Raw genomic sequence first — 461,373 nt, forward strand, 5'->3', positions numbered from 1 at the left:
AAGAGGTAAATGGTTTTCTGTAAGCAGTATCCGGTAAGCTGTGTCACGACCAATTTATAACTGACAGGTTTCAAGCTTTGTTATTGATTACCGATAATTACTCTAAAGTTAAAGAGATAACGCAATGCCTACAATTTACCAACCCCAAGCCCCAAGCCCGAATCCCCAATGTCCAATGACTAATTCCGAATATCCTTCTTAATCTCTTGTTGTCCGTACCAAATACGTTTGTTGGTCTCAAGGTCGGTGAGGAACAAAGTAGTGATGTAGTTGACTACCCTTCGCTTATTATAGATATCGGTTTCAGAAGTCATTTCGCCAAACAGCATCAAGTTGGCACCCGTCTCTTTTCCCCATTGCGATACCGTTTCGGCACTGGCAAAATCTTGTTGTTGAGCACGTTCTTCTCTCAGTTTATCCCGAAAAGTACCAGACTCTACCAAGTCAGCCACACCTGAATTGTAAATGGCCAGTTCAATTTTCTTGATGTAGTTATCGGCATCAATGTGTTCACTGGTTTTGTTGCGAACCAAACCCACAATGATAGCCGGCTTTTTGCCAACCGACTTGGCATACTCTTTAAACTTATCGCTGGCAAGCAAGTCATTGATCATCTTTTGAGAAACTTGGCGCGAGTCGCTATCGTTCCATCGGCCACTTAAATCGATTTGCTGACTGGGGTCGATGCGGGTAACTGTGCGCGCGCAAGAAGTAAGCAAGAAAGAAACAAATAGAAGTTTAATGATTGGCTTCATACGTTTTGAGACAGTGATATCAAATGCGAAAATCAGGCCAAAGCCTTTAAACTTTTGATTACCTCTTTTGGGTTGGCCGATGAAAAAACAAAATTGCCTGCCACCAACACATTTGCCCCAGCCTCCAACAATGGCTTGGCATTATTTTCGTTTACGCCCCCATCGATCTCAATTAACGCAGAAGATTGGCGTTGGTTGATAAGTTGTCGAAGTTCCTTTACTTTTTGATAGGTGTTTTCAATGAATTTTTGTCCACCAAAACCTGGGTTTACAGACATCAGACAAACCAAATCTATGTCTGAGATACTATCTTTTAACAATTCGATAGAAGTATGCGGATTGACCGCTACCCCAGCCTTTATACCCAATGCTTTAATCTGCTGGATGTTTCGGTGCAAATGTGGGCATGCTTCAATATGTACTGAAATGACAGCCGCCCCAGCCTTGTGGAAAGCCTCTACATATTTCTCTGGGTTCACAATCATCAAGTGGACGTCCATCGGCTTTTTGGCATGACGGTTCATGGCCTCTACCACCGGCACACCCATCGATATATTGGGAACAAACACACCGTCCATGATATCGACATGTATCCAATCGGCTTCGCTTTCATTGATCATTTTTATCTCGCGCTCTAGGTTGGCGAAATCGGCAGCTAAGATGGAAGGGGCGATGAGGGGCTTCATTCGCCAAAGGTAATGGAGGATTTACGATTTTTGATTTTTGAGTTACAATTTTTGTAGCGCGACTTGCTCACCGGATCAACTGAACCCAGCCCTTTACATTCTTTTTTTTGGCTTGAGAGTTAGATGAATAGAAGGTAATATCTGTTGAATAATAATACGTCCCTGTGGGCAATTCCTTACCACTATTATCGAGGCCTCGCCACTCAAAAGTTGGTTGGGGTAATGAGTTATTAACTTGAAAGACTTCATCGCCCCATCTATTGAGAATCGTTAGGGAGAATTTTTCAATAAACCGAGGGCAACCTGCGGGGTCTCGCTTATCGCTTCTGTTGCTAAAACCTGGGAATTGTTCATTCTGATTATCTTGGTTAGCAGTAATCACATTTGGAATGAAGGGATGCAGGCAGTTCTCAATACAAATGAAGTCAGAAGGCAAGCCTATGTTTCCTGAACGATCAATGGCTTGCACCTGGTAGCATCCGGCTTGGGTATATTCCTTTACATCTTCAAACACGGTATTTCCAGTAGTAGCCAGCAGCTCAGAATCTGACTTTTCATTTTGAAAATAGTAAACCCTGTAATAGGCTATGTCATTTCCACAACCTGAATCAACACTCCAACTCAATGTATTCTTGTAGGTGTCAATCGAGCAATCGAGCGAACTAAGGGCTTCACAATTTAAGGCATTCACTTTCAACGTAGGTGCACAAGGAGGATCTTTATCAATCGATTGAGCAACGGTCTCGTTAGAGAGACTCCGCAGCGGCTCTTTGATTAACTGATTTCCATAACTTCCGCTCGTCTCTACCTTGTATAGATAAATGAAATTATTACCCAGCGGAAAGCCGGGTACTTTGCCGTTATCTACATACTCAAAATCCTCTATTTCAAGCGTTCTAATGTCAACGCTATCCATTAGCTGAAATACAGGATCGTCAATCTCTCTTCGGTAAATGCGATGGTACGGGAAGCGAAAGCTTCTATTCGACCAAGGCGCTTTAGCTTTCCACGATAATTTAATTGCCCCCTCGAGTTGTTTAAAATCGAGCCGTGGAAAAAAGGCGACCTTACTGGTGTCCAATGGATTGTTTTGCGCAATACTTTGAGGAGAGTAAAGCACAACTTTGTATCCATAAACTGAATCCCTAGTATTAAGATTTGCATCCAGATAGGTAGTATCTGTAAGTCTTTTAGCATTTATCTTTTTAAAAACAATTCCATCTTTTGTGCGCAATAGGTCATACTCATACGGCTTTGGGAACAAACTTTTGTTGATTTGAAAAGGAGAAAGCCACTCTAAAGAAACGGCACTCGATGTGAAGTTTGTTTTTTGAACCGATGCAGTGATGAGTACGGGTGCATCAATAGCAATCGGGCCAATGCAAAAATCTACAGAAGCCAAGCTCTTGCCTGAATAAGGCTGATTGAAATTTGCCACCAACCGATAGCAATAGGTTGCTCCAGCAGAAATATCGTTATCTAAAAAAGCGCCTGTGTTGCTTTCTCCAATCTTTACAAAACCTAACGATAAAGGAATTCCTTGAATGCATCGATCAGAAAAGCTGTTTGTCTTATCTACCCTTCGCCAGACTTCTATCGTATTCGAATTTGCACAATTATAGCCATTCCAATTTAAGGTCAATCTTTTTTTGGATACATCCAGTGAGGCTGGTTTAAATATAGGCGCAGCACCTGATACCTTTACATTCCAAACTTTAAAGGTTGAAATACGAATGCCCGTAGCGGTGAAGGAAGAGATTTTAAAAATAAATCGATACGGCACAGACCTTACCACATCGCATCCCACTTGCCAATCAATTTTTAAGTTGGCGGTATCATAAGGTGCAGCAGATGACTGAATCTTATCCAGATTTACAAACAAAGGCTGCGAATTGTAGAAGTTATCGGTAACAAATAACTCAACCTTCACTGTTTTGCTAACCTTATCTTTGATCAATACCGTTTGATTTAACTGCTCACCTGCTACCATGCATTGATCAGACAACTCAAAGGTAGGACGGCTTGCATTGCAATCCTCAACAATGATTTGCATATCTCTAATTACCCAATCTACTACCGTCCACTTTCCACTTATTTTAGCCCAATGAGAAACTTTGATAGCTGTAGCATATTCTCCAGTAAGGCCAGGTGCATTCCACTGCAGTGTGCCGTCATTATCAATAAAGAAAGTGGGTGGCCCATTTCCAGATTCATTTGAAAGCTCATAGGTGCCACTATAAAATTCTCTACCATTTGGATCTTTATAGTTTGTAACAGGAATGTTCTGTGCTTGCAGGGGGACAACCAACTGATAGGATAAGCTATCACCCAATGGAGCAATAGCCCCAGGGTTATGGGTAAAAATTAGTTTGCTGCATGCCCGATCTATTGGAGGAATAGTAAAACTCAAAGGGGCGGTACAAGTTGGATTTACCTGCAAAAATGATTCAATGTAAAAGGGTGCATTTACACTATTTTGAAAATTTAAAACCCCTAAATTTCTGTTTAGCTCTAGGTAGCTGATTTTAAAACCGTTATCCGTTTGATACGAATAGTTCGTTATAAAAACGGCTGATGAAACCCGATTGGTGAGGTCAATTAATGTTGAGCTAAGCATGGGGACGAGCATAGAACCACCGTCTCCAAATGTGAGGTTTCCACCGCCTGCATTGGTAGGAGTGCCCGAATTGAGATATAGCGTAAGGGTAATCTCGTAAGTTCTTGTACTGCAATTGATCAGTCGAGCAGTAATTTGGCCACCGCGCAGATGGGTACCCATCAAATCTAAACTCACTAAAAATAACAGAATTGCCACATAGATTCTCATATCGGATGTAACGCAAATTCTCAAAAAAATTGTTAACAAATTTAACAAATAACTGCTTTTCTTATTTAATGTGGCAGACTATTATCTTTGTGGACTTATGACTCTGTACCAACAATATCCAGTATCCATTACCAACTCGCTGAGCGGGAAGAAAGAACTTTTTGTACCTATTAAACCGCCTTTTGTGGGCCTGTATTCTTGTGGCCCTACCGTTTACAATGAAGTACACTTGGGCAACCTGCGCACCTTTACGGCTTTTGATGTAGTCTATCGATACCTCTCTCACATTGGCTATAAAGTTCGCTATGTGCGAAACATTACCGATGCAGGTCACCTGACCAACGATGCAGGCGAAGGAGTAGATCGCATTGAAGAAAGAGCCAAGTTGGAAAGGCTCGAGCCGATGGAAGTGGTACAAAAATACACCTATGGGTTTCATGAAGTATGTCGCATTTTTAATGTGCTCCCCCCTAGTGTGGAACCCACCGCCACCGGTCATATTGTAGAGCAAATAGAAATGGTGAAACGCATTCTAGCCAACGGATTTGCATACGAAAAAAATGGCTCTGTCTATTTTGATGTGCGCAAGTTTATGGAGAAACACAAATACGGAGAACTGAGCGGAAGAAATATTGACGATCTGCTGGAAGGCACTCGCGAGTTGGATGGACAAGAAGAAAAGAAAAACCCCATCGATTTTGCCATTTGGAAAGCCGTAACACCAAGCCATATTCAGCGGTGGCCTTCCCCTTGGGGCGAAGGGATACCCGGCTGGCATTTGGAATGCTCGGCCATGGGCACTAAATATTTGGGTAAAGAATTTGACATTCACGGAGGTGGCATGGATTTAAAATTTCCACATCATGAATGCGAGATTGCGCAAAATGTAGGTGCCTATGGAAATGCACCCGTACGCTACTGGATGCACGCCAATATGCTGACGGTAAACGGTGAGAAGATGAGCAAATCGAAAGGCAATTCTTTTTTGCCCAGAGAATTATTTGCAGGCGACCATCCGCTTTTGGATAAAGCATATAGCCCCATGTCGGTGCGGTTCTTTATGCTGCAATCGCACTATAGTAGCACGCTTGATTTTTCGAATGAGGCACTGATCGCTGCTGAAAAAGGATACCGCAAGTTGAACGCTGCTCTTTTGGCCATCAAAAATTTAAACTACACCAAAGAAGAAAAAGTAAATCCAGAATTAGTCGATGCTATAAGTGGTATGGTAGCCGAGTGTTATCAAAACATGAGCGATGATTTCAATACCGCTAAAACTTTGGCGGTGCTATTTGAAATGTCGGCACGTATCAACGACTTTAAATCGGGCAATGTAACCATTGGTTCAATCGATGCTACTACTTTCGGTAAGTTGAAATCGACTTATATCAGCTTTATGGAAAATGTGTTAGGTCTGGTAGAAGACAAAAGCACCAACAACGATTTATTGGAAGGCACCATAAATGTACTGATCGAATTGCGCAAGAAAGTGCGCACCGACCGCAACTATGCTTTATCCGACAAAATACGTGATGACCTTCAAGCCATTGGCGTGCAATTGAAAGACGGAAAAAACGGGGAGATTAGTTATATGATTGATTAAGTGGTAACCACTTTACTGCGATGATACTTGCAAAGGCAAGCGGCATTGCCCTGCCTACTGGACAGGCAGGCACAGCAGCCAAACTGCTCAAGCCGAACGCTGCTGCCCCGCAAGACGTTTCTCACTTTTTTTGAGATCGCTTCTAGTTCAAAAAAAACCAGCTCGTTGCTCAAGTTCTTCAATTCGCTGAATGTACTCTTTCTCCTTGCGCTGCATTTCTTCCTGAGTAGCCACCAACTCTTCCATATTCTGCCGCATTTCTTCTTCTTGGGATTTCATTTCTTCAGTTTGTTGCTGAAGTTCTTCCAGCAACGTTTTCGTGCGGTCGTTTATACGCACCGTTGAAACAGTGGATGCAATGCTCTCCCCTATCCGCTGAATGAACTCACGCTCAAATGCTTCAAACTCTTTAAAAGATGCCAGCTCAATTACCCCGTACACCTCATCATTCAATAGTAACGGAACCACCACCAACGAACGTGGCACAGCACCGCCCAACCCAGAAGTAATGGTCACATAATTAATAGGTATCTCTTTCAAATACACCAACGATTTCTCCAGTACTGATTGTCCTAAAACACCTTCCCCAAGGGCTACTGTTTTGGTCAAATACTTCTTTCGTTCATACGCATACACCGCCACTGACCTTAATTGCTCCTCCCCTTCTTCTCCTTCCATTAGAAATAAACCGCCTTGATTGGCCCCCACATATTTTACAAGATTGGAGATAATCGAATCAAACATTAACTGACTATTGGTATACTGTGTGCGCAAAATATCCGAAAACTTCGCGATGCCATTGGAAGCCCACTGCCTTTTTTCATCTTCTTTCTTAGCTGCTTCAATCTCGGCAATGTAATCGTTTAGTTTCTTTTCATTGTCCGCTATTTCGTTGGCTTTTTTACTCATCTCTTGTATGAGCTGGGTGTTTTTCTTTCCTTTTTGAAAGGCTGATACTTCTAAGTACAACATACACCCCGACATGCCCAACACACCCGTAATCAAACATGCATAAAACATCCATCCAGCGGTAAACAAAGCGACTGTTTCAGATTCAACCGCATGACTAAAGAGTCGGTTGAAATACGGCATGAACGCTATCAAACTAATGGCCAATAAAGTATAGAAAATCAACAAGAACTTCTCTTCTAAATCAAACAAAATCCACGGAGGCATTAAAAACAAAACTTGCATCGCCAACAGGCTACCGATCAGTGGTTGATCGTCTGGATTGATGGAGCCTGCATACACCACATAAATGGCCTCAAAACCAAAACATGCAATGAACCGAGATATATTATGAAGATCCAAGTAATTGAAGAGCACCCCTACTAATCCCAAAACAAAAAATAAGACCGTCAGATACACTAGCGATGGAATCAACCGATAGGTGATGATAAAAAATGGTACGATCAACAGTGCAAAAAAGACGCAAAGAAAATTAGTGGCTTTTATTTTCTCGTTTACATAGTTAGACTTATCTGACCGTACGCCCACGTTAAAAATAGCGTTGTTCATCATTGGTTTTAGGTTTGTACAAAAATAATCATATCGCGCATAAAAAAAAGCTGTCAATTTTAAGACAAAAAGTACATTTGCAATCCTTTACTCATGCTGCGAAAACTCTTTATTTTACCAATCCACTTTTACCAATGCGCTTTATCTCCCTATTTGGGAGCACATTGCCGTCACACCCCATCTTGCTCGCAATACACCATCGAAGCCATCCAAGAATGGGGCGTGCTAAAAGGGATTTGGCTGGGGGCCAAGCGAATTGGGCGATGCCACCCCTGGGGGGGCACCAGCGGATATGACCCTGTGCCGAAGAAGAAGTAGGGTAAGCTCTCCAAAGCAAGTCGGCAGTTACAAGATTAACCTAACCTTTGCCCCACTCTGTTCAAAGACTTCACCTCTTCTCAATTTCAATACAATTTTAAACTGATGTTCTTCCGATTATTTTGAAGGTAGTTATTGAAAGTCCGTTTTGGCCAGACTCCAATTTCTGGGTCAACCATTTTGGTGGAAGTAGAAGAAATGTAGTCACATTTATAGACACCGATAGACAACGTGCGATAGCTACTTACACTTGCTCACCATTCCGTAACTTTACGGCAAAGCCTGCAGAACATTACGACCTGCAAAGCAGGTAGTTTTCTGAAATGCAATAAACTGAACAACCGTTACCACAAACCTAAACTTCATTTTACATAGCCTCTGAAATCTTCTAACTCCATAGAAAATCTATTTCGCCATGAGTCAGGAAAACTGATTTCGGTACTCACCAAACTATTCGGACCACACAATTTACAACTGGCCGAAGATGTTGTGCAAGACTCGCTGCTCAAAGCACTCGATCATTGGAAATTTCATGGTGTACCCGAAAATCCTTCTGCATGGTTGTTTACCGTAGCACGGAACAAAGCATTGGATGTCATTCGTCAAGAACGGCACCGAAAAAAATTCGCTCCTGAAGTCTTTCCTCTTCTCACTTCAGAATATACGGCTGATGCCACCCTGCAGCAATTATTGACGCCTCATCAAATTGAAGACGAGCAATTGCGAATGATGTTTGTCTGTTGCCACCCCTCGTTGCCCGAGGAAGGGCAAGTGGCCTTGATTTTGAAAACACTTTGCGGCTTTAGCACGGCAGAAATCGCCCACGCTTTTTTAACCAACGAAGAAACCATTACCAAAAGGTTGTACCGGGCGAAAGAACAATTCAGGAACGAGGCCATCGCCTTTGCACTACCATCGCCTTCAGAATTACAAACACGGTTGGAAAATGTGCTCACCGCTATTTACCTCATCTTCAACGAAGGCTACCACACTGCCCATCATGCTTCGATCATTCGGGAAGAGTTAATTGAAGAATCTCTACGGCTTGGCAAAATGTTGGTGGATAATGAAATTACCAATTTACCTATTACCAACTCGTTGATGGCATTGCTTTGTTTCAACACTTCACGTGTGTATGGCCGACTGGACGAAAATGGAAATCTGCTTCAACTTAAAAATCAAAACCGATCCAAGTGGAATAAACAATTGATTGTTCAGGGAAATCACTACTTGAACCGTGCTGCGTCTATTGAACCACCAACCCCTTATCACATTGAAGCAGCTATTGCCTACGAACATTGCCAAGCAGCCACGTTTGCCGAAACCAATTGGCAACGCATTGTAGAATTATATGATTGGCTCTACCAACTGAAGCCGATGCCATTGATTCAGCTAAATCAACTGATTGCTTTGGCCGAATGGAAAGGTGCTCACGTAGCACTAGCCAAGTTAAACGACCTCCAATTAATGGAACAACTACCGAACAACGCCCTTCTCCATGCCGCACTAGGTGAATGGAGATTATCGATTGGCGAAAAGGAAAGTGCCAAAGGTCATTTTGAAAAAGCTGTTGGATTAAGTAAAACGGAAAAGGAAAAATTATTCTTCACAAATCGCTTACGCGAATGTTACTAATTCGTAATTACTTTTTCTTCTTATCGTCAAACAACATTCTTACCGATGGACCATAGGTGTCATCGTATTGGCCACTTTTCAAGCTCCACAAAAAAGCTAACAGAAAAATAATGGCTACGGTTAAACTAATGCCAATCAAAACAATGATGATGGTCATGCGCGTAAAATTTTATAGGAAGCCTTATTGACAGCCAACGTAGCAAAACCAACCACACTGATGCTTGAGATGGGCATGAGTATGGCAGCAACCAGTGGTGTGAGATGACCAGTTACTGCAAAAGAAAGCGCGATGATGTTGTAAAAGAAAGAAATGCCGAATGCCCATTTCACAATAACCGTTGCCGACTTTGCGAGTTGGATAAACCGATCGAGCTTGCCAAGTTGATCACCTTTCAAAATAGCATCGCAAGCAGGTGTAAAAATTCCGGTGTCATCCGTAATGGCAACGCCTACATCACTTTGTTTGAGCGCACCCGAGTCATTTAAGCCATCGCCTAGCATCATCACTTTCTTTCCTTGGTCTTGCATGGCTGAAATAAAATCCAATTTCTGATGAGGATCTTGATTAAAAAGCAACGTTGCCTTGGTAGGAAACAACTCCCGCATGCGCGTTTGATCCGAATCATTATCACCCGACAATAAGGCAACCGATTGATTGGACAAGCGAGATAACAACGACCGCATAGGTTGACGAATAGAAGTATTGATTTGAAAATAACCCCTTACCAAACCATCGACTGACACAAATACTTTGGCATGCATGTCGGATAACTTACCTGTGAAATCCACAAACGCAACAGAGCCAATTTTGATGTACCTTCCTGCCACTGTTCCTTCTACGCCCTTCCCGGTGTATTCTCTGAAATAACTAACGGAATGCGATGAATTGACAGAAATACTTTTGGTAATCAAATTACTCAATGGATGTGCCGATGAAGAAGTGATTTTTTTTACCCATCCCAATTCTTCATCATCCAGCACTCCAATAAACGCAACCTGCTCCGCCCCATTGGTAACCGTGCCCGTTTTATCAAATACAATAGTATCGATGAAGGCCATACGCTCTACCACTTCTGCGTTCTTCAGGTAAAAACCATGTCGCCCCATAGCACGCATCATACTGCCAAAGGTAAAGGGTGCCGCCAGTGCAAGGGCGCACGGGCACGCCACCATTAAAACAGACGTGATGATTAACCATAATTGTGATGCATCTACCCAGTACCAATACCCTGCCGTGACCAACGCCAACGCCAATACTGCCCATGTAAATCTTCGAGCCGCCCGATCGATTATTTTTTGGTAGGTGCTTTCCTCCGGTTTTTGAAATGCAGCATTGTTCCACAAACGAGTCAAATGACTTTGGTTGATTTTCTTTTCAACCAGCACTTCCATCGGCTCGCCCACTAATCGGCCACCTGCATAAATCAATTCCCCCTTGGTGATGCGCACAGGTTTGGATTCTCCCGTCACAAAACTATAATCAATAAATGCACTTAGGTTCAATAAAATGCAATCGGCTGGCACAATTTCGCGATGGCGGATTTTGATGGTATCGCCTCGCTGCAGGTCGTACACGACTACCGGCTTCCAATCTTCATCTACCCATTTTAAGGTTGCCAATGGAAAATATGATTTGTAATCACGGTCAAACGCCAGTGAATCGTAGGTCTTGCTTTGAAACCATCGGCCAATCAACAAAAAGAAAACAAGGCCGGTGAGCGAATCTAAATATCCAGGGCCAGTCGTAGTAAGGATATCGAACGAACTCCGCAAAAACAAAGCAGCCAGCCCAACCGCGATTGGCACATCAATGTTGATTTGCTTCTGCTTAAAACTTTTCCACGCGTTGATAAAAAAATCTTGTCCACTAAAAATTACTACGGGTATCGTCAAGGCCAGATTTAGAAATGAAAACAGTTGCTTCAACGCACCGTCTGAATCTTTCAAACCCAAATACTCGGGAAAACTCAGCAACATGATATTGCCAAAGCAAAACCCCGCCACAGCCAATTTAGCAATCAGCCGATGGGCGTTGATATTTTGTTCGGTTGATCCATTCTTTAGGTTAATCTGCGGTGCATACCCCAAGGCGGCCATCAATCGCGCCAAGGCGGCCAGTGAAATCTGGCTTGGCTTAAAATCGATCGTTACTTGTTTGCGCGAAAAATTTACTTCTGAACGTAGAACACCATTTGATAATTTTTGTAGATTTTCCAACAACCAAATGCACGAAATACAATGAATGGAGGGAGCAAAAAAAGTAACCCGTGCCAAGTTGTCTATTTGAAAATCGAGCAATTGCTTTTGAATGGAGGGTTCATCCAAATAAGCGTACGATTCTTCTTGCACATGGCGTAGTGAAATGCCTGGATTTTTATCGAGTGAATAATACTCACACAGATTATTTTGGTCTAGTATTTCATATACCAGCAAACAACCTTGACAACAAAATTCCTTTTGATGTTGTAGAATCGGAGCCTCCTCGCATGGTTGCCCGCAATGGTAACAAATAACTTCTTCGGCAACTTGCATGACTCAGTTTGAAAAGAAAAGTGACATATCTAACGCTAACATTTGTTCTTTGAATGATTGATTGTAAAGAATGTTAAGGCCGTGCCTGCCGGTGATGAGCACGGGTGGCCTTTTTGCTTGTTTAACCTGAGCAAAAACTAAATCCATCAACCCTGCTCTGCGAATGGGCGTAATGCCTACATTGGAGAAGGTACGCTGCAAAAAATTCACAAAATATTTTTCCAGTGCAATCTCCGTGCCTTCGCCCGGAGTTACCGTTAGCAGTGTAATTCGCTTATGGGATGCCATGCGTCCGAAAACATTTAAAAAGGACTTAAGTGCATTCACACACGAGAGGTCGTAGTCGAATAACACCAGCACTTCTTCAAAATCCATCTCTAACTCAGGGCACAATAAAACAGAACAGCCACTTTGCTCGAAAAATTTATCAGGAAATGCACCCGGCAACTTCTGCATTGCTTCGGCATCGAGTGGAGAGATCACCAGCAAATCGGAAAACCTGCTCTGGTGCACCAATGCTTTGGGGATTCTGGTATCAGGGTTAAAAAAAGAAATATCAATCGTAAGCGATTTGGCACTTGCTTGAATGGCTTCTTGTAAGGTGTATTTATCTCCTTGCCACAAACTGCGCGAAGCCTCTGTCCCCATAAAATCATTTAAAAAAAAGGCGCAGAAGGACTTTTGATCTAAGTGTGAGAACAAGCGTTGATAGCCTCTCAATTCGGGGCTTGGCAGGTTGAAATCAGCCGGAAAAAAGATGTGTTTTGTCAACGTATTTAGGTTACTATTTTTACTCTTCATTTTTAAATGTCCAAATGGGGCAATCCACATGGTTGACAATGTCTTCGGCAATGCTTCCACTGACCAAGTGGCTGATTCCTCTGCGGCCATGGGTGGCCAAGGCAATCAAGTCACCTTTTACATCACGCGTAAAATTGTTAATACCATTCTCTTGGTCAACATCATTGTACACATTCAAGGTGTAGTCTTTTAGCATAAACCGCTTCGCAAAATCCTTCAGCCTCATTTTGGTATCTACATCGCGTTGAAAAAAGGCTGGAGAGTTGATGTACAAAATGTGTAGCGTAGCTTTGAAGAAATTTTGCAGTTCCTTTACCTTTAAGGTGAGGTGCTCGTTTTCCAAATCGAGGTCGTTGGGAAATACGATGTTTTTTACGTTTGATAATTTAGTGGACTTTTTGATCGCCATTACAGGAACCAAAGAAGTACGCACTATTTTTTCGGTATTGGAGCCAATCAAAAACTCGCGAGCACCCGAAGCCCCGTGCGTGCCCATTACCACTAAATCAATTTTCTTTTCTTCAATAAACTGACGGATACTCGTAATGGTAACCCCAAACTCTACATGGGTAGAAACGGTAATGCCTTCGCTCCCCCACTTGTCTTTCATCTTTTGAAATTTTTTGTCCGCTGTTGCTTTCATTTCATTCATCAGCGACTGTTCGAAATAAAGAGTGGGCATGAGTACTGTCTCGTGCATCACAGGCACTTCCACAACATTGAGCAAGAAAATTTCACCTCTGCTTTTGAGTGCTATTTCTATGGCAAACTTAAAAGCTTGCACAGCAGGGTCAGAAAAATCGCAAGGAACCAATATTCGTTTCATACGCGGGCGTTTTTTTTATTAAGTAAAAGTAGGCCGCACCCGCGCGTGATTGAATGACTGCAATCAACGAAAAAGATGACTTTTGTCAGTTATTTGGGGAGGGTAGGTGGTTCAAATAAAGCGTTCAGAAAGCCTGCCGTCAACAACCAAAAGCGTTTTTGCTCAATTATGCCAGAATCAAATCGGCTTGACGGGCTAATTTTTTAGCATCGAGCACTCTTATTTTTTTGCCCTCAAAGGCAATGATGTTTTCAGATTTCATCTCCGACAAAAGCCGGATGATGGTTTCGCTGGCAGTGCCAACAATACTGGCCAAGTCTTCGCGCGAAAGGGCGATATCAATCAATTCACTTTTCTCACCCTCCATCCCATAGGTTTCTTTCAACATCAGCAAGCTACCCGCTAACCGCTCACGCACCGATTTATGGGCAATTTCAGCCATTCGCTCTTCCATGATGCCCATCTCTTTGCAAACCTCTTTCACCACCTTGCGCATGAACACCGGGTTTTTTTGAAGTACTTCAAAAAAATCTTCGCGCGGAATGAAACAGATTTTTGCGTCCTCTAGCACGGTGGCCGTAGCGCCATAAAATTCCTCACTCAATAATGCTCGGTAACCTAAAAAATCGCCTGGCTTGGCGAGGTACAAAATGAACTCTTTGCCTTGCACATCGTTTTTTACCACCTTCACTTTTCCACCATTCATGCAAAACAGGCCCGTGGGGCGCGTTCCTTCGTAAAATATGTTTTGTCCCTTCTTATAAAGTACGCAGGTTTTATGATTATTGACCCTGTTAAGGTCTTCTGGCTGAAGTCCATTGAAGAGCGAATCCTTTAAGTGATCGCACAACAAGCAAGCTACAGAAAATTCAATTTTTGCCATGCTGGATTTGGTTTATCAAAACAACCGTCCGCTAAGTTAGCAATTTCTGTTACTAAGTGGGAAACTAAATTAGTTACTTACCCAGCACCGTTTTGGTGGTATCAAAATTACTTAACGACTTCCATGCTAATAAGAGGCTAAAAAGGGTTAACATCCCTCCCATCAGCATAGGGGCACCTGGCAAATAAATGGGGGCACTCGATCCCGTAAAGTATCCGAACAATTGCGTCATCAATATAGGCCCAACAATGGAGGTTACACTCATCAAACTTGTGAGCGCACCTTGCAATTCACCTTGTTCGTTGGCCGGCACTTGAGATGAAATAATTCCTTGCAGTGCTGGCCCGGCTAACCCACCCATGCAATAGGGAATTAAAAACACAAACATCATCCAATCGGTAGTGGCAAAAGCAAACAGAAAGTAGCCCAACGTGTAAAGTGCCAGACCAACGTACAATGATTTTTTTTGACCCCACTTTGGCAGAACTACCCGAATCAATCCACCTTGCACAGCCGCAATTAAAATCCCTACTGTTGCGAGCGAGAGGCCGATGGTCTTCTTCGACCAATCGAATTTTTCAATCGTGTAAAACGACCAATTGCTTTGCACAGCGTGGGCAGAGATGTAAATCAAAATCAACGAAGCCACCAATCCGATGATAACAGGGTATCTTTTTAAGTTCAACAGCGAGCCTACCGGGTTGGCTCGGCTCCAATCAAATTTTCTTCTGTTCTCTGGCTGAAGTGATTCTGGTAAAATAAAAAATCCATAAAGGCAATTCATCAAACTCAAACCTGCTGCCACTAAAAAAGGAACACGAGCACCGTACTCTCCCAGCAAGCCACCAATGGCTGGGCCAATGATAAATCCGAGCCCAAAGGCGGCACCCACCATTCCAAAATTTTGTGCGCGATTCTCCGCAGTGCTAATGTCTGCAATGTAAGCCGAAGCAGTAGTGAAACTTGCGCCCATGGCACCGGCAATAATCCGCCCAATGAAAAGCCAAGAATAGCTGGGTGCGAATGCTAATAAAACATAGTCAAGACCAAAACCAAGCAGTGACGCCAATAGAATAGGACGTCTACCAAATTGGTCGCTGAGCCCACCCATAATGGGCGCACACAAAAACTGCATGACTGCAAAGGCAAACAATAAATATCCTGATAACGGAGAGGCCTCGCTTACCTTTACATGCGCTAATTCAGAAATAAGGCCGGGCATCACGGGTATGATGACCCCAAACCCGATCGTATCAATTAAAAGCGTAAGGAAAATAAATCCAATGGCAGGCTTTTTAGACATCTTAAACTGGTTTAAACAATTAAAAGTAAGGAAGATTCGGTTTTTGCCGAAACCGCCTGCAAAAAAACACCAGTGATTTGCAACGGTAAGCTAAAAATAAACGTCTAAGGGATGCAACCTTTCTAAACACCGAATGTCTATCCACCAAAACCAACAAATACCATGAACAAGATTTTAATAGCGATGCTGTTTGTAACCAGTTATAGCATCGGCCAAAACCGTGAAACGAGAAATGTAGGCAATTTTACCAGAATTGCTTTTCGAGTGCCCGGCAAATTGATTTTGAAACAAGGGTCGCCACAGAAAGTTGAGCTGGAGGGTGATCGAGAAATCCTTTCAAAAATTGATACCGATGTAGATGGCGACCGATTGAGCATTGGCCGCGAAAATCGTTGGCGGGATTGGAATTGGTCGCGCGATGAAAAAGTAACGGTTTACATTACGGTGGCTACTATTGAAGGTCTGAGCGTGTCAGGGTCAGGCGATTTAGTGGGAGAAGGAAAATTTAAAACCGAAGATTTAAAACTATCGGTGAGTGGCTCGGGCAGTTTGCAAATAGAAGCAAATGCCAATGGCGAAGTAGAAGCCAATGTTTCTGGTTCAGGAAGATTGGAATTGAAAGGAAGTTGCAGAAGTTTGGAAAGCGATGTGAGCGGTTCGGGCCGTGTGGTAGTGGCCGCCACCATTTCAGGTAGTGCGGATGTTGGTATTTCAGGTTCCGGAAAAATTGAAGCAAGCGGCACGGCCCAATCCATCAAAGCAAACATTAGCGGTTCGGGAAAAGTGTACGCAGCTAACTTGGAAGTTGACAAGTGTGATGTGCGCATTTCAGGTTCGGGCGATGTGGAAATAAATGTGAAGAGTGAACTGGATGCCAATATTTCTGGAAACGGAACGGTGAGTTATAAAGGAAACCCGAACCATGTGAACGGTCATTCTTCAGGAAGCGGGAAAGTGAGGAAGATGTAATCCGAAGTTAGAGGTTCGAAGTTCGAAGTTAGGGCTCGAAGTTAGGATTTAGAAATGCGAGTTTAGAATTCAGGATGAGCGGTTGCGAAAGCATCCGCTTTTTTTTGTATCCTTGAATAAGAAAATCTTTGTTCTATGGACATGCATATGAATTTCAATGTCGATTATGAAATTGGGCTGCGGCTGCTCATCTCATTTATATTGGGGGCTGCTATCGGATTGGAACGTGAATACAACAGCAAAGCAGCCGGTCTGCGCACCATGATCATGATTTGCTTGGGTTCCACCATTTTTACGGAAATCTCTATGTTCATGGGAGGCAGCACACCCGATCGGATCGCATCGAATATTGTAACAGGTGTAGGCTTTTTGGGGGCAGGTGTTATCTTCAAAGATGGCTTAAGTATAAGCGGCATTACTACTGCTACCACCATTTGGATAGCTGCTGCACTCGGTATGGCTGTTGGTTCGGGTGAATATTTTATTGCCGTTGTCAGCACGGGTGTTATTATTATTGTGCTGAGCTTGTTTAACAAAGTGCAACATGTAGTAGAACGATGGCATCAAGTACGCACCTACAAAATTTGTTTGGCCAGTATTCAGGATGAAGAAACAGAAAAAGAATTCAAAAATTTCTCTCTAAGTATATATCGAAAGCGGAGCTTGAAAGAAAACGGAAAATTTACCATGGTGTATGAGGTTACAGGATCCGAGAAAAAACTAGAAGAGTTTAATCTGTTTTTAAAGAAGAATGAGAAGGTAGCTTCATTTGAATACTAATGTCTTACCGGGTCATTGCCTACTTACATTCTTCTCGTGTAACGATATCCCCTCCACAATCAAAAACTGTGCGGTACAATACGTCATCATAATCATCGCTCCTGCTGACGAAAATGATGCGTAAAATTTATTGATAGCCAACAGTGAGTCGGAAAGCATGAACAAAACTGCCCCCATAAAAACAAAGAGAAAACTTTTTGTAGTCGTACGACCATAACGAAAAAGGGCATTCAACGCCATCAGCGTTAGCACCAGCGCGTAAATCAATACTGGAATTTTCAAATCACCCAAGGAAGGATAAAGAATCACCACCAACCCCGTGCCCGCCAGTACGATTGGAAACGAGAAACGAACTTTTTGCGGTCCCAATAACTCATTTGCTTTCTCTGCCCACCGAAAATGTCGGTAGCACAGAATGTATAGCAAGTGACCAATCAAAAAAGCGGCTAATCCCAACATAAAGTAAAGCTCACCCTGAAACAAGAGCAGCACATCGCCCAGCCAACAAAACACTAGGGCCATAACAAAGAGAAACGACCGGTTGGGTGACTGAAAATAATAATGCCCCATCAGCCCCAGCATGATCAATGGCTTAGCGATGAAATGGCTTTCAGTCAACCCAAAAATTTGGGAGGCAACTTCCACTACTGACGAAAGTAGAAAAACAAAAAGTGGTAATCGTTTCATATTCATCATTAACTGTATAGTTAATAGACTTATTAATCTAACTCACCCCGCGTCAACTTCGTTGCCTCACCCCTCTCTTCAACGAAGAGAGGGGAAAGTTCGCGATAGCGAACTAGGGTGAGTTGAAACAAGTTGCAAATCAATTTCGAACCCTCAGCATCAAATATAAAAAAGCCGCCCCGCACAAACTCGCACATACCGTAAATGCCCACAAAAACCGACTGGGGTCATTGCCATAAATAAAAGAAGAAACAAGTGCACCCAATCCGATGCCCAACTCCATAAAAATATAAAAGAATGCGATGCCCCTTCCGCGATGCTGCTCATCACACAAATCCGTTGCCCAAGCGAGTAGCGTAGGCGAGGTAGAGCCTTGCGCCAAGCCATACAATACCGAACCAACAATCAGCATGAATGAATTTATTGCAAATCCAAACGTAAGCATGGCCAGCAACATTAACGGCACCGATAATTTTAAAACGGCCACCCGCCCGTATCGATCGGATGCCCTGCCAGCCAACAACCGAATGAGCAATGAGGATACCGTAAGAAAAGTAAATAGCAGCCCTTTGTTTTTTATCCCAACAAAAGAACCAAAATCGGGAAGCAATGTAAACGCTGTGCCATACGAATAGGCTGTAAGCAGCATTACCAATGCCGGTGCAATGACCAATGGCTCAATCAAATCTTTTTTGGCAATCTTCAAAAAACGCCACGTTACTTCTTTCTTTTCTTTGAGGGTTTCGCTCATACCGAACAAGATGCACACCGAAACGAGTGCAAAAAAAGAAGAGAGATAAAACATTACATCCAATCCAAAATTGTTTGCCACTGCCCCACCCACGGCCGGGCCACCTGCCATGCCCAACGCTCCTGATGTGCCAATCCAACCCATCGCCTCACCACGTTTGTTACTGGGAATCGTATCGGTGATGTAAGCTGCAACCCCCGTAGGCGAAAAGCCTGTAGAGAAACCATGTAACAACCGTAACAACAAAAATCCGGCAACGGTAGAAAGAATCGGATAAAACAAGCTGCAGACAAAACACACAATTCCACCGATCATCATAACAGGCTTTCGCCCCAGCATATCTGTAAGCTTTCCGCTGAAGGGGCGAGAGATCATGGCCGTGAGCGTAAACAACGAAATGATAAGCCCTTTAAAATCTTTTCCACCCAAGCTGGTCAAGTACTCGGGCAACTCGGGCACAATCATATTGAAGCTGGCGAAAAATAAAATGGTGCTCACGCACAAAAGCCAAAATTGAGACGTGTACGTTGAGGTTTGGATTTGAGCCGAAGAAGTCTTACTCATTTTTCGTGGATGCCTCTTGGTCTTCTAAAAGATATGCTTTGATGAAATCATCCAAGTCGCCATCCAACACCCCTTGTGCATCATGGCTCTCTACCCCTGTGCGTGCATCCTTTACCAATTTATAGGGGTGCAACACATAGTTGCGTATCTGCGAGCCAAAATCAATTTTCATTTTTCCTGCCTCCACTTTATCGCGTGCGGCATTGCGTTTCTCCATTTCTCGCTGATACAGTTTTGATTTCAGCATCTGCATGGCGCGCTCGCGGTTGGCATGCTGACTGCGCTCTACTTGACACACAATCACAATGCCCGTGGGTTTGTGAGTGAGCTGTACTTTTGTTTCCACTTTGTTCACGTTCTGTCCACCGGCACCACCCGAGCGGGAAGTTTGAATCTCCACATCGGCAGGATTCACTTCTATCTCAATCGTATTGTCTACCTTTGGATAAACAAATACTGAAGCAAACGAAGTATGCCTGCGCTGATTGCTATCAAACGGAGAAATGCGCACCAAGCGGTGCACACCTATTTCAGATTTTAACTTTCCATAGGCAAAGGGTCCTTCAATTTCCAATGTAGCCGATTTAATTCCCGCCACTTCGCCCGATTGGTAATCGATCTGTGAAACTTTGTAGCCGCTTTTCTCACCCCACATAATGTACATGCGGTTGATCATGTCTGCCCAGTCGTTGCTTTCGGTGCCACCCGCACCAGGGTTGATCTCCAACACCGCGCTGAGTTGATCTTCCTCGTGGCTCAACATTTTTTTAAACTCCAAGTCCTCCACAGCCTTTGCCACTTTGGGGTACTCTTTGTCGAGCTCCTCTTCCGTTACATCTCCAGCTTCGTGAAATTCGTTCAGCACGTCTAGGTCATCCACTAGCTTCGATACGTGCGTGTAGGCATCCGTCCACACTTTTTTGGCGCGAATGTTTTTCAAAATCACTTCGGCCTCTTTGGGCTTGTTCCAAAAATCTGCTTGGTGGGTAATGCGTTCTTCGTCCTGGATTTCTACAATTTTACGGTCGTAGTCAAAGATACCGCCTGAGGGCGGCAACACGGGCTTTCAAGTCCTTTAATTGTTCGGTGGTCATGGAGTTAAAAAAATTATGGGGCAAAAGTAAGAAACTGAAGAGGTTTTAAAAAGCTTGCACGTTTTATAGGGTTTAGATATTGCTTAATTTTCCGGAATAATTTAACTATATAGATTGTCTAATTAGAAATTAACAACAAAATGACAAACACTTCTACCCAAAACAACATGCGAATCTACCACCGCTACCTCGGCTATTTTTTGGCGGGCATCATGGCCGTTTATTCCATTAGCGGTATTACGTTGATTTTTCGCGATACCGATTTCCTGAAAAGTGAAAAACAATTTGAAAAACAATTGAAGCCAAACCTGAGTGCAGAGGAGCTTGGCAGGGAAATCCGAATCCGGGGCCTTAAAGTTGAAAAAGAAGAAGGCGATATCCTAGCTTTTAAGCAAGGCACATACAACAAAGCAACAGGTGCTGCCAACTACACAGCCAAGCAAATGAATCCCTTCATCGATAAATTACAAAACCTCCACAAAGCTGATACGAAGAGTCCATTGTTCTTCCTCAACATATTTTTTGGATTGTCGTTGTTCTTTTTTGTGGTGTCTGCCTTTTACATGTTTTTGCCCGGCACCAGTACTTTTAAGAAAGGACTTTACTTTACTTTAGCAGGTTTGGTGCTTACGGTGATTTTGCTTTTTGTATAAAATAACGCATCACGGTACGTAAACTGGTCTTAGGTAATTTGATTGCTGGGTAAAAAGAAATTAAATTTGAAATAAAATAATCAATATGGCCACACAACCTATATCGCAAGAAATGATGCGTTATTTTTTGCAATTGAATGACGCAGAACAAAAAAGTGTGTTAGAAATGATAAAGACTTTTCTTGGGGGGCGTAAGAATGACCATCCGCCAACCCTTGAAGAATACAACAAAGAACTGGAACAAGCAGATGCTGAAATCGAAGCTGGGGACTATGTTTCACATGAAGAGGTGATGAAACGGTATTTTAAGGCTCAATAGTGGCATTGAAGATTAAATGGAATAAAAAAGCTATTGCACAGCTGGATGCAGGGATTCAGTTCATTGAAAACGATTCAATTATTAGTGCTGAAAAGGTAAAAAAAGATATTCTATTAAATATAGATGCACTTACGAAGCACCCTGAAAAATATAATACCGATAAATACAAGACACAAAATGACGCGACTTATCGGGCGTTTGAAATTCATCAATACAGAATTGCCTATCGTTACAAGACGACTGAGATTAGAATCATACGAATAAGGCATACAAAAATGAACCCTTCAAAATATTAGGAGTTTATCAAATCAGAGAATAAAAAAAGGTGGCTCATTGCAAGCCACCTTCCTTAGATATACAAGGCGTCTTGAAACCTCAAAGGTGTCTGACGCCTAATGGAAATCACGCGAAATCAAACCGATCCAAATTCATCACCTTCGTCCACGCAGCCACAAAATCGGTAACAAACTTCTTTTGCGAGTCTGCACTTCCGTACACTTCAGCAAGCGCGCGTAACTCGGAGTTCGAACCGAAAATTAGATCAACACGCCTGCCTGTCCATTTCACTGCACCCGTTGCGCGGTCACGACCTTCAAACACGTCTTGTGCATCTGTAGTTGCCTTCCATGTAGTGTCTAAATCTAGCAAGTTCACAAAGAAATCGTTGGTGAGTGTCTCTGAGCGTTTGGTAAATACACCATGCTTTGATTGATCGAAGTTTGTGTTGAGCACACGCATGCCTCCCACCAACACGGTCATCTCCGGTGCAGTAAGGGTAAGCAATTGTGCCTTGTCAACCAATAATTCTTCAGCAGTAGCAGTGTGTTTTTTCTTGATGTAGTTGCGGAAGCCATCGGCAGCTGGCTCTAGCACAGCGAATGACTCTACATCGGTCTGCTCTTGCGTGGCATCGGCACGACCGGGAGTAAACGGAACTTTCACATCCAGCTTTGTCTTTTTTGCAGCCTTCTCAATACCCGCGCATCCGCCCAGCACAATCAAATCTGCAAGCGAAACAAACTTCTTGCCTGTATTGAATTTCTTTTGGATTCCTTCTAACGTCTTTAAAACTTTAGCCAACTGAACAGGGTTATTGACTTCCCAATTTTTTTGCGGAGCTAAGCGAATACGCGCACCGTTGGCACCACCGCGCTTATCCGACCCACGGAATGTAGAAGCAGAAGCCCACGCAGTCGATACCAATTCTGACACCGTCAATCGAGAAGCAAGGATCTGAGTCTTCAATGCCGCAATTTCTCTTGGACTGATTTTATACTTCGCACTTGGGATTGGGTCTTGCCAGATTAATTGTTCCTTCGGCACTTCCGGGCCAAGGTAACGAGCGATTGGCCCCATATCACGATGCGTTAATTTAAACCACGCACGCGCAAAGGCATCTGCAAATTCATTTGGATTCTCAAAGAAGCGTCTTGATATTTTCTCGTAGATTGGATCGAATCTTAAAGAAAGATCGGTCGTCAGCATGGTTGGAGCATGGCGTTTTGATTTGTCATGCGCATCGGGCACAGTACCTGCACCTGCATCTCCTTTTGGCTTCCACTGGTGTGCACCCGCAGGGCTTTTGGTCAATTCCCAATCAAAGCCAAACAAGTTCTCGAAGAAGTTGTTGCTCCACTTTGTTGGCGTAGTGGTCCATGCACCTTCCAACCCACTGGTAATCGTATCAACACCCTTGCCGCTGCCAAATGAATTTTTCCAGCCAAGGCTTTGCTCTTCAATGCTGGCTGCAGCTGGTTCGCGACCTACGTGCTTGTCTGCATCAGCTGCACCATGGGTTTTGCCAAAGGTATGACCACCGGCAATCAAGGCAACTGTTTCTTCGTCATTCATGGCCATGCGGCCAAACGTTTCGCGAATGTCTCGTGCAGCTGCTATTGGATCTGGGTTTCCATTAGGGCCTTGCGGGTTTACGTAAATCAAACCCATTTGCACTGCACCAAGTGGATTCTCCAATTCGCGATCGCCCGTGTAACGTTTGTCGCCCAACCATTCTGTTTCAGCACCCCAGTACACATCTTCTTGTGGTTCCCACACGTCCTCACGTCCGCCAGCAAAACCAAATGTTTTGAAGCCCATTGATTCAAGTGCGCAGTTACCTGCAAGGATCATTAAATCCGCCCAAGAGATTTTATTTCCATATTTCTTTTTGATTGGCCAAAGTAGCAAACGAGCTTTGTCAAGGTTGGCGTTATCAGGCCAACTATTAAGCGGAGCAAAGCGTTGCTGACCCGCTCCGGCACCTCCGCGCCCATCAGCGATGCGGTACGTGCCGGCCGAATGCCATGCCATGCGAATGAAAAACGGTCCGTAGTGTCCATAGTCCGCTGGCCACCACGCCTGAGAAGTAGTCATTAAACTAAAAATCTCTTTCTTCACTTTTTTCAAATCAAGAGACTTAAACTCTTTTGCATAGTTGAACTTCTTGTCCATTGGATTAGACATCGAAGAGTGTTGGCGGAGGATGTTCAATTTCAATTGATTAGGCCACCAATCGCGGTTGCTGGTGCCACCACCTGCACTTTGTTTGAGGGCACCACCATGAAAGGGGCATTTCCCTTCACCGTTCATGGCATGGTGAGATTTGTTTGAAGAGGTTTGTGTTTCCATTTTTATAGATTAATAAATTGTTACTACCAGTTTATTGAATTGCCACAATGATAGCATGGGTTTGCTAATAAATCAAATTGATTATATTTATAAAGATATAGTTATTAACTATGACTTTAACACAACTTGAATACCTTATTGCACTGGACACCCACCGCCATTTTGTCCTGGCCTCCGAAAAGTGCTTCGTAACCCAGCCTACGTTAAGCATGCAAATACAAAAATTGGAAGAAGAACTGGGGGTAAAAATTTTTGACCGCACCAAGCAACCCGTTATCCCTACTGAAATTGGTGCGCACATCATTGCACAAGCCCGCATTGCCGTGCGGGAGGCCGGGATAATCCGCCAACTGATTGCTGAACAGAAGGATACCATGACGGGGGAAATCCGCATTGGCATTATTCCAACGCTTGCCCCCTATCTATTGCCTCAGCTATTTAAAAACATTCGGGAAAAGTACCCTCAAGTAAGCTTGGTTGTTAAAGAAACCATTACCGAAGAAGTGATCGTAGAGCTAAAAAGCAACCGGCTTGATTGTGGATTGGTGGTGACACCTTTAAATGATTCTTCCATAAAGGAGGATGTACTGTTTTATGAAGAATTATTCGTGTACGTGTCCAAGAAAAATGCGCTACATACAAAAAAATATGTTCTGCCAACAGAAATAGACCCCCATCAACTTTGGCTGCTGGAAGAAGGACATTGTTTCCGATCACAGATCTTAAACTTGTGTGAATTGCGCAAATATTCAGAGCTACATTTCAAATACGAAACCGGCAACATCGAAACTCTTAAAAGAATGGTGGATAAAAGCGATGGCATCACCATTTTGCCAGAGTTGGCCGTAATGGAATTTACCAAACAGGAAATGAAACTAGTGAAACAGTTGAAAGAGCCTAGCCCTGCACGCGAAGTAAGCCTGGTAACTCACCGTGACCACATCAAAACAAAACTTATTAAACTTCTAAAAGAAGAAATTCTATCTATTGTGCCCAAACCCATGCAAAAATTGCAAAAGAAAAAAGTGGTGGAGATAAATTACTAAGTGGTTGAAACATTTTGTACTGCCTCACCGATAATAAAGCGACCGATAATCAACCGTTCGCATTACCACCCCCCTTTTCACTTTCGTGTACTTGGGCTTGATAAACAGCAAGGCGGCCCCAGCAGCAGAAACGGACAAGGCGGTAATGTAACTGCTGTTAAACTCTCCTTTGGTGGAGCCAATGAGTGAATTCAATTGATCAAGCGCGATGTAGCCCAATCCACCAATCAACATAAAACCTCCTACCCCGCCCACCCGGTGCGAACGAATTTTCTTGGTTTCTACTTTAGCGATCGCTAGAAAAGGAATGGTATCATAAGAGTTGGTAATCATCGAAAACTCGGTGAGTTCTAAAATGTAACCTTGCTTTTTCTTCTTATTCTTTAAAACACACTTGAAATACTCACCTTCTACAAAACGAGCAATCACCGTTTCGTGCTTTAGAAAAATAAGGTGCTTCTGCGCAGATAAAAGATGAGCGAATGAAAGAAAGAGTATTACGAAAAGAAAGCGCATACTTAAAAGTAAGAAAATCTGTCTAAAAGCACATCCATTTTACATCCTCGCCCTCCAGGGAGTTTCGTCAATCTTCAGTTCGTGTGCCATCATGCGGCAGAGCACAAACAAATAGTCTGACAAGCGATTGAGGTATTTTATGACCAACGGGTCTATGATTTCGATGTGGTGAAGTGCAATCACCAACCGCTCGGCCCTGCGGCAAACCGTGCGCGCCACATGCCCAAAGGAAACAGAAGGATGACCACCGGGCAACACAAAAAAACGCATGGGTGGAAGCACTGCATCCATCTTGTCCATTTCATTTTCCAAAAGCGTAATATCACTTTCTTGTAAAGAAGGGATTTTCACTTTTGTATTTCCGGGTTCGGTGGCCAATATTGAACCGATCGTAAAAAGCCTGTCTTGTATCTCCACTAAAATTTCTTTTCTGGAATGATTCACCTCTTGGTCGCGCAACAAGCCGATGTACGAGTTCAATTCATCTACTGTGCCGTAGCTATCAATGCGTAGATCGGATTTAGAAACACGCTTGCCCCCAAACAATGATGTTGTGCCTTGGTCTCCGGTTTTGGTGTATATTTTCATGTTTTTTTGATTACGAAGTCTTTCCAGACCTGTTTGAAAAAAAAATATAAGCTAAATGGGTAACTGTGGAAATCAAAGAACCAAAAATCCAAAACGCCAAAGTTATCCCAAGGATCGGCATTCCGCAATTCAACCCATTTGAATTCATTTTTGGATAAAATAGTTGAGGCAGAAAAAAGAAATACGAAAGCAAGATTAATAGCAAAACAAAAATTTTTAGATTCCTTTTAAGCCTTAAATCCAAAAGGAAATAGATACCAATTTGAAAAATTGAAATCGCAATTATGACTGTCAGTATCATTTCAATTCTTTCTGGTAGAACTCAAATTTACAGAAAACATCAATGAATAGCACAGAATTTCATGCAAGCATCGACCAGCTATATCAACGGAAAGCGTCTCTCGGGACGGACGTAGAGCGAATAGCGCTGGTTCGAGCAGGTCGCCCATCTTGAATCTGAAATCTTGAATCTGAAATGTAAAATCGTCAATGCGCCACTTCCTCCATTGCAGGGTTCCTCGTCACGTTTTCATTTTTGCGATCCCACTCAATCAACCCATCGCGCAAGCGGATGATGCGGTGTGCATAGTGGGCAATGTCGTCTTCGTGGGTTACCAAAATAATTGTATTGCCTTTGTCGTGCAGGTTTTGAAACAAGTTCATGATATCATAACTGGTTTTGGTATCCAAATTACCGGTAGGCTCATCGGCCAAAATAATAGAAGGGTTGTTGACCAACGCACGCGCAATGGCCACACGCTGGCGCTGCCCGCCCGAAAGTTCGTTGGGCTTGTGGTGGTAGCGGTCGCCCAAGTTTACGCTTTCAAGTGCCTCCATTGCCTTTTCTTCTCGTTCATCTTTGCTGTAGCCAGCATAAATCAAGGGCAAGGCCACGTTCTCCAAAGCAGATGCACGGGGCAACAGATTGAAGGTTTGAAATACAAAACCTATTTCTTTGTTGCGAATCATCGCCAGTTCATTCTCCGTCATCTCGCTCACCTCTTGACCATTGAGCATGTAAGTACCTCCACTAGGCGAGTCCAAGCAGCCTACAATGTTCATCAGCGTAGATTTGCCCGAGCCCGATGGCCCCATAAACGCTACGTATTCGCCTCTATCAATGCTGATGCTGATGGATTGCAGGGCGTTGACAATATTGTCGCCCATTTTATACATCCTAGAAATTTTGTGTGTTTCAATGATTTTACTCATGTGTGTGGTATAATTACTGTTTCAACTGAAAGAATACGATTTGGTTACAAAACAACGCAAAATAGACCAAAAAATTTTGGTTTCTAGGAAGATGAGAATTGCACATCGACATGTCCACCGTACCAAAGTAGTGGTGGAAGCACCAGCGAAGATGGGGGCATCCCTTTGCCAGCCCACACACACGCCTCTGCGTTGGCAAGCGGGTCAGGCTATTCGCTACAAGTCCGTTCACCCACATTCTCACGCGCTTCGGGCTTTCCGCTTCTATCCCTTGCCCATTTACTCAGATTAAAAAAAGTCGTGCCACAACTGTAGTGGTGGCACAACTCACCCCCCCCTCATCCAACACCACAAAGACGGGCGCAACGTCTTTTTGTTACGATTAAGTGGAGGGAGAAATAGTTTAACTGATTACGCTCATTGAAATCTTTTTTGCAAATCAGCTTTAGGTTATCTGGGGCAAAAGCCTTGCGTAACGGTAGGCAGGTCTCTCGCTTGCTCACGCGCATGCGGAAGACTTGCGTCAGATGGTGAGCCTGACAATTGTTCTTGATGTGCTGCATCAAATTTTTTTGCGGTAAGCCAAATCAGAGGGCGCATTTACTATTTCAGCAATTGGCTAGCTTTTAACTTCTCAATTAACTCACTCTCCCTTTTCGAATAAATTGGGATATTAATACCTTCCCAAAAGCTATTGAAGTGACTATCTCCATATTTGTATAAAGTCTTTGTTTTAAGACGTTGCTTCTTTTCAATCGCTTTCAATTGATTTACATCAACGTCCAAAGCAATAAACTCGCTTTGGTATTCATTTTTTTGAAAACTTTTTTTGTGACTATAGTTAATATTCAAATAATTTTTCGCAAACGAAAGGTAGCAGTTACCTTTGACATATTTAAACGATAGCGTTACCTCCATATAGACAATTTTTACGGTTGCCCCTAAAAATGATTTTTCCCAGCTGCTCGTAGAATCCATTCTGATTGCGATGTGGCTGATGTAATCGTTTTCAACTATTATTTCTCCAGCGAAGAGAAACTCATTTTTGGTAGCTGCCCTATTAGGGACGATATCGATACGATACTTGTTCAATTGCCCCGAATATCCATGAATTGAGTAGTTATAATTATTTCTATTCTCACCTTGAAAACGATCTAAAAAAGTAAAATATTGATACTTGAAAATCTTATCTACATCAATTGGTGAGGTCGTGAGAAGAATATCATCGGATTCTTTTGGCAATTTCACCACCCTAGCTTGCTCAACGCCAATCATCATATCCTCTTTGGCCATTGGATAATTAATCCTTAAAAGAGCATCTGAATATTTACTGCACTCATTGTTGTCTTTAACTATCTCTCTAAAATATACACTTGTAGAAAATGGGTATTGTGCTTTGGCGTTGCTTGAAGCAACAACCTTCAAAAAATGATCAAAAGGATCTTTTCCGGTAATCACTACTTCATTAAGTGAAACAACAAGAGGCACAAGCTCAATTACATTTTCTTCATTCTGTTTCAAAATTTTACTACTTATCAGTGTTGTTCTATAACCAACGTGAGAAATCCTTAGGGAATCCAAATCGCTGATTTTCTCAAATGTCAATTTAAACGCCCCTTCAGCATTGCTGACCGTGCCTGTTATACGTCCACTTACTGATATATGAGCATATTGAACAAGCTCACCTGTTTCTTTGTCTTTTATTGTTCCAAATATAGATTGAGACATCACATAATGATTTAGAAAAACAAAAAAGATAGCATTAAATTTCCGCAACATTATTGTATAGTTTAATTTAATATAAGAGTTTATTGTAAACAAACTATTAAGAAAAATTTCAAAATAAGATCAACTTGTCAAAACGCAAAAAGTAGGGTATGACAAGTAGACCTGGACTGGCGCAAGTGTTGTGCGTTGGCATTTAGCGCGGACTACTTGTGCCTTTCAATAACTTCACTTTAACCTTAAACTCAATTTACAAAAATCAAAAAACTGTTTTCAAACTAGGGCACAAGTCTCGCGCTTCCTCGCGCGCGTGCCGAAGACTTGCGCCAGTTGGCTGAAGGAAAAAAGTAGAAGTAATATTTGGCGTCCTAAGCGTAACATTGCCTTATTTGAAAGTATTGCTTTTATCCGATAAGATTGCTGTGGAGATATTTAGAAAATGTATTGCTTTTATAAAAATTAATCAGTTAAATTTATAATAACCAAATCACATAGCATATGAAAAAATTACCCCCCCCCCCCCCCCGCATACTCCTCTTAATTGTTGCAACAATTCTCGCGCTATCCAGATGTAGCGATGTTGCCGAAGCCGATAAAAAGCCAGACCAGCCGAATCTGACTGAGGCAGAAATCAAACGACTTGTATTGCTGGATGAGGATTATGTTTACCCACTTTAGCAAACAAAGACGAACGCGATGAATTTAGCCGCCAAATTTTTGGATGAGAAAGATGGGGTAAAACGAAGCATTTCAAAATTGATTACAGTCCCTTCGCGGTATAGTATTGAGAAGAAGACGTTGATCAAAACTGACTTTTCCATAGCCAAACCAGAAACCCCATCGTTGTACATTGCAAATTTCAATGAGAAAGATGGCTATGTTATTCTTTCTGCAGATAAACGCGTACCAGAAATTGTGGCGATTGTCGGTAGCGGCACAATCGACTCACTAGCACATCCTGGCTTACGTGTGTTTTTATCGAATGCGGTCATGCACATGGATGAAATGGTTGCTGAAATGGAGTCTTTCAGAAACGATGTGGCTTTTAGGAGCATGGTAGCAAAATTGGGAGAAGCGCTTACCAAAGAGAAAGAAAAAACAAGCAAAAGCGGTAGATCTGCCATAGGCTGTCAATATCTGCGTGTGCCTGGCGGAAGGACTGATATCAACTGTCCGGGCGGTTGCTCCTATTATACATCCACTGTTCCTATTCAAACGGTAAACACTGAGACTTACATTGCGCCAATCCTATTGTCCACGCTATGGGAGCAAGGGCCTCCATTTAACAACGGACAACCAGAGGGGGGGTGTCAATCATCTAGTTATTATTGCGGGACAAATTCACGATATCTTGCGGGTTGTGTAGCAATATCTGAAAGCCAAGTTGTCGCACACTTTGCCGCAAAAACTAATTCCTTTTGGCAATCTATTACTACAAAGGGCTGCCAAAACTTTTCTAACCCTGAAGCAGATGCCGTTGCAGGTTTAAATCATTCAATTTATCTCGATTATGGTATTTATGTTAGTAGATCTTGCGGCAGTACTGCAGCAGGATTTCAATGGGGTGACCTTCAATTTACTGATCCAAGGGGAATCTCACCAAAATATGGATTAGTCGAAGGCGAGTGGAGAGCATGGAATACGACTCACATCCGGAACTCTCTCAGCCAAGGTAGTCCCGTGATAATTCAAGGGAAACAACATCTATGTTGGGCATTGTTCGGTTGGGTTGGGTGTGGAGGTGGGCATCAATGGGTAATTGACGGTATGAGGGATTTAGGGGTTCAGACCACCTATCAATTTGTGGCCTATTATGAAGGAGACGATTGCCCAAGCAACGAAGTAACATATTACACATACTCGATTAACTCAACCACGAATACTCAAATCCATCAAAACTGGGGTTGGGGTCCTAACATGGGGAGTGGGGCTAATGATTGGTATGCCCAAAATGCCTTTGAGAGCAATGTCCCTCATACTGGGGATTGGAATTATAACCATGCGAACTATATCGTAGCTTATATTACCGCTAGATAGTCTTATGAAACGAACAAATTTGACTGTTAAACCTCTATTTTGTTTCGCTTTGATTTGCTTTGGTAAGTTAATGTCTTGCTCTACACCACAACCCGGACAGCCACCTCCTCAAACGATATATGTTCGTACCTTCTACCAATCATCAACTGGAGCGGATCTACTTGACACGAACACACCAAATGCTTTCAAAAGAAGCGATTTGAAGGTGATTAGTAAAATGATAGTAAATGGTGTTACAAAGGAGATTATCTATGAGGACAACGGTATCGATATTTATTGGGATAATGAAGTACGGAGGAATTATTTTGGAATTACCATACCCACTAATTATGGAAAAACCCCAATCGAAACTTACGTTCGGCTAAGTGCAAATATTGTGGATACAGTTACCTACACGTTTAACAGTAAAGACAGGCTCTATATTCCCGATCAGGTATTTTACAACAAAAAATTAGTCTGGAACATAGCAAACGCACCCACAAACGGACTTTGGCCTCCAATTTCCATAGTGAAGTAAGATGCAAGTCAGAGGTTTTCTCAAATTGGGTCGAGATTTTATAAACTCGACCCATTTTTTTTCACCTTGGCATCTTGTTTTCCTTTTCGCTATTTTCTCAATTGTAAAAATATCAAATGGGCAAAGCGATCATGGTGTGCAAGATACCGTCAAGAGGGTGGATGTTTACCTCAGGGATAAAACTAAAATCACAGGAGTGATTATCTGGCGAGATAAAGACCAGACCATAGTTGTCACAGAGAAATCTGATACAATCCGTGTGCCGAAACGCGATTTATTGGGAGTTGTGCCGTTCAACGAAAAATTGCAAGGTCAATACAAGAACATATTTGCGTACAAATATTTCATTTCAAACTCATCTATTCCAGTTGAAAAAGGATCGTGGCACTACTCCAACCAAGATCTATTTTTTAATAGTGTGCATTATGGTGTCAATAAAAATCTTACTGCTGGGTTATCGGTAAGCGCCTTTATACAATTTTATGCAGCCCCAAAAATTAAGTACTGCCTCAATCCTGAAAACAAATACAAGATTGCCTTGAATGCCCAATACACGCACGTACTGGACTGGACATCAAATGAACGCAGCACTTATACATTTACTTTCGCGCAAGTGTTAATCACCAATGGAAATGAAGAAAACAACATTACAGTAGGGCTTGGAAAGCCCATAAAAAATGACTGGGTCTCAATTGATTACTTTGCCACGCTTGCATTCACAAAAAAAATTTCAAAGCGGTCTAGCTTTATTTCCGACAATAGTTTAATGAAAAGTTCCACTAGTTCAGCAATGGCCTACTTGTTTTCTGCTGGCGTTAGGATCAATCGAAAAAACCATGCGTTTGATTTAGGTGTGTTTACACCGCCTCTTGCCTTCAATTTTTCGAACGTCATCATACCCATCCCATTCTTAAGCTATAGCCTGAAGCTAAACAACCACTGAAAAGCAAACAACCTGTAAATGCTCTGCTCCGTCAAACCAGCTTACAAAATGAGTCGAACCGTGGATTGAGCAAAAGGATCATCAGAACGTCTTTTTGATCTGCCCACCATCTGGTAAATGGCTGAGAATTTTGACAGGTTGTAAATATATATTACTGATTTGAATTTTGCATAGTTGAATTGAAACGGAAGCGGGCTCTGCTGGGGAGCAACCTGCCAGGGTTAAGTTCAACCGACTGGAATGGTCAAGCCCTGCCGGAAGCGCAGGGCTTTTCTTTTGGATCATTCCAAGAGCTTTATGCCTTAAGAAAACCTTACGCTGCATAAGCCATCGGGGTTTGATAGTTGAGCGATTGATGTGGCCTTTCATGATTGTAATCATCGACCCATTTAGCAGTTATTTCATTGGCTTGTTCAATAGAGTGAAATAGATTCGCATCCAACACATCTTCACGGTACGTTTTGTTGAACCCAGATTTTGCAGTAGAATGAAATAGTGACAAGGTGTCTTATATTTGAATATGGAACACCACTATACCGATAAATTAGTAACAGCGTGGGGCGGGATGAAAGAGATGAAAATATTGATTGACCAAACTGGGATCAGCAAGAAGTTGGCCGAGCTTGGTTTGCCTGAGAGCAAGAGTAACAACCGGATAGATGCCGTGGGTATAATAGAGAGTTTTTGGGTGGGCATCTGGATTGGTTGCTTTCGTTTTAGTCACACAGCGGTGGTGCGGGTTGATGAAGTGTTGCGCCAGATATTTGGATGGAAGCGGGTTGCTTCGGGAACCACCTTCGGGCGTTTCTTTAAAAAGTTTACGCCCTCAATGAACCACCAAATTTTCATTGAACTGTACACGTGGTTTTTTGAGCAGATCCAATTCGACAATTACACGTTGGATATGGACAGCAGTATGATCACCCGCTACGGGGAACAGGAAGGCAGCAAAAAAGGGTACAACCCCAAGAAGCCTGGCCGTGGCAGCCATCATCCCTTGTTTGCTTTTGTCAATGACATACGCATGGTGGCCAATTGCTGGAACCGCAGCGGCAATACAGGGAGCAACAGCAACTGCATCCATTTTTTGGAAGAGACCTTTGCCATCCTCAAAAACAAAACAGTAGGGTTGTTCAGGGCCGATAGTGGGTTTTGTACCGGTACAGTCTTGGATTTCATTGAGCAGAGAAATATCCCCTACGTCATTGCCTGTAAGCTGTATGCCAATTTACAAGCCAGCATTTATGGTATCACCCAATGGAATGCGATAGGCGAAGGCTTATGGGTATCGGAAATAAACTACCAGCAAGGCGGCTGGGGCAAAGCCCGTAGGATTGTGGTCATCAAACAAAGTGAAGAAATCAGGGCCAGGGCAACGGGTAAGAAGCTCAAGACATTATTCAGCAGCGTGGGCATAGCGGACGAAAAAGTGTACCGCAAAAGGTACCATGCCTTTGTCACTAACCAAGCCCTGCCGGCAACAGAAATATGGGAACAATATAAGCGCAGGGGTGATGCCGAAAACAGGATCAAGGAGTTGAAAGAAGATTTCGGTACAGAAGGCTTTTGCATGGATAGTTTTTGTGCTACTGAAACAGCTATGCGCTTTGTGATGGTAGCCTATAATTTGATGAGCCTGTTCCGCCAAATAACCCATCAAAAACAGCCACAGCCCAAGCTTTCCACATTAAGGTTCAACTGCTTTGCAGTTGGAAGTTGGGTGGAGCAGGAAGCCCAAAAATGGGTACTGAAAATGTCCGTCCCACTCAAAAGAAGGCAATGGTATGATGGATTATTCTCAAATCTCCAAAAAATAAACCTGCCACTAAGTCTGACTGGATAGTTCTACTGCAAAATCTGGGTTTAAGACATTGGGCCGCGACAGCGGGCTATCCATAACCACCCTTCAACGAACTTTTTACACCTATCTTGACGAATCCCCGGATGTAAAAATCCTTAAACGGGAGAGGGCCACTTGCGCATAGATGCCACCTATTTCAAGCGCTTTTGTGCCTTATGTTATCAAGACCATGAAGACGGTTATACACAGTTGGTACGGTTCTCTGATGGTGAGCACTTTGAGGAAACCCGAGAGGATTTATAATTTATTTTATTGGCGCGGCACAGTACACGCTCAGTGAATTTTGGTGGGGTTAGTTTACCAAAAAGTTTTGACCAAGTACCAGGCCATAGTACCACACACCGCTAATTTTAAAACTGTGCCGAAAAGAAAACCAACAAATGATCCCCATGCCGCCTTTAGTGCCTGCCCCGATGATTGATCGGCCAAAAGTTCGCCAATGAATGCTCCCACAAAAGGACCAATAATAATTCCCAATGGACCCAGAAAAAATCCAGCCAACAGACCGATGGTTGCGCCCCAAACACCTGACTTGGTTCCACCAAAATTTTTAGTGCCATAAATCGGAATCCAATAATCAAGAATGGTAACTGCTGCTACCACGACCAACCAAATCAATAACTGTTTGGTAGTAAAAGCTGGGGTTGATCTTAACTGTTGAATGAGCAACCCCACATACGCCAAAGGTGGCCCAGGCAACACGGGAAGAAAACAGCCAATGAAGCCCACCAATACAAAAAGCGAACCAACAATCATCCAGAGGATATCCATATTGCAAAGTTAGTTTTTATCGCCATGCGTTATGCAGCAATTCAATTTAATCACTAAGTTTAGCACATGATAAAAAAGGCAATCAAGCTCATTGGAATCTTCTTATTCCTGTCCAGTTGCTTATTTGCCCAAACCATCACCGAAAAAACCAAACGGCACATCTTCAAAGGGGAAATCAATCGGCAAGGCAAGGCGGTGGGCTGTCATCACATCCATGCCATCAACAAATACAAAACAGCTCAGCTCATGGCAAAGACTCGAAAGAACGGCCCCCACGGGTTGTTTAAAGCAAAAGTGAAAGTAAAAAATGAAGACGATAAATGGGTGGCCAAGGTTTCCAACCAAGGGTATTCCACTTTTTTTCCAGAAGATTGGAGTGAAGAAAAAACCTTGAGGCTATCGAAGAAGCTTACCAAAATAAACGGCTGGTAAATAATGAGCTTTACGAGGGCAAAACCACCGAAGGAATAATTTTACAATTTTATGCAAAACCCGATGGCACCATTGCCTCGGCCTTCCCCAAAGACTGGACTCTATAAATTATGCTCGACTACAAATTCAAACGAAAAAAAATTTGGGAAGATGAACCCAATCGCCCTATCATGGAAGTGAAAAAGCCATTCGAGATGCTGAGCGATTTAAGCAACGGTCACCTGCAAACATTAAAGGGCGTTACTACTGAATTGCGAAACATCGAGAAAACAAAAAAAGGCGAGCTTAAAAGTTATTCCTTTGGTGGCTCAGACGCCTGCATTATTGATGTGGGAAAAGTCAACTGCAAAATTACTTATGAATTTGGTGAAAAGGAAACCGAACTGCGAACTGCCGATTTGATCAGGCTACTGAAAGATTGGATCATGTTTTTAAAACAGGAGCAGTGATTTTGAGCTAGCCGAAAACCTTCTGGTCATGGGTGGCTAAGAAAACTTAAAAAAAATAAAAATCTTTGTCCAGATTCAAAATCTCCATCCGTCTTTACTAAAATAAACCATAAAACCCATTTATTATGAAAGATTTCATGTTAGTATTCCGGAATTCATTAAAAAACCAAGAAGCATTTGCTACCCAATCACCCGAACAAATGCAAGCAGAGATGACGCTGTGGCAAACCTGGATGGGCAAGTTGGCGGAGAAAAACAATTTGAGCGATGGTCAACCACTTTTTCAAACGGGTAAAGTTTTGCGCGGGAGCAAAAAAGCACTGACCGATGGCCCCTACATTGAAGGCAAAGATGTGATAGGTGGCTACATGATTATAAAAGCCAAAGACTATGCAGAAGCTGTTGAGCTTTCAAAGGATTGCCCGCAGCTTAACTCAGAAGATGGCACCGTTGAAATCAGAGAAATCATGAAAGTGGAGTAAAATGAAAATTACCATTGTTGTAAGTGTGTTGTGGGCTGCTTTGGCGGCCTACAACACTTCTTATCGAAAATGAAAGATCGTACGCAGCGTGTTCGATGCTTTCAACCGACACGATTGGAAAGTAATGACTGAATTCTATGCCGACACCGCTTCATTTTTAGACCCTTCCTTTGGCACTTTTGATGTAAAAAAATCTCGAATTGAAACAGCAACCAAGTATACTGAAATGCAAAAAATGTTCCCCGACTTGCATGACGAAGTGGTAAGTCTTTTTTCACAAGGAGATAAAGTGGCTGTAGAATTTATCTCCACTTCCATGCGTGGGGATCAAAAATTTACTTTGCCCATCTGCACAATCTTCACCATTCAAAATGGAAAAATTGTGCGCGATGCCACGTATTACAACAATTGCCAAGAATAGTATCTCAAAGACAATTCAGAAAGCGCAATTGACTTCGCTTTCACCAATAGAAACCCTTCTTTAAAGTTTTCAGCTAAATTCATTAAATTGGGAAGTGTTTATCAATTGTTGGCAGGTTTTATTCGTTAAAGAGAAGGTAAAACTATACTTTTAACATTCAAAATTGATAGACTAGGTTTCTTATCTTTTTTTTATACAATTATGAAGGTTTTGGGCAAAGGTTTTTGGAATTTCTGTCGTGGCCACGATCCTGAAGATTATCAGGACACAGTAGGCAAAGAACCAACCGATTTAGCGTTGCACCCAAACTCGCTTGGATATCGGTTAATATTTAATAATATTTTATTTCCAGCCGCGAAAATGAAGAAACAAAAAACTTGATGACGATGGATCGAATGGTATTGGTATTTATTATAGTAATGTTGTTGGGCTGTTCGAACAGTCGCTCCGTGCCTAAAAGCAATGGCGCGTCAATTGACACCGAGGTCCAAAAAAAATTGGGCAACCGATTTGAATCGATCGAGAGCCCAACCAAAAAGTATACGTTATATTATCAGAAGCGTGATCCGCAAGATCACATGAACAGAGAATTTCGGTTTCTTGTTTTGGAAAATGCATCCAAAAAATGGGTCCATGAAGGAAGTTTCGTTCAGGGCTACATTAAGTGGACATCAGAATCGGAATTAGAATTCACCGTCAAATCAAAGAACATCAACACAGAACCTAGTATTACAAAAGTAAATGTCGCAGCAATAAATAAAAATCTATGAAAAAAATTTTACTCCTAACTCTGTCTTTTTGCGCTGCAATCCTCCTCACTGTGCAAATGCAACAAACTACCCAAGTGAGAGGTCGTGAAGCGGCTCTGGGGTCAGAGGTGGAGCCATATGAACAAGATAAAAAAGGAAATCGCTTTGATGAGCCGTTGCAGTTCTTTCAATTCCATCAAGGTATCCGAACTGCGGAAGATCAGCCTCATCCGCTTTACAAACCTGGCTACAAAACCATTGAGTTGAATGCTGCACAAAAGCGCGCGCAGGCATTCAACTTTGCTCGCACAGAGCGAACAAATGGAGTGGTCGAGTTTAAAGAACGTGGCCCATCGAACGTACCGGGCCGAACACGAACCATTTTGGTTTTGCCAGGAGATCCAAATCAAAATACGTGGCTGGCAGGATCTGCTACTGGTGGCATTTGGAGGACGACCAACGGTGGTACCACTTGGACTGAAAAAAGTGCCGACTTCCCTGTTTACCCGATTTCTTCGTTGGCTATGTCGACATCGGATGCCAACACCGTCTATGCCGGAACAGGCGAGTTCGTCTCTTCGATTTATTCGGCAGTTGGCGATGGCATCTTCAAATCAAACGACAAAGGTGAGACGTGGACACAGTTATCTTCCACTGCTAGCAATCAGAACTTTGCAATTGTTACACGAGTTATTGTAAATCCAGCCAATGTAAATGTCCTGTTAGCCAGTACTGCCCCTTCCAGCCTTTCGACAGGGCAAACTTCTAAAATCATGCGTTCATCGGATGGTGGAAATTCTTGGACAATGGTTTACCAAAATACCAATGAAGTTGAACAACTTATTGCATCACCGGCAGATTTCAATATTCAATATGCAGCGATTAATGGAGTTGGCGTGGCGAAATCCATTGATGGTGGCGTGACTTGGAACCTAAGTAATACTGGTATGGTTCCCACCGGCCGAGTTGAAATAGGCGTATCACCGGCAAACCCAAACAGACTTTATGCCTCCTGCCAAGGCACACGTAGCGGCAACGGATCCGATCTTTATTTGAGCAATGATGCTGCGCAAACATGGACGCTGGTGGACGTTCGCTTCAACAATAATGTTCTTGACTTTTTGAATGGACAAGGCTTTTACGATAACCACGTACTGTGCGACCCCTTTAACCAAGACATCGTTTATTTTGGTGGGGTTGATACTTTTTGCTCTACGATCGGAACGGGCACAACTACTATCGATGACTACAAGTTCACCGAAACGAACACGGAAGGATTTTTGAGTCTGATCCAGTTCAACAACCCAGGATTTTTTATTGGCGGGCGATTGCAGGTAGGCTCAGCCAGTAATAAGCGCACCGTGGAAATAAGATTTGGCCCCGGCATTACGCAAAAAGGTCATCGGTTTTTGACACCCGATGACGCCACAAGTGGCGTGCCTGTTGCAAGCTACCTTTACACCGATTTTGTGGATGTTCCATTGCAAGCCTGGGATGTGACCACACCTAGTTCTCCTAGACAACTTATGGTTTCCTTTCGCGATCAAAGCAGAAATGGCAAATTAGACTTTTTAGTTCAAAACTTCGATGCAGCTGCTCCACTCTCCAATAGCAGAGAGTACGTCTATATTCATAGTGTAGATTATAATGCGTCCGCCCCTTTATTTACAACTGGATCCAGTTCTAATGGTGGCCAAGAAACTCAACTGGCCTATGCTTTCTTTCCAAGCCTCCCAGCAGGCGGAACTTGGACGCCAAACTCCCTTCCTACCTCAACTCTAAAAATTGAATATGCGGGGCTTTCTAAAATAAACGCGACAACGGTTACAGTATCCGATTCACGTAGCCAGTATGATAAAAAGAATGTACAAAGTCAGGTGAATCAAGCGGCCGGTGGAATACATGCTGACAACCATTTCTCCGCAGCCATAATTACCAGCGTCCCTAACAAGACTTACAAAATACTTCTTACAACTGATGGTGGCACCTTTGTTTCGAACAACTCTACAACACCGGGTATCGTAGATGGAGATTGGACATTTACCGGAAATGGATTTAATACAAGTCAATTTTATGGGGCCGATAAGAAGCCCGGTGCTGATGAATACCTCGGGGGCATGCAAGACAACGGTACCCGAATTTCAACCGCTGGTGAATCTGCCAGCAAAACAACCAGCTATCGATTTGCAATTGGTGGAGATGGTTTTGAAGTATTGTGGCATAGTTTAGATGGAAAAAAAGTAATTGGCAGTCTATACAATAACACTTTTTTTAGAACCGTTGACGGTGGCACCAATTGGACCCCTGCGTTTTCAGGATTTCCTCTAGTAAGCGGTTCACCAGACCCTGCCAAATATCCCTTTGTATCTAAATTGGCAAACTCGAGAAATACTCCCGAAGTTATTTATTCGGTTGGCTCCGATGGCGTTTGGAAGTCAAGCAATTTTGGTGGTTTGTGGACACTCACTCCGATTACAAACAAATGGGGTACTGCCAGTACATTTTTCGATGTAGAAGTGAGCCGGGCCAACGCAAACATTGTTTGGGGTGGTGCCGGTATGACCACTCTAAGAAATCTGCATGTGTCTACGAATGCCGGTGCTACGTTTACCCCCACCAATAATTACACAGCTACTACGCTAGGCTCGATAACGAAGCTGGCATCGCATCCCACACAGCCAAATACTGCGTATTCATTGTTTTCTTTTTATGGCAAGCCTAAAATTTTAAGAACAACCGATCTAGGTCAGAACTGGACCGACATTAGCGGATTTAATACAGGCAGTATAAGCACGAACGGATTTCCAGACGTAGCTACGTACTGCCTGTACGTGATGCCTGACAATCCCAATATCATTTGGGCAGGTACCGAAATCGGTATTGTTGAATCGCAAGACAACGGTGCAACGTGGGCGCTACTAAATGACTTTCCGAACGTTTCAGTTTGGGATATGAAAGGACAAGACGATCAAATCGTAATTGCTACGCACGGTCGCGGTATCTGGACAGCCAAAATGACCAGTAACCAAAATCCAGTGCAGCGTCCTCAACTTCTTGCCATGGGCACACGCCCTAATCAAGACCTAGCCGTTCGTTTTCAATTGCTTGATTCTTATGACTCGCTTCAAGTGTTTATTCGAGGACAGCGAATCGGCAAACTTAATGCCCTCATAACTGGCACCTATGACTTGAATGTGCGAAACGTACAACCTGGTGTAAATACCGAAGTAAGTATGATGGGCTTTAAGAATGGATCGCCTATTCAATCGGCTTCAATTTTTGGCATTCACTTTCCTCTATATACGCCCTACACCAAACAATACTCTAATCTCATGACGGCATCCACCGATTTTGTTATTTCACCGCAAGGAGGATACACGATTTCAAGTTTCGGAACTTCCAACCAAAGTTTGCAAAGTATTCATCCCTACCCAGCCAACACCGAATCCACTGCCATGTTATTGCAACCAATTATCGTGGCGAGCACCAATGCCAATTTCTTTTACCAGGATGTGGCGATTGTACAGCCTTCACCAAGTATAAGTTTTGGGCAGCCGGGCTTCAAAGACTTTGTAGTTGTAGAGGCCACGAAAAACGGATTGGATTGGATACCACTGAAAGATGGTTACAGCGCTTCTGCTAATGCCGCTTGGCAGACAGCCTTCACGGGTAACCAACCGGGCACACCTGCCATGCAGGTAGATCAATCAATCGACATCAAATCCAAATTTGCCACAAATGACACGTTGCTGTTTCGTTTTCGCATCAAGGCCGATAACGATGCGACCACAGGTTGGGGTTGGTCAATCGACAATTTGTTTATTCAACAAGCCCCTACAGGTATTGAACCTTCATCCGTGATTTCTGAATTGTCTGTCTATCCAAACCCAACTACTAGCAAGGCAACAGTCTCTTACTTCTTGAAACAGCCATCTGAAGTTCGTATTCTGATAAATGACGAAACTGGCCGTGCCTTTTCAACCGAAAACTTAGGGGTACAAAATGGAGGACAACACGTGCATGAGATAAACCTAGAGTCAGACAAAAAAGGTCTCTATTTGATTCGCATAAAAATTGGTCAACAAGAAAAAGTATTGAAGCTAATGGTAAACTAATTTTAAAATCTGAAAGGTCTAAAAAGCTCAATATCCATTGAGCTTTTTTTATGGTCGATGATTTCGGCCACCAATAGACCAGTGGCTGGCCCCAAACTTAAACCCATCATCGAATGACCTGTGGTTATTACCAGATTTTTGAATTTATCCGAGCGGCCAATGTAAGGCAAACCATCAGGCGAACATGGCCGCAATCCATGCCAAACCTTTTCTTTCAAAGGCATTGAGATTTTCATGTTAGGGTAATACTTAGGAATGGAATCAACAATACCTTTCACTCGATTCATATTGATGGAATGGTTAACACCACCTATTTCCATCGTTCCGCCAAAGCGAAGGGAATTAGCCATGGGAGTAACGGCCACTCGTGCTTCTAAAAAGATGGAAGGTATTCTAACATTTTTCAAGACATCATTCAACAAAAAACTGTAGCCCTTGCCGGCTTGCATGGGCAAATTCAAATGAAGTTGTTGGCTTACTTTTCCTGACCATGAACCCAGTGCCACGATTACTTCATCAAACGCAAACTCTCCCTTATCTGTTTTTATGATTTTGATTTTCTGATTCTCCGTAATGAAATCCAAAATAGTAGTGGCCGATTGAAATTGTACTCCTTTGTCCTTTAGATAATTTATTAAATGACTCACCAACTTTTGCGGTATCAAATGGGCATCGCCCGGAAAATAAACAGCACCCCGGGAGTTTACTTTAACGTATGGTTCTAATTTCTGGACTTCAGATGAAGATAAAATGTACGCTTCGATTCCATACTTTCTTGCCATTTTTGCGGTCTCTGCTTCCTCGTGCTCAGTTTCTTTTGTTTGGTACAACATCAACAATCCACGCTCGTCATATCCAAAATCAAATGGAAGTTGTTGCTTCCATTCTCTATAAAGTGACTTGCTTAGCAAACTGATTTCCTTTAACGCAGGCGCAGATTTTTGAACATGCTCTTGGGTGGCACTTTTATAAAAATGATAACCCCATTTAATCAACTCCTTATCAAAACGAGGTTTTACATAAAACGGACTCGTTGAATCGAACATCCAGCGCAAGCCTTTGGAAATCATGCCCGGTGCAGCCAATGGTACGAAATGACTGGGTACAATCATCCCTGCGTTGCCATGAGAACAGCCATCACTTAAGTCACTTTGGTCGATGATGGTAACGTGGTGACCTTCTCTGTTAAGGTAGTATGCTGAGCTTAATCCGATGATTCCACCTCCAAGAATTCCAATTTTCATTTCAAGCCAATTTGGTTTTAATTATTCGAGTTATTAAAAAATAAAATAACTAAGCAATAAAATGACAAGAAGGAAGATAGCTGTGTACTTAATCCAGGGAGTTGCTTCTATAAATGCATAACCACAGATTGGACATTCTCGATCTTTAGAATCAATGTTCATAGCACATGAAGGGCATTCTTTCTTTTTCATCCGCTAAACTTCAAATAACTTGAAACCCATAGGCATACGGATCATCTTCTGGATCGATGGTGATCGTGTTGTGTCCATAAATTTTAGCCCACCCTTCTACACTAGGTATGATGGATGGCTTACCAGCCAATTCGGTAACTTCTTCTATTCTCCCAATAAACTTTGAACCGATAATGCTCTCGTGAATGAACTCCTCCCCTTTTTTCAATTTGCCCTTCGTGTACCACTGAGCAAGTCTTGCCGATGTACCAGTGCCACATGGTGACCGATCGATCGCTTTATCACCATAGAACACAGCATTGCGTGCCGTAGAGGTTGGGTCAATCACTTTGCCAGCCCATAAGATGTGGCTGCATGAATTAATGGTTGGATTTTCGGGATGGACAAATGTATGCTTTCGATTAATGTCCTTGCGCAACTCGCGACTCCAACTCACCAATTGGTCAGCTGTATATTGCTCAAGGCCTTTGAAATTATCCTGCACATCTACGATCGCATAAAAGTTTCCACCGTATGAAACATCTAAGTTCAATTCACCCAAATCAGGGCAACGCGCTTGAATTTTCTCAGCCGCGAGATATGCTTTCACATTTCTAATCTTTACCGATTTTACTTTGCCACCTTCTTGTTTGTATTCAATTCTCACCAAGCCGGCAGGTACTTCTAAGTTTAAAACGCCCGGAGTCTTTGGTTTTACCAATCCTTCTTCAATGGCAATCGTCACTGTACCAATCGTTCCGTGGCCACACATTGGCAAACAGCCACTGGTTTCAATAAATAGAACACCCACATCATTGGCCTTGTCAGATGGTGGATACAAAATACTACCACTCATCATATCATGACCGCGCGGCTCAAACATCAGCCCTTTGCGGATCCAATCATACTCGCGCAAAAAGTGTTGGCGCTTTTCGCTCATGTTTATCCCTTCCAGGTTTGGGCCACCTTCAGCCACTACCCTTACTGGGTTGCCGCAGGTGTGAGCATCGATGCATTTGAATGTACTTCTCATAAGTAGTATTAGTCTGCAGCACGCAGTTGGCAGTCTGAATACCTGCCTACTGCAAACTGGCGCCTGCCAACTTTATAAATTCGTTATTCACTAGCCTCCATATCCCCAATGGATTTTCATCTTTCAATTCAGCAGGCAACAGGTGTTGTGGAAAATTTTGAAATGATACTGGTCTTACAAATCGCTTGATGGCATCGGTGCCAACCGAAGTAAATCGCGAGTCGGTGGTAGCTGGAAACGGACCTCCATGGTGCATGGAGGGACAAACTTCCACCCCTGTTGGAACTCCGTTGATAATCACACGGCCTGCCTTCTCTTTGATCAAGTCAATAAAATCTACATACGTTACCAAATCTTCATCTTCGCCAATAATGGTTGCCGTTAATTGACCTGGAATCTTTGCCGCGGCCGTTTTTAATTCTTCAATTGTATTCGCTGTTACCAACAGAGAATAAGGACCAAATACTTCTTCCACCAATAGGTGATTGGCGGCAAAATCGGTTGCCCGCACCGTAGCAAGTGTAGAAGTAGCTTGGTTCTCTTTCGGTCTCTCGTTTGATTCTGCCAGCAGTTGAACACCTGTTTGCTCCAACGCTTTCGCGCGATTTTTAGAATAGTTATTGGCGATGCCTGGATGCAACATGGTGCCCGGTGCAATGAGCTTCATCTTTTCACTCAATTGCTTTTTAAAAACTTCCAGTTCTGCATTTTCCAAACCCAAAAGCAAACCCGGATTCGTGCAAAACTGGCCAACACCTTGGGTGATGGAGGCCGCATATGTCTCAGCTATTTTTTCACTTCGTACTTTTAATGCACCCGGGAAGATGAAAACCGGATTGATGCTGCCCATCTCGGCAAATACGGGAATAGGTTCGGATCGTTGCGTTGCATAATCATACAGTGCCTTGCCTCCAGAAAATGAACCCGTAAAACCGACTGCTTTCGTCAGCGGATGTTGCACCAACGCTTTACCCGTTTCAAACGATGAGTCTTGCACATGCAGAAAGACATCATTGGGTATTTTTGTTTTTGCAATTGCCTTCGCAATAGCGGATGCCACCATTTCAGAAGTTTGGGGATGTGCGGGATGTGCTTTCAACACCACCGAACAACCCGCAGCCAAGGCAGAAGCAGTATCGACACCCGCAGTGGAATACGCAAACGGAAAATTGCTCGCACCAAAGACCACTACTGGGCCGAGCGGCACCATCATCTTGCGCAAATCAGGTTTTGGCAACGGTGCTCTATCAGGTGTTGCCGTATCAATCCGTGCTTCCACCCACGAGCCTTCTTTTACCAAAGCAGCAAATTGCCGCAATTGATTGCACGTGCGGCCACGCTCTCCTACCAATCTCGCTTCAGGCAAATTGGTTTCTTCCATTGCCTTTGCAATCAACGGCTGACCTAGCGCTTCAATTTCAGCAGCGAGGGCATCTAAGAAAATGGCTTTGTCAGTGCCCGTTACCTTTTTATATTGCTGAAAAGCCGTGTGTGAGGCTCGTAATATTGTATCTGTTTGTGTCATGATTCAGTTTATTCATTAGTTACGATACTAGGTACTGGATACTTGACACCAGCAACCAGGATCCAGAATCCAGCATCTAGTATCCAGAATCCAGCATCTAGTATCCAGCATCCAGTTTTCAAATCCACTCTAAGTTTGTCACGGTTTGTTCTACTACCAATTCTCCCGTATGTTTCGTTGCTTTCGGTTCCACCAGCATCAATTTTACTTCTTCATCATTTGTCCAGGGGCGGTGCTCGGTGTTTTTGGGTACAATCAATATTTCTCCGGGCTTGGTAGCAATGGTTTTGCCATCACGGAAGTCCATCATCAATGTGCCGCTCAGCACCACAAACATTTCATCTTCATGCTCGTGTTTGTGCCATACCAAGTCGCCTTTCACTTTGGCAAGTTTGATATAGTTGTCGTTCAACTCGCCAATGATGTAGGGATGCCAGTGTTCTGCGAATTTGGAAAATTTTTCATCGAGATTGGTATGCATAGTTAAATAGAATATGGAAGTCAGGTGTTAGAATCTAGTATCAAGAATTAACTGTTAATGCTTGGTCTATTTTTTATTCCATGTTGAATGATTTTCAAAACCCGTTCGCGCTCCTCACCTATCAACGTCATGCGCGGAGCGCGCACGTGCTCGGAACCAATGCCTACTTCTGATTCTGCAAGCTTAATATATTGAACCAGTTTGGAATGAATATCCAATTCTAACAACGGCAAAAACCAACGATAAATCTTCAATGCCTCGTCAATCTTGCCTGCTTTGGTTAGTTTGTAAATCGCCACCGTCTCTTTGGGGAATGCACAAACCAACCCGGCCACCCAACCATCTGCACCGAGCATCAATTCTTCCATGGCAATGGTGTCTACACCGCATAAAATCTTAAACCGCTTGCCAAACCGGTTAATCATCCGGGTAACATTGCTAACATCACGTGTCGATTCTTTCACCGCTTGTATCGTTGGTTTTTCAGCCAGTTCAGCAAACATATCCAAGGTAACTTCTACTTTATAATCAACAGGGTTGTTGTAAACCATAATAGGCAACGAAGAAGCATCGGCAATGGTATTGTAAAAAGCCACTGTTTCGCGGTGGTCTGATTTATAACGCATGGGTGGCAACACCATCAAACCATTGGCACCTGCTTTCTCCGCTTCCTTCGCCAAATTAACAGCATGATGAGTGCTGCCCTCTGCAATGGTCATCACCACAGGTACTTTGCCCGCTACTTTTTCAAGGCCAAATTTTATCAGTTCTAGTTTTTCTGAATTTTCTAATGTACTGGCTTCCCCTAGCGAGCCGCCAATGATAACACCCTCTACGCCAGCGTCAAGCTGAGCTTTCAGGTTCTTTTCAACTAGTGCAAAGTCAAGTTTACCTTCTGCTGTAAACTTGGTAGTAAGTGCGGGGTAAACTCCTGTCCAATTCGGCTTCATATAAAAAAGTTAGATTTCAAATGTAGCTAACATCTGGGGGTTGCCAAAGTCGTTAGTGAAAATTTGCATGATGGTTTTCATTTTCAAAACCATTATTTTGCAGGATAGAATACAAGATGGAAGAAAACCAGAATCGAATTGCTGAGCTTCTAAATAAAATCAATCAGTTATCGAACCGACATGATTCACTGAAAGAAGAAATTGATGGACTAAAGCGGGCCATTTACCAAATCAGCCAAGGCGAAGCCCCCAGTGAAAAAGTTGAGCAAGCTTTTCCAAAAATTACAAATCCTCAATCCGTAGTCGTACATGAGATTACTGAGTCTTCCAAACCCGCTCCTTTAAAGGAAAAAATAAACCACCCTCCTTTCATACCTGCGAAAAAGGCCGTGCCTACGGGCAGTCAGGAAAACAGAAAGTGGGAAGAATTTATTGGCACCAACCTACTCAACAAAGTGGGCATTGCCATTTTGGTTTTGGGTATCAGCTTCGGGGTGAAGTACGCCATCGACCACCAAATGCTAAACCCATTGACGCGAATTATTTTGGGCTACTTGGCGGGCGCAAGCATCATTGCCTTTGCGTTGAAGCTGAAAAAGAACTATGAAGCTTTTAGCGCGGTGCTGTTGGGTGGCGGCATGGCTGCTCTTTACTTCATCACGTATGTTGCTTATAATTCGTATGGCTTTATTCCGCAAACTGCGGCCTTTGTACTCATGGTTGTCTTTACCGCCTTCACTGTTTTTGCTGCCATGAATTACAACCTGCAAGTGATTGCTGTTATTGGTTTGGTTGGCGCATATGCCGTGCCGTTTATGCTAAGCGATGGCTCCGGTCGCGTAGTGATTTTGTTTAGTTACATGATGATCATCAACGCGGGCATATTGGTGATTTCGTTTATGCGAAAATGGAATGTGCTCTTTACGGTTGCCTTTTCACTTACGTGGATGATTTTCACCTTCTGGATATTTGATGATTATCAAAGGGAAGAACACTTTTGGTTGGTTTTGCTTTTTGCCACGTTTTTCTTCATCATTTTTTACATTTCATTTTTGGTTGGGAAGTTTATCAACCGGGTGAAACTGTCGATACCAGACATTGTCGTTGTATTGTTAAACTGCTTTATCTATTACGGTTTGGGTTACTACCTCATCAACAACTATCCGGATGGTGAACTTTACTTAGGGTTGTTTACCGTGGCGAATGCCGTGATCCATTTTTTGGTTTGTGTGTTTGTCTACAAGAAACTTGGCGAATCCAAGGATACGTTCTATTTCGTAGCTGGTCTCGTACTGGTGTTTATTACAATGGCCGTACCCGTTCAACTGGAGGGTAATTGGGTAACGTTGGTTTGGGCTTTAGAGGCTTGCTTGCTGTTTTGGATTGGCCGCTCGAAACAATACCCTGTTTACGAATTGCTTTCTTACCCTTTGGCAGCCTTGGCATTCTTCAGTCTTTTGCACGATTGGCAAGTTGTACAAGAAAGTTATTACAATTATTACTCCGAAGAATCTCCCAGGCGAATCACCCCCTTCTTCAATATCAATTTTCTAACATCGCTACTGGTAGCCAGTATGTTTGGATTCTTTGTATGGTTTTCATCAAAAATGAAAACTACCAGCAACAATGGATGGTTGGCGATTTTGATCCCTGCCTTGAGCTATATTCTTCCGGTAATTGGGTTGCTGGTGTTGTACACTTGCATTTACCAGAATATTGGTTTATTCTTTACCAATCAATACCTAGCGTCCGCCATCAACATTCGCAGTCAAGGGATTGTGGAATACAATTCCGATTGGCTGAGTTATCAAACGCTTTGGCTCATCAATTACTCTATTTTCTTTTTTGCTTGCCTGTGGTTAATCAATCAACGGTTTATCAAAAATGGCTTATTGAATAAAATAGTTGTGGGCATCAACACATTATTGATTATTACTTTTTTGTTGGGTGGCTTGAATGCCTTGGAAAATCTTCGTTACACCTTTCTATCTCCAAGCAAATTCTATGTGTCGGGTGTTACGAATCTTTTGATGCGGTACATTGGTTACGCTTTTGTGGCCGTGTTGCTTTACATTAACTACAGATTAAGTAAAACCAGCAATGCTACCATTCAAAAACTAGAACGATTGTTCTGCCATTTTACCATACTGACCATTTTGAGCAGTGAATTGTTATCGATTCTTGAACTAAGCGGAGTAACAAATGGCTACAAGTTGGCATTGAGTATTCTGTGGGGAGCGTATGCATTATACCTTATCATATGGGGCTTTGCTAAGGACCACGCTTACTTGCGGATTGCCGGTATTGGATTGTTTGCCATCACTTTGTTGAAATTGTTCTTTTACGATATGGCGGATATGGAAGCCATTGCCAAAACCATAGTACTGATGATTTTGGGTGTGCTGCTGTTGGTGGCTTCGTTCGTTTATAACAAACGGAAGAAAAAAGAGAGTAGCGAATTACCAATTGATACCAACACAGATGAAAAGATTGTTTAATATTTGGTTTGTCTTAGTATTGCTTTCAACTGTTGCGAAAGCCCAGTTTCGTTACGAAAGAAAAATTTCAGAGGTGACTTCAGATGATTGGTATTCAGTGCCACTCGATGAATCAATCTTAACCAAATTAAACTCTTCCTTTAGTGATGTTAGGATTTACTCAAGCGATGGAACGGAAACCCCTTTTCTAGTGCGGACTTCGCACGATGAAACTTCCTTGCAAGAAGTATCCTTAGAGACGTACAATATTTCCAAAAAAGAAAATGATTTATACTTCACCGTTAAGCTGGCCCATCAGGAAGCCATCAACCATGCCACCCTTAATTTTACAGAAGAAAATTACGATACTTATGTAACGATGGAAGGAAGTAACAATGAGAAAGATTGGTTCGCCATGGACCGCAAACAGCGAATCATTTCCGTTGCTGATAATCACATTCGATACACTTCAAATACAATCTATTGGCCACCTGCACACTTTGTTTACTTACGTTTTAAAGTTGCCGCTGCCCAATCACTCACGTTGGCATCTGTTAATTTTTCGTTGACATCGAAAAAAGCGGGCGTATTTAGAATGGTAAATCACACTATCAACTCTATCACCAAGAATAAAATCACAGAACTAAAAACAGTATTCAATTCAATTGAATACGTATCCAAACTGACCATTGAGGCTGAGCCAAATCAAAAATACTATCGCAGCTACCAAATCGAAACCCTTACCGATAGCCTTAAAACAGAAAAAGGTTGGCAACCTAACTACACCACGTTGCAAAGCGGGGTTATCTCATCGTTTAAGCAAGACACTATTTTGATTGAGCCTATCCTTTGCTCAAATCTACAGGTTCTTATTTTCAATGAAGATAATCCACCCATAAATGTAAAATCCCTCACCACATGGTCGCCCGAGGTTAGTTTGGTGGCGAACCTCAAAAAAGGAAATTACGCAATCAAATACGCCAATGATAAAATCGGGATGGCCAATTACGATGTGGCGCATTTTGAAAAGGAAATCCCTACCAATTTACCCAGACTAGCGGTCGGTGAAGAAACAGTTTTGATTGCCTCTGAAAAACATGTAGAGCAGGCTTGGTTCAAAAACAAAAATTGGTTGTGGGCAATTATGTTGGGGATTGTGGGGTTGCTTGGTTTTTTTACTGTGCGAATGATGCGGAAAGTGTGAAGCAAATACTCGAAAAAAAAATAGTTTCCAACAATCTCACAGATATGCGAGGAATAGCCGAAAATTTATTTTTGTGAAACGTGGGGAATATCAGATATGAACCCGAAAGCAGAAATCAAAAGGATAATTTTGCAAAGCGCATTGACGTTATTTAACAAAAATGGCTTCGTCAACGTGCGCCTTCAGCATATAGCAGATCAAGCAAAAATATCCGTAGGCCACATGGCCTATCATTACAAAAACAAAGAAGGGATTTTAAGTGCCATCTATCAACAATTAACTGAGCGGCAACGAATCCACTTGGCGGAATTTAGAGTCGTACCTCTTTTCGAAGATATTGATCGGCAAATCAAAAGCAGTTTTGAGCTGCAACAAGATTTCATTTTCTTTTACCAAGATATGCTTGAGATTATGCGTGGCTTTCCGTCCATACGAACCATCCACCAGCAACAAATTATTTGGCATGTCCTTCAAATACAAACAATGATTGATTTTAACATCGCCCGCGGTGTATTCTTACCTCTCTCCTTTCCAGACCAAGGTAAAAACACGGCCAGTCATTACTGGGCAGCTTCTGAATTCTGGTGCTACCGGCAATCTGTAACGGGGCAGCCCCTAACCACTTTCAGTGATTTCAGAAAAAGTGTATGGTCTGTTTTGGTTCCTTTGTTTACTCATGTGGGAATTGTAGAGTTTAACCAACTACCACTACTGGATACACGCTGAATTGGTTTCTAAAAGACTAAACCAGTATATTGTTTCAAAATGGAAATACAGCATGAATTTTCAATGGATGAAAAGAGCTATGCAGAGCTGCTGACCATGCTCAACAATATGCACTTAACAGAAAAAAGTGGAGCCGATCACGATTTGGGCTTTATTTATGAGGACTGGTGGCTGGGCGATACGGCCGTCATCGACAACCTGGCCCTTGTGCAAGGGGCTTGGGAAATCAGATTGCTTTTTGCGCACCACAAACAACCTATGAAATTTTTGCAACGCTGCATCTGTTCCTATTCATCCAAGCAAAAGGCCGAACTCACCGCCTTTTATATGCGAAGGCTTGCCGCCAAAGACCAACGAGGCACATTATGCATCAATGCTAACGACTTTATTATTTCGGTGAATTAATACACATGGAAAATCAGGGAACCAAACAACGAATCATAGAGGCAGCCATTTCACTTTTTAATACAAACGGAATTGCTAACGTTCGCCTGATTCAAATAGCCGATGAGGCCGGGATCAGTGTTGGGAACCTTGCCTATCACTATAAAAACAAGGATGCCATTGTAGAGGCCGTGTACTCACAATTGATTGAAGAGTTTGCGGGGGTATTGAGTGAGTATCTCACCGAGTCCTCTTTACTTGATTTTGATAAGCAGATCTCATCGTACTACTCGTTTTTCAACCACAACCGATTTTATCTCTTTAACATATTTGAAATTGAGAGAAGCTACCCGGCCATTCATGGCCGTTGGCAACGGAACATTTCTAAAATGATAATGCAATTGCGCAAGCGACTGGATTACTTAGTCGACTCAGGAAGCCTGGAAAAAGAAAGTAACGAGGGAGATTTTGATTTGTTTGCACAGTTGATTTGGATTACCATCACATTTTGGATTCCCCAACAAGTAATCCGCGGCAAAACCCACCGCCACGACATGTACAGAAAAGCTGTCTGGGCACTGATTATACCGCAACTTACTCCTAAAGGAAAAGAAGAATACAAGTTATTAATACGACCGTTAATCAGTCAGGCGTAAAGATTAAAACAAATTGTTTAGAATCTGTATAATTAGAAATTTCTTTCTAAATAATTAGAAATTTCTTTCTAAATAATTAGAAATTTCTTTCTAAATACTTAGAAAAAAATTTCTATTTCTCGTTTTCATCACATAATTTTATGGAATCGGTTGCACTCAAAACAATCTTTGAGGTTTAATCGAAAATAATTTCAACTTTAAACCCTTCTATACCTTATGGCAAATGTACTTTGGCTTCAAGGGGGTGCGTGCAGCGGCAATACGATGTCGTTCCTCAATGCACAAGAACCTACCGTAGTAGAATTGATCACCGATTTTGGCGTAAACATTTTATGGCATCCTTCCATCGGGTTGGAGATCGGTGAACAGGTTACCAATTTGATGAACGACATTATCAAAGGAAAAGTGCAGATGGACATTTTGGTTTATGAAGGCTCCATTATTCAAGGACCAAATGGCAAAGGCACGATGAACTATTTCTGCGATAAGCCCATGCAAGAGTGGGTAAAAGACCTCTCTAAGGTTGCCGGGTTTGTAGTGGCGATAGGTGATTGTGCCACCTGGGGAGGAATTCCTGCAGTACCACCCAACCCGAGCGAGTCCACTGGTATGCAATTTTTGAAAAAGGCCAAAGGTGGCTTTTTAGGTGCTGACTATAAATCAAAAGGCGGATTGCCTGTTATCAATATTCCCGGCTGCCCTGCGCACCCTGATTGGATTACTCAAATATTAGTAGCCATATCGACAGGTCGTATCAAAGATGTATTATTAGACGACTATCACAGACCAAAAACATTCTTTACTGATTTTGTGCAAACTGGATGCCCTAACGTGGTAAACTTTGCCAATAAAGTAGATGGTGGCTTTGGCAAACGAGGCGGATGCTTGTTTTATGAAGTAGGATGCCGAGGCCCGATGACGCGCGCGAGTTGCAATAAAATATTGTGGAACCGCCAGTCTAGTAAAACACGTGCCAACCACCCTTGCCTGGGATGCACAGAACCTGGCTTCCCGCACCATGATTTAAAAAAAGGAAGTGTGTTCAAAACTTTGAAGTACCTCGGCTTCTTACCGCAAGATGTGCCCGCAGGAAATTCGAAGATAGGATACTATACCCGCGCGGGCTTCGAGAAAGTAATGGGCGGTGCAGAAAAACTACTAGGCGTAGATCAGGCTACGAGAGAGACTTCTAAATAAGAAACTTCTAAACAATAAACCTTAGCAATAGATACTATGTCAACAGTTAAAGAACTAAATATTTCTCCGGTTGGCCGCGTAGAAGGCGACTTGGACGTAAAGGTGTATATGGAAAATGGTGTGGTGACTCGTGCGCACACACAGGCTGCCATGTTCCGTGGTTTTGAAAAAATCATGGAAGGGAAAGACCCACAATCAGGCTTGATTGTCACGCCACGTATATGTGGCATTTGCGGAGGCTCACATCTATATTGTGCCTCTTCAGCGTTGGATACAGCTTGGAAAACAACCCTTCCGCCAAACGCATTACTGCTGCGGGCGATCGGTCAGGCCACCGAAACTATCCAAAGTATCCCCCGGTGGTTCTATGCCATCTTTGCAACAGACATGGCAAACAAAAAATTTGCAAACAAAAAATTATATGCCGAAGTGGTGAAACGATTTGCGGCATATGTAGGCACTTCCTTTCAAAGCGGTGTAACAGCCAGCGGAAGACCGGTAGAAGTGTATGCACTTTTTGGCGGACAATGGCCACACTCCAGCTATATGGTGCCTGGAGGTGTCATGTGCGCGCCAACTCTAAAGGATATCACGCGTGCGCACGCCATCATGAATCAATTTCGAAATGATTGGTTGGAAACTACTTGGTTGGGCTGCTCTATTGAACGCTATTTGAAGGTAAAATCGTGGGGTGATTTAATGGCATGGGTAGACGAAAACGAACAACAGCGTAATAGCGATTTAGGATTGTTCATACGTGCTAGCTTAGAATTTGGTTTGGATAAATTTGGCCAGGGTGTTGGCAAATATTTGGCCATGGGCACATACCTTCATAAGGATCGTTACAATAAACCAACTGTGGAAAGTCGCAATCAAGCCCTTATATCTTCAAGTGGTTTTTATGACGGAAAAAATTATCATGCGTTCGATCACCTGGAGGTAATGGAGCACGTGAAGCATACTTGGTTCACGGATCAAAAACCAGATCACCCTTGGAACGAGCCGTTGCCAACTCCTGTAGAATCACAAAACTTGATTAACTCTAATTTTGATGGCAAGTACAGCTGGGCAAAAGCCCCACGCTACAAGGGATATTCGGCTGAAGCTGGCCCCCTTGCACGAGTTATTATGAATGCAAACCCGAATAATATGGAGCATCAAATCAGGGACCCCTTATTTGGTGATATTATTCAAAAAATAGGACCCAGTGTTTTTACCCGTACACTGGCACGGGTGCATGAAGCACCTCGTTTGTATGAATTCATTAATCAATGGCTGGGTCAGATTGATTTGGATGGCGAGTTTTATATCAAACCCGAAGAACGGGATGGACAAGGCTTTGGCGCTACCGAAGCAGCGCGCGGTGCGCTCGCACATTGGATTGATATTAAGGATGGTGTGATTAAGAATTACCAAGTCATTGCTCCTACTACTTGGAATGTAGGGCCTAATGACGATGAAGGAAAATCGGGTCCGATTGAAGCTGCACTGGAGGGAACCGAAATTGAAGATGCACATGACCCTGTTGAAGTGGGCATGGTTGCACGCTCGTTCGATTCTTGCTTGGTTTGTACCGTGCATGCACACGATGAAAAGAGTGGTGAACAATTGGCAAAATTCAAATTGTAAAACAAATAGCATCTCACTCAAATACCCGCTTGAAATCAAGCGGGTATTTTTTTAGTTTTGTTTTTACAGATGAGCAAAAGAACTGCCATTATGGGCTTTGGCAACCCCGTACGCAGCGATGATGCGATAGGCATCTATGTGATTGAGAAATTAAAGAAAGAGCTACATGATCAATCCGCTATCAGCTTGCTGGACATGGGCACATCTGCTTTTGAAGTGCTTTTTCAACTAAAAGGACATGAACGGATTATTTTGGTGGATGCCGTGGTGAATACCTGTGAGCCAGTTGGCACGCTGTATAAAGTGCCAGCCGAAGAAATCCGCAGAGCACCCATTGAGGATCCTATGGTATTTTTGCATAGCATCAAATGGGACCAAGCTCTCTCTTATGCAAAAAAAATATTGCAACACGAATACCCCGATGATATTATGGTTTATCTGGTTGCCATAGATAATACGCGACTAGAAATTGAACTCAGTGAAGCTGCCAAAAGTGCGGGAGACAAAGTGGTAGAATTAATAAAAGTAGATTTGGCCAGATGAGCGAATTGATTTTAAAAACGCAACACATTATTATCCATCATTCTTTGGTAGGAAAATTATTGATGGGCGAAACTCATGTCCTTCTGAAATACGATCCGAAAGAAAAAATTTTGCTTTTGGCTCCTGCCAGCAATAGCGAATTTAAAATAATCCACAAGACAGCGCAGTACATGCTCAAGGAGAAAAATCTACAAGGAGACAAATCAATTTCTATCCATGAAATATTGATTGACCAAGAACTAGATGAAAGTGACCGAGAACTTTCATTCTCTGAAGCAGAGGGAATTATTAAAATCAATTTATGATATCCATTTACACTTCCGATAGTTTTGAATCGGCTATAAAAAAAGCAATTGCTAGCGAACTCAGACTGGATGAGTTAGTAACCATCAAAACTATTTCTCAAGCAGAACCGCTCGCATCGGCAAATGATTTTATTGTGGACGAGCGAGGCATTGTGTTTACCATTGATTGGCACAATGTCTCACCTCCTATTTTGCTTACCCAACCCTTGGCATATCATACCACTACTTTATTGGGGTTAATTTTCGCAAGGCTGGGCAATTATGAAAGAGCATACGATCTCTTAGCCCAAGAGACTTTGCTACTACATGCAATAGATGCACAAGTCCGGTTGGCCCAGAATGTGGAATTTGAAACTGCCCCCGCTGTAGGGAACGAATACCGCTCCACGCACAATGCCGCAATCGTGGCTCACTACGGTGAAGTGGCAACACCTGTTCCCTTTGACGAGATGCGGCACGCCTACTATGTGGCTATGTCGGCTGCTCCAAATGACGAGCTAAAAGCGTTTACAGCCAAGCACTACGCCACCTTATTGGCCGATACAGGCGATACAAAAAATGCGGAACTCATACTCTTAGAGGCAATCAAGTATGCCTTGACAGAAACCGCACGCATTGAGTTAAAAACATTATTGAGCACCATTTGGTTAGATAGATTAATGGTTCCCTACGATGAATTGTTGATGACGCAACTCAAAGAATTACTATGGGAATGTCTTACGCACTATGAAAAAACCGAAAGACCCCTGCAGGCCGCACTCGTCTTAATGGATGCTTCCCAGGTAGCTAATTTTAACGAAAGCTTTTCGGAGGCACTGGGCTACATCAGCAAAGCGGCTGATTTGCTGCGAAAAGAAGACCAACCCGAATTGCTCGCGCAAGTGCAAATGCGAAAGGGTACGCTGCTCTACACATGGGCACAGCAAGGAAACATCCAATTCTACAAGGGCGCGATGGAAGCCTTGCAAGAAGCGGCAAAGGTATTTACGCGCGAAGCAGCCCCACAGCAATTTGCCGAGATACAACACCTGCTAGGAATCATCTATTCTGAAATACCAGACGAAGCAAAAAAGAAAGGCGTGTGGGCAGCTGTATCGTCCTCATCATTTAAAGAGGCACTCAACTTTTTCACAAAAGAGCAGTACCCCTACGAGTATGCAACCATCTGCAATCATTATGCAAATGCTTATATTAAGTATCCTGCCTCGCGCAATTCTGACAACGTAGCAAAATCGTTGGAAATGTTCAATCAAGCACTCGAAATTCGAACAGCAGAGCGTTACCCCATGGAGCGGGCACTAACGCTGCTCAATTATGTAGAAGCGAGTTGGTATGCCGATAATGGACAAGATGAATTGAACGAAGCCCGGTTTAATGACATGACTTCAAAACTGCGTGAAATCGAAGCTCTATCAAGTGACCCAACACTATCAAAAGAAGTTGCTGGACACCGTGCGAGATTGGAAAAGTTGAAGGCCTTGATGTAGAACATCGTCAAAGACGACACTATTCTTTATATCCCCGTATTCATGGATACTTCGCAGTGGGTAAAGCACTAACTTTAGATACAAATGCGTGATGCAACAGTTAAACAAAGAGTTGGATTTAGAAAATGTTTTCTAAATATTTAGTTTGTAATCTCTTAGGCATTTGATAGGTTTCGACTTTAGTAAAAGAGGTGCTTTATAGCTATCATTCCATGCACGAAATTTCGCTGGTCAGAAATATTTTTAGAACCATTGAGGAGCAGTTTCCTGATACACCACCCGAGAATGTAAAATGTATTTACCTGCGGGCTGGGGAACTTTCAAACGTGCAGCCTATTTTGATGCAAAATGCTTTTGAGGCTGTTGTGCAAGACGACCAACGATACCGAAACGCAAAGCTGGACGTGGAAGTCACCCCGATTCTTATTCATTGCGAAATTTGCGACAAGACTTCGCAAGTGAAACAATACAAATTTGTCTGCGAATGCGGGCGCCCGACCAAAAAGGTAATTCAGGGAGACGAATTGCTCATCACCAAAGTTGAATTTCTTTAATCTGAGAATATATGAACAATACCATGATACCCGTAAAACCGAAGTCGAACCGTGCCCCCGTAGGCAATATCCCTTGCGATAACACTACCTTGAATTTATTGAAGGCAAATGACTTTGTGGCCAAGGCCATCCGCGACCGCCTGCCTGCCATGCTGGTCGTGAACGTATGCTCTTCGCCCGGCAGCGGCAAAACCACTTTGATGCAGGAAACAGGCAAACGCCTGAAAGGAAAAATCAATATGGCTGTGTTGGTAGGCGACCCCGAAACGGAACGCGATGCCATTCGCATGCGCGATGTAGGCATTAATGCATTACAAATAGTTACAGGAGGCATGTGCCACATAGAAGCGCAAATGATTTTGCAAGCACTCGATCATATCGATTTAAAAGACGTTGACTTATTGTTCATCGAAAATGTGGGAAACTTAGTTTGCCCTGCAGCTTTTGATTTAGGCGAAGACTATCGCGTCACAGTACTCGCCTCTACTGAGGGTGACGACAAACCAAAAAAATATCCGCGCATGTTTCACACCAGCGAATTGTTGTTGGTTTCAAAATCAGACTTGCTGCCCTATGTTCCCTTTTCGGTGGATGCCGTTACCAAAGATGCCCGTGATGTAAACCCGGACATTGAAGTAATGACCCTTTCAAGTATCAAAGGTCATGGATTGGATGCCTGGTGTGATTGGCTACTGGCAAGAGTGCAGCAAAAGAAAGCGAACTTAGGCATTAAGCATTAGGACTTTGGTGTCGGTAAAGGGCATTCGGTATTCAGTGGTTGGTATCTCACATCTCACATCTTAAAAACTTAAATCCATTAAATGACCTATCAACTACACCTGACGGGAATTGTGCAAGGCGTTGGCTTTCGCCCGATGGTGTATGTGTTGGCAAAAAAAAATGAAATCAATGGAACGGTTTCAAACTCTGCGGAGGGTGTAGTAATCCAGTTCAACGCAAAAGAAGAGGCCGCTCATCATTTTTATAAATCTATTCTTCTCAACTTGCCTTCCAATAGTAAAGTAACTCACCATCAGTTAACAGAAATCAAAAGTCAAGCATTCAGTAGTTTCGAGATTATTGAATCAACTACATCTGGCACTACCAGCGTAATGCTTTCGCCTGACTTTGCCATGTGCCCTTCATGCAGAGAGGAATTGCACAATCCGTCTAACAGAAGATTCCAATACCCATTTATCACTTGTACACAATGTGGGCCAAGGTATTCCATCATGCAGCAACTTCCCTATGACCGCAGCAATACTTCGATGAATGAATTTGAGATGTGCGAGGCTTGCGTCTCTGAATACGCCATGGCTAGCGACCGAAGATTCTATTCACAAACCAATTCTTGTCACCTGTGTGGGATGAAGATGAGTCTTCATTTATCGACTACTATTATTGAATCTCCAAGGGAAATAATCCCTGCTGCAATCCAGCTGCTTCAAGAGGGAAAAACTGTTGCCGTAAAGGGAATAGGTGGATATCTTTTGTTGTGCGATGCCACGAACGAACGTGCCATCAGCCAACTGCGCAACCGAAAACACCGGCCTACAAAACCCTTTGCCGTTCTTTATCCAAACCTATTGCAGTTAAAAAACGATGTCAGGCTTCGCAAAGAGGAAGAAGATGCAGTACAAAGTGTGGAGGCGCCTATCGTCATCGTTTCGTTGAAGACAAAGCCTCTTACCGAAATTCAGACGAAAGTGATTGCGCCAGGGCTTCAATCGATTGGTGTCATGCTGCCGTATGCTCCCCTGCTGGAACTACTCGCCTTTCAATTTCAAAAGCCCCTTATCGCCACCAGTGCCAACATCAGCAACTCGCCAATCATCTATCAGGATGACGAGGCGATTCAATCCTTATTTGGCGTGGCCGATGCCTTGCTTGTCCATAATCGCGCCATTGTAATTCCCCAAGATGATTCTGTTGTTCGCTTCACCGACAGTGGCAGGAGAATCGTCATCCGAAGGGCAAGAGGAATGTCTCCGTCCTATTTTGGAAGCAGCCCTACACCTGAAAACATTCTGGCGATGGGTACACAGCTAAAAAGTACGATTGCCTTGCAGCACGCTGAATGTTTCTACCTATCCCAATACATAGGTGATCTGGAAAGTGCCGACACGGAAAAGAACTATCAAACCATTTTGAACCATCTCCTGACAGTAACCAGTGCCAGGCCAGAATTAATTCTCGCTGACTTACATCCCGATTATACTTCTACCAGAATCGGCCAGCATAATGCTTCCATATCGACAATTCCCATCGTGCAAATCCAACATCATGAAGCGCATTTGGCTGCGGTGCTCTCCGAAAATAATTTACTCGAAGAATCCGATCCCATTTTAGGAGTAGTGTGGGATGGCATAGGATTGGGAAGCGACTTACATCATTGGGGTGGCGAATTTTTTAGATGGCGAGAAAACGAGTTCTCACGCGTGGCACATTTGAGTTACTTCCCATTGTTGTTGGGCGATAAAATGGCCCGCGAGCCACGACTCTCCTCATTGGCTATCACGCACATTGATTATATTCATCTTCTTGAAAAGAAATTTACTCCGCACGAATGGAAAATTTATACTGCTGCATTACAAACTGAATCTGCAAAATGTAGCAGCATGGGCCGATTGTTTGATGCGATAGCCGCCTGGTGTGGCTTCTGTGGCAAAGCTACTTACGAAGGCGAAGCGGCACTACTTTTAGAGGAAGCGGCTAAAGACTTTATTCAATCGCAAAAGACTGAATACTTTCATTCATACCCAGTTCAAGTCCATGGCGATACAATTGATACACCGTTTTTGATCATGCAAGTAATAAAGGATGTTCGGCAGGGGATAGACCCATGTGAGATAGCCGCTCGCTTTCATTGTACATTAGTGCAACTGATTAAAACCATCGCAGAACAGCATCAGCTAAAATCAATTGCCTTCAGCGGAGGTGTTTTTCAAAATGCTTTACTTGTCGGTTTGATTGAAAACCATCTTTCAAAAGAATTTAATTTGTTCTTTCACCAACAGCTTTCACCCAATGATGAGTGTATTTCTTTTGGTCAACTGGCGCATTGGAAAGTGACGAATACAAAACGGTTAAGTAGTAAGTACGCGTTTGTAAGTAAGTAGTAAACTAAATTCTGACTTCTTGTCTGACAAATATTAAATCGAACATCATAAATCCTAAAGAAAATGTGTTTAGCAATACCCGGAAAAATCAAGTCCATCGAAAGCATGTACAATGGCACCGTGCAAATGGCAAAAGTGCTGTTTGGTGGTATCACCAAAGAAGCAAGTCTTGAAATGGTGCCCGATGCCAAAGTAGGCGACTATGTGCTCGTGCACGTAGGCGTAGCCATCAGTAAAGTAAATGAAGATGAGGCGCAAAAGATATTTGGTTATCTGCGCGAAGCTGGTGAGTTGGATGAGTTGGTGGAATAGGTCCGAGGTCATAAGTCGTGAGGGATTGAGAATTAGGGTGTTATGTTGATATTCTAACTTCTAAATTCCATTGATAAACAGTAAACTTCAACATGCTAAAAATTCAACATGAAATATCTCAGCGAATATCGAAGTCCGGAGTTGGTCGATTATTTTTTGAAAGAAATAAAGCGAACCGTAACAAAACCATGGGTGATTATGGAGGTCTGTGGTGGGCAAACCCATAGCCTCGTCAAGAATGGCTTGCTCAACCTGTTGCCAGGACAAGTACGTATGGTGCATGGACCGGGTTGCCCTGTGTGCGTTACACCGCTCAATCTCATTGACAAAGCCGTTTACCTAGCGGAAGAAAAAAAGGTAATCCTGTGTTCGTTTGGTGATATGATACGTGTTCCCGGCTCTAAAAAAAGTCTCTTAGATGCAAAAGCAAACGGTGCAGACATTCGTATTCTTTACTCACCGTTAGAAGCTGTAAAAATTGCAGCAGAAAATCCCGATGAGGAGGTAGTATTTTTTGCGGTTGGATTTGAAACCACTGCCCCAGCCAATGCACTATCGGTGATCCATGCCAAGAGACAAAGGTTGAAGAATTATTCGATTTTAACATCGCACGTCCTTGTACCACCAGCCATGGAGGCCATCATCAACCATGATGATAACATTGTTCAAGGCTTTTTGGCAGCAGGGCATGTTTGCACCATTATGGGTTTAAGTGAGTACTATCCCATAGTAGAAAAGCACAAAATACCGATGGTGGTAACAGGTTTTGAACCAGTGGATTTATTGCAAGGCATTGCGATGCTAGTTGCTCAATTAGAAAAGGGCGAATATAAATTAGAGAATCAATACAGCCGCGTGGTAGAAGAAGAGGGCAATCCAGCAGCGCGAAAAATGATTGATGACGTATTCGAGTCGTCTGACCGCGAGTGGCGCGGCATTGGCACCATTCCTGGAAGCGGGTTTGAAGTTCGAGAAGATTTCTCGGCCTACGATGCCAATAAAAAATTCCGCGTGAATATTGCGAAAGCTGAAGAAAATAAAGATTGCATTGCAGGGCACGTGCTGCGAGGCTTAAAGAAGCCGCACGAATGCAGTGAGTTTGGAAAACGTTGCACACCCGCCAATCCCTTAGGTGCACCCATGGTTTCTTCCGAAGGTGCGTGTGCCGCTTATTATCATTATTCACAAGCAGATTTAACAACGAAGTAGTCAATGGTAGAACCTAAAGTAAAAATGAATCTTAGCTGCCCGATGCCGCAATTGGATTTTGACATCATCACCTTAGGCCATGGCAGTGGTGGCATGCTTACGCAAAAACTGCTGGACAGTGGCGTGTTTACGGTATTGGCCAACCCACTGCTAGACCAGCGGCATGATGGAGCTACCTTCACGATGAATGGTCGCGTTGCCTTCAGTTCGGATAGCTATGTGATCTCGCCCATTTTTTTCCCAGGTGGCAATATTGGTGAATTGGCCATTAATGGCACGGTGAACGATTTGGCCATGTGTGGGGCGATTCCCAAATATTTGTCGTTGTCGTTTATCATCGAAGAAGGTTTGGCGATGGTGGAGTTTTGGGAAATCATCACAAGTATCAAATCGGCCTGCGACAAAGCAGGTGTGTATGTGGTAACAGGAGACACCAAAGTAGTAGAGCGTGGAAAGGGGGATAAAATCTTTATCAATACCAGTGGCATCGGAGAAATACATCCTCAGGCAAACATCTCTATTTCGCAAATAAAATCAGGTGACAGAATTATTGTCAGCAACGAAATCGCCACCCATGGCATGTCCATTATGTCGGTGCGCAAAGGGTTAGAATTTGAATCGGAAATGGTGAGCGATACCAGGCCACTGAATCACGTTGTAAAAAAGCTCATCGATACGTTTGGCGAATCTATCCATTTCCTGCGCGACCCTACCAGAGGCGGTGTAGCCTCAGTATTGAATGAAATTGCCACGGATGCAAAATTGGGTATCGATATTTTTCAAAAAGATATTCCCGTAGATGATGCCGTGGCTGGTGCGTGCGAAATGCTCGGACTGGATCCTTTGTATGTGGCCAATGAAGGTGTGTTCATAGCAATCGTTGATGAGTTAATAGCCGATGACGTAGTTAAACTTCTTCGCCAATACAAAGAAACCGTGCAGGCGGTCACCATCGGAACCGTTACTACCAACCATGCAAAGCAGGTAATATTAACAAGTTCTATTGGTGGACGAAGAGTGGTGAATCGATTGACGGGTGAACAACTTCCCAGGATATGCTAACAAATTTAACTGAATCCATCTCGCCTATTTATCCTGTGAAAAGCAAACAGCTGTTCAAAGGCGATGCGGGCAATCCCTTTTTAGCACCGCGTGGAGTTTTTATTTGCAACAATAAATTGATTGTTTCTGATACTGGCCAAAACCGTGTATTTATTTGGAATGAAATTCCACAGGAAGAATATCAAGCACCAGACGTAGTACTTGGGCAAGAGTTTAGTTCAGGTACCGGCCGAAACAATGGCAATAAAGTGACGGCTTCCTCACTACAGTACCCCTCGGGCATCTGGAGCGATGGCCACCGATTGATCGTAGCCGATGCGTGGAACCATCGCGTTCTCATCTGGCACTCTTTTCCAACACAGCATGGCCAGCCTGCCGATGTGGTAGTCGGCCAACCCGGTTTTGAAACCAACGAACCAAACGTTATTGGTTTAGGAAAGCCACCTTCTTCGCAATCGCTCTATTGGTGCTACGGTGTATGGGTTCATGAGGAAAAACTTTTTGTGGCTGATACGGGCAATAGACGAATACTGGTATATCATGCCATCCCAACTCAAAACTATGTTCGAGCCGATGGTGTCATTGGTGCGCCCAATTTTATCGAAAAAGATTACGATCCACATTCTGCTATTTGGCCCTATTCCATTAAAGTGAGTGAGCGCGGTGAAGTGGCCATCACCGATACACAGTACTTTCGTGTATTGTACTGGCCTAGTGTGGCAGCCGCTTTGTCCGCTTCTGCGGAAATGGTTTTTGGTCAGCCCGATTTGCAAAGTAACGGCCAGAATCAATATTTGTTAAGGCCCGCTCCGCACACATTGAACTGGTGTTACGATAGTATGTTTTATAAAAACGGAATCTGGATTGCCGACACAGGCAATAGTCGATTGGTGTGGCACTCTCATATTTCTAAAGAAGCAAACCCGCCAGCCTATCGGTTGATTGGTCACGATGATTTTTTAACTGGCAGCGAAAACATGGAAACGGTGCGCACAACTGAAAATTCATTGTACTGGCCGTTTGCTATTTCCATTGATGAAAATAGGATGGCCGTAGCCGATACAGGAAATCATCGTATTATTTTATACGAACTATTATGACTCAACTAGTTCCCATTATTTTTGCAGCCGTGATTGGATTCGGCCATGCTTTCGAAGCAGACCATCTGGTTGCCGTAAGCAGTATTGTCACGAAAAGAACAAAGCTAAAATTGGCAATCAAAGATGGCATCTACTGGGGTTTAGGCCATACCTCCACTATTTTACTTATTGGAATCACCATCATCCTGGGCAAGTTAGTGATTGACGAAATCTATTTTAGTTATCTCGAAGCGTGTGTAGGAATCATGCTTTTATTCATAGGAATCTACCGCCTTCGTTCAATTATCCAGGGCGGAGCCATGGAAAGCCATGCTCACCTTGTGAATGATAAAGGTCATCATCATGTTGCTTATGGAATTGGAGCTGTGCATGGGTTGGCCGGAAGCGGAGTAATGGTCCTGCTGGTCATGACCGAAATAAAAGATACGGTGCCAAGTTTACTTTATTTACTGATTTTTGGGTTAGGATCGGTGGCGGGTATGCTGGTGGCCTCCGGATTATTCAGTTTACCGTTTTCAAAACTATTTACGCAGAATAGAAAAGTGCAACAGGCGCTGATTGTATTGTCGTCAGCTCTTTGTATATTTTTTGGAAGTAAAGTTATTTACCAAAACCTTTTTGTCTAATGGATGAATCTGTGCTGCCGCTTTCGGGGAAGGAGTTATTGTTGCAGGCTCTTCATGCTTATGGTATTTCCGTTATCCGTGAAGACGGTAATAAAGTTTTTACCGAATCGGAGTATTGTGTAGAAGTAGAGGGCCCGCATCTGTTCAAACTCAGTCAGGATGATTACATTGTAGCTCCATACGATAACATTGATGAGCTTTGCCAAATGATAAAGAGGGGATAAATGGAAAAGAGAGAACTATATGTGATCGGGCTTTCCAGTAGTGTATCGCAAGACGGGAAAAACTACGCCCTTATTTTGCAAGAGGTGAATGGAGAGCGAAAAATACCCATCCTCATTGGCCTTGCTGAAGGACAAGCTATCGCCCTAGTGATGGAAAAATTAAAAACGATCAGACCGATCACACATGATCTTTTCAAAAACACGATCGAGGGGCTTGGTGGAAATTTAAAAGAAGTATTAATTCACACTATTGATCGGGGGATTTTTTACTCGAAACTAATCTTGTTAAATGCCGCGAATGAAGTAGTAGAAGTTGATGCGCGTCCTTCCGATGCCATTGCGTTGGCCGTTCGTTTTAATTGCCCCATTTATTCGTATGAGTTTATCATCAATGAAGCATCGGTAGTCGAGAGCGCAGGAAAACTAACGTTAAAAAAGGGCTCCTTTGCAGAATACACCATCGAGGAGTTGGAAGAACTGCTCGCTAGTATTTTGGCCAAAGAAGATTATGAGAGCGCAGCCCGCGTGAGGGATGTTTTGGATAGAAGGAAAGGATTGCAATAAACAAAAATCTCAACCCGACAAGTGTCCGTTGAAATTTAAAGTCGCAAAACTGACGCGCACCCTCCAAATTCCACACCAAAAACTTCAATCACGGATTCGCATTCATGTCAATAACTCATCAAGTAATGAGGAGTGATGAGAAAATTATTTTTCAACAGGCTCTCACCAGGAAGAAAAGACAAGTTGATAATAAATGAATACCCAGCCACTACCCCACCCAACTTGGTCACCAGATTGCCCGCTGCGGTGGCGGTGCCGCCCGTGGCCAACACATCATCATGAATCAGTACGCGACTACCTTTTGCAATCGCATCGCTATGAATTTCGATGGCCGCTTTTCCATATTCCAATGAGTATTCTTCGGTGATTTTATGAAACGGCAATTTGCCCGCCTTGCGCACTGGAATAAACGGAACATTTAATCCTTGCGCAATCATTGCCCCGAAAATAAAACCGCGTGCCTCCACGGCAGCCACGGCTTCTATGTTTTGTTTTGAATAATGCAAAACGATTTCACGTGTTACTTCTTCCACTGCACTTGGGTTTGCCAACAAAGGCGTAATGTCTTTGAACAAAATTCCGGGTCGTGGAAAATCAGGAATATCGCGGAGCAATGCAGACAATTTTGATTGTAATTGGAGATCGGGCATTGGGTAGTAGGGATTGGGCTTATGACTTAGGAATTACAACACCGTTCAAAACAACCGTTTCAATCAGATTGCTTCCAAAACTATAGGGCAACAAAGCAATGGAAGAAATGGGTTTGGTAATAAAGATATTAGCAATCTTGCCTCTGGTAATGCTTCCATGACTTTTTAGTAATTCGATTGCATAAGCCGTGTTGATGGTAGCTGCATTAAACGCTTCTTCGGGTGTCATTTTCATTTTGATACAGGCCAGCGAAATCATGGTGAACATATTTCCGCTGGGCGAACTGCCCGGATTGTAATCCGAAGCAATGGCCAAAGGCAACCCGCCATTGAGCATCTGCCTGGCAGGAGGAAATGAAAGGTTCAAAAAGAAAGCAGCGCCCGGCAATGCTGTGGGCATCACACTGGTATTTTTCAAGCAATCAATTTCCTCTTGGTCAATATTTTCTAAATGATCCACACTCATGGCATTCGTCTTTACCCCTACTTGCACCCCACCCGAACGCTGCAATTGGTTGGCATGAATGCGTGGCTTCATTCCGAACTTCTTACCTGCCTCCACAATTCTTTCCGTCTCGTCCGGGGTAAAAAATCCATCCTCACAAAAGACATCAATGTAGTCGGCCAATTTTTCTTCCGCTACAGCGGGAATCATTTCATTGATCACCAATTTTACGTAATCTAATTTCGCTATGCCTTGCGGAACGGCATGAGCGCCCAGAAAAGTTGTCTTTACTTTCAAAGGAGTTTCGCTGCCAATTCTCTTGGCCACGCGCAGCATCTTAACTTCATCTTTTGTCGTAAGGCCGTAGCCACTTTTTATTTCAATCGCTCCTGTGCCCGTAGCAATCACTTCTCTTACGCGAGGCAAAGCACGGGCAAATAATTCTTCTTCCGATGTTTGTTGGAGCTTTTTAGCAGAGTTTAAAATACCTCCGCCCATGGCAGCTATTTCGGCATAGGTTGCCCCTTTTATCTTCAACACAAATTCATCCTCGCGGGTGGCGGCAAAGACCAAGTGCGTGTGCGAATCGATAAAACTGGGGAATACAAATCGACCTGAAGCATCGATGGTCTGGGATGCTGATATGGACGGAAGATTATCCATCGTTCCATAATCGCAAATACATTCATCTTTCAAATAAAGAAATGCATTTGACAGCACTGGAAGGTGTGCCATTTCACTACCCGCTAAAAAATGAGGGGTGTTTTCCCTGACTTGAACCAAGCCTTTGATATTGGTAATTAAAATATCATTGGCCATGCCACCTACTCTTACTTGCCGAATGATTCTACTTTGTAATCAAGGCCAGTGCCGAAAACGGGGAATGATATTTTGAACATGGCATAAAATTCTTGCCCGCTGATGGAAGGGCGCAAGCCAAGTTCACCACCATACGACCAGCTTAATGTGCGATTGAATTTTCCATCAATACCTGCCCGGAAACCGAAAGAGGAAGTTTTGATGGCATCGGTAGAGTATTCAATATTTTGGTAAGTAACCGGATCTACTTTCAACGAGGGTGCAAATAGAATGTCAAAATAAAGAGTCAATAAACCATCGTCAAGGCCTTCGTCAAACTTATCAAAGCTGACGGCCACATTTCTAAACCAACTCATGGAACCGCCAACATAAACATTGGTAGAATAAAGATTGCCGTATACACTAAAGTTTTTTGAAATCCCTGTAAGTGGATCTGGAATGGTATTGAGTGGAAGGGAATTTCCGCTGTCATCCGTTAAATCCAAATTTGTAAGGTTTTGGCTTTTCAACGCACGGTTTAGGTCAACCGAACTATTCCAAAGGATTCCGCCCAACCGCGCTCCAATTATTTTACGAACCTTACAAGGTACTTCCGCATGCTGAGGAACATTGGCCGCCCAGCGATTTCCCCTAAAGCTCTTTTTGTAAAGGACCATTCTGGTTTTTCCGCTCGCGTCCTTGTCTTTTACGTGGTAAGTACCACCCAATTCATAATAGCTAAATACCTGAGGCTTCGTTTGCACATCACTATTCTCTAATGCCGCTTGGCGATTGAAATCAAAAAATTGACTGCTATAGGTCTTACGGAAATGAGCCTTTAAGTCAAATTTGTCTTTGTAATAATACGAAGCTTCTATTCCAAAACCTGCATTCACGTTGGTGGCAAATAATTCGCCATACAAAGGCTGAAAACCAATAAAGAGCTTATTGATGGAATAAGGCTCATCATAAAGCTCCTCGTAGGTTACGGCTTGCTTTTCTTTTTTCTCTTGGGCCTTGGCCACCGTGGAGATACATACCAGGCAAAAAATGGTTGACCTGAAAATAGCTTTATGCATAAAAATTTAGTCTCTTAATCAAAGATACAGACATGGTTAAACTTAATGAATAGACCATAAATCGCATACCCTTCCGAAAGGTAATTAAAAACTTACAAGTTTTAGACTAAAGTGTAAGGATTTCGAGCAGTTATCATATTTAAACCCAATAGCAACACCGGCTTAGAGCCTTTTAAGTTCGCCTTTAGAAAAAGAAATAAATGAAATTTGACCATTGTCTCGCGATGGTTGCAGCCAGAATCCATCCGTCAGCACCCCTGGAAAGGGCTTTCCGTTGGTTAGCAAGCCATCGGTAAAGTACGTACCGTATTCGTTCATGGCTTTGCCGATCACAAACATCAGCTCATAGCCTTTCATCGAATTTTCGGAAGGTAAAATACCGTGTTTATCGAAAAATGCTTTACGGAATTTGCTAAATGCAGTGCCCGAAAAGGGTGTAAAATTTGGCGAGGCCAGCACCACTTGCGTTCGCTCCAATTTCACATAATCCAATGAATTATCTTCTAGCCAATCTTCTTGCCCAATCACTAAAATAGAGTCACCACGTGTTTCTACACTGTTGATCACTTTTGTATAAATCAATGGACTATCAGGGGCTGCAACAAAGATTCCGCCTAAACTATCCTTTTTTAACTTGAATTGGGTTGGATTTCTAAATTCGTCATATTGGGTAGCTTTGGCCAAGGTCTCCAAAATTTTAGCGCTTTTTTCTTTCCTCACTTCCTCCGCATACACTACGTCAATACCCAATTCCAACGCACGCTTTATGAAGTTAAATGCCATCACCGAATCTTTAGGACTATCGCTATAATAAACAAGGCAATTTTTCTTTTTCAACTTACCAGCCATCCACTCGGCCGACTTTCTGCCAATGGTTTCGTGCGAAGGTTGGAACAATAAGGCATTTGGGTTGTCCTTTAAAAAATCGCTGTTGCTGGAAACTGGATTCACAATCAAATTGATTTGATTTTCTTTCGAGAAAGATTGGACAGGTTTTGCTTCATCTGCAAAAAGTGGCCCTATAATCAAATCGCTCGATTTTAATTCTGGTTTAGAAAGCAATGATTGTATTGTCTCTAAATTACGGTCTGTATCATAGGCCACCAAGTCAACGTTCACCCCGGTTTTTGCAAGAGAATCAACTGCCAGCTTCATGCCTTGGTACAACTCCAATATCTGTTGATTCTTTTTGCGCTCGGGGGTTGGCTCTAACGTGGCCGCGCGGAACGGAAACAACAAGGATATGCGATAGCGGTCTTTTAATCGCACGCGACTTGGTGGGATTACCATAAAATCTTCGCGCCTCCAATTATATTGAATCGTGATGGAATCCAACAGATGGATGTCTTCGTTTGGAAGACCTTTTCTACCGATGGCGGTGGCCAATGCACGGGCGACTTCTAAGTCGGTTGGATGATCCTCACCGATCATCTTTAGCAGTTCCACATCTTTAATTTTAGATAGGTAAGCCTGCTTCAAGGAATCTTGTGAACTGCGAAAAGAATTATCTTGAATGACCTCCAACAATTTCATCGCCTGAAAAAACTCACCCTGCTGAAAATAAATCGTAGCCAACCAATAATTGACCTCATCGATTTGGGGCCACCGCGGATACAATTTCTTTAGTTGGCGAAATTGGTTTTTGGCAATGCTGGTAAATCCAATTCGTTGTGCCGATAGTGCATGATAAAAGAATGCGTATTCAGTATAGGGATTTTCTTTATCATAAACTGTCAGCGGACTAAAGGCATCCATCGCCTCGCTGTACTTACCGTCTTTAAATAGCTCCTTTGCTTTGCGATAGTCTTTTTTAAAATCTTGTGCCAGCAAATTTGAAAAAGAAAAAAGAAGAATGCATAAGAGAAAAGCCTTTGAAAAACTTAAAATAAGATTTGAGTATTGAGTATTCAATAATGAGAGAAAGTTCATTTTCAAATTTTCAAATTGGATGATTTTCAAATTGAATTGGTTTTCAAATTGGCTGATTTTCAAATTGTCTATTCCCACTCAATGGTAGCTGGAGGTTTCGAACTAATATCATACACTACTCGGTTCACTCCTTTTACTTTATTGATTATCTCTGACGAAATCTCACTTAAAAACTCATGCGGTAAGTGCGCCCAATCAGCGGTCATCCCATCCACGCTTACCACCGCTCTCAATGCAGCCACGCGTTCGTAGGTTCGTTCATCGCCCATTACACCTACTGTATAAATGGGCAGCAATACCGCCCCTGCCTGCCATACTTTATCGTACAAATTATGCTTTTTCAAACCATTCACATAAATGCTATCGACCTCTTGCAAGATATGTACCTTTTCTGGCGTGATATCGCCTAAGATACGAATTCCCAAGCCAGGACCCGGAAACGGATGGCGACCCAAAATAGCGGAATCGATGCCCAATGTCTTGCCCACCAATCGTACTTCATCTTTAAACAAAGTATTTAGCGGCTCCACCACTTTCAACTTCATTTTTTCGGGAAGCCCCCCCACATTGTGATGTGATTTGATGGTGGCCGATGGCCCTTTCACCGAAACCGATTCAATAACATCTGGATAGATAGTGCCTTGGCCCAGCCACTTTACGTCTGTGATTTTGTGCGCTTCCTCATCAAAAACTTCAATGAACGCTTTGCCGATGGCTTTGCGCTTTGCCTCTGGCTCGGTTAAATCTTTTAAAGCCGAATAGAATTTATCTTTTGCATCAACTCCTTTAATGTTCAATCCCATTCCTTGATAGGATGCAAGCACCTGCTCGAATTCATTTTTGCGTAGCAATCCATTGTCAACAAAAATGCAGTACAAATTTTTGCCAATCGCTTTGTGTACCAACATGGCCGCCACAGAGGAATCCACTCCGCCCGAAAGCGCCATCACCACTTTGTCGTTGCCAATTTTACTTTTGATTTCCAAAACCGTGGTTTCCACAAATTGATCGGGTGTCCAGTTTTGGCTGCAACCAGCAATATGCACCACAAAATTGCGGAGCAGATTTTTTCCTTCCAGCGAATGCGTTACTTCGGGGTGAAATTGTATGCCGTAAACCGGTTCGTTCTTCTTTTTGAATGCGGCCACTTTTACCGAATCGGTACTGGCAATGATTTCATATTGATCGGACAGCAAAGCAATGGTATCGGCATGCGACATCCATACTTGCGAATCGAGCGAAATCTCTTTCAGCAAATCGATATGATGATCAACCCTGTTTAGTTTTGCCCTACCATACTCACGGATCTGCGAAGGCAACACCGTGCCGCCACTTTTATGCGCCATTAATTGTGCTCCATAGCAAACACCTAATATGGGTAGTTTACCAAAGCTATCTAAATCAACATCTGGCGACCCTGCATCGCGCACCGAGCAAGGGCTGCCCGAAAGGATTATTCCCTTAATATCTGGGGTAATGGTAGGAACCTGGTTGAAAGGATGTATTTCGCAGTAAACGTTCAACTCGCGCACCCTGCGGGCAATGAGTTGTGTGTATTGCGACCCGAAATCGAGGATTAGAATTTGCTCTGCCATTCGCAAAAATAATAGCTTAGACCTATACTACAAGGCATTATAAGCTAATAAGACTTCTAACTCCTATTTTTAAGAATGGAAAAAAATCTTTTAAAGAGGATTACTTCTAACTCAGAGTTATGCGGTGGAAAACCATGCATCAGGGGTGGAGAATTTGCCTGTTGTATGTTATTGAACTGTTGGCAACTGTGTTGACCTCTCATCAAATCGTAACAGAAGAACTACCAGATATTGAAGGAGAAGACACTTACCCGTTGGTTTGTGGCTTGCGTGAACTTACCAAAAAAGCATTTGCAGGTATCAGCTATTGCTACTCATTATGAAATCCTATTACTTAAATACAAGTTGAACGTTGTTCCTTTGCCCACCGTGCTCTCGGCCTCTATCCTGCCGCCCATGGCCTCCAGTTGGGTCTTTACCAAAAAAAGACTCATCCCCTTGCCCTTTACATCGAAATGAAAACGGGCATACAAGGTGAACAATTTACCACCGTCTCTTTCCATGTCTATCCCCAAACCATTGTCGGCAAAGCTGATGCGCACAAACTTGCCCTCTGCCTGGGCTTTCACTCTCACCACCAACGGCCTTTCCGGGTCCCTGTATTTGATCGCGTTGTCCAGCAAGTTCAAGAAGATGCTCTGGATGTAGGGGCGAACGGTCTCAAGGCTTTCCAGTTGGGCGAAGTCTGCCATCACCACTGCGCCAGCCTCAGCGATTTCTGCCGCCAGTGTATGCTCGGCAAGGGCAAGCTCTTTGGCAAGGTCGGTGGTGGTTATCTGTTGCTGGGTGTTTCGTATGTCCAGGATATGCGACAGGTCGCGCACCACCGTGTCCAGTTCTTTGGTGTTTTCCAATAGGTTGTTCATCACATACTCCTTCTCGTTGTCGGCAATGGCCCCGGCACCAACAAGCTTTCCCAGGCCCAACATGCGCGCCACAGGCCCCCGAAGGTTGTGGGAGGCAATGAAGGCAAATTGTTCCAATTGCTGGTTCTGTACGGTCAATTCGAGGGTGCGCCTCGCAACTTGAGACTCCAAGTTCTCATTTTGGGCAGCAAGTTGCTCTCGTTGGGAGGATATTTCCTCCTCGCTCTGAACCAGTTCCTCGTTCTGGGCGGCTATCTCTTCATTCTTCTCCCTGAGTTCTTTAGTCCTTTCCTCTACCATGGTCTTGAGCCTTCGGTTGGTCTGCCGGATCTGTCGTGTGCGGAACAGATAGACACCGATGGCGGCCGTTGCCAAACCCACAACCAGTGCTCCTCGGAACCACCACGTAAGCCACCATGGAGGGTTAATCACTACCTTTATGCTGATGCCCTGTTCGTTCCAGACCCCATCGTTGTTGGAGCCCTTTACGCGGAAGGTATACGTCCCCGGATGTAGGTTCGTATAGCTAGCATATCTGCGCGTGCCCGAGTAAATCCAATCTTTATCAAAACCCACCATTTGGTAAGCATATTGGTTCTTTTCGGGCAGGATAAAATTGAGGGCGCTGAACTCGAAGCTGAAAAAGTTCTGGTCGTAGTTCAGCACTATATCGTGTGGGATTAAGCCATAATTGACACTTTTTTCAAAGATTTTAAAATCGGTGATAACAATGGGTGGTATGTATGGGTTGTCTTTTATGCTATCAGGAAAGAAGGCATTAAAGCCATTATTGCCACCGAAGTAAAATTTCCCATCAGGTCCTCGGTGGTAAGCCCCGGAATTAAATTCGTTGCCTTGCAGGCCATCTGTTACATCATAATTACGAAAAGTAAGGCGTTTGGGGTTAAACTTGCATAGCCCATTGTTAGTACTAAGCCAAAGATTATCGCTTTGGTCTGCTAATATCCCATAAATGCAGTCATTTGGAAGCCCGTCCTTTACAGTAAAATAGGTAAAAGTTTTGGTTGCTAAATCGAACCTATTTAAACCACCTAACGTGCCAATCCAAAGCGTTCCGGAGCGGTCTTGATACAAAGAAAGAACCATATTATTACTAATACTTTTCTGGTTCTTTGGGTTGTTGGTGAAACGCTCAAAAGTTTTAGTTGTGAGATCAAATTTGTTTAACCCACCCGAATAGGTGCCAACCCAAAGCGTTCCTGAGCGGTCTTCGTAAATAGGAAAAACACTATTGTTGCTCAGGCTATGCTCATTTTGGGGCTCGTTCATGAAATGATCAAAGGTGTAAGAATACGGATCTAATCTATTCAGGCCACCACCAAACGTGGCGATCCAAGTTGAACCGGAGCTGTCGGAATAGATTGAAACAATGGTATTGTTACTCAGGCTCTTCGGGTTCTTTGGCTCATTGGTGAAATGTTCAAAAGTTTTGGTAGTTGGATCAAATTTGTTCAAGCCTCCATCACTAGTGCCTATCCAAAGCGCGCCTGTGCGGTCCTTTTGGATTGAAGTAACGTAATTACTGCTGATGCTAGTTGGATTTTTAGGGTAGTGGGTGAAATATTCAACGGCTCTTCCTACAGGGTCAATTTTGTTTAGGCCGCCCCCGTTTGTCCCCACCCACAGCGTCCCAGTGCGGTCTTGATAGATGGAGCTTATCGAATTGTTGTTTAGCCGTTGCGAGTTCTTCGAGCTGTTGCTTACAAGTTCGAAGGCTTTGGTGGGAGGATTCACTTTGTTAAGCCCAGCACCATCTGTGCCAACCCAAAGCGATCCTGCGCGATCTTGAAAGATTGAAAGAACCTTATTGCTACTAAGACTATTCTGGTTTTTTGGATCGTTGGTAAAGTGTTCAAAGGATTTAGTTTTAGAGTTAAATTTATTGAGCCCACCACCATACGTGCCAATCCATAGCATCCCTGCACGATCTTCAAAGATTGAAAAAACCTTATTGCCACTAAGACTATTCTGGTTTTTAGGATCGTTGGTAAAGTGTTCAAAGGCTTTGGTTTTGGGATTGAATTTAGTAAGCCCATTACCCGTACCAATCCAAAAAAACCCTGCGCGATCTTCACAAATCGCTTGGATAAAGTCATTATTTAGGCTGTTTGGATTTTTGATATCTTTAGTGAGATGTTCGAAGGTGTTGGCTCTTGGGTCAAATTTATTTAGGCCACCACCTTTCGTACCAATCCATAACAAACCTAAACGGTCTTCATAGATTATTTTAACGGAGTTGTTACTAAGCGTACGTGGGTTGCTGGGGTCGTTGGTGTAGTGTTCAAATGTTTTGGTTTTTGGGTCAAATCGGTTCAGCCCGCCACCATCTGTGCCAGCCCAAATTGAGCCCGCGCGGTCTTGGTGGATTGAAAGAACGGTATTATTGCTAAGACTGTGGGGGTTCTTGGGGTCGTTAATGAAATGTTCAAAAGATTTAGTTACCGGGTCAAATTTGTCCAGTCCTCCACCGAGCGTGCCGATCCAAAGCGAGCCTTCACGGTCTTCACATAGGGAATAAATAGGATACCCGCTAATCGAGGTCGAATCTTTTGCATCATATCGATAAACGGTAAAACCATAGCCATCGTAGCAATTAAGCCCATCATCCGTCCCGATCCATATAAATCCTTGACGGTCTTGTAGAATGGCAATAGCTGAACTTTGAGACAGCCCTTGCTCTAATGAGAGGTGCTCAAACTTGATGGGCTGAGCAATGGTTATTAGCGAAAATAATAGTAGGGAGGAAAGCGTTAAAATGTATTTCATAGACATTTCAAAAAATTAATTCAGTCTTATTTCCCTTCCATCTTTAAATACAAGTTGAACGTTGTTCCTTTGCCCACCGTGCTCTCTGCCTCTATCCTGCCGCCCATGGCCTCCAGTTGGGTCTTTACCAAAAAAAGACTCATCCCCTTGCCCTTTACATCGAAATGAAAACGGGCATACAAGGTAAACAATTTCCCTCCATCTCTTTCCATGTTTATCCCCAATCCATTATCGGCAAAGCTGATACGGGCAAACTTGCCCTCTGCCTGAGATTTCACTCTCACCACCAACGGCCTTTCCGGGTCCCTGTATTTGATCGCGTTGTCCAGCAAGTTCAAGAAGATGCTCTGGATGTAGGGGCGAACGGTCTCAAGGCTTTCCAGTTGGGCGAAGTCTGCCATCACCACTGCGCCAGCCTCAGCGATTTCTGCCGCCAGTGTGTGCTCGGCAAGGGCAAGCTCTTTGGCAAGGTCGGTGGTGGTTATCTGTTGCTGGGTGTTTCGTATGTCCAGGATATGCGACAGGTCGCGCACCACCGTGTCCAGTTCTTTGGTGTTTTCCAATAGGTTGTTCATCACATACTCCTTCTCGTTGTCGGCAATGGCCCCGGCACCAACAAGCTTTCCCAGACCCAACATGCGCGCCACCGGGCCGCGCAGGTTGTGGGAGGCAATGAAGGCGAACTGTTCCAGTTGTTGGTTCTGTACGGTCAGTTCAAGGGTGCGCTTGGCCACTTCCCCTTCCAAATTCTGGTTTTGCTCTTCTATCACCGACTGGGCGTCCTGTAGTTTTTCGTTCTGGCTGGCAAGTTCTTCTCGACTTAGATGCAGTTCCTCGTTTTGGGCAGCCAATTGATCTCGCTGGGAGGATATTTCCTCCTCGCTCTGAACCAGTTCCTCGTTCTGGGCGGCTATCTCTTCGTTTTTTTCTTTGAGCTCTCCATTTTTAGTTTCGAGTTCCTTTGTCCTTTCCTCTACCATAGCCTTGAGCCTTCGGTTGGTCTGCCGGATCTGTCGGGTGCGAACCAGGTAGATCCCGATAACTGTTGTTGCCAAGCCGACAATAAGTGCTCCTCGGAACCACCACGTAAGCCACCACGGAGGGTTGATCACCACGTTTATGCTGATGCCCTGTTCGTTCCAAACCCCATCGTTGTTGGAGTCCTTTACGCGGAAGGTATAAGTACCCGGATCCAGGTTCGTATAGCTGGCATATCTGCGCGTGCCCGAGTAAATCCAATCTTTATCAAAACCCACCATTTGGTAGGCATATTGGTTCTTTTCGGGCAGGATAAAATTGAGGGCGCTGAACTCGAAGCTGAAAAAGTTCTGGTCGTAGTTGAGAACTATATCGTGGGGGATTAATCCGTAATTGGCACTTTTGTCAAAGATCTTAAAATCGGTGATGGCGATGGGCGGTAAGTATGGATTGTCCTTGATGCTATCGGGAAAAAAGGCATTGAAGCCATTGATCCCACCGAAATAAAACTTGCCGTCTTGCCCCTTGTGGTAAGCTCCCGAATTGAATTCGTTGCTTTGTAACCCATCCGTTATATTATAATTGTGAACAGTAAGGGATTTGGGATTAAACTTACAGAGCCCCTTATTGGTGCTGAGCCAAAGATTGCCATGCGTATCTTCCAAGATGCCATACACACAGTCATTGGGGAGGCCGTCCTTTATGGTAAAAGATGTAAAGGATTGGGTCGTTTGGTCAAGCTTATTGAGGCCGCCTCCGTATGTACCGATCCAAAGCGAGCCGGAGCGGTCTTCATAGATTGAAAGGATGTTTTTACTACTGAGGCTGTGCGGGTCTGTAGCTTTGTTGGTGAACCGCTCAAACGTTTTGGTTAAGGGATCGAATTTGTTCAGGCCATCTGACGTGCCAACCCAAAGCAAGCCCCTGCGGTCCTGATATATTGAATAGACAAAATTATTACTCAGGCTATGGGGGTTCTTGGTATCATTTGTGTAGTGTTCAAAAGATCTCATTGTGGGGTCAAACTTATTGAGACCACCACCTTTCGTGCCAATCCAAAGCAAGCCTGAACGGTCTTGATAGATTGAAACAACATTATTGTTACTCAGGCTATGTGGGTTCTTGGGGTCATTTGTGTAACGCTCAAAGGATTTCATTTTAGAGTTAAACTTGTTGAGGCCATTTTGTGTGCCAATCCAAAACTCGCCTGACCGAACTTGACAGATTGAAACAACCATATTGTTACTAAGGCTCAGTGGGTTATTGCGATCATTGGTGAAATGTTCAAAATGTTTGGTGGTGGGGTTAAACTTATTGAGACCGCCACCCAATGTACCTACCCAAAGCTCGCCTGAGGAGCATTGGTATATTGAAGTAACCAAATTGTTACTTAGACTATGTGGGTTATTAAGGTGGTTGGTGAAACGCTCAAAAAGTTTGGTGGTGGGATCAAATTTGTTCAGACCACCACCATAATTACCGACCAAAAGCGAGCCTGAGCGGTCTTGGTAGATTGAAGCAACCGTATTGTTACTTAGGCTATTCGGATTCTTGGGATCATTGGTTATACGCTCAAAAGACCTGGCCATAGGATTGAATTTGTTCAGGCCCCCACCATTCGTGCCAACCCAAAGCGAACCCGATCGGTCTTGGTAGATTGAATTGATGGAATTATTACTCAGACTATTCGGGTTCTCAGGATTGTTGGTGAAATGCTCAAAGGACTGGGTTGTAGGCTCATACTTGTTCAACCCACGACCACTCGTGCCAACCCAAAGCGAGCCCGATCGGTCTTGATAGATTGAAGAAACAAGATTGCCACTTAGGCTATGCGTGTTCTTTGCATCATTGGTGAAATGTTCAAAAGTCTTGGTATTGGGCTCAAATTTGTTGAGACCACCATCTGTTCCGATCCAAAGGGAACCCCCGCGGTCTTGAAAAATTGACCTGACATTATTGTTGCTAAGGCTATTGGGCTCATTGGGGTGGTTTGTAAAAAGCTCGAATGATTTGGTTGCAGGGTCAAATTTGTTCAGCCCTCCGCCAAACGTGCCTACCCAGAGCGAGCCAGAGCGGTCTTCACATAGGGAATAAATAGGGTAGCCACTGATAGAGGTGCTATCCATGGCATCATTTCGGTAAACGGTAAAGCGGTAGCCATCATAGCAATTGAGCCCGTCATGTGTTCCAATCCATATAAATCCTTGCCGGTCTTGCAAAACGCTAAGGGCTGAACTTTGAGACAACCCTTGCTCCAATGAGAGGTGCTCAAAACGCATTTCCCGTTGGGCGTTTTGGCCAAGTGTGTGTTGAACAATAAGCGCAAAAAAAATCAAAAAGTAAAAGCGCAGCGCACGGCATTCATTCATCGTACATGGAAATTTTGGGCACTAATATCGGTAATCTTGCTTATTGTTCTATTAAACTCAACCACAGTTTCTGGTTGTTTTCTTTGGGCAAGATGTCATCCGCCAACTTTTTCAGGAAAAGGGCGATTGAAATGCCCAACACACAGATAGCAATACCCCAAAAAAGAGAGATGAGCAAAATGGGAAAATCATCTTTTGATCAATTCCGCTATCCACTGTTTCTACTTTCCTTTTTGCGATTCCTCTTGAACAAGCCTTTCTACGCTGCAAGATACCACCAAAGTGCAGAACAAATTTTCGCAACGCATTTATGACAATCCGCGAAAGACAAAATTTTTCTTGTGGATCATGGTCACTCAAACTGTGATCTACCTTACACTTGGCTTAATTGGACTTTTTGGTTCGATCAAGTTTTTGCAAGAACTTGGCTTCGGACTAATAGCATTGGGCGTTGGGTTTGTTGGAATGCTAAAGTCAGCCATAGAAATGGCCGATTATCAGCGCAAAAAGCAGCTCCCGTCTAAAGAGTGAACTTCCCGCTGGTTATTTCTTAATCGAAAGATTCCTTTCCATTCCCCGTCTTTATTGTACTTTTGCACCAATTTTAAAAACAAGAATACATCATGGTAGCAGAAAAACCCGCTTACAAAGTAAAAGACATGTCGTTGGCCGCTTGGGGCCGAAAAGAAATTAAATTGGCCGAGGCCGAAATGCCCGGTTTAATGGCCATCCGCGAAGAATATGGCAAACAAAAGCCTTTGGAAGGCGCGCGCATTGCGGGTTGTTTGCACATGACCATCCAAACGGCTGTATTGATTGAAACATTGGTTGAGTTAGGTGCAGAAGTGTCATGGTCTTCTTGCAATATTTTCTCTACACAAGACCACGCAGCGGCAGCTATTGCAGCAGCGGGCATCCCTGTGTATGCTTGGAAAGGAATGAACGAGCAAGAGTTTGATTGGTGCATTGAGCAAACGTTATATGCGTTCAAAGATGGCAAGCCATTGAACATGATTTTGGATGATGGTGGCGACTTGACCAACATGGTGTTGGATAAAAACCCTGAGTTAGTCGCGGGCATTAAAGGAATTTCAGAAGAAACCACTACAGGGGTTCACCGCTTGATTGAGCGTATGCATGCGGGCAAATTACCATTGCCAGCTATCAACATCAACGACTCAGTAACCAAATCAAAATTCGATAACAAATACGGTTGCAAAGAATCATTGGTAGATGCTATTCGCAGAGCCACCGATGTGATGATGGCCGGTAAAGTAGCGGTGGTAGCAGGTTATGGCGATGTGGGCAAAGGTTCTGCTGCTTCGTTGCGTGGAGCAGGTGCACGGGTAATCGTTACGGAGATTGATCCTATCTGTGCATTACAAGCAGCCATGGATGGCTTCGCTGTAAAGCGTATGGACGATGCGATAAAGGACGCGGATATTGTGGTAACTGCCACGGGTAACGCAGGCATTGTGTTGGGCCGTCATTTCGAAAACATGAAAGACAAAGTGATTGTATGTAACATCGGTCACTTCGATAATGAAATTGATGTGGCTTGGTTGAACAAAAACGCCAGCAAAGATGAAGTAAAGCCACAAGTTGACTTGTATACACTGAAAAATGACCGCCAAGTTATTCTGTTGGCAGAAGGGCGTTTGGTAAATTTAGGTTGTGCTACCGGTCACCCATCATTTGTAATGTCTAACTCATTCAGTAACCAAACATTGGCTCAGTTAGAGTTATGGCAGAACAGCGACAAATACGAAAACAAAGTGTACATGCTGCCCAAACATTTGGATGAGAAAGTAGCTCGCTTGCACTTAAAGAAAATTGGGGTTGAGCTAGAAGTGCTTTCACCCGAGCAGGCCAAATACATTGGTGTAAATGTAAATGGTCCGTTTAAACCTGATTATTATCGTTATTAATTGGTTGATAGTTGTTCGTTGATGGTTGTTGGCTTTCATGCCAAGAACCGACAACTAGCAACGAATAACCAAAAAAACATTCTCTCCGCTTGCAATTAGAGAGTACCCCGGGGCAGTTGCTTCGGGGTTTTTTATTGCCAAATTTTATACTCAATACGTGTCAAGGAATACCTGCACAGCCCACATCTGTTTTTGTAGAAGTGTTTGAACAACTTTTTGCAACTACCAGCAATAGCGAGTCATGCGATGCTGAAGGAAAGGATTGCTAACCAAACTCCAAAACTTTATCTTCCAAAATCATCTTGCAATCGCACAATGTCATCTTCATTGCTTGGGTTTGCAGCATCGGTGTGCTGCCAAATCTCTGCAATCATTCCCCATCCATCGGTACCTACCAATCGATGGCGCTGCCCTTGTTTCAATTTTACAATCTCGCCCATCGCCAATGTCTTCACTTCTCCTTGCACATCCGTTTCGCTGGTCACCACTCCGGCCACGCCACTTACTAATTTCCAAATCTCTGCCCTGCGAAAATGATATTGCCACGACAAGCGCTGCTTGGGGGCCACCACCAAAATCTTGGGGCTTAACTTTCCACCAATCATTAAATCGGCCGCGCTGAGATGTGGAAAAAACAATTTTATAAATCGTGGTGCTAAGTTCTCCTCAATCACAAAAAATCCGCCCCATGGTCGAGTAAAATCGTGCGCGGCAATGGTTAAATCCACTTCCAGTAATTTTTCCTCAATGGAATTCATTACTTCTGCTTTTGGCTTGGAGGCTGATAAATCTAAATTGAACATGCTATTTATTTTTTAGATATGGTTTTAAAATACTCGACCAGTTTTGGTAACCCGCGGCTGTTAAATGAAGGCCATCCGTTGCATACTTCGCTTCTAAGTTTCCGTCCTTGTTGGTAAACTTACTGTGCAAATCAATATACGTGTACTTCATTTTATCAGCATACTTTTTCAACTTGGTGTTGATATGGATTACTTGCTCTTGTTTGCCTCTGAACTGCGTGGGGAAATTTTGGAAACTTTCGTTGAGCGGCAAAATGCTCTGCACAAAAAACTGTGTTTTTGGCGAGGCCGCACGAATGCGATAAGTAATATTGAAGATATTTTCAATAATCACTTCGGTGGGTGTGTTTCGGGATAGGTCGTTGATGCCAATCATTAAAAAAACTTTTGATGGTTTCCTTTTGGTAATCTCATCCAACCGGTTCAAAACGCCAAAGGTAACATCACCTGAAATGCCATGGTTGATAATCGTAGTGTCGGTCAACAATTTTTTCCAATCTCCTCCTTCGGTAATGCTGTTGCCAAGCATAATTACTTTTTCGGTAGAGACAGGTTGTTTTTTAAAGACAGCTATTCGCTTGACATAATGCTCGGGCAAATTGGGCAACGTATCGTAGTTGCGCTGTTGTGCCAACAGGCTTTGGGAAATCATGAATAGAAAAAAAAGTACGTTTTTCATCGAAGCAGAAACTTATCGTACATCAAATCTAAAATCTAAAACCATAATTCTAAAATCAACTTTTGGGAACCATCCACAAATAACTTAATTGGTTGGTATCAAACATCTCGTTGGCTAAGGTCTGCAACTGAAAAGCTGTGGTTTGGCGAATGCGTTCTTGAATTTCCTCAAACGTAATCACTCTTCCTAAATCCAATAAGTTACGGGCCATCATCGTCATAAAACTAATGTTACTCTCTTCGGCCATGGCAATCTGGCCCAACAGTTGCTCTTTGCTGTTGGATAGTTGTTTCGTGCCTAGGGGCGAATCGCAAAGCTTGTGAAACTCTTCTTTTACCAATTCAATGCTTTTTTTCAACTGTGATGGCTCCGTTCCAAACGAAGTGACAAATATCCCCGTGTCGGTAAAGGGCACAAACTGAGAGCCGATGCTGTACACATAACCACGCTTCTCGCGCAAAGCCAAATTCAACCGAGAGTTCATGCCGGCTCCACCCAAAATACTGGTGAGCATATAGAAAGGGCTGCGCTTTTCGTCTGATAGCTTATACGAAGGCCGACCAATGGCACAACGTGCTTGCTTTACCGCTCTTTCGATTTCCAATTCTTGTGGCCGATAGCCCGAAAACTTTTTTCGTTTGGTGTGCGAAATCAATTTTGGAATATGGCCAAAATACTTTTCTGCCAACTCCATTACTTTTTCCATTGGCATATCGCCTACACAACTGAATACAATCTTTCGTGTATCCAAATGCCCCTTCAAAAACCTCAAAAAATCAGGCCGCTTAAAGGAGCTCACCGTTTTTTCGGAGCCTAAGATTTTCATACCCAATGGGTGCTGGCCAAAAATCAGTTGATCAAACTCGTCTTGCAGCGAATCTTCGGGATCATCGTGATACATCGACATTTCTTCTAAGATCACCTTTCGTTCGCGTTCAATTTGTTGGGTGGGAAAAACGGATTCAAAAGTGATGTCCGCCAATAAATCGATGGCACGCTCGGCATACTCGGTGCGCAGCGAGGCGTAAAATAAAATCTTTTCTTTGTCTGTGTAGGCGTTCAATTCGCCACCCAAGGTTTCCAATCGATTGAGAATATGAAAAGCCTTTCTCTTTTTAGTTCCCTTAAAAGCCATATGCTCCCAAAAGTGGGCAATGCCTTGGTTGGCCTGTGTCTCATCGCGACTGCCAATATCAAGCATGATACCGCAATGCACAATTTTGGTAGAGGTTACTTGATTGTGCACTACGCGAATGCCATTTTTTAAGGTGTGTAGTTGAAAAGTACGCATGGATTTGCAAGATGGGAATAATCGTACAACAAAAAAGCGGCTTAAAGGCCGCTTCAAAAGTAATTATTCTTGTGGGCCCAGCTGGGCACGATCCAGCGACCCCCTGCCCCGATAATTATCGGGGGAGTCAGGTGCGTTTGTACTTTGCTTTAAGCTTTTGCTGCATTTGTGAATATTTATCCAAGTTGTGGATATAAACAGAGCTTTTCATCCTTTTGATATGTCGTTCTATTGCAATGGCTTGCGAATAACATTCACATTCAATGAATAAAAATAACTTCCAATCAGTCGCCTTGGAAGTGAATTTACTTGTTCCGTAGAAATGGTTATTGTGCCTCTGAATTCGGCTTTCTAAACTCTCTTGTAGGGCACCGACATAAAATCTTTTCAATTTTTCGCTGTAAATGATATAACATCCTATCATCAAAAAAATGAAAAAATTTTGAAAGTGGGCCCAGCTGGGCACGATCCAGCGACCCCTGCCCCGATAATTATCGGGGGAGTCAGGTGCGTTTGTACTTTGCTTTAAGCTTTTGCTGCATTTGTGAATATTTATCCAAGTTGTGGATATAAACAGAGCTTTTCATCCTTTTGATATGTCGTTCTATTGCAATGGCTTGCGAATAACATTCACATTCAATGAATAAAAATAACTTCCAATCAGTCGCCTTGGAAGTGAATTTACTTGTTCCGTAGAAATGGTTATTGTGCCTCTGAATTCGGCTTTTCTAAACTCTCTTGCAGGGAACCGACATAAAATCTTTTCAATTTTTCGCTGTAAATGATATAACATCCTATCATCAAAAAAATGAAAAACTTTTGAAAGTGGGCCCAGCTGGGCACGATCCAGCGACCCCCTGATTATGAGTCAGGTGCTCTAACCAGCTGAGCTATGGGCCCTTGAGCAATAGTGTCTCAAAAGGACTGCAATGTTACGGCTTGTTTTGTAATCTGACAAGTTTGAAAGCAGTACCATTTACCTGAATCAACCTATTCATGAAATTTTTTTTTAATTATTTCAAGCTAGTGCTGGCAGCCGGTTGATAGACATAGCGAAATGTGTAATGCCTATCTAGATCAGTTGCATTGTTTGGGGCAACTGGTGCGCCTTTGTAATAACTTAGTATTTCCATTTTGGCGTATCTGCCTTCTGCAGTTTTTATCAGAATTACCCGACCTGCAATTGGAGAAACAACGGTGGAGTTGGCTGCACCAGAATTTTGCCACCACTGATTGGTAGTTGCTGCGCCAGCGGTTAGCGCTCGTGCCGAAATGACGAATGTGTTGGTCGTTTTGTTATCGGAAGTGTAGCCATCTAAGGGTGCAGTAACAATTTCGCTAAATATTCCACTTAATATTTGCCCTTGAGTCATGCCCGGGCCGCTAGTGCCGCTGTTAAAAATAATCGAGGTTGCCTGAAAGCCGATATCCCATTTATTAGTAGCACTGTCTACGTTGACAACGATCCCACCAGTCTTAAAACTAAAAAGGGTATATTTTTTTTTCTCGGCTGGGCGAGTGGGGGGAATGGCGGGATTTGAGCCAAATACCAAAGGCGCATAATCTGCATTTAGATCAGGAAATGTTACTGAGTTAAGGGGTGCTGGGGCAGTTGTTGATTTATCGCATGATGAAAAAAATAAGGTGATGATTACGATGCTAGCGAATGAAAAGATAGACTTCATATACATTTATTGGATTTTAGATTTTTCGAATAAGGAGAAAGAAACACTTCCATAAATCAAGCGACCCGGAAGATTGGGTATAAAAATTGGATTGGTGTAATCGAACAGGTTGTCAATACCAAATTGCAAACGAAGTTGGTCAAATTGTTTTGCCATCGAGAGGTTGACTAACGCATAGCCGGGAACAAAACTGTCGTACACATCCAAAATGCTGTTGTTATTTCGATCCGATGCAGGAATGGTTTCTCCTTGGATGTTGCCTTGCACATCGCCCACACCAAACTTGCCGCGATAAATAATACGAACGCTTCCCTCCCAACCTGTTTTTACATCGCGATAAAAAACTTTGAAGTTGCCTGTATGGCGAGAGCGATTGTACAACCCAAAATATTCATTTTGAGTTAGTCGTTGAGTTTGGAAAGTAGTTGGGTCACGCCAAAATACTTCGCCTCTATCAATCGCATCCATCACATTTCTATCTTTGGCATACAAAAGCTGATACCCCACCGATAAGGAGATTTGGCTAGTGATTGGATACGATAAATCTGTTTCAACACCTTGTGTAAGGGCTCTTTTTATATTTCGATAACTGTAAATTGTTTGGTTGGCAGTAGTTAAAGCGATGGGCTGAATGTCAATCAAGTTGTCAATGGTATTGCGAAACAAATTAACATCCCACCAGAGCGATGGTAGAAGCTCAACTTTTGCGCCAAAGTTGAATGATAGTGATTTCTCTGCCTCTAAATTCCCAAGCTTTGCTGGATCGAATAGGTAACTAGCAATCAAGCCTTGCCGTTCAAAATCCTGAATTCGGGTTTTTACAACCGATGTGCCCAAAACCGTGTACCCTCCACCCGCTGCATTGTTGAAGTTATAATATAATTGACGAAAGTCAGGAGCCTTGAACCCCACACCCATGGATGCTTTGAATATCAATTGCTTGGAAACTTGGTAACGAGCCGAAAACTTGGGGCTAAATTGATCTCCATAAATCGAGTTATTGTCGTAGCGCGCTCCTCCTATTAACGTAAGAGCAGATAATGGCGTCCACTCGTGTTGAATAAATAAATACTTGGTTTGTTGGGATTCTTGCCTGCCGTTCGCGTAGCGGGATGTATTCACCGATTCATCAATAAACCCTGCACCTACTGTTGATAGGTGTTGATCATTTAAAAAGTATTCGCCATTTAACTCATACCGCGAAAATCGTTGGTTAAAATCGTCTTGGTACGTTAGGCTGTCATCGCGTTGCCTTCGCAAGTCGGTAGAAGTTGAATATTGGGTAGTGTAATAGCGTGCTACTGCTTTAAAGTTCTCGCTAAAGCGGTGGGTGATTACCGGATTGAAATTCCAATCGGTTACTTTTCCATTTCCATAAGTGCGAACGGATTGACCATTGCTTAAGACATCAAAATTATAATCCTGCTTTTCGCCAAAATACCTTCCTCCAACTGATAGGGTTGTTCGGCTGTTGAATTTGTATTCCACTCGGCTGCCCAAGGTATAATTCCGAAAAGGCGAAACGGTTTTACCATAATTCTGTGGTGATAAGTCATAACCATCGGTGCTGTATCGGTTGGCAAAAACAGAGGCACTCCATTTGCTCCCTACCAATCCAGCGGTCGCGTTTAAATCGAGTGTATTATTTGTTCCGTACCTCATTGCAAACTTTCCGGTATTGGCAGTAGGTTTTTCGGTGATGATGTTGATGACTCCCGCCAATGCCTCCGATCCATACAAACTGGACGATGGGCCTTTCACAATCTCTACCTGCTTGATGTTGCCAACCGTCAATCGCGAAAGTTCAAGTGAACCGGTATATCTTCCGATCAGAGGTTCTCCGTCAATCAATATCAATGTGTAGTCAGGATTGAAACCTTGTATTTGGATGCCGTTGCCCTGCCCATTTATTTGTGGCACTACCACCAAACCCGTTTGCTCAGTAAGGACATCATTGAGTCGAACGGAGCCCATGGTCTTGATCATGGGTGTTTGGATAAGCGTAACAGGCATCGGCAAAGAACCCATCGTGCGCTCGCTTCGGGTGGCGGTAATCACTACTTCTTCTAATTCGCGCACTTTGGTGGAATCATCTTGCGCACGCAATGGCATCACGCACCCCATGCACGAAACAAAAGCCACCAAGCGAAGTAAATACCTAAACACGGGTGCAAATATGTGAGGCCAGCATTCCAAAAAATACCCAAAAAAGAACAATTAATGCCAGTCTATCATTTGTTTTCATTTTTTAGATACTTTTGACCAAAAAAGTGGATTAAATACCATTTAAGAACATGATTTTTGTCATTTTTTGATTATGAGAGATTCTGTTACACACCCATTCATCCAAGAAAATACACAAAACGGAAGTTTTAGCTTACTGTATGAAAAAGACGATATCACGTTGGCACTGACGGAAAATGATACTGTGACACCGCAGTCGGTTAGCCACAAAATCAGCAAAGGAATTATTCATTTTTACTTTTGCTTGTCGGGCACCGCTGTTTTTCACTTTGGGCCGCATTACAGCCGCGAAATTGGCAAACAGAAAAACTATTTCTTTTATAATCCTGATACAGACCTACCATTTGCGCTCACCTTGGCACCTGAAACAAAAATGGTGTTAATGACCATCTCGCTGCAAAGGCTTCATCAACTTTTTGTGAGCGATGCGCTGCCGATCCTCAATCCGGCCAACAGCAACCAAAAATTCTATGACGAAAAGGATATTCCTGCTTCGTTGATGTTGGTACTCAACCAACTGTTTACCATACAACTCAGCGAAAGCGCGCAAAAGTTGTTTTACCAAGGCAAAGTGTACGAGTTGTTGAGCCTATACTTTTCGCATCGGCAGCCAGATAGTGAGGCTTGCCCTTTTTTAAAAGATCAAGAAACCGTGCGTAAAATCAAGCAAGCCAAAGACTACCTGCTGAAAAACACGGAAACCTCGCCTACCTTGAAGGAATTGGCAAAGGCGGTGAGTGTTAACGAACACCAGCTTAAAGTGGGTTTTAAGGAGATATACGGGCAAACCGTACACAGTTTTTTGCTCGATCACAAATTGGACCAATCACGCCTACTGCTCGACTCCGGCAAATACTTAGTCAATGAAGCCGCCTTTCAGGTAGGTTACAACAATCCGAGTCATTTTATTGCAGCTTTTAAGAAAAAATTTGGAGTTACGCCAAAGAAATATTTGATGCAAACTTCGGCTGGTTAATTTTTATTGGTTCATCAACCATAATTTCATAATTTTGCTATCTTAAAACCAAGGTTTATGCGCACCCTGTTATTTTCTACATTTGTTTTATTGGTCAATTTGGCCATTGGTCAAGATACTTATATTTGGAACGGAGCTGGCACAAGTTGGACAGCGAGCGCCAACTGGACCCCTGCGCGAACAACGACTGCAACAGACGATATTTTAATCTTTAATGCCAGCGCCACCAACAAAGTCATTACAAATCCTCCCAACACTCCATCTGTAGGTAAAATTATAGTTACCGGAAACAGCACTTACAGTTTTGTAAAAACAACTGGCCCTTCTGAAATTACACTGACTAGTTTAAGCGGCAACGCGTTGCAAATTGACAACGGATCGACTTTGGCGATCGGAAATGCAACACATCCGATTAGCATTTTCTTGCCGACTACTGGTAGGGCCGAGATTGGTGGACAATTAAACCTTGTAAATGGACTCTTAGACGCAAATGACGCCACCCTGCTCCTACACACCAACAGCACACCGTTAGTGAAAACAGACGGGCAAGTTTCGATGAATTCTAATTCGACACTCCTGATTGGAAATGCGGCAAACCAAGCGGGTCCTACCATTACACTTCCTGACGGCATGTTTGTTTCTGCACCGACTATTTCTTCACTTACCATTAATCGAACCAACGGAGCAGAACTGGGCAACCAAACGATAGTAATTACATCGGCAGCAAACTTTATTTTAGGTAACTTAACGACCAACGGATCAGGTCGTATTCGGTTTAATTCAAGCGCTGCCAATCCCGTTGAGACCAGTAACAGCCACATCATCGGGTATGCAGAAATGCGTTCGCGAACCGTGGGAACAGATGCTCTCGATTTTCTCGGTTTTAGTATGCCAACTGGCGCTGATGTGGGGGGTGTATCTTTGGTGAGGAGAACGGGACCAGATGGTATAAACACCTTTAATTCCGATCAAAGCATTGCAGCAAGTTGGGAGGTAACCACCGATGAGCCAACAGCAAGTAGGAATGTTCAGTTTAAGTGGGTAGATTCATTTGATAACGTAACCAACCCCACCAAGAAGTTTCAAGTGTATCGATTCAGTTCAGGGCCTGGATGGACAGAAGTTGGCACTTTGCAAAATCTTACCGCCACCTCGCCCCTTCGTGAAACCGCAATTGTGTCGGTCAGTTCATTAGAGGATACATTCACTGTTACAGATGAAGCCCAAGTTTTGCCTGTGGAATTGGTGAGTTTTTTTGCATCAAGCAGTAATCATAGTGTTCAGCTAGTTTGGAAAACCGCCTCAGAGTTAAACAACGATTACTTTACTATTGAACGCTCAAATGGTGGAGAAAAATTTGAAGAAGTATTGAAGGTAAAAGGAATGGGCACAAAAGTGACGGAAACCAGTTACTCTTCAAAAGATACAGCTCCTTTCAAAGGAATTTCATATTACCGCCTGAAGCAAACGGATTTTGATGGCAGATTCTCCTACTCAAATGTGGTTTCTGTTTCAATCGATGGAACGGATCTTTGGAGTGTATTTCCAAATCCAACCGATGCCGATCAATTTAACTTACAGCTTGGCAAAGATGAAATCGGCAAACCAACCTTGATTGAGCTACGAAATAGTGCTGGTCAATTGGTATTTTCTTTCCAATCCATAGCTGATGACAAGGGACGAGTGGAGGTAAAACCTCCACACAACCGCTGCTACCAGGTTTCTATGTTACATCGGTGATGGTTGGCTCTCAAACGAAGCGGTTAAAATTAGTTGTCAAATAGACCAAATCGCTCTATTCTATTCTAACGCCTTCGTAATCGGTTGAATTTCTTCGTTGTCGGATTTTCCATTGGCTTCGTCTCCCAACAAGATAGAAATCGGCCTGAGGCTATTCGAATGGCTAACGAGTATCTTTAACACGCCCACAGCCGGCACCGCTAATATCATTCCTGCAATGCCCCATATTTTTCCACCTACCAACAACGCTACAATCGCGGCCAACGCATTGATTGAAATTTTTGAGCCGGTGATTTTCGGTGTGATAAAATTACCTTCCAGAAATTGAACTACTCCGTGCACTGCTACCACACCTACCGCATACCAAATACTATCTTTTGTGATGAGGGCCACGAGTGTAGGCAACGCGGCTCCAAGCGTTATGCCCACATAAGGAATCATAGTTAAGGCCCCTGAAAGAAATCCAAAAAAAATGGCGTGATCGATTCCTAGCGCAAGCAAGCCAATGCTATTGAGGACCCCAGCAATCAGGACTACCAGCGTTAGGCCAGAAATGTACGCCCGCACAATGGATTGGATCTCATCTTTCCATTTTAAATCTGAGCCGGGTTTAATAGCTAAAAGGAATTCTTTAAAGCGATTACGGTACAATAGAAACAGGAAGATGTATATTGGCACCTGAATAAAGAAATAAGCCAAATAAGAAGTGGAAAGTAAAATGGATCCCAGGTATGTAGAAATGTTTTTAAGTCCATCTTTTAAATATTGAACCTGTTCGGTGGTAGAAACTTTGAAAACCCTATTGAGTGAATCGCTGATTTCGGTAATTAAATTCAAAAACTTTTGCTCAAGATCTGGCAGACTGGCCGCCAAACTTGAAAGCTGAGAAATCACAAACCAACCAATCAACAACAAGCAGATCAAAACACAAAGTAGTGTGACGCTGATAGCGGCAATTTCGCCCATCTTTTTTCCGAAAAACTTTACTAGTGGCAATAATACAACTGAAAATAGTGCCGCAAAGGCCATGGGCACGAGTATGTCTTTGGTCAATACGAATAGTGCAATGGCGATGGCTATCACCATCAGATAATGATATACCACTTTCATTTTACTACTTGATGTGTTGATTGATTCCATCTGCATTTGTTTAGTCAATGACACGCCTCGCCTCGCGAAACCTTTTTTGGTAATAGTCAGAAAATAAGTCGGTCTCCACTACACCAAGGGAAGTTGAAGCATGTATAAATTTGATATTGTCTTTTGACTTCACCACTGTAACAATGCCCACGTGCGTAATTTCGTGCTTCTTTTTCCCGGTCGCGAAAAAAACCAAATCGCCAGGTTTTAAATCCGCGAGTTTCACTTTTTCACCCACCAAAGCTTGGGCATCTGCGGTGCGGGGCAAATTCAGTTTAATGGCATTGAACGCATTGCCTGCAAGGCCTGAACAATCAATGCCCGAGCGAGTAGTGCCTCCCCATTTATAGGGTGTTCCGGTGTACGCCCTAGCGGCTCGAATAACAGCCTCTACTTCTTGATCTCTCGCTTTTGTTTTCCGCGATGCAGAACAACCGTTTAGCAGCAAAAAAATCGAGACCAAAATCGCAAGTCGTTGCAAACTTAAATGACTAATTTTGCGATTTATAATTGGCATCTCACAACAAATTTAACACATAATGGCATACACCAAAGAAGTTGAAGCACCAACCCTCTCCATTGCAGTAAACGTAATCGATTCATTTAAAAATATAGTAGGGAAGGAATTTGTGATGGTAGATGAAGAAACGCGTAATGATTACGGTCATGATAAAACGGAAGACTATCAGTTTTTGCCCGATGTAGTAATAAAACCTGGCACACCCGAAGAAGTAAGCGCGGTACTAAAAATTTGCAACCAATATAAGTTCCCAACCACTCCACGTGGAGCCGGCACCGGCTTAAGCGGAGGAGCATTGCCCGTAAAAAAAGGTATCGTTATTTCGATGGAGCGGTTCAATAAAATTTTGACTATCGATGAATTAAATCTGCAAGCTACCGTTGAGCCAGGCGTCATTACCGAAGTGTTTCAAAATGCAGTAAAAGAAAAAGGCTTGTTTTACCCGCCTGATCCAGCCAGTAGCGGCTCTTGTTTTCTCGGAGGTAATTTGGCCAACAACTCCGGAGGCCCCAAGGCAGTAAAGTATGGCGTTACCCGCGATTATGTATTGAACATGCAAGTGGTATTGCCCACTGGCGAAATCATTTGGACGGCAGCGAACGTGTTAAAAAATTCAACTGGCTATAACTTAACGCAACTGATGTGCGGCAGCGAAGGTACACTCGGCATTATCACCAAAATTGTTTTCAAGTTGCGTGGTTACCCAAAAAAGAATGTGCTGATGATGATACCCTTCAGCACGAATGAAGAGGCATGCAAAGCCATTGCAGCGATTTATGTGGATGGAATTACCCCTTCGGGTATGGAGTTTTTTGAGAAAGAGGCAGCCGCCAAAACGTTTGACTACTGTGATAAAGTATTGAACAGCCCCGTGACCACCAAACTAATCGATGGCATGAATGCGTATTTGCTCTGCGAACTGGATGGCAACGATGAAGAAGTATTGATGCGCGATGCCGAACGCGTGATGGGCGTAGTAGAAAAATTTGAGAGCGGAGAAATTCTATTTGCTGATACGGATGCACAAAAGTCCGAACTGTGGAAGATCAGAAAAAATATCTCACCTGCGGTGAACTGGTATACATTAACAAAGTCAGACGATGTGGTGGTGCCACGCGCCAATTTGCCAAAATTGATCAATGGCATTAAAGAAATTGGCAAGCGATATAATTTCAACACGGTTTGCTTCGGTCACTTGGGGGATGGCAACTTGCATGTAAACATTCTAAAAGAAAGCCTTAGTGAAGAATATTGGAACACCAAAGTAAACGAAGGAATAGGCGAAATCTTTAAGCTCACGGTAAGTCTTGGCGGCACGCTATCGGGCGAACACGGCATTGGCATTGCTAAACGTCCGTACATGTCCATTGCCATGAGTGAAGTAAACCTCAACCTGATGCGGGGCATTAAAAAAGTTTTTGACCCAAATGGGATTTTGAACCCGGGAAAGATTTTCTAAATATAGCCGTTGAATTCACAGGCGTTCAGTCAATATCACTAAGTTTCACTACCTTTAGCAAATGGCGATATTTAAACAGAATCAAATCGAGGAGATCAACGCAGTTATTGAGAAAATAGAAAAAGAACTGAAACCCAACTGCGAAATTGGTGCACGGGAAAAGCTTATTCTGCGTACCATTTTAAAAACCAACAAGATCGAGAAGGCTGTGAAATTTTTCCCCTGCAAACGGGAGTATTCAGACACTATCGTTTCTCATTTTGTAAATGAAAAGGGATTGATAAAAAATAGATTTAGCAGCAATACGCAAACGTGTGTTTTTCTACTGTTATAAATTTAATTAATCTCAATTTTTCAATCAGGAGATTGTTCATCTGATGAAAGGTTAAACGTAACTTGCATCGACTCAAAGATGCCTTTCACCACTCATAACCTTCCGTTACTCCTTATCCTGTAAATTCACTTTACAAAAAATCGACATTGGGACTGACGATTAGTCAGCTAACTTTCGAGTTGAATAACTCTAAAACTATGCTCAAAAAATACCATTTACTCTATTCATTAATTCTTCTACTGATCGCTACTTCTTCCATTGCTCAAAAAATAGACATGGAAAAGATGAAGGGCATGAAGCCGCGTGCCATTGGCCCAGCCGGCATGAGCGGACGCATCACTGCTATTGACGTGGTCAACAGCAATACAGACATTATGTATGCCGGCTCCGCTTCTGGCGGAGTGTGGAAAACCACCAGCGGTGGCATCAATTGGGAGCCCATTTTTGACAAAGAGAATATATTGTCTATTGGCGCCATTGCCATTCAGCAAGACAACCCTTCCGTGATTTGGGTAGGCACGGGCGAAGGCAACCCACGCAACAGCTTGAATAGCGGCTGGGGAATCTATAGAAGTTTAGACGGTGGAAAGAATTGGAAATTGATGGGTTTAGAAAAAACTCGTAACATCTACCGCATCATCATCGATCCAAAAAATTCGAACACAGTCTATGTTGCTTCTATTGGTTCACCTTGGGGTGAACATCCAGAGCGCGGAGTGTACAAGACAACAGATGGAGGAAATTCGTGGGAAAAGGTTTTGTTTGTGAACGACAAAACAGGTTGCGCTGATTTGATAATGGATCCAACCAATCCAAATAAACTTATTGCCGCCATGTGGGAACACAGACGCTGGCCATGGACATTTAAGTCGGGAGGCCCTGGCTCAGGTTTGCACATCACCTTCGATGGAGGAAAAACATGGACGAAGCGCACCGATAAAGATGGCCTGCCAGAGGGCGACCTCGGTCGTATGGGATTGGCCATCGCGGCAAGCAAGCCGGAAGTGCTATATGCCGCCATTGAAAACAAAAAGAATGCGCTGTACAAATCAACGGATGGCGGCTTCAAGTGGACGATGGTGAACGACAAAATGAGCGAGATTGGCGATCGGCCTTTCTATTATTCTGAAATTCATGCCGACCCTAAAAATGAAAATCGTTTGTATACCATTTATTCAGAAGTGAATGTAAGTGAAGACGGAGGCAAGTCGTTTCAAAAACTATTGCCTTACTCGGGCGTACATCCCGATCACCACGCATGGTGGATTTCGAAAGAAGATCCTGGCTTTATTGTAGAAGGCAACGATGGCGGTTTGAATATCACCCATGATTATGGCAAGAATTGGCGCTTTGTGGAAAATATTCCCGTAGGGCAGTTTTATCATGTGGCCGTAGATATGGAACAGCCTTATAATGTGTATGGAGGTTTGCAAGATAACGGATCATGGGTGGGCCCGGCCTACACGTGGAAGGATGGTGGCATCCAAAATTCTTACTGGCAATCTGTAATGTTTGGCGATGGCTTTGATGTACAGCCAGATCCAACTGATGCCAACTTCGGTTATGCAATGTCGCAAGGCGGATTCTTGGGAAGGTACGATCGCAAAACCGGCCATACGAAAATCATTCGGCCCACTCACCCTGATGTTAAAATGAAACTGCGCTTTAACTGGAATGCAGCCTTGGCACTGGACCCGTTTGATAAGTCAACCATTTACTATGGAAGTCAATACATTCATAAGTCTACGGACAAGGGAACAACGTGGGAAATTATTTCAGGTGACCTGACCACCAACGACCCTGAAAAACAAAAACAACATGAAAGTGGCGGCTTGACGATGGATGCCACGGGTGCTGAAAACCATTGTACCATACTGGCCATCGCGCCCAGCACAAAAGACAAAAATGTGATTTGGGTGGGAACGGATGACGGCAAATTGCAGCTTACCCGCGATGGCGGCAAATCATGGACAAACCTCACTTCAAAAATTACGGGCCTTCCCAAAGGTGCATGGATTCCGCAAGTGCAAGCCAGCACTCACAATGCAGGCGAAGTATTTGTGGTGGTGAACAACTATCGTCAATTTGATTACAAACCTTATTTGTTCCGTTCAAAAGATTACGGCCAAACATGGGAGAGCATGATTTCATCGGCTCAAGTAGGTGAAAACAATTACACGCTTGCCGTGGCGCAAGATTTAGTGGAGCCTAAGTTGATTTTTGTGGGAACAGAAAATGGCCTCTGGGTAACGCTCGATGAAGGCAAAAACTACACGCGTTGGACCAGCGGCTACCCTGCCGGAGTGCCGACCATGGATTTAGTGGTTCATCCGAGAGAACATGATTTGGCCATCGGTACTTTTGGCCGTGCACTCTATATCTTAGATGACATTCGTCCGTTGCGCGAGATGGTGAAAGAAGGCAGTGCTGTTTTGAACAAAACACTGCATGTGTTTGATCCGGCCGATGCTTATCAAGTGGTAACGCAAGACCCTGCGGGAATTTTGTTCCCTGGCAACGCCATGTTCCAAGGCGAAAACAGAGCTACGGGCGCGCTGATCTCTTATGTGATCAATAAACCAGAAGAGAAAAAGGAAGAGAAGAAGGAAGATGATAAAAAGGCCGAGATGAAGAAAGATGAAAAGAAAGCGGAAAAAGCTGAAGTGAAGAAAGAAGAGCCGAAGGATAAAAAAGATGAAAAGCCAAAAGTGAAATACGATTCGCTTACGTTGGAAGTCTTCAATGCAAAAGGGGAAAAAATTCGCACCATCAAGCAAAAAGCACCTGAAGACAACGGCCTCAACCGCATGACGTGGGGATTGAACGAAAAAGGCGTTCGCCAACCTTCGCGTGAAAAGCCTCGCGCCAACGCATCTGAACCTGGTGGCACACAAGTGTTGCCCGGCACGTACAAACTTCGTTTGTCATTTGGTGACAAAAAAGATTCCACGACCATTAACGTGAAATCTGACCCACGTTATCCAAATTCAGAGAGCATCATTCAGTCGCGCTATGCGATGATTAAAGACTTGCAAAAACTGACTGCAGCAGGTGCTAAAGCCATGGAGCGTTTGCGAGAGTCCAAGGAGATTGCAGAAGAGTATGAAAAGAAGATCAAAGACTCCAAACGCACCGATTTGAAAGACGCTACCGACAAAATCAAAGTGATGAAAGACTCCATCAACAACATCATAGATTATATAGTCGGCAAAGAAGACAAGCGCCAAGGCATTGTGCGCTCGCCTGATCCAACACCCATGTCGTATGTTGGCACGGCTCAGTTTTTCATCAATTCATCAAAAGACCCGATCAGTGCCACCGACCAGCGCGTAGCCAAGCAAGCAGAGGAGCAAGTGGCGAAAGTGATTGAAAGAGTGAATAAGTTTTATGAAAAATCATGGCCAGAGTTTAGAACGACCATGGAAAAGGTGAGCATCTCACCATTTAAGAATTACGAACCTATAAAGAAGTAGGATAATCAACCAAAAAAAAGACCCGCTCTAAGTTTTAGGGCGGGTCTTTTTATTTCTGATGAATGAAACTACAACTTCAAAAACTTATAGGTAGATTTTGCTCCCGTAATTGAATTCTGAACGGCCAAGATATAATAGCCTTCGTGTAAGTCTTTTACTTTGAAGCGAACCTCAAAAGCATCAACTACTTCCACTTCAAGGGTCATTTCATTTCCGATGATATTATGGATTTTGAAAACCGACTTTTCAGCAATGGGTGTTTCAAATTTGATGTTCAAAAATTCAGAAGTGGGGTTAGGATATACCTGAACAGACTTTACCGGATCGGTAGTGCCAAAACTAGAATCTTTGGTTTGCCCGAATGAACTGGCCACAGAAAGAATGAGAGCAGCAACAATAAATATGGTTTTGGTGACGTTCATTAAGGTTTACTTACGTACTTAATAGCATTTAGATGCAATTCGTAACCCAAAAGTTTAAATGAGTCAAAAAAACTCTCTTTTAAGGGAGTCTCAGCCCTTATTTTGCAATTCGTTTGAATGCCGTTGGTAGATATTTTATCAAATCAGACGCCATCAGCGAATCCATGCCCACCTCATAGGCCGCCAAATCACCCGCAAGGCCATGCAGGTAAACACCCAAAATGGCCGCCTCAATTGACGAGAATCCTTGCGCCATCAAGCCAACCAGAATTCCGGTCAGCACATCTCCGCTGCCACCCGTTGCCATGCCGGGGTTGCCGGAGGGGTTGAAGTACGCATTACCCTTCTCATCAACAACAGAAGTAAATGCCCCTTTTAACACAATAATCGACTGCAATTGAGCCGCCAACTCCTTTTGCTTCTCCAATCGTTGAAAATCATTAGCCCATGCGCCCACCAACCGTTCAAATTCTTTTGGGTGGGGAGTTAAGATGCTTCCTTTCGGGACAAGCTGTAAGAACTCGCGGTTCTCAGAAAGGATATTAAGCGCATCGGCATCGATTACCATGCGGTGTTGGTATTTTTTCAACAAGCTGGAAAAAGCTTTTGCAGAATCAAGGTGTTTGCCCAACCCAGGGCCAACGCCAATTGCTTCGTAATCAAAGCTGTCTGGCAAAGTTGAAAAGTGATTTTCGTTAGAGTCCACTTCGACCATTGCCTCTGGCACAGAAGTTTGCAATACCTCCAGCCCGCAAGCCGGTGAATGAACAGTTAACAGACCGAGCCCCGAACGCATGGCCGCGCGCGCGCTCAACACAGCCGCTCCCATTTTTCCTTTCGATCCGCCAATCAGCAGGGCATGACCGAAATTGCCTTTGTGCGAAAATCGTTTGCGTGCACGAACCAGTTTTTTCACCGATTTTTCAGTCACATAAAAATGATGTGCTTCAACTTCCTTCAAAAAAGTTTGGCTCAGGCCAATATCCACCACAACCCACTCACCCACATTATCAGCGTACTGCGGAAAAAAGAAGGCAAGTTTTGGCAACTGAAACGAAACCGTGAATTGTGCTTGAACAATTGCGCCTGTGGAAGGACGATCAGCAGACAATCCGGAAGGAATATCTACCGCGACTTTTATTGCTTTGGCTTGATTGATCGATTCAATCGCAGTAGCATAAATCCCTTCTGCCGGGCGAGACAGGCCTGAGCCAAAAATCGCATCGATGATCACCTCGGTTTTACCAAAATCCAGTTGTGTGCTTTCCGTTACGTTGATGCACTTTACTTTTAAAGGCAATCGTTCTAAGTTGATTTTGAAGTCAGCCGTCTCGGCAGAGGAACCTCGGATAATGAAAACCTCTAGGGGATAACTCCATTCGCACAACATCCGTGCGATGCCCAGGCCATCGCCACCATTGTTGCCTGTGCCACACACCACAGCGATTTTTTCGGTTGCCCGGAATTTGGTTACAAACCACTGGGCAAAAGAACTGCATGCACGCTCCATCAGATCAATTGAGGCTATAGCCTCTTGCTCGATGGTGTATTGATCGAGGAGTTTGGTTTGGGAAGAAGTGAGAATTTTTTGCATGAAAGCAATTCGTGGAAAACACATTCAAGTTAAGAAGGAAATTTTACTTTGGTTTCATTTTTTGCTTGAGCAAAAGCACACGTCTCAAATGCGCTGGCGGCTAAAGCACGGCCTTAGGATGTTTTGGATAAAACGACCAAAAACCTTTAGTTACATATTCTTTACCCCCTTGCCTTATTGAAAATGAAGGTATCCAAACCTTTTGCGTTTCCAAATAATGCTTCTTGTCTTTTTTTTTGAAATTCTTGGTGTGGTAACCCAATTGTATAAAGATTCACTTTAAATTTTTCGTTGCTATCCAAAATGGTTTGCACTTGGCGTTCTTTCAAGCCGTAGCGGTTGCCTATTTTAAAAATAACTGCTCTCTCCTTTTCGTGCACGTGTCCATCTGCCTTGGCCAATGCCATCAGGTTTTTAATGTGGTCTTTTTTGTAGGATAAGTATTGGTTTTCGAAGAAGCCTATCGTAGCGATTTACGATTTAAGATGTACGATTTACGATTTTTGAATTCTTGACTACCGAATTTACTCCACCCAATCCGCTACAAATAAATTGGTGTTTCGTGTTCCTCCGTTGTTTCGGTTGGACGAGAAAATGATTTTCTTTCCATCAGGCGAGAACATCGGGAAGGAATCAAATACTTTGTCATACGAGATTTGCTCAAGGCCAGTGCCATCTTCATTTATCATGAAAAGATTGAACTCAAAACCTCTTTTGCCTTTGTGGTTTGAACTAAATATAATTTTCTTTCCTGCTGGGTGATAGAAAGGTGCCCAATTGGCTTTACCCAATTTGGTAATTTGCTTTAAGTCTGATCCATCGGCATTGCAAACAAATATTTCCATTTCCGTGGGTGCTACCAGCCCTTGCTTCAGGTAATCAAGGTATTCTTTTTTGGCTGCTTCGGTGGTAAATCGTGAGGCCCGGAAAACAATTTTCTTTCCATCGGGTGAAAAGAAAGCTCCGCCATCGTAACCAATCTCATGGGTGATTTGCTTCACGTTTTTTCCGTTGATATCCATGGTGTACAAATCTAAATCGCCATTGCGAGTGGAGGTGAACACAATCTTATCTCCTTTGGGTGAAACGGTTGCCTCGGCATCATAGCCAGGTGTGTTGGTCAGTTGCTTGACGATTTTACCATTTTTATCGGCCACAAAAATATCATACGAATCATAAATGGGCCATAGGTATTTTCCACCGGGCGTGCGCTCTACATCTTTTGGGCAATCTTTTCCACCCAAGTGAGTAGAGGCATATAAAATGGACTTATTTCCAGGAAGGAAAAAAGAGCAAGTGGTTCTCCCCTGCCCTGTGCTAATGAGTTGCGGCTTGGTTACACCATGTTGCAAGTTCATTCCCTCGATGGGCATATAAAAAATCTGGTCGCAGTTTAAACCCCACGCTTTATTGTTGGATTGAAAGCTCACCATTTTACTGTCAAAGCTCCAATACGCCTCGGCATTGTCGCCTCCAAAAGTAAGTTGGCGTAGATTTTTAAAGTGCTTCTCTTTGGAGTAATGAACGGAGTCCTCAGGACTTGTCGAAGTTACATTAGAATCCGTAAATGAGAAAAGGAAAAACAAGGAGATAAATCCAACAACGGCAACTAATTTCATATTTAATCAATCAAACTTTAAGCTCCAAAGTTATCCAATCCCGCCTACTGCTTACTGCCAAACTGCCTACTTTTTTTTCAAGCTGCTTTCTTGGCTTCCTCTTCTTTCAATGTCCTTCTTAAGATTTTGCCCACATTTGTCTTTGGCAATTCTGTGCGAAACTCAAAATACTTGGGCACCTTATAGTTCGTCAGGTTTTCGTGACAGAATTTTTTAAGCTCTTCTTCCGTAAGGCTTTGGTCTTTCTTCACAATAAAAACTTTAATCACTTCACCCGACTTGGCATCTGGCACGCCAATGGCTGCCACCTCCAATACCTTGGGGTGACCCGCCATTACATTTTCAATTTCGTTGGGGAACACGTTAAAGCCAGAGACTTTAATCATATCCTTTTTTCTGTCCACGATTTTGAAATAGCCTTCTGTATCCATCAAGCCAATATCACCCGTGCGAAACCAGCCCCCCGGAAAGAATACTCCTTCATTGTCTTTTTCCCAATAGCCGCGCATTACTTGTGGGCCGCGTGCACAAATCTCCCCGGTCTCTCCTTGGTTTACTTGTTTTCCATCATCATCAAAAATTGCCACTTCCGTGCTTGGCATAGGGATGCCAATAGTTCCGCGCTTATGACCACCCGTTAAAGGATTGCAACAAAGTACTGGAGATGTTTCACTTAATCCATACCCTTCTACTAACGGGCTTTTCGTAATCTCTTGCCAGCGAATGGCTACAGCATCTTGCACGGCCATACCACCGCCTACTGCCCCTTTCAATTTTGAAAAATCACACGCAGCAAAATCAGGATTGTGAATCAATCCGTTGAAGAGTGTATTCACACCTGTGATAATCGAGAATTGGTATTTCTTAATTTCCTTTATAAACCCTGGCAAGTCGCGCGGGTTGGTAATCAATACATTGCGCAGACCCTGCGTGTACATTAGCACTCCATTCACCGTAAGGGCAAAGATATGGTACAGCGGCAACGCAGTAATGACCACTTGTTGTTCATTCGTATCAATCAAGGGCTTGAACCAATGGGTAATCATCATATTATGCGCAATGATATTGCGATGCGAGAGCTGCGCTCCTTTTGATATGCCTGTGGTGCCTCCGGTGTATTGCAGTACGGCCACGTCTTCAATATCGATAGCTGGTTTTTTTAGCGTGAGGCCAGCTCCTTTCGCTAATGCCGACTTGAATGAAATTGTGTTTGGGATATGGTAGGCTGGCACAAGCTTCTTTACATTCTTCACTACAAAATTTACGATTGCACCCTTCACCAATCCGAGCATATCGCCCATTTGAGTGACAATGATGTGCTTGGCAGGAACACGCTCCCTAATTTGTTCTAAGCTATGAGCAAAGTTGGCAACAATAACAATGGCAGAAATGCCCGCATCTTTAAATTGGTGCTCCATTTCACGTGGAGTGTAGAGCGGGTTGGTGTTCACCACAATCAATCCCGCTTTGAGCGAGCCAATCATGGCAATTGGAAACTGCAATAGGTTGGGCATTTGTATGGCAATTCGTTCACCTTTCTTTAAACCCAATTCGTTTTGAAGATAGGCAGCAAAATGGGTAGAGAGCCGATCCACTTCGGCATACGTTATCTTTCCTCCCAAATTCTCAAAAGCTATACGGTTGCTGAATTTTTTAGCAGCCGTTTCAAACAATTCAACCAAAGAGGAATACTCATAAGATGCTAACTCATGGGGTGTCCCTACAGGATAGGCCTTAAACCAAGGAAAATCTTTTGTCATAGGAATTGATGTAAAAATCAAAACCAAAATAGAACAAAAAAGTTAGTGAAAGCAATCGTTTGTTTGGACTAAAAACAAAAAACCCTGACTCGTTGGTCAGGGTTTTAGTCTGCTGTAAGGGAAGGTCTCGAACCTCCACGGAGAAGTTAGCTACAAGGCATTAAGAAAACTTTAGTGGTCAACCCATTACCTTGCGTTTGTCCTTTGCTCTCCACCCCCGAGACAGGAGGGCTTGTCTGCCAATTTCAACACCTTACATTGTAAATTATGCAACAAAGTAAAGGTTAAATAGATACTAAAGTCAATAAATACCTTACATTATTGCACTATATTTATAAATACAATATTTTTGATAAATAATTTATAAAATTCAGCATCCATCATGCCTAAAAATTACGAACTTGATAATATCGATTTGAAGATATTGGAACTGCTCATGCAAGATGCCAAACGACCGTATACGGAAGTGGCCAAGAAAGTGAATGTATCGCAAGGGACCGTGCATGTGCGAATGACGAAGATGGAGGAGGCTGGAATCATTGACAAAACCTCCCTGAGAATTAACTATGCCAATATAGGTTATGACATCACTGCATTTATTGGTATCTATCTAGAAAAGAGTGCTTTATACGAAAAAGTATTGACCAAACTCAAAGATATTCCTGAGATTGTAAACATCCATTATACTACAGGCAACTACTCCATGTTCTTAAAAATCCATTGTCGCGATACCAATCACCTGAAAGAAGTTCTACACGATAAAATGCAACAAGTAGAAGGAATTGAACGCACCGAGACAATGATATCACTAGAGGAAAGCTTGGATAGGAACTTGCGCCTCTTACTTCCTTCAAAATAGAATTTAAATTGCTCATTTGAGCCTAAGTTAAGTTGATCAAAAATCTTTGGTCAGCGAACAACAACTACGAATTATCAAAACCTACACTAAAGTAACTTTTGACTAACGAGTGCTAGGGCAGAATTGCCTCAAAAATCAATTCTTTTTTCATACAATAGCTATGTTCAGTTTGCCACGGATCGATAGATCTATGTGAATAGCACTTTTCCTATTCAATCAAAAGAGGTTTTATGAAAGATAGATAAGACCAAGAAAAAATCAGTGCGCATCTGTGAAATTTGTGGCAAAAAATCAATCCGCTTGAAACCTAAATGTTCTGTCCTCAAACTCAAATGTATTCAAATCATACACTCGCTCCGTGTATTCCACAATATTTTGTTTATCGACCATCACCACCGTAGAGCATCGCGTGCCATAGCCATTGGTTTTGATGAACATGGATGACAAGATCCTCTCACGCTCCAGCCCAATTCCCGTATCGGGCAATTGGCTGTCATCCGCTTGCTCGGTATCGTACAAAAAATTAAAAAGTGTATTTGCCGATAAATCATTTGAAGTTAACTCTTGGCCAAATTTTTCTTTTCCTCGCCTTACCTTAGGCCATGGTGTATCAAGCAAATGATTGCTCAACCCGTGCAGCCCGTTGGCAAGTTGCATTATCTCGTTTTGGTAATTGCTCAAATACCAAAGCTCATTTACATTGCCAACCACCAAATTGTAACCGTTGTATCGAAGTCTGTTAGACTCAATTTGCTGCAAATAAGTTTCTGGTTCTTCTGCCCCTTCTAAATAATCTGACACCAAATGCCCACGCGAAGGTGCATGTGGGTCAATGTTTTTGGGGTCGCGGTAGTTTGTTACCATTGCCACTCTACCATTTCTATTCATGGCCATCCACGTGCCGCAGCTTCCATCAGGCCTGCGTGCCTCCAAGTCTCTGCCGCCCACTATCGCGGGGTGGTCTTCCCAAAAATCGGCAGGTACTGTTTTGCGATTGTAAAACTCATCGCGGTTGGCTGCAATGATTAGTTTATATGTTGGATGTTTCTGAACTGCAAAAAAAATGAGGCACATGCTACATGGTGTAAAATGTAAAAAAGAACAAAAGCATGTCAAACGAGTCCCCTTTCTTTTTAAAAAACGAAAAAGCCATGCAGAAAATTACCCAAATAATTCTAATTGTGAAGGCAATAGTTGAAACGATTTTCGGTGGTAAGGGGTAATGCCCAAAGTTCTTATTCCGTTGCGATGTTCCAGCGTGGGATAACCCACGTTGGTGGCCCATCCGTAGCCGGGAAATTCGTTTGCCAATTTTTCCATCAACTCATCGCGATAGGTTTTGGCCAAGACAGACGCTGCCGCAATGGACAAATACTTGGCATCGCCTTTAATGATGCATCGATATTCTACTTCCTGATACGGACTGAAACGATTGCCATCTATCAACAGTAATTCGGGTTTCACGTTTAGCCTATCCAACGCCAAGTGCATCGCCTTAAAAGAGGCATTCAAAATATTGATTTCATCTATTTCTTGATGGCTTACTTCGGCCACGGCCCAAGCCAGGGCAGCTTGTTTGATTTCATCTTGCAAATGGTCGCGGTCGGCTTTCTTCAATTGCTTGGAGTCATTGAGCAATTTATGCTTAAAATTTTTTGGCAAGATAACCGCAGCCCCCACCACTGGCCCTGCCAAACATCCGCGGCCTACTTCATCGCAGCCAGCTTCTATCTTTTCTTTGGTATAACTTGACTTGAGCATTAGGCATAAAGTTAAAAGTTTAAAATTTAAACTTTTAACTTTAAACTTTTAAGCTAGTTATGCAAAACTCTTGGAAGACCTTACGTACAGAAGACATCTACGAAAATCCGTGGATAAAATTGGAGCAGCATCAAGTCCTGAACCCTGCTGGAGGCAAAGGCATTTATGGAAAAGTGCATTTCAAAAATAAAGCCATTGGCATTGTAGCATTGGACGAAGACGACAACACGTGGTTGGTGGGGCAGCATCGCTATGCGTTAAACGAATGGAGCTGGGAAATACCCGAAGGTGGCGGCCCCATTGGCAACGATGTATTAGAATCGGCCCAGCGCGAACTGAAAGAAGAAACCGGATTGGAAGCTGCGAGCTGGGTAATGATTTTACGCGCACACTTGTCCAACTCCGTATCAGACGAAGAAGGTTTTGTTTTTTTGGCCGAAGGATTGAAGCAAGGCAAATCAAATTTAGAAGAAACGGAGGCAGATATGAAGGTGTGGAAACTCCCATTCAAAGAAGCCTTGCAAATGGTGATGGATGGAAAAATCACCGATAGTTTAAGTGTGATGGGCATTTTAAAAGTAGCTTTACTGCGCAAGTAAAATGACTCTTTCCAACTACCGGGCAGAAGCTCGCACCAGTTTTTTGTTGGCCTATCCTGTCATGATTAGCATGCTCGGTCAAGTGATGACGGGCGTTGCCGATAGCGTAATGATTGGTTGGACAGGTGCCACTCCCCTCGCGGCTGCCTCTCTCGCAAATAGTTTCTTTGGTGTGCTTTTGTTCTTTGGAATTGGTGTAAGTTATGCCATCACGCCATTGGTAGCTGAAGCCGATGGTGCAAATGAGCCACAAAAAATTATCGATACCATTCGTCATGGCTTAATCATTAATCTAAGTGTCGGCTTGGTCCTCACCTTGTTGGTCGTATTTGGCCAGCGTACACTTTACCACATTGGGCAACCAGTCGATGTAGTGAAGTTGGCTATTCCTTATTTGCTTATCGTTACCTATTCGATTATCCCTACCATGGTGTTTCAAACCTTTCGGCAATTTGCAGAAGGAATGCAACGCACTCGCGTGGCGATGGTGATAATGATTGGCTGTAACTTTTTGAACATTTTCTTGAACTACGTATTGATTTACGGAATCTGGATCTTTCCTGAACTTGGAATGAACGGTGCAGGTTGGGCCACTTTTATTTCGCGTGTGGCCATGGCCGTTTGGATGGGCATGTATGTGTACCGCGCCAAGCGATTTGCCAACTACCGAGCTGGTTTTGCGTTTGGAAATTATTCGAAAGCATTGCTGAACAAAATGCTGCACATTGGTTTGCCCGCTGGTGCACAATTTATTTTCGAAGCTGCTGCCTTTGGGTTCTCGGCCATTATGATGGGATGGATTGGAACCGCACCACTGGCTGCCCATCAAATTGCTATCAACTTGGCTACCATCAGCTACATGACCACTTCGGGATTGGGTGCTGCCGCTACGATACGCGTTGGGATATTTTTTGGACAGCGCGACCGGAATGCCATACGAACCGCAGGGTTTACCCTCATTGGTCTCGGTCTTTTTATCATGCTGCTGTGGGGGATTTTGTTTATTGTCGGCAAGCATTTTTTGCCGTCTCTATATATTGACGATGATTTGGTGCTACAAACCGTAGCACCACTCATGATTATCGCTGGGTTCTTTCAACTCTCCGATGGCACGCAGGTGGTGTGTGCCGGTGCGTTGCGCGGATTGCAAGATGTAAAAATTCCATCGCTGTTGATTTTTATTGCTTACTGGATTATCGCTTTACCCATTGGGTACACATTGGCATTCAAATTTAATTACGGGGCGGAAGGAATTTGGTACGGGTTGTTGATTGGACTTACCTTAACAGCAAGTGCCATGGTGTGGAGGTTTCATTGGTTGAGTAACAAGATGGTGTAAAATTTTTTATATTTGAAATATGAAACCAGCTACAAACATTCAAGAAGGAAAAAGGCAAATAATAGAAAGCCTTGCGGGAATCAATGATGAGCTGCTTATCTTGGCCATTCAAAACATGATTGCTTACGCGAAGCTACGGGATGAAGAATACTTTGCCGAGAGCATTGAAGAGTATAATCAAAAGATAGATGAAGCAGTTGCAGAGATGAATGAAGGCAAATTTTTAGAGCATGAAGAGGCAATAAAAATGTTCTCATGACCTCCTCCAAACCCGTTCGCATCTCCCAAACGACCATCACCGAATTGATGATTCCGGCCTATGCAAACTTTGGTGGAAAAATTCATGGCGGCACGTTGCTTTCGCTGATGGATAAAGTGGCCTACGCCTGCGCCAGTAAACATGCTGAAACTTATTGCGTAACCGTTTCAGTAGACAAAGTAGAATTTCTTCAGCCTGTAGAAGTCGGTGAGTTGGTATCCATGCATGCTTCAGTAAATTATGTAGGCAACACCTCGCTGGTGGTGGGCATACGCGTAGAAGCACAAAATGTGAAAACAGGAATTGTCAAGCATACCAACTCTTCATTTTTTACGATGGTGGCCAAAGGAGATGACGATAAACCAACGCAGGTTCCAGAATTGATTTTGGAAAATGAAGAGGAAATAAAACGCTTCATCGAAGCCATGCGCATGAAAGAAATCAAAGCCAATGTGCGCGAACAAATGGACGATGCGAAATCAAAAATTGAAGTGGACAATGCTCGGAATATTTTGAAAGATCAGCGGTGTCAAATTAAAATTAGACTTTGAGATGGTCAATAAGTGGTGGTTGATAAGCGGTAATCGGTGTTCGGTAATAGGTGTTCAGTAATCAGTATTCGGTAAACTCCTCCTAACTACTAACTCCCTTCGCCTAACCTTTTATATTTACATTTAATATTCCTTTAAAACAATGAAACAGTTTCTAGTATTAGCTTTAATTTTTTCTGTAAAATTTTCCTTCGCCCAATACCCCCTCGTTCTCACTCAGCGCGAACAAGCCAAAGTGATTGATGATTTGTTGGAGGAGCGCTTGCGCACCGTGCTGCCAACGTTAATGCGCAGAGAAGGATTTGACATGTGGGTGATTATCTCACGCGAATACAACGAAGATCCCATCATCCGCACGATGTTACCAGCCGTATGGTTTGCAGCCCGCAGAACAACTATGCTGGTTGTTTACGACAAAGGGAAAGACAATAAAGGGAATGATCTTGGATTTGAATACCTGGCTGTGGCCCGATACGATGTAGGCAAAATCTTCAAGCGCGCTTGGGACCCTGACCGTAACCCTGACCAATGGGGACAATTAGCCAAAATCATCGAAGAACGAAATCCAAAAAAGATAGGTGTTAACAAAGCACCGTCATGGGGTCATGCGGACGGGTTGACTTCGAATGATTACGACCAACTGTTGACAGCACTACCGAAAAGATTATATCCGCTTGTAACATCAGCAGAAAAATTAGGGGTAGCTTGGCTGGAAACACGCACCGAAAAAGAAATGGTTATCTACCAACAAATTTGTCGAATTGCACATACTATCATTGCGGAAGGGTTTTCGGATAAAGTAATTCAACCGGGCGTAACAACTACCGAAGATGTAGTGTGGTGGTACAGAGAAGAAATCAAGCGCTTAAAGTTAGATACGTGGTTTCAACCCTCCGTTTCTATTCAGCGCAACGAACCGGAAGCAATTACTACCAAACGACCACAGCCTTTGGTGATTATGCCTGGTGACTTCCTTCATGTTGATTTTGGTATTACCTACTTACGTTTGAACACCGATACGCAGCAACATGCCTACATTTTAAAACCAGGCGAAACCGATGCTCCTGAATATCTAAAGAACGCCTTCAAGCGAGGCAATAAATTGCAAGACATCCTTACAGGCAATTTCAAAGAAGGCAGAAGCGGAAATCAAATTTTAGCCGATTCGCGCAAGCAAGCCATTGATGGAGGCATTACACCTTCTATCTATACACACCCCATTGGTTTTCATGGTCACGCAGCTGGCACTACCATTGGTATGTGGGACATGCAAGAGGGCGTTCCCTTTACGGGAGATTATGCCATGCATTACAACACCGCCTACTCCATTGAGTTAAACGCTTCCGTATATGTAATCGAATGGAAAAAAGAAATCAAGATACAGTTGGAAGAAGATGGTTATTTTGATGAAACAGGTTTTCGGTACATTGATGGAAGGCAAACCGAATTGATTTTAGTTCCGAAGGCTATTCCGAATGGAAAGTAAAATTTACTCAAAAGTATCACCTTTGGTTAACACCATTTTTTCTTCATCACCTCTGAGTTTGTAATCGCGGCATACTTTTTTGGGTGTGGGCCAATTGAAGGCTGTCCACAAAACGATCACCCCAAAATAAATGCTGAAAAATTCGTGATGGGTCATATACAAGCCAGCACCCATAAAAAGAGAAGTTGCCACAGAACCAGAGACTCGTAGAGTAGCTACCGAAACATACTTGTGGAGCCGAACACCCAAGCTCATCTCATTCGAAAAAGTTTTCAATCGCCTAAGCGAAAACCAATGAACAATCGTTAGGTCTAATAGTGCAAGAATCGGGAATAAAACCAATGTGATTTGTATAACATCTTCCGAAACAAGGGTAGGCTTTACTTGATTGGTAAGAACCAAATAATACACGTAAAGGAAGCCTGCCACGGGCACAAACATCATCAATAAACAGATGTTATATACCTTATAAAAATATTCAGAAAGAGAGTTATAATTCATTTCACCGCTTTTGTGCTTCAAAGCTAATTATAAATTATCTTTGCTTGAAGAAAGTAATAGACTATGGATGCCACCTCTACACTCAGTAGAAAAGAACAAGTAATTAGAATTGCTGCGCAATTATTTCGAGAGAAGGGCTATGCTGCTTCTTCCATGCGCGACTTGGCTCAAAACCTAGGAATCGAAGCGGCCAGTCTTTATTCGCATATCAAATCAAAGGAAGAAATCCTGCAAAGCTTGTGTTTTGACATGGCGGCTGAGTTTAGAAAGTCATTACAAGAAGTGGAAACCAAAAAAGTGTCTGCCAGTGAAAAATTGAAGTTGGGCATCATCGGTCATATTCAAGTGATGGCCAAAGATTTGATCGCTTCGGCCGTGTTTATGAATGAGCATCGCCATTTGAGCCAGCCATATCTTCGCGATTTTTTGTTGCTCCGTATCAACTATATCAATCGCTTTAAAGATATGATTGAAGAGGGCATCAAAAAGGGAGAGTTCAAAGAGAACATTGATAAGAAATTGGCGGTGATGACGCTCTTTTCATCTCTTAATTGGATGCCCATGTGGTACGATCCAGAAAGCAATATCATGCCCAACGAAATTGGTCAGCAACTAGCCGATATGCTGGTGAATGGGTTGAAAAAATAGGATCCTTCTTGGAAAGAAGTTTTATTATTGTTGGTTCAAATCTGTTTACAACTTCTTCTGAAGCTTTTTCATCCACTCTTCCACCGCTAAACATTAAAGTAAATTTACCTTCTTTATCTACGATCATATTGGTTGGGTGTCCAGCTACTATGCAAAACAAAGTTTGCATATTTGTCAGCACTAGGGATCGATTGAAAATAAAGAGGCTCTTTTGGACAAACTTCTTTAGGGAAGCGATGTCATCTTTGGCAAATGGCAAAAACAAAACATCCTTCTCGTACTTTTCTGCAAGTATGTTTAAAGCTAGAATTTCCGCTCGAAAGGGCACACATCCTATATACCAAAAATTGATAACTAAAATTTTCCCTTTTAATTCCGTTGATGAGAGCGTTTCTCCTTCAATATTTTCTGTAGCAAATTCAGGATTGCAGAATCTTTAGTTTATCAGTAAAAGGAAGTTTTGATGCCATTACCTTCGAGCAATCTTTGAAACACTCACTTTGGCAATACACACTTATTGAGTTTAGCGTTATGAAAAATAGAATTAACAGCTTCATTGATTTTTGATTAACCCGGAAAATCACTTTAACAATTAAAGGTAACATTATTGGCAAAAAAAATTAAACATCGTATTGGCTTCTTTGTTAAATTGCAAACGATTGTTAGGCATTGTGCTAGATCACTAAAAACCAATAATTATGTACGGGGGAGGAAATACCTTTGAAGGAATAAAAACCGATAGCGTAGCTCAAGAAGATCCAATTCTGCTGGCTGCCTTTGAGGCACGAATCGAGCGAGGGGAAAAAATTGAACCTACCGATTGGATGCCTCAGTTGTATCGCAAGCAACTCATCCGCATGATTGAGCAGCATGGGCATAGTGAAATAATAGGCGCATTACCAGAGGGCACTTGGATTACCCGAGCGCCCGGCTTCAAACGCAAAATGGCGTTAATGGCCAAAGTGCAAGATGAGGTAGGTCACGCACAACTTCTTTATAGTGCAGCAGAAACACTGGGCAAATCGCGCGAGCAAATGATTGATGATTTGATTACAGGGAAGTCAAAATACTCCAACATTTTCAACTACCCTACTTTCACATGGGCTGATTGTTGTTTCATTTCGTGGTTGGTAGATGCGGGTGCGATTGTTAATCAATTGGCCAATGCCAAAGGAAGCTATGGGCCTTATTGCCGTGCTCTGGATAGAATTTGTGCAGAAGAATCTTTCCATTTAAAATATGGACATCACTGCGTGATCTATTTAGCGAGCGGCACGAAAAAACAACGCGACATGTTTCAGGAAGCCTTGAACCGTTGGTGGCCTCCTATGATGCACTTTTTTGGACCATCAGACAAAATTTCTACACATACCGAGATATTGATGAAGTGGAAAGTGAAAATGGGCACCAACGATGACATGCGCAATCAGTTTTTGGATATGTACGTTCCTAAAATTTGGGAGCTTGGTTTTGTGATACCCGACCAAAACTTGAAAAAGAATACAGAGAGTGGCAAGTGGGAATACACCGAACCTGATTGGGAAGAATTTAAACGTGTGATCAATGGGGATGGCCCATGTAACAAAGAAAGACTAGAAGTTAGACGCATTGCGGAAGAACGCGGTAAATGGGTGAGAGAAGCATTGAAAACGCCCAAGACCAAGTATGTAATGCCGTTGGCATAAATCATTTTCGATTTTAGATTTACGATTTGCTGTTGAAATAGAATCAGCACACTAAATCAAAATTCTAAAATCACAAATCTAAAGTCACAAATCTTGAAGTCCCTAGACCCCCGCGTAACCCGACTGCCACACATTGGTGAAGCAGGAAAAATTGTCCCGAAAGTTTCGTTGGATCAGTTTGGAACGTTCGAAGTTTTCGTGCAACCCAAAGAAGGCAAGCCGTTTCAACACGAAGGCATTGTTCATGCACCTAACCTAGAGTTGGCCTACATCCTAGCAAAAGAAACCTTTACCCGAAGGTTTACGTGTGCTTCATTGTATGTAGTGGAGACGCGCGAGGTGTTCGTTTCTCCCCTTACCGAAGGAAACCAAAATGTCTATGACTTATTGGATGATGTTAAAGATGGTGATGGCAAAAAGGATTTTGAAATTTATCATTTGACCAAACGCGGTAAGCAGCACATCCATGTTGGCAGCGTTGTCGCTACATCCGCGCCAGGAGCGATGAGCAAAGCAAAAAACAAATTTAACCAAGGAAAAACCGTTTACAACGTGTGGGCGATTGATCGAAAAGCCATTCGATTCACCTCGGATGATGACAAAGATTTGTGGTTGACGCTGCCCGAAAAAAAATTCCGTGATGCGGCTGAATACAAGGGTGGTGATAAATTGACAAGTTTTTTGGAAAAGAGTAGCTTTATAAAAAAGTAATGATATGATTACGAAAGAAGAAATTAAAAATGAAAACATGCTTGATTGATGGCTTATTTACTCGACACAAATATTTGTATTTACCTTCGTAAAGATCAATCTCTCAAACTGAGTTGATGGCCTAAAAATTGAAAATTGGACAAAGAACTAGAAATGGAAAACCTACCCCTCAGAGAACTTCTTTACAAAATGGCCGATGACCAACTAATTCTTGGACATCGCAATTCTGAATGGACAGGCTTTGGGCCATTGCTCGAAGAAGACATTGCCTTCTCGTCCATGGCGCAAGACAAGGTAGGGCACAGTTTGGCTCTTTATACATTGCTTCATCAACTAGGAGAAAGTGATCCTGATACAATTGCCTTCACCCGCAATGCAAATCAATTTCACAACTCCATCTTAACGGAATTACCCAATCAAGAATACGATTTCAGTTTGATTCGTCATTTTTTGTACGATATAGCCGAAGCATTGAGATTTGAATTACTGACAAATTCATCGTATGAGCCATTGGCACAAGTGGCCAAAAAAGTGCGGGGAGAACTTCGCTACCACACCCTCCACGCCAAAACATGGATCACCCAGTTGGGCTCAGCTACCGAAGAAAGCATTGGCCGTCTACAAAAATCATTGGAGAATGCCATGCCCTATGCCTTGGGTATTTTTGAAGAATCGCTTTATGAAAAGGAAATCATCGCCACCGAAATTTTTGCTGGCGAAGCGGAGTTAAAAGAAAAATGGCTCTCAAAGATTGAAGAGATAATCTCGCAAACCAGCTTACAATTACCTGATTGGAAAATTGTACAACCTATTTATGGGGGAAGAATTGGCAAGCACAGTGAGCACCTACAGCCTCTGTTGGATGAGATGAGTGAAGTGTTTCGGATTGATCCAGGGGCAGAGTGGTAATTATTATTTCGGAAGACTGAAAGTTGACTTAAGCTCCCAGACTTCCAGACTTCCGGACTTAAAAAAACATCAATGAAACACGTAACCACCGAACTCCATTTCATCACCCTCACTTACGCACAGCACATTGCGCAACTTCCTGAAGTTGATTTTTCTGCGAAGCCATTCCCCACTAAATGGAGCAAGAAAGAAGTGCTCGGCCACCTCATCGACTCAGGTGAAAACAATTTAAGAAGATTTATTTGCGGACAATACGAAACACCGACTCCTAAAATAAAATACAACCAAGACTTTTGGGTAGCCGCGAATCAATATCAAAGCACACCATCCAATGATGTCATTGAAAACTGGCGATTGATCAATCTTAAAATCTGTCGCGTGCTGCAGCACATGCCAACCGAAAACTATTTAAAGACCTGCGACTTTGGTGATGGGAAATTTCTGACATTAGAATGGTTGGCCATCGATTACGTCAAGCACTTGAAGCATCACCTCAATCAAATCATTGCCAACTCATTTGCTATTGTCTATCCATGATAACGTCCATCAAAGAAGTTTACGAATGGCTAGAAGAGGTAAATGATCCGGAGATACCCGTATTGTCGTTGGTGGATTTGGGAGTCATCACAGAAGTGGAAGTGGATGGAGAAAAAGTTTCGGTAGAACTAACACCCACCTTTGCTGGATGTCCCGCCATGGAGGTAATGAAGAATGAAGTCATCGAAAAGTTAAAAAGCAAAGGGATCAGCAATGTATCCGTCAATGTCTCCTTTCGGATTCCGTGGTCGTCTGATTTTATTTCTGAAAAGGGAAAAAAAGCACTCAAGCAATTTGGATTAGCGCCACCACCCTCCAACAAAGTATTTCACGATTTGGAAATTCTTGAAAGTGCAATCTGTCCACGGTGCGAGGGTGAAAATACCGAACTTAAGAATCCTTTTGGCCCAACGTTGTGCCGCGCCATTTACTACTGCCACACTTGCCACGAAGCCTTTGAGCAATTCAAACCGCTATAAATGTCAGAAAACTTACATGTTTGTAATTTTTTGAGCAAAACCTTTTTTCTTTGCCGACCGTATAGCTTAAGTCCATGAATAGTACCCGTATCCACTTTATCTTTTTGGCATTTTCTGCAGCTGCTTTATTGAGCTGTGGCCGCTCTGCAACCTCTACTGAAAAAACCAGTTTTTCAACTGCCGATTCTCTTACCGATCGGTATCTAAGTCTGCAAGACACGTTGGTACATGTGTGGAACAAACTGATCCATGACGAAAATGAGAGAATCCGTGCGATGGAAAAAGTACTGACCGAGCTAAATAAACAATCCGGAGAGGCTTCCTTAAGTTCTTTAGAAACTCGGTTTGGGCAAATCAAAGAATTAAGGATAACGCCCAAAACGCTTTCCAATCCTAATGTGCTAGAGGAATATGACTTTGCACATGAATCACTCATCAGCGAATTGATGACAGCGTCCTCCAATCTATCCATTATCAATCAACCATCTTTTCAACAATTGCTCGATAACATTAAAATTACGGAAGGCCAGATAAACCTGAACCGCTCCGATTATGATAGCATTGCGCAAGCCTTCAATGCTTTTTTAAAAAAACATAAGTCGACCCTAAAGCAGATTGACCAAACCTGCAATCTGGAGCAACGTTATCTTTTCAATTCAGTGGTAAAAAAATGAGGTTGTCTCCAAAGTAGAGACAGTCTTTTTTATCAAGAAGTCTTTGTTGGTTTTTATGAAGGGTGTTTTTTTCGAGAGAAAAATGGTGGATGATTTTATGCCTCTAGCTTAATCAGGTTGTGTGCTAAAGCAAGTAATCTGGGTATTTATTTCGCCTTTTACTAGCCGTTTGAACATAAACTTTTTGAAGTTTTTGTTATGCTTGATGTTGGCAAAAACATGTTCCACATCCAGCTGCTCTTTGTGTTTGCGATAGATAATTCCTTGCTCGCTTTTCAATCTCAGGTCAGCTTGTTGCTTTAGTTCTCTCAAGGAATGGTTGATAATGTCTTGCCCCTGATCATAAAACTAAATTATCGCTCTTGAAGGGGTCGACATTTTTAAAATGTTGATTACGGCCAAAATGATTGTGTAGGCCGCCCATTGAAAGTTCATTTGAAAAGTCTGGTCAAAGATGGACATTAAATGGTGCACATCAAGTAGCCAACCTCAGTACTGCCCAGTGTAGTGGCGAATGGAAAGAGTCAAGAACTTGAGCCGAAACCCTAACTTAAACTAATGTAAAACTGTCGTACGCCAAGTGAAATATGACACATCAATCATTCCATATTTCGTGTTAACTTTGAAAAGATTACTATGGAAAAGACTGTAAAACTATCGGCCATATTGGTAGCCAACCAATTGGATATTAAAGGCCTTAAGGCTTTTTTAGAAATCAAACCTGCTTACGATTCCTCTACCGAATTGTTGTATAGCTTCGGCAATAACCGTTACCAATATTTCTTTAATTATGGTGTGATTGTGTTCTCCGGCCATTCAGAAGAAGAAATCAAAATAGCAGTAAAGGCGATTCAGCCATACCTCAAAGATCCCAACAACAACTGGTTGCGCGATGACCACGAAATCAGTGTGCAGCCGGGCAACATGGAATTTGAATTCGACCAATTGATTGTTGACCACCTGGATACCAAAGTGATGCGCATTGCCATGTTCAACTTGGCCCAGTCGGTTGCCCTCGATCACTACCATGTCATCACCGAAAATTCGCTCAGCGAAATAAAAGAATTTGCCCGCGACTTGGAGCGTACAGGTAAACTAAGCATTGGCAGGCGAGAGATGATCAAGTTCATTGGCAAAGCGTTGAATACCCAAAACGATATTGCCGACAACATATATATTTTCGATGCGCCCGAGCAAGTGTGGGACGATGAATATTTGGATAAGCTGCACAAAGGGTTGATGAAGCATTTTGATTTGCGTGTGCGCTTCAGTGAGATTGAATACACTTTGCGCATCATTGAAGATAACCTGAGCGTATTCAGAGAAATCTCGCATCAACGCGAAAGCAGCATATTGGAGTGGATTATTATCGCGTTGATTCTGGTGGAGGTCTTAAATTTGTTTGTTGATAAAATATTAAAATGAGTCATCGCCAAGGATTATTCCTCAACTTTGATATCAAGACCCAGCCCGATGAGGTAGCCTGCGGCCCTACGTGCCTGCACGCACTTTATGAGTTTTATAAAGACCCTATCTCACTTAAGGAAGTGGTGCAAGAAGTAAAGCAATTAAAGAACGGTGGCACCTTGGGCGTGATGCTCGGCAACCACGCCCTGAAGCGTGGGTACAAAGTGCATATCTATACTTACAACCTAACGGTATTTGACCCTACGTGATTTGAGCTGCCCCAAGGCAAAATCATCGCGAACTTGAAAAAACAAATGCGCTACAAGTTCAGGAGCAATAAACGAAAGGTGGCATCGAAAGCATACATCGAATTTTTGAAAGCGAGCGAAAAAATTTTTCATCATGAGCTAGACGAAAACCTAATTAAAAAATACTTAAAAGGTATTGAAGACAAAATTTTAAGAGATGAATTGTATGATATCATAATGGAAGTATTTTTGAATAAAATAAAGACAAAGTAATGACCCAGCCCACACGCATCCATTTGTTTCAAGGTTACGGAATTGAGCTAGAATACATGCTGGTCGATAAAGAAACATTGGCCATCAAGTCCATTGCTGATGAAGTGTTGAAACACGAGCTCGGAAGTTACGGAAGTGACTTTGAGAATGGTATGGTAACTTGGTCGAACGAGTTGGTGCTGCACGTGATTGAATTAAAATCAACTCGGCCAGAAAATAATTTCAATGCGCTAGAAAATGCTTTCGTGGATGATGTGCGGAGGATTAATGCCATCTTGTATAAATGGAATGCCATGCTCATGCCCACGGCTGCGCATCCGTTTATGAATCCGCTCACCGATACCAAACTATGGCCGCACGATAGCAACGAAGTATATGATCTGTACGATAAAATTTTTAACACCAAAGGCCACGGTTGGTCGAACTTGCAAAGCACTCATTTGAATTTGCCTTTTTATGACGATGAAGAGTTTGCCAAACTTCATGCTGCTGTACGTTTAATCTTACCCATTCTGCCTGCACTTTGTGCTAGCTCTCCTATTTTAGACGGAAGATTAACGGGCACGTTAGATACTAGGCTCAGCTATTATAAAACAAACCAATCCAAAATACCATCCATCACAGGTCGCGTCATTCCAGAAGCTATTTTTTCTAAACGAAATTATTTGAACCAAGTGTATGAAAAAATCAAAACCGACATTGCCCCTTACGACACAAAAAATATTTTAAATCCAATTTGGGTGAATTCGCGCGGAGCCATTCCTCGGTTTGATAGAGGCTCGATTGAAATACGGTTGATGGACATTCAAGAATGCCCAACGGCCGACATGGCAATAATTGAATTGGTCATTGAAACCTTAACGGCATTGACCAACAATAAATTCATTGACTTTGAAGAGCAAATGAAATACAAAACAGAAGGCTTGGTGCAGGTATATGCAAGAGTATTGACCACTGGGCTTTTTACAGAGATTGACGCCCCCGAGTACTTAAAGGTTTTTGGTCTTACAGCAACTTGCACCGTACGCGAACTTTGGCAAATAATTATTGATAAACTTGTTGCTGCGGGTAACACGGCATTGGAAAAATGGAAGCCAGAACTCTCCGTCATCCTCAAAGAAGGTTCACTTTCTGAACGCATCATCAAAGCACTCGACAACGATCACTCGCCCAAAGCGATTGCTAAAACTTATCGCCAATTGAGCGGTTGCTTGGCGCAGAATAAGATGTTTATACCGTAACTAGACTTTCCTTATCCTTGTAAAAGCAGAAAATCATAAACCCCGAAATATCAAAATGTCATTTTGATATTTCGGGGTTCGTATTTACCTTTGATGCATGATTAAGCGGAAAATAGAAAAGCAATTAAAGCAGCTGATCCAACAGTTTCCATCGGTTTGCGTATTAGGACCTCGGCAAGTGGGCAAAACCACCTTGGCGAAACGGTTAGCGCAAACAGTAAAGAAACCTGTTCTCTATTTAGACTTAGAGCGACCAACTGATAGATTAAAATTGCAGGATGCTGAGTCGTACTTGGCGCAACATGCAGATAAGTGCGTGATCATAGACGAGGTACAATTTATGCCCAGTCTCTTTCAAGTACTGAGACCGTTGATTGACGATAAGCGACTGGCCGGTCGATTTTTATTGACAGGCTCTGCTTCGCCTGAATTGATAAAAGGAGTTTCAGAATCATTAGCTGGAAGAATTGGATATGTAGAGTTATCACCTTTTACGTTTTTGGAAACAGGCAATAAACCCATACTAGAAAAGCATTGGTTCAGGGGTGGCTTTCCATCTTCCTATTTATCAAAGCGTGCTGATAGCTCTATTCGGTGGCTAGATTTTTTTATTAAATCCTATTTGGAAAGAGATCTAAATATGATTTACAATATCAACTTCACTAGGAGTACCATGCAAAAAATGTGGACGATGATCGCACACTTTCATGGCAATATTTTGCAATCAGAAAATTTTGCTCGATCATTAGGTGTAACAGGCCCTACAGCTACTCGGTACTTTGATTTTTTGGAAGGGGCGTTCATCATTCATCGGCTACCAGCATACTCACATAACTCCAAAAAAAGATTGGTCAAATCGCCCAAGCTTTACTTGAGAGATTCAGGTGTGCTGCATCGGCTTTCTCACTTTTCCGATATGGAAGACCTGAAATCGAACGTGATTGTAGGCAATTCTTGGGAGGGATATGTGATCGAGCAAATACTCAACACCAAACCCGATTATTTGCGGATCTATTATTATAGAACGCACGATGGTGCTGAAACGGATGTTGTACTTGAGAAAGGGAATAAGGTAGTGGCTTGTATTGAAATCAAGTATAGCAATGCGTCCATTCTTTCAAAAGGATTTTATATTGGTTTACAAGATTTAAAATGCAAAAGTGGTTTTGTTATCACTCCTGCTTCTGAAGACTATGTCAATGGGCAAGGGGTTAGATTCTGTTCGCTGATGGACTTCCTAAAAAAATACCTGGTTGCCCTATAGAACTACGTATATCAACTTCTAAATATTAAAATAGCACTTTGATATTTCGGAATTCATGATTTAACCATACACCCATCTCATCAACGTTATCGAAGCCAAGTAAATTAACGCAATCGATACGAGATTAAGCCAAATGCCTGCCTTCATCATGTGTTTCACCTTCATGTGGCCGCTTGAAAACACTATGGCATTGGGCGGGGTAGCCACGGGAAACATAAAGGCCATACTGGCGCCCATGGTCACGGGCATGCCCATCAAAATCGGGTCGATGCCCAAGTTGGTGGCAATACCAAATACTACGGGCAAAAAAATCTGAACGAGGGCTACATTGCTCATTAGTTCTGTAATGAAAACAGATGCGGTGATCAATCCAAACAACAACCAATTGGTAGAAGGACTGTTCGCGGCAATCTTCGCTCCCACCGCCTGAATGATGCCAGCGTTTGAAAGCCCTTGCGCCAAGCACAATCCTCCGCCAAACAAAATCAAAATACCCCACGCCATTTTTTCGGTATCACTCCACGTTAATAGAAACCGAATGTTCTTTACATCGATTGGAATGATGAACATCAACAATCCGCCCATCATGGCCACATTGGTATCGTTGAGCATTTCTTTTTTGAGTAACAGGTTAAGTGGTTGCTGAAATATCCACAGCAAACAAGTGATAGAAAAAATCACCATCACTAATTTTTCTTCTTTGCGCAGAACTCCCAGTTCTTTAAGTTTTGATTTTATCAGTTCATCGCTCCCGCGTACTTTCTCGATTCCATTTTTGAATAAAAGTGAAGTGATGATGAAATACATGGCAATCAGAAGTACCACCATAATGGGCACACCCACCAGCATCCATTTTCCGAAATCAAGTTTTTGATGATAGAACTGATCGAGCAAACCCGCAAACACAACATTGGGTGGCGTGCCGATGATGGTGCCGATACCTCCAATGCTAGAAGAATAACCCACAATCAACATCAAACCAATGGCAAAATTGCGTTCTCCCTTCGGTAAATTTTCATGTGAGGCAGAAGGATCGCTCTTTAAAAGATTAATCACTGAAAGAGCTATCGGTAGCATCATCATGGCGGTGGCGGTATTGCTAATCCACATACTAATGAAAGACGTAGAAATCATGAAGCCCAAAATGATTCCGTTACCGGAAGTACCAGTAATTTTTATGAGATTGAGTGCGATGCGTTCGTGCAGTCGATGCTTCTCTAACCCCAACGCAATCATAAAACCACCCATGAACAAAAACACAATGGGGTTGGCATACGGTGCTGCGGCCTCGCTCATTTTCATTACGCCCATGAACGGAAACAATACCAATGGAAGCAACGCAGCGATGGCAATCGGCACGGATTCCGTCATCCACCAGATAATGATCCATGCTGCTAAGGCCAGTACTTTTCCGGCTGATGGAGAGATGAAGGATTCACTGATGGTATCGATTAGGATAAAAAAAATAATGGGGCCGGCCAGAAAACCCGTTAATTTTTGCCAATCTGTTTTCGATTCAGTCATGTATCATTTTTTTTACCGCAAAGCTCTCAGAGTTTAGCGGAAGTTTCTCTCCAAACAAAAAAGCGAAGGTTACCCCTCGCTTTCATAACGTGTATTCGAAGATCATCCTTGTTGTTGTCCTCCACCACCTTCACCCTTGGGATTAGCCGGCTTTACTACAATGGTGCGACCATCCAATTCAGTTTCATTCAATGCTGCAATGGCGGCTTGGGCTTCGGCATCTGTGGCCATTTCCACAAAACCAAATCCTTTTGAACGGCCCGTATCGCGATCTTTTACAATTTTGGCAGACGTAACCTGACCAAACTTGGCAAAGGCCGCCTCGAGATCTTCACGCCTTGTCTTAAAGTTTAAGCGAGCAACAAATATGTTCATAGTACTTAAGTAATTAGTGAATACTAAACATGGTTGTTTGAACCACTACAAAATAGGAAATTATTCTGAACAATTTCAAGTGATATTTTTTAGTTGAACTTTTTTCATCGTGTTATTTAATATTTACAGTTAACTTGATGAAAAATCAATTCCATGGAAAAATTAGAACACATTGGCATAGCTGTAAAAAACCTGAACGAAGCCAACAAGGTATTTGCCACTCTGCTGGGCAAGCCTCATTATAAAATCGAAGAAGTGGCCAGCGAAGGTGTGCGTACTTCTTTTTTTGACGTAGGCGGTTTAAAAATTGAACTATTGGAGGCCACGCGTGCCGATTCGCCCGTGGCAAAGTTTATTGAAAAAAGAGGCGAAGGAATTCACCATTTAGCGTTTGCAGTCGATAACCTAGAAGCCTGTATGGCCGATGTATCGGAAAAAGGTTTTCGTCTGCTCGCGGATAAACCCAAAGACGGTGCCGACAACAAACGAATTGTCTTTCTTCACCCAAAAAGTACCAGCGGAATGCTGGTGGAAATGTGTGAGGAGAAAAAATACCAATAATCCTTTACCATTATCGGAATTGAAAAACGATTGGCAGAATCAATCTTGTAGAAACGTTTTTGCCATTATATTTTCCTGGAATCCAATTCCCTTTTGTTGAAAAGAGGGACTTTAATATTCGTTTCTCTGTCGCTTTGTCAAGGGTAACCAAAAACTGAGGATCTTCTATTTCACCTTGGCTTGTTATAATAAACCGAACAAAAACTTTCCCGTGCATACCTTTTAGACGTGTAATAAACGGATAGGTGAGATCTTCTTGCAGAAATTCATATAGTTTTTTATATCCACCTTTGTAAGAGGCAGTATCCTCTGGAAAATAATAAATTCCGTTTTCTGCAATTCTGTTTCCGTCTTCATAAAGTTTCAACTCAGGCTTTTCAGAACTCTTCATTTTCTCGATCCAATCTGCTTCACGAACATAACAGAGGCATTTCCCTTCAAAGAAATTACCTTCTATAGAAAATGAAATTTTTTGAAATGAATCGATAAGATTTGCTTTATCTATCTCACGCCCTGTGCTATCCCAATACTGCCATTTACCTACTCTAGCATCTTTTACTAGTGAACCCGAGGCCATTCTAGTGCCATTTGAGTAATAATAAATAAACTCACCATCCTTTATACGTCCATTTTTTGACTTGGCAATTCCAGTAGTAAATAGCTGACCATTTTTGTAGTAATCAGAGATTAAGTAGGTAAACCTCTTTTGTGGATTATCTTTTGAAATCCGTTTGATCGTATAGTCATTCTCAGAAAGAAAATTTTCACATAGACCCAGATAAAAAAATCTTTCTTGACCAAATAACCTGGAATGAAGGGTTAGAAAAATGAAAAGGAGGACATACTTCATGGACGTCAAAATTCTGTATTTCTTCATGTTCAATTTCATTCCATATTCCACTTCAATGAGTAATCCATTATCTTGCAACAAAAACGCCTGGGTAATTCGCTACAGATTTCTGTTTCTGATAAACCAGTTTTCCATTCACCCATACCATTTCAATGCCTGTGGAAAGTGCTGCATGGTTGGTGATGGGTGCATTGTCCAACACCGTAACTGGATCAAATAAAACCAAATCAGCAAAATAGCCGGGCGCAATCAAACCTCGCTGTTTAATTCCCAGTTGCTCGGCTGTCTGGCTGGTCATTTTGCGTACAGCGGTTTCAAGTGGCATCAGCTTTAGGTCGCGCACATACTTTCCTAAGAAGCGTGGGAAAGCACCAAACCCTCTTGGGTGTCCTTCCATCGCACCATCGGAACAAATGACGGAGTAATCCCACTTCAAAAAGTTTTGGATGTCTTCTTCACTCATGGAAGTAGCCACAATGGAGCCACTCATTCCAGGGGCAGAAGTTTCTCGGATTACACGCAACAAACCACTGGCTACACTTTCGTTATTTAAGGAAGCAATTTCGCTGATGGTTTTGCCTTCATACTTTGCATTGGGCGGATAGTGTGTCATCACAGAAGCCGAAGGATCAAACAATTCTTGTGTGGCAAACTCAGCACTTTTTAAATTCTCAAAATCTTTCTTGGGAAACAAAACACGTGGCGTTGAACTCCACATGCTGTACGGATAAACATCTGCGGTAACATTGATGCCTTGCGCGCGCGCAGCCAGCAATGCAGCCAGGTACTTGCGGCTATTACCCCACTTGCTACGCATAGCAATTTTGAAATGCGAAATTTGTACGGGTATTTTAGCTTCTCGTCCGATAGAAATAATTTCATCCAGTGCCTCATCAATGTTGATGTCTTCGCTGCGGATGTGGCTAATGTATCGTCCGCCTTTTTCTGCCGCTACTTTCGCCAGCTCAATTACCTCTTCACGATTGGAATAAAAGGCCGATTCGTATTCTAACCCAGTAGCCAAGCCCAACGAACCTTTATCTAATTCTTTCGCCAAAATACTTTTCATCGAATCGACTTCTGCTTTTCTCGCAACTTGAAACAATCGTTGCTTCATCACCTCTCTACGCAAGGTAGAATGCCCCGTGTAAGAGGCAATGTTTACGCTGATGGGGTTTGCTTGTATCATTGCTTTGATTGAATCGATGGGTGCTGAACCTCCATCTTGCCCCACCACAATGGTGGTGATGCCTTGGTTGGTAGCTGCAATAGCGTGTGGATTTTCTTTGAGACCCCAATCATGGTGACTATGGCTATCTATAAACCCAGGCGCTAGCACCATGCCTTTGCCGTCAATCGCTTCTTCATTTGGAAACTTTCGCAAATTACCAACACCTTGTATTCGATTGTTCTGAATACGAACACTTGCTTGATAAGCAGGCAAGCCAGTGCCATCAATGAGTAATACATTGGATATCAAAAAAGTTTGGGGAACGGAGTACGGTTTTCCCTCCCACGCATTTTTAATCAATTGATGAGCTTGGGAATTGCCAGAGTTGTCTAACAAAATAATCGATTGATTTTTATCGATGTATCGAATGATGATGGTGCGAAAGGCAGCCCACCCACCGGTGTGCAATACCGTTTTCCCAACTTGCTCGATGCCCCAGCCAAAACCGTATTGGGTAGCTTCACCATTCAGCAATTTGCCAGGCGTTATTGCTTCTTTAAAAGTAGATTGCTTCACCAACCTATCGGTGTACAAAGCTTGGTCCCACTTATACAAATCTTCTACCGATGAATATACATTTCCATCACCTACAATACCATCTACACGAACCAAATCATCAAGTATATTCTTATCACTCTCCCAATGAAAACCAAACACGCGTGATTTTGGATGTGATTTCATTTTAAGATGATAAATGTAACTGTCTTTCATCTTCAGCGGCACGGCAATATATTTTTGAAAGAATACATCAGGTGACATACCTGACACTTTTTCAACAACGGAAGCAAGCGTTGTATAATTGGTATTGCAATATTCCCATTTCTCACCCGGTTGGAAACTAAGCGGAATTTTTTTGTATGCTAGTAATTCCAGCATCGACTGGTTGGTAAGTGTGTCTAATAAATTCATTCCGTTCAACGCAATATCAAAATACTCCGGCAACCCCGAGGTCTGGTTCATCAAATGACGAATAGTGACGAGTGGGTAAGGAAAGATGGGCAAATACTTTTGCACGGGGTCCTCGTAATGCAGTTTGCCTTGTTCTTTTAGCATCATCACCATCATGGCATAAAACTGCTTGGAAACAGAAGCCAGGTTAAATGATGAAAGGGTTGTAAGTTTTTCTTGTGTTTGACCATTGGCAATTCCGAAGGCCATTTTGTAAAGCACTTTGCCTTTTTCGCCAATCAGCACAGTACCATTGAACAGTTGGCGTTCATGAAGATACGTAAGTATCGAATCGATACGTGTAATTTTCTGCTCGGTGGACTGGGCTGAAACAATGAACGGCCACAAGACCAAAAGACAAACAATCAGTTTTTTCATAAATAAAACGATAAATTAAACTGTCCTACTTTCCTTTCCACCCTGGTCCTCTCACCACTCGGCCTGGCTTTGCGTTGGTATGCTCTCCGTTTTCAAGCACTTGGGTTCCGTTCACAAACACATGCACCATGCCCGTGCTGTATTGGTGTGGGTTTTCAAAAGTAGCATGGTCTTGAATTTTGACTGGGTCGAAAATGGCCAGGTCGGCATAGTAGCCAATTTGTATTGAACCTCGTTTTTCAATTTTTAGGTTGGAAGCAGGCAGCGAGGTCAATCTGCGGATAGCCTCGGCTATTGAAATAACCTTTTCATCTCGCACGTATTTTCCGAGTAGTCGAGAAAAATTTCCGTACGCACGCGGATGCGTGGGTGTCTTCAAAAAGTTTCCGGCTGCAGTGGAAGACTCCGCATCGGAGCCAAAGCTGACATAGGGAAGTTGGATTTGTCGTTTTACGTTTTCTTCGGTCATCAAAAAGTAAGCAGTGCCTACCCGTGTGCCATCCGTAATTACCAAATCCATGGCTGTTTCTTCGGGAGACTTGCCATAAATTTTGGCCACTTGACCCAGTGTCTTACCCATAAAATTTTTGCGAAGCGAATCATTGGTAAAGCCCATCAACAACACCCGATCAAAATCTCCAGCCAACTTCATCAGGTTCTCCCATTTGTTAGTCGGTGTGCGCATTTCTTGCAATGCTTTCTTTCTGATGACAGGGTCTTTCATGCGCTTGATCCATTCTTTGATGCCACCCTCTTGCAACCAAGGTGGCATAGCGGCATCTAATCCTGTTGCACCGGCCACATACGTGTACATATCGGCTGTAATTTTCAAACCCTCTTTGTTGGCATGGTCAATCATGGCGATCACTGAATCAATTTTATTCCAATTGTCTTTGCCGCTAAACTTTAAATGATAAATCTCAGCTGGCAGTTTCGCTTCACGTGCAATGCGAATAGTTTCGTCTATCGCTTCAAAAATAGAATTTCCTTCACTTCGAATATGAGCGATGTACATGCCGCCATATTGAGAAGCAACTTTGCTCAGTTCCACTAACTCTTCAGTGCTGGCGTAGTTGGCTGGTGCATAAATCAATGCAGATGTCACGCCCATCGCCCCTTCCTCCATAGCCGTTTTTACCAATGCCTTCATTCGCTCCAATTCTTCAGGTGAAGCAGCACGATTGGCGTAGCCCAACTCATGAACGCGAACGGTAATCGCACTAACAAAAGAAGCCACGTTTGGGCTTACGCCTCTTTTTTCCAACCCCTCTAGATATTCACCCAGGGTTGTCCAATCAATTTTATACTGCCAATCCGGATCGCGCTTCATGGCTTCTTCGTCATCGCGCTTCATTTGATCGTTCATGGGACCCATTGAGCCCTCACCCAAAACTTCTAATGTAACGCCCTGACGAATGTCGCTTTGTGAGTTCCCATCGAATAGCAAAGAAACTTCGCAGTGGCTGAGCATATTAATGAACCCAGGTGCTACTGCCAATCCTTTCGCATCAATTTCTTTTTTACCAACAGCTTTGGACAAATCGCCAATAAATGCTACCGTATCGGCATTGATGCCCACATCCATAACCACCCCTTCTTTGCCAGATCCATCGTACACGGTGCCGCCTCGGAGGATCACATCGAACTTTTGCTTTTGGCAAGAGGCCATAAACATCATTAGAAAAAACAATATGGATAGTCGTTGCATATTTGCAGGGTTTAATGGGAAATGAAGGTACGCGGATTAGGCGGAAAATCAAAGTTGCATTGATTAACAAATTTTTCCTAAGCGGAGAAATAAAGGAAAAGTGATTTTCATTTTTTCAGAAGCCCATAACGGCTGCATTAACTTCATTAAGTCCACTACTGGGTTCTGATTGTTTTGTCGAATAAACTTTTGTACCGATGACCATGTAGTAAGGTAGCCTTGCAGTTCATGAATCGTCCACTCAAAAGAAAATTGAAAAGCGGTAGATGGTATTTCTTCAAATGGAAAAGGAAGGCTACGGTAGTGGTCGTCAATTAACTTCCGCTCTTTATCCCAATACGACCCCACGACTTGCGTATAGAAGTGATGAATGTGCTCATCGATAGCGGGGTTAACTTTTAAAAGACCATAACCCCAAATCGCCAACGTTGCGTCCCGTTTTGCCACGCGCTTCACTTCATTAAAAAACAACGCTACCTTAAACCAATGTGCTGCTTGAGCCACGGTAATTAAATCAAATGAGTGGCTGGCAAAAATTGTTTTCTCGGCAGATGAAATTGAATAATAAATGTTCGGTTCAATTGTGGCATTCGTCAATTGATTCTCACTAATGTCAGTTGCATAGACGTGAGAAAATTTTTTACACAATGCTACGGCAGCTTGCCCATTGCCGGTGGCACAATCCCACACACAATTAAAGTCATTGACGTGTCGATAAATAAATTCATAAAGCTCGTTGGGGTACGTTGGCCGGAAAGATAGATATAGCTTTGAGTGTTCTGAGAAACGATCCTTCATAATTTCCATTCCAAGCTTCAATCTACCGAAAACAATTTACACAATTTCAGTATCACCGATTACTCCAAGGGTATATCCCCCGGCTTCTCTCCCACTACTTCTACTTTGGGTGGAAGCAATTTGTACATCACTGGTGTTACCAATCGTGATAACAATGTTGAACTAATCAAGCCACCAATGATGACCAATGCCAATGGTGAATACAACGGGTTGCCTTCAATCGCTAATGGAATCAATCCGCCAATAGCGGTAAGTGATGTTAACACAATTGGCACAAAACGAATTTCACCTGCATGTTCAATGGCTTCATTCAAAGGCACACCCCGCTCGCGCAATTGGTGCGTAAAGTCCACCAACAAAATAGAATTCTTCACTTCGATTCCTGCCAAAGCAATTAAACCAATCACCGCTACAAACGACAATGGATTGCCCGTTAGAAATAGCATGATGACAGCACCAATTACACCCAACGGAATAACCGACAACACAATCAACGTGCTCTTAAAGTTCCCAAATTCCAACACCAACACGGCAATGAAACCAAACACGGTGATGAGTATAATCGTACTCAATCCCCCAAAAGATTCTTTTTTATTTTCGACTTCACCGGCCGCTTCATACGAATAGCCATCCGGGAACGGAAAAGCATCCAATTTTTTAATTACCTCGTTGGTTACTTCCTCATAGAGATAGCCGCTTTTTACAAACGATGTTACCGTAGCAAACCGTGCTTTGTCATAATGGCGAATCAAATTCGGTGATGTTTCAAATTCTACGGTGGCTACTTGTTTCAACGGAATGGCTTGACCTGTAATCGAATTGATTTGGAGTTTGTCAAACACATCGAATGACGCATAATTATTTTTAGGTAGCGTCACTGAAATATTAATGTCATCTTGGCCTTCACCAGGCGTAAATTTTCCAATGGTTAATCCTGCAATGCCCAATCGAATGGTGCGGTCGATGTCAGCAATAGAGATGCCCAATAAGCCTGCTTTCTCTTTATTGATTTTTATTTTTAAATCAGTTTGTTGATTGGCCAAGGGATTGTTCACATAGATGGTACCTTCTGTTTTCTTGATGATGCCTTCAACTTTCATGGATAGGCTTCGAAGGGTATCTAAGTTTTCACCAAAAATCCGCATGGCAATAGGCGCCTCCAAGGGTGGCCCTTGCTCAAAATCCTTTACTTCAATTTTGGCATTGGGATACAGGAAAAATTTATCGCGGAGTTTGTCGATCAACTTGGTTTTCTTCTCCGGTGAAATATCATTTGTCTGCACAAAGAACTGTGCAATGTTGCTCGATTCGCTCCTGCCCACCACATTGTAATAAATCCTGGGATTGCCTTTGCCCACATTGGTGGTAAAATATTTTATCTCCTCCTCTTTTTTCAATTCATCTTCCACATAGCGTGCTACTCGATCAGTTTCATAAATATTGGTACTGCTAGGGGTTTCAATGTTAATCAAGAATTGCGGCTTCTCTGATTTTGGAAAGAGACTAAAGCCAACGACTTTGAACAACCCCAAACTAATGACAAACAAAGCAGCGGTGAAACCCAATGTAGGCCAAGGATGGCGCAAGCACCAATGCAAAATTCTTGTGTACGAAGCGTGAATACCTTTCTTGAGCGCACGAAGAAAAATATTCCCTTCGGGCGATTCATGTGATTTTAAAATGCGGCTCGCCAAAAACGGAACGATGGTCAACGATACAAACAAGGAAGCCAGCACGGTAAAAATGACGGCCATTGGCAGACTGCGAATAAAATCTCCAGCCGCTTCGGGCAAAAATACCAATGGCAAAAAAGCCAGTATCAACGTGGCCGTGCAACCCAACACGGCTAAACCAATCTGTTTAGTAGCCTCTATACTCGCCTCGCGTTTACTTTTACCTGCACGTAGGTATCGTTCAATGTTTTCGATTACCACAATGGAGTCATCCACCAAAATGCCCAACGCCACAATCAATCCCACAATACTTAATTGATTGATGGTAAACCCAAACGAGTCCAACAAAAACAGACCAGTAAAAATGGAAAGTGGAATGGATATCATCACCACAATGGCGGCACGTGTACCCAACGGCAACAATGTAATCGACACCAGTAAAATCGCGATGATAAAATCTTTTGCAAAGCGACTCAAGCGGGTGCTCACACTTCTCGCTTGGTCGAAGTTTTTTACCATCTTAATATTGGAGGTCAATTCTTTTTCAAATTGCTGAAGTATTGGCTCCACTTGCTCGTCTACCTTAAAAATGTTTTGCCCTGCCTTCTGACTGGCCGTCAACAATACTGCACGGTGTCCATTCAATCGAGTAATGTGCGATTCGGCCTCGTAACCACTGGTTACATCGGCTACGTCTTTCAAATACAAAATTTTACCGTTGGCAGAATAGACAATGGTGTTTTTGATTTCTTCAATATTTTTATACTCACCACTCGTTTTAATGTTAAAGTTGCGGGTGTTCATTTGAATGCGACCGCCCGGAATGTTGGCATTCTCACTTTGCAAAGCACCCAATACAGCATTTGCGGGAATTTTATTTAACGCCATTTTTTCCACATTCAGCGAAACGCGTACTTCTTGCTCTGGAAAACCAAATGTTTCAATCTTTTTCAAGCTTTTTACCTTCTCGAGTTTATCTTCCAACGATTCAACTTTTTCTTCCAACTCGCGATACGAGGCAGTTTCAGAAATCAACGCCAATTGCAAAATGTTTACATCGGTAGAAGAAACTCGCTGGATGTTAATGGCATAAATATCTTGTGGCAATTCCTTTCGCAAGGCATCTACTTCACGAATAACTTCTTGGTATTTTTCATCACGATCTGCTTCGTGTTTGTAGTCTACCCGAAACACAGCAAGCCCATCGCTGATAGAGGTTGTCAGGCGTTTGATGTTGTCCAGTTCATTGATTCGTTTTTCCATTGGATCCACCACCAACTTCTCCATATCCACTGGGCTGGTGCCCGGATACACCACCACCACCGAAAAACTAGGTTGGTCGGTTTCGGGGTCTTCGCCCCGAGGCATGTTGATGAGTGAGTTCAACCCCATCGCCAACACCAATGCAAAAATGATGAGCGTGAACTGATAGTTCTTAACTGAAAATTCGGCTATACGCATGGCTGAATAATTTTAGAAATTAATTTTTGGCAATGCTGACAACAGAATTTTCTGTTAAGAAGGCAGAGCCAGCTTCCACAACTTGGGTGATATTCTCTAAGCCAGCAGCAATAAATGCTTTCTTATTTTCTAAGTAGGCAACTTGCACCGTCACTTTCTTCACCGATTTATTATCCGATTGAACAACAAACACACTGGCTGTTTTTCCTTGCCCTTCCACCAATGACTCAATCGGCACACTCCACAGTTTTTGCTTACTGGATGGTTGGATTTTGACTTTTGCAAAAAGTCCAGATGCCAACTTTTTCCCATCTGCATTTATTTTTACTTCGGCTTGGTATAAACCTGTTACCAATTCCGAACCTTCGTTAACGGCCGTCAATTCACCCTGCAATTCCGTGTTTGGATACGCATCTGTGGTAATGGTTACTTTGTCTCCCGTCTTCACGCGCACCCAATCCACATCAGGCAAACCAACTTTAACTATCCAGTTGTTTTGCGCAGATGTGTTGACCACTAACACGGGCACGCCTGGAGAAGCCAACTCGCCTTCGTTCAAATATTTTTTAATCACTCGGCCCGAAGCCAATGCATGAATGGTAGAATATTGTTTGTTGAAAGAAGCAATACGATAACTTTCTTGCGATACATTGAAAGCAGTTTGGAGGTTTTGGATTTGCTCCAGCGTGGCAGCCGAATCTTTGAACAAGCGTTGACCGCGCTCGAAATCGCGCGTGGCTTTTTCCATCGCATTTTTCGCTTGGCTCACTTGCGCATCTATTTCGGTTAAATCGAGCGAAGCCAGCAACTGGCCTTTGGTAATGGCATCGCCTTCTTTCACATAAATTTTGGTGATGATGCCCGGCACTTTAAATGAAAGTCGCGATTCGGTTTCGGTGCTGATTAAACCAGAACTAATGACGGGCAGACTGTATTCGTCTTGCTCTACGTTTACCAGTTTGACTGCAATGGCCGAGTCGTCCACTACCGACTTTGCGGTTTCTTTCTTTTCACCACTGCAAGCAAAAAACAACGCAGCCAGTGAAACCGGGACTAATAAAAGGAAGTAGTTCTTTTTCATAAAAATTGAAGATTATAAGTTCGATAATGTTTTATGTAAGGCTGCCTCTTTACGAAGCAGTTCGTAATAATTGATGGATTGCGTTAAACTAGAAGTAGTTAATTTATTTTGCGCATCTAAGTATTCCAATAAAATCGCTTGGCCTTCATTGTACTTGCTACGGATAATTTGGAACGATTTTTCGGTACTGCGCACGCCACTTTGCGAGGAGGCCAACGCTTGGCGCGATGTTTCTAATTCATAATAAGCTTGAATGACTTGCAACTCAATCTGCTTTTTCAATTGCTGCATTTTGTTTTCCAGCACCGATTGATCGATGCGGGCTTGTTGCACGCGCATGCGTTTTTCTCCGCCTTTAAAAATATCCCAACTCAGACCAAACTGCACTAAATAAAATTGTTGGGGCTGGTCGAACTTGTATTGAAAACCTTGGTAACCAATATCGCCCACGGCATTTATCTTGGGCAACCAAGCATTTCCCTTTTGTAGACCTACTAATTCTTCGTTGGCTCGCATGCCTCCTTCTAGTTGTTTTACTTCTTGTCTGTTTTTGATGGCTTCATCTGTAAGGTCATTCAAATTTTGATTGACTTGAGCTGTTGAAACCATCGTAGTGTCTTTGATGATAGGGGCTTCCAACTCGCGATTCAACAAAAAATTAAAATAGGAACGTGCCACTTGGTTGTTCTTTTGGTTTTCCGCAATCTGTTGATCGATTTTGCTGAGTTCATATTCGGTAGACAGCACCACATCTTTGGTAGCTTTGGCATTAGCCACCAAGCGAGTATTTATTTTAAGTAATTCCTGTAAAAGAATTTTTGTTTTGTTCAATATGGTTAACGCCTCTTCACTTTGTAGGTATTGATAGTAAGCAGAAGTAATGTTGTATTTCAGTTCGTTTTGATAAACATTTTTTTGTGCTTGCTGCACGGTGATCAATTCTTTTTGCGCTTTGTAGTTGAAATAAATTTCAGGGTTGAAAAGTGGTTGGATTACGCGCAGTTTTGTTTCGTGAAAATTATTGGGTAAGAATTGTTCGTTCACATTGGCGATCTGCGGAAATGCCGAAGTGCCTGTCAGTTGATTTAAGGTCGTATATACGGGATTTAACAAGTCGCCTACCGGAAACTGAATCTTACGACCACCGCCCGCCAGCGTATAATTAGCAACGGCCGAGATCTGTGGCATAAATAAGGCGCGAGCCAAGCCGAGGTTATCTACACTCTTCTCATAATTCAATTGCTCTTGCTGCAATTGCAAGTTGCTCTTCAGGCCTTCCTGAATGTATTGATCTAAAATGGAGGATTGAGCCAATAGCTGCAGACTGACTATCAACAGCACGAATGTAAAAATGTAGCTTCTGGTATTCATCTTTAATTCACTTAATAGTGTTTAGTTGTATCTTAAATTTCTTTAGTCCTTCAATCGCTCCATCATCGCTTGAAACGTGTGGTAAGTGTTTTTCATAATTTCATCAACCACCAGTTGGTTATCGCGGGCTTCTTTTACATGCGATATATGTTTACTAATACCCAATGCGCATAAGCCGTGAATAAAGCTCCAGATCAACATGGCCATGTTTTGTGTATCAAGGCCAACAAAGTATCCTTGCTGTTGACAACCTTTCACTGTTTGCAAGAGCACATCAAATGCACGATCACCCTCCGTCCAGTGGTCATCCAAACAAGTGGCTAAATGTTCCATGGGTTCTGTTCGAATGAACAACAAATCATATACTTCAGGATTGGAGGTAGCAAATTGAATGTAAGCCTTGCCCATTTCGTTCAGTCGCTCAAACGGATTGGCAATTTGTGTAAGCGGCTGAAATGACTGATTCAACATACCAAAACCTTGCTTATGCAATGCATGGAAGATTTCGTTCTTGTCTTTGAAGTAGAGATAGATAGTGGCGGGGCTGTACTCAATGGCCTCGGCAATATTTCGTATGCTGATTTGGTCGAAACCCTTGGCCAAAAAAAGTTGGTGGGCAGATTTTAAAATCTGGTCCCGCATTTCTTGGCGGTCTCGTTCTTTGCGCTCTTTCACTCCCATGGTGCAAGTATACGGGAGATTTATAAACAGTGTTTAGTAAAATAACAATGATTAGTAAAAAATTTTTAAGTTATTGATTATCAATAAAATTAATTTTTAAATTACTTTGAAATTTACCGAGATAGGTCTGTGTCACTCGGGAGCTTGCTCTCCAGATTTACAATATCAGATAAATAAATCTGCCCAAACACCTCAACATAGGGTCGGTGCATGTAAGCATCTTTTTCGAATAGTAGCCTTGCTTTGGCGATATGCTCCTTGGCAAGAGCATGGTTGCCTGTTTGTAAGTTGATGACGGCTAAATGATAGTAGGCATCCGCTGATGAGGAATAATACTTCAGGCATTTTTCCAAATCGGATTTTGCCTTTTCATAATCTTCCATTTTGATATACACAATGGCGCGATGAACAAAGGCATTCACATCTACCCAATCTTCTCCGCTTTTGGCCGTTACTTCATTAATGTATCGTGTATAGTAATCCAATGCTTTCTCTTTTTCATTTAATTGGAAATAAGCAAGGCCTCGTTGGTAGTCAACACTCATGCTTTGCGGATAATCGGTAAAGTTGGGCGTTAGGGTGTCGGTGGCATTAAAATCTGCGATGGCCGATTCATAATCGCGATAGAAAAACAATTTCAGGTAACCGCGCCATCCTTGCCAAGCTACAGGGTCAAGCTCTACCGCTTTATCAAAAAGGGGTTTCCATTCATGGGGAAGGCCACGCTTAAGATAAGGTACAGAAAGCTCGCGCCAAGCAGCCGCATTATTCGGGTCTAATTGAAGAGCTGCCTCAATTAAATTCATACACGCTGGAGTTCCTTGTCCAAAATTCTTCTCGGCATTCTCCAAATACTCGACTGACATCTTTTTTCTTTCAACCGCTGAATAATCCTTATAGTCATCAGAAGGTTGACAACTTAAAAGAAAAAACAAGGGCAATAGATTAAGGCAAAATTTCGATGATCTTACCATCTTGTAATTTGTAGGTTATGTACATGTAATAATCTCTTGGCTCTTTCTCCCATACAAGTTGCTTCCAATCTTTCAATTCTTGTGTGATTGTAAACAAGTGCTGAACTAAATCTTGATTGAGTTGCTTTGGTTTAAAATCAAGGTCATTTTCAACAATTTGGTATCGCCCCGCCAGTCCTTTGCAATTTACCACAAAACGAAACGTCAAGTAGCCTGAATCATTTCCCTTGTAATTGTATTTTGTTTTTACAGAATCACGCAAAATATTTTTACCATGCTTGTATCCAGCATCTGGCTCTGAATTGTAGTATTCAAAAATCATATCGCTACAAGTTTTAAAATCTTTATCGCCCAATGAAGTAGCTGGGTCAATGTAGCCAACGCTGTGCAGGTACTTATTTTCCGCTTTCTTGCAAGAAACCGTTATAACTAACGCTAACCAAAACAACAATACTCTAGTCATCTACCAAAAATATGGATTAGGACTGGGATACAAGTAGCGGTACAGTGTTAATGATTCCTAAACTGCAAGACATTCAATTTGCCATTAAGCTTAGGCGAATAGAGCGAAGGCAGGGCACTAATCCAAAATAAATTTTATAATTATATAAGTAATTGATTATCAATATTTAGTATAATTTTCTAGTAATAATATCTAAAATTATTGTCATTATAATACTAAAATATTTAGTATTGCTGTACAATGGATCGCAGCATTATTCACATGGATTTGGACGCCTTTTTTGTGGCCGTTGAGCGAGCCAAAAACCCCCGACTAAACAAAGTGCCTCTTATTATTGGCGGTGCCAGCAGGCGCGGGGTGGTGGCGGCCTGCAGCTACGAAACACGCAAGTTTGGGGTACACTCGGCCATGCCCATGTATTTGGCATTGCAACTTTGCCCCGATGCAAAAGTGATTTCGGGCGATATGGAGGCCTACAGTCAATACTCCCATTTGGTTACCGAGGTAATTGCCGATCGGGCACCGCTTTTTGAAAAAGCTTCTATCGATGAGTTTTATATTGATGCCAGCGGCATGGATCGCTTCTTCGGCACATTTAAATGGTCGGTTGAGTTGCGCAAAAAAATCATCAAAGAAAGTGGCCTGCCCATCTCGATGGCCCTGTCGGTAAACAAGCTCGTATCAAAAGTAGCCACAGCCGAGTTTAAGCCAAATGCCGAAAAACAGATTTCGGCCGGGGCGGAAAAAGATTTTTTGGCTCCACTCTCCATCGAAAAAATTCCAATGGTAGGAAAGCAGACTTCTACTTTTCTCTACGACATGGGCGTGCGCACCGTGGCCACCTTACGGGAAATGCCCCTAAAATTTTTGACCAGTGCCTTTGGCAAAAATGGCATCAGTTTGTGGAACAAAGCACACGGCATTGACGACACGCCCGTGGTGTCATACACCGAACAAAAATCGATTTCCACTGAATCTACTTTTGAAACCGACACCATTGACGTGAAGCGGTTAAAATCCATTTTGATTGCGATGGTAGAGAAAGTAGCATTTCAACTGCGCGAGCAAAAAAAATTGACCTCGTGCATCACCGTAAAAATCCGTTACTCCAATTTTGATACCGAGACAAAGCAAATCCATGTCCCGTACACTTCATCAGACCACATTATTTTGCGCGTGACGCAAGAACTATTCGATAAACTCTACAACCGCAGAATGTTGATTCGCCTGGTAGGTGTTCGGCTAAGCAACCTTGTGCAGGGCAATCATCAAATCAGTTTGTTTGACGACACGGAAGAAGACATCAACCTATACGAGGCCATGGATTTTATCAAACACAAACATGGTGTAGAAAAATTGGTGCGCGCCACCACGCTTGATGTGAGCAAGCGCGTGCGGATGGAGATGAATATGTTTAAAGGAAAGGTGACGAAGAATTTGATGAACTAACCTCGGTCTGTGTCCTCACAGACCGAAACTTAAAAATGAATGATTATGATAAATCCATTGACAGAAAAAGAGATGAAATACGGTATCCGAAATTCAAAGATGCTGCTTGGCGAAGTCTATTTTTGGACAGATACCATCAAAGATTGGAAGTGCTTGCTTAAAGAAGAATCATATAAAAGCACAATCATTAATTGTTGGAAGGAATTAGTGAATCGAAATAAAATAATCATCTATGGCTTTGTTATTATGCCCAATCATTTGCACATCATTTGGGAGATGATTGGAATGAATGGAAAAGAAATGCCCCATGCCAGTTTCAATAAATTTACCAGCCATCAATTTTTAAAAGCACTTCGCGCAAAGGATTCTCCCTGTTTGTTAGATTATGTCGAAAACGATAAGGAGAGAAAGCATCGATTTTGGCAACGCGATCCTTTGGCTGTGTGCATGGACTCACAAGGAAAAGTAGAGCAAAAATTGGACTACCTCCACCTCAATCCCTTACAAGAGCATTGGAACTTTGGCTAGCAAGCCAGAAGATTACAAATGGTCTTCGGCAAAATTTTATGAGACTGGAATCGATGAATTTAATATAACCACCGATTACAGAAAGCGATTTTGATAATTTCGGTCTGTGAGGACACAGACCGAGGAATAGAGTAGCGGCTTGATCCAAACATCAAATCGGCCATCGGCACAAGTAAATTAAATTCGATCTGTGCCCTCACGTTGAAACAGACCAACGAGATTGAAATTTTCAAATCAACGCATTTTCAAATCTTCAAATTGCATCATGTACCTCAACTGCCACACGGGCTTCAGTTTTAAATACGGCACGCTGCCGATCAAAACGCTTTTTGAGGAAGCTAGGCGTTGTGGCGTTCACAAACTAGCACTTACCGAAATCAATAATGTGTCTTCGTATTTGGAGATGCTGCGCCTGTGCCATGAAAACTATCCGCAAGAAAATGGGCTTACGAAATACGGAAAGCCAGCGCACCGGTTGAGTATAGCCGTAGGCATCGACTTTCGTTCAGACATCAAATCGGCCACACCCGATTACATTGCCATCGCCAAAAACAATAAAGGCTTTGAGGTCATCAACCGATTTTTGTCTTTTCATAACCGCGAAGCAAAAATATTGCCTACGCGCGCGCCCGAGTTTGATCAAGTACTTGTCATTTATCCGTTTGGCAAAATCGAACCCGACCAACTGAAAGCCAACGAATACATTGGCGTGGCCTTACATGATTTACATGCCTTTACTATGCATCCACAGCGCGAAGACTATGCATACAAATTTGTGGCGTTGCACCCCGTTACTTTTCTTCCGCCCGAGCGCGCTGTACAACCAAAAACAAAAAAAGAGAAAATCATTTACCGCGATCACAACACCCATCGCTTGCTGCGGTGCATTGCGCACAACACCTTGTTAAGCAAATTGCCCGAACACTTTCAGGCGCACAAAGAAGAGTACATGCTGCCCGAAGAGGAATTGAAAAAACAGTTTGAGCATTTTCTTGATCTCGTTCTCAATGCTCAATCGCTGCTCGATCAATGTTCGATAGAGTGCGCTTTGGGCGAAGACAAAAACAAAAAATTCTTTACGCACAGTCAAAAAGAAGATCTAAAATTTTTGAGAGCCGAAACCGCCAAAGGCTATGCGTGGCGTTTTGGCAACAATCTTTCCGTTTGGGAGTCGCACATCGAAAAAGAACTTCGCATCATTGCCAAAAAAGGCTTCACCGCCTATTACCTGATCGCCTATGACTTGGTTCGTTTTGCAAAAAAGAACGGCTACGATTTTGTGGGGCGCGGCAGTGGCGCCAACAGCACGGTAGCCTATTGCCTCGGAATCACCAATGTAGACCCCATTGAATTGGATTTGTACTTTGAACGTTTTCTGAACGAAGAACGCGTATCGCCTCCTGATTTTGATATTGACTTTTCGTGGGACAACCGCGATGCCGTGTACGAATATTTTTTCAACAAATACGGCTACGACCATGTTTGTCTGTTGGGCACGCACGTCACCTACCAAGGTAAATCCATTATTCGCGAATTGGGCAAAGTATTTGGCTTGCCTAAAGAAGAAATTGACCAACTGGTAGAAGGCCGCAAACAAGACATGGAGCGCGACCACATCGCACAAAAGGTAATGGGCTATGCGGATTACATTGTCGCCAAAGAACTGCCTGCCAATATTTCCATTCACGCGGGCGGTGTACTCATCACCGAAAAATCAATTTATCAATATACAGCCACCGAGTTCCCACCTAAAAGTTTGCCCGTATCGCAATTTGAAATGCATGCGGCCGAAGACTTCGGGCTTTACAAATTTGATATTTTAAGTCAGCGCGGGCTGGGCCATATCAAAGATGCCGTGCGGTTGGTGAAGAAAAATAAATCGATTGATGTAGATGTGCATCAGTTCAAAGAATTTAAGAAAGACGAAAAAATCAAAGACCTGATGCGCAACAGCAAGGCCATGGGTTGCTTTTATGTGGAGTCGCCCGCGATGCGCATGCTGTTGGGCAAGTTGCGTTGCTCCGATTACCTCACGCTGGTGGCGGCCAGTTCCATCATTCGGCCGGGTGTTTCCAGTTCGGGCATGATGAAGGCCTACATCGAGCGATTTCACATCACACAAAAAGGAGGCACGTATGAATCGATTCACCCCATCATGGATGATCTGATGCGCGAAACCTATGGCGTGATGGTGTACCAAGAAGATGTGATTCGCGTGGCCCACCACTTTGCAGGGCTCACGCTTACTGAAGCCGATGTGTTGCGAAGAGGCATGTCGGGCAAGTACCGCTCGCGCGAAGAATTTCAGAGGGTGAAAGATCGCTTTTTTGAAGGATGCGCAGCGCGTGGCTACGGTCCAAAAGTCACCAACCGGGTTTGGTTTGAAATTGAAAGTTTTGCCGGCTACTCGTTTGCCAAAGGCCACTCGGCCAGCTATGCAGTGGAAAGTTACCAGAGCCTTTTTTTGAAGGCGCACTATCCGTTAGAGTTCATGGTGGGTGTGATCAATAATTTTGGTGGCTTCTACCGAACGGAGTTTTATTTTCACGAAGCCCGAATGAACGGTGGAAAAATAAACGCACCGTGTGTCAACCACAGCGAATACCTCACCACCATCGAGGGCGATGAAATCTACATTGGCTTCATCCACCTCAAAAGTTTAGAATCAAAAGTAGCGCAGGCCATTCCGCACGAGCGGCAAAAAAAAGGTACATATAAAAGTTTAGACAATTTTCTACGGAGAAATCCGGGCATTGGGTTGGAGCAATTGCGAATACTGATTCGCTTGGGGTCTTTCCGCTTTACGGGAAAAACCAAACAACAACTCTTGTGGGAATCGATGCTCTACTTCAGCAGTACAAAATCGAAACCCACCACCACCATTGATTTGTTTGATACCGAGCCTAAGGAATTTCCATTGCCCGAATTAAAACATAATCCGTTAGAAGATGCCTTCGATGAAATTGAACTGCTGGGGTTTCCGCTATGTAATCCATTTGATTTGCTGGCCACCCAAAATTATGGAGACACGCGCGCGGTTGAGCTTACCACGAAAAAGGGAAAACAGGTTTGCATGGTAGGATACATCGTGACCACCAAAAGTGCTTCCACCATGAAGACAAAAGAACACATGGCATTCGGCACTTTTTACGATGTGGAGGGTAACGTTTTTGATACCGTGCACTTCCCCGATTCCGCACGCAAGTTTCCCTTTCGGGGAAGAGGGTTTTATGAGCTGAAAGGTAAGGTGACCGAAGATTTTGGAGTGTATATGCTAGAGGTACACGGGATGGACAAGCTGCCCATGGTGAGCAAACGAGCCGATCAGGCAATGGCCGAGGTGATGGATGCGAGGCCAGGTTCTTAATCCCAGATTTTGGGTTCAACCGCTTTGCGTTAGAGAGTTGGCTTGAGCAGGAAGCTCAAAAATGGGTGTTACAAATGTCGATACCACTCAAAAGAAGACAATGGTATGATTGCCTATTTTCAAACATTAAACCTACATTATGCATTAGAGAATTTCAATCATCATGTAAATTGATGAAAATGAGCACCTCGCAGCAAGTTTTATTCTAAACCTTTCTAATGCTATGCATTAGAACTTAAGTTATTGATTCTCCTGAAGAAAAAAGTACCTTGAAATTAAAACCAAGTTGATAATTATAAATCCAAATCCACCGTTTCACCAGGCGTGTAGCCCTTGTCGTCCTCCTTCTTTGGCTTTACCTCTTTTTCTTCTTTGCCTTCGCTGAAGAGGTCTGCTTGTTTGACCTCTTTGGTTGGGGCTTTTGCTTTTGGGGGCTGACCGTTGACGAGCGGCCCTTGGGGCTTTTCCTTTGGCTCCCCGAAGAGGGCTGTTTGTCCGTCTTCTTCAACAACTGGCTCTTCGTCAAGGATTTTTTTTTTCCCCGATTGCTATCGGGGTCAGTACCCTTGTCGGTTCCGGTCGCCTCGTCATCGTCTGGGCTGGCTGAAGCATCTTCAGGCTCTTCCAATGGCTTGACCTTGGTTACTTTGTATTGCGAGAGTCGGTTGCCCAGTGCTTTCCATCCCTTTACATCTACAATCTCTTCCAAATTCACCACTTCACTTTCTTTCTCCTTGCCTTTTCCTTTCACCATTTCAATTTCAACCTCTGGTGTTTCGGCCGTAGTGACAAATTCCAATCGAGAACCAATGCCTTCGCTGATAAATCCAAATTCTTTATCGGGAGTGGTGGTCTCAATCAAAAAGCGCTTTACAAAATGCTGCTTGCTCTCACCATCCCAATAAATGGCTGAGATTACTTTTTTTGGATTGAATTTCTCTACCAAAATGGTTTTCTCAGGTTCGTAGCGATTGGTGGTTTCAAAACTTGTAATCTTATAATTGCCACTGGAGGTAATGGCGATGATTTTATCTTCACCATCAAATTTGTTGACGTATTTTCCACGCTCATCTTTATTCAGTCGGCCGGAGGCTTGGTCGAACCACAACTTTAATCCACTCAGGGTTGACCCTCTGCTCTCTTTAAAATCCACTTTACGCACAGGGTATTTCGTAATGGTATTGCCACGCGCGCCTCGTCCCTTGATTTCCAATTCCGAAAAATCGAAATCAAAAATCTTCTTGCGGGCTGAGCTTGACTGACTCAATTTCACTTCTACTACTTCGGCTTCACCATTTGGGTTGGCACTGAGGTAATGAACTTTGCTGTTTGGATTGCCTTGGTCCAAATCATATTCTTTGTCGCGGGTAATGGCAGGCATGGCAAAACGTTTCGCAAAGGTGGCTCCGCTTTTTCCATCGCTGTAAATTAAATTGTAAATCATGCGCTCATCGCCCTTTCGCCAAATGCCAACGTGCAAAATATCTTTGCCCATAAAAACTTTTTCGTTGATGCGGCTTACTTTGGCTTTGCCATCTCTGCGGATAACAATCACATCGTCCAGCTCCGAACAGTCGGCAATAAATTCATCTTTTTTTAATCCCCACCCAATAAAACCATCTTCGCGATTGACATACAATTTTTGATTGTTGGCAATTACTTCTGTAGCGGCCACCGAAGTAAAACTCTTCAGCTCCGTTTTTCGCTCACGACCCTTGCCATATTTGTCTAATAAGTTCTGATAATAAGCTATGGCAAAATCGGTAAGGTGCTTTAAATGATGAAGGGTTTCTTTCAACTCCTTCTCTAAATCGCGCATCACCTCATCGGCCTTAAACGAATCGTATTTTGAAATGCGCTTGATGCGAATTTCCAACAACCGAAGAATATCATCACGGGTAATCTCGCGATAGAACTGCTTTTTGAAAGGCTTCAATCCTTTGTCAACAGTACTGATTACCTCTTCAAATGTGTCAATTTCTTCAATGGAGCGATAGATTCTTTTCTCGATGAAGATTTTCTCAAGTGACGAAAACAAAATCTTCTCCATCAACTCGCTCTTCTTTATTTCGAGCTCTTGTTTGAGCAGTTTCACCGTTTGTTCGGTGTTGTATTTTAAAATTTCATTCACCTTCATGAAGTGTGGCTTATCTTCCACAATCACGCAGGCGTTGGGTGATATTGAAACTTCGCAATCGGTAAACGCATACAGCGCATCAATAGCAATTTCTGGTGAAATGCCGGGTTGCAAGCTTACCGCGATCTCCACATCCTTGGCGGTATTGTCCACCACTTGCTTCACTTTGATTTTTCCCTTCTCACTTGCCTTCACAATGGAATCCATCAACGATGCTGTGGTTGTTCCAAACGGTATCTCGCGGATGACCAACGTTTTCTTATCAACGATTTCAATCTTGGCGCGTACTTTTACCTTACCTCCTCGATAGCCTTGGTCGTATTCGACTACATCAGCAATGCCACCTGTCGGGAAGTCAGGATAAATTTTTGGGTTTTTGCCCTTCAAGACATCGATGGAAGCTTTTATCAACTCACAAAAATTATGAGGAAGGAGTTTTGTTGACAGCCCCACAGCAATACCTTCTACTCCCTGTGCCAACAACAACGGAAATTTTACCGGCAGCGTAACGGGTTCTTTCTTTCTTCCATCGTAGGATAGTTGCCACTCCGTTGTTTGTGGATTGTACACCACATCCAATGCGAATTTGGAAAGGCGAGCTTCAATGTAGCGAGGAGCCGCAGCACTATCACCCGTGCGCACATCGCCCCAGTTACCTTGCGTATCCAACAATAAATCCTTCTGACCAATGTTTACAATCGCTTCACCAATGGCAGCATCACCGTGGGGATGATATTGCATGGTGCTACCAATTACGTTGGCCACCTTGTTGAAACGGCCATCGTCCATTTCTTTAATGGCATGGGCAATTCTGCGTTGCACGGGTTTCAGACCATCTTCAATGCGCGGTACCGCACGCTCTAAAATTACATACGAGGCGTAATCCAAAAACCAGTTTTCGTACATGCCATCAATGGCGATGGAGTGCACGTTGCCATCTTTATCTGTTGTTTCGTTGGGTATTTGCTTCTTAGCCATTCTTCCGTTCAATTAAAATCCTAAATACTATTCTTCAATCGCCACTACCTCTTCCTTGGTCTCTACTTTATCCAATTCTATTCTCAAATTATCAATAATAAAATCTTGTCGATCGGGAGTGTTTTTGCCCATGTAGAATTCCAATAACTTGGCGAGGTGACTTTCCTTATTTAACAACACGGGTTGCAAGCGGATGCTTTCGCCAATGAACGTTCCAAATTCATCAGGGGAAATTTCACCCAAACCTTTGAATCGAGTAATCTCAGGCTTACTGCCCAGTTTGGCAACAGCCGCTTGCTTTTCTTCTTCGCTGTAGCAATAAATGGTTTCCTTTTTATTCCGCACCCGGAACAGCGGAGTTTCTAACACATATACGTGGTTGGCTTTCACCAAATCCGGGAAGAACTGCAAAAAGAACGTCATCAACAACAAGCGAATATGCATACCATCCACATCAGCATCCGTGGCGATGATTACTTTGTTATAACGAAGTCCATCCAATCCATCTTCAATATTGAGTGCGTGTTGAAGCAGATTGAATTCTTCGTTTTCGTAAACCACTTTTTTAGTGAGGGAGTAGCAATTCAATGGCTTTCCGCGCAAGCTGAATACGGCTTGGGTTTCTACATTGCGCGATTTGGTAATGGAGCCGCTGGCCGAATCCCCTTCTGTAATAAAAATCATCGATTCGGTTCCCTTCTCTCCTTTAGCGTCATCAAAATGAAAGCGGCAATCGCGAAGTTTTTTGTTATGAAGGTTTGCTTTCTTGGCGCGCTCGTTGGCCAATTTTTTGATCCCAGCAATTTCTTTACGTTCTCGCTCCGATTGCAAAATTCTCTTTTGCAGTGCATCTGCAGCGGTTGGGTTTTTGTGGAGAAAAATCTCCAGTTCCTTCGCTACAAAATCGCCCACAAAATTCTTAACACTCGCCCCGCCTTCTGGCGCCATGTTGATGGAACCAAGTTTGGTTTTGGTCTGTGACTCAAACACAGGCTCTTGTACGCGCACCGCAATCGCCCCTACGATGCTGGCCCGTATATCGGCCGCATCAAAATCTTTTTTGTAGAAATCGCGCACGCCACGCACAAGGCCTTCGCGGAAAGCGGCCAAGTGCGTGCCTCCTTGTGTGGTGTTTTGTCCGTTTACGTAACTATAATACTCTTCGCCATATTGATTGCCATGCGTCAAGGCATATTCAATATCATCTCCTTTGCAGTGGATGATTGGGTAGCGAATTTCTTCGGCATCTGATTTCTGTTTCAATAGATCGAGCAGACCGTCCTTCGAATAGAATTTGCGACCGTTATAGTTAATGGTCAATCCCGCATTCAAGAACGCATAGTTCCACATCAAGTCATCCAAATACTCGGGGATGAAGTGATAGCTCTTAAACATCGTGTTGTCCGGCTCAAACTCCACCAGCGTTCCGTTCTTTTCATCGCTTTTGGTCACCTTCGGGTCGGCCGTTAGCACACCTTTTTTAAACTCCGCTAGTTTGGTTTGCCCATCGCGGAAAGCCTGGACTTTGAAATAGTTGGAGAGCGCATTCACGGCTTTGGTACCCACACCATTCAACCCCACTGATTTTTGAAACGCACCCGAATCGTACTTCGCGCCAGTATTGATTTTAGAAACCACATCTACCACCTTGCCGAGCGGAATACCGCGACCGTAGTCACGCACCATTACATGTTGGTCGGTAATTTTCACATCGATGGTTTTGCCGTAGCCCATCATGTGTTCGTCAATACAGTTGTCAATCACCTCTTTCACCAGCACATAAATGCCATCGTCTTTGGCCGAGCCATCGCCCAACTTGCCAATGTACATGCCGGGGCGCAAGCGAATGTGTTCGCGCCAGTCGAGCGACTTAATGCTCGACTCGTTGTATTCAATCGTGTCTTTAGCCATAAAATAAAATCGCGCAAAGTTGAAAAAATTCCGTTATCAGAAACGGGTGCTGAATAAAATCTATGTTAAAATTTTCAGCGCACCCAAGAACGTAATTTTTGTTTGCATTTCAATCCTTGCATTGAACGCATTACCTGCAAAAATTTATTAAATGAAGCATGCCAATTAATTGATAATCAAATGATAAAGGGGCACAAGTGAATTGCTTATTTAAAAAGATATTTTCTCGTTATAGAAAACAGTGGCCACGCCACCAACCAAGCAAGAATTAAAATCAAACTGCCATAGATAATAACGCCAATGCGCTGGTAGTCAAATTTTTCTGCGCTGTTGTAAAGGCTGATGTAGTTAATAGCAATCGTAAAAAAAATGTTGAACGTAATAATGAGACCATAAAACCAAACTTTAAATTCAGCTGCTGTGGCTGGATAAATCTTGTTTACCAAAAACACGAACAAGTTCATTATCACCACCATAGCGATAAACAAGTAGAACAACAATTCTTTAGAAAGTGTTAAAGGTTGGGTTGATTCATAAATGGTTACTGACTCGCCCAAGCCTGCATAGTTGTAAAAAAATACAGCCAAAAAAATAATCAACGAAAAGAACCAAACTGCCTTTGTAATCTTCAGTGCCATGTGTGTACTTTTGAATGCGACCACAAAGTAAACGCAAATACCTTGAACCTCCACCACCTCACCCCCGCAAAGTTCTCTCAAATAATTCTTGCGAAGACCCCCTCTCCGAATGGAGAGGGGGAAAAAACTTGTGCGTTCATAAATACAAAATGTTTTTGCAATCAAACAAAAGTCCTAGGCTTTGTTTTTCTTGTATTGATTTCTTGTGGCAAACCATTGCCCGCTTTTGATAACCTTGATTTAGAAAAATGGAGGAACGACAAAAACGGATGTCTCGGTGAACGGGCGTTAAATCTTAAATCTCTAACAAGCCAAAAAGATAAACTGAAAGGTCTCTCGCAAGATGCTATTGTAAAGCTCCTTGGCCGCCCCGACCAAAATGAGTTATACAAACGCAACCAAAAGTTTTTTCATTACTTGCTTACACCCGGCAAAGAGTGCGGCAGTGACTCGACTTCGCTAAAGTTATCGCTGCGATTTAATGCGATGGGGTTTGCGAAGGAGGTAGTGGTGGAGTAACAATCTATTCTAAATCCTGACTCTTATACTCTATCCGCTTTTTTTTTAGCTCATCAATGCATTCCGCTGAAAATCCTGTTTCTTCCTTTTGGCTTTTTCAATGTTGCTCCATAGGATATCTACTACGGCTTCTTTCTTTTTGTGATTAAAGGGATAAAGCAACGAAGGCTTAAAGTAAAATTTATCGCCAAACAATTCTTTTGCATATAAATCGACTTGATAGACTCCACCTAAGGAAATCAAGTTCACGTCTTTGATATTTTCAAGGGGAATTACCAAGTCGTGATTTTGTTGAATAACATACATAAAATCGGAATCAAACTCTACATGAAACACTCTTTTGTTAACCATCCACCAAATGTAAGCCAAATAGGAAAGGTTTAATGGCATAAACAAATGCGAAAGGCGTCCGTCCTCATTATATTCCACATAACCGAGCCAGAAAAGAGAACCCATCGCACAAACAATTAGGGTAGGTACGCTTCGTTTATAAAAAGCAAGATACCGTGTCGATAAATTTTTAATCCTTGATTTCTGTTTCTCGGGCATCCTTGAAATTCTATCTTTGCGCGTCAACAAAATTAAGTAAGTAATTTAACTCCTGTTTATGCAAAAAATTGCAGTCATTGGTTCGGGCACTATGGGCAACGGCATTGCGCACGTTTTTGCCCAAAATGGTTTCCAAGTTTCCATCATCGATCTTTCGGAAGATGCCTTGAAAAAGGCAATGGCGACCATCGACAAAAACCTTTCGCGCCAAGTAGAAAAAGGAACCATTACTGTTGATACAAAATCAAAAACATTGGCCAATCTTTCTACCACCACCTTCTTAAAAGAGGGGATTAAAGAAGTGGAGCTTGTGGTAGAGGCGGCTACCGAGAACATTGACCTAAAACTAAAAATCTTCAAAGATCTGGATGAGAACACCAAACCGGGAACAATCCTGGCTTCTAATACCTCTTCTATCTCCATTACCAAAATTGCTTCGGTAACAAAAAGTCCGGCCAACGTGATTGGCATGCACTTTATGAACCCGGTACCCATTATGAAGTTGGTGGAAGTCATTCGTGGCTACAGCACCAGCAACGAAACTACACAAACGATAATGGAACTTTCGAAAAAGCTGGGGAAAATTCCTGTGGAAGTAAACGATTACCCGGGATTTGTTGCCAACCGTATTTTGCTACCCATGATAAACGAAGCAATTTATTCTTTGTACGAAGGCGTAGCAGGCGTAGAAGAAATTGATACCGTGATGAAACTGGGTATGGCCCACCCCATGGGGCCGCTTCAATTGGCCGATTTTATTGGGTTAGACATCTGCTTGTCGATTTTGCGAGTATTGCAGGATGGCTTTGGCAACCCGAAGTACGCGCCATGTCCACTACTCGTGAATATGGTGCAAGCAGGTACAACGGGCGTAAAGTCAGGCTCTGGGTTTTATCAATACAAGGCTGGAAGCAAAGATTTGGTAGTGTCAGAAAAATTCAACTAAACAAGAGGCAGGAATCTCGTAACCTCTTGTTTTCTTTCTAGATTACTTTTTAACCTTATTCAAAAGTACATTTGGTAAATAATCTTCAAAACTGAACCGGTTAATGGATAAGTTTAGATCAAATTGCTTTTATGGCCGATGGGTTGCTCTGGCGCTATCAATTGCCGCAGAATCTTCTTTGAAATACTGCTTTTTAAGTCTCTCTTTTAGTTGCGATTTCGAACCCGGAAAAGTAGTACGGGAGCTAACATCGTAACTGAAGTAGACGACTCCTAGTAGGAAAAGTGCGCCTATGGCAAGGAATATTTTTTTTGATCTTGACATTAAAACACTATTTGTTAAAAGTGGTGATGGATTTCTCCAATTTCTTCTTCTTCGCAAACTTCAATGCCTCCGGATTGTCGGCAACCATATCTTCCAAATTGGTTTTGTTCAATGGAAGAATGGGTGCCCCCTCCCCTTTTTGAATGGCGATCAAACTGCCAGTACCTTTTTCCGCCAAATAAGAATAGCCATTGATCTTGCCCTTCACTGCCAGAAATAACCAACAACTATCAGTAGGCATTCCAGCTATTTTAAAACCTGCATCATCAATTCGGTAAATCTCTTTGGTGTCAATGGGTTTGATCACTACTTTTTTCTTATGATCTTCGTTTTGATCACATGGTTCTTTTCCGAAATATCAATTTTGGCTTTCACCAACACACTGCTATCGTTACTGAAAACGATTGTGAAAGGATATTTTACGCTCGGTGAAACTGGGCCACCATAGTACATTCTTGGTCTTGGCACCCATGTGGTGAATTGCACAGAGCCACGTGGGGTATTAATGGTGTTGTTCATGGGCATCATTTGAAGATGGAGTATTTTTCTTATTTATCCATGAACTCGCGCCATTGTTTTTAATAACTAGTTTTGAGTTTTTAGAGGTATCCCCGAGTTAATATTGAACAACTTCCTGTGAGAACTATAACATTTTCTCTCCTTTGCTTAGGCGCATGATGTTATTTTTAATATTGGTTCTGTTTCCTTCGTCCATGTCTAACTTTAGGGATTGCTCTAAAAGGTCTTTCGCTTTTTTAAGTTCGCCTTTCACACTATATACCCGCGCCAAACCTACCAATGTGACGTAGTTGCTTGAGTGCTTTCGGGCATTATGCTCAAAGATTTCTGTGGCCATATCAATTTTACCATCCCTTAAAAACGACCTCCCTAATCGGTGCAAATCCATGGCCGTTAAATTGCTGTTGTCCCAATAAGCTTTCAGAAACTTGATCGTTTCTGTGCTTGTCTTTTGATTCGTCATAATTCGCAAGCGAGCTTGAATCAAATCGAATGATATGTTATTGTCCAAAGCCTTATCGATTATTTTCAGAGCCTCATTGTAGTCTCCATTTCGATTTATCTTAGTGAAGGCTGCTTCTACATAGTCAGATGCAGAGGGCGTAGCTATTGAACTTAAATCAATTTCATAATTAGTTGACACCATCAATTCGTTCGCTACACTCTTTACATCCCCCATGGCTGCATCCGTTTTTTCATGCACAATGTATTCTTTCTTAACTACCTCGTAGGTACTCTTGTCAATGTATAGTTTCCCATCAGCTACGTTGCTACTATCCAAAGAGAAGACTGCTAGCTCATAACAATCAGCAATGTATTGGTCTGAAACTGCGATCTTAATCTCCCCAATGGTTTTCATTCTAAAAGGTCTAAAGAATTTTGGAGCCTCATCCAAATAGTTGAAATCAACCTGAAAATTTCGAGTGGGAGGATTATACCTCAAATAGAGTTCCAATCCTTCGAAGGAAGTAAATGTTAGCGGGTCACCTTTCCCAGCCTTTGGAAATAACTTACCAGTATTGTCAATCAGGGAGTCGCCTTTAACAGTAACCGAAAATACGAATTCACCGGAGGCTGCAGCAGCACTATCATACACAACAACAGGAACGTTATCTGTTACGGTTAATTTTACCACATGCCTATACGAAAAATAAGTTGCCGTTCGTATTTGATTGCGGTCGTAGCGTATCTCTTCATAAGTAAGTATATTGGCTTTCTTACTTAACTTCTTTTCAATGAAATATTCCACATTTGGATGATCGCCAAAGTGTTTGCCTAGATATCGTTTGGTTTCATTTTGGGCAAATAGACTTGATCCTGCGAGGGTGAGAGTAATGGCAATGAAATATTTTAACATCGGCTGTATTTTGTTTTTAATCATATTGTAAAATTATTTTAAAAGATTTGAATAGGAAAAAATATTCAACCCTTAATCTTGGATATTCAACAGTTAGGCATAAAACAATGAACGGTTGAGAAAAATGCCAACCCATTGTAATTGTTTCGATAGAAATTTAAATTGTTACTTTTGTTCATAAATGAATCAAAAGCCAACACCAAACAATCTATTTTTATTGCAAGGCGTTACCTGGCTGGTGGTTTTTCTCCTGATGTTCCTAAATAAATTGCAATACAAGCCCTGGCTTCAGGGGCTTGCCTATTCCATCATCAGTTTATGTGTATATATGATTATTATTTATGTGCATGCAGGCTGGTTGATTCCACAATTCTTTTTGGCCAAAAAGTATTTTGTTTATACGTTATTAGCTATTGTCTTGCTGGTAGTCTTAAATTTCGGTGACATCTACTTTTCGTTGTACATTCAAAACACTTTTTTTTCTGCTGATAAAGTAAACCCTACCAGAAATATGATTTTGTCCAACGGTATCAACGTCATACTGGTATTTCTTGTTAGCATCTTGTTTATCCTTGCGATGAATTATTTTCGCCTAAGCAATGCTCAGGAAACAGCAAAGGCTGAAAGGGTTAAAGCAGAGTTAGGTTTGTTGAAACAACAGTTGCAACCCCACTTTTTGTTTAACACACTCAACAATATTTACTATGTGGCTCAAAAAAAATCTCCCGAAGCAGCGGATCTGATTGAGCGACTATCAGGAATCATGCGCTATTTTATTGAAGAGAGCCCACGGGAAAAGGTGATGTTGGAAAGTGAGATTGAGTTGTTGAAGAGCTATATTGAATTGGAGCGTATTCGGGTGAAGAATGAGATAGAAGTTGAATTTAAGTTGGAAGGAGTTTTAAATGGCATTGGGATACATCCCTTGTTGTTAATGCCGATTGTAGAAAATATTTTTAAACACGGGATTGATAAAAGAAGTCAGGTGAACATTATCCGACTGCATCTGAAGGTGAACCAGGGACGATTGTACTTTGAGACACAAAATAGGTTAGTATTAACAACTGAACAAGAATACGCTGGTGGGATTGGCATTGCCAATCTTAAGAAGAGATTAAGTTTATATTATGGAAATAACTACGAAGTAAGTGCAAGGGTGGTGGAAGACTTTTATTTTTGCAAGGTCAATTTTCCAATTCATGAGCTTTAGTTGTATAATCGTAGATGACGAGCCCAATGCCTTGCATTTGATGCAAGATTACATCGGCAGAACGCTCTTATTGGATTTGAAGGGAACATTTTCGGATGCTGTAGAGGCACTTGAATTTTTACGGAAGAAAAAAGCCGTGGATGTTATTTTCACAGACGTAAACATGCCCATGCTAAGCGGTATGGATATGGCCGACATTTTACCCCGATCTCAGAGATTTATTTTCACCACTGCCTACAGCGAACATGCCTTGTCGAGTTTTTCCTATTATGTCATTGATTACCTGCTTAAGCCCATTAGCTTCAAAAGATTTTCTCAGTCGGTGGCAAAAATTGAGCAATCCTTTTTGCATTCAACAAAAGACACTTCAGCGGTCGACCAAGAATTTATCTTCGTCAAAAGTGGAAAACAGTTCATCAAGATTATCTTTTCAGAAATTTTTTTTATCATGGGTGCTAAGGAGTATGTGAGCATTCAAACACGGAAGGGAAAAATTCTCGTGTATATCCGCATGAAAGGAATTGGTGACCTTTTGCCGAATTACTTCATGCGGGTACACCATTCTTATATTGTTAATACCAAATACCTCGAAAGAGTACAGTCCGGAATTGTTGTGGTGGCGGGAATAAATATTCCGGTTAGCGACAGTTACAAGAATTCTGTTATTGTATTTGTGGACAAAACAGGACTTTAAATGAACCCTCCTTCACGCTGGTCACCTTACCAGCGTGCGGACAACACTTACAAAACTTAAAGTTAGATATTTATTTACCTTTTCACGCTCTTTAAAGCCTCAAAATCGCAATCCAAAATCTACGAATCCTAAAAATGAGTTTTTAGCCTTAAATTCGGTCAGATTTTCTGACAAAATACATGGACTATAAAATTGAATTTACCCGTTAAGAAATCACCCCCTGGTCGGGTACTCATGCTCAATAAAATGCTTGACGAAATGGATTTCGACAGTTTCCTTGAAGGGTTGGGATTGCCCAGGCAAGGATCCATCCCGGTTATCCATACGATCAACTCATCAAGCAGTTTACGAACAGCGAGCGGCTTCGTATCAATGGTTTTTAAAAATTTGCAGTTCACTAACCTTAAATGTGGACATTTAAGGCACAAGTGTCGCGCACACCAACGAACATGCGGAAGACTTGCGCTAGTACGGGCCAGTACGGAGGGGTATTCGAAAATCGCAACGCAACACCAACGCATCTAAGTTGAACAAAGCAGTTTAAAAGTAAAGAAGGGGCGAAAGCCTTTTTTTTCCTAGGCTGGATTGCCCTGATAGCGCACCTACTTTTTACTGTTATCCATAAGCAAGTGAAAGAATGTGAACAGTTTAGGAGTAATGGACATTTATTAGGCTGTTTTTTAGACACAGTTTATGACTATGGTCAGCATGGCTTCAAACAATTTAGGTTCCTACATCTGTTTTGTATCCATGTTATCCATGCGAAATAAATTATCGGCCCCCCAGCGTGAGGTTAATAAAATCCAGCTTGATATGTTTGTGGCCATTAAAGGGGGTGTTTTTCAAAGCATAGAAAAATCCCCTTAATTTTAACCTATTAACCCTTTATAACACTTACTGAAAATTGGTCGGATGACAATAATTTATAATAGCATTTCTTGAACACTTTTTTTACTGAGCAAAGCCTCTCTTACGGGGGCTTTGCTATTTTTCAAAGCCAACAATTATCAACAATCAGTGAGGTTTTTGTCTTAACTTAAGAGCACTGAATCGTATTAAGAGCACTGAATCGTATTAAGAGCACTGAATCGTAAATCCTAAATCTCTAATTTAAGCCCAACCGGGCAATGATCCGATCCAAAGTATTCATTGTAGATCAATGCATCCTTAATCTTTGGTTGTAATGAAGTGGCCGTTAAAAAATGATCAATGCGCCACCCTATGTTTTTTTCGCGGCCAAAAATAACCTGATTCCAATACGAAAACTTTTGCTGTTCAGGATAAAAGTGCCGAAAGGTATCGGTGAAGCCAACCTCTAACAACTTCGTAAATCCGTCAATCTCTTGCTGCATGTAGCCAGCAGATTTATTGTAATTCTCCTTTGGCCGTGATAAATCAAGAGGCTGATGAGCCACATTAAAATCACCACAAACAATCACGGGCTTGCGCTTATTCAACCAAAGCAAATAATCGCGAAAGGCATTGTCCCACGATTGCCGATAATCCAACCGCGCTAATTCAGAACCGGAATTAGGCGTATAAACCGTAACAACAAAATAAGTGGTGAACTCGGCCGCAATCACCCTCCCTTCTTGGTCAAATTCTTCCAAGCCCATATCGTAGGTTACATTCACGGGCTCTTCTTTGGTGATAATGGCCGTGCCTGAATAACCTTTTCTTGCTTTCGAGGAGTTGGCAAATACATGGTAGTCCGCTAGAAGTTCTAGAGCAGAAAGCGTTTCTTCCTTCGCTGCCTTGGTCTCTTGTAAACACAGGATATCCGGTGCCATGGCCTTTACGCTTGTCAAAAAATCCTTTTTTATAATGGCACGAATGCCGTTCACATTCCACGATACAAAATGCTTCATTGACCTTGATGTGCTATTTAGATGTTTATTCTTATTGGTAATCTTGAAGATGCTAAAATAGCGATGATTTAAGTGATTCACACGATGCCCAATCAAAAGCACTAAAATTTTTTATTGAAACAATAAATCAACTCTCAAATACGCAGGCCGTATATTTACTACCAATAATGGCCGAAGTAACACGGTTGTATATATGAAAACTTGGCGAACAGAATTGATTCCACAAAAAGCAGAATTTCAAATTTCGCTGGCGGATGCCGTCTTTACTATTGGCTCCTGCTTTGCGCAAACGATGGGAAATCAATTGCTATCGAACAAAATAAAAACTCAGGTTAATCCGTTCGGTACCGCTTACAACCCTCACTGTATTCATAGGTTGATTACCAGTTGTTTAGACAAAAGCCCCTTAGAGGGTAGTGGCATCCTAAATCGAGAAGGTCTCTTTTTTCATTATGATTTTCATTCGCAGCAATCAGCTACCACAGAAGAAGGCTTGCTAAAGAAACTAAGCAAGCTACATGAAGACCACTCTCATAACCTTAAACAGGCCAATGTACTCATCATCACCTACGGCACGGCATTCGTTTATCGAAGAAAAGATAATCAGCAAATTGTTTCAAATTGTCATAAAGTTCCAGCAAGTGAGTTCACTAAAGAATTGTTGACGGTAGAAGAAATCATCGAATCATTTGAAAAGATGCATGATGCCTTGGTCAACAAAAATTCGACAATTAAAATCATCTTAACGGTAAGTCCTGTTCGGCACACTAAAGATGGGCTTGAACAAAATACTGTTAGCAAGTCGGTTTTACGCTTGGCATGTCATCAACTAGCAGAGAGAAAAGGAGTGGTCTACTTTCCTGCCTACGAACTGATGATGGATGACTTGCGCGATTACCGCTTCTACAAAACCGACCGCATTCACCCTACAGAAGAAGCCGAAGAATACATTTGGGAAAAGTTTATGGAAACCTATTTCAACCCAGAAACAAAAAAGTTCTTTGAAGAATGGCAAGAAATAAAGTTGGCACTTCAGCATCGGCCGTTTCATGAACACTCCACTGCACATCAGACATTTTTAAAAAACACGTTGAGTAAACTTCAAAAGCTTTCACCGAAAGCCGATGTTTCTTCAGAAATACTAGAACTAAAATCTCGCCTTGGCCATGATTGATCATCTAACCCTCAACGGAAAGAAGATTGACTTCCGTGATTTTGGCAATGTGGATATCGCCTCCCTTTCTGATTTTGAAAAAAACACTCTTCACTTTTGTCAACAATGGATTTCGGGTAGCAAGCAATTTGAGTTACAGACTTCTGGTTCTACAGGTGAACCCAAAAAAATAACGGTAACGCGAGGGCAAATGGAGACAAGTGCCCGAATGACGATCGCTGCCTTGGGCCTCTCTCCTAATCAAACCGCGTTGGTCTGTCTGGATACCCGTTACATTGCAGGCAAAATGATGCTGGTACGCGCGATGGTAGGCAATCTTAACCTACTTGTATGGGAACCGAGTGCCAATCCATTTGAAAAATTGCAAAACGAAACAATTGATTTCGTAGCTCTAGTGCCCTATCAACTAAAAACAATTTTGGAATCAGAACAACGTAATCAATTCAATAAAATAAACCATGTCATTATTGGAGGTTCGCCTTTAGATGGCTCAGTAAAAAAAATGTTAGCGCATTACTCTTGCCAATTTTACGAAACATTCGGCATGACCGAAACGCTTTCGCACATTGCTTTAAAAAAAATAAATGGGTCAGGAAAATCAGATTATTTTAGAGTTCTTCCAGGCATCCACATTCGCCAAGACGAGCGTGCCTGCTTGTGCATCCAGGCCCCTCACCTATCTACAGAAATCAGCACCAACGATGTGGTTGAAATGAAAAGTCTCGAAGAATTTATTTGGCTGGGCAGATTTGATAACGTTATCAATTCCGGGGGAGTTAAGGTCTTTCCTGAATCAACAGAACGAAAAATTGAAGCAATTTTTTCTGAACTCGAGATTGTCAATCAGTTTTTTATTGCTGGATTGCCCGATGAGAAATGGGGGCAAACAGTAGCACTGATTGTAGAAGGAAGCCTGACCGAAAATACTATTGAGAAGATGCAGGGAAAAATTAAAGAGAGGCTATCCAAATTTGAAATACCGCGTTCAATAAAATTTCTTGAAAGGTTTGCTGAAACAGGAACTGGAAAAATCAATCGAAAAGAAACTATATCAAAACTGTAGATAAAAAATCTACTTCATTTTCATCTGAGCAAAGTAAGGGTGCTCGGGGTTTACAATCAATTGCTGACGGAGCGGATCGATCAACACGTCCATATCTTCCAAAGGAATAGCACCCAACAATACTTCGGAATCCCCGGGTAATACCATGGCATGAGTAAGTGTGCGTCTGTTCTTAAATTTCAATTCAATAGGGCCAACTACTTCGCATTCTTTAATAGATCCATCGGCCATTTGGGCTTTGCGCTTTTCTAAGACAGGCAAGTCTAGCTGCTCCTGAATGTTTTCATTGATGGCTAGCATATACGAGTTTGTGTCTACAAGTGCATTTACAAAAATATGCCGAACTTCATCTTTATCGATTACATTTCTTCTTACCATAGCTAAATCATCTGCATTGATAAGTTCTATTTCAGCATAAATCAATCCCATATTCTTTTTGTTAGAAAAATCACACCGCTACAAATGTACAATCTTATACTCTACAGTAGATGAAATCAGTATAGGTGCATTTTCAAATTCGCAATACACTATTTGAGCCTTTCGAGGTCGGCACAAAACCACTATTCAAGGAATAAAACCTAAAATCACAATTCTAAAATCACAAATCAAAAATTTTTATCCCTCACTGCCTCCGTGGCCCGCGTGCACACGAACCACCGGAAAACAGATTTTGGCAACCGCTAAGTTAGTCTCTTCAATTCTTTTTGCTCTTCAACTTTAAAATGTCTTTTTGTAAGTCCAGCACCACACTCGCCAATTGCTCAACGGATACATCGTTTTTGGTTTCTACATCCGGAAACTGAACACTGATGTATGCCTTTGCCGACCAAGCTTCCATTACATCGCTTGCATCAATTTGGTAGGGCGCATATTGCCTGTTGTCGGATACCAAAAACAACTTTCCCGTTTCTTCTAAGTAATTGAACACGCGCTTGTACACAATACCTTCTCGCTGCGAAACCAGGATATACGTTTTTCCGCTCTTGATATTCTTCAGGTTTTCGAGATGCTCACCAATCACAATAGTGCCCGGTAAAATCGGAAGCATGGAATCGCCCGAGATTTCAAAAGCACGATAAGTTCCCTGCTTGAGAATAGGAAGCTGAAATCTCGGCAGCTCCTTCACATACTCGGTATCAGCATAACCATTCAAGTATCCGGCAGCCGCTTTCATGGGTACCAATTCGATATTATCCCTACCGGCTAAGTCTTGGGTAACCACCATTACATCTTTCCCAAAAGAAGCAGTTTTGGCCAATGGCTTTTCGGTGGTTAAATCTTTTCCAATCAAATCATCCACCGAAATTTTACAGACATCGGCAATCTTTTGAAGCAACTCTAACTTCGGTTCCGCGCGGCCTTCTTCATACGCTCCCAATAACGAACGCTTGATTTCTAACTTCGCAGCAAACTGATCTTGCGTTAACTTCATTTGTTTGCGCAATGCGCGAAGATTTTCATTTAGGTTTGTCATCATTACTAATTTTAAAGCACTAAAGATTCTAACTTCTAACTACCATATTCTATCCTGACCATACCTTCAGGACTTCTTAAAAATCAATATCCGTCCGCTATTTACTTGTTTCATACCCAGCGAGAATAAATTGCGCTGAAAGTACTTGGGTTGATCATTCATGTTCTCTACGTGACGGTGGATCTTGGCAATCACTTCTTGCAGTGGTGTAAATGGCTCAGCCAGTAAGTATCCATAAAAGTTTTCGGGGGCGCCTTCCGTTGTAAAGTTGACCTGAAATTTACCCGATGCTAACTTTTTGCTCTTCAATCTTAATCGTGCCCCTTCCATAACTAATTATTTTAGCCAAATATCGGTCAATTATCGAATTAAGCAAGAAATAAAACTAAATAATTTAGTTATTGAGCAGAGAGTTTAACTTATGAATAGCGGTTTTTCTGCGCCTTCTGGCGGAAATAGTAATTCTAAATTCCAATCTGTCAACAAGTTATAATTGAGATTGCCTGCCGCTACTTGTAACGGAGAGATTATGTTATTGGTGTAAAGTGAACCTGTACCTAACCCTTGCGGAATACTTACCGGGTACTGAGCGGTGAACTGTGCGATAGCATTTAGCCCAATGTTGGATTCAAGTGCAGAAGTAATCCACCAACTGATGCCCAACTGATTGGCCAATTGAATCCAATCTGCCGTTGATTGCAATCCTCCCATCAGCGAAGGCTTTAAAATGATACTCTTGGGCTTTAGTCGTGTAAGTAATGATAATCGAGCAGCACTCGATACACCAATCAACTCTTCATCTAATGCAATGGGCACGGGCGATTCACGACAAATCAATTCCATTTCTGGAAGACCGGATTTGATCGGTTGCTCGATGCTGTGAACGTCAAAGCGCGCGAGGGCGCGAAGTTTATCCAAGGCATCGTCTACTTTAAATGCCCCGTTGGCATCCAACCGAATTACAATATTCTGTTTGTAATACTTTCTTCGGATGTATTGCAATATATCGCACTCCTTTTCAAAGTTGTGGCTGCCCACTTTCATTTTGATGCACGAAAATCCATCGCGGATTTTGATGTCGATTTGTTGCAACATGTAATCGAGCCCACCCATCCATATCAGTCCGTTGATCGGAATGGACTTGCCCTTCAGAAAATCATTTTCAAAAATCAATCGCGAGCCCCCATTCAACAAATCTAGTAAAGCTGTTTCAACCGCAAAGATTACGGATGAGCAGGTAGGGTCTAATTTATTCTCGGAAAGAAAAGCATGCAATTCAGTCAGCCTTAATTTCTGAGATGGTAAGGTTGCTCCCTCTACCTTTTCCACCCAGGCGGTCAATTCCGTTTCTGCCTCTTCATTCGACTCGTTACTTAGGCCAATGAGTGGAGCACACTCGCCCAGGCCAAACACTTCGGGTTGCTCGGTATGCCATATTTTCAAAAACCAAACAGGTCGCTCTTTCATTGAACCGCGCGAGGTGCGGGCTTCAAAATTGAATTGAAGAATATGTTTATGAACGCTGGCGCGAAGGGGCATGATGAGGATTTGGGCTAAATTTCGTAAAAAATCTCTTTACAAAGATGTTTGCCATGGACATACAGATTTGCACGGAATCAATATTGGTGTTTTCATTTAAAGAGAATCGAAACCTACCTTTGCGACTTAGCGTCTTTGCGTGAAATAAGTTTATGCTCAACATCAACGACTATAAGTACGAATTACCTCAACAACGGATTGCACTCTATCCTTTAGACCAACGTGATCAATCAAAACTGCTGGTTTACCAATCAGGAAAAATAGTTCATCAGCACTTTTATGAAATCTCAAATTTTTTGCCAGCCGGTGCGACACTTTTCTTTAACGATACCAAAGTCATTCCTGCCCGATTGCTATTTCAGAAAGATACCGGTGCAGCTATTGAATTGTTTTTGCTAAACCCCATTTTACCTTCCCCACTTGTTTCGCTTTCCATGGAAGCACGCGGCAGTTCGCAATGGCATGTGGTGATTGGCAATGCCAAACGTTGGAACGATGACAAACCTTTAACGCTTTCGCTCAAGGATGCGCAGCTCTCCGCTAACCTAATCGACAAAGAAAAAGGCTTGGTCAACTTCAGTTGGAAACCTGAAAATTTAACCTTTGCCGAAATCATTTCAAAAGCCGGTGCAACACCATTGCCTCCGTACTTAAAAAGAGAAGTAGAAGCCAGTGACCGTGAGCGGTACCAAACGATTTATTCTAAAAAAGAAGGGGCGGTGGCCGCGCCTACGGCAGGTTTGCACTTTACTGAAAGAGTATTCGATGACTTAAGAAAGAAAAACATCCAATCAGATTTTCTTACGCTTCATGTAAGTGCAGGCACGTTTCAACCGGTGAAAGTAGAAAACGCACTGGAACACCCGATGCATGCCGAGCAAATGGTGGTGTCTAAAGTGAATTTGGAAAATATTCTAAACAGCAAGGGAAAAATAATTGCCGTTGGCACAACTTCTCTACGCACATTGGAAAGTTTGTATTGGTACGGGGTGAACCTTGAGAAAAATCCGAATGCTGATTTTATTATCGAACAAAACGAACCTTACGAAAATATTGGTCACTTGAATTTTAAAGAAGCCATCAAAAATATTCTAAACAAATTAGAGCATGATCAAGCAACCCAGCTCATTGGCGAAACCAGCATTTACATCGTTCCGGGCTACCAAATAAAAAGTTGTGAAGCCCTGATCACCAACTTTCATCAACCAGGTTCGACTTTGATGCTATTGGTGGCGGCTTTTGTCGGAAATGATTGGAAAAAAATTTACGAACAGGCGCTTGAAAACAATTATCGTTTTTTAAGCTATGGCGATAGCTCTCTCTTACTTAGGGCTTAGGTCTTGGGACTTGAGAGATATGACCTAAGACCTAACACCCAACGCCTAATTTAACGCAACAACCCTCACCTCTACTCTTCTACCCTCCTCTTTGCTAGCCTTTTGATCTTTGGTAGCACCGTAACCTTTTGCAATAATTCGCCTACGTACCACGCCTTGGTGATTAAAGTAATCCAGCACGATAATGGCGCGTTTGTTGGATATTTCTCGATTGGCCTCTTCGGTTCCTTCTGCTGAAGCAAAGCCTGAAATCTCAATGCCCAACGCGGGGTTTTGATTGATTACTGCAAGAATACTTTCCAGTTCTTTAATATATTGAGTCTTCAGGTCGCTCTTGCCCTGATCGAAAAATACTTTTACAAACTTGCTCAGCAAAGCTTTATCGTACGAGGCGGTGGGCTTGGCAATTTTATTGTTTTTCATTTCTTCTGAAAAAACCATGGTAGGCAGGGAAAATACCGTTTTTCCTTCCAATTGCCTTTGCTCAAACTTGCTCTCATCGCTTTCGTCATAGTAGTAGGTGCGGGTAGCTACATCTATTTTAGTATTTTCCTTTTCATTAAAGTTTACGCCATCAATCGGATCAGTGTGCTCAATTAGTCCGACCAAGTATTCAATGCCCTCTTTGTCATTCGCGGCCATCAAATCCAGCATCATATCATACACATCTACTTTGTTGGTTTGCACCAACTTGGCTTCGTTGCTGGTGCGCACATCGGTTTTCACATCCCGATCGGTATCATAAAACGCATTTCTAACTTGCACCTCTTGGCCAACCACCACATCAAATTGCTTGATAGTTTTCAAATTGATTTGCTGATACAACTCGTAGAAATAAGTTTGATTGGGAATGTTCACGTTCAACGTGTAGGGCAAAAATCCCTCTGATTCAATAATAATATCGTAATTTTTTGAAGGCGGCATGATAATCAGGTACTCACCTGTTTTAGGATCTGGATCGTAGACAAACTCCAATTCTTTTCTGGTCTCTGCGTCAACCACATACATTTTGGAAGGCATGGTCTTGCCCGTCTCGGCATTGATGATTCGCCCTTTAATCATAGTGAGCGGAATCGTCATGGCATTCTCTGGCATGTCCAAATAGTAAATGTCTTGCGCCCCTTGTCCGCCTTTTCTGTCCGATGAAAAATACCCGCGCTTGCCATCGGCCAATAATGTAAAGTAGTTGTCGTTACTGGTGGTGTTTACTGGGTAGCCCATGTTCTCAGGTTTGGTCCATTTACCATTTACCAACGTGGTTTTAAAAATATCGCGTCCGCCCATGGTTGCATGACCATCAGAAGTAAAAAACAATGTCTTTTGATCAGGATGGATAAACGGAGCATCCTCATCATCAGGTGTATTGATCTCAGGGCCAAGGTTAATTGCTTGGCTCCACACTCCAGTCGCCTTTTGCTCAATCTTCCAAATGTCTAAGCCACCCCTTCCACCTCTCTGGTTGGAAGCGAAATAAATCACTTTGCCATCAGGGGAAATACTGCAAGTAGTTTCCATTCCTAGCGAGTTGATGGTGTTGGATAAGATGCTCGGCTTTGACCACACATCACCCGACTTGATAACTTGAAACAGATTGCCCTGATCGGTGGCACCTCCCATAAACACCACCATCTTCTGGCCATCGGGTGTAATACCTGCCGTGCCTACGTTGTATTCAGAAGCAATCGGCACAACGACCGGTTCACTCCAATTACCCGACTTATTGTAAGAAACATAAATCTCCTCAATGAATTTATCACCCGAGCGTGTGCGGCTAGTGTTGGGGCGAAGGGCTGTGAATGCCATTACGCTTTCATCTGCCGAAACCACCGGGTTATATTCAGTGTACTTTGAATTGACATTGCCCGGAAAACTATGAACAGTAAAATTTCGAGGCGCTGACATAAGTGCGATCGCATTTTGACAAGCCGCCAATCCCTTATCAGCCTGCGCAACTTGCTTCTTATCCAACTTCACCATCTCCCTGTAACTTGAAAAAGTTTCTATGGCCTTTTCCAGTTGCTCATTCTTCAGGTAAAGTGTTGCCAAATCGAAATAAGCCACCGGTGGTAGATCCTTTTTCAAATTAATGGCTTGCTCGTAATAGGGTATTGCCTTTATTTGATCATCGGTAGTTTGGGACACTTTGTAGCAAAAGCCTGTTTGATAAAATGCCAATCCGTCTTTGGTACCAGCTTGAATGGCTTCCAAATACTTGGGAAGGGCTTGTTGGTAGTTTTTAAAATTAAACAAAAGTTGTGCATCGGTAAGTGCCTTGTTGTTTTGTGCCAACACCGCGTGCGAGCATACCAGCAAAGCCATCCATACTATTCTATTCATGTCGGTTCAATTAAAGTTTTACAATTCTACGCTATTTACCTTTCAAAAGGTTATTGAAATATTGGTGAAACTTACAGAGGTCTATTTTTCGACTATTCGCAAAACAAAAATCCAATAAAATCTGATAAACCACTAACAACCAGTTATTAAATTGTTAGCGCCTAAATTAAAAATTGTGTAGGTTTTTCCGCCAAATAGTGTATAATTTAACTTGAAATTACCCATTACTATGAATCGAATTTGGTACATACTGAACGTGGAAGAGAATAATAACGTGGAAGAGAATAATCAAGGGACTGTAGGTTTTTTGTTTACCATGAGCTTTCTGATGGGTTTGTTTCATTTGCGAATATGTCCAACGTGCGCGATGCCAAGCAATTGGTGGTCAGTGAGGACGTTTGGTACAAGATATTCCCTCACTCCTGGCATTTTTCACTATCCCTATCATGCACAACTTTAACGTTCAGCAAAAGGCACTTTACACTATTGGACTCTTCAGTGTGATTGGCTGCTTGATTTTGTCCTTCGTTCTTTCGGGCAAATACTTACCAAGCGAGAAGTCGGTGAATAAATCTGAATCGAATATCAAGAAACTTGGCCTTTTTGGGTTTTTAAGCAATCGATACATCCTAACATTGTCGGCATTCATAATTATCTATAATGTTGCCCTTAGGTTTATCAATTACTCATTTTTTAATGTCACCACAGTCCAATTCAAATCAGATTCATTGGAGTTGCTAACATCTCTGAGTTTGTTTGAAGCACTAAAATTGTTTTCAGCTTCTTATTCACCACATTTGTAGCAGATTTCAACAATCAATACTATGGCTTACGGTTTTCTCTGCTCATTACGCCCATTCCTCCAGCAAAATGAGGCAACCGAATTAAGAGGATTGGCCGTGCAGACTGCAGTAGCAGCCAACCTGAAGCCTTGTGAAAAATTGAACATAACGGTTAGCGAAAATCCAAATTATACATCCTTGAAAAAAAATGGTGAGGTGGTTCAAAACCTGAATCATATCGAAGTGGTTGGCGATTTGTCTCACAAAGAGGCCACCCCTGACATTACCAAAGTAGTGGCGAAAGACAGTGCTGTGGTGTTTAACTTTTCGTTGATTGATTTTTACTTTGTGATGACGAGCCATTATGATTTGGCACAAGGACTTATTCCTAATGTTACCGAAAGAAAAACAGAAACCATAAATTCATAAATAAATGGCATTAGAAATAGACGTACTGGTTACCTATGCAGAAAAGGATAATGAAACAGCTAAAAATAGCGAGCAAGGTTGGGTAACCCAATTCAAAAAATTTCTAGAGTTGATGTTACTTCAAGTGCTCGGCACTAAACCCAACATTGTAATTAAATCTGAGTTTGATACCGCGCCCGCTTTGGATAATGCCGCGATAGTAGTGGCCATCTTGACAAAAGAATTTGTGCAATCCGGTAGGTGTTTAGATTTAGTAGAGACGTTTTACAAAAACGCTTCCGCTTCCAAAACCAATCGTGTATTTAAGGCTATTAAGTCACCGCTCTCGTTGCAAGATCAACCAGCCCGCTTACGCGATTCGCTTGGTTACGAAATGTACCAGTTGGATGATGAAACAGGTGTCATGAAAGAATACACCGACTTCTTTAGCCCGGAAGCGGAGAAGCAATATTGGATGAAGATGGTTGATCTGGCGTACGACATTCACGAAGCTTTGTTGGCCTTGAAAGAAGGCAAATCAAAAACAGAGGTAAAAAATATCTATCGCAGAAAGACCATTTACTTGGCAGAAACTGGCCACGACCTATCCATTCAGCGAAATATCATCAAACGCGAACTGATGCGGCACGGCTTTGTGGTGTTGCCCAATCATACTTTATCGACCCATGCCTCGGAAGTAGAGCATGACATCCGTAAAGATTTAGAAGAATGTAGTCTTTCCATCCACCTGATTGGCAATGCCTATGGCGAAATACCCAATGGTGGAGACAAATCGATTGTGGACATCCAAAACAAAATTGCTGCCGAAGTAGCCTTGAGTAAGAAGCAAACCAAACAAGACTTTTCGCGTTTGATCTGGATTGCTCAGAATCTGAAAAACGTCAGCGACAAACAGAAGGCATTCATCGAAACATTGAAGCGCGACACCGAAGCACAAGAAGGTGCCGAGATTTTACAAAACCCATTGGAAGATTTTAAAAATATCATCCGCCAAGAATTGATTGATACGCCCGACCATGGCAATGAAGAGCACAGCAGCAAAACCATTTATTTGGTTCACGATCGCATCGATTCGGCAGAAGTAAAACCCTTTCAAGAGGTGATCGAAAAATCTGGCTTTAAAGTTTTGTCTCCTACATTTGAAGGCGATCTGCTGGACGTGCGCAAACAGCACATCGACAACCTGCGCGTTTTTGATGGTGCTATTATCTTTAAAGGAAAAGTAAACGATCAATGGGTGCGCATGAAGGTATTGGATTTACTGAAAGCTCCCGGCTTTGGCAGAAAAAAACCAATTCAAGGCAAAGCAATTGTAGGCAACGGAAATTTAGATAGTTATAAAAATCAAAACCTAACGGTGATATCCAGCGATATTAACCGTTCGGTGGAAACATTGAAGATTTTTTTGAGTGAATTATCGTGATGTGCATTTGGGTGCAATTGAAAAACTGGGGAGATAACGAAGCCGATGCCGCTTCGATGTGCCGAGCATGCAAGGTCGGCTTTTGGTGACCACACGATTTGCAATTGACACTCAACTGGCAAGCGCTGCACAAGCCTACATTGGTACGGGGGCGGCACAACAACCCTACATTCGAGCAAACCATCATTTTCTTAGAATATTCGAAGAAAGAATTTTACACCGAGCAACGAATAAAAGAACTAGAGAAAAAGCGGAAGTTGCGCACAGCCCGCACACCGTTGATGGTGTATGATATAGTAGGCAAAGCCGTACACCAAACAGTCATTGATAAAGTCCAGCAAAGTAAAGTAAAACGATGAACACACAAGATTTTGCTCCGGGCGCAAAATGACGAATTACAAAATATCAATATGATACACATCTGTCTCGTTTCTGCGGATATTCTTTATCACAAAGCCACCAGGCTGTGGAATTTCTTCTACCAAATCAAACACCTTTACTGCTTTGGAAAGACCAGCAAAAATCAACAAAAAAGTAAAATCACCTTTGCGTATCATCGTCCACTGCGGGGCATATGAAATATTTTCGGCATGCACCAACTGCGAGCGCGTGGCCGACTGCTGATCGATCAAAAAAGTTGTGCGCCAAATACGGATCAACATGTCATCTGATGGATTGCTGAAATGGCAATGCACATATACAAATGAATCATCGAGCATGGCGGGGTCAATAGAGGCCAAAGTATCTACATCTACAGTTGGCTTTGTCAATGGTTCTTTCGTTTCTACGGCAAATTCAATAGATTTCGAGGCTCTATTTTTTAGGGAACCAAGGAAAAAATGCTGGCGTCTTTCGGATATACTCTTCATACTGGGGTTTGTTCTTTTTCAACGCACGTTCCAACAAAGATACACCCGATACCTTTATCAATAAAAAAGTCATCAACACAGACCCAAGCATCGACCAGTAACTTTCTGCGGCCACCGAAAACAAGGCAAAGCCCCACCACACACACGCATCACCAAAATAGTTGGGGTGTCTGGTCAATTTCCAGAAGCCGGTGTTTAACACTTTTCCCTTGTTGGTAGCATTGGCTTTGAATTTGGCCAATTGATAATCACCACCTGCCTCAAACAAAAATCCCACCGTCCAAAAAAGAATGGCAAGTCCATCCCATCCACCCAGTGGCGTTGTGGCGCCAAAATATTGAGCCGCCAATAAGGGTGAAGAAATCAACCACAACAAAAATCCCTGCAGCAAGAAAACCTGAAAAAAACTGAACCACCAATATCGCTCGGCACCATAGTGCAGCCTAAATTGGGCATACCGATAATCTTCGGGTTTGCCCACATTTCGCCAAAACAAATAGCCAAACAACCGCAAGCCCCATATAACAGAAGTAATCAGCACGATCAGTTTGCGGGAGGGATCTCCTGCGGAATTGAAAAAATAATAGGCTGCCAACAATACAAAACCCAATCCCCAAAATGGATCAACAATACTGGCATTCACCAACCTGACACTAGCGGCCCACACCAGCGTGAGCAACAGCATTACCACGCCAAATCCAATCAAGTAAACAGTCCAGAACGAAGTCAGCATAATCAAAATTCAAGATTAATAATTCGGGATTCAACTATTTCAGGTTCTTATTTTCATATTTTAGCAATCTTAATTGCAGCCAATGAGTGCATTAATCATTAGTAGCCACGCAGAATTTGAAACCTACCTTGGCAAAGAGCTGGGTGTGTCGGAGTATCATGTAATTACCCAGTCCCAAATCAACCAGTTTGCCGATGCTACCTTAGACCATCAGTGGATACACACCGACCCTGCACGCGCGGCCGAAAGCCAATTTAAAAGCACTATCGCACATGGCTACCTCACACTTTCGCTCGTGCCCCATTTGTGGGATCAGATTGCCGAGTTTCGAAACATCAAGATGATGGTGAACTATGGCATTGAAAAGTTAAAGTTCAACCAACCCGTGTTGGTCAACCAACAAGTGCGGCTTCGCGCCAAGTTACACTCCATTATAAATCTGCGTGGCATTACCAAATTTGAAGTAGACGTAACGCTGGAAATAAAAGACAACACCAAGCCTGCCTTTAATGGTATTTTGGTTTTTTTGTATCATTTTAATTAAATCGCCACACGCTGCATGCTACACGCCTCAGGCATGTAGCTTGTGGCTTTAGGCCTTCAGCCTTATCACTATCAGCATCAAATGAAAGACTTCAAAAAATACTATATCATCTCTGCACCACCCAGCGATGTTTACTTAGCACTCACCAATCCACTCACCATACATTTATGGTCGGGCGAAGAAGCGGTGATGAGCACCGAACCCGACAGCGAATTTAGTTTGTGGGAAGACAGCATTGTGGGGAAGAACTTAGAATTTGAACCTAACAAAAAAATTGTGCAGCAATGGTATTTCGAAGGGCAAGAAGAACCCTCCATTGTAACCATCAAATTGCACGAGGATAAAAATGGCACGTCTGCCGAACTCCGCCACTCCAACATACCCGATGAAGCGTATGACGACATGGTGGACGGCTGGAACGAACAATACTTTGGTGCGCTGCAGGAGTTCTATTCGGAATAAAGGAGTTAGGATACAGGAGTTAGGAGTCAGTAGAAATCCAAATGGCATTAGTAGAGAAATTTTTATTCATAAAAAAGTCAACGTTGCCTAAAGCGGGCAAGGGGCTGTTCACCAAAACAGAAATTGCCAAAGGCACTCGCCTAGTGGAGTACAAAGGCAAACTAAAAAAATGGAAAGAGGTGAAAGCACAAGATGGCTATAACGGCTACTTAATGTACATCACCCGCAATGCCGTGATTGATGCTTTGCTGGCTACTCACACACTTGGCAGATATGCCAACGATGCGAAGGGGCTTAGCCGTGTGGCGGGCATTCGCAACAATAGCGAATATGTGAGCGAGGGGAATCGCTGCTACATTGAAGCTACCCGAAAAATTAAAAAGGGTGAAGAAATTTTAGTGGGCTACGGAAGGGAGTTTTGGCAACTGCAGAAGAAGTTAGCTACAACCAAATCCATCAGAAAAACTAATAAAACGTAATCACTAGAAGCTATCTAAAAAAATAATTTTATTGGTCATTGCTAGTCCCGCGCCTCGCGGGATGTGACAATCCTCAACAATAGCCCTTGGTTTTTGGAGTGGGGACTGCCGCACAGCCAGTCACGATACCCCAAATCACACTTACCCTCGCAAGTATCCATAATATTTTTACTCAACTTTAGGGATTGATTCTACCTTCACAACGGCTGATTTATCAAGCCCACCAAATAAATGTGGGTACAGTTCGTTGCCCGTGCTGGGTTCATATTTCAGCTGTGCTGTTAATTTGGTTTCATCAACAGTAAGAAGCAACAGGTCTTCCCTTCCTTTGTAGTAGCGTTGCAGCACAACTGCCACTTGCGCTTCTGTTGAAAGATGAATGAAGCCTTCTTTCTCAAATTCTGTGGGAAAGTAGCTTGCAAGTTGAAGTTGTGAATTCCAAACTTCTTGTGTAGCAATGTGGTAGATCATATACGCTTGGCTAAATGCTGTTCTTGAACAATTTAATCGTATAGTCGAGTAGTTTTTTGTCTCCATGCTGTCCATGGCCGGGTACTACAATTTTTAAGTTTGGATATTGCTTCTTAATCCTCTCAACCGTGTTTGACCATTCGGCAAGGGTCGCATCACCCAAAAAACCTTTGCTAGCGTCTAGTTCTTTTATCAAACAGCCTCCAAACAATACATCATCAACCGGAAAATAACCGACCACATTATCTTTTGTGTGCCCTTCACCGAAAAATACTGCACTTGAACTTTCATTGCCTACTTTTAAAATAAGCGAATCCTGGAAGCTATTCTTGGGAACAACCATATTGTTGGCTATGGCAAGCTCAACTGTTTTGAAATACGCATAAGATTGAATATCATTTTCATGAAATGCTTTTAATCCTCCCAAACAGTCATCGTGGAAGTGGGTTGGAACAACTGCATTTATTTTGCAATGAAGCGTTTCCTTAATCCAGTCGATTAGCTCTTCGGCACTTTTGTCGGTGGTGGGCGTATCAAATACCACTACTTCGTTGTTGTTCCTTACCATGAGGCCATTGCAAGGCACATTGCCAAAATCATTGGTTTGCAAAAAGGAGGTATGCTTAAAAGAGTTTTCGGCAATTTGCAGTACAATCAAATCCTTGGATTTGTAAACCTCTACGGGTTTAAATGCATCCCCCTTTTGAGAAGTACAATTTGCACTTATGGAGATCACAACTATCAAGAGTGTTTTGGCAATAGACTCCATTTTGGTTTTCTGTCTTTAGAATTTCTGTTAGCGACTTTCAGTAACCATAAAACTAAAGAAAGCTTTCGCATATTCAGATAGCCAGTTTGTTAGTGGGCCTAGCGCGCGAATGACAGACAAGGAAATTTGCCTGCCAAACATCAAATATCCCCCAACTGTGGCTGTAACCAACTGGCGCAAGTTAGCAGCTTAAAGGAAAAGAAGGGGCGAAAGCCCTTTTTTTTCCTTTGCTGGCACTTTTACGCCACGTTGACGATTGTCTTTAGAGGTAGGCGTCCGAAAAGTCAGATTCTTTTAAACTTGTGTAATATTTCGGCCACAATTGACAATTAAGGCTTATTTGTTAGGCTATTTTTGCTTTTCTTTGACATTGGCTTAACCCGTTTATTTGTGGTACAAGATATTGACATTGCTGATCTAAAGCGGATAACCGAGCTGGTATTCACCAAGTATGGTTACGACTTCCGCAACTACGCCATGTCTTCGTTTAAGAGACGAATGCTGCGGATTCTGGAACTGAAAAACCTCTCCATTGAAAGCCTGTTGAAAAAGCTGAATGATCAGCCGGCCTTTATTAATGAATTTCTAGACGAGCTGACGGTGAACGTTACCGAAATGTTTCGCGATCCAGGTTTCTGGCGCATCATGCGTGACGAAATCATCCCCAGCATCTTACTCAACCACAAACAATTTAAAATATGGCATGCTGGCTGCTCATCAGGCGAAGAAGTGCTGAGCATGGCCATCCTCCTCAATGAAATGGGCATTGAGAGTGACGTAACACTATACGCCACCGACTTGGATGTGAATATTTTGGAGAAAGCCAAGCAAGGATATTACCCCATCAAAAACATGGAGCTGAACGAAAAAAACTACGTTCGCTTTGAAGGAAAAAAATCATTGAAAGAATATTACAAAGAAGAAAACGGAAGGGCAGTGTTTCACAAAGATTTGTTGCAGAACGTTACCTTCCGCAAACACGATTTGGTAAAGGGCGAAATCTTCAACAAGTTTGACTTGATCCTTTGCCGCAACGTAATGATTTACTTCAATCAAGCTCTGCAAAATGAAGTGCTGAAAAAATTCCACGAAAGCCTTTTCAAATACGGGTATCTCGCCATCGGCTCCAAGGAGTCGTTGATTTGGTGCGATATCGCCAATCGGTTTTTGGTGGTGAACAACGAAGAAAAGGTGTATAAGAAGATAAAGGATTAGGCGTCAACTGCCATGGACAAGTATAATTTAAATAACACCTACAAGGCAGTTGTGATAGGAGGATCAGCCGGAAGCTTTCAGGGAATCGTAAAAATACTATCCCAACTTCCGAAAAATTTTCCGCTACCCATCATTATGTGCTTGCATAGGCTCAAGCATGTGCGCAATGGGTTTGTGGAAGCATTATCGCTGAAAAGTGTAGTACAGGTAGTAGAACCTTTTGACAAAGAATCGATAAAAAAAGGAATGGTTTATTTGGCACCATCAAATTATCATATGTCCGTTGAGTTGGGAAACCATTTTGCCATATCCACCGAAGAGATGATCAACAACTCGCGCCCGGCCATTGACATTACCTTGGGCACGGCTGCCTTTGCCTATCGCGATAAACTCATTGGTATTTTATTGTCGGGGGCCAATCGCGATGGTGGTTTGGGAATGAAATTTATTAAAGACAAAGGCGGCTTGACAATTGTGCAAGAGCCAACCGAGTGCATGATTGACACCATGCCCAAGGCTGCTCTATCGCTCACCAAAATCGATCACGTTTTTAAAGTGGACCAGATTGTAGAATTTTTGAAAGAACTTGATAAGCATTATAAATAAATGGAACGCATCACCCAATTTCTTAAAGAACCACAAAAGGTAAGCATGCTTTTGGCAGTGCTTTTTTTTGGCGGAATTCTATTCTCAGCTTACCAGCTTTTTACGCTCACCAGCAAGTTGACCGGAGGAAGCTATGACGCAACATTTGTTACGGTGGCCCTTACATTTGTGATAGGTGTGTTGGCCATTCACCAAGCATTTCGCATCAGGCGCGAAGTAGTGGTATTTAAAGAAAAGCAAACTACGGATGCACAAGAGCAAGCCACCAAAGCCGAACAGGCCTTTACCATTGACTTGAATACATTTAAAAATGATATCAAAAATGAAAAAGGCATAAAGGCTTGGCAAGTGGGACTTAACTCGCTTTGTCAATTGTTACAAGCCGGTCAAGGTGCACTTTACCAAGTAAAATCTGCAGGTAAAACCAAAACGGCAGAACTCACAGCGGGATTTGCTTTGCTATTAGCGGAAGGAAAAAACGCAAGTTACCAATCGGGCGAAGGCCTGATCGGCCAAGTAGTGGCCAGCGGCAAAAGCATTTACTTAGATGAATTACCAGAGGGATATCAACAACAAATTGTAAGTGGGCTGGGTAAAGCAGCACCCAAATACATTTTCATCAGTGCCCTCAAAAAAGAAAACGAAACCAAAGCCATTCTTGAAATTGCCACCTTTGCTCACCTACCGGAGCAAGTCAGAAAGCAAGCAGAAGAAATGGCCACCTTATTAATTGATAAGATTTAAACTTGACCAAGGGCATGTTACAAAAGATAAAAATCAGTGATAAAATAACGGGGCTCATCGTGGCAATCGCGTTAGTTGCTATTTTGGTCATGGACTTTTTCACCTACCAGATCAACATGGAGGCTGCCAACGAAAAATTCAATGCATCGCTATCGGCCATTGCCGATAATCAATCGAGCAAAGTCAGTAATTATTTTGATCACATCGCGTCCACTGCTAACTTCTTTCAACAGTCCGACATTGTAAAAGCATATCTTCAAAACTCCCCTGATTCGCTGAGTCAGTTTTTAAAGCAAGTGAAAGATTTTTATGGCATCAGCGAAATTTTTATTGTCGATCCCAAAGGGTCTGTGAAAGCCAGTACCCATTCGCAGACGAGTTTCCCCGATCCGGATGGTTCGTTTTTCTCAAAAGCAACCGCTGGTCTTCATTATAGCTCGATAAAAAAGGAAAACAACGATTATTGGATGTATGCCGGTGCACCCTTCGAAGGCGACCTTCTTATTTTCAAACTAAATCTGAATGCTCTTTATAAACCACTCGAATCGGTAACAGGATTGGGCAACACGGGCGAAGCATTTATTGCCGCGCAAGACTTGACTTCTAAAAAGGTATACTTGGCCAGCCCGTTGCGCAACGATCCAAAGGCTTACCTGAAATTCTTTAACGATGGAGATGCCGAAGTAAAAGAAGTAAAGTTGGCACTTGATGGCACCAATGGAGTAAGCAACGGCAGAGATTACAGGGGCAAACAAGTACTGGTAGCCTACCGCAAAATCAGCAATGCACCGTGGGCATTGTTAGTGAAAATTGATACCGATGAGATAACAGGGCAAGGTGCGCAACTGCGTCAAACGTATTTGTACACGGGCTTAGTGATTTTGTTAGCCGCTATTGCACTTTCGCAACTGTTTGCCCGCTCACTTACCGAGCCACTCAATAACATGCGCAATACGTTGGATTTGGTTTCGCAAGGCGTATTGCCTGAAAAAGTGGAAGCTACTTCGCAAGACGAATTTGGGCAAATGGCCGTTAAGGTAGATGGTCTAGTAAAAACATTAAAAGACAGTGCTCAATTTGCGCGGCTAGTAGGTCAAGGCAAATTTGATGCATCCTATAAACCAGCGAGTGAAAACGATATGCTAGGTTTGGCTTTATTGGGCATGCGCGATAACTTAGTAGAAAACGAGCGCAAAGAAAAAGAACGTAACTGGATTGTGCGCGGAGTGGCAGAAATTTCTGAAATTCTACGGACACACGACTCGTTGGATACATTGGGCGATGCGGTTGTGCAATTCATCATCGACAAAATTGAGGCCGTGCAAGGTGCCTTTTATGTGGTGAACGATGAAGACCAACACGAGAAATTGATTGTGATGCAGGCAAGCTATGCCTACAGTCGTAAAAAATATTTAAAAAAATCGTTTCGATTTGCAGAAGGATTAGTAGGTCAAGCTGCTGCCGAAAAGGATTTTGTGATGCGAACGGAAATACCCGATGAATACGTAACGCTTAGTTCAGGCATTTTGGGCGACCAAAAACCCAATTGTATTCTGATTGTTCCACTGATTACCAACGAAGAAGTGTTTGGGGTGGTGGAGTTTGCCAGTCTTAAAAAATTCAACAGCTCGCAAGTAAGGTTTGTGCAAGAGCTGAGTTTGATTTTAGCCCGCACCATCTTCAACATCAAAGTAAATCAGCGCACACGCAAGCTCCTGGCCGATTCGCAAGAATTGAGTGCCGAGCTAACCGAAAAGCAAGAGGTGCTACGCCAAAATGCGGAAGAGATGCGCGCCACGCAAGAAGAGCTGCAGCACTCAAACGTAAAATTAGAAGAGCAAATTCAAGAAGTAAACCGTACCCAAAAGCGGATGCAATTGTTGCTGGAAAACGCCTCGGAGGTTATCACCATTTACGAAGAAGATGGACGTATCCGGTATGTTTCTCCTTCGGTAGAATCGATTTTCGGATATTCCGCAAAAGAACTGCAAGGCAAAACAGACACCGATAAAATACATCCGAACAGTCAAGAAGTGGCACGCGACTTCTTCAAGCACTTGCGATTTAAGCCAGACGAAAAAGCCACCGTGCAGATTGAGTACAAAATCAAAGACGGCAGCTATATTTGGATTGAATCGACTGGTTCCAACTTTATGTCGAACCCGGCCATTCATGGTATCATCCTCAACTCACGCGATATTACCGAGCGCAGGCGTGCCGAACAAGAGCAGCGCATGCGTAGCAAGATGCAAGCGCTTTCTGAAAATTCGTTGGATATCATCACTCGTTTGGAGCACGATTCGATATCGTACATCAACCCAACCATCGAAGCCTATACTGGCAAATCGCCCAAGCGTTTCATTAACCAAAAGATCAAAGAAGCCGAATTGGAAAGCAGCATCTTAGATCAGTGGTTAAGCATTGTAGAAGAAGTAAACTCTTCCAACAAGAAGGTGTCTACCGAAATGGATTTCCCCTCCGAAATGGGTAAGCGCATCATGCAAGTGAACGCCATTCCAGAGTATGATGAACATCGAAATATCGAATCGGTGCTGGTTGTATCGCATGACATTACCACACGAAAAGAGATTGAAGTGGAGATTCAAAACAAAAACAAAAAGATCAACGACTCCATTAATTACGCCAAGCGGATTCAGAATGCCATTTTACCGAACACTCGGCATATCAACAAAGCATTGCCAGACTCATTTATACTCTACAAACCGCGCGATGTGGTAAGCGGTGACTTCCCTTGGTTTGTGCAAATCAAAAATGAAATCTTTATTGCTGCTGTTGACTGTACAGGCCACGGTGTGCCAGGAGCGTTGTTATCGTTGATCGGTTACTTCTTATTGAACGACATAGTACGCAGCCGCAAGATTACCGAGGCAGGAAAAATTCTCGACTTGCTGGATGAGGGCGTTACACAAACCCTTCGCCAAGATCAAGACGATTCAGCTACAAAAGATGGTATGGACATAGCTTTGTGCCGCATCAATACCGAAACAAGAACCGTTGAATACGCTGGAGCACACCGCCCACTCTATATCATGAAAGGGGGCGTGATGGAGGAAATCAAAGGAAACAAATTCCCGATCGGTGGGGGTATATTCAAGAACCAAACCAACTTTACAACCACTAAGGTAGAACTAAACAAGGGCGATTCCTTCTACTTTAGCTCCGATGGCTTCCCTGATCAGTTTGGTGGCCCTGAGGTGCGCAAGTTTGGCCCGAAGAAAACACGTGAGATCATTGAGCGGGTACACACTTCAAGTATGAAAGAGGCCGCCCAAGTGTTTGATACTGAATGGGAAGAGTGGAAAGGTGAACACAAACAGACAGATGACGTACTATTGATCGGAATTAAGTTTTAATCTTATTAATTATTCAACTAAAAACCATAAATTCGAAACCCCAAACTATTTAACGCAATGAACTATATCTATGATTTGCACCGTACCATGATGAGCCAAAAACTCATATTGGTGTATGATGGTGACTTCACCCAAGAAACCACCAAATCTATTTTATCGATGGCTGAGCGTAACCTCGATTCTTCGGGAGAAGACTCAGGCACAAAGCGGAAGGTGTTTAATGTAATGGTGGAAACTCTTCAAAACATAGTGAAACACAGTAGTGAACAGGGCACCACGGCAGGATCACTCATCAGCAAAAGTGCCATATTTATGATCAGTAAAGATGACAAACGCTATTGTGTGATGACCGGCAACCCAATATCCAAAGCCCGTGTGGAAACCCTCACCAAAAACCTGACCGATTTGAATGCAAAAGACAAAGAAGGCTTGAAGGAAATGTATAAAGACATTATCAAGAACACCCAAATTTCAGAAAAGGGTGGAGCCGGTTTGGGGTTTATAGATATGGCCAGGAAATCTGGTGAAAAACTGGAGTTTACCTTTACCAATATGGACGAAGAATATGATTTCTTCTGTTTGAAAGTAAACATCTCAAGAGAAAAGGAATAACATTAACTTTTATAAAAACATTTTAGCCATGGAAATTTTAAACCTAAAAGGAACAGAAGATACACCTGCGATCATCTTAGATAAGAAACACGGAATATTTGAAATCAGCGGAAGATCATTGCCTGAAGACTCTGCCGAATTTTACAAGCCCGTAATTGAATGGATCAAAGTCTACGCGGAAGATTCAAACCCAACTACAGACTTTACCTTTAAGTTAGAGTACTTCAACACGGCTTCTTCAAAGCTAATCTTGGATGTGCTATCGGCACTGGAGGAAGTAAAGAGCATCAAAGTATCGTGGTATTTTCACGATGATGACGAAGACATGGAAGAAGCCGGTCAAGAATTTTCTGAATTGGTAGAAATCCCATTCGAGTTTAAGACTTACTAACCTTGGCGTAAAGCCGCAAGATATCGCAGCCCCACCAAAGAAATGAGTGAAGAAATCCTAAAGGCGCTCACCCAGCTATTCGCTATCATTACCAAACAAGATGGCGGTGTAACGCAAAATGAGCGTCAGTTTGTTATCAATTTTTTTCAGACAGAGTTAGATCAAGATACCATTAAGGAATATCTTGAGCTTTACGATACGATTTCGGGTTATAAAATTCAGGGGACTGCCGAAGCGGACAAGAAGAAACTCACCTCCGTAAAAGACTCGGTAAAGACACTCGGCATTTGCAAAAAGATCAACAAAACGCTTACGCAAAAACAAAAAGCGGTGGTGTTGATCAAACTGCTAGAACTTATTGGTTCTGACAAAAACTTTACCCCGCAGCGCATTGAAATCATAAATACTGTTTCAGCGGTTTTTAACGTTGAGCAAGATGAGTACAAACTCATTGAAAAATTTATCATTGCCGAGCAAATTGATCATTTGAATTTTGCTGACATTTTAGTACTCAATTCATCAAACGAAAAATCGACTGAACTTCAAAAACATACTCGCGTCCACATTAACGGCAACCTGATTTTTGTGCGGGTGAACAGCGTGGGCATGTACTTCACCAAATACTTGGGCGAAGAATCAAATATTTTGAACGGATTCATTATGCAACCCAATCGTGTGTACTTGTTCTCACACGGCAGCACTATCAAAACACAAGCGGGCGATGCATTGTACTATAGCGATTTGGTAGCCAACTTCAACGAAGAAATAAAAACAACCAAGCTTTCTTTCAATGCCAATGTAGAAGAGTTCAAATTCCCCAACGGTGCCATTGGCTTGCGCGATGTATTGATTTCAGAAGGCCCGGGTAAACTAATTGGCATCATGGGTGCCAGCGGTGCAGGCAAAACCACCCTCCTACTCACCTTAGCGGGATTGGAAAAGCCATCGAAAGGTGAAATCAAAATCAATGGCTTTGACATCAACACCCAAAAAGATAAAATACAAGGCGTTATCGGTTTTGTATCGCAAGATGATTTGTTGATTGAAGAGCTGACTGTTTACCAAAACTTGTATTACAACGCCAAACTTTGTTTCTCTAATTTCACCGAAGAGCAACTGCACCAGCGCGTGATGGAGACGTTGGAAAACCTTGGCCTCGACCAACGCAAAGATTTGACGGTAGGCAGTGTATTGGATAAAAAAATTAGTGGTGGCCAACGCAAGCGATTAAACATCGCACTGGAGTTAATCCGCGAGCCAGCCATTCTGTTCTTGGATGAACCTACTTCAGGCCTCTCTTCACGCGATTCAGAAAATGTAATCGACTTATTAAAAGAGCTTTCGCTGAAAGGCAAACTGATCTTTGTGGTGATCCACCAGCCGTCATCCGATATTTACAAGATGTTTGACAAGATGGTGATCATGGATACGGGTGGCTATCCATCGTATTACGGTAGCCCCGTAGAAGCGGTAACCTATTTCAAAAAAGCTACCCATCAAGTTGATAGCAACCGAGGCCAATGCGAAACATGCGGTAATGTTAATCCGGAGCAGATCTTCAGCATTATTGAAGCCAAAGTAGTGGATGAGTATGGCCAGCCAACCAACAAACGCAAGGTCACCCCTACGCAGTGGCACGACATGTACAAAGATCGGTTTAAGATCAACCGCATCGAAGATGTAAAAGAAGAACCACCGCGATCGCTCAGCATTCCAGATAAGTTTAAGCAGTCAGTAATATTTGCTACGCGCGATTTACTTTCGAAGCTAAGTAACAAACAATACTTGTTAATCAATCTGTTGGAAGCACCATTGCTGGCCTCCATTCTGGCCTTCGTCATCAAATACAAGAGCGCACCAGGCGGAAAAGAATACATCTTCCGGTTCAACGATAACTTTCCTGCTTTTCTGTTGATGTCCATCATCGTGGCTTTGTTCATGGGCTTAACGGTAAGTGCCGAAGAAATCATCCGCGACCGCAAAATATTAAGACGCGAATCGTTCTTGAACTTAAGCTGGAACAGCTATTTGCTTTCTAAGCTTTCCATTTTGTTTTTGATGTCGGCTATCCAAACGATAACGTTTGTGATCATCGGTAATTTGATTTTGGAGATACATGGAATGACCATTGCTTTTTGGTTTGTCCTGTTCACAACGTCCTGCTTTGCCAACGTGTTGGGGTTAAACATTTCATCGGCCTTTAACTCAGCTGTAACCGTGTATGTCATGATTCCGCTCTTGTTAATACCGCAAATGATTTTGAGTGGATTGCTCTTCAACTTTGATAAGTTGAACAACCTCATTTCCACAAAAGGAAAGGTACCGCTGGCGGCTGATCTGATGGCCTCGCGGTGGGCATATGAGGCATTGGCCACTCATCAGTTCATTAACAATGACTATGAATCCAACTACTATCGCTATCACAAAGGTGAGGCAAAGGCCGATTTTAAATCTGCTTACCTCGCCAATGAATTAAAGCAATCCAATCTTTTTGCGTTGCAGAACTTTGAATCGAAAAATGACTCCGTTAAAAAACTAGTGGCCGCCAAGCTGCAAATCCTTATTGATAATTTGAAAGATGAACCCTATAAGCTAGGGATGGAAAAAAGTGATTTAAGCAAAGAACTTCGGCCTGAAAATTACACCAAAATTAGAGGAGGGGATATCGATGCTTATTTGGAAGACTATAAGAAATACTATCAGCAGATTTATAACAGAAATGTAGATACCATCGAAAAAAAGATGGCTTATTTGGAAAGCCATGGCACCAACATCAACGAAGATAAAAACAAGTACTACAACGAAAGCCTTGCCGATCTTGTGAAGAATATTAACGTGAAGCAGCGACTGCTTGAATACAATGGAAAACTAATACAGCAAATCAACCCTATTTTTCAAGATCCTAAGCCAAGCCATATCGCAGACTATCGCACCGCCTTCTTTTTACCCGTTAAAAACCTTTTTGGAATACAGATAAGTACTTTTTGGTTTAATATGATTGTGATTTGGGCAATGGCGTTTTTCTATTATATTTTGCTCTATTTTGAGTGGTTGAGAAAGTTGGTGGAAGCTTTTGGTAAGGTGAATATTTCCAACAAAATAACCATTCCTTTTAAGCGTAAATAACGATTTGGTAAGGAATTTTGAATCCTTATTTTTGTAGTGGTATTCTAATGACAATAAAAAGGTCTGCCTGGGAGGCGGGCATAAAAGCGGAGACTAAAACAATCATCAAATGAAACAACTATTTATTGGAGGACTTGTGGCCATGTTTTTGTGGAGCTGTGGTGGAGGCAAAAAACCTGATGACCAGGCTTTTTTGAATAGCTTGGAAGATTCCACTAAAAAAGGCCCTACTATTGACGAAGAAGTTATCAATAGCATCCTACAGCAAATTCCAAGTCCACTTGAGATATCCGTACTTTTGAAAGAATCTGGCACTAGGTACAACGTTGGCATTTTAAATAATGCCGATAATCTTTCAAAGTACAATAGCAACTACAAAAAAGCTCTAAACTTGGGAGTGTACGGCACCGATTTGGGATATACCAATATCTATGAAAAGAACGAAGACGGAATTAAATACCTTTCATCTATTAAATCACTGGCCGATGGGCTGAATATTGGGCAATTTTTTGATATTGAAACGATTGGTCGATTAGCCACTAATAGCAAACACCTAGATTCCCTTTTGTTGATAACAACCCAAAATTTCAATAGCATTAACCACTACTTGCAAACGCAAAGCCGCGCTAATTTGAGTGTGTTATTGCTTACCGGAGGTTGGGTAGAAGCCATGCAAATAACCTGTCAGGTGGCATCCAAAGACCCAAAAAACAAGGAGTTGATGGAAAAAATTGGTGAGCAGAAAATTATACTTGAGCAAATTGTGCTGTTGCTGGGTTTCTATAAAGACGATGCAAATATGGCATCTTTATTGAAGGAGATGGACGACTTGAAAACTGCTTTCGATAAAATAAACATCCTTTACACATACAAGGAATCATCGATGGAAATTGTAGACGGTGTGGCCGTTATAAAGGACAACAGCACCACAACCATCAACATTACGGAAGAGGATGTTAAGAATATCACTTCGTTGATTAACTCTATTAGATCCAAAATTATCAGTTAATTTTACCGAACTTTCTAACCTATGAAAAAGGCAATAATAATAACGTTTCTCTCGTCTGTTTTTAGCATCGGCACTTTTAGTTTAAATGGCCAGTGTAACTCCGATGGATTTGCTACCGCCTGTATCCCCAGACTGGCCTCTGGCTTTAACTTTTTAAAGAGCTACAAAGTAGATGGCGAAGGTGGATCCAAAGATAAAGTGGAATACAGCTACGTATTCACTAAAGGCACTCAATACATGATTAACTTATGTGCCAACGGAGCAGCCACAGATGGCATTGTTGTTACTATTTTTGATTCAGAAAGAAACAAAGTAGCTACCAGCAAAATCAATGGTCAGTTTATTTCCGCAATTGCTTATCCATGCAATGCAACGGGTATCTATTACATTCAATATACATTTGATGGTGGTAGTGGTAAATGTGGCGGTAGTGCGCTTGGATTTAAACGGTAATCAACCAATACGTGAAATGAAAACCTTGCCAATTAGCAGGGTTTTTTTTTGAGCAGAATTAAACGCTGGTCACAAATTCACAGATTCTTTTACATACCTGTATTTGACAAAATGAAATTATGCTTGCCCTTTAAATGTGAAAGACTCTAAGAATTAATAAGTGAGTAAAATCAATTGCCAATCTCATTTAAACCTTGTTTTCTATTTTAAAACAAATTCTATGGATAAGGGCGCATTTGGCTGTAAAAATGTTTAAATCGGTGACAACCTTTTGATCATTTAGTAAATGGAAATAGAGACTCAAACAGTAGGTTTTCAGTTCAATGCCCGCTATTACAAACTTGGCGAGATTCATTCTGATACAAAGGAAGTGTGGTGGGTATTGCATGGATACGGGCAATTAGCACAATACTTTATTCAAAAATTCAAACCGCTCAATGAAAAAGGGATTTGCGTAATCGCCCCTGAAGGCTTATCGAGATTTTATCTTCAAGGCAACCAGGGGCGCGTGGGCGCTACCTGGATGACGCAAGAGAACCGATTGATGGACATTGAGAATTACATCACATACCTAAATTTCATTCACAAAAAAGAAATAGGCCAACGGCATGTTAAAACTACCCTATTGGGGTTTTCGCAAGGGGCAGCCACGTTGATGCGATGGGCAATGAACAACCAAGTGCAATTTGACAGACTCATTCTTTGGGCGGGCTTGTTTCCACCAGATATTGATTTCACCAAAGGTGCCGAACTGTTAAAAGGAAAAGAAGTTATTGAAGTACTTGGAAAACAGGATGAATTTATCACCGCAGACCGTATTCAAGAGATGATGAAGTTAAATAGGCAATTAAATATTGACCCCGTCATTTTGGAGTTTGACGGAAAGCATGAATTGAAGGAGGAGGTTTTATTGAAAATTGTGGAAGGTTAAATTTTTTTCTCTTTTGTGACTTTCTTGTTTAGTTAGGATTATAATTTTTGTAAACCCTAAGCCATGACGGACTCCGAAATCCGCACCGAGCAGGAGATCATAGAACGAGCGAAGAAAAACCCGCGGGAGTTTGGTGAAATCTATGAACGATACTTCGACCGGATTTACAATTTCTTGTATCGGCAAACGGATGACGAAGCCACTGCTGGTGACCTGTGCTCGCAAACTTTTGTAAATGCCTTAAATAACCTTCATCGCTACGAGTTTCGTGGCTTTCCCTTCTCGGCTTGGCTTTATAAAATTGCGGGCAACGAAGTCAATAAATTTTACCGCAAGAATAAAGGCAAAAAGGTTTTCAGCATAGAAGAAGTGAAAGTGCGCGAGCTGATGGAGCAAGCAAGCGATGAATGGGACGAGGAGATGATCAATCGCGTAATTGCCTACATGAACGAGCTGCCCACGGAAATGGTGCAGGTATTGGAACTTCGATTTTTTGAAGACAAAGACTTTAAGGAAATTGCGTTTATATTGGACATTACCGAAAGTGGTGCAAAAATGAGAACGTACCGAGCATTGGATAAATTGCGCCAGCAGTTTAAAATTAAAGTAAAATACGATGGGTAGGCACGAAATACGGATGCGCAGACAACGAACCACGGCCCGCGGCAGCGAGCGCTACCGTAATTATAATGCCGTGCTAAAGCAGCATGAAACCGATATGAAAATCAAAAAAATAATGAAGGTATTTGTGTATTTTTTGATCATCGCCATTGTAACCATCTTGTTGGTGATGGTAATGCGATGGGAAAAGCGGCAGAGCGAGAAGTCAAATCAAAAGTCAACAAGCTGCATTACTGAAGCAACAAACTGGTCAGCTCTAACTTGAAGTCTTTTGGTGAAATTTCGCAACCGATTATTCAATTCACTAAATTAATTCGCCAGATCGGTGTCTTTCTGAAAGACCATGGCATATAGGTGTAGAATGATTTAATCGTAAATTTAATGAAGGCACAAGTGATCCACGCTAAATGTCAACGCATAACACTTGCGCCAGTCCAGTAAAATAACGGCAACAATACACGGTATCAATTTTGGCAACAGCAAAGCCACCCTACTGAATTGAGCACGAACGAAATCACCGACCAAAAATTGGGATATATACTGGAAAACCCAGTCGAGGCGGGCATTGTTTTTTGAGGCCTAAAGATTATCTTTACAGAGGCGCGTCCAGCTATGCAGGGATGCCCGAGAAATTGATAGAGGTGTTACTGATTTAAGGGTAAATTTAATGAAGGCACAAGTGATCCACGCTAAATGTCAACCCATAACACTTGCATCTGTCCAACGAGCGAGTGAGAAAGCCAGCTTAGGTTTATATGTTGAAGTTGACTTTACATTTTACCACTATCTCAAAAAAGCCTAACTTTATTGTTTAAATGCAAACTTTGAAAAAACGACTTTATTCTCTTTCACTTGCGGTAATTGCCGTACTTCTGGCAACAAATACTTATGCCCAATGGGTAGAAAAAAACAATGGCTTGTGGGGTGGAAGAGTGCACGCATTTGCTGTTGATGGTGATAATATTTTTGTGGGAACAGAAGGGGGCGTGTTCCTTTCCTCAAACAATGGGGCTAATTGGACTTCGAGAAGCACAGGGCTAACATCTTTGCGTATTCGAGGTTTGGCTATAATTGGAAGTAACATCTTTGCAGCTACATATGGCGGAGGAGTGTTTCGTTCCACTAATGATGGTGTCAGTTGGACTGCTGTTAATACTGGACTAGGATTTGGCGGCAGTTCGATAACAATAAATACTTTGATTGCCAAAGGCATTAATCTCTTTGCAGGTCTTGATGGAGGAGGGGTGTTCCTTTCTACTAACAATGGTGAAAGTTGGATTGGAATAAATACAGGTATCGGTAACTACATTAATACGTTTGCCGTCAGTGGCGACAACATATTTGCTGGCACTTCTTTTCATGGTGTTTTCCTATCCACTAACAATGGCTCAAGTTGGAGTGCCTTAAATACTGGGCTTACAGACAAAGATGTTCAGGCTTTGGCCATTAGTGGGAGCAATATCTTCGCTGGCACCGAAGGTGGAGGGGTGTTCCTCTCTACCAATAATGGAGCTAACTGGGTTGCTGTTAACACTGGTCTTAGTAATCTAGTAGTAAATACGTTAGTTGCCAATGGTTCCGATATTTATGCTGGCACTAGTGGGGGGATGTTTCTTTCCACCAACAATGGAGCGAGTTGGACAGCGATAAACAATGGACTAGGGACTGGCTTTTCTCCTGTTATTTATTCAAGCATCGTCAAAGGAGATAATGTTTTTATAGGGACAGGCGGTGTATTCTATTCCTCAGACAAAGGCGCTAACTGGACTGCTGCAAGTACAGGTATTTCAAGTTCTACGGTTTGGACTCTATTAAATTCGGGAAGTTCTATTTTCGCTGGAACAATCATCGGTAGTGGTCTTTCTGTTTCATCTAATAACGCTGAATCTTGGCAGCCCTCAAATTCAGGAATTTCTTTTCCATACATAACCTCATCTGCCAAAATCGGAAACAACCTTTTTGTCGGAGGTTTTGGTGTTTTTCTTTCCACCAATAACGGAATAAGTTGGTCTTCGGTGAGTACGGGCCTTACAGGTCAGGCAGTAAGAGCATTGGCCAGCAGTGGGAGTAATCTTTTCGCTGGGACTAATGGGGGGGTATTCATTTCCGAGAACAACGGTGCTAGTTGGAAAGCGGTTAACGCGGGGCTAACCGAAAATTACATTGAATGTCTAGCTACCGGAGGTAGCAACATTTTTGCTGGTACTCGCGATGGGGTTTTTCGCTCCACAGACAATGGAGCAAATTGGACTTCCGAGGGAAAGGCGGCAATGCAGGTTTTAAACATACCGCCATACATAGTGTCTATGGCGGTAATGGGCAGCACCATTTTTGCTGCCACCTATGAAAATGGTCTTTTCCGCTCTTTGGATAATGGCACAAGCTGGGTAAAAATTCTGGATGAAGATAATATTCACTTACTTACCCTGGATGATGGAAGTATTTTTGCTGGCAATACAAATGTATTTGTTTCAACGGATAACGGTACCAACTGGGTAACAGCCGGTACAGGGTTGCCCAACGTGATGAGTTCCACCATTTATTCAATGGCTGTAAACGATAGCCACCTTTTTGCGGGAACTTTATTTAAAGGGGTATGGTCGCGTCCACTATCGGAGTTCCCTATTCCACAACCCATTGTAACCATCACTTCGTTTGCTCCTGCCAGCGCGCCTGAAGGAACAATTGTGACGATTAATGGCACGAACTTCAGTGCAACACCATCCAACAATAGCGTTAAATTTAATGGTACGACAGCAAACGTAACAGCAAGCACCGCCACTAGCATTACCGCCATCGTGCCAGTAGGTGCAACCACGGGCCTTGTTACGGTAACAACTGCACGAGGAGGATCCGCAACCAGCTCTACCAACTTTACAGTAACCGTTCCAACTCAACCCGAAATCAACATCAAACAAAACAATACCAACATTGCCTCTTCGGGCTCGTATGCGTTTGGCAATCAAGATATCGGTAGTGCAAGCACATCTGTCACATTCACCATTGAGAACACGGGTACCGGTGTTTTGAACCTGACGAGTAGCCCCAAAGTGATTATCTCTGGCGCGAACGCAAATGAATTTATCGTAAACCAACCTGCCTCTACGACTGTTGCCTCTGGATCTACCACTACATTTTCAGTCACTTTCTCTCCCTCGATAACGAGTAGTAAAACAGCCCAATTGAGCATTGCTAACAATGACATCGATGAGAATCCATACATAATTAATCTGACCGGCACAGGCACTTGCTCGAATCCAACTAAGCCAATCATTACGCAGGTAAACAATAGCGACTTTACTTCATTCACACTTACCTCCAGTTCTGCACCTGCGGGTGGCACTTATCAGTGGTTCGTCAATGGTACAGCCATTGCTAATGCTGCATCGCAAAGCTACACAACTTCGGCAAGTGGCTCTTATTCCGTTCGAATTACAGTAGCAGGCGGGTGTAGTTCTACTTCCGATCCGTTTGTGCTCGTAGTTACAGGATTGGAACCGCCATCGCTCAATGATGAATTTGCTTTATACCCTAACCCAGTAACGGATTGGTTAGTCGTTGCGCTTAGCAAATGGGAAGGTAAAAAAGACATTGCCATTTATCAAATCACTGGCAAGCAAGTGACAATGCATGAAACGAGTGGCAATGAGACTAAACTATACGTGGGCGATTATCCATCTGGTATGTACATTCTCAAAATTTACACTCAGCAATCAGTGGGAGTACTCAGATTCATTAAGCAATAAAATAGCTGCGCGTAATTGTACTTACCTCCCAAACGGGTTCAGCGCACCCAACGCCCGTTTACCTCCACCCATCTTGTTCATGGTCTTCATCATTTTTTTCATGTCTTCAAATTGTTTCAGCAGTTGATTGACCTGTTGAATATTGGTGCCACTGCCTTTGGCAATTCTGGTTTTGCGACTGGCATTTAGCTTCTCCGGATTTTCACGTTCTTCATTAGTCATGGAGCGGATGATGGCTTCTACTGGCTTAAATGCATTGTCATCAATTTCTACATCTTTCATGGCTTTGCCTACACCGGGTATCATGCTCAACATATCTTTCATGTTGCCCATCTTTTTGATTTGCTGAAGTTGCGACAGAAAATCATTGAAGTCGAATTGATTCTTGCGCATTTTCGCATTGAGCTTGCGCGCTTCGTCTTCATCAAAAGTCTGTTGGGCTTTCTCCACTAAACTCACCACATCACCCATGCCCAAAATCCTTCCCGCCATACGGTCGGGGTAGAAGCGGTCGATGGCTTCCATCTTCTCGCCTGAGCTTATGAACTTGATAGGTTTCTCTACCACTCTGCGAATAGAAAGTGCAGCACCACCGCGGGTGTCGCCATCCATTTTGGTAAGCACCACACCATTGAAATTCAATCGGTCGTTGAAGGCTTTAGCCGTGTTGACGGCATCTTGCCCAGTCATGGCATCCACTACAAACAGCGTCTCCGATGGTTTGAGTGCATCTTTCAAACTGGCAATTTCATTCATCATCGCTTCATCCACGGCCAAACGACCAGCCGTATCCACAATTACAACGCGGTGATTGTTTTTCTTGGCATGTTCAATGGCCGCTTTGGCAATTTTTAGGGCGTCTTTATTTTCAGGTTCGGCATACACCTCCACACCAATTTGTCCGCCCAATACCTTTAATTGGTCAATGGCGGCAGGTCGGTAGATATCGCAAGCTGTTAATAGAACTTGACGGCCTTGTCGTTTCAGGTAGTTTGCCAGCTTTCCTGAGAAAGTAGTTTTACCAGAACCCTGCAATCCAGCAATTAGAATGATCGCGGGATTCCCGTCAATGCTGATGTCCTCGCTCGCTCCCCCCATTAAGAGCGTGAGTTGGTCGTTGGTAATTTTGGTAAGCAACTGCCCAGGCGAGATGGCTGTGAGCACGTTCATGCCCATTGCTTTTTCCTTGATTTCGTCTGTTACTTCTTTGGCGACTTTATAGTTCACGTCCGCATCGATCAGGGCTTTGCGAATATCCTTGATGGTGCTGGCTATATTGATTTCGGTAATGCGCCCTTGGCCTTTTAAGGTTTGAAACGCTTTTTCGAGTTTGAGACTTAAATTATCGAACATGGTGAGTTAAGAATCTAAAAAATTAGGGTGTAAAGGTAATGGCTATTTGAAATTTTACCTAAAGCGAATAAAATTCAAGGATTCATTGCTTTTGAACTCATTCCTACCTTGTGGTAACTCTAAAAACCCATCTACTTCGACTAGATTAGCAAAATCTCCCGAGCCTTCTCCCGTTTTTGGATATGCCCGCAGTGTACCCCGTTCGTTTTTGATGGCAACTTGAAGAAAATAAGTGAGGGAAGGGTTGAAAACATAGTCAGTAGCCAGTATAGCTGATTCGGAAGAAGGTGAATACCCCAACGAACGGTAAAGCCAAGGTTTTATGTAGCGATAAAAGCACAGATAAGTAGACACCGGGTTTCCCGGCAAACCAAAGACAAACGTATTTTCATTGCTACCAAACCAAAAAGGCTTTCCTGGTTTTTGTGCCACCTGATGAAAATGTTTTTGTATGCCAATTGATTCCAACACTTGCGGCACAAAATCGAACTTGCCTTTTGAAACCCCGCCAGAAAGAATAACTACTTGATGCTGATTGACTATTTGTTTTAGTTCCTTCTCAAGAGTCGATTGATCATCGGGTAAATGAAAGAGCGCTGCTTGGCAACCCATTTCGCGCAAGCTCGCTTGCAAGGCATAGCTATTTGACTTGCGTAGTTGATGGGGCTGGGGCGTTTCGCTTATGTCTACCAATTCATTGCCAGTGGAAACAATGGCGATGGAGGGAAACTCATAAACTAACACGTGACTTTTCCCAACGGATGCTAGTACTGCTATCTCTGCCGGAGATAGTTTTGTTCCTGCCTGAAGAATGATTTGTCCTTTTACGGCATCGGCACCTTGTTGGTGAATGTTCTGACCTTGCCTAATGTCCAGACTATTTTTTAAAGTTGCCATTCCATTCGTAATGCTGATGTGTTCATAAGGAATAATGGTATCGGCTCCTTCAGGAAGCACAGCGCCCGTCATAATCTCGATGGCGTTTTTTTTTGAAGTCAGTTTTTCTTGAGGCTCTCCAGCAGCTTGAATGGATTCAATGGCAAATTCATTTTGTTTCCCCAGGGATTGAAAGGCAACAGCAACACCATCCATGGTTGCCCGGTTAAAGGGAGGCAAATCTCGGTCAACAGAAATAACTTCGCCCAAAATCTTTCCGGTGGCTTCTGTTGTAGGTACGGTACCTATGGAAGTCTTTAGTAACTTTGAGTGAAGGATGGAGGAAGCTTCTTCAACGCTTATCATAATGCAAAATGAAAAATAAATTTAGTCATATTGACGCAGTGGGCAACCCGCAGATGGTAGATGTTTCAAAAAAGAAAATGACTGTGCGGATAGCAAGGGCGCAAGCAGTTGTTTGGTTGGGCAGCGAAATCATTTCGAAATTGAATGGAGACGAGCTGATCACAAAAAAAGGCCCGGTGTTTCAAACAGCGATTATTGCAGGTGTAATGGGTGGCAAAAAGACCGCTGACTTGATTCCGTTTTGTCACCCCATTGCCTTGGAAGATTGCCAAATCCATATCAAAGTTGAAAAGGACTCAGCCATTATCCGATCAACGGTAGTGGTTGCGGGTAAAACAGGTGTGGAGATGGAAGCACTCACGGCTTGCTCAATAGCGGCACTCACAGTCTATGATATGTGTAAGGCACTGTCGCATGAAATTCAGATTAAGGAAATCAAATTGCTTGAGAAGCGGGGAGGGAAGAAGGATTACAAATTTTAGGCATTAGTCCCAATCATCTGGCTTTTGATTTGTTGAACCAGGAAACATAAAGAGGCAACTTTGCTGGGCCAAATCCTCCATCGCAATTCAGAGGCACTTCTGCTAGCAAATACACACTGTTGTTCTCTTTTTAATAAACATTTTTTTTGGTTAGTGGGCGCTGCGTAAAAGATACCAATTACTTTACCTTGACCTGTTTGCTTAAACCCACATGATGCATTAGAGAATTTCAATAATACTGTAAATTGATAAAAATGACGAACTAGTGTTATGTTAACTGTACTTTGGCGTACGGGGCTATAAAGTCGGCAGTGGGCAGGATACAGTGTGCATTATAGGACTGGCGGTGACTGCCTACTGGTGACTGCCTACTGCCTACTTTTTAAATGACGTCATAATACATTTAACTTATCACTAGTATCTTATAGATGGCATGATGATAATGAATTTTTAAGGTCAGTTGTATTCCAGCTTCGTCACCTTGCACCAATCCAAAGAAGGAAGAGATACCCCAAGGGTCAATACGAGTAGCATCGGATGTTCCGTTTGCAATCGCAATTCCGTTAGAGGAGCTTATCGAAACGTAGTTAGCGCAAACGAAACGGCAAGTACCAAAACAAATTTGCGAGGAGGGGTGATAAAAATTTCATAAATATTTTGGTTGGTTGAGTTAAATTTAAGATCTGCTTTTTGATACATATAAGACAATCTTAACATATCTTCGATGTGTGTTGCAACATGCTAGCAAAACTTTCAAATAGGAAAATGAAGCACTCGATTCAGCATCTAATACTTCTTTGTTTCTGCTTTGTTTTATGCAGTTGGGGTTTTTTCGCCCACCAAAAAATAAACCGACTGGCAGTATTTACATTGCCCGTAGAAATGAGCGGCTTCTACAAAAAGAATATCCGCTACATTGAAGAAGCAGCAGTCAATCCAGATAGAAGGCGCTATGCCGTGCCCGAAGAGGCACCTCGGCACTTCATCGACTTGGATGTGTATGGTGATAGTGCTGCTTATACCCTGCCTCGCTACTGGAAAGAAGCAGTAGAAAAATTTGGCGAAGACAGCCTCGCGAAACATGGCATTGTGCCGTGGCATATCAACCGCGTTTACTTTCAATTGAAAGAAGCGTTTCTTTTGAAAGATCCAGAACGTATTTTGAGATTGTCTGCCGACCTCGGTCACTATGTGGGAGATTCGCACGTGCCTTTGCACACCACCAAAAATTACGATGGTCAATTAACCGACCAAGTGGGCATTCATGGATTTTGGGAATCGCGCTTGCCCGAATTGTTTTTTAGCGAATATGATTTTTATGTGGGCAGAGCTGAGCATATCGCTAATGTGCAGTTGGCCGTTTGGAAAACCATCGCTCAAAGCAATTCAGCACTCGACTCTGTTTTACGATTTGAAAAAGAATTGAGCCTAAAACTCGGTGATCGCAAATTCAATTTTGAAACCAAGGGCAAGCAAACTGTAAAAGTTTTCTCGCAAGAATATTCGCGAGCGTATCATCAAATGCTTTCCGGCATGGTGGAGCGGCAATTTCGTGCAAGCGTAAAGATGACGGGCGACCTTTGGTACACGGCCTGGGTAGATGCCGGACAGCCTGACATAAAATCATTGATTGATTATAAACCAACGGAAGAAGAATTGAAAAAGCGAGCTGAAGAATTGAAGAAGTGGAGAGAGGAGCGGAAGGTGGAGGTGAGGACGCATGAGGTGGAGGGTCGGTAGGTGGTGAGTAGTAAGTGGTAAGCGGTAATTGGTATTCGGTGTGTGGTCAGTGGTTTGTGGCTTTGGTAGGATTAGAATCAAAAATCAAAAATTTAAAATCACCAATCACAATTCAACTATTAGGTGAATTAAGTTGATAATCCCTTAATTTTGTCAAAATAAATTTTGTGCTCAACTCAATTCAAGATCCCGTTATAAAAAAGAAATTGCTTTGGCTGATTGTGATTGCTACAACTGTTAGGTTGTTTCTCGCATCACAATTAGAACTTGCCAACGATGAAGTGTACTATTGGACGTACGCACTCTTCCCAAACCTTAGTCACTTCGACCACCCGCCTATGGTGGGTATTCTGGCACAACTTTCAACATTCAATCTTTGGTTAACGGATGATTTCTTCCTTCGCTTTGGTTCCATCGTTTTATCAGCAGTCAACACCTACACCATTTTTTTGATTGGCAGAAAAGTTAAAAATGAATTAGCCGGTTGGTATGCATCCCTGCTATACACGTCATCCATTTACTGCTCTATCCTCAGCGGGTTTTCGCTTTCGCCCGATGCTCCGCAGGTATTTTTTTGGCTGCTTAGTTTAAACGTAGCAGTAGATATTTTCCCAGTAAGGGAAATCAAGAACCTACATCGCATTAAGATTTTGCTATTTGGATTCTTAGCTGGATTGGCCATGCTCTCCAAATATCACTCCGCCTTTATTTGGGTGGGCGTTTTATTGTACGTGGTAGTCTTCAACCGAAAATGGTTGATCGACTATTCTCTTTATCTATCTGGAATTATTTCGGTCATCGTTTTATCGCCCATCATCATCTGGAATGTTAGAGAGCATTTCATCAGTTTTACTTTTCATGGCGATCGCGTAACTCCTTCTTGGAACATTCGTCCTGATTACTTTTTTACTGAAGTGAGTGGACAGTTTGCCTACAATAATCCGCTGAACGTTATTTTGATTGCAATCGCATTAATAGCCATTTGGAAAGGCAAGACGTTTATCAAAAAAGAATTCACGTGGCTTTTGTTGTTGAACTCCCTACCACTTTGGCTTCTCTTTACTGGCTTCTCCATTTTTAGAAGTACACTGCCGCACTGGACGGGGCCCGCTTTTATATCATTAACAATTTTGGCAGCTGCTTATTGGGCAGAACGGATTGAAACAACGCAAGCAGAAAAAAAATATTTGCCTTTGCGATTGGTACTCCCGAGTTACTTCCTTGCTTTTCTACTAGTTGTCACATTTTACATTATCAACTATTCTCCTTTTCAGTTGGGTAAAAAATCGCAAGTAAATAATTTTGGTGAATACGATTTTACGCAAGACATGTATGGATACGATCAAGTGCATGAAGCCTTTAGCCAAATTTCCTCCCGCGAAGAAAAAGCGGGTCGCATGCCTATCAATGCAGGTGTTGTCTCCAACAAATGGTTTCCTGCTGCGCATTTGGATTATTATTGTGTATGGCCAACGGGAAGAAATCTTTTTACTATTGGCAGCTTAAACGAAATTCATAAATATGCTTGGATGAACCGCGACCGAGGAGGTTTGCAAACTGGTGGCGATTATTATCACATCGCTGTAAGCAATTACTACAAAGACCCAACCGAAGCCTTTGGCACTTACTTTGAAAAGATTGAGCAAATGGACACTATAAAAATTATGCGGGGTGGTGAAGTCATGCGCTATGCATTTTTCTATCGGTTAAAGGATTACAAAGGAAACTTTGAAGACCTCCTCAGCCATTAAGAAAAAAAAACTATATCAGTTGACTACTTTTGCACCTTGATGTTAGAATCCCTCCCTCCTATCTTTTTAAAGTTCATCTTCTTTGCGTTGGTGGGCGTCTCCGGTTTGGTCATTGATTTTGGGTTGACCTATCTCAACAAAGAGAAACTAAAACTGAATAAATACTTGGCCAATGGTACTGGATTTTTTGCTGCTGCCACTAATAACTTTTTTTTGAACCGCAATTGGACATTCGCCAACACCCATCCCGATGTAACAGGTCAATACATAAAGTTTATTGGTTTTGCCTTAATCGGTTTAGCCATCAACTCAGTGATTGTTTGGTGGATGACCGAAAAAATGAAGAAGAACTTTTATCTCTCCAAAGGCGTGGCCACTTTTATTGTTACATGCTGGAATTTCCTTTCTAACTTTTTGTTCACGTTTAGATAGCGGAGATTTTGGACTGGAAAACTTTTGTCTCCAGGATTTTTGGGCCACCGAAGCATCCTTTCGCTTCATCATAGTAAACTATGATTTGATGAGCCTTTTCCGTCATTTCGCACTCAACCATCACAACAAGGCAACCCTTCAAATGTTAAAATCCTATTGTTTTGCATTAGTAGCTTGGACAGTAAACCATGCCAGCAAAAAGGTGTTAAAAGTAGCTCTACACTTAAAAAAGAGACCTTGGTTGAACGGAATATTAGCCCAGATAGAGATACTTAAAAAAACCATTTCGGTATTCTTATGCATAATCCCGGTTGAAAATCATTTGTCCATAACTTTCCTAACTTCTCTTTAATGTCTTCTGATTTTTTTTTGAATTGTAGATAAACACTAAATGCAGAGAGCAATTCAATGGATGCAGAAATGATAAAAGTCATTGCTATATTTTTCTTAATACCTGCATCACATATTCCTCCGATATTGCCCACCCACTTCAAATAATGCTTTTGTTATTTGTCCCAGCGAACAAACTTTAGCAGCTTCCATAAGTTCAGCAAATACATTTTTATTTTGAATAGCAGCCTCTTGAATTTTTTCAATGGCATCGTGTGCTTTTTCACCTTGGAAGGCGTGTAGGTTCCTTAACATCTTGATTTGATATTCTTTCTCTTCGGCCGTAGCGCGGATTACTTCACCGGGAATAATCGTAGGTGAACCTTTTGAACTTAAGAACGTATTCACTCCGATAATTGGATATTCGCCTGTGTGCTTCAAGGTCTCGTAATACAAACTCTCTTCCTGAATTTTTCCTCTCTGGTACATGGTCTCCATGGCGCCAAGCACCCCACCGCGCTCCGTAATTTTGTCAAACTCTAAAAGAACTGCTTCTTCTACTAAATCGGTCAGCTCCTCAATGATGAAGGAACCCTGTAAAGGGTTTTCGTTTTTGGCCAAGCCTAATTCTTTGTTGATGATCAACTGAATAGCCATCGCTCTGCGCACCGAACCCTCGGTGGGAGTGGTGATCGCTTCATCGTAGGCATTGGTGTGCAGCGAATTACAGTTGTCATAAATCGCATACAGCGCTTGCAGCGTTGTGCGGATATCGTTGAAGTCAATTTCTTGCGCATGCAACGAGCGACCCGAAGTTTGAATATGATATTTCATCATTTGGCTGCGCGCATTCGCTCCGTATTTTTCGCGCATGGCTTTTGCCCATATTCTGCGGGCTACTCGTCCAATCACGGCATATTCCGGATCGATGCCATTGGAGAAGAAGAACGATAGGTTAGGGGCAAACTCGTTGATGTCCATCCCTCTACTCAAATAATACTCCACGTAAGTGAAACCATTTGAAAGGGTAAATGCTAATTGCGTGATGGGATTAGCACCCGCCTCGGCAATGTGATAGCCAGAGATCGAAACCGAATAAAAATTCCGAACACTCTTGTCAATAAAATACTGTTGCACATCGCCCATCAGGCGCAAGGCAAACTCTGTTGAGAAGATACAAGTATTCTGTGCCTGATCTTCTTTTAAAATATCGGCTTGCACCGTGCCACGCACTTGCGTGAGTGTGTCGGCTTTGATTTTTTCGTAAACATCTTTCGGCAACACCTGATCTCCGGTTGTGCCAAGCAGCATTAATCCCAATCCATTATTTCCTTCCGGCAGTTCTCCCTGATAAGCAGGTGCATCGCCTTTGGCATACATCGCTTTAATCTTCTTACGTACTTCCTCCTCCAACCCATTCTTCTTGATGTAAATCTCGCATTGCTGGTCGATGGCCGCATTCATGAAGTAGGCGAGTAGCATCGGTGCGGGGCCGTTGATGGTCATCGAGACAGAAGTCTTGGGATCAGACAGATCAAAGCCGCTGTATAATTTCTTGGCGTCATCTAAGCAACAAATGGAAACACCCGAGTTGCCGATCTTTCCATAAATATCTGGACGGTAGTCTGGATCATTTCCATAAAGTGTTACCGAGTCAAATGCAGTCGACAATCTTTTTGCCGGCATCGACTTGCTCACATAATGAAAGCGTCTGTTGGTTCGCTCGGGGCCGCCTTCGCCTGCAAACATGCGGGTAGGATCTTCGCCTTCGCGCTTGAAAGGATAAATGCCTGCTGTGTACGGAAATTCTCCCGGCACATTTTCCTGCAACATCCATTTCAACAAATCGCCCCACGCTTGGTAAGAAGGCAAAACTACTTTTGGTATTTGCGAATGCGACAACGATTCGGTATGCGTTTGAATGGCGAGTTCTTTATCTCTTACTTTAAATTTGAACAAAGGTGCTTTGTATTGTTGCACTTTGGCCGGCCACTCTTCAATCAGTTTCCAGTTCTTTGGGCTCAAGCTCAAGCGCAGATTGCTTTCTTCACTTTCCAATTCTGCTTTGCTTTTGAGCAGCGTCTTCACTTTTTCAATCGCATATAAATTCTGCGCCACTTCCGCTTGCTCATTTACCCACTGGTCATACTTCCGGTTCGTCTCCGATATCTCGCTGAGGTAGCGAGTACGGTGCGGAGGGATCACAAAAATCTTCTCACTCATTTCGCGGGTGATCTCAAATGACGAGATCAAATCTGCATTTGTCTTCGCGTTGATTGTATCGATCAAATGTTTGTAGAGTTGGTTCGTACCCGGGTCGTTGAACTGTGAAGCAATCGTGCCGTACACCGGCATATCTTCCGGCTTTTTGTCCCACAGGTTGTGGTTGCGCTGATATTGTTTTTTCACATCGCGCAAGGCATCTAATGCGCCACGCTTGTCAAATTTGTTCAATGCAATCACATCGGCAAAATCGAGCATGTCGATTTTTTCCAATTGCGTGGCGGCACCGTATTCGGGCGTCATCACGTAGAGCGACACATCGCTGTGGTCAAGTATTTCCGTATCGCTTTGCCCAATGCCCGATGTTTCTAAGATAATAATATCAAAACCCGCAGCTTTCAACACTTGTACTGCTTCTTTTACATAGGCCGATAATGCTAAGTTACTTTGGCGCGTAGCCAACGAGCGCATATACACGCGTGAGTTGTTGATGGCGTTCATGCGAATTCGATCGCCCAACAGCGCACCGCCCGTTTTGCGTTTCGATGGATCGACCGAAATCAATCCAATCGTTTTGCCTGCCCCGTCTTTAGCGGGGTCCTTAAAGTCAATTAAAAATCGTCTTACAATTTCATCCACCATCGAAGATTTACCCGAGCCGCCCGTGCCAGTGATACCAAGGACTGGTGCTTTGGACAACGCAGCCTTTTCGTTGATCTCTTCAAATACTTTTTTATGATCGTCAAAATAATTCTCTGCTCCTGAAATATATTGAGCAATGCGAACGTGATTGTCGACTGTCAATGGACCATGGTCAATGGTCTTGCCTGTGGCAAAATCACTCCGCTCCACCAAATCATTGATCATCCCTTGCAAGCCCATCGCGCGGCCATCATCCGGTGAATAAATTTTAGTGATGCCGTAGTCCATCAACTCTTTGATCTCATCGGGCAAGATCACGCCTCCGCCACCGCCAAATATTTTGATGTGACTCGCGCCCTTCTCTTGCAGCAAGTCGTACATGTATTTAAAATATTCCGTGTGGCCACCTTGGTAGCTCGTCATCGCGATGGCCTGTGCGTCTTCTTGTATGGCAGTGTTCACCACTTCTTCCACACTGCGGTCGTGGCCGAGGTGAATCACCTCTACGCCTGTGGCCTGAATGATCCTGCGCATGATATTGATGGCCGCATCGTGCCCATCAAACAAACTGGCAGCAGTAACAATGCGTACTTTGTTTTTGGGTTTGTACGGCTCGGGCGCAGTATGTCCGGCCATGGAAACGGATTTCTCTTTTTTCTCGGAAGTAGCAGCAGCCATCGGAATGCGGTTTTAGGCTTCAAAAGTACGGATTACGTGTTTATTTAGCTAACGGGTGGTAGCTTCTTGGTGGCTGTTAGCACAGCTTCCCCTATCAGCCTAAGCCATTCGAAGGCTGTCTTCGCCTTGATTCGTGTCAACACGAACCGCATTGGCTCTGTAAGGTAGGCTCTTTACAATCTGCCCCTTAAGAAGAGTTTCTCTAGTTGGCCAAGGAAGTCAGTTTTTTGATTTTGCCTTTCAAAATCTGGTTTTGCAACAATACTTACTTTCAAAAATACTTCGAGGCGATACGAGATAACAATGGAAGTAGACAATTAAAAACCAATCTTCAACGGTAGGTGAGCACCTAACCGTTTGGATTAAGTAGGATGGCGTGTTAACTTGCTCGTACTAACAGAGACATTAAATGTCAAAAACGCTTAGTTCATGTTTTTTGGTTTTATTGAGCATGGTAACATTGCCGAATGCAAACAGCCAGGTTTTTGCAGATTCAGCTTTCTTTCAAAATCGTTTGGCAAGCTTTGCGAAAGGAAACAACCTAAGACGATTCAACTATGTAAAGAAATATCCCAAACGAAACAACTTGACAAGTTTGCAAGTTAAAACACAGGGAATCGATTGGTTGGGCCTTTACCGAAATGTAATCGTTGAAAAAAAGGGGCAAACTGATTCTATTGTCTATGTTGTATGTCATTATGATAAAATTGACGGTAACATTTTCTCATTTGTAAACTTGTTGATCAACGGAAGTTTAGATGTTCTCTTTTCGAATACATTTCTCACCAAGGGAGCCTATGACAATGGTACGGGCGTGGTCACGCTTTTGAGTTTATTGGAATGGATCAATGGGCAAACAACTCGCTACACGTATCGTTTCTTGTTTGTGGGCATGGAAGAATACGGACTTCGAGGGTCAAGAAGACATGTATCAAGCTTGACATTGAAAGAATGGAGCAAATGTGTGTATGCAATCAATATTGACATGATTGCGGAAAAAAAGTTTAAGGGAGTGACTGTAACGGCCGATGTAAGTGACCATCGGCTAGTTAACACCGCGAAACAGATTAGCGAAAGCAACGGAAATAGCTTGACCACCGCTTTCTTGCCCGATGGCGCACTGAGCGATTTTCATTCGTTTACAGGTCAAAGTTTTACTAAAGACTTCGGCATTTCATTTATGGCCAACCTCGCGGGGGCATTTATTCCGCAAAGAAGTTATTTTACAAAAAGAAAAGATGCGATTCCTGTGATTAATTTTTCAGATGATACGCATTTTGGCGTGAGTGATATGGTTAGTATTTTTTCACCAATTTCTTTTGGCACGGTGCATAGCTTGAATGATCAAATAAAAAGGGTCAGCGCCAACAATCTAGTAGGGTATTCCGAATTCTTAAAGCTGTTCATTAAATCGTTAGACGAATCAAATTCTATAGCTTCTAAAAAATAGATTTCCGCTATTTTAGGTAATCCAGCGCTGACTGAGGACACCAATCCAGGCGAGGGATCAATGCTTTGCCAAGAAGTGAGCTATGAAATGGCGTTGTATTAAATTTGAAATGAAGTTTGTTTGAACTAATTTTCAATAGCAAGCTACAAATTCGATTCTTAAGATAGCTTTGATTGATTTCACCAAGCGGACACTTGCCCTAGCCGTGGGCGAAAAATTAGTTATCAGACAAATACCGTATTTTTATAGAAACTAAAAGTTGCACTTATTACTTGAACACAGCTCCATAAAAATCAAAAAAAAATGAGATTCAAGTTACTTTTAATCTCGATACTCTCCAGTCATTTTCTTTTTGGTCAAAATAGATTTCAGAGAATTGACAGCCTCTTTAATACTTTTCGCGAGCATGGGCAGTTCAATGGAAATGTTTTGATAATTGAGAAAGGCAAGCCAATTTATCAAAAGAGTTTTGGTTTGGCGAATAAAGAGAGCAAAGAAGAATTAAAGGAAAATTCGGTTTCTGAATTGACTTCTTGTGCAAAACAATTCACTGCACTGGCCATTGTTCAACTTAAAGAACAGGGCAAGTTGAATTACGATGATGCTATTGACAAACACCTTCCTGAACTTAGAGAATATCACAAAGTAACGGTAAGGCATTTGTTAAATCACACCAGCGGAATGCCCGACTATATGCAGCTAATGGATAGCTTGTGGGACAAGGCGAAGATTGCTACCAATCAGGATATCATCTATTTATTTGAAGCTCATCGCCCCCCATTGTTATTTGAACCGAATACAAAATTTAAATACAGCAATACAGGCTATGTTTTATTGGCGTCTATTATAGAAAAATTGTCGGGATTATCTTATGCCACTTATCTAGATAAAAAATATTTTAAACCACTAAGAATGTCAAACACATTTATATTCTATCGTAGATATGCGCCAAAAAAAGTTATTAATAATGCTTCTGGATATGTCTACGACTTTAGTTCAAATCGATTTGTATTGGCTAACAACTACAACTACAACTCCAATAAAATAGTAATATGGTTAGATGGGATTGTTGGAGATGGAACAATAAACTCCACCGTTAGTGATTTGGTGAAGTGGGACAGGGCTTTATATCAAAACACGTTAATTACTAAAGAGAGCAAAAAAGACTTGTATGTTCCCGCTACGTTAATGGATGGTACAAAGACTCAATATGGACTAGGTTTGTTTTTTATTAACGATAATACCTTTGGTTATTACGCAAGCAATACTGAGGGGTGGCCTGGTTATGCAACATTTATCGAGCGGCATATCACCAGCGATAAAGTCATCATCATTCACACAAACTATGATGAAATACCGAGCTTACTTAAGGCATTGAGACATATTTTGTATAGCGATGATACACGAAAGAAAAACAGGAATTGAAGAATTAGATAAGTTTCCTTTTGTCTGTACCGTCAGACCTTTCGACCTGACCCCTTAAATGAGTTTCCTTTAATGGCAAAAAGAATTCAGTTATTGATGTTGTCTTGAGAAATTTGTTGGCCTGGATTTGCGTTTTCAAAACGTCAGGTCGGAAGACCTGATGACACAGCTATAATACTTTCAACAAGTTTGTACTATTTTGTATATTTCGAACGATGTTAAGTATTTCAAAATCGATCTTCGTGGGTTTACTCTTCTTGTTTCCCACACTCCTTTTGGCACAAGGAGCAGCTGATGTTGTGGTTTCTCAACGGAACGGAATTACTGATATCCTAAAAGTAGCCGAAATAGCTCAATCACAAGAACCTGATCCGGCCAAAGCAGCAAGCCTGAATTTTTCTAAGCTTAATGATGAAACGTTTAAAGATTTTAATGGCTGGTTAAGGTTTAATGTTTTCAATCAAGATGTGAAGGATTCCATTTTTGTTATTCAGGATCGCGCTAATAATAATCCCATCTTTAGTCTTTATCAGAAAAGTGTTGATAGTGACTTGTGGCTTCCTGTTTCAAACAATGGCCACGTTCGTTTTCCTGTTAATGTATTCGGAAAGGCGGTTATAGTGCCTAAGGGAACTACTCGACAATTTCTGCTGAGGTTCGCCAGAAACCCATATGAAAAGATTACCTACCTAGCTGTTATTCCTTTCCATTTACAGTATGATGGCGGCAAGAACCACATTTCAATTTTTCTTGCCATTGCCCTGACCATGATAGCCCTTTATCATTTTGCCATCTATCTGCTCAGCAAAGTGAGAATGTACATCATTCATGCGCTCTACTCAATTCTTTTTGTTGTATTTATGGTCACTACAAACCCGTGGCTGTATTATTGGGTGAGCAGCCTTTTTAGCATCAAATTGCTATTTGATATCAATCTCATTTCTTCGGTACTTGTGCTTGGCGCTTACGGGGAATTTGTTTACGTTTTCTTAGATGCAAAGACCCGGTTCCCCCAATTGCGGAAATGGCATTCAGGATTTCTTATTTTAACCATCTTGTCCACCTTACTAATTATTTACATTCAGGTTCGATACAATGCTTTTTTCATTTCACGCGACATTACTGTTGGGTTTTGTCTTCTCTCGTTTACTACAATAACTGCCTTTCTCTTTGTTGCGTTTAGAAAAAACGTTAGATCTGATTATTTTCTACTCATTGGATCTCTAGTGCTATGGAGCAGCATACTGTTCGGTATATACATTCTTTACAAAGCATTCTATACCGATATTTTTCTGATCATCGCTTATGGGACAATTGTCGAAATCCTAATTTTCGCTTTGGGTATCGGGTACAAGTTGCAGCTAGAATCACGGGCAAGAATAGATCAGCAGGTTAAATTTAACCAGGAACTGGAGGAGCAGGTATTGCAACGGACACGTCAGATTCAAGAGCAGAAAGAAGAGATAGTTACACAGAACGAGGAGTTAATCAGTCAACGCGAAGAAATTGCTGCGCAAAACGAGGAACTAATACAAGGGCAAGAAGAGATAGCCGCCCAGCGTGACCAAATGGCCTATCAAAATGTGCAACTGAAAGAGGCCCAGACTATTATTGAAGAACAGAATCAGGATATTCTTTTAAGAAATGTGAATTTGGAGGAGGAAGTAAAAAAGAGAACAAAGGAACTTACCGACTATAATCTTCAATTGGAGCAATTTGCTTTCATTGCTTCGCATAACCTTCGTGCGCCTGTAGCAAGGATCCTTGGCTTGTCGCATTTGCTTACCCTGCAACAGGTAAACCTTACGGAAAAAGAATTGATCATACAGAAAATGATTTTCAGTTGTGCAGAGTTGGACACGATTGTGAAAGACCTCGGACAAATCTTGGAGATACGCGAAAACCTCAGCCAAACAATAACGGAAGTTAATCTAGAAAAAGAGTTAAGTATCACTTTAAATGGCCTCGAAAACGATATTCTGCAATCCAAGGCAGTGATCGATATCGACTTTGAAAAGGTTGATACGGTGCATACCATTCGGCCGTATTTACAAAGCATCCTGTTAAATCTATTAAGCAATGCCATCAAGTATCGTCATCCGGATCGGCCTCCTCACATACAAATTTCTTCAGCTATTGTAGACAATAAAGTAGAAATTGATTTCCGCGATAATGGGTTGGGTATCGACTTGCCACAATACGGTGAAAAACTTTTTAAGCTCTACAGCCGATTTCATTTTCATGTGGAAGGCAAGGGCAAAGGATTGTTTCTGGTGAAAACCCATGTTGATGCTATGGGTGGAACGCTGGAGGTGCAAAGCGAGGTGAATGAAGGAACAGTCTTTAAGATATTCCTAAAAAATTAGTAGCCTTTGCTATCGTCACAAACTATTTAAAAAGATTGACATCAGAACTTTCTATAAAATGTATCTTCGTTTGCAATGAATTCAGGACAAAATGTTCAGAGTAATTTTGGTCAGCTTTTCGAAAGAGCAAGTAGCTGACTAACGCCTGTAGAGGTATCATCGTAAGAAATATGAATTTTGGATGCTCTTTTAGTAGGTTGTCAATTCTTTTTAGGATGTCATTTCGCCCATCTCCTAAATCGGTGTAATGAAAGGGAGTGAGGTGCTCAATCAATGAGAAAACCATAGTTAACAATACCAACATCGAGAAGTAGTTGATATGAGCAACTCTTTTGCCTTCTATGTATTCTCGTACTGAGTGCCCCGGTCGGAAAAACAATTCTTTTACTGAAAAGAACAGGCCTTTGTCAAAATGGAAAATGGCATGCGCGAAATAGTGACTGAAGACATGCTTCACCGTAAAGCGATGGATTTCAGCTGACTGACCGCAGTGAATACAAAAATTCCCCTCAAGTTTTCTATTGCAGTTTAGACATAGTTTGGCCATTTTATTGTGTTGCCACGATTTAAAATTTTTAGTTTGCTAAAATGAGATGATTCTGGAAAAGTGCAATCTTCTAGAGATAAAATGTTTATTTAACTATTTTTGATTTGACGTAGGATAAGCTTGTATTTGCGTTTTCAAAACGTCAGGTCCCTTCCCACGATACCTTTAACTGGTTCTTTACAGCCCTTAACGCTGAGAAGTTCGAACACTATTTTCTTCAATGGACGCAATCGTTGGCTCATGTCACAAAAGGTGAAGTGCTCAATATTGATGGGAAGGCAACGCGCAATTCCAAAAGAAAGGGAAGGAGGGTATGGCTCACGTGGTGAGTGCGTGAGCCAATGCCAATGAACTGGTGTGGATGCTTAGCAATGAAAAGATTCAAAGATCCATCCCATCAATTGAGTCTTTTACAGCTAGAGTGAGGTAGATGTTACTAGGGATTTGAAGCCCCCATCCCACTATACAAGTAAAGTTAAATTTATACAAAAAAATGGTGGATAGCGCAGCAGCAAAATTAGTGAGATATGTTAAATAAACCCATTTGCTGATTTGAGACAATCGCTTCTTACGAATGATTTTGACTTCCATTATTAGGCGATAGAAAAAGATGGGGGTTACAGCCAGGGGCAAGAATTGTAAAAAGAAGTAATCGCTCAATAAGTTACTATAAGGCAACGAAATTAGAACAAAACATAACCCAATAGATAATGACGAAATCTGTTTAGATAATGTACTTTTACAAATCGACCAAAAATAACAGGAAAAGAAAAGTGGCCACATTCTTAATAAAGCTTTTGCACTTTCTATCGGGGATAGCACTTCTCTGCGTGCCAAAAAAATATTCCGATTTCTACTCCTTATACTCCACTGCCATCCGTTTCACCCTGTCTTCCAATTTTTCAGACGTTAGTTTTTCGCGGCTCATGCGGTCAACGATAATCGGAAAGGCAAAAGGCGTTGGTTTTTCTGGTTCGGTGATTATTATTTTTTGTTGACTGATCCGTTGCAATACCTGCAGCATACGTGCTTCTTCCAACTGAAAATCCATGACCTCTTCAAACGCCTGAAGCAGCAAGAGATTGTCGGGTTCGTATTCGTGAAATACATTAAAGAATAATTGTGCCGATGATTGCAAGTGCTTCTCTTTTATTTTCTTGCCCGGCATTCCTTTAAACACCAATCCAGAGATGGCGGCTATGTCCCTAAATTTTCTACGTGCCATTTCCGTATTGTTGATGCTGGCCAAAATATCAGTCGATAAATTTTCACTACCCAACACGTTGGTCTCAATCGCTTCGTAAATAGGAATCTCCTGATCGCACAATAACTCAAATCCATAATCATTCATGGCAATGGAAAAAGTCAATGGCCTGATCTGGGCGATTCGATACGCAACCAGCGCTCCTAATCCTTCGTGAACATTTCGCCCTTCGAAGGGATACATCACCACATGGTAGCCTTCATCGCTTTGAAAATATTCAATTAAAAACTCGTGTAGAAAAGGCAAGTGAGACCGTTCCTTTTGCAAATCCATCAATGGTCGAAGAAATTTCATCTCGGCATCCTTTTCTTGTGCACGAGCCGCTTCATCAATTTTTACTCGGATCATTTCACTTAATTGCGAAGACAGCGGCATGCGCCCGCCCTGCCACGATGGCACTTTGCCTGACTTCCGTTTTGACTTTCGTACGTGCGCTTCCATTTCTTTGATGCGCACCAACTCTAGGCTTTGCCCAGCAAACCAAAACACATCGCCCACATTCAAACGCGAAATAAAATATTCTTCAATCGTGCCTAGGTATTTGCCCGACACAAATTTGATGTGAATCAACGTATCGCCAACAATAGTGCCGATGGACAGCCGGTGCTTGTGTGCCACCGCCCGACTGGTCACTTTATAGATGCCATCTTCCACTACCACCTTTCTATATTCATTGTAGGCCGTAAGCGACTGACCGCCCGTTGCCACAAAGCTCAATGCCCAGTTCCATTCTTCCTCCGTAATGGAAGAAAAACTGGCCGTGGTTTTTATCTCCCTCAAAATCTCATCTGGTTTAAACCCATCGGACACTGCAAGTGTAATAAGATACTGCACCAGCACATCAAACGAGCGGAGATACGGGATGCGGTCTTCCACAATTTTTCGGTTCATGGCTTCGCGCAAAGCAGCCGCCTCGGTCAACTCCAATGAATTGGTAGGCAAAAAATAAATTCGGCTAACCGCACCTGGTTGGTGGCCACTTCGCCCAGCCCGTTGCATAAATCGTGCAACACCTTTTGGGCTCCCAACTTGAATGATGGTTTCCACGGGTCGAAAGTCAACACCCAAATCCAAACTAGATGTACAAACTACTGCTTTTAATTTTCCATCGTGCAGTTGCTCTTCCACCCAATTGCGCAATTCCATGCTGATGGATCCGTGGTGCATGGCCAAAACGCCTGACAGCTCGGGAGCAAAATCCAATAATTTTTGATACCAGATTTCAGCGAAGGAACGTGTGTTGGTAAACAGCAAGGTACTTTTGCTTTCTCGGATGATGGGCAAAACTTTCTCGAGCAAATGAATGCCCAAATGACCGGCCCACGGCATCCGCTCCACTTCGTTTGGCAGAATAGAAAGTATCTCTACTTTTTTTTCAATATTGGCGCGAATGGTTTTTACTTTTTTGCTGGATTCATAATCACCCAATAACACTTGAAGCGATTGCTCCATGTTGCCAATCGTGGCCGATATGCCCCAAACTTTTAAAGTCGGGCAAATTGCTTTTAACCGAGATAGTGCCAACTCCATCAGCACACCTCGTTTGGCACCGATCAGCTCGTGCCACTCGTCTACAATAATAGATTTTAGATTCTTGAAATAGGTAGGATAGCCTTTTTGTGAGAGCAACAAATGAAGGCTCTCGGGTGTGGTAATCAAAAATTGGGGTGGGGTTGTCTTTTGTTTTTCTCGTTCGCGCGAGGTGGTATCGCCTGTGCGCACACCTACCTTCCAATCTAGGCCCATGCCGTCAATAGCCCGTTTGGCCGATAGTTCAATTTCCTTTCCCAAGGCCCGAATGGGTGTAATCCAAATGGCTTGAATACCGTGATGGGTATTTTCATTAAAACTATTTTCAGCTTCTTGTAAAATAGGGACGAGCAACGAATAGGTCTTTCCGCTACCTGTTGGGGCGTTGACGATTCCATTAAAACCTAGTAAATAAGCATGCCAAGCTTCTTTTTGAAAATCAAAAACTTGCCAGCCAAGTTCAAAAAACCACTCCTCGCCAGACATTACTTTAAAGCTTTTCATTTTATTTGTGGAAGCACTGCTAACAATTGTTAAACATTCTTGTTAGACTTGTATTAAAAATCGAACAAAAGATGGGAAAATATTCAATAAAAGAGCTAGAAAAACTTTCGGGCATCAAAGCTCACACCATTCGCATTTGGGAAAAGCGTCATCGGCTGATCGAGCCATCTCGTACACAAACCAATATTCGCTTTTATTCAGATGATGATTTGAAGAAAATCATCAACGTTTCCGTGCTTAATTCAAATGGAATCAAGATTTCCAAGATAATCAAATTAACGCCCGACCAAATCCATCAACAAGTGGTGGAGATGAGCAATCAAAAAAACAGCATTGATATCTACATTGAACAGTTGATTGTGGCGATGATTGACATGGAGGAGGAGCAATTTGAAGAAATCCTCAGTTCATTGATTTCTAAGTTCGGGTTTGAAAAAACATATATCGAAATTATCTACCCATTTTTGGAAAAGATTGGCGTGTTGTGGCTAAGCGATAATATTACCCCTGCACAAGAACATTTTATTTCTCATTTGATTCGGCAGAAATTAATTGTGGCAATTGATGCATTGCCGCTTGCTCCAAAAACAGCCAAGCGCGCGGTTCTTTATTTACCCGAAAGCGAGTTGCATGAAATTGGCCTTTTGTTTTATCACTATGTAGCGAAATTTATGGGCCTAAGAACCTACTACTTAGGCCAAACCGTACCCTACAAATCATTGCTTTCTGTTTACCAAGATCACAAACCCGACATGGTGATTACCTGCCTCACATCAGGTCCCAAACCAGCGGATATGCCAAAGTATTTGGATAGATTAGTTGAAGATCTTCCGAATTCTCGAATTCTAGCTTCTGGTTATGCTCTGCGAAAAGCAAATATCACCCAACATTCCTCTGTTAAAATATTTTCTAACGTAATGGAATTCAGGTTGTTAGTTGGTAACGAGATTGTAATGTTTAATAATTAGTAAAAATAATTAAACATTCTGTTGGTTGTTTCATTACATCAGTTAAATTTGTTCAACATTTAATTAAAACAGTTGAACATTATGACGGTAAGAGAATTTGAAAAACAACTCACCACCCTTCGTCCAATGTTGAGGGGTTTTACGCACCGATTCACGCGCGATCGCGAGGAGTCTCTAGACCTTGTTCAGGATACTATTTTAAAGGCGCTTACCTATCGAAGCAAATACCGAGAAGACACTAATTTAAAAGGATGGTTGTTTACCATCATGCGCAATACCTATATCAACAACTACCGAAAATTTAAGCGCGAGAAAACATCTACCGATAGTACAAAAGAATTGTATCACTTAAATGTGGAAGATACGCATACCTTTAATCAGCCAGAAGGTAGTATTGAATTTAAGGAAGTATGGCGCAATGTGAATGCTTTGAAGGATGACTTATTGATACCTTTTAAAATGCACACAACGGGTTATAAGTATCATGAAATTGCTGAACACTTGCAACTACCGATTGGCACAGTGAAAAACAGAATTTTTCACGCACGAAAAGAAATTCAAAAAAACTTAGCAGGATATCAATAAACCTGCATTTTAGGTTTGGTTTCATATGGCTCTTGCGAAAAATTGCTGGAGCCTTTTTTATGTAAGCCTTCTGTGGCTTTCGTAGTTTTACAGGTAATAGCCATCAAAAACTAAAAGGCTGCAGTTACATGAAAAAAATTGCTGTTATCGGTGCGGGGTTTGCAGGTTTATCGTCTGCCAGTTACTTGGCGATGGAGGGCTATGACGTTACCGTCTTCGAAAAAAATTCTTCAGTAGGAGGCCGGGCACGTAAGTTTGAAGCAAAGGGATTTGTGTATGATATGGGCCCCAGCTGGTATTGGATGCCCGATGTTTTTGAAAAATATTTTAACCTCTTTGGGAAAAAAGTAAGCGATTACTATTCGTTGAAAAGACTGGATCCCTCCTACCGAATTTTTTATTCCAAGAATGATGTGCTGGATATCCCAGCCGGTGAAGAAGCACTTTGCCAACTATTTGAAAACATAGAGAAAGGGAGCGCAGCCTATTTGCGTAAATTTTTGGAAGAAGGTGCGTACAAATACCGAGTGGGCATCAACAAACTAGTCTATAAACCGGGTCTTTCTCTTTCAGAGCTGTTGGATGCTGACTTGATGAAAGGGATTTTTAAACTTCACGTATTCGAGTCGGTATCGGCCTACGTAAAAAAATATTTCAAAGACCCTCGGCTTATTCAGTTGCTCGAGTTCCCCGTTTTATTCTTGGGTGCACCAGCCGACAAAACACCCGCGCTTTACACTTTAATGAATTATGCCGACATGAGCTTAGGCACGTGGTACCCTGAAGGTGGCATGAATAAGATTGTGGAAGGAATGGAAAAATTAGCCATTGAATTGGGCGTAAAATTTGAGTTGAACAGTTCGGTAGAGAAGATTAACGTGAAAAACAATGTGGCATCGAGTGTCGTGATCAATGGCACGCAGACACCTCTTGATTATATCGTGGCGGGGGCCGACTATCATCATGTGGAACAACACCTTCTTCCTAAAGAAAATCGTAGATACGATGAAGGGTATTGGCAAAACCGGGTAATGGCACCCTCTAGCCTAATTTACTATTTGGGCATCAACAAAAAAGTAAAAAACCTGCTCCACCATAATCTAGTTTTTGATAGCGACTTTGGCTTGCATGCGAAAGAAATTTATGAAAGTCCGCAATGGCCAACGAATCCTTTGTTTTATGTGAGTGTTCCTTCCAAGACCGATCCGACAGTTGCACCCGATGGGCAAGAGAATATTTTCTTATTGATGCCGGTTGCCCCGGGATTGGATGATCAAGAAGAAATCCGCGAAAGATATTTTGACTTGATGATCCGCAAGCTAGAATACCTCACGGGCGATTCGATTAAGGAACATATTGTTTACAAAAAAAGCTATGCACACGCCAATTTTATTGCCGATTACAATTCATTTAAAGGCAATGCCTATGGTTTGGCGAATACCATTCAACAAACAGCCAATTTAAAACCATCTATCTTAAACAAAAAGGTTAAAAACCTGTTTTATACAGGTCAACTTACTGTTCCTGGGCCAGGTGTACCTCCTTCGCTCATTTCAGGACAGGTGGTAGCAAAGGAACTGATAAAAAGAGATAGGGGATAGAAAATTAATATTCGAGAAAAGAAATTTTCAATAAATTTCAATTTTCAAAAAGTTTCATGAGCAAAGAACTCTTCGATAAAGTAAGCATTCGTTGTAGCCGCCTCACCACGCGCAGTTACAGTACTTCCTTTTCGTTGGGCATTCGGTGCTTAGAGAAAGAAATGCGCGACCCCATTTATTCCATTTATGGGTTCGTTCGTTTTGCCGATGAAATTGTCGACACTTTTCATGCTTATGACAAAGCGACTTTACTGAAGCGTTTCAAAGAAGATACATACCTCGCCATCCAAGAAAAAATAAGTTTAAACCCCATTCTTAATAGTTTTCAAAAAACTGTCAATCAATTTGGCATTGAAAAAGAATTGTACGACCAGTTTTTGAAAAGTATGGAGATGGATTTAGATAAAAGGCACTACGATAGCGCGGCTATCAAAGAATACATTTTGGGTTCTGCCGAAGTAGTGGGGCTGATGACCTTGCGCGTATTCTGCAAAGGAGATGGCGAAATGTACGAACGCCTGAAGCCTTCGGCCATGAGATTGGGCGCTGCCTTTCAAAAAATAAATTTCTTGCGCGACTTAAATGCGGATTTCAATCAAATGGGTAGAACTTATTTCCCTAATGTTGATTTAACCAACTTTGACGATACCACCAAGCAACGGATTGAAGACGACATAGCCAAGGATTTTCACGATGGCTATCTTGGTATTAAGCAACTTCCTCGTTCTGCACGGTTCGGTGTATACGTAGCTTACCTTTACTACATTGCACTGTTCGAAAAGATTAAAAATACACCAAGCAGTACCGTGCTAACGCAGCGCATTCGGGTACGTAACCGAAGAAAACTTTCCATTCTTGCTTACTCGTACGTAAAGCATCAACTCAATCTTATTTGATGACCGAAGTTATTTTAGTTGATGCAAATGACAATGCCATTGGCACCATGGAAAAAATGGAAGCTCATGAAAAAGGACTATTGCACCGTGCTTTTTCGGTTTTAATTTTTAACTCTAATGGAGAATTGTTGATACAAAAAAGAGCTTCTACCAAATACCATAGCGGGGGCTTGTGGACAAACACGTGTTGTAGCCATCCCACACCGCAAGAAAGTATTGAACAAGCCGCCAAAAGGAGATTGAAAGAAGAAATGGGCATCGAGGCCGAACCCACTTTCACCTATAAATTTATTTACAAGACAGAGCTCGATAAAAACCTTATCGAGTATGAAGTAGATCACGTGCTGACCGCTCAATTTGATGGAGAACCCAAAGTAAATGAAAACGAGGTGGAAGATTGGAAGTATGTCAGCCTAAAAGAATTACAGCGTGATGCGCAAGATAATCCTCATTTGTACACCGAATGGTTTAAGTTGATTTTGAAACACAAGGAGATAGCCATTCTTTAATAGCCTACAAAAAACTTGGTGGCACCCCTATTCTCTGTATTGCAATAAATTAGATTTTCTGAATCACCTTGGAGGGTACTCTGCAAGAATTACAAGAATTTGACTTGACAAGCCGGATTGTAAAAAGTAAAACAATAGAACGTTGTGGAAGCACTATTCCCTTTACAGAAAAAGTGATTTCGCCATCTGCAATGTTTAATTCAGAAAAACTAATAACGATTAAAGAGAATTAAAGCAATGATTACAAACCATCCGGAGTTGCTGCACTTGTCACATCTGCCCGTATACTATTAACTACTTCCTTCTCCTTCCCTATCTCATACCTTTCCAAAAACTGTTTCTTCAAATCGCGGTAGGTGGCAATGCCACCTATTTTGTGAAGGCAATAAATGTAAACCCAAGCGAGGTCAATTTGATAAGGTAAAAATCCTGCGCGTGCGCTGTCGGGATATAAATGATGATTGTTGTGCCATTCGCCCGAAAACCAACCCGGGCGCGATTGATTGATCGATAAATTGCTTCGGTCGAAGTCAATTCCGTCAACATGTTTTGCTTTGCCACCACCGTGACCCGTATAGTTAAAGGCACGCACCAATACAAACCAGAACAAAGCTGCACTGAACAACGTGCAAGCCAACGCATGACCGCCCATTAAATAAAACATACCGTACCAAAACGACCAATTCAAAATCCAGATGGCAATAGTATAAAAGGGTGTGGCAATAGATCCCCACTTTTGATATTGCGCATAGCTGTTGATTTGTACACCTGTGTGGCTTATGAAATGAGATACTTTTTTATACTCTTCTTCACTCAAGTTTTTGGCAATGGCTTGGTGATTGACATCCGACAACATACAATACATTAAACCAGCATACGCATTGTAGGGGTCGCCCGGCTTTTCCACTTTCAAGTGATGCACATGATGAGAGACCACATACACTTCTTCGGGAAAAGTGCGAAGCGTTAGATTTTGCGTGATGAATTTCCAAACCGGGTTACTGAACGTGAAGGCGCGGTGCGTGCTATACCGATGAAACCACACAGTGGCCATGGTACTCATGATAATCATGCTGTACAAAATAAAAGCAAGCAACAGTGGCCATGAAAAATAACGAAACAAAAAGAAATACAGAAATGGCAACATGCAAATTGCCATGAACCAGTTAATAAAAGGTATCCAATTTTTCTTGGTCTTGAAAATATTGATACGCGAAAATGCTTCGGCATATAGCCGCGCAACGGATGGTTTTACTAGTTCACCATTCTTATCTGCCCAACCGTATGAGGGCACTTGAAGTACATTGTCGATAAAAGCCATGCAAAAAAAGTAATAATCGATTAGAGCCTTAAAAAAGAAAAAACGTATGACCGCTCAAAGCGATTATACGCTTACGCATGATGGCAATGTAGGTAAATATTGTTCGTTCTCCTACACAACGGTCTTCCGTTCATGGAATTTTCTCTTTACTTTAAAACCTTGAAAGATTATTACCGTAAACCTTACACCGTGTCCACACAAAGACAAACTAATCCAAGCTATGAAATGAAGGTGCCTCTTTCAGTTATTACTCTTTTACTATCCATAACTGCAACTGCTCAGAACTTTGATTTAGGTAGTTGGAATATTCTGAATATTAAATATACCTATAGCGAAAAATGGAGCATCTTCGCTGAAGCTCAATTGCGGTCATTAAAATTTTACAATGATTTTCATTATTACGAATACAAAGGAGGGGTTAACTATAAAATTGAAAAAAACATAAAAATTACACTGGGTGCAGGCAGTTACCAAACGTACAAAGAAGGCGGAGATTTTGTGCTGCCAAAAAACAATAATGAATTCAGGGTTTGGCCGCAGATCGTTCTTTCTCAATCGATCAGCAAACTAAAAATAGAACAACGCTATCGGGCAGAGCTCAGATTTACAAGCAGTGGCTACAGAAATCGCTTTCGTTACAGGCTGGGTGTATCGTACCCGTTTGGTAAAGATTTAGATGGCTACAAGCCCTTTCAAATTAGTGCGAGCAACGAACTCTTTTTTACGGACAATGAGCCTTACTTTGAAAGAAACAGAGCCTTGGTTGCATTCAATTATAAGCCTTCCATGACGGTGACGCTTCAAGTAGGGTATCTGCACCAATTCGACTACAAGATAAACGATGAAACTGGTCGTGACTTTATTCAAATAGGTGTATTTATAGAACTTTATAGGAAGGCCACAAAAAATTCCCATCATGACTCCATTAACGAAATTGAATTAAAGGATAATTAAATTACAAATAGTTTTCAACATCTTAACGACTAACACGATTGCATGATTATCATCCAAAACTTAAAAAAAGAATACGGCTCACATCTTATTTTAAATGTTGCGGACCTAAAATTTGGTAATGGTCTGTTTTGGGTGAAGGGTGCGAACGGATCAGGCAAATCTACCTTGCTAAAAATTATGTCGGGTATGATTCCCTTCGAAGGGGAAGTAGAAATCGATGGGGTGAATCTTCAAAAACAACCTACGGAGTATCGCAGGTTGGTGAACTATGTAGAGGCCGAACCACTCTATCCGCCCTATCTTACTGGCCTAGATTTAATTTCTTTTTTTTCATATACCCGAAAAGCTAACAAAGGAGAAGTAGATAAACTGATTCAGAAATTTAATATCCAATCGTTCGTTAAAACTCCGATAGGTACGTACTCTAGTGGGATGGCCAAGAAACTTTCGTTGGTGTTGGCCTTTGTTGGGCAGCCAAAATACATTCTACTAGACGAGCCATTGGTGACAATCGACAAAGAGAGTGTGCCTATTCTCTATGGTTTGATTCAAGAGTACTCCGCAAACGGCTTCAGTTTTATTTTCACATCACATCAGGCGTTTGATATTACCGGGCTTGTGGTTAAAGAAATGGAAGTAAAAGACCAACGTGTACTGTGTACTACGTAGTTTATCGACATGAAAAGATGATAAATACGCAAAAGTTAAGGTAGAAAGAAGGCCATTGAAATAATAAACGAAGTAGTATGGGTGCAGTAACTTCCGTGCTGATAAAAGTATTGGTGAATAAATTCTACGAGCGAAATGTAGGGCTATTGTTCTTTGTATTTTACCTGATGTTTGGTGTGGTGGAATCCAATCAATTGATTAGCTACCATCGCTCATTGATATATGGTGTGTTGGGGTCGCCTATTTTTTTGTTAGGGGTGATGGGCGTGTGGATTTTATACACACTAAAATATCTGCAACTTGTTCTCTCCGAACTTTCGGAGCAACAAAATCAATTTCTCATCAATTACTCCCGACTAACGAAAACGGAACAGTTTTGGCCGATGCTGTTTTCGGTAACATTAATTTACCTACCTGTATTGATTTACTCTGCCTTTATTGTGGGTGTTGGAATGGCCACCAAACAATTTTTACCAACCCTTGAAGTAATTGTCTTTCATGCTGGTATTCTAATCGCAAGTACATTGATAATAGTAAGAAGAATCAATGCACTTCATGAGCGAAAACAAGGGGCGGTTTTTCCCAAGTTGAAGTGGCCGTGGAAAAAGCCATTTCCTGTTTTTTACCTCAATCACCTTACCCATCAATTGCCGTTGGGGCTTTTGCTCACTAAAGCATTCTCCTTGTTTGCCATCATTGGTTTTATGCAAATCACCACCGACCAATACGAAAACCGAACTGCACTGATGGGTTTGCTCTTCGGACTGATGGCACACTCTGTCATTATTTTTGAATGGCGAAAATTGGAAGAACAGTATTTACAATTTGCAAAAGGATTGCCCATTTCGATTGCCCAACGGTTCTTCTATTTATGCGCAGCATACGCCATCCTTGTTTTGCCAGAGCTCGCCTTGTTGGCGGTCAACAAAATAACTCCTAGCGATTTAGTCATCATTTTTGTTTTTGCTGTTGGCTATTTAGTGTACCAGCATACCCGTTTATACCAGCATGCCTTGAATATGGATAAACACACCACGCACACCTTCGGGCTTTTCTTAATTTCATTTATGTTGGTATTGTTCAAGCTCTATTGGCTAGAGGCCGCGGCATTGCTTGCGTTTGGGTTTTATCAATTCAAAAAAGATTATTATGCTTCCGATGTGGTGACATAATGGAAATGGCAGAAAGCAAGCATGAGAGTGAACTGTGCATTGGGTAAAAGGTATTTGTTGGTCTGCAAGGCACATTCCTTTCAGCCGAATTTGACTATACAATTGACCAAAGGTATCGGGGACAATCTGTTTACGAAATTTATTCAGACAAAATCACTTACCGTGCTTTATCAGTTAACCTTAACTTGGGATATGGCTTTTGATTGCGATCGTGTCTTAATTGGTCGCTAGTTTGAGTAAATTAACGGAATCAAAAAATTTAGCGTAGCGTTGAGTTAGCTAATACCCGATTCGAAGGAGCTTACACTTTTTGTGACAATTTTTCCATTGAAATGAAGCATTGCCCGAAAGCGGACTGCCACCATCGACTAATGGGTCGATATTTTGGAAGCAATCCATTCGCCCAAAGCCCTCCCCTGCCTTCCTCCCACCTCAAAGGCTGGTCGGTAATGAATACCTCCATACATTCGGCTAATACCGGCTTCTGCTGCTGCTTGGTAAAAAGATGTAAACTTTCTGGCACCCATACCAAACTCAACTTCCGTTGAATCGGTAAACGTATAGTTGTCGCCAAACAATTTCGTCAACGCTACTGCTGCTGATGAGGAAATAACACTATGTCCGCTAGTATATTCAGGAAATGGAGGAGTTTGCAAAACAGGCACCCAGTCTTCACTAATGTACTGATTAATATAAGTTTCGGGACGTATCACCCGACTCCTATACTTCTCATCCCAGCAACTAATAAATCCATCTACTAATGATAGCGAAACTCTTGCGTATGCTTCAGCGGATTGAACCATGGTTGTCTTTGTTTGCTCACAAACAGCTCTTGTAATGTTGATCCAATGCCCACCGGGAGAAATCTTCTTGGTGGCAAACATGACATGACCTCTTACATTCATCGCAAATGGATTGCAATCCCAGAAGCTTGCAATGGCACGCTGCTCTTCGGTAATATTCTTTACCACCTCAAAAACCTCAAATGCTTCTTTATAAAACTGACTTGATTTCTGGATAGAAAACGTTGTCGGAGCAACCGGCTTAAATTGCGCTGCCGAGTCAATCACAAAAGGCCTTATTTTATTCCAATGGGGCTCTACCGCATCCATGTAAGCTGGGGGCGTTGGCTTCCAGGTGGCGGGGTTGTTTTCTATTGAATACTTTGGAAAACTGCGCGATTGCTTGTAATTGTCCTTTGATGACCACTCCAGGATGTGTGCAGCCACCTGATCACCATAGGCCACTGATCTATCAAAGACATCGTCAGGAATACCCGTTGCTTTGTATTCCTTCATGATTTGTTCGATGAAAACATCCAAGTCTGCCTCCGAAAATATCAACGTTCTACCGACTTTTAACATGGCTTGAGTAGATGCTAGTTCAAAACTATATTCAAGCGAACGATCCGGTTTTGGTCCGTCTTCCAATCCGTTCACTTGGCCAGCCAAAGTTCTGTAACTAGAGTCTTGCTGGATAGCGGCTTCATACGCAGCAACGCTAACATAGGTATAGATTCTGCTCGCCACAGGCGGAGAAAAGATGTCATGAACGATTCGGTCTGTAATTGCTTTCATTGATCGGTGAAGGAACTCTGGGTTCTTGGTTTTTTCCTTATACTCACCATTATTTGCTGACGTACACGATCCGATGACAAGGACAAGAATTCCCAAAGAATAAATAGCAACAGTCTTCATTCGATACGCTGTAATTTTTAACGGTTCAAATAAAAGCAATTTACTTCACTGAAAAACTGACTTTTGTCACTCCAACCCCTTTTATCTCCAATGATTTCCAGGTCTTAGGTAGCTTGGTTTTTATCTGTGTGATGCCAGCATCAGAAATGGTTAACCCACCAAATCCATTCATGACGGCCTGTAAAAATCCGCCAGCTCCGGTTGCAAAGTAAGGATTAGTTCCACCGGCTGTTTCTGATAAAACCCCAAATGGAGGCACCTCGTTTGGTTTGTACGATTTCGCAAACAGCTCCGTTGCTTTCTCCAGATTCCCGATGCGTGAATAGATAGTAGATAAAGCTGAATGCCCCATTGCAGGTCCTTCGGGTGAGTAGCGGGGTTCATAGTACTTCAGGTCCTTTTCAATCTGGGCTTTGTCTGTAATGAAGTCTAAGGGAAATGCCAACAAGTTTACGTCTCCTTGTTTAATGATTACGCCATCGTAAGTTGCATTTTCTTTTGTTGTCCCATCGGGAAATTTCAAGATGGGAATGTTTTGGGCTACTACTTCCCAATCGGGATTCGGAGCAATGCCCATCTCCTTGGCAGCTTGGGTCGCATACCGAAGTGCAGTAATAGCCATGCCATTGGTGAACGCATTGTTGTCAATGTTCTCTTGCCATTCGTTAGCGCCAATTACATTATTGATTTCAAATTTGCCAGGGCCTTTGCGCTCCACACGGCTCGCCCAAAAATCAGCAACTTCTTTTAGCACAGGGTAGCCGCGCTCACGCAACCACGCTTTATCTTTTGTTACTTGGTAATATTTCCAAAATGCCCAGCCTACGCAGCCTGTAATGTGGTGCTGAAACGGACCTGTTAATGCCCAAACGGGAGTATCTTCGGTGCCTTCGGACGATGACTCCCAAGGGAACATAGCTCCTTTGTAGCCATGCGAAAATGCATTCTGCTTCGCAGCTGCCAGGCGATTGTAGCGATACTCTAAAATTGATTTGGCAATCTCTGGTTGCAGCATTAGGATGGGTGGATACATCCACAATTCGGTATCCCAAAATACGTGTCCATTGTAGCCCAACCCGGAAAGCCCCATTGGAGAAAGGCTCAAGCCTGTACCTTCTCTCGCAAAGGAGTAAAGATGATATAATGCAAATCGAACATCTTTTTGAGTTTGCAAATCACCCTCAATTACAATATCGCTCTTCCACAATTTTTCCCATTCTGCTAAATGGCGTTGGAGTAATCGTTCCGTTCCTTCCAATCGCGCAAAGATCGTAAGTCGTTCAGCTTCATTTAATGGATCCTGAAAGTTCGCTGTAGATGTAGCTGAAGAAACAACACTAAACGAATAGGTCTCTCCCGCTTTTAAACTCTTGTTGAATTTCGCGAGATGCATACTGTAATCCCAGTCCTCATGTATCAGATCGGGCTCTTGCCCATGTGGCTCAGAAAAAATGATACTGTTACTGGCCGCAACAGTATGCTTACCCGAAGGACTTTTACCAACCGAAGAAAGAAGTGGCAACTTCACATGAGGCCGATCGATCTCGCTATATGTATTGCGGACATCAGCCAAGTGATTAGGTGCTTCAATGACACTCATCGGTGTCACGTTGACAACCTTTTTTGCTTTTAATTCCACAATCGACATCGCTGTATAGGGCAAGTGTCGAAGTGCCATCATCGAGTGTTTTACAGATAGTTTATCGCCAACATCAAAGGTTGTAACCAAAATCGCCTTCTTCATATCCAGTGTTTGGCGGTAGTTTGTGATATCTTTTATTCCTATTCGTCTACCATCTACATCCAAATTCATGTTGGCATGGTTAAACGTTTTGAGGATATTAGAAACACGTCCACGTTGATAGTAGTCATATACGCCATTCAGCACTACATCATTCACCCTCATAGGTTCAGGCGAGGAGACTAAACCGACCATGCCATTTGCCACGGTTACTCCGTAATAATTAGTAGGGTCGATGGCGGTGGCAGTAATAAGCCAGTGGTCGGTTTGTTGTGCTTTGCAAATTAATTGAACGAATAATAATGCAATCATCCATAAATTTTTCATACACTACTTTGTTAATTTGAAAAACTTAACAGTATCGTTGTTGCGAACAGCCAAGAAATGGACTTGGTTGTTGATAACAATTCGTTTAATATTTCTTATTTCTCCAATAATAGAAACTCCGGTTTGAATAGGCGATAAAGCTTTAAAGTTACCATTTGATTTGTTAATCATGATCTCACCCAGCAAGGCGTCATATCTTCCAAGCTGAATATTGCTCGGGTAAAAGTTTCCTGCTATATAAAAATCCATCAATTGATCGCCATTGAAATCTTCCCTAATGGTTGCCATAATGGGCGCAACTTGTGCAGCTTTAGGAAGTGGCTTTACTTCAAATTTCATTTTCCCTAAATTTTCCACGAATACACTTCTAAATTCGGTAGCCTTGTATTTTTTGGCATTAGCAATCTGGTCAGTTGATACTACTTCTTTGAATGTAGATTCGGAAAACTTTTTATATGAAAGAAACTTCTTTTTTAATCCTGGCAGTTGCTTAGTAAGTTCATCACGTGTAGCAATTGGGTACTCTACCCCTTCAATAAACTGGGTTAAAATTTGTTCTGTACTACCATTGTCATCAAAATCAGATACATACATTTGAATAGGGTATTGCGTGGTAGCTTTCAACTTACTATTGAGACCTAGATTGCCCAACATGAAATCTATATCACCATCTCCGTCAAAATCGGTTGCATTTATCGTATTCCACCATCCAAAAGTATTTTCTAATCCACAGCCTTCAATATCGAGTTTTGATAAATCACCCTTATTATTTTTTAAAATCGTAATGGGCATCCATTCACCAGCAATAATTAAATCTAAATCGCTATCATTATCGAGATCAGTCCATTGAGCATATTTTATCAATCCCAATTCACTCAATTCTTTTTGCTTGGAAATCGTGAAATGACCCTTACCATCATTTATAAGTAAATAACTATCGGGCAACTCACCATACTTCCAAGGAATAGCGCGAGATCCAATAAACAAATCCGTATCCCCATCTTTGTCTACATCAGCTGGTGCAACACAAGCGTGTGTAAATTGCAACGTTGGCAAATAGTCAGTTGTCTTTTCAAAATCACCTTTGCCATTGTTTAGATACAACCTAGGTTGGGTCTCGCTTGAACCACTGGCAAATTCATTGCCACCGCTTACCACAAAAAGATCCGCATCTAAATCACCGTCCGCATCAAAGAAAATGGCATCAACATCTTCCATTACGCTATCTGCTGCGAGAACTGGTTGATCAGATTTAGTAAACTTTCCCGTTGGCGTTTGAATACATAAACTACTCTCTTGCCACTTTCCCCCACCTAAAAACAAATCGTCTTTACCATCACCATTAACATCGGCTACTGCAATAGCTGGACCCTCTGTTGAAACCATGTGAGGCATTAAAGCCTCGCGATTAAACTCTACATGTCTATTTTCACGATGGTGATAAGGTAATTTAATTTCATCTGTTACCTCTTTTAAAATAGGTTGCGCAAGATGGAGGGAATTGTAATTAAACTTATCCTTAGCATTGCTTTGCTTTGCAATCAGTATTTGATTCGGTTTTACTGCGGTAACCAATTCAACATAATCGTTTGGCCAAATCACTTTAATTGAATCAATAAGCTTTTCAGTAACACCAAAGCTAAGCCGATAATCAACGGAGCTTTGGTAGCCTCTAGTGGGCATACACTCTTGCAATTGCATCATCCCATTTTGATACAACATCACTTTTGTACCAATACCAAATTTATTTCCTTGATTTCCTTCTAACACCACCTTTATAAAATTGCGTTTTATATCTTTCTTTTCTTGGGCAGCAATGGTTGTATTTTCGTACAAGAACGCCTCATCATCTATATTATTAATAACCAAATCTAAATCTCCATCGTTGTCAAAATCAGCATAAGCTGTTCCATTTGAATAACTGTTTATATCCAAGCCCCAATCCAAAGATTTATTTGTAAAAGTGGAGTCATGATTATTGATGAATAAATAGTTTGGGATTTTGATTCTTGGCATTTCGTTAATCAACTCTAATTCTTTATCAGTCAAGGTAGAATTAATTCTCATTTGAATTGAATCGACTGTAATAAAGTTGATATAATCCAAGTCGTTTGAGCGTCTGGAAATTCCATTTGAAATAAAGATATCCTTAAATCCATCTAAATCCAGATCGGCCCACAAAGCAGACCAACTCCAATCGGTTGCGTACACTCCGGCCATTCTTCCAATCTCGCTAAATTGCCCGTTCTGTTGATTTAGCTGAAGTGTATTTCTTGAGTATTGGTAATTATAGCCAAAGCCCAATTTAAAATCAAAAACATCGTAAGCTTCTTCAGCTTGGGAAGCTTTCAATATTTTAGGATCTTTCGGCAGCATGTCCGCAGCGATTAAATCTGGAAATCCATCATTATTGAAATCTCCAAAATCGACACCCATGGTATAACGGCTTGTTTGTTCCATGGAGGATTCCAATACGTCTTTGAATGTTCCGTTTTTTTGGTTGATATATAAGAAATCATTTTCATGAAAATCATTACCTACATAAATGTCGGGCCATCCATCCATGTTTACGTCACTTACCACTACACCCAATCCGTACCCCAGCACACTGCTATAAATACCTGAACCTTTGGTAACATTCACAAAACGTCCGTTGTCATTTCTTAAAAGTTTATCTCCCGCCAAGGTGTGCGGTTCGCTGCGCATGGTCGATTTTCCAAATGTTCCGTTTTGATGTAGTGAGTGATTCAACATAAACATGTCCAAATCACCATCTTTGTCATAATCAAAGAATGCTGCTTGAGTTGAAAACCCAACCAAATCCAAACCGAATTCAAATGCTCGGTCAGTAAACTTAGGTGTACCATCGGCTGAGTTACCTTCATTTATGAATAACTGATTGTGTCCTTTAAATTGAAGGTAATCTCCCAGATAACTCACATAAATGTCGAGTAGCCCATCATCGTTTACATCAGCCATCGTAACACCCGTTGTCCAGCCCTTAAATCCACCTACACCAGCTGCCTCTGTAATATCCTTAAATTTAAAGTTACCTTGGTTAAGATATAATTTATTCAACTTCTGATTGGCGGTAAAGTAGACATCGAGTAAACCATCACCATTTACATCGCCAACGGCTACTCCGCCACCATTATAAAAATACATGTAATTAAAAATGTTAAAGTCGACTGTTTCCTTCAATTCATTTTTAAAATCAATTCCCGATTGCGAGGAAGGTATAAGTCTAAATTTTCCTTTATTGTCATCTCCACAACCCCAAAGTACTATACCAAATAAACAAATAATAACAATGCGCATACTTATCTCTTTTCAAATAGCTTAACGCTATCGTTGTTTCTAATAAAAATCAATTTACTTCCTTTTGCCGTTCTTAGTTTAGCAAGGTGTCGCACCTCACCCTTTATGTTAATGCCTGATATGGAGGGACTCACTGATTTAAAATTGCCTTTTCCATCAGAGATTAAAGCTAAACCATGTAAGGCATCGTAGCGACCAATCTCAGGCTTTACCGAAAACAAATTACCAGCTAAGACAATTTCCTCTACTTGATCATTGTTCAAATCAATCGTTTCAACTGCATACACAGGAGAAACTTGCACCTCCACAGGTAAACTATTTAGAGAAAACCCATTCTTTCCATTATTGATCAACACTGATGTTTGTGGGTGATTGAAGGAGAGTTTAGTGGCATTTGCTAACTGCTTTTCATCAAAAACTTCACCCAACTTTTTACCAGCATAATCTTTATAATAAACAAAATTCTTCTTTAAAGACGGCATTTGCTTAATGATATCTTGGCGCAAAGCGGCTGGGTATTCATTCCCATTGTTGAAATAGGCAAATATTGGATCAATGGAACCGTTTTGGTCAAAATCACTGACATAAAGATTTACAGGTTCTGTTGGTGTTGGTTTAAATCGAGAGTTTAGACCTAAATTACCTAAAATGAAATCTTCATCACCATCAGCATCCACATCAACAGGTTTCATGGTATTCCACCACCCGTGTGAATTTTGCAAACCATTTATTTTTTCTGCCATTGTTAGTTTCTTGCCATTGTTTAAAAACAATGTGATCGGCATCCACTCCCCTACTATCAGCAAATCTTGAAATCCATTTCCATCATAGTCAAACCAAGCTGCATCCGTTACCATGCCTAGTCTTTTCAACTGAGGTGCCCATTGATTGGTTGCATTTTCAAATCTTCCTTTGCCGTCATTTATTAAAATTGATTGATCGCATGGCGAACCATAATAAGCTGGTATTGATCTATTGCCGATAAATAAATCCAAGTCACCATCATTATCAATGTCAATAGGTCTGGCGCAACTGCCACTTTGATAAAGTGCGGCAAGATTAGATGACTTAACAAACTGCGGTTGATTATCCGTTATACCCACATTCATGTAGAGCCGGTCCAGGGATTCGATGGATTGAAGAGAATTCTCAACGCCACCGGTGACCACATATAAATCTAAATCCTTATCTCCATCAGCATCAAAAAAAGCAGCACCAACGTCTTCCGCCAAAGAGTCTGATTCAAATACCGTTGTATTCAATTCCGTAAAATCGCCATTCGGTTTTTGCATGTAAACTTTACTGGTTTTCCCTGCGGATCCACCAAGAAAAAAATCATCCAATCCATCATTATTTAAATCTGCCTTGGCAAAACCAGGGCCTGAGGTAGAGCGCATGTGGTAGATTAAACGTTCATGATCAAAATCATTGTATTGATTCTCTTGATGAAAAATTTCTTTGATCGTTGATTCCTTGAACCAAGTAATGGGTATTATTTTGGCATTGACTATAGGCATTTTGGCATTTGCATAATCGGCTGTGATGGTAACGGTTGTATTGATGCCGATAAATTTTTCTTCTTTATCATCTGGCCATCGAATAAGAAGGCTATCCACTTTAATAGTTGAACCCAATCCCATCGTGATGGTATAATCCATACTCGATTGAAACCCTCGTATGGGCATTTGAGAAGTGGTGTGGGTTTGACCGTTCGTATAGGCAAACACAGTAGAGCCTAGCCCAAATTGATTTTTTTGCGGGCCTTTAAATTTTATTTTAATAAAATTGTTTTTTGCGCGATCCAAAGTGTTCTCATAAACAAATAAAGGTTGATTGACATTATTTACAATCAAATCCAAATCGCCATCGTTATCTAAGTCGCCATATGCCGCACCATTTGAGAAAGTTGGCTCTGAAAGGCCCCATTCTTTGGCTACTTCTTTGTATTGCCAATCGCCCGTTCGTTTAAACATACAGTTGCTTAACTTGGTGGAGTTCATTTTATCAACAAATTCCTTGAAGTCAATTTTCTTTCCTTCCATGGCCGCTTTTATTTGCTCGTTGCTCCCCATAAAATCAACAAAGTCCTGCTCGGTTACATCTTTGTAAATTCCATTACAAACAAAGATCTCTCTATATCCATCATTGTCAAAATCTGCCATCAAAGCCCCCCAACTCCAGTCTGTGCCAGCAACACCTGCCATAAAACCAAGCTCAATAAAATCGTTTTGTCCTGTATTCACTTGCAACATATTGCGCATGAATTGATGATAATACCCATTTTGCAATCTTATTTGATAGACATCGTAACCTTCAAAACTAGAGAGCGTTTTAAGTCTGTAGTCATCTCGCGGCAACATATCGGTAGAGAAAATTTCAGGCAATCCATCATTGTTCAAATCGGCCATATCAGCGCCCATCGAGAACATGCTCAAATGTCCCATGTAGGATTCTAATTTTTCTGAAAAGGTACCATCGTGGTTATTGATGTAAAGATAATCGCGCTCATAAAAATCATTGGATATATACAGGTCAAGCCAGTTATCGTTGTTAACATCTCCCACTGTAACGCCTAACCCAAACCCAATCACGCTTCCGAAAATTCCAGCCGATTCACTCACATCAAAAAATCTACCTTCAATATTTTTGAAAAGCTTATCTCCACCGTTTTGATCTCGCTCTTGGCGTAAGTTTCTATATCCTAATGTCGAAATTGGCCTAAATGAGTTATTCAGAACATAACAATCTAAGTCACCATCACGGTCGTAATCAAAAAAAACTGCGTGGGTTGAAAATCCATTGTCATTTAGGCCAAAATCTTCGGCCTTCTCTTTAAAGGTAAGATTACCTTGGTTGATGAATAGTTCATTTTCTCTGTTACTTCCCTTAATATCCCCCGAATTGCAAACATAAATATCAAGCAGGCCATCTCCATTTACATCAGCCATACTAACACCCGTAGACCACGCATGAGTACCCCCCACACCCGCTTGATCTGTAATATCCTCAAACTTTAGCCCTCCTTTGTTAAGATAGAGTCGGTTGCCATTCATGTTTGATGTTAAGTAAACATCTGGCAAGCCATCATTATTAATATCACCAATAGCTACTCCTCCGCCATTGTAATAGTTGCGGTAACGAAAAACATCAAAATTGTTTTCGGGCAATAGTGCGTTCTCAAAGTCAATCCCAGTTTGGTTAGCACTAAGTTTATTGAACAAAGTGGGAGAACTCTCGTCAGTATTTGAAGAACAACTCGAAAGGAGCGAAGCAAAAATTACGAGCAATAATCTAAAAGACATCTAACTTTTCAAAAGATAACAACAAATATATCCATTAGCCTTTAATCATCTCTATTTTAAGATCTAATAGAAAAGGCGAGCCTAACTATGCTCGCCTTTTTTTAACAGAAATTTTTGTTGTTCTAGTATCCAGGATTCTGCTTCAAATTAGGATTTGAAGATAAGGCAGGCCCAGGTATAGGATACAATACTCTCTTTGGATCATTTCCAGGCTTTAGGGGTCTAGGTAAAGTATAAGTTCCAAATCTAATTTGGTCGTTTCTTCTCCACCCTTCGATATAGAGTTCTCTTCCTCTTTCGTTTAGCAACTCGGTCAAGTCAACTGACGATTTTGATGTTGCTCCTCTTTTAGACCTTAGTTCATTGACAAGTGCCAAAGCAGTAATTGAAGAACTTCCTCCACGCAAAATCGCCTCAGCTTTCATCAGATGAGCATCTGCATATCTAAATAAAATATAGTGATTTGTAAAACCTCCGTTCACTGGACTGTACTTTAATACTCTAATTCCATTCCGCTCGTTATTTCCAGCTATTCCAACAAAATCCTTTGTAAACACAAGAGGGTTTCCTGGACGATCTGTTAAAGGTGAGCCATTTTTGTCATACTGTTGACCTACCAAAAATCCATAACCGAATCCTAAGTTCGATCCATCTGTAGGGACATAACCTCTTCTAAACTCTTGACCATTTCCGGGTTCGTTACTGTTTGCACTGCCTTCGAAGTTAGCATAAAATTCAGCAGTAGTAGAGAATCCATTCCATCCACCTCCTCCATTGTCAGGCGATACCTGTTTGTAATGGAGACCACACCACATTCTGTTGCCAACACCCGTATCAGTCCACAGCAAAGTCTCTGAATCTGAACCAGTAGTAAAAATTTTGAAATAGTCATCTCTATTTCCTGACGCGTTTACCAAATCAAATCCATCAGCTTTAATAGCATCTACTGCTTGAATAACTCGGTTCATATCAGCAGCTATTGGAGATGTGCCCAAATAAACATGCTTATTCAAAAATAACTTAGCAATCAGGAAATTACATGCAGCTTTTGAAGCTTTTATTGTTGCATTTGTTCCCCCAACCCCAACAGTCGGCAAAACAGGAAGTGCCTCTGTCAGATCTTTTGAAATAAAATCGAAAGCCGCTTGACCAGTCAATATAGTTGGATTAACATCATTACTTGCGGCCGGATCTCGTTGTGGGATTTGACGAAAAAGATCAAAGACATAAAACATATTCATCGCACGCAAGAATTTTGCTTCTGCCTTTTGAAGGTCAGTTGCAGAAGTCGGTGGAGTTAAAATCTGGCTTACCTTGAAAACGTTGGCATTAAGATCATTCCATGTGTTCAATACGTAAGCGTGAGCTGGATCCCAAGTCTGCTGGTGAAGTGACCTCCAAATACCGTTATCACCCCAGTCAGTTCCTCGCGTTGGCACAAGAAGTTCGTCTGAAGCAACCTCTGAAAGAGCGTATAGATTTTCTTGGTTACCCCACTGACGCAAGTCATTATAAGAACTTGCTAATGTGGCGGTTGCATCAACGCCAGTAAACTGCCCACCCTGTGTTTGAACAGCCAATGAATCTTTGTTTTGTACAGTCAAGTCTGTGCAGGAATTCAACAGAATCATTGCACAAATAGAAAGCCAAGTGAAACGTATCTTTTTCATATTTAATTTATTAGTTAAAACCTCGCATTTATGCCCAATGTAAATGTTCTTGCCCTAGGGTAAGCAACATAGTCAATACCAATTGATGGAACGTCTCCTAATGGTCTATTAATATTAACCTCTGGGTCAAGACCTGAATAGTTGGTTAAAACAAACAGATTTTGAGCACTTCCAAAAATTCTCAAACTCTTAATAAAGCTACTGCCATCCAAATTCAAATTATAACCTACGTTTAGGTTTTGCATACGCAAGAAATCAGCTGATTCTAAAAATCTAGTTGAAACATCTGGCGCATTGACTGGCCCTTCTCCTATAAACAATCCATCACGCGTAATGTTTCGTCCGTTTGCCAAAGATCCCATTGTGAAGAACGCATTTCTAGTATTGTTATAAACATAATGGCCAAACTGACCATTCATAAATGCGCTCAAATCAAATTGCTTGTATCTTAAATTAATCGTGAATCCTAGATTGTATAATGGAATGGCGCCTTTTCCTACAAATACCTGCTCAGTTGGCGTCTTTTCATATATTGAAACATTGCCACGTTCTGCAAAACCCAAAAATTCCCGCAAATAAAAAGCTCCAAGTGGCTGTCCATTCGAAATTCTTTGAGCAAAAGCCCTTGATAACCCTTGTCCGTTAATTTGACCCGTATCAATATCTCCACTGGTTAAATTTTGTACAATGTTTCTGTTGTAAGACGTATTGAAGGCAAAACCGAGTCCAAAATCTTCATTTTCAATTGCATCATAGGCCAAGTTTAACTCTACCCCCTCGTTCACCACCTCAGCCGGCAAATTTGACCACCTGAAAGGCGTTGCAGCTGGTTGAGCTGATGGAATTTGGATCAATAAATCAGTTGTAACTTTCTTATAGTAGTCAATCGATCCCCTCAATTTACTTTTGAAAAAGGCAAAATCAATTCCCAAATTCAACTGACTGGTCTGCTCCCACTTTAGGCCGTTATTTTCAAAAGCGACAAAACCTAAACCTGCTGGGTTTACAGCTCCATCATTTTGAATATTAAGACCATCAAAACGTTGCCTCCTTTGGAATCTATTGTTGGGGATTTCTTGATTACCAGTTATACCATAACCAACTCTTAGCTTTAAATCATCAAAAGCCTCAGGAATGAATGACTCCTCAGAAAGTTTCCACGCAAATGCACCTGAAGGAAAAACTCCATATTTGTTGTCAGGGCCAAATCTAGTTGAACCATCCATCCTAACGGTACCGGTAAACAAATATTTCTTATTTAATGTATAGTTAACACGACCAAAAAATGATTGGATTTCATCAAGTGTTTCAAAAGTTCCACCAGTAACTGAGTTAACAGATGGAATTCCATTGTTATATCCAGTTTCAGCATTATTTGGATTAGGTTGTGGGAAAAGAACCTGAGTAAATAAGCCGCCTGATCTGGAGAAGCCGAACTGTTGATATGATTTGTTTGCTAAAAAGTCTGTAATCGAGCTATAAGAATTACTTAAGTCAGTTATCATTCTATTCATATCAGGTGAGGCAAAACCCCATCCCCTAGCATCCCATCCAGTCCTGTTGAAACTCTGATACTCGTATCCGCCCAACGCAGTTAATTCAGAATTACCAAAAGACTTTGAATAGTTTAGGGTAGCGTTAAAGAGGTTGTTAGCAACCTTAATGCTATTTATAGATGCTCTGCCATTGTCAGTAACGCCATTGCTCATAAGGAGCCTAGGTGAATAGGCATTGTCTCTAATCGAGTATGATCTGTCCATACCACCGCTAACTCTCACTGTTAAACCAGGGATTATTTCATAGCTCGCTGAAAGATTGGCCAAAAATCTCTCGGTTTTTGTTCTGTCCATTGTGTACTTAAGCATTGCTAAAGGATTTGCAACGGTATTGCTTATCTGAGAGTCAGCAAACCCTGGCCAAGTAGGATTGGCCATATAAGTTGCTCCTAAAAGGTCGCCCTCAAATCCAGCACTATTCGTAATCGGGGCGGCCTGATCGTTTACTCTTGAAAATGTTGATTGAAGGGAAAATTTCAATTTATCGTCCAAAAATGACTTATTGGCATTCAACCTGCCAGTTATCCTTTCAAGGCCAGAGTTCTTAATCACACCTTTTTGATCTTCATAAGCAAAAGAAGCACGGTAGTTGCCGTTCTTAACATTGTCGGCATATGAGATATCTTGCCTATGAGAAAAAGCAGTTCTACTTATTTGGTCTTGCCAATTAGTATTAGCGCCATAGTCCTGTTCGCTAGCTACAGATCCTATGCGTGTTAGATTTTCTAAGAATTGATCTCTATTAAGCAAATCAAATTTTTTGGCTTGGACAGAGATATTAAAAGTGCTTGAGTATTCAAACTGACGCTTTTTTCCTTTGCCACTTTTAGTAGTAATCATAACGACCCCATTTGCTCCCCTAGCTCCGTATATCGCAGTAGCAGATGCATCTTTCAACACATCTATTGATTCAATATCATTTGGGTTTATAAAGTTTAGAGGATTCCGTGCAGGCCCTGCACCACGACCCAAGTCAGCACCGCCAGCAGACACATCATCACCCGCCAATGGAACACCATCAACGACAAATAGAGGATTATTACCACCACGCACAGAAGATGTGCCGCGAACGCGAATATTAACCCCTGCACCTGGCTCACCGCTGGTAGATGTTACTTGCACACCTGCGGTTCTACCCTGGATAAGTTGCTCAGGAGAAGAAATTACGCCAACGTTAAAATTCTTTGAGGTAACTGAAGCAACAGCTCCAGTTAAATCGGATTTTTTTGATTCACCATAACCGATAACAACCACCTCTGAAAGAGCAGTCACGTCTGAGGCCATTTTTACATCCACAGTTGACTGAGAACCTACTACCACATCTTGAGTGGTGTATCCAACAAAAGAAAACGAAAGCGTAGCATTTGCACCTACAGATATGGTATAATTTCCATCTCCATCAGAAACAGTACCATTAGACGTCCCCTTCTCAAGGATATTTACACCGGGAATCCCGGATCCGTCATCGGCTGACGTTACCTTACCTTTAACAGTTTGCTGAGCGAAAGCCACGGAGACTCCCAAAATCATTGCAACCGTTAAATACCTGCGCATTAACAGATAAAATTTGGTCATAAAATAGATTGGTTTAAGGTTAAATTTAATTCTTAGAGAAATCCTTTATAAGGCATTCCCAATTCAATATTACCCAATTATTATGGAGCAACCATGCGATATTTGAAAATTAATGAATATTTTTTTGAAATCGATTCCGCAAACGATTGTGTCTAGTGTGTCTGAGTTGATATTATTTGAATTGGCATGTTATTAATTCCAATTACCAATTTGGCCTTGGATTTCTTACTTCCAAGAATTTTCATGTTTTTGACATCTCCAGAAACAAAAAGGTTTTTAGAAATACCGCTAGGCTGAATAAAGAATCCTTGGTGTCCTTTTAATAGTAATCCAATATTGGAATCGCTTGGACCAATGGCTGATCTTATTGAAAATGAATTTCCAGTCATAAATAAATCCTTTACTCCATCGGAATCAAAATCACTAATAACAATGCCGTCAACAGAAGAAAATTGAGCTTCGGTAGGTAATGGTATCAGGTCAAACTTTCCATTTCCTACATTAATTAAAATGGAAGAACTCAAGGTTTTTACATTAATTTTCTTTGCCTGAGAAAGTTGATTCTCATTAAATATGTCCTTCAATTCTGATTTAGAGTAAGAATCATAATTCAGAAATCGTTTGCGTAAAGTAGCTAATTGTCCTAACAACTCATCACGGCTAGCAATCGGAAAAAGTTTTCCTTGAGTATAACTTGCAATAATGGGATCTATTTTGCCGTCTTTATTGAAGTCGTCATAGTACAAAAACAAAGGCTCTTCTGTGGTGGCTTTAAATGGAAAGTTGGTGCCTGCATTACCTATAATGTAATCTTTATCACCGTCATTATCTAGGTCAGTTTCTTCTATTCGCTTCCACAAACCGGTTGAATTGTGAAGAGTAGAATCCTTCACTTCATTCAACTTTCCTTTTTCATTTCTAAATATTCGTATTGGCATCCAATCACCAACTAGAATTAAATCAGGCCAAGTGTCATTATTATAGTCACTCCATATCGCATCAGTTACCATACCTGGTTCTCGGAGCAATGGATTGACATCTTGGGTAGCTACCCTAAACTTAATTTTTCTTGTTGTTTTCATTGTTACATTTTCAAGTACAGCCCCTGGAGCCGTGATAGGAAAATTTCTGGGTGTGATTCTTCCACCTACATACAAGTCAATGTCTCCATCTTTATCATAATCAGCGGCCACTACACAACTCCCGCTCAACTGCTCTTTAATAATTGCTTCTGCTTCTGCTTTGAAAAATTTTCCGTTGCCTAGATTTATGTATAACCTATCTTGTAACTCGGGTGAACCTTTGGGGTATTCATTTCCTCCACTCACTACAAATAAGTCAAGATCGGCATCCCCATCTGCATCAAAAAAAACAGCACCAGCATCTTCACTTGCGGAATCTTTTTCCCATGGTTGATTTTGATAGAATAGAAAAGCACCCTTACCATCTGCAATAAATAATCTTCCGCTTTGGCCTGCAGCACCCCCAATATAAAAATCATCTTCGCCATCCTTGTTTACATCCCCAACTGCAAGTGGGGGACCCAATCTAGATAATCTGTATGGAAGAAGTGGCTCGTAATCGTAATCTTCGAATTCATTTTCGTTATGTTTCCAATTGACATTGCTTGATTTTGTAACATCTTCAAAATACGGATAATTTTGAGTTCTATTATTGGAGTTGTTTACTGGTTGTGCATTAGTATAATCCACATCAATTGTTTGGTTGGGTAAAATTTCTTTGAACTGACTTAATTTACCATCCGGCCAAATGACATTAATAGAATCTGCCTTTAAGCTAGAACCAATACCAAAATGTAAAATGGGCTCTACACTTGATTGATACCCCCGCGAAATGGATTGCTCCTGAATCTGCCATCCTCCATTGGTATAGACCTTTATTTTCGCTCCAATTCCCAATCGATTTTTGTTATTTCCCAGCAGCCGAATTCGAATAAAGTGGTTGGAGGTAATAGTCGAAGAATGATTTTCCCAAATAGTAGACTCTTCATTGGTATTGTTCGTAATCAATTCCAAATCGCCATCGTTGTCCAGATCAGCATAGGTTGAACCAAATGAAAGATTAAGTGACTGAAGTCCCCACTCTTTGGTGGTGTTCGAAAAAGTTAAATTACCATTGTTGCGAAATGCATAATCACTTGTTTTCGTAGACGTCATTTTTTTTACAACCTCATCCAATTTGAGTTCTTTACCAGCAGCTTGCGCTTTCTTTTTTTCTTCTTCCACTGTAAACTTTAAAAAGTCCATGCTGGTGAAGTCGCGCAAATATCCATTGGTAACAAACAAATCTTTCCAACCATCGTTGTCTAAATCAACAAACAATGGCGACCAGCTCCAATCGGTGGCGGAGACACCCGCCAATTGACCAATCTCCGAAAAAATCGGAATACCCTTTTCATCCAAGCCCCTTTGCAATTGTAACGTATTGCGCATTTGCTGGTGATGGTAACCGCTATCAACCATTAGTTTGTAACGGTGTCGATCATCCGGGCCCTTTAATAATTTTTGCCGATAGTTATCTTCTGGCCACATGTCGAGTGTCATGATATCAACTTTGCCGTCATTGTTGTAATCTGCTATATCAGTGCCCATTCCATTTCTAGAAATGTGAAAGAGTGATGACTTGGTGGCATCCAAGAAGGTGCCATCGCGTTGATTGAGATAAAGAAAATCTTGCTCTTCATAATCGTTGGTGACATAAACATCCGGCCAACCATCGTCATTGACATCGCAGGTTGAAACCCCCAACGAAAAATTCAATCCTCCACCATGTATGCCTGCAGCATCACTAACATCGGTAAAGGGAATAACCTGCAATGAATTTTCAGCTGAATTATTTCGGTAGAGCCGATTTCCAAACTGCGGATGCCGCGTGTTGCGCAGTTGTCGGGTATTTAAAAAGGGGGAATAAAAATGATTGCCATGATTGATCATGAAAAGATCAAGGTCACCATCCTGATCATAATCAAAAAATGAAACTTGTGTTGTGAAAGTGCCGGGGGCATCTAGTCCATACTCCTTGGCTTGATCTTTAAACGTTGGTATGCCGCCTGAATTACAACCTTGATTGATGAACAATTGATTCGAACGAAGAGAGTCAGCTACTGGACCAGAGTATGATAAATAAATATCTAACCAGCCATCTTGGTTAACATCGGCTACTGCAACTCCGGTTTTCCAAAGGGGTCGGCCAGAAGTTTGAGAAGCTTCGGTGGCATCTTGGAATTGCAGATTTTTTCTATTCAGGTACAACCGATTACTAACCGCGTTGCCAACGAAATACAAATCGCACCAACCATCATTATTAAAATCTGCAGCAGCCACTCCCCCACCATTGTAGGTGTATTCATAGCTGAGGATATTGATTTTTTCATCCTCAACTATTGTATTTTCAAAAACAACTCCTGAATGCGAAGAAGAAACTTTTGTAAAGAGAGAAGAGGTAGTTTGGGTAGAATTCTTGCACGCTACCAGTAGCAGTATAGTAATCAGCCAAGCTGATAATAATTTACCCATCACCTAAAATCATTATTCAAGCTCTAAGATGAGAGCAGTAAATGGCGCAACAACAATCTTATCTATATTGTTCAAAACCTCCCCTGTCAATGGGTTTTTTGCGTGCTTCTTGCCACCCATTGCTTCACTAAACCGATCGGTAGCTACTGGCATTGGCTTATCGTTTCCATTTAACACTACCATTATCACCTCCCCTTGCTCATTGTACCTGAAATAAACGTATACATTGTCTTTGGGTATGTAGTGACGAAGTTTACCGGTGTGAATAACTTCTTTTTGCTTTCTCCAACTAAGCAACTTTTTTAAATAAGCCATTGCCTCTTGTTGTTCCAGTGTAATGCCGCTACCGGAAAAAGCGTTTACCACATCTCCATCCCATCCACCTGGAAAATCTCTTCTAACTGTTGGGTGAATGCTGTAATCGCCATCTTCTAAAATTTCAGTTCCATAATAAAGTTGCGGAATGCCCCGGGTGGTTAATAAAAACACCCATGCCATTTTTAGTTTGTTCAAATCCTTTCCAACAGTGTGAAAGAAACGCGGTGTGTCATGATTATCGATAAAAATTACATTAGTCTGCGGATTGGTATAAGAAAAATCTCTGCCCAAAAGTTCGTATAGCCTTGTGAGCCCGTTATTCCACCCTGCCGGTTCCGTAAAAGCTTTCTCCATAGCAAAATAGAGGGGAAAATCAGTAACCGATGGCAGTAAACTCTGATAGCCGTCAGCATTCTTTACACCACTTTGCCAATACGCAGTTCCTGCTACATCATTTATCCAAACTTCACCTACAATATTAAAGCTCGGGTATTCGGTCAATAATTCTTTGCACCACCTCGACATAAAGTTCTTATCGGGATAAGGATAAGTATCCATCCGAATACCATCAATACCCGCGTACTCAATCCACCAAATTGAATTTTGTATCAAATATTTTGCGAACAAAGGATCTTGCTGATTGACATCTGCCATGGTAGTATCAAACCAACCATCACTCATTATTTTTTCATCATTTGAAGAACGGTAGGGATCCATGATAACGGTACTTCGATAATTTGAAGCCGTGTGGGTGGGGAACTGATGGATCCAATTTTTGGAAGGCAAATCTTTGACCAACCAACCCATATTCCCGATATGGTTCATCACCATATCTTGAATTACCTTCAGTCCCAAGGTGTGTGATTTATTGATGAAGTTTAAATAATCATCGTTACTTCCAAAACGTTGATCTACTTTATATAAATCAGTAATGGCATAACCGTGGTAGCTTTCTCTCTTCTGGTTGTTTTCTAAAACGGGGTTTAACCAAATGGCAGTTACCCCTAGTCCTTTAATGTAATCTAAATGATCTGAAATTCCCTTTAAGTCTCCACCATGGCGGCCAAATGGCTGATCGCGATGCACGCCTTGAAAAAATCCTGACAAGGAATCGTTTTTAGTATCGCCATTGGCAAAACGATCTGGCATGATCAAATAAATCACATCCGATGAATTGAAACCTTGTGTTCTATTCTTAGCAGTTGATCTTGATTTTAATTCGTATTGGTAGGAAAGTGTTCTTTTTCCATCCGAGAATGAAATTGGAACCACTCCTGGCTTCGCAGTCGGCAAAATTTCCAAATTTAAAAACACATAACGGGGATTTTCAGTACGGGTAATTCGTTTTACAACCACTGATTCTGACTGAACTTTTGGTTGAAAGTTAGAAAGGTTCAACTCTTTGTGATAAAAAAGCACTTCAACTTCTGGGTTTTCAAATCCGATCCACCAAAAGGCTGGCTCTACCCGGGTAAACTGTGCTTGTGATTTTTGCAACAAAATAAAAAGTAGGCAACCTAACAGTAAAAATTTCCGCATAAGAAGGAAGGTTATTTGCTTATTGTTTGACGATTTTTTTTCGGATGATCTGGTTTTCTGTTTTTAATTCAAGAACATACAGACCAGAAGCCAAACTAGAAATATCCCACGTTTCAGCATCTAACTGAATGCTATTGGTAGATGATCCTTGCAACGTTATCAATTGTGATTGAGTTATTATTAGCGGACCAGCATCTACCTTTATTCTTGTATGCGCAGGGTTAGGGAACACTGTCACTAAATCGCTGACACCATCCTCAAGGCCAGTGATTGGATTCGTGTTATCAAGTTTAACATCCGTAAATAATTTGTATTGACCGGGCTGAAGCTCTATTCCTGTAGAAACATTCGCAATGGTTATAGGGGCACCTGCAGCATAGTATTCATACCATGTGCCAGCGTGCGGAAAGCTAACGCTAGGGGTTTGCACGGTAACATCAAAATTGGCCACAGCTACAACATTCATGGTTGCAGTTGTGGTTGGTGCCGGATTGAATGGCTTGTTCTTAATCGAAACTTGTTTTACAAAGCCACTACCTGACCCAACGGTTGCATCACCATTGGTAAAAACACTATGTGTTTTTCGCAGCTTTATCAACTCAGCCGTTACATCGAAGAGGCTTTTTCGGGCAGGATCTGAAAGATACTCCCACTTTACAGGCTTGGGAGCAACTCTACAATTCGAATTGACCGACAAATCTTGACATGTATTTATGCTAAACTCATAGCCCAACTCCCCAAACTGCCATAGCATCTTAGGTCCTGGAATAGAATAAAAAATCAAACTTGCTGCTTTGATGCGATCCAATGCTGTGCTCAGCGTTTTGATATTGTAGCTTCCACTTGAACGCCCCGATTGAAGGTTACCATACATCAACCGTTCTTCGTCATGGCTTTCCATGTAGCCGATATTGTGTGGCACTGTCCAACCTCGATTGGCAAAATATATTCCACTGATATCACTATTTGAGGACTCACCTTTCGTACTTTGACCGAACGCACCATGAAAGCCCGACCAAAGCATCATGCCTTTGCCTTCGCTCGCTTTGTATTCTGCAAGCTCCTTTTCTTCCGCATTGTCTGCAAAATGTTCGAGCATAACATAGGCAGCTGGTGTATGGGCCCAGATCTTATCGGACATGCGTTTCAAAATAGCAATACGTGATGCATCGTAAGCACCCCATGCTCCTACATTACTTGGGTTATTCGTTTGCGTAAATCCTTTCGACAAATCATACCGATACCCATCCACTTTATATTCATTCAACCAATAGTGATTCACCGTATCGAGGTACTTTTTGGTATAACTACTCTCGTGGTTCATATCAAAAAAGACATTGAAAGGATGCCGCGCATCGGTATTAAACCATTTGTTGTTGGCAGTCGGTTTGAATGCGTTGAAATCAAAATCCATCATCACATAGGGGTTAGGTACGTCATGGTGGTTCATTACCATATCTAAAATGACTGCGATGCCATTTTGATGACACTTGTCAATAAATTCTTTCAGTTTGTTTTTAGTACCGTAGTATTTATCGGGCGCAAACATGAACGTGGGATTGTATCCCCAACTTTCATTACCGTTAAACTCGGTAAATGGCATCAACTCAATGGCATTTACACCCAATCTTTTAAAATAGGAAAGCGTATCGATCAGGTTTTGATAATTCCGCCCATTATATCCAAAAAAATCGCGCACCAATAACTCGTAGATAACTAACTTTTCTTTTGCCGGTTTTTGAAAATTGGCCACTTGCCAGACGTAAGGGGTTTGACCCGTTTGTAGCACTGCTAATCGGTTAAAATACCATTTATCAGAAACCGCCTTCGAAGGGAAAGTCTTTAGCGATGGATAAGCAGCTGCCGGGATAAACGAGTCATCCGGATCTAACACCTTATCAGTATAGGGATCAGCAAGTCGAAGGTTTTCATCTACCAAGTATTGAAAGGCATATTCAACGCCAGAAGTTAACCCTGTAATCTCTAGCCAAAACCGCTCGCCATCTTTTTTCATTAAGTAGTTTGCGTTGATATCCCAATTGGTAAAATCACCAATTACGTACACCGATGTTTTTCCTGGTGCCCAAAGACATAGAGTTGCTTTTGTGGCATCGGTCGAATAATTGATTCCATCTTTGATACCTGCCGGGCGTGGCTGATTGACGGTGGTTGATCGGATCGTGTAACTAAATGCAAGGTTTTTTGTCTGGGTGCCAGCAACGGCTTCGCACGTAACCTGCATGGTGCCGCTCGTCTCTGTTACAGTGTGCGTATAACTTAGCGTGGTGACACCAGTCTGTGACGACACAGTAGTTCCATTTACCTTGATGGTAAGTGTAGCACTTTCAGAGGCATTAACCGTGATTGGAATTTGTTCCCCTGTGTTCTTGAAAAAAGAAGATTCAGTAGGAGAAGCGAATGAAGCATTGAAGCCTGAGCTGAATTCGATAAACTTATCTACATCGGTTTGCTTATTGTCGCTCCAGTTTCGCGTTTTCAATTTTAAACCGATCCGAGGAATATCGGCTGCTGGTCTGTTAAAGAACATTGTTGGCGTGAATGTGATTGAATAAACATTTGTGGACACGCGCGTACACTTTGCTGCGTCTTGCGCGGCTGTGGCCGGATTTACATTGGTAGGGGCATCTACATCATTTGTGCCTGGCTTTCTGATCCACGTCCAAATGTACACTGGATTTGTAGTTGCATCGTAGGCTGTAAAATTTGCGAGCGATGTACCCGTAACATCCACTGTAATTGTTACTGGTTGATTCGCCACCGGAAATGCAGGTGAGGTAGTGACAACCTGTGCATTGCTCTTTTGCAATAAAAGCAAGCCAACAAAAGCAAACAATACAACCCCTCTTAGCATAACATAAAACTTTAGGTAGATAAAATAAAAAATCAGAGGCCTTGTGGCCCCTAATGAAAACTTAAACAAGTATCTATTTTGCGAAACTAAACTCCCTGGTAGCGGAATTGTAGGTAATTTGATACGTACCTGCCGAAGCTATTTTTATGTTGTTGTTATTTTCTGTGTTAGCTATTCCAATTGGAAACACAGTTGCATTCCCCCAACTGAGACCCCAATCTGTATTTGCTCTAAACTTAGCTTCCTTAGCTGTTAATACAACCTTTCCTGACCATTTAAACGGGTTTGAAGGATTTTGAATTAGAAAGGTATCAGTGCTCCATCCACCAGGTGTTGCATCTCCTATAATTCCAAGCTTGGTGTATGAGGTTGAATTGCTGGTATTTCCAAAGAAATATTCGCCTGTGGCAATGTTAATCCATGCAAAGTAAGAACCAGCAGTGTTAATTTTGATGTTTCCACCTCCGCCTTTACCCCAAGCAGATGGGTAGTTGGCCGGATCATTATCACCGGCAGGTCCTCCCCAGTTGATATTCCAGTCTCCAGTGTGTCTGAACTTCACAGACCCAACCGTCAAACTTACTGTACCCGTATAAACATTTGGGTCTGTTCCACTCTGGGTAAGATTTGTATCCACACCCCAACCACCAATTCCATCTCCTGTTAGGCTTAGACCGTTAGGAATAGAAGGAACAGTTATAGGAGTAAAGCTATAAACACCTGTGGCAACATTCAATTTAGCTTTGTAATAGCCGCTATTCGCGATCGGGATATTGTTACCGCCTTTTCCTCCTACTCCCCACTTAGTATCCCAAAGATCATTTTCTCTAAACAATACCTCTTTTCCTCCAATCAAATAAACGATTACCTCCCATTCAGAAGGCTTGCTTGGATCCGGGCGATACAAGTCAGTATCTGTTCCCCAACTTCCGGGTGTTGCATCACCAACGATTCCAACTGAGTTAATGGCTATGTAAGGAGTAATGGCAACAGTTGAAGTCGATGAGTAGGAAATTGCTCCCAGTTCGTTAGTCGCTTTCATTCTGAATTGAACATTGCCAGCCACAGATGGCGCCACATCATAGCCAAGTGCAATAGAATTCAACTCAAGATGAGTAAACGCTCTGGTGAAGCCAGTAACAGCAACCACCGTTGGTGTGGCGAACGAAGTTCCATTCTTGGCATGCTGCAATTCATATGTAATTACGCCCGTAAAACCACTAAACGCTTTGTTCCAAGAAAAGGTAATGCCTGTAGCGGAAGGAGTTGCAGGATTGGTTGTGATAGTAACAGGCGAGGCGGCTAGACCAAAACCTGAAAACGCTGTTACGCTTACTGGTATAACAGCTGATTTCTTAGGCTCATTGTTGTTTACCTGAGACGCTACTACCATCATTTCGAGTGCAACGGGCTGACCAATCACACCACCAAACTTCAGCGCCATTCCGTTTAGGTCTTTACCCGTCAAATCACCCGACAAAGCATTGGTGAATTCTTTGGTTGAGAAAGTCGCAAAATTGGCTCCCGCCTTCCCCACCATCACGGTAAACTTACTATTCTTCAACCCAACCGAAAACTTAGGGTCATTCCAGGTAACAGTGAGTGCCGCTTTGGTTGAGTCGGCTGCGGCCACTGCCACCGTAGTGGCCGAAGCGGATGCACTAAATGCTACTGTACTAGGCGCAAAACTGGGCGTTGGTTCAATTAACTTGACGCATCCCACGGCTACCGCCATCAAGGCAACAACCGCTATTAACTTAAATCCGATCTTCATACATCAAATGTTTTAGATTATTCAAATGAATACCTTCCTGTTTTAAAATTAACTGTGATCTTATAAGCTCTCGAAGCCGCAGGTCCGATAAAGTTATTGCCTTCAGGCTTAAATGAATCACCAGACGGATTATTTTTTGCCCCTTCGCCTGTAAAACCAAATTTGTTAGCCCAGTTTCCGTAAACTGGAACCAACAAAAACTCCTTTCCACCATTTATTTGTAGGCTATTAATTTGAAAAGTAAATGAATTTACTTGAGTGAATTTTTGGGTTAAGACTGCGGTTTCACCATCATCCATCCATCCATCCCCATTTGATGTGGGGGCTGGTGCCGCTGGCCCAGTAATAAACAAGTTTGCGGGTACAGGAAATACCACATCCAAATAAGTGGTGATTTTTATTGCTACCACATTTGAATATACCGGTACACTATTATTGGCCAGTGTAGCCTTAATCCTAAACTCAAAATTTTGGGCTACAAAATCTGCGAGCTCCAAACCGGATAGTGTAGTGTTTAGCTCTTTCACCGTGAACGACTTAGACACGGAATTGGTAAATCCCAAATTTACTTGTTTGGCGCTACCAAAATTCTTTCCAGCTTCATCTATCTGTAAAACGTAGTTCACGCTCTGTGTATTCACACCATTAGAGAATTCAAATCTTGGATTGGTCCATTGAAATTGCAAAGAACTAAAATTCTCTTGTGCCTTATTCAACACCAAATTAGCGGTGCTTGAAGCCACCAACTCAGGAGGCGTGCTCTTTAAAAAAGTGACTCTTGTCTCCTCTTTATCGCAGGAGAAAACCAAAAAGGCACTTACTAAAAGAAAGATATACTTTAGGTTTTTCATAGTATAATTAATTATTTGATTATTAATACCCATCATTTTGTTTCAAATTCGGATTTGTACCTAAATCACTGGCAGGTACAGGGAAAATTTTTCGCTTTTCTTCAATAGCAGTTCCATCTTTAATACCACCTTTCCATGGCCAGAGATAAGAGCCGCCTGTAAACTTGCCAAAGCGGATCAAGTCTATTCTGCGGTGACCTTCCCAATACAACTCCCTAGCTCGCTCATCAAGGATGAAGTCAAGTGTTAATTGTTGATCAGTAATTGCACCTGGCGCGTTTCCAGCAGTAACATCTCCTGAACGAGTACGAATAGCATTCACATAGGCCAAAGCATTTGCACGAGTACCACCAGAACCTCCTCGCAGAACGGCTTCAGCATACATTAAATATGCATCTGCCAAACGGAACATGGGATAATCGGTATCTGGAAAACCGGTGGAGTTATTTGGTGACTCAACACCAGCTGCAGTAATATTTCTGAATTTGAATACTCCATATCCTTGCGTACTTACACTAACGGCATCAATATTTAAACTCTGACCTTTGTCCTCTTTTGCGAAAATAGCACGAGCCTCGGTCAACGTGGGGAACTTACCTACAAATGCCGAAGTAGTGCGTAAGCCTGCCCAACCGCCATTGCCCGCATTGCCGTTTATCATTACTTGGGTCATCGAGAACGCCTGAGATCTTGCTCCATCAAACGCCTGCGCAAAAATGATCTCGCTATTGTTTGTATCGTTATCCGCTCTGAACAAATTGGCATAACGGGGAGACAGTGTGTAACCGGCAGCAATAACTTCATTCAATTCCGTAAGTGCTTCAGTGTATTTTGGTTGGCCGATGTAAACCTCAGCATTCAAATACAGCTTTGCCAAAAGCATAGCACATGCAGCTCTATCTGCCCGAGCATACTCAAAGCGAGGAGCTCCCATATCAAGCTTAATGGCTATTAACTCCTTTTCAATATACTCAAAAAGAGCAGCCCGTTGAATCATAGGAGGAAAAAATGCTCCAGGCAAATCTTTTTCAGTTACAAAAGGCAAGCGGCCGTATAAGTCCATTCCATAGAAATAGGCGAGAGCTCTTAAAAAGCGCGCTTCAGCTTGAAAATTCTTAAAATCAGGGTCGTCCGTTTTTCCGGTTGTAACGCGAATGAATTCGTTGGACAATGCGGCTACGTTAGCAATACGCGCATACAATGCCTCAGGAATTCCGTCTGATGGCAACCATGTATTGAAATGTAGATTAAAGATGGTTCCGTCAGCATCGTTTCCGTAGGTCCAAACGGCCTCATCAGTTGTTAACTCTTGCATGTACCAAAGCGAGCGCACAAAGGAACTAAAGCCCTCATCTACACCGCCTACATCTTGGTTGCCAGCAGGACCTCTCTGGCCAGTAAGCCCAAAGGTTGCATACAACTTAGCCAGTCCTTGTTTGTAGGACTCCTTGGTGGTATATACTTTATCGGCACTTGTCACAAATGGGTCGATCGGTTTTACATCCAGATCGCTAAGGCACGATACCATCATCATAGCCGTCATTACGAAGACCACGATCGAATACGTTTTAAAATTTTTCTTTTTCATAGCAGTATACATCATCAATTAAAATGTAAAATTAACACCTAACAAAAACGTGCGAGGACGAGGATAGATATTGTTGTCTATGCCATTTTCAATTTCCGGGTCAATCCCTTTGTAGTTGGTGATCAAGAATGCATTCTGCACTGTCAAACTCACCCGTGCTTTCAATCTATCAACAAATACTTTGTCGATACTGTAGCCCACGCTCATATTATCCATGCGGAAAAATGATCCGTTTTGGATATAATAATCTGACAAAAGTTGCTGCGTAGTAAATCGAGCATCATTAATGGAATTAGGCACGTTGCGGAAATGCCCCAAATCAAAAACACCATTATAAAAAGCGCGACCAGATTCTACATTGTTGTAAACATAGTTTCCAATGCTTAAACGACCAGAAAGCGAGAAGTCAAACTTTTTGTAATTACCTCTTGAGTTGATGCCGATTAAGAAATCAGGCTCAGGTCTTCTGTATCTGTATCGATTTCTATTGTTTCCAAAAACAGCACCTGGTTCACCTGAACGATCTGCATACAATCCTTCGATCGGCTGGCCTGCTGTATTGTACACCTGCTGGTAAGGAAAGAAAGATCGAACAGGAAAGCCGACCTGGTTATTCTGAATGTTGGATGCAACACCAACACCGCCCGTGAAATTACCGATGAAGTTCGGGTCGTTGGTCAAATTAAGCTTAGTAATCTTGTTGTTAATCGCAGTGAAGTTGGCGCCAATATGCAACGTAAAGTCCTTCTTTGTAACCGCCCGAGTACTTAACGTAACTTCTACGCCTTGATTCTCCATTGATCCTACGTTAGTAGTAAGAAAATTGGAAAAATTCGAACCATTAGGAATACGGACATTGTTTAGAAGGTCTTTTGTGTCACGTTGAAACACTTCCACCGAACCTGTTACCTTGTCATCAAACAGGCCGAAGTCCAAACCTACGTTGATCGTTGTGGTTGTCTCCCATCTGATCCTTGGGTCATAAGGATTGGGTCTTTGCGTATTGAAAAACCGTCTTGAGCCGTCTGTATTGTATCCCAACTGATACTGAGTTTGTGCATCCGAGATCTGATAAGTGGCCAGATAGGGATAATACTCTCCAATATCTTGTTGTCCTGTTTCTCCGTAACCAGCCCTTAATTTTAAATCAGAAATCGCATCGATTTTAGAAAGAAACGATTCGTCTTTCATTCTCCAAGCCAAGGCAACGGACGGGAATAAGCCCCATCGATTGGCAGGTGCAAACCGGGACGATCCGTCATTTCTTAATGTTGCCGTTAACAAGTACTTTCCATTAAACGTGTAGTTCAAACGGCCAAAAAAGGAAACTAGATAATTCTCGCTCTTTGAAGGAAGGGAGAGTGTACGTGCTGTGTTTTTGTTAACACTGTAGGCCTCTCTGTAAAAGTGTTGCCAACCGTACCCCGCAGTGAAATCAATCTTGTGCTTTCCAAATTGCTTTAGGTAATTAGCATAAACATCCAACAACTCCGACTGGTTTCTTCCACCGTATGTGTCGTCTCTCCCCACCAATACTCCATTATTGTTTGCAAATGCAGCGGTCAAAGGAGCTCTATTGAAACCATCACTTACCGACCTGTCTATACCTGCATTGACAGTTAACTTAACATCAGGAAAAAATGGAAGTTTATAATCTGCTTTAATGCTTGCGATCAATCGATTCGAAGTTGATTGGTTATTGGTTTGCTCTAACTGTGCAACCGGATTAGCGGTGCTATTGATGGCGCCTTTGCTCAGCCAGGAAAAATATCCCCCATACTGTTGTGCTGAGGCATCTCTGATGGACTGTGTTGGATCAAAGGCAACAGCATTGCCCACTGCTCCTTGCTCGCCAAAATTATTGAAAGTCACACTGCCTTTCACACTCATATCCAGTTTCAAGTCCCCATTTAAAAACGATGGGCTGGCATTAATGTTCAACGAGTGGCGTTGCAGACCTGTGGTTTTCAAAATACCTTGTTGATCAGTATAGCCATAGGAAACACGGTAAGGCATATTCTTCAAAGACCCTGAAGCACTCAAGTTTTGATCGTGTGAAATGGCATCTCTAAAAATCTCTTTTTGCCAATCGGTGCTTGCGGTGCCAAGTTTCGCCACCGCAGCGGCATCGATCCCTGATGTGCCGGTCTGTGCTAGTGTATTTACAAGTGAGCGATACTGAGAGGCGTTCATCACGTCTACGAATTTAATCGGTGATGCCACTGAAACATTGGCGTTATATGAAAATTGTGGCTTTCCTGAAACACCTTTTTTGGTAGTGACAATAATAACCCCACCTGTTGCACGTGAACCGTAAATGGCTGTTGCCGATGCGTCCTTTAATACTGTAAAGGTTTCAATGTCGTTTGGATTAAGTGCAGCAAGTGGATTTGAAACTCCTGCAAGTGAACCCGCACCTGTAGGAGGCATGTTATCGACCGGAAATCCATCAATTACAATTAGAGGGTCGTTACTTGCCTGCAAAGATGATCCGCCACGGACGCGAATGGTAGAGCCTGCTCCTGGGGCACCTCCCGCAGACGTAATCTGAACGCCTGCGAATTTACCCACCAACAGATCTTGAGGTGAAGTAAGTACGCCTTTATTAAAATCCTTATTTGAAATAGCGAGTACTGCGCCTGTTGCATCCTTCTTTTGTACTTCTCCATAACCGATCACCACCACTTCTGACAGTGCTGTAACATCCGTTTGAAGTACAACCGCAATATTTGTTTGATTACCAACCGCAATTTCTTGGGAAGCATACCCAACAAATGAAAAAACCAATGTAGCATTTGACCCTACATTAATTTTAAATCCACCGTCTCCATCGGTTACAGAGCCATTAGTTGTACCCTTCTCCAGCACATTCACACCTGGAATGGGAGAGCCATCGTCCGAAGAGGTAACTTTACCCATTACCACTTGCTGGGCAAAACTCGCGTGTGCTATCAGCAAGAGCAACGGCAAGCACCTCGTCACTTTTGTAAAAAGTTTGATCATAGAGATTTAGTTAAGTTGTTAAGATTTCGTTTAACTTATTTTACAATGCATTCAACAGAAAGTATACACTTTTCCTCAATCGATTTCTGAAAAACACACCGTAAAACGTTTGCAAAGTTCGGTAATAAAGCGGTAGTGTCGCACCACTTTCAGATTGTGGTCACACAAACTATCAAATGTAAAAAATTGATAATCAGGCCTTAATGAATAAAATTGAAATGTGGCACCTATTAAAATCATTACACAGTGCATCAACTAAAAAAAATGGCCTAAGCAAGTAAGAAATTATACCTAATATTCTCTCATATTATTGAAGAAAGAACTTGGGGTTTGATTGGTTATCTTTTTGAATGATCGGTTAAAGGCTGTTTTAGAATTAAAGCCAACGTCAAATGCAATGCTCAACAAAGTATGGTTTCTAAATTGGGGATCTTCTACCCTTTTTTTGAATTCTTCAATCCGGTAAGAGTTGATAAAATCGAAAAAGTTTTTGCCAAAGCCATTATTGATAATTTTCGAAAGCTGGTATGGGGGCAGTTGTAAGCCATTGCTAAGCTCTACAAGGGTTAGTTTAGGATTAGTATACGGCTTTGCCTTATCCATGTAAGTAGAAATCTTGTTTACCTCTATCTCTAAATTTTCGATGGGGGCATCCACAAACTCCTCTTGAATAGGAGGTAGCTGCGTTGGTTGGCTTGTATCTGATAAAATCGGCAAGGGAATAGCAGCCAAGGTGTTGGTATTTGTCGGAACGTAAACATTAGCTGGTACCCGAAACACATCTGGTTCGTGGATGGCAAAATATCCCAAAAAGAAGGTGATAAATGAGAAAACGATCCAAATGGTTTCGGACATAAACTCAAAAACACTGAAAACTTCAAACTGCTGCCACTTTCCGAGTAAAACTAAACCTACAGATAGTATCCATGCCATTAAACATATACCTTGAATAAACAATACGGTATTCAAAAATTGTAAATTCTGCTCATACGAGTTACTGTTTTTATAATCCTCCTTATATCGATTAATTGCCCGAAGTGAGTAGAACCAATAAAAGAAATTAAACACCAACGCGCTGCAGCCCACCAAAAACCGGGTGATGTATAAATCAGATTCTTGATTGTATAGTTTTGATTCAAACGTAGAGTCATCTAAAAAAAAGTAGGCCATGTAAATGAAAAATTGAGCCAAGGCCGGAATAAAATGAAGTTGCATTTTAGACCCTTGAATATTTTGGGTTTGAAACAACAAGCGTTGAATGTAAAAAAAGAATAAGGGCGAATAGACAAAGTATATCAAATCCGACAGGAGCTGTAGTTTAGGATAAGACTCCAAAATGCCGGGGTAATTTGCAATCACTCGAATGGCCAAAATCGCGCTCGAGAATCCTATTAGCAAAAGCAGCCATCGGTTGGCCGACCGGTTATACCCTTGCATGCTAGGAATGGTAATTACCAATAACAGGCCTTGAAAAAAGGAGAATAGCAATAGCAAGTCGTAAATAGAATACAATTTGTTTTCTCCTGGAAGGTCGTTCCAACCAGCAATTTCCATTTCGATATTAGAGCTCACCTTTACTTTATTCCGCTCCAACAATCGGTTATGCAAAATCCGGCCACTCGCTCGGCTCTCTATTGAATTGTTTGAGCCTCTCGTAAACTTAAACTGTACTTCTTCGTCAGGGCTATAAATGATTACCCGATAGGTTCCATCCACTTGTCGATTAAGCTTGTATTTTCTATCGGCTGGATTCCAGTTATTGAAATTCCCCATAATAAAAATAGAAGCATCGTAAGGGGTATTTTTAGGTATCTTTTTCACTACAATGGTATAAGCTGGCTGAGCCTCCCACCCTTCTATTTCAACTTGGACAAGTTTGGGATTAGGTTCTTGTGCACGGTTGTAAATCCGATTGGCCCGAACATTTCCCTCTTTATTGCCCTCTACAAAAATCCAGCCTCCTTGGGTAAATTTATATTCAAAATACGCTAACGAATCTGGTAACAAGTAGAAATAAACACCGTTCTCACCCCGCGTCATCTTATAGTTTTCCTCTCCTGGACTCCAACCATTAAAAGTACCTGTGATAAATAAAGTTGAGTCTCGTAAGCTAAAAGGCGGATGCTTAATAACCTCCATTCGAATTTGACCAACGCTTATGTGGAAGCATAAAAATGCTAAACCCATAAAAAACACCCATATCTTCATATTCCCATGCCTAACAGTAAACCCCACAAATAATCTAATTTACAATATTATAGTTTATCTGATGAATTGCTCCATCAATGTAAGGTATTATAGGAATCGAATACCCCGTTAAATCTAGGTGCTTAAGTCATTCCAAAAGTTTAAACAATTTATAAATAACAAATGCAATGATTATCTTGCCTTTTCATGGCTAATAAAACGTGCTTTAAAACCAAACCAACGAGATGAAATTCGCCCAAGTAACCATTAAAGACATTGCCCGCGAACTGGGTATCTCTCCTTCCACCGTTTCGCGCGCTTTAAAGGATCATCCGGATATTAGCGTAGAGACCAAAAAATCGGTAAACGCTTTGGCCGAAAAGCTGAATTATCAACCCAACATCGTGGCATTGAGCCTTCGCCAAAAAAAGACCAATACCATTGGGGTAATCATTCCCGAACTTGTCCATTTCTTTTTTTCCACGGTGATCTCCGGCATTGAAGATGTTGCCCATCAGGCGGGCTATAGTGTCATTTTAGCTCAATCCAACGAAACCTATGTGCGTGAAGTTGCTCACGTAAAGGCACTTTTCAATAGCCGGGTAGATGGCATGTTGATCTCTTTGGCAAGGGAAACGACCAATTACGACCACATCGAATCGATTATCTCAAAAGGTGTTCCCATCGTCTTTTACGATCGCATGTATACCAGCCCCACGTCAAGCAAAGTGATTGTGGATGACTATGCTGGTGCTAAAGAGGCCGTAAACCATTTGATAGAACAAGGGTGCAAAAACATTGCGCACATGGTGGGGGCTCCTTCATTAATAATCAGTAAAGATCGCCTGCGCGGCTATAAAGATGCCCTTACTGAAAACGGTCTTAAAGTCAATGAGGATCTTATTTTTCCTTGCGATTCAGGAACGTTTGAAGAGGGCAAAGAGGTAACCAAACAACTGCTTAACTCAAAAGTATCAATAGATGCAATTTTCACCAATAACGACCCCATGGCCATGGGCGCAATGGTAGCAATAAAGGAAAAGGGCCTTAAAATTCCGCAAGACATTGCCGTGGTTGGGTTTAGTAATTGGTTTTTTGGTGAACTGATGGAACCCTCACTCACCACCATCGACCAGCCCGGTTACGAGATGGGCCAAGAAGCCGCACGTTTGCTCATTCGCCAAATTGAGCGCAAAGACAAGGATTTGGATGATGCTCCTTCAGAAATCAAAGTGTTGAAAACAAAGCTCATCATCCGCAATTCATCATTAAAAAAATCTGCCAAGAAAAAGTAGTTAAGAAAAAAGAGTTAATGCGCTTTCCTACTTCACCTAGGTAACGCACTTTGCCTAGGTTGTTGATTCTGCAATCGATTTCTGATTTTTGCTTTCATTTCTGTTAGGATTAAAGCCTTGCTTTAATTTTCTTTCAGAAAAACTTAATCATTCCCTCATGTCACATTCCCTTAGCAAAAGCCTTGGATCGTTTACATCCTACTCCAAAACAGCCGAAGGACTAGCCCTAAAAAGTAAAAATGGCCAACTGGACATTACTTTTTACTCCGATAAAATTGTGCGGATTTGGGCATTTCAAAATCAACAGCCTGAAGACTTCTCGTATGCCGTGGTGGGCACACCTCAAACAACCGCCTTTTCGGTTGCCGAAAACAACCAATCAATAACCCTTACCACCGATTACCTGAAAATGGTCATCGAAAAATCATCGATGCGAATTCAATTTTTAGACTTATCCGATTCTGTGATCAACGAAGACGATGCGCACGGCATTCGGTGGATGGGCGAGCACATCAGTTGCTATAAAACACTGCAAGAGGGCGAACGCTTTTTAGGGCTAGGTGAAAAAACCGGGCCGCTAGATAAACGTGGCCGTGGCTACATCAATTGGAATACCGATGCGTATGCCTACGGCCCCGATAGCGACCCACTTTATTGCACCATCCCTTTTTACATCGGTATCCATCACCAACAGAAATACGGAATCTTCTTCGATAACAGTTATCGGAGTACCTTCAACTTCGGTGCCTCCAACGACCGCTTTGCTAGTTTCGCTGCCGATGGTGGCGAAATGAAATACTACTTCATGGCGGGAGATAGTTTACGAGATATCATTAAGTCATATACCTTTCTAACAGGCCGCATGCCACTCCCTCCGCAATGGAGCATTGGTTATCAGCAATGCCGATACAGTTACTATCCAGATAAAAAAGTAGAGCGCATTGCCGAAACATTGCGCGAGCGCGACCTACCCAGCGATGCCATCGTGTTGGACATTCATTACATGGATGCCTACAAAATTTTTACGTGGGATGGCAAGACATTTCCCAATCCAAAAAAGTTAATCGACCGATTGAAAGAGTTGGGTTTCAATATCGTGGTGATGTGTGACCCCGGCATTAAAACCGAAGCAGGATATGAAACATACGACTCGGGCAAAAAAGAAAATGTATTCGTAAAATATCCAGATGGTACTGAGTACGCTGGCCAAGTATGGCCAGGCTGGTGTCACTTTCCAGATTTCACCAATCCTGAAACACGCGCATGGTGGGCAAAAAAATTCAAAGCGTATACCGATTTAGGTGTAGAAGGTTTTTGGAACGACATGAACGAAATCGCCACGTGGGGAAACATGCTTCCAGACTTGTTGGAGTTTGATTTTGACGGAAGAAAAACCACCACCCGTGAGGCACGAAATCTTTATGGCATGCTCATGAGCCGTAGCACCTACGAAGGCACCAAAGCGTTGATGAACAAAAGGCCATTTAATCTCACGCGTTCGGGCTTTGCCGGCATTCAGCGCTATGCTGCTGTGTGGACAGGCGATAACGTGAGTTATGATGCGCACATGATGGCAGGTGTTCGCTTAGTGAACAGCATGGGCCTATCAGGTTTGGCCTTTACGGGATATGACATTGGCGGATTTGTGGGCAATGCCGATGAAAAGTTATTTGCACGGTGGATGAGCCTTGGCGCCTTTTCTCCTTTCTTCCGTTCGCATACCATGATCAATACTCGCGATTCTGAACCGTGGAGCTACGGAGAAAAAGTAGAAGAAATTTCGCGCAACTACATGAAGCTGCGTTACCGACTGATGCCTTACCTGTATTCATTATTTTACGATGCAGCCAAAACAGGCATGCCCATCAACCGAAGTCTCGCATTCGATTATCCGCATGACGACCGCGTGTACAATGGGCTATATCAAAATCAGTATTTCTTTGGGCCTGCCATGATGGTAGTGCCAGAGGAAAGCAATAAAGAATTGGTAAAAGTATTTTTACCTTCCAGCAATTGGTTTGATTTGTATACCGACAAGCAACTTTCAGGCAATCAAGAATTGATTACAGACTGCCCGCTCGATAGATTGCCGGTGTATGTAAAAGGTTCGTCCATCCTACCCATGCGCGAACAAGCTGGAAAAAATGTGGCAGACACTGGAGATACGCTGGAACTACATCTGTATCAAGGTACCGAGTACAATGATTTTACACTGTATGAAGATGATGGGCAAACATTCAATTACGAAAAAGGTGAATTTGCTAAACGTAAAATCACCTACACACCAACTAAAAATGAATTAGTTTTGGAAGCCAGTGATGGCAACTATCCCTCGCCTTACAAAAAGTTAATCGTATTTTTTCACGGGTTTAATTTGCAGCAGGCACATGTCAATGGAAACTCACAAGGCACTCAACAAAAAGAATATCGCTTTGTAAATCCCATCAGCAACTACGATCCGGTGAACACCGCACCCGAGGGACCAAAAATCAATTCGCTACTGTTTATTTCAACTTCGTATGGAAAAGAAAAAATTACAATCAATTGGTAATCGCTCCTTTGTGCCTTGGGGTCTTAGTGGCATTGCAAAATTTCTCCACAAAGGCACAAAGACACTAAGTTTTGCTGTCATAACACTGATGTTAATCTCATGCAAAACATCAAAACCCGTCTCGTTCAACGACCAAGAATTGATTAAAGGCAATGCTTCGCCCATCCTTGTTGAGAATGGTCCGAACGAAATCAACTTAGAAGATTACGTGGTTGACGTTTCCAAAATAGATTCCGTTACCGTTCCCCCCGAGTTAACGAAAAAACAAGAAAAAAATATTCTGAAAGTAGAAGGCCAACTTGCCACGAAAATTTCCAGTATCAAGCTTTGGCACCAAGGTCAGGCCTACGCGATTCCATTGCAACGTGCTGCTAAAACACCCATCACATTAACGTACAAAGGCGAAGCAAAAGAAGTACGCACCAAAGGTGAATTCAATGCATGGAATGCACAATCGTCACTTTTTAACAAAACAGAAAATGGATTTTCGTACTCGATGTCGCTGCCACCCGGCAACTACCAATATCTTTTTGTTGTTGATGGAAAAGAAAAACGCGACCCCTCCAACAAAGATTCGGTTGACAATGGGATGGGCGGCTGGAATTCAGTTATCAAAATTCCTCGGCCTAGCCTCGACAAATTGCCCATGCTCTCAACCAAAAATTACGAACGCAACATCATTCAACTTGTGTTGAGCCATCCTGCCAAAGAAGTAATGGTATTTTGGAAAAACTTTTTGCTCGACTATCGCTCCGTAAAACTAACCGAGAAACAAATCGATATCACCATCCCAAACGAAGCAGCTACCAACACCCGAAGTTTCATTCGTGTTTGGGCCGCCAATGACGAAGGCATATCAAACGATATGTTGATTCCACTTCAAAATAATCAAGTACTTAGCGATGCCACGCAACTGTCTCGCCATGACAAAGAAGCGCAGATACTTTACTTTATGATGATTGATCGGTTTAACGATGCGAAAAAAGAAAATGACGAACCGGTAAAGGATAAAAACATTTTACCAAAGGTCAATTATTATGGTGGCGATATTGCTGGTGTTACACAAAAAATAAAAGATGGCTATTTTTCTTCGCTTGGCATCAATACTCTCTGGCTGTCACCCATTACACGCAATCCAAAAGGTGCATATGGAAAGTATCCTGACCCAGTCACTTCATTTTCAGGGTATCACGGTTATTGGCCAGTTTCGCTGCAACAAATTGACAGTCGGTTTGGAACGAAATCTGACATGCAAGAACTCATCAGCGAGGCGCACAAGCAAAACATCAATGTAATTTTAGATTATGTGGCGCACCACGTTCATCAAGAACATCCACTCGTAAAATTAAAACCCGAATGGTTCACGCCACTTTATTTGCCCGATGGAACCATTAACACGGAGCGTTGGGACGACCAACGATTGACCACGTGGTTTGATGTATTTATGCCCACCCTGGATTTGCGAAAACCCGAAGTGGTAAACCCCATGACCGACACGGCCTTGTATTGGTTAAAAAATTATGAGTTGGATGGCTTCCGTCACGATGCCTCTAAACATATTGACCTTTTGTTTTGGCGAACGCTCAGTAAAAGAATAAAGTCAGAAATCAACCGACCGATCTACCAAATAGGTGAAACCTATGGAAGCCGCGAATTGGTGAACAGTTATGTGAACACAGGCATGTTGGATGGGCAATTTGATTTTAATGTATATGACGATGCAGTGAATACGTTTGCCCGCGATGAAGTTCCTTTTTCGCGGTTGAGTTCTTCGGTTACCGAAAGCATGTCGCGGTTTGGCGACCATCACTTAATGGGAAATATCACAGGCAACCAAGACCGTGCACGCTTTATCAGTTATGCCGATGGCTCGGTACGATTTGACGAAGATGCTAAGCGTGCAGGCTGGAAACGAAAAATAGAAATCAAAGACACTATCGGTTATAATAAACTGCAATCGCTCACTGCGTTTATGATGACGATACCCGGTGTGCCGGTCATCTATTATGGCGATGAAATTGGCGACCCCGGAGGCAACGACCCCGACAACCGAAGAATGATGCGCTTCGAAAAGTTGAGTCCGCTTGAAAACAAAACAAAAGAGATAGCTCAAAAATTAGTGGCGCTGCGAAAAAATTCGATGGCTCTTTTGTATGGCGATTTTCAATGGTTGAGAGTAGAAGACCAACTGATGGTTTATAAGCGAAGTTACTTCAGCAACCAAGTAATCGTAGCATTCAACAAATCTGCACAACCCAAAGAAATTGAATTGGGCAAGTTGCCATCGAAGGCCAGAACTCAATTTAATGGAAAATTGAAGGTTGAAAATGGTGCTGGAAAACTCACGATGAAGCCTCATTCCTTCGAGGTCGTGGAAGTGAATCAATAAATTAAACGAAGTTCTACAGTAGAAAATCTATTGAATATACTGGCTACTAACTCCTTCTATTCTTTTTTAGATGTGCTCCTTCTTATTCTTTACCAGGTCATAAAGTAGTTCACGGGCACGGTGCAATTGTGCCTTCACGGTACCAAGCGGTGCCTCTAATTCAACTGCTATTTCTTCGTAGCTTAATTCATGAAAATAGCGGAGCCTCACCAATTTTTGATACTTGGTAGGCAGCATATTTACAAACACTTGCATGATTTCTTCTTTCTGTGCGCGAATGGCCTCGTCTTGCGGATTCAAGTTCCCAACATCTTCAATGTCAATCGAAACCGAGCCACCGTCATCATCGGTATAGGTATTTTCGATGCTGAGGGTATTGATCTTTTTCTTGCGGATAAAATCGATGGTGTTGTTGGTGGCAATACGAAACAACCAGGTGCTAAATGTAAAATCTTTTTTGAATCGGTGCAGACTGCGAAATGCTTTGGAGAACGACTCCATGGTTAAATCTTCGGCATCGTCTACATTGCGCACCATTTTCAAAATGACATGATAGACCGGGCGCTTGTAGCGCTGCAATAGTTTTGCATAGGCCTTTTCATCGCCACCTACGGCCATGTCAATCAGGCGAAAATCTTCTAATGCCTTTGATGAAAACCTACCTTCTTCTAGTTCTTCCATCTAATTCGTTTTGCCTTTAAAGCGGCCACACCGGCAACAAGATAATAAAAGGCATAAATAAAATCTAAAATTGGTATCTTCCAAACCTCAAATGCCTGCCCGAGTTTACGAGAAGCCTTATAAAATAGCACCATCAGCATCACGCATCGCAGCAAAAATGCGCCTAAAAGAAAGTAAAACAAGGGATTAGTCAACAACATCGGCAATACGCCAAACCACGTCATCATCCATGTTATTGATAAAACTCCCAAGATGGCTTTATCAGAAAAATGATAGTGCTTGCCCACTGATAAATGCCTGAGCTTCTGATAGTAAAATTCTCCCCACGTGTTCTTTGGTGTAGAGTAGGTAACCGATTCTGATCCAATCTTTACAAGCGTATTTCGCTTCGTGGCATGTTTATTCACAAACAAATCATCATCTCCGCCCATCACTCCCAAGTGGGGGTTAAATCCTTTATTGTCCAAAAATACTTTCTTTTCATACAGCAGATTACGCCCTACGCCCATGTACGGTTTACCCAACAAGGCAATAGCGGCAAATTGTATCCCCGTAAGGGTAGATTCAAAACGGATAAACGCGTTGAGCCATGAATCTGATTTTTGATAAGGCGAAAACCCTAAGACAAATTCCGTTTGAGTCGTATAGACCGAGGTCATTTGCCTGGCCCAACCGTTATTGGAAGGGCGGCAATCCGCATCTGTCAACAATACCCGATCATATTTGGCAGCTTTGATTCCCAGCGTAAGTGCAAATTTTTTTCCATTCACATGCTCTGGTTTATTCACTACCCGCACCATCTTCAGTTTATCAAACTCTTTGGTTGCTTGAAGGAGGTAATCGTAGGTGCCATCGTTGCCACGGTCTTCCACCACAATCACTTCAAACTGTGGGTGGTCTTGCGCTAAAAGCAAGGGCACCAACTCACGTAGATTTAGTTCTTCGTCATGGGCACAGACAATAATGGAAACTGGCCGTGGGTCTTGTGGGCTTACTTTTTCTTTTTTATAGAAAGCCATTAAAAAAAGGGAAAAATACAGGAGCTGAATACCCAGCACAACAAAACCTGCAATAGCGAGTGCAACCAAGATAATTCTGAATTAAACAGTGAAAGTCCAAAGATAGGAGTTAGTATGTTAGCTAATAGTATTCCCAAGGTAGTATTATTCTAGAAGATTTTTACCCTAACCCACCTGAAAAGCGAATAATTGAATACCATCCCAACTATTCAAAACCCTTGTCTTTCTGTATCTTCGCAACTTATTAATGACCACGTGATAACGTCTGCTCTCACCTCCCTTTCTCCCATCGATGGCCGGTACCACAACCAAACGGAAGCCCTGCGCCCTTACTTTTCAGAGTTTGGATTGATCCGCTACCGCGTGCTGATTGAAATCGAATACTTTATTGCTTTAACAGAGATTCCGCTTATTGAACTCAAGAGCTTCCCAGCCGAACAAATAGAACCGCTGCGCAGTCTTTACAAAAATTTTGATATTACGGATGCCGAAGAAATAAAAGAAATCGAAAAGAAAACCAATCATGATGTAAAGGCTGTTGAATATTTTTTAAAGCATGAGTTTGATAAGTTAGCGATTTCTGAGTACAAAGAATTTATTCACTTTGGCCTTACCTCGCAAGATATTAACAACACTGCGACCCCTCTTTTGCTGAAAGAGTTTTTAGAAAAAGAGTTTCTGCCTTCGTTGCAACGACTGTTGCAATTGATCAGTCAACAAGCCATTCAATGGAAAGATGTTTCGATGTTGGCACGCACCCATGGCCAACCTGCATCGCCCACGCGGTTGGGTAAAGAGTTTGAAGTTTTTTGTGTACGATTGAAAAATCAATTGGAGCTATTGAAAACCATTCCCAACGCTGCTAAACTGGGTGGGGCTACGGGCAATTTCAATGCACACCATATCGCCTACCCAGGTGTTGATTGGAAAAACTTTGCAGATGCTTTTGTGAATCACAAACTAGGCCTTTCGCGCAGCCACCCCACTACCCAAATTGAACATTACGATCATTTGGCTGCTTTGTTTGATAACCTTAAGCGCATCAATACCATTTTGATTGATTATAGCCGAGATGTGTGGCAATACATTGCCATGAATTATTTCAAACAAAAAATAAAAGAAGGAGAAGTGGGCTCTAGTGCCATGCCCCATAAAGTAAACCCCATCGATTTTGAAAATGCAGAGGGAAATTTAGGATTGGCCAACGCGCTATTTGAGCACCTTTCGGCTAAACTACCCATCTCGAGATTGCAACGCGACCTGACTGACTCAACTGTGCTGCGAAATATTGGCGTTCCACTTGCACATACATTCATTGCATTGAAATCTCTAGAAAAAGGAATCAATAAATTAGAATTGAACCAATCAGCTATTGATAGAGACCTGGATGACAACTGGGCGGTGGTGGCAGAAGCCATTCAAACGATATTGCGAAAAGAAGGATATCCTAATCCTTATGAAGCATTGAAAGAATTGACTAGAAAAAATGAGAGAATAACTCAACAAACATTAGGCAATTTTATCGACAACTTAGTTATTAAGGATGAGTTGAAGAAAGAGTTGAAGAAAATTACACCTTTTAATTATATTGGGATATAAAGTTTAGCCTTTTGACTCCCTATAAAACAGTTGTTCTATTTGTTTTTCTATCGCTCATGGGATTGGCGGTAGTTTCGCAGTTTTCCATCGATCTGCAACCCAACTATAGCCTTCCCACGCTGACCATTTCATTCACGCTGCCCGATGCCTCACCCGAAACGGTTGAGCAGGAAGCAACCGCTCCATTGGAAAATGTACTGTCTCAAATTACAAATATCAAAAAGATATATTCAGTTTCAGGATACAACCAAGGCACCATAGAAATCACTTTTGATAAACAAGCGGATATAGATTTTAAAAAATTTGAAATTACTTCCTTGGTAAGGCAGATTTATCCAAAATTAAACCCCAAAATCAGTTACCCGCAGCTAGAGCAGAGAGCTCGGCAAGCAGAAGGCAAAAAGGTTCTTTTGCTCTATAGAATCAATGCTAAGGTAGCTCCATATCAGATAAAGAAAACTACCAATGATCTGTTTGTCAGTGAACTGGCTCAGTTGAAGGGCATCAAAGAGGTGCAAGTAACCGGTGCTGAAGATCTTCAAATTTCCATTGATTACGACCTGAATAAGCTTAGGCAGTTTGGAGTAAGCCCCGATATTATCTCGCGACAAATTTTACAAACCTTCGCTTCTTCTTTTCCGGGGCAAATTAAATTGGCCACGGGTCAAAGACTAGCACTGAAGGTTGAGAATAAATTCTACGACTTAAAGCAACTGGGTGAAGTGCAAATACCAGCTGGCAATGAGTATGTGAAGTTAAGCTACCTAGCCAAGATTTACGTGGAAGAAACAGCTCCCAATCAATATTTCCGCATCAATGGCCTCAATTCAGTCACACTTGGTATTTATGCTGACAATGAAATAAACAGGATAGCTACTGCCTCACAAACAAAAGATAAAATTGAGGAACTAAAACAACACCTACCCAATGGGTTTCAACTACTGTTGGACTATGACGATACCGAATTCCTGCAAAAGGAAATGAACAAAAACTATCTTCGCTCGGGGCTGGCTCTCACTATACTTCTCGGTTTTATTTTAGTTGCTTATCGAAAATGGCAGCACCTTGTTATTTTATCAACAGGTATTTTAACTACCCTTTGCCTCACCGCACTATCCGCATATCTCCTCGGCATCTCTATTCACCTGTACACGATTGCTGGCATTACCATTTCTTTTGGTATGATGGTGGACAACGCCATTGTGATGCTCGATCAGTTAGACCGTAAGAATAACCGAGCTGTATTCAAAGCCATACTGGGTGCCACACTTACCACGGTGATGGCCCTGCTATTGGTTTTATTACTGCCCGAAGAAGATCGGCAAAACCTCACAGAGTTTAGTCTTATCGTGGCACTTGCGCTTGGATGTTCCATTTTTGTGGCCACATTTTTTGTGCCTGCCGCTTATCGTTTGTTGTTTGGGAAGGCCGCAACGGTGAAAAAAAAACACTCCATCGGATCACTTCGAAAACAAGTACTGATTTTTAGTCACTACTTTAAGTCAATCTCTTTTGCTGCACGGTATAAAAAAACAATGGCTCTGTTGCTCGTTTTATCCTTTGGCATTCCCTTATTTATGCTGCCAGCAAAATGGGAAGGGCAGGAATGGTACAACCGAACCATTGGCAGCGATTATTACCAAGAAACCATTCGGCCTCACTCAGACAAATGGCTTGGGGGCGCACTGCGGTTGTTTGTGCGAAATGTGTATGAGCGATCGGGCTACCGCGATTCGGAAAAGACAAAGCTCTATGTGAACGCGACACTTCCGTATGGAAATACATTGGAGGATATGAACCGCGTGATCCTTGGCATGGAAAGCTATCTGCAAACGGTGAGCGGCATTGATAAATTTGTTTCGGCAGTCTACACAGGGCAGCACGGATCGATAATAATTCTATTTGAAGAAGAACAAGAAAAAGGAGCACTGCCATATCAACTGAAGAGTAGACTCATTGCCCGTTCGCTCGATTGGGGCGGAGTGGAATGGAATATTTACGGAGTAGGCCAAGGCTTTAGCAACAGCATGGGCGAATCGCTCCCTAATTTTAAAGTGCAACTGAAAGGATACAACTATGCCGAGCTGGAGCGGCAAGCGCAACAATTGGCCGATGAACTTTTAAAACACAAGCGCATCCAAAAAGTAAATACCAATGAGCGTTTGAATTGGAATGAAAAATCTGCGGAGCAATTGGTACTTCACATCAGTTCAGTGCAACAGAATGGGTTACCTATCTCCACCGCCTCGGTGGCCGCTTCGCTCAAGGAAAAAGCGAACTCGCGTGCACCCTCATTTCAATTGGCTTTGCAACAAAAAGAAATGCCCGTATACCTGCGCGCAAGCGATGGGGATTCGTTCTCTACGTTTGCCATCATGGAAGATTACCTCCGTGCCGATAGCACCTACTACCGCCTTGCCAGCACGGCTACCTTGAACAAAGAGCGGACTACCAACGCCATACACAAAGAAGACAGGCAATACATACGCATGGTAGGGTTTGACTACTACGGTAGTTCCCTATTTGGAAACAAATACTTAGATGAGGTGCTCGCGCGCCAAAAACCATTACTGCCTGCAGGCTACAAGGCCGAAAAAATAAGTTGGCCTTTTTCATGGGCGAAAGCAAAGCGACAATATGGGCTACTGCTTTTGCTCATCCTTGGCATCTACATCATCGGCACTATTTTGTTTGAGAGCTTTAAACAGCCGCTCTATATCGTTCTCGCTATCCCTATTTCATTTATAGGGTTGTTCCTCAGCTTTGCTGTTTTTGATTTTTATTTTGACCAAGGTGGATATGCCGCTTTTATCTTGTTGGGTGGGCTGGTAGTGAACTCCGTTGTATTCATCTTAAATGATTTCAATCAGTTGAAAAGAAAAACTAACCGTGGGTTTGTTAAAGTAGTGACCGCTAAGATAAAACCGATTACCCTTACGCTTTTATCAACCTGCTTAGGGCTTGTTCCTTTTTTGATTGGGGGGCAAAATGAAGTGTTTTGGTTTTCACTGGCAGTGGGGACGATTGGGGGACTGCTCTTATCACTGATTTTTATCGGCTTTATTTTGCCTATTTTACTATCAAAAAAATCATCGGATTGACCTCGTGTCGTATTGGAATTCAAAGCGATCAAAAGAATTTTTATCAAAACTCAATATACCTTTTTGTTTTGGTAAGAACATGATAAAGTGGCCAAACTCATTAGGCACTGTGCCAATACGATCTAACGGAATTCCGATGTTCATGTTAAAAATAGGCACACTGGACTTTCGTTCTGTTAGAAGACCATGAATAAAAGTACTATCGTTTCTATGTACGAATTTATACCTAACGATAGTTTTTGAACTTTTATGAAGGTGGGTATATGCCGAATCCTCTTGACCTAAAAGATCTGTTGTCAATAGCCCTTCTATGCTAATTAAAAACAATAATCTCATCAATCCAGTGTGCATATTTGTAAATTTAGCTGATTACAGTGCTTCCCAAATGCCTTTATTATTCAAATCAGCAATGATGACTTCTTCAATCTCACAATGATTTGTCTTTAAAACTACAGGATACTCGCTAGAAAGTCCATACTTTCTTGATAGCTTGAGAGTGTCAAGATGTATCTTTGATTCATTCATATATCCATTTAGCAAAAATCTCACCCGCTTTTTATCACCAATTTCAACAAAAACAAAAACGTGATTGTTGCTGTTACCATGTAACTTCAAAAAATCAATAGCTGCCGAAATGCAACTTCCACACCCCGTTGATGGAATCATAACAACATTTTTGCCGCAATAATCAATATTCAATTGACGACAAAATTCCAGCGCACCTAGCTCCTTTTTGTCTTTGAACTTACAACCCGCAATCAATGAAAGAAACAAAAATAAAAAAAATATTTCTCTAGCTCGTGGCATTACTTTTTTCTTGGACGGAATACATCAAAAGTTAAGTTATCTTCATCTAAGGAATACTTTTTCTGATTGAAGATATGTAGTCCTTCGTGCGTTAAAAATATTGAGGACATATCATATTCTCCACTTTGCAACGACCATTCTCCTACTTTCAAAAAATTTTTATTCAGTATTATTAAAGAAGGATTATGTTGGGTGTCGGCTGGGGATTCATACTCTTTATTTATTGGATTGAACCCAACTCGATAAAATAGTTTACTCCACCGATCATAAAAAATACCAGAATAAGACCCCTGATTTGCGGCATGTTTATAAATTTTCTCATTGTCTTCAAAGTACCTGCTTGCTAAAGGTTTTAACTTTCTGAATTTGGAAGACCCAGCAAAATATTTTCTAATGCTATCATCAGCTTGTCTTACATATACGTAGTCATCATTGGGAAAAGAGAATATGAGATTATCTCCCTCCGCGTCAAAGCTCGATTTTATTCTCATGTAATTGTGATAGCCCCAAAAACCACGGTCATACTCTTTTGATAAATTAAAACGAGATATTAAGTGCCCATTACTCAGATTCAAAATCAAGTCAGAAAAATCAGATGAATTGACGGCCTGTTGAGAAACTGGATACCCAGTTAAATACATCAATCCATTTTTAATATGAGTAGAATAGGTTGTCCCCATCATGGCATAAACTTTATCATTAGCCAAGTTGAATTTCTTCTTTAGGCGAGCTGCACTATCGACCATAAATATTCTTTGCTCTAAGATCGCTATTAAAAAAATCGAATCAAAGTTATGGAAATACATTCCTCTAATACCTTCTCCAACACCATTTGGGCCTTCAATTGGAAATGAAATTTTTTTTAGCAATTTACGCGTTTGTAAATCAAAGATGGAAGCACTACTTTGAAAAGTATGATAAATAATGAAGTATTTTGGATTTACTCTTGGGTAAGTAGTAATAGAAGAGATGGAAGAATTAGTAGAGGTGTCGATATGAAATTTCACTTCTTTAACTATTGCTAAATCTAAGGAATCTAGAATAGGGATACTTTTGGTTTCATTTACGCGCTCTGAACAACCTAGAAAAGAAACAAACATTACTGCGGCAATCCAAGAAAAAAATCTAAAATTTAACAGTGACATAAAACAACAAGGAATAGGTTAAACTTAAAGTAACATTGGAAAACTCTTGTTATTCAAAATGCATACTAAATATTTTATATGCAGATTCAACAACCAGTATCAATATAAAAAAATGAGTGCAAATTCGAATTTTCGATTTTGCACTCACTTAAGTTGTTTTGGTGGCTAAAGCTTTCCATCCCCATCACAAGTATATCCCCCTGGTAAACACATATACCTGCCTTCGTATGTGCAGTGTCCATAATTTGGCCTATCAGGAGTTTTTCTATCAACACAATAACCATAGGCAAAAGTTGATAATCCAATCATCGCAAAAAGGAGCACAACAGCTAAATAAGGTCTCAATTTCATAAAATTTTTGGTTTTAGTTACTGCCATTTTAGACATTGAAATAAAACTAAACCTATTTTTTTTTTTTTTGCAAAATTTTTTAGGGTAAATATTTTTGGTTTTTGGTGAAAGGCACTTTTCACAGCCAAATTGAAGATTAATATGATCTCCATTTTATGAGTGCGTTCGCACCATGCTGCACTATCTGTTATAACGCCCCATTGCCGTAAGCATGACACCACTCACGTCTTTTACACTCAACGAATTTTCAAAATTTTTGTGGTCTTAACGGGTAATAAAGAGATATTCAAACTGCGCGATGATCTTCTTTGAATCCGTTATTCTTATAGCCACATCTTTGCCTAAGAGCAAATCGGTCAACGCAATTTGACGAGACGATAAGGTACCTTTGTTGTAGGTACCGCCCAAAATTCTTTCTTTGAGCATATCCAGGCCACCAACATCCAAACGTGAGCCGAATGGCAAAAGGCCCTTGGTGAATAATTCATACAGCACGCAACCTAAGGACCAAAAATCGCTGCCTTCATTTAGAGGCTTCATCAAAAAAACTTCTGGGGCACTGTACTCGGGCGTGCCAATAAAGTGTGTCGGCTTTTGCCCTTGTTCGCCTACCATGTCCATATCGGTAAGTTTTGCACATAATCCACGCCCCTCATTGCACAAAAAAATATTACTGCATTTAATATCTCGATGAACCAGATTTAGGCCGTGGAGAAAGTCAAAGCCCGCGAGAATCTCTGATACGATTTCCTTAAAAAAAGCTTCGTTTTCAAACTTAGCATAATGATGGCTAATTGGTGCACCTGCCAGATATTCATTTACTATAACAAGATACTCCCGGTTCCCATCACCTAGATCAATCACTTCATTCAAGCAGCTGAGGCAACGTAACAAATTGGGGTGTTTAATAAGATTCCACTTTCCCTTAAAAGTTTCTGAATGAAGCCCGCTTAGGTTTTCATCAATAAACTTGACTGTCACCCACAGGCCAGTTTTTTTATCCTTTGCTTTGTAAAGTTTGGAGTATCTCCCTTTTTTTAACCCCTGCTCCGGCCTTAGTTCGTACCTATTACCAACTATCATGTTTGATATGTTCCATGCTTTCGGCAAAATTTTCAAGGTCTAAATCATAGCGGCAAACAATCCTTTTATCTTTTACCCTAAAAACTACCGGTGCGTGGTCTACCAATCTGTTCTTGATCATTACGTCCCGAGTATCAATAACAGCACCAGATACCGGAATACTGTGACTGCTAAGCAAGCCCCGCGCAATAACCGGGTCATTGGCACAAAAAACCACCAGCCATGTTGAAGTTACTATTTGTTTGTAGTGCGAAAGTATCTGTGACGTGCACCCACCACATCCTTGCAAGGTAACTACCAACACATGGGTGGTCGTGGCCGTTAATCCTTCCTTTCCTAACGTCTTTAATGCTTTTGAAAGTGCCTCGTCTTGTTCCTCAAAATTTCGCTGTTGCAAATGGCTGCAAGATACGAGTAGCAGGACAAGGAGGCAGCAGTAGCATACTCGTTTCATTCTTCTTGGGGAACTAATTTGAAAACCGAAAACTTTAGTTTGTTCTCCTCAATATCGGGGTTGTTAGGGTTGGAGTTGCAGATCAGAAGACCCTCTTCGGTCACAATCCAGTTCCTAAAGTCATAGAGATTTTCTTCCAACAGTGTTTCGCCCACTTTCTTAAAATTCTTGTCAAGGATGATAACGCTGATTGGTTTGTTCCAAAGAGTGTTACGCTCATTTTTACTGTTCAACTCAGGCAACTTCAACCAAGTACTTCGATAGTAAACCTTTCTATAGGGATCGTAAAGAATATTTTTAAAACCATCGGTAACCACATCGCCAGCTTCGGAGCCATCAGAAAATTTTTTATCCCAAGGTTGCGTTTTATTAAAATACCTACTCCCTGCAAAATGCTTTTTTTTAAGGCTACCATAATCAGTCTCATATAAATATGGATCAGCTCCGAATGAATAAAGTATCGTGTGCTGAGGTGTGTAAGTTTGCGAAACAGCAACGATTACGAATAGACCCCAATAGCCACCGTTTTGGTAAACATCTGGATAGTTTCCTAAAAGGCTAGTTGTTGTATCCTTAAGATCGAGCGTTAAGACAGGCTTATTTTTCTCATATGGCTTCGATTCAGGGTACGCCACAAAATAAAACTTGTTATCGCGCAAGATTGGCGGTGTTGAAGTATAGATTGCAGGCATTGACCAATCATTTACATTTCTTCCGTTTATAAGCTTATATCGCTTCAAGACGGTTCCTCTACCACTGATCAAAATATATTGATATGACTTTGAGCTCATGACATAGATAGAATCCATCGTTTTCACATAGAAGCCCCTTATGTTGCCTACCCCGTCCGGCCCTTCTTTTTTCAAGGCTATTTCTTTGAACAAAACACCGGTATTGTAATCATAAAACTGAATGGTTGATTTTATCCTGTTTTCATAAAGCAAATATTGCTTACCATTGATGCCGTCCTTATAAACGGACATGAACAGGGTTTGATAACTAGTGGCTGAGTCAAGAGCAAAGATTTTCGTAGATGCCTTAACTAAGTGTACGGAATCAATTTCACTTACTGTGATTTGTTTCTCATTATTTTTTGAAGAACACGCAAATGCTAAAATACTCAGGTAGAAGACGGAGAGGTTGACGATTTTCATGCCAAACGGAAAGTAAATTGGCTCTTGGATACCAAGTGCCAATCAAAATCATTGAAAACTTATAACTATGGTATCTAAACAATCGGTGGGACATCCAACACAGTCCCCAGCTGAAGCGGACCAAGTATCTTCTACACCACCCTGCGCCTGCGCTTTTTGAGTTGTTGACGTAACAACACCCAGAGTCGCGATAGCTGCGATCAAAACCATGAAATAATTTTTAACCTTTTTCATAAATTTTTTGTTTCATCCTGCTCAACTTTTGAACATTGAGATAAAACTAAACCTATTTTTTTTTTTTGCAAAATTTTTCGTGATAAATATTTTCCGTTTTCGATGAAATGATGTTTCCCGAGTCTATTTGAAGATTAACATGACCGTTATTTTATCAATACCTTCGCACAATGCTACACTACCTGCTACAACGCCCCATTGCTGTAAGTATGACGCTACTGGTGTCCCTTGCACTCAGTGTGCTACTTTATCTAAACCTGCCCGTATCACTACTACCCGCCTTAGATGTGCCTGAGATAACCGTGGCCGTGCGCTATCCCAACGGCAGCCCCGAAGAGATTGAGCAAAATTTATTGAAGCCCATACGTGAGGCTATGCTCACGCTGAGCGGATTGAAAACAACCGAGAGCCTAGCTCAAAATGAAACGGGCAAAGTTTCGCTGCGATTTGAGTATGGCACCATAATGAACCTGACATTATATATGGATCAATAAGGACAGCAGCAAACTAATTCTTTGCCATTAAGTAATTTAATAAATCGTTGCCCAAGCCAAATCTCTGAAACCTCAAAATATTTTCTGATTCCGTGGGCTTCTGTTGAAACAAAATGCCTCCTTTAACTATAAATGGTATTGGGTTAAATTTTTCACTAATTGGAACTTCATAGCTTTTTCTTAAACTTCTACTAATGAACATGAGATAATTTTTGGAGTTATCAAGTCCAATTTTTTCGGTGTAGCCTTTATGCATTCGCAAATAAAACCCGAGCTCACTGTGTTTGACAACTCCAAAGAATTGTGGAGACGTAAGGTAGTGACGCAATCTTTCTTGAATATCTGAGTACTTGCTTTTCGCTATTGATGGCGACTGGGCAGGCGTTGTCGTAGGATTTATTTCCTTCTCTACTGTTTTATTGTTCGTATGTATAAATATTTTTGAAAGAGCCGGAAAATTGTAGATCAAAGAGTCATCTGTATAAAAACCGTATGGGGTATCCAAGTCTCCAAAAAAAACATCAGATTCAAATGCTGCGGGGTAGTTTCCAAAAACGGGTTCAATTTTACTTTCGCCTAAGTAAACTCTACAGAATAACAGCGATTCTGAATAGAATTTATCATCCAACTTTTTGGCAACACTAAAAAGGTTTTTCAGAATATAATCATTTTGTTCATTGTAATAGAGTTGTTTAAAATTGGATATCTGAATATCTGGATCGAGGGTGTAGCCGTTTAGTCCTCCATCAAACTTATCGTAGTTGTATCTTTTTAGTATTGCACCACTATAGTCTATCTTATAAACGAGGGGTGGCGAAGACGCCACTATAAAATTCCTCCCTGCGTACAATTGTGATAAATTGGTGGCACTTTGCGGACCTTCGTTGGCAATTTTTATTGATCGCAAAAAAATGGATTTTCCTAAATCAAAAAAATCAATGGTATTATAAGCATAGTTATACCCCAAAAACAATTCAGCAGAATCAGTTTGTAAAACTGTTGCCACTGGATAAAAAGCAAGTTGTTGGTGAGTAATCGGTATTTTTATCTCACTACCCAGTAGGTTGAAATCGTATTTCTTGTTTTGATTGCACCCAAATAAAATTATTAAACATAAAGATAGAAATCGAAACATGTTGTGTAAGTATTAAACAAACAAAAGTGTAGAATATTGGCTTCAATATTCTACACTTAATAAAGCAATCAAATAAGTATAAAGGTCATTTGCGATCCCGCAGGGCAGTTTCTGTTTGCATCTCTGATGTAGTCCGCTAACTGACCTTCTGGAACATAGTAGGTTCCGGAACAAGCTAAGATTGATCCAAAGTTTAAGAATAAAATGGCCGCAGCAATTCCAAGTACTCTTCTTACTTTTTTCATAAATTTTTTGTTTTATCCTGCTCAACTTTTGAACATTGAAATAAAACTAAACCTATTTTTTTTGCAAAATTTTTCGTGATAAATATTTTTACCCCAGCGATGAAATCACTTTGCCTTCGCCTGATTAAGCTTAGAGGTAACCTCAAACTACTGATATAGAGTGAAATGTGCTTTTTCTGGAAAAATGAATCACCCATGACTTTGTGGGACACGGATCAAGTGGGGCTTCAACTGGTTAATTACTTTAACTTATTCTTATATAGCAGAATAAGTTGAGTATCCATTAATGGATTTCCATACAGTTCAATTTTACCTTCGATGTCGGTCATAAAAGTTCGCAAATGCGAATGCGATGTGAGAATTTTGTTGCTTCTCTCGAAGAGATATTCATCATCTAAAAAAATCACACCCTTCGCTCGAATAGCTGGCTTTAAATTTAGCATAAAATATACAGAGTCGACTTTTTTCAAATTCATAACAAAAATCACTTTACAATTCTTATCCTCCATGATAGTATTGAATAAGCTATCCAATGCGTTTAATTGTTCGGTTATACAAGCCATACATGTACCATCAATCACAGATATTATTTTTTTACTCTGTAAAATCTCGTGCATAATGGAATCATGGATGTAAGGTAGCGTAACTCCAAGAATGGGAAATTTTTTAGGAAAAGAAATCGACTTAGACAATAGCGTGTCAGTTAACCTAGTCGCTTCATAGCTAACCGATTTCTTTTTGTCAGAGCACGAAATAAGCCCACCGACAATACAATAAAATAAAACTAAATTTAAAAATGATTCTATTTTCATTTATCAGCAACCGCCAAACTTGAATCGAATGTAAAATATGCAAGCGGATTAGTCCTGTCCATATAATGAGCAATTACTCTGCTATTGGCTTCATCAATGCAAAACGAACTAAATTTATGCTTTGTCTCAAAAGTATTTAGATAGTCTCCCGCTTGATTAAAAATTAAAAACTTGGTAGGCAAGCTTCCCTCTTGCCTTTTGAACTCATTAAAAACTATGCCTGCATCTCCTATGTAGGCAGCAAAAATAATGTTCTTAAATAGGTCAACGCCAGTAAAGTATGTATTCATATTTTCTTTGTTATCCATACGGTCTGGTCCATAAATATTGTATCGAAGGTTACCCTTCAAATCGCAAATTGTAACCAAGTCACAATAAAGATAACAGTTAACATAAAAATTATGAGGCTTTGACAATGCAAAGTATGAATTCGACTTTTTACCACCTGATTCCGGTTGTTCGTAACCATACTTGTCTATCCTGTTAGAAATGGTATTGAGCTTTGCCATTACCATTTGATATGAACTGCTGCTCAATACATTTACCGCTTTGCCCAACACAATGCTATCATCTAAAAATTCAAAGCGCTCGATAAACAAATCATTTAAAAGTGAAAGCCCTGTGGTTGGTTTAAAATTTGGATTCTGTAAAACTGAATCCAAGGGAAACTTCATCAACATTTGTTTACCATGATCAGGTACCCAGAAAATCTGCTTATCATTGTCTACGCCAATCCTCCCATATCGAATTATTTCACCAGGGCCATCGCCCATTATTCCAGTACTAGCAACATACTTAAAACTGTTTTTGTTAAAGAGGTGAATACCTTTGTTGGTGCTCGGTTTCATATCCAAAACAATTAAATAATCACTTATGATGTAAAGTAAAGGACTCCCTAAAATTATATCTGTATTGATATTCGTAAGTTCTTTTTCAACATCTAGTATGTTCGTGCGATGGGATTGAAATTTTTCTGTTTTTTCTTGGTCTTTACAACTAATGCACAATAACGGAAACAACAGCATACTAGGGACGATGAGCATGTTGGATACAAATCTCTTTTTCATAATTCGAGCTTATTTGTGGAAATCTGCTTTTAGGTGACACGACCAATTAGTTTGAAAAAATAATAGTTAACTCGCTTATTTGAGTTAACTATTATGCCACCATCAATCATTGGAGGGCAATACCGCCACCAGCTTCTCTTAGGCATGGGTACCATGCATGACACCAGCAACCACCGCCATTATCCAGACAGCCATTTGGGCAGTCTGCCTTGGCGTTGATAGGTGAGACAAAGGAAACAAGACCTAGAATGAATACACTTACAACTAGCAGCATTTTAACTTTTTTCATAAAATTTCTGGTTTTAGTTACTGCCCACACGGGCATTGAGATAAAACTAAACCTATTTTTTTTTTTTTGCAAAATTTTTACCGATAAATATTTTCGGGTTTCGGTGAAAGGCACTTTTCACAGCCAAATTGAAGATTAATATGATCTCCATTTTATCAATACCTTCGCGCCATGCTCCGCTACCTGCTACAACGCCCCATTGCCGTAAGTATGACGCTACTGGTGTCCCTTGCACTCAGTGTGCTACTTTATCTAAACCTGCCCGTATCACTACTACCCGCCTTAGATGTGCCTGAGATAACCGTGGCCGTGCGCTATCCCAACGGCAGCCCCGAAGAGATTGAGCAAAATCTATTGAAACCTAGATTTCGTGGACTTTTAATAAATGTAAAAAAAGTAACTAAAACGAATACACTATCGGCAATTTATATTCAATAGCAACATACTTACCATCCTTTATTGCAGGATACCAGCCGCTCATCAATTTCACTACTCGAAGAGCCTCTTTATCGAGTTCTTGATTTACACCTTTAATTAATTTAGTGTCAACTATACTACCTGCAGTATCTACCTTAAAGCTTATTATCACCCTTCCCTGTATACCCTTTTTCTTAGCAAGTTCCGGGTAATTTATATTTGTCGAAATAAATTCCTGAATCCCTTTTGAGCCATTTGGATACCTTGCAAAATGATCTGGCAGCAAAGTCAACCCACTCGCTCCAAAAATTACCTCTTCACAATTTTTGCAAGCTAGCAAAGCTTTATCAGGTCTCTTGTCGCCTTTTGCACATCCAGAAAAAAGAAGGATACCAGTATAGAAAAGGAAAAACTTCACATATTTTTTTGTTTCATTCGACAAAATCATACTAGCTACTATTTTGTTAGCTTTTTATAATTCACTAAGTGCCTTATCAATAATAGATCCCCCCAATTCAAGGCTTGTACTTTTTCCATCATTCAAATGATATAATACTGGATAAAATCTAACTATGCCAAATTTCCTGGCTCTAGCCGTACTATCAAGTACTATTTTCTCGTCTTCTCGATCGTATAAATGCAGCAATCTTGCTTTCTTTGTTCCATTGTCTGTGATAATGAAAGCTATTCTCTTATTTCCTATATTCTCATCCAAAAAATTCAATGTTTTATCAACGCATCCATTGCAACCATCCAATGGTAAAACGATAATTGCATTCGTACCCTTCTCTGAAATTTTTAATTCTTTCATCAAAAAGTAGATGTCCTTATCTTGATCCTTACTTTGATGTTGGCAGAAGACAAATGAAAAAGTTAATACGCCTAATAAAAGTATGATGTTGTACCTCATTTTTTTTCTATCTGTTTTGCCTTAAAACAAGTGAATGCAGCAATGTCTTCTTTTAATTCTGAATTTTCAGGATTCCCTTCAGAAATAAACAAGCCGTCTTTTGTAACAAAATAAATGTAATCAAGAAAAACATTGTTCCGTAGCATCGTCTCGCCAATAACTTTCAAATCTTTATCTAATAAAATTACAGAAATAGGCTTTTCATGAAATCCATTGATTTCCCCTCTTTCATTTTTAAACGGGATGGCGTGCCTTACAAAACGATAGTATAGATTTTGAAATTTATCATATATCACTCCACCATAGTATGGGGTTTCCAGGGCATACTCTAGATCATGACTATTGTCAGGTTTACTCATGGGCAAGATTCGTGAATTGATAAACCTACTACCCGCGAACCGTCTCCATCTTTTACCAGATTTTGGCTCAAAAATGTCCAAGCTATCTGAAATGGCAAAAGAATAGATGAATCTTTGGTAATCCTTGTTAAATGTGGTTGAATAGCTTACTGAAGCAACCCCCCATACCCCCTTCCTGAATTCATCAGGATAGGTATTGAAGTAAAAGTATTTTCCGCTTGACAAATCGAGTGATACATTCGTTGAGCCTTGAAAGTAGGACGGCTTGTAAACATCTCTATCGGGTGCGACATTAAAATAGATCAAATCATTGAACTTAACAGGAACGGAAATAGTGTACGGTCTTAGCATACCAGTATTTTCATTGTAAGTCGTGCCAGTAAGTAAGCGGTAAGAATTTAATAATTTGCCACTACTGTTAACTAATGACACACTATATTGAGATGACGAAACTACATATACTGAATCGATTGAAATCGTCAACAGTCCTGTCGGTTCCCCAACTCCATCTGGCCCATCTATTGCCAAATTAATTTCTTTGAATAGTTTTTGACTTGCCATGTCGAAAAATTGAATCGAGGGCTTATTTTGCGATAGAAAAACTAGAAGGTCTCTGTGGGAGGAATCTTGGTATACATTGGCAAAAAAAGTGCGATATGAAGTTTGGGCATCTAGAGGAAATTTCATCTTGTGATGCTCAATTAACTCGTATTTATCATAAATGCCCAATTCCTTTTTAGCCTTATTGCAAGCAAATAAAAAACACGTGAGCAATAACAAAAAAAGAGACCTCCTTATTTTTAGCATATTGAACGGTTAAAAAAAACCTTCTGATGATAATCATCAAAAGGTTTTAATTTACACTTCGTTACTGAAATCTTGATTTAACAATAACATCATCTAGACAATCACCACCGCACCCTACGCAATTCCAAGTGTAGTCTAGAACTCTCAAGGCGGAAGCCTCAGTAACTGCTGCAAACGTAGCGAAAACAGCAATTGACGAAGCAACAATAATAAAGCGAATTTTTTTCATAAAATTTTTGGTTTTAGTTACTGCCCACACGGGCATTGAGATAAAACTAAACCTATTTTTTTTTTTTTTGCAAAATTTTTACCGATAAATATTTTCGGGTTTCGGTGAAAGGCACTTTTCACAGCCAAATTGAAGATTAATATGATCTCCATTTTATCAATACCTTCGCGCCATGCTCCGCTACCTGCTACAACGCCCCATTGCCGTAAGTATGACGCTACTGGTGTCCCTTGCACTCAGTGTGCTACTTTATCTAAACCTGCCCGTATCACTACTACCAGCTTTAGATGTGCCTGAGATAACGGTGGCGGTGCGATATCCCAACGGCAGTCCCGAGGAGATTGAACAAAATCTATTGAAGCCTATCCGCGAAGGTATGCTTACGCTAGGTGGATTGAAAGCAACTGAAAGCTTGGCGCAAAATGAAACTGGCAAAGTTTCGCTGCGGTTTGAGTATGGCACCGTGATGAACTTGGCCTACATAGAAGCCAACGAAAAGATAGACCGCCTCATTCCTCTGTTGCCGCGCAATGTAGAACGCCCCACGGTGATCAAGTCTAGCACAGCAGACATACCCATGGCACGCATACAGGTGGTGCCCAAGTTAAAGATTGATTTGTTGGCCGCATCAGAACTGGTGACCAAGGTGCTGAAGCGAAGGCTGGAGCAATTGGAAGGGGTGGGTGTAGTGGATGTAAACGGTACACAAGAGCGCGTGATCCGCATTGCACCCAATGAAGAAGTGATGCAAAGCCTCGGCCTTACAGACAGAGATGTTATTCAAATCATACAAAACTCAAACCTGGCGCTCGGTTCGCTTTCGGTGAAAGATGGCAACTACCGCTACTTTCTCAAACTGGCCTCACCTATGCGCAGTCCAAAAGAAATCGAAGAGCTTCCCGTAAAACTTCCTGGCAACTCAGGAGCGGTGCAGCTAAAACAAGTAGCGCGCGTGTACTTAGAGCCGGCCAGGCAAATGGGCTTTCATATTTTTCAATCGCAAGAAGGGATCGTTATTACCGTACACAAGCAAGCACAGGCGCGCCTGCCAGAGCTGATGCCCAAATTATACGCAGCCGTGGAGCAGTTCCGGATAGAGTACCCCCAGGTTGCTTTTGATGTCACACAAGACCAATCGCTGCTGCTTACACTCAGCATCCAAAATTTGTCGCAGTCATTAATATGGGGCGGGCTGATTGCTTTTGGCGTGTTATTTCTTTTTATGCGTGGCTGGCGCGAGCCGTTGATCATGGGCATTGTGCTGCCGCTTTCTCTTTTGCTTGCGTTCTCCATTTTTGCACTATTCCATATCTCGCTCAATGTGATTTCGCTCAGCGGCCTGGCGCTGGGGCTTGGCATGTTGGTGGACAACTCTATTGTAGTGATCGACTCCATCATGCTGAAGCGAAGAGAGGGCAACCTTTTACTCGATAGCTGCGTGGCGGGCACGCAAGAAGTGATTGCTCCGTTGATCAGCTCTGCCCTCACCAACTTGGTGGTGCTCACTCCGCTTATTTTTTTGAGTGGCATCACGGGCGCTTTGTTCTACGACCAGGCCGTTTCGGTTGCGGCCATCCTTTCGGTTTCACTGCTTTGCACTTTCTTGGTAGTGCCACTGCTCTATCTGTTGTTTTTTAAGAACAAACCTTTTGATTCGCGCGAGGACAGTTCGTTTTTTTTGGCTATGAAATCCGCTTATAAAAAATCTTTTGAATGGGTATGGTCGCACAAAAAAGTGAGCTTGGCTTTGATGTCTCTCTTAATTCCTACTGCCATTGTTTTGACCATCACGTTGCCCAAAGAAGGCTTGCCACAAATTGAACGGAAAGAAACGGTGATCTCCGTTGACTGGAATGAACCCATTGGGGCTGAGGAGTGCCGCGACCGTGTGGATGAACTTATTTCCAAAAATAAAGCACTCTTTAAAATAGCCGAAGCCGAAGTGGGCTACCAACAGTTTTTGTTGAGCCGCGAAAGTTATTCGGCACAGCATGCTGAAATTTATCTCGCCTACACTAACCGGCAGGAAAAAGCAAAAGGCGATGAGGCCTTGAAAAAATATTTTCAATTCAGGTATCCCTTGGCCTCAGCTCAATTGCGCAATGCACCCAATGCCTTCGAGCAACTCTTTACCTCTGATCAGCCTTTGCTGGAAGCTCGCTTCCGCGATTTAAAATCGAAACGGGCTCTTTCGATCTTGCGGGCAGATAGTTTATTGAACAGCACTTTGAAAAGCGTGAATGGAAAAGCGAGAAAGGGTTTTGAAAAAGAGACCATGGCTTTTCTGCATATTGATTTCACAAAACTGCAACAGTATGGCATTGCCTACGAAACAGTCATCGAAAAGTTAAAACTATCATTTGGTGAATACCTGATCACAGACTTTAAGGATTTTGGCGAAGTACTACCAGTAGTCTTTCAGCCTTTTGATGGTGATTTTAATGAAGCTCTTCAAAACCTTCGAGTGCCATCCTCGCAGGGGATCCAATATCCCATTCAGGAATTAATGGAGGTGGAGTTTAGAGAGAGCTACCAATACATCACGGCCGATGCCTCTGGCATTTTTCAATCTGTGGGGATAGAGGAGGTGCAAAATTTATCTCAAATTAATGACGGGTTACAGGCTGTTTCAAAAGCACAGGATGTGATCGTAGAATTCACAGGACGGTGGTTTGAAAATGAAAAGAACTTCAAACAGCTTGCCACCATACTGCTTATTTCAGTATTACTAATGTATGTTATATTAACGGCCGAGTTTGAATCTTTAAAGCAACCTTTTCTAGTGATGATCACTCTCCCACTCGGTTTAGCCGGAAGTTTACTATTGTTGTGGGTTACCGGAGGCACGCTGAATATCATGTCGGGCATTGGCTTGATTGTAGTATTGGGTGTGCTGGACAACGATGCGATTTTAAAGATAGATCGAATAAATCGGCTGAGAGAAAGGCTGCCCTTAGAACAAGCTATTCGACAAGCCGGGCTTGACCGCCTCAAGCCTATTGTGATGAATACCTGCACCAATGTGTTGGCCATCACGCCCATTGTTTTTTCTTCTGGCTTGGGTGCAGACCTTCAGCGGCCGGTAGCGATTACTACCATCGGTGGCTTAGTCGTGGGTACCTTTACGGCTTTGTATTTTGTGCCGTTGGTATATTGGTATTTTGTCGGAAAGAATTCATAGCACTTTCACGGGGGCATCATGAGCCAACTGCAAATTGTTAGTGATGATTACTGCTTGATTTTCTTTTAATCCTTCTATTATTTCAATCTCTTTTCCATTCTCTCTGCCCACGGTTACATAATTCCATTTAGCCAATCCTCTCTCTGCCGTAAAAACAACATGCTTGCCAGAACGGATCACCACTGCTTCCTTGGGCACAATAATGTTTTTATTGTAGGGTATTATAAAAGTTATTTGCACGCTCATGCCCGGCAATAGATCCTTATTCTTCTGTAGCTTCGTCACTACTTTAACTAAGTTTGATTTCTCATCCACGCGTGGGTTGACCTCGCTGACTATGCCCTTTAGTATGTCGCCCGTCTCTGAAAGCGTTATAATTTCTGCCCCACTACTAGCAGTTAGTTTTAAAGCGTCTGCCTCTAAAACGTGCGAAACTACCACTAAACTATTGGAGTCATGTAAGCGGCATAACACTTGACCCACTGTAACAGTGCCGCCTTGCTTTACATCCAAGTCAGAAACAATACCAGAAACCGTTGCTTTGATAAATGTATTCTCAAATTCCATTTTTGCTTCCCTGTAACCAATCTCAGCCGTTGCCAGTCCGCTGGTAACCCTGATGTTTTCAATTGCCTTCTTAAATTTAACAGTATCAGCATTGTTTGGGTATCCAATGATCAGATCGTTGTAAGCAACTTGCTTTTCTCGTAGTTGAATGTTTGCCCTATCAAATGCCAACTTCTGCTTTTCGTTATTAAGTTCAGCAAGTATTGCACCCTTTGTCACAAAATTTCCATTATTGGTATTGATGGCAGCAATCAGCCCTGCTGCCTTACTTTGGATTTGAACATCCACCAAAGACTGCACTTTGCCAGATGCGCGAACTAAATATTCAAAACGGGAACTCTTGGCCAACACAGTGGTCACTTCAGTTGCTGGGATTTCTACTCGCAGTGTCTGAGGATCCTCTTCCTTGATTGTCTTGCTGGCACAAGACCAACCGATCAGTAAAATCAATAATTTAATTGTGCGCGAACCATTCATACCTTTTGATCTTGCTGAAAAGATACTACTTTAATTCAAAATTCGCTCCTTAGTGCATTCACTTGTCAGGCGTGTACAGCAGCGTTCCGGTGGCAAAATCAAAAAGCGTTAGCCTTCTAAGATTAAAATAAGAAGACCAGTAGGTGCGTAAAGCTTCCAAATAACTTCGCTTAGCATTGTCTTTTTCGGTTAGTGCAATATTTAAATTTGTGATATCGATCTTGCCAATCAAATAACGATTCTGTGCCACATTGTATCTCTCGCGCGCTACTTGGTCTGACTTCTTCGTTATTTCAATCTGAAGGCGAAGTAGCTCAAATTGACGCACCTGAGTAATGATCTCCTGTTCGGCATTCACCTCATCTTGTGCAATTGTATAGTCATTCAGTTTTTTGTTTGCATAAGCTGTTTGCATGGTTGCTTTATTTCTTCCCCAGTTGAGTACAGGAATATTGAAGCCCACATTGAATTGTTGTTGTTGCTGCGGGTTGTTGTACAAATCGCCTACAACTAGCCCAACATTATTAAGGCCATAAGAAGCAACCAACGTTGTTGCGAGACGACTGCCTTTGGCTCTTGCCACTTCGCTCTCTGCTTCCAGTCGTCTTCGCTCAAATGAAACATAAGCCGCTCGATTGAGCTTTGCATATCTAAGAGCCTCGTCCAAATTAGGTTCGAGTAAGGGAACTGTCTCTGGAAGTACGAGTTCAAATTCCTCGTCATTCTTGAGACCCAAATAAATGCGCAGGAGCAGGCTAGCATTTTGCTTGTTGATTCGAGCTGCGGCTACGTCTTGCTTGGACTTGAGCAGCTGCAATTCCACCTGCAACAATTTATCTTGTGAGGTAGTGCCGATGTTATAGCGACCTTGCTCAATTTTAAAAATGGTGTCGTTGTTGGCTAAATTAAATCGTGCAATTTGTTCATCAATCTGGGCGGCAATCACCCGAAAAAAAAGATCCGAGGCGTTTTGAGAAATAAACTCTAACTGCTCGACAAATTCTCTCTTTGACTCCTCATACTTCAACGGCAAAGTCAGCCGATCCCATTTAAAACTATTGTAAGCATAAATGGGCTGGTCCAATCTAATATTAAAAACATTTCCACTCCACAGTTTAGAGTCCCTCGCGATGTCGGTAAAGTAATTGAAATTTGTATTTGCGGAAATAGTACCACCGGTCCACCGAAGCGGCTGCTGTAAACCCACGTTCACTAACGAATTCGTTTGGTTAATAGGTTGAAACAATCTTGAACCATCTTGTTGAACAACCTGCACATAACTCAAGCTATAAGAAGGTGCATTCCCACTAATTGCTAACTGGGGGTTATAGCGTGCCCTAAAAGTACGGTACTCCCAATACCTCGTCTCCTTTGCTGTTTCTGTTCGTTTAGAAGAAGGAGACTGAGCGCGCGCGCGCGCTATCACATCTTCGATTGTAAGTTTGTTTTGGGCGTGAACCGTCAGGGAGCCTACCAACAAAAAAAGAAAAATAATTTTATTCATAACGTAACGATGCAATTGGGTCTTGCTGGGCGGCTTTGCGTGCAGGCGCGATTCCGAAAATCAGGCCCACGGTGGCAGCTACACCAAAGGATAAAACAATAGAAGTAAAACTGATAATCGTAGGAATATTGGCGAAGGATGAAACCAAGTAGGCAAATACAACACCCAACACAACACCAATAATCCCTCCGCTCACACTGATCATCACGGCTTCAAATAAAAATTGCTGCACCACATCGCTCTTACGTGCGCCAATGGCGAGGCGCAAACCAATTTCTTTGATACGCTCCAGCACCGATGCGAGCATAATATTCATGATACCAATACCTCCCACCAACAAGGATATACCCGCAATGGCGCCAAGCACATAATTAAAAATATCGTTGGTTCGCTGTTGTTGCTTCAGAAGTAGTTCGGGGATTTCAATTTCATAATCAACCACATCGTAATGACGTCTCTTTAACATTCGAGAAATAACTTCTGCCGTTGCTTGCAGTTTCTGCGTTTGGTCTACCTGCAAAACCAATCGATCCAATTGATGGTAATTTTTCTTTTCTTGTTCATTTTCTGTGCTTGCGTTTTGTGCATTTCCGTTCGAATTCCCTTGGCTTCTCATCGCGGCTAATCGGATGCCTTCTGTGGTAACCAAATCGCGATTGCGGTAGCGAACCAAAACGGTTTGAAGCGGAGCATAGACATCCATGTTAAAATCTCGAATGCCTAACTTATTGATGCTCGCTTGCGAAACAGTACGCTCTTTTAAAACTCCTATTATCGTTAACCAATGCGTACCAACTTTCATTGTTTTACCGACTGGATTTTCTTTTGGAAAAAATCGACTCTTCAATGCCGAACCGATAATGCAAACGGGCGAACCTGTCCTTCGGTGTTCCTCACTAAATAGAGCACCATCCGATAACTGAAAATCATAAATAGTAAAGTAGGCAGGATCTACCCCTACTAACTTGGCAGATCGCCTAAAACCATTGCGAATAACATAGGTGTCTAATATAATTTCAGGACTTACCTGAGTGAGTGTAGGTATTGTCTCGTGAATACTTTGCACATCACGCACGGTCAACCCGGGTGAAAATTTCTTCTTTTCCTTCTTGCCTACTTTTTCATTCACCTTTTCATCTTTTTGCTCAATGATCGGCTTGATCACAATATTATTTACACCTACTAGCTTAATTTGATTAAGAATTTCTTGTTGTGCTCCGTTACCAATCGCAAGCATCGCAATCACGGCTGCCACTCCAAAAATAATTCCGAGTGCTGTTAATAGTGACCTAATTCGATTGGCAATTACTGCATCAATGGCAATTAATAAATTTGCCAGCAAGCGAGGGGTTACAATGCTTTTAAGTTTCACAAATCAGTTTTAATGAAAGTTTGGGTCAATTTCGATACTGCTTCAAATTGAGGATGATTCTAATTGACTTTGCTAACAACCTTTACAGGCTCTGTTGTGGGAACATCCTTTTCCTCTTTTTTTCTTCGCTTCCCGTTTAATTCTGGCAATAAACTAATTTTATCATTTTCCATTCCAGTAGGCACCGACAAATACACTTTTTCATCGGCTTGAAGGCCTGCTGTTATCACTGCTTCATTTGAATTGGTCTCTCCAACAATTACCTCTTGCTTACTAATATTCGCTCCATCTTTTCTAAAAACATACGTAATCGAATCGTATTGCACATGCAAAGATTCCAATGGAATAAACATTACATCGTTCAATACTTGTGCAATGATTTTATTACTAGTAGTCATGGATGGGCGCAGCGCTGGGTCAGTTCCATCAATCTCTATCAACACTTCAAAAACCTTTGCGTCAGAGTTAGGTTTCTGCTCGCCTACGTTGGCTACTTTGGTCACCACTCCTTTCAATCTTTTATCAGGGTCAGAGTCTAATCCAATCGTTACCTTCTGGCTTGGCTTGACTTTTCTCACATCCACTTCATTCACAAAAGTTTTCGATTGCATTTTTGTAAGATCGGGGAGCGTAGCCACGGTTGGCTCCCACATGCCTATGCGCGACCCTTCCTTAATCGGCTTACCATCCCAACCCTTCGAATAAATGACCATTCCATCTTCGGGTGCGAGTACATTAAATGACTCCAAGATTTTATTCATCCCATCAAAGTCTGCTTGCACTTTGCGCAACTCAGCACCCACCTCGCGCATTTTCTCCACGTTCTGGTTTTTCTTGATTTTATAATTTTCTAAAGCCTGTTGATAGGCCCGATTGGCTTTCTCCAGATTAATCTCTGCCTGCTTAATAGTGGCGGGTGGCTCAAATTTCGACTGCTGTAAAATTATCTCCTTCTCTTCTGCACCGTATTTTAGATTAATCAACTCATCACGTGATTGCCGCATGAGCAAAGTTGTATCGAGTTGGGTTTGAACAAATTTGGATTGGGCTTTCTCGTGGTCAATTTTCTTTTGGTTGTACTTTGTCTGAAATTCAGAGCGGTCTAGTGTTGCCACCCAATCTCCCTTTTTTACAATTGTCCCCTCATCCACAATTTTTTGTAGCGTAACTTCCCAAATTTGAAATTGAATAACCCCGGTTGGCCCGATGATCTTTACTGAGTTTTTTGCCTCCAATTCACCGGTGGTTTCTACTTCCACCCGAAATTCACCTTTCTTCACAGTGGCAAGAATATCAGCCGTTTCTCCAGCTTTTGCCCCTCTAAAGATGAAAAATGCGATCACTAGCGCTAGGGCAACTCCAACGGCAATGAATAGTGTTCGGTTTAGCTTCATGGGTTTGATGGGTATGACGTTGATACTTGAAAAACAGGCAAAAGGTTACAATTAAAACCTTAACCATATGTTAAATGTATTTATTGTGCTTAAGATGAAAGATTTGAAGGTAAAGTTTTACCTCATCTCCTCGCCTGCCTTTGTTTTCCAGCGCTCATGCATCCACACCCATTGCGATGGGTGCGCGCGAACAATCTTCTCTGTAAAATCAGTGAATAACTGTGTATTGGTGATTAAATCGGTTTCTTCGTCTCCTGTGGTTACTAAAGGTATCTCAGGCAAGATGTGCATTTGCTGCTGGAAATTTTCATCAAGATAAATATAAGTTGGAACAACAGCTGCCCCTGTTCGCATTGCTAAAATGGTTGCGCCAATGGGCGTGGATGCCGGCATTCCAAAAAAGTTGACAAACCGACTTTTCACTTTTGTGTCTTGGTCAATCAAGATGGCAATGGACCCGCCCGACTTCAGCACCTTAAATAACCGAATACTTTCCTTACCGCGCTCAATAGCGATTGCCCCAAATGCATTCCGGTAATCCCACAACAAATCGTTTAACCGTTCATCTTTTAATGCGGTGCCAACGATGTTAGGCTTTAACCCCCTCAAGGCCATGTTAGTGATTTGCAAATCGAATGCGCCCAAATGAGAAGTAAGAAACATAACGCCCTTGCCTTTGGCATAAGCTTTCTCGTAATTTTCAATACCGTGGGTGGTGAGAAATTTTTCTAAATCAGCTAGAGATTTCACTTTTAATGAACGCAGTATGTCGCCTGCATTTCTTCCGAGCATGACAAACATTTCTTTGCTCAAGGCTACCACTTCGTACATTGACTTCTCTCTGGCAAACGCCATGCCCATGTGGAGGATGGCTCGCTCTCGTGGTTGCGGAGAAAAGGTATAGGCGATGCGTCCGAGAAATCCACAAAATCGAATCCACCACTTGCGGGGAACGATGTTAGAGGAAAAAATCAAAAAGCGAATAAAGTAATACAGCGAGGTATATTTTATTTCCTTTCTAAGGGGCCGTTTCTCCATGCAGGGCAAAGATAGTATTTCAATGATTAAGAGTTCACGCTTTTAAGAATCAGGTTTTACTAAATTTGTTTATCAGTATGAAAAACCTCTATCTAATTCGGCACGCCAAAAGCAGTTGGGATGACCCCAACCTGGATGATTTTGATAGACCCTTGAATGAGCGAGGTGAAAAAGACGCACCCCGAATGGGGAGACGATTAAAAGAAAAAAAGATTACGCCAGATATTGTCGTGTCGAGCCCTGCTATGAGGGCACTTGAAACTTGCAAAATAATTTGTGACGTTCTGGGTTTTGATAAGAAGAAAATCATCGAACACCAATCGCTCTATCACGCCAGCGAAGAAGAAATTCTAAAGGCAGTTCGTAGTTTAAAAGATAGAAGGGGCGATAACGAAGAAAATGTGTTGTTATTTGGCCACAACCCAGGCCTTACTGATTTTGCAAATCGCTTACTGAACGAACACATTGTAAACATTCCTACGGCCGGAATAGTTGCCGCCCAATTGAAAATAGATAAATGGAGCAAAACGGATTGGGGCTGTGGCAAACTTTTGTTTTTTGATTTTCCGAAGAATAAAAGAGAATGACGTTGCACTTTAGAAATAGTGCCTCCAATTAAAAATTATTCGGGTAGTAATATGCCACACTGGTCTAAGTTCCATTGGCGGTTGGCCGAGTGGCGCGATCACGTTAACCTTATAGGGCAAATCAACCCCGAATGAAAACTGTAGTTTTAAGATAGAGCTTTGATCTTGCGAGAAGGAGCGAAGGGGACGATACTCCAACACAGGAAAATCAAGTTTGGTTGAACGATAAGTTAAGATAGTAAGATTGCCAGCAGCATCTGGCACAAAAAGTGCGTCTGCGGTGGAGTTTAATCCATACAATGACACTCCAACTTCTCTGCCTAATACAAACTGAAACCTGCCAATTGGGGTGCGAATGCCGGATTGCCATGGAATGCCACCTCCATTCGCTGCCGCAACTACCATTCGTTGCAATGTTTTTGGTGACGTGATAGCGAGAATTGGGCCTGCCACCAACAAATCACCAGGCAACAACCAAAAGGGAAGACGCAACCGAACGTTATGGGCAGAGCGACCGGGAATGACTGATGTAATTGATGTAGCCGGATAATTCTGATCTAGGTTAAGGAATTGATGTGTTGAAGGGGCATCTTGTCGCCAACCCAATTGAAGAAAAATCAATCCATCACCTGATTGATTTAACACCCCATCTAATCCGTAACCAACCATTACGTTGGCCTCTAATCCTCCAATTCCTCCGCCTTGGTCTTGTGACTTCCCAAAGCCACTTAAAACAGAAGATATATTAAGCGAAGTAGAGGCACCCATAAATAAACCAAGTTCTGCGCGAAACCGGGGCAGTGCGCCTTCTCCGGTAGCCAAACCTGGAATGGGTGTTTTCAATACTACTTGTTTGATTAGCTCTCGCGAAAAATCTCTGGAAGGCAAAAAATTGTTTTTGCAAACTTCTAATGTGTCTGGCTCGCTAGTTGGGCCGACAACCATTGGTTCAAGGTCAATCAGCAATATTCCGCTTGCCGCATTAATCAGTTGTATTAAACTCAATTGCACTGCAGCAGCAGCAATCTCTGCATCTTCCGAACGGAGGTAGGCGTCTCCTTTCGCTACCATTTTTTTTCCTTCCCAAGTCTGAATTTCAACGCCATGCTCGTTATAGTGATCATGGGTTCCTTTACGCTGCGAAGCATTACCCCAAGTACCCACAATATGACCAGCAGCAAAAGCATCTTCCAAAAAATGAAGTGCAAAGGCTTCGTCTGCAAGGCTGGCTAAAGCAAGTGCAGACTTTTGATCAGTCGATAAGTTTTCCGTTGCATACCGCTGGGCTTTCCCCAAAGCCGACTGATGAAACCACGCGTACGCTGCCACCGCATTCAAGGGCGCACCTTTCATCAAACATTCACTCAAGTACTTTTCAAGTTCAAGCTCAACTTGGTGCCGTGCCAACAAAAAGTGCACATTGTTTGACCCCGCTCTTGTGGCGTAGTCTATATCTGCACGTTGTAATCTGATGTCAGAATCGCGTATTGCATTCGAATACCAGCTTTCATTTTTTGATTTTTTTAAATTAACATCGAGGCGAGCTGCGATATCAGCCACTTTCAAAATCCACTTTGCATGAATAACCGATTGGAGCATATCTTTTGGTGAGCAACTGTGGTCACCCGCAATTGCCGGCCACGAAGCAAAATCAAGTTGAGTAGGTGCAAGCGATTGAGTTGTATCAATCACCGAAAGCGTGAGGCGACCTTCGTATCCTCTTCTTGCTTCCGCCCATAATAGATCAAAAAGCGCTCGTTGCTCAGCATTTAGCTTTTGAATTGCCCTTAAAGCAATTTCTCGGTGCTCCGGATACACCCAAGCCAACGCGTCATTAGAAACACTGATCAAGAAGAACAGAACCAGCATTAGTACAGTTACCTTTTTCATCTTTAGCTCTTTTACAAACAACCCAGTACAAATGTTCAGCTTTCAAACTAGTTAATTAATTTCTAATTTCAAGGCAATAAAAACCAAAAGAAGTTATGAAAACATTGGCGAGCACATTTCTTAGTATCTTAATCGTTAGCTCCCTCGTTGCTCAAAAAACAGAAATCGCTTTTGAAGTCAGTTTCAAAGGAAAGAAAATTGGTATCGTCAAGGCTATTGAAGAAAAAACCGGAACCAAGTCGATCAAAAATCTAAAAACGGAGACGGATACCAAGATATTGGTAGTGTCGGTGCATGTGGAATCAGAGGTGAAGGTGATCAAAGAAAACAATGTTCTCATTGAAGGCACTGCCTATCGCCACGCTAACCGCGGGTCGGAAGACGTGCATGCGCATGTAAAAAAAATAGGCAGCAAGAGTTACCAACGTGAGCGCAATGGGAAAAAGAGCAAGATCGAAAACCTAGACATTACGATTTGCATGGTCGATTTATATTTCAATGAGCCCAAGGGCATCACCTCCGTATTTTCTAATATGTATGCCGAAAAACTAGAACTGAAAGCAATGGGGGCTGGCAAATACCAGTTGATTACACCCGACAAGAAAAATTCCTATTACACTTATCAAAATGGAAAGCTGATAACAGTGGAAGCCGATACGCCAGTAGGCAAAGTGTTATCTAAAAGGGTATAATTTCACATGGAAAATAGCCTACAAAAATACACTACCTTTCTTTTGTTTGTGACTTTACTGATCACAGGCCTGATCGTGGGTGAGCAACTAATGGTTCCTTTTGCGTGGTCTTTTTTGTTTGCATTTGTGATGCATCCCTTGTGCGATTTTTTAGAGCGTAAAAAGTTTTCACGTGCTAGTGCCGCGGTGTTTTCAACGCTGGTTTTTTGTGTGGTGGGCGGTGCCATCTTTTTTTTTCTCGTGTATGAGGCGGTGAATATCATTAAAGAAGAGGCTACACTCTACGAGAAAGTGAAGATCGGGATCGATCAACTGACCAGCTCAGTGGAACGAACCTTCGGACTTTCCATTCAGGCTTTGGGCATTGCCCCTTCTGGCACATCAAATATGGGTGGCATTATTGGATGGATAGCGAAACAGATCGACAAATTGAGCAAGAATCTGGTTACGCTTACACTAATACCCATGTATTTATTTTTTATACTCAACTATCGGGCATTAATAACGCGTTTTACGTTGCAGAAATTCTCTGGCGAGCGATTGGAGCAGGCGCAGAGCTTTTTATTGAAGGCCCAACGCTCCATCAAAAATTATTTGTCCGGTACGTTATTGCTCACGGGTATTTGCGCACTGATGAGTTTTATTATCCTACTTCTTTTTGGCGTACGGTATGCTTTCTTTTTTGGTGTTTTCATTGCCGTACTTAACCTGATCCCCTACATCGGCAACCTGATCGCATTTATCGTGATCTTGTTGTTCATGTGGATCACCAAAGACTCCGGCTGGGTAGTGCTTTTTGCAGGCATTTCGCTCTATGCATCCAATCTGGTGCAGGAGAATTTTTTGCGCCCAAAATTGGTTGGCGACAAAATGGAGATGAATGCGATGATGGTATTCACCGCAGTAATAGTGGGAGGTATGGTATGGGGGTTCTCGGGGATGGTGTTGTTTATTCCAATGGTTGGCATTTTGCAAGCGCTTGTAAATAGCCATCCCGATTGGAAAGGATATGCGATTCTTTTTGAAGAACCAAACAAAAGTGAAGACTAACTGGGACCGTAGGTGCCGGGCTTTTTAAAAGTAACAATTATTCTGGGGGTGGTAAAGATGCTAATGCTGCAAATTAGCAACTGAGTTCACAAAAAAAAGAGATAGCTACTAGGAAATTGACTCAGGCTGTTCGGCCAAAAAACCCTCGACCACCTTTTTGTCTCTTAGTTGGGCAATCCCTAAAATACCGAAAACCAAGGGACTTATTGCTAGGATAATACTTACCAGACTCGCAATAATTTTGCTTCCCTCATGAGGATTTGTCGCGGACATAAAGACTGAGAAATCCCAGAGCCAATGAATAGCAATTGCTAAAACAATACTTTTAGTCCTCACCCGAATGGCTAGAAAAATAAATCCAGAGAAAGTTGCCAGAATGGCTTGCACAAACGATTCTAAAAATAATCCGGTAATGAAGCCATTCAAGACATGAACGATTCCAAACATCAATGAAAGAATAATGGCGGCTCTCCAAAATTTATAAATCCTCACTAGGCTGCTCAACAAGACTCCCCTGAACTAAGTCATAAAACCAAAAAAAATGTAGCAACATTTGAAGACCTCATTAGCTTTTGTACCTGCTATGGAGCAACGTACAATCCGAGCAAAGCGGCATTAAAACTGCCAGCTTTGAATAGCAACACTGACTGCCGAGCCAAAATATCTCCCCAACGATCATGAATTGAAAGTTGCAACGCTTAATACAGTACTGACAGACCTGAGAACAAAGCACACAGCCGTAATTTCTGCGACCACAGCGTTAAGTAACGCCCGTATCTCGAGAGACAAAACCCCTTTACGGTGAAACGACAGGCCTTTTAGACGTAGCGCAGGACTTAAAGCAATATGTAAAATCGCTTTTTGGCGCATCTAGCCCCCAATACAAGCAAGTGAGCGTACTAAAGTTCACAAGATCGACCGCTGAGTAAGAAGTAAGCATCCTGATTTATAAAGTAGGCAGAATGATTTAGAAATCTGATGGGCGCACACACTGTGCTTATGCAATAGCGGGGTGACGTGTTGACATTACCTTTTGTTTTCCTAATTTCGTTCTGCTCGTGGGGCAGGATGCAGTTTCAAAATCCCGCTACTGTCACAAGCACAAATCGCTATGCACAATGCCACTAGACGGTTTAACCACAAACTACTAGAAACTGAAGACGCCAAAAGATGAATTTGAGCAAAGACACGAAGATTGGAGTTATTGGGCTTGGCTCAATGGGCCAACCAATAGCGGACAACATAATTAAAGCTGGTTTTCAAGTAGTTGTTTCAAGTAGAACTAAGAAAACACTTGACTACTTTAAAAACAAAGCAATCATTGCAGACTCACCGATAGACGTAATAGAGCAGGCCGACATTATACTTTTTGTCCTGCCAACAAATAAAGAAATAGAAGAGATTGTTTCAGCGGCAAACAAACGACTTAAAAATAAGACGCTACTTAATCTAAGTACCATTTCGCCAAAGAGTTCGGTTGAACTGAACAAGATTATAAAGAAGTTTAGAGGTGAATATGTTGAATGTCTTATTTCTGGTTCAAGGAAACCAGCGATAGACGGAACGCTACTATTACTTACAGCAGGTTCAACTAAAAAGCTAGACTCATTCAGTGATCTTTTTAATTCGTTTAGCAGAAAGACAGTTCATTGTGGGAAAATTCCCAATGCATCAAAAATGAAGCTGGCCAACAATTTACTGTTAATAACAATGTTTAACGGACTGATGGAAACAGTAAATTTTGCCAGACAAATCGGACTTAAGGAAAAGGAATACCTAGAGATGATTGACTCAGGCCCCATGTCTAACGCTGTATTCAAATCTAAATACCAAAAAATACTGGACAACGACTACAGCGCACAAGCCCCACTCCGACTTGTGTACAAGGACACTCGTTTGATCTGTGACTTGGCAAACGAATATGGAATTTCATTACCTCTTTTTACCAATCATAGAAAACTTTTAAAGAAAGGATTTGACAGTGGACTAGGCGACCTTGACATTATCTCGATAGTAAAGGAATTGAAAAATAGATAAGTGAATGCGGCACACGTGTATTACAAAACATTCCTTTAACGGTGCAGTGAGGTGTAGTCAGAAGTTTATATCCTCGTTCAACGCCTGCCGGCAGGTTTGGTGTCGAGGTCCCACCTGCAAGAAACTTCGTCTGGGCAAACAGGACACAGCTTCGGAAGCGTATCACTGAGGATTGTGAGCCACGTCAAGATGCAAATTGAAAGTAAAAGTGAAAAAGAGGCTTCCCGAAACCGAGAAGTCTCCTATAATCAGAGATCAATCTTTACCCCAAACTTCTTTCTGCTTATTTCTTAAATTTCATTTATCGAGCAATACGGTATCTCGCTCTTGCTTGATCTTATCGTGATCGGAAGTTATCATGCGACATTGATCACCGATCATTTTCTTCTGAATGATGGTTAAAACATTGGTACGTTCAATAATTGCCGTATTATAAATATTGGTGGCCACATCTTCTCCATACTCACACGAATCGAGAATGGCATTTCTGTCTTTGCCTGTTAGCGTCAATTTTAAATCCATCCACAACCTAAAAACTTTTCCTGTATTTCTAGTGCCTTGAATGGGTGTTCCGCCTAACCTGTTTACTTCTTGGACCAGTTCGGCTTTGCACTTTTGGCTGGTTCGGCCTAATCTAGAAAAAAGAGATCGTAAGTCTTCTTCGTTTGTTTGTCTAAAAGCTGTTCTGTATCCCTCAATTCTATCGTTATTAATTTCAATCAGTGTATTCAACACCGCAATGGATTTTTCATTTTGCATACCTGGATAGTTTAATTGGTTGGATTGTTTCTGGTCATGAATTAAAAGCGTGTTCGATCCTTTTTATCACTTTCGTCTTCTTCCTCATATGTTTTTTCAATTTCACGCTCTCGCTCCTCTTCTTCAAGTTGTTTGGTTTCTGCCAGTTGTTCCTCATCACTCAACGGTTCGATTTCTTCTTCACTCTCCTCCCCTTGTATATTTTGAAACGCTTGGAAATTGGGATTGCCTCTGGTGAATTGTATTTTGGTAGGGGTTGGATTTTTTTTATTTGATTCCATAAGGCAAATGTTAACTGCGTACGAATCTTACAAGTAAGAACCATACCATGAATCAGAACAAGAAATCTAAATCATTTTCAGGCAGTTGGAGCAAACGGGTGTAGAGGTAAATTCCCACTAGGGTAAAATCTTCTACCACCGATCGTATCTTACTTTGTTGCTTCCATTTTTGATGGGACAGAAATAACAGGGGCATGATCTTTTTTACCCGTCCGCAATACAATTGATCGCAATCCCCCGCGAATGGAATTCCACCAAATGTTGAAAATAAATCGCCTCCGGTCGCACAAGATGTTAATCTCTCCTATCCTTTTGGCAGATGACATGGATTTGTTTCGATTATCTTTTACGATTGCATTTAGTAGCAATGTCCGTAGGCCATTTTTAGAATGATGGTCTTTTCCTAAGCTGACTAAATGCAAATCACGATAATCCAATTCCAACGAACCCTTGGATATTAAATCGTTATAATAAAAATTAAAGGTAAGCTCGTTTAAGTAGCCGGTCTCGATGCGAATATTAGCTTGAGGCGCCAATGCCGGGTTCAGCTTTGCAAACGACATTTTTCTTACTGAACCGTATGCATTGTACATTTCCTTGCCATCGAGTGGTAGAGTAAACCAAGCGTTGATGGTGCCTTCTCCCATCAACTTACCCGTTGCATGAAGCAATGCATGTTTTTGGTTTTCTTCATGAACTACATTGTTCCACCCAGTCAGCGAAGCATTGATATCCTCAAATGTAATCAGGCTACTAGTATTCCCCTTCTCTGGAACTTCTTCCACCACCACACGCGAGTGGTTAATCAATACCGAATCAATGTTCACCTTCCAAGGGAATTTTAAAAATGTTTCCATGGGCAATCGCACAACTTGCTCGTCAAGGTCTGCTACACGCTTATCGCGAAAGGCAACCACCTCAAACGAATCGATACGAACTCTTGAAGCCTTAAAAGAGCTATCGAGCAGCTCTGAGAATTGCAATCCCTCCACTGCTATTGTAGAAACCAACAGTGTAACCCGATCGGTCTGTTTTCCCAATCGGTGTGCAAACTCGTATTTGCCGTAATTCGGAACTAATTCAATCGAATCAATTCTTACATATTGTTCTTGGGTGTCGCAAAAAAAACGAGCAACTTTCCCGCTGTACATCCCTTGACGATCTTGAATAGCAACATGTAGAAGTGTCATCTTCACTTCGGCCGCTTTGGGAAGCAACAACTGAAAGGAATCAATGGGAAGAAAGAAATCAGTTATTTGTGCATTAACATTGGCGGTCACAAAGGTGGTGGCGTCTGTTTTTACCTCCACTTCAATCGCAATCAGCGAAAGTTGCTTGATTTGAATAGATGGGTAACTAACCGTACTATCTTTTTTCAAATGCTTACTTGACATCGTTTTATCATAACGAACCGTACCACCTTCAATAGCTACAATATCCACTTCCAGTCTACGCTGAATCACAAGTTCAAAAAGATGAACCCCCTCAACGGAAGCCGTGTGAAATCCGATAGAATATCGACTCATGCCAGTACTATCAGGTACTGCGATTAGTTTTAAATCAGTGATATGGATGGAGCGTTTTAGCAAGCTCACGTCAATCAAGGTCGAAGCTCCTCCCCTAGCATTGATTTCATGCTGTATTTTTTGTTCGATATAACTCGATAGCAAAGAGCCACTCAAAAGCAAAAGAAGTACGCTGCTGAGCAGAATCAATGCCCACCGTATTTTCGTAGCTCTACTAGTTTTAGAAATCATATCTAACCATTAGATGGATTTCTCTCAGACAGCTTTTTCACCCCTTATCACGCGAACCAAAATCGCTATGATTGCAAAAACTAGAAGAATATGAATGAGATAGCCTACGCTGTAGACAAAGAAACCCAGAAGCCAAAAAATGATAAGCACCACCGCAATGATGTAATAATAGATTTCCCATAATTGTTGTCTTAGAACTTCACTGATGTAAAATTTATGCCAGACAAGCGTAGGGTTATATTGGCCGCCTCGACCAATTTCAATTTCACTACTGTAGGCAATTTGCCCCGCAAACGTGTATAAATATCCACACTCTTCTCCACTGAGGAGGCGCAAGGGTTTATTTGCAAATGGCATGATTTTGCTACTCGAGAATCAAAAAAGAAAAACTATGAAAGACATCTTTCTTTTCGCTTCTGTACTTATAATAGGCTATATTTGTTTCATTGGTGTAATAGTAGGGCTTTTCAAACTATTCTTCCCTTTCTTTACCAAAGAAGAGTTCTTTACAAAAGAAGAGTTAGGGCACTGAAATTATTTCTCTAGCCTTAAAAAATAACTTGACCATACGGTGTGTTCCGGTTAATAGTGGTTTCTGATATTTTGGATTTCTTGTTGTTGCCATTTATTTAATTTTCTCCTATCAGCATGCAGCATATTTTAGTGGTGGATGACGACAAAGACATTTGTCTGGTGTTGTCAAATTTTTTGGTGAAAAGCAATTACACTGTTTCGTGCGCCTATACCGGAGCAGAAGGCATTCATCTGATGCGCATGAATGCGTTTGATCTTATACTCTGTGACTTTAAGCTGCCCGATCTTACGGGCATTGAATTATTGCAAAAAATCAAGGTGCTGGATTCAAACGTAGCCGTTATCATTATTACGGGTTATGCAGATGTGAAAACTGCGGTAGAAACGTTTCGCTATGGTGCCAATGACTACATCACCAAACCGTTGTATCCCGATGAACTACTGGCCAGCATACAAGAAACCATTTCTAAAAATGAACTAAAACATCAACTACAACAAACTTCGCTTAATCAAGTTTCAGAAAGTAAAAAGTCTTCTAGTGACGCTACTGTCACCAATCAATTCATAGTGGGCAAAAGCGTGCAATCCAAAGCAGTACAAAAGCATGTTGAATTGATAGCACCATCTGATATGTCAGTGATTATAACTGGTGAAACAGGTACCGGAAAAGAATTTGTGGCGCAATCTATTCATCGCCTTAGTAAGCGATCAAGTTTTACTTTTTTGGCAATTGATTGCGGGGCCCTTCCAAAAGAGCTTGCCGGAAGCGAATTATTCGGCCACTTGAAGGGTTCGTTTACCGGAGCAATAGCTGACAAACCAGGCAGTTTGGAAATGGCCAATGGAGGAACTATCTTTTTAGATGAGATCGGCAATTTATCATACGAGAATCAAGTAAAGTTACTTCGCGTTATACAAGAACGAAAAATAAAACGCATTGGAGCAAACAAAGATACTGCAATTGACGTGCGCATCATTGCTGCCACAAACGAAAATCTTACCCAATCTGTAAAAGAGGGAAGTTTTCGAGAAGATCTGTATCACCGTTTAAACGAGTTCAAGATTCAATTGAGCCCTTTGCGTGAGCGCCAAGATGATATTTTGTTTTATGCTGATTTCTTTTTACAGAAAGCCAATCACTCACTTGCCAAAAAAATTGTTGGTTTTTCCGAACCAGTAAAGGATTTTCTCTCACACTACTATTGGCACGGAAATTTGCGCGAATTGAATAATGTAATTAGGCGAGCCGTATTGTTAACGAGTGGGGAAATGATAGAGCGGGAAAGCCTACCACCTGAAATCGTGCTCGAAAATGCTGCCAATGGACATGCTGAGTTGTCACAAGATAATGTGGGACTATTGAAATCCATAGCATGGACGGCCGAGCGGCAAGCGATATTAAACATGTTAGAGAAAGTAAACTACAATAAATCCAAAGCATCCGAGCTTTTAAATATCGACCGCAAAACCTTGTACAATAAACTAAAGCTTTATAATATCTCTGATTAATAAAACAACCACAAAAAGGGATCACATTCAAAAGTTGGGGAGTAAAGGCACTAACAAGCTTTTATAAAAATGGGTTGATATTGAAATGTGGATAACTCCACAGATTGGTTTTTGGCTCTTTCAAAGGTTTGACTGTGTGGAAGTTACCTACATTCCAACATCACTATTATTACAATTGGATTTTTAAATGTTTAGATATGGTTTGATAAGACTTACTCCCCAACTTTTAATGCTGACCCACAAAAAGTTATCACATTTTTGGGATAACCATTTCACCGCACATCCACCTAGCCTGTAAACTACTTTTATCTTGATACTAAATTGAAGGCCACAAATACTTGCGCATAAGAATTGTTGGCTGAGTCAAACCACTATTTTTCAGAACTGACAGTAGAACCAGAAATTAAAATGAAAAACACGATAATTAAAGTGCTATTGGTTGAAGACGATGAAGACGATGTTTTTTTAGCAAAAACGTATTTGTCTGAAGTTCGGAATTTCGATTTTGAGGTGTCCTCCGAATCTGATCTTGCACGCGCTAGGCATATCATGCTTACAGCTACGCATGATGTAAATCTTATCGATTATCGCTTGGGTAGCGAAAACGGTTTAGACCTTATTCGATTCATTCAAAGCAAAGGGATTCTTACCCCCTGTATTTTATTAACAGGGCAAGGCGATTTAAAAGTAGATATTGATGCAAGCAGCTACGGAGCAGCAGACTATTTGGTGAAAAGTGAAATCAATGCATCCACTTTAGAAAGAAGCATTCGCTATGCGTTAAGCAATGCCAGAACCATTAAAACACTGGATGAAAAAGAAAAGAAATACCGTTCACTTTTTGAGCGATCTGTAGATGCGATTTTTCTTGCCAATCACAAATTAGAACTAAAGGATTTGAATGACTCCTTTCTAAATTTCTTTGGCTACACAAAAGAGGAAGGCAAAAACTTAACCATCAAATCCATTTTTTTACAGCCTGAGGATTTTCTTTCTTTTAAGGAATCGTTAGAGAATACCCAACAAGTAAAGGATTTTGAAGTTGTGCTTCTTACCAAGTCAGGGGACCCCAAAACCTGCTTATTGAATTGCATCTTTATTCCTGATCAACCTGCAGAGCTCTGTTGCTACCAGGGCATCATCCATGATCTTACCATCCGCAAGCAAGCAGAATACGATATGCTGATCGCTGAACGACTTTCGGTTACAGGAAAAATAGCCAGAACCATCGCGCACGAAGTCCGTAACCCACTTACCAATTTGAATCTAGCACTCGATCAACTACGCGATGAATTGCCAACTACCAACCCTGCCATCAAGTTATATGGAGACATCATTGAGCGAAATTCTTTACGAATCGAGAAATTGGTAGACGAAATGCTTACATCTTCAAAACCGGAAAAACTTCACCTTGAATTAGTGAATCCGCGTGAAATAGTAGAAGGGGTGATTGCGCTTGCTGCCGATCGTATAAAATTGAACCAAGTAAAATTACACGTAAATCATCAGCCAGAGTTGCCCAGAATTTTGATTGACCCAAACAAAATCCAAATAGCCTTATTGAATATCATAACAAATGCCATTGAATCCATGCCTTTAGAAAATGGAATATTAAACATTCGAACGTCACTAGTGGATAAAATCATTACAATCGAAATAAAGGATAATGGCAAGGGCATTCCTGCCGCCAATATTTCCAAATTATTTGACCCTTTTTTTACTGAAAAACACGGGGGCATGGGGTTAGGCCTAACCACCACTAAAAATATTCTGGTCAGTCACAGTGCGCAGATAGATGTGAAAAGCGAGCTTACCAAAGGAACTTCTTTTTACATACGCTTTAAATTGGCAGAATAGCATTTCACTCGAAGCGGTTTTCTTTTATGATGACTTTTCTATCCAACGCTGTGTATTTTCTCCACATGTGCCCAACCAAAAAATGGGTTGTAGGTTGTAAACACAATACTTAGCGGATGGCATGCTCTTGGAGTGCTCTAGGTCATAACCTAAAAAATACGATTATGAATTCTAAAAATTTAATTGGCGGACTATTGGCCGGAGCGGCTGTTGGGGTGGCTATCGGCATGCTGTTGGCGCCAGCCAGTGGTAAAGAAACAAAGGCTAAGTTGATGAAAGGATCTAACAAATTTGCTGATGGCATAAAAGATACTGTGGATGAATCAGTGGAGTCACTAAAAAAGCAATTTAATAGTGTGGTAGATGGTATTGCCAAAACAGGAAAAGAGAACATCCATGCAACACGCGATGGGATGAAGGTTTAATTGTATACTCCTCTCTCATTTCCGCACTTTCTACTTTTCTCTCAACTTGATGGGCTTTATTTTAGCAGCAGTTAAAATGAAAATTGAGCGTTTATCTGACAAAGTAGAGGTAAGGTTTAGGTAATAAATTTCTTGAATTAAGATAATTAATAGGGCTTCGCCAAGCTACTTTCGCCAAGTATTCTTGCCCATGCCACTAACTACGAATCATTCCACCAATAGCATCGTAAGCCAAGCAACAGGGGTCGTTATTTTTTCGCTGGACCAAGACTTTCGATATACTTCTTTCAGCCCTCAGCATCAGCGCATCATGAAAAAAATCTGGGATGCAGACATCAAGATAGGCGAAAGCATGCTGGAATTTTTGAGTGAGCCCGACCGTACAAAAGCGAAAGTCAATTTTAACAAAGCCTTGAAGGGGGAGTCATTTTCAAAGGTTGAAGAATATGGAGACTCACTTCTTAGTCGCTCCTTTTGGGAGGATCACTACAGCCCTATTTCAGATGAAAATGGAAAAATAGTGGGTGTACTAGTTTTGGTTTTGGATGTTTCAGATCGCCAAGAATTTGCTAAAGCCCTACAAGAAAGCAATGATAGATTGGCTTTATCAGTTAAAGCCGCCAACATCGGGATATGGGAATGGAACATGATTACCAACGAGATTGTTTGGTCAGATGAAATTTTGGCCATTTACAATTTAGACGACTCTTTCAAAAACTTAACTTTTGAAAAGTCTTTGAAGTTTGTTCACTCAGAGGATGTTGAAATACTAAAAAACGATATCGAAAGAGCAATCGTTTCCAAAACTCAATACATTACTCATCATCGAGTCATCCCTCCAGATGGAATACCGCGCTGGATCTACGGAACCGGAAAGATTTTACTGGATAACCATCAGCCAGTTAAAATGATCGGAACAGTAATTGACATTACTGATCGAAAAAAACTAGAAATGGAAAAAAGTGAGTCAGTCTCTTTGCTGCAAGCCGCTATTGAATCTACAGCCGATGGAATTTTGGTAGTAAGTAACGATGGGAAGATAAGTGCTTTCAACAAAAAGTTCTTGTCCATTTTTGGGATGACCGAAGAGGAAGCAAAAAATCAACCCGATGAGGTATTGGTGCAAAAGGCTTTAAGCAAAATTTTAGAACCCGAAAAGTTTCAAGCCAAAGTAAAGGAGTTGTATGCCAATTCTATTTTAGAGAGCAACGTAACCATCCATTTGAAAGACGGCACTATTCTACATCGGTTTTCAACACCTCAAATTTTGGGCGATCAGGTGGTGGGGAGAGTTTGGAGTTTTCGCAATGTAACTGAACAAAAGAAAGCAGAATTAAATCTTTCAAAAAGTGAGGAGTTGTACCGAACCATCACCGACAACATGATTGACATGGTGAGTCAAGTGGATAGTGAAGGAAATTTTGTTTTTTTGAGCCCCTCTCATTTTACTGTATTGGGGCACAAACCAGAAAGCCTCATTGGCATATCGATGTTCCATCTTGTTCATCCAGATGATTTACCGGTCATCCGGGAGAAGTTCAAGCAATCATCTGCTAATAAGATTACAGAAAGAGCAGAATTCAGATATCGAAAAGCCAGTGGAGAATATGTTTGGCTATCGGCCAACGGAAACATCATTATAAATGAACATGGAGACATTGAAAAAATGATTATCTCTAGCAGAGACATTACACACCGCAAGGAAAATGAGCAAGCATTGCACCACCGAGACCAGATGCTGTCAGCCCTTGCAGAGGCAACGGGTCATTTAGCCATTGAAACCGACACGTGGATTGGATTAAAAAAAGCCATCGAAATATTAGGGCAAAAGACCGAAGCCGACCGCGTTTATATTTTTCAAAATAGCACAAAGACAGACGGTGTCTATTGCAGCCTAAAAGCGGAATGGAATTCAGGTGTAGCAGAACCCCAAATCCTAAATCCGAACTTACAAGATTTCCCCTATGCCGCTGCTCCTTCCCTCTATAAAAAGCTAAGCGAAAAAAAATCGTTTATAAAGCATGTTCGCCATGTTGAAGACGAAGAATTTAGAAGTGCCTTACTCGAATACAAAGTAAAATCGCTCATTATTACGCCCATCCAAGTACAAAATAAGTTTTGGGGGTTTATAGGAATTGATGAATGCAAAGAAGAACGCGAAATCACGCAAGCAGAATTCTCCATATTGAATTCTTTTGCCCTGACCGTTGGCGCCTCCATAGAGCGAAAGCAAATTGAGATTGAGAACAAAGATTGGCAGACTCGTTACGAATTGGTCAGCAAAGCATCCGGCCAAATTGTGTACGATTATTATATCCCATCCGGTCAAATTATTTGGAGTGAGAATATTTTAAATGAGGTAGGATATTCCCAAGCAGAAGTCGAGACGATTGAAAGTTGGGGTGAATTGATCCATCCAGAGGATAGAAAAGAGGCATTTAGTTTATTGGAAAAGGCAAATGCTGAAAAAACCGAATACGACATTACCTATCGGTTTCTAACAAAAGAGAAAGGTTATGTTTACATGTGGGACCGTGGTTTTTTTATGTTCAACAATCAAAATAAGGCTTATCGTATGCTAGGAGTAATGCAGAACGTGACCAACGAAAAATTGGCAGAACAGGAATTGAAGGATAGTGAGCAACGATATAGAACCCTACAAGAAGCTTCCTTTGGAGGAATTGCCTTGCACAAGATGGGTAAGATTATCGATGTCAACAAAGGCCTTGCAAACATGACGGGCTATGAAGTGAATGAACTCATTGGCATGAACGGGTTGAATTTGATAGCCGAAGAGTTTCGTGCGCAAGTGATAGAGCACATTAAAAACGGATATTCGCTGCCCTACGATGTGATTGGGGTGAAAAAAGATGGCAGTCGCTACAACATAGAGATACACGGCAAGAATGTGCCCTACAAAGGAGAAACCTTGCGGGTAACTGAGTTTCGCGACATTACCGAACGGAAGGAATCTGAATCGAAAATCATTGAACAAAATACGCGCCTTTCAATCATTGCTGAAGACCTGAAAAAAAAGAATGATCAGTTAGAGGAGTTCACTCAAATTGTATCGCACAACCTTCGATCGCCCGCAAGCAATATTTTGGCTTTATTAGACTTATACGAAAAAAGCAGCGACCCCGAGGAAAAGACATATCTGTTCAAAATGCTGCGCGAATCAGGAAATAAAATCCTTGGCAATCTTACAGAGCTAAATGAAGTATTGAAAATCAGGCAAAACCAGGATATCGAGAAACAAGTTTTGTCTTTTGCCGAAACACTGCGAGGCATTAAAAATCAATTGAGTGCACGCATAGCCGAAACAAAGGCTGTTATTACCTCCGATTTCAAAAACGCCCCTGAAATTGTTTATCCAAACATTTACCTGGAAAGCATTTTAATGAATTTGATCACCAATGCATTGAAATACCAACACCCCGAAAGAACCCCTCAAATTCATGTATCCACCCAAAATCTGGATGGCGCCATTGTGATGAAGGTAAGAGATAATGGTTTGGGTTTGGACCTGAAAAAGTATGGGAATCATATTTTTAAGCTTAGAAAAACCTTTCACAAACATCCGGAAAGTCGCGGAATAGGCCTTTTTATGATAAAAAACCAAATAGTTGCCATGGGTGGCGAGATAAGCATAGAAAGCGAGTTGAACATTGGAACTACTTTTACTGTTTTATTAAACAAAACCCAATAACCTATGGCAATTGTTGCATTAGTTGATGACGATAACATCTTCAAGTTCACAGCATCTCGGCTGATTCAGTCTGCAAAGTTGGCCGGTGAGATTATTAGCTTTGAAAATGGTGGGGATGCAATTCAGTATTTGAAAGAAAATGCGGCATCTGCCGATAAGTTGCCCGACCATTTGTTTCTGGATATTAACATGCCCTTTATAGATGGCTGGATGTTTTTAGAAGACTTTGTTCAACTGAAAAATACGCTTACCAAAGAAATAAAAATTTACATGGTAAGTTCTTCCATCGATCAGCGTGACATGAACAAATCAAAAGAATACCCTGAGGTAAAAGAGTTTGTGGTAAAGCCCGTCAGCATCGAAACGTTCTCGCGCTTATTACAAATAGTATCCTAAGCTATTTTGCACACTAGCGCATAACCTTTAATTGATTTTTCAATCCGCGAAAGCTCACCAACTCTGTGCCCGCATGGCCCACAAACATTTTTGCATCCACCTTTACCGGGATTTGATTACCATCAGCAGAAATCCAAGCAGTAACTGAATTCTCTCCCCTAAACAACTGGTTGTCGGGCATAATGGGTACCAACTTGTAACAAGGGATCTTTCCCATATCTGTTTTCACCGTCTCCTTGCCATAGTAGATAATCTTAAAACTATAAGCCTTGTCCTCAAAAAAGCCAGAGACTGTGAGGGTATCTTTCACTTTATACTTGGCAAAATCGATGATCCTTAAATACATAAATCCCGCCACTACATCCCGCACTTGGTCAGGGGTAGAATAAACTTTAGGCTCACCGTATACACCTGTTTTTTTATCGGCTACTTGAACGGCTGCCTGATCTTTTTCATGGTTGTATTTGATCAATTCATTCAATCGGTAGGAACCTTCTTTTAGGTTTCGATACGATTCATGTGTTACCAACTCTGCCGTGTCAATGTAGGCACCCCAATTGTCATTTACTTTTGAAATCCAGGTGGCCATGCCCAATGTTTCCATGTAAGCATCTACCTTAAAACATGACCGCGTGTTGCGTGAATGGAAATTTTTATCAACCGAAGTGGTGCCCTTGCCTACTGTAAAGATGCCCAAGTACATTCTGTAATCAAGGCGTTCTCCGGTAGAGATGGTGGATTTTTTATTCGCAATTTTAGAAGTCTCTACTTCTTGGATAAAAGCCAGACTGATAACGACTGCTATAAGACCTAGTAACCAACGCATACTGCAAATTTAATGGTATCCATCCAGAGAATCAAAGGCTATGCCAATACATTAAGCACGAGGCAGTGGAGCATTAAGCATGAAGGGTTGGGTTATGTGGTAAAACAATGACTAGTAACCGACCTCCAACTTAGACCGAAACCCCATTCTCGCGCAAAGCATCATTTAAGGATGTCTTTTTATCAGTGCTTTCTTTTCGTGTGCCGATGATGAGCGCGCAAGGCACTTGGTATTCGCCAGCAGCAAACTTTTTGGGTATAGAGCCAGGTATAACAACTGATCGCGGGGGTACATAACTTTTATATTCGATGGCTGAGTTGCCAGTTACGTCAATGATTTTGGAACTGGCCGTAAGCACCACATTGGCACCCAGCACAGCTTCTTTGCCAACCCGAACGCCCTCCACAATAATGCAGCGCGAACCGATAAAGGCATTGTCCTCAATAATTACAGGTGCAGCTTGAACGGGCTCTAAAACCCCACCAATCCCGACACCTCCACTTAAGTGAACATTCTTTCCAATCTGCGCACAACTGCCCACCGTAGCCCACGTATCGACCATTGTTCCTTCATCAACATACGCACCTATGTTTACATAGCTTGGCATCATAATTACACCTTTACTCAAAAAAGAACCGTACCGGGCAATGGCGTGAGGCACCACGCGCACTCCCAATTTTTGATACTCTTTTTTCAAAGCGATTTTATCATGAAACTCAAATGGCCCTACCTCAATGGTCTGCATTTGTTGAATGGGGAAATACAAAATAACGGCCTTCTTTACCCATTCATTTACAACCCATTTATCGCTACTTAATTCAGCCACACGCAAGCTCCCTTTGTCCAGCTTTTCCACCACTTCGCGAATGGCATTTTGGGTGTCCGATTCCTTTAAAAGTTCGCGGTTATTCCAAGCGTTTTCTATCTGTTGTTGTAGTTGCATGAACGGGTATATTTTAAGGTCTATTTTTTAAGTTACTTTTAGGGTTGAGACAAGCCGGTTATTAAACGGGGCTGCAAGAAATGAAAAAAAGAAGAATAGTCATTGCCTCCGTATTAAAGCCAGTGAACGATACCCGCGCTTTTGAGAAAATGGCTAGCACATTGGCGGCCCATGGTGGGGAGGTTTTTTTGATCGGCCAACCCACCAAAAATAGCTATTCGGGCAACCTGCGAATTCACTTTTTACCGTTAAAAAAGTTTAATCGGTTAAGCTTCTCTCGATTGGTTGCCCCCTTAAAAATCGGTCTAAAAATATATCAAGTAAAACCTGAGCTATTGATAGTTAATACCCATGAATTATTGATAGTTGCGGTGCTAAACAGAATATTCTTTGGCACTCCTATTATCTACGACATTCAAGAAAATTACTGGCGAAATATTCTATTAACAAATTCTTTTCCGCATCTCTTACGACCACTTTTGGCAGGATGGGTGAGGCTAAAAGAGAAGCTAACTTCTCCCCTCTTTCACCATTTTATTTTCGCAGAAAAAAGTTACGAAAAAGAAATCGGTTTCGTCTACTCAAAATATACAGTGATTGAGAACAAGGTTCTTCTTCCACCACGCTTTACCCGATTACCCGACCCAGAAAAAAAAGTACTTCTTTTTAGTGGCACTTTGGCCGAAAGCACGGGTGTTTTTAGGGCCATCGAATTTGCCAAAAAACTACACGCGATTGACCCCAAAATAGAGCTACTCCTTATTGGATTTTGTGCCGTCAAAAATACCTTGGAGGAAATTAAATCTGCTGTTCAAAATCATCCTTTTATTACCCTGAGGGGCGGCAATGAATTGGTTCCACATCCAGAAATTTTGGATGCAATTTCGGCAGCAAACTTTGGGATAGTTTCCTACCCACTATCGCCACACATTGCCGATAAAATCCCAACCAAACTTTATGAATACCTGGGGTGTGGATTGCCAATTCTATTGCAGAACCACAAGCCTTGGATGGACTTTTGCCAGCCCTTTGGCGGTGCTTTGTCCTTTGACTTTGCAGCCTATGAGCCTGCCGAAATCGTCACCCAATTAAAGAGCCAACGCTTTAACTCAGTTGACTCAAGCGCATCATTTCAACTCACTTGGCAATCGGAAGAGACAAAATTTTTGGAAGCCATTGATCAACCGATCCAAATATGAATCTCCATATGTTGTTGAAAATATTTTTTAGGCTTACCTAAAAAATGTACTTTTGTCAGATGATTAGCCTAACGGAAGAAAACTACCTCAAATCCATTTACCACCTTTCAAAGGCTGGCGGACAATCGGTGACCACCAACGAATTGGCGGAAGTTATGAATACCAAAGCCGCCTCGGTTACGGACATGATTAAGAAGCTTTCGAACAAAGATTTTATCTCATACGAAAAGTATTATGGTGTCAACATCACCGCCAAGGGCAAAACGGTAGCATTATCGGTCATCCGCAAGCATCGACTATGGGAAACGTTTTTGGTTCAAAAGCTGGATTTCTCATGGGATGAAGTACACGAAGTGGCCGAGCAGTTGGAACATATCCAATCGAAGCGTTTGATTGAAAAGTTGGATGAATTCCTGGGCTTCCCTAAAGTAGACCCCCACGGTGACCCTATTCCTGACAACAACGGAAAAATTAAGGCCACTCAGCAAATGGCGTTGAGCGTTGCCAAAGTGGGTAGTGAATCCATCATCGTGGCTGTGAAGGATTCGGATTCGCAGTTGTTAAAGTACTTAGACAAAATCGGGGCACACCCAGGCAAAAAAGTAAAAGTGGTGGAGCGGCAAGAGTACGATGGCTCAATGGAAGTGAGCATTGGACATCAGCGATATTTTCTTTCAAAGGAGGTATCGGAAAATATTTTGGTGAATGCTTGATTGGGGAGTTTGGGGATTAGAACTTGAGACTTAGACGTTGGATTATAAAAGCAAAAATATAGAAAACAGGTTTGTTAAGTTAGGTTAGCAGTCTAGCTTGAAGCTGGTGGCACGCAGCCCGAAACTTAAGATTCAAATAAGTATGAATGAAGCGACCTTACAACGAAAGTCATTAAGCGAAGTGAATGCCTCGGTGGATGCTACCAACCGAAAGGGCTGGCGCAAGCTATTGGCATTTTTGGGACCCGCGTATTTAGTGAGCGTTGGCTACATGGATCCGGGCAATTGGGCAACTGACATTGCTGGTGGTAGTAAGTTTGGCTACGCATTGCTTTGGGTTTTGTTAATGAGCAACATGATGGCTTTGTTGCTGCAAAGTTTGAGTGCGCGCTTAGGTGTAGTTCGGCAACTGGATTTAGCCCAGGCATCGCGAAGTTCGTATCACCCCGTAGTCAATTTTTGTTTGTGGATTTTAGCAGAGATAGCGATAGCAGCCTGCGACTTGGCAGAGGTGCTAGGGATGGCAATTGGTTTACAATTGCTCTTTGGATTGCCCTTGATTTGGGGCGTTACGCTTACGGTGCTGGATACCCTCCTGCTCTTGGTTTTGCAAAGTTACGGCATGCGCAAGATTGAAGCCTTCATTATAGCGCTGGTGGCCATTATTGGTGTTTCATTTTTGATGGAAATGATCTGGGCAAAACCAGCTGTGGGTGAATTAATGAAGGGTTTCATTCCATCGCTACCGTCAGACGAGGCCTTGTATATCGCCATCGGTATCATTGGTGCAACCGTCATGCCGCACAATCTTTACTTGCATTCTTCACTGGTGCAAACAAGAAGAATCGACACTTCCGAAAAAGGAATATGGTCTGCCATCAAATACAACTTTATTGATTCTGCTATTGCGCTAAACGCTGCATTCTTCGTTAACTCTGCCATCTTGATTTTGGCCGCCTCCACTTTTTTTAGAGCAGGAATGTTCGAAGTATCTGACATTCAAGACTCATACAAATTTTTGGCTCCGCTTGCCGGCACCAAATGGGCATCCATATTATTTGGTGTAGCATTGGTGGCCGCAGGACAAAGTTCTACTATAACAGGCACACTGGCCGGGCAAATTGTAATGGAAGGGTATTTGAATTTGCGCATTGCTCCTTGGCTCCGCAGACTCATTACACGATTGATTGCGATTATACCAGCCTACATTGTGATACTACTTTACGGAGAAAACAAAACAGGTGAACTGTTGGTGTTCAGTCAGGTGGTTTTGAGTTTGCAACTGGGTTTTGCTGTGATACCGCTTATCCATTTCACCAGTGATAAAGTTAAGATGGGTGTATTTGTTATCAAGCCCTGGGTAAGAATTGCGGCATGGGTAATTGCGTTCATCATTGTGTCGCTAAATGTAAAACTGGTCTATCAGGAGGTACAAAATTGGTTACAAAACGCTGGGGAATACGCGTGGTTGATTTATCTGTTGGTCATTCCACTTTGTTTGGCAACGGGTGGGTTGCTTTTATACATCACGTTCAAACCTTTGTTGGACAGACGAAGGCAAGAGCGAAATGCAAAGTTGCCGCACGGCACAGGAAGCGAGCTGCTGGATTTGGATAAACCAATTTATCAAAAAATTACTATCTCCATCGATTTTAGCAGTATCGATAACTTGGCCATTAGAAGTGCCTTGTCGCAAGGCGGAAAGTATGCCACTTATCAATTGGTACACGTGGTGGAAACGGCCGGGGCGCTTTGGTATGGTAGCGAAATTGCCGACCGAGAATCCGGAGAAGATAAACTTGCCTTGCAAAAGTATGTTGACCAGTTGGTGGCACAAGGATACCGCGTGGAAATGGAGATTGGATTTGGCAATCCACGAAAAGTGATTCCTGAAATCGTTGATAAATTCAAATCAGATTTACTGGTGATGGGTGCGCACGGACACAAGTGGGCAAAAGATTTGGTGTTTGGTGCCACCGTAGATACCGTGCGGCATCGAGTGAATATTCCCGTATTGATTGTGAGGGAGACATTGGGAGATTAGGCATTAAATGTGAGGATTAGGAATCTTGAAATCACTGATTGAAATCAACAAATCTTAAATCAAAAATCTTGAATCAGTTTGAAGATACCATTGTTGCCTTAGCAACACCACAAGGCATCAGTGCCATTGCCGTTGTCCGCCTGTCGGGCAATCAGTCGATTGAGCTCACAAACAAAATTTTTAAAGGAAAAGATTTAACGAAACAACCTACACACACCCTTCACTTTGGCGTAATCATGGATGGCGAACGTCCAATTGATGAAGTATTGGTTTCTGTTTTTAGGGAACCAACTTCTTTCACGCAAGAAAACTCCATCGAAATTTCATGCCATGGGTCGCCCACCATTGTAAAAGAGATTATTAAATTACTGTTAAAGCATGGGGCGCGATTGGCTGAACCAGGTGAATATACCAAGCGCGCTTTTTTGAATGGTCGGTTTGATTTGGCCCAAGCCGAAGCCGTGGCCGATTTAATCCATGCCGAAACCGACAATGCAAGGCAAGCGGCACTCAACCAAATGAGAGGAGGGTTCTCAAATGAAATTCAACATTTGCGTGAGGAACTGATTCATTTTGCTTCCTTGATTGAATTGGAATTGGATTTTGGCGAAGAGGATGTGGAGTTTGCCAAGCGCGATGACTTAAAAAAATTAATTTATCAGATTCAATCGTACTTACGGCCATTGATTCTTTCGTTTGACCAAGGCAATGTGATAAAGAACGGAGTGCCCGTGGTGATTGCAGGTAAACCCAATGCAGGCAAATCTACTTTGTTGAATGCATTGTTGAACGAAGAAAAGGCAATTGTCTCAGAAATTGCTGGCACCACCCGCGATGTGATTGAAGATGAAATGGTGTTGGGCGGAATCACCTTTCGCTTTATGGACACGGCTGGCTTGCGCGAAACCACCGATACCATTGAAGCCATTGGTGTGCAGCGTACCCACCAATCGATGAAGAAAGCTTCTTTGATTCTGTATATGTTCGATTTAACAAAAACGAATCCGGAAGAAATCAAAAACGAGGAAGAAGCAATTAAAAAATTGGGTATCCCCTACTTGAAAATTGGTAACAAGATTGACCAAGCACCAGAAGCTTTAGTACGCGAACTAGAAAGTGATTTTCTTTTGATTTCGGCAACCACCAAAACCAATATCGGTTTGTTGAAAGATAAAATCCTCTTGCTCTTCAAGGTGAATGAGGTGAAGCAAGGCGATGTGGTAGTCACCAACCTTAGACATTACCAAAATCTTCTGCAGACAAACGAATCGCTCGAGCGTGTTTTGCAAGGCATGGACACCGAAACCACAGGCGATTTACTAGCAATGGACATCCGCCAAGCGCTGCACTACTTAGGTGAAATAACCGGCAGCATCACCTCCGATGATTTATTAGCAAACATTTTTTCTAAGTTTTGTATCGGAAAGTAATACAAGAAAATACTATATTTTATCGCTTCTCTCCCAATTTCCTTTCGGCTGTTGGTCTGAGTAATATTGAAATGCGTGTGACCACAAATGGCGTTACCTTTCAACTTGATCAAACTGAAGGTGGATTTCGCTCCCAGATTTCTATTCCAGTAAAAACATTTTTACAAAAAGTACTGAACTAAATGCAACACATCATCAACCAATGATGAAACACCATTGCACAAATGATTGAGAATGGCGCGCACTCAAATCTGTGAAAGATTCCGATCCAGATGAGTGTATGAAGCCATACCATCTGTGTTTCAGTGAACTAACTACCGGAAGCGCTTGGTGGTGGATGGTACAATTAGTTGGTTAATGAATCTAAAAAATACAAGGAAAATACAGGTTGCAAGAACTTTTGAAATCGTTTACATTGCTAAAAATTTAACTCAAATTATATGCGATTATCACTTGCTCTCTTGTTGATGGTGGCGATGCTAACGCCAGCGTTGGCTCAAAACAAAGGAAAGGCAAAGCAATCAGGTACACCGGAAAAACCCAAGATGCAGGACAAGCCTGCTTTATCTCCTCCGGTAAAAGTTACTACGGTAGAGGGTATTACGGAGTACAAATTGTCTAATGGATTGCGTGTTTTGTTGTTCCCTGATCAATCAAAACAGACCATTACGGTGAATATCACTTACTTGGTTGGCTCTAAACACGAAAACTATGGAGAAACGGGCATGGCCCACTTGCTGGAACACTTAGTTTTTAAAGGCACGCCCAAGCACCCTAATATTCCTCAGGAACTCACCGAACATGGATGTCGTCCTAATGGTACAACTTTTTTGGACCGAACCAACTATTATGAAACATTTGCTGCCACAGAAGAAAACCTAAAGTGGGCGTTGGATTTGGAATCAGATCGCATGGTAAACTCTTTCATCGCCAAGAAAGACTTGGACAGCGAAATGACGGTCGTGCGGAACGAATTTGAAATGGGTGAAAACAATCCATGGCGAGTACTATGGCAACGAGTGATGTCCACTGCTTTTGAATGGCACAATTATGGAAAGTCAACGATCGGAGCGCGCTCTGATATCGAAAATGTGCCAATCGATCGGTTGCAGGCATTTTACCGCAAGCACTATCAACCAGATAATGCCGTATTGATTGTTGCAGGAAAAATTGATGAAGCCAAAACGCTAGAGATGATTAACCAAAAGTTTGGCCCAATGGCTAAGCCGGAGCGTTTATTACAAACCACCTACACCAAAGACCCCACACAAGATGGTGAACGTACCGTTTCTGTTAAGCGAGTAGGCGATGTGCAAATGGTGATGGTGGGCTATCACATTCCACCCGGTACGCATGCTGATTACCCAGCGATTGAAGTACTCAATCAAATACTTTCTACAGAACCAGGTGGCAGACTGTATAAAGCGTTGGTTGATTCTAAAAAAGCAAGCAGCATTGGCTCTATCAATTTTCAACTGCAAGACCCAGGTATTCTCCTCGCTTTCGCGGAAGTATTGAAAGAAAAGTCGTTGGACGATGCTAAAAACTCAATGCTAAAAGTGTTTGATGAATTTAGCCAAAACCTGCCTCCGAAAGAAGAAATCGAGCGCGCTAAAAATGAAATTCTAAAAAACATCGACTTGTCATTCAATTCATCTGAGCGTATTGGCTTAGAATTGAGTGAATACATAGGCATGGGCGATTGGAGAATGCTTTACATCACCCGCGATAAAATAAAGGCAGTGTCATTACTGGACATCAAACGGGTAGCTTCAAAATATCTGAAGGCTGATAATCGCACCGTTGGCACTTTCGTACCTACCGAAAAACCCGATCGCGCTGAAATTCCTGATGCACCCAATGTGCAAGAATTAGTGAAAGATTATAAGGGTACACAAACCATTGCCGAAGGTGAAGCATTTGACCCCTCTCCTGCCAATATTGAAACCCGTACTTCTAAAATGACCTTGGCCAACGGAGCGAAAGTGGCGATGCTATCGAAGAAAACACGTGGCGAATCGGTGCAAGGACGAATCACCTTGCGGCTAGGAACAGAGCAATCGCTGGCCAATAAGGGAACGATTGGAGAGTTTGCAGCCAGTATGCTGAACAAAGGCACGAGCAAACATACTCGTCAACAAATCAAAGATGAGTTTGATAGGCTAAAAGCCAACGTGCAAATTTTTGGAGGTGCTACACAGGCATCGGTGAACATTGAAACCACCCGACCAAACTTTGCAGAAGTATTGAAGCTCGTTGCCGAAGTAATGAAAGAAGCTAATTTTCCTGCTGATGAGTTTGATAAATTGAAAGAAGAAGAAATTGCGGGCATTGAATCACAACGAAGCGAACCTACAGCAAAGGCAAGCATTCGGATGCAACAGCATATGAATCCTTATCCAAAGAGCGATCCTCGCTACGTGGAGTCGTTTGATGAAAGCTTGGCCAGTATAAAAGCTTTAAAATTGGAAGAAGTAAAAAAATTTCATACTGATTTCTATGGTGCCAATAACGCCACCATGTCTTTTGTTGGTGATTTTGATGAACCCGCCATTAAATCCTTGATTGGCGAATTGTTTGGAAATTGGAAAAGTGCTCAGCCTTTCCAGCGATTGGTTAGTAAGTACACTCCGGTGGCGGCTATCAACGAAAACATTGAAACTCCCGATAAAGCGAATGCATTTTTCTTAGCTGGCCTAGGAATGGAAATGCGCGATGACAATCCCGATTACCCAGCTTTGATTTTAGGGAACTACATGCTTGGTGGTGGATTCTTAAATTCACGATTAGCGACACGCATTCGACAAAAAGAAGGATTGAGCTATGGGGTAGGATCACAATTTTTTGCCGGATCCTTGGATAATGTAGGTACCTTCAACGCATATGCCATCTATGCTCCGGAAAATGCGACTAAGTTGGAAGCCGCTTTCAAAGAAGAAATCCAAAAGGTGATCACCGATGGCTTTACTGCCGAAGAAGTGGCTGCGGCTAAATCAGGTTGGACACAAGGCCAATCGGTAACACGTGCGCAAGACAATTCGTTGGCGAACACACTTAACAATTATCAGTTTATAAACCGTGATATGAAGTGGGTGGAGAGTTATGAAAAAGCAGTAAATGCTATTACGGTAGAACAAATCAATGCGGTGATGAAAAAATACATCAAGCCCGAAATGATTTCGTATGTGAAGGCAGGCGATTTTGCAAAAACGGCTAAGAAATAGACCATACTTTTTTACCAATAAAAAAAATCCCGCCTCTTTGTGGCGGGATTTTTTTATTAACCCAAGTCTATTCGGATAAATTACTTTTTTACTACTGTTGTGGCACCTGCATTGTCAGTCACTTCAAAAGTAGAGTTACAATTACTTGATCTAAGGTGTAAATTATACCGTAGCTTCCATTGATGTTTCTGCTTTCGCTCGCCTTTTGGTGTTCTTCACTATAGTCTTTAACTTAAGGACTCTTGTTACGAATTTTTTGATAGCGACAGATGCCCCTGTGTGCAAAATTTTGTGAATTTCTCCCCATAATTTTGTTTTCATTTTTTAAAAAAGTAGGTTTCTTCCCAGGCCTGCTTTTTTTTTGATGCAGCTAACTATTAGGGGAGAAACCGATTAATTATCTCGAATCTATCAATCCAAAAAAGAACTTACCCAAGACCAAAATACCCTCAGCTTTGGCTAATTTTTTCTGAAAGTCAGAGATTGGTACGGGTGCCTCTTCATGGTCTAAATCGAGATTAGAATGAGGGAACCTATCGATATCGGACACAATCGTGCATTTAATCTCGTTTTCGAGCAAATCCTGAATGGCAGGTGTCAACCTCAGATTAAGCGATGCCTTTTTTTGTAGCCATAGATAGCTACCACTTGCCTTTTACCGTCTTATGGATTGCTCCATCTAAAAGTGGTGTAATTTATTGAGAAACTATTTGCGAATGGCAACAAAGTTTTTTTAACTTTAGATGCTAATCAAAAAAGCATAACCCAAAATAAAATAAAATAACTCCGTACTATGGCAAAGAAAGCAAAAAAGGCGGCTAAGAAAAAATCTCAACCCGCTAAAAAATCAGCTAAGAAAGCCGCTAAAAAAGTGGTGAAGAAGGCTGCTAAAAAAGCAAAAAAGGCGGTAAAGAAAACTGCTAAGAAAGCCGTGAAAAAAGTGGTGAAGAAAGCCGCCCCCAAGAAGAAACCAGCTGCTAAAAAGCCGGTGGCTCCTACACCTGCACCCTCATTGTTTACACCCGCACCCGAGCCAACCCCGTTCCCCGAAAGCCCAAGCAATGAAGGAATGGGCAGTGCTTCTGGAGTGTAATCTGTTTGGTAAGAAAACAAAAAGGCGATGGTTTTTCCATCGCCTTTTTGTTTTGGAAAGATTAAGTAAAGTTGCCATTTCTTGTTAAGCACCGCGCCAACTATGTTCAACTTCTCCTTCAAAAACATACTTCATATTTAACCGCACACAGCTTCATAACGAAAAGACGAAAGACTACCGAAACATCGTTTTGATACAAATCGTCATTGTTTCGGCTGGCCTTATCCTTTTCGAACCTGAACTTTAGGTGGCATCAACTCCAGATTACAACCAAGCCGCCTCATTCGTAACATCAGTATTTTAGAAGCCGTGTGGGGAGGGCTTTGCGGTATGCTCATTATTGGTAAATTGCTGGGCTTACCTAGACAGGAAGATTCCGAAACCAAATAAAAACACCATATGAACAACCGCAGATTACCATTTATCATTTTAGCAGTTATTGCCTTTTTTGTAGTGCTGGCACTATCATCCAGTTTGTTTTTCACCATTGAAGCTACAGAAAGAGCCATTGTCTTTTATCCTTTTGGCAAAGGCTTGGATAAAGAAGATGTCATCGGACCAGGGACGCATACCAAAATGCCTTGGAATGATGTCTATATTTATAAAGTAAACGAGACTTCATCAGATGAGAACATGGACGTATTGGACAAAAGCGGTCTGTCGATTCACGTAGATATCACCGTTAGATATTTCCCAATGCCTAACAAAATTGGGTTTATCCATGAACAGTTTACCAAAGACTATGTAAATGTGTTGGTGATACCTGAAGTGAGGAGTACAGTGCGTCAGGTAATGGGAAGATACACAGCTGAGGAAATTTACTCTACCAAAAGGGCAGAAGTAGAAACAGCCATCAAAAATGAAACAGAGAAAATTCTAAATGTGAATAATGTGAGCGCTACCGCAGTATTGATAAGATCAATTGCTCTGCCCGAACAGATTAAAGGTGCCATCGAAAACAAACTGCAGCAAGAACAAGAAGCCTTGGCCTATCAGTTTCGATTAGATAAAGAGAAAAGTGAGGCCGAGCGCAAACGGATAGCTGCCGAGGGGGAATCGCGTGCCAATAACATCATCAACAACAGCTTGACCGACAAACTCTTGAAAATGAGGGGCATTGAGGCAACCTTAGAGCTATCAAAATCGCCAAATGCCAAAATCATTGTGGTGGGTTCTGGTAAAGACGGCATGCCCTTGATTTTGGGGAACAATTAATCTCCAAATCGCGGAAAAAAATGTCCAATAATTGACTATCAAAATGCCGATTTGATTGTTTAACTGAACATCGCGATATATCTTTAAGCCCAAAGCATAACTAATCTTTTATGGCCAAAACAGCAGAATTAATCATTGACGGAAAATCGTATAAACTTCCCATTGTGGAAGGAACTGAAAATGAAGTGGCCTTGGACATCAGTAATCTGCTGGAGGAAACCGGCACCATTACGCTAGACCTTGGTTATAAAAACACGGGGGCTACCAAAAGTGCCATTACCTTCTTAGATGGTGACAAGGGCATTCTTAGGCATCGCGGTTATTCTATTGAAGACTTGGCCGGAAAGTCGAGCTTTTTGGAAGTAGCCTACCTGCTCATTTTTGGTGAACTGCCCATGAAAGATCAGTTGGACAAATTCTCAGATGATATCAAGCGCCATACCATGGTGCACGAAGATATCAAGAAGATTTTGGATGGCTTTCCGTCCTCTTCGCACCCCATGGGCGTGTTGGCCTCTATGTTTTGCGCACAAACCGCATTCTATCCTGAATCATTAGATCCCAACCGTTCAGCAGAAGGTGTTTATTTGAGCATTGTTCGCTCGTTGGCCAAAATGCCAACCTTCGCAGCTTGGGCGTATAAAAATGCAATGGGTCATCCCGTCAACTATCCCGACAATACGCTCAACTATACCGCTCGGTTCTTAAAAATGCTTTATGCTTTGCCTGCCGAGCAATATGAAGTCGATCCGGTAGTAGCAGACGCATTGGATAAACTATTGATTTTGCATGCCGATCACGAACAGAATTGCTCAACTTCTACCGTGCGGATTGTGGGCTCTTCCAAAGCAAGTATTTACTCTTCCATTTCTGCTGGTATCAATGCCCTATGGGGGCCGCTTCACGGAGGTGCCAACCAAGAGGTGATTTTAATGTTGGAAGCCATTCGCAAAGATGGTGGAGATACCGAAAAATGGATCAACAAGGCAAAAGATAAAAACAGTGGCTTCCGCCTAATGGGCTTTGGTCACCGTGTGTATAAAAACTTTGACCCGCGCGCCAAAATCATCAAGAAGACGGCCGATGAGGTATTGAGCAAATTGGGCGTGAATGACCCCGTGTTGGACATCGCCTTGAAGCTAGAGGAAGTTGCATTGCGAGATCCGTACTTTATCGAACGTAAGTTGTATCCTAACGTAGATTTCTACTCAGGAATTATTTATAGGGCATTGGGTATTCCGGTGGATATGTTCACCGTCATGTTTGCCATGGGCCGCTTGCCAGGATGGATTGCACAATGGAAGGAACTTCGTGAGAACAAAGAACCCATTGGGCGCCCGCGTCAGATTTATACTGGCCAAAATCTACGCGAGTACGTTCCAATCGAGAAGCGATAATCTTTACACCAAGTCCGTGGCCACTCACTACGGACTTTTTTATACCAAAAATATTATGGCATTACTAGACGATTTTAATGCAGCCGTTGCAAAATCAAAAGACCTTACCAAGCGACCGTCCAACGAAGAATTATTGGATTTATACGCACTATTTAAGCAAGCTACCGATGGCGATGTGAGTGGCGATCGCCCAGTCGGTTTTGACTTTAAGGCCATTGCCAAATTCGATGCGTGGGCTGCTAAAAAAGGTTTAACCAAAGAACAAGCCATGATTGAGTATGTAGCACTGATGAACAAGCTACAGAATTCGTATTCATAATCATCCATTACGATTTTCATTCATGTGAACCTATTTTACTTACCCAAAATTGCGAATGGCCACACCCATTTGGATGCTGAAGAATCGCGTCATGTGGTAAAAGTATTGCGAAAAGTAGCGGGTGATGAATTGACGATAACCGATGGGAATGGTTTTTTTTATCAAGCAAGAATAACAATCGCAGACGCAAAAAAATGCGCATTTGAAATAGTTAGTAAGGAGGAATTTCCAAAAAGAAATTATTGCATTCACATTGCCATCGCCCCCACCAAAAACATTGATCGTACTGAGTGGTTTGTAGAAAAAGCCGTAGAAATTGGAATTGATAAAATCACTTTTTTTCAAAGCAAAACGTCAGAGCGCAAAACCATTAACCTAGAACGAATTCAAAAAATAGCGATTAGTGCAATGAAACAGTCGCAGCAAGCCTGGTTACCTACCATCAGCGGAATGATTCCTTTTAAGGAAATAGTAAAGGAACAAGCATCACAGAAATTTATTGCGCATGTGGATTTTCAAAACAAGATCCATTTAAAAAATGTAGTCAAGCCCAGCCAAAGCTACTTGATACTAATCGGCCCCGAAGGCGATTTTACGGATGATGAAGTGATCTTGGCCAACGAACATCAATTCATTAAAGTAAGTTTTGGGGCAAACCGATTACGCACCGAAACGGCTGGTCTTGTTGCTTGCCAAATACTAAACTTACTCAATGACTGAACAAAGGCTAGCGAAGCATGAAGCACGAGTGATTCTTTTTGTTCTCTGGTCTGTTAAGAATTTATAATTTAGCCATTATTTTCTAACCAAATGTCTTCTACCGAAGCCCAAAAGCAAATACAATTATTGACAGAACAAATCAATTATCACAATGATTTGTACTACCAACAAAACAAATCTGAAATCTCTGATTTTGAGTTTGATAAATTGCTTCAACAACTTATAGATCTAGAAAAAAAATTCCCTGAACTCAAACTAGCTGACTCCCCCACCCAACGTGTGGGCGGCACCATCACCAAAGAATTTGAAAATGTTACCCATCAATATCCAATGATGTCGTTGGGGAATACCTATTCGGAAGAAGAACTAAAGGATTTTGACGAGCGGGTATCAAAAGGATTGGATGGCGCAGCCTATGAATATTTTTGCGAACTTAAATTCGATGGTGTGTCCATCAGTTTGATTTACGAGAGTGGCTCATTGGTAAAAGGAATCACCCGTGGGGATGGAGTGCGTGGCGATAATGTGATTGCCAATGTAAAAACCATTCGTTCGCTACCGCTAAAAGTAAATGGCAAAGATATTCCAACCCATTTTGAAGTACGGGGTGAAGTTTTCTTATCCAAAGATGTATTCAAGCAATTGAACAAAGAGCGTGATGACATTGGCGAAGAGCAATATGCCAACGCGCGCAACACTGCCTCTGGCACATTAAAGATGCAAGACAGCAGCGAAGTAGCAAAGCGGAAACTCAATTGCTACCTCTATTATCTGCTGGGCGAAAACCTTTCAATCAAGTCGCACGAAGAGGCCATTCATCAAATTGAAAAGTGGGGATTTCAAGTTTCTAAAACCTATCAAAAATGTAAAAACATAGAAGAGGTTTTAGCTTACATTCACACGTGGGACAAAAAAAGAAATGATCTACCACTTGAAACCGATGGCGTGGTTATCAAAGTCAACAACTTAGAGCAGCAACAGATATTAGGCTATACAGCCAAAAGCCCACGTTGGGCAATAGCTTACAAATACAAAGCAGAAAGCATCAGCACAAAACTGAATGGCATCACTTATCAAGTTGGGAGAACCGGGGCCGTTACTCCCGTTGCTGAATTGGAACCCGTATTACTTGCTGGCACAACCGTGAAACGTGCTTCGTTGCACAATGCCAATGAAATCGAGCGATTGGACTTGCGCATTGGCGATGAAGTATTTGTGGAAAAAGGAGGAGAGATTATTCCCAAGATAACGAGTGTTGATTTAACCAAGCGAAAAAAATCGTCTCAGCCCATTCATTACATCGATAAATGCCCCGAGTGTGGAACCACATTGATTCGGCAAGAAGGGGAAGCAAATCATTATTGTCCAAATGAAAAGGGTTGCCCTCCACAAATCACCGGCAAGATTGAACACTTCATTCAGCGAAAGGCAATGGACATCGATTCGCTTGGTGAGCAAACCATCAAGCAATTATTTTCATTGGGATTGGTAAAAACACCAGCTGATTTATACGACCTTAAGAAAGAAGATTTGCTGAAGCTCGATAAGGTAAAAGACAAATCTGCGCAAAATATGTTAGACGGAATTATCGCTTCTAAGTCGGCACCATTTGAAGCAGTACTTTTCGGTATTGGGATTCGCTTTGTTGGTAAAACAGTCGCAGAAAAATTAGCAGGGTACTTTAAATCGATAGATGGGCTTTCTATGGCTACGTATGAGCAATTGCTGCAAGCTCCAGAAGTGGGTGAAAAAATCGCCCAAAGTGTGGTCAATTATTTTGCCGAAAAAGAAAACCAACGAGAAGTTCAGCGACTGAAGGAAGCCGGCTTACAAATGGAATCTAACCAAACTGAACCCGAAAAAATCAGCAATTCTCTAGGTGACCATTCCTTTGTAATCTCCGGTACCTTTGAAAATTATGAGCGTGATCAATTAAAAGACATTATCATCGCGAATGGCGGAAGGGTTTTATCTGGTGTCTCTGCAAAGCTGGATTACCTACTAGCTGGAGAAAACATGGGGCCAGCAAAATTGGAAAAAGCATCAAAGCTAGGTGTAAAAATAATTGGCATTGCTGAGTTTGAAGCGATGTTAAAGTCTTGAAGAAGTCAATAAACCTTTCAATCTTTGCTGTTTGGAGTTTCAGAAAAGCACAAGTTCGATTGGCTGTTCTCATTTAGAAATTTAATATCACACACATGTTTAAAATGAATTTTCTAAAAATGCGCACTAACTCAGCCTTGAAGAAAAACAAAGCGTTGAGGGCGAGCCTTCCCTACCAGCAGGCTCAAAATTTAGGAATCATTTTTACTGTGGAAGACAAGCAGAAACATTTAGAAATAAAAGAATTCATCCATCAAATAGAGCAAGACGGTAAAAAGGTACAAGTATTGGAGTACCTGCCTGAGAAAAAAGAAAACCATGAGTTCTTATTCGATTTTTTTACCATCAAAGATTTCAATTATTGGGGCAATCTGAATTCCGATACGGCCATCAAATTTTACCAAACCCCTTTTGATTATCTGTTTTGTATCGATCAAGAATCTAATCCGCTGGTGCTCCATTTATTGGCAAGAAGCAAGGCAAGGTGCCGGGTAGGGCGTTTCCATGAAAGTGAAAGCTCTTTTTTTGAGTTGATGATTGAACAAAATGGGACCATTAAAGGGTTGATTGAAACCATGTACAAATACACGAAACAACTGCGATGAGGAAATTATACGGCACGGGTGTGGCGTTGGTAACGCCTTTTAATTCTGACAAAACGATTGATTTCGGCTCTCTTAAAAAATTACTGGAGTACACCGCCAAGGGTGGAGATTATTATGTGGTGATGGGCACTACGGGTGAGTCAGTAACCTTGAGCAAGGAAGAAAAGAAAGAAGTACTTGAATTTGTGCGAAAGAACAATCCAAAAAAACTACCCATTGTGTATGGCATTGGCGGCAACAATACGCAGCAAGTGGTGGAAGAAATTGAATCGACTAATTTGCTCGGAATAAGTGCTTTGCTATCAGTAAGTCCGTATTACAACAAACCATCGCAAGAGGGCATTTATCAGCATTTCGTTCACGTTGCAAATACATCCCCCGTGCCGATTATTCTTTACAATGTACCGGGCCGCACCGCCTCAAATCTTACGGCAGAAACTACCTTACGCTTAGCCAAGCATAAAAATGTTATTGGTATCAAAGAGGCTTCGGGAAATCTGGAGCAATGCATGAACATTGCGAAAGGTAAACCGAAAGACTTTATGCTTATTTCGGGCGATGACTTGCTTACCCTTCCATTATATGCGGTTGGTGGTGTTGGAGTTATTTCCGTTTTGGCCAATGCACTCCCAGAAGTATTTAAGAAAATAAAAGATTTTGCCCTTGCGGGGAGATACAACAAAGCTCAACAAGTAGCCTTTACGTTATTGGAATTGAATGGCCTTATGTACGAAGAAGGAAATCCGGTGGGTGTAAAATATCTACTTAAGCTAAAAGGCATTGGCACTGGAGAAGTTCGCTTGCCGATGGTTAAGGCTTCAAATCAGTTGCGAGTAAAGATTGACAAAGTCTACAAACAACCGATATAAAAACTATTTGATTAGATAAAATCCAATAAACTTTCCAACTCTCTTAATTCATTTTTTTTCGTCCTTTTTTCTGAAGTAAGTCTATTCGATGAATCAAATCACCCAGGCTCATTTTAAAGTAATCAGCAATTTTATAATAAATACCATAGTTATGGTAGGCTGAAATAAGCCTCGCTCTAAACGCGAAACATGAGCCCGCTCAATATTGCAATTGTCTGCTAGCTCTTGCTTTCCGTTCCCATTTTATAAGCAAGCAGATGCCATGGACTGCGGCCCAACTTGCCTGCGCATGGTGGCCAAATACCAAGGCAAAAACTACAGCCTTACGCAACCTGCAAGCCAAAGCTTACATTACCCGCGAAGGTGTTTCTATGTTGAGCATTAGCGATGGGACCTAGGCTGACTAAAGATGAAGTTGAACAGGTTAAAACCAGGTTAACGATGTAGTCCTTCCAAATAAGAAGTTAAAGGCTATGAATGGATTTAGCATAGTTGATAAGTTCCATTATGTTATTAAACTGGAATTTTTTAAGCAGCCTTCTTCGATAAGTGTCAACAGTATTTTTTGATAGTTGTATTGTATGGGCAATTTCATCACTGGAAAGACCAACAGATATTAATGCTACTATTTTTTCTTCTTGTTTTGTGAATTGCAATGGTCGCGATTGGTATGTGTTTTCTTTGATGTTTTTGATATAGTTTAATTCTTGGCTCAGAAATTTTTTACCGATCAGGGTTGCTTTAATTCCTTTTAATATTGCTTCTGGGGATTCACTTTTAGATATAATACTGCACCCTTTTTCATAAAGCCTATATAATAAATTGCTCTCTTTGATAGAAGTAAAGAGTATTACATTCAAAGCCGGGTAAGATTTAAGGGAATCAACTATTACGGCATATCCAGCACGATCTTCCCTGTAGAAGTCGATTATCAAAAGATCTACTTTTTCCTCTCGTAAAATTATACTGCCCTCCAAAGAACTGTTAGCGATCAATAAAGAGAAATTAGAATCTTCTAGTAAGCAGCTGAGTCCTATACGAATTATAGGTAATTGATCGACTATTAGTACCCTGCACTTTTTACTTGCCATGGCTATTAAAGTAACTGACTAACGTGAGTAACCCCATGCGGGCAACTTCTCAAAAATAAGACATACATGGCATGTATGGTTATACGTGAATAAGTTTTTTTTAGTTGATAACAACTATGTTTATTGAACTTTGAAATTTTGATGGGTGAAGTTTCCGTTTTATTCACAACTCGACCAAATGGACTGCGGTCCTACTTGCCTTAAGATGATTGCAAAATATCATGGCAAGCTATTTTCGCTCAATGAGTTGCGTACAAAATCATTTATCACGCGAGAAGGCGTTTCTTTGCTTGGCATCAGCGAGGCGGCCGAGGCGATTGGTTTCCGCACTATGGGCGTAAAACTGCCTTTTGAAAAAATGGTTGTGGACGCTCCTTTGCCCTGCATCGTCCATTGGAACCAAAGTCATTTTGCCGTATTGTATAAGGTCAAGAAAAACAAGATTTCTGTGGCCGACCCTGCCGCGGGCTTGATTACCTACACAAACGAAGAATTTCTAAAGTCATGGCTCTCTACATCGTCTAATGGAAGCGGGGTAGGCGTAGCCTTACTGCTAGAACCCACACCGGCATTTTATGAAACCGAGGTAGCAACTGATAAGAATACCAAACTAGGGTTTAATTATCTATTCGGCTACCTAAAAACATACAGAAGGTTTATTGTTCAACTTTTGATAGGTCTTTTGTTGGGTAGTTTGATCCAACTGATCCTCCCTTTTCTTACCCAATCTATTGTGGACGTTGGCATCAACACCCGCAACACACCTTTCATATATATTGTGCTGGCTGCCCAACTCATGCTCATTTTTAGCCGCACGGTAGCAGAGTTCATCAGGCGATGGATACTGCTGCACCTCAGCACCCGTATCAATCTCAGCATTATCTCCGATTTTCTCATCAAACTCATGCAATTGCCCATGAGCTTTTTCGATTCCAAGAAAATAGGTGACATCTTGCAGCGCATAGAAGACCACAGCCGCATCGAGCGGTTTTTAAGCTCATCTTCCCTGAGCATCCTATTTTCCTTTTTCAACCTAATCATTTTTGGTGTGGTACTGGCATTGTACAGCATCCCTATCTTTTTGATTTTTTTTGGTGGCAGTGCCATCTATATTGTTTTCGTACTTTTCTTTTTGAAAGTAAGAAAAGAGCTGGACTACAAGCGGTTCAACGAACTCTCGCGCAACCGCAGCAGCCTCATCCAATTGGTAAACGGCATGCAAGAGATCAAGCTCAACAATTGCGAGCGCACCAAGCGGTGGGAATGGGAAAGGATACAGGCAAAACTTTTTAAGTTGAGCGTGAGCAGCACCCGTGTGCAGCAATGGCAAGAGGGCGGTAGCACACTCATCAACGAACTGAAAAACATCTTCATCACCTTCATGGCGGCCACAGCCGTGATCAGCGGCAGTATGACACTAGGTATGATGCTGGCTGTTCAATATATTATTGGGCAACTTAATGTGCCTATCAACGAGTTCGTCAACTTTATCCGCGAATTGCAGGATGCCCGCATTAGCTTAGACAGGATTGGCGAGATCAGATTGTTGGAGAACGAAGAAAAGCCACCAAGCAATACTTTAGGCCGCTTCCCTTCTCCTTTTGGAGAAGGTGGCCGAAGGCCGGATGAGGTGAACCTGCGCTTTGAAAAAGTCTCCTTCCAATACGAAGGCCCTCACTCTCCCAAAGCCCTCGATAGCATTCACCTCACCATTGAAGAGGGTAAGGTAACGGCCATAGTGGGCGCAAGCGGAAGCGGAAAAACAACCTTGCTCAAGCTATTACTAAAATACTATTCGCCCACAGAGGGTAAAATTTTGTTAGGCCACACCGATCTGATAAACAAAAGTGCCAGGGAGTGGCGCAGCCAATGCGGCACCGTTATGCAAGACGGTTATATTTTTTCAGATACTATTGCCAACAACATCAGCGTTAGTGATGAAGAAATGGATACAACAAAATTGTTGCATGCCGTGCGCGTGGCTAATATCCAGGAGTTCATTGAGGAACTGCCACTGGGCTACAATACGAAAATTGGAAGTGATGGCACGGGCATTAGCGCGGGGCAGCGCCAGCGAATGCTGATTGCCCGTGCCGTTTACCGTAACCCGCACTATTTGTTTTTTGATGAAGCTACAAGTGCACTGGATGCCAACAATGAAAAGGTGATCATGGAAAACTTAGACGAATTTTTTAAAGGAAGAACGGTCGTGGTGATAGCTCATCGATTGAGTACCGTTAAAAATGCCCACAAAATTGTAGTGCTGGAAAGCGGAAGAGTGGTGGAGGAAGGACGTCACGGGGAACTGACAGCAATAAAAGGAAAATATTATGAGCTGGTGAAGAATCAATTGGAACTGGGAAACTAGATTTTTTATACAAATTACAAATATTGTCATATGAGTTTATTAAAATACATTGAACGGGTAAAAAGAATGGATGATTTGATTCGAAGAAAAGCAACAGGTGCGCCAGAAAAATTTGCAGAACGGCTTGGAATAAAAAAAACTATGCTTATGGAAGAGTTGCAAGAGTTAAGAGCCCTAGGAGCTGAAATTGCATATTGCAAGGCACGAGAGTCTTACTATTATTTGAATTCCTTTGTTTTAAAGATAGGAATAGATAGGAATGATCAAAAGATGATAAAAGGAGGTCAAGTTGCTTTATTGAAATCGCCAAAGTTCGGTATTGGCGAACTGAAAATTCTTTACTTTCAATCTATCTAGGTAAGCAAATCTCAAATGTGGGATTTAAACCAATCTAACAAAAAATGATTGATGCAATTTGGTATGGATACTCATTTAAACTGCTCAATATTTTTATTTATATAATTTACTTTAATCATGATGCTAATAAGAAATTACCTTCTAGTGGCTTTGAGGTTTTTTAAAAAGTATTTTGCCAGTACACTTATTAACATGGCATCAATTGCTATTGGGCTAACCTGCTTTCTTGTTATCGGGTTATTCATTGGTACGGAATTATCCTACAATTCTTGCTTCGAGAAAGCACCTAATATAGCAAGAGTATCATTGAGTGTAGTCCAAAGCCAAAGTGGGGAAACTACTGATATGGCCTTGGCAAATAATCAGTTAGTGGATGAACTAAGAAACTCGTACCCAGAGATTGAAAGAGTTACAGGGGTCGATCCAATACAAGAGAAAGTGAAGGTGTCTTATCATGGGAAATCATTTTATGAAGGTGGGTTTGCCTGGGTGGACTCTAGTTACCCGTTAATATTCAACCATAAGTGGATAAGCGGAAGCCCGCTGCAAGCTTTGTCAAAACCAAATCAAGTGGTTCTTACAGCTGAATTGGCAATAAAATTATTTGGTTCCGCAAATGCAACTTCTCAAATAGTTGAAGTGGATGGTGAATCTTTTACTATAACGGGTGTAATCGAGGCATCACCTATTAATACTAGTTTTGCTTATAGGGCTCTGCTCTCCAGTAATGTTATTAAGAATGATTGGTGTTTTGTTTATGCTTTGTTTTCGGATAGTCAAAGTATTCATGGATTTCAAGAAAAATTGAATCAGCACTTTGAAGATACTATTGGACCCATCCTAGCGGAAACTGGATTTTCAGGACAGTATAATATTGAGCCATTGCAATCGATCCACCTTGGTCCCAATAAATTATTTGACTCACCAAAGGGTAGTGTGAAAATCTTATCAATACTTTTTGTTATTGCACTCGTTATATTCTTAATATCGCTTTCAAATCACATCAATCTGTCAATCTCACAAACGATAGCTAGAACGCGTGAAATTGGAATACGCAAATCTTTGGGAGCGTGGATACAGCATATTCTGATTCAGTATTATGTGGAAACAATTCTATTCTTTGTGTTCGCTCTCGCCCTGTCAGGAGTTGGATGTTTTGTTGCTCTTTATTATTTAAGAGAATACAAAGTCATTGGGTATCTATCACCCATTTTTCTTTGGGTCATTATTCCGTTTGTGACCCTTTTGATTGTCTTGATAGGCAGTCTGATTAGTTCCACTTATGTACTACGCCAGATTACAAGGAACAGCACAACACACCAATTACGATTTTCGGAGATCGAAAAGAGTAAAGGGTTTTTAATGAAAAGCTTAATCATTATTCAAATTGTTGTTTTTACAGGTTTGAGCTTTACGAGTTTTGTACTGAGAGACCAAATGAGTTTTTTGATCAATGGGAATAGGGGCTTTAACAAAGAGAAGATTTTGGTAATAGATATACCAGCAAACAGTAATGCTTCAGGCAAAATAATAAGAGAATCCTTATTGACCTTCCCTTTTGTTTCTGAGATTTCGGTTATCGGGCATAACTCAAGCCCTTCTAGCGAACTTTTTTTTGATGGGTTTCGGTCCGATTCTGAGGAAGAAGGCATGCTTACGAGAGTCTTTAAATATATTAAAGTGGATCCCCCTTATACAGACGTGTTACAACTAACAATCAAAGAAGGACGGACCTTTAGGGAAGAGGACTTAGACCGTCAATTTATTCTCGTGAACCAAATGGTGGTGAACCAAATGGGCTGGAAAACCCCAATAGGGCAATCCTTGTCAGGTAACCAAGTAATTGGTGTGGTCAATGACTTTAGCTTCAATGGTCTACATCGACCAATAGAGCCTCTTGTTATCAAATTAAATGATGAGAACCCTGTTCAAGTACTTCTCAAATACAAATCCCTAGATCAAAATCAGTTAAACCAGATTAAAGAGAAATGGAAATCAGTTTTGAATGATCAGCCATTTGAATATTATTTACTCGATCAACGTATAGCTTTGGAAAATGAAAGAGAAAACCTACTTCAATTTCTAATAGTTTTCTTTTCAGTTATAGCGGGTCTAATAGCTTGTCTGGGTCTCTTTGGATTGATTAATATTGTTCAAGAAAAAAACAGCAAATCCCAAGGCATCAAAAAAATTTTTGGGGCTTCGAACCTATTGCTGGTGTATGAAAGTTGGAAGCACTTTGGTGTATTGTTCTTCCTTTCGTTTGCAATAGCTTTTCCGTTGACTTGGATAATCACCAGTCGATGGTTATCTACTTTTCCGAACCGAATTACTATAGGCATCCTACCCTTCTTAGAAACAATACTTGTAGTGATTCTTGTTGGTAGTATTACAATTCTATATCATCATATTCGGATAAGCAAACTTTCACCACTAAACATCTTGAGAAATGAATAAAATTCTGATTATTATTGTCATCCTTCATTTACATATCATTGGCTACGCTCAAAAAGTGTTAACAGGGAAAATAGTAGAAAAAAGAACAAATATTGTTGTTCCATACGCAAGCCTAGAAATCAATGACAGCGCCTCCGGAACCGCTTCAGATGAAGCTGGGAAATTTATTCTATCGATTGAAACAACTAAGATCGAAAAAACTTTAAAAGTAAGTAGCATAGGTTATTTGACGAGAAGAATCTCCATTGACAGTCTTCTGGGGTTAAATCAGTCAGAAATCATAATTTCTCTGACCCCTAAAGTTATAAAATTGGAAGAGGTTCTTGTTAAGTCCAAGCCAATTGGCGCAGAAGAAATGGTAAGGGAAGCAATTGAGAATGTAAGCAAGAACTATAACCAACAGCCATTTAACATGGAGTTTTATTCAAACCTTTCCGTCAAGGACACGATCGAAACTGTCTATAAGGTGGAGAGTATACTTAGTACCTATAGAGCTGGGTACACCCAAGGAGCTTTTAATATCTCTAAAATCGTTGAGAAGCGAGAGACGGGTACAAGCCCACTACGTCCTGAGTTGGACAAAAAAAGTAAACAAGAACATTTTGCGTATCATCCTACGTTTCATGTTTTTCTGATCGACCAAATTGGAGTCGGCAGCAGCATGTATACAGTTTTCAATCCGAAAATATTTAAGAAATTAAATTTTAAGACGGTGACATTTACACAATTTGATAAGGATACGGTTTGTATCATTCACTATGGCCTAAAACCTGGAGAACTGAAAGATGGGAAAATTGAAAAAGAAAAATATTCTGGCACCATATATATTGCAACTAAAAATCTCGCTATCATTAAACACACGCTTTCTGTTGGGAACCGCCATAATCCTATAACTATTATTTACAAGGAATATAAGAATCATTATTACCCTTACTCCATCCAGAGTTTGCTTGAGGTTAAGGAAAAAGATAAGCTTTACAAGATTGATCATAAAATATATCTCAAAAAGATTAAACTGGAAAATGTGGAAGTAATCAAAAACGAGCCTAAAAATTGGTACATAGAAAATGTGGCTTTTCAAAAAGATTTTTGGGATAATAACTATCCTAGATAATATAAACAGGCATGAAAATCATTCAAAGTTATTGGTCGCATCCAAATCGAATTAATGAAGTCAACGATCCAAATGGGCGCCATAATGGTGGGTGGATACAGCGAGAAAGCAGTCTCTTTTGTTGGGCTTTAAGTGTTCTGAAGCTCAGACAATTCTATGATAAAGTAGAATTGGTGACAGATTCAGACGGGTGGGCTGAACTAATCCGAGATGTTAACTTGCCTTACACGAATGTCTCCACCGAGTTAGACAGGCTCCAAGATGTCCATCCGAATTTGTGGAGTATGGGCAAGCTGTTTGCTTACTCAATACAAAAAGAACATTTTATACATGTAGATGGTGATTTTATCATCTGGAAAGAGTTCCCAAAAGAAATTTGTAATTCAGATGCGGTAGCACAGAACAGAGAAGTAGGTTATCCTTATTATTACTTGATCAAAGATCAAATAAAAGATTTTCACCTCTTACCACCTTCTTTAAATAATTCCCCAATTATTTCAATAAATGCGGGTATTATTGGTGGTAAAAGGATTTTTCTATTTGATAAATTGTATCAAAAAGCAAGTGATTTCATTAGAGTGAACAAAGGTCTTTTTCATACTTGCAATGTAGGATTGTTGAATATCATTGTCGAACAGTTATTGTTTCATGAAATATGTAGCGATGAGAAAATAAACATATCTTATCTTTTTAATCACATGTCAGACGATTTTCATGAGTGTCTTCAGCTGAATGCCGTACCAAGATTTGCTAAATATGTTCATACAATTGGGAGTGCAAAAAGGGATCCATCGATATGTTTGCAAATTGAACACCTACTAAAGATTGAATTTCCCCAATTTCACACAAAAATAATAGACTATTTTTTACAATTAAAAGGTAGTTCTGTTACCAATTCTAGTTTACCAAAATCAGTACAATTGCAGAGACAACAAATTTTTGACAATAGATTAAAATGGATGGGGCTTGGAGAAGAGCAATATTTATCAGTACGATTTCATTTATCACCCACATGCAGGGTATCTTACAATAAAGAAGGTATTCTAACCTTATCATACTTGTGCGTTTTCGAAAACAAAAGAAAGTATTTATTACTAGAAGGTTGGACTGAAATTATTGCTCGGTTTAGCGAGCCACTTTCGATCGAAGAATTAATTTGTCAATTTGAGGAATATCCATTCAAAGATAATGAACTTAAAGAAATACATAAGAATATAGTAAATACACTAACTATTTTTATGTTCTATTATAATGCTATCTCGTTGGTGTAATTTTGTATTTAGCCCGCGCTATCTCGGATTTGTAATGACATGAAAGAAAACTGTAGATAACCATCTCTTGCATTCGATGTTTACTTTCGAAAATCCTATTTAGAGACATGTGAATTATGCTAGAGACAAGATTAAAAAGACTAACGCCTAACTCGCCACCGCGATTTAATTTATCAATCTTATCGACCACAATCTTTATTCGTTCTTTGCGATGCTCAAGTAATTCATAAACACTTGATAAATTGGTCTCTTGTCCCAATAAAGCAGATTCAATTTCAGTTTTACTTCTCCGAAATTTTTTTGACAGTTCGAGTTTGTTATTTCGTATAGAGCCAAACTCTTCTAGAAAGCTTTGTTCCATACTAGTCATTAACTTTGCCTTTTGAAGAATTGATAGGGCAAAATCATCCAATACATTATTCACTATAATCAAAGCAATTTTCCAGCGCAAAGATTGAAGCTCTGAACCGGATAATTTACAAATCAAATCCATTACGAATTTGCTATCTACATAAAAGTATTCTTCAACATTCTTCATGTTTTCCGCTCCATAGCGTTGCCATTCTCGATTGTAAGTGTCCTCTTGTATCTTCCAGCTTTTCTTGTGTCTATTCACCACTGAGACTATTACAAAAAAGTTAGTTCTAATTTTTAAAATATTTTGTTCAGTCGAAAAAATTCTAATTCGTAAATGAAATTGTGGATCAGCGTATCGAATGAAGAACCAAGTAAAGGAAACCCCTGCCAGATGTAATTGGTCAAACCAGGGTTTAATATGATCCTTTATAATGTTATCTGCTATTGAATGATTGCAATAGATTTTAAAATAGATGCAATCACCACCTCCAGCGGGAACTAACTTATCAATCGAAAATCCAGTTACAGGAATCTCCGACTTTCTATTTGAGCTAAGATTGTCCCATAACAAAATCACCTCATTTGAGTAGCATCTTCTATTTGCATCATATACAATCGAATCGGTTTCATCGGCAATCAAATTTTCCTGAACCACTAATAGTTTGTTTTTTACTAGTTCGTCAATGAAAAGGCGATATGAGCTATCATTGTCTAGGTTAATCGGAAGCACATGATCCCCCTGAACGATCACAAAGGAATTGGGTATTTTATTTAGCAGGAAATACTTTTTAATTTTTTGAAAGGGTTCTTTTGCATTGAGTAAAGAGGATATGGATTCTAGTGTAATCTTCCATGTAGCTTTTGATAAGATTATATTTTTATAAGAAACCCGTGGTAAAAATGGCATTCGCCCTAGAATTCCCCAATCCCAGTATATTGAAGGGTAACAATATTGATATTGAAGATCACCTAAAAATCGAAACAAAGGAACATTACTTTTAGTATGAGTATAAGCAGAAGAAAATATGGGATAAATAACCTTATTAAATTGCCTAGACCTCAACTGAATTTTCCCGTTCTGGACACACACAAGTATATCGTTTAACTGTATTTGATTCTCTTTTGGTAAGCAACTACTAGAAACAATAGGAATTTCATAAATGCAAAGAGGTGGTTTGGCAATCAGGTTGCCTATTCTATCCTCTGGAAGGAATACCAGTTCAGCAAATATTCCTTGAGGGTCTGCCTCTTGTTCAAGATGAGCTAACTTACTCAAATAACTTTCAATATCTGAGTGAGAATAACAAAATCTTCCTAATGTTTTAAAGTTAGTACCCTCTGTACTAGTATGTTGTATCTTAATTGAATCTTGTTTCTTGATAATACTTACCAGACTGCTCATGATCCCTGTATATTTATTAAATTCATCAAAGCTGGTTACCTCCTTAGTTTTGATATCTTCTTGACTAAGGATAACTTCAGTTTTATTTTGACTTAAACAATCGTAGTATTTTCGAAGTATAGGATTGAAAGTAGTAGAGACTTCCATTTTTTCAGAAATAGCAGAACTCACCTGAATGTTCTCTGTTAAAAGACTATCAACCAATGAATCTGGCGAATATGGATAGCCAATTCCTATATGTGGATCCATGACTTCGAGGAGGGGAACCTCCATGCCTTCATACCGATACTCAAACTCGTCAATAAACTTGGACAAATTAACTAGGTTTTCTGATACCGTATGCTTAACTAGGTATTGGGTGATGCGGAGAGCCATTCGTAAGTCCGCAAATATCTCTCGATCTAATTCAATTTGAGAGCCTTGCTTAAGCATATCGACTTGAATGATATCAATATCTTTGATGCCAATTCGCTCTGCTTCAGAAACAATTTCCTCATTCCAAGAATCAATGCCAGTAGAAGAATGATGAGTACCAATAATTTTGTTTAGAATGACTCTACTCTGTTCGAGGCTATCCGACAAATGGATTCGATTAGCCTCTAGGAAAGTAAAAAGCTTCTTGCCATAATGGATTCCTGAAACGGAAGGCTCCAATTCTGAAATTAATAATTTGCTTTCAATTAGTTGGCAAATGTAGCTACTGGCCTCGGCGGAATCATAACCTTCTGAAACTACCTTAGTCAAGATAGTTTCATACTGCATAGAATCTTGACAAATTCCAATTAGAGATAACAAAAGCGGATCACTTTCAACACTAGACATTCTATAAGAACGATAGGGTTCATAGCTGTATTCAAGATATCTTAATTCATTGTTAAAATGAAAACATGTGTTGTTTGCTCGATACAATAACCTCCTCCTCAAGGTCGGTTCACCCATCACGTGTTGATATATTTTCCCAAGGAAGCACATGTCAGGTCGAATTAATCTTTGAGAATCTTCTGGATTACAATTAATTATTCCGGTTTTGTTCGTAATAGCCCCTATTGAGATGCCTGCACTAATTCCAAATGGAGTGCAACGAAAGGACATGCGTTTCAAATACCGAAGCAAAGAAAGATGAATTTTAACTCGCTCCTTTTCTGAATCAATTTTATTGGTAATCAATAATTGAGCGTCATGAAATAAGGAAGGTGAAGATATTGATATCGATTCCCGAAAATGAGAACTAGAACGAAACATTTGAACTGGGTCTTCAAATTGATAGGAAAGGGGAAAAAAGGGGGTCCGAAGAATGAAAAAATCTAATAATTCCATGGATTTCGTTTTAAAACCACATGAAGAGCGAACTCCACATGTCTGTAGTTGAAGTATCCAATATGGCATGATGAACAAGGCCGACTCCGCTAGCGCCCTCTAAAAGAGTTAACGTAGGTCGTGGTTGAACTGGATTATCATGAATTTTTTCCATTGTATAACAGCCAGCACAAGGATGCTCATGCGGATTCGTAACCCTATCCAACAAATGTTGATGCCAAAATTTGTAAGCCTCTGCTAATAGAGGACTCTTAAAGAAATTGTATAGATAAAAGTAGCTGTATGTGATTCCTGCTAGACCGTGGCAAATACCACAGTCAAAAATAAGGTTTTCATAAGATTGGGCTTCATATTCAAGTGTTCTTCTTTCAAAGGTCGAATTACATATTGTTAATGCCTTGTTAACTAAGGCAGGTTCGTTTAGTGCTAAACCAGCTTGTAGGAATGCTACTGCTGAGCTCAAATCTCCATAGCACCACGCAAGGCGATTCATCCTATTTTCTGAAAATCCATTTTTATCAACGGTACATGGAAATCTGGAATCTAAGTTGCTCGAATTCTCGTGATCCAAGTACCACCTTATAATTCCTTTAACAACTTCTTTGTATTTATTGGAAGAATCATACACGCGAATCACTTTGCTTAACAAGCAGATTACTGCAAGTAGCCCATGGGCCATCCCAAGGTTATATGGATAAACACCAAAGCCAAATTTTTCTTCCCAAACATATTCTCTGCGGTTTAGAACCATATTGTCCAATAATCTTCGACAAATAGTATCTATTATTTCATTACGCGTAGGGGAAGGAGGTATGTCAAGATAAATATTTGCAATGCCTGTAAGACCATAAAGCAAATCATATCCTACGAGGTCATATACTTCAGATGTTTTTGATACTTCTTTAAGTATAGCAGAATCGATATCGTTTTCTATCTCAGTAGAATCAATGACATCAAAATTTTTAAAGACATTTAGTGTATGACGCAAGCCTGGAAGTCCCTCTGCTAGGCTCAGCAATAATGCTTTATTTTCAAAAAAATTAAAAGAGTTAATTGCCTCATTTAGTGAATCAACACCGTATTCAAGAATAAAATTGTCAGAGGACGATTTATAATCAACTAGGCAAAAAATAGACTTACCTAATTCTCCGTTTAAAAGCCCTGGTCCAAGATCATGGGGGGAGGCAAGTATTGCTTGCTTAATCCTTTGTATGTCATTAATAACTAATCTTTTCAAAAGAAAATAAAATTATTTGGAATAAGCAAAAAGGAGAAGATACATTCTTCACCCTTTTGCTTAAGAGTGTTTAGCAATAATGGCAAAGACCACCGTGTCCGCCAGCTTTAGAATTATTCTTCTGACATGAGCTGTAGATTGACAAACTGCAAGTAAATGAATACCCACCCTTTACATGAACCATCTCCTTGTTACCCAACTCAGTGACACTAAGCTTGTTTAATGATAACTTTTTCTTTTCCATAAATAGAATTGTTTTTGTTTAACCCGCTTTCTCGGTGTGGCTTTACCGATAAGTAGGACTCAGCCTGCTTACAGTTCAAAAGTAAACCACCACATTCCGATAATACCGAACCAATAACAATTCTGGTATTGCTTTTGAAACTATTTATTACATAGGGTGTGTCGCAAAAGCTCTGTTGTCCAATTGTACTGGAAACCAACTTTTTACAAAAAATCACGACTTCTCAAAAAGTCCATGGTGTGTCTCAAATCATCTACGGATGCAAGAATCAGATTTGCTAGCCAGTTATCTCCACATGTCTTTGAATAGATTTCTAGGCTCGAAGCAACGCCAACAAAAAATGGTCATTTATGATTTGCTTCGCCAGCACTATTGTTCTGTTTTGGCAAGGCAATCCGATGAAGCCTTATCTGGCATGAAGTAACTTTCTAAACTGATAAAACACCCGCTCCAATACCCTCAAATCCTCGGTAATAATTTCAGTTTCGCCTAAATCTCAATCCCCTCTTTTGCTATGTGGGCAATAAATTCATCACCATCCGTAAATTGTTGAAATGAATAAGGGTGTGTCTCTATCAATGGATAGCGTATGTTCACTTTGGTGTATTGTTTAAGGTTGGCAAAAATATCATCTGTAAATTTCTTGGACACCAACAGCAGGTCAATGTCTGAGCCATCGTGGGCTGTCCCACGCGCATACGAGCCAAAGAGCATGACCTTATCGAAAGTCACCCCGATCATTTTGCATTCTTGCACAAACGCATGAGCAGTATTTATAGCAGTTTGTTGAGTAACCATTGTTGTAATTGTTTGGCTTGGTCTAGTTTGTGTCGCGCGAACGAGGCAGTAGAAGCTTTATGTAGTTTTGAAATTTGCTCTGGGTAGCGGCCTTCGATTTGAAAGCGGTTTAGTTCCAGCAGGAATTCTTTTTGGTCATCGGTAAGCTCAATAGTTGTTTGTGATAATAGAAAAATGAGGTTGTGGGTTTTAGGTGGAATATTACTTTCGTTTGAATTGATCCAATGCGCTTTGCTCACCTTCTCTAACGACAAGTGTGCAAAGAACAAAGCATGAAGGTATTTTTTGCCAGTGAACAAAAGCTCTGTTGATTCCCAATCATCGTTTGATTGATTAACCCAATGTGTAATGTGTTCCTCTTTTGTTTTCACTTCTCAAAGCTACTTATTTTGTTGCAATCAATTTCCTAAACTGATAAAACACTCGCTCCAACAACCTCAAGTCCTCCGTTATGATTTCTGTCTCCCCTTGTAACTGCGGCCTAAAGGAAAGGAGTTTGTTATGTGTGCTGTTCATTCCTTGGCGTAAGCTGATCGCCACAGTGTAGTTTTCTTTATCGGGCACTTCAGAGATAGACTCTATTTCCCCCTGCAACATACCAAATTGCTCAAAAGGATAATTGGATAACCGGATATTTACCGCTTGCCCAACTTTTACTTTGCCTGAGCCTAGCACAGGCAGTTCTGCTTTTGCTATTAGTTTATTTGAAGTAGGCAACAACGCAAACAAAGGCTTGCCACTTTCAATGTATTGGTCATTTTCTATAAAGCCCAGGTAGGCAACCGTGCCATCCGCGGGAGCGGTAAAAAGGAAGTTCTCTTTCCATGCTTTTAATCGCGCAGCTAATTCTTTAATGGCATTGTCCGCAGATGTCTGCAATTGGCTTTGTTCTTTGACGCTGCTTATTTCTAGTTCAGTTACTTGTTTCTCTAGGACATCGGCTTGTAGTTGGTTAGAGATAATGGAAGCTTCCATGCCCTTGAGGCCGCGTTGCTGTAGCAGGTGGGCACTTTTGCTTTTGTTGAAATCAAGCGGAGCAATCACCTTCTGCGCAAGCAAGATGGAGTCGGCCTTAAACTGTTGGTAGCTTAGTGCTCCTTCCTGTTTCATCAAGCTCAGTTGCTTTTGCAGATTTCGGTTAAGGTTTTTGTAAGATAATACTTGCTTGTTTAAATGTGCGATCTGTTTTTCGTGGAGTTTGGTCTCCGTAAAGGCAATCAAGTCTTGCAAAGATTTAACGGTTGCATTCACATAGCTCTGTAAATCGCCTGCTTTATTATTTTTATCAAGTGCAATAAATAAATCGGTGGTGTTGGTATTTGCTTCGTAGCTAGTGAGTGCTGCCTCTAAATAAGCCATATCGGTAAGAGAGGCATTGGTTTGTAAGTGGGCAATCAGATCATTTTTCCGGGCAGTCTCATTGGCCTTTTTCAAAAGAGTTATTTTGCCAACAGCCCGGCTCACCAGGTTAATCGGGGCGGGGTCGGTGGTTACCACCACTTTGGCCTTTATCACATCGGGGTATTTCACAAACCAACTGATGGAGAGCAGCACAACAAAAAGAAAGAAGATCAGCCCAATGCCCCAGCGGATCAGCCCGCCCGGCATTTGAGTGATGATCTCTTGTACTTCTTCGCTGCGCAGTTCTATATTATTTTCCATCGTAAATAAAATATACAAGATAGCAAAGCTGGTGCTTATTTCTAATGTCATAAGTTGATAACAAAAAAACCAACTCCTTTCGGGGCTGGCATTTCAATACTTATTGGTTTAGTAAAAAACTAACTATCCTACTCCCCCACCTGACTCAACTTCATACGAGCTAAGCATCGAACCAAAATACTCGCGGTTCATGCGAGCAATGTTGGTTACGCTAATTCCTTTGGGGCATTCAGCCTCACACGCTTTGGTATTGGTGCAAGCGCCAAAGCCCTCGGCATCCATTTGAGCAACCATTTTCTCTACTCGCTCTTTACGCTCTACTTGGCCTTGCGGCAACAAAGCAAACTGAGAAACCTTTGCACTTACAAATAACATCGCGGACGCGTTTTTGCAAGCCGCCACACATGCACCGCAACCAATACAGGTGGCAGCATCAAATGCCTCATCTGCTATTTTTTTAGGAATCGGTATTTCGTTGGCATCAGGCACTCCGCCTGTATTTACATTTACATAACCACCCGCTTGTTGAATTCTATCAAAAGCAGTACGGTCTACCACTAAATCTTTTACTACAGGAAATGCCTTTGCCCTCCACGGTTCTACCGTAATTGTTTCACCGTCTTTAAAAGTGCGCATGTGCAATTGGCAAGTGGTAGTTTGCAACGGTCCGTGCGGATGACCATTGATGTACATACTGCACATACCACAAATACCTTCGCGGCAATCGTGATCAAAAGCAATGGACTCCTCCCCTTTTTTAATAAGGTCAGTATTTAAGACATCCATCATCTCCAAAAAAGACATGTCGGGTGAGGTATGAACAGCATAGGATTTAAAGCCTCCTTTGGTTTTGCTGTCCTTTTGTCTCCAAACTTTTACGTTAACATTCATATCTTGGTCAATTGTCAATAGTCAATAAATTATTTGTAGCTGCGTTGCGTCAGCTTAACATTTTCAAATTTCAATTCTTCCTTGTGCAACACTTCAGGTTGATTTTCCCCTTTGAACTCCCAAGCGGCTACGTAAGCGTACTCATCATCTTTGCGCATGGCTTCCCCTTCGGGGGTTTGAGATTCTTCGCGGAAGTGGCCTCCACACGATTCGGCACGGTTCAACGCATCGTCTACCATCAATTCTCCCAATTCAATAAAGTCCGCCACACGGTTGGCTTTTTCTAATTCTTGGTTAAGCTCGCTCGTGGCACCCAATACATTCACGTTTGTCCAAAATTCAGCTTTCAAATCTTGTATGATTTTCTTTGCTTTTTTCAACCCTTGCTCGCTGCGACTCATGCCACAGTACTCCCACATCGTTAAACCCAATTGGCGGTGGAACTCATCCACGGTTTTCTTTCCCCGAATACTCACCAATTTTTTCATGCGCTCTTCTGATTGCTGAATGGCGTCTTTGAAGGCAGCATGTTCGGTGCTAATTTTATCTGCCCACCCAATGGTTGCCAAGTAATCCCCTACCGTGTAAGGAATCACAAAATAACCATCGGCCAAGCCTTGCATCAACGCACTTGCGCCCAATCGGTTTGCACCATGGTCAGAGAAGTTGGCTTCGCCCAAAGCATAAAGTCCAGGAACATTTGTACTTAAATTATAATCTACCCATAAGCCGCCCATGGTATAGTGAACAGCCGGGTAAATCATCATAGGCGATTTGTAAGGATTCTCTCCTGTAATCTGAGCATACATATCGAATAAGTTGCCATACTTGGCTCTTATGGTATCTTCCCCATCGCGTTTAATAGCATCGGTAAAATCTAGAAACACCGCTAAACCAGAACCTACCCCACGGCCTTCATCACAAACAATTTTCGCATTGCGTGAAGCCACATCACGAGGCACCAAGTTTCCAAACGATGGATATTTTCTTTCCAAGAAATAATCTCTCTCTGATTCTGGGACTTTCATCGCCTCCAAGCCTTTCAAACCTGGCATTGCTTTCTTTGGCACCCACACCCTACCATCATTGCGAAGTGATTCTGACATTAATGTCAACTTCGACTGATGATCGCCTGAAACCGGAATACAAGTTGGGTGTATCTGTGTAAAGCAGGGGTTGCCGAAAAGAGCTCCTTTTTTGTGGGCACGCCAAGCAGCCGTTACGTTTGAGCCTTTGGCATTGGTTGATAAATAAAAAACGTTTCCATATCCACCCGTGCAAAGCAACACAGCATGCGCACTGTGCGATTCAATTTTTCCGGTTATTAAATCGCGCGTGATGATGCCTCTCGCCTTGCCATCAATCACCACCACATCCAACATTTCGCTGCGATTGTACATTTTTACTTTGCCGTTGGCAATCTGACGATTCAACGCTCCATAGGCACCCAATAACAATTGTTGCCCGGTTTGGCCACGCGCATAGAACGTCCTTGACACTTGCGCTCCACCAAAAGAACGGTTGGCCAGCAAGCCCCCGTACTCGCGTGCAAATGGTACACCTTGTGCCACGCACTGGTCAATGATGCTTACGCTGGTTTCTGCCAAACGATATACATTTCCTTCGCGTGCGCGATAGTCACCACCTTTTATCGTATCGTAGAACAAACGATAAATGCTATCGCCATCGTTTTGATAATTTTTGGCTGCGTTAATTCCACCTTGTGCAGCAATGCTGTGGGCTCTGCGTGGGCTATCTTGAAAACAAAATGCTTTTACATTATAACCCAATTCGCCCAGCGAAGCAGCAGCCGATGCCCCGGCCAAACCCGTGCCAACGACTATTATGTCATACTTCCGCTTGTTGGCGGGATTGACCAACTTCAAATTGAATTTATGTTTCGTCCATTTTTCTGCTATCGGGCCTTCTGGAATTTTTGAATCGAGCTTCATGGTCAACAGTTAAATGATTTTAATTTTTTTCTTTCCTTTATTAAACAAAAAACATCCAAATCGGAATGAGTGCAAACAAAGCAGGAACAATAATTGAAAAAGCTTTGCCAACAAAATTAATAACAGGATTATACTTCATATGGTTTAAGCCAAGTGTTTGAAAAGCGCTAATAAATCCATGCCATAAGTGAAAGGCGATGGCAGCCATGCTGAAGCAATACAATGCCACATACCACCATTGCTGAAAGGCTGCACTAACCACGGTATATAAATCTTTTACTTCCTTCTCACCATACGTTTTATAAGTCATCGAGCCAAAGTGCATTTGACCCCAGAATTGTACCATGTGAACCACCAAGAACACCAATATAATGGTACCCAAAATTCCCATGTTACGAGACGACCAGATCGAAGATTTTGAAGAAGTGACCGCATATCCTTCGCTCCCGCGAGCTTCTCTGTTTTTTCGCGTAAGCAAAATCGCCCAAATAATGTGCCCTATAAAGAAGGCATAGTTGACGTAAGCAATGGTTTTGATGAGCGGATTGGTCGTCATGAAATAAGCGTACACGTTGAAGGCTTCGCCCCCGTCATCTTTCAACAACTGAAGATTACCTGCGAGGTGAACGGCCAAGAAAAGAATGATGAACAATCCCGTTAAGGCCATTACCACTTTGCGGCCAAGGGTGCTTGAAAATAAATCAATAAACCATTTCATAGTTTTATAATCGGTATGCAGATTTTTTATTGAATCAAAAGTAATCCGCAAATGAATACTAAACAATGAGAATTATTGAATTCCCGCCATTTTTCGAATAGTGTGCTGCATGAATTATACCCTTTTGAAAGATTTTCCGAAGAGTTACTAGCTAAAATATTGACCTAAATCTGTTTATCGGTAACTCCAAAATAAAATTCTAAAAGCATCTTGCAAACTCAGACTCAAAAAAAAGAGAGGCTATCTCATTTTTGAGAAGCCCCTCTTTTATGGCTGAAATGTTTCTACTTCAACTGCTTCACCACCGCTTCAAAAGCAGTTGGGTGATTCATTGCTAAGTCGGCAAGCACCTTGCGGTTAAGGTCGATATTGGCCTTCTTTACTTTGCCTATGAACTCAGAGTATGACAATCCGTGCAAACGAGCACCGGCATTGATACGTGAGATCCACAACGAACGGAAATCTCTTTTCTTGGCTTTGCGGTCGCGGTAAGCGTACACCAAACCTTTTTCGATAGCGTTCTTCGCTACCGTCCATACATTTTTCTTACGACCAAAGTAGCCTTTGGCCAATTCCATGAATCTTTTGCGCTTGGCGCGAGATGCAACACTGTTTACTGAACGTGGCATAACTTTTAATTTTTTGACTGTTGGCGCTCTCTATGTTTCAGAGAATCTTAGTTGCCAAAAATCGGGTTGAACATAAAACCTACACTTCAAGGCCATTGCCTTGAATATCGTTAAAACGAATACGGAAGCATTGGCTTGATGTTGGACTCATCGCGCTTGTTCACGATGGCCTTCTTGGTCAATCTTCTTTTTTGTTTCGTGGTCTTTTTGGTAAGGATGTGGTTCTTAAACGCATGCTTGCGCTTGATTTTACCCGTGCCCGTTACTTTAAATCTTTTCTTGGCACCTGATTTGGTTTTTACTTTCGGCATTTTATTTACTCGTTACTCGTTAAAAATTTCTATTTACCAGCTTTGCCCTTGGGAGCCATCATCAAATACATCCGCTTACCTTCCAACTTGGGCATCGATTCTACCTTTCCCCATTCTTCCAAGGCGGTTGCAAACTTCAACAACAAAATCTCGCCCCGTTCTTTATACACAATTGAGCGGCCGGCAAAATGCACGTATGACTTTACCTTCGCTCCTTCTTTCAAAAAGTTTTCGGCATGCTTTACTTTAAAATTGAAATCGTGGTCATCGGTATTTGGGCCGAAACGAATCTCTTTTAAAATGGTCTTTTGGGCATGCGCCTTAATCTCTTTCTGCTTCTTCTTTTGCTCGTACTTAAACTTGCTGTAGTCAACAATCTTGCAAACGGGAGGATCTGCATTGGGAGAAATCTCAACCAAGTCCAAACTTTGCTCTTGTGCCATTTTAATGGCTACAGGTGTGGGATAAACATCCACTTTAATGTTTTCACCTACCACCCTTACCTTGGGGGCAAGAATTCTTTCGTTTACGCGATAGGGTTCTTCTACAACTCTGCGTGGACCTCTTACATAAGGCCTTCCTCCAGTGTTACTTGGGCGATTACCGCCACCTTGATATATTGCCACTCCTTGGGTTTAAGTTCTTAAAATATTAATGTAAAACAGTCTTCCTAACGGCAGACAGGGCTGCAAATATCGGTATATTTTACTCTTTTCAAAACTGAATTTTTTGCGTTTGGGTATTGGGTTGTTGGACATTAATATTTGGCTGAACCCTAACTCCTAAGTCCTAACTTAATAGGCTCTAACAATTAGCCGGGAAGTCCAAATTCCTTTGAAAAAGTGCCTACAAACTCGGATAAGGCCATCGCTCCTTTATCTCCTTCACCATGCTTACGCACCGAAACTTTTCCCTCTGAAGCCTCTTTTTCGCCCACAATCAGCATAAAAGGTATCTTGCTTACTTCTGAATCGCGAATCTTGCGACCTATTTTTTCATCCCTATCATCCAAAATGCCGCGTACATCGCTTTGCTTCAGGGTGTTCACCACCTCTTGTGCGTAGTCGTTAAACTTTTCTGAAATCGGCAACACAGAAAACTGAACGGGCGCCAACCAAAGCGGGAAATTGCCCGCACAATGTTCAATCAAAACCGCCACAAATCGCTCCAGCGATCCAAACGGTGCACGGTGGATCATCACGGGGGTGTGCTTCTGATTGTCGGCTCCCACATATTCTAACTCAAATCGCTGCGGCAACTGATAATCTACTTGTATAGTGCCCAACTGCCAGCTTCTGCCCAGTGCATCTTTCACCATAAAGTCAAGCTTAGGGCCATAGAAAGCGGCTTCTCCTTTGACGGCAACAGTCGTCAATCCGCGTTCGTCAGCAGCTTCTTGAATTTCACGCTCGGCTTTTTCCCACAGCGCATCTTCACCAATATACTTGGCTTTGTTCTCGGTATCGCGCAACGAAACCTGGGCAGTATAATTTTCAAAACCCAACGATTTGAAAACAAATAATACCAAGTCAATTACTTTAACAAACTCTTGCTTCACTTGATCGGGTCGGCAAAAGATGTGCGCATCGTCTTGCGTAAAGCCACGCACACGGGTGAGGCCGTGCAATTCGCCACTTTGCTCATACCGATACACCGTACCAAACTCAGCATAGCGAATGGGAAGATCTTTATATGACCGAGGTTTAGTTTTATAAATTTCGCAGTGGTGCGGGCAATTCATCGGCTTCAACAAAAACTCTTCGTTCTCGTCTGGCGTGTGGATGGGTTGAAACGAATCTTTGCCATACTTTTCATAATGGCCAGAGGTAATATATAATTGCTTGCTGCCGATATGTGGCGTTACTACAGGATCATACCCTGCGCGCACCTGTGCCCTGCGCATAAATTGCTCTAGCCGTTCGCGCAGCACGGTGCCTTTCGGCAACCATAGTGGTAAGCCCATGCCCACTTTTTCTGAAAAGGCAAACAGCTCCAACTCTTTGCCCAACTTGCGGTGGTCACGTTTCTTGGCCTCCTCCAGCATGTGCAGATATTCTTCGAGCTCTTTTTGCTTGGGGAAGGTGATGCCATAAATGCGCTTAAGCATTTTATTTTTTTCGTTGCCCCGCCAATAGGCCCCGGCCACATTCAATAACTTGATTGCCTTGATGGGGCCAGTAGTTGGGATGTGTGGCCCTCGGCATAAATCCACAAAGTTGCCTTGTTTGTAAAAGGTAATGGAGCCATCGGCTAAGCCATCAATCAATTCTAATTTATAAGGATCTGCTTTTTTAGTAAAGTAATCTAACGCCTCCGCTTTCGATACATCACTCCGAACAAAGGCGTTGTTTTGTTTCGCCAGTTCGATCATCTTTTTTTCTACCGCCAACAACTCTTCATCTCCAAAAGGAATGTCTCCCAAATCCACATCGTAGTAAAAACCATTTTCGATGGGCGGACCAATACCGAATTTCACTCCGGGGTACAATGCCTCTAATGCTTCGGCAAACAGGTGAGCACTCGAATGCCAGAAAGCATACTTGCCACCTTTGTCGTTCCACGTAAATATTTTAATCGAAGCATCGGCATTGATTGGGCGGCTCAAATCCCATATCTCGCCATTCACTTCAATAGAAAGTGCATTGCGCGCCAGGCCTTCGCTGATGCTTTGCGCGATTTCAATACCTTTTATGTCTTGCGGAAATTCTTTTACACTGCCATCGGGCAATGTGATCTTAATCAAACTCATGAACCTTTTTTTAGAACCGCAAATATGGTGGTAATAGTTGTTTTGCGCAAAGGGTGAATTTCATCGTGCAAATCACAACTGAAACTGTACAGAGAAGAATACACCAAAATTACGGGTTTGATCATCACTTAAATAAGAAAGGCGATGAATAAAATCTACACGCAAAAATTTAAAGATGTTTTCAATGCCATAACCAAGTTCCATATATGGTTTGTTGGGGTCTAACCTCTTCGCTTGCACGTTAGGCAATTTCCCAGAAGGTTGCACTACTTCTGCAAAGTTGGTAAAGTTGGCATCACTCATAGATCCTACCAACATATTGGCTGTGGCCAAAAAGCGCCATTTCAATCGCTGAAGTAAGGGGATTTTGTTGGACAGAAATCCTTCTAAGTTCTGTCGATATTGAATCGAGCCATATCGATCGCTGGCAAATTCGCCAAAGCCAACCAAATTAAAATTGACAGGGGCATAGATGTACGATTCGTTACCAAGATGAACTGAAAGCAAAGGAAAAGGCAATGTGCCAAATACTTTTTCGCCAGTGATACTGATATAACCATTACCCAGAGGGCCCATTTTCATTCGTTTGGTCATATTCAATCGAACCTTATCGTACTCAAAATCGCTGCCAGCAATGCCTTTAAATCCATGCGTGTAACGGAAAGTAAAAACAGGCCACTTCTTTTGCTCTAACCCAATCCTGTCGTTGTCATTTTGCAAATAGATTTGATCGCGCGCATAGCGTGTTTCTAAAAAGATCTCCGATGTTTGAAAGTTGTTGTTGACAATGTCGAGATTTGGATCGACCACGTAGCCAAAAGTGAAAGCCGGATCAAAATTATAATAGCGCATCGCCACACGTTGCGTAAACCCTTTAAACAACTCTCGTTCAAGTGTCATCCTGTACTCATCGTAATAAAATCCAGCGCGGTAATTTCCCCATCGACTGGCGAATAGAAACAATGGGAATTCAGAAACATAGTCCTCATCTAAACCTAATCGGCCAACTTCATGCCGCGCTCGAAAAGTAAGTGATGTCCAACGCCTTTTCTCAAAAATATACTTGGCAAAGGCCGTGTACTTCAAGCGCTGGTCAAATCGCTGCGGATCAATTCCACCAAACCCATAAGCCAACTGCGCGCCCAACACCCACTTCTTACTAAATTTAATATTGGTTTTAAATCCAGCCTGCAAGCGAAATCCTTCAAGGGTATTGATAGCAAATAAACCTAAATACGGCCCTACAAACACTTTCCCTGTTTTATAATAGCCATTCAACACTACCTTCACAATATCAATATAAGACTTTACAATTGGGATGGATTGAATGGTATCAATCATGTGGTACACACTTTTTTCAGTGTTTGTCAATGGTTCGTGGCGAAGCGAATCCCATACCTTGTCATCTTCTTCTAGTTTCGCATCTTCGTTCAGGACAATGTTTTGATCGTAAAACTTTACTTGCTTGGGTTGATTGAGCACAAAGTTTTTATGGCTCATATAAAACTTTGCCAACATGCCAGTGGTGTTGGCCGTCAGTTGCCCAACGCTGATTAGCACCCTGCTTTTTACCGGAAGCCATGCTTGATCTTGAATTTTTTCGTAGGTATGCTGAATTCTGATCTTATCTATAAAGTTGATGTTGGCGGTGCTACCAATGCTAGCATCAATTTGTTTGAGTGCGTAACCATCTTTGGTGATGAACATGGTGCCGCTAAAGGCCAAGGCTTGTGCATCTCGTGGGAAAAAGTCTAGGCGATAACAATAATAACCATCTACCATTAAGCTGTCTGACAAATCATAATCGTAATACAACCGCCAGCCATCAGCAATAGGCGATACCAATTGCTTGCGGCTAAAGTTGAGCCAGTTCATGTAGAAGTTATAGTCTTGAAGGGAAGTCCCTACCAACTGGGTAATCATCGCACCGTCTTCTACACCCAAACCATTCACTTTCGATTTAACAATGACTTCCGTCTTTAGCTGTGGATCACTGCGGTAGTAGTTTTTAGAAACTGTTTCGGAAATAAACAAAGGCAAAATGGCCTTACCATCTTCACCGGCAATGCGATCGAGGCTATCCAATACTTGAGAGATTTTTTTCATTACTTTGCGCTCGCGCATTTTATCCGAAATCTTGTCTGCATCAATCTCCATTTTGGCGTAGGTATCATACTCAAAAGCAGTCAGGTTGCGTTTGTCGTTTTTGCTTTTGTTGTCAACCACTTTTCGCAAGATTTCGAAAGCTGGATTTTCGCCCGCCTTTACCACCACTTCTTGTAACTTGGTGGTCTCTTCATCTAATTGAAAGTTGATCACCTGGGCAACACCCTTTTTCACAACCTTGGTTCGGGATTTATACCCGATATAGGAGGCCATTACTGAATCGGTAGGGTTATTTGTCTTGATTTTGAAATTGCCATCGAAATCGGTGGTGGCACCGATTGAAGTACCCTTGAAAATTACGTTGGCAAATGGAATCGGGTCACCTGAACCAGCGTCCGTGACTTTTCCTGTAATAATTGTCTCTTGCCCTATTACAAAATTTACAAAGAAGAGAAAAGAAGATATAGTTAAGAGAACCTTTCTACGCACAAAGCACCGTTTAGAAAATCAATAAACCGCAAATGTAAAAAATTAATGGAAACGAGACATCTTGATTTTGGTTGTGAAATCAATCAAAAAAATTCCGTGTTATCAGATTGTTAAGGGCTCTTTGTTCCCCAAATGCCGCGGCTCAGTTTTGAAAACATATAAATCTAGCACCGCCTTAGCCCGAGCAAAATATTCACGCATATAAACAGAACTCTTGGGAAATTCGGTGTGCGTTTCGAGCGCCACCGCATCGATGCCAAAATACCTGCTGATAAAAATTGCTCGATAACAATGAAAGGGTTGCGTAACGATAACAATTTTGCTCTGACCAAAAATTTCTTTGCACCTCACAATAGAATCCAGGGTACGCAGCCCTGCGTAATCTAAGGTAATGCAGTTGGCAGGAACACCAGCTTTCATCAACGCCTTACGCATCTCTTGTGGTTCGTTATAATACTTGGTTCGGTTATCACCACTCAACACGAAATGCCTTGCCTTCCCAAGGCGATATAACTTGGCAGCTTCACGAATGCGATCTTCAAAAAAAGGATTGGGCGAGCCATTGGTCAATCGGCTGCTGGTGCCAAGCACTAGTGCCAGGCTGCTATCAGGAAGCTTTTTGTAATCGGTTAGGATTAGGCGTTGCGTGCTAGAGACAACCCATATGTTTGAAACCAACAACATAACGACTGCTGCCACCAAACAAATACCTAATATCTTTGCAATCCTATTCACGATTTTTCCCCTCATCATTCTACTGATTAAAGCCATTGCAAAATTAGGCAATCGAGCGGAGAAATTCTTGCTCAATAAGATCTGACCTGCGAATGGATTTTTTGAGCCATTGCAAGCGGATGATTTGTTTCTCCTCTTCACGTAACTGCCACATCGTGTTTGACAAGCGGAGTTTAGGAAGCAACGTGCTTAAGCAAATGGCAGCACTTACGGAGATATTCATGCTTTCGGTAAAGCCAGCCATGGGTATGTGTACTTTTCTGTCTGCGTGCTGAAGTGCATACTCAGAGACACCTTCCTTTTCATTGCCCATCACCAATGCAAATTTTTCTTCGATGGGTATTTGATGGATTGGCAAACCATCTACGGCAGGGTCGGTAACATATATCTTGTAACCAGCCGTTCTTAAGTGGGTGAAACATCGCTCTATATTATTGGCCTTTTTTTCTTTGTAACGAACAATGTCAATCCATTTGTTGGAACCTTTCAGCACATGCTTGTTGACTTCATAGATGTTATCATTATCTACTACATGTAAATCTTGCATGCCCATGCACTCGCTGGTACGCACCACCGCACTGATATTATGCGGTTGAAAAATATTTTCGAGAACCAACGTAATGTGACGCGTTCGCAAGGATAGCACCCGCTCCAACGTTTCGCGTCTGCGATCGGTGAGGTAGTGTGCTAGGTGATCGATAATCAATTGCCGCTTTTCATCCATCTCCAAAAATAAATAACCAGCAAGAATAACTCTAATTCTTATTTTTGTTCGATTTTCCTATGCAATACCTCTTCCCCAAAGATTTTATGTTTGGAACCAGCACGGCTGCCGCGCAAATTGAAACTCCGTTTGAGCACGATTGGCAGGGCGTAAAGGCAAAGGACGGCTCTGTATTTGATCGAACCACCGACCACGAACTTCGGTTGAAAGAAGATGCCAAAATCATTGCCTCACTGGCTCCTTACTATCGGATGGGCTTGCAATGGAGCAAATTGCAACGCGAGCCGATGGGGAATTTTGACGGTGAATCGGTGCGCGAGTACACTGCATTTTTAGATGACTTGCTCAAGCGGAATGTAAAAATCATGATGGTGCTGCACCATTTTACCAATCCCAAATGGTTTGCTGCCCTTGGCGGATGGGAGAAAGAAGAAAACGCACATTATTGGGTTGACTTTGCCATAAAAGTGGTGGACACTTTTGGAAAGTACGTAAGCCATTGGAACACCTTCAATGAACCCAACGTGTATGCAAGCTTTGGCTGGATCACGGGCGATTTTCCTCCTTTTAAAAACAACCCGGTTTTGGCTGCCAAAGTGGTGAAAAACATGGGCAAAGCACACGATGAGGTGTACGATTACATCAAACAAAAATTTCCGCACCAACCGATTGGCATTTCGCTAAATACGGTGGTATTTCACCCTGAAAATATGTTGGGTTGGTTTCCGGCCCGTTTGGGCGATTGGTGGTTTATGGAATGGGTGCCGCAACACTTTGAAAAAGCAGATTTTTTTGGGATGAGCTACTACGCTCGTCTGCCGCACGATCCGTTGCCCATTACTGGCATTGATCACCAAGAAAAATTGAAAGCAATGGGTAGGCGGCATGACGATATGTGGGAGTATTATCCAGAAGGTTTGCGTATTTGTATGGATCGCTATTGGAAGAAATACAAAAAGCCCATCATCATTACCGAAAATGGAGTAGCCGATGAAAGTGATTCATTGCGCCAACACGCCATTGCAGATTACGCGAAAATTATTCACCAAGCCCTGCAAGATGGCATTGATGTGCAAGGTTATTTTTGGTGGAGCACATGGGATAACTTTGAGTGGCATTTAGGGCCAGCGATGAAATTCGGATTGTATACTTGTGATTGGGAAACAAAAGAACGGAAGCCCAAAGCAAGCGCCAAAATTTATGCTAAGCTGGCACACCTAAGAATGTTAGAAACCGTTGATGAAGAAATTAGCGATCCTGTAGCAGAAGGTGCGATTAGCTAATCCTTCAACACCCGCATCTCCACTCTCCGATTCAATGCTCTGGCATCTTCGGTTTTTTCATTGCTGACTGGTTGTGCACCACCAAAAGCCTTTGTTTTGATTCTATCTTTTGAGATTCCTTTTGAGACTAAATATTTTTTTACTGCTTCCACACGGTCTTCAGATAATTCAAAGTTCTTTTGCGCATTGCCAATGTTATCGGTGTGGCCTTCCAATTGAATGACCACTTTGGTATTTTCTTTCATCATGGCCACCAGTTCATCTAACCCATCGTACGATTTTGGGTTGATAACTGCTCGACCCATTTCAAAAATCAGATGCTCCAAGCGAATAGCACGACCTGTGGAGGTCAATTGAATATCGCGTTTGATGATGCCATTGACCGCTTCTTTCGGAGCAATAATTACGGTGCGTGGAATGTACCCTTCTGCTTCGGCTGTTATTTGATATTTGGATGAACCAAAGATAGCAAATGAAAAAGTGCTGTCGTTGAAATTACCGGTAATGCCACCCGTAGGATAGCTTTTGAATTTGATTTTTGCTTTGATGGCTTTGCTTCCAAGGGCATCAACTACATTGCCTTGCACGGTAATTTCTTGCGCATACGTTTTTAACAAGCCAAATAAACAGAAAGCAAAAAGGAGTTTTTTCATAGGGCAAAAGTAGGGGAATCTCTTCAGTTCCTTTTTTATTTTCAAAGTGCGCACTTAGCAGCAGCAATGGCCTTCTGTGCCTTGCCATTTTGTAAAAGCTTTGCCAATATTGGTCATGCTGCCTTTCCGGCCATTTATAGTGATTAGGATGAAGAATTGAGTTCATACAACAAAACGATTTCCTTAAAACTAGGATTTTTGGAGAGAAATTGTTTTGATTAGTTTAATCAATGATGAAATTGTAAGTCATAAAACAGAATAGGTTGAAGAAAATCACTCAGCACATCTTTACCAAAATCTCTTTCATCAACTTATACCCTACCATGGCCGTCATGTTGTTGATGTCACGTGCAGGATTGTACTCAACTATATCTGCCCCTATTAAATTCGGTAACCACTGGATAATGTGGAGTACTTGACGGGTGGATAACCCACCAGGCTCATGGTGCGAAACACCTGGCGCATAGGCCGGGTCTAAGGCATCCATATCAAATGAAAGATACAAAGGCGATGGAAGGTCTTTCAAAAAATCAAACGAAAAGTCTTTCATCTCCACTACTTTTACGCAATAGCGTTTCGCTTGCTCTCGCTGGTGGGAATTAAAGGTTCGGATGCCAACTTGGGTAAGCGAAGCAATTTTTCGGGTCTCCATCAATCGTGCAAAAGGTGATGCGTGCGAGTATGGGTTATTTTCAAAGTTCTCGTACAGATCAGGATGCGCATCAATGTGCAAGATGTGAATGGGTTGATGTTTTTCAGCATACGCTTCAATGATTGGAAACGACACGGAATGGTCGCCACCCAAACATAAAACTTTACTGTCATCACGAAGCTCTTGGTGGATTCTATTTTTTATTGCCTGATAAACAGCTTTCGGAGATAGATCGGGGAAGCCAATGTTGCCGATGTCTTGATACAGTTCTCCCGAGCGAACATCTACACCGCTCTCGCAAAATGTGTTGGCAGAACCTTCTGCTTCCATCTGCCGAATACGCGCAGGCGCTTGACCTGGACCTTTCAAGTAAGACGAGTTGCCATCGAATGGAATACCGAGGAGTTTTATCATAAGCTAGATGCTGGATGCTGGATATTAGTTGCTAGATGCCTTGCTCATATCGAGTATCAAGAAACCAGCATCTAGTATCCAGTATCTAATTTTTAGTTTCAACTTTTACTTTATCACCAATTTGTAAATTCACAGATTGAGTGTAAATCAATATTACATCATCTCCCTTTTTCACACTCACCAAAGCATAGCTGCCCATCCACGAAATGTTCATCACAGTGCCCTTTCCATTCTTATCCTTTTTGATTTTCCATTCTTCGGGCCTGGTAATGGTTTTGGATTTTCCGTGAACCGAATAATCACCCAAGAGCGCAGCCACGTATTCAGACTTAGGTTTATTATAAATTTCAAACGGCAATCCTTTTTGAACAACCTTTCCATTTTTGAGCACCATCATCCAATCTGCCCAGGGCAAGGTATCCGATGGATCGTGCGAAACAAGAATAATGGTGATTGACAGTTTTTGCTCGATTTCAGCCAGCACCTCTTTCAGTGTTTGCTTCATAATGCGATCGAGATTGGAGAAGGGTTCGTCCAACAACAATAAAGTTGGTTTTGAAATCAGCAACCTACACAAGGCTATTCGTTGTCTCTCACCACCCGATAATTCATTGGTCTTTCGCGTAAGTAAATGCTGGATGCGACAAAAGCGAAACAAATTTTGGGCTTGGTTTTTCGAAAGGTGATTGGCATACTCCAATACTTGCTCCACACGAAGAAACTTAGGCAACTCAAAATACTGTGGTAAATACGCTATCCGAGGATGGCCCGCTACCAATAATTGAGCAGGCCCTTTTACAATCTCTTCATTCAACGTTACTGTTCCACCATCGGCATCTTCCAAGCCAGCAATGATTTTGAGCAATGTACTTTTTCCAGAACCTGTCTCACCCACCAAAGCAATCCGCTGGCCAATAGATTGGGTAAAACCAATGCCTTTTAATTGGAAGCTACCGAGGCCTTTTTTCGAAACATTGTTAACGTCTAACATTGGCATACCAAATTAACAGGTAGCAAAATACGTAAAAGGGAAATAACCTTAACGCACCATTCTTGAGAATCAACCAAATCCAGAATACTAGAAAACGAAAAGGCATTTTATCGCGAAGATGAACTCTTTATTATACAATCATAGTTATATCTTTGCGGCTTATTTTTTTGATTATGATTTCTGTTGACAATGTGGCCGTGGAGTTTAGCGGTACTGTACTGTTTAGTGACATTACTTTTAACATTAACGAAGATGACCGTATCGCTTTAATGGGCAAAAACGGAGCTGGTAAATCGACTTTGCTTAAAATATTAGCGGGTGCCAACAAGCCCACCCGTGGCAAGGTATCGGCACCCAAAGATTCGGTAATTGCATACTTGCCCCAGCATTTGCTAACCGATGATAATTGCACCGTATTTGAAGAAGCTAGCAAGGCCTTCAGTAAGGTGCTGAACATGAAGGCCCAGATCGATGACCTGAACAAGCAATTGGAAACACGTACCGACTACGAATCAGACGAATATTCAAAAATCATTGAACAGGTTTCAGAGCTCAGTGAGAAGTATTATTCCATTGAAGAAATCAACTACGATGCAGAAGTTGAAAAGACATTGATGGGCATGGGATTTTTACGCAGCGATTTTACACGATCAACAAGCGAGTTTAGTGGGGGTTGGCGTATGCGCATTGAGTTGGTTAAAATACTTTTACAAAAACCAGACTTGATTTTGTTGGATGAGCCTACCAACCATCTAGACATTGAATCGGTGCAGTGGCTGGAAGAATTTTTGAAGACCAATGCAAAAGCGGTAATTGTAATCAGTCACGATAAAGCTTTTGTGGATAACCTCACCAACCGCACCATTGAGGTGACGATGGGCAGGATTTACGATTACAAAACCAATTACTCACATTACCTGCAACTCCGCAAAGAAAGACGTGAGCAGCAACAAAAACATTTTGAAGATCAGCAGAAAGAAATTGCAGATATCACCGCATTCATCGAACGTTTCAAAGGTACGTACTCAAAAACACTACAAGTTCAATCTCGCGTAAAGATGCTGGAGAAAATCGAGATCATTCAAGTGGATGAGGTGGATACATCATCATTGAATTTGAAGTTTCCGCCCGCTCCGCGCTCGGGCAACTACCCTGTCATTGCAACTGACTTAGGCAAAAGTTATGGTGACCATGTGGTTTTTAAAAATGCTTCCGTCACTATTGCGCGTGGCGAAAAGGTTGCCTTGGTGGGAAAGAATGGCGAAGGTAAATCCACTTTTGTGAAAGCGATTATGGGCGAGATTGATTTTGATGGACAGATGCAATTGGGGCATAATTCCATGATTGGCTACTTTGCGCAAAACCAAGCCTCACTGTTGGATGAAGACTACACCGTATTTGAAACCATTGACAAAATTGCCTTTGGTGATGTGCGTACAAAAATCAAAGACATACTCGGTGCGTTTATGTTTGGTGGCGAGGCCATCGACAAAAAAGTGAAAATGCTGTCGGGCGGTGAGCGTACACGGTTGGCAATGATTAAATTATTATTACAACCAGTGAATTTGCTGATTCTTGATGAGCCTACCAATCACTTGGACATTCGCACGAAAGACATTTTGAAAGATGCGCTGAAAGCATTTGATGGAACACTGATTTTGGTCTCTCACGATCGCGACTTCTTAGATGGGTTGGCCACCAAAGTATTTGAATTCGGTAACCAACGCATCCGCGAACACTTTGAAGACATCAACGGATTTTTGCGAAACAAAAAGATGGAGAATTTGCGGGAGATTGAACGAAAGACCGCCATTGCCAATTAACCCATTTCTTTAACTATGAATCGATCTAAGTTTATTGTTTTAGCAACGCTACTTCTAGTTGGTTGCAAAAGTGCCAAAATTCCAAGCTCAACGTTCGCACAGCCCATCGAGGTAAAAAATGTTATACCGCTTTCTGAAACAAAAGAAATTCTGACCACGCTATCGTCTGATGAAATGGAAGGTAGGGAATTTGGTACGGCCGGAATGGAAAAAGCAGCCGCATGGGTGGAAGACTATATGAAAAAAGCAGGCATCAAGCCCTTTTTCTCTTATAGTTATCAAGATACCGTGACTATAAATGGAAGAAAGACGGCCAATGTGGTCGGGTTGATTGGTTCAAGAGATGACACAAAGGAATATATACTTTTAGGTGCCCATTTAGATCACATTGGCAAAGCAGCCAGCGGACCTGATCTAATTTACAATGGCGCAAATGACGATGCCAGTGGTGTAACCGCTGTTTTGCAAATTGCTCAACAACTTCAAAAAAATCGTCCTGAGGCGAACGTAATTGTTGCGCTGTTTACTGCCGAAGAGAGTGGCTTGCTCGGATCTGCCTATTTAGCAAAAAGACTTAAGGGACTTCAAGTAAAGATAAAGTACATGTTAAATTTTGAAATGATCGGCAAAGCCATGACCATTGGCGCTAATAAAGTTTACATTACTGGTTATAATAAATCGAACTTGGCTGCCGTCATGAATGAGTTAGCCGGAAACACCTTTGCCACTTACTTGCCGGAGGAAAATCAATATCAATTATTTATGAGGTCTGACAACTACTCATTTTATGAAATCTACAAAGTGCCTTGTCACACCATTTCCACTTTTGATTTTAAGAATTACCCCTATTACCACGAACTGAAAGACGAAGCCAGCCAACTGGACATCGAACACATGAATAAAATCATTAATCTTTCTACTACGATAATTGAGAAAATGATCGAATCCAATAAAGAAATAAAAATGAAATAAGAAGCTTTCATTTAAAGGTAACCTGCTTTAGCGAAAATTTAGTTGATTTATATTCTGTAACTTTTGACCCTCATCTTCGCTAACTTCGTATAAAACAAGAAAAAAATATCCATGCAAACAGAAATCATTATCATTCTCGTTCTTTTTGTAGCGTTCATTAGTTTATTTACCGCATTTGTAACGGTCAAGCAAGGCAACATGGCGGTTGTAACGGTTTTTGGGAAATACCAGCGCGTCATGCGCCCTGGGTTAAACATGAAAATCCCATTCATTGAAGTAATTCACTCGCGTGTATCGGTTCAAAACCGTTCAGTGGAGTTAGAATTTCAGGCCACCACCCAAGATCAAGCCAATGTGAATTTTAAAGCCATGTTGTTGTTCTCTGTGCTGAACCAAAATGAGGAGACCATTAAAAACGTGGCCTTCAAATTTATGGATGAACAAAGTTTTATGACAGCCCTGGTGCGCACCATTGAGGGTTCAATCCGTAGTTTTGTAGCCACTAAAAAGCAACCTGAGATTCTTTCCTTACGAACGGAAATTGTGTTGGAGGTTAAACAACAGCTCGATCAAACTTTAGAAGGTTGGGGATACCACTTGATTGACTTACAATTGAACGACATCGCCTTTGATGAAACCATTATGAAATCGATGGCAAAAGTAGTGGCCTCAAATAACTTGAAAGCGGCTGCAGAAAATGAAGGGCAAGCACTGTTGATTACCAAGACGAAAGGTGCGGAAGCAGATGGTAATGCCATCAAAATTGCAGCAGAGGCAGAGCGCATTGCCGCTCAATTGCGTGGTCAAGGCGTGGCACTCTTCCGCGAGGAAGTAGCCAAAGGTATGTCGCAGGCAGCCAAAGAAATGGAAATTGCAAAATTGGATTCTTCATTCATTTTGTTTTCAATGTGGACAGAGGCCATCCGTCATTTTGCTGAACATGGTAAAGGCAACACTATCTTTTTAGATGGCTCGCCCGACAACATGAAGCGAACAATGCAGGAGTTAATGTCGGTATCCAAAGGTCCTTCCATCGTTGCAGAAAAGGAAGCCAAAAAGTAAATGATTTTAACTTATGTAACTTAGCTGCCAGTTAAGTTTAAGGCAACATGATTGAAACTGCGAATGGAAAGATAAATCTAGCCAAAGAATTATTTTGGGATATTCCTGAAAAGAATATACCTCTCGCCTTAAATCGGTCTTCAGAGTGGGTAGTGGTACGTGTTTTTGAATATGGAACACTGGAAGAAATTGCTGAGATAATCAAATTTTACGGTAAGGAAAAAATAAAAGAATTGCTCTTGAAGTCTAATTTAAGACCGATGGCCAAGGCAATGTCAAGGCTTTTTTTAGACGTTGAGATTCCTGCGAACGAAGAACGGTCATTGTTTTATCGGTAGGTCTCTACTTCATGTTACACAAAGAAACGATAACACCTGAATTGCTGGAAGCTTTGCAATCCTTAATGTCTATGGATGAATTGGCCGCGTTTCAGTTGGTGGGTGGCACTGCCATTGCTTTACAGCTTGGCCATAGAAAATCAATAGACATCGATTTGTTTTCAAACAATAAAGTCGATCTAAGATTAATAAGTCGTTCGCTTAAAGATAAATTTCATGAGCTAACGAATATTACGCTGACTCAAACGAACGTTGGAGCATTCATCAAAGGTGTTCGTGTTGATATTTATGACGATTGGTTGATTCCTTTCAGAAAACCAGCATTCGTGGAAGAAGGTGTTCGTCTTTCGGCACTAGAAGATTTAGCAGCGTTCAAGTTAAGTGATATTACAGGGAGAAGAGAAGAGAAAAGAAGGATATACTTTCTGTTCAAACGTATTGGAGGAGACAAAATGCTTTCAAGCTTTCAAAAGCTACGAACCATTGTTGTCTGACAAATCACTTTTATTTGCGTTGGCCGAAGTGGATACGGCACGAGATAACCCGACACCCATGCCCGAAATGTTGATAGACGTAAACTGGGAAGAAATTAGAGAATTGATTACATACGAATGTAGAGACTATTTGAAAAAACTATCCAAAAATTAAATTTAAGCTAGGGATTCTTTTCCGGAACCAACTTTGAAAAATCTTGCTTAATCTCTAGCGCTCTTGTCTTTAACGCATTGATAGCTTCCAACATCTGGGCTGTAGGCTTTGCATCTGCCCCTTGCAATACCGCCAAAATGTAAAGCAACTTCTCTTGCAAGGAGACAAGTGTCTCTTTTTCGCGGGTGGAAGCATAGATACTGCCATACAGCACATCCGGGTTTTCAGGGTCGCCCGTTCCGCGTTGAGCAATAACAGCTTCCCTCTCCCCTTTCTTCCACTTATACTTCGAATTAGTCAACCTTACGTCAATCCGCTCACGAAGCGTTTGCAGGTCATGGTAGAGTTTATATACTTCCATCGATTTATCTGTATTTAGTTTCAAGTCAACTTCTGAAATCACCACACGTGGATCTAAGCGCACATTTATTTTTTGCTCTTGCGACTTGCCATCTACCGTCAAACGAACCGCGTACGTTCCGGGATGTACTAATGGGCCTGCAGGACTGCTAGTTGTATTTTTATAAACAGCAGCAATGGAAAACTGCCGATCCGCTCCTTGTGGAGGCGCATAGCGCAAATCCCACACAAACCGATGATGGCCTTGACCGTTTGAAAGTATTTGTGATGACCGAATCCAATAAGTAGGATGTGGCATCTTCAGCGAATCGAGATGCTCGGGTTTATCATTGCTGGTATATCTTCTAATTTTATTTCCTTTCTCATCTAAAATCTCTAATACAATTTCCTTCGCGGGATTGGAAATAAAGTAATCAATGGTAGCACCGTCAGAAGGGTTTTTACCGGTGGCTTCATCGGGTGGAATGGGTGTATCCGAAAACATATTGAACCGCACGCGTGTTGCAGTCGAAGTTGGAAAAAGAAAATCTTGGTTTAATTGAGTGACCTTGGCCATCGCGCGCAAAGGCGCGATGTTATCCATCACCCAAATAGAGCGGCCATGTGTGCCCACCACCAAATCATCTTCATGAATCACCAAATCGCGAATGGAAGTAGCCGGCATATTCATTCGGAGCGGTTGCCAATTCTCTCCTTCATTTACGGAGAAGAAGACTTCACGTTCCGTTCCTGCAAAAAGTAAACCTGCTTGCTTCGGGTCTTCTCGCACCACATTCACAGGTGCATTCGGTGAAATTCCATTTACGATTTCTTTCCAAGTAGCTCCTCCATCATGCGTTTTATAAATATGAGGGCGCAAATCATCCTTGCGAAAAGCATTCACCGAAAGGTAAGCTGTGTTCTCGTCAAAATGTCCGGCATCCAATTGCGAGATTTTATCCCAAGAAGTTAAAGATGCTGGAGTAACCTCTTTCCAGTTTTTGCCGCCATCGCGTGTTACATGCACCAATCCATCGTCTGTGCCAGCCCAAATGATGTTGGCATTTTTTGGTGAACCACTAACAGAATAAATCACCCCACGCTGTGGCATCGTATTCAAACTTTCTGTTTTGAAATCTCCAATATTGTTGGGCACAGCAGGTTGTTTGCGCGTCAAATCTGGACTAATGATTTCCCACTTCTCCCCTCCTGTTTTTGTTTTCCATAAAACATTTGTAGCGAACAACAACATCTCGTTATCGGCAGGATGAAACAACAAAGGAAGCGTGCGAACCATTCTGTATTGACCGGAGCGTAGTGCTTCCGGAGCAACACTTTGTGTCTGTCCTGTTTTCTTGTTGAACTTGGTAACACGGCCTCCATAGATAATGTCAGCATTTTTGGGGTCAGCCGCCACATACGCATATTCATCGGCACCTACACCCATCCAATCGCGCATTGAAATTTGCCCTCCATTGCCTCGGCTCGCAATTCCTATCGCACCACTCTCTTGCTGGCCTCCATACACCCAATAAGGAAATTGATTGTCGGTGCTGATGTGATACAACTGGGCAGTTGGCTGGTTTAACCAACTGCTCCACGATTTACCTCCATTGACGGTGACAACGGCTCCTTGGTCGGCTGCAAACAACATGATGTCCGGCTGCAATGGATTTATCCAAATGCGGTGATAATCATCACCACCTGGTGCGCCCTTAAAACTCGTCCAGGTTTTTCCTCCATCAGTGCTTCTATACGCGGCAGTGTTTGCAACAAATACAACATCAGGGTTTTCAGGGTGAACACGTATTTCGGCAAAGTCGCCACCACGGCCCCACAATCTTCTATCGGTGCTTACACGAACCCAATTCTCGCCACCATCTTCACTTCTATAAATGCCACCATTTTCTTTTGAATCTACGGTAGCAAAAACAATTTTAGAGTTGCTAGGCGCGATGCCAAAACCAATGCGGCCTAATCCCTGCTCGGCAGTTGGCAATCCCTTTCCGATTTTATTCCACGTAGTTCCCCCATCGATTGATTTGTACAAGCCATTGTTTTTGCCTAAGAAAGAACCGTTCTCCCATGGGCCTTCACGATGTTCCCATAAATCGGTGATAATTGTAGTTGGATTACCGGGGTCAAATTCTATTTCGATTGCCCCTGTGTTGTGATTGATGTACAAAACTTTTTCCCACGATTGGCCACCATCGCGCGATCGAAAAACCCCACGTTCTTCATTTGCTCCATACGGATGCCCAAGTACCGCAGCAAACACAATATCCGGATTGGTGGGGTGCACAATCACCCGGCCAATCTGTTGGGCATCTTTTAAACCGATGTGATTCCATGTTTGTCCACCATCCACGGATTTATACATACCATCTCCTACGGATAAATCAGGACGATGAAGGCCTTCTCCCGTGCCAACATAAAGGATGTTGGGATTGGAAGGAGAGACCGCCACATCGCCTACAGAACCGGTAGGGGCAGAATCAAAAATTGGTTTCCATGTTCTTCCGTAGTCGGTGGTTTTCCAAACTCCGCCATTGTTAACTCCCATAAAAAATACGTTGGGCTGCGTGGGAATTCCCACTGCACCCACCGTGCGCCCCGCCCGAAACGGGCCGATGCATCTGTATTGAAGTTCTTGGTAAAAAGATGGGTCAATGGACTGACTAATGGCGGCAAGGGAAGCCACCATAAAGAAAACAACTAGATACTTACGCATAGCATGAATTTTGAAACAGTTTAGTGGAATAAATTGATAATCGCAATGATTGGTTTATAAAGGGTTTTGAAAGAATTTCTAAAGACCTCTTCCGCCTGTCAAAAGTGAATACGTTTTTGGGGACACCGATCTCAACGCTGCACCAAGCCCGATGCAACCGAGAATAACAAGCAAAGGCAGTAACATAAAAGTAATCAATCGATAGCCATACATAAAATCCAACCAATCAAACATGCCATTGATAAGAATGGCCACCAGTGGCGCGTACACTGCGTAAATGATAAACGAAAAACCACTGAGCCAAATCCACCACCTTTTGTTCATAAGGAACGAAACAATTTTATCCAGACCAAACCAGCACGCGATCAATCCACTTGCGATGGTAAGTTTATGCAATAGGGTAATGATTGGGTAGGTTGAACTTCCGATAATACCCACTCCATTGAAAGCCAGATAGGTTTTAATGCCTGCGGCCATCAAGAATACAACTACCCAAATTTTGGGCTGAAGAAAAGCCGAAGGTTTCTCAATATTGAAATTCGACTTTTGCATCCACACACCTAATGAAAAAAAGAGCAAGCCCTCTCCTTCCACAAACACCAGCCCAAACGTTGAAAGCCAAAGTAGGATGGCGATTGCAAAGAAAACGACTTTGGCTTTTGGGTTTACTACACACCAACGAATGCCCACGTAGGCCGCATTATAAAAAAACAACACACGAATAAACCAAAGTTGGTACGCCACTGGAAAAAATATCCATCGTGCCATTACTTCATACCATTTGTAATCATGTACCAACATCCGCTTGTCATCAATTTGTACGATGTGCGAGCTAATCACGAGTTCCTTTGTTGGTGGGAATAATTCGAATGCGTACACCAAGGCTAAAGCGAAAGCACTCCAAAGCAGATAGGGCAACAACAACGTCTTCGCTCGTTTACGGATGCGTTGCCCATGGGGCTGACCATCGTGCAGTGCAAATAGGTAACCTGAAATGATGAATAACATCGGGATGCGAAAGCGCAACAATCCATTGGAAAGAAAATATTCAGCAAATGATGTGACCGTGAGGGATTCATCAGGAGTTGTCCATGGTTGGAGATACCGTTGCTCTAAATTGTAACCATGCACAAACACCAATAACAGCATGGACACAAACGACCAAAACTTAAATTTCTGACTAAGGAATGGTGACAGCATGTTTGAAAGATAGTAAATAGCTTGGTAGCTCAAAAGCTATTCTTGAAGCAAATCCATACCTTGCATTTGTAAACGGTAGGTATGAAAAAAGTCCTTTTGATTATTTTGCTGGGTAGCTCTGTTTCCATGTCCGCTCAAACTTTGTTTCCTGAAAAATGTATTGGCGTTTGGCAAGGCATGATGCATATCTATAATCAAGGCATCATCCGCGATAGCGTAAAAGTAAAATTTACAGTAGCCAAAACGGCAGAAGCAAATGCTTGGACGTGGAAGATGGAATACTTGTCAGAAAAAATGCCGATGGTTAAAGACTATGTTTTAAAACTAAAGGACAAAGAAAAAGGTATTTATTCTACCGATGAAGGCGGTGGATTGGAGTTGATGGATTACCAATTTGGCAACAAACTTTATTCCGTGTTTGAAGTAAGTGGAGTATTGCTTACTGCCAGTTATGAATGGATAGATAAAAGTAACTTAGTGTTTGAAGTTACTTCAGGTAAGAAGGGAGAATCTCCCGTTAAGGATATAACTAACTTTTCTGTTGCCAATGTGCAGCGGGTGGTAATGCGAAAGCAATAAACCAGAGACATTCTGCATTAAATCAATTGCTCTTCACAACCTTAGTCGTATAGTTCCCCTTGCTGCTTTTGATTTCCAAAATGTAAACACCCGTTGGTTGATTAGAAAAATCTAAGGTCAACGGAATTTTTGACCAAGTTATGGCATCGGAGTAAGAAAATACCACTCTACCTAATAAATCATACAAAACGATGGAAGCGTCAGCAATCGGCTCTTTAAATGAAATCGTCAATTGATAGTTTGTGCTGCTGGAAACCGGATTAGGATAAACCGCTAGATAGTCCGTTTGCCGAATGGTCTTCAATGAATTCACTGCGCCTTCAAAATTTGGGATGCCGTACCCTTTATTGTTGTCAGGTGCGAATGATTGGTCACCAGATTTAATAATCGCATCTCTTATCTCTTGCGATGTTAAACTAGGGTACGCTTGCACCAAACCCGCAGCTAAGCAAGCAACCAATGGGCTGGCCAACGATGTTCCGCTAGCCGTTCCGATGCTACCCGTGGGCGTAACCACTACGGTACCCGATCCAAATGCGACTACGTCTGGTTTAATTCGATTATCTGCAGATGGACCAAAGGAACTAAAGCTACTTCTACTACCGGTTGTAGTAACAGATCCAATGGCTAACACTCCGTTTACATCCGCGGGGGCGGTAATGTATTTCCAAGCTCTTGCTCCCTCGTTGCCAGCACTGCAAACTACAATCATCCCTTTTTCGGTTGCCTTCTTGGCAGCTACACTCACCACCGTTTTGCTTCCATTCATATCAGCATAGGAGTAGTCCATGGAGGTTTGATCGAAAGTGTTATACCCCAACGATGAATTGATCACATCTACACCCGCGCTATCTGCCTTTTCCGCAGCAAACACCCAGTTGTATTCTTCTATACGGTACTCGGTTGATACATCTTCCGTTAAGTATAAAAAGAAATTCGCTTTGTAAACACCACCCACAAAGGTATTTGGGACATAGCCTGCCATCACAGAAAAAACCTCCGTTCCATGATCATCAGTGGAATAAACATTCTTTGTGTTGGTAATAAAATTAAAGGTTGCTTTGATTCTACCATCCGTGAATAAATGCTGAAAAGGACTAGCCGTATTCACCCCGATCCAGCCGCTATCAAATTGAGCGATGTTGATATTTTCACCTCGATAGCCCAACGCTTGCATTTTATCAAGTGCAATTTGACCAAGCTGAAATTCAGTGGCATTGGTAGAGGCTGCTTGCTGCGTACTTTCCTCTCTTTCTTTAGAGGCTATTCTTCCCCCTTGTAATTTAACATTGGGCGCCACCAACTCTGACTTGCTTACAAAAGGCAACGCGTTGATGATGGAGATAGTTGCAGCATCTGTTTGTACCAACACCCCATTCCGCCACTTGGAGGTAAAAAAAGTTTTTGCTCCTGTCGCTTTTACTTGCTGAACGTAGGTAGCGTTCACGGGCAGGTCCTCTTCAACAATCGATATATTTTGTTTCTGCCTGCGGGCAATACTTTGAGCTGATAAAAATGCAGATGGATTACTAACCGTAAAAGTGGTATTGACTTTATCTTTAAAAAAGACAAAGTAGCGATTGGTTTGCGACCAACAGGTGGTGAAAAAGAAAGCGAAGAGAATACTTATTGTTATTCTCATATCAGTTTTTGCCAAACTCCTTTAGTGTTTGCTTATAGATAGAACCTTGTTGTGTCTTGTTTTGTGCATAGCAGGGCAGTTGCGAATTAGAAAAATAGGTAAGGAGGTACGATTCCCTGTACACCAATCCAACATTGAATGCGTAGACTTCACTTCTTGTATCTCTGTATAGAATATTTTTCTGTTCATCATTTTGGATAACCGTTACAGTTTGCTCAAACGCTTGACCTTTTGTGCTTGTGAATGGTTGGTCCGTCAATGTAAGTTTGTACTGATCTTCCACTTTTCCGTTCAACTGAGTTTCGTTGTTGAAGAGATTGCCGTTCCATTGCAAACCATCGAAGACTGGAAAAATCAATTTCACATACGGCACGTTGCTTTCATTATTGATTGCTTGAGATTTTACAATTTTTGACGTCCATGTGGCCACCGGATTCCAAACTTGGCTACTTGTCATGCGCGTTGATCGCAGCATCTTGTAGGAATACCCTCCTTCCGGATTGGGGAATGAATCGGTTACCGAAACGAGCAATTCATATTTTGAATTAATTTCACCATTGTCATTACAATTCAGTCGAAGGATGGAAGTTTCTTCCACATCGTAAATCCAATACTTGCCAACCTGCAATGGAAAATACAATTGATCGGAAGGAGTGACGTTGTTCTCCGAACCACAAGCACAAGCAATGATGAGCCCAATGATCATCAACCTTTTACTAACCAGCGTACTCTTATTTGTCAAATGGCTTGCTAATTTCCTCTCAAACATAAGCCAAAGTTATTTTTTCTTTTTGATATTTGGGCATGGCATTAAAGACTACCGTTGTGGTTGGCAACATCACCAACCTAAGTGACGCCCGCTACTGCGCAGGCATGGGCGTAGATTACCTATGTTTTCCCGCCCATCGGATTAATCCAAAAACCTTTGAAGAGATAACCGGTTGGGTCAGCGGCCCAACGTTTGTGTTGGACGTTTCACAAGTGGGCGACATCAAAGCCACCTTGGAACAATACAACACCGATCATATCCTTCTCACCACCCACCAACTGGAATTTTTACCTATTCTCAGAGGAAAAAAGCTGATCATGCGATTGGATTCTAGTTTGATAAACTTGAATTTTCATAGGGAAAACCTGCCGAAAGAAATTCTATTCCTATTAGCAGAGGAGAGCCAAATCGCTGATTTCTCGAGGGAAAAGGGCTTTTCTACCCTTGTAAAAGTACAAGAAGCATCTTCCCTTGAAAGTTTGCTTCAGCAAAAAATAGCTGGCATTTGGCTAGACGGCAGCGATGAAGACAGGCCCGGTTTAAAAGATTATTCCACACTTGAAGTAGTACTTGAACAGCTCGAAACAGAGGTGTAATTGCTACCCTATTTTCCCTATGAAAAAACGATTTTTTGCATAATGAAATAATACTATATATTCGCACTAGTTTATCGTTCATGCCAAGTGGCACGATAGGATAAATAAACCACTAATACATTCAAAACGCTATGGCAAAAAAAGCGAAGAAAGCTGCTAAAAAAGCAGTGAAAAAAGCAGTGAAAAAAGTAGCTAAGAAGGCTGCTAAGAAATCTGCAAGAAAACCGAACGCAGCCTTTATGGCCGCACTTACACCTAGTGCAACACTAGCTGTAGTAATCGGGAGCAAACCAGTACCCAGAACAGAGATGATCAAAAAAATCTGGGATTACATCAAGAAAAATAAATTACAAGACAGCAAGAACAGAAGAATGATTAATGCTGATGCAAAGTTGAAGGATTTATTTGCAGGCAAAACTCAGGTTTCAATGTTTGATCTTGCAAAGATTGTAAGCAAACACGTGAAGTAAGAAAACTTATTTCAAAAAAAAGGCTTTGCCACATGGTGAAGCCTTTTTTGTTTTACACCTAATTTCAGAAGCAATCAAGCACCACTTAAAAGTCAAAACTTACCTGCTCAAATCATTTAATGCTTCTGGGTTTACCAAATTGGTTCTTTTTTCTAAATGGTTTTTTAAAACTTTTCTCCCGTCTTGTCTCGGGTGTGTAGGCAGGTGCTTCCCCTAATTCAGCAGGAACGATTATTTTTTCAACGTCCTTCCCAATCATGCTTTCAATTCTAAAAAACTTGCGCTGATCATTCGGGTTAATAAATGTAATGGCCGTGCCCGTAGTAGCCGCACGGGCCGTTCTTCCAATCCGATGAATGTAATCTTCTGGATCGGGCGGTACATCAAAATTGATTACCAAGCTAATCCCCTCCACATCAATTCCGCGAGACAATACATCTGTTCCGATCAAAATTGAAAGTTGTTTGTTTTTGAATTCCCTTAAAATGCTTTCGCGCTCTACTTGTTCCAAATCGGAATGAATGGCTTTTGCTTGAATACCAATCTTCTGCAGAGAGCGATCTAATTTTTTTACGTTCTCTTTGGTCGAAGCGAAAATAAGAGCGCTCGCGTATTTGTCGTCTTTGAGAATATGCTTGATCAGTTTTTCTTTCTGTTCATCATACACTGAATATGCTTGTTGCAAAATTCCCTCTGCAGGTTTAGAAATGGCTATGTTTATCTCCACAGGATCTTTCAAAATACGATTGGCCAAGGCCCGTATTTTAGGAGGCATGGTGGCCGAAAACAAAAGGGTTTGCCTTTTTTCAGGCAGGTACTTAATGATGCTAACAATGTCTTCATAAAAGCCCATGTCCAGCATGCGATCTGCTTCGTCCAAAACCAAATGCTCTACTTGGTCTAGCTTAATAACCCCCGAAGCCAATTGCGCAATCAACCTTCCTGGGGTAGCAATGATAATATCAACGCCAGCCTCTAAGGCTCGCTTTTGTTGATCCCAAATAGCGCCATCGCCACCACCGTAAACCGGTATTGAACTAACGCCTAGGAAGTAGGCAAAGCCTTCGATCTGTTGATCGATTTGCTGCGCCAACTCGCGCGTTGGTGCAATGACCAACGTATTTAGGTGCCTATTTTCTGTTTGGATGATATTGTTCAAAATAGGAAGAAGGTAGGCGGCCGTTTTCCCCGTACCGGTTTGGGCACAGGCAATCAGATCGCGCTTTTGAAGAATCGTTGGGATTGCTTGCTCTTGAATGGGCGTAGGTTGATTATAGCCCATGGATAAGAGGCCATCTACCAACCTCGCGTCAAAGTTAAATTCAGAAAATGTCAAAAGTGTATTTGTTTAGTCATAAAAAAGCCCTGACGGTTGGTCAGGGCTTTTATGTGAAGTGATTGGATATTATTTGGCTAACTTAACGTCAACCGCATTTAAACCTTTTCTGCCTTCTTTCAGGTCAAATGTGATTTCATCGTTCTCGCGAACTTTGTCGATTAAACCTGTTGCGTGGACAAAGTACTCTTGTCCTGTTGATGTTTCTCTTACAAAGCCAAAACCTTTCGCTTCGTTAAAGAATTTTACTGTTCCTTCTTTCATTTTTTTTGTGATAATTTTTGATAAATAATCCGCAAAGATAACGGAATAAACTTTATTCCAAACTTTTTGTTTCACAGCTTGATTAGCCTGAACTTTACCTAAAATCTACAGACAAGATGAAATCAAAAGCGCTGTTACTTTTAATTTTTTATTTATCAGTTAATTGTTCATCTTCCACCAATACACCAATTGAGTCAAATCAATCACCTCTCGTATTCGCTAAAGGCGCTGACATTGGATGGATTACTGAAATGGAAGCGGCAGGGGTAAAATTTTATGACAAGGAGGGCACGCAACAAGAGTGTATAAAACTTTTAAAAGATAAAGGTATCAACTCCATTCGACTACGAGCTTGGGTTAATCCTGCAAAAGGCTGGAACAATACTAAAGATGTCGTGGTAAAGTCGATTCGGGCCAAAAATGCTGGCATGCGATTAATGATTGATTTCCACTATAGTGATGACTGGGCAGACCCTGGAAAACAATTTGTACCATCTGCATGGTCAAAAATGTCTTATACTGACATGAGGACTGCATTGTACAACTATACAAAAGGGGTGATGGATACACTAAAGCTAAATGGCATTACACCCGAATGGGTACAAGTTGGTAATGAAACCAACGATGGAATGATGTGGGAAATAGGTCGTGCTTCCAAATCGATGGCAAATTTTGCGAGCCTTGTAAAATCCGGTTATGATGCTGTAAAATCAGTTAGCCCCGATACACAAGTAATTGTTCACCTTTCAAATGGTTATAACAATAGCTTGTTCCGTTGGATGTTTGACGGACTTAAAACCAATGGGGCAAAATGGGACATCATTGGAATGTCTCTCTATCCCACGTGGGCACCTGAAGGGCTATCTGGTTGGGCAACTGTTAACAATAACTGTTTAATCAACATGAACGATATGGTTGCCCGATACGGTACTCCGGTAATGGTGGTAGAGGTGGGCATGCCGGCCGATCAACCAGCCATGGCAAACGCATTTTTGAAAGACATTATTAGCAAAACCAAAAGCATAAAAGATAATAAAGGTCTGGGTGTTTTCTATTGGGAACCTCAGTGCTATGCAAAGTGGCAAGGCTATGGATTGGGGGCATTTGACGATTCCGGAAAACCGACAGTGGCGATGGATGCTTTTTTAGACTAATTTACTTTTCAATCGCGGCCGTTACCCGCTTCACTAACTCCCCTATTTTACCCGAGTCGAGCCACCTCGCCACGATCACTAAATCATGCTCTTGGTCTACAACAATATAGTTGCCACCAAAGCCATCGGCATAGAAGATTTTTTTTGAAACATTGCCCAAGTTATTTTGCTCATTGGTCCACCACATAAAGCCATAGGATGGATTTGGCGCAGAAGGCTGCTGAGCCGCTTTTACCCATCGCTCGGAAATTATTTGTTGGTTTTTCCATTTACCCTTTCGGGCGAACAATAAACCAAAGCGAGCGTGGTCTAACGTATTTATGAAAAGCCCGCCTCCAAAATGACCGCCACCGCTTACGGATTGCATCATTTGGCCATCCACATTCACAAATGAATTATCATATCCATGCCATCGCCAAGTGGTAGACGCTCCAATGGGATCCATAATTTTTTCTTTCACCACCAGCGGCAAAGGCTTGCGCCAGACTTGCAACAGCGAATAGGCTAAAAGATTTACACGAACATCGTTGTACTCAAATTGGGTTCCTGGCTCTACCAATCTTCTGTTCTTCCAATCATCAATACTTCCCTGCTTGGGTGGACGATCAGCCCAATCACAAAAGTCAAACAAGCAACCCGACCAGTCGCTGGATTGTGTGAGCAAATGACTCCAGGTAATTTTACTATTGTGTTCCCCTTCAAATTTCTCGTCTGTCACGTAGTCCACCACGCGGTCATCTACTTTTCGGATCAATCGTTGATCATACGCTAATCCAGCCACCGTTGACAAATAACTTTTGGTAACACTAAAGGTCATGTCCACGCGATTGACATCGCCCCATTGCGCCACGATGTAACCATTTTTAATAATGACACCTGCTGGTTTGCCGCGATGTTTGAATGGGCCAAAGAATTTATAACCAGGCTCGGCAGCATAGGCTTTTAAAGTGGCAATACGCAAATCCTTTTCCACTTTGCTTTCGTTGCGGATCGCAAACTGAACAGCGCTATCCAAAAGCACAGCGTTCAATTTTAATTCCATGGGCTTCTTGGTTAACCAAATGGTGTCAGGATAATAGAGTTGAGCGCTGGAAGAAAAACAGAGACTCACCAAAGCGAAAGAAAATAATAATCGAATTGACTTCATTTCTTAAGTAATTAAAATGACCAAGGGCAGAAAAATTCACTACCAAGATTACTGTTGCTGTTGCTGTCTTTGTTTGTAGATTTCATAAGTCTCCGAAATAACTTTCTTAAAATGCAACTTTTGCTCAGTTGTAATTTCTTTTGGCGCTAGTTGCACTTCGGTGAAAGCTCTAGAGCTAAATTGTACCGTCACCTCCAGCAGATGTTCTATCGAACCTTTGTATGTCCCTTTCACCGGAGTACAATCTAAAAAGCTTCTGCCAACAGTCAAGCGCACATGTCTTTCACCGGCTAAACAATTATTGGTAGGGTCGATGCCTACCCAACCCACATCGGGAAGCCATGCTTCGGCCCACGCATGCGTAGCACCTTCTCCTCTCCACTCGCTATTGCCTGGACAAATATAACCACTTACATAGCGGCAAGGCACTCCGCGTAAGCGCATCATGTACAAAAGCAAATGTGCAAAATCTTGGCAAACACCAGCGCGTAATTTCCAAATTTCATCAATTCCGGTTTCGATGGTGGTAACGCCCTTTTTGTACTCAAAATTTTTAAAAATGTACTCCGAAAGTCGATGCAGCTCATCAAAAGGATGCTCGCTCGAATTTAAATGGGTGGCCTCCTCAATCGAAGACTGGTGCAACGTAGACTCTGCAAACAAATAGTCGTGCCACTTGGTTTGTAATTGGCTGCTTCTCAACTCGGTCCAAGCAACTGCTGCTGATTGATGAGGCAGAACTGCCTGCTCTGTCATTTCAACTTTGCAGAAACTTTCTATTGATAGTTCACGATGTGGCTTTACAAGGGTGAAAAAGCCGGTGGTATTTTCAAAGTAATCTTGAAAAATATGAATCGCTGGATCTTCTGAAACAACCAGTTGATGCTCCACCACGTGCTGATGCGCATCTTGTAGTGGAAATAATTTTACCTGATTGGCAGAATCAACGACCCAATGTGGATAATGGTAATGGGTGCGATGATGAATGTAGTGAACACGCATGAAGGGAGATGCAATTACAAATAGCCAAAATAAAGGCTGCCGAGGCGCTTATTCAAATACAATAATTTGGCGCGAAGATCTGGGATTAATTTTTCGATAATCACCAACGGATTTTGATGTTGATATTCTTCTACCGACAGGTTGATCTGTTTTATCAGCTCGTTGATTTCATCAAAGTATTCAGGTTTTGATACGGCACTTAACCGCTGAAAATACCGACCTGTTTGCGCCAAGGCATAAGCTGCCGAATGCGGAAATTGCATATTGAACAATACCTGATGAATCACCTCTTCCACTTGCAAGGCATTTTTGTAATACTTCGTGTGAAATTCATATCCCGACAAGGCGTACAAAAGATATTTCCAATGAATTCCTTCTTGCTCGGCTTTCGCCATTTGCATTCTTTTGAATTCTAGGATATCCAAACACATCAGGCATCGTTCAATATATTTTCCTAAGTTCAAAAATGTATAGCCCTCACCCCTGTTCATGGTAACGTCTACTGTGCCATAGAAAATAATGCTTTCGCGCAGCAGTAAGTCAAAAGCGGTAACAGGATCTTGCGAAGAAATAAATTTCTCCGTTTGCGGATCACGAATCCGATGATAAAAATCGTTCAGCGACTGCCACAACTCTTTGGTGATGTAATCTTGCACCGAACGCGCATTTTCGCGTACGCGGACAATATTATTAAATACCGAATAGTCGTGTTCTCTACTCACCACTAAATAATGCAATGCATCCCTGTATTTGGCCACTTTTGCTCGATGTTCTGGGTCACCAAATTGATCGCACAACAATTGCCAATTGTAGTCAAGCAACTCGTCCTGAGAAGCTATATAATCTGTGCGGAGCAGGCGGAGTACGTTGTCGCTACGCTCTAAATAGCGCGCCATCCAAAAAACAGAATCTGCAACACGGCTTAGCATGAATTAATTTAAGATTTTAGATTTAAGATGCGAGATTTAAGAACCAGATCGATACAAACTAAAAAAAAATCTAACATCATACATCGCACATCTAACATTACGAACCTAACACCCACGTATCTTTACTTCCACCACCTTGCGATGAATTCACTACCAAAGATCCTTGTCTCAAGGCTACGCGCGTCAATCCACCTGGAACAATTTCAATTCCGGCTGGGCCATACAGCGCAAATGGCCGTAAGTCAACATGGCGCGGTTGAATTTGGTTATTGATAAAACACGGAACAGACGAAAGTTGAATCATCGGCTGCGCAATAAAGTTTCTTGGATTTTTTTCAACCTCCAATTTGTACTCTGCTATTTCTTGATCACTGGCCGAATGCCCCATCAACATTCCATATCCCCCACTCCCATTTGTTTTTTTGATCACCATTTTCCGAACATCGCCAAACACTAAATTAAAGTGGTCGGGATTCTCCATATAGTAAGTAGGTACAGTTTTCAAAATCGGCTCTTCGTTCAGGTAATACTTGATCATTTGCGGCACAAACGTGTACACCGCTTTATCATCGGCCACCCCATTGCCCGGAGCATTGATGATGGCCACGTTGCCTTTGCAATACGCATAGTACAAACCCGAAACGCCCAGCATGCTGGTTGGATTAAAAACGAGTGGATCTAAAAATTCATCGTCCACACGTCTGTAAATTACATCCACCTGCTTCAAGCCCGAAGTGGTTTTCATATACACTTTGGCATCGTCTACCACCAAATCACGACCTTCCACCAGCTCCACGCCCATCAACCGCGCTAACGTGGTGTGCTCAAAATAAGCAGAGTTATAGATACCGGGTGTCAACAGTACTACGGTTGGATTGCTGGTTTGCCTATCAGAAAGTGAGATCAAATTCTTCAGCAGCAAGTCAGGATAATCTTTGACGGAACGAACGTTGTTTTGCGGCAACAGGCCAGGAAAAACGCGATACGTCATGCTGCGATTCTCCAACATGTACGACACACCCGATGGTGTGCGCAAGTTATCTTCCAATACATAAAACGACCCATTGCTGTCGCGGATGAGATCGATGCCTGAAATGTGCGTGTAAATATCGTAGGGCACATTCACGTTCACCATCTCCTTCAAAAAGTTGGGGCAATTGTGAATGAGTTCAGTAGGAATTATGCCGTCTTTTAAAATGGCCTGCTCGTGGTAAACGTCTTTCAAAAATAAGTTAAGCGCTTTCAATCGTTGCTTGATGCCTACCTCGATATGAGCCCACTCCGATGCCGTGATGATCCGTGGGATAATATCGAATGGAAATATTTTCTCAATGCCTTCACCATCGCTGTAAACGGTAAATGTGATGCCTTGGCTCATGAAAAGTTTTCGGGCAAGCTCATCTTTACGGGCAAGGTCCGTTATTGACGACTTTTTTAAACTGTCTAAGAAAATCTGGTAATGCTCGCGAATGACTTCATCCGCCAACATTTCGTCCCATGTGTTAGGGCTTGGGTGATAGGCAGATAGTAGATTGGCGTTAGGCATTGCTTAAAGATACAAAGCAGACAGAAAGATGCAAGAGCAAGAGCAAAAAAAACTAAAAGTTGGAGGGTAGAAACCGTTTGCGAAATCAGTTTGGCCTAGTTCAATACTTTCTCCATGTAAATTGCTCCTGCGATGGGGTTGTGCCGATAGGAAGTGATCTCGTAAAATCCATTTTTCTGGTAGAGCGCCCGGGCGGCCACCATATCTTGAAGCGTATCTAACCGAATCTTATTGTACCCCAATTCCTTTGCAGATTTCAATGCTTCCTCCAAAAGGCGATGCCCAATTTTTAACTTTCTAAACTCCGGCAGCACAAACATTCGTTTCAGTTCAGCAACTTCTTTATCCAAATACCGAACACCCACACAACCAATAGCCGTTTCATTTTGATACGCCAAAATCAACGCACCAGTTGGTTTATTGTATTGAATAGATAGGTGATTGAGTTCGTTTTCAAAGTCTTGAAAGCAGAGATTGAAACTGAGGGAGTTGGCGTATAGCTGGAAGAGTGATTTGGAGAGTTTGAATTCGTCTTGTGAGTTCGCAGTAATAAAAATTGGGTCTTGATTCATGTGGCTCTGCGAAATTAAAAAAAATTATCTAGGCTCGTCCGCATACCCGTTGAAGAAGAACCCCAAGGAGGATGAACGCAAGATAAAGCTAAATTTTGCGAAGATTTTTCTTAAAGTCAGGGTTTCGCTCAATCCTATTTACCAGCTTATTTACTTTTTCAAAATCTTGCTTGTTCTTAATAACATAATTAATCAAAACGGATTTCCCATTACGGTCAAACTCAATTGAATTATTTCCACCATGATGAATGCCATAGATTTCTTTTGACATGCCCAAATATTCGTCTACATATATCACCAAATTTGTAAGCTCGGAATACAGAATTCTTATTCCTCTGATCTCTAAATATTGCTCAGAAATTACAATGGTATCCTTTCGCTCCCCGTAAGCAGTAATGCCCATATATTTATCATCCTAAATTTTCATCCCTAATAATGCTATTGAAATAGTTACTGCTGTTTTCAATCCTACCAACGGAAATCCAAAAAAGTACAGTACCCAAAGCGCGCATATGCTTCCAAAAACACCAAGATTATAGAATAAACGCTTGGTTGATTTTTCTCTTGTCTTTTCAAAAATACTGGTCCTAAACTCTTCCAAGGGTAATATTTTGGGAATTGATTCGAACGTTTTTTAGTATTTACATTTTATTGGTTTCTTACTAAACTTCAAATGGGAAAAAATTGCTTATAATTGCCTCATTAACTTTTAGAAATTCCTATTTTCCAAGGCGATAGTGCCCAATAATCTTAAAATTAAAAAGACAATCAGCCAACTCTTGACCTGCACCAATATTGTGCACAATCATGAATCGATTTCCATCCAACGATTTTCTATTCACAACAATTCCAATATGGGTTATCCCTTTCCCCAAGTCCCAGCAAACAATGTCGCCTATATTGTAGTCTTGAGGTTTGTCTGATATTTTTAAAGTTTTACCTTTTCTTTCAAAATACTTCATCAAGTTGGGTACTCTCCGATGGTCAATATTGGTATCGGTAGTTTTCATTCCCCATTTGGCCGGATATACTTTAAAATTATTCTTCATGTCTTTATGCACTTCCGATTGCAAATCAATTTTTAGCATACGATAAGCACGTATAACAACATCTGTGCACACGCCCTTGTTTGAAGGGACATCACCATTTGGATATTTAATTGAAAAATAGGAAGGATCATACTTTACATCTTGCTTGGTCAATGAAAGAGCTGCATCAGAAAGTTGCTCAAAAAAAAGAACTTTGGGCGTGAATCACATGGTAGCATGCAACCACTGAAAAAAGTATACCCAATGAAATCTTAAAGATTCTCATTCAACTTCTGCCTTCTTCTTATTACTCAAAAAAATCATCCCCACCACAAAACTGATAGCTGCCACAATGATGGGGTACCACAGGCCCACGAACTTATCGGTGCTTTGTGAGGCTAGCGCGGTGGCAATAAAAGGTGTTAGGCCACCAAACACCCCATTGCCAATGTGGTACGGCAAACTGCATGGACGTATAGCGGATGCGTGTGGGGAAATAGTTCTACTAAAAATGCAGCGATCGGGCCGTACACCATCGTTACCAGTATCACCTGAATCAAAATCAGGCCTATCATCCAATAATAATTGCTGCCACTTCAAAATTACCTCGCGTTTGGTCTCGGGCTTGGGCATTTGCTGCTCTGACTTTGCTTGGTGATTTCTGCCAAGCTGGTGCCATCGCTGTAAAATTGGGTTCGTTTGGTGTTGTCCACCAATTCGCCTTTTTCGTTTTTCGTAATCGTATGCTCAATCTGCGTGGCGGTATCTACCACTGTTTTGGTAGCCACATCTGAGAGGGAATACATCTGATGATAGATAGGTCGATAGAGAACAACGGCCAACAGCAAACCCGTCATCATGATAAACTTTCGCCCAACCCGATCGGATAACCAACCAAAAAAAACGAACAGCGGAGTGCCAATCAACAATGCAATGGCTACAATGGTATTGGATTGTACATACTCAATCTGACAAGTTTTTTGAATAAATGAAAGTGCATAAAACTGCCCTGTATACCACACCACACCTTGCCCGGCTGTTGCACCAAACAATGCGATCAACACCATTTGTAAATTCTCTTTTTTACCAAAACTTTCTTTGATGGGATTGGCCGAAGTTTTTCCTTCCGCTTTTAGCTTTGCGAACAAAGGCGATTCGCTCATGCGCAAGCGAATGAATATCGATACACCCACCAACAAAGCAGAAAGTATAAATGGAATTCTCCAGCCCCAACTGCTAAATGCCTCTACTCCTACCGATTGGCGCACCATCAATATCACGCCCAGCGAAACAAACAAACCAAGCGTTGCGGTAATCTGAATGAAGCTGGTGTAAAAACCTCTTTGAGCAGCAGGCGAATGCTCGGCAACATAAGTGGCTGCACCTCCATATTCGCCCCCAAGTGCGAGGCCCTGCAACAATCGAAGTAACAAAACAATGAGAGGTGCAAAGATGCCAATCGTTTCATAATTCGGCACCAGGCCAATGGCAAACGTTGAGCCGCCCATAATGATGAGTGTGACCAAGAAGGTGTACTTGCGCCCCACCTTATCGCCCAAGCGACCAAACACCAAGGCACCGAATGGCCTTACTATAAAACCAGCGGCAAACGTAGCGAGTGTAGAAAGAAAAGCAGCAGTAGGATTGGTCTTCGGAAAAAACTGCTCCGACAAAATAGTAGCCAGGCTTCCAAAAATAAAAAAGTCGTACCACTCAATGAGTGTGCCGACTGAAGAAGCGGTGATGACCGTCCAGAGATTTTTTTTATCGGATGGGGAAACAGCTTGGGTCACTTCGAAGTTTTTTTTAGTCGGAAAAGTCGGAAAGTCGGAAAGCCAGCAAAAGCAATTAAGTTGCGGACTTACGGACTTCCCGACTTATTACCAATAAGCAATATACAATGCCGCAATAATACCCATCAATATGATGGAACCAATTGCAAAAGACTTCTCAATCTTAAACATGTCAGCGGTCACTTCTATTCCGTCCTTTTTGGGTTTATAAGGAGAAAGTAAACTAACGACCAGAATGATCGCGATGAGCACCAAGAAAACTGAACTCATCCGATTTAAGAAAGGCATCTCAGGAAAATACTCATTAAAGCCAATGCCCAGCGGTAGCGTAGCAATGGCGGCAACTAAAGCAGCCATTCCGTTGGCGCGCTTCCAAAACATACCCATCAAAAATATGGCCACCACCCCGGGTGATATCAAGCCGCTAAACTCTTGGATAAATTGAAAAGCCTGATCAAAGCGGCTCAACTGAGGTGCCATAAAAATGGCAATGAGCATGGCCGCTAAAATCGTGCCTTTGCCCACGTTGACAAGATTCTTTTCGGAAGCACTTTTCTTAAAAAACTTTTGGTAGATATCCAATGTAAAAATAGTGGAGATGCTATTGGCTTTGCCTGCCAAGGAAGCCACAATAGCAGCCGTCAAAGCTGCGAACGATAACCCCTTCAAGCCTGTGGGCAATAAATTAAGTAGCACTGGATAGGCCTTGTCTGACTTCACCACTTCTTTGGTAATTCCATCGACCGTCACAGACTCAAGCATTTCCGTTTGGAAGAATCCGTTTTTGTAAAGCACGTAAGCGGCAATGCCGGGCAGCACCACAATCACCGGCATCAATAACTTCAAGAAAGCTGCGAAGAGCAAACCTTTACGCGCGGTTGGCAAATCTGCACCCAAGGCCCGCTGGGTGATATACTGGTTACATCCCCAATAGCCAATGTTTGCAATCCAAAGTCCGCCAACCAAAACGGCAATGCCAGGTAATTTTTGGTAAGCATCTTCGGTGCCTCCCTTACCATCGGGCATCATCATGTCGCCCTTTTGCAAGATCATGTGAAAATGGTCGGAAGCATTATCTTGTACATAGCCAAGTGCTGTCCACACATCGCCACCGCTGATTTTTTGTGCCACCAGTTCCAACGCCAGGTAAGTAGTAGCCAAGCCTCCTAATACTAGAACAATCACTTGGATCACATCCGTATAGCCAATCACCTTCATCCCCCCAAGGGTAATGAAAATGGCAAAGATGGACAGGCCAATTACGCAAGTGGTAAACCCAATGCCTGTGATGGTGTCCACCGCCAATGCACCTAAGTACAAAATAGAAGTAAGGTTGACGAAGATGTACATCAACAACCAAAACACCGCCATGATGGTGGCCACCAGAGGACTGTACCGCTGCGACAAAAATTGGGGCATGGTATAAATCTTGTTCTTCAAATAAATAGGCAAGAAAAACGCAGCCACTATGATCAAGGTAACCGCGGCCATCCACTCATAGGATGCTATTGCCAAGCCCATGGCAAAACCGGAGCCTGACATACCCACAAATTGCTCTGCCGAAATATTGGATGCTATCAGCGAAGCACCAATGGCCCACCACGTGAGCGATCCTTCCGCCAAAAAGAAATCTTTGGAGTCAATCTCAGAATGTTTTTTGCGGGTATAAATCCAATAGCCGTAGCTGGAGACGATGACAAAGTACACGAAGAAAACAATGTAATCGATGAGTTGGAGTTTTTGCATGATGTATTTTTAGGTCTTAGGTTTTGTGGCTTAGGGGTTAGGCATTCCAACTCCATCTGCCAAGTTAACTAAATAAAAATCAGGTTCTTTTTTGAAAGTAGCAAGATATTGATGAAGTACTTTTTCTTGAAACACTTTTACGTAACTATTGTCTACCAAATTGAGGGTACATCCGCCAAAGCCACCGCCCATCATGCGTGCGCCTGCGATCCATTTTTTTTCTTCTTCGGCCAGCGATACCAAGAAATCCAACTCCTCGCAACTTACTTCGTAGCTTTGACTTAAGCCCCAGTGCGTTTGGTACATCCATTCACCAAATGCTTTCAACTCATTTTTCTTTAACAAATCTGCCCCTATTTGTGTGCGTTTGATTTCTTCCACTATAAACAAGCATTTGATAAACACCTCTTCGCCCAAGGCGTCTTGGTTTTCATAAAGCATTTGGGAAGACACATCGCGCAACGAATTTATCAGTGGATTTTTCTTTTTGATGATTCGCACGCCTTCTTCACATGCTTCTCGCCTATCGTTGTAGGCTGTATTTGCCAGCGTATGTTTCACTTTGCTATCGATCAATAAAATAGAATAATCTTTTAGTTGAATTGGGATTAACTCGTGGGTCAAAGCCCGGCAATCCAACAACAATGCGGCATCCTTCTTTCCAAACAAACTCGCGTATTGATCCATGATGCCGCATTGAAGCCCGACAAATTCATGCTCGGCATATTGAGCAATTTTTGCTACTTGAATTCGGGTAAGGTTACAGCGGAACAATTCATTTAGCGCGAAGCCAAACCCGCAACACAGCGCAGCCGATGACGACAGCCCCGCGCCATTCGGAATATTGCCACCGAAAACGCAATCCACACCGTGCACAGGCAACCCACTCCGCTCAAAGCCATCCATCACTCCCATCAGGTAATTGATCCACGTGTCGCCTGCATTCAAATCATGAATGGAAAATGAAACTCCTTCTTCTAAATCGTGCGAATAAATATTACAGCGGTCGTTGCCACTGGGCGCGATGGCAAACACCATGTGCCGATCGATGGCGGCAGGCAGCACAAAGCCTTCATTATAATCTACGTGCTCCCCAATAAAATTGATGCGACCGGGGGCTTTAACGATGGTGGGTTTTACTTTAAAACGAGCGACAAAAGAATCGACAACAGACGAAACGAGGGTCATGAAATAACAAGTAAGAAAGCTAAGATAGGGCTTTTTAGTAAGCAGCTGCAACACCGTTTATAAAAATCATGAACGACCCTACCTAAAAGTGGAGCTAACCAGCTAGTGCGGAATAAATTTAAACCTGCCTTTGCCTACATCTACTAGCCAATTTGGTCCTAATTTTTTTGCTAAATTTTCTAAGTAGAAATGAATAGAGGAGGCAACGGAGAAGGTGTCCGATCCCCAAATATTATTGATGAGACTTTCTTCTGTGATTGCTTTCTTTGGATTTTGAGCAAAGAAAAAGAGAAAGTCCAATTCGATTTTCGACAACTTTAGTGGAATGCCATTCAAATAGGCCACAGAGGCTTTGCGATGGATGACCAAATTACCAGCTATTACGGATGGTTGGCTTTTTCGGATAACGTAGTTGCCTTTAAGAACCGTGGCCACCTTACTCGTCAAGGCTCTCAATCCGATAATTTTTTCTATAAAATCATCTCCGCCAGTATCAAGGGCAGCATCTTGATAGTAATGTTCTGACCTTGCCGTTAAGAAGAAAATATAAGTGTACTTAAATGTAGCCAGATCGCGAAGCTGCTTACAAATGTCAATCCCCGACAAGGGCGTCATCATGATATCTAAAATGATTAGATCGGGAAGAAAATCGATTGCTTCTGTTAAGGCTTTCTTACAATCAGATACGGTTTTTACTATAAATCCTTCCATCTCCAGATTGTATTGGAGCAACTCAAGAATATCTGCGTCATCATCTACTGCCAATATCCTGTATTGCTTTTTCATCCATCGGCAAACTATCGAATTTGTATTATGCCAATCTTATTGCATCATTATCGTTTAAGTATTTGTTACGAAATCGGACGGTTGTGTGATGCATTCGAACAAGCAAACCAGTAAAAACACCTAATAAGGCTTGATTTCCCATTGGCATATCACTTGCAACCTACTGGCAAAACCTGACCCATGATTAAGCACTACCTCACCCACTTCGTTCGCAACCTGCAAAGGCAAAAGCTTTTTACATTCATCAACATTCTTGGGCTTACGGTGGGTATTGCCAGTTCGCTACTCATTTACCTTTATGCGAGGCACGAGTTTAGCTTCGATCGATTCCATCACAATGCAGACCATATTTACCGCCTCAACCAAACCTTTATTTGGGGCGAGAGCAGCGACAATGAATTTGCCTCTACCGGTCCGGGAGTAGCCTACGCTGTAAAAGAAGAAATACCCGAAGTAAAATTGCTCACCAGCATTCACACGCCAGGAGATTTTTTGGTTTCCTATACCAACCAAAAAAATGAAGTAATCTCTTTTGAGCAGACTGAGGTATTGGCTGCTGATTCCAATTTCTTCAAAATGTTCAACTTCCCTTTGGTGAAGGGCGATGCAGCATTTGCACTTCAACAAGCCAACACGATTGTTCTGACCGAATCAACCGCTAAGAAGTACTTTGGTGGCGAAGAACCCATGGGAAAATTGATATTGATGGGCGCAGGCGAAAATCAAAAAACGTATGAGGTAACAGGAGTGGCAAAAGATCTACCCTCCAATACTTATCTTCAATTTGACGTACTCATGTCGATGAACAGTTTTCCGGAAATCAAAAAAAGGTATTGGAGTTGGGTGTGGACTCAATTGGAAACCTATGTATTGCTAGACGAAAACGCTAGCCTTGAAAAGATAAAAGCAAAATTAGCAACCGTACCACGCAAACACGCTGAAGCCACGCTTCAACGGACGATGAACATATCGTTTGACGACTACATCAAATCTGGAAAAAATTGGGAGTTGTTTCTACAACCAATTACGGCTATTCATTTACCTGCTAAGGTGGTCTACAACCGTTTGATCAATGATGGAAATCTAACGATCATCTACTCACTGATAGGTGCAGCTATTTTTATCATTCTCTTGTCTTGCGTCAACTTTATGAATTTATCTACAGCTCAATTCACCAAGAGAATCAAGGATGCCAGCGTCAGAAAAATATTGGGATTGGGAAAGGTAGAATTGGGCATCGGATACTTCATCGAAGCATTCATTTTTTGTACGATTGCTTTGTTGATAGCGTTGGCTTTGATTCAAATTTTATTGCCAGGATTTAATCTTTTGGTAGGTCGTGAACTACAGATAAATTTATTGAACGATCCGCAATTGATCATTGCATTACTGTCGCTCGCTTTGGTCATGAGCCTACTTTCAGGAAGTTACCCTGCCATCTTCCTCAGCGCTTACCATCCGGTTGAAGCTATGAAAGGAAAATTGAAAACGGGAAATGAAGGAAAGTCTTTTCGCAATGGATTAGTGGTTTTCCAATTCTCCGTATCCATTGCACTCATCATCTGTACGGCAGTGGTTTTTCAGCAATTAAAATTTGTTGGTGAAAAAGATTTAGGATTTGACAGAGAAAACCTAGTGGTGATCAGCCATGCCGAACGGTTGAGTGATGGTGAAAGCGCTGTCAACGCAGCCTTCAATGTGCCGGGCGTGGTAAACGCATCACTTTCCACATCTGTTCCACCCAATCTTTGGGGAGGAGATAAATTCAGCGCAGAAGGTATGGGCGCTAACACGTTCCCACTTAATTTAACAACAGCAGATGAAAGATATCTCTCGACCCTCGGTGTAAAGTTGAAATATGGAAGAAATTTCTTAGTGAATACACCTGGTGATGTAAACCGGGTAATCCTTAATGAAGCTGCAGTAAAACGAATCGGTTGGGACTTGAATGAATCAGCCATTGGCAAAAAAATTGAGTACCCAGGTGGAGAAGTCCGCTTTGAAGTGATTGGTGTAGTGGAAGATTATCACTACTGGTCGTTAGGAAACCCCATCGAACCGATGGCCATTTTTCACCTAAAAAATAAAGACGTTTATGGTGCTAACACGAAGCAGTATGTTGTGCTTCGTATGGAAGGGCAAACAAGTGCCAATTGGGAAAAATCACTTGCCTCCCTAGCCGCCTTATGGAAAGAAAAAGCTGGCGATGTTGCTTTTGATTATTCATTCGTTGATCAGGCTTTTGCTAATACTTTTAAAGCAGAACGAAATTTTGGCAAAACATTAACGGTGCTAGCAACACTTGGTATTATCATTGCAGCCTTAGGGTTACTTGGCATGATTGTTTATACGCTAGAGCAGCGCACCAAAGAAATTGGGATTAGAAAGGTCGCTGGGGCTTCCGCAAAAGATATTTTGATTTTGATATCGACAGGCTTCACCAAACTTATCATGATAGCATTTGTAATTGGTGCGCCTCTATCTTACTGGTTAATGACCAAATGGTTGCAGGGATTTACTTATCACATTTCACCATCGCCCTACATTTACATCGTGGCGGGAATGGGAACATTATTAGTTGCTCTCGCGATTACCAGTTATCATTCCATCAAGGCCGCGACCCTCAATCCGGTGGAAGTATTAAGAGATGAATAATTTTTTTATCTTTGTTTGAGATGAGTACGCTGACCATTGATAAAACAAAAGATTGGACTGTGGAGGACTACCTTCTTCTAGGTGAATTTAAAACGCCATGCCAGTTAATTAACGGAGAATTAATTATGAGTCCAGCCCCAGCCCCTTTGCACCAGCGAGTTTTGCGGAAATTGTTTAAAATCGTTGATGCGCAAAACCTATCGGGTGAGCTATTCTTTGCACCTATTGACCTTTATGTTGACAACAAAAATGTTTTTCAACCAGACTTAGTTTATTTATCACCAAAACATACCTCATCTCTTACAGAAAGAGGAATAGAAGGCCCTGTTGATCTAGTGGTTGAGATTATTTCTCCCTCCAATAGCTATACTGATCGAAATCAAAAAAAGAAAAAGTATTTGGAGTTTGGCGTGACAGAATATTGGATTGTTGATCCCGCAAACGAAACCATTGAAATCTATACACCGGCAAGGGGTCAAGATATTCCTGTGCTTTATCTTTCAGGAAATGGTAGAGTTAAATCAAATGCTATCCCAAGCGTAAGTTTTGAATTAGAAGAGTTGTTCTAATTCTCTTTTTGGCTCCGTAATGTCATTCCCACACAACCCAACAGCACCAACAGCATCACCCAGCTTGATGCAAACGTGATTTTGTTGCCAACTACATACGGCTTGGGTTCAAACTTAAATTCAATAGTGTGTTTGCCTTGCGGGATTTCAAGCGCACGAAGCACATAATTCGCTCGAAGAACGGGTACTTCTTTTCCATCGATAAATGCACGCCAGCCTTTGGGGTAATAGATTTCCGAAAACACGGCCAGTCCGTTCACAGTTGATTCAGATTGGTATTTTATATAGGGAGGTTTGAAGTCCAATAAAAAAATGGTGGCCAAACTATCAAATCCGGAAGGCTGAACTTTAAACTTCGAACCATCTACAACCGCAGTACTTTTTGTATCCACCTCTCTAACTCTTTTCAATTCTTCAGTTGGTGAATTTACGGTTTCAATATTCTTCACAAACCAAGCTGGGCCATTGGCATTTGGGTTGGGTATCACATTATTGGCTTCTTCGCCATAAACAATATACTTGGTGTTCAGCATGTTCATCACACCAAACTTTGCCAAATCCAATCTACCTTGTTGGGCATCACCAAACAATTGTATCCGCTCTTTGGCAAGGCATGAGTCATACAAATCTTGGTAGCGCCTGAGTTTCGCACCGTGATAGCCACCCAATGAATAATGAAAATAGGAAGTGCGTGCTTCTAAAAAAGTACCCTGCACATTAAATACGCGATAGTGACTTTTGTCTTTTAAAATTTCTTGATCCGCTCCGGTTGCTGCAAATACAGTATTGTCACGCTTGCGCTGATAACTGTCTTTCGTGAAATAGCGCTTGTCTACTACCGCTAAGTCTGCAAGAATCATGATTGCCAAGAAAGCATAAAAACCTGATGGCGAGATTTTCTTAAATACGTTAAAATACAACATGATAAAGATGGAACCAATAAACGCCAACGAGCGGATCGCGTCCGAGCGTAACAAAGAAGCTCTGTCTTCCATCAACGCCTTCTTAAACCAAACAGGCAATTGACCATCGCCTTCACCCATGTAGGAGCCCAGTCCCGCAAAAAGAACCAACGCCAAACAGGTTCCACCTACCACGCCAAACGCAATCAATAGTTTTTTCTTGTTGGTTGGCGTAGCACCTTCGCTCATATATCTCTCAACTCCCAACATCCCCAGCAAGGGCATGGCCAAAAGAATAATTACCAACCCAAAACTTACCGAGCGAAATTTGTTGTAACCTGGAAAATAATCAAACATCAAATAGTTGAAGGAGGAAAACGCATCCCCCCAACTCAACATCAAACTCAAAGCAGCCATGGGTACTAACCACCACACATACTTTTTATCTGCGAGCAAAATCCCCAACACAAATAGAAAGACAACAATCGCTCCCGCATAGTAGGCACCGATGGTTGGTCCTTGCGGCCCCCAATAGTGAGCCGTAAAAGCCGCCAACTGATTGGCCTCTTCATTACTCGATGAATTGCTGACCAACGCCTTATAAGAGGCACTGGTTTGGTCTTGCACAAAGGCTTGGGTGCTGGCTCCTCCATAAAAATTGGGCACCATCAAGCACATCGATTCGCCAATGCCATATTTATATTGGAATGCGTAATCACGGCTCAAGCCATCAGCATCTTTTGTTTTAACACCCTGCATCACCAATTCAGATGCACCGCGAATGGAGTAACGGGTATATTCAGTAATTGCCCAAAACTGTCCGAAGAAAGTACCGACTGCAATCACAACCGCAGGTATCAATAATCCAACCGTTGTAAAAAAAACTTTAAGTTGTTTCTCTCTCCACGCATAGATCAATTGGATTAGTCCGTACACACCTACCATCAGTGTCATGTAGTATGTAATCTGCAAGTGGTTCTCGCGCAAGTGAAGCGCCATGGCCATCGCGGTAACCCCAAAACCCAACCAACGTTTATTTGAAAATGTCAAGTGGATTCCTGCTAGCACGAGTGGAACAAAAGCAATCGCCCCAATGCGCGCATTATGCCCAGCCGAAAGCCCGATAATCATGTATGAAGAAAGTCCGAAAGCGACTGCACCTGCAATAGCCAAGTATGGCCGAACACGAAAGCTCAACAATAAAACATAGTAGCAAAGGAAGGCGAGAAAAATATTGTTGACGGGACGAGGCAAAAACAAACTCAAAACTTTTTTTGTATTTACAATTGGTCCATCACTCCAGCGCACACTCACCAAATAGGCTGGCATACCGCTGAACATAGAAGGTGCCCACAATGCTTCTTCGCCATTAGACTGAGCGCGAAAATCATTGATAGATTTACTGCTCCCTTGGTATTGTTCAATATCTGTCTGTTGAACCGTTTTGCTCTCAAAGAATACAGGACTGAAAAAGAAAATGGTTACTAAGGCAAATAAAACTACTGCTAAGGCATGAGGCAGAATTAAATCCCATTTTACTATTTTCATGAGTCACTTAATTAGTCGGCAATATTAATAAGAAATACGATTCAAAGTCGGGAATTAGTGGTTATCGAAAGCTATTTTTTCTGAATAAAAAGATAATAGAGCGATAAGAATGTAATGCTTACAATGGAGAAATTGACAAGCCAAATAACTACATCAATCCTTTTGATCGGCCAGGTAACCAAACGGCTAGTCAGCGATGGGTGCTTGTACGTACTCCATTTGTCAGCATAAAACTTATACAATGGCTCATGCGTGATTTCAAAAAGCTTTGTCAACAAGTCAATATGAACCGCATGGTATTTTCTATCGGTTGGTCTGGCGCGTAAGTCATAATAAGACGGACCAACATTGCTGTCATAAAAAGCCAAATAATTTTTTAATGCGAGATTCCCCTGTTCGAATAAGTACTTTGCATCAGGATCATGGGAGTATTCAAAATAATCTTGAATGCCTAAAAGAGCGAACATGTGGCCGTTTAATACACGTGAAACATAACCGGTTTCTAGTGCAAATTCTTCAAACCACCAGCCCCTATCTTTAAGTTTATACGTGACACCTCCATCGCTTACTTCCGCGTAGAAGGAGTTCAAAATCCTCTTTGCCATCGCCAAATATTTTTCGTCTTTGGTTATTGAATGAGCTTTAATGAACACGTGCAGCGAAACGCCATTGGCAAGGCCAGAACGCCATGGTGAACCCATGTTGTAGATTGACCAAGGATAGTTGTAAGGAAGTACGGAAAAAATTCTGACGCTCGTTGAATTTTCAGTTAGCCAATCGGCACAATTCAAAAACAATATGCGTTTTGATGAATCCCCTTCCATAAAACTTGCATAGTAGGAAAGAGCTTTGTTGCAAACGATAACGGGATTTCGTTGCTTTCCGACCTTGCCATCAATCAGGTACGGTACGCCTTTCTCATCGGATTGACTTATACTATAGACCATTGGCTTTCTCATCACGACTTGGTAGACTGCTTCTACACCAGTCCTTACTTTTCTTTCCGTAAAATTGCCTATGACACAAGTACTCAAAAAGCTGAGTAAGATAATCCGTATATAAACGTTTTTCATAATTAGACGTCAAATGTGCAAATTTGAATTGGTTATTGGAATATATTTCGCCTAAAGACGAGAAGTTGATGAGACAATTATTGGTACTTTCTATTTAAATAATTTAAGCCTAAAGATTGCTTATGAAAACCATTTTCACTTTAGCCATTCTAGCGGTTGTAACTTCAGCCAACGCACAAAAAAAGTTTGACCAATTGGCGGAGGGGAATGCCATTCGGGCGGTGTTGGCACAGCAAGTTTTAGATTGGAATAATTTCAATATTGAAGGATTTATGCAAGGCTATTGGAAGTCAGATTCGCTGCTGTTTATAGGAGCTAAAATCACCCATGGGTGGGACAGCACACTGGCCCGATACAAGAAAAGCTATCCGAGCAAAGAAGCGATGGGCATTCTACGATTTGAAATACTTCGACTTCAATTTACCAACCATGATGCCTGCTTGGTTACTGGCAAATACTTTTTGCAACGGAAGAACGACAACCCAAATGGCGTTTTTACTTTATTGTTTAGAAAGAAAAATGGAAAGTGGGTGGTGGTGTATGATCATACTTCGTAAGAATTAATCCATCTATATTGCCACTAAGGCACAAGGGCACCAAGAAAAAACACTTTGTGCATTAATGCCTTGGTGGCAAATAATTCAATTAAACTTCAACAACGCATAACCTTTCAACTGGTAAGTAGTAAGTGTCGTCAGCATAGAGGTGGCAATTTTAACCTCCGGCACCATCTTCGTTCGATCTACTTTGCGATTAATTAGAGATTGACCGCATACAAACATCTTTACTCCCGCTTTTGAAAGCTCTTGGAACAACCCAAGGTTGGGATTGTCTTTCTTGTACTTTTTATGGTACTGATCATTGTTCATGGTGATGTAGGTGGCACCACCGTGCAGCACAATTACTACATCTAAATTTTCTCTCGGCACACCACCCATTACATGCAGGTTCACTAACCGAGCTACGTTGTTCAATGCCCAACTTAACGAATCGGGTTTTTCGCTTTCGCGCTCTACCTCCACCACAATGTTATACTTCATGGTCGGATCCGGCTTCTCCACCGCATACGGAATTTCAAAAATGCCACCATACAATTTCACGGCAGGAAATACACGGGTTTGGGCGTGGCTAGCTATCATTATGAAAGCAGCAGCTACTACTAGTAAAAATTTCATATTAAGTGCATTTTGTTTGTCTATGGCCAACGGTCGATTGTCCATGAACCATCGACCTTAACTTCCAATTCTTAGTCCAATCTCCTTTCACAAATGATCCTTCAAAATATTAAACGCAGCCACCAAAATCAATACGGCTGTAATTCTTTTAATGTATAATGGGTTTAGGCGAATCGCGCCCAAGCGCGAACCAACTTGTCCGCCAACTAAAACTACTACTAATAATGGCAAGATAAAACTCCATTGTAAATCAATGCCTTTACCCAAAAATTGACCCAGCAACCCACTGATGGAATTGACCAAAATAAATACACTGGCCAATGCCGATATCCGTTTGGCCTCCGCCCAATTGGTTAAATGCAAAATGGGCGAAAGGAAAATGCCTCCGCCAATACTCACCAAGCCTGAAAGAAAACCAATGACACCACCGAGTGCAATCTTCGACTCCAGTCGTTTGAGCCATTTGTTCTCACCATGTATGGTTTCGGGTTGTATCCAAAGCAAAACAGACGCGATGACCAACGTAATCGCAAGCAAAAGAAAAAACGAATGTTGGTTTAGTTTCCACAATCCACCTAACAACGCCAGCGGCAGACTGGCTATTAAGAAAGGCCAAACTTCTTTCCAGTCAATTTTATTTTGCTTGTAAAAAATGAGGGTGCCACCCGTCACCACTACAATATTGCACAGTAGCGCAGTAGGACGAATGGTGTCCGGAAGCAAATGGAAAAAAGGTTGTGCAAGAAGAGCCAGATAGCTAGAGCCACCGCCAAAGCCCACGGAAGAATAGATAAAAGCGATGATAAAAAAAGAAAGTAAGAGAATACAAAATTCCATACTACCCTCCTATCGTTGACATTGATTCCATTACGCCTGCTAAGCTACGTTTCTCCTCCGCTTCAAATCCATCCTTTGGTCGCTGAGCAAAGGCGGTGAGTAATGCGTTCCTCAATTCTGCATCGGTCCTTCCCTCTCGCATCAAGTTTTTGATATTTAGTACACCATCATCATACAAACAAGTTTTTAAAACGCCTTGCGCTGTCACACGAATGCGGTTGCATGTACCACAAAACGTGCGCGAAAAAGCCGCAATGATTCCTACATTGCCTTGAAAGTCTGGTATTTGATAATGCATGGCCGTGGCATGATTTGGATCTTGGATTTTTGAAATGGATGGATAGGCCAAGCGAATATGTTCCAAAATCTTTTTATGCGTCCAGGTTAGTTTCGGATAGTGGCTGCCCTCCCCGTTAAATGGCATCTCTTCAATAAACCTTACTGAAATAGGATGTTTCCTAGTGAGTTCCACCATCGGGATAATGTCATCAATATTTTTTCCATCCATCACCACGGAATTGAGCTTGACGGGTATGTTGGCCTTTAGCAAGAGTTGAAGTGCTTCCCATGTTTTTTCAAACTCATCTCTTCGGGTGATCTCATGAAATCGCTCTTTGTTCAACGTATCCAAACTCAAATTAACAGAAGCAATGCCAAGCGCCTTTAATTCATCTATATGGGGCGCGGTAAGAACACCGTTGGTTGTAATATGAATATCGTGAATGCCTTCTACTGACTTGATCATCCAAAGGAGTTGCACCAAATCCGTTCGCACAAAGGGCTCGCCACCAGTAATTCTGATTTTGGAAATGCCCATCGAGGCCATGATGGCGACCAATCGTTGAATCTCCTCAAACGAGAGCAATTCTTTTTTGGGGAGGTAGTGAATTCCCTCTTCAGGCATGCAATAGAAGCACCGCAGGTTGCACCGATCCGTAACCGCCAACCGAAGATAGTTGATGGGGCGACCATGGTTATCAAACAATTGCTGCTTCATTCTAAAAATTGGACTAACAAAATCCTGCTAAAGATAGAAACGAATGGCAAATATTTTGAACTTTGGGGATGGAGTTGAAAATAAAGACATTTGGCGTTGCCCGTGACATGATGGGTGGCAAAGAAGTGGTGGTGAAAGTGGCGGGAAGTGATGTGGCCTCATTGAGAAGAGCGCTGATGACAAATTACCCCGCTCTTGAAAAGCTGCGTTCGTTATTCATTGCTGTGAACCAACAATATGCCGAAGATAACCAATCAATAAACGAGACAGATGAAATCGCTTTGATACCACCTGTGAGCGGTGGTTAGTATGATTGAGATAACCGCAATTAAAATAGACCGAGAAAAAGTCGTCAATGCCGCTTGTGATTTAGAAGCTGGTGCGGTTTGTACTTTTATCGGAACTGTGCGCTCCAAAACTTCTCATAAAAAAGTAGTCCGATTGGAGTACGAATGCTATGAACCCATGGCTATTTCTGAGATCAATAAAATCATCGAAAAGGCAAAAGGGCGATGGCCTATTTTGAAAGTAGCCATCAGTCACAGAATGGGAACACTTCAGATAGGTGATGAAGCGGTGGTTTTGGCTGTCTCAACCCCTCATCGGAATGAATCCTTCGAGGCGTGTCAGTTTATCATCGACACCTTAAAGCAAACCGTACCCATCTGGAAGAAGGAAGTCTTTGAGGGCGGAGAAGAATGGGTTTCAGCACATCCCTAAAGTTGGCTGACGCCCATCACCACCAACGTGCCAAAGGCTAGAAAAAAATTATGTTTTTGTTGTCAGCCACAGGTGCGCGACATGTTTGGTGGTGGGCTCGCCCAATGCGCAAGCACAACACCTTTGTTGATACAAATATTCGTTCACGCTGGTCGCCTAACCAGCGTGCGCACAATAGCAAAATTAACGGCTGCAAGTTTACGAAAACAAGTTGATGGTCAGCGACCAACAACTACACCTAAAAATAAACTTTCTGACCAACGGCTTGCCCTTGTTGGTGTTGTGCGTGGCAATTGGGCGGCCCCACCAACAAGCTAAGTGCGCTTACCCTTCATGATGAGTTAAAAATACCCAATCTTTTTCATTCTTCTCATCATACCGAGCACTCGAATATTTGTAATCTTCTGGCGACTTACACAACCCAGCCTTCACTGGGTTGTTATGAACATAATCTAACTTCTGCCAAAATACTTCTGGCGTCCATAGCGGAACACCCAATGAATTCCTTTCCCATACTTGGTGCTTGCGATCTTTAGCATTTACCTGCAAATCTTTTAGTATGGCCGCTTGATCCCTTTGCAGCAGCTTCAATATCTGCTGGCCTGTGTATTTTAGAAAATCACGCTGCACGTTGCTTCGCTTATGGTCACCTATCATTTGCCAAAGCAAATGGAAATGATTGGACATGATGACAAAACCATAAACGTAAACACGTTGGGACTTGGTGAGATACGTAAGGCTGTCAATTATAATATCTTTGAACCTGTCCTCTGCCAGCACGTGCTTCCATTCTAAGCACGTAACGGTCAAAAACTCAGCATGCTCTTTTGAGAAAACCATTGCCTCGTTCATCGAGCCAAAATTAGCGAAACTATCTTGGTTCATCTTGCTTGTTGGTGAACCTTCTCGCAAATGCCCTCACGCAACACCAACAAGGGCGAGAGGGCGAGGGGGTAACACCGACCGCAGGCTAAAATGGGGGACAAGTTCGTTGGTGGGCACGCACGCCCTGCTCACGCGCAACACCAACGAAGGCGAAAACGGTGTGCCCTTGGCATCGCCCCCGCGGGGTATTCTCTCTAACTTTGAACATAGTAAATCGATTCTGGTTGTCAAGATAGATGCACAATCAATGTAAATTATCACTTAAAATATCTCAACTCAAAACTAATAAGCTGGGTTTTTGTTGTTAATTTTGAGTCACTATTTGAAATTAGTCTAAATAGGGTTGAATGAGCAAGGATAATCAAGTTCTGGAGGAAATCACCTCAAAAGAGTACGAACATGGCTGGAATGTAAACCTAGAGGTGGATGAAGCCCCCATGGGTTTGAATGAAGGCACCGTGCGGTTTATCTCTGCGAAAAAGAATGAGCCAGAGTGGTTATTGGAGTGGCGACTAAAAGCCTTCCGCCAATGGCAAAAAATGGAAGAACCCACTTGGCCAAATGTGCACTATCCTAAAATCAACTATCAAGATATCATCTACTACTCTGCCCCCAAGAAAAAGAAGGAATTAAAAGATTTGAACGAGGTTGACCCCGAGTTGATAAAGACATTTGAAAAATTGGGCATTTCGTTAACCGAGCAAAAGCGATTGACTGGCGTGGCCGTAGATGCCGTGATTGATAGCGTGTCGGTAGCAACAACTTTTAAAGAAACATTGGGCGAATTGGGAATCATCTTCTGTTCCTTTAGCGAGGCCGTAAAAGAGCACCCGGAATTGATTAAAAAATATTTGGGCTCGGTAGTTCCTATCAACGATAACTATTTTGCGGCACTTAACTCGGCCGTCTTTTCAGATGGTTCATTTTGTTACATTCCAAAAGGAGTGCGTTGCCCAATGGAGTTGAGTACGTACTTCCGTATCAACGCTGCCAACACGGGTCAATTTGAAAGAACACTAATCGTAGCTGATGAGGGCTCTTATGTCAGCTATTTGGAAGGTTGCACAGCACCCATGCGTGACGAAAATCAATTGCATGCAGCCGTGGTGGAACTTTACGCGATGAAGGATGCCGAGATAAAATACTCGACAGTTCAAAACTGGTATCCCGGAGATAAAAATGGAAAAGGCGGCATCTATAATTTTGTAACCAAGCGTGGCCTTTGCTTTGGCGACCACTCCAAAATTTCGTGGACGCAAGTAGAGACTGGTTCGGCCATCACCTGGAAATATCCTTCTTGTGTATTGAAGGGCGATTACTCGATGGGTGAATTTTATTCCGTTGCCGTTACCAATAATTATCAGCAAGCCGATACGGGCACGAAAATGATTCACATCGGTAAAAACACCAAGTCAAGAATTGTTTCGAAAGGTATTTCCGCGGGGAAATCTCAAAATAGTTACCGCGGGCAAGTGCAGGTATTGAAGCGCGCCAGCAACGCACGTAATTTTTCTCAATGCGATTCACTGTTAATGGGCGACCAATGCGGGGCACATACCTTTCCGTATATCGATGTTGAAAACCAAACAGCACGTATCGAACACGAAGCAACTACTTCTAAAATCGGTGAAGACCAGATTTTCTATTGCTTACAGCGCGGTATTGATGAAGAAGCAGCCGTGGCATTAATCGTAAATGGGTATGCAAAAGAAGTGTTGAACCAATTACCGATGGAGTTTGCCGTGGAGGCCCAAAAACTCTTGGCGCTTACGCTGGAAGGAAGTGTAGGTTAATTGAATTATAAAAAATGATAAAAGTCGTTTCTTATAGTGCTCTGGCAGATTATAAACCGCAAAAACCAGTAAGGGTAGCGATGCACAGCTATGTGCAAGCATTGGAAAAGACACTTGATTTAATGGCTCTTGGCCATGCCCTAAAAAATGAACGTTATGATCCAACCATGGAAAAACTAACACTTGATTTGCTTATTAAATTGTGTGGTGGCCTGAACAAGCATGATGTCGAGTACATGGTAGTTGGTGGGACAGCCGTTGGCTTCTACGAATTTACGCGCCCATCTCACCCCAGCATGGATCGACCAGAAATTAAAACGGATATTGATGTATGGTACCGATCTGAATATACCAATAGAATTCGGATTGTTGAGACCCTGAAGTCATTGGATTTTGAATATAGTGAAAACGATTTGCATGAAATGGATTTATTTTCAGATCCTAAATGGGATGACATGTTATTTATCGAGCAGGTTAATTTTAAGTTTGATTTTATACCTTATTCAAAAGGTCTTGTCTTTGAAAACTCAATTAAAAATGCTAAAGTCATAGAACTGGCAGGCGTCAAAATTCCATTTATTGGATACGATGATTTGATAAAAACAAAGTCATTGATAAATAGAAAAGGGATTGATGACAGGGACATATCCGAACTTGAAAAAATACGTAATAGGAAAACCAAAGATGGCGATTTGGAATAAGATTTTGAAGTCTTGATCTGGTCACACAAAAGGATAGTTATAAAGCAACAAAAAAGGATTTCAAGAATATGTTGACAATAAAAAATTTACAAGCCAGTATTGAAGGAAAGCAAATCTTAAACGGAATTGACTTGCAAGTGAACGCAGGTGAAGTTCATGCCATCATGGGGCCTAACGGCTCTGGTAAGAGTACGTTGGCTTCTGTGCTCGCTGGCCGCGAGGAATACGAAGTTACGGGTGGCGAAGTGGAGTTTCGCGGAAAAAATCTATTGGAGCTTGAACCCAACGAGAGAGCAGGCGAAGGCATTTTTCTGGCTTTTCAATATCCCGTAGAGATTCCGGGAGTGAGTACCGTCAATTTTATGAAGACGGCTGTGAACAAAATCAAAGCATATCGTGGACAAAGTCCCTTAGATGCTGTGGCTTTTCTTCAGTTAATGAAAGAGAAAATGAAGTTGGTTGAAATTGACCAATCGCTGTTGAGCCGCTCGTTGAATGAAGGGTTTTCGGGAGGAGAAAAAAAGCGCAACGAAATTTTTCAAATGGCGATGCTCGAACCTACCCTATCCATTTTAGATGAAACCGACTCTGGTTTGGACATAGATGCTTTACGAATTGTGGCCAATGGAGTGAATACGCTTCGTAATAAGAACAACGCCACGATAGTAGTAACCCACTACCAGCGATTGTTGGATTACATCGTTCCAGATTTTGTCCATGTTTTATACAAAGGCAGAATTGTAAAGTCTGCGGGAAAAGAGTTAGCTAAAGAACTGGAGGCAAAAGGTTACGACTGGATAAAAGCAGAAGAACTTGTTAACTAATTTGAAAATTGGATAATGGGTGGCTCCGTGTAATTTGAAAATGCTTGGCAGTAATAGAAAGCCAGTAGTAGAAATATATTTGAAAATCTGAAAATGGGTAGCACAGTAACGGAAAGAGATTTGACCAATGAAATAATTTCGGCTTTTCCGGCCAAAGCATTTTCGGTTGGTGTTGAGGACAGAAAGAAAGCGCTGGGGCATTTTGAAAAATTAGGATTGCCAACTACCAAAAGTGAAGAGTATCGCTTCACCCCTATCACAAAATCGCTTTTAAAAAATAGTAATTGGAATGTCGACAATTCAACATCCGCCATCGCTTCTATTGATGAGTTTTTGATTGAAGGAATGGACGCCTCAGTGTTCGTTTTTATAAATGGCATCTATTCTGAAAAACTTTCCAGGATAATTCATTCTCCCAGTGAAGTAACTGTATCTTCCCTCGAAAAATCGCTGATAAATCACACCAAAGTAGTGAATCGCTATTTTGGAAAGTTCTCTCCTAGCGAATCAGATTCATTTGCCGCCTGGAATGGTGCCTTTTGGCAAAGCGGTCTTTTCATTCATGTAAAAGAAAATGTATCTGTAGAGAAACCACTCTTTATTTTGCATGTAAATGATGCAAAACAAGAACACGTGCAAGTCCAAACGCGCTTGTTAGCAGTTGTTGAGAAGAACAGTTCATTGAGCATCGTTGAGAAGTTTGAAAGCACTGGCGACCATCCCGTATTTCATAATTTTTGTGAAGAGATTGTGCTCGCTGAGCAAGCGCGGTTGGAATATTGCAAAATTCAGAACGATTCAGGAAAAAGTATTCAGGTAGCCAATACCGTTATTCATCAATCTGAATCCAGCAAAGTAGACACCTTTACCTTAACCTTAAAGGGTGAAATCGTTCGCAATAATTTTTCCATCGTGATTGATGGAGAGAATTGTGAATCTCACTTTCATGGTTTGTATTTATTGGATGGAAATACTTTGGCCGATAACCACACTGTTGTGGACCACAAGAAACCCAACTCTTTCAGCAATGAATTGTACAAGGGAATTATGGATGGCCAATCGAAAGGTGTTTTCAACGGAAAAATTTTTGTAAGACCGCAAGCTCAAAAAACAAATGCGTTTCAATCAAACCGAAATATCTTGATGAGTGACGCTTCTACCGTTAATACAAAGCCTCAACTGGAGATTTGGGCAGATGACGTAAAGTGCTCGCATGGGTGTACCAGCGGTCAATTAGACGAAGAAGCTTTATTTTATTTAAAGACAAGAGGCATTCCACATGATACCGCGAAAGCGATGCTGTTGTATGCCTTTGCGTTGGATGTTTTGGTCCCGGTAAAAAATGAACAATTGAAATCGTATTTAGACGGATTGATTTCAAGTCGATTACACAAAAATTTATAGAGTTTAATTAGATGGTTTCTATAGCACCTTTGTTGGACATTCAAAAAATAAGGAAGGAGTTCCCTGTGCTTCATCAATTGGTCAATGGCAAGCCACTCATTTATTTTGACAATGCTGCCACGAATCAAAAACCTAAGCGCGTTATCTATGCTTTGACGAGTTATTATGAAGGCTACAACGCCAATATACATCGAGGTATACATACGTTGGCGGAAAAAGCAACTCGTGCGTATGAAGATACGCGCGAGGCCATGCAGCGTTTTATAAATGCCGCCCATACCGAAGAAGTTATTTTTACAAGTGGCGTCACAGGAAGTATCAACTTAGTGGCTTCGTCCTATGGAAGAGCATTCTTGAAAGCGGGTGATGAAATCATTGTTTCAGGGTTGGAGCATCATTCGAACATTGTTCCATGGCAGATGGTGTGCGAAGAAAAGAAGGCAATTTTAAAAGTCATTCCCGTTACCGAAATCGGTGAGTTAGATATGGAAGCGTTTTCCAAACTGCTTTCACCAAAAACAAAAATCGTTGCTGTTAATCATGCTTCTAATAGTTTAGGCACCATCAATCCCGCCAAGGAAATTGTTAGGCTGGCACACGAAGTTGGAGCAGTAGTGTTGATAGATGGAGCACAGGCCGCTGCTCATCTTCCCATAGATGTGCAAGATTTGGATTGTGATTTCTATTGTATCTCATCGCACAAAATGTTTGGCCCCACAGGCACCGGAATAGTGTACGGTAAAAAAGAATTGTTGGAAAAAATGCCACCCTACATGGGCGGTGGTGAAATGATAAAAGACGTTACGTTCGCAAAAACCACGTTCAACGATTTACCCTACAAGTTTGAGGCAGGCACACCTAACATAGCTGATGTAGTGGCACTGAAAGAAGCAGTTACTTTTATTGATGAACTGGGTAAAGAGAACATTGCCATTCATGAAGATAGTCTATTAAAACACCTACAAGAAAGATTAAAAGAATTGCCGTGCGTGCGATTGGTTGGGACTTCGGCTCATAAAGTGAGTGTACAATCTTTTATTGTAGAAGGCATTCATCATTTTGATGTTGGGCAGATGCTCGATGCACGGGGCATTGCAGTGCGCACCGGGCATCATTGCACCCAACCGTTGATGGACAGCCTCGGGTTGGAGGGAACGGTACGAGCCTCTTTTTCGGTTTACAATACCATTGAAGAAATTGATACCTTAGTGGAAGGTTTGAAAAAATTGATCCATTCAATTAAATGACCATTGACGAAAAACAAGAAGAGATTGTAAAGGAGTTTTCGTTGCTGGATGGAGACCAAGAAATGACCATCTATTATGTAATGGAGCTTGGCCAAAAACTTCCAACCTTCAGCGAATCGGATAGAAAAGAAGAGAATGAAGTAAAGGGTTGTCAATCGAAAGTGTGGATGACGGCCAAATTGGAAAATGAAAAAATGATATTGTCAGCCGATAGCAATACGGCCATCACAAAAGGGTTGGTTAGTTTGTTGGTAAGGATATTTTCAGGGCAAAGGCCAAACGATATTTTGCTATCAGAGCTTACGTTTATGAAACGAATTGGAATGGAACGGTTTATAGGCACACAGCGTTCTAATGGTTTTGCAGCCATGATCAAGCAAATAAAAATGTACGCCTTTGCCTTTAAAACGCAATTGGCCAATTAAGAATGACAGAATCTGCTACCATCGAGAATAATCAACCGGAAATCAACTTGCGCGACAAGGTGTTGGCGGCCATCAAAACCGTTTACGACCCCGAAATACCGGTTGATATTTATGAGTTGGGGCTGATTTATGAAATCAACATCTTTCCGGTAAACAATGTGTTTATCCAAATGACGTTGACTTCACCTTCATGCCCTTCGGCCGAGGCGATTCCATCTGAAGTGGAACAAAAGATAAAAGCTATTGAAGGGGTAAATGATGTAAAGGTAGAAGTAACCTTCGATCCACCCTATACACAAGATATGATGAGTGAAGTCGCTAAATTGGAACTAGGCTTTATGTAGATTCCAAGTTCAAGATTCAAAATTGGAACGAGTCCCGTACTGACTAAGAAGCAAAAAAATGAATGCGAATTTGAAGAGAACTAAAATCTGAAATAATTGGTTAGTTGTATTAATTTTGAATATTGAATTTTAAACTTTGAATAAATTATGTATCCCGAAAATTTAGTAGCCCCCATGCGTACCGACTTAACGGTGGCTGGCTTTAAAGAATTAAAATCTGCAGAAGCAGTAGACCAAGAATTGAAACAACAAAAAGGAACAACCCTATTAGTTGTAAATTCTGTTTGTGGTTGTGCGGCAGGTGCTGCAAGGCCAGGCATTAAATGGGCGCTTCAAAATTCAGCCAAAAAACCAGCACATTTAACAACTGTATTTGCTGGTGTAGATAAAGAAGCGGTAGCAAAAGCGCGAGAATACACATTGCCTTATCCGCCCTCGTCTCCAAGTATCGCATTGTTCAAAGATGGCGAACTTGTTCACTTTGTGGAGCGTCACCACATTGAAGGCAGAAACGCCCAAATGATTGGTCAACATTTAGTAGAAGTATTTGAAGAGTTCTGCTAACGGAAAAATTGTTTAGCATATAGGGTAGCTGCCGATTGGCAGCTATTCTATTTTTCGGCCTGCACAGCACTTTCTGGTTTCGGGAAAAGTTTGATGTAGGTAAGCGTATATGTAACAACCGAGTTCCCGTCATTTTCAGTTCGAACACCCTCTAGCAAATCTTTCAATTCATCGTAGGTAAAAGTATAAGTCAATACTTTTTTTCTCGGTTCAAAATGCTTGTAGATTAGAATATTTCCCTCACTTGCCCTGCTAAACTCGCCACGTATAGAATAAGATAATTGGCGATTATTAGAAAGCGGAACTTCAAAATAATCGCGGGCCGATTTCCCATTATCACTAAAAATGACAACGGTTCCATAATTCTCTTTTCGGTCTATTACTTTTTCTTTTTCGACCGATGACCAAAAGCCTTTGCCTTTTTTCACAATCAAGTGAGAAACAGAATAAATTCCTTCGATGCTACGGACAGTGGTGGTGGACTTTTTCATATAAAGTTTGGCCAAATCATCAAAATCAAATTGGTCAAAATCCGCCTTTTTTATCGACTGCTTGGTTTGATAGAGTTTATCAAACGAACACGAAGACATAAGCAAAGACAAAATCAATAAGTAGGCAATTCTCATAGTAATGCTAATGGAACTATTTCGATTTCAGTTTTTCTAAAACACAATATCTTCATATTGACCTTTTATGTACCGTCTGCACGAAATACGGCCGCGCAATGCCACCGGCTTGAAAAGCGATTTGCCCATTAACATACGCACACACTCTTGAATACCTTCCGTAATGCTTGGATGCGGGTGCACACATTCGGCCAATTCCCCTATTCCTTTATCCATAGAAATCAATACTGCCACAGCTTGGATCGCACTACTTGCATGGTTGCCGACTACTTTCATGCCTAAAATTTTCATAGCATCATCATTGGTCACCAACAGTTTGATAAAACCCTGCGTATTTCGTTTGGCAATGGCGCGTGGAATGGTGCTGTACTCAAGTGTTACGACTTTATAGTCCATGCCTTTCTCTTGGGCATGGATTTCATTGAGTCCAACACCGGCCACCTCTGGGCTTAAAAACATAATTGTACTGATGTTTTCATACACTAGCTTCCTTTCGGGATTGCCAAAAATCTTTTCGACAGCAAAACGACCTTCCAACTCGCCTACATTAACAAGTGAAATATCAGCCGTTAAATCCCCCACTGCGTAAATGTTCGAAATATTCGTTTGGGTTTCGTTATTATGGATGCCACGCTTAGTAATGTCGATACCTACTTTATCATCCCACAAGTCTTCTAGATTGGCCACGCGCCCTACGGAAACAAGTGCCTTTTCTACATTAAAGGTCTCTCGGCTTCCATCGGTATATTCCAATTCATACTCTACTCTTCCATTTATGATTCGCATGTGAATCAGCCGCGAATTTCGGTGGATGAGGATACCGTTGTTCTCCATATTGCGTTCAATGATTTTCACCACATCAGCATCTTCAAATGGCAAAATCCGGTCACCCTTATCAATTAGATTTACTTTGGTCCTACCAAAGCCACTGAATATCGTTGCATACTCGCAACCAATAACCCCCGCTCCTACTATCACCATGCTTTCTGGGAAATCGTCCATCCCTTCAATACCTTCACTCGTCATCACAATCTTTTCATCAATGGGCAACTCAGGCAAGTAACGCGGCCTGCTGCCCGTTGCTAAGATAATATAGTCGCCCTTGACTATTTCCTTGCGCGCGCCATCCAAAATTTCTACTTCGTATTGACTGATTAATTTTGCTTCACCAAATTTAAATTCCAAAAGGTTCAAAAAGGATGAGTTCTTCAACTGTTCCATATGCTCTTCCAGCATGTCCTTTCGTTCGGCCACTGCTTTCTGAACTTCGTTTTGAATCTCTCGGTAGCTGATAGAAGGAACAGAAATATTGTAACGCTTTAAGCTTTTGCGAAAAGCAGCGGCTTCGCGCGAAAGCTCCCACCACGTTTTGGAAGAGAGTGCACCGTTGGTTACACCAGCCCCTCCAACGCGGTTTTTCTCCACCAGCAAGACTTTCTTTTTAAAATCAAGAGCTCGCATGGCGGCTGCGTAGCCAGATGGCCCCGCACCGATAACAATCAAATCGTATTTCATAGACTAAAGTCTTAATGGCGAAAGATAGCGAGGCTGCAAGGCAAATTCAATAGTAAGAGGCACTGTTTGTATGCAAGTTGATTATCGCTAGTTTTGTAGCTTTAACTCTTGAAAAAGCTTTGGTATAAAATCTCCTATCTCGGTACTCCTGCCGCAGTAGATTCGCAAGAATTGCAATCCGCGGTACTCACCAATTGTATTAGCCTCATTGGTGCTTTACTAATGCCTATGCTTGGTATTCTATATAGACTTGATCTGAATTTTTTGAATACGGAACTCGACAAGCAAAAATCAGAAAGCAACAAAGCAAATGAGTTGCGTAATGATAAAATAAAAGATGCTATGGCTAAGTTGCTACACTCCAACAACAAATTGATCAAGCACAATAACGAGCCGGAGCAATTTTCTTATTCCGTCTCGCATAACTTACGTGAATTGGTTGCCCGTTTGCTTGGACTGATTGCAGTTGCTTGTACTGCTGCAACTGCTGCTTTAGAAAAATTTGGGATTAAGGTTTTAACCTTCAAATCTTCTTATGAAGCCAAACTTTGGTTGGCACAAGAACGAATCTTTTTAAATGGAACAAATCAAACAATGGGACAGGGAGTTCTTTCTCTGGCTCAATAATGCGCACGCGGCATGGCTAGACCAGCCTATGTATTGGATGACCAAAATACTTTTTTGGTTGCCGCTCTACATTCTTCTTATTTTCCTTTTGTTTAAAAAACTGGGCAAGCAAAGTTGGTGGGCGTTACTTTGCGTAACAATTGCTATCGTGCTGTCTGACCAACTCATGACTTCTTTTATGAAACCTTTTTTTGCTCGATTGCGTCCATCGCACGAGCCTTCACTCAAAGGACTTGTCCACTTAGTAAATAATTATAGAGGTGGATTGTACGGCTTTGCATCAGGACATGCGGCCACCACGTTTGCAGTGGCAACCATTGTTTGGCTCTTACTTAGGCATCATTACCGATGGATGAGCTTGGTGTTTTTATGGGCAGCCCTCATGACTTACACCCGCATATATTTGGGCGTGCATTATCCTGGTGATATATTGGTAGGCGCAATAGCTGGAATAATTTGCGGTTGGCTAGGTTTTAGAATTTACCAATACATCTTAAAAAAGAAAATTCCTTCAGTTGCCTAAAAGAGTTTCTCAAAAATTTTAATCCTGTTTGTTTTCTCACTTCTTTCCGAAGAGGCCATCCAACTTATTGCCCAATCCACCGAGCGGGCTATTGCTTCCTCCTCTCGCTACTTGGTCGATCAAACTTCCAACATCCAATCCGTTATTGTTTGTTACGCTCATTGGGGATAGCATTGTTATTAACGATGCCCTCGCCAACGTTTTGCTAAGCTAGTTTGATGAATTGATCTAACTTAAAATAGGGATTTAGATTTGAATGAAATGGTAAGGCTTTCAGCCAGAAAATAAAGTCACTATTCTTTATTTAACAGTCGTTTAATATACTTACCAACAATGTCAAATTCAAGGTTTACGGAAACGCCAGCGCTTAATTGATTAAAATTGGTATGCTGATACGTAAATGGAATAATTGCTACAGTGAATGCATTTTTGGTTGAATTGAAGCATGTAAGGCTAATGCCATTGACCGAAATGGATCCTTTTTCTACCGTTACATTGCCCAATGCTGCGTCATACTCAAAATCAAAAAGCCAACTCCCTCCCACTTCTTTCATCGATTTACAAACACCAATTTGATCGACATGACCTTGCACAATGTGCCCATCAAACCGGCCGGTGGCCAACATGCATCGTTCTAAATTTACCTGATCACCAACCTTCAGGTCTCCCAAGTTTGATTTTTTCAACGTTTCATCAATGGCGGTAACCCAATGTTGGTTGGGCATTACTTTCGTTACCGTTAAGCAAACCCCATTGTGCGAAACGCTTTGATCGATCTTTAATTCATTACCAATATTGCTCTCAAAAAGGAAATGCTTATTGGTTCCCTCTTCAACAATCCGTGCCACTTTCCCAACTGATTCGATGATACCTGTAAACATGAAAAGATGTTAGATGTTAGATGGATGTTAAACTTCAATTCTCAAAATCTGAAATCTAACATCATAAATCTTAAATGTATTTATTTCTTCAGCTTCCCAACTGCCTCGATTTGATCTGGCCTTACGGTTGGGTACTTGATGTTCAACTGATCTAAATACGTTTTGTATTTGGATGGATCGTAATAAGTTGATTTGAGTTTTGGCGCAAATTCAGTCATTATCTTTTTGTTCAAGAAAATGGCGGGTAAATCTTTATCACCAACCAATGGAGTATATTGAATATCTTTAGTTTGCTCTTGTTTGTAGTATTCTTGTGCTTTCGCCAAGAGTTCAGGTTTGTAAAATAAATCCAAAATAGTCATGGCTTCTGCTTTAGCACCCACCACAATTCCCTTGTGGGCAATAGGGGTTGCCATGCTAATGGCATTGCTCCAATGATGGCCTGGCAAACCGGGTATGTTGCTCGGATAATTCAACACAATCGTTGGAACCGTCCAGGAAATATCAGCAATATCATCTGATCCTCCACCCATCGTCATCATTTGACGGCCCATTACACTCACTACGCCTACCGAGTTTGGCAAACCCATCGTATCAAGTTTATTGGCCAGTCCATTTATCTTGGGGGCTTTCAATTCTAGTTGCGTTGCCTTGGCGAGCAGTTGATCTTCGGCTGACCAAGTGGGCAATCCAACTTTCTTGATATTGGTGTACATGGCTTCCGCCAGAGGCTTGTTGAAATGCCCAGGCCATGCCGATCCGAGAATTTCGTAGGTAAATTTTGTATCCGTCATCAGCGCTGCGCCTTCTGCTGTTTTCATGCCTTTATCGAACAACGCTTTGATCGCTGGATATGTACGCTCTCTGAAATAATACCAAACCGATGCTTTGGACGGAACAACATTTGGCTGATCGCCTCCATCTGGAATCACGTAGTGTGAACGTTGCGTCAACTCGAGATGCTCTCGTCTATAGTTCCAACCAATGTTCATCAACTCTACCGCATCCAAGGCACTTCTTCCCCGCCAAGGCGCACCAGCCGCATGTGCTGCTTGACCTTCAAAATTAAATTTAACAGAGATCACTCCGTTATAGCCATTATCACCATAGGATGTTTCAAGATTATCGCCCACGTGCGTGAAAATACAAGCATCCACATCTTTGAAATAACCAGCACGAACGTAAAAGGCTTTCGTGCCCAACAGTTCTTCGGCAATGCCCGGCCAAAGCATGAGCGTGCCAGAAATTTTTTCGCGCTCCATTATTTTTTTGATCGCCAAAGCAGAAATGATATTAAGTGCTTGGCCCGAATTATGCCCTTCGCCATGGCCGGGTGCCCCTTCTACAATGGGGTCGTGATAAGCTACGCCAGGCTTTTGCGATGCTTTGGGTATGCAGTCCACATCTGAACCTAAAGCGATGATGGGCTTTCCGTTTCCCCATGTGGCTATCCAGGCAGTAGGAACACCGGCAATTCCTTTTTCTATTTTAAATCCATTTTCCTCCAGCAGATTAGTCAAATAAGCAAAGGTTTCCACTTCTTGAAAGCCCAGCTCTGAAAAACTAAACAACATATCATTGATCTGTTGGCCGAGCGCAGCATTGTTTTCAATTTCTTTTTGCACCTCTTCCTTTAGTTTTTTCAACTTCGCTGATTCTGGTTGGCAGAATGCCATGAAGGAAAGCAAAACGAGACTGAATAATAGTATAGTTTTTTTCATTTACATTTTTTTTGCTTGATTGAACTGATTCTTTGAAGTTAAAGTAAAAGAATATTTTCCAATCAAGCTAATTCTCGATTTTTTAATTGGTTAGGGCACTTTCACGGTGATTCATTAGAAATATAAAAACTAACCTACTAGAGTTAGGTTACGGATGTGCGCACATTTCATTCAGCTAAACAACACGCATTGGTATATATATTATAATAATTTGGGGATTGGCTCCAACTTTACACTCATTTTTCCAATAGGCAAATAACTTTTTTAATTATTTTGGTTTATAATGTAAACTACTTTACATTTGTTACGTTATTAGTAGTATGAACCAAGAAAACGAAAAGCTGAGCCCACAGCAGAGCTTGGACTTGATCACAAAGATGATTAACCAAGCGAAGGGCAATGTGCGCGATAATTCTTTTTATTATCTCTTCTGGGGTTGGGTATTGATTGGTGCACACATCGGCAGCTTTGCGCTGTATCGATTGGATTTTAACTACCCTTTCGTAGTTTGGTTGATTGTTATTCCTGCCTGGATCATATCGTTTATATACGGATCGCGTCAATCAAAAAAGCAAAACCGTTCCAGTACGCACTTGGAAAAAGTGAATCTAACTCTTTGGATTAGCTTTGGAACCTTGGCAATTGTAATTCCCTTTTTTGGTTCTTTTATAAATTATCAGATCAACCCGATTATCCTTCTGGTAGGCAGCATTGCTACCCTTACTTCAGGTGCCATATTGAAATATCTACCGCTGATGTTAGGAGGCGGGTTGTTTTTTATTGGCGGGCTGTTGTCATTCTTTTTGAGCCATGAGATGCAGTCTTTGGCAGCTGCATCAACAATCGCACTAGGGTATCTCGTTCCTGGCTACTTGTTAAAATTGCAAAAGTAAGGTACATGTTGAAAGACCTTGATCCCCTACTTCACTCGCAACTTAGGCTAGGTGTAATGTCGCTTCTTCTTGGATTAGATTCTGCTGACTTTACCTTTCTGAAAGAGAAGACTAACTCAACTGCTGGTAACCTGAGTGTGCAATTGGACAAACTTTCAGAGGCAGGCTACATCCACATTGAAAAGACTTTTAAGGGGAAGAAGCCACTGACTACGTGTAAGATCACCAAGAAAGGCATCAAGGCTTTTGAAGAGTATGTAAACTCGTTGAAAAGCTACATCAAACCATAAATTTTTTTATCATTTTAGTTTATAATATAAACCAGTTTACAATCATGAAAAAATTACTCATTTTCGCTGTTGCTCTTGGTTCGATGATTCAACTGAAAGCACAAAATACAGACAGCAATGGGCAGTCTGCCGATGAAATCATTTACCAGGCATACCTTAATCAAAAATACGATGCCGCACCTTGGAAAGAAGCAATTAAAATCCGTGAAACCGACCTAAACAAAAATTCACAAGAAATTAAACTACGCTTCCAATTAGCGCTGTCGCAGTTTGCATTGGTTTCTTCATCCATGCGCAATCGCGATGAAGATCTATTCGATGAGTACTACAATCCACTGCTGAAGAATCTCAAAAAAATCATAGAAGGTGACAAAAATTGGGCAGAGCCTTATGCAATCCAGGCGGCCGCCTACGGAGTAAAGATGGGCTACAGCCCAATGCAAGGCATGATCCTGGGCAGCAAAAGCACTAACCTGATTGAAAAAGCAAAGAAGCTTAATCCTAGCTCAGCCATCGTTTGGAAAGTATATGCCAACGCCAAATTCTTCACCCCCGAGATGTGGGGTGGTGATTTGGACGAAGCCATTGCGGGTTATGAAAAGGCTGTACAACTTTTTGAAAGTAGGCCCGAGACGTTGATAAATAACTGGATGTATTTGGATACGATGGCATTTCTTGGCCAAGCTTGGGCGAAAAAAGGCGATCGAGCAAAAGCAATAGCTGCCTATGAAAGAGCTTTGAAAGCGGAGCCAAATTTCAGTTGGGTGAAGTATGTTTTGCTTCCAAAAGCAAAATCCCTTAAGTAAATGCGTTGGTTATCCCTAACGATTTTATGTTTGGCAGTGGTGACAAAACTTCATGCACAATGCGCAACGGTTACAGGCCATGTGAAGGACGCTGTGACGGGAATGGAATTGCCTGGAGCGACCGTACGCACGAGCAGCAACTCGTTGAGCGGAGTGACCACAGACGTGAACGGCAAGTTCGTTTGGAAGTATAGTGTTGGGGACTCATTGCGCGTAAGTTTTGTCGGATACAATGACGCAGTGATAATAATTGAATCTGCATGCGAAATAGAGGTCAGGCTTTCGCCTTCTTCCATGAATTTGGATGAGGTTGTAATCAAATCAGAACGGCTAATTGCTGAAGAATTCACCGTGAGCAAAATCAAGAAGCTAGACATTTATACCAACCCGAGTGCCAAGGCAGATCCATTATTGGCCGTGAATGCATTGCCCTCCGCCACCACCATAGACGAATCTGCCAACATCAGCCTGCGGGGCGGCAGCCCAAATGAAACTGGAATATTCTTAAATAATGTACCTATCAACGATGCGGTGCGCTACGGGCAGCTCAATGGAATTGGCACATTCAGTATTTTCAACACGGCACTTATCAAACAGGTTCAAGTATATCCAGGCAATCCACCCCTTGAATTCGGTAACACCACCTCTGGTTTGATTGCGCTAAATACAGACGAAGACATTCCCACCAAATCGGTCAGCTCCATCTCGGCATCGCTGGCCAATATGGGTTACTACACATCGCGAAAAGTTGGAAAAAAGTCTGCCCTTACTGCCTTTGTCAACTACCAACCTTCGGCTCTGCTTCGCTGGTTCAATCCGGCTGCGCTTGCGCGGATCAAACGATTCAATACCATCGATATGGGTTTGCACTTTTTCAGCAAACTGAACGATCGAACAGTGCTAAAGATCTTTAACTATACCAATAGCGAATCTTTTTTGTTTGACTCACGAACACCCACTTATCAGGGCAATTTTAATCAGGAAAAAATACGCAACTACACAGTCACCAATGTGAGGCACCGATTTCGAAAGAGCGAATTATCGTTCAATAACGGAATCAGCTTCTCAATGGCACAATTCTCACAAAGCAAGCTAAACGCACAACTCAACCTCAGCGATTTTTTTGCCTCACTAAACTACCAATATTTTGGTGTCAAAAGCGAAGTTAAACTGGGTGTGAGCTATGACTATCGCGCATCCGATTTTTCAGGAAAGTTTCCGCGGTATAGCTACGCGTTGGGCGAGCAGTTTCCGGTAGATAGCGCCACGTTGCACCAAGCTATTCGCTTGCCGGAGTTGTATCTATACGGAAAACGCAACCTGAGCGAAAAATGGATTGTGGGCGGAGGCGTTCGAAATGGAATAGCAACAGATAAGCAACCAGGATTTTGGAGCAGCCAGGTAAACCTTAATTTTCGACCGTCCAAGCCGTGGAATTTTGTTTTATCGGCAGGGCGCTACAACAAATTGCTGATCCCGCAAGGAGCCAGTTCAGAAAGTGACCACATCCAAACCGACCAGTATTCATTGGATATAAGCTATACCAAGTCACGCCTCGAAAGTACTTTCTCGGTATTTGTGAAAAATGGCCAACAGCGCGGCCAACAAACCCATGTGCAAGGCATTGAACTCTACGGCCGCTATCGCCTTCATCGCAACCTGCGCACACAACTGTCTGTCACCTCTTTGAATGCTACGCAAGAAATCAATGAACAGGCTTCTTCTTCTCTATTTGATATCCGCTACTTTATACGAGGGAATATGGAATACAAATTTTCGGGCACATGGACAGCCACCTTGGTATTCCTGTTCCGCGAAGGAAGCTTCTACCAGCCTGTGTTAAATGCTGATTTCAATTCAAGTGTGGGTGCCTTTGAGCCGACTTACGGCCAACCTGCTCGGCTTCCAAACTACAACTTGCTCGACTTCAGCATTTCTAAATTGTTGGCGGTGGGAGAAGCCTCGGCCGTGGCCTTTTGTGGATTGAGTAACCTACCCAATTTTCAGAACGTGCGCTCCTATTCTTACAACTTCGACTACACCCAAAAAACAGCCGAGGTTTTTTCTTTGCGAACCATCTATTTTGGTGTGGTCATGAATTTTTAAAACTGTTGCTAGAAAAAAACCAGTGCTTGTTCTTTGTAGGCGTTTCCACAAAAAGTAGCTACTTTTATCACGTTGAAATCTGCGAAATACATTGTTGCATTGTTGATGCTGTTCGCTTCGTGCTCTTCTTCAGGCAAGAAGGTAGTAAAACCGCGCTATCATCATGTATGGGCTAAAGGGAACAAATACCGCATTGATATCCCCGTGGGCAATCGGCACATTCGTCTGTTTCAGCGCAAGCGAACCAAAGCGGTAAGCATGAAGTAATCAATTCAAGCCCTTCAACAACAAATCAATATTCTTTCGAAAGAAATTCTTCGCGGGGCTGATTTGGTTGATATGCATGGTGATGATCGACCCATAAAAAATAGAAAGCAGTTGATTGCTGATATCACGTGTGGAAGTAGTGCGGGTAATTTCTTTTTTGAAGATTGCCTCCAGCACAAACTTCTCCATCATCTGATCAAGCGATTGGATTTCCGTTTGCTGAATATTCTTAAAATCAGGAAAAAGAAAATTCTTTTCTTCGGGCTTCAGTGGAAAGGGTTTGGGCGAGCGATTCATATCGGCCAAATAGCCAACTAAGGTTAAAATAATCCCCGGGTTTCGTTCGTAATCTTCGCTAAGCTTATCAAACAGGTAATATACTCCCGCCATGCCTTCACGCGATTTCTCTTGCAATTCCACCGATCTGCGCAAGCACCAAACACGGAAATAGTAAAGAACAATATCTTCTTTTTGAGGGAAGTATTTAAACAACGTGACTTTAGAGATTTTGCATTTCCGACAGATTTCGTCCACATGCAAATCGGCAAACGGTCGGGTGCCAATTAATTTTACAGTATGCTCTAAAATAACCAATTTTAAGCGAGCCGCCTTTTCTTTCCTTAAATTCATGTAAAAAGTTCGCTTTGAAATAATACATTTAAGTTCTAAAACCCAAAACCTATTCTATGAATCGCCTCATTTTACTATCAATGGCAGCGTTACTCTTTTGTTGCCAACCTAACAATAAAAAACCAGAACGCATTACAGGGCTTATTGCCGATTCAGCCATGGTTGTTTCCGCACATCCATTGGCATCGCAAGTAGGCAGCCAGATCATAAGAAATGGAGGCAATGCCGTTGATGCAGCCATTGCTACACAGTTTGCATTGGCAGTAGTTTTCCCCGCAGCCGGCAATATTGGGGGTGGTGGTTTTATGGTGATCCGGTTGAAGGATGGTTCGGTTGCCACGCTCGACTTTCGCGAGAAAGCACCTGCCGCGGCATCAACTAACATGTACCTCGACAAAGAAGGCAACGTAATTCCGGATCTGAGCACGCTGGGACATTTGGCCTCCGGTGTGCCGGGATCAGTTGACGGCATGGTAGAAGCACACCAAAAATATGGCTCCCTTCCGTGGAAGGAATTGGTGCAACCCGCGATTGACTTGGCGCGAAATGGATTCACCCTTACCGATCGCGAAGCCAATTGGTTTAACCAAGCCAAAGAAAAGTTAGCAAAGTACAACACCCAAGCACCCTCGTGGTTGCTGAAAGACAAATGGGTGAAAGGTGATTCTATTAAATGGCTGGATCTGTCTTCTACATTAGAACGAATTCGCGACAATGGCCGCGCTGGTTTTTACGAAGGCAAAACAGCCGAAGACGTAGTGGCCGAAATGAGAAGAGGAAAAGGCCTCATTACACTAGAGGATCTCAAAAATTATAAATCTACTTGGCGTGAACCGATTGTGGCCAACTACAAAGAATACAAAATCATTTCCATGCCCCCTTCCTCAAGTGGCGGCATCTGTTTGCTTCAGCTTCTAAAATCAATCGAACCTTATCCAATTAAAGAGTGGGGAGTAAATTCCGTAAAGGTTACGCATTTAATGGTTGAAGCCGAGCGCAGGGTTTTTGCCGACCGAGCAACTTTCTTAGGCGATCCTGATTTTTTTAAAGTTCCAATAAACCAAATGTTAGACGATCAGTATGTAATGGATCGGATGAGTACGTTCAGTCCTAAAAAAGCAACACTTAGTTCAGATGTGAAAGCAGGAAAAATTCCTGGCTATGAATCTGAAGAAACTACACATTTTTCGATTGTGGATACTCAAGGAAATGCAGTGGCAGTAACCACTACGTTAAACGGATGGTTTGGGTCTTTTGTGGTGGTAGATGGATCCGGATTCTTCATGAACAACGAAATGGACGACTTCAGTGTGAAGCCGGGAGTGCCCAATATGTACGGTGCCGTTGGCGCAGAGGCAAATAAAATTGAGCCCAATAAGAGAATGCTCAGTGCCATGACCCCAACCATCGTAGAGAAAGACGGAAAGTTATTAATGGTAGTGGGCTCACCCGGTGGCACAAAAATTATTACGGCCGTGTTCCAAACGATTGTAAATGTGCTGGAACACCAAATGACCATGCAAGAAGCAGTCAATTCAAAACGAATTCATTCGCAATGGTTGCCAGACGCCATCTTACCCGAAAAAGGTGCTTTGACTGAAAAAGATAGTTTGACCTTGGCAGGCATGGGGCATAAATTCGCTTACATAAAAGGCACTGGCTTTGGGCGAGTAAATGCAATTTTAGTTTTGCCCAACGGAAAATTGGAAGGTGCAGCCGACTATAACCGTGGCGATGACACAGCCGTAGGGTATTGATTTTTATACTAAGATTTAAAAAGCAGACTAGTGAGTATTTCCCCAAATAAAATATCTTCGCGCCAACTTTTAAATTATGAGCCAACCCGATTTACAAAAACTTAAAGGACTAGCTAGCCAAATACGAAGAGACATCGTTCGAATGGTGCATGCGTGCCAAAGCGGCCACCCCGGTGGCTCACTAGGCTGTGCAGATTACTTTGTGGCCTTGTATTTTCATCACCTACAACACACTACCAAGTTCTCAATGGATGGAAACGGTGAGGATTTATTCTTTCTCTCCAACGGACACATTTCACCCGTTTGGTACTCTACACTGGCTAGGGCTGGCTATTTTGATGTAAAAGAACTTTCAACTTTTAGGTTTTTGAATTCACGCTTGCAGGGGCATCCTGCCACGCACGAACATTTACCCGGCATCCGCGTAGCATCAGGTTCTTTGGGGCAAGGTTTATCGGTAGCAATTGGAGCAGCGCAAGCAAAAAAACTGAACAAAGACAATCATTTGATTTATGTTTTAATGGGGGATGGCGAACAACAAGAAGGGCAAGTATGGGAAGCGGCCATGTATGCCGCACATAACAAAATCGACAATGTGATTGCCACCATTGACTACAACGGCCAACAGATTGATGGCCCTGTAGATAAGATAAACTCCCTTCTCAACCTAAAAGCAAAATGGGAATCTTTTGGATGGACGGTGCTTGAGTCCAATGGCAATGCAATGGAAGAAGTACTGAGCAGCATATCACTTGCCAAATCGCTGGCGCATAAAGGCAAGCCCGTGCTCAACATCATGAAAACAGAAATGGGCTTTGGCGTAGATTACATGATGGGCTCGCACAAGTGGCACGGTGTGGCACCTAATGATGATGAGTTAGCGAAAGCATTGGGACAATTAGAAGAAACACTTGGCGATTATTAACTCAATTCGTTGATTTCATGATTCGGCAATTAGCTAATCAACGAATCGAATTAGCCAGCCTTCTTCCTAAAAAATCTTCCCTTTTTTTCGGGAGCATTTTCGGCTAAGGTCAGGCATTCTTGCAATGTCAACTCGGCTGGTTCTTTTCCTTTCGGGATTTTTACGTTCTTCTTTCCAGCTTTAATGTATGGGCCGAATCGTCCATTTAATATCTGTACATCCGGATTTTCATCAAACAACTTGATCGTTTTGTTGGCATCTGATTCGCGTTTGGCGTGAATCAATTCAATCGCACGCTCAGGCGTAATCATGTAAGGGTCCTCCCCTTTCGGAATTGAAACAAACTTCTTATCGTGCAAAACATAAGGGCCAAACCGACCAATGTTGGCAACCACGGTTTTCTCCTCAAACAATCCTAAATCACGCGGCATTTTTAAAAGTTCCAGCGCATCGGCCAATGTAATGTTTTCAATAAACTGACCTGGGCGAAGTGGAGCATACTTTGGCTTTTCTCCTCCTGTGTCATCGGGGTTTTCACCCACTTGAATATAGGCCCCAAATTTACCGAGCTTCACATACACATTCTTTCCACTCTTAGGGTCAACACCAAGCTCTTTGTTTTTATTCTGAACCGAAGATCGTTCAACCAACTCTGTTTTGGTTACGGTTTTGTGAAATGGCTTGTAAAATTTACCAATCATTTTTTGCCACTTCAAATTTCCGTTGGCGATTTCATCAAACTCTTGCTCAATCTCTGCCGTGAAAGAGTAGTTGGTGATTTCCGGAAAGTGCTCTACCAAAAAATCATTCACCACCATAGCAATGTTAGTGGGGAATAGTTTATTGCTTTCTGCACCCGTAATTTCGGTTTCGGTTTTCGATACAACCTTATTTGCCTTCAACTGATGAACCGCGTACTTTCTTTCCACGCCTTCGCGCGATTCTTTCACCACGTAACCTCGCTTTTGCACGGTAGAAATGGTCGGTGCGTACGTAGATGGTCGGCCAATGCCCAATTCATCCAACCGCTTCACTAAACTCGGTTCGGTATAGCGGGCTGGGTGGCGCGTAAATGTTTGCGTTGCCAACAGTTCATTCAATTCCAAATCTTGCCCTACCTTTAATGGAGGCAATACTTTTTTGTCATCATCCTCCCCTTCTTCATCGTCTTTGCCTTCCAAATACACTTTCAAAAAGCCTTCAAACTTCACCACCTCTCCTTGTGCTGTAAGTGTTTTCTTGTTGGTAGAAATAGAAATCGTAGCGGTTGTTCGTTCTAATTCCGCATCGGCCATCTGAGAAGCGATTGCACGCTTCCAAATCAATTCATACAATCGCTTTCCATTTCTGTCAGCGTCTGGGCTCATCAAAGAGAAATCCGTTGGGCGAATGGCCTCGTGAGCCTCTTGTGCATTTTCAGATTTGCCTTTGTAAACACGTGTATGCACAAACTCTTTACCATAGGCAGAAGTAATTTGTTTGACTGCACCATTGACCGCTTCTGTCGATAAGTTAACGGAGTCGGTACGCATATAAGAAATATGCCCGGCTTCGTATAATTTTTGAGCTACCAGCATGGTTTGCGAAACAGAGAAGCCCATCTTTCTTCCCGCCTCTTGTTGCATAGTGGAAGTAGTGAACGGAGGTGCCGGTGATTTTTTAGCAGGCTTCTTTTGCAAATCGCCTATGCTAAACTTTGCCTTCTTGCACGATTCCAGAAAATCCAATGCCTCCTTTTCCGAAGCAAATTTTTCGGGAAGCTCAGCACTTAATTGTTTTCCTTTGCCTAAATCAAAAGTAGCTGTAACCCGAAAAGCAGATTTTGTGTCAAACTTCTCAATCTCTCGCTCACGCTCTACAATCAATTTCACCGCTACCGATTGTACACGGCCAGCTGATAAACCTGTCTTTATTTTTTTCCACAGAATGGGCGATAACTCAAAACCCACCAGCCGATCCAACACTCTTCTGGCTTGCTGGGCGTTGACTAAATTAATATCTATCCCGCGTGGTTCTTTAATTGCATTGAGAATTGCGTTCTTGGTGATTTCTGTAAACACAATTCTGCGGGTCTTCTTGTCATTCAGGTCTAGCACTTCCTTCAAGTGCCAAGAGATAGCTTCCCCTTCGCGGTCCTCGTCTGTGGCGAGGTAAACCATTTGCGCGGTTTTAGCTAAGCTCTTTAAGTTTTTGATGACGTCCTTTTTGTCTTCCGAAACTTCATAGACCGGTTCAAAATCATTTTCAACATCAATCGCTTTGTTCCCTTTTGCTAAATCACGTATGTGCCCCATGCTGGAGGCTACTTTATAATCCTTGCCTAAAAAGCTTTCGATCTTTTTTATTTTCGATGGCGACTCAACAATAACTAGGTTCTTCGACATGCAAGATTTCTCTTTATGAGGCCTCAAATATCTGTAAAATTTTAAAACCGCAAATTTTGTTTGTGGATAGAGTCGTTAAAATTGATTTATTCATGTGTGGCAATAAATTATTTTAGCAATCGCTTCTTACATGATTATCAAGCACCTACCTTCGTTTAGTGATTTTGTTTAACAGGTAAAATATTTTTTTTGATGCCCCGCACACTTTACTTGATTCGGCATGCTGAAACGGCCGATCCCCAACCTCAGGAAGTTGATTTAGAGCGAAAACTAACCAGAACAGGAGAGGCAGATGCCTTGGCACTTGGTCAGTACCTAATCGATCATAATTGTAAGGTGGATCTCATTCTGCACAGCGATGCCATTCGCACCATGCAAACTGCCCAAAAAATCAATGAATCGCTTCGATTGCCACTTCAAAAAATCAAAAAAGTGCCGTCAATTTATCATGCTAGCCCAGATGCCTTATTGGAAACCATTCAATCGGTAGAAAATGAATTCACCCATGTAGCCATGATTGGCCACAACCCAGCCATCAGCCGTTTTTCACAACAACTTGCGATACAAGAGGTAAACAATTTTGTACCATGCATGGTGGTATGTCTTGACTTTGCTACGATCCGCGATTGGGATGAAGTAAAATGGAAACAAGGCGAACTTCGATTTATGCAATACCCATAAACACTTAATTAGGAAGAATTGCTGCCTGTTGAAAATCGAGTTGATAGAGAGCCAACTATAAAAATTCTTTTCTTTGGCGTCTTAAACATTTTCATTTACTTAGCTGATATTTTTATTTATGCCCCTTAGTCCGCAAGAAGTTTATCAACAGAATATCGATCGGCAGCGCATTGTAATGACCGGAGAAAGAAGTGGCACTCTCTTTCAAATCATAGTTGAAGTATTAAAATTTAACAAGCGGAACTTCAACGCGGTAGTGGATGGCACACCGAGTGCCAAAGTAGAATGCCCTATCGTTTTGATAAAAGACACTAACACGGCAGCACTTTTAGGTTATCATCACCATGTTGCTTTGCTTACCGCACCCCAAGCCAAAGATTTACTGCCCGCTTTACAAACCTTCGCAGACGCAACCCCAAAGGGCGGCATTGTCATGTACCCTGAAATCGATGCCGCCTTAAAAAGTATTGGTGCCAAAGAACGGGCGGATGTGCAATCCATTCCGTACAAGATTACTCCATATGAAACAAAAAATGGGCAAACGTATTTGATTAGTAGCACGAATGAAAAATTTGCGATCCACCTTACGGGAAATGAAGCATTAGAATTATTGGCAGCGGCAAAAGCGATATTGAAAAAAATTGGCATATCGAGCGGTCAGTTTTACAGAGCTGTGGAAAACATCAAATCGTTGTAATGGCGTCTCACTTTTTTAGTGTCTTTCTTAAAATAAAATTTCTTGAAACTTAATCTTAAAATTCCACTCTGTGTTTTCGATTTAGAAACCACGGGCATCAACATTACGCAAGATCGCATCATCGAAATTGCGGTAATCAAACTACTGCCCAATGGCGAAACGTTGCGAAAAACAAATCGTATCAACCCAACCATTGTCATTCCAAAAGAGTCAAGCGATATCCACGGCATCACCAACGAAGATGTAAAGGACAAGCCCACTTTTAAAGAAGTGGCCAAAGAGTACGTGAAATTTATGGAAGGGTGCGATTTGGCCGGTTTCAATATTCTAAAGTTTGACATGCCCATGCTCGTAGAAGAATTTTTGCGTGCCGATGTTGAGTTTGATTACAGTCGCAAAAAATTGATCGATGCACAGCGTATTTTTCACTTGATGGAAAAGCGAACGCTTTCGGCAGCCGTTAAATTTTATTTGAACCGTGAACTAGAGTCTGCGCATTCTGCAGAAGCAGATACACAAGCTACCGTAGATGTATTGCTCGCTCAAGTGGATCGGTACGATAATCAACCCGTTACGGACTCGCTCGGAAAAAAAATAGGACATATAACCAACACGGTTGAATCATTGAGCCAACTTTCTTCCGCTGATTTGGTGGACTTGGCCGGCCGCATGGTTAAAAATACTAAGGGCGAAGCCGTATTCAATTTTGGAAAGCACAAGGGCAAATCTGTGCTAACGGTGTTTAAAGATGAGCCCGCCTATTACGATTGGATGATGAATGGGGATTTTCCATTGGATACCAAACGCTGGTTGACAAAGATCAAGTTGAGTATGCTGGGGAAATAGGATGCTGGATTCTAGATACTTGTTACTAGAATCTAGAAACTAAAAACCAGCATCCAGTATCCAGAATCCACTATCTTTGTCCCGCGGTTATGAAAAAAGTAGCGTTTTACACCTTGGGTTGCAAGCTCAATTACTCTGAGACCTCTACCATTTCGCGCAAATTTGAAGAAAAGGGTTACCAGAAAGTAGACTTCACCAACACGCCCGATATTTTCATTATTAACACGTGTTCCGTAACCGAAAATGCGGACAAGAAGTGTCACAAAGTTGTCCGCGAGGCGCGTGCCATTTCTCCTAATGCATACGTAGCCATCATTGGTTGCTACGCACAGCTTAAACCAAAAGAGATTTCAGAAATTCCTGGTGTGGATGCCGTGCTGGGGGCAGCCGAAAAATTTAGGTTGGTTGAATTACTCGAAGGATTTGTGCGACCACAACAAACCACGGTGCTGGCTTCTGAAATTGACAAGGCCGATGTATTCAATACCTCCTACTCGATGCAAGATCGCACCCGCACTTTCTTGAAAGTACAAGACGGCTGCGATTATTCTTGTTCGTTTTGTACCATCCCGTTGGCACGTGGATCCAGCCGTAGCGACAGTATTGAAAACATTGTAGCTACTGCCAAAAAAATTGCTGCTACCGATGTAAAGGAAATTGTTCTGACAGGTGTAAACACCGGAGACTTTGGTTTGCAAAATGGCGTCCGCAAAGAGCGATTTTTCGGCTTGATACAGGCGCTTGATAAAGTAGAAGGCATCGAGCGTTTCCGCATCTCTTCTATCGAGCCAAATTTGCTAACGGATGAAATCATTGAGTTTGTTTCTCAATCAAAAAAATTTGTTCCCCATTTTCACATTCCCCTTCAATCAGGATCCAATAAAATTCTCAAACTGATGCGCAGACGCTACCAGCGCGAGTTATATATAGAGCGGGTGCATAAAATTAAATCGCTGATGCCGCAGTGCTGCATTGGTGTAGATGTAATCGTAGGCTTTCCGGGTGAAACCAAAGAAGATTTTTTAGAGACCTATCAATTTCTGAGCGAATTGGATATCTCCTACTTGCACGTGTTCACCTATTCCGAAAGGGAAAATACACTGGCAGCCGATATGCCCAATGCCGTGCCATCCAAAGAGCGGGCCGAACGTTCTAAGATGCTCCATATTCTTTCAGACAAAAAGCGCAGGGCCTTTTATGAGCAAAACATCGGTCAGTTATTTGATGTTCTTTTCGAGAATGATGTGGAAGACGGCAAAATCCATGGCTTTACTGAAAACTACGTGCGCGTATCTGCCCACTACGATCCATTATTGATAAACGAGATCAAAAAAGTAAAACTGATCGGATTAGAAGCCAACGGAACGGTGGCTGTGGAAGAAGCCGAAAGTGAAGTACTTGCCCATTCTTGAGGTAGAGTAATCTTTTAAGCAGCCCTAGTGAGTACAAAACCGAGTAAGGTTTTGATAGTTATATTCTTTGAAGGAAAGTAATTTTCATAGCAGTAAGTCAGATATGCTACGTTCTTTATATCTGGGCTCTTATCATATTGATAAAATTCTTAGCCCCTTCAGTAAGCATACACGAGCAAAAAAAGAATAGAAAGAATTACAAAAAAGAAAAGCACTTTACCAATCTCGAAATTATAATGTTAAGATTTTTAAGGTGGACAATTTAATGATAGTCAACTTTATTTGTGAATTTAAAGACGAAGAGTCAATTCTCTTACTTGATGAAGGTCTCTTAAGATCTTGGTATCGACCAAATAAAGCATCGGACTTTTCAGTCCGATGCTTCTGTCAAAACCAAACAACCCTAGACAGGATTATCCCCAACACTTATCAACTATCATTTGAGCAGTTCGAACAACCATCACCAGCAGAAACCATTCTCTTTTCTAAATCGTACTGCCTTGTTCTAAAACCCCATATGTAGTTAAAAGTTTTTTTGCATTAACTACTCAAGATGATATCCAAACTAGCATATTAATGGTTATTAATGGTTATCAATATTTTATAAAAAATCAATACTGGACAAATTTCTCTAAATCAAAATTTAATCCCAATTTGGGTATATTGAAAAGTGTCCTTTAACGCTTACTTTTACCCTTGCAACCACTCATTGCACCCGCATGTATTTGATTTTTGATTCGGAAACCACAGGAATTCCTAGAAATAAGACTGCACCATTAACTGACTTCGAAAACTGGCCAAGATTGGTGCAAATTGCGTGGCAACTACACGATAACAAGGGCAAGTTGCTTTCGCAACACAACTACATTATAAAGCCAAAGGGCTTCGATATCCCTTTTAAAGCAGAGCAAGTTCACGGCATTTCAACTGCACGCGCCCTGAAAGAAGGTCAAGACTTGCACAAGATACTCACCATTTTTAGTCAAGACTTAGAAAAGACCAAACAGTTGGTTGGCCACAACATTGAGTTCGATATCAATATTATTGGTGCTGAGTTGCTGCGACAGCAACTAGACCCAGCAATGTTTTTGGGGCTACAGCGGGTGGATACTGGATTATCATCAATTGAGTTTTGTCAATTGCCCGGAGGCATAGGTGGCAAAATGAAAATGCCAAGACTGGAAGAACTCTATCAAAAATTGTTTGGAACGGGCTTTGGCGATGCGCATGATGCATCGTATGATGTAGAGGCGACTGCCAAATCTTTTTTTGGATTACTCCGGAAAAAAGTGGTGAGTCCATTTGATTCCACGCCCGTAGAAGAGATTGAGTACGAAGCACCCAATTTGGAAGCGGGTAATTCTACCAAACGCGAAAAGATAAAAGGTGTAGAATATGGCGAGGGCTCAGAAAAAGAGATAAGCCAAAAACCGTTTTATCATCTCCATGTGCATTCACAATACTCGGTTTTGCAAGCCGTGCCCGATGTGGCCGAGCTTATCGCAAAAGCGAAAGCAGAAAACATGGAAACTGTTGCCCTTACTGATTTTGGCAATATGTATGGTGCCTTCAAATTTGTTAGTGAAGCGCTTAAGCACAACATCAAACCCATTGTAGGCTGTGAATTTTACATATCGGAAGAGCGAAAAAAAAACAAATTCACCAAAGACAATCCGGACAAACGCCATACACAGCTATTGTTGGCCAAGAATAAAGTAGGATATCAAAATTTAGCGAAGCTTAGTTCGCTAGGTTTTATCGAGGGCCTTTATGGGATTTATCCGCGCATTGATAAAGAACTGATTACCCAACACAAAGAAGGCATTATTGCAACTACAGGTAGCCTTTCAAGCGAAATCCCTTATTTGATTTTGAATGTGGGAGAGCGTCAAGCCGAGGATGTTTTCAAATGGTGGCATCAGTTGCTGGGTGACGATTTCTATGTGGAGCTAAACCGACACGGCATGCCCGAAGAAAACCGGGTGAACGAAACCTTGCTACGGTTTGCTGAAAAACATAAGGTGAAATATTTTGCTGCCAATGAGTGCTACTACTTAGAAAAAGAGCAATCGAACGCGCACGATGTTTTATTGTGCATCAAAGAAGGTGAGTTTCAATCAACACCCATCGGCTCGGGCAGGGGCAGGCGCTATGGCTTGCCCAACAATCAATTTTATTTCAAATCGCAAGATGAAATGAAACTGCTCTTCCGCGATTTGCCCGAATCGATAGACACCATTCAAGAAATTATAGATAAAATTGAAAAATATGAATTGAAGCGGAATGTATTACTTCCCAAATTCACCATACCCCACGAGTTTGCTACAGAAGATGACTATTTACGCCACCTTACCTACGAAGGTGCAAAAAAGAGATATCCCGAACTCACCAACGAAATACGAGAACGACTCGACTTTGAATTGGAGACCATCAAAAAAACGGGATACCCAGGCTATTTTTTGATTGTCCAAGATTTTACAGGCAAAGCGCGTGAGATGGGTGTATCGGTTGGCCCCGGCCGTGGCTCGGCTGCTGGTTCTGCAGTGGCGTTTTGCACGGGCATTACCAATGTAGACCCCATTGCGTATAATTTGCTTTTCGAGCGTTTCTTAAATCCTGACCGCGTTTCACTTCCCGATATTGATATTGACTTTGATGATGAGGGTCGTGATAAGGTGTTAAAGTACGTGATTGAAAAATATGGCCACAACCAAGTAGCACAGATTATCACCTATGGCACCATGGCCGCCAAATCTTCCATCCGTGATTGCGCCCGTGTGATGGAGTTGCCGCTGGCCGAAGCAAATAATTTAGCGAAGCTTGTTCCCGAGCGGCCGGGCACTTCATTGGCCGATGCCTTTAAAGATGTGAAAGAATTGGCCGATGTAAAAAAGGGAACCGACTTGAAGGCACAAGTACTCAACCAGGCTGTGGTGCTGGAAGGTTCACTTCGAAACACGGGAACTCATGCGTGCGGTGTCATCATCACACCTGATGATTTGACCAAGTTTGTTCCGGTATCCACTGCGAAAGATTCGGACATGTTGGTGACGCAGTTCGACAACAGCGTGGTTGAAAATGCGGGGTTGTTGAAGATGGACTTCTTAGGGTTGACCACCCTAACCATTATCACCACAGCTCTCAAAAATATCAAGAAGAGAAAAGGAATTGATATCGATATTGATAAGATTCCACTTAATGATTCAAAAACCTACCAACTCTATCAGCGAGGCGAAACCACGGGCACCTTCCAATTCGAATCGGATGGCATGCAAAGCTACCTGCGTGGATTGAAGCCCGACAAATTTGAAGATCTCATCGCGATGAACGCATTGTACCGCCCAGGGCCAATGGAGTACATTCCCAATTTCATTGCGCGTAAAAATGGTCGCGAGGCCATCAAGTACGATTTGCCCGAGATGGAAGAGTATTTGAAAGACACGTACGGCATTACCGTGTATCAAGAGCAAGTGATGTTGCTTTCGCAAAAGCTCGCCAACTTTAGCAAGGGAGATGCCGATGTGTTGCGTAAGGCGATGGGTAAAAAGCAAAAAGATGTGCTCGACAAAATGAAAAGCAAGTTCATTGAAGGTTGCAAGAAAAACAACCACGATGAACCCATCGCTGAAAAAATCTGGAAAGACTGGGAGGCCTTTGCGCAATATGCTTTCAACAAATCGCACTCTACGTGTTATTCGTTGGTGGCATACCATACCGCGTATTTAAAAGCAAATTATCCCGCAGAATACATGGCGGCCGTGCTGACGCATTCACAAAGCAACTTGGACAGTGTTACGTATTTTATTGAAGAATGCCGCAAGCAAAGTATTGAGGTGCTGGGGCCGCATGTAAATGAATCGGGGGTATATTTTGAAGTAAACAAAGAAGGAAAAATCCGTTTTGGATTAGGCGCTATAAAAGGGGCAGGCGATGCTGCGGTGGAGGCCATCATTGCCGAACGTGATGCACACGGTGCGTTTTCTGATATCTTTGATTTTGCTAAGCGTTTAAGTAATCGCTCGGTCAATAAAAAAACATTTGAATGCCTCGCCTTGTCGGGAGCGTTTGATTGTTTTACCGCTTACCATCGCAGGCAATATATTGCAGCCAAAGAAGGTGATAGCTCATTGACAGAAAAAGTGATTAAGTATTCTGCTAAAATGCAGCAAGAGTCGCAAAGTGCGCAAGCCAGTTTGTTTGGTAACTCCACGGGCACGCAAATGCCTCCGCCAAAAGTGGATAACATTGAACCATTTAGCGAAATCGAAAAACTACATTTTGAAAAAGAAGTAGTGGGTGTTTATATCTCTGGGCATCCACTCGATAATTTCAAATTTGAAATCGACACCTTTTGTAATATGGGTGTTACCGAATTGGCAGACCTGGATGGCAAAGAAGGGAAGGAATGCAAACTGGGTGGCATTGTTGCCTCAGTGGAGCATCGCATGACCAAAACCGGAAGGCCATTTGGTAAATTATTTATTGAAGATTATAGTGGTAAAGCGGAGGTGGTGCTATGGAGCGATGACTATCTTAAGTTCAAATCTTTTTTGATGCCCGGTTTGTTTCTGTTTATTGAAGGAAATATTCTGCGCAAGAGTTGGGGAGAACAAAACCTGGAATTTAAAATCCGAAACATTGATTTGCTGAATGAACTGGCCAACAAGCGCGTAAGCGGTTTAGCCATTCGGGCAGAGGTAGAAACAATCGATAGTCAATTTATGGAGAGCCTAGAAAAACTAGTCAAGAAAAATGCTGGCCAAGCAGGCTTGCGCATGTATTTGAAAAGTCAAGATGCGCTGCAAACTGAACTTTTGGCGCGATCAGTACGAATCAAGCCAACCAATGAATTAATCAAAGAGTTAAAGCGTTTAGCTGAGGTGGGCGTGGTAACCGACAAACTAGAAGTACGCTGGCTGACGGATATGCCAACAAATACGATAACAAAAACTGAAGTTGGAACAATTTCATCTACCTTTGTGTTGGAAGTTTTGGAACCAGTTGACAATTGACAACTTTGTTTTGGATAAGAATAAATTTAAACTCTTAAGAAAATGGGAAAAACCTTAGAACTAACCGATGCAACCTTTGACGAAACCTTAAAAAGTGATAAACCTGTTTTAGTTGATTTTTGGGCAGAGTGGTGCGGCCCTTGTAAAATGATTGGCCCGGCAGTAGAGGAACTTGCAAATGAATATGATGGCAAGGCCGTAGTGGCAAAGTTAAACGTTGACGAAAACCCAAACATCACAGCACGTTTTGGAGTACGCTCGATCCCTACTTTGTTGGTTTTCAAAAATGGCCAAATTGTAGATAAGCAAGTAGGCGCTGTGCCGAAGTCGGTTTTGGCGAACAAGCTGCAAGCGCAGGTGGCTTAGTTATTCGATAATTTTTTTTGAAAAGACTGCTCTAGAGATTGGGCGGTCTTTTTTTATTTGATGTTTTCCTTCATCTGCTCCACCATTTCCAACACCGCTGGGCACACCAATGTATTTTTGTAGGTTAAGTCCATAATCTGCACCATTTTTTTCCGGTTGGTGTGTGGATATTCTCTACAAGCCTTGGGCCTATCGGAATAGACGGAGCAATAGTTTTCACGATCTAAAAATGGACAAGGTGAAGATTTCAAAACATAGTCCTTGTCTTCATCGATGTGCAAATATTTCACGATAAAATCGCCCGGCTTCATGCGCAGGGCTTTGGCCACCCGTTCAATATCAGTTTGATAAAAAATAGGGCTCGTAGTTTTACAGCAGTTGGCACAGGTAAGGCAATCTATTTCATTAAATACTTCTTCGTGAAGGTTATGAAAGGCATTATCCACTTCGCGTGGGTTTTTCTTTTTCAGCTTTTGTAAAAAGGCTTTATTCTCACTCGACTGATTTTTTGCTTTCTGTTGAAATGCCTTTAAGTCCACTTGTTTTAAGTTTACCAGATACCAATTACTGATCACTAACCAATACTTACCAACTCAAGCCGAATTCCTCGCTGCATTGATAATCCCAAACATGCTTCGAATAATCAATTTACGGTAACGAAGTTCATAAGCCTTTTTATCATCTGTTAAATTGCGCAAGTTCATCAACGAGGCTTGCTGAATCGCAATCAGTGGCAACACTATCTGCTCACGCAAATACACCGATTGCCGGATGTTGGGATTGTTGCCCATCAGTTCGCTCAGGCCGGAAATTTCCAACGTCTCTTCCTTTGAAAGCTCGTACTCTGCATACATCTTTTTCCAAAAGGCACCAAACTCGGCATCGTTGGCCAGGTACGTGGTTGCTTGGTAATTGGTTTTCGTCAACGACATCATGCTATTACCCAACAGGGTTCGAAAAAAGAGAGAGTTTTGATACAGCTCTTTTACTTCATTTGACCTTTTCTGCAATGCTTTCAACGCACTACCCACCCCATAAAATCCAGGAATATTTTGCTTCATCATCGCCCACGAGCCTACAAACGGAATGGCTCGTAAATCTACAAACTTCAATCCGCTACCTCCACTCCTTTTCACGGGACGCGAGCCGATGTTGGTATCACCAAAAAACGAAAGCGGGGTAACCTTCTCCAAATACGGAACAAATTTTTCGTGAAGGCGCAAATCCAAGTAAGCACGATGGGCTTGCGCAGCCAACTCGTCCAATAAACTTTTTTCAGAATCGCTCATAGAAATATTTTTCCCAAACACCTCTCCTTCCACACCAGCAGAAATCAACTGCTCTAAATTGTATTGGCACGACCCAGGCTTGCCAAAATTAGAGCTGATGGTTTGGCCTTGCACAGTCACTTGCACTTCCTCCTGTTCGATACTTTCACCCAGCGAAGCATAAAAATCATGCGTGTTGCCACCACCACGTGCGGGAGGGCCTCCTCTTCCATCAAAGAACAATGCCTTCAAACCAAATGCTCTAGAAACATTGGTAAGACTTTCTTTCGCTCTGAAAATAGACCAATTCGCACGTAGGTATCCACCGTCTTTAGTTCCGTCAGAAAAGCCAAGCATAATCGTTTGGTGATTTTTCCTGAACTCAAGATGCTGGCGGTATTCCGGAATGGAATACAATTCTTCCATGATGCTGGAACAGTGCGCTAAATCATCAATCGTTTCAAAGAGCGGAACAATGTCGAGTTGTAATGCCTGCTCGGTGCCAATCAACAATTTGGCCAGCACATACACTTCAATAATATGCAGCGCACTCTGGCAATTGCTAATGACATAGCGGTGGCACCCAGCCGGGCCATTCTCTTTTTGAATTTTGGCAATTGCCAAAATACTTTGAATGGTTTCGTTTACCAAGGCATCTTCAAAATCCAAAAAGATGAGGTTCGTTTTTAAAGATAGCAGATAATTGATTTGCTCTGGCTTGGTGAATTTTTCAAATTCTTCCCACGAAACGCTCTGCTTCTTTTGATGGAGTGTTTTCAAAATCTCCATCCACACGGCATCGTGCTTGCGACTGTCTTGCCGAATATCCAGGGCAGCAAAATAAAACCCAAACATTCTCACTTTCAACAAAAAACTATCCAACAGTTCTAAAAACAAACCGTTGTGCTCCGATAACAAAATAACACGAGCCTTTTGCAATTCTTCAATCAATTCTTGGGCCGATTGATAGGTTACTTCCTTTTTAAAAACCAGGTTGTAAATCTTTTGCTCAATGGAAATAATGAGGGGATGAATGCCTTGAAAGGTTAACCTTCTCCGCAGCAAACGAGCATCTTGGTAATAGCATTTCAAAATTGATTCGCGTAGGCGAGCCGCCACTTTCAAAGTAATCTCGGTAGTAACAAATGGATTTCCATCGCGGTCGCCCCCTGGCCAAAATCCGATTACAATTAATCGGTTGTTGTTCCACTCCGAAAGATTCATATCCAACCCACTGACAAGCGACTGCACGATTTGTGGAATGGCTTTGTAAAAAACATTTTCCAAGTACCAACACAAACTAAGCGCTTCGTCATACGGAGTTGGTTTTTGTTGGTTGATGAAACCCGTTTTACCTAGTTGTTGCAACAGTTGGTCAATCAATCCAAAATCGTTGGCACGGATAGCTATCTCTAAATCGGTGAGAATGCCCAGCACATGGCCGGGATAAAACTGTGTGGGGTGCGCTGTTAGCACTACACGTAAACTAAACTGTTCAAGTTTAGCCTTTAATGCCCCTGCTTTGTTTTCGTATTTTGTCCGTAGCAGCAAAGCGGGTATAGTACCCTTTCCGTTTAAGTCATTGATTTGTTCGAAGGAAGAATCTTCCACCGAATCAAATAAGGCAACCTGCCGCTCTACGTATTGTATGATATTGAATAGCAAATCAAACTGTTCTTCGGGTGTTGCGTTCGGTGTTTGCTCTTTAAAGAACCCGTTTAAGATATCGGGAGCCGATAATCCCTTGGCAAACCCATCCGAACAATGCTGTTGTAAGATGGGCAACAAAGTGCCTGTACGAAGCACATGGTGAAATGGGAGGTTGAGAAAAAGGCTATTATAGAGGTGGAATCGCGATCCCACGGATTGCTGGTAGGTTAAGTTTCTGCTAAAGAATGTAGACATGAAATTTAATATTGTTACACTTTGTACTTCGCCCTAATTTACGGTAACTTTCATTTCTTAAACCTCAAGCCATGAAGAAAACTTTACTCTATGTGCTTATAATTGCATTGCTTTCATCTTGTTTAGGTTACAAAGAGCTGCCCGTTGAATACGATTATAGCTATAAGGGCAATTTCAAACGATATAGAACTTTCACCATCATGCATCCATTAGGTGTAACCGATTCTACCATGACCAACGGATTAATCGAAAAATCCATTATCAACCGCATGCGCTTTTTGGGTTACAAACAAACTGACAACCGCCCTCACCTCATTATTGGTTTTAAAATGTACCAAGACAGCCTCCGCTTTAACGGCTATAACCAGCCCGAAATTGAAGAGTGGGTGAAAAGTCAGCAAGCGGATCTTAACTATAACTCCAAAAAACTAGATCTTAAAAGTGGCACGTTGCTGATTCAATTTTATGATCGAAGACAAAATCGATCTATTTGGCAGGGCTATGCTACCACCTATTACGGAAGTATTGATTTCAACAATCAGCGTCACTTGCGCAATGCAGTGATTTCCATCTTGGATAAGTACCGTTTTTGGGCCGAAGGATTTGTGGAGGGCACCGTGCCCAAAGAAACCGAAATGCCCTAGAGAAGGGTAAACCCTTGAATTTTCTTCACAAACCTTACAATTTAGGTTTTCGCTTTTCAAAATTAATTCTACCTTTGCAGACCTTTTTTAAAGGCATCTTGTCCTATGGTGTAATGGTAACACAGCAGATTTTGATTCTGCTTTTCTAGGTTCGAATCCTAGTAGGACAACATCAACCCGCTTCGCTTGCCGGTGCGGGTTTTTAGTTAACAGAAATGTTGAACCAATGGCGGTAAAACTATTTTCAGGGCGTGCAACCACTTATTTGGCTGAGAAAATTGCTCATGCCTATGGCGAGCCGTTGGGGAAAGTAGATTACCAACAGTTTAGCGATGGTGAAATGTCGCCCTTCATTGGCGAGTCGGTGCGTGGCCACGATGTATTTATCATCCAGTCTACCTTTGCCCCTGCCGAAAACTTCATGGAGCTTTTATTGATGATTGATGCGGCCAAGCGTGCAAGTGCGCTAAACGTAAACGTTATCATTCCGTATTTTGGCTATGCCAGGCAAGATAGAAAAGACAAACCACGGGTGGCCATTGCCGCTAAGCTGATCGCTAATTTGCTCTCGGCAGCAGGCGCCAACCGCGTGATGACGTGCGATTTGCATGCCGATCAGATCCAAGGCTTTTTTGATATTCCTGTCGATCACCTTGACGGCAATTATATTTTCGTTCCGTATTTAAAGGCATTGAACCTACCCAATATCATGTTCGCATCACCAGATGTGGGCGGAATCAAAAGAGCACGGAGCTTTGCCAAGTTTTTCAATGCGGAATTGGCCGTTTGTGATAAATACCGCAAAGAAGCCAACAAGATTGAATCGATGCGCTTGATCGGTGAAGTGGAAGGCAAAGATGTGATTTTGGTGGATGATTTAGTAGATACGGGCGGAACACTTTGCAAAGCCGCTGCCTTATTAAAGGAGAAAGGGGCTAGCACCGTGCGGGCGATTTGCACACATGGCGTTTTATCTGGCAAAGCCTACGAAAACATTCAAGGTTCTGATTTAGAAGAATTGGTGGTTTCTGACACCATCCCCTTGAAGCAGATAACACCCAAAATAAAAGTATTGACCGTATCAGATTTGTTTGCGAAAGCAATACGCAAAATTCACGATCACGAATCCATCAGTTCATTATTTATCCGTTTGTAAATCCATTTTAATTTTTAACCATAAACAAAAACAAGTATGAAAACCATCGAGATTATAGGGTATCGAAGAGCAAATCTCGGCAAAAACGATGCTGAAAAAGTTCGCCAAGAAGGTAATATTCCGTGCGTATTGTACGGAGGTGGTGAGCAAGTTCATTTTTACTCACCCGTTATTTTGTTCCGCGATTTAGTGTACACCAACGAGGCGCACTTTGTTCACCTGAACATTGAAGGTGAAGAGTGCCAAGCCATTATGCAAGAAGTACAGTTTCACCCTGTAAGTGAAATTATTTTGCACGTTGATTTCTTACGCATCAGTGAAGAAAGAAAAATCAAAATGGAAATTCCCGTTCGCTTGGTAGGTCAAGCAAAAGGAGTGGCCAAAGGCGGATTATTGGTGCGCAAGCGTGCAGCTCTAAAGGTTGCTGCTTTCCCTAAAAACATGCCGGACCATATTGATATTGATTGCACAGAGTTGGATTTCCACCACGCCATTAAAGTGGGTGATATGAACATGCCTAACTTAGATTTTCTAGATCCAAAAGCTGCTGCGATTGCCTCGGTGGAGGTACCGCGTGCTGCTAAAGTGGCGGAAGAAACGTCTGCCGCTGCTTCCGCTGAAGGTGCTGCTGCTCCTGCCGCAGGTGCTGCTGCTCCCGCTGCCGATGCCAAGAAGGCTGAAGCTCCTAAAAAAGACGAGAAGAAAAAATAGTTCTCTTACCATTCCAATAAAAATCCCGCTCACCTCACTCGGTGGCGGGATTTTTTGTTTATTAGAGTAATGAAATTTTTAATAGCTGGTTTAGGAAATAGTGGCCCCGAGTATGAACTCACCCGGCACAACATTGGATTTTTGACACTCGATCGATTGGCCGATAATCATAAACTTGATTTTGCTACCGAGCGATTGGCTGATCGAGCGGAATGGAAATACAAAGGCAAGCAAATTCATTTTATCAAACCAAACACGTATATGAATTTGAGCGGCAAGGCGATTGCCTACTGGCTGCAAGAATTAAAAATCCCCACTGAGAATCTACTTGTGGTGGTTGATGAAATCGCTTTGCCTTTTGGCAGCTTGCGCATGCGCACCAAAGGCAGCGCGGCCGGTCATAATGGTTTGAAAAATATTGAATTGGTATTGGGCGGACAAGACTACTCGAGATTACGCTTTGGTATAGGCAGTGAATTCTCGAAAGGCCAACAAGTCGATTATGTTTTAGGTAATTTTACGCAAGAGCAATTTCAAGAACTGCCTAAACACATGGACAAAGCCATTGAAATGATTTTATCGTTTTGCACCATCGGAGCAGAACGCACGATGAATTTTTTTAATAATTGACCATTTTCTTAATCTTAAAAATGAAAAACATTTTATTCGTTGCTGTATTCGTCTCAATTATTTGTTGCCAATCGAAACAAAAATTGGTTTGGTCAGATGAGTTTGATACGGAGGGTGCCCCCGATACCACCAAATGGAACTATGATTTAGGAGATGGCTGTCCCAAAGTGTGCGGTTGGGGAAACAATGAAGCACAATTCTATACCGATCAATCAAAAAATGCTCGGGTAGAAAATGGAAAACTAGTGATTGAAGTACACCACGATTCGTTGGGCGGAAAAGCTTTCACATCCACTCGGATTGTTTCAAAATACAAAGGCGACTGGCGGTATGGAAGAATAGAAGTAAAGGCCAAACTCCCAAAAGGAATTGGTACTTGGCCAGCCATTTGGATGTTATCAACCGATTGGAAATATGGTGGCTGGCCTATCAGCGGTGAAATTGACATCATGGAGCACGTTGGCTACGATCAAGGCGTGATACACGGCACACTGCATAGCGAAAAATACAATCACATCAAGCAAACCCAACAAGAAGGCAAAATCACCATCAATGATTGCAGTGAAAATTTTCATTTGTATGCCATAAATTGGACTGCCGATCAAATCGATTTTTTTGTGGATGACAAGCTTTATCATTCTGTCAAAAGAAATCCAACCGATACCTTTGAAGGGTGGCCATTTGATCAGCGTTTTCATCTCATCATGAACATTGCAGTGGGAGGAAATTGGGGAGGTGTAAAGGGTATTGATAATTCGATATGGCCGCAGCGCATGGAAGTGGATTATGTGAGGGTCTATCAATAGAAGGTTGACGCAGCAATCGATATCTTTGACGTGGATGCGACATATCGCCAAGAATTGGCAAACTATAACGCAACTAAGAACGTTTACTCAAGCACCTTACTATTTAATATGAAGACACAATCCTCCTTCCTGTTCACTGCTCTGATTTCTTTCGCTCTTTTTTCGTGCAGCGGGCAATCGAGTAAAAAAAAACAGGCTGATTTAAAAGTGAATTTAACACCTCCGGCCGGAAAAGCGGTAGCTGCTTTTGCAGAAGGATGCTTCTGGTGTTCAGAACATATTTTTGAAGCGGTGGTAGGAGTAGATTCTGCCGTATCTGGTTATGCTGGCGGAAAGACTATCAACCCTACCTATGAGTTGGTCAATACCGAAACCACTGGCCATGCAGAGACGGTACTAGTGTACTATGATCCAAAAATTGTTAGCTACGAAGAATTGCTCCGTGTATTCTTTACCTCACAAGACCCTACCACACCGAATCAGCAAGGTCCGGATAGAGGAAACTCCTATCGATCGATTATCTTTTATAGCACTCCACAAGAAAAAGAATTAGCCGAAAAAGCCAAGGTGACCTATGGCCCCTCTTTTAACAAACCAATTGTATCAGAAATAAAACCGTTAACAGCTTTCTACAAAGCAGAAGAGTATCATCAAAATTATATTGAACACAATCAGTTTAGTAGCTACGTGATAGGCGTTTCTATTCCTCGGTTTGAGAAGTTTAAAAGAACCTACAAAGGAAAAATAAAGAACTCAGCCAAGTAAAGCTGGATCGGAGTCAATCAAGTTCTTTTTAGTTCCAAAAGCTTATTACGCTCTGTTTGTAATTCTCGCGAAAGTTTTTTCTCTTTTTCCAAGGATTTGCGTTTGTACTGGTCAAACTCATCAGTGAGAAGAGTTAATCTCTCACTCTTTTCTTTTATGGATTGGTTGACCAATCGGGCACGGCCAAGCAATACAATAATAAAAAGAACTAGTATGCCCGTTACCACCAAAAACGAGATGTTAAAAAACCACTTTGTAAAACCAATCCCAAAAAAAGAGATGTGTTGGCTATCGTGAACTAGCCCAGTAACAGAAGCCTGAACGGAGTCAACTTTCTCACCAGCCGCTTTGAAATCACTATTTAGTTTGGCTATGGATTGGTTGGCTTGCTTGATTTCTACTTTCAATCGCTTCACGGAATCCATTACCCCTCTCCAAAACTCATCTAGTTTTACTTCTTTAATCACCTTATAATCTTGATAGGTTTCAGCCGTTGACTTCAATTGAACATACTGCTGTGGCAATGGGAGGTTTGTTTCCAAAACAACTTGTTGTACCTGACCGTTGGCCACTAGCGAAACAACAAGAAAAGGCAAAATCAAAAATTTCATACGGTTGATTAATTAAATAAAAAGTAAGATGGTTGAATTTAGCTCAGTAATATAACACTATCAAACAAACAAACTACATCATGACACGATTAAAAAACAAAAACCTCGCTGGACGGAACCTGATGGTTGTGGTTGCTAGAAATTGGTCAACGGAGTTGTTAGCCTTTTTCTAATCAACAGCCAATATAACGGTGGCATGAGTGTTGGCACAAAAATCAATGTGCTTGTCAATCCACCAATAATTACGGTAGCCAATGGCCGTTGCACATCCGACCCAATACCAGATGAAAATGCAGCTGGGAACAAGCCCACGATGGCTACCAGCATAATTGCCAAGATAGCTTTCAATTGCTCAGCCGAAGTGCGAAACACAATATCACGCGCATCTCCTGGCTGAGAGGCTATTTCCCTGTTCAAAGCTGAAATCAACAATACACCCGCCATTACCGAAATACCGAAGATGGAAACAAAACCAACACCAGCAGAAACATTGAAGTTATACCCACGAAGCTCCAACGCCAATATCCCTCCACCCAATGCAAACAAAATACAAGTGAGTGTCAACAACGTTGATTTCAATTCTTTAAACAGCATCCACAAGAAAATGAAAACCACGATAATGGTAAGCGGTATTGAAATCATCAACTGGGCCCCAGCCCGCTCTAAATTTTCGTATTGTCCGCCATAGAGTACCTGGTACCCATCTGGCACAGTAATCGCTTTTTCTATTTTTTTACTTACCTCACTCACAAAACCACCTTGGTCACGACCGCGGATGTTGGTACGAACAGTGATCATCCGCTTACCATTCAATCGGTAAATATTGGTTTGACCCTCTACATATTCAATTTTTGCCAATTGATCTAATGGGATGAGGGAACCATTGGACGCAGACACTTGTAGGTTTTTAATTGCCTCCATGGAGTTTCTGCTTTCCGGAATGTAGCGCACCACGATGTCGTACTTTTTTGCACCATCATATACCGTACCAATGGGTTTGCCCCCAATGGCCGCTTCTACCATATTTTGAACATCGGATACGTTGATGCCATAGCGTGCAGCAGCTTTGCGATCGATGCGAATGGCCAACTGAGCTTGCGCACCTTCTTGCTCAATATTTACAGCAGAAGAGCCATTTGTTGCTCGAACAATTTCGGCAATGCTATCGGCCTTGTGGCGCATCAAATCAAAATCATACCCCACTATGGAAATAGCCAAGTCTGCTGCAGAGCCCGTTACAATTTCCATCACTTGGTCGATGATGGGTTGACCAGAAGAAAAGAATGAACCTGGAAATTCGTTTTGCAATTCAGTCTGCAAACACTGGACTAAATCTTTTTTCTTTACGGTATCTGCCCACAAAGCATAATCCTTTAAGCCTACTAAAATTTCTGTTCGGTCGGTAGGAAAAGGATCAGTGCCATCATCGTTGCGGCCGGTTTGGGTAATCACAAACTCAACTGGATAATTGCTGGCCACTATTTCTCTAATCTTAGGGGCGATTTTCGCATTCTCTTTGATGGTGATACCAGAAGGCATAAACGATCGCATAAAAATGGATCCTTCATCCAATTCAGGCAAAAATTCTGTACCCAACTTGGCACCTAGCGAAACCAAGAACAACACGATGGCAAAACCAACCATCACAACAAGCTTAGGTATTTTAAAAATTACGCGAAGCAATTTCTCGTACAGATAGGTCAAACCATCCATTAAAAAATGACGGGCCTTTCCCTCCATCATTTTCTCTTTCTTCATCGCTCGGCTAAAAGCAAACGAGATCAAAACAGGAATGAGTGTGAGCGCACAAATCATGGAGCCCAATACTGCAAACGCCAACGTTAAAGCCATGGGCGAAAACAATTTTCCCTCCACTCGTTGCATCAACAAGATTGGCATATAGGCCAACATAATGATGACCACGGAGAAAAATATTTCGCGGCCTACTTCTTGCGCGGATAGCAATGTAATTTTGGTAATCCCTTCCTCCTTTTCATCGGGTGTGGCGTTGGTATATCGTCTGATCAAATCCTCGGCCATCACACAAGCACCGTCTACAATTACGCCAAAGTCAATAGCTCCAAGCGATAACAAGTTGGCCGGGATGCCGGTGAGCTTCATCATGATGAAGGCAAAGAGCATGGCAAACGGAATGGTGGCGGCCACCACAAATGCTGCCCGAAAACTGCCCAGCACCATCACCAATAAAATGATTACAATCGAAATGCCCATGAAAACGGTTTCCGCTACGGTATCCAGCGAATGCTCAATCAAAAAACTTCGGTCGTACAGCACGCGCAGCTTCACTCCTTTTGGCAATTCGTGCGATTCCAAATCTTTGATTTGCTCTTTCAATAACTCCAACGCTTGGCTTGGGTTCTCGCCTCTGCGTAGCAATACTATGCCTTCCGTAGTGCCGGTGATGTCTAAGCTGGCAGAGTTAACGCGATAGCCCAGCAAACCTGAAACAGGTGGTGGCGCAATTTCTACCGTTGCCACATCTCTAATAAATACGGGCACACCATTTACCGACTTCAATACAATGTTCTCAATGTCCTCGGTCGTTTTGATAGCGCCCAATCCACGCACAGCAAAACCTTGCGTGCCTTGCTCTATCGTGTTGCCTCCAGTATTTTGATTGTTAACATTAACGGCATCCATTACCTCTTGCAGTTTCATCTCATACTTTCGGAGTTTGCCAGGATCGGTGAGTATATGAAATTGCTTGATGGGGCCACCAAACGTAGTCACATCGGCAATGCCCGGAACTTGCAATAATCGGGGTATGATGATCCAATCTTGAATATCGCGAAGTTGCAACGGAGAAATTTCTGGCGGGCCTTCTACTACATAGCGATAAATTTCTCCGACAGCCGTTGTCAGGGGTGCGATGCGGGGAGTAACCCCATCTGGTAAATCAGCTGCCGACAATCGTTCTAACACTTGCTGGCGTGCAAAGTAATCGGTTACCGATTCATCAAAATTTAGTTGTACTACTGACAAGCCAAAAATAGTACGCGACCTTCTGTCGGTTACATTAGGTACATTGTTTAAGACACGCTCAATCGGAATGGTTACTTGCTGCTCTACTTCTTCGGCTGCCCTTCCATTGTATTGTGTGATGACAATTACATTGGTATCGGCAATATCCGGGTAGGCTTCAATTTTTAATTCTTCAAAACTCCAAAATCCTAAACCCATTAAGACGAGGCTCAAGCCAATCACCAACCAACGGTTGGACATGGAGAATATGAGGATACGCTTAATCATTTTTTAGAATACACCGTAACAGGATAAGCGATAAACAATCCGATGTTGGTGAGCGAGCGCAATTCGGTGAGCGCTGCTTTTACTTTTTCATCTTCGTCTATAAACGTAATCATCAAAGGCACTTCATCGAAAGAAAACAACTGTGTCGGGCGCTGGATATAATCATTTTGTCCAAAGCCAGCTACCCCTTCGAACATGGTTGCTCCGGCAATGCCCTTCTTCACCAAAAAATCCATCACAAACTTATGCAGCGGCTGGTCTTGTTTGCGATCGTCTTTGTCAAAAAAAAGTTGCGCCTGTGTCATATGGTAAAACAATTAATAACCGAAGCTAAGTCCTTTTAATTGCATGGTGCCATCTTTTACCACTTGCTCTCCTTCTTGCAAGCCCGTCAATACGATTGAACTCTGCTCCACGTTTTGGCCAAGCGTAATGAGTCTCCTTCTGTATTCGTTATCACCTATTTTTACAAAAGCATAAATTTTTCCACCCACGGTAATGATCGCGCTTTGTGGGATTGAAATGAATTTCCCTTCCGCCAAACCAAAATCAACATTGGCATACATACCTGCTTTGATCCGGCTATCGGGGTTCGAAAGAATGATGCGCACTTTTACCATGCGTGTGATGGCATCTACCACATCGCCCACGGCCTCTACCTTGGCTTTCATTATTTCGTTGGGGAAGGAATTAAAATGAACGTCACACTTATTTCCCTCGCGCACTTTATCCACTTGGTTTTCGGGCACATTGCAAAGCACCCACACGGTTTTGGCACGAGCGCCTCGAAGAGCAACCGGATCAAAACCTCCTAACTTAAGTTTTGTTTCATGTTCTATGATCACGGCTTCCTCGTTGGCCAACTGCGTTTGTGCCTCTATTAAATCCTTTCCGGTAGCCGCTCCATGTGCCAACAAATCTTTTACGCGAGCGATGTTTATCTTCCATTGATTGATCAATACCAAATGTTGTAGATAGGAAGCGTAGTTGTAAGACAAATCGGCATTGTCAAACAAAATCAAATTTTGGGCGGTGTTATCACCCGATTGAACCACCGTGGCCATCACATGGGCGGGGGCAGAAAAGCGAGCGGTAAGGTTTTCTTTCTTAGTGACAATGGTTTCGAATTGGTCGGTTTGGTGATGGTCGGAGAAAGTTATTAGCTCTCCATTCTCTTTCACGCTTGGTTTTGTGATGGCAATCACCGCGTGAGTGGCTTCGTGCTTTCTGCAAGCCCCCATGGAACAAATCACCAAAACGAATAGGATATTCTTCATTTTCCTAAAATTACATCTTATTTAAAGTACCCGTAACAAAAAGCATGGTAATGTAACTCTTTCGGTAATTGTAAAGAGTCTCATAATAGTTTTGTCTTGTTTCAAACCAGGCCCGTTGCGCCTCCAAAAAATCAATCAAGCTGGTAGCCACACGCAAGTAAGCATACCGCACCGTTTCTAGCACGGTGTCAGATTGGCGCAACAGTGACTCATAGCGCGATAGATTGTTTCGGTAGAGTTGAAATGTTTTGTAAGCAGTCTCCACTTCGGTTCGAAGTGTTAACTCAATGCGTTTAAAATTTAATTCGCTTTGTTGCTTAAACACTTTCGACTTCCCTATTTCACCTTGATTGCGGGAGAAAACTGGAAGTTGAATCGTTCCAAAAAATCCAAGGTACGGCACCGAGTTTTGGGGGTTCCAAATCAAACCCAATTCAGGTTGAGGGATCGCACGCGATTTTTGAAGGACAATATTACTTTCGGCCAAGGCTACGCTGGCTTGCATCACCTGCATATCCGAACGTTGCTCAATCGATAGCTTGTAAAGAGAATCAAGATTGTCTGGCAATTGTGGAAGTATAAAGGGGTCATCAACAGCAATGGAAACACTATCAATAGCACCCAATTGAAGTCGTAACAACTTCAACTGATTATAATAGTCCTGCTTCGATTCAACGTAACGCAACCGATACTGCTCAGCCAATAATTTAGTCCTTATCAAATCACTTTGCGTAATTACTTGGTTCTTGAAACGATTCTCGTTGATGACGTTGAGGCTATCAATATTTTTAAGTGTTTTGCCAATGGCCTCGAACTGAACGTACGAATGCCACGCATCCAACCATTGATTGGCTGCTTCATTTAATACATTCCGTTCAGTTTCAAAATAGGATTTCTCAGTTACGCGATAGGCCTGCTCCGCAAAATCGATTTTCTTTCCTCGGAGGTTGTCAAGCTGAAAAGGCTTTGTTAGTTGATACCAAACCTGACGATTTAGGTTATCACTCCAACCCGAATTGGTCGGGAAATACTTGGAGTCAACTTGCTGTAGTGTTTGATTGTTGAAGTTAGGGTTTGGTCGCAGGCCGGCTGTCACCACTTCAAACCTGGCAAGCTCCAAGTTTTTAATTTCGCTTTTCAAAACCGGGTTATTCTCTTTCGATTTTGTCAATGCGGCTTGAAAAGAAAACTGTTGCGCGTTTGACTTAAAGCAGCCAAATACAATCAAAAAAAAGCAAAAATACCTAACCATCTTCTTCTAAAATCATATAAACGTACAGTTAACTTCACTTTTGTCCAAAAGTTTTTAGCAATCCTTAAAAAAAGCTAAACATATCACTATCTTGAACCCATTCAATATAATTAATTATTATGAATAAAATTTTTGCTGAAAATGCTCCCAAAGCAATAGGCCCGTATTCGCACGCTTATCAATCGGGCAACTTGATTTTTTGTTCCGGACAAACGCCTCTCAATCCCTCCACCATGTTGATTGAAGGAGCTACTGTAACCGAGCAAACATTATTGGTGCTCCAAAATTTAGAGACTGTGTTAAAGGCAGCCGGCACCAACCGCAACCATGTGTTGAAGACGTCTGTCTTTCTAAAAAACTTTGCCGACTTTGAGAAGATGAACAAAGCCTACGAGCAATTTTTTGGTGAACACAAGCCAGCCCGCACTACGGTTGAAGTGAGTCGATTACCAAAAGATGCATTGGTGGAGATTGAGTGTGTTGCTGAGAAGGTATGAGCGGTATTCGGTGCTCCGTAATCAGTATTCGTTAAAGCAAAATGCAGTTTCGAAGTACCAATTATCAAACACCGATTACACTTTATACTTCTAAGCTACCTCCGAAATAACCACCTTCTCCATCACATCTCCTTGGCGGATGGTATCGATTACGTCTAAGCCCTCCACCACTTTACCAAAAACGGTATGATTGCGGTCGAGATGCTTGGTGGTTTGGCGCGTATGACAAATAAAAAACTGAGAGCCACCTGTATTGCGACCAGCATGGGCCATGGAAAGAACACCTCGGTCGTGGTATTGATTATCGCCTGTTAGTTCACAATCGATGTGATAACCTGGGCCACCGTTGCCAATACCATTGGGGCAGCCACCTTGAATCATAAAATTAGGAATCACCCGATGAAAAGTAAGGCCATTATAAAAACCCTTCTCAGCAAGCGTGATAAAATTCTTTACGGTGTTAGGAGCATCTTTTTCAAAGAAGTTGATTTTCATGATGCCCTTATTGGTGTGTATTTCTGCTACTTTCATATTCTATAAAAATTTAGGCTGCAAAGTTAGCAGGAGATTGTAATTTTGGAAGGATGAAATGGCCATTATAAAAAGTTGTCACTTAACAGAATGTTTTGATTAGTGCCATGTGGTCTCTAAAAAAACAACTATAAATGGATGAAAACCTGCCCAAGCAATAAAAAGATGTACATAACCGAAAGCCTTGCGGTGGATGCTTTGATTGAAGCCAATACTCAGTTTCAATTTGGCAATCATCAGGGGCCAATAGCAGTTTATCTGTGCGAAGAATGCGGACATTTTCATCTGACCTCGCAGGGCAAAATAAACGAACAATTGGAGGGCTTGATGAAAGAAGGAAAACTAAAAAAAATGAGAGAAGCTGCGCAATGGGAAAACAAGCTGCGCAGAAAATGACTACTTCATCACATACTTCTTTAAAAAATCGTGCGAGCTCAACACTTCCAGTTTTGAAAAGTGAAAATCATTTTTGTCTTCGGTAATGATGCATTTACACTTTACGGCTTCCGCAGAATAGTACTCGAGCCCATCTTCAAAATCATGAACGGATTTATTTTGAATGGCTTTCAATACCGTAGATTTGTCGGCCGTAGCGATTTCTATATTCTTGACCAACAGCTCTATTTTGGTCTTCGCCATTACTGTTCCACTCTTCTTTTCAGAAAAGTAAAAGGCAATGGCCAAACAAATCGGTGATGTATAAACTTGAAATGAAGTATTGCCCGCTAAACTAAGTACTCGAGAAGAATACGTAAACAACGGATACTCTTTGTTCAATACAGAAACCAGAATATTGGCATCCAAAAAGATTTTCATTTTCTGGATTTGTAGAATTCCGCTTTTAAATATTTGCGCGAACGGGCTTTGCGCTGATACTGAACTTCTCCTTCGGCCACTTGGCTTACCCAATCAGCCACGGGTAGGTCTTCCAATTGCTTGTAGTGGCCACTGGTCATTTTACTATATAAAAACTCAGTAAGGCGCGAAAGGCTTATGTTGTTATCATCCGCAAACCGTTTGGCCTTCGCTACAATATCTTCGTTGAAACTAAGGGTGATTTTTACGTCCATAACTTATTCTTTTAATTATACGACAAAAATAAATAATCAATACGTATAAAATACAAACTAGTTAGAATTATTTTTGATTATGAAAATAGGCTTACTCTCAGACACCCACAGTTTTCTAGACAACAAGGTATTTGATTATTTCAAAGAAGTAGATGAGATTTGGCATGCGGGCGATATTGGCGATGCAGATGTAATCAACCAACTAGAAAAATACAAAACGGTTCGAGCAGTTTACGGAAACATTGACGATAAAAATATTCAATCTCGCTACCCCGAAGACAATTGGTTTGATTGTGAAGGAATAATAGTTTGGATGACACACATTGCTGGCGCTCCACCAAACTATAATCCCAGAATTAAGAAAGTATTACAAGAAAAAATCCCTGGCCTATTAATCTGCGGTCATTCGCACATACTAAAAGTGGTAAAAGACAAAACCTACCAGAACATGGTGTATATCAACCCAGGTGCAGCGGGCAACCATGGTTTCCATCACATGAAAACCATCCTACGGTTTGAAATCCTGAATAAGGAAATCAAAAATATGGAGGTGATAGAGCTTGGTAAAAGAGGTAAACTATGATTTCTTCAAAGGACTGCTAACGTATTCTTCCTCTTTCAAAGAAGGCATTTTAATTGGCTGGACTTCCGCCTCTTCAAGCAGAACAGCCTGTGGCACAATCCACGATGTATGATTTTGCCCACCATTCCTACCAAAGCCTTGTCCGCCTAAATTATGAGCAGCATATTTCTCCGAAGCTCCCAAAATCCTCTTCCACGTTTTAAATCCTGTTTGGCGAAGTGTTACATTCTTCACTTGTTCCTCCTTACCGGTATTTACATCCACTTTGTAAGCATCCACAAAACCCATACGAGATGATCCATCGCGAAGAATCAACGCAAATTGCAATCCCTCCTTCTTGGCTTGCGCCAATAATTTTTCCTTCAATGTTTTGTCTGAATCTTTTTGAGCAATGGTAACTTCTACCACTCCGGGCCCGTCTGAAAATCCATTTGCTACTTGGTTGGGATTGGTTAGAGTGCGGTTGTTGAGTAAGTTTTTCAATACTCCATTTTCGATTATAGTTAATTCATCAGGCGGCCGCACGCCCTCTTGGTCGATTTGAAAATGCCCCAGTAAATCAATACCATTGAAAGTGGTAAGAAATGGTTTTGCCTTCACCGAAATCAGGTTGTTCACAATGCTCTTACCAATTTTACCATCCGATGAAATGGATTCTTCATCGTATTGAAAACCTTTTAGCTTAGCGATGTTATCGTTGGCAAAAATACCTTCGCGGCCTTGCACTATCGTAGAGGCAAATGTTTCGGCTACGGATATTCCTTCCAATAACACCGGGCCATTGTACTCTTCCGTTAATTCAACAATATTTTTTTCAGCATCCATTTTCTTCACCATTCCAGCAATATCTGTTTTAAGTTGATCCATAGACGGAAGTTTATCCAATGTTTTGGCTTCATGCGAAATCCGCTCCATGGAGAATTTGCCCTTCTCGTCTTTGCTTTGTGCGAAAGCACTGATGGTGGCATTGCTAAACGGAATTTTTGTAACCAACCCTTCTGTGTTTACTAAGTACTTATGCCCTTCCACAAAACTTACAAACACTACCGAATTGTTGATGTTGGGTTGTTGCTTAAAGAAGCTGGACAACTCTTTCACTTTTGTTTCCCAATCCGCACGATGGTAGTTGGAGGGAGTTTGCGTTTGAATAATCCGCTGAACGGGCACTTTTGCAAATGAGCGATGCGGGATTTCCGCCAATGGTTTTCCGGTCTCCTTTAATGTTTGCTTATGCTTTTCAAAATGCCGGGCAGCACTGCGATAGACATTATCCGTGGTGATCCAAAACGATCTGCGAATTCCCCAATAATCATCGTCTAACGGAAGGCTGATTTCCATGGCAGTTGGCGAGCTGAACAAATTATCTTCTAAACTCTCATCATTAAATTCATAACCACCCACCAAAATGCGCGTGGTGCTTTTATAGCGATTTCTATCTTCGATAGAATTCATTAGAGCACCTAGTGTGGCCGAAACGATCATCGACTTTTGTTCGACTAGTCCATACATGATAAAGAATGGCTTTTCAAATCCAGGAAGCGATAGTTCTTTACTGTTCCTATTCAATTCATCTTGCATCGCCCGCAAAATCACATCTTCCGTTTGGGCATTGGCCGCATACAAACATACTAGGCAAAACACTAAAACAATTTGAATTCTATTCTTCAACATAGATAAACTATTTGTTGGTATCTGAAGGCTTTGTCAAAAGTGGTTTTTCCACTTGCGTGACCATTTTTTTTTGTGTCTCAATCCTCTTTACATACAATGAAGGCGAGATGGCCGTTACCGGCACGCTGCCCGACTCTGCACCGCAAAAGCCCGTGAACACTTCACTCTTATCATCGGCTGCCTGAATCTCAGCAAACATGGCCAGAGGTGTACCGATCAAATCCACACCACGCACCAGTTCATCCGGTCGGCCGTCAACATAAATGCGGTACACTTCGGTTGGAAAGATGTTGAATGCATTGGGCATCACGCGGCCCGTGTTGGTAAACCCACCCAGCACTTCCATAAAAAGATACCCGTATTTCATGTTTTCTTTTTTGCATTGGGCAATCAATAGTTTTCGAAGGTTGGCCATGTCCACCACCTTTTTATTTTCAATGATAAGATTGGATTGACGCGTCACCACATCGGCTTCGGCTTCTGCCCTACCGTGCCCATTTGAATTTGAAAAGTTTTCGATGGGTGTGCGCGACATCAAAAAGGTTTTTAAAATACCATTTTCCACTACCGTAACTTTTCTGGCCTTCACCCCTTCATCATCGTATTGGTAATAGCCATTCAACGGTTGATTGTTAAACGTTTGGCGTGTAGGATCAAATAGAACACTTAGCGATTTTGGCAACACCAGTTGGTTCACTTTGTCTTTAAATGTTTGACCATCGAATTTGCTTTTCAACCGTTGCCCTTCCACTCGGTGCCCAAAAATTTCATGAAAGAAAACTCCTGCCGCCCGTGCGTGCAAAATGGCGGGGCCGGTATAGGGTTCAGCTAATGGTGCGGTTCGTAGTTTTATTAATTTCTCTTTCAGTACTTCTATATCCTTCATCACCACGTCCTCATTCGGCAATTGGCCTGGCAGGGTAGCATAGTACGACAGGTGCAGTGGCACAATGTCGCCATCTTCGGCACGCACCGAAGCACTTACGGTCAAGTAAGCCGATGTTCTGTTTTGCGCTACTCGCGAACCTTCGGTAGAAACAAAATACTTGCGGTCGTAGTCGACATGAATGCTCACATCGCCATCTACTACTCCTTCCAACGAAAGAAAGGCACCACTCCATTTTTTTGTTTTCTGCGTCCAGCTAGCGGCATCAAAAAAAGTATCGGTACTTATTTTTTCTTCTATAAAAACAGATGGCTCTTCTTTGGAGAAATCACTTACCCGCTTGGCAGTAGATTTAACCGGCACATTCTTGCGCGCTTTGTAAGCCGACAATGCCGAACGATAAGCACTTTGGGTTTGTTGCCACAATACTACCTCAATGGCCAGTGGCTCATTTTCTTCCGGCAAAATTTGAGCTCTGCCTCGCCCACCTTCAAAATCAAAAGCGCCATCCCCACCTTCCATGTCATCTATTGGGTGCGAATCGTCAAATGTATAATCGCCCACGCGCACCGAGGTATGGAGGAAGCGCAACCGTTGTTTGTTTTCGTCCACCAAGCTACCAAGCGATCCGCGCAAGCGATAGGTTTGGTTGTCTGTAATTCGGTACGCCAAAAAATAAGGCGGCTGCTGTGCTTTTTGAAATTCTGCCCACTCCCGTTTCATTTCTGTTTCCACAATCGACAGCAACGGATCAGCCGATTGGGCATGTAGAAATGAACCAGAAAAAAAAATAAAAACTAAATACAGATGCCTCTTCATGGGTAAACAATCAGCTATGAAAAATAAAATTGAATGAATCGCAGCATTCTCAAAACTTCTCCTCTTCTTCCTCCTTTATGGCTGGAGCTTTTTGCGGTGTTGCCCGCTCTTTTGATTTCCTTTTGAACATTCCAAAAATACCTTTCTTCTTCTTGGGCTCTTCGACTGGTGGCGAAGTTATAGACGTAGAGTCAATTGGTTGGTCTTGAAGCTTCGTATCCATCTTCAATGACTCCTTTTTCTTTTTATCTTTTTTGCTGAACAAGTTTTTAAAGAATCCAAAGAAGCCCTTTTTCTTTTCTTTCTTGTCCGTAGCCGTAACTTTAGCCTCTTCTTGTTCACCTTGCATGGCTAAGCGCACATCGGGCAACACCAAAACATTGCGGAAGTACCACATGTAGTTGTCTTGGTCCACATTGAATTTTTCTTTCTCCAACGAAATTACATACACACTGTCTTCTTGGCTTTCCGAATTGGTCGAAGCAATTTTATCCGAAGAGGTAACCATATCATTGACGCTGCGCGCTGCACTGTCCAGCAACTTAGCAATGTTGCCATTCAGCGAGTCTTTTTTCTTCACCGGATAAACAGGCTTCATCTCCACCGTCTGCAACGCGCGCATTGCCTTTCGGTAGGTTTTTTCCGGAAGTAATAAGTAACGCGTACGCTTGTTTCTCTTTTCTTTAGGTAATGCAGGTCCTGGCAAAACGACACTCTTATCCCAACTGGAATCGCGTGCGGGCAACGTCAACGTCTTGCTATTGGAAGCCAGTAATTCGCGCGGCTGAGATTTGTTTTCGTTGTAATAAACAAAGGTTTCGCGAGCGGTGGGCTTATCGTGAATAAATGCGCTCTGATAGGCAGGGCATATCATCTTCTGCGTTTTGCAGCCAGTTAGCGCCAAAAGAAGACATGCACACCAGAATAAAGCCCCTTTCATTCAGATACAGTATTCAAAAGCTACAAATCTAAATAATTAACCTTAGTAATCCGAAAGGTGCAAGAAATCCCATGAAATCATAAAATACTGATTATCAAGCTACACGCTGCAAAATTACCCTAGCAGGCAAAACTGTTAACTGCCGACTGCATGCTTTATAACTCGGTTATGCTTTCTGTCATAAGTCTTTTAATGCTTCCCTTTCTTTTTTAGGCAAACTAGCCACTACCAAGTCATACGAAAGGTCAATCCACTGCTGAATCAACTTATCGCCAATGCTTCCATCCATCACAATGGTGTTCCAATGCTTTTTGTTCATGTGGTAGCCCGCCTTCACCGCGGGATATTCTTCGCGCAGTTGTGCAGCCAACTCCGGTTCGCATTTCAAGTTGATGCCCTCAAAAGCCTCCACATTGGTGAGCGCAAACATTTTACCCATCACTTTAAACACAAGTGTGTTATTATCGAAGGGAAATTCTTCGGTAACGCCTTTCTTGCTCAAGCAATACTTCTGAAAACTCTCGATGTTCAAAAGAAACGCTTTGCGATGAGGAAAATTACACCGGCCAAGAAAATGAGGATTGAAATTTTGTTTACCCCGTGCATCATTTTAAGGTTGATGTTGGTTGGGCGGTTGGGGTCTTTGCTTCGGAAAAAATACCCTCCTACTTCGCCCAGCGAAAAGAAGTCTTTGAAAGAAAGTTTTTTGGGTTTGTTATCGGTTGATTCCATAGGGCTTGCTATTGAGTAAATATACGGCAATAACAGGTGAAGGGCAAGAGTTGTTCGTTTTGGTGTCAGTTAAAGATGAGGCGGCTCCCAAGCTCTCCGCGCAAAGCCAACACTGGCTTGGTCTCGCTATTCGCTGCAAGCTTGCCTGACTCAGGGAGGTCCCAGCCACGCACCTTTCCGCTTCTATCATTGGCAGGAGGCAGAGTGTTGGTGTTCCATTAAACAATTTATTGATTTTATGAAAAAAGATTACTGTCATCCGACCAATTTTCAGTAAGTGTTATAAAGGGTCAATAGGTTAAAATTAAGGGGATTTTTCTATGCTTTGAAAAACACCCCCTTTAATGGCCACAAACATATCAAGCTGGATTTTATTAACCTCACGCTGGGGGGCCGATAATTTATTTCGCATGGATAACATGGATACAAAACAGATGTAGGAACCTAAATTGTTTGAAGCCATGCTGACCATGGTCATAAACTGTTCACATTCTTTCACTTGCTTATGGATAACAGTAAAAAGCAGGTGCGCTATCAGGGCAATCCACAATTGAGTTTTGATTCCTTCTGAGCTGTCCGAGTAAAAATAACTGAGCTCAAAATTTTGCTTGAGGCGTTTGAACAATACCTCCATGCCCCAACGGTTTTTGTAAAGTAAGGTGATGGTGATGGCTTGATAGAGGAACATATTGGATAAAAACTTCAGCACATGACCTGTCAGTGGGTCTTTGTAGGTGATCAGCCGCGCTTTAAAGCATTGGTTACGATCTGGGAGTTTGAGATGGATAATTTCATCCCTGATCACACCACCCCCTGCAAATTCTTCTATATCATAAACCTTGGGCTCTACCACATCATACACCGCGTTATCGTTGAGGCGTGTAACAAAATAGATCCCCTGTTGTGTCCATTGATCAAAAACCGAAAAGTTGACATAGCCTTTGTCAAAGACGTAAATCGTGCCCGGCGGGGGCGAGCTGTCCGAGGAAATTCTTATCGTTGCGACCCCCTTCCGTTATGGTGATTAAATCCGGCACAAAACCCGACAGGGGCATTTGCGCCTGCACTTTGAGGCCGCCTTTACGCTTGCCATTTAATGGGTTGCGTCCCACCCCTTTGAACACATCCACGAATAGCGTGATAGTGGTGGCATCAAAAAGTTTTACCTGGGCAGCGTCCACCTCTCCATTAATGGGCAGTGAAAAACAGCTGTCCCGCAAATGACTGTTCGATCAAATGGTCAGGGATGAAAGAAAACAGTTGACACAGAATGGGCTGACCTGATAATTTGATATTTTTGTCCATGATGTTTTGGCTTGGTAACTTAAGCATCATAAAAAAGGCGGTCAGTAGAAATACCTCCGCCTTTTCATTTTACCCGGATGACAGTAATTAGAAAGTAAAGGTTATTGGGTTATTGATCGGTTCGAGTTCATCAGTAGTACTGTAAACCATTCCCTTCGTTTCATTGCCAACGATGGTTTAAGGATTCTTGATTTCCCTATTTGACGATGTATCCGAATTCAGCATTCAATACAAAGAAATTCTCTTAAATGTAAAATTGATTTGATTTATAACTTTGGAGAGCCATCTTTAGTAATTAAAAGAGTAATTCTGCATTTATCACAAATATTCTTATCTAACCTACTATGAAAACAGATTCTACCCAAACACGTAGAGAATTTGTAAAGAAGGCTTCCTTGATTGGAACATCCTTGCTTGCAGTTCCATTGGTATCAAACGCTAATTTTAATTCTTCGGTTGACGATGCAATCAAAGTGGCCTTGGTTGGCTGTGGCGGAAGAGGCACTGGCGCTGCTATGCAAGCATTGCTGACCAAACAAAATGTAAAATTGGTTGCCATGGCCGATGCCTTTCGCGATCGATTGGATGATTGCTACAAAAATTTAATGGCTGATGACCTAAGTGATTGGTCGGGTGTGGTGGGCAACATTAAGGACCGGGTAGTGGTGCCCGAAGCCAACAAGTTTGTGGGATTTGACGGGTATAAAAAAGCAATTGCTTTGGCAGATGTGGTGATATTGACTACGCCTCCTGGTTTTCGCCCGATTCATTTTGAAGAAGCCATCAACAAAGGCAAGCATGTGTTTATGGAAAAACCGGTGGCCACCGACCCTGCAGGAATAAAAAAAGTATTAGATGCTGCCGTGATTGCCAAACAAAAGAAATTGAATGTGGTGGTGGGCTTGCAACGCCACTATCAAAACTCCTATCGCGAGTTGTATAAAAAACTAAAAGAGGGCATGGTGGGTGATATCGTTTCCGCACAAGCGTGGTGGAACAATGAAGGTGTTTGGGTAAACATGCGCAAATACAACCAAACCGAAATGGAATACCAAATGCGCAACTGGTATTATTTCAATTGGCTCTGTGGCGACCACATTACCGAACAACACATTCACAATATTGATGTAGTGAATTGGTTCAAAGGGTCATATCCCGTAAAGGCACAAGGAATGGGTGGCCGGGAGGTGCGCAAGGGAAAAGAGTTTGGCGAAATCTTCGACCATCATTACGTAGAATTTCAATATACGGATGGAAGTATCTTGAACAGTCAGTGCCGGCACATCAAAGGCACGTATAGTAAAGTAGACGAGCAATTGGTTAGCACGAAGGGAACTATTTTTTGTGGTGATGCCAACATCCGCGACCGCAAGGGGAATGTGTTGTATCAATTCGACAAAACAAAAGAGAACAATCCGTACCAAACAGAGCACGATGAGTTGTTTGCAGCCATTGCCAAGGGCGAATACAAATTTGCCGATGCCGAAAACGGAGCGAAGAGTACGATGACATCCATCCTCGGACGAATGGCCACGTATAGTGGTGAAGTAGTGGAAATGGAAAAAGCAATCAACTCAGGTCTCAACATCATGCCAACAAAATTTGATTTCGATGCGATGCCACCAACATTGCCCGATGCAAATGGTTTCTATCCAATACCTACTCCTGGCGTGACGAAGTTTTTTGTATAGAGGTTTCTGGATACTTGATACTTGACGCTAGTGGCTCCGCGCTAGTATCCAGCATCTAGTATTATGTTAACTGTACTTTGGCGTACGGGGCTATAAAGTCGGCAGTGGGCAGGATACAGTGTGCATTATAGGACTGGCGGTGACTGCCTACTGGTGACTGCCTACTGCCTACTTTTTAAATGACGTCATAATACATTTAACTTATCACTAGTATCTAGCATCTAGTATCCAGTTAATACTTCAAATGCTTCACCGTCATTCCTTTGTTGATGAGTTGCTTCAGCGAGTCGATGCCGATTTTAATGTGGAGGTCAACGAAGTTTGTGGTCACTACATTATCGCTCTTATCGGTCTTTACGCCATCGGGCGTCATCGGTTGGTCGGATACCAGGAGCAATGCACCGGTAGGTATTTCATTGTAGAATGCTGTTGAGAAAACCGTGGCCGTTTCCATATCAATGGCCATGGCACGGATTTTTATCAAATAGTTTTTGAAATCTTCGTCCCATTCCCAAACCCTGCGGTTAGTGGTGTAAACCGTACCAGTCCAGTAGTCTTGGTTGTAATCGCGGATGGTGGTAGAAATGGCTTTCTGCAGTGCGAAGGCAGGCAGTGAAGGCACTTCGGGAGGGAAGTAGTCGTTGCTTGTACCTTCACCGCGAATGGCCGCTATCGGTAAAATAAAATCACCAATATCATTTTTGGCTTTCAGGCCACCGCACTTGCCCAAAAACACAACAGCCTGCGGCATTATTGCTGTTAAGCAATCCATAATAGTAGCCGCATTGGGGCTGCCCATCCCAAAGTTGATGATGGTAATGCCTTCGGCTGTGGCCGAGAGCATGGCTTTGTCTTCGCCCATCACAGGCACGTTGTGCCACTCGGCAAACTTGCGCACGTAGTTATCAAAGTTGGTAAGCAAAATATAATGACCGAAGTCTTGTAGCTTCATGCCTGTGTAGCGCGGTAACCAATTTTCTACAATGTCTTTTTTTGTTTTCATGTTTTTTAGTTTTAAAGTACTCCGGTTTTCAACTACCTTCGTTTGTGACCAAACTCAACCTTCCAGAACTCAAACCTACGCTGAAAAAAGAGCAAGGCAAAATATGGATTTTTGATGGTATTCGGAAAAAATATTTGGTGCTAACGCCCGAGGAATGGGTGAGGCAGCATTTTATGAATTACCTCATTGCTGAGCTAAAATACCCGCGCTCTTTGTTTCGGGTAGAAGGTAGCTTGACTTACAACCAACTTCAAAAACGTTCAGATATTTTGGTGTTCAATCGTGAGGGCAAACCGTGGATGCTGATAGAATGTAAATCGCCTACTATCAAACTCACTCAAAATGCTTTTAACCAAGCGGCTGTTTACAACATGACTGTTCACGCCAAATATGTGGCCGTAACCAATGGCTTGGTTCACTATTGCTGCGAAGCTGCTAAACTGGGCGAAGAGGCCGTATTTTTAGAATCGTTTCCAGAGTTTGAGGTGTAAGTACCGAGTGACTCACTTTTCTTTCGGAAAAAACCAGTCAGACAATTGGTAGGGGTATTTTTCGTAGTATGCATTATCTTCATTGATGGTGTGCCCTTCTCTAAAATCAATGCCCGCTTGCTTAAATATTTTCATGGCTTCTTCCTTTTTGTCCAGCCTTGCGAGCGACAATGCTTTGTAATATTCAGCATCTGCGAAATTTTTATAAATGTTCAATGATTTGTCGAATTGGGTTATGGCTTCTGAATATTTTTTTAGTTCGTAATTCGCAATTCCCAAATAGAATAAATCAAGATAATGCACCCAACTTTCGCCACTTTGTTTTTTTGTGTACTCAATACTGTTGGTCAAATGAGTAACTGCTTTTGGGTAATCGTTAAGTTGTAAATAGCTCAAACCCAAGTGAAAATCATACGAGTGATCCATCACGTAACCATGTTCACCTTTGATTTTTTTGGCCTTGGTAAAATCTTGAATCGCGCCAGAATAATCTTTTGAAAAAATACACTTCATAAACCCGCGATAATCAATATATCGCACCGAGTCTAGTTCAACGGCTTTGTTCAAGTAAGGGAGGCCAGCTTCATATTTCCGTTGCTTGTATAAAGGCATTGCCTTTTGCTGGTAGAAATATGCTACGGTTGGGTTCATTAAAATGGCCGAATCTAAATAAAGCTGCCACTCTGGTGCGAAATAATGAAAGTGGTGGTTGAGGTATTTTTTTGTGACTTCCTCTTCGGAAGGATACGATTTTTTTTCTGGTTTTTCTTCTTGCTTGATGGAACAGCCGATGAGAATTAGAAGGGCCAAAAACAAAATTTTCATATTTATACAATTCCACGCAAAGACGCCAAGTCTCAAAATACTATCTTGATTTCTATTAACGACTTTGTACCTTTGCATGGAATAAAATTGCTAACTCAAAAACTCCTTCACGTCCGTGTATGGCAAGTTGAAAGCATCCGATACCGCCTTGTACACAATCTTACCGTTGATGACATTCAACCCTTTTTTCAAATCCATGTTTTCAGTGCAAGCCTTCTTCCAACCTTGAGTTGCTAACTTAATTGCATAGGGCAATGTAGCATTGGTCAATGCCAATGTAGAAGTATAAGGTACTGCACCCGGCATGTTCGCAACGCAGTAGTGAACTACATCATCAATGATATACGTAGGATCTTCGTGGGTTGTCGGGCGACACGTTTCAATACAACCACCTTGGTCAACGGCCACATCCACCAGCACCGTTCCAGGGCGCATGGTTTTTAACATATCGCGTGTAATCAGTTTTGGGGCTTTTGCACCGGGCACCAAAACACCTCCAATAATCAAGTCATGCGTCTTCACCAATTCGCGCAACACATATTCGTTCGATACCATGGTACGCACATTCTTTGGCATCACATCATCTAAGTAGCGCAAGCGATTGATGTTCACATCAGTGATAATCACGTCAGCGCCCATACCAGCAGCCATCTTCGCAGCATTCGTTCCCACTACACCGCCACCCAAAATCAATACTTTGGCGGGCATTACTCCAGGCACACCGCCCAACAAAATACCACGCCCTTTCAATGGCTTCTCTAGATATTTAGCACCCTCTTGAATCGACATCCTTCCCGCCACTTCACTCATTGGCACCAACAACGGCAGGCTGCCATCCACGCGCTCTACTGTTTCATACGCCAAACACACAGCCCCTGTTTTTACCATGGCATGGGCCAGTGGCTCGTAGGAGGCAAAGTGAAAATACGTAAACACCAACTGATCTTTTTTGATAAGCGTATATTCTTGTTCAATCGGCTCCTTCACCTTCATAATCATTTCGGCAATGGCAAACACCTCATTGGCGGTTGGCAATAGCTTCGCACCCGCGCTAGTGTATTCCGCATCGCTAAAGCCACTGCCTTCGCCTGCTTTGGTTTGCATGTACACGGTATGGCCGCGCTTGGTCAGCTCTTGCGCACCGGCAGGGGTAAGGGCCACGCGATTTTCGTTGTTCTTGATTTCTTTGGGTACTCCAATAATCATAAAGCTCTATTTTTAAGTTTTAAAGATTGGTCTAAAAGGAGCTGTAAATATACAACTAGTTTTCTACACATGATTGAAATGGTGTACTGGGTGTACAACAGTTTTGCATTAGTTTAAAGCCAGATTATTCATTAGGAATAAAGAGTATTCCATTTGAATGACATTCTCATTGACGTAAGCAAAAAGCTCAATTTCCTCAACGAGGAAAGTAAAAGGACTTGAATCCTGCCTTTAGCTTCCTTTAGCCAAATTATTTTATTTAATCCAATAAAATATTTCTCTCAACGTGCAACCCCGTTATCCGTATACGCATCTAGTTATTGATTTCGATTAAATGGGTCTAAAAGTTTACCGAGCAAGGGAACACGAGTTGATTGAAGGTTGCAGGCGGCAAAACCGTCAGGCACAGCAGGCTTTGTACGAGTTGTATTCGGGCAAAATGTATGCGTTGTGCTGCCGGTATGTAAAAGACAAAATGGAGTCCGAAGACGTGTTGGTGGTTGCTTTCACAAAAATATTTGAGCGGATCCATCAATATAAGGGCGATGGTAGTTTTGAGGGTTGGATTAGGCGGGTGATGGTGAATGAATCGCTCGGGTTCTTGCGCAAGAACAAAAACATGTATGTGGAAACGGATATCGAAGCAGCCGAACGCGAACCCAACTATGAACAATTGGATTCAGCACTCGAGGCTGAAGACCTGATGAAATTGATTGAAGGGTTGCCCACTGGCTATCGTGTAGTTTTCAATTTGTATGCGATTGACGGCTACTCGCATCAGGAAATTGGGGAGCAACTGGGCATTAATGAAAACACTTCGAAGTCGCAATTGAGCCGAGCACGTGTGCTGTTGCAAAAGCGATTGCTGGAATTGGACATTGACCAAAAAAAAGAAATGATTGACCATGGAAAATCAAGCAGATAAGTTGTTTAAAGGTAAACTTGAGAATCATTCATTGCCTCCCTCGGCAAATACGTGGGAGAAAATTGAAAACAATCTCGAAAAAAAAAGTAAACCAATAATCTGGTGGAGAGCCGCTGCTGCCATTCTATTGATAGGCGCGCTGTTGGGGCTAAGTTATTGGTGGACGGGGGAAGAATCTGGTACCCCACAGCTAGCGGAACAAAAGAAAGCTGATTCGAAACCTGAAACTAAAACAATAGAACAGACCCAAACGCCCGAGATCGATGCAACCAAAAAATCAACGGAAATTATCAAAAAACAACTTCAACAATCTATACAAACGCCACTTGCCAAATCAACGCCAACCGAAATCACCGACAAAAAAATGGATGTAACACAAGCCATCGAAAATTCAGCTAAAAACATAAACGATGGTGCTTCGGAAATCAACATTGCACCAATGACTGGCGAGCACCCAATCGAAACTACAACCGCCATCGCCTCAACTCTACCACCTATAAAAGAAAAACCCATCGTACTTGAATTCAAACTTGAACCAGTTACCACTGAAATGGTGGCTGCTAAACAAGAAAAGAAAGGGATTAAAACAATCCTTACTGATCTTAAAAACGGAGAAACCAACCTCAACTTTCACACCTTAAAAGAAAACCTACTTGCTTTTAACTCGAAGAAACCCAAGACAACCGAATCGCATCAGTAGCTGAAAATTTAAGATTTAAGATTTAAGATTTAAGATTTAAGATTTAAGATTTAAGATTTTAAAAGATATACTTTATGAAAAAAATATTCGCATTCATTATAACCATCGGAACATTTCAATTTTCACTAGCTCAAAAAAAGGCAGACACGGTAGTCATTAAAGTAGGCGATGCCAGCAAAGTGATTTTTGCCATCCACGACAAAAAAGATTTGGAGACCTTGAAACATTACAACTTTCAATCATTGATGGATGACATGATTCAAAAATTGGACAAGCGTGACTCTACCCAATTGGCAAAACCGCCTACGGCCTATCTCAAAGATTCCGTAAAAGAAGTAGCCCCTACTGACATGATTACCGATAATTCATCTTCGGAACAAGAAGAAACCAAAACCTATACGTATAAGCGAAAATGGAATCGCAGAAAAACGTACAGTACCTTTTCCATGGATTTGGGAACCAATAACTATTTGGAAAATGGAAAATTCCCAGACCAGAGCAATAGTTTATACAGCGTAAGACCTTGGGGAAGTTGGTACGTTGCACTTAATTCTATTCAGCGCACACGGCTGGGCAATAAATTTTTCTTGGAGTGGGGCGGTGGATTTAGTTGGTACAATTTCAAATTCCAAAATGATCGTGTGCAAATGACGAAAGATGACAATGGGGTGAATTTCAATCTAGACCCACGCGATTTTTCGTATGACAAAAGCAAATTAACCGTGGCTTATGTTCAAGCCTCGCTGGTACCAGTCATAGACTTTGGTGGAAGTGGACGCAAACCCGGTTTTTTTAACGGGCGTTCAAGCTCTGGTTTTCGTTTTGGAGTAGGGCCTTATGTCGGTTATCGAATTGACAGCTATACCAAACAAAAATATGAGAATAATAGCGATACCAAAAAAGAACATCGGCATGACTCTTATTACATCAACAATTTGCGGTATGGTGCGCGTATGCAGATTGGATTTAAGGGAACGGATTTCTTCTTCAACTATGATATGAACGAACTGTTTGCTGAAAATAAAGGACCGAAATTGAACGCCTTTAGCTTTGGTGTGTCTTTTTAAAAAACCCGCCAACTGGTAGCTTTGTATGCAAAGCCCCAGTTGAAAGATGAAACCCTACCGCCTCAAGCCGATTAAAGTACCCAGGTTTGAAGAATCGGCAGGGTTTTATACTTCGAAGGTGCGCTCGGGCGTGATGAAGAAAATCAAAGCCCGCAACACAAAACCTGAATTGCTTCTTAGAAAAGCCTTGTGGGCAAAAGGATTCCGTTACCGAATTAATTCTAACCTAGTACCTGGCAAGCCTGATATCTTATTAACGAAACAACGCATTGCTATTTTTGTAGATGGCGAATTTTGGCACGGGCGAAATTGGGTAGAGAAGAAAGAAAAGATAAAGTCAAACCAAAGGTTTTGGATCCCAAAAATTGAGCGCAATATGCAGCGCGATGAAGAAGTCAATCAACAATTAGAAGATTTGGGCTGGACGGTCATCCGCTTTTGGGACCAGTTTGTTTTGAAAGAGTTGAATAGCTGCTTACTTACAATTGAAGCGTATGCCAACACGGCCTTTCATTTGCGCGATAACTTTGATGAGCCAGAGATTGCGAACGAGTTGGAATAAAATTGTGCTTTGCGGAAGCAAAAGATTTTATCAAATTTACTGAATGAAGCATCTACTCAAAATCACATTACTGGCCATTCTAATCAGTGGCTGTCAATCAAAAGAAACCAACCAAGGTACACCTCTCTTCAACGGGAAAGATTTTAGCGGCTGGCGATTTTATAAAGGCCGAGAAAACAACAGTTGGGAAGTAGTAGACGGTGTTTTGCATTGCAAACCCTTTGATGGCAATGACAAACGTGCCGACCTGATTACTGACAAGCAATACGAAAATTTTGAGTTGAGTTGGGAATGGAAATTGCCCGCCCAAGGAAATAGCGGAATGATGTTTCGCGTAACGGAAGAATTTGATGAACCATATCTAAGCGGACCCGAATATCAAATGCTGGACGATATTGGCTACCCCGGAAAAATTGAAGAATGGCAAAAAACGGGTGCTAACTATGGTGTGCATGTGGCCGAAAGTGCGAAACCAAAGCCCATTGGTGAGTGGAATGAGTCTAAGATCATTGTGAATGGCAATCATGTAGAGCACTGGCTCAATGGAAAAAAAGTAGTAGCGTATGAACTTGGCTCAGCCGATTGGAAAGAACGCAAAGCAAAAAGCAAATGGAACGAAGCCTCAGGATATGGTGCGGCAACAAAAGGCCATATTGCTATACAAGACCACGGGAGTGAAGTGTGGGTGAGGAATGTGAATATTCTTGAGATTCGTCAATAATGGTGGAGTTTGTTAGTCGGCCGCAAGCTACAAGGCGCAAGCTACAAGCAGTCTTTGCAACATTTAAGGCGTGTGGAATGTGGCGTGAAGGATGTAGCCACTACGCTCAATAGCATGTGCGGCATAACTGGAATTTTTGCGTTCAACCTTGTTGGCAAGTTTAACCTCATCAACATCACTGCCGCCACAAAAGCGTTAGAAAAACGCGGCCCCGATAACCAATCTATTTACCATGATGAATTTGTTGGCCTAGGTCACCGCAGACTTTCTATTATCGATACGAGGGACATCGCTCATCAACCGATGTGGGATGAATCGAAACGCTACACGATTATTTTCAATGGGGAGATTTTTAATTTCCAGGAGTTAAAGAAAGAGTTAGAATATAAAGGAATCACTTTTTTTTCAAACTCAGATACAGAAGTATTGCTGAAACTCTATATCCAAGAAAAAGAAAAATGCCTTAACAGACTCAATGGTTTTTTTGCTTTTTGTATTTACGATAAGCAGGAGCAATCTTTCTTTTTGGCGCGTGATCGCTACGGAGTAAAGCCCCTCCTCTACTTGATAGACGAAGATAAATTTCTGTTTGCTTCTGAAATGAAATCGGTGTTAGCTTACGGAATTGAAAAAGAACTCGACTTCACTTCCTTGCACACCTACCTTCAACTGAACTACATTCCTGCACCTCGGACGATTTTTAAAAATGTGAAGAAGTTGTTGCCAGGACATTTCTTAAAAGTCGGCAGTCGACAGTTGGCAGTCGGCAGTTACTACCAAATTTCCTACGATTCCACCACGGTTCAAAGCAATAAAGTCTCTTATGATGAAGCAAAGGAAAAAATAAAGTACTTGCTTGAATCTTCCGTACAGCGAAGATTGATTTCGGATGTTCCGCTGGGTGCATTTTTGAGTGGAGGAATTGATTCATCGGTGGTAACGGGTTTGGCGGCCAAGCACCAACCAAATCTTCACACATTTTCGATTGGCTTTAAAGACGAAAAGTTTTTTGATGAGACAAATTACGCCAATCTCGTTGCAAAGAAGTTTAATACAGAGCATACGGTGTTTTCGCTCAGCAATCGCGATTTGTTTGAGCATGTACATTCCATTCTAGATTACATTGATGAACCATTTGCCGACTCATCGGCCATCAACATGTACATCCTTAGCCAACAAACGCGGAAGCATGCTAAAGTTGCCCTTTCCGGTGATGGAGCCGATGAACTGCTGGCGGGTTATAACAAACACGCGGCCTTCTATCGTGTTATCCATGCAGGTCTAACCGAGAAACTTACTGCTGCATTGCTTCCATTGTGGAATGCATTGCCCCAATCGCGAAACAATTTCTTAGGCAACAAAGCAAGGCAACTCAAGCGGTTTGCCGAAGGCATGAAGCTCAATTCGAAAGAACGTTACTGGCAATGGGCGGGGTATGCCAACGGTGCAGATGCCTTCCGCATGCTCTCTGAAAAAAGTAAAGCATCGCTCAACCATCAGGAATTCTCTTCTTTCAAAAATGAATTATTGAAAACCATTCCCGATAAGGAAAACATCAACGATATACTGTTGACTGACATGCAGTTAGTGTTGCCCAACGATATGCTCACCAAAGTTGATTGGATGAGTATGGCACATGGATTGGAAGTACGCACACCCTTTTTGGATTTTGAATTGGTCAACTTTGTTTTTTCGTTACCCGATGATTACAAAATCAATTCATCGATGCGCAAACGAGTGGTGCAGGATGCTTATCGTGAAATGTTGCCCGCAGAACTTTACAATCGGCCGAAGAAGGGTTTTGAAGTGCCGATGCTTAAATGGTTGCGGCAAGAGCTGAGGTCATTGATTGAGGATGATTTACTTTCTGAAAAGACTATCACCGAACAAGGCATCTTCCACTATCCCGAAATTCAAAAACTAAAATCCCAGCTCTTTTCTAGCAACCCCGGTGATGTACACGCACGCATCTGGGCGTTGGTGGTCTTTCAATGGTGGTGGAAGAAATATGGAGCAAGCAAATCTTAGAAACGGAAAGAGGCAACCGCCATCAATGAAATAATTTCATCGTCCGTTTTATCGACACTAAGATATTTTATCTCACCACCCAACCGCAGCCGGGAGTGAATAGGCTTGAGGTACAAGGCAGATAATTGAAAGTTTGAAAAAGATGTTTGCTGGCTATCAATCCCACCCCCTACACCCTCAATTCGCGAAAGTAACATTGCCACCCCTGCGCCTGTTGATAGATAAAAATCTTTCACAACACGGCAGCGAATGTGCAGCATAATCGGCAAAACCGAAAGGGTTGCTCTTCCAATCACTTGCGGATTGGTTGGCGATGTTCGTTCTACAGCATAGAAAGTATAGTAACCGGATTCAAGGCCGAGCGCCAAACGGTGCTCCGGCTCCCACAACACCTTACATGAAAAGCCAATGTGATCTTCATTTGTAAGGTTGGTTCCAATTTTTAGCGAATTAAAATAATGTGACCAACCCACTCCGCCCGTAACAGAAAAACGATAGTTCTTTTTTGTTAAAGGTTGCGCCACGCTAGTATAAAAGGCTGTAACAAAGAATATAAAAATGGCCTTTCTTATCATGGCTGTGTATAGTAATAATAAGCGACAATCGAAGGATAATTGGTGAGCAGGCCATCGAATCTGCCCTGCCTGATAAACTGATCAATAAAACCAGGCGTATCAATTGTCCAGCAAAAAACCTGTCGACCTTCGGCTTGTACTTGCGCCACCAAATCATTTTGAGTCCCCAAAGTCCATCGCGGTGCCCACGCCTTCGAACCTAAATTACGCGCTTCTTCAGGACTAATTTCGCAAAGCGAAGGAATCGATTTATAATTAGGAGTGGCTTTCAAATCGTTTAGCACTACATCGTTAGGCACCCCCAGTAGCACCTCTAACTTTCGGCCCTTTTGCTGCGCTCGCTTTAGTACTTGATCTTGAATAGGAATCACAAGATCCAAAGCGCCTCTTCCCTCTTTTATATCTAACCATACAAATTCCAAACGTGTACTATCAACAACATAATTTAATGCGTCCTCTAACTTTGGAATCTTCTCGCCACGAATTAACCACACAAAAGTTGAAAGCTGGTCATACGTAAAATTACCAATCGGTCCGTTGATAGGCCCTTTTACAGTCAACCGAATGTTAATGTCTTCATCATGATAAAGAACTGGCACTTTATCTTTTGTGAGGCGAATATCCACTTCGATTCCGGTAGATCCATAGTTTTCAGTAAATGAAATCATCTCAATGCTATTTTCCGAAACGGGTAATCGATCAGATGTGCGTCCACCGGCCCGATGCCCAACGATGTAAAAATCTTTGTTGGTAACGGTGGGTGAAAACGGTCTAAGAAATTTAAGCTGCAAGGGTTGATCTGGTTCTAAATTTCCAGATCCAAAACTTCCATTGATAGAATAAGTGGGTGAGCGAAATCCATTGAGCAGTGCACGTGCTCCCTGATTTTTCTCGATTACCAGGTTGGCCATCCCATTTCCATCACTCGTGGGCACTCGCCAAAAGCCCTGCATGTATATAGTAGAATCTTTGACACCGGTTTGCAGAATTAGGTAATTATCTTTTGCGAAGATGGTCAGTTTTCGCAGACGCCATCGCAACACAACGGTTTCACCAAACCGTTCTTTACCTTGCACTACTTCATAAATTCCCTCCATTGGTATTTTAGCGATTAAAGGCACCAAGGAAGTTCCGCTAGGCAGAGGCTTACCTCTCGGAAAAATGGCCGTATTCTCTACATTGCAAGTAAATAGAGAAAACAATACCGGGTACCACAATATTACCCATGAGCCACTCCTGTTGAATGTCTTCAGATAATGCTTCATAACACCAAGCCTAAATAAACTTCCGGAATATTGTAAAAGCGGTTGAACGTGGAAAAAGCGGGCCAACCCATAAAGTGATATTTGGCATACGTGTTCTTAAAACCTAGAATAAATACATGATTCTTCCACAGGCGTTGCTCTAGATAAATTCCAAGAGTATATCCATTAAAAAAGTTTTTGTCGCTCACAATTTCATTTTCACCTTGGCGAGAAGAGTTAGAAGTCACTACCGAAAGCTCCGCTTTCAATGTAAATACGATGTCCTTCGTCTTATATCCCAGCGATAAATTGGGATAGTTAATCCAGGTGCTCACACTACTATCAAAACCCAAAATATTCAGAAAACCAAAAGCGTAGGCAACATCAAAACCAGTATTGAAAGATATTCGGTCAAACTGCTTTCCCCAGCGCGGACCAAGTGTTAGTTGGTTCGCTACAAACAATGTTGAAAACCGGCTATCGATTGAAAAGCTTTTTGGCAAACCAATAACTGCATGATAATGAAACAAAGGGGCTTGTGCTGACGTTTCTAGCCAATCAAAAGGTAATTTTACCTGCGAAAGTGCAACCTCGCTTTTAAAATAACCCGGCTTTAAAGTATGCGGATATAAAATACTAGACTGAACAATATCAAATGTTCGAGGTTTTTGCGCAAAACATAAATGGCCAAGGAAAAAAAGAAAAATTAAAGTTCGTAAATAAGAAACGGGCATAGGTAACTTTACTGGCTAAAAGTAACAATTTAAATATAAGATGCAAAAAACCAGCGCAGTACTTTTGATCTTTTTGGCAAGTTGTATCTCGTTTCTTAGTAGCGCTCAAAATAAAACCATTGCGTTTGTGAGCGACACGCAAAAGCCCATGTGGATCGAAGATGTATTTTTAAAATCGAACCAAAACGAAAAAGCGACTTCGCTAATCTTTCAATCAATGATCGAAAAGAAGCCAACCGCTATTTATATTTTGGGTGATGTGGTTTCGTTGGGCTACAAGGAAAAAAAATGGAAAAAGTTAGATCAATATCTGGAGCAGTGCAGAGTCAAGGGCATTGAGGTAAATGCTCTTTTGGGAAATCATGATGTGATGACGAAACCAAAAAAAGGTGAACAGACATTTCAAAAGCGGTTTCCGAACCACCAACGTTTAGGCTATGTATCGGTTACAGATTCCATTGCTATTGTATTGTTGAACTCGAATTTCAAAAAGTTAACCTCTACTGAAGTGGCCGCTCAAAACCAATGGCTTGAAAAAACACTTACTGCCCTCGACCACGATGATTCTATACTAATGGTGATCGTTAGCTGCCACCACTCACCTTATACCAATAGCAAGATTGTCAGGTCATCAAAAGAAGTTCATGATAATTTCGTTCCTCCTTATTTGGAATCAAAAAAAAGTACTCTCTTCCTCACTGGCCATTCGCATAACTTTGAACACTTCAAAAAGCAGGGAAAAGATTTTATGGTAATCGGTGGCGGTGGCGGCATTCACCAGCCTACGCGACCCTCTACTCCTAGCATGGATGACATGGCAAAAAACTATAAGCCCATGTTCCATTATTTGCTAATGGAGAGAGTCGGTAGTAATATCTTGATGCATTCTTATTTTCTTTCTAGTGATTTCAAAGAATTCAATGTCGGTTATACTGTTGAACTAAGTGCCAAGAAATAACGTTTAACGGAAGATGAAATATTTTATATTCTTTTCTCTCATTATTTATTGGGATAGTACCGCGCAG

Annotated in this window: 413 protein-coding genes, 2 tRNA genes and 2 pseudogenes (2 of these 417 only partly in view); 210 read left to right on the forward strand and 207 right to left on the reverse strand. The window is 41.9% G+C overall.

Features of this window, described 5'->3' with window-relative positions; all coding sequences use genetic code 11:
* The 4 genes from KA713_05945 to KA713_05960 all read right to left on the reverse strand — a co-directional run.
* Positions 1-11, reverse strand: the start of a protein-coding gene (locus KA713_05945) for a hypothetical protein (GenBank protein UXE69044.1). 1,369 nt of this gene lie to the left of the window's left edge; 11 of the gene's 1,380 nt are visible here — the first part of the coding sequence; its start codon is at positions 9-11; its stop codon lies beyond the left edge, outside the window.
* Between the two features lie 168 nt (positions 12-179).
* Positions 180-755: a penicillin-binding protein activator LpoB gene (locus KA713_05950; protein ID UXE68129.1), complete on the reverse strand. Its 576-nt coding sequence runs from the start codon at positions 753-755 to the stop codon at positions 180-182.
* 32 nt (positions 756-787) lie between these two features.
* Positions 788-1,441 (reverse strand): ribulose-phosphate 3-epimerase, encoded by a 654-nt coding sequence (locus KA713_05955; protein ID UXE68130.1) that lies wholly within the window; start codon positions 1,439-1,441, stop codon positions 788-790.
* Between the two features lie 67 nt (positions 1,442-1,508).
* Complete coding sequence (locus KA713_05960; protein ID UXE68131.1) at positions 1,509-4,268, reverse strand: gliding motility-associated C-terminal domain-containing protein; 2,760 nt, start codon at positions 4,266-4,268, stop codon at positions 1,509-1,511.
* A 97-nt stretch (positions 4,269-4,365) separates the two neighbouring features.
* On the opposite strand from KA713_05960, the gene cysS reads away from it, so the two are divergent.
* On the forward strand, positions 4,366-5,871 hold the full coding sequence (cysS, locus tag KA713_05965) for a cysteine--tRNA ligase (GenBank protein ID UXE68132.1): 1,506 nt from the start codon (positions 4,366-4,368) through the stop codon (positions 5,869-5,871).
* Between the two features lie 147 nt (positions 5,872-6,018).
* On the opposite strand, the gene KA713_05970 is transcribed toward cysS, so the two are convergent.
* A complete protein-coding gene (locus tag KA713_05970; GenBank protein UXE68133.1) occupies positions 6,019-7,392 on the reverse strand; it encodes a GAF domain-containing protein in 1,374 nt (457 codons plus the stop codon).
* Positions 7,393-7,482: 90 nt separating this feature from the next.
* On the opposite strand from KA713_05970, the gene yidD reads away from it, so the two are divergent.
* Together yidD and KA713_05980 are read left to right on the forward strand one after the other, a co-directional pair.
* The gene (gene yidD, locus KA713_05975; GenBank protein ID UXE68134.1) at positions 7,483-7,707 is read left to right on the forward strand and encodes a membrane protein insertion efficiency factor YidD; all 225 of its coding nucleotides are present in this window, start codon (positions 7,483-7,485) and stop codon (positions 7,705-7,707) included.
* Positions 7,708-8,085: 378 nt separating this feature from the next.
* Positions 8,086-9,342, forward strand: a complete 1,257-nt coding sequence (locus KA713_05980; GenBank protein UXE69045.1) for a sigma-70 family RNA polymerase sigma factor — start codon at positions 8,086-8,088, stop codon at positions 9,340-9,342.
* A 7-nt stretch (positions 9,343-9,349) separates the two neighbouring features.
* On the opposite strand, the gene ccoS is transcribed toward KA713_05980, so the two are convergent.
* The 6 genes from ccoS to KA713_06010 all read right to left on the reverse strand — a co-directional run bounded on the left by ccoS (position 9,350) and on the right by KA713_06010 (position 15,687).
* Positions 9,350-9,499 (reverse strand): cbb3-type cytochrome oxidase assembly protein CcoS, encoded by a 150-nt coding sequence (gene ccoS, locus KA713_05985; GenBank protein ID UXE68135.1) that lies wholly within the window; start codon positions 9,497-9,499, stop codon positions 9,350-9,352.
* Complete coding sequence (locus KA713_05990; GenBank protein UXE68136.1) at positions 9,496-11,874, reverse strand: heavy metal translocating P-type ATPase metal-binding domain-containing protein; 2,379 nt, start codon at positions 11,872-11,874, stop codon at positions 9,496-9,498. Before KA713_05990 ends, ccoS begins: the two co-directional genes overlap by 4 nt.
* A 3-nt stretch (positions 11,875-11,877) precedes the next feature.
* The gene (locus tag KA713_05995; GenBank protein UXE68137.1) at positions 11,878-12,675 is read right to left on the reverse strand and encodes a hypothetical protein; all 798 of its coding nucleotides are present in this window, start codon (positions 12,673-12,675) and stop codon (positions 11,878-11,880) included.
* Entirely contained in the window at positions 12,665-13,501 is an 837-nt protein-coding gene (locus KA713_06000) for a universal stress protein (protein UXE68138.1), read from the reverse strand. The genes KA713_05995 and KA713_06000 overlap by 11 nt, the downstream gene beginning before the upstream one ends.
* Before the next feature lie 166 nt (positions 13,502-13,667).
* Complete coding sequence (locus KA713_06005) at positions 13,668-14,384, reverse strand: Crp/Fnr family transcriptional regulator (GenBank protein ID UXE68139.1); 717 nt, start codon at positions 14,382-14,384, stop codon at positions 13,668-13,670.
* 73 nt (positions 14,385-14,457) lie between these two features.
* Positions 14,458-15,687, reverse strand: a complete 1,230-nt coding sequence (locus KA713_06010) for a TCR/Tet family MFS transporter (GenBank protein UXE68140.1) — start codon at positions 15,685-15,687, stop codon at positions 14,458-14,460.
* A 162-nt stretch (positions 15,688-15,849) separates the two neighbouring features.
* On the opposite strand from KA713_06010, the gene KA713_06015 reads away from it, so the two are divergent.
* Positions 15,850-16,656 carry a DUF2807 domain-containing protein gene (locus tag KA713_06015; protein UXE68141.1) on the forward strand — a complete coding sequence of 269 codons (807 nt, stop codon included), beginning with the start codon at positions 15,850-15,852 and terminating at the stop codon, positions 16,654-16,656.
* A gap of 147 nt (positions 16,657-16,803) precedes the next feature.
* The gene (locus KA713_06020) at positions 16,804-17,436 is read left to right on the forward strand and encodes an MgtC/SapB family protein (protein ID UXE69046.1); all 633 of its coding nucleotides are present in this window, start codon (positions 16,804-16,806) and stop codon (positions 17,434-17,436) included.
* Positions 17,437-17,448: 12 nt separating this feature from the next.
* On the opposite strand, the gene KA713_06025 is transcribed toward KA713_06020, so the two are convergent.
* The 3 genes from KA713_06025 to prfB form a co-directional block, all read right to left on the reverse strand.
* Complete coding sequence (locus KA713_06025) at positions 17,449-18,123, reverse strand: lysoplasmalogenase (GenBank protein UXE68142.1); 675 nt, start codon at positions 18,121-18,123, stop codon at positions 17,449-17,451.
* A 139-nt stretch (positions 18,124-18,262) separates the two neighbouring features.
* Entirely contained in the window at positions 18,263-19,438 is a 1,176-nt protein-coding gene (locus KA713_06030) for an MFS transporter (GenBank protein UXE68143.1), read from the reverse strand.
* A protein-coding gene (gene prfB / locus KA713_06035; protein UXE68144.1) for a peptide chain release factor 2 occupies positions 19,431-20,532 on the reverse strand; the annotation gives its coding sequence in 2 pieces (ribosomal slippage) (positions 19,431-20,471 and positions 20,473-20,532; 1,101 coding nt in all). Before prfB ends, KA713_06030 begins: the two co-directional genes overlap by 8 nt.
* Before the next feature lie 140 nt (positions 20,533-20,672).
* Here prfB and KA713_06040 point away from each other — a divergent pair.
* From KA713_06040 to KA713_06050, 3 genes are all read left to right on the forward strand, one after another.
* Positions 20,673-21,185 (forward strand): hypothetical protein, encoded by a 513-nt coding sequence (locus tag KA713_06040; protein UXE68145.1) that lies wholly within the window; start codon positions 20,673-20,675, stop codon positions 21,183-21,185.
* Between the two features lie 85 nt (positions 21,186-21,270).
* Positions 21,271-21,504, forward strand: coding sequence for a hypothetical protein (locus KA713_06045; GenBank protein ID UXE68146.1), 234 nt, complete (start codon positions 21,271-21,273; stop codon positions 21,502-21,504).
* Positions 21,504-21,800, forward strand: coding sequence for a type II toxin-antitoxin system RelE/ParE family toxin (locus KA713_06050; protein UXE68147.1), 297 nt, complete (start codon positions 21,504-21,506; stop codon positions 21,798-21,800). The genes KA713_06045 and KA713_06050 overlap by 1 nt, the downstream gene beginning before the upstream one ends.
* A 106-nt stretch (positions 21,801-21,906) precedes the next feature.
* Here KA713_06050 and katG read toward each other — a convergent pair whose 3' ends face one another.
* Positions 21,907-24,093 (reverse strand): catalase/peroxidase HPI, encoded by a 2,187-nt coding sequence (gene katG, locus KA713_06055; protein ID UXE69047.1) that lies wholly within the window; start codon positions 24,091-24,093, stop codon positions 21,907-21,909.
* A gap of 149 nt (positions 24,094-24,242) precedes the next feature.
* On the opposite strand from katG, the gene KA713_06060 reads away from it, so the two are divergent.
* The gene (locus KA713_06060; GenBank protein ID UXE68148.1) at positions 24,243-25,178 is read left to right on the forward strand and encodes a LysR family transcriptional regulator; all 936 of its coding nucleotides are present in this window, start codon (positions 24,243-24,245) and stop codon (positions 25,176-25,178) included.
* A 24-nt stretch (positions 25,179-25,202) separates the two neighbouring features.
* Here the strand turns inward: KA713_06060 and KA713_06065 are convergent, their stop codons facing one another.
* From KA713_06065 to KA713_06080, 4 genes are all read right to left on the reverse strand, one after another.
* A complete protein-coding gene (locus tag KA713_06065; protein ID UXE68149.1) occupies positions 25,203-25,694 on the reverse strand; it encodes a hypothetical protein in 492 nt (163 codons plus the stop codon).
* 39 nt (positions 25,695-25,733) lie between these two features.
* The gene (locus KA713_06070; GenBank protein UXE68150.1) at positions 25,734-26,282 is read right to left on the reverse strand and encodes a cob(I)yrinic acid a,c-diamide adenosyltransferase; all 549 of its coding nucleotides are present in this window, start codon (positions 26,280-26,282) and stop codon (positions 25,734-25,736) included.
* Positions 26,283-26,768: 486 nt separating this feature from the next.
* Positions 26,769-27,485, reverse strand: a complete 717-nt coding sequence (locus tag KA713_06075) for an ABC transporter ATP-binding protein (protein ID UXE69048.1) — start codon at positions 27,483-27,485, stop codon at positions 26,769-26,771.
* Positions 27,486-28,097: 612 nt separating this feature from the next.
* On the reverse strand, positions 28,098-29,273 hold the full coding sequence (locus KA713_06080) for a carboxypeptidase-like regulatory domain-containing protein (protein UXE68151.1): 1,176 nt from the start codon (positions 29,271-29,273) through the stop codon (positions 28,098-28,100).
* A gap of 444 nt (positions 29,274-29,717) precedes the next feature.
* On the opposite strand from KA713_06080, the gene KA713_06085 reads away from it, so the two are divergent.
* The 4 genes from KA713_06085 (at position 29,718) to KA713_06100 (ending at position 32,716) form a co-directional block, all read left to right on the forward strand.
* On the forward strand, positions 29,718-29,897 hold the full coding sequence (locus tag KA713_06085; GenBank protein ID UXE68152.1) for a hypothetical protein: 180 nt from the start codon (positions 29,718-29,720) through the stop codon (positions 29,895-29,897).
* A gap of 18 nt (positions 29,898-29,915) precedes the next feature.
* The gene (locus KA713_06090) at positions 29,916-31,256 is read left to right on the forward strand and encodes a C10 family peptidase (protein UXE68153.1); all 1,341 of its coding nucleotides are present in this window, start codon (positions 29,916-29,918) and stop codon (positions 31,254-31,256) included.
* 70 nt (positions 31,257-31,326) lie between these two features.
* Positions 31,327-31,773, forward strand: coding sequence for a hypothetical protein (locus tag KA713_06095; protein UXE68154.1), 447 nt, complete (start codon positions 31,327-31,329; stop codon positions 31,771-31,773).
* A 196-nt stretch (positions 31,774-31,969) separates the two neighbouring features.
* Positions 31,970-32,716, forward strand: coding sequence for a hypothetical protein (locus KA713_06100; GenBank protein UXE68155.1), 747 nt, complete (start codon positions 31,970-31,972; stop codon positions 32,714-32,716).
* 313 nt (positions 32,717-33,029) lie between these two features.
* Here KA713_06100 and KA713_06105 read toward each other — a convergent pair whose 3' ends face one another.
* Complete coding sequence (locus KA713_06105) at positions 33,030-33,218, reverse strand: transposase (GenBank protein ID UXE68156.1); 189 nt, start codon at positions 33,216-33,218, stop codon at positions 33,030-33,032.
* An 18-nt stretch (positions 33,219-33,236) separates the two neighbouring features.
* Between KA713_06105 and KA713_06110 the strand changes: the two genes are divergently transcribed.
* Complete coding sequence (locus tag KA713_06110; GenBank protein ID UXE68157.1) at positions 33,237-34,559, forward strand: IS1380 family transposase; 1,323 nt, start codon at positions 33,237-33,239, stop codon at positions 34,557-34,559.
* A 315-nt stretch (positions 34,560-34,874) separates the two neighbouring features.
* Here the strand turns inward: KA713_06110 and KA713_06115 are convergent, their stop codons facing one another.
* Positions 34,875-35,348, reverse strand: a complete 474-nt coding sequence (locus KA713_06115; GenBank protein UXE68158.1) for a DUF456 domain-containing protein — start codon at positions 35,346-35,348, stop codon at positions 34,875-34,877.
* 66 nt (positions 35,349-35,414) lie between these two features.
* Between KA713_06115 and KA713_06120 the strand changes: the two genes are divergently transcribed.
* The 6 genes from KA713_06120 to KA713_06145 all read left to right on the forward strand — a co-directional run bounded on the left by KA713_06120 (position 35,415) and on the right by KA713_06145 (position 41,996).
* Entirely contained in the window at positions 35,415-35,780 is a 366-nt protein-coding gene (locus KA713_06120) for an EndoU domain-containing protein (GenBank protein ID UXE68159.1), read from the forward strand.
* 110 nt (positions 35,781-35,890) lie between these two features.
* A complete protein-coding gene (locus KA713_06125; GenBank protein UXE68160.1) occupies positions 35,891-36,229 on the forward strand; it encodes a hypothetical protein in 339 nt (112 codons plus the stop codon).
* A 125-nt stretch (positions 36,230-36,354) separates the two neighbouring features.
* Entirely contained in the window at positions 36,355-36,711 is a 357-nt protein-coding gene (locus KA713_06130; protein ID UXE68161.1) for a hypothetical protein, read from the forward strand.
* A gap of 124 nt (positions 36,712-36,835) precedes the next feature.
* Positions 36,836-37,132, forward strand: coding sequence for a nuclear transport factor 2 family protein (locus KA713_06135; GenBank protein ID UXE68162.1), 297 nt, complete (start codon positions 36,836-36,838; stop codon positions 37,130-37,132).
* 386 nt (positions 37,133-37,518) lie between these two features.
* A complete protein-coding gene (locus tag KA713_06140) occupies positions 37,519-37,902 on the forward strand; it encodes a hypothetical protein (protein ID UXE68163.1) in 384 nt (127 codons plus the stop codon).
* Positions 37,899-41,996 (forward strand): T9SS type A sorting domain-containing protein, encoded by a 4,098-nt coding sequence (locus KA713_06145; protein ID UXE68164.1) that lies wholly within the window; start codon positions 37,899-37,901, stop codon positions 41,994-41,996. The genes KA713_06140 and KA713_06145 overlap by 4 nt, the downstream gene beginning before the upstream one ends.
* A gap of 2 nt (positions 41,997-41,998) precedes the next feature.
* Here the strand turns inward: KA713_06145 and KA713_06150 are convergent, their stop codons facing one another.
* From KA713_06150 to KA713_06170, 5 genes are all read right to left on the reverse strand, one after another.
* Positions 41,999-43,240 (reverse strand): FAD-dependent oxidoreductase, encoded by a 1,242-nt coding sequence (locus tag KA713_06150; protein ID UXE68165.1) that lies wholly within the window; start codon positions 43,238-43,240, stop codon positions 41,999-42,001.
* A 202-nt stretch (positions 43,241-43,442) separates the two neighbouring features.
* Positions 43,443-44,444 (reverse strand): 4-hydroxyproline epimerase, encoded by a 1,002-nt coding sequence (locus tag KA713_06155; GenBank protein ID UXE68166.1) that lies wholly within the window; start codon positions 44,442-44,444, stop codon positions 43,443-43,445.
* A 46-nt stretch (positions 44,445-44,490) separates the two neighbouring features.
* Positions 44,491-45,969 (reverse strand): aldehyde dehydrogenase (NADP(+)), encoded by a 1,479-nt coding sequence (locus tag KA713_06160; protein ID UXE68167.1) that lies wholly within the window; start codon positions 45,967-45,969, stop codon positions 44,491-44,493.
* A 118-nt stretch (positions 45,970-46,087) separates the two neighbouring features.
* Entirely contained in the window at positions 46,088-46,450 is a 363-nt protein-coding gene (locus KA713_06165; protein UXE68168.1) for a cupin domain-containing protein, read from the reverse strand.
* A gap of 47 nt (positions 46,451-46,497) precedes the next feature.
* On the reverse strand, positions 46,498-47,400 hold the full coding sequence (locus tag KA713_06170; GenBank protein UXE68169.1) for a dihydrodipicolinate synthase family protein: 903 nt from the start codon (positions 47,398-47,400) through the stop codon (positions 46,498-46,500).
* A 116-nt stretch (positions 47,401-47,516) separates the two neighbouring features.
* Between KA713_06170 and KA713_06175 the strand changes: the two genes are divergently transcribed.
* The 20 genes from KA713_06175 to KA713_06270 all read left to right on the forward strand — a co-directional run bounded on the left by KA713_06175 (position 47,517) and on the right by KA713_06270 (position 66,778).
* On the forward strand, positions 47,517-49,898 hold the full coding sequence (locus KA713_06175; protein ID UXE68170.1) for a DUF2339 domain-containing protein: 2,382 nt from the start codon (positions 47,517-47,519) through the stop codon (positions 49,896-49,898).
* Positions 49,882-51,081, forward strand: a complete 1,200-nt coding sequence (locus KA713_06180) for a hypothetical protein (protein UXE68171.1) — start codon at positions 49,882-49,884, stop codon at positions 51,079-51,081. Before KA713_06175 ends, KA713_06180 begins: the two co-directional genes overlap by 17 nt.
* Positions 51,082-51,177: 96 nt before the next feature.
* Complete coding sequence (locus KA713_06185) at positions 51,178-51,807, forward strand: TetR/AcrR family transcriptional regulator (protein ID UXE68172.1); 630 nt, start codon at positions 51,178-51,180, stop codon at positions 51,805-51,807.
* A 39-nt stretch (positions 51,808-51,846) separates the two neighbouring features.
* The gene (locus KA713_06190) at positions 51,847-52,212 is read left to right on the forward strand and encodes a hypothetical protein (GenBank protein UXE68173.1); all 366 of its coding nucleotides are present in this window, start codon (positions 51,847-51,849) and stop codon (positions 52,210-52,212) included.
* 5 nt (positions 52,213-52,217) lie between these two features.
* On the forward strand, positions 52,218-52,847 hold the full coding sequence (locus KA713_06195; protein UXE68174.1) for a TetR/AcrR family transcriptional regulator: 630 nt from the start codon (positions 52,218-52,220) through the stop codon (positions 52,845-52,847).
* A gap of 216 nt (positions 52,848-53,063) precedes the next feature.
* Complete coding sequence (locus tag KA713_06200; protein ID UXE68175.1) at positions 53,064-54,044, forward strand: hydrogenase; 981 nt, start codon at positions 53,064-53,066, stop codon at positions 54,042-54,044.
* Between the two features lie 36 nt (positions 54,045-54,080).
* Complete coding sequence (locus KA713_06205; GenBank protein ID UXE68176.1) at positions 54,081-55,673, forward strand: nickel-dependent hydrogenase large subunit; 1,593 nt, start codon at positions 54,081-54,083, stop codon at positions 55,671-55,673.
* A gap of 69 nt (positions 55,674-55,742) precedes the next feature.
* Positions 55,743-56,216: a hydrogenase maturation protease gene (locus tag KA713_06210; protein UXE68177.1), complete on the forward strand. Its 474-nt coding sequence runs from the start codon at positions 55,743-55,745 to the stop codon at positions 56,214-56,216.
* Positions 56,213-56,521: a hypothetical protein gene (locus tag KA713_06215; protein ID UXE68178.1), complete on the forward strand. Its 309-nt coding sequence runs from the start codon at positions 56,213-56,215 to the stop codon at positions 56,519-56,521. Before KA713_06210 ends, KA713_06215 begins: the two co-directional genes overlap by 4 nt.
* Positions 56,518-58,008, forward strand: coding sequence for a hypothetical protein (locus tag KA713_06220; GenBank protein UXE68179.1), 1,491 nt, complete (start codon positions 56,518-56,520; stop codon positions 58,006-58,008). Before KA713_06215 ends, KA713_06220 begins: the two co-directional genes overlap by 4 nt.
* A gap of 212 nt (positions 58,009-58,220) precedes the next feature.
* A complete protein-coding gene (locus KA713_06225; GenBank protein UXE69049.1) occupies positions 58,221-58,562 on the forward strand; it encodes a hydrogenase maturation nickel metallochaperone HypA in 342 nt (113 codons plus the stop codon).
* 11 nt (positions 58,563-58,573) lie between these two features.
* Complete coding sequence (hypB, locus tag KA713_06230) at positions 58,574-59,302, forward strand: hydrogenase nickel incorporation protein HypB (GenBank protein ID UXE68180.1); 729 nt, start codon at positions 58,574-58,576, stop codon at positions 59,300-59,302.
* Positions 59,303-59,383: 81 nt separating this feature from the next.
* Positions 59,384-61,681: a carbamoyltransferase HypF gene (hypF, locus tag KA713_06235; protein UXE68181.1), complete on the forward strand. Its 2,298-nt coding sequence runs from the start codon at positions 59,384-59,386 to the stop codon at positions 61,679-61,681.
* A 63-nt stretch (positions 61,682-61,744) separates the two neighbouring features.
* On the forward strand, positions 61,745-61,993 hold the full coding sequence (locus KA713_06240; GenBank protein UXE68182.1) for a HypC/HybG/HupF family hydrogenase formation chaperone: 249 nt from the start codon (positions 61,745-61,747) through the stop codon (positions 61,991-61,993).
* Positions 61,994-62,101: 108 nt separating this feature from the next.
* Positions 62,102-63,202, forward strand: a complete 1,101-nt coding sequence (gene hypD, locus KA713_06245) for a hydrogenase formation protein HypD (GenBank protein ID UXE68183.1) — start codon at positions 62,102-62,104, stop codon at positions 63,200-63,202.
* 42 nt (positions 63,203-63,244) lie between these two features.
* On the forward strand, positions 63,245-64,264 hold the full coding sequence (hypE, locus tag KA713_06250) for a hydrogenase expression/formation protein HypE (protein UXE69050.1): 1,020 nt from the start codon (positions 63,245-63,247) through the stop codon (positions 64,262-64,264).
* The gene (locus tag KA713_06255; protein ID UXE68184.1) at positions 64,258-65,364 is read left to right on the forward strand and encodes a hypothetical protein; all 1,107 of its coding nucleotides are present in this window, start codon (positions 64,258-64,260) and stop codon (positions 65,362-65,364) included. Before hypE ends, KA713_06255 begins: the two co-directional genes overlap by 7 nt.
* The gene (locus KA713_06260; GenBank protein UXE68185.1) at positions 65,361-65,990 is read left to right on the forward strand and encodes an urease accessory protein; all 630 of its coding nucleotides are present in this window, start codon (positions 65,361-65,363) and stop codon (positions 65,988-65,990) included. Before KA713_06255 ends, KA713_06260 begins: the two co-directional genes overlap by 4 nt.
* Positions 65,991-66,001: 11 nt before the next feature.
* Complete coding sequence (locus KA713_06265; protein ID UXE68186.1) at positions 66,002-66,214, forward strand: hypothetical protein; 213 nt, start codon at positions 66,002-66,004, stop codon at positions 66,212-66,214.
* On the forward strand, positions 66,215-66,778 hold the full coding sequence (locus KA713_06270) for a bifunctional nuclease family protein (GenBank protein ID UXE68187.1): 564 nt from the start codon (positions 66,215-66,217) through the stop codon (positions 66,776-66,778).
* A 107-nt stretch (positions 66,779-66,885) separates the two neighbouring features.
* Here KA713_06270 and KA713_06275 read toward each other — a convergent pair whose 3' ends face one another.
* The 5 genes from KA713_06275 to guaA all read right to left on the reverse strand — a co-directional run bounded on the left by KA713_06275 (position 66,886) and on the right by guaA (position 73,274).
* Entirely contained in the window at positions 66,886-67,428 is a 543-nt protein-coding gene (locus KA713_06275; protein UXE68188.1) for an adenine phosphoribosyltransferase, read from the reverse strand.
* A 19-nt stretch (positions 67,429-67,447) separates the two neighbouring features.
* Positions 67,448-68,680: an imidazolonepropionase gene (locus KA713_06280; protein ID UXE69051.1), complete on the reverse strand. Its 1,233-nt coding sequence runs from the start codon at positions 68,678-68,680 to the stop codon at positions 67,448-67,450.
* Positions 68,681-68,703: 23 nt separating this feature from the next.
* Positions 68,704-69,750, reverse strand: a complete 1,047-nt coding sequence (locus KA713_06285; protein UXE68189.1) for a hypothetical protein — start codon at positions 69,748-69,750, stop codon at positions 68,704-68,706.
* 162 nt (positions 69,751-69,912) lie between these two features.
* Positions 69,913-71,679, reverse strand: a complete 1,767-nt coding sequence (locus tag KA713_06290) for an ABC transporter substrate-binding protein (protein UXE68190.1) — start codon at positions 71,677-71,679, stop codon at positions 69,913-69,915.
* A 68-nt stretch (positions 71,680-71,747) separates the two neighbouring features.
* Positions 71,748-73,274, reverse strand: coding sequence for a glutamine-hydrolyzing GMP synthase (gene guaA / locus KA713_06295; protein ID UXE68191.1), 1,527 nt, complete (start codon positions 73,272-73,274; stop codon positions 71,748-71,750).
* A 119-nt stretch (positions 73,275-73,393) separates the two neighbouring features.
* Between guaA and KA713_06300 the strand changes: the two genes are divergently transcribed.
* Complete coding sequence (locus KA713_06300; GenBank protein ID UXE68192.1) at positions 73,394-73,597, forward strand: hypothetical protein; 204 nt, start codon at positions 73,394-73,396, stop codon at positions 73,595-73,597.
* Here the strand turns inward: KA713_06300 and KA713_06305 are convergent.
* Entirely contained in the window at positions 73,592-76,927 is a 3,336-nt protein-coding gene (locus KA713_06305) for a hypothetical protein (protein UXE68193.1), read from the reverse strand. The two genes, KA713_06300 and KA713_06305, sit on opposite strands and share 6 nt — an antisense overlap.
* 26 nt (positions 76,928-76,953) lie before the next feature.
* A complete protein-coding gene (locus tag KA713_06310) occupies positions 76,954-80,184 on the reverse strand; it encodes a hypothetical protein (GenBank protein ID UXE68194.1) in 3,231 nt (1,076 codons plus the stop codon).
* A 372-nt stretch (positions 80,185-80,556) separates the two neighbouring features.
* Between KA713_06310 and KA713_06315 the strand changes: the two genes are divergently transcribed.
* Together KA713_06315 and KA713_06320 are read left to right on the forward strand one after the other, a co-directional pair.
* Positions 80,557-80,805, forward strand: coding sequence for a hypothetical protein (locus KA713_06315; GenBank protein ID UXE68195.1), 249 nt, complete (start codon positions 80,557-80,559; stop codon positions 80,803-80,805).
* A 92-nt stretch (positions 80,806-80,897) separates the two neighbouring features.
* Positions 80,898-82,202, forward strand: coding sequence for an adenosylhomocysteinase (locus KA713_06320; protein ID UXE68196.1), 1,305 nt, complete (start codon positions 80,898-80,900; stop codon positions 82,200-82,202).
* A 284-nt stretch (positions 82,203-82,486) separates the two neighbouring features.
* On the opposite strand, the gene KA713_06325 is transcribed toward KA713_06320, so the two are convergent.
* The 8 genes from KA713_06325 to KA713_06360 form a co-directional block, all read right to left on the reverse strand.
* Complete coding sequence (locus tag KA713_06325; GenBank protein ID UXE68197.1) at positions 82,487-83,005, reverse strand: phosphoheptose isomerase; 519 nt, start codon at positions 83,003-83,005, stop codon at positions 82,487-82,489.
* A gap of 1 nt (position 83,006) precedes the next feature.
* Complete coding sequence (locus KA713_06330; protein ID UXE68198.1) at positions 83,007-83,684, reverse strand: hypothetical protein; 678 nt, start codon at positions 83,682-83,684, stop codon at positions 83,007-83,009.
* A gap of 55 nt (positions 83,685-83,739) precedes the next feature.
* Complete coding sequence (locus KA713_06335; protein ID UXE68199.1) at positions 83,740-84,975, reverse strand: insulinase family protein; 1,236 nt, start codon at positions 84,973-84,975, stop codon at positions 83,740-83,742.
* A gap of 127 nt (positions 84,976-85,102) precedes the next feature.
* Entirely contained in the window at positions 85,103-85,399 is a 297-nt protein-coding gene (locus KA713_06340) for a GIY-YIG nuclease family protein (protein ID UXE68200.1), read from the reverse strand.
* 79 nt (positions 85,400-85,478) lie between these two features.
* Positions 85,479-85,694, reverse strand: coding sequence for a GIY-YIG nuclease family protein (locus tag KA713_06345; protein UXE69052.1), 216 nt, complete (start codon positions 85,692-85,694; stop codon positions 85,479-85,481).
* A 107-nt stretch (positions 85,695-85,801) separates the two neighbouring features.
* Positions 85,802-85,875, reverse strand: a tRNA-Ile gene (locus tag KA713_06350).
* A gap of 113 nt (positions 85,876-85,988) precedes the next feature.
* Positions 85,989-86,660: an HmuY family protein gene (locus tag KA713_06355; protein ID UXE68201.1), complete on the reverse strand. Its 672-nt coding sequence runs from the start codon at positions 86,658-86,660 to the stop codon at positions 85,989-85,991.
* Positions 86,661-86,666: 6 nt separating this feature from the next.
* Positions 86,667-88,784, reverse strand: coding sequence for a TonB-dependent receptor (locus KA713_06360; GenBank protein ID UXE69053.1), 2,118 nt, complete (start codon positions 88,782-88,784; stop codon positions 86,667-86,669).
* 193 nt (positions 88,785-88,977) lie between these two features.
* Here KA713_06360 and KA713_06365 point away from each other — a divergent pair, with 193 nt between their 5' ends.
* Both KA713_06365 and KA713_06370 read left to right on the forward strand, forming a co-directional pair.
* The gene (locus tag KA713_06365; protein UXE68202.1) at positions 88,978-89,880 is read left to right on the forward strand and encodes a helix-turn-helix transcriptional regulator; all 903 of its coding nucleotides are present in this window, start codon (positions 88,978-88,980) and stop codon (positions 89,878-89,880) included.
* Between the two features lie 57 nt (positions 89,881-89,937).
* Positions 89,938-91,620, forward strand: coding sequence for a hypothetical protein (locus KA713_06370; protein ID UXE68203.1), 1,683 nt, complete (start codon positions 89,938-89,940; stop codon positions 91,618-91,620).
* A gap of 60 nt (positions 91,621-91,680) precedes the next feature.
* Here the strand turns inward: KA713_06370 and KA713_06375 are convergent, their stop codons facing one another.
* Together KA713_06375 and KA713_06380 are read right to left on the reverse strand one after the other, a co-directional pair.
* Positions 91,681-92,760 (reverse strand): AI-2E family transporter, encoded by a 1,080-nt coding sequence (locus tag KA713_06375; GenBank protein ID UXE68204.1) that lies wholly within the window; start codon positions 92,758-92,760, stop codon positions 91,681-91,683.
* A 10-nt stretch (positions 92,761-92,770) separates the two neighbouring features.
* The gene (locus KA713_06380; protein UXE68205.1) at positions 92,771-93,277 is read right to left on the reverse strand and encodes a C40 family peptidase; all 507 of its coding nucleotides are present in this window, start codon (positions 93,275-93,277) and stop codon (positions 92,771-92,773) included.
* A 22-nt stretch (positions 93,278-93,299) separates the two neighbouring features.
* Between KA713_06380 and KA713_06385 the strand changes: the two genes are divergently transcribed.
* The 3 genes from KA713_06385 (at position 93,300) to KA713_06395 (ending at position 98,546) form a co-directional block, all read left to right on the forward strand.
* Positions 93,300-94,739 (forward strand): FAD-binding protein, encoded by a 1,440-nt coding sequence (locus KA713_06385; protein UXE68206.1) that lies wholly within the window; start codon positions 93,300-93,302, stop codon positions 94,737-94,739.
* Positions 94,740-94,800: 61 nt separating this feature from the next.
* Positions 94,801-95,073 (forward strand): hypothetical protein, encoded by a 273-nt coding sequence (locus KA713_06390; protein ID UXE68207.1) that lies wholly within the window; start codon positions 94,801-94,803, stop codon positions 95,071-95,073.
* Between the two features lie 275 nt (positions 95,074-95,348).
* A complete protein-coding gene (locus KA713_06395) occupies positions 95,349-98,546 on the forward strand; it encodes a hypothetical protein (GenBank protein ID UXE69054.1) in 3,198 nt (1,065 codons plus the stop codon).
* A 68-nt stretch (positions 98,547-98,614) separates the two neighbouring features.
* Here KA713_06395 and KA713_06400 read toward each other — a convergent pair whose 3' ends face one another.
* The 5 genes from KA713_06400 to KA713_06420 all read right to left on the reverse strand — a co-directional run bounded on the left by KA713_06400 (position 98,615) and on the right by KA713_06420 (position 103,941).
* Positions 98,615-98,968, reverse strand: coding sequence for a T9SS type A sorting domain-containing protein (locus KA713_06400; GenBank protein ID UXE68208.1), 354 nt, complete (start codon positions 98,966-98,968; stop codon positions 98,615-98,617).
* 97 nt (positions 98,969-99,065) lie between these two features.
* Entirely contained in the window at positions 99,066-100,562 is a 1,497-nt protein-coding gene (locus KA713_06405; protein UXE68209.1) for an NAD(P)H-hydrate dehydratase, read from the reverse strand.
* Positions 100,563-100,723: 161 nt separating this feature from the next.
* Positions 100,724-100,969 (reverse strand): hypothetical protein, encoded by a 246-nt coding sequence (locus KA713_06410; GenBank protein UXE68210.1) that lies wholly within the window; start codon positions 100,967-100,969, stop codon positions 100,724-100,726.
* Between the two features lie 117 nt (positions 100,970-101,086).
* Positions 101,087-102,181, reverse strand: a complete 1,095-nt coding sequence (locus KA713_06415) for a PD40 domain-containing protein (protein ID UXE68211.1) — start codon at positions 102,179-102,181, stop codon at positions 101,087-101,089.
* Positions 102,182-102,258: 77 nt separating this feature from the next.
* A complete protein-coding gene (locus tag KA713_06420) occupies positions 102,259-103,941 on the reverse strand; it encodes an AMP-binding protein (GenBank protein UXE68212.1) in 1,683 nt (560 codons plus the stop codon).
* A 382-nt stretch (positions 103,942-104,323) separates the two neighbouring features.
* Between KA713_06420 and KA713_06425 the strand changes: the two genes are divergently transcribed.
* Positions 104,324-104,800 (forward strand): Lrp/AsnC ligand binding domain-containing protein, encoded by a 477-nt coding sequence (locus KA713_06425; protein ID UXE68213.1) that lies wholly within the window; start codon positions 104,324-104,326, stop codon positions 104,798-104,800.
* 291 nt (positions 104,801-105,091) lie between these two features.
* Here the strand turns inward: KA713_06425 and KA713_06430 are convergent, their stop codons facing one another.
* Together KA713_06430 and KA713_06435 are read right to left on the reverse strand one after the other, a co-directional pair.
* Entirely contained in the window at positions 105,092-105,874 is a 783-nt protein-coding gene (locus KA713_06430; protein ID UXE68214.1) for an NRDE family protein, read from the reverse strand.
* 87 nt (positions 105,875-105,961) lie between these two features.
* Positions 105,962-106,561 (reverse strand): ribonuclease HII, encoded by a 600-nt coding sequence (locus KA713_06435; GenBank protein UXE68215.1) that lies wholly within the window; start codon positions 106,559-106,561, stop codon positions 105,962-105,964.
* A gap of 59 nt (positions 106,562-106,620) precedes the next feature.
* Here KA713_06435 and KA713_06440 point away from each other — a divergent pair, with 59 nt between their 5' ends.
* From KA713_06440 to KA713_06460, 5 genes are all read left to right on the forward strand, one after another.
* Complete coding sequence (locus KA713_06440; GenBank protein UXE68216.1) at positions 106,621-107,160, forward strand: NUDIX hydrolase; 540 nt, start codon at positions 106,621-106,623, stop codon at positions 107,158-107,160.
* A gap of 1 nt (position 107,161) precedes the next feature.
* On the forward strand, positions 107,162-108,499 hold the full coding sequence (locus KA713_06445) for an MATE family efflux transporter (GenBank protein UXE68217.1): 1,338 nt from the start codon (positions 107,162-107,164) through the stop codon (positions 108,497-108,499).
* A gap of 19 nt (positions 108,500-108,518) precedes the next feature.
* Positions 108,519-108,758, forward strand: a complete 240-nt coding sequence (locus KA713_06450) for a hypothetical protein (protein ID UXE68218.1) — start codon at positions 108,519-108,521, stop codon at positions 108,756-108,758.
* Positions 108,755-109,309: an acyl-CoA thioesterase gene (locus KA713_06455; GenBank protein UXE68219.1), complete on the forward strand. Its 555-nt coding sequence runs from the start codon at positions 108,755-108,757 to the stop codon at positions 109,307-109,309. The genes KA713_06450 and KA713_06455 overlap by 4 nt, the downstream gene beginning before the upstream one ends.
* A gap of 142 nt (positions 109,310-109,451) precedes the next feature.
* Complete coding sequence (locus KA713_06460; protein ID UXE68220.1) at positions 109,452-110,795, forward strand: M24 family metallopeptidase; 1,344 nt, start codon at positions 109,452-109,454, stop codon at positions 110,793-110,795.
* Positions 110,796-110,798: 3 nt separating this feature from the next.
* On the opposite strand, the gene KA713_06465 is transcribed toward KA713_06460, so the two are convergent.
* Positions 110,799-111,317, reverse strand: a complete 519-nt coding sequence (locus tag KA713_06465; GenBank protein UXE68221.1) for a hypothetical protein — start codon at positions 111,315-111,317, stop codon at positions 110,799-110,801.
* A gap of 42 nt (positions 111,318-111,359) precedes the next feature.
* On the opposite strand from KA713_06465, the gene KA713_06470 reads away from it, so the two are divergent.
* Complete coding sequence (locus tag KA713_06470; GenBank protein UXE68222.1) at positions 111,360-111,944, forward strand: TetR family transcriptional regulator; 585 nt, start codon at positions 111,360-111,362, stop codon at positions 111,942-111,944.
* Here the strand turns inward: KA713_06470 and KA713_06475 are convergent.
* Positions 111,883-112,347, reverse strand: coding sequence for a redoxin domain-containing protein (locus KA713_06475; protein ID UXE69055.1), 465 nt, complete (start codon positions 112,345-112,347; stop codon positions 111,883-111,885). The genes KA713_06470 and KA713_06475 overlap by 62 nt on opposite strands.
* A gap of 295 nt (positions 112,348-112,642) precedes the next feature.
* Here KA713_06475 and paaA point away from each other — a divergent pair, with 295 nt between their 5' ends.
* The 6 genes from paaA to KA713_06505 all read left to right on the forward strand — a co-directional run bounded on the left by paaA (position 112,643) and on the right by KA713_06505 (position 116,939).
* Positions 112,643-113,629, forward strand: coding sequence for a 1,2-phenylacetyl-CoA epoxidase subunit A (gene paaA / locus KA713_06480; protein UXE68223.1), 987 nt, complete (start codon positions 112,643-112,645; stop codon positions 113,627-113,629).
* Between the two features lie 132 nt (positions 113,630-113,761).
* Positions 113,762-114,340 (forward strand): phenylacetic acid degradation b, encoded by a 579-nt coding sequence (locus tag KA713_06485; GenBank protein UXE69056.1) that lies wholly within the window; start codon positions 113,762-113,764, stop codon positions 114,338-114,340.
* A 153-nt stretch (positions 114,341-114,493) separates the two neighbouring features.
* Positions 114,494-115,249 (forward strand): phenylacetate-CoA oxygenase subunit PaaC, encoded by a 756-nt coding sequence (paaC, locus tag KA713_06490; GenBank protein UXE69057.1) that lies wholly within the window; start codon positions 114,494-114,496, stop codon positions 115,247-115,249.
* A gap of 72 nt (positions 115,250-115,321) precedes the next feature.
* A complete protein-coding gene (locus KA713_06495) occupies positions 115,322-115,786 on the forward strand; it encodes a DinB family protein (GenBank protein ID UXE68224.1) in 465 nt (154 codons plus the stop codon).
* The gene (gene paaJ / locus KA713_06500; protein UXE68225.1) at positions 115,783-116,265 is read left to right on the forward strand and encodes a phenylacetate-CoA oxygenase subunit PaaJ; all 483 of its coding nucleotides are present in this window, start codon (positions 115,783-115,785) and stop codon (positions 116,263-116,265) included. Before KA713_06495 ends, paaJ begins: the two co-directional genes overlap by 4 nt.
* 74 nt (positions 116,266-116,339) lie before the next feature.
* Positions 116,340-116,939, forward strand: coding sequence for a hypothetical protein (locus tag KA713_06505; GenBank protein UXE68226.1), 600 nt, complete (start codon positions 116,340-116,342; stop codon positions 116,937-116,939).
* A gap of 108 nt (positions 116,940-117,047) precedes the next feature.
* On the opposite strand, the gene KA713_06510 is transcribed toward KA713_06505, so the two are convergent.
* Positions 117,048-117,251 carry a transposase gene (locus KA713_06510; protein UXE68227.1) on the reverse strand — a complete coding sequence of 68 codons (204 nt, stop codon included), beginning with the start codon at positions 117,249-117,251 and terminating at the stop codon, positions 117,048-117,050.
* Between the two features lie 324 nt (positions 117,252-117,575).
* Here KA713_06510 and KA713_06515 point away from each other — a divergent pair, with 324 nt between their 5' ends.
* The 5 genes from KA713_06515 to KA713_06535 all read left to right on the forward strand — a co-directional run bounded on the left by KA713_06515 (position 117,576) and on the right by KA713_06535 (position 121,372).
* Positions 117,576-118,364, forward strand: coding sequence for an RMD1 family protein (locus KA713_06515; GenBank protein UXE68228.1), 789 nt, complete (start codon positions 117,576-117,578; stop codon positions 118,362-118,364).
* The gene (locus KA713_06520; GenBank protein UXE68229.1) at positions 118,361-118,615 is read left to right on the forward strand and encodes a hypothetical protein; all 255 of its coding nucleotides are present in this window, start codon (positions 118,361-118,363) and stop codon (positions 118,613-118,615) included. Before KA713_06515 ends, KA713_06520 begins: the two co-directional genes overlap by 4 nt.
* 45 nt (positions 118,616-118,660) lie before the next feature.
* Positions 118,661-118,867: a hypothetical protein gene (locus KA713_06525; GenBank protein ID UXE68230.1), complete on the forward strand. Its 207-nt coding sequence runs from the start codon at positions 118,661-118,663 to the stop codon at positions 118,865-118,867.
* Positions 118,867-120,108: a glutamate--cysteine ligase gene (locus KA713_06530; GenBank protein ID UXE68231.1), complete on the forward strand. Its 1,242-nt coding sequence runs from the start codon at positions 118,867-118,869 to the stop codon at positions 120,106-120,108. Before KA713_06525 ends, KA713_06530 begins: the two co-directional genes overlap by 1 nt.
* A 97-nt stretch (positions 120,109-120,205) precedes the next feature.
* Entirely contained in the window at positions 120,206-121,372 is a 1,167-nt protein-coding gene (locus KA713_06535; GenBank protein ID UXE68232.1) for an ATP-binding protein, read from the forward strand.
* A 60-nt stretch (positions 121,373-121,432) separates the two neighbouring features.
* Here KA713_06535 and KA713_06540 read toward each other — a convergent pair whose 3' ends face one another.
* Positions 121,433-122,896 (reverse strand): DASS family sodium-coupled anion symporter, encoded by a 1,464-nt coding sequence (locus tag KA713_06540; GenBank protein ID UXE68233.1) that lies wholly within the window; start codon positions 122,894-122,896, stop codon positions 121,433-121,435.
* Between the two features lie 102 nt (positions 122,897-122,998).
* Entirely contained in the window at positions 122,999-123,271 is a 273-nt protein-coding gene (locus KA713_06545; protein UXE68234.1) for an RNA-binding protein, read from the reverse strand.
* Positions 123,272-123,424: 153 nt separating this feature from the next.
* Between KA713_06545 and mce the strand changes: the two genes are divergently transcribed.
* Positions 123,425-123,832, forward strand: a complete 408-nt coding sequence (gene mce / locus KA713_06550; protein UXE68235.1) for a methylmalonyl-CoA epimerase — start codon at positions 123,425-123,427, stop codon at positions 123,830-123,832.
* Positions 123,833-123,842: 10 nt separating this feature from the next.
* Here mce and KA713_06555 read toward each other — a convergent pair whose 3' ends face one another.
* From KA713_06555 to KA713_06600, 10 genes are all read right to left on the reverse strand, one after another.
* Positions 123,843-124,763: an energy transducer TonB gene (locus KA713_06555; GenBank protein ID UXE68236.1), complete on the reverse strand. Its 921-nt coding sequence runs from the start codon at positions 124,761-124,763 to the stop codon at positions 123,843-123,845.
* On the reverse strand, positions 124,750-127,239 hold the full coding sequence (locus tag KA713_06560; GenBank protein ID UXE68237.1) for a serine hydrolase: 2,490 nt from the start codon (positions 127,237-127,239) through the stop codon (positions 124,750-124,752). The genes KA713_06555 and KA713_06560 overlap by 14 nt, the downstream gene beginning before the upstream one ends.
* A gap of 25 nt (positions 127,240-127,264) precedes the next feature.
* Positions 127,265-128,947, reverse strand: coding sequence for a D-aminoacylase (locus tag KA713_06565; protein UXE68238.1), 1,683 nt, complete (start codon positions 128,945-128,947; stop codon positions 127,265-127,267).
* A 63-nt stretch (positions 128,948-129,010) separates the two neighbouring features.
* Positions 129,011-129,754, reverse strand: coding sequence for a class I SAM-dependent methyltransferase (locus KA713_06570; protein UXE68239.1), 744 nt, complete (start codon positions 129,752-129,754; stop codon positions 129,011-129,013).
* 50 nt (positions 129,755-129,804) lie between these two features.
* The gene (locus KA713_06575) at positions 129,805-132,879 is read right to left on the reverse strand and encodes an efflux RND transporter permease subunit (protein UXE68240.1); all 3,075 of its coding nucleotides are present in this window, start codon (positions 132,877-132,879) and stop codon (positions 129,805-129,807) included.
* A 19-nt stretch (positions 132,880-132,898) separates the two neighbouring features.
* The gene (locus KA713_06580) at positions 132,899-133,960 is read right to left on the reverse strand and encodes an efflux RND transporter periplasmic adaptor subunit (GenBank protein ID UXE68241.1); all 1,062 of its coding nucleotides are present in this window, start codon (positions 133,958-133,960) and stop codon (positions 132,899-132,901) included.
* Between the two features lie 12 nt (positions 133,961-133,972).
* Complete coding sequence (locus KA713_06585; GenBank protein UXE68242.1) at positions 133,973-135,331, reverse strand: TolC family protein; 1,359 nt, start codon at positions 135,329-135,331, stop codon at positions 133,973-133,975.
* Between the two features lie 42 nt (positions 135,332-135,373).
* Positions 135,374-136,012, reverse strand: a complete 639-nt coding sequence (locus KA713_06590; GenBank protein UXE68243.1) for a TetR/AcrR family transcriptional regulator — start codon at positions 136,010-136,012, stop codon at positions 135,374-135,376.
* Between the two features lie 113 nt (positions 136,013-136,125).
* A complete protein-coding gene (locus KA713_06595) occupies positions 136,126-136,878 on the reverse strand; it encodes a tetratricopeptide repeat protein (protein UXE68244.1) in 753 nt (250 codons plus the stop codon).
* 79 nt (positions 136,879-136,957) lie between these two features.
* Positions 136,958-137,449 carry a hypothetical protein gene (locus KA713_06600; protein UXE68245.1) on the reverse strand — a complete coding sequence of 164 codons (492 nt, stop codon included), beginning with the start codon at positions 137,447-137,449 and terminating at the stop codon, positions 136,958-136,960.
* Between the two features lie 240 nt (positions 137,450-137,689).
* Here KA713_06600 and dinB point away from each other — a divergent pair, with 240 nt between their 5' ends.
* From dinB to KA713_06615, 3 genes and pseudogenes are all read left to right on the forward strand, one after another.
* Positions 137,690-138,898 (forward strand): DNA polymerase IV, encoded by a 1,209-nt coding sequence (gene dinB, locus KA713_06605; protein UXE68246.1) that lies wholly within the window; start codon positions 137,690-137,692, stop codon positions 138,896-138,898.
* 99 nt (positions 138,899-138,997) lie between these two features.
* Positions 138,998-139,520: pseudogene (locus KA713_06610) on the forward strand (transposase).
* A 171-nt stretch (positions 139,521-139,691) separates the two neighbouring features.
* The gene (locus KA713_06615) at positions 139,692-142,793 is read left to right on the forward strand and encodes a DNA polymerase III subunit alpha (GenBank protein ID UXE68247.1); all 3,102 of its coding nucleotides are present in this window, start codon (positions 139,692-139,694) and stop codon (positions 142,791-142,793) included.
* A gap of 355 nt (positions 142,794-143,148) precedes the next feature.
* On the opposite strand, the gene KA713_06620 is transcribed toward KA713_06615, so the two are convergent.
* The 3 genes from KA713_06620 to KA713_06630 all read right to left on the reverse strand — a co-directional run bounded on the left by KA713_06620 (position 143,149) and on the right by KA713_06630 (position 148,457).
* Positions 143,149-145,908, reverse strand: coding sequence for a DNA gyrase/topoisomerase IV subunit A (locus KA713_06620; GenBank protein ID UXE68248.1), 2,760 nt, complete (start codon positions 145,906-145,908; stop codon positions 143,149-143,151).
* A 27-nt stretch (positions 145,909-145,935) separates the two neighbouring features.
* On the reverse strand, positions 145,936-147,819 hold the full coding sequence (locus KA713_06625; GenBank protein UXE68249.1) for a type IIA DNA topoisomerase subunit B: 1,884 nt from the start codon (positions 147,817-147,819) through the stop codon (positions 145,936-145,938).
* A gap of 206 nt (positions 147,820-148,025) precedes the next feature.
* The gene (locus KA713_06630; protein UXE68250.1) at positions 148,026-148,457 is read right to left on the reverse strand and encodes a hypothetical protein; all 432 of its coding nucleotides are present in this window, start codon (positions 148,455-148,457) and stop codon (positions 148,026-148,028) included.
* 216 nt (positions 148,458-148,673) lie between these two features.
* Between KA713_06630 and KA713_06635 the strand changes: the two genes are divergently transcribed.
* Positions 148,674-148,976 (forward strand): hypothetical protein, encoded by a 303-nt coding sequence (locus KA713_06635; protein ID UXE68251.1) that lies wholly within the window; start codon positions 148,674-148,676, stop codon positions 148,974-148,976.
* A gap of 45 nt (positions 148,977-149,021) precedes the next feature.
* Here KA713_06635 and KA713_06640 read toward each other — a convergent pair whose 3' ends face one another.
* Positions 149,022-149,432, reverse strand: a complete 411-nt coding sequence (locus tag KA713_06640; GenBank protein UXE68252.1) for a hypothetical protein — start codon at positions 149,430-149,432, stop codon at positions 149,022-149,024.
* Between the two features lie 151 nt (positions 149,433-149,583).
* Between KA713_06640 and KA713_06645 the strand changes: the two genes are divergently transcribed.
* The gene (locus tag KA713_06645) at positions 149,584-150,471 is read left to right on the forward strand and encodes a 3-hydroxybutyryl-CoA dehydrogenase (protein UXE68253.1); all 888 of its coding nucleotides are present in this window, start codon (positions 149,584-149,586) and stop codon (positions 150,469-150,471) included.
* A 331-nt stretch (positions 150,472-150,802) separates the two neighbouring features.
* Here the strand turns inward: KA713_06645 and KA713_06650 are convergent, their stop codons facing one another.
* The 3 genes from KA713_06650 to KA713_06660 form a co-directional block, all read right to left on the reverse strand.
* The gene (locus KA713_06650) at positions 150,803-151,102 is read right to left on the reverse strand and encodes a hypothetical protein (protein UXE68254.1); all 300 of its coding nucleotides are present in this window, start codon (positions 151,100-151,102) and stop codon (positions 150,803-150,805) included.
* A complete protein-coding gene (locus KA713_06655; GenBank protein ID UXE68255.1) occupies positions 151,102-151,314 on the reverse strand; it encodes a hypothetical protein in 213 nt (70 codons plus the stop codon). The genes KA713_06650 and KA713_06655 overlap by 1 nt, the downstream gene beginning before the upstream one ends.
* 124 nt (positions 151,315-151,438) lie before the next feature.
* Positions 151,439-152,695, reverse strand: a complete 1,257-nt coding sequence (locus KA713_06660) for a tetratricopeptide repeat protein (protein ID UXE68256.1) — start codon at positions 152,693-152,695, stop codon at positions 151,439-151,441.
* Between the two features lie 157 nt (positions 152,696-152,852).
* Between KA713_06660 and KA713_06665 the strand changes: the two genes are divergently transcribed.
* Positions 152,853-153,881, forward strand: a complete 1,029-nt coding sequence (locus tag KA713_06665) for a histidine kinase (GenBank protein ID UXE68257.1) — start codon at positions 152,853-152,855, stop codon at positions 153,879-153,881.
* A complete protein-coding gene (locus tag KA713_06670) occupies positions 153,871-154,575 on the forward strand; it encodes a response regulator transcription factor (GenBank protein UXE68258.1) in 705 nt (234 codons plus the stop codon). Before KA713_06665 ends, KA713_06670 begins: the two co-directional genes overlap by 11 nt.
* A 1,097-nt stretch (positions 154,576-155,672) precedes the next feature.
* Here KA713_06670 and xth read toward each other — a convergent pair.
* Positions 155,673-156,443, reverse strand: a complete 771-nt coding sequence (gene xth / locus KA713_06675; protein UXE68259.1) for an exodeoxyribonuclease III — start codon at positions 156,441-156,443, stop codon at positions 155,673-155,675.
* Between the two features lie 193 nt (positions 156,444-156,636).
* Here xth and KA713_06680 point away from each other — a divergent pair, with 193 nt between their 5' ends.
* Both KA713_06680 and KA713_06685 read left to right on the forward strand, forming a co-directional pair.
* On the forward strand, positions 156,637-157,617 hold the full coding sequence (locus tag KA713_06680) for a GSCFA domain-containing protein (protein ID UXE68260.1): 981 nt from the start codon (positions 156,637-156,639) through the stop codon (positions 157,615-157,617).
* A complete protein-coding gene (locus tag KA713_06685; GenBank protein ID UXE68261.1) occupies positions 157,610-158,680 on the forward strand; it encodes an AMP-binding protein in 1,071 nt (356 codons plus the stop codon). The genes KA713_06680 and KA713_06685 overlap by 8 nt, the downstream gene beginning before the upstream one ends.
* A 9-nt stretch (positions 158,681-158,689) precedes the next feature.
* Here KA713_06685 and KA713_06690 read toward each other — a convergent pair whose 3' ends face one another.
* The 4 genes from KA713_06690 to KA713_06705 form a co-directional block, all read right to left on the reverse strand.
* On the reverse strand, positions 158,690-159,109 hold the full coding sequence (locus tag KA713_06690) for a hypothetical protein (protein ID UXE68262.1): 420 nt from the start codon (positions 159,107-159,109) through the stop codon (positions 158,690-158,692).
* 265 nt (positions 159,110-159,374) lie between these two features.
* Positions 159,375-160,154, reverse strand: a complete 780-nt coding sequence (locus KA713_06695; GenBank protein ID UXE69058.1) for a helix-turn-helix domain-containing protein — start codon at positions 160,152-160,154, stop codon at positions 159,375-159,377.
* 66 nt (positions 160,155-160,220) lie between these two features.
* Positions 160,221-160,484, reverse strand: coding sequence for a hypothetical protein (locus KA713_06700; protein ID UXE68263.1), 264 nt, complete (start codon positions 160,482-160,484; stop codon positions 160,221-160,223).
* 84 nt (positions 160,485-160,568) lie between these two features.
* Positions 160,569-161,693 carry an o-succinylbenzoate synthase gene (locus tag KA713_06705; protein UXE68264.1) on the reverse strand — a complete coding sequence of 375 codons (1,125 nt, stop codon included), beginning with the start codon at positions 161,691-161,693 and terminating at the stop codon, positions 160,569-160,571.
* Positions 161,694-161,845: 152 nt separating this feature from the next.
* Between KA713_06705 and KA713_06710 the strand changes: the two genes are divergently transcribed.
* Complete coding sequence (locus KA713_06710) at positions 161,846-163,030, forward strand: S-adenosylmethionine:tRNA ribosyltransferase-isomerase (GenBank protein UXE68265.1); 1,185 nt, start codon at positions 161,846-161,848, stop codon at positions 163,028-163,030.
* 45 nt (positions 163,031-163,075) lie between these two features.
* On the opposite strand, the gene KA713_06715 is transcribed toward KA713_06710, so the two are convergent.
* Positions 163,076-165,367 (reverse strand): PD40 domain-containing protein, encoded by a 2,292-nt coding sequence (locus KA713_06715; protein ID UXE68266.1) that lies wholly within the window; start codon positions 165,365-165,367, stop codon positions 163,076-163,078.
* Positions 165,368-165,596: 229 nt separating this feature from the next.
* On the opposite strand from KA713_06715, the gene KA713_06720 reads away from it, so the two are divergent.
* From KA713_06720 to KA713_06740, 5 genes are all read left to right on the forward strand, one after another.
* Positions 165,597-165,827 (forward strand): hypothetical protein, encoded by a 231-nt coding sequence (locus KA713_06720; GenBank protein ID UXE68267.1) that lies wholly within the window; start codon positions 165,597-165,599, stop codon positions 165,825-165,827.
* A complete protein-coding gene (locus KA713_06725) occupies positions 165,814-166,170 on the forward strand; it encodes a hypothetical protein (GenBank protein ID UXE68268.1) in 357 nt (118 codons plus the stop codon). The genes KA713_06720 and KA713_06725 overlap by 14 nt, the downstream gene beginning before the upstream one ends.
* 21 nt (positions 166,171-166,191) lie before the next feature.
* Positions 166,192-166,578 (forward strand): hypothetical protein, encoded by a 387-nt coding sequence (locus tag KA713_06730; protein UXE68269.1) that lies wholly within the window; start codon positions 166,192-166,194, stop codon positions 166,576-166,578.
* A gap of 4 nt (positions 166,579-166,582) precedes the next feature.
* Positions 166,583-168,001, forward strand: coding sequence for a hypothetical protein (locus KA713_06735; protein ID UXE68270.1), 1,419 nt, complete (start codon positions 166,583-166,585; stop codon positions 167,999-168,001).
* Positions 168,002-168,105: 104 nt separating this feature from the next.
* The gene (locus KA713_06740) at positions 168,106-168,360 is read left to right on the forward strand and encodes a hypothetical protein (protein UXE68271.1); all 255 of its coding nucleotides are present in this window, start codon (positions 168,106-168,108) and stop codon (positions 168,358-168,360) included.
* A 36-nt stretch (positions 168,361-168,396) separates the two neighbouring features.
* On the opposite strand, the gene KA713_06745 is transcribed toward KA713_06740, so the two are convergent.
* Together KA713_06745 and KA713_06750 are read right to left on the reverse strand one after the other, a co-directional pair.
* Positions 168,397-168,870 carry a hypothetical protein gene (locus tag KA713_06745; GenBank protein ID UXE69228.1) on the reverse strand — a complete coding sequence of 158 codons (474 nt, stop codon included), beginning with the start codon at positions 168,868-168,870 and terminating at the stop codon, positions 168,397-168,399.
* Entirely contained in the window at positions 168,815-169,603 is a 789-nt protein-coding gene (locus tag KA713_06750; GenBank protein UXE68272.1) for a DUF1295 domain-containing protein, read from the reverse strand. Before KA713_06750 ends, KA713_06745 begins: the two co-directional genes overlap by 56 nt.
* An 82-nt stretch (positions 169,604-169,685) precedes the next feature.
* Here KA713_06750 and KA713_06755 point away from each other — a divergent pair, with 82 nt between their 5' ends.
* The 3 genes from KA713_06755 (at position 169,686) to KA713_06765 (ending at position 171,088) form a co-directional block, all read left to right on the forward strand.
* A complete protein-coding gene (locus tag KA713_06755) occupies positions 169,686-170,147 on the forward strand; it encodes a MaoC family dehydratase (GenBank protein ID UXE68273.1) in 462 nt (153 codons plus the stop codon).
* An 81-nt stretch (positions 170,148-170,228) separates the two neighbouring features.
* Positions 170,229-170,609 carry an SRPBCC domain-containing protein gene (locus KA713_06760; GenBank protein ID UXE68274.1) on the forward strand — a complete coding sequence of 127 codons (381 nt, stop codon included), beginning with the start codon at positions 170,229-170,231 and terminating at the stop codon, positions 170,607-170,609.
* A 41-nt stretch (positions 170,610-170,650) separates the two neighbouring features.
* Positions 170,651-171,088: an SET domain-containing protein gene (locus KA713_06765; protein ID UXE68275.1), complete on the forward strand. Its 438-nt coding sequence runs from the start codon at positions 170,651-170,653 to the stop codon at positions 171,086-171,088.
* Positions 171,089-171,256: 168 nt separating this feature from the next.
* Here KA713_06765 and KA713_06770 read toward each other — a convergent pair whose 3' ends face one another.
* Both KA713_06770 and bla read right to left on the reverse strand, forming a co-directional pair.
* Positions 171,257-171,559 carry a DUF952 domain-containing protein gene (locus tag KA713_06770; protein ID UXE68276.1) on the reverse strand — a complete coding sequence of 101 codons (303 nt, stop codon included), beginning with the start codon at positions 171,557-171,559 and terminating at the stop codon, positions 171,257-171,259.
* 10 nt (positions 171,560-171,569) lie between these two features.
* Positions 171,570-172,328, reverse strand: coding sequence for a subclass B1 metallo-beta-lactamase (gene bla / locus KA713_06775; protein UXE68277.1), 759 nt, complete (start codon positions 172,326-172,328; stop codon positions 171,570-171,572).
* 390 nt (positions 172,329-172,718) lie between these two features.
* On the opposite strand from bla, the gene KA713_06780 reads away from it, so the two are divergent.
* The 13 genes from KA713_06780 (at position 172,719) to KA713_06840 (ending at position 189,156) form a co-directional block, all read left to right on the forward strand.
* On the forward strand, positions 172,719-173,543 hold the full coding sequence (locus KA713_06780) for a protein-glutamate O-methyltransferase CheR (protein ID UXE68278.1): 825 nt from the start codon (positions 172,719-172,721) through the stop codon (positions 173,541-173,543).
* A gap of 12 nt (positions 173,544-173,555) precedes the next feature.
* Positions 173,556-174,149: a chemotaxis protein CheB gene (locus KA713_06785; protein UXE68279.1), complete on the forward strand. Its 594-nt coding sequence runs from the start codon at positions 173,556-173,558 to the stop codon at positions 174,147-174,149.
* Positions 174,150-174,893, forward strand: coding sequence for a hypothetical protein (locus tag KA713_06790; protein ID UXE68280.1), 744 nt, complete (start codon positions 174,150-174,152; stop codon positions 174,891-174,893).
* 14 nt (positions 174,894-174,907) lie between these two features.
* Complete coding sequence (locus KA713_06795; protein UXE68281.1) at positions 174,908-178,267, forward strand: PAS domain S-box protein; 3,360 nt, start codon at positions 174,908-174,910, stop codon at positions 178,265-178,267.
* 57 nt (positions 178,268-178,324) lie between these two features.
* The gene (locus KA713_06800; protein ID UXE68282.1) at positions 178,325-178,879 is read left to right on the forward strand and encodes a SiaB family protein kinase; all 555 of its coding nucleotides are present in this window, start codon (positions 178,325-178,327) and stop codon (positions 178,877-178,879) included.
* A gap of 28 nt (positions 178,880-178,907) precedes the next feature.
* Positions 178,908-179,270 (forward strand): DUF1987 domain-containing protein, encoded by a 363-nt coding sequence (locus KA713_06805; GenBank protein ID UXE68283.1) that lies wholly within the window; start codon positions 178,908-178,910, stop codon positions 179,268-179,270.
* 42 nt (positions 179,271-179,312) lie between these two features.
* Positions 179,313-182,396 carry an ATP-binding cassette domain-containing protein gene (locus tag KA713_06810; GenBank protein ID UXE68284.1) on the forward strand — a complete coding sequence of 1,028 codons (3,084 nt, stop codon included), beginning with the start codon at positions 179,313-179,315 and terminating at the stop codon, positions 182,394-182,396.
* A 109-nt stretch (positions 182,397-182,505) separates the two neighbouring features.
* Positions 182,506-183,405 (forward strand): hypothetical protein, encoded by a 900-nt coding sequence (locus tag KA713_06815; GenBank protein ID UXE68285.1) that lies wholly within the window; start codon positions 182,506-182,508, stop codon positions 183,403-183,405.
* Positions 183,406-183,426: 21 nt separating this feature from the next.
* A complete protein-coding gene (locus KA713_06820) occupies positions 183,427-183,858 on the forward strand; it encodes a hypothetical protein (GenBank protein ID UXE68286.1) in 432 nt (143 codons plus the stop codon).
* A gap of 286 nt (positions 183,859-184,144) precedes the next feature.
* The gene (locus KA713_06825; GenBank protein UXE68287.1) at positions 184,145-184,789 is read left to right on the forward strand and encodes a hypothetical protein; all 645 of its coding nucleotides are present in this window, start codon (positions 184,145-184,147) and stop codon (positions 184,787-184,789) included.
* A 63-nt stretch (positions 184,790-184,852) separates the two neighbouring features.
* Positions 184,853-185,413, forward strand: a complete 561-nt coding sequence (locus KA713_06830; protein ID UXE68288.1) for a sigma-70 family RNA polymerase sigma factor — start codon at positions 184,853-184,855, stop codon at positions 185,411-185,413.
* Positions 185,406-185,675, forward strand: a complete 270-nt coding sequence (locus KA713_06835) for a hypothetical protein (GenBank protein ID UXE68289.1) — start codon at positions 185,406-185,408, stop codon at positions 185,673-185,675. Before KA713_06830 ends, KA713_06835 begins: the two co-directional genes overlap by 8 nt.
* 559 nt (positions 185,676-186,234) lie before the next feature.
* The gene (locus KA713_06840; GenBank protein ID UXE68290.1) at positions 186,235-189,156 is read left to right on the forward strand and encodes a choice-of-anchor D domain-containing protein; all 2,922 of its coding nucleotides are present in this window, start codon (positions 186,235-186,237) and stop codon (positions 189,154-189,156) included.
* A gap of 21 nt (positions 189,157-189,177) precedes the next feature.
* Here KA713_06840 and ffh read toward each other — a convergent pair whose 3' ends face one another.
* Together ffh and KA713_06850 are read right to left on the reverse strand one after the other, a co-directional pair.
* On the reverse strand, positions 189,178-190,509 hold the full coding sequence (ffh, locus tag KA713_06845) for a signal recognition particle protein (GenBank protein UXE68291.1): 1,332 nt from the start codon (positions 190,507-190,509) through the stop codon (positions 189,178-189,180).
* Positions 190,510-190,563: 54 nt separating this feature from the next.
* Positions 190,564-191,751 carry a molybdopterin molybdotransferase MoeA gene (locus tag KA713_06850; GenBank protein UXE68292.1) on the reverse strand — a complete coding sequence of 396 codons (1,188 nt, stop codon included), beginning with the start codon at positions 191,749-191,751 and terminating at the stop codon, positions 190,564-190,566.
* A gap of 8 nt (positions 191,752-191,759) precedes the next feature.
* Between KA713_06850 and moaC the strand changes: the two genes are divergently transcribed.
* The 4 genes from moaC (at position 191,760) to KA713_06870 (ending at position 196,156) form a co-directional block, all read left to right on the forward strand.
* Positions 191,760-192,233: a cyclic pyranopterin monophosphate synthase MoaC gene (gene moaC, locus KA713_06855; GenBank protein UXE68293.1), complete on the forward strand. Its 474-nt coding sequence runs from the start codon at positions 191,760-191,762 to the stop codon at positions 192,231-192,233.
* Between the two features lie 765 nt (positions 192,234-192,998).
* Entirely contained in the window at positions 192,999-193,973 is a 975-nt protein-coding gene (locus KA713_06860) for a S1/P1 Nuclease (GenBank protein UXE68294.1), read from the forward strand.
* 167 nt (positions 193,974-194,140) lie between these two features.
* Positions 194,141-195,724, forward strand: a complete 1,584-nt coding sequence (locus KA713_06865) for a glycosyltransferase family 39 protein (GenBank protein UXE68295.1) — start codon at positions 194,141-194,143, stop codon at positions 195,722-195,724.
* Between the two features lie 39 nt (positions 195,725-195,763).
* A complete protein-coding gene (locus tag KA713_06870) occupies positions 195,764-196,156 on the forward strand; it encodes a GtrA family protein (protein ID UXE68296.1) in 393 nt (130 codons plus the stop codon).
* 272 nt (positions 196,157-196,428) lie between these two features.
* On the opposite strand, the gene KA713_06875 is transcribed toward KA713_06870, so the two are convergent.
* Together KA713_06875 and KA713_06880 are read right to left on the reverse strand one after the other, a co-directional pair.
* A complete protein-coding gene (locus KA713_06875; GenBank protein UXE68297.1) occupies positions 196,429-196,641 on the reverse strand; it encodes a hypothetical protein in 213 nt (70 codons plus the stop codon).
* The gene (locus tag KA713_06880) at positions 196,616-199,987 is read right to left on the reverse strand and encodes a methylmalonyl-CoA mutase family protein (protein UXE69059.1); all 3,372 of its coding nucleotides are present in this window, start codon (positions 199,985-199,987) and stop codon (positions 196,616-196,618) included. Before KA713_06880 ends, KA713_06875 begins: the two co-directional genes overlap by 26 nt.
* Before the next feature lie 451 nt (positions 199,988-200,438).
* On the opposite strand from KA713_06880, the gene KA713_06885 reads away from it, so the two are divergent.
* From KA713_06885 to KA713_06895, 3 genes are all read left to right on the forward strand, one after another.
* Positions 200,439-201,479 (forward strand): M28 family peptidase, encoded by a 1,041-nt coding sequence (locus tag KA713_06885; protein UXE68298.1) that lies wholly within the window; start codon positions 200,439-200,441, stop codon positions 201,477-201,479.
* A 303-nt stretch (positions 201,480-201,782) separates the two neighbouring features.
* Entirely contained in the window at positions 201,783-202,904 is a 1,122-nt protein-coding gene (locus KA713_06890) for a beta-lactamase family protein (protein ID UXE68299.1), read from the forward strand.
* A gap of 242 nt (positions 202,905-203,146) precedes the next feature.
* On the forward strand, positions 203,147-205,270 hold the full coding sequence (locus tag KA713_06895; protein UXE68300.1) for a hypothetical protein: 2,124 nt from the start codon (positions 203,147-203,149) through the stop codon (positions 205,268-205,270).
* Between the two features lie 22 nt (positions 205,271-205,292).
* On the opposite strand, the gene KA713_06900 is transcribed toward KA713_06895, so the two are convergent.
* Both KA713_06900 and KA713_06905 read right to left on the reverse strand, forming a co-directional pair.
* Positions 205,293-205,817 carry a DUF3667 domain-containing protein gene (locus tag KA713_06900; protein ID UXE68301.1) on the reverse strand — a complete coding sequence of 175 codons (525 nt, stop codon included), beginning with the start codon at positions 205,815-205,817 and terminating at the stop codon, positions 205,293-205,295.
* Between the two features lie 853 nt (positions 205,818-206,670).
* Complete coding sequence (locus KA713_06905) at positions 206,671-209,097, reverse strand: ligase-associated DNA damage response DEXH box helicase (protein ID UXE69060.1); 2,427 nt, start codon at positions 209,095-209,097, stop codon at positions 206,671-206,673.
* A gap of 89 nt (positions 209,098-209,186) precedes the next feature.
* On the opposite strand from KA713_06905, the gene KA713_06910 reads away from it, so the two are divergent.
* The 5 genes from KA713_06910 (at position 209,187) to idi (ending at position 213,674) form a co-directional block, all read left to right on the forward strand.
* Entirely contained in the window at positions 209,187-210,083 is an 897-nt protein-coding gene (locus KA713_06910; protein UXE68302.1) for a MerR family transcriptional regulator, read from the forward strand.
* A gap of 81 nt (positions 210,084-210,164) precedes the next feature.
* Complete coding sequence (locus tag KA713_06915) at positions 210,165-210,668, forward strand: RNA polymerase sigma factor (GenBank protein UXE68303.1); 504 nt, start codon at positions 210,165-210,167, stop codon at positions 210,666-210,668.
* Between the two features lie 128 nt (positions 210,669-210,796).
* A complete protein-coding gene (crtI, locus tag KA713_06920; protein UXE68304.1) occupies positions 210,797-212,269 on the forward strand; it encodes a phytoene desaturase in 1,473 nt (490 codons plus the stop codon).
* A gap of 56 nt (positions 212,270-212,325) precedes the next feature.
* Positions 212,326-213,165 carry a phytoene/squalene synthase family protein gene (locus KA713_06925; protein UXE68305.1) on the forward strand — a complete coding sequence of 280 codons (840 nt, stop codon included), beginning with the start codon at positions 212,326-212,328 and terminating at the stop codon, positions 213,163-213,165.
* Positions 213,165-213,674, forward strand: coding sequence for an isopentenyl-diphosphate Delta-isomerase (gene idi / locus KA713_06930; GenBank protein UXE68306.1), 510 nt, complete (start codon positions 213,165-213,167; stop codon positions 213,672-213,674). The genes KA713_06925 and idi overlap by 1 nt, the downstream gene beginning before the upstream one ends.
* A gap of 241 nt (positions 213,675-213,915) precedes the next feature.
* On the opposite strand, the gene KA713_06935 is transcribed toward idi, so the two are convergent.
* Complete coding sequence (locus KA713_06935) at positions 213,916-214,995, reverse strand: fatty acid desaturase (protein ID UXE68307.1); 1,080 nt, start codon at positions 214,993-214,995, stop codon at positions 213,916-213,918.
* Between the two features lie 132 nt (positions 214,996-215,127).
* On the opposite strand from KA713_06935, the gene KA713_06940 reads away from it, so the two are divergent.
* The 3 genes from KA713_06940 to KA713_06950 all read left to right on the forward strand — a co-directional run bounded on the left by KA713_06940 (position 215,128) and on the right by KA713_06950 (position 217,790).
* Positions 215,128-215,949: a DUF2490 domain-containing protein gene (locus tag KA713_06940; GenBank protein ID UXE68308.1), complete on the forward strand. Its 822-nt coding sequence runs from the start codon at positions 215,128-215,130 to the stop codon at positions 215,947-215,949.
* 42 nt (positions 215,950-215,991) lie between these two features.
* On the forward strand, positions 215,992-216,618 hold the full coding sequence (locus KA713_06945; protein UXE68309.1) for an ABC transporter ATP-binding protein: 627 nt from the start codon (positions 215,992-215,994) through the stop codon (positions 216,616-216,618).
* 77 nt (positions 216,619-216,695) lie between these two features.
* Complete coding sequence (locus KA713_06950; GenBank protein UXE68310.1) at positions 216,696-217,790, forward strand: hypothetical protein; 1,095 nt, start codon at positions 216,696-216,698, stop codon at positions 217,788-217,790.
* 368 nt (positions 217,791-218,158) lie between these two features.
* Here the strand turns inward: KA713_06950 and KA713_06955 are convergent, their stop codons facing one another.
* The 14 genes from KA713_06955 to KA713_07020 all read right to left on the reverse strand — a co-directional run bounded on the left by KA713_06955 (position 218,159) and on the right by KA713_07020 (position 250,596).
* Complete coding sequence (locus KA713_06955) at positions 218,159-219,487, reverse strand: vanadium-dependent haloperoxidase (GenBank protein UXE68311.1); 1,329 nt, start codon at positions 219,485-219,487, stop codon at positions 218,159-218,161.
* 40 nt (positions 219,488-219,527) lie between these two features.
* Positions 219,528-221,555: a glycoside hydrolase family 65 protein gene (locus KA713_06960; GenBank protein UXE68312.1), complete on the reverse strand. Its 2,028-nt coding sequence runs from the start codon at positions 221,553-221,555 to the stop codon at positions 219,528-219,530.
* A 3-nt stretch (positions 221,556-221,558) separates the two neighbouring features.
* A complete protein-coding gene (locus KA713_06965; protein ID UXE68313.1) occupies positions 221,559-224,873 on the reverse strand; it encodes a VCBS repeat-containing protein in 3,315 nt (1,104 codons plus the stop codon).
* 2 nt (positions 224,874-224,875) lie between these two features.
* Positions 224,876-228,175, reverse strand: coding sequence for a VCBS repeat-containing protein (locus KA713_06970; protein ID UXE68314.1), 3,300 nt, complete (start codon positions 228,173-228,175; stop codon positions 224,876-224,878).
* 122 nt (positions 228,176-228,297) lie between these two features.
* Positions 228,298-229,845: a RagB/SusD family nutrient uptake outer membrane protein gene (locus KA713_06975; protein ID UXE68315.1), complete on the reverse strand. Its 1,548-nt coding sequence runs from the start codon at positions 229,843-229,845 to the stop codon at positions 228,298-228,300.
* A gap of 14 nt (positions 229,846-229,859) precedes the next feature.
* Positions 229,860-232,955, reverse strand: a complete 3,096-nt coding sequence (locus KA713_06980) for a TonB-dependent receptor (protein ID UXE69061.1) — start codon at positions 232,953-232,955, stop codon at positions 229,860-229,862.
* Positions 232,956-233,128: 173 nt separating this feature from the next.
* Positions 233,129-236,512 (reverse strand): VCBS repeat-containing protein, encoded by a 3,384-nt coding sequence (locus KA713_06985; GenBank protein UXE68316.1) that lies wholly within the window; start codon positions 236,510-236,512, stop codon positions 233,129-233,131.
* A gap of 12 nt (positions 236,513-236,524) precedes the next feature.
* Entirely contained in the window at positions 236,525-238,369 is a 1,845-nt protein-coding gene (locus tag KA713_06990; protein ID UXE68317.1) for a glycoside hydrolase family 13 protein, read from the reverse strand.
* A 19-nt stretch (positions 238,370-238,388) separates the two neighbouring features.
* Positions 238,389-241,241 carry a T9SS type A sorting domain-containing protein gene (locus KA713_06995; GenBank protein UXE68318.1) on the reverse strand — a complete coding sequence of 951 codons (2,853 nt, stop codon included), beginning with the start codon at positions 241,239-241,241 and terminating at the stop codon, positions 238,389-238,391.
* Between the two features lie 73 nt (positions 241,242-241,314).
* On the reverse strand, positions 241,315-243,015 hold the full coding sequence (locus KA713_07000) for a SusE domain-containing protein (GenBank protein UXE68319.1): 1,701 nt from the start codon (positions 243,013-243,015) through the stop codon (positions 241,315-241,317).
* A gap of 17 nt (positions 243,016-243,032) precedes the next feature.
* Positions 243,033-243,866: a SusE domain-containing protein gene (locus KA713_07005; GenBank protein UXE68320.1), complete on the reverse strand. Its 834-nt coding sequence runs from the start codon at positions 243,864-243,866 to the stop codon at positions 243,033-243,035.
* Positions 243,867-243,888: 22 nt separating this feature from the next.
* Complete coding sequence (locus tag KA713_07010) at positions 243,889-245,409, reverse strand: RagB/SusD family nutrient uptake outer membrane protein (protein ID UXE69062.1); 1,521 nt, start codon at positions 245,407-245,409, stop codon at positions 243,889-243,891.
* A gap of 63 nt (positions 245,410-245,472) precedes the next feature.
* On the reverse strand, positions 245,473-248,457 hold the full coding sequence (locus KA713_07015; protein UXE68321.1) for a TonB-dependent receptor: 2,985 nt from the start codon (positions 248,455-248,457) through the stop codon (positions 245,473-245,475).
* A 291-nt stretch (positions 248,458-248,748) separates the two neighbouring features.
* The gene (locus tag KA713_07020; GenBank protein ID UXE68322.1) at positions 248,749-250,596 is read right to left on the reverse strand and encodes a helix-turn-helix domain-containing protein; all 1,848 of its coding nucleotides are present in this window, start codon (positions 250,594-250,596) and stop codon (positions 248,749-248,751) included.
* A 293-nt stretch (positions 250,597-250,889) separates the two neighbouring features.
* On the opposite strand from KA713_07020, the gene KA713_07025 reads away from it, so the two are divergent.
* The 3 genes from KA713_07025 (at position 250,890) to KA713_07035 (ending at position 256,879) form a co-directional block, all read left to right on the forward strand.
* Positions 250,890-251,939, forward strand: coding sequence for a LacI family DNA-binding transcriptional regulator (locus tag KA713_07025; GenBank protein UXE68323.1), 1,050 nt, complete (start codon positions 250,890-250,892; stop codon positions 251,937-251,939).
* A 157-nt stretch (positions 251,940-252,096) separates the two neighbouring features.
* Positions 252,097-254,490 carry a glycoside hydrolase family 31 protein gene (locus KA713_07030; GenBank protein UXE68324.1) on the forward strand — a complete coding sequence of 798 codons (2,394 nt, stop codon included), beginning with the start codon at positions 252,097-252,099 and terminating at the stop codon, positions 254,488-254,490.
* A complete protein-coding gene (locus KA713_07035; GenBank protein ID UXE68325.1) occupies positions 254,459-256,879 on the forward strand; it encodes an alpha-glucosidase C-terminal domain-containing protein in 2,421 nt (806 codons plus the stop codon). Before KA713_07030 ends, KA713_07035 begins: the two co-directional genes overlap by 32 nt.
* 66 nt (positions 256,880-256,945) lie before the next feature.
* On the opposite strand, the gene KA713_07040 is transcribed toward KA713_07035, so the two are convergent.
* Both KA713_07040 and KA713_07045 read right to left on the reverse strand, forming a co-directional pair.
* Entirely contained in the window at positions 256,946-257,560 is a 615-nt protein-coding gene (locus tag KA713_07040; protein ID UXE68326.1) for a sigma-70 family RNA polymerase sigma factor, read from the reverse strand.
* Positions 257,548-258,522, reverse strand: a complete 975-nt coding sequence (locus KA713_07045; protein ID UXE69063.1) for a glycosyltransferase — start codon at positions 258,520-258,522, stop codon at positions 257,548-257,550. Before KA713_07045 ends, KA713_07040 begins: the two co-directional genes overlap by 13 nt.
* Positions 258,523-258,834: 312 nt before the next feature.
* Between KA713_07045 and purB the strand changes: the two genes are divergently transcribed.
* Both purB and KA713_07055 read left to right on the forward strand, forming a co-directional pair.
* Entirely contained in the window at positions 258,835-260,178 is a 1,344-nt protein-coding gene (gene purB / locus KA713_07050) for an adenylosuccinate lyase (GenBank protein ID UXE68327.1), read from the forward strand.
* Positions 260,179-260,189: 11 nt separating this feature from the next.
* Positions 260,190-263,279 (forward strand): efflux RND transporter permease subunit, encoded by a 3,090-nt coding sequence (locus KA713_07055; GenBank protein UXE68328.1) that lies wholly within the window; start codon positions 260,190-260,192, stop codon positions 263,277-263,279.
* A 369-nt stretch (positions 263,280-263,648) separates the two neighbouring features.
* Here the strand turns inward: KA713_07055 and KA713_07060 are convergent, their stop codons facing one another.
* From KA713_07060 to KA713_07085, 6 genes are all read right to left on the reverse strand, one after another.
* Positions 263,649-264,053, reverse strand: a complete 405-nt coding sequence (locus tag KA713_07060; GenBank protein ID UXE68329.1) for a hypothetical protein — start codon at positions 264,051-264,053, stop codon at positions 263,649-263,651.
* A 32-nt stretch (positions 264,054-264,085) separates the two neighbouring features.
* Positions 264,086-265,231, reverse strand: a complete 1,146-nt coding sequence (locus KA713_07065; GenBank protein UXE68330.1) for a DUF4221 family protein — start codon at positions 265,229-265,231, stop codon at positions 264,086-264,088.
* Positions 265,232-265,846: 615 nt separating this feature from the next.
* Positions 265,847-266,665, reverse strand: coding sequence for a serine/threonine-protein kinase (locus KA713_07070; GenBank protein UXE68331.1), 819 nt, complete (start codon positions 266,663-266,665; stop codon positions 265,847-265,849).
* A complete protein-coding gene (locus KA713_07075) occupies positions 266,652-267,062 on the reverse strand; it encodes a hypothetical protein (GenBank protein ID UXE68332.1) in 411 nt (136 codons plus the stop codon). Before KA713_07075 ends, KA713_07070 begins: the two co-directional genes overlap by 14 nt.
* A gap of 53 nt (positions 267,063-267,115) precedes the next feature.
* Positions 267,116-268,315, reverse strand: a complete 1,200-nt coding sequence (locus KA713_07080; protein UXE68333.1) for a DUF4221 family protein — start codon at positions 268,313-268,315, stop codon at positions 267,116-267,118.
* A gap of 6 nt (positions 268,316-268,321) precedes the next feature.
* A complete protein-coding gene (locus KA713_07085) occupies positions 268,322-268,507 on the reverse strand; it encodes a hypothetical protein (protein ID UXE68334.1) in 186 nt (61 codons plus the stop codon).
* A gap of 170 nt (positions 268,508-268,677) precedes the next feature.
* Between KA713_07085 and KA713_07090 the strand changes: the two genes are divergently transcribed.
* The gene (locus tag KA713_07090) at positions 268,678-269,001 is read left to right on the forward strand and encodes an efflux RND transporter permease subunit (protein UXE68335.1); all 324 of its coding nucleotides are present in this window, start codon (positions 268,678-268,680) and stop codon (positions 268,999-269,001) included.
* 13 nt (positions 269,002-269,014) lie between these two features.
* Here KA713_07090 and KA713_07095 read toward each other — a convergent pair whose 3' ends face one another.
* From KA713_07095 to KA713_07115, 5 genes are all read right to left on the reverse strand, one after another.
* Positions 269,015-270,136 carry a hypothetical protein gene (locus tag KA713_07095; protein UXE68336.1) on the reverse strand — a complete coding sequence of 374 codons (1,122 nt, stop codon included), beginning with the start codon at positions 270,134-270,136 and terminating at the stop codon, positions 269,015-269,017.
* Positions 270,137-270,204: 68 nt separating this feature from the next.
* Complete coding sequence (locus KA713_07100) at positions 270,205-270,381, reverse strand: hypothetical protein (protein UXE68337.1); 177 nt, start codon at positions 270,379-270,381, stop codon at positions 270,205-270,207.
* Positions 270,382-270,620: 239 nt separating this feature from the next.
* Positions 270,621-271,073 (reverse strand): hypothetical protein, encoded by a 453-nt coding sequence (locus KA713_07105; GenBank protein UXE68338.1) that lies wholly within the window; start codon positions 271,071-271,073, stop codon positions 270,621-270,623.
* 116 nt (positions 271,074-271,189) lie between these two features.
* Positions 271,190-272,260 carry a hypothetical protein gene (locus tag KA713_07110; protein ID UXE68339.1) on the reverse strand — a complete coding sequence of 357 codons (1,071 nt, stop codon included), beginning with the start codon at positions 272,258-272,260 and terminating at the stop codon, positions 271,190-271,192.
* Positions 272,261-272,366: 106 nt separating this feature from the next.
* On the reverse strand, positions 272,367-272,549 hold the full coding sequence (locus KA713_07115) for a hypothetical protein (protein UXE68340.1): 183 nt from the start codon (positions 272,547-272,549) through the stop codon (positions 272,367-272,369).
* Positions 272,550-272,720: 171 nt separating this feature from the next.
* Here KA713_07115 and KA713_07120 point away from each other — a divergent pair, with 171 nt between their 5' ends.
* Positions 272,721-272,987 (forward strand): efflux RND transporter permease subunit, encoded by a 267-nt coding sequence (locus KA713_07120; GenBank protein ID UXE68341.1) that lies wholly within the window; start codon positions 272,721-272,723, stop codon positions 272,985-272,987.
* Here the strand turns inward: KA713_07120 and KA713_07125 are convergent.
* The 4 genes from KA713_07125 to KA713_07140 all read right to left on the reverse strand — a co-directional run bounded on the left by KA713_07125 (position 272,950) and on the right by KA713_07140 (position 275,271).
* Entirely contained in the window at positions 272,950-273,414 is a 465-nt protein-coding gene (locus KA713_07125; GenBank protein ID UXE68342.1) for an energy transducer TonB, read from the reverse strand. The genes KA713_07120 and KA713_07125 overlap by 38 nt on opposite strands.
* Before the next feature lie 24 nt (positions 273,415-273,438).
* Positions 273,439-273,876, reverse strand: a complete 438-nt coding sequence (locus KA713_07130) for a hypothetical protein (GenBank protein ID UXE68343.1) — start codon at positions 273,874-273,876, stop codon at positions 273,439-273,441.
* Positions 273,873-275,042 carry a DUF4221 family protein gene (locus tag KA713_07135; protein UXE68344.1) on the reverse strand — a complete coding sequence of 390 codons (1,170 nt, stop codon included), beginning with the start codon at positions 275,040-275,042 and terminating at the stop codon, positions 273,873-273,875. The genes KA713_07130 and KA713_07135 overlap by 4 nt, the downstream gene beginning before the upstream one ends.
* A gap of 61 nt (positions 275,043-275,103) precedes the next feature.
* Entirely contained in the window at positions 275,104-275,271 is a 168-nt protein-coding gene (locus KA713_07140) for a hypothetical protein (protein ID UXE68345.1), read from the reverse strand.
* A gap of 172 nt (positions 275,272-275,443) precedes the next feature.
* On the opposite strand from KA713_07140, the gene KA713_07145 reads away from it, so the two are divergent.
* On the forward strand, positions 275,444-278,452 hold the full coding sequence (locus tag KA713_07145; GenBank protein UXE68346.1) for an efflux RND transporter permease subunit: 3,009 nt from the start codon (positions 275,444-275,446) through the stop codon (positions 278,450-278,452).
* On the opposite strand, the gene KA713_07150 is transcribed toward KA713_07145, so the two are convergent.
* The 5 genes from KA713_07150 to KA713_07170 all read right to left on the reverse strand — a co-directional run bounded on the left by KA713_07150 (position 278,447) and on the right by KA713_07170 (position 284,804).
* On the reverse strand, positions 278,447-279,496 hold the full coding sequence (locus tag KA713_07150; protein ID UXE68347.1) for an efflux RND transporter periplasmic adaptor subunit: 1,050 nt from the start codon (positions 279,494-279,496) through the stop codon (positions 278,447-278,449). The two genes, KA713_07145 and KA713_07150, sit on opposite strands and share 6 nt — an antisense overlap.
* Before the next feature lie 58 nt (positions 279,497-279,554).
* Entirely contained in the window at positions 279,555-281,000 is a 1,446-nt protein-coding gene (locus KA713_07155; GenBank protein ID UXE68348.1) for a TolC family protein, read from the reverse strand.
* Positions 280,993-282,357 carry an ABC transporter permease gene (locus tag KA713_07160; protein ID UXE69064.1) on the reverse strand — a complete coding sequence of 455 codons (1,365 nt, stop codon included), beginning with the start codon at positions 282,355-282,357 and terminating at the stop codon, positions 280,993-280,995. Before KA713_07160 ends, KA713_07155 begins: the two co-directional genes overlap by 8 nt.
* Positions 282,358-282,431: 74 nt before the next feature.
* Entirely contained in the window at positions 282,432-283,766 is a 1,335-nt protein-coding gene (locus KA713_07165) for an HlyD family efflux transporter periplasmic adaptor subunit (protein UXE68349.1), read from the reverse strand.
* A gap of 117 nt (positions 283,767-283,883) precedes the next feature.
* Complete coding sequence (locus KA713_07170; GenBank protein UXE68350.1) at positions 283,884-284,804, reverse strand: lysophospholipid acyltransferase family protein; 921 nt, start codon at positions 284,802-284,804, stop codon at positions 283,884-283,886.
* Positions 284,805-284,881: 77 nt separating this feature from the next.
* Here KA713_07170 and KA713_07175 point away from each other — a divergent pair, with 77 nt between their 5' ends.
* Positions 284,882-285,391: a histidine phosphatase family protein gene (locus tag KA713_07175; protein ID UXE68351.1), complete on the forward strand. Its 510-nt coding sequence runs from the start codon at positions 284,882-284,884 to the stop codon at positions 285,389-285,391.
* Between the two features lie 9 nt (positions 285,392-285,400).
* On the opposite strand, the gene KA713_07180 is transcribed toward KA713_07175, so the two are convergent.
* On the reverse strand, positions 285,401-287,281 hold the full coding sequence (locus tag KA713_07180) for a hypothetical protein (GenBank protein ID UXE68352.1): 1,881 nt from the start codon (positions 287,279-287,281) through the stop codon (positions 285,401-285,403).
* Positions 287,282-287,376: 95 nt separating this feature from the next.
* Between KA713_07180 and KA713_07185 the strand changes: the two genes are divergently transcribed.
* Entirely contained in the window at positions 287,377-287,973 is a 597-nt protein-coding gene (locus tag KA713_07185) for a hypothetical protein (GenBank protein UXE68353.1), read from the forward strand.
* 6 nt (positions 287,974-287,979) lie between these two features.
* Positions 287,980-289,023, forward strand: coding sequence for an AI-2E family transporter (locus KA713_07190; GenBank protein ID UXE68354.1), 1,044 nt, complete (start codon positions 287,980-287,982; stop codon positions 289,021-289,023).
* 108 nt (positions 289,024-289,131) lie between these two features.
* Here KA713_07190 and KA713_07195 read toward each other — a convergent pair whose 3' ends face one another.
* The gene (locus KA713_07195; protein ID UXE68355.1) at positions 289,132-289,515 is read right to left on the reverse strand and encodes a CPBP family intramembrane metalloprotease; all 384 of its coding nucleotides are present in this window, start codon (positions 289,513-289,515) and stop codon (positions 289,132-289,134) included.
* A gap of 678 nt (positions 289,516-290,193) precedes the next feature.
* Between KA713_07195 and KA713_07200 the strand changes: the two genes are divergently transcribed.
* Positions 290,194-291,060: an NAD(P)-dependent oxidoreductase gene (locus KA713_07200; protein UXE68356.1), complete on the forward strand. Its 867-nt coding sequence runs from the start codon at positions 290,194-290,196 to the stop codon at positions 291,058-291,060.
* Positions 291,061-291,357: 297 nt separating this feature from the next.
* Here KA713_07200 and KA713_07205 read toward each other — a convergent pair whose 3' ends face one another.
* From KA713_07205 to KA713_07220, 4 genes are all read right to left on the reverse strand, one after another.
* Positions 291,358-291,819 (reverse strand): PA2169 family four-helix-bundle protein, encoded by a 462-nt coding sequence (locus KA713_07205; GenBank protein ID UXE68357.1) that lies wholly within the window; start codon positions 291,817-291,819, stop codon positions 291,358-291,360.
* Positions 291,820-291,860: 41 nt separating this feature from the next.
* A complete protein-coding gene (locus KA713_07210) occupies positions 291,861-292,100 on the reverse strand; it encodes a hypothetical protein (GenBank protein UXE68358.1) in 240 nt (79 codons plus the stop codon).
* A gap of 149 nt (positions 292,101-292,249) precedes the next feature.
* Positions 292,250-293,857, reverse strand: coding sequence for a hypothetical protein (locus tag KA713_07215; protein UXE68359.1), 1,608 nt, complete (start codon positions 293,855-293,857; stop codon positions 292,250-292,252).
* 24 nt (positions 293,858-293,881) lie between these two features.
* On the reverse strand, positions 293,882-294,214 hold the full coding sequence (locus tag KA713_07220) for a lmo0937 family membrane protein (GenBank protein ID UXE68360.1): 333 nt from the start codon (positions 294,212-294,214) through the stop codon (positions 293,882-293,884).
* A 34-nt stretch (positions 294,215-294,248) separates the two neighbouring features.
* Here KA713_07220 and KA713_07225 point away from each other — a divergent pair, with 34 nt between their 5' ends.
* The 6 genes from KA713_07225 to KA713_07250 all read left to right on the forward strand — a co-directional run bounded on the left by KA713_07225 (position 294,249) and on the right by KA713_07250 (position 302,287).
* A complete protein-coding gene (locus tag KA713_07225; protein ID UXE68361.1) occupies positions 294,249-294,389 on the forward strand; it encodes a hypothetical protein in 141 nt (46 codons plus the stop codon).
* Between the two features lie 116 nt (positions 294,390-294,505).
* Positions 294,506-295,900 carry a sigma-54-dependent Fis family transcriptional regulator gene (locus KA713_07230; protein UXE68362.1) on the forward strand — a complete coding sequence of 465 codons (1,395 nt, stop codon included), beginning with the start codon at positions 294,506-294,508 and terminating at the stop codon, positions 295,898-295,900.
* A 408-nt stretch (positions 295,901-296,308) separates the two neighbouring features.
* The gene (locus KA713_07235; protein ID UXE68363.1) at positions 296,309-297,757 is read left to right on the forward strand and encodes a PAS domain S-box protein; all 1,449 of its coding nucleotides are present in this window, start codon (positions 296,309-296,311) and stop codon (positions 297,755-297,757) included.
* Positions 297,758-297,921: 164 nt separating this feature from the next.
* The gene (locus tag KA713_07240) at positions 297,922-298,182 is read left to right on the forward strand and encodes a YtxH domain-containing protein (protein UXE68364.1); all 261 of its coding nucleotides are present in this window, start codon (positions 297,922-297,924) and stop codon (positions 298,180-298,182) included.
* Between the two features lie 190 nt (positions 298,183-298,372).
* Positions 298,373-301,891 carry a PAS domain S-box protein gene (locus tag KA713_07245; protein ID UXE68365.1) on the forward strand — a complete coding sequence of 1,173 codons (3,519 nt, stop codon included), beginning with the start codon at positions 298,373-298,375 and terminating at the stop codon, positions 301,889-301,891.
* A gap of 3 nt (positions 301,892-301,894) precedes the next feature.
* The gene (locus KA713_07250) at positions 301,895-302,287 is read left to right on the forward strand and encodes a response regulator (protein ID UXE68366.1); all 393 of its coding nucleotides are present in this window, start codon (positions 301,895-301,897) and stop codon (positions 302,285-302,287) included.
* Positions 302,288-302,300: 13 nt separating this feature from the next.
* Here the strand turns inward: KA713_07250 and KA713_07255 are convergent, their stop codons facing one another.
* Positions 302,301-303,113 (reverse strand): DUF3108 domain-containing protein, encoded by an 813-nt coding sequence (locus tag KA713_07255; GenBank protein UXE68367.1) that lies wholly within the window; start codon positions 303,111-303,113, stop codon positions 302,301-302,303.
* Positions 303,114-303,243: 130 nt separating this feature from the next.
* Entirely contained in the window at positions 303,244-304,056 is an 813-nt protein-coding gene (locus KA713_07260) for a 2,3,4,5-tetrahydropyridine-2,6-dicarboxylate N-succinyltransferase (protein UXE68368.1), read from the reverse strand.
* An 80-nt stretch (positions 304,057-304,136) separates the two neighbouring features.
* Here KA713_07260 and KA713_07265 point away from each other — a divergent pair, with 80 nt between their 5' ends.
* The 5 genes from KA713_07265 (at position 304,137) to KA713_07285 (ending at position 312,666) form a co-directional block, all read left to right on the forward strand.
* Positions 304,137-305,255 (forward strand): hypothetical protein, encoded by a 1,119-nt coding sequence (locus tag KA713_07265; GenBank protein ID UXE68369.1) that lies wholly within the window; start codon positions 304,137-304,139, stop codon positions 305,253-305,255.
* 59 nt (positions 305,256-305,314) lie between these two features.
* The gene (locus KA713_07270; GenBank protein UXE68370.1) at positions 305,315-305,968 is read left to right on the forward strand and encodes a metal-dependent transcriptional regulator; all 654 of its coding nucleotides are present in this window, start codon (positions 305,315-305,317) and stop codon (positions 305,966-305,968) included.
* Positions 305,969-306,110: 142 nt separating this feature from the next.
* The gene (locus KA713_07275) at positions 306,111-308,012 is read left to right on the forward strand and encodes an Nramp family divalent metal transporter (GenBank protein UXE68371.1); all 1,902 of its coding nucleotides are present in this window, start codon (positions 306,111-306,113) and stop codon (positions 308,010-308,012) included.
* 65 nt (positions 308,013-308,077) lie between these two features.
* Positions 308,078-309,442, forward strand: a complete 1,365-nt coding sequence (gene mnmE / locus KA713_07280) for a tRNA uridine-5-carboxymethylaminomethyl(34) synthesis GTPase MnmE (protein ID UXE69065.1) — start codon at positions 308,078-308,080, stop codon at positions 309,440-309,442.
* Positions 309,443-309,918: 476 nt separating this feature from the next.
* Positions 309,919-312,666, forward strand: a complete 2,748-nt coding sequence (locus KA713_07285; protein UXE69066.1) for an insulinase family protein — start codon at positions 309,919-309,921, stop codon at positions 312,664-312,666.
* A 162-nt stretch (positions 312,667-312,828) separates the two neighbouring features.
* Here KA713_07285 and KA713_07290 read toward each other — a convergent pair whose 3' ends face one another.
* Positions 312,829-312,987 (reverse strand): hypothetical protein, encoded by a 159-nt coding sequence (locus KA713_07290; protein UXE68372.1) that lies wholly within the window; start codon positions 312,985-312,987, stop codon positions 312,829-312,831.
* Between the two features lie 472 nt (positions 312,988-313,459).
* Between KA713_07290 and KA713_07295 the strand changes: the two genes are divergently transcribed.
* The 8 genes from KA713_07295 (at position 313,460) to KA713_07330 (ending at position 320,987) form a co-directional block, all read left to right on the forward strand.
* Positions 313,460-313,759: a hypothetical protein gene (locus tag KA713_07295; GenBank protein ID UXE68373.1), complete on the forward strand. Its 300-nt coding sequence runs from the start codon at positions 313,460-313,462 to the stop codon at positions 313,757-313,759.
* Positions 313,760-314,158: 399 nt separating this feature from the next.
* Positions 314,159-314,974 carry a prohibitin family protein gene (locus tag KA713_07300; protein UXE68374.1) on the forward strand — a complete coding sequence of 272 codons (816 nt, stop codon included), beginning with the start codon at positions 314,159-314,161 and terminating at the stop codon, positions 314,972-314,974.
* Between the two features lie 110 nt (positions 314,975-315,084).
* Entirely contained in the window at positions 315,085-316,371 is a 1,287-nt protein-coding gene (locus tag KA713_07305) for a citrate synthase (GenBank protein ID UXE68375.1), read from the forward strand.
* A 55-nt stretch (positions 316,372-316,426) separates the two neighbouring features.
* Positions 316,427-316,690: an acyl-CoA-binding protein gene (locus KA713_07310; GenBank protein ID UXE68376.1), complete on the forward strand. Its 264-nt coding sequence runs from the start codon at positions 316,427-316,429 to the stop codon at positions 316,688-316,690.
* Between the two features lie 24 nt (positions 316,691-316,714).
* Entirely contained in the window at positions 316,715-317,410 is a 696-nt protein-coding gene (locus tag KA713_07315) for a 16S rRNA (uracil(1498)-N(3))-methyltransferase (protein UXE68377.1), read from the forward strand.
* A gap of 90 nt (positions 317,411-317,500) precedes the next feature.
* The gene (gene ligA / locus KA713_07320) at positions 317,501-319,513 is read left to right on the forward strand and encodes an NAD-dependent DNA ligase LigA (protein UXE68378.1); all 2,013 of its coding nucleotides are present in this window, start codon (positions 317,501-317,503) and stop codon (positions 319,511-319,513) included.
* A 104-nt stretch (positions 319,514-319,617) separates the two neighbouring features.
* Complete coding sequence (locus tag KA713_07325; protein UXE68379.1) at positions 319,618-320,118, forward strand: hypothetical protein; 501 nt, start codon at positions 319,618-319,620, stop codon at positions 320,116-320,118.
* Positions 320,115-320,987 carry a 4-hydroxy-tetrahydrodipicolinate synthase gene (locus tag KA713_07330; GenBank protein ID UXE68380.1) on the forward strand — a complete coding sequence of 291 codons (873 nt, stop codon included), beginning with the start codon at positions 320,115-320,117 and terminating at the stop codon, positions 320,985-320,987. Before KA713_07325 ends, KA713_07330 begins: the two co-directional genes overlap by 4 nt.
* 108 nt (positions 320,988-321,095) lie before the next feature.
* On the opposite strand, the gene KA713_07335 is transcribed toward KA713_07330, so the two are convergent.
* Positions 321,096-321,191 carry a hypothetical protein gene (locus tag KA713_07335; protein ID UXE69067.1) on the reverse strand — a complete coding sequence of 32 codons (96 nt, stop codon included), beginning with the start codon at positions 321,189-321,191 and terminating at the stop codon, positions 321,096-321,098.
* 1 nt (position 321,192) lies between these two features.
* Between KA713_07335 and KA713_07340 the strand changes: the two genes are divergently transcribed.
* Positions 321,193-321,372: a C39 family peptidase gene (locus KA713_07340; protein ID UXE68381.1), complete on the forward strand. Its 180-nt coding sequence runs from the start codon at positions 321,193-321,195 to the stop codon at positions 321,370-321,372.
* A gap of 79 nt (positions 321,373-321,451) precedes the next feature.
* On the opposite strand, the gene KA713_07345 is transcribed toward KA713_07340, so the two are convergent.
* The gene (locus KA713_07345) at positions 321,452-322,078 is read right to left on the reverse strand and encodes a response regulator transcription factor (protein UXE68382.1); all 627 of its coding nucleotides are present in this window, start codon (positions 322,076-322,078) and stop codon (positions 321,452-321,454) included.
* Between the two features lie 145 nt (positions 322,079-322,223).
* On the opposite strand from KA713_07345, the gene KA713_07350 reads away from it, so the two are divergent.
* The 5 genes from KA713_07350 to KA713_07370 all read left to right on the forward strand — a co-directional run bounded on the left by KA713_07350 (position 322,224) and on the right by KA713_07370 (position 329,645).
* Positions 322,224-324,446: a peptidase domain-containing ABC transporter gene (locus KA713_07350; GenBank protein ID UXE68383.1), complete on the forward strand. Its 2,223-nt coding sequence runs from the start codon at positions 322,224-322,226 to the stop codon at positions 324,444-324,446.
* Between the two features lie 30 nt (positions 324,447-324,476).
* The gene (locus KA713_07355; protein ID UXE68384.1) at positions 324,477-324,803 is read left to right on the forward strand and encodes a hypothetical protein; all 327 of its coding nucleotides are present in this window, start codon (positions 324,477-324,479) and stop codon (positions 324,801-324,803) included.
* 192 nt (positions 324,804-324,995) lie between these two features.
* Complete coding sequence (locus KA713_07360; GenBank protein ID UXE68385.1) at positions 324,996-327,260, forward strand: ABC transporter permease; 2,265 nt, start codon at positions 324,996-324,998, stop codon at positions 327,258-327,260.
* A complete protein-coding gene (locus KA713_07365; GenBank protein ID UXE68386.1) occupies positions 327,253-328,374 on the forward strand; it encodes a carboxypeptidase-like regulatory domain-containing protein in 1,122 nt (373 codons plus the stop codon). Before KA713_07360 ends, KA713_07365 begins: the two co-directional genes overlap by 8 nt.
* 11 nt (positions 328,375-328,385) lie before the next feature.
* The gene (locus KA713_07370) at positions 328,386-329,645 is read left to right on the forward strand and encodes a hypothetical protein (protein UXE68387.1); all 1,260 of its coding nucleotides are present in this window, start codon (positions 328,386-328,388) and stop codon (positions 329,643-329,645) included.
* Here the strand turns inward: KA713_07370 and KA713_07375 are convergent.
* From KA713_07375 to KA713_07385, 3 genes are all read right to left on the reverse strand, one after another.
* Positions 329,629-332,721, reverse strand: coding sequence for a lantibiotic dehydratase (locus tag KA713_07375; protein ID UXE68388.1), 3,093 nt, complete (start codon positions 332,719-332,721; stop codon positions 329,629-329,631). The two genes, KA713_07370 and KA713_07375, sit on opposite strands and share 17 nt — an antisense overlap.
* Positions 332,722-332,731: 10 nt before the next feature.
* A complete protein-coding gene (locus KA713_07380) occupies positions 332,732-333,958 on the reverse strand; it encodes a hypothetical protein (protein ID UXE68389.1) in 1,227 nt (408 codons plus the stop codon).
* A 70-nt stretch (positions 333,959-334,028) separates the two neighbouring features.
* Complete coding sequence (locus tag KA713_07385) at positions 334,029-334,202, reverse strand: class I lanthipeptide (GenBank protein UXE68390.1); 174 nt, start codon at positions 334,200-334,202, stop codon at positions 334,029-334,031.
* 301 nt (positions 334,203-334,503) lie between these two features.
* Here KA713_07385 and KA713_07390 point away from each other — a divergent pair, with 301 nt between their 5' ends.
* A complete protein-coding gene (locus KA713_07390; protein UXE68391.1) occupies positions 334,504-334,626 on the forward strand; it encodes a hypothetical protein in 123 nt (40 codons plus the stop codon).
* Positions 334,627-334,691: 65 nt separating this feature from the next.
* Here the strand turns inward: KA713_07390 and KA713_07395 are convergent, their stop codons facing one another.
* The 13 genes from KA713_07395 to KA713_07455 all read right to left on the reverse strand — a co-directional run bounded on the left by KA713_07395 (position 334,692) and on the right by KA713_07455 (position 347,966).
* On the reverse strand, positions 334,692-335,000 hold the full coding sequence (locus KA713_07395; protein ID UXE68392.1) for a nucleotidyltransferase domain-containing protein: 309 nt from the start codon (positions 334,998-335,000) through the stop codon (positions 334,692-334,694).
* On the reverse strand, positions 334,976-335,371 hold the full coding sequence (locus KA713_07400) for a HEPN domain-containing protein (protein ID UXE68393.1): 396 nt from the start codon (positions 335,369-335,371) through the stop codon (positions 334,976-334,978). Before KA713_07400 ends, KA713_07395 begins: the two co-directional genes overlap by 25 nt.
* A gap of 13 nt (positions 335,372-335,384) precedes the next feature.
* The gene (locus tag KA713_07405) at positions 335,385-336,713 is read right to left on the reverse strand and encodes an HlyD family efflux transporter periplasmic adaptor subunit (protein ID UXE68394.1); all 1,329 of its coding nucleotides are present in this window, start codon (positions 336,711-336,713) and stop codon (positions 335,385-335,387) included.
* 72 nt (positions 336,714-336,785) lie between these two features.
* On the reverse strand, positions 336,786-337,553 hold the full coding sequence (locus tag KA713_07410) for a succinate dehydrogenase/fumarate reductase iron-sulfur subunit (protein ID UXE69068.1): 768 nt from the start codon (positions 337,551-337,553) through the stop codon (positions 336,786-336,788).
* 29 nt (positions 337,554-337,582) lie between these two features.
* Positions 337,583-339,505: a fumarate reductase/succinate dehydrogenase flavoprotein subunit gene (locus tag KA713_07415; GenBank protein ID UXE68395.1), complete on the reverse strand. Its 1,923-nt coding sequence runs from the start codon at positions 339,503-339,505 to the stop codon at positions 337,583-337,585.
* Between the two features lie 40 nt (positions 339,506-339,545).
* A complete protein-coding gene (locus KA713_07420; GenBank protein UXE68396.1) occupies positions 339,546-340,223 on the reverse strand; it encodes a succinate dehydrogenase cytochrome b subunit in 678 nt (225 codons plus the stop codon).
* 284 nt (positions 340,224-340,507) lie between these two features.
* Positions 340,508-340,852 (reverse strand): 50S ribosomal protein L20, encoded by a 345-nt coding sequence (gene rplT, locus KA713_07425; protein ID UXE68397.1) that lies wholly within the window; start codon positions 340,850-340,852, stop codon positions 340,508-340,510.
* A 110-nt stretch (positions 340,853-340,962) separates the two neighbouring features.
* Positions 340,963-341,163, reverse strand: coding sequence for a 50S ribosomal protein L35 (gene rpmI, locus KA713_07430; GenBank protein UXE68398.1), 201 nt, complete (start codon positions 341,161-341,163; stop codon positions 340,963-340,965).
* 29 nt (positions 341,164-341,192) lie between these two features.
* Positions 341,193-341,783, reverse strand: coding sequence for a translation initiation factor IF-3 (infC, locus tag KA713_07435; protein UXE69069.1), 591 nt, complete (start codon positions 341,781-341,783; stop codon positions 341,193-341,195).
* A gap of 191 nt (positions 341,784-341,974) precedes the next feature.
* The gene (thrS, locus tag KA713_07440) at positions 341,975-343,912 is read right to left on the reverse strand and encodes a threonine--tRNA ligase (protein UXE68399.1); all 1,938 of its coding nucleotides are present in this window, start codon (positions 343,910-343,912) and stop codon (positions 341,975-341,977) included.
* A gap of 72 nt (positions 343,913-343,984) precedes the next feature.
* Entirely contained in the window at positions 343,985-346,507 is a 2,523-nt protein-coding gene (locus KA713_07445) for a carboxypeptidase-like regulatory domain-containing protein (GenBank protein ID UXE68400.1), read from the reverse strand.
* A 102-nt stretch (positions 346,508-346,609) separates the two neighbouring features.
* Entirely contained in the window at positions 346,610-347,257 is a 648-nt protein-coding gene (locus KA713_07450; protein ID UXE69070.1) for a YdcF family protein, read from the reverse strand.
* Between the two features lie 28 nt (positions 347,258-347,285).
* Entirely contained in the window at positions 347,286-347,966 is a 681-nt protein-coding gene (locus tag KA713_07455; protein ID UXE68401.1) for an RNA methyltransferase, read from the reverse strand.
* Positions 347,967-348,025: 59 nt separating this feature from the next.
* Between KA713_07455 and KA713_07460 the strand changes: the two genes are divergently transcribed.
* Positions 348,026-349,249, forward strand: a complete 1,224-nt coding sequence (locus KA713_07460; protein UXE68402.1) for a glycoside hydrolase family 1 protein — start codon at positions 348,026-348,028, stop codon at positions 349,247-349,249.
* Here the strand turns inward: KA713_07460 and KA713_07465 are convergent.
* The 3 genes from KA713_07465 to KA713_07475 all read right to left on the reverse strand — a co-directional run bounded on the left by KA713_07465 (position 349,246) and on the right by KA713_07475 (position 351,965).
* A complete protein-coding gene (locus tag KA713_07465) occupies positions 349,246-349,902 on the reverse strand; it encodes an OmpA family protein (protein UXE68403.1) in 657 nt (218 codons plus the stop codon). The two genes, KA713_07460 and KA713_07465, sit on opposite strands and share 4 nt — an antisense overlap.
* A gap of 277 nt (positions 349,903-350,179) precedes the next feature.
* The gene (locus KA713_07470; protein UXE68404.1) at positions 350,180-350,968 is read right to left on the reverse strand and encodes an agmatinase family protein; all 789 of its coding nucleotides are present in this window, start codon (positions 350,966-350,968) and stop codon (positions 350,180-350,182) included.
* An 85-nt stretch (positions 350,969-351,053) separates the two neighbouring features.
* Complete coding sequence (locus tag KA713_07475) at positions 351,054-351,965, reverse strand: ABC transporter ATP-binding protein (protein UXE68405.1); 912 nt, start codon at positions 351,963-351,965, stop codon at positions 351,054-351,056.
* Between the two features lie 167 nt (positions 351,966-352,132).
* On the opposite strand from KA713_07475, the gene KA713_07480 reads away from it, so the two are divergent.
* The 6 genes from KA713_07480 to KA713_07505 all read left to right on the forward strand — a co-directional run bounded on the left by KA713_07480 (position 352,133) and on the right by KA713_07505 (position 356,802).
* Positions 352,133-353,782: an ABC-F family ATP-binding cassette domain-containing protein gene (locus KA713_07480; protein ID UXE68406.1), complete on the forward strand. Its 1,650-nt coding sequence runs from the start codon at positions 352,133-352,135 to the stop codon at positions 353,780-353,782.
* A 15-nt stretch (positions 353,783-353,797) separates the two neighbouring features.
* Entirely contained in the window at positions 353,798-354,754 is a 957-nt protein-coding gene (locus KA713_07485; protein UXE68407.1) for a M20/M25/M40 family metallo-hydrolase, read from the forward strand.
* A 111-nt stretch (positions 354,755-354,865) separates the two neighbouring features.
* Positions 354,866-355,816, forward strand: coding sequence for an SPFH domain-containing protein (locus KA713_07490; protein ID UXE68408.1), 951 nt, complete (start codon positions 354,866-354,868; stop codon positions 355,814-355,816).
* Positions 355,817-355,863: 47 nt separating this feature from the next.
* Positions 355,864-356,154 carry a hypothetical protein gene (locus tag KA713_07495; protein ID UXE68409.1) on the forward strand — a complete coding sequence of 97 codons (291 nt, stop codon included), beginning with the start codon at positions 355,864-355,866 and terminating at the stop codon, positions 356,152-356,154.
* Between the two features lie 11 nt (positions 356,155-356,165).
* Entirely contained in the window at positions 356,166-356,648 is a 483-nt protein-coding gene (locus tag KA713_07500; GenBank protein UXE68410.1) for a nucleotidyl transferase AbiEii/AbiGii toxin family protein, read from the forward strand.
* Positions 356,641-356,802, forward strand: coding sequence for a hypothetical protein (locus tag KA713_07505; protein ID UXE68411.1), 162 nt, complete (start codon positions 356,641-356,643; stop codon positions 356,800-356,802). The genes KA713_07500 and KA713_07505 overlap by 8 nt, the downstream gene beginning before the upstream one ends.
* Before the next feature lie 7 nt (positions 356,803-356,809).
* Here KA713_07505 and KA713_07510 read toward each other — a convergent pair whose 3' ends face one another.
* Together KA713_07510 and KA713_07515 are read right to left on the reverse strand one after the other, a co-directional pair.
* Positions 356,810-359,872, reverse strand: a complete 3,063-nt coding sequence (locus tag KA713_07510; GenBank protein ID UXE68412.1) for a glycoside hydrolase — start codon at positions 359,870-359,872, stop codon at positions 356,810-356,812.
* Between the two features lie 78 nt (positions 359,873-359,950).
* On the reverse strand, positions 359,951-361,072 hold the full coding sequence (locus KA713_07515; GenBank protein ID UXE68413.1) for an acyltransferase family protein: 1,122 nt from the start codon (positions 361,070-361,072) through the stop codon (positions 359,951-359,953).
* A gap of 81 nt (positions 361,073-361,153) precedes the next feature.
* Between KA713_07515 and KA713_07520 the strand changes: the two genes are divergently transcribed.
* Positions 361,154-361,651, forward strand: coding sequence for a hypothetical protein (locus KA713_07520; protein UXE68414.1), 498 nt, complete (start codon positions 361,154-361,156; stop codon positions 361,649-361,651).
* Between the two features lie 22 nt (positions 361,652-361,673).
* Here the strand turns inward: KA713_07520 and KA713_07525 are convergent, their stop codons facing one another.
* Together KA713_07525 and KA713_07530 are read right to left on the reverse strand one after the other, a co-directional pair.
* Entirely contained in the window at positions 361,674-363,293 is a 1,620-nt protein-coding gene (locus tag KA713_07525) for a S8 family peptidase (protein UXE68415.1), read from the reverse strand.
* Between the two features lies 1 nt (position 363,294).
* Positions 363,295-364,062, reverse strand: coding sequence for a hypothetical protein (locus KA713_07530; GenBank protein UXE68416.1), 768 nt, complete (start codon positions 364,060-364,062; stop codon positions 363,295-363,297).
* A 35-nt stretch (positions 364,063-364,097) separates the two neighbouring features.
* Here KA713_07530 and KA713_07535 point away from each other — a divergent pair, with 35 nt between their 5' ends.
* Together KA713_07535 and KA713_07540 are read left to right on the forward strand one after the other, a co-directional pair.
* Positions 364,098-364,658, forward strand: a complete 561-nt coding sequence (locus KA713_07535) for a hypothetical protein (GenBank protein ID UXE68417.1) — start codon at positions 364,098-364,100, stop codon at positions 364,656-364,658.
* Positions 364,659-364,789: 131 nt separating this feature from the next.
* Positions 364,790-365,128, forward strand: a complete 339-nt coding sequence (locus KA713_07540) for a hypothetical protein (GenBank protein ID UXE68418.1) — start codon at positions 364,790-364,792, stop codon at positions 365,126-365,128.
* A gap of 112 nt (positions 365,129-365,240) precedes the next feature.
* On the opposite strand, the gene KA713_07545 is transcribed toward KA713_07540, so the two are convergent.
* Positions 365,241-366,464, reverse strand: a complete 1,224-nt coding sequence (locus tag KA713_07545; GenBank protein ID UXE68419.1) for a DEAD/DEAH box helicase — start codon at positions 366,462-366,464, stop codon at positions 365,241-365,243.
* Positions 366,465-366,533: 69 nt separating this feature from the next.
* Complete coding sequence (locus tag KA713_07550; GenBank protein ID UXE69071.1) at positions 366,534-366,728, reverse strand: cold shock domain-containing protein; 195 nt, start codon at positions 366,726-366,728, stop codon at positions 366,534-366,536.
* Between the two features lie 116 nt (positions 366,729-366,844).
* On the opposite strand from KA713_07550, the gene KA713_07555 reads away from it, so the two are divergent.
* A complete protein-coding gene (locus KA713_07555) occupies positions 366,845-367,882 on the forward strand; it encodes a glycosyl hydrolase 53 family protein (protein UXE68420.1) in 1,038 nt (345 codons plus the stop codon).
* A 1-nt stretch (position 367,883) separates the two neighbouring features.
* Here KA713_07555 and KA713_07560 read toward each other — a convergent pair whose 3' ends face one another.
* From KA713_07560 to KA713_07610, 11 genes and pseudogenes are all read right to left on the reverse strand, one after another.
* Complete coding sequence (locus KA713_07560; GenBank protein UXE68421.1) at positions 367,884-369,029, reverse strand: serine hydrolase; 1,146 nt, start codon at positions 369,027-369,029, stop codon at positions 367,884-367,886.
* Between the two features lie 48 nt (positions 369,030-369,077).
* A complete protein-coding gene (locus tag KA713_07565) occupies positions 369,078-370,031 on the reverse strand; it encodes a transglutaminase family protein (GenBank protein ID UXE68422.1) in 954 nt (317 codons plus the stop codon).
* Positions 370,032-370,045: 14 nt separating this feature from the next.
* Positions 370,046-370,960 (reverse strand): alpha-E domain-containing protein, encoded by a 915-nt coding sequence (locus KA713_07570; protein ID UXE68423.1) that lies wholly within the window; start codon positions 370,958-370,960, stop codon positions 370,046-370,048.
* 97 nt (positions 370,961-371,057) lie between these two features.
* Positions 371,058-372,506: a circularly permuted type 2 ATP-grasp protein gene (locus tag KA713_07575; GenBank protein ID UXE68424.1), complete on the reverse strand. Its 1,449-nt coding sequence runs from the start codon at positions 372,504-372,506 to the stop codon at positions 371,058-371,060.
* Positions 372,507-372,601: 95 nt separating this feature from the next.
* Entirely contained in the window at positions 372,602-373,078 is a 477-nt protein-coding gene (locus tag KA713_07580) for a GNAT family N-acetyltransferase (protein UXE68425.1), read from the reverse strand.
* An 88-nt stretch (positions 373,079-373,166) separates the two neighbouring features.
* Entirely contained in the window at positions 373,167-373,481 is a 315-nt protein-coding gene (locus KA713_07585; GenBank protein ID UXE68426.1) for a hypothetical protein, read from the reverse strand.
* Positions 373,482-373,797: 316 nt separating this feature from the next.
* Entirely contained in the window at positions 373,798-374,280 is a 483-nt protein-coding gene (locus tag KA713_07590) for a DUF1287 domain-containing protein (GenBank protein ID UXE68427.1), read from the reverse strand.
* Positions 374,281-374,388: 108 nt separating this feature from the next.
* Positions 374,389-375,899: pseudogene (locus KA713_07595) on the reverse strand (MHS family MFS transporter).
* Positions 375,900-375,986: 87 nt separating this feature from the next.
* Positions 375,987-377,645, reverse strand: coding sequence for a sodium/sugar symporter (locus KA713_07600; GenBank protein UXE68428.1), 1,659 nt, complete (start codon positions 377,643-377,645; stop codon positions 375,987-375,989).
* Between the two features lie 30 nt (positions 377,646-377,675).
* Entirely contained in the window at positions 377,676-378,833 is a 1,158-nt protein-coding gene (galK, locus tag KA713_07605; GenBank protein ID UXE68429.1) for a galactokinase, read from the reverse strand.
* Positions 378,834-378,935: 102 nt separating this feature from the next.
* Positions 378,936-379,619, reverse strand: coding sequence for a response regulator transcription factor (locus tag KA713_07610; protein UXE68430.1), 684 nt, complete (start codon positions 379,617-379,619; stop codon positions 378,936-378,938).
* A gap of 180 nt (positions 379,620-379,799) precedes the next feature.
* On the opposite strand from KA713_07610, the gene KA713_07615 reads away from it, so the two are divergent.
* Together KA713_07615 and KA713_07620 are read left to right on the forward strand one after the other, a co-directional pair.
* Positions 379,800-382,274, forward strand: coding sequence for an ABC transporter permease (locus KA713_07615; GenBank protein ID UXE68431.1), 2,475 nt, complete (start codon positions 379,800-379,802; stop codon positions 382,272-382,274).
* Between the two features lie 20 nt (positions 382,275-382,294).
* Complete coding sequence (locus tag KA713_07620; GenBank protein ID UXE68432.1) at positions 382,295-382,843, forward strand: Uma2 family endonuclease; 549 nt, start codon at positions 382,295-382,297, stop codon at positions 382,841-382,843.
* On the opposite strand, the gene KA713_07625 is transcribed toward KA713_07620, so the two are convergent.
* Both KA713_07625 and KA713_07630 read right to left on the reverse strand, forming a co-directional pair.
* Positions 382,840-385,293: a YfhO family protein gene (locus KA713_07625; protein UXE68433.1), complete on the reverse strand. Its 2,454-nt coding sequence runs from the start codon at positions 385,291-385,293 to the stop codon at positions 382,840-382,842. The two genes, KA713_07620 and KA713_07625, sit on opposite strands and share 4 nt — an antisense overlap.
* Before the next feature lie 71 nt (positions 385,294-385,364).
* Positions 385,365-386,366, reverse strand: a complete 1,002-nt coding sequence (locus KA713_07630) for a hypothetical protein (protein UXE68434.1) — start codon at positions 386,364-386,366, stop codon at positions 385,365-385,367.
* Positions 386,367-386,488: 122 nt separating this feature from the next.
* On the opposite strand from KA713_07630, the gene KA713_07635 reads away from it, so the two are divergent.
* The gene (locus KA713_07635) at positions 386,489-386,923 is read left to right on the forward strand and encodes a DUF4440 domain-containing protein (GenBank protein ID UXE68435.1); all 435 of its coding nucleotides are present in this window, start codon (positions 386,489-386,491) and stop codon (positions 386,921-386,923) included.
* Between the two features lie 84 nt (positions 386,924-387,007).
* Here the strand turns inward: KA713_07635 and KA713_07640 are convergent, their stop codons facing one another.
* The 3 genes from KA713_07640 to moaA form a co-directional block, all read right to left on the reverse strand.
* Positions 387,008-387,541 (reverse strand): DsrE family protein, encoded by a 534-nt coding sequence (locus tag KA713_07640; protein ID UXE68436.1) that lies wholly within the window; start codon positions 387,539-387,541, stop codon positions 387,008-387,010.
* An 87-nt stretch (positions 387,542-387,628) separates the two neighbouring features.
* Entirely contained in the window at positions 387,629-388,378 is a 750-nt protein-coding gene (locus tag KA713_07645; GenBank protein UXE68437.1) for a sulfite exporter TauE/SafE family protein, read from the reverse strand.
* A 1-nt stretch (position 388,379) separates the two neighbouring features.
* Positions 388,380-389,375: a GTP 3',8-cyclase MoaA gene (gene moaA, locus KA713_07650; protein ID UXE68438.1), complete on the reverse strand. Its 996-nt coding sequence runs from the start codon at positions 389,373-389,375 to the stop codon at positions 388,380-388,382.
* A gap of 68 nt (positions 389,376-389,443) precedes the next feature.
* Between moaA and KA713_07655 the strand changes: the two genes are divergently transcribed.
* On the forward strand, positions 389,444-389,683 hold the full coding sequence (locus tag KA713_07655) for a MoaD/ThiS family protein (GenBank protein UXE68439.1): 240 nt from the start codon (positions 389,444-389,446) through the stop codon (positions 389,681-389,683).
* Between the two features lies 1 nt (position 389,684).
* Complete coding sequence (locus KA713_07660; protein UXE68440.1) at positions 389,685-390,095, forward strand: molybdenum cofactor biosynthesis protein MoaE; 411 nt, start codon at positions 389,685-389,687, stop codon at positions 390,093-390,095.
* A 324-nt stretch (positions 390,096-390,419) separates the two neighbouring features.
* Here KA713_07660 and KA713_07665 read toward each other — a convergent pair whose 3' ends face one another.
* The gene (locus KA713_07665; GenBank protein ID UXE68441.1) at positions 390,420-390,980 is read right to left on the reverse strand and encodes a transposase; all 561 of its coding nucleotides are present in this window, start codon (positions 390,978-390,980) and stop codon (positions 390,420-390,422) included.
* 347 nt (positions 390,981-391,327) lie between these two features.
* Here KA713_07665 and sufB point away from each other — a divergent pair, with 347 nt between their 5' ends.
* The 8 genes from sufB to KA713_07705 all read left to right on the forward strand — a co-directional run bounded on the left by sufB (position 391,328) and on the right by KA713_07705 (position 398,282).
* Entirely contained in the window at positions 391,328-392,773 is a 1,446-nt protein-coding gene (gene sufB / locus KA713_07670; protein ID UXE68442.1) for a Fe-S cluster assembly protein SufB, read from the forward strand.
* A gap of 14 nt (positions 392,774-392,787) precedes the next feature.
* Entirely contained in the window at positions 392,788-393,474 is a 687-nt protein-coding gene (locus KA713_07675; protein UXE68443.1) for a hypothetical protein, read from the forward strand.
* Between the two features lie 68 nt (positions 393,475-393,542).
* Positions 393,543-394,298 carry a Fe-S cluster assembly ATPase SufC gene (gene sufC, locus KA713_07680; GenBank protein ID UXE68444.1) on the forward strand — a complete coding sequence of 252 codons (756 nt, stop codon included), beginning with the start codon at positions 393,543-393,545 and terminating at the stop codon, positions 394,296-394,298.
* A 93-nt stretch (positions 394,299-394,391) separates the two neighbouring features.
* Positions 394,392-395,702, forward strand: a complete 1,311-nt coding sequence (sufD, locus tag KA713_07685) for a Fe-S cluster assembly protein SufD (GenBank protein ID UXE68445.1) — start codon at positions 394,392-394,394, stop codon at positions 395,700-395,702.
* 32 nt (positions 395,703-395,734) lie between these two features.
* Entirely contained in the window at positions 395,735-396,949 is a 1,215-nt protein-coding gene (locus KA713_07690) for a cysteine desulfurase (GenBank protein UXE69072.1), read from the forward strand.
* The gene (locus tag KA713_07695) at positions 396,946-397,374 is read left to right on the forward strand and encodes a SufE family protein (protein ID UXE68446.1); all 429 of its coding nucleotides are present in this window, start codon (positions 396,946-396,948) and stop codon (positions 397,372-397,374) included. The genes KA713_07690 and KA713_07695 overlap by 4 nt, the downstream gene beginning before the upstream one ends.
* Before the next feature lie 2 nt (positions 397,375-397,376).
* Positions 397,377-397,718: an SUF system Fe-S cluster assembly protein gene (locus KA713_07700; protein ID UXE68447.1), complete on the forward strand. Its 342-nt coding sequence runs from the start codon at positions 397,377-397,379 to the stop codon at positions 397,716-397,718.
* Between the two features lie 147 nt (positions 397,719-397,865).
* Positions 397,866-398,282 (forward strand): BrxA/BrxB family bacilliredoxin, encoded by a 417-nt coding sequence (locus KA713_07705; protein UXE68448.1) that lies wholly within the window; start codon positions 397,866-397,868, stop codon positions 398,280-398,282.
* Positions 398,283-398,329: 47 nt separating this feature from the next.
* Here the strand turns inward: KA713_07705 and KA713_07710 are convergent, their stop codons facing one another.
* The gene (locus tag KA713_07710) at positions 398,330-398,908 is read right to left on the reverse strand and encodes a hypothetical protein (protein UXE68449.1); all 579 of its coding nucleotides are present in this window, start codon (positions 398,906-398,908) and stop codon (positions 398,330-398,332) included.
* A 36-nt stretch (positions 398,909-398,944) separates the two neighbouring features.
* A complete protein-coding gene (locus tag KA713_07715) occupies positions 398,945-400,423 on the reverse strand; it encodes an NAD(P)/FAD-dependent oxidoreductase (protein ID UXE68450.1) in 1,479 nt (492 codons plus the stop codon).
* A gap of 108 nt (positions 400,424-400,531) precedes the next feature.
* Between KA713_07715 and KA713_07720 the strand changes: the two genes are divergently transcribed.
* Together KA713_07720 and KA713_07725 are read left to right on the forward strand one after the other, a co-directional pair.
* Positions 400,532-401,050: a hypothetical protein gene (locus KA713_07720; protein ID UXE68451.1), complete on the forward strand. Its 519-nt coding sequence runs from the start codon at positions 400,532-400,534 to the stop codon at positions 401,048-401,050.
* Positions 401,001-401,573: a phosphatase PAP2 family protein gene (locus KA713_07725; GenBank protein UXE68452.1), complete on the forward strand. Its 573-nt coding sequence runs from the start codon at positions 401,001-401,003 to the stop codon at positions 401,571-401,573. The genes KA713_07720 and KA713_07725 overlap by 50 nt, the downstream gene beginning before the upstream one ends.
* Positions 401,574-401,866: 293 nt before the next feature.
* Here the strand turns inward: KA713_07725 and KA713_07730 are convergent, their stop codons facing one another.
* The gene (locus KA713_07730) at positions 401,867-402,454 is read right to left on the reverse strand and encodes a riboflavin synthase (GenBank protein ID UXE68453.1); all 588 of its coding nucleotides are present in this window, start codon (positions 402,452-402,454) and stop codon (positions 401,867-401,869) included.
* Between the two features lie 80 nt (positions 402,455-402,534).
* On the reverse strand, positions 402,535-404,175 hold the full coding sequence (locus KA713_07735; GenBank protein ID UXE68454.1) for an amidohydrolase: 1,641 nt from the start codon (positions 404,173-404,175) through the stop codon (positions 402,535-402,537).
* 320 nt (positions 404,176-404,495) lie between these two features.
* On the opposite strand from KA713_07735, the gene KA713_07740 reads away from it, so the two are divergent.
* The 5 genes from KA713_07740 (at position 404,496) to KA713_07760 (ending at position 408,537) form a co-directional block, all read left to right on the forward strand.
* A complete protein-coding gene (locus KA713_07740; GenBank protein UXE68455.1) occupies positions 404,496-405,068 on the forward strand; it encodes a hypothetical protein in 573 nt (190 codons plus the stop codon).
* A gap of 5 nt (positions 405,069-405,073) precedes the next feature.
* Positions 405,074-405,358 (forward strand): transcriptional regulator, encoded by a 285-nt coding sequence (locus tag KA713_07745; protein ID UXE68456.1) that lies wholly within the window; start codon positions 405,074-405,076, stop codon positions 405,356-405,358.
* Between the two features lie 44 nt (positions 405,359-405,402).
* Complete coding sequence (locus tag KA713_07750) at positions 405,403-406,164, forward strand: tetratricopeptide repeat protein (GenBank protein UXE68457.1); 762 nt, start codon at positions 405,403-405,405, stop codon at positions 406,162-406,164.
* Complete coding sequence (locus tag KA713_07755) at positions 406,165-408,270, forward strand: TonB-dependent receptor (protein UXE68458.1); 2,106 nt, start codon at positions 406,165-406,167, stop codon at positions 408,268-408,270.
* A gap of 72 nt (positions 408,271-408,342) precedes the next feature.
* On the forward strand, positions 408,343-408,537 hold the full coding sequence (locus KA713_07760) for a hypothetical protein (GenBank protein UXE68459.1): 195 nt from the start codon (positions 408,343-408,345) through the stop codon (positions 408,535-408,537).
* Here the strand turns inward: KA713_07760 and KA713_07765 are convergent, their stop codons facing one another.
* On the reverse strand, positions 408,538-409,167 hold the full coding sequence (locus KA713_07765) for a TetR/AcrR family transcriptional regulator (GenBank protein UXE68460.1): 630 nt from the start codon (positions 409,165-409,167) through the stop codon (positions 408,538-408,540). It abuts the gene before it with no gap.
* A 56-nt stretch (positions 409,168-409,223) separates the two neighbouring features.
* Here KA713_07765 and ggt point away from each other — a divergent pair, with 56 nt between their 5' ends.
* Both ggt and KA713_07775 read left to right on the forward strand, forming a co-directional pair.
* Positions 409,224-410,924 (forward strand): gamma-glutamyltransferase, encoded by a 1,701-nt coding sequence (ggt, locus tag KA713_07770; GenBank protein ID UXE68461.1) that lies wholly within the window; start codon positions 409,224-409,226, stop codon positions 410,922-410,924.
* Positions 410,925-411,000: 76 nt separating this feature from the next.
* A complete protein-coding gene (locus KA713_07775) occupies positions 411,001-411,849 on the forward strand; it encodes a transketolase (protein ID UXE68462.1) in 849 nt (282 codons plus the stop codon).
* A gap of 50 nt (positions 411,850-411,899) precedes the next feature.
* Here KA713_07775 and topA read toward each other — a convergent pair whose 3' ends face one another.
* Positions 411,900-414,233 carry a type I DNA topoisomerase gene (gene topA / locus KA713_07780; GenBank protein ID UXE68463.1) on the reverse strand — a complete coding sequence of 778 codons (2,334 nt, stop codon included), beginning with the start codon at positions 414,231-414,233 and terminating at the stop codon, positions 411,900-411,902.
* Positions 414,234-414,425: 192 nt separating this feature from the next.
* Between topA and KA713_07785 the strand changes: the two genes are divergently transcribed.
* From KA713_07785 to trxA, 6 genes are all read left to right on the forward strand, one after another.
* A complete protein-coding gene (locus KA713_07785) occupies positions 414,426-414,914 on the forward strand; it encodes a histidine phosphatase family protein (protein ID UXE68464.1) in 489 nt (162 codons plus the stop codon).
* 118 nt (positions 414,915-415,032) lie between these two features.
* On the forward strand, positions 415,033-415,611 hold the full coding sequence (locus KA713_07790) for a hypothetical protein (GenBank protein ID UXE68465.1): 579 nt from the start codon (positions 415,033-415,035) through the stop codon (positions 415,609-415,611).
* A 42-nt stretch (positions 415,612-415,653) separates the two neighbouring features.
* Positions 415,654-416,457 carry a 3'-5' exonuclease gene (locus KA713_07795; protein UXE68466.1) on the forward strand — a complete coding sequence of 268 codons (804 nt, stop codon included), beginning with the start codon at positions 415,654-415,656 and terminating at the stop codon, positions 416,455-416,457.
* Positions 416,458-416,546: 89 nt separating this feature from the next.
* Entirely contained in the window at positions 416,547-417,869 is a 1,323-nt protein-coding gene (gene mtaB, locus KA713_07800) for a tRNA (N(6)-L-threonylcarbamoyladenosine(37)-C(2))-methylthiotransferase MtaB (protein ID UXE68467.1), read from the forward strand.
* Positions 417,870-418,588: 719 nt separating this feature from the next.
* Positions 418,589-422,881, forward strand: coding sequence for a DNA polymerase III subunit alpha (gene dnaE, locus KA713_07805; GenBank protein ID UXE68468.1), 4,293 nt, complete (start codon positions 418,589-418,591; stop codon positions 422,879-422,881).
* Positions 422,882-422,923: 42 nt separating this feature from the next.
* Positions 422,924-423,247 carry a thioredoxin gene (gene trxA, locus KA713_07810; GenBank protein UXE68469.1) on the forward strand — a complete coding sequence of 108 codons (324 nt, stop codon included), beginning with the start codon at positions 422,924-422,926 and terminating at the stop codon, positions 423,245-423,247.
* A gap of 53 nt (positions 423,248-423,300) precedes the next feature.
* Here trxA and KA713_07815 read toward each other — a convergent pair whose 3' ends face one another.
* Positions 423,301-423,786 (reverse strand): YkgJ family cysteine cluster protein, encoded by a 486-nt coding sequence (locus KA713_07815; protein ID UXE68470.1) that lies wholly within the window; start codon positions 423,784-423,786, stop codon positions 423,301-423,303.
* A gap of 54 nt (positions 423,787-423,840) precedes the next feature.
* Positions 423,841-426,420 carry a phosphoenolpyruvate carboxylase gene (locus tag KA713_07820; GenBank protein UXE68471.1) on the reverse strand — a complete coding sequence of 860 codons (2,580 nt, stop codon included), beginning with the start codon at positions 426,418-426,420 and terminating at the stop codon, positions 423,841-423,843.
* A gap of 71 nt (positions 426,421-426,491) precedes the next feature.
* On the opposite strand from KA713_07820, the gene KA713_07825 reads away from it, so the two are divergent.
* From KA713_07825 to msrA, 7 genes are all read left to right on the forward strand, one after another.
* A complete protein-coding gene (locus KA713_07825) occupies positions 426,492-427,064 on the forward strand; it encodes a DUF4136 domain-containing protein (protein UXE68472.1) in 573 nt (190 codons plus the stop codon).
* A gap of 99 nt (positions 427,065-427,163) precedes the next feature.
* Positions 427,164-427,234 (forward strand) — tRNA-Gln (locus tag KA713_07830).
* A gap of 56 nt (positions 427,235-427,290) precedes the next feature.
* On the forward strand, positions 427,291-428,220 hold the full coding sequence (locus KA713_07835; protein UXE68473.1) for a ribose-phosphate pyrophosphokinase: 930 nt from the start codon (positions 427,291-427,293) through the stop codon (positions 428,218-428,220).
* A gap of 36 nt (positions 428,221-428,256) precedes the next feature.
* Positions 428,257-428,931, forward strand: a complete 675-nt coding sequence (locus tag KA713_07840) for a 50S ribosomal protein L25/general stress protein Ctc (GenBank protein ID UXE68474.1) — start codon at positions 428,257-428,259, stop codon at positions 428,929-428,931.
* Positions 428,932-429,000: 69 nt separating this feature from the next.
* Positions 429,001-429,561: an aminoacyl-tRNA hydrolase gene (locus KA713_07845; protein ID UXE68475.1), complete on the forward strand. Its 561-nt coding sequence runs from the start codon at positions 429,001-429,003 to the stop codon at positions 429,559-429,561.
* 20 nt (positions 429,562-429,581) lie between these two features.
* Positions 429,582-430,367, forward strand: coding sequence for a glycoside hydrolase family 16 protein (locus KA713_07850; protein ID UXE68476.1), 786 nt, complete (start codon positions 429,582-429,584; stop codon positions 430,365-430,367).
* 108 nt (positions 430,368-430,475) lie between these two features.
* Complete coding sequence (msrA, locus tag KA713_07855) at positions 430,476-431,132, forward strand: peptide-methionine (S)-S-oxide reductase MsrA (GenBank protein UXE68477.1); 657 nt, start codon at positions 430,476-430,478, stop codon at positions 431,130-431,132.
* Positions 431,133-431,149: 17 nt separating this feature from the next.
* Here msrA and KA713_07860 read toward each other — a convergent pair whose 3' ends face one another.
* From KA713_07860 to KA713_07880, 5 genes are all read right to left on the reverse strand, one after another.
* Positions 431,150-431,743, reverse strand: a complete 594-nt coding sequence (locus KA713_07860) for a hypothetical protein (protein UXE68478.1) — start codon at positions 431,741-431,743, stop codon at positions 431,150-431,152.
* Between the two features lie 135 nt (positions 431,744-431,878).
* The gene (locus KA713_07865) at positions 431,879-435,013 is read right to left on the reverse strand and encodes an efflux RND transporter permease subunit (protein UXE68479.1); all 3,135 of its coding nucleotides are present in this window, start codon (positions 435,011-435,013) and stop codon (positions 431,879-431,881) included.
* Entirely contained in the window at positions 435,010-435,318 is a 309-nt protein-coding gene (locus tag KA713_07870) for a DUF190 domain-containing protein (protein UXE68480.1), read from the reverse strand. Before KA713_07870 ends, KA713_07865 begins: the two co-directional genes overlap by 4 nt.
* Positions 435,319-435,330: 12 nt before the next feature.
* The gene (locus KA713_07875; protein ID UXE68481.1) at positions 435,331-436,290 is read right to left on the reverse strand and encodes an efflux RND transporter periplasmic adaptor subunit; all 960 of its coding nucleotides are present in this window, start codon (positions 436,288-436,290) and stop codon (positions 435,331-435,333) included.
* A gap of 10 nt (positions 436,291-436,300) precedes the next feature.
* Complete coding sequence (locus KA713_07880) at positions 436,301-437,542, reverse strand: TolC family protein (protein UXE68482.1); 1,242 nt, start codon at positions 437,540-437,542, stop codon at positions 436,301-436,303.
* 119 nt (positions 437,543-437,661) lie between these two features.
* Here KA713_07880 and KA713_07885 point away from each other — a divergent pair, with 119 nt between their 5' ends.
* Entirely contained in the window at positions 437,662-438,039 is a 378-nt protein-coding gene (locus KA713_07885) for a RidA family protein (protein UXE68483.1), read from the forward strand.
* A 90-nt stretch (positions 438,040-438,129) separates the two neighbouring features.
* On the opposite strand, the gene KA713_07890 is transcribed toward KA713_07885, so the two are convergent.
* Positions 438,130-438,570: a peptidylprolyl isomerase gene (locus KA713_07890; GenBank protein UXE68484.1), complete on the reverse strand. Its 441-nt coding sequence runs from the start codon at positions 438,568-438,570 to the stop codon at positions 438,130-438,132.
* A gap of 138 nt (positions 438,571-438,708) precedes the next feature.
* Between KA713_07890 and KA713_07895 the strand changes: the two genes are divergently transcribed.
* Positions 438,709-438,966, forward strand: coding sequence for a hypothetical protein (locus KA713_07895; GenBank protein UXE68485.1), 258 nt, complete (start codon positions 438,709-438,711; stop codon positions 438,964-438,966).
* Here KA713_07895 and KA713_07900 read toward each other — a convergent pair whose 3' ends face one another.
* Entirely contained in the window at positions 438,967-439,386 is a 420-nt protein-coding gene (locus KA713_07900; protein ID UXE68486.1) for a PIN domain-containing protein, read from the reverse strand. It lies immediately after the preceding gene.
* Complete coding sequence (locus tag KA713_07905) at positions 439,383-439,640, reverse strand: hypothetical protein (GenBank protein ID UXE68487.1); 258 nt, start codon at positions 439,638-439,640, stop codon at positions 439,383-439,385. The genes KA713_07900 and KA713_07905 overlap by 4 nt, the downstream gene beginning before the upstream one ends.
* A 79-nt stretch (positions 439,641-439,719) precedes the next feature.
* Here KA713_07905 and KA713_07910 point away from each other — a divergent pair, with 79 nt between their 5' ends.
* Complete coding sequence (locus tag KA713_07910; protein UXE68488.1) at positions 439,720-440,223, forward strand: metallophosphoesterase family protein; 504 nt, start codon at positions 439,720-439,722, stop codon at positions 440,221-440,223.
* Here the strand turns inward: KA713_07910 and KA713_07915 are convergent.
* The 7 genes from KA713_07915 to KA713_07945 all read right to left on the reverse strand — a co-directional run bounded on the left by KA713_07915 (position 440,218) and on the right by KA713_07945 (position 446,452).
* The gene (locus tag KA713_07915; protein UXE68489.1) at positions 440,218-441,894 is read right to left on the reverse strand and encodes a hypothetical protein; all 1,677 of its coding nucleotides are present in this window, start codon (positions 441,892-441,894) and stop codon (positions 440,218-440,220) included. The two genes, KA713_07910 and KA713_07915, sit on opposite strands and share 6 nt — an antisense overlap.
* Positions 441,895-441,901: 7 nt before the next feature.
* Positions 441,902-443,599, reverse strand: coding sequence for a TldD/PmbA family protein (locus tag KA713_07920; GenBank protein UXE68490.1), 1,698 nt, complete (start codon positions 443,597-443,599; stop codon positions 441,902-441,904).
* A gap of 49 nt (positions 443,600-443,648) precedes the next feature.
* Positions 443,649-444,473 carry a hypothetical protein gene (locus KA713_07925; GenBank protein ID UXE68491.1) on the reverse strand — a complete coding sequence of 275 codons (825 nt, stop codon included), beginning with the start codon at positions 444,471-444,473 and terminating at the stop codon, positions 443,649-443,651.
* A gap of 244 nt (positions 444,474-444,717) precedes the next feature.
* Entirely contained in the window at positions 444,718-445,071 is a 354-nt protein-coding gene (locus KA713_07930) for an MmcQ/YjbR family DNA-binding protein (protein ID UXE68492.1), read from the reverse strand.
* Entirely contained in the window at positions 445,068-445,271 is a 204-nt protein-coding gene (locus KA713_07935) for a hypothetical protein (protein UXE68493.1), read from the reverse strand. The genes KA713_07930 and KA713_07935 overlap by 4 nt, the downstream gene beginning before the upstream one ends.
* Positions 445,272-445,575: 304 nt before the next feature.
* Positions 445,576-446,268, reverse strand: a complete 693-nt coding sequence (locus KA713_07940; protein UXE69073.1) for an IS4 family transposase — start codon at positions 446,266-446,268, stop codon at positions 445,576-445,578.
* Entirely contained in the window at positions 446,216-446,452 is a 237-nt protein-coding gene (locus tag KA713_07945; protein ID UXE68494.1) for a hypothetical protein, read from the reverse strand. Before KA713_07945 ends, KA713_07940 begins: the two co-directional genes overlap by 53 nt.
* A 468-nt stretch (positions 446,453-446,920) precedes the next feature.
* Between KA713_07945 and KA713_07950 the strand changes: the two genes are divergently transcribed.
* Complete coding sequence (locus KA713_07950) at positions 446,921-448,267, forward strand: Gfo/Idh/MocA family oxidoreductase (protein ID UXE68495.1); 1,347 nt, start codon at positions 446,921-446,923, stop codon at positions 448,265-448,267.
* Between the two features lie 232 nt (positions 448,268-448,499).
* On the opposite strand, the gene KA713_07955 is transcribed toward KA713_07950, so the two are convergent.
* A complete protein-coding gene (locus tag KA713_07955; GenBank protein ID UXE68496.1) occupies positions 448,500-449,270 on the reverse strand; it encodes an AMP nucleosidase in 771 nt (256 codons plus the stop codon).
* A 44-nt stretch (positions 449,271-449,314) separates the two neighbouring features.
* Here KA713_07955 and KA713_07960 point away from each other — a divergent pair, with 44 nt between their 5' ends.
* The gene (locus tag KA713_07960) at positions 449,315-449,761 is read left to right on the forward strand and encodes a type I restriction enzyme HsdR N-terminal domain-containing protein (protein UXE68497.1); all 447 of its coding nucleotides are present in this window, start codon (positions 449,315-449,317) and stop codon (positions 449,759-449,761) included.
* A 12-nt stretch (positions 449,762-449,773) separates the two neighbouring features.
* On the opposite strand, the gene KA713_07965 is transcribed toward KA713_07960, so the two are convergent.
* Both KA713_07965 and ald read right to left on the reverse strand, forming a co-directional pair.
* Complete coding sequence (locus KA713_07965) at positions 449,774-450,586, reverse strand: hypothetical protein (GenBank protein ID UXE68498.1); 813 nt, start codon at positions 450,584-450,586, stop codon at positions 449,774-449,776.
* 90 nt (positions 450,587-450,676) lie between these two features.
* The gene (gene ald, locus KA713_07970) at positions 450,677-451,792 is read right to left on the reverse strand and encodes an alanine dehydrogenase (protein ID UXE68499.1); all 1,116 of its coding nucleotides are present in this window, start codon (positions 451,790-451,792) and stop codon (positions 450,677-450,679) included.
* Positions 451,793-452,126: 334 nt separating this feature from the next.
* On the opposite strand from ald, the gene KA713_07975 reads away from it, so the two are divergent.
* The 6 genes from KA713_07975 (at position 452,127) to asnB (ending at position 457,795) form a co-directional block, all read left to right on the forward strand.
* Positions 452,127-452,717: a sigma-70 family RNA polymerase sigma factor gene (locus KA713_07975; protein ID UXE68500.1), complete on the forward strand. Its 591-nt coding sequence runs from the start codon at positions 452,127-452,129 to the stop codon at positions 452,715-452,717.
* Positions 452,698-453,417 carry a hypothetical protein gene (locus KA713_07980; GenBank protein ID UXE68501.1) on the forward strand — a complete coding sequence of 240 codons (720 nt, stop codon included), beginning with the start codon at positions 452,698-452,700 and terminating at the stop codon, positions 453,415-453,417. Before KA713_07975 ends, KA713_07980 begins: the two co-directional genes overlap by 20 nt.
* Before the next feature lie 74 nt (positions 453,418-453,491).
* Complete coding sequence (locus KA713_07985) at positions 453,492-454,484, forward strand: hypothetical protein (protein UXE68502.1); 993 nt, start codon at positions 453,492-453,494, stop codon at positions 454,482-454,484.
* A gap of 46 nt (positions 454,485-454,530) precedes the next feature.
* On the forward strand, positions 454,531-455,046 hold the full coding sequence (locus KA713_07990; protein UXE68503.1) for a very short patch repair endonuclease: 516 nt from the start codon (positions 454,531-454,533) through the stop codon (positions 455,044-455,046).
* Between the two features lie 43 nt (positions 455,047-455,089).
* Positions 455,090-455,767, forward strand: a complete 678-nt coding sequence (locus tag KA713_07995) for a DUF1080 domain-containing protein (protein UXE68504.1) — start codon at positions 455,090-455,092, stop codon at positions 455,765-455,767.
* 114 nt (positions 455,768-455,881) lie between these two features.
* Entirely contained in the window at positions 455,882-457,795 is a 1,914-nt protein-coding gene (asnB, locus tag KA713_08000) for an asparagine synthase (glutamine-hydrolyzing) (protein ID UXE69074.1), read from the forward strand.
* On the opposite strand, the gene KA713_08005 is transcribed toward asnB, so the two are convergent.
* From KA713_08005 to KA713_08015, 3 genes are read right to left on the reverse strand one after another with little or no spacing between them, the layout of a single operon-like run.
* A complete protein-coding gene (locus KA713_08005) occupies positions 457,792-458,370 on the reverse strand; it encodes a hypothetical protein (GenBank protein ID UXE68505.1) in 579 nt (192 codons plus the stop codon). The two genes, asnB and KA713_08005, sit on opposite strands and share 4 nt — an antisense overlap.
* The gene (locus tag KA713_08010; GenBank protein UXE68506.1) at positions 458,367-459,635 is read right to left on the reverse strand and encodes a glycerophosphodiester phosphodiesterase; all 1,269 of its coding nucleotides are present in this window, start codon (positions 459,633-459,635) and stop codon (positions 458,367-458,369) included. The genes KA713_08005 and KA713_08010 overlap by 4 nt, the downstream gene beginning before the upstream one ends.
* Positions 459,632-460,117 carry a hypothetical protein gene (locus tag KA713_08015; protein UXE68507.1) on the reverse strand — a complete coding sequence of 162 codons (486 nt, stop codon included), beginning with the start codon at positions 460,115-460,117 and terminating at the stop codon, positions 459,632-459,634. Before KA713_08015 ends, KA713_08010 begins: the two co-directional genes overlap by 4 nt.
* 271 nt (positions 460,118-460,388) lie before the next feature.
* On the opposite strand from KA713_08015, the gene KA713_08020 reads away from it, so the two are divergent.
* Positions 460,389-461,306 carry a metallophosphoesterase gene (locus tag KA713_08020; protein ID UXE68508.1) on the forward strand — a complete coding sequence of 306 codons (918 nt, stop codon included), beginning with the start codon at positions 460,389-460,391 and terminating at the stop codon, positions 461,304-461,306.
* Positions 461,307-461,319: 13 nt separating this feature from the next.
* A protein-coding gene (locus KA713_08025) for a lipid-binding protein (protein ID UXE68509.1) crosses the window boundary here: on the forward strand, positions 461,320-461,373 show its beginning. Its footprint extends 576 nt past the window's final position; only the first 54 of its 630 coding nucleotides appear in the window; the start codon lies at positions 461,320-461,322; its stop codon lies beyond the right edge, outside the window.

The organism is Chryseotalea sp. WA131a, from assembly GCA_025370075.1.
In the GTDB taxonomy this organism is placed as follows: domain Bacteria; phylum Bacteroidota; class Bacteroidia; order Cytophagales; family Cyclobacteriaceae; genus ELB16-189.

Excerpts from the sequence above, each read along its gene's own strand:
- ccoS (UXE68135.1), bottom strand. The coding sequence starts at position 9,499 with ATGACCATCATCATTGTTTTGATTGGCATTAGTTTAACCGTAGCCATT.
- KA713_06210 (UXE68177.1), top strand. The coding sequence starts at position 55,743 with ATGAGCAAAAGAACTGCCATTATGGGCTTTGGCAACCCCGTACGCAGC.
- KA713_06160 (UXE68167.1), bottom strand. The coding sequence starts at position 45,969 with ATGACACAAACAGATACAATATTACGAGCCTCACACACGGCTTTTCAG.
- KA713_07755 (UXE68458.1), top strand. The coding sequence starts at position 406,165 with ATGCGTTGGTTATCCCTAACGATTTTATGTTTGGCAGTGGTGACAAAA.
- paaA (UXE68223.1), top strand. The coding sequence starts at position 112,643 with ATGTACGGGGGAGGAAATACCTTTGAAGGAATAAAAACCGATAGCGTA.
- KA713_06375 (UXE68204.1), bottom strand. The coding sequence starts at position 92,760 with ATGGAATCAATCAACACATCAAGTAGTAAAATGAAAGTGGTATATCAT.
- KA713_06325 (UXE68197.1), bottom strand. The coding sequence starts at position 83,005 with ATGTTCAATTTAGATTTATCAGCCTCCAAGCCAAAAGCAGAAGTAATG.
- KA713_07205 (UXE68357.1), bottom strand. The coding sequence starts at position 291,819 with ATGCAAAATGAAAAATCCATTGCGGTGTTGAATACACTGATTGAAATT.
- KA713_06195 (UXE68174.1), top strand. The coding sequence starts at position 52,218 with ATGGAAAATCAGGGAACCAAACAACGAATCATAGAGGCAGCCATTTCA.
- KA713_06065 (UXE68149.1), bottom strand. The coding sequence starts at position 25,694 with ATGCGCTTTCTTTTCGTAATACTCTTTCTTTCATTCGCTCATCTTTTA.
- KA713_07905 (UXE68487.1), bottom strand. The coding sequence starts at position 439,640 with ATGGACGTAAAAATCACCCTTAGTTTCAACGAAGATATTGTAGCGAAG.
- KA713_06010 (UXE68140.1), bottom strand. The coding sequence starts at position 15,687 with ATGTCTAAAAAGCCTGCCATTGGATTTATTTTCCTTACGCTTTTAATT.
- KA713_06585 (UXE68242.1), bottom strand. The coding sequence starts at position 135,331 with ATGAATACCAGAAGCTACATTTTTACATTCGTGCTGTTGATAGTCAGT.
- KA713_07275 (UXE68371.1), top strand. The coding sequence starts at position 306,111 with ATGAATGAAGCGACCTTACAACGAAAGTCATTAAGCGAAGTGAATGCC.
- KA713_07900 (UXE68486.1), bottom strand. The coding sequence starts at position 439,386 with ATGAAAATCTTTTTGGATGCCAATATTCTGGTTTCTGTATTGAACAAA.
- KA713_06905 (UXE69060.1), bottom strand. The coding sequence starts at position 209,097 with ATGTCTGGCGAGGAGTGGTTTTTTGAACTTGGCTGGCAAGTTTTTGAT.
- KA713_07555 (UXE68420.1), top strand. The coding sequence starts at position 366,845 with ATGAAATCAAAAGCGCTGTTACTTTTAATTTTTTATTTATCAGTTAAT.
- KA713_07715 (UXE68450.1), bottom strand. The coding sequence starts at position 400,423 with ATGAAATACGATTTGATTGTTATCGGTGCGGGGCCATCTGGCTACGCA.
- KA713_06785 (UXE68279.1), top strand. The coding sequence starts at position 173,556 with ATGGACAAGTATAATTTAAATAACACCTACAAGGCAGTTGTGATAGGA.
- moaC (UXE68293.1), top strand. The coding sequence starts at position 191,760 with ATGAAAAATAAATTTAGTCATATTGACGCAGTGGGCAACCCGCAGATG.
- KA713_07020 (UXE68322.1), bottom strand. The coding sequence starts at position 250,596 with ATGGAGGTTATTAAGCATCCGCCTTTTAGCTTACGAGACTCAACTTTA.
- KA713_06320 (UXE68196.1), top strand. The coding sequence starts at position 80,898 with ATGGTAGCAGAAAAACCCGCTTACAAAGTAAAAGACATGTCGTTGGCC.
- KA713_06515 (UXE68228.1), top strand. The coding sequence starts at position 117,576 with ATGGAAAAGACTGTAAAACTATCGGCCATATTGGTAGCCAACCAATTG.
- KA713_07525 (UXE68415.1), bottom strand. The coding sequence starts at position 363,293 with ATGAGAATAACAATAAGTATTCTCTTCGCTTTCTTTTTCACCACCTGT.
- KA713_07215 (UXE68359.1), bottom strand. The coding sequence starts at position 293,857 with ATGATTTCTAAAACTAGTAGAGCTACGAAAATACGGTGGGCATTGATT.
- ggt (UXE68461.1), top strand. The coding sequence starts at position 409,224 with ATGAATCGCCTCATTTTACTATCAATGGCAGCGTTACTCTTTTGTTGC.
- KA713_06990 (UXE68317.1), bottom strand. The coding sequence starts at position 238,369 with ATGCGGAAATTTTTACTGTTAGGTTGCCTACTTTTTATTTTGTTGCAA.
- KA713_06805 (UXE68283.1), top strand. The coding sequence starts at position 178,908 with ATGGAAATTTTAAACCTAAAAGGAACAGAAGATACACCTGCGATCATC.
- KA713_07480 (UXE68406.1), top strand. The coding sequence starts at position 352,133 with ATGATTTCTGTTGACAATGTGGCCGTGGAGTTTAGCGGTACTGTACTG.
- KA713_05950 (UXE68129.1), bottom strand. The coding sequence starts at position 755 with ATGAAGCCAATCATTAAACTTCTATTTGTTTCTTTCTTGCTTACTTCT.
- KA713_06925 (UXE68305.1), top strand. The coding sequence starts at position 212,326 with ATGAGCAAAGAACTCTTCGATAAAGTAAGCATTCGTTGTAGCCGCCTC.
- KA713_06870 (UXE68296.1), top strand. The coding sequence starts at position 195,764 with ATGTTAGAATCCCTCCCTCCTATCTTTTTAAAGTTCATCTTCTTTGCG.
- KA713_07025 (UXE68323.1), top strand. The coding sequence starts at position 250,890 with ATGAAATTCGCCCAAGTAACCATTAAAGACATTGCCCGCGAACTGGGT.
- KA713_07915 (UXE68489.1), bottom strand. The coding sequence starts at position 441,894 with ATGTTGAAGAATAGAATTCAAATTGTTTTAGTGTTTTGCCTAGTATGT.
- KA713_05955 (UXE68130.1), bottom strand. The coding sequence starts at position 1,441 with ATGAAGCCCCTCATCGCCCCTTCCATCTTAGCTGCCGATTTCGCCAAC.
- KA713_06830 (UXE68288.1), top strand. The coding sequence starts at position 184,853 with ATGACGGACTCCGAAATCCGCACCGAGCAGGAGATCATAGAACGAGCG.
- KA713_06570 (UXE68239.1), bottom strand. The coding sequence starts at position 129,754 with ATGGAAATTATGAAGGATCGTTTCTCAGAACACTCAAAGCTATATCTA.
- KA713_06095 (UXE68154.1), top strand. The coding sequence starts at position 31,327 with ATGTCTTGCTCTACACCACAACCCGGACAGCCACCTCCTCAAACGATA.
- KA713_07405 (UXE68394.1), bottom strand. The coding sequence starts at position 336,713 with ATGACATTAGAAATAAGCACCAGCTTTGCTATCTTGTATATTTTATTT.
- KA713_07270 (UXE68370.1), top strand. The coding sequence starts at position 305,315 with ATGATTAGCCTAACGGAAGAAAACTACCTCAAATCCATTTACCACCTT.
- mce (UXE68235.1), top strand. The coding sequence starts at position 123,425 with ATGGAAAAATTAGAACACATTGGCATAGCTGTAAAAAACCTGAACGAA.
- KA713_06795 (UXE68281.1), top strand. The coding sequence starts at position 174,908 with ATGTTACAAAAGATAAAAATCAGTGATAAAATAACGGGGCTCATCGTG.
- KA713_07415 (UXE68395.1), bottom strand. The coding sequence starts at position 339,505 with ATGAAGCTCGATTCAAAAATTCCAGAAGGCCCGATAGCAGAAAAATGG.
- paaC (UXE69057.1), top strand. The coding sequence starts at position 114,494 with ATGGAAAACCTACCCCTCAGAGAACTTCTTTACAAAATGGCCGATGAC.
- KA713_07665 (UXE68441.1), bottom strand. The coding sequence starts at position 390,980 with ATGAACCAAGATAGTTTCGCTAATTTTGGCTCGATGAACGAGGCAATG.
- KA713_06470 (UXE68222.1), top strand. The coding sequence starts at position 111,360 with ATGGATGCCACCTCTACACTCAGTAGAAAAGAACAAGTAATTAGAATT.
- KA713_06535 (UXE68232.1), top strand. The coding sequence starts at position 120,206 with ATGATTAAGCGGAAAATAGAAAAGCAATTAAAGCAGCTGATCCAACAG.
- hypF (UXE68181.1), top strand. The coding sequence starts at position 59,384 with ATGACCTATCAACTACACCTGACGGGAATTGTGCAAGGCGTTGGCTTT.
- KA713_06060 (UXE68148.1), top strand. The coding sequence starts at position 24,243 with ATGACTTTAACACAACTTGAATACCTTATTGCACTGGACACCCACCGC.
- KA713_07585 (UXE68426.1), bottom strand. The coding sequence starts at position 373,481 with ATGGGCATTACTGCTTACGGGGAGCGAAAGGATACCATTGTAATTTCT.
- KA713_07985 (UXE68502.1), top strand. The coding sequence starts at position 453,492 with ATGAAAAAAATATTCGCATTCATTATAACCATCGGAACATTTCAATTT.
- KA713_07660 (UXE68440.1), top strand. The coding sequence starts at position 389,685 with ATGATTGAGATAACCGCAATTAAAATAGACCGAGAAAAAGTCGTCAAT.
- KA713_06705 (UXE68264.1), bottom strand. The coding sequence starts at position 161,693 with ATGCCCCTTCGCGCCAGCGTTCATAAACATATTCTTCAATTCAATTTT.
- KA713_06415 (UXE68211.1), bottom strand. The coding sequence starts at position 102,181 with ATGAAATTAGTTGCCGTTGTTGGATTTATCTCCTTGTTTTTCCTTTTC.
- KA713_06710 (UXE68265.1), top strand. The coding sequence starts at position 161,846 with ATGCTCAACATCAACGACTATAAGTACGAATTACCTCAACAACGGATT.
- KA713_06575 (UXE68240.1), bottom strand. The coding sequence starts at position 132,879 with ATGCGTATAGCCGAATTTTCAGTTAAGAACTATCAGTTCACGCTCATC.
- KA713_06910 (UXE68302.1), top strand. The coding sequence starts at position 209,187 with ATGGGAAAATATTCAATAAAAGAGCTAGAAAAACTTTCGGGCATCAAA.
- KA713_06540 (UXE68233.1), bottom strand. The coding sequence starts at position 122,896 with ATGACTGAATCGAAAACAGATTGGCAAAAATTAACGGGTTTTCTGGCC.
- KA713_07845 (UXE68475.1), top strand. The coding sequence starts at position 429,001 with ATGAAATTTTTAATAGCTGGTTTAGGAAATAGTGGCCCCGAGTATGAA.
- KA713_07450 (UXE69070.1), bottom strand. The coding sequence starts at position 347,257 with ATGAGGGGAAAAATCGTGAATAGGATTGCAAAGATATTAGGTATTTGT.
- KA713_06420 (UXE68212.1), bottom strand. The coding sequence starts at position 103,941 with ATGACAAAAGATTTTCCTTGGTTTAAGGCCTATCCTGTAGGGACACCC.
- cysS (UXE68132.1), top strand. The coding sequence starts at position 4,366 with ATGACTCTGTACCAACAATATCCAGTATCCATTACCAACTCGCTGAGC.
- KA713_06660 (UXE68256.1), bottom strand. The coding sequence starts at position 152,695 with ATGATTAAAAACAAAATACAGCCGATGTTAAAATATTTCATTGCCATT.
- KA713_06455 (UXE68219.1), top strand. The coding sequence starts at position 108,755 with ATGACCTCCTCCAAACCCGTTCGCATCTCCCAAACGACCATCACCGAA.
- KA713_08005 (UXE68505.1), bottom strand. The coding sequence starts at position 458,370 with ATGATAAGAAAGGCCATTTTTATATTCTTTGTTACAGCCTTTTATACT.
- KA713_06525 (UXE68230.1), top strand. The coding sequence starts at position 118,661 with ATGCGCTACAAGTTCAGGAGCAATAAACGAAAGGTGGCATCGAAAGCA.
- msrA (UXE68477.1), top strand. The coding sequence starts at position 430,476 with ATGAAGACACAATCCTCCTTCCTGTTCACTGCTCTGATTTCTTTCGCT.
- KA713_07955 (UXE68496.1), bottom strand. The coding sequence starts at position 449,270 with ATGAAAACAAAAAAAGACATTGTAGAAAATTGGTTACCGCGCTACACA.
- KA713_07710 (UXE68449.1), bottom strand. The coding sequence starts at position 398,908 with ATGAGAATTGCCTACTTATTGATTTTGTCTTTGCTTATGTCTTCGTGT.
- KA713_06640 (UXE68252.1), bottom strand. The coding sequence starts at position 149,432 with ATGGGTTCTCTTTTCTGGCTCGGTTATGTGGAATATAATGAGGACGGA.
- hypD (UXE68183.1), top strand. The coding sequence starts at position 62,102 with ATGAAATATCTCAGCGAATATCGAAGTCCGGAGTTGGTCGATTATTTT.
- KA713_07285 (UXE69066.1), top strand. The coding sequence starts at position 309,919 with ATGCTAACGCCAGCGTTGGCTCAAAACAAAGGAAAGGCAAAGCAATCA.
- KA713_06735 (UXE68270.1), top strand. The coding sequence starts at position 166,583 with ATGGCATTAGAAATAGACGTACTGGTTACCTATGCAGAAAAGGATAAT.
- KA713_07180 (UXE68352.1), bottom strand. The coding sequence starts at position 287,281 with ATGAAAAAGGTAACTGTACTAATGCTGGTTCTGTTCTTCTTGATCAGT.
- KA713_07455 (UXE68401.1), bottom strand. The coding sequence starts at position 347,966 with ATGGATGAAAAGCGGCAATTGATTATCGATCACCTAGCACACTACCTC.
- KA713_07125 (UXE68342.1), bottom strand. The coding sequence starts at position 273,414 with ATGATTTTGTCGAATGAAACAAAAAAATATGTGAAGTTTTTCCTTTTC.
- KA713_07235 (UXE68363.1), top strand. The coding sequence starts at position 296,309 with ATGAAAAACACGATAATTAAAGTGCTATTGGTTGAAGACGATGAAGAC.
- KA713_06440 (UXE68216.1), top strand. The coding sequence starts at position 106,621 with ATGCAAAACTCTTGGAAGACCTTACGTACAGAAGACATCTACGAAAAT.
- KA713_06730 (UXE68269.1), top strand. The coding sequence starts at position 166,192 with ATGGCTTACGGTTTTCTCTGCTCATTACGCCCATTCCTCCAGCAAAAT.
- KA713_07895 (UXE68485.1), top strand. The coding sequence starts at position 438,709 with ATGAAAACCTGCCCAAGCAATAAAAAGATGTACATAACCGAAAGCCTT.
- KA713_07325 (UXE68379.1), top strand. The coding sequence starts at position 319,618 with ATGAATTTTCTAAAAATGCGCACTAACTCAGCCTTGAAGAAAAACAAA.
- KA713_07695 (UXE68446.1), top strand. The coding sequence starts at position 396,946 with ATGACCATTGACGAAAAACAAGAAGAGATTGTAAAGGAGTTTTCGTTG.
- KA713_06170 (UXE68169.1), bottom strand. The coding sequence starts at position 47,400 with ATGAAGCCGAATTGGACAGGAGTTTACCCCGCACTTACTACCAAGTTT.
- KA713_07150 (UXE68347.1), bottom strand. The coding sequence starts at position 279,496 with ATGAATGGTTCGCGCACAATTAAATTATTGATTTTACTGATCGGTTGG.
- KA713_06545 (UXE68234.1), bottom strand. The coding sequence starts at position 123,271 with ATGAACATATTTGTTGCTCGCTTAAACTTTAAGACAAGGCGTGAAGAT.
- KA713_06125 (UXE68160.1), top strand. The coding sequence starts at position 35,891 with ATGCTCGACTACAAATTCAAACGAAAAAAAATTTGGGAAGATGAACCC.
- KA713_07165 (UXE68349.1), bottom strand. The coding sequence starts at position 283,766 with ATGAAGCTAAACCGAACACTATTCATTGCCGTTGGAGTTGCCCTAGCG.
- moaA (UXE68438.1), bottom strand. The coding sequence starts at position 389,375 with ATGAAGCAGCAATTGTTTGATAACCATGGTCGCCCCATCAACTATCTT.
- KA713_06800 (UXE68282.1), top strand. The coding sequence starts at position 178,325 with ATGAACTATATCTATGATTTGCACCGTACCATGATGAGCCAAAAACTC.
- dnaE (UXE68468.1), top strand. The coding sequence starts at position 418,589 with ATGTATTTGATTTTTGATTCGGAAACCACAGGAATTCCTAGAAATAAG.
- KA713_07500 (UXE68410.1), top strand. The coding sequence starts at position 356,166 with ATGTTACACAAAGAAACGATAACACCTGAATTGCTGGAAGCTTTGCAA.
- KA713_07460 (UXE68402.1), top strand. The coding sequence starts at position 348,026 with ATGCAATACCTCTTCCCCAAAGATTTTATGTTTGGAACCAGCACGGCT.
- KA713_06960 (UXE68312.1), bottom strand. The coding sequence starts at position 221,555 with ATGAAAAATTTATGGATGATTGCATTATTATTCGTTCAATTAATTTGC.
- KA713_07330 (UXE68380.1), top strand. The coding sequence starts at position 320,115 with ATGAGGAAATTATACGGCACGGGTGTGGCGTTGGTAACGCCTTTTAAT.
- KA713_07980 (UXE68501.1), top strand. The coding sequence starts at position 452,698 with ATGGAAAATCAAGCAGATAAGTTGTTTAAAGGTAAACTTGAGAATCAT.
- KA713_07250 (UXE68366.1), top strand. The coding sequence starts at position 301,895 with ATGGCAATTGTTGCATTAGTTGATGACGATAACATCTTCAAGTTCACA.
- KA713_06885 (UXE68298.1), top strand. The coding sequence starts at position 200,439 with ATGTCAAAAACGCTTAGTTCATGTTTTTTGGTTTTATTGAGCATGGTA.
- KA713_07885 (UXE68483.1), top strand. The coding sequence starts at position 437,662 with ATGAATAAAATTTTTGCTGAAAATGCTCCCAAAGCAATAGGCCCGTAT.
- KA713_06370 (UXE68203.1), top strand. The coding sequence starts at position 89,938 with ATGCGCACCCTGTTATTTTCTACATTTGTTTTATTGGTCAATTTGGCC.
- KA713_07135 (UXE68344.1), bottom strand. The coding sequence starts at position 275,042 with ATGCTAAAAATAAGGAGGTCTCTTTTTTTGTTATTGCTCACGTGTTTT.
- KA713_06690 (UXE68262.1), bottom strand. The coding sequence starts at position 159,109 with ATGGGATTGATTTATGCTGAAATAGAACTTATCAATGCAGATGATTTA.
- KA713_07730 (UXE68453.1), bottom strand. The coding sequence starts at position 402,454 with ATGTTTACAGGTATCATCGAATCAGTTGGGAAAGTGGCACGGATTGTT.
- KA713_07520 (UXE68414.1), top strand. The coding sequence starts at position 361,154 with ATGAAAAAAGTCCTTTTGATTATTTTGCTGGGTAGCTCTGTTTCCATG.
- KA713_07345 (UXE68382.1), bottom strand. The coding sequence starts at position 322,078 with ATGGCAAGTAAAAAGTGCAGGGTACTAATAGTCGATCAATTACCTATA.
- KA713_07995 (UXE68504.1), top strand. The coding sequence starts at position 455,090 with ATGAAGCATCTACTCAAAATCACATTACTGGCCATTCTAATCAGTGGC.
- KA713_06715 (UXE68266.1), bottom strand. The coding sequence starts at position 165,367 with ATGAATAGAATAGTATGGATGGCTTTGCTGGTATGCTCGCACGCGGTG.
- KA713_07260 (UXE68368.1), bottom strand. The coding sequence starts at position 304,056 with ATGCAACTACAACAACAGATAGAAAACGCTTGGAATAACCGCGAACTT.
- KA713_07615 (UXE68431.1), top strand. The coding sequence starts at position 379,800 with ATGATTAAGCACTACCTCACCCACTTCGTTCGCAACCTGCAAAGGCAA.
- KA713_07925 (UXE68491.1), bottom strand. The coding sequence starts at position 444,473 with ATGATATGCCCTGCCTATCAGAGCGCATTTATTCACGATAAGCCCACC.
- KA713_07465 (UXE68403.1), bottom strand. The coding sequence starts at position 349,902 with ATGAAAAAACTCCTTTTTGCTTTCTGTTTATTTGGCTTGTTAAAAACG.
- bla (UXE68277.1), bottom strand. The coding sequence starts at position 172,328 with ATGGAGTCTATTGCCAAAACACTCTTGATAGTTGTGATCTCCATAAGT.
- KA713_06410 (UXE68210.1), bottom strand. The coding sequence starts at position 100,969 with ATGGCATTGGCCAAGGCAGATGGACACGTGCACGAAAAGGAGAGAGCA.
- KA713_06205 (UXE68176.1), top strand. The coding sequence starts at position 54,081 with ATGTCAACAGTTAAAGAACTAAATATTTCTCCGGTTGGCCGCGTAGAA.
- KA713_06760 (UXE68274.1), top strand. The coding sequence starts at position 170,229 with ATGAAAGACTTCAAAAAATACTATATCATCTCTGCACCACCCAGCGAT.
- KA713_07740 (UXE68455.1), top strand. The coding sequence starts at position 404,496 with ATGAACCAAGAAAACGAAAAGCTGAGCCCACAGCAGAGCTTGGACTTG.
- KA713_06820 (UXE68286.1), top strand. The coding sequence starts at position 183,427 with ATGAAAAAGGCAATAATAATAACGTTTCTCTCGTCTGTTTTTAGCATC.
- KA713_07410 (UXE69068.1), bottom strand. The coding sequence starts at position 337,553 with ATGAATGTTAACGTAAAAGTTTGGAGACAAAAGGACAGCAAAACCAAA.
- KA713_06005 (UXE68139.1), bottom strand. The coding sequence starts at position 14,384 with ATGGCAAAAATTGAATTTTCTGTAGCTTGCTTGTTGTGCGATCACTTA.
- KA713_06700 (UXE68263.1), bottom strand. The coding sequence starts at position 160,484 with ATGGAAGGGGCACGATTAAGATTGAAGAGCAAAAAGTTAGCATCGGGT.
- KA713_07300 (UXE68374.1), top strand. The coding sequence starts at position 314,159 with ATGAACAACCGCAGATTACCATTTATCATTTTAGCAGTTATTGCCTTT.
- KA713_07625 (UXE68433.1), bottom strand. The coding sequence starts at position 385,293 with ATGAAAATAGTAAAATGGGATTTAATTCTGCCTCATGCCTTAGCAGTA.
- KA713_07580 (UXE68425.1), bottom strand. The coding sequence starts at position 373,078 with ATGAATCAAGACCCAATTTTTATTACTGCGAACTCACAAGACGAATTC.
- KA713_07110 (UXE68339.1), bottom strand. The coding sequence starts at position 272,260 with ATGAAAAAGAGATTTGTATCCAACATGCTCATCGTCCCTAGTATGCTG.
- KA713_07140 (UXE68345.1), bottom strand. The coding sequence starts at position 275,271 with ATGAAAAAAATTCGCTTTATTATTGTTGCTTCGTCAATTGCTGTTTTC.
- KA713_06225 (UXE69049.1), top strand. The coding sequence starts at position 58,221 with ATGCACGAAATTTCGCTGGTCAGAAATATTTTTAGAACCATTGAGGAG.
- KA713_07825 (UXE68472.1), top strand. The coding sequence starts at position 426,492 with ATGAAGAAAACTTTACTCTATGTGCTTATAATTGCATTGCTTTCATCT.
- KA713_06560 (UXE68237.1), bottom strand. The coding sequence starts at position 127,239 with ATGAAAAAACTGATTGTTTGTCTTTTGGTCTTGTGGCCGTTCATTGTT.
- KA713_07600 (UXE68428.1), bottom strand. The coding sequence starts at position 377,645 with ATGCAAAAACTCCAACTCATCGATTACATTGTTTTCTTCGTGTACTTT.
- KA713_06745 (UXE69228.1), bottom strand. The coding sequence starts at position 168,870 with ATGAAGAGTATATCCGAAAGACGCCAGCATTTTTTCCTTGGTTCCCTA.
- KA713_06275 (UXE68188.1), bottom strand. The coding sequence starts at position 67,428 with ATGCCCGATCTCCAATTACAATCAAAATTGTCTGCATTGCTCCGCGAT.
- KA713_07655 (UXE68439.1), top strand. The coding sequence starts at position 389,444 with ATGGAGTTGAAAATAAAGACATTTGGCGTTGCCCGTGACATGATGGGT.
- KA713_06975 (UXE68315.1), bottom strand. The coding sequence starts at position 229,845 with ATGAAAAAGATACGTTTCACTTGGCTTTCTATTTGTGCAATGATTCTG.
- KA713_06685 (UXE68261.1), top strand. The coding sequence starts at position 157,610 with ATGATTGATCATCTAACCCTCAACGGAAAGAAGATTGACTTCCGTGAT.
- KA713_06185 (UXE68172.1), top strand. The coding sequence starts at position 51,178 with ATGAACCCGAAAGCAGAAATCAAAAGGATAATTTTGCAAAGCGCATTG.
- KA713_07920 (UXE68490.1), bottom strand. The coding sequence starts at position 443,599 with ATGAAGAGGCATCTGTATTTAGTTTTTATTTTTTTTTCTGGTTCATTT.
- KA713_07840 (UXE68474.1), top strand. The coding sequence starts at position 428,257 with ATGAAAACCATCGAGATTATAGGGTATCGAAGAGCAAATCTCGGCAAA.
- KA713_07185 (UXE68353.1), top strand. The coding sequence starts at position 287,377 with ATGAAAACATTGGCGAGCACATTTCTTAGTATCTTAATCGTTAGCTCC.
- KA713_06505 (UXE68226.1), top strand. The coding sequence starts at position 116,340 with ATGAATAGTACCCGTATCCACTTTATCTTTTTGGCATTTTCTGCAGCT.
- KA713_07775 (UXE68462.1), top strand. The coding sequence starts at position 411,001 with ATGAGCCAACCCGATTTACAAAAACTTAAAGGACTAGCTAGCCAAATA.
- paaJ (UXE68225.1), top strand. The coding sequence starts at position 115,783 with ATGATAACGTCCATCAAAGAAGTTTACGAATGGCTAGAAGAGGTAAAT.
- hypB (UXE68180.1), top strand. The coding sequence starts at position 58,574 with ATGAACAATACCATGATACCCGTAAAACCGAAGTCGAACCGTGCCCCC.
- KA713_06810 (UXE68284.1), top strand. The coding sequence starts at position 179,313 with ATGAGTGAAGAAATCCTAAAGGCGCTCACCCAGCTATTCGCTATCATT.
- KA713_07245 (UXE68365.1), top strand. The coding sequence starts at position 298,373 with ATGCCACTAACTACGAATCATTCCACCAATAGCATCGTAAGCCAAGCA.
- KA713_06520 (UXE68229.1), top strand. The coding sequence starts at position 118,361 with ATGAGTCATCGCCAAGGATTATTCCTCAACTTTGATATCAAGACCCAG.
- KA713_07870 (UXE68480.1), bottom strand. The coding sequence starts at position 435,318 with ATGACACAGGCGCAACTTTTTTTTGACAAAGACGATCGCAAACAAGAC.
- KA713_07015 (UXE68321.1), bottom strand. The coding sequence starts at position 248,457 with ATGATCAAACTTTTTACAAAAGTGACGAGGTGCTTGCCGTTGCTCTTG.
- KA713_06430 (UXE68214.1), bottom strand. The coding sequence starts at position 105,874 with ATGTGCCTCATTTTTTTTGCAGTTCAGAAACATCCAACATATAAACTA.
- KA713_06900 (UXE68301.1), bottom strand. The coding sequence starts at position 205,817 with ATGGCCAAACTATGTCTAAACTGCAATAGAAAACTTGAGGGGAATTTT.
- KA713_07355 (UXE68384.1), top strand. The coding sequence starts at position 324,477 with ATGAGTTTATTAAAATACATTGAACGGGTAAAAAGAATGGATGATTTG.
- KA713_06695 (UXE69058.1), bottom strand. The coding sequence starts at position 160,154 with ATGACAAACCTAAATGAAAATCTTCGCGCATTGCGCAAACAAATGAAG.
- KA713_06915 (UXE68303.1), top strand. The coding sequence starts at position 210,165 with ATGACGGTAAGAGAATTTGAAAAACAACTCACCACCCTTCGTCCAATG.
- KA713_06445 (UXE68217.1), top strand. The coding sequence starts at position 107,162 with ATGACTCTTTCCAACTACCGGGCAGAAGCTCGCACCAGTTTTTTGTTG.
- KA713_06620 (UXE68248.1), bottom strand. The coding sequence starts at position 145,908 with ATGGCTAAGAAGCAAATACCCAACGAAACAACAGATAAAGATGGCAAC.
- ffh (UXE68291.1), bottom strand. The coding sequence starts at position 190,509 with ATGTTCGATAATTTAAGTCTCAAACTCGAAAAAGCGTTTCAAACCTTA.
- KA713_07620 (UXE68432.1), top strand. The coding sequence starts at position 382,295 with ATGAGTACGCTGACCATTGATAAAACAAAAGATTGGACTGTGGAGGAC.
- KA713_06530 (UXE68231.1), top strand. The coding sequence starts at position 118,867 with ATGACCCAGCCCACACGCATCCATTTGTTTCAAGGTTACGGAATTGAG.
- thrS (UXE68399.1), bottom strand. The coding sequence starts at position 343,912 with ATGAGTTTGATTAAGATCACATTGCCCGATGGCAGTGTAAAAGAATTT.
- KA713_07535 (UXE68417.1), top strand. The coding sequence starts at position 364,098 with ATGGCATTAAAGACTACCGTTGTGGTTGGCAACATCACCAACCTAAGT.
- KA713_06145 (UXE68164.1), top strand. The coding sequence starts at position 37,899 with ATGAAAAAAATTTTACTCCTAACTCTGTCTTTTTGCGCTGCAATCCTC.
- KA713_07975 (UXE68500.1), top strand. The coding sequence starts at position 452,127 with ATGGGTCTAAAAGTTTACCGAGCAAGGGAACACGAGTTGATTGAAGGT.
- KA713_07550 (UXE69071.1), bottom strand. The coding sequence starts at position 366,728 with ATGAAAGAAGGAACAGTAAAATTCTTTAACGAAGCGAAAGGTTTTGGC.
- KA713_06390 (UXE68207.1), top strand. The coding sequence starts at position 94,801 with ATGGCGATATTTAAACAGAATCAAATCGAGGAGATCAACGCAGTTATT.
- idi (UXE68306.1), top strand. The coding sequence starts at position 213,165 with ATGACCGAAGTTATTTTAGTTGATGCAAATGACAATGCCATTGGCACC.
- KA713_06725 (UXE68268.1), top strand. The coding sequence starts at position 165,814 with ATGCACAACTTTAACGTTCAGCAAAAGGCACTTTACACTATTGGACTC.
- KA713_06625 (UXE68249.1), bottom strand. The coding sequence starts at position 147,819 with ATGGCTAAAGACACGATTGAATACAACGAGTCGAGCATTAAGTCGCTC.
- KA713_06150 (UXE68165.1), bottom strand. The coding sequence starts at position 43,240 with ATGAAAATTGGAATTCTTGGAGGTGGAATCATCGGATTAAGCTCAGCA.
- KA713_07240 (UXE68364.1), top strand. The coding sequence starts at position 297,922 with ATGAATTCTAAAAATTTAATTGGCGGACTATTGGCCGGAGCGGCTGTT.
- KA713_07085 (UXE68334.1), bottom strand. The coding sequence starts at position 268,507 with ATGAAAAAGGTTAAAAATTATTTCATGGTTTTGATCGCAGCTATCGCG.
- guaA (UXE68191.1), bottom strand. The coding sequence starts at position 73,274 with ATGGCAGAGCAAATTCTAATCCTCGATTTCGGGTCGCAATACACACAA.
- KA713_07540 (UXE68418.1), top strand. The coding sequence starts at position 364,790 with ATGGCAAAAAAAGCGAAGAAAGCTGCTAAAAAAGCAGTGAAAAAAGCA.
- KA713_06300 (UXE68192.1), top strand. The coding sequence starts at position 73,394 with ATGCGGTGGAAAACCATGCATCAGGGGTGGAGAATTTGCCTGTTGTAT.
- KA713_07700 (UXE68447.1), top strand. The coding sequence starts at position 397,377 with ATGACAGAATCTGCTACCATCGAGAATAATCAACCGGAAATCAACTTG.
- KA713_07395 (UXE68392.1), bottom strand. The coding sequence starts at position 335,000 with ATGGTTACTCAACAAACTGCTATAAATACTGCTCATGCGTTTGTGCAA.
- KA713_07835 (UXE68473.1), top strand. The coding sequence starts at position 427,291 with ATGGCGGTAAAACTATTTTCAGGGCGTGCAACCACTTATTTGGCTGAG.
- KA713_06955 (UXE68311.1), bottom strand. The coding sequence starts at position 219,487 with ATGAAGACTGTTGCTATTTATTCTTTGGGAATTCTTGTCCTTGTCATC.
- KA713_07100 (UXE68337.1), bottom strand. The coding sequence starts at position 270,381 with ATGAAAAAAGTAAGAAGAGTACTTGGAATTGCTGCGGCCATTTTATTC.
- mtaB (UXE68467.1), top strand. The coding sequence starts at position 416,547 with ATGAAAAAAGTAGCGTTTTACACCTTGGGTTGCAAGCTCAATTACTCT.
- KA713_06240 (UXE68182.1), top strand. The coding sequence starts at position 61,745 with ATGTGTTTAGCAATACCCGGAAAAATCAAGTCCATCGAAAGCATGTAC.
- KA713_06365 (UXE68202.1), top strand. The coding sequence starts at position 88,978 with ATGAGAGATTCTGTTACACACCCATTCATCCAAGAAAATACACAAAAC.
- KA713_07210 (UXE68358.1), bottom strand. The coding sequence starts at position 292,100 with ATGGAATCAAATAAAAAAAATCCAACCCCTACCAAAATACAATTCACC.
- trxA (UXE68469.1), top strand. The coding sequence starts at position 422,924 with ATGGGAAAAACCTTAGAACTAACCGATGCAACCTTTGACGAAACCTTA.
- KA713_06175 (UXE68170.1), top strand. The coding sequence starts at position 47,517 with ATGGAAGAAAACCAGAATCGAATTGCTGAGCTTCTAAATAAAATCAAT.
- KA713_07950 (UXE68495.1), top strand. The coding sequence starts at position 446,921 with ATGAAAACAGATTCTACCCAAACACGTAGAGAATTTGTAAAGAAGGCT.
- KA713_07570 (UXE68423.1), bottom strand. The coding sequence starts at position 370,960 with ATGCTAAGCCGTGTTGCAGATTCTGTTTTTTGGATGGCGCGCTATTTA.
- KA713_06755 (UXE68273.1), top strand. The coding sequence starts at position 169,686 with ATGAGTGCATTAATCATTAGTAGCCACGCAGAATTTGAAACCTACCTT.
- KA713_05960 (UXE68131.1), bottom strand. The coding sequence starts at position 4,268 with ATGAGAATCTATGTGGCAATTCTGTTATTTTTAGTGAGTTTAGATTTG.
- KA713_07130 (UXE68343.1), bottom strand. The coding sequence starts at position 273,876 with ATGAGGTACAACATCATACTTTTATTAGGCGTATTAACTTTTTCATTT.
- KA713_06355 (UXE68201.1), bottom strand. The coding sequence starts at position 86,660 with ATGAAGTCTATCTTTTCATTCGCTAGCATCGTAATCATCACCTTATTT.
- KA713_07360 (UXE68385.1), top strand. The coding sequence starts at position 324,996 with ATGGCATCAATTGCTATTGGGCTAACCTGCTTTCTTGTTATCGGGTTA.
- KA713_06790 (UXE68280.1), top strand. The coding sequence starts at position 174,150 with ATGGAACGCATCACCCAATTTCTTAAAGAACCACAAAAGGTAAGCATG.
- KA713_07790 (UXE68465.1), top strand. The coding sequence starts at position 415,033 with ATGCCCCTTAGTCCGCAAGAAGTTTATCAACAGAATATCGATCGGCAG.
- KA713_07875 (UXE68481.1), bottom strand. The coding sequence starts at position 436,290 with ATGAAGAATATCCTATTCGTTTTGGTGATTTGTTCCATGGGGGCTTGC.
- KA713_06770 (UXE68276.1), bottom strand. The coding sequence starts at position 171,559 with ATGATCTACCACATTGCTACACAAGAAGTTTGGAATTCACAACTTCAA.
- KA713_06720 (UXE68267.1), top strand. The coding sequence starts at position 165,597 with ATGAATCGAATTTGGTACATACTGAACGTGGAAGAGAATAATAACGTG.
- sufC (UXE68444.1), top strand. The coding sequence starts at position 393,543 with ATGTTGACAATAAAAAATTTACAAGCCAGTATTGAAGGAAAGCAAATC.
- KA713_06460 (UXE68220.1), top strand. The coding sequence starts at position 109,452 with ATGAAACAGTTTCTAGTATTAGCTTTAATTTTTTCTGTAAAATTTTCC.
- KA713_07485 (UXE68407.1), top strand. The coding sequence starts at position 353,798 with ATGAATCGATCTAAGTTTATTGTTTTAGCAACGCTACTTCTAGTTGGT.
- KA713_07145 (UXE68346.1), top strand. The coding sequence starts at position 275,444 with ATGCTCCGCTACCTGCTACAACGCCCCATTGCCGTAAGTATGACGCTA.
- KA713_07765 (UXE68460.1), bottom strand. The coding sequence starts at position 409,167 with ATGAATTTAAGGAAAGAAAAGGCGGCTCGCTTAAAATTGGTTATTTTA.
- dinB (UXE68246.1), top strand. The coding sequence starts at position 137,690 with ATGGATCGCAGCATTATTCACATGGATTTGGACGCCTTTTTTGTGGCC.
- galK (UXE68429.1), bottom strand. The coding sequence starts at position 378,833 with ATGACCCTCGTTTCGTCTGTTGTCGATTCTTTTGTCGCTCGTTTTAAA.
- KA713_06645 (UXE68253.1), top strand. The coding sequence starts at position 149,584 with ATGCAAAAAATTGCAGTCATTGGTTCGGGCACTATGGGCAACGGCATT.
- KA713_06200 (UXE68175.1), top strand. The coding sequence starts at position 53,064 with ATGGCAAATGTACTTTGGCTTCAAGGGGGTGCGTGCAGCGGCAATACG.
- KA713_06655 (UXE68255.1), bottom strand. The coding sequence starts at position 151,314 with ATGAACAACACCATTAATACCCCACGTGGCTCTGTGCAATTCACCACA.
- hypE (UXE69050.1), top strand. The coding sequence starts at position 63,245 with ATGCCGCAATTGGATTTTGACATCATCACCTTAGGCCATGGCAGTGGT.
- katG (UXE69047.1), bottom strand. The coding sequence starts at position 24,093 with ATGAACGGTGAAGGGAAATGCCCCTTTCATGGTGGTGCCCTCAAACAA.
- KA713_07575 (UXE68424.1), bottom strand. The coding sequence starts at position 372,506 with ATGCCTAACGCCAATCTACTATCTGCCTATCACCCAAGCCCTAACACA.
- KA713_07420 (UXE68396.1), bottom strand. The coding sequence starts at position 340,223 with ATGAAATGGTTTATTGATTTATTTTCAAGCACCCTTGGCCGCAAAGTG.
- KA713_06880 (UXE69059.1), bottom strand. The coding sequence starts at position 199,987 with ATGGCCGGACATACTGCGCCCGAGCCGTACAAACCCAAAAACAAAGTA.
- KA713_07745 (UXE68456.1), top strand. The coding sequence starts at position 405,074 with ATGTTGAAAGACCTTGATCCCCTACTTCACTCGCAACTTAGGCTAGGT.
- KA713_07475 (UXE68405.1), bottom strand. The coding sequence starts at position 351,965 with ATGCCAATGTTAGACGTTAACAATGTTTCGAAAAAAGGCCTCGGTAGC.
- KA713_06290 (UXE68190.1), bottom strand. The coding sequence starts at position 71,679 with ATGAACTTTCTCTCATTATTGAATACTCAATACTCAAATCTTATTTTA.
- KA713_07070 (UXE68331.1), bottom strand. The coding sequence starts at position 266,665 with ATGATAGTTGGTAATAGGTACGAACTAAGGCCGGAGCAGGGGTTAAAA.
- KA713_05990 (UXE68136.1), bottom strand. The coding sequence starts at position 11,874 with ATGCAAGTTGCCGAAGAAGTTATTTGTTACCATTGCGGGCAACCATGC.
- KA713_06270 (UXE68187.1), top strand. The coding sequence starts at position 66,215 with ATGGAAAAGAGAGAACTATATGTGATCGGGCTTTCCAGTAGTGTATCG.
- KA713_06450 (UXE68218.1), top strand. The coding sequence starts at position 108,519 with ATGAAACCAGCTACAAACATTCAAGAAGGAAAAAGGCAAATAATAGAA.
- KA713_06395 (UXE69054.1), top strand. The coding sequence starts at position 95,349 with ATGGAAAAGATGAAGGGCATGAAGCCGCGTGCCATTGGCCCAGCCGGC.
- KA713_07375 (UXE68388.1), bottom strand. The coding sequence starts at position 332,721 with ATGGAATTATTAGATTTTTTCATTCTTCGGACCCCCTTTTTTCCCCTT.
- KA713_06340 (UXE68200.1), bottom strand. The coding sequence starts at position 85,399 with ATGATAGGATGTTATATCATTTACAGCGAAAAATTGAAAAGATTTTAT.
- KA713_06155 (UXE68166.1), bottom strand. The coding sequence starts at position 44,444 with ATGAGAAGTACATTCAAATGCATCGATGCTCACACCTGCGGCAACCCA.
- KA713_07530 (UXE68416.1), bottom strand. The coding sequence starts at position 364,062 with ATGTTTGAGAGGAAATTAGCAAGCCATTTGACAAATAAGAGTACGCTG.
- KA713_06360 (UXE69053.1), bottom strand. The coding sequence starts at position 88,784 with ATGGGGTGCGTGATGCCATTGCGTGCGCAAGATGATTCCACCAAAGTG.
- KA713_08020 (UXE68508.1), top strand. The coding sequence starts at position 460,389 with ATGCAAAAAACCAGCGCAGTACTTTTGATCTTTTTGGCAAGTTGTATC.
- KA713_07910 (UXE68488.1), top strand. The coding sequence starts at position 439,720 with ATGAAAATAGGCTTACTCTCAGACACCCACAGTTTTCTAGACAACAAG.
- KA713_06135 (UXE68162.1), top strand. The coding sequence starts at position 36,836 with ATGACTGAATTCTATGCCGACACCGCTTCATTTTTAGACCCTTCCTTT.
- KA713_07065 (UXE68330.1), bottom strand. The coding sequence starts at position 265,231 with ATGTCACTGTTAAATTTTAGATTTTTTTCTTGGATTGCCGCAGTAATG.
- KA713_07090 (UXE68335.1), top strand. The coding sequence starts at position 268,678 with ATGCTACACTACCTGCTACAACGCCCCATTGCTGTAAGTATGACGCTA.
- KA713_06025 (UXE68142.1), bottom strand. The coding sequence starts at position 18,123 with ATGAAACGATTACCACTTTTTGTTTTTCTACTTTCGTCAGTAGTGGAA.
- KA713_06020 (UXE69046.1), top strand. The coding sequence starts at position 16,804 with ATGAATTTCAATGTCGATTATGAAATTGGGCTGCGGCTGCTCATCTCA.
- KA713_06215 (UXE68178.1), top strand. The coding sequence starts at position 56,213 with ATGAGCGAATTGATTTTAAAAACGCAACACATTATTATCCATCATTCT.
- KA713_07190 (UXE68354.1), top strand. The coding sequence starts at position 287,980 with ATGGAAAATAGCCTACAAAAATACACTACCTTTCTTTTGTTTGTGACT.
- KA713_07030 (UXE68324.1), top strand. The coding sequence starts at position 252,097 with ATGTCACATTCCCTTAGCAAAAGCCTTGGATCGTTTACATCCTACTCC.
- KA713_07890 (UXE68484.1), bottom strand. The coding sequence starts at position 438,570 with ATGAAAGTAGCAGAAATACACACCAATAAGGGCATCATGAAAATCAAC.
- KA713_06435 (UXE68215.1), bottom strand. The coding sequence starts at position 106,561 with ATGCTCAAGTCAAGTTATACCAAAGAAAAGATAGAAGCTGGCTGCGAT.
- KA713_06310 (UXE68194.1), bottom strand. The coding sequence starts at position 80,184 with ATGCGTTTTGAGCACCTCTCATTGGAGCAAGGGTTGTCTCAAAGTTCA.
- KA713_06860 (UXE68294.1), top strand. The coding sequence starts at position 192,999 with ATGAAGCACTCGATTCAGCATCTAATACTTCTTTGTTTCTGCTTTGTT.
- KA713_06670 (UXE68258.1), top strand. The coding sequence starts at position 153,871 with ATGAGCTTTAGTTGTATAATCGTAGATGACGAGCCCAATGCCTTGCAT.
- KA713_05995 (UXE68137.1), bottom strand. The coding sequence starts at position 12,675 with ATGAAGAGTAAAAATAGTAACCTAAATACGTTGACAAAACACATCTTT.
- KA713_06080 (UXE68151.1), bottom strand. The coding sequence starts at position 29,273 with ATGTTGCGGAAATTTAATGCTATCTTTTTTGTTTTTCTAAATCATTAT.
- KA713_06045 (UXE68146.1), top strand. The coding sequence starts at position 21,271 with ATGGCCACACAACCTATATCGCAAGAAATGATGCGTTATTTTTTGCAA.
- KA713_07635 (UXE68435.1), top strand. The coding sequence starts at position 386,489 with ATGAAAACCATTTTCACTTTAGCCATTCTAGCGGTTGTAACTTCAGCC.
- KA713_07495 (UXE68409.1), top strand. The coding sequence starts at position 355,864 with ATGATTGAAACTGCGAATGGAAAGATAAATCTAGCCAAAGAATTATTT.
- KA713_07120 (UXE68341.1), top strand. The coding sequence starts at position 272,721 with ATGCTCCGCTACCTGCTACAACGCCCCATTGCCGTAAGTATGACGCTA.
- KA713_07645 (UXE68437.1), bottom strand. The coding sequence starts at position 388,378 with ATGGAATTTTGTATTCTCTTACTTTCTTTTTTTATCATCGCTTTTATC.
- KA713_06305 (UXE68193.1), bottom strand. The coding sequence starts at position 76,927 with ATGAAATACATTTTAACGCTTTCCTCCCTACTATTATTTTCGCTAATA.
- KA713_07200 (UXE68356.1), top strand. The coding sequence starts at position 290,194 with ATGAATTTGAGCAAAGACACGAAGATTGGAGTTATTGGGCTTGGCTCA.
- KA713_06835 (UXE68289.1), top strand. The coding sequence starts at position 185,406 with ATGGGTAGGCACGAAATACGGATGCGCAGACAACGAACCACGGCCCGC.
- KA713_06985 (UXE68316.1), bottom strand. The coding sequence starts at position 236,512 with ATGGGTAAATTATTATCAGCTTGGCTGATTACTATACTGCTACTGGTA.
- KA713_06825 (UXE68287.1), top strand. The coding sequence starts at position 184,145 with ATGGAAATAGAGACTCAAACAGTAGGTTTTCAGTTCAATGCCCGCTAT.
- asnB (UXE69074.1), top strand. The coding sequence starts at position 455,882 with ATGTGCGGCATAACTGGAATTTTTGCGTTCAACCTTGTTGGCAAGTTT.
- KA713_07865 (UXE68479.1), bottom strand. The coding sequence starts at position 435,013 with ATGATTAAGCGTATCCTCATATTCTCCATGTCCAACCGTTGGTTGGTG.
- topA (UXE68463.1), bottom strand. The coding sequence starts at position 414,233 with ATGTCGAAGAACCTAGTTATTGTTGAGTCGCCATCGAAAATAAAAAAG.
- KA713_07610 (UXE68430.1), bottom strand. The coding sequence starts at position 379,619 with ATGAAAAAGCAATACAGGATATTGGCAGTAGATGATGACGCAGATATT.
- KA713_07035 (UXE68325.1), top strand. The coding sequence starts at position 254,459 with ATGGAAAAGAAAAAATTACAATCAATTGGTAATCGCTCCTTTGTGCCT.
- KA713_06335 (UXE68199.1), bottom strand. The coding sequence starts at position 84,975 with ATGCGTACTTTTCAACTACACACCTTAAAAAATGGCATTCGCGTAGTG.
- KA713_06165 (UXE68168.1), bottom strand. The coding sequence starts at position 46,450 with ATGCATACCAATCTCGATGAAAAATTTTCCAAATTCGCAGAACACTGG.
- KA713_07785 (UXE68464.1), top strand. The coding sequence starts at position 414,426 with ATGCCCCGCACACTTTACTTGATTCGGCATGCTGAAACGGCCGATCCC.
- KA713_07850 (UXE68476.1), top strand. The coding sequence starts at position 429,582 with ATGAAAAACATTTTATTCGTTGCTGTATTCGTCTCAATTATTTGTTGC.
- KA713_06580 (UXE68241.1), bottom strand. The coding sequence starts at position 133,960 with ATGAAAAAGAACTACTTCCTTTTATTAGTCCCGGTTTCACTGGCTGCG.
- xth (UXE68259.1), bottom strand. The coding sequence starts at position 156,443 with ATGAAGCATTTTGTATCGTGGAATGTGAACGGCATTCGTGCCATTATA.
- KA713_06970 (UXE68314.1), bottom strand. The coding sequence starts at position 228,175 with ATGTCTTTTAGATTATTGCTCGTAATTTTTGCTTCGCTCCTTTCGAGT.
- KA713_07265 (UXE68369.1), top strand. The coding sequence starts at position 304,137 with ATGAAAAAAAGAAGAATAGTCATTGCCTCCGTATTAAAGCCAGTGAAC.
- crtI (UXE68304.1), top strand. The coding sequence starts at position 210,797 with ATGAAAAAAATTGCTGTTATCGGTGCGGGGTTTGCAGGTTTATCGTCT.
- KA713_07860 (UXE68478.1), bottom strand. The coding sequence starts at position 431,743 with ATGAAATTTTTGATTTTGCCTTTTCTTGTTGTTTCGCTAGTGGCCAAC.
- KA713_06615 (UXE68247.1), top strand. The coding sequence starts at position 139,692 with ATGTACCTCAACTGCCACACGGGCTTCAGTTTTAAATACGGCACGCTG.
- KA713_07095 (UXE68336.1), bottom strand. The coding sequence starts at position 270,136 with ATGTTTCGATTTCTATCTTTATGTTTAATAATTTTATTTGGGTGCAAT.
- KA713_06180 (UXE68171.1), top strand. The coding sequence starts at position 49,882 with ATGAAAAGATTGTTTAATATTTGGTTTGTCTTAGTATTGCTTTCAACT.
- KA713_06400 (UXE68208.1), bottom strand. The coding sequence starts at position 98,968 with ATGAACGTCACCAAAACCATATTTATTGTTGCTGCTCTCATTCTTTCT.
- KA713_07255 (UXE68367.1), bottom strand. The coding sequence starts at position 303,113 with ATGCGTTGGTTACTAGGTCTTATAGCAGTCGTTATCAGTCTGGCTTTT.
- KA713_06680 (UXE68260.1), top strand. The coding sequence starts at position 156,637 with ATGAAAACTTGGCGAACAGAATTGATTCCACAAAAAGCAGAATTTCAA.
- yidD (UXE68134.1), top strand. The coding sequence starts at position 7,483 with ATGCTGCGAAAACTCTTTATTTTACCAATCCACTTTTACCAATGCGCT.
- KA713_07385 (UXE68390.1), bottom strand. The coding sequence starts at position 334,202 with ATGGAAAAGAAAAAGTTATCATTAAACAAGCTTAGTGTCACTGAGTTG.
- KA713_06565 (UXE68238.1), bottom strand. The coding sequence starts at position 128,947 with ATGCAACGACTATCCATATTGTTTTTTCTAATGATGTTTATGGCCTCT.
- KA713_06085 (UXE68152.1), top strand. The coding sequence starts at position 29,718 with ATGAAAAAATTACCCCCCCCCCCCCCCCGCATACTCCTCTTAATTGTT.
- KA713_06495 (UXE68224.1), top strand. The coding sequence starts at position 115,322 with ATGAAACACGTAACCACCGAACTCCATTTCATCACCCTCACTTACGCA.
- KA713_06405 (UXE68209.1), bottom strand. The coding sequence starts at position 100,562 with ATGCAAAAAATTCTCACTTCTTCCCAAACCAAACTCCTCGATCAATAC.
- KA713_07490 (UXE68408.1), top strand. The coding sequence starts at position 354,866 with ATGCAAACAGAAATCATTATCATTCTCGTTCTTTTTGTAGCGTTCATT.
- KA713_06750 (UXE68272.1), bottom strand. The coding sequence starts at position 169,603 with ATGCTGACTTCGTTCTGGACTGTTTACTTGATTGGATTTGGCGTGGTA.
- KA713_07630 (UXE68434.1), bottom strand. The coding sequence starts at position 386,366 with ATGAAAAACGTTTATATACGGATTATCTTACTCAGCTTTTTGAGTACT.
- KA713_07370 (UXE68387.1), top strand. The coding sequence starts at position 328,386 with ATGAAAATCATTCAAAGTTATTGGTCGCATCCAAATCGAATTAATGAA.
- KA713_07510 (UXE68412.1), bottom strand. The coding sequence starts at position 359,872 with ATGCGTAAGTATCTAGTTGTTTTCTTTATGGTGGCTTCCCTTGCCGCC.
- KA713_07725 (UXE68452.1), top strand. The coding sequence starts at position 401,001 with ATGGAACAAATCAAACAATGGGACAGGGAGTTCTTTCTCTGGCTCAAT.
- KA713_07005 (UXE68320.1), bottom strand. The coding sequence starts at position 243,866 with ATGAAAAACCTAAAGTATATCTTTCTTTTAGTAAGTGCCTTTTTGGTT.
- KA713_07295 (UXE68373.1), top strand. The coding sequence starts at position 313,460 with ATGGCAAAGAAAGCAAAAAAGGCGGCTAAGAAAAAATCTCAACCCGCT.
- KA713_07820 (UXE68471.1), bottom strand. The coding sequence starts at position 426,420 with ATGTCTACATTCTTTAGCAGAAACTTAACCTACCAGCAATCCGTGGGA.
- KA713_06600 (UXE68245.1), bottom strand. The coding sequence starts at position 137,449 with ATGACTAGAGTATTGTTGTTTTGGTTAGCGTTAGTTATAACGGTTTCT.
- KA713_06425 (UXE68213.1), top strand. The coding sequence starts at position 104,324 with ATGCCTAAAAATTACGAACTTGATAATATCGATTTGAAGATATTGGAA.
- KA713_07310 (UXE68376.1), top strand. The coding sequence starts at position 316,427 with ATGGCATTACTAGACGATTTTAATGCAGCCGTTGCAAAATCAAAAGAC.
- KA713_06590 (UXE68243.1), bottom strand. The coding sequence starts at position 136,012 with ATGGGAGTGAAAGAGCGCAAAGAACGAGACCGCCAAGAAATGCGGGAC.
- KA713_06965 (UXE68313.1), bottom strand. The coding sequence starts at position 224,873 with ATGCGCATTGTTATTATTTGTTTATTTGGTATAGTACTTTGGGGTTGT.
- KA713_06070 (UXE68150.1), bottom strand. The coding sequence starts at position 26,282 with ATGAAAATATACACCAAAACCGGAGACCAAGGCACAACATCATTGTTT.
- KA713_06380 (UXE68205.1), bottom strand. The coding sequence starts at position 93,277 with ATGCCAATTATAAATCGCAAAATTAGTCATTTAAGTTTGCAACGACTT.
- KA713_06285 (UXE68189.1), bottom strand. The coding sequence starts at position 69,750 with ATGCATAAAGCTATTTTCAGGTCAACCATTTTTTGCCTGGTATGTATC.
- KA713_07010 (UXE69062.1), bottom strand. The coding sequence starts at position 245,409 with ATGACGGCTATGATGATGGTATCGTGCCTTAGCGATCTGGATGTAAAA.
- KA713_06940 (UXE68308.1), top strand. The coding sequence starts at position 215,128 with ATGGAATTTTCTCTTTACTTTAAAACCTTGAAAGATTATTACCGTAAA.
- KA713_06385 (UXE68206.1), top strand. The coding sequence starts at position 93,300 with ATGGCATACACCAAAGAAGTTGAAGCACCAACCCTCTCCATTGCAGTA.
- KA713_07230 (UXE68362.1), top strand. The coding sequence starts at position 294,506 with ATGCAGCATATTTTAGTGGTGGATGACGACAAAGACATTTGTCTGGTG.
- KA713_07170 (UXE68350.1), bottom strand. The coding sequence starts at position 284,804 with ATGGAGAAACGGCCCCTTAGAAAGGAAATAAAATATACCTCGCTGTAT.
- KA713_06140 (UXE68163.1), top strand. The coding sequence starts at position 37,519 with ATGGATCGAATGGTATTGGTATTTATTATAGTAATGTTGTTGGGCTGT.
- KA713_07675 (UXE68443.1), top strand. The coding sequence starts at position 392,788 with ATGATAAAAGTCGTTTCTTATAGTGCTCTGGCAGATTATAAACCGCAA.
- KA713_06890 (UXE68299.1), top strand. The coding sequence starts at position 201,783 with ATGAGATTCAAGTTACTTTTAATCTCGATACTCTCCAGTCATTTTCTT.
- KA713_07705 (UXE68448.1), top strand. The coding sequence starts at position 397,866 with ATGTATCCCGAAAATTTAGTAGCCCCCATGCGTACCGACTTAACGGTG.
- KA713_07750 (UXE68457.1), top strand. The coding sequence starts at position 405,403 with ATGAAAAAATTACTCATTTTCGCTGTTGCTCTTGGTTCGATGATTCAA.
- KA713_07515 (UXE68413.1), bottom strand. The coding sequence starts at position 361,072 with ATGCTGTCACCATTCCTTAGTCAGAAATTTAAGTTTTGGTCGTTTGTG.
- ligA (UXE68378.1), top strand. The coding sequence starts at position 317,501 with ATGTCTTCTACCGAAGCCCAAAAGCAAATACAATTATTGACAGAACAA.
- KA713_06980 (UXE69061.1), bottom strand. The coding sequence starts at position 232,955 with ATGCGCAGGTATTTAACGGTTGCAATGATTTTGGGAGTCTCCGTGGCT.
- KA713_06015 (UXE68141.1), top strand. The coding sequence starts at position 15,850 with ATGAACAAGATTTTAATAGCGATGCTGTTTGTAACCAGTTATAGCATC.
- KA713_07565 (UXE68422.1), bottom strand. The coding sequence starts at position 370,031 with ATGCGTGTTCACTACATTCATCATCGCACCCATTACCATTATCCACAT.
- KA713_06120 (UXE68159.1), top strand. The coding sequence starts at position 35,415 with ATGATAAAAAAGGCAATCAAGCTCATTGGAATCTTCTTATTCCTGTCC.
- KA713_07305 (UXE68375.1), top strand. The coding sequence starts at position 315,085 with ATGGCCAAAACAGCAGAATTAATCATTGACGGAAAATCGTATAAACTT.
- KA713_06260 (UXE68185.1), top strand. The coding sequence starts at position 65,361 with ATGACTCAACTAGTTCCCATTATTTTTGCAGCCGTGATTGGATTCGGC.
- KA713_06595 (UXE68244.1), bottom strand. The coding sequence starts at position 136,878 with ATGTCAGTCGAGTATTTGGAGAATGCCGAGAAGAATTTTGGACAAGGA.
- KA713_07640 (UXE68436.1), bottom strand. The coding sequence starts at position 387,541 with ATGAAATTTTTACTAGTAGTAGCTGCTGCTTTCATAATGATAGCTAGC.
- KA713_06040 (UXE68145.1), top strand. The coding sequence starts at position 20,673 with ATGACAAACACTTCTACCCAAAACAACATGCGAATCTACCACCGCTAC.
- KA713_07220 (UXE68360.1), bottom strand. The coding sequence starts at position 294,214 with ATGCCATTTGCAAATAAACCCTTGCGCCTCCTCAGTGGAGAAGAGTGT.
- rpmI (UXE68398.1), bottom strand. The coding sequence starts at position 341,163 with ATGCCGAAAGTAAAAACCAAATCAGGTGCCAAGAAAAGATTTAAAGTA.
- KA713_06220 (UXE68179.1), top strand. The coding sequence starts at position 56,518 with ATGATATCCATTTACACTTCCGATAGTTTTGAATCGGCTATAAAAAAA.
- KA713_06630 (UXE68250.1), bottom strand. The coding sequence starts at position 148,457 with ATGGCACTGAAGATTACAAAGGCAGTTTGGTTCTTTTCGTTGATTATT.
- KA713_06090 (UXE68153.1), top strand. The coding sequence starts at position 29,916 with ATGAATTTAGCCGCCAAATTTTTGGATGAGAAAGATGGGGTAAAACGA.
- KA713_07365 (UXE68386.1), top strand. The coding sequence starts at position 327,253 with ATGAATAAAATTCTGATTATTATTGTCATCCTTCATTTACATATCATT.
- KA713_07040 (UXE68326.1), bottom strand. The coding sequence starts at position 257,560 with ATGGAAGAACTAGAAGAAGGTAGGTTTTCATCAAAGGCATTAGAAGAT.
- KA713_06665 (UXE68257.1), top strand. The coding sequence starts at position 152,853 with ATGAATCAAAAGCCAACACCAAACAATCTATTTTTATTGCAAGGCGTT.
- KA713_05970 (UXE68133.1), bottom strand. The coding sequence starts at position 7,392 with ATGATGAACAACGCTATTTTTAACGTGGGCGTACGGTCAGATAAGTCT.
- KA713_06110 (UXE68157.1), top strand. The coding sequence starts at position 33,237 with ATGGAACACCACTATACCGATAAATTAGTAACAGCGTGGGGCGGGATG.
- KA713_07880 (UXE68482.1), bottom strand. The coding sequence starts at position 437,542 with ATGGTTAGGTATTTTTGCTTTTTTTTGATTGTATTTGGCTGCTTTAAG.
- sufB (UXE68442.1), top strand. The coding sequence starts at position 391,328 with ATGAGCAAGGATAATCAAGTTCTGGAGGAAATCACCTCAAAAGAGTAC.
- KA713_07965 (UXE68498.1), bottom strand. The coding sequence starts at position 450,586 with ATGAAAATTTTGTTTTTGGCCCTTCTAATTCTCATCGGCTGTTCCATC.
- KA713_07935 (UXE68493.1), bottom strand. The coding sequence starts at position 445,271 with ATGGAATCAACCGATAACAAACCCAAAAAACTTTCTTTCAAAGACTTC.
- KA713_07290 (UXE68372.1), bottom strand. The coding sequence starts at position 312,987 with ATGAAAACAAAATTATGGGGAGAAATTCACAAAATTTTGCACACAGGG.
- KA713_07000 (UXE68319.1), bottom strand. The coding sequence starts at position 243,015 with ATGAAGATCGGATTTAAGTTAATAGCGGTTGTTGCCTTGATGGCGGTA.
- KA713_07560 (UXE68421.1), bottom strand. The coding sequence starts at position 369,029 with ATGAAGTCAATTCGATTATTATTTTCTTTCGCTTTGGTGAGTCTCTGT.
- KA713_06765 (UXE68275.1), top strand. The coding sequence starts at position 170,651 with ATGGCATTAGTAGAGAAATTTTTATTCATAAAAAAGTCAACGTTGCCT.
- KA713_07225 (UXE68361.1), top strand. The coding sequence starts at position 294,249 with ATGAAAGACATCTTTCTTTTCGCTTCTGTACTTATAATAGGCTATATT.
- KA713_06115 (UXE68158.1), bottom strand. The coding sequence starts at position 35,348 with ATGGATATCCTCTGGATGATTGTTGGTTCGCTTTTTGTATTGGTGGGC.
- KA713_06995 (UXE68318.1), bottom strand. The coding sequence starts at position 241,241 with ATGCTAAGAGGGGTTGTATTGTTTGCTTTTGTTGGCTTGCTTTTATTG.
- KA713_07735 (UXE68454.1), bottom strand. The coding sequence starts at position 404,175 with ATGAAAAAAACTATACTATTATTCAGTCTCGTTTTGCTTTCCTTCATG.
- KA713_06935 (UXE68307.1), bottom strand. The coding sequence starts at position 214,995 with ATGGCTTTTATCGACAATGTACTTCAAGTGCCCTCATACGGTTGGGCA.
- KA713_08010 (UXE68506.1), bottom strand. The coding sequence starts at position 459,635 with ATGAAGCATTATCTGAAGACATTCAACAGGAGTGGCTCATGGGTAATA.
- KA713_07175 (UXE68351.1), top strand. The coding sequence starts at position 284,882 with ATGAAAAACCTCTATCTAATTCGGCACGCCAAAAGCAGTTGGGATGAC.
- sufD (UXE68445.1), top strand. The coding sequence starts at position 394,392 with ATGGGTAGCACAGTAACGGAAAGAGATTTGACCAATGAAATAATTTCG.
- KA713_06945 (UXE68309.1), top strand. The coding sequence starts at position 215,992 with ATGATTATCATCCAAAACTTAAAAAAAGAATACGGCTCACATCTTATT.
- KA713_06815 (UXE68285.1), top strand. The coding sequence starts at position 182,506 with ATGAAACAACTATTTATTGGAGGACTTGTGGCCATGTTTTTGTGGAGC.
- KA713_07115 (UXE68340.1), bottom strand. The coding sequence starts at position 272,549 with ATGAAAAAAGTTAAAATGCTGCTAGTTGTAAGTGTATTCATTCTAGGT.
- KA713_07155 (UXE68348.1), bottom strand. The coding sequence starts at position 281,000 with ATGAATAAAATTATTTTTCTTTTTTTGTTGGTAGGCTCCCTGACGGTT.
- KA713_06330 (UXE68198.1), bottom strand. The coding sequence starts at position 83,684 with ATGAAAAACGTACTTTTTTTTCTATTCATGATTTCCCAAAGCCTGTTG.
- KA713_06255 (UXE68184.1), top strand. The coding sequence starts at position 64,258 with ATGCTAACAAATTTAACTGAATCCATCTCGCCTATTTATCCTGTGAAA.
- KA713_06130 (UXE68161.1), top strand. The coding sequence starts at position 36,355 with ATGAAAGATTTCATGTTAGTATTCCGGAATTCATTAAAAAACCAAGAA.
- KA713_06950 (UXE68310.1), top strand. The coding sequence starts at position 216,696 with ATGGGTGCAGTAACTTCCGTGCTGATAAAAGTATTGGTGAATAAATTC.
- KA713_06000 (UXE68138.1), bottom strand. The coding sequence starts at position 13,501 with ATGAAACGAATATTGGTTCCTTGCGATTTTTCTGACCCTGCTGTGCAA.
- KA713_06190 (UXE68173.1), top strand. The coding sequence starts at position 51,847 with ATGGAAATACAGCATGAATTTTCAATGGATGAAAAGAGCTATGCAGAG.
- ald (UXE68499.1), bottom strand. The coding sequence starts at position 451,792 with ATGATTATTGGAGTACCCAAAGAAATCAAGAACAACGAAAATCGCGTG.
- rplT (UXE68397.1), bottom strand. The coding sequence starts at position 340,852 with ATGCCACGTTCAGTAAACAGTGTTGCATCTCGCGCCAAGCGCAAAAGA.
- KA713_07990 (UXE68503.1), top strand. The coding sequence starts at position 454,531 with ATGAAACCCTACCGCCTCAAGCCGATTAAAGTACCCAGGTTTGAAGAA.
- KA713_06030 (UXE68143.1), bottom strand. The coding sequence starts at position 19,438 with ATGAGTAAGACTTCTTCGGCTCAAATCCAAACCTCAACGTACACGTCT.
- KA713_06850 (UXE68292.1), bottom strand. The coding sequence starts at position 191,751 with ATGATAAGCGTTGAAGAAGCTTCCTCCATCCTTCACTCAAAGTTACTA.
- KA713_07470 (UXE68404.1), bottom strand. The coding sequence starts at position 350,968 with ATGATAAAACTCCTCGGTATTCCATTCGATGGCAACTCGTCTTACTTG.